The sequence below is a fragment of the Sulfurimonas sp. genome (genome assembly GCF_029027405.1).
Classification (GTDB): Bacteria; Campylobacterota; Campylobacteria; order Campylobacterales; family Sulfurimonadaceae; genus Sulfurimonas.
Genome location: NZ_CP093396.1, coordinates 807,399 through 1,268,771 on the forward strand (window position 1 = coordinate 807,399; position 461,373 = coordinate 1,268,771).

General features: G+C 30.9%; 401 protein-coding genes, 10 tRNA genes, 3 rRNA genes and 6 pseudogenes (2 of these 420 running past the window's edge). 283 read left to right on the forward strand and 137 right to left on the reverse strand.

Features of this window, described 5'->3' with window-relative positions:
* The 43 genes from MOV42_RS03900 to MOV42_RS04115 all read left to right on the forward strand — a co-directional run.
* Positions 1 to 152 carry the 3' portion of a type VI secretion system Vgr family protein gene (locus MOV42_RS03900; RefSeq protein ID WP_324172490.1) on the forward strand. 2,707 nt of this gene lie to the left of the window's left edge, so the window shows 152 of its 2,859 coding nt (coding positions 2,708–2,859); its start codon lies off the left edge, out of view; its stop codon occupies positions 150 to 152.
* A complete protein-coding gene (locus MOV42_RS03905) occupies positions 145 to 1,497 on the forward strand; it encodes a tetratricopeptide repeat protein (RefSeq protein ID WP_324172491.1) in 1,353 nt (450 codons plus the stop codon). The genes MOV42_RS03900 and MOV42_RS03905 overlap by 8 nt, the downstream gene beginning before the upstream one ends.
* Positions 1,497 to 4,091 (forward strand): phospholipase effector Tle1 domain-containing protein, encoded by a 2,595-nt coding sequence (locus MOV42_RS03910; protein ID WP_324172492.1) that lies wholly within the window; start codon positions 1,497 to 1,499, stop codon positions 4,089 to 4,091. Before MOV42_RS03905 ends, MOV42_RS03910 begins: the two co-directional genes overlap by 1 nt.
* A gap of 87 nt (positions 4,092 to 4,178) precedes the next feature.
* Positions 4,179 to 4,697 carry an Hcp family type VI secretion system effector gene (locus MOV42_RS03915; RefSeq protein ID WP_324172468.1) on the forward strand — a complete coding sequence of 173 codons (519 nt, stop codon included), beginning with the start codon at positions 4,179 to 4,181 and terminating at the stop codon, positions 4,695 to 4,697.
* Positions 4,698 to 4,813: 116 nt separating this feature from the next.
* Complete coding sequence (locus MOV42_RS03920) at positions 4,814 to 7,672, forward strand: type VI secretion system Vgr family protein (RefSeq protein ID WP_324172493.1); 2,859 nt, start codon at positions 4,814 to 4,816, stop codon at positions 7,670 to 7,672.
* Positions 7,665 to 9,020: a tetratricopeptide repeat protein gene (locus MOV42_RS03925; protein WP_324172494.1), complete on the forward strand. Its 1,356-nt coding sequence runs from the start codon at positions 7,665 to 7,667 to the stop codon at positions 9,018 to 9,020. The genes MOV42_RS03920 and MOV42_RS03925 overlap by 8 nt, the downstream gene beginning before the upstream one ends.
* Positions 9,020 to 11,614, forward strand: a complete 2,595-nt coding sequence (locus MOV42_RS03930) for a phospholipase effector Tle1 domain-containing protein (RefSeq protein ID WP_324172495.1) — start codon at positions 9,020 to 9,022, stop codon at positions 11,612 to 11,614. The genes MOV42_RS03925 and MOV42_RS03930 overlap by 1 nt, the downstream gene beginning before the upstream one ends.
* Before the next feature lie 98 nt (positions 11,615 to 11,712).
* Positions 11,713 to 12,231, forward strand: coding sequence for an Hcp family type VI secretion system effector (locus MOV42_RS03935; RefSeq protein WP_324172472.1), 519 nt, complete (start codon positions 11,713 to 11,715; stop codon positions 12,229 to 12,231).
* Positions 12,232 to 12,347: 116 nt separating this feature from the next.
* A complete protein-coding gene (gene tssI / locus MOV42_RS03940) occupies positions 12,348 to 16,379 on the forward strand; it encodes a type VI secretion system tip protein TssI/VgrG (RefSeq protein WP_324172496.1) in 4,032 nt (1,343 codons plus the stop codon).
* A gap of 25 nt (positions 16,380 to 16,404) precedes the next feature.
* A complete protein-coding gene (locus MOV42_RS03945) occupies positions 16,405 to 16,857 on the forward strand; it encodes a hypothetical protein (RefSeq protein ID WP_324172497.1) in 453 nt (150 codons plus the stop codon).
* 121 nt (positions 16,858 to 16,978) lie between these two features.
* Complete coding sequence (locus tag MOV42_RS03950; RefSeq protein ID WP_324172498.1) at positions 16,979 to 17,425, forward strand: hypothetical protein; 447 nt, start codon at positions 16,979 to 16,981, stop codon at positions 17,423 to 17,425.
* 75 nt (positions 17,426 to 17,500) lie between these two features.
* Positions 17,501 to 20,371, forward strand: coding sequence for a type VI secretion system Vgr family protein (locus MOV42_RS03955; RefSeq protein WP_324172499.1), 2,871 nt, complete (start codon positions 17,501 to 17,503; stop codon positions 20,369 to 20,371).
* A complete protein-coding gene (locus MOV42_RS03960) occupies positions 20,364 to 21,722 on the forward strand; it encodes a tetratricopeptide repeat protein (protein ID WP_324172500.1) in 1,359 nt (452 codons plus the stop codon). The genes MOV42_RS03955 and MOV42_RS03960 overlap by 8 nt, the downstream gene beginning before the upstream one ends.
* Entirely contained in the window at positions 21,722 to 24,316 is a 2,595-nt protein-coding gene (locus tag MOV42_RS03965; protein WP_324172501.1) for a phospholipase effector Tle1 domain-containing protein, read from the forward strand. Before MOV42_RS03960 ends, MOV42_RS03965 begins: the two co-directional genes overlap by 1 nt.
* 98 nt (positions 24,317 to 24,414) lie before the next feature.
* A complete protein-coding gene (locus MOV42_RS03970) occupies positions 24,415 to 24,933 on the forward strand; it encodes an Hcp family type VI secretion system effector (protein ID WP_324172502.1) in 519 nt (172 codons plus the stop codon).
* 116 nt (positions 24,934 to 25,049) lie between these two features.
* Positions 25,050 to 29,264 (forward strand): type VI secretion system tip protein TssI/VgrG, encoded by a 4,215-nt coding sequence (gene tssI, locus MOV42_RS03975; protein WP_324172503.1) that lies wholly within the window; start codon positions 25,050 to 25,052, stop codon positions 29,262 to 29,264.
* Complete coding sequence (locus MOV42_RS03980; protein ID WP_324172504.1) at positions 29,240 to 30,184, forward strand: tetratricopeptide repeat protein; 945 nt, start codon at positions 29,240 to 29,242, stop codon at positions 30,182 to 30,184. The genes tssI (MOV42_RS03975) and MOV42_RS03980 overlap by 25 nt, the downstream gene beginning before the upstream one ends.
* 8 nt (positions 30,185 to 30,192) lie before the next feature.
* Positions 30,193 to 34,521 (forward strand): type VI secretion system Vgr family protein, encoded by a 4,329-nt coding sequence (locus MOV42_RS03985; protein ID WP_324172505.1) that lies wholly within the window; start codon positions 30,193 to 30,195, stop codon positions 34,519 to 34,521.
* Positions 34,521 to 35,054: a hypothetical protein gene (locus MOV42_RS03990; RefSeq protein ID WP_324172506.1), complete on the forward strand. Its 534-nt coding sequence runs from the start codon at positions 34,521 to 34,523 to the stop codon at positions 35,052 to 35,054. The genes MOV42_RS03985 and MOV42_RS03990 overlap by 1 nt, the downstream gene beginning before the upstream one ends.
* Positions 35,055 to 35,060: 6 nt before the next feature.
* Entirely contained in the window at positions 35,061 to 39,386 is a 4,326-nt protein-coding gene (locus tag MOV42_RS03995; RefSeq protein WP_324172507.1) for a type VI secretion system Vgr family protein, read from the forward strand.
* Positions 39,387 to 39,460: 74 nt separating this feature from the next.
* Positions 39,461 to 39,901 carry a hypothetical protein gene (locus tag MOV42_RS04000; RefSeq protein ID WP_324172508.1) on the forward strand — a complete coding sequence of 147 codons (441 nt, stop codon included), beginning with the start codon at positions 39,461 to 39,463 and terminating at the stop codon, positions 39,899 to 39,901.
* Positions 39,902 to 39,908: 7 nt separating this feature from the next.
* On the forward strand, positions 39,909 to 42,770 hold the full coding sequence (locus tag MOV42_RS04005) for a type VI secretion system Vgr family protein (RefSeq protein WP_324172509.1): 2,862 nt from the start codon (positions 39,909 to 39,911) through the stop codon (positions 42,768 to 42,770).
* Positions 42,763 to 44,115 (forward strand): tetratricopeptide repeat protein, encoded by a 1,353-nt coding sequence (locus MOV42_RS04010; RefSeq protein ID WP_324172510.1) that lies wholly within the window; start codon positions 42,763 to 42,765, stop codon positions 44,113 to 44,115. Before MOV42_RS04005 ends, MOV42_RS04010 begins: the two co-directional genes overlap by 8 nt.
* Positions 44,115 to 46,709, forward strand: a complete 2,595-nt coding sequence (locus tag MOV42_RS04015; protein WP_324172511.1) for a phospholipase effector Tle1 domain-containing protein — start codon at positions 44,115 to 44,117, stop codon at positions 46,707 to 46,709. Before MOV42_RS04010 ends, MOV42_RS04015 begins: the two co-directional genes overlap by 1 nt.
* A 98-nt stretch (positions 46,710 to 46,807) precedes the next feature.
* Positions 46,808 to 47,326 carry an Hcp family type VI secretion system effector gene (locus MOV42_RS04020; protein ID WP_324172472.1) on the forward strand — a complete coding sequence of 173 codons (519 nt, stop codon included), beginning with the start codon at positions 46,808 to 46,810 and terminating at the stop codon, positions 47,324 to 47,326.
* A 116-nt stretch (positions 47,327 to 47,442) separates the two neighbouring features.
* Positions 47,443 to 51,669: a type VI secretion system tip protein TssI/VgrG gene (tssI, locus tag MOV42_RS04025; protein ID WP_324172512.1), complete on the forward strand. Its 4,227-nt coding sequence runs from the start codon at positions 47,443 to 47,445 to the stop codon at positions 51,667 to 51,669.
* A 1-nt stretch (position 51,670) separates the two neighbouring features.
* Positions 51,671 to 52,678: a tetratricopeptide repeat protein gene (locus tag MOV42_RS04030; RefSeq protein WP_324172513.1), complete on the forward strand. Its 1,008-nt coding sequence runs from the start codon at positions 51,671 to 51,673 to the stop codon at positions 52,676 to 52,678.
* 8 nt (positions 52,679 to 52,686) lie between these two features.
* The gene (locus MOV42_RS04035; RefSeq protein WP_324172514.1) at positions 52,687 to 57,024 is read left to right on the forward strand and encodes a type VI secretion system Vgr family protein; all 4,338 of its coding nucleotides are present in this window, start codon (positions 52,687 to 52,689) and stop codon (positions 57,022 to 57,024) included.
* Positions 57,025 to 57,098: 74 nt separating this feature from the next.
* Complete coding sequence (locus MOV42_RS04040; protein WP_324172508.1) at positions 57,099 to 57,539, forward strand: hypothetical protein; 441 nt, start codon at positions 57,099 to 57,101, stop codon at positions 57,537 to 57,539.
* Between the two features lie 7 nt (positions 57,540 to 57,546).
* On the forward strand, positions 57,547 to 60,408 hold the full coding sequence (locus MOV42_RS04045) for a type VI secretion system Vgr family protein (RefSeq protein WP_324172509.1): 2,862 nt from the start codon (positions 57,547 to 57,549) through the stop codon (positions 60,406 to 60,408).
* On the forward strand, positions 60,401 to 61,753 hold the full coding sequence (locus MOV42_RS04050; RefSeq protein WP_324172510.1) for a tetratricopeptide repeat protein: 1,353 nt from the start codon (positions 60,401 to 60,403) through the stop codon (positions 61,751 to 61,753). The genes MOV42_RS04045 and MOV42_RS04050 overlap by 8 nt, the downstream gene beginning before the upstream one ends.
* The gene (locus MOV42_RS04055) at positions 61,753 to 64,347 is read left to right on the forward strand and encodes a phospholipase effector Tle1 domain-containing protein (protein WP_324172511.1); all 2,595 of its coding nucleotides are present in this window, start codon (positions 61,753 to 61,755) and stop codon (positions 64,345 to 64,347) included. Before MOV42_RS04050 ends, MOV42_RS04055 begins: the two co-directional genes overlap by 1 nt.
* Positions 64,348 to 64,445: 98 nt before the next feature.
* Positions 64,446 to 64,964 carry an Hcp family type VI secretion system effector gene (locus MOV42_RS04060; protein ID WP_324172502.1) on the forward strand — a complete coding sequence of 173 codons (519 nt, stop codon included), beginning with the start codon at positions 64,446 to 64,448 and terminating at the stop codon, positions 64,962 to 64,964.
* Positions 64,965 to 65,080: 116 nt separating this feature from the next.
* Complete coding sequence (gene tssI, locus MOV42_RS13975; RefSeq protein ID WP_416385443.1) at positions 65,081 to 69,067, forward strand: type VI secretion system tip protein TssI/VgrG; 3,987 nt, start codon at positions 65,081 to 65,083, stop codon at positions 69,065 to 69,067.
* On the forward strand, positions 69,064 to 69,702 hold the full coding sequence (locus MOV42_RS04075; protein WP_324172515.1) for a hypothetical protein: 639 nt from the start codon (positions 69,064 to 69,066) through the stop codon (positions 69,700 to 69,702). Before tssI (MOV42_RS13975) ends, MOV42_RS04075 begins: the two co-directional genes overlap by 4 nt.
* Positions 69,703 to 69,929: 227 nt before the next feature.
* Entirely contained in the window at positions 69,930 to 70,529 is a 600-nt protein-coding gene (locus MOV42_RS04080; protein ID WP_324172516.1) for a hypothetical protein, read from the forward strand.
* A gap of 59 nt (positions 70,530 to 70,588) precedes the next feature.
* Entirely contained in the window at positions 70,589 to 73,441 is a 2,853-nt protein-coding gene (locus MOV42_RS04085; protein WP_324172517.1) for a bacteriophage T4 gp5 trimerisation domain-containing protein, read from the forward strand.
* Positions 73,438 to 74,460 carry a tetratricopeptide repeat protein gene (locus tag MOV42_RS04090; protein ID WP_324172518.1) on the forward strand — a complete coding sequence of 341 codons (1,023 nt, stop codon included), beginning with the start codon at positions 73,438 to 73,440 and terminating at the stop codon, positions 74,458 to 74,460. Before MOV42_RS04085 ends, MOV42_RS04090 begins: the two co-directional genes overlap by 4 nt.
* An 8-nt stretch (positions 74,461 to 74,468) precedes the next feature.
* Complete coding sequence (gene tssI, locus MOV42_RS04095; protein ID WP_324172519.1) at positions 74,469 to 78,578, forward strand: type VI secretion system tip protein TssI/VgrG; 4,110 nt, start codon at positions 74,469 to 74,471, stop codon at positions 78,576 to 78,578.
* Positions 78,575 to 79,387, forward strand: coding sequence for a tetratricopeptide repeat protein (locus MOV42_RS04100; protein WP_324172520.1), 813 nt, complete (start codon positions 78,575 to 78,577; stop codon positions 79,385 to 79,387). The genes tssI (MOV42_RS04095) and MOV42_RS04100 overlap by 4 nt, the downstream gene beginning before the upstream one ends.
* An 8-nt stretch (positions 79,388 to 79,395) precedes the next feature.
* On the forward strand, positions 79,396 to 83,610 hold the full coding sequence (tssI, locus tag MOV42_RS04105) for a type VI secretion system tip protein TssI/VgrG (protein WP_324172521.1): 4,215 nt from the start codon (positions 79,396 to 79,398) through the stop codon (positions 83,608 to 83,610).
* Between the two features lies 1 nt (position 83,611).
* Positions 83,612 to 84,556 (forward strand): tetratricopeptide repeat protein, encoded by a 945-nt coding sequence (locus MOV42_RS04110; RefSeq protein ID WP_324172522.1) that lies wholly within the window; start codon positions 83,612 to 83,614, stop codon positions 84,554 to 84,556.
* A gap of 8 nt (positions 84,557 to 84,564) precedes the next feature.
* On the forward strand, positions 84,565 to 85,269 hold the full coding sequence (locus MOV42_RS04115) for a contractile injection system protein, VgrG/Pvc8 family (protein ID WP_324172523.1): 705 nt from the start codon (positions 84,565 to 84,567) through the stop codon (positions 85,267 to 85,269).
* Here the strand turns inward: MOV42_RS04115 and MOV42_RS04120 are convergent.
* Positions 85,250 to 86,431, reverse strand: a complete 1,182-nt coding sequence (locus MOV42_RS04120; protein ID WP_324170585.1) for an IS3 family transposase — start codon at positions 86,429 to 86,431, stop codon at positions 85,250 to 85,252. The genes MOV42_RS04115 and MOV42_RS04120 overlap by 20 nt on opposite strands.
* Before the next feature lie 181 nt (positions 86,432 to 86,612).
* On the opposite strand from MOV42_RS04120, the gene MOV42_RS04125 reads away from it, so the two are divergent.
* Positions 86,613 to 87,473, forward strand: a complete 861-nt coding sequence (locus MOV42_RS04125; protein WP_324172524.1) for a tetratricopeptide repeat protein — start codon at positions 86,613 to 86,615, stop codon at positions 87,471 to 87,473.
* 8 nt (positions 87,474 to 87,481) lie between these two features.
* The gene (locus tag MOV42_RS04130) at positions 87,482 to 87,907 is read left to right on the forward strand and encodes a hypothetical protein (RefSeq protein ID WP_324172525.1); all 426 of its coding nucleotides are present in this window, start codon (positions 87,482 to 87,484) and stop codon (positions 87,905 to 87,907) included.
* 120 nt (positions 87,908 to 88,027) lie between these two features.
* Here MOV42_RS04130 and MOV42_RS04135 read toward each other — a convergent pair.
* Positions 88,028 to 88,102, reverse strand: a tRNA-Val gene (locus MOV42_RS04135).
* Between the two features lie 142 nt (positions 88,103 to 88,244).
* Here MOV42_RS04135 and pckA point away from each other — a divergent pair.
* Positions 88,245 to 89,828 (forward strand): phosphoenolpyruvate carboxykinase (ATP), encoded by a 1,584-nt coding sequence (gene pckA / locus MOV42_RS04140; RefSeq protein WP_324172526.1) that lies wholly within the window; start codon positions 88,245 to 88,247, stop codon positions 89,826 to 89,828.
* Positions 89,829 to 89,892: 64 nt separating this feature from the next.
* Here the strand turns inward: pckA and MOV42_RS04145 are convergent, their stop codons facing one another.
* The 3 genes from MOV42_RS04145 to MOV42_RS04155 all read right to left on the reverse strand — a co-directional run bounded on the left by MOV42_RS04145 (position 89,893) and on the right by MOV42_RS04155 (position 93,102).
* Positions 89,893 to 90,456 (reverse strand): DedA family protein, encoded by a 564-nt coding sequence (locus tag MOV42_RS04145; protein ID WP_324172527.1) that lies wholly within the window; start codon positions 90,454 to 90,456, stop codon positions 89,893 to 89,895.
* Positions 90,457 to 90,471: 15 nt separating this feature from the next.
* Positions 90,472 to 92,454 (reverse strand): excinuclease ABC subunit UvrB, encoded by a 1,983-nt coding sequence (uvrB, locus tag MOV42_RS04150; RefSeq protein ID WP_324172528.1) that lies wholly within the window; start codon positions 92,452 to 92,454, stop codon positions 90,472 to 90,474.
* Between the two features lie 84 nt (positions 92,455 to 92,538).
* Positions 92,539 to 93,102, reverse strand: a complete 564-nt coding sequence (locus MOV42_RS04155) for a PAS domain-containing protein (RefSeq protein ID WP_324172529.1) — start codon at positions 93,100 to 93,102, stop codon at positions 92,539 to 92,541.
* 93 nt (positions 93,103 to 93,195) lie between these two features.
* Between MOV42_RS04155 and MOV42_RS04160 the strand changes: the two genes are divergently transcribed.
* The 6 genes from MOV42_RS04160 to MOV42_RS04185 all read left to right on the forward strand — a co-directional run bounded on the left by MOV42_RS04160 (position 93,196) and on the right by MOV42_RS04185 (position 102,834).
* Entirely contained in the window at positions 93,196 to 93,639 is a 444-nt protein-coding gene (locus tag MOV42_RS04160; RefSeq protein WP_324172530.1) for a CZB domain-containing protein, read from the forward strand.
* Between the two features lie 34 nt (positions 93,640 to 93,673).
* A complete protein-coding gene (locus MOV42_RS04165; protein WP_324172531.1) occupies positions 93,674 to 94,723 on the forward strand; it encodes a phosphagen kinase in 1,050 nt (349 codons plus the stop codon).
* A 126-nt stretch (positions 94,724 to 94,849) separates the two neighbouring features.
* Entirely contained in the window at positions 94,850 to 100,927 is a 6,078-nt protein-coding gene (locus tag MOV42_RS04170) for a hypothetical protein (protein WP_324172532.1), read from the forward strand.
* Between the two features lie 63 nt (positions 100,928 to 100,990).
* On the forward strand, positions 100,991 to 101,155 hold the full coding sequence (locus MOV42_RS04175; protein ID WP_324172533.1) for a helix-turn-helix domain-containing protein: 165 nt from the start codon (positions 100,991 to 100,993) through the stop codon (positions 101,153 to 101,155).
* Positions 101,140 to 102,543, forward strand: coding sequence for a HAMP domain-containing sensor histidine kinase (locus tag MOV42_RS04180; protein WP_324172534.1), 1,404 nt, complete (start codon positions 101,140 to 101,142; stop codon positions 102,541 to 102,543). The genes MOV42_RS04175 and MOV42_RS04180 overlap by 16 nt, the downstream gene beginning before the upstream one ends.
* 72 nt (positions 102,544 to 102,615) lie before the next feature.
* A complete protein-coding gene (locus MOV42_RS04185; RefSeq protein ID WP_324172535.1) occupies positions 102,616 to 102,834 on the forward strand; it encodes a hypothetical protein in 219 nt (72 codons plus the stop codon).
* Here the strand turns inward: MOV42_RS04185 and MOV42_RS04190 are convergent.
* From MOV42_RS04190 to MOV42_RS04205, 4 genes are all read right to left on the reverse strand, one after another.
* Positions 102,831 to 104,471 carry a DNA polymerase III subunit gamma/tau gene (locus tag MOV42_RS04190; protein WP_324172536.1) on the reverse strand — a complete coding sequence of 547 codons (1,641 nt, stop codon included), beginning with the start codon at positions 104,469 to 104,471 and terminating at the stop codon, positions 102,831 to 102,833. The genes MOV42_RS04185 and MOV42_RS04190 overlap by 4 nt on opposite strands.
* Positions 104,472 to 104,523: 52 nt before the next feature.
* Positions 104,524 to 105,267 carry a glutamate racemase gene (murI, locus tag MOV42_RS04195; RefSeq protein WP_324172537.1) on the reverse strand — a complete coding sequence of 248 codons (744 nt, stop codon included), beginning with the start codon at positions 105,265 to 105,267 and terminating at the stop codon, positions 104,524 to 104,526.
* Between the two features lie 2 nt (positions 105,268 to 105,269).
* Positions 105,270 to 106,622 (reverse strand): transcription termination factor Rho, encoded by a 1,353-nt coding sequence (rho, locus tag MOV42_RS04200; RefSeq protein WP_324172538.1) that lies wholly within the window; start codon positions 106,620 to 106,622, stop codon positions 105,270 to 105,272.
* A gap of 971 nt (positions 106,623 to 107,593) precedes the next feature.
* On the reverse strand, positions 107,594 to 108,115 hold the full coding sequence (locus tag MOV42_RS04205; protein WP_324172539.1) for a hypothetical protein: 522 nt from the start codon (positions 108,113 to 108,115) through the stop codon (positions 107,594 to 107,596).
* A gap of 85 nt (positions 108,116 to 108,200) precedes the next feature.
* On the opposite strand from MOV42_RS04205, the gene surE reads away from it, so the two are divergent.
* From surE to MOV42_RS04295, 18 genes are all read left to right on the forward strand, one after another.
* Positions 108,201 to 108,986, forward strand: coding sequence for a 5'/3'-nucleotidase SurE (surE, locus tag MOV42_RS04210; protein WP_324172540.1), 786 nt, complete (start codon positions 108,201 to 108,203; stop codon positions 108,984 to 108,986).
* Between the two features lies 1 nt (position 108,987).
* Positions 108,988 to 109,629 (forward strand): ThiF family adenylyltransferase, encoded by a 642-nt coding sequence (locus MOV42_RS04215; RefSeq protein WP_324172541.1) that lies wholly within the window; start codon positions 108,988 to 108,990, stop codon positions 109,627 to 109,629.
* A gap of 77 nt (positions 109,630 to 109,706) precedes the next feature.
* Positions 109,707 to 109,952 (forward strand): thiamine biosynthesis protein ThiF, encoded by a 246-nt coding sequence (locus tag MOV42_RS04220; RefSeq protein ID WP_324172542.1) that lies wholly within the window; start codon positions 109,707 to 109,709, stop codon positions 109,950 to 109,952.
* 594 nt (positions 109,953 to 110,546) lie between these two features.
* A complete protein-coding gene (locus tag MOV42_RS04225) occupies positions 110,547 to 111,314 on the forward strand; it encodes an outer membrane lipoprotein-sorting protein (RefSeq protein WP_324172543.1) in 768 nt (255 codons plus the stop codon).
* Positions 111,315 to 111,330: 16 nt separating this feature from the next.
* Positions 111,331 to 112,470: a hypothetical protein gene (locus MOV42_RS04230; RefSeq protein ID WP_324172544.1), complete on the forward strand. Its 1,140-nt coding sequence runs from the start codon at positions 111,331 to 111,333 to the stop codon at positions 112,468 to 112,470.
* Positions 112,471 to 112,479: 9 nt separating this feature from the next.
* Positions 112,480 to 114,789, forward strand: coding sequence for an efflux RND transporter permease subunit (locus MOV42_RS04235; RefSeq protein WP_324172545.1), 2,310 nt, complete (start codon positions 112,480 to 112,482; stop codon positions 114,787 to 114,789).
* A 165-nt stretch (positions 114,790 to 114,954) separates the two neighbouring features.
* Positions 114,955 to 115,896 carry a hypothetical protein gene (locus MOV42_RS04240; protein ID WP_324172546.1) on the forward strand — a complete coding sequence of 314 codons (942 nt, stop codon included), beginning with the start codon at positions 114,955 to 114,957 and terminating at the stop codon, positions 115,894 to 115,896.
* Positions 115,897 to 115,942: 46 nt separating this feature from the next.
* Complete coding sequence (gene greA, locus MOV42_RS04245) at positions 115,943 to 116,440, forward strand: transcription elongation factor GreA (RefSeq protein WP_324172547.1); 498 nt, start codon at positions 115,943 to 115,945, stop codon at positions 116,438 to 116,440.
* On the forward strand, positions 116,427 to 117,431 hold the full coding sequence (gene argC / locus MOV42_RS04250; protein ID WP_324172548.1) for an N-acetyl-gamma-glutamyl-phosphate reductase: 1,005 nt from the start codon (positions 116,427 to 116,429) through the stop codon (positions 117,429 to 117,431). The genes greA and argC overlap by 14 nt, the downstream gene beginning before the upstream one ends.
* A complete protein-coding gene (locus MOV42_RS04255; protein ID WP_324172549.1) occupies positions 117,421 to 118,152 on the forward strand; it encodes a UDP-2,3-diacylglucosamine diphosphatase in 732 nt (243 codons plus the stop codon). The genes argC and MOV42_RS04255 overlap by 11 nt, the downstream gene beginning before the upstream one ends.
* Before the next feature lie 12 nt (positions 118,153 to 118,164).
* The gene (locus MOV42_RS04260; protein WP_324172550.1) at positions 118,165 to 119,100 is read left to right on the forward strand and encodes a chemotaxis protein CheV; all 936 of its coding nucleotides are present in this window, start codon (positions 118,165 to 118,167) and stop codon (positions 119,098 to 119,100) included.
* A gap of 11 nt (positions 119,101 to 119,111) precedes the next feature.
* Positions 119,112 to 121,466: a hybrid sensor histidine kinase/response regulator gene (locus MOV42_RS04265; RefSeq protein ID WP_324172551.1), complete on the forward strand. Its 2,355-nt coding sequence runs from the start codon at positions 119,112 to 119,114 to the stop codon at positions 121,464 to 121,466.
* Positions 121,463 to 121,957, forward strand: a complete 495-nt coding sequence (locus MOV42_RS04270; protein ID WP_324172552.1) for a chemotaxis protein CheW — start codon at positions 121,463 to 121,465, stop codon at positions 121,955 to 121,957. Before MOV42_RS04265 ends, MOV42_RS04270 begins: the two co-directional genes overlap by 4 nt.
* Entirely contained in the window at positions 121,954 to 123,063 is a 1,110-nt protein-coding gene (locus MOV42_RS04275) for an MlaE family lipid ABC transporter permease subunit (RefSeq protein ID WP_324172553.1), read from the forward strand. The genes MOV42_RS04270 and MOV42_RS04275 overlap by 4 nt, the downstream gene beginning before the upstream one ends.
* Positions 123,063 to 123,806 (forward strand): ABC transporter ATP-binding protein, encoded by a 744-nt coding sequence (locus tag MOV42_RS04280; protein WP_324172554.1) that lies wholly within the window; start codon positions 123,063 to 123,065, stop codon positions 123,804 to 123,806. The genes MOV42_RS04275 and MOV42_RS04280 overlap by 1 nt, the downstream gene beginning before the upstream one ends.
* Positions 123,803 to 124,765, forward strand: a complete 963-nt coding sequence (locus MOV42_RS04285) for an MlaD family protein (protein WP_324172555.1) — start codon at positions 123,803 to 123,805, stop codon at positions 124,763 to 124,765. The genes MOV42_RS04280 and MOV42_RS04285 overlap by 4 nt, the downstream gene beginning before the upstream one ends.
* Complete coding sequence (locus tag MOV42_RS04290) at positions 124,765 to 125,364, forward strand: hypothetical protein (protein ID WP_324172556.1); 600 nt, start codon at positions 124,765 to 124,767, stop codon at positions 125,362 to 125,364. The genes MOV42_RS04285 and MOV42_RS04290 overlap by 1 nt, the downstream gene beginning before the upstream one ends.
* A complete protein-coding gene (locus MOV42_RS04295) occupies positions 125,361 to 126,584 on the forward strand; it encodes an aminopeptidase P N-terminal domain-containing protein (RefSeq protein WP_324172557.1) in 1,224 nt (407 codons plus the stop codon). The genes MOV42_RS04290 and MOV42_RS04295 overlap by 4 nt, the downstream gene beginning before the upstream one ends.
* On the opposite strand, the gene MOV42_RS04300 is transcribed toward MOV42_RS04295, so the two are convergent.
* From MOV42_RS04300 to MOV42_RS04350, 11 genes are all read right to left on the reverse strand, one after another.
* The gene (locus tag MOV42_RS04300; RefSeq protein ID WP_324172558.1) at positions 126,553 to 126,984 is read right to left on the reverse strand and encodes a hypothetical protein; all 432 of its coding nucleotides are present in this window, start codon (positions 126,982 to 126,984) and stop codon (positions 126,553 to 126,555) included. The two genes, MOV42_RS04295 and MOV42_RS04300, sit on opposite strands and share 32 nt — an antisense overlap.
* A complete protein-coding gene (locus MOV42_RS04305) occupies positions 126,984 to 127,274 on the reverse strand; it encodes a hypothetical protein (protein ID WP_324172559.1) in 291 nt (96 codons plus the stop codon). Before MOV42_RS04305 ends, MOV42_RS04300 begins: the two co-directional genes overlap by 1 nt.
* Positions 127,275 to 127,276: 2 nt before the next feature.
* Positions 127,277 to 127,666, reverse strand: coding sequence for a chaperone NapD (locus MOV42_RS04310; RefSeq protein ID WP_324172560.1), 390 nt, complete (start codon positions 127,664 to 127,666; stop codon positions 127,277 to 127,279).
* Between the two features lie 23 nt (positions 127,667 to 127,689).
* Positions 127,690 to 128,640, reverse strand: a complete 951-nt coding sequence (locus tag MOV42_RS04315) for a WD40 repeat domain-containing protein (RefSeq protein WP_324172561.1) — start codon at positions 128,638 to 128,640, stop codon at positions 127,690 to 127,692.
* Positions 128,637 to 129,131 carry a ferredoxin-type protein NapF gene (locus MOV42_RS04320; protein ID WP_324172562.1) on the reverse strand — a complete coding sequence of 165 codons (495 nt, stop codon included), beginning with the start codon at positions 129,129 to 129,131 and terminating at the stop codon, positions 128,637 to 128,639. Before MOV42_RS04320 ends, MOV42_RS04315 begins: the two co-directional genes overlap by 4 nt.
* On the reverse strand, positions 129,131 to 129,784 hold the full coding sequence (locus tag MOV42_RS04325; protein ID WP_324172563.1) for a nitrate reductase cytochrome c-type subunit: 654 nt from the start codon (positions 129,782 to 129,784) through the stop codon (positions 129,131 to 129,133). The genes MOV42_RS04320 and MOV42_RS04325 overlap by 1 nt, the downstream gene beginning before the upstream one ends.
* A complete protein-coding gene (gene napH / locus MOV42_RS04330; protein ID WP_324172564.1) occupies positions 129,768 to 130,613 on the reverse strand; it encodes a quinol dehydrogenase ferredoxin subunit NapH in 846 nt (281 codons plus the stop codon). Before napH ends, MOV42_RS04325 begins: the two co-directional genes overlap by 17 nt.
* Entirely contained in the window at positions 130,613 to 131,425 is an 813-nt protein-coding gene (gene napG, locus MOV42_RS04335; protein WP_321777651.1) for a ferredoxin-type protein NapG, read from the reverse strand. Before napG ends, napH begins: the two co-directional genes overlap by 1 nt.
* Positions 131,426 to 131,458: 33 nt before the next feature.
* Entirely contained in the window at positions 131,459 to 134,278 is a 2,820-nt protein-coding gene (gene napA / locus MOV42_RS04340) for a nitrate reductase catalytic subunit NapA (RefSeq protein WP_324172565.1), read from the reverse strand.
* Between the two features lie 164 nt (positions 134,279 to 134,442).
* Positions 134,443 to 135,453, reverse strand: coding sequence for a type IV pili methyl-accepting chemotaxis transducer N-terminal domain-containing protein (locus MOV42_RS04345; protein WP_324172566.1), 1,011 nt, complete (start codon positions 135,451 to 135,453; stop codon positions 134,443 to 134,445).
* On the reverse strand, positions 135,450 to 136,121 hold the full coding sequence (locus tag MOV42_RS04350) for a Crp/Fnr family transcriptional regulator (RefSeq protein ID WP_324172567.1): 672 nt from the start codon (positions 136,119 to 136,121) through the stop codon (positions 135,450 to 135,452). The genes MOV42_RS04345 and MOV42_RS04350 overlap by 4 nt, the downstream gene beginning before the upstream one ends.
* A 68-nt stretch (positions 136,122 to 136,189) precedes the next feature.
* On the opposite strand from MOV42_RS04350, the gene MOV42_RS04355 reads away from it, so the two are divergent.
* On the forward strand, positions 136,190 to 137,446 hold the full coding sequence (locus tag MOV42_RS04355; protein ID WP_324172568.1) for a diguanylate cyclase: 1,257 nt from the start codon (positions 136,190 to 136,192) through the stop codon (positions 137,444 to 137,446).
* Here the strand turns inward: MOV42_RS04355 and MOV42_RS04360 are convergent.
* The 3 genes from MOV42_RS04360 to MOV42_RS04370 are packed head-to-tail and all read right to left on the reverse strand — an operon-like array spanning position 137,443 to position 140,222.
* Entirely contained in the window at positions 137,443 to 137,787 is a 345-nt protein-coding gene (locus MOV42_RS04360) for a translation initiation factor (RefSeq protein WP_324172569.1), read from the reverse strand. The genes MOV42_RS04355 and MOV42_RS04360 overlap by 4 nt on opposite strands.
* A gap of 2 nt (positions 137,788 to 137,789) precedes the next feature.
* Complete coding sequence (locus MOV42_RS04365) at positions 137,790 to 138,617, reverse strand: DUF5718 family protein (RefSeq protein WP_324172570.1); 828 nt, start codon at positions 138,615 to 138,617, stop codon at positions 137,790 to 137,792.
* On the reverse strand, positions 138,618 to 140,222 hold the full coding sequence (locus MOV42_RS04370; RefSeq protein ID WP_324172571.1) for an ABC-F family ATP-binding cassette domain-containing protein: 1,605 nt from the start codon (positions 140,220 to 140,222) through the stop codon (positions 138,618 to 138,620). It abuts the gene before it with no gap.
* A gap of 102 nt (positions 140,223 to 140,324) precedes the next feature.
* Between MOV42_RS04370 and MOV42_RS04375 the strand changes: the two genes are divergently transcribed.
* Positions 140,325 to 140,741, forward strand: coding sequence for a GNAT family N-acetyltransferase (locus MOV42_RS04375; RefSeq protein WP_324172572.1), 417 nt, complete (start codon positions 140,325 to 140,327; stop codon positions 140,739 to 140,741).
* A gap of 8 nt (positions 140,742 to 140,749) precedes the next feature.
* Here the strand turns inward: MOV42_RS04375 and MOV42_RS04380 are convergent, their stop codons facing one another.
* Together MOV42_RS04380 and MOV42_RS04385 are read right to left on the reverse strand one after the other, a co-directional pair.
* Positions 140,750 to 141,733 (reverse strand): YhdH/YhfP family quinone oxidoreductase, encoded by a 984-nt coding sequence (locus tag MOV42_RS04380; protein ID WP_324172573.1) that lies wholly within the window; start codon positions 141,731 to 141,733, stop codon positions 140,750 to 140,752.
* Positions 141,734 to 141,792: 59 nt separating this feature from the next.
* Positions 141,793 to 142,152 (reverse strand): YchJ family protein, encoded by a 360-nt coding sequence (locus MOV42_RS04385; protein WP_324172574.1) that lies wholly within the window; start codon positions 142,150 to 142,152, stop codon positions 141,793 to 141,795.
* A gap of 40 nt (positions 142,153 to 142,192) precedes the next feature.
* Here MOV42_RS04385 and pta point away from each other — a divergent pair, with 40 nt between their 5' ends.
* The gene (pta, locus tag MOV42_RS04390; protein ID WP_324172575.1) at positions 142,193 to 144,274 is read left to right on the forward strand and encodes a phosphate acetyltransferase; all 2,082 of its coding nucleotides are present in this window, start codon (positions 142,193 to 142,195) and stop codon (positions 144,272 to 144,274) included.
* A complete protein-coding gene (locus MOV42_RS04395) occupies positions 144,271 to 145,308 on the forward strand; it encodes an acetate kinase (RefSeq protein ID WP_324172576.1) in 1,038 nt (345 codons plus the stop codon). The genes pta and MOV42_RS04395 overlap by 4 nt, the downstream gene beginning before the upstream one ends.
* Here MOV42_RS04395 and MOV42_RS04400 read toward each other — a convergent pair.
* The 5 genes and pseudogenes from MOV42_RS04400 to MOV42_RS04420 form a co-directional block, all read right to left on the reverse strand.
* Entirely contained in the window at positions 145,274 to 145,708 is a 435-nt protein-coding gene (locus MOV42_RS04400; RefSeq protein ID WP_324172577.1) for a hypothetical protein, read from the reverse strand. The genes MOV42_RS04395 and MOV42_RS04400 overlap by 35 nt on opposite strands.
* A 109-nt stretch (positions 145,709 to 145,817) precedes the next feature.
* A complete protein-coding gene (locus MOV42_RS04405) occupies positions 145,818 to 146,036 on the reverse strand; it encodes a cold-shock protein (RefSeq protein ID WP_324172578.1) in 219 nt (72 codons plus the stop codon).
* A gap of 240 nt (positions 146,037 to 146,276) precedes the next feature.
* Positions 146,277 to 146,378, reverse strand: a pseudogene (locus MOV42_RS04410) (AraC family transcriptional regulator); the annotation flags it as partial.
* Between the two features lie 170 nt (positions 146,379 to 146,548).
* Positions 146,549 to 146,947 (reverse strand): PIN domain-containing protein, encoded by a 399-nt coding sequence (locus MOV42_RS04415; RefSeq protein ID WP_324172579.1) that lies wholly within the window; start codon positions 146,945 to 146,947, stop codon positions 146,549 to 146,551.
* Positions 146,947 to 147,195 carry a hypothetical protein gene (locus tag MOV42_RS04420; protein ID WP_324172580.1) on the reverse strand — a complete coding sequence of 83 codons (249 nt, stop codon included), beginning with the start codon at positions 147,193 to 147,195 and terminating at the stop codon, positions 146,947 to 146,949. The genes MOV42_RS04415 and MOV42_RS04420 overlap by 1 nt, the downstream gene beginning before the upstream one ends.
* Before the next feature lie 148 nt (positions 147,196 to 147,343).
* Between MOV42_RS04420 and MOV42_RS04425 the strand changes: the two genes are divergently transcribed.
* From MOV42_RS04425 to MOV42_RS04435, 3 genes are read left to right on the forward strand one after another with little or no spacing between them, the layout of a single operon-like run.
* Entirely contained in the window at positions 147,344 to 147,886 is a 543-nt protein-coding gene (locus tag MOV42_RS04425) for a hypothetical protein (protein WP_324172581.1), read from the forward strand.
* A gap of 49 nt (positions 147,887 to 147,935) precedes the next feature.
* Positions 147,936 to 148,139, forward strand: a complete 204-nt coding sequence (locus MOV42_RS04430) for an RNA-binding S4 domain-containing protein (RefSeq protein WP_324172582.1) — start codon at positions 147,936 to 147,938, stop codon at positions 148,137 to 148,139.
* A gap of 1 nt (position 148,140) precedes the next feature.
* Positions 148,141 to 148,467: a hypothetical protein gene (locus tag MOV42_RS04435; RefSeq protein WP_324172583.1), complete on the forward strand. Its 327-nt coding sequence runs from the start codon at positions 148,141 to 148,143 to the stop codon at positions 148,465 to 148,467.
* Here the strand turns inward: MOV42_RS04435 and MOV42_RS04440 are convergent.
* Positions 148,405 to 149,115 carry a DUF445 domain-containing protein gene (locus MOV42_RS04440; RefSeq protein ID WP_324172584.1) on the reverse strand — a complete coding sequence of 237 codons (711 nt, stop codon included), beginning with the start codon at positions 149,113 to 149,115 and terminating at the stop codon, positions 148,405 to 148,407. The genes MOV42_RS04435 and MOV42_RS04440 overlap by 63 nt on opposite strands.
* A 66-nt stretch (positions 149,116 to 149,181) precedes the next feature.
* On the opposite strand from MOV42_RS04440, the gene MOV42_RS04445 reads away from it, so the two are divergent.
* The 4 genes from MOV42_RS04445 to MOV42_RS04460 are packed head-to-tail and all read left to right on the forward strand — an operon-like array spanning position 149,182 to position 154,003.
* Positions 149,182 to 149,964: a RepB family plasmid replication initiator protein gene (locus tag MOV42_RS04445; RefSeq protein ID WP_324172585.1), complete on the forward strand. Its 783-nt coding sequence runs from the start codon at positions 149,182 to 149,184 to the stop codon at positions 149,962 to 149,964.
* Positions 149,961 to 150,464, forward strand: a complete 504-nt coding sequence (locus MOV42_RS04450; protein ID WP_324172586.1) for a hypothetical protein — start codon at positions 149,961 to 149,963, stop codon at positions 150,462 to 150,464. Before MOV42_RS04445 ends, MOV42_RS04450 begins: the two co-directional genes overlap by 4 nt.
* Positions 150,461 to 150,880, forward strand: coding sequence for a hypothetical protein (locus tag MOV42_RS04455; RefSeq protein ID WP_324172587.1), 420 nt, complete (start codon positions 150,461 to 150,463; stop codon positions 150,878 to 150,880). The genes MOV42_RS04450 and MOV42_RS04455 overlap by 4 nt, the downstream gene beginning before the upstream one ends.
* A 30-nt stretch (positions 150,881 to 150,910) precedes the next feature.
* Positions 150,911 to 154,003, forward strand: coding sequence for an efflux RND transporter permease subunit (locus MOV42_RS04460; protein ID WP_324172588.1), 3,093 nt, complete (start codon positions 150,911 to 150,913; stop codon positions 154,001 to 154,003).
* 104 nt (positions 154,004 to 154,107) lie between these two features.
* On the opposite strand, the gene MOV42_RS04465 is transcribed toward MOV42_RS04460, so the two are convergent.
* Entirely contained in the window at positions 154,108 to 154,503 is a 396-nt protein-coding gene (locus MOV42_RS04465) for a rhodanese-like domain-containing protein (RefSeq protein WP_324172589.1), read from the reverse strand.
* 63 nt (positions 154,504 to 154,566) lie between these two features.
* Here MOV42_RS04465 and MOV42_RS04470 point away from each other — a divergent pair, with 63 nt between their 5' ends.
* The gene (locus tag MOV42_RS04470) at positions 154,567 to 154,938 is read left to right on the forward strand and encodes a hypothetical protein (RefSeq protein WP_324172590.1); all 372 of its coding nucleotides are present in this window, start codon (positions 154,567 to 154,569) and stop codon (positions 154,936 to 154,938) included.
* Here the strand turns inward: MOV42_RS04470 and MOV42_RS04475 are convergent, their stop codons facing one another.
* Together MOV42_RS04475 and MOV42_RS04480 are read right to left on the reverse strand one after the other, a co-directional pair.
* The gene (locus tag MOV42_RS04475) at positions 154,939 to 155,964 is read right to left on the reverse strand and encodes an NAD(P)-binding domain-containing protein (RefSeq protein ID WP_324172591.1); all 1,026 of its coding nucleotides are present in this window, start codon (positions 155,962 to 155,964) and stop codon (positions 154,939 to 154,941) included.
* 12 nt (positions 155,965 to 155,976) lie between these two features.
* Positions 155,977 to 156,303: a hypothetical protein gene (locus MOV42_RS04480; protein WP_324172592.1), complete on the reverse strand. Its 327-nt coding sequence runs from the start codon at positions 156,301 to 156,303 to the stop codon at positions 155,977 to 155,979.
* Between the two features lie 205 nt (positions 156,304 to 156,508).
* Between MOV42_RS04480 and MOV42_RS04485 the strand changes: the two genes are divergently transcribed.
* The 7 genes from MOV42_RS04485 (at position 156,509) to MOV42_RS04515 (ending at position 164,303) form a co-directional block, all read left to right on the forward strand.
* The gene (locus MOV42_RS04485) at positions 156,509 to 157,990 is read left to right on the forward strand and encodes an NAD(P)/FAD-dependent oxidoreductase (protein WP_324172593.1); all 1,482 of its coding nucleotides are present in this window, start codon (positions 156,509 to 156,511) and stop codon (positions 157,988 to 157,990) included.
* 75 nt (positions 157,991 to 158,065) lie between these two features.
* Positions 158,066 to 159,421, forward strand: coding sequence for an NADP-specific glutamate dehydrogenase (gene gdhA / locus MOV42_RS04490; protein WP_324172594.1), 1,356 nt, complete (start codon positions 158,066 to 158,068; stop codon positions 159,419 to 159,421).
* A 2-nt stretch (positions 159,422 to 159,423) separates the two neighbouring features.
* Positions 159,424 to 161,250 (forward strand): mechanosensitive ion channel family protein, encoded by a 1,827-nt coding sequence (locus tag MOV42_RS04495; protein WP_324172595.1) that lies wholly within the window; start codon positions 159,424 to 159,426, stop codon positions 161,248 to 161,250.
* Between the two features lie 72 nt (positions 161,251 to 161,322).
* A complete protein-coding gene (locus tag MOV42_RS04500; protein WP_324172596.1) occupies positions 161,323 to 161,937 on the forward strand; it encodes a molecular chaperone TorD family protein in 615 nt (204 codons plus the stop codon).
* A gap of 3 nt (positions 161,938 to 161,940) precedes the next feature.
* A complete protein-coding gene (locus MOV42_RS04505; RefSeq protein WP_324172597.1) occupies positions 161,941 to 163,041 on the forward strand; it encodes a 4Fe-4S binding protein in 1,101 nt (366 codons plus the stop codon).
* Positions 163,034 to 163,792 carry a hypothetical protein gene (locus MOV42_RS04510; protein ID WP_324172598.1) on the forward strand — a complete coding sequence of 253 codons (759 nt, stop codon included), beginning with the start codon at positions 163,034 to 163,036 and terminating at the stop codon, positions 163,790 to 163,792. Before MOV42_RS04505 ends, MOV42_RS04510 begins: the two co-directional genes overlap by 8 nt.
* 4 nt (positions 163,793 to 163,796) lie before the next feature.
* Positions 163,797 to 164,303 (forward strand): hypothetical protein, encoded by a 507-nt coding sequence (locus MOV42_RS04515; protein WP_324172599.1) that lies wholly within the window; start codon positions 163,797 to 163,799, stop codon positions 164,301 to 164,303.
* A gap of 7 nt (positions 164,304 to 164,310) precedes the next feature.
* On the opposite strand, the gene MOV42_RS04520 is transcribed toward MOV42_RS04515, so the two are convergent.
* Entirely contained in the window at positions 164,311 to 164,571 is a 261-nt protein-coding gene (locus tag MOV42_RS04520; protein WP_324172600.1) for an MmcQ/YjbR family DNA-binding protein, read from the reverse strand.
* Positions 164,513 to 164,662, reverse strand: coding sequence for a hypothetical protein (locus tag MOV42_RS04525; protein WP_324173049.1), 150 nt, complete (start codon positions 164,660 to 164,662; stop codon positions 164,513 to 164,515). The genes MOV42_RS04520 and MOV42_RS04525 overlap by 59 nt, the downstream gene beginning before the upstream one ends.
* A 92-nt stretch (positions 164,663 to 164,754) precedes the next feature.
* Here MOV42_RS04525 and MOV42_RS04530 point away from each other — a divergent pair.
* A protein-coding gene (locus MOV42_RS04530; RefSeq protein WP_324170770.1) for an IS3 family transposase occupies positions 164,755 to 165,911 on the forward strand; the annotation gives its coding sequence in 2 pieces (ribosomal slippage) (positions 164,755 to 165,007 and positions 165,007 to 165,911; 1,158 coding nt in all).
* A 143-nt stretch (positions 165,912 to 166,054) separates the two neighbouring features.
* Here the strand turns inward: MOV42_RS04530 and MOV42_RS04535 are convergent.
* From MOV42_RS04535 to MOV42_RS04575, 9 genes are all read right to left on the reverse strand, one after another.
* Positions 166,055 to 167,239: an IS3 family transposase gene (locus MOV42_RS04535; RefSeq protein ID WP_324171567.1), complete on the reverse strand. Its 1,185-nt coding sequence runs from the start codon at positions 167,237 to 167,239 to the stop codon at positions 166,055 to 166,057.
* 52 nt (positions 167,240 to 167,291) lie between these two features.
* On the reverse strand, positions 167,292 to 167,915 hold the full coding sequence (locus MOV42_RS04540; RefSeq protein WP_324172601.1) for a hypothetical protein: 624 nt from the start codon (positions 167,913 to 167,915) through the stop codon (positions 167,292 to 167,294).
* Between the two features lie 67 nt (positions 167,916 to 167,982).
* Complete coding sequence (locus MOV42_RS04545) at positions 167,983 to 168,666, reverse strand: hypothetical protein (protein ID WP_324172602.1); 684 nt, start codon at positions 168,664 to 168,666, stop codon at positions 167,983 to 167,985.
* Positions 168,666 to 176,438: a hemagglutinin repeat-containing protein gene (locus MOV42_RS04550; RefSeq protein WP_324172603.1), complete on the reverse strand. Its 7,773-nt coding sequence runs from the start codon at positions 176,436 to 176,438 to the stop codon at positions 168,666 to 168,668. The genes MOV42_RS04545 and MOV42_RS04550 overlap by 1 nt, the downstream gene beginning before the upstream one ends.
* Positions 176,439 to 176,446: 8 nt before the next feature.
* Positions 176,447 to 177,982, reverse strand: coding sequence for a ShlB/FhaC/HecB family hemolysin secretion/activation protein (locus tag MOV42_RS04555; protein ID WP_324172604.1), 1,536 nt, complete (start codon positions 177,980 to 177,982; stop codon positions 176,447 to 176,449).
* A gap of 55 nt (positions 177,983 to 178,037) precedes the next feature.
* Positions 178,038 to 178,541 carry a phosphatidylglycerophosphatase A gene (locus MOV42_RS04560; protein ID WP_324172605.1) on the reverse strand — a complete coding sequence of 168 codons (504 nt, stop codon included), beginning with the start codon at positions 178,539 to 178,541 and terminating at the stop codon, positions 178,038 to 178,040.
* Positions 178,542 to 178,549: 8 nt separating this feature from the next.
* The gene (locus MOV42_RS04565; protein ID WP_324172606.1) at positions 178,550 to 179,740 is read right to left on the reverse strand and encodes a sulfate adenylyltransferase; all 1,191 of its coding nucleotides are present in this window, start codon (positions 179,738 to 179,740) and stop codon (positions 178,550 to 178,552) included.
* Complete coding sequence (locus MOV42_RS04570; RefSeq protein WP_324172607.1) at positions 179,718 to 180,605, reverse strand: response regulator; 888 nt, start codon at positions 180,603 to 180,605, stop codon at positions 179,718 to 179,720. Before MOV42_RS04570 ends, MOV42_RS04565 begins: the two co-directional genes overlap by 23 nt.
* Entirely contained in the window at positions 180,602 to 181,723 is a 1,122-nt protein-coding gene (locus tag MOV42_RS04575) for a bifunctional 2-C-methyl-D-erythritol 4-phosphate cytidylyltransferase/2-C-methyl-D-erythritol 2,4-cyclodiphosphate synthase (protein ID WP_324172608.1), read from the reverse strand. The genes MOV42_RS04570 and MOV42_RS04575 overlap by 4 nt, the downstream gene beginning before the upstream one ends.
* A gap of 170 nt (positions 181,724 to 181,893) precedes the next feature.
* Here MOV42_RS04575 and thiC point away from each other — a divergent pair, with 170 nt between their 5' ends.
* Together thiC and MOV42_RS04585 are read left to right on the forward strand one after the other, a co-directional pair.
* On the forward strand, positions 181,894 to 183,270 hold the full coding sequence (thiC, locus tag MOV42_RS04580) for a phosphomethylpyrimidine synthase ThiC (RefSeq protein WP_324172609.1): 1,377 nt from the start codon (positions 181,894 to 181,896) through the stop codon (positions 183,268 to 183,270).
* A 78-nt stretch (positions 183,271 to 183,348) separates the two neighbouring features.
* Entirely contained in the window at positions 183,349 to 184,458 is a 1,110-nt protein-coding gene (locus tag MOV42_RS04585) for an Mrp/NBP35 family ATP-binding protein (RefSeq protein WP_324172610.1), read from the forward strand.
* A 49-nt stretch (positions 184,459 to 184,507) separates the two neighbouring features.
* Here MOV42_RS04585 and MOV42_RS04590 read toward each other — a convergent pair whose 3' ends face one another.
* The 9 genes and pseudogenes from MOV42_RS04590 to MOV42_RS04630 all read right to left on the reverse strand — a co-directional run bounded on the left by MOV42_RS04590 (position 184,508) and on the right by MOV42_RS04630 (position 197,578).
* On the reverse strand, positions 184,508 to 186,358 hold the full coding sequence (locus MOV42_RS04590) for a GGDEF domain-containing protein (RefSeq protein ID WP_324172611.1): 1,851 nt from the start codon (positions 186,356 to 186,358) through the stop codon (positions 184,508 to 184,510).
* 94 nt (positions 186,359 to 186,452) lie between these two features.
* Positions 186,453 to 188,267: a glutamine--fructose-6-phosphate transaminase (isomerizing) gene (glmS, locus tag MOV42_RS04595; RefSeq protein WP_324172612.1), complete on the reverse strand. Its 1,815-nt coding sequence runs from the start codon at positions 188,265 to 188,267 to the stop codon at positions 186,453 to 186,455.
* Entirely contained in the window at positions 188,267 to 190,780 is a 2,514-nt protein-coding gene (locus tag MOV42_RS04600) for a DUF294 nucleotidyltransferase-like domain-containing protein (protein WP_324172613.1), read from the reverse strand. Before MOV42_RS04600 ends, glmS begins: the two co-directional genes overlap by 1 nt.
* 124 nt (positions 190,781 to 190,904) lie before the next feature.
* A pseudogene (locus MOV42_RS04605) lies at positions 190,905 to 191,219 on the reverse strand (transposase family protein); the annotation flags it as partial.
* An 88-nt stretch (positions 191,220 to 191,307) separates the two neighbouring features.
* Positions 191,308 to 191,466: a hypothetical protein gene (locus MOV42_RS04610; RefSeq protein WP_324172614.1), complete on the reverse strand. Its 159-nt coding sequence runs from the start codon at positions 191,464 to 191,466 to the stop codon at positions 191,308 to 191,310.
* A gap of 16 nt (positions 191,467 to 191,482) precedes the next feature.
* Positions 191,483 to 191,902 (reverse strand): hypothetical protein, encoded by a 420-nt coding sequence (locus MOV42_RS04615; RefSeq protein ID WP_324172615.1) that lies wholly within the window; start codon positions 191,900 to 191,902, stop codon positions 191,483 to 191,485.
* Between the two features lie 220 nt (positions 191,903 to 192,122).
* The gene (locus MOV42_RS04620) at positions 192,123 to 196,196 is read right to left on the reverse strand and encodes a hypothetical protein (protein WP_324172616.1); all 4,074 of its coding nucleotides are present in this window, start codon (positions 196,194 to 196,196) and stop codon (positions 192,123 to 192,125) included.
* The gene (locus tag MOV42_RS04625; protein ID WP_324172617.1) at positions 196,196 to 196,750 is read right to left on the reverse strand and encodes a hypothetical protein; all 555 of its coding nucleotides are present in this window, start codon (positions 196,748 to 196,750) and stop codon (positions 196,196 to 196,198) included. The genes MOV42_RS04620 and MOV42_RS04625 overlap by 1 nt, the downstream gene beginning before the upstream one ends.
* Before the next feature lie 270 nt (positions 196,751 to 197,020).
* Positions 197,021 to 197,578: a hypothetical protein gene (locus MOV42_RS04630; protein WP_324172618.1), complete on the reverse strand. Its 558-nt coding sequence runs from the start codon at positions 197,576 to 197,578 to the stop codon at positions 197,021 to 197,023.
* A gap of 175 nt (positions 197,579 to 197,753) precedes the next feature.
* Between MOV42_RS04630 and MOV42_RS04635 the strand changes: the two genes are divergently transcribed.
* From MOV42_RS04635 to pglF, 46 genes and pseudogenes are all read left to right on the forward strand, one after another.
* Positions 197,754 to 198,044 carry a putative quinol monooxygenase gene (locus MOV42_RS04635; RefSeq protein ID WP_324172619.1) on the forward strand — a complete coding sequence of 97 codons (291 nt, stop codon included), beginning with the start codon at positions 197,754 to 197,756 and terminating at the stop codon, positions 198,042 to 198,044.
* 3 nt (positions 198,045 to 198,047) lie between these two features.
* Positions 198,048 to 199,610 carry an autoinducer-2 kinase gene (lsrK, locus tag MOV42_RS04640; RefSeq protein WP_324172620.1) on the forward strand — a complete coding sequence of 521 codons (1,563 nt, stop codon included), beginning with the start codon at positions 198,048 to 198,050 and terminating at the stop codon, positions 199,608 to 199,610.
* 76 nt (positions 199,611 to 199,686) lie between these two features.
* Positions 199,687 to 200,886 carry a methionine adenosyltransferase gene (gene metK, locus MOV42_RS04645; RefSeq protein ID WP_324172621.1) on the forward strand — a complete coding sequence of 400 codons (1,200 nt, stop codon included), beginning with the start codon at positions 199,687 to 199,689 and terminating at the stop codon, positions 200,884 to 200,886.
* A 16-nt stretch (positions 200,887 to 200,902) separates the two neighbouring features.
* The gene (gene mtnK, locus MOV42_RS04650) at positions 200,903 to 202,126 is read left to right on the forward strand and encodes an S-methyl-5-thioribose kinase (protein WP_324172622.1); all 1,224 of its coding nucleotides are present in this window, start codon (positions 200,903 to 200,905) and stop codon (positions 202,124 to 202,126) included.
* Positions 202,116 to 203,192, forward strand: a complete 1,077-nt coding sequence (gene mtnA / locus MOV42_RS04655; RefSeq protein ID WP_324172623.1) for an S-methyl-5-thioribose-1-phosphate isomerase — start codon at positions 202,116 to 202,118, stop codon at positions 203,190 to 203,192. Before mtnK ends, mtnA begins: the two co-directional genes overlap by 11 nt.
* Before the next feature lie 2 nt (positions 203,193 to 203,194).
* The gene (locus MOV42_RS04660; protein WP_324172624.1) at positions 203,195 to 205,156 is read left to right on the forward strand and encodes a bifunctional aldolase/short-chain dehydrogenase; all 1,962 of its coding nucleotides are present in this window, start codon (positions 203,195 to 203,197) and stop codon (positions 205,154 to 205,156) included.
* Positions 205,157 to 206,191, forward strand: coding sequence for an aminofutalosine synthase MqnE (gene mqnE, locus MOV42_RS04665; protein ID WP_324172625.1), 1,035 nt, complete (start codon positions 205,157 to 205,159; stop codon positions 206,189 to 206,191).
* The gene (locus MOV42_RS04670) at positions 206,192 to 206,983 is read left to right on the forward strand and encodes a glycosyltransferase family A protein (RefSeq protein ID WP_324172626.1); all 792 of its coding nucleotides are present in this window, start codon (positions 206,192 to 206,194) and stop codon (positions 206,981 to 206,983) included.
* Positions 206,980 to 209,109, forward strand: coding sequence for an STT3 domain-containing protein (locus tag MOV42_RS04675; RefSeq protein WP_324172627.1), 2,130 nt, complete (start codon positions 206,980 to 206,982; stop codon positions 209,107 to 209,109). Before MOV42_RS04670 ends, MOV42_RS04675 begins: the two co-directional genes overlap by 4 nt.
* A gap of 5 nt (positions 209,110 to 209,114) precedes the next feature.
* The gene (locus MOV42_RS04680) at positions 209,115 to 209,906 is read left to right on the forward strand and encodes a DNA ligase (RefSeq protein ID WP_324172628.1); all 792 of its coding nucleotides are present in this window, start codon (positions 209,115 to 209,117) and stop codon (positions 209,904 to 209,906) included.
* 11 nt (positions 209,907 to 209,917) lie between these two features.
* Positions 209,918 to 211,120: a glucose-6-phosphate isomerase gene (locus MOV42_RS04685; RefSeq protein WP_324172629.1), complete on the forward strand. Its 1,203-nt coding sequence runs from the start codon at positions 209,918 to 209,920 to the stop codon at positions 211,118 to 211,120.
* 72 nt (positions 211,121 to 211,192) lie between these two features.
* Positions 211,193 to 211,438, forward strand: coding sequence for a helix-hairpin-helix domain-containing protein (locus MOV42_RS04690; RefSeq protein WP_324172630.1), 246 nt, complete (start codon positions 211,193 to 211,195; stop codon positions 211,436 to 211,438).
* Between the two features lie 55 nt (positions 211,439 to 211,493).
* The gene (locus tag MOV42_RS04695) at positions 211,494 to 212,861 is read left to right on the forward strand and encodes a mannose-1-phosphate guanylyltransferase/mannose-6-phosphate isomerase (RefSeq protein WP_324172631.1); all 1,368 of its coding nucleotides are present in this window, start codon (positions 211,494 to 211,496) and stop codon (positions 212,859 to 212,861) included.
* 4 nt (positions 212,862 to 212,865) lie between these two features.
* On the forward strand, positions 212,866 to 213,984 hold the full coding sequence (gene gmd, locus MOV42_RS04700; RefSeq protein ID WP_324172632.1) for a GDP-mannose 4,6-dehydratase: 1,119 nt from the start codon (positions 212,866 to 212,868) through the stop codon (positions 213,982 to 213,984).
* A gap of 2 nt (positions 213,985 to 213,986) precedes the next feature.
* Positions 213,987 to 214,946 carry a GDP-L-fucose synthase gene (locus MOV42_RS04705; RefSeq protein ID WP_324172633.1) on the forward strand — a complete coding sequence of 320 codons (960 nt, stop codon included), beginning with the start codon at positions 213,987 to 213,989 and terminating at the stop codon, positions 214,944 to 214,946.
* Positions 214,943 to 216,298 carry an ATP-binding protein gene (locus MOV42_RS04710; protein ID WP_324172634.1) on the forward strand — a complete coding sequence of 452 codons (1,356 nt, stop codon included), beginning with the start codon at positions 214,943 to 214,945 and terminating at the stop codon, positions 216,296 to 216,298. The genes MOV42_RS04705 and MOV42_RS04710 overlap by 4 nt, the downstream gene beginning before the upstream one ends.
* Positions 216,299 to 216,336: 38 nt before the next feature.
* Positions 216,337 to 217,626 carry a flippase gene (locus MOV42_RS04715; protein WP_324172635.1) on the forward strand — a complete coding sequence of 430 codons (1,290 nt, stop codon included), beginning with the start codon at positions 216,337 to 216,339 and terminating at the stop codon, positions 217,624 to 217,626.
* Positions 217,623 to 218,354 carry an HAD family hydrolase gene (locus MOV42_RS04720; protein WP_324172636.1) on the forward strand — a complete coding sequence of 244 codons (732 nt, stop codon included), beginning with the start codon at positions 217,623 to 217,625 and terminating at the stop codon, positions 218,352 to 218,354. The genes MOV42_RS04715 and MOV42_RS04720 overlap by 4 nt, the downstream gene beginning before the upstream one ends.
* Before the next feature lie 2 nt (positions 218,355 to 218,356).
* Positions 218,357 to 219,127, forward strand: coding sequence for an aldolase/citrate lyase family protein (locus tag MOV42_RS04725; protein WP_324172637.1), 771 nt, complete (start codon positions 218,357 to 218,359; stop codon positions 219,125 to 219,127).
* Positions 219,127 to 219,774, forward strand: a complete 648-nt coding sequence (locus tag MOV42_RS04730) for a cytidylyltransferase domain-containing protein (protein WP_324172638.1) — start codon at positions 219,127 to 219,129, stop codon at positions 219,772 to 219,774. Before MOV42_RS04725 ends, MOV42_RS04730 begins: the two co-directional genes overlap by 1 nt.
* Complete coding sequence (locus tag MOV42_RS04735) at positions 219,767 to 220,690, forward strand: NAD-dependent epimerase/dehydratase family protein (protein ID WP_324172639.1); 924 nt, start codon at positions 219,767 to 219,769, stop codon at positions 220,688 to 220,690. The genes MOV42_RS04730 and MOV42_RS04735 overlap by 8 nt, the downstream gene beginning before the upstream one ends.
* Positions 220,687 to 221,406 carry a cytidylyltransferase domain-containing protein gene (locus tag MOV42_RS04740; RefSeq protein WP_324172640.1) on the forward strand — a complete coding sequence of 240 codons (720 nt, stop codon included), beginning with the start codon at positions 220,687 to 220,689 and terminating at the stop codon, positions 221,404 to 221,406. Before MOV42_RS04735 ends, MOV42_RS04740 begins: the two co-directional genes overlap by 4 nt.
* On the forward strand, positions 221,393 to 222,832 hold the full coding sequence (locus tag MOV42_RS04745; protein ID WP_324172641.1) for a hypothetical protein: 1,440 nt from the start codon (positions 221,393 to 221,395) through the stop codon (positions 222,830 to 222,832). The genes MOV42_RS04740 and MOV42_RS04745 overlap by 14 nt, the downstream gene beginning before the upstream one ends.
* Entirely contained in the window at positions 222,829 to 223,635 is an 807-nt protein-coding gene (locus MOV42_RS04750) for a TIGR04325 family methyltransferase (protein ID WP_324172642.1), read from the forward strand. The genes MOV42_RS04745 and MOV42_RS04750 overlap by 4 nt, the downstream gene beginning before the upstream one ends.
* On the forward strand, positions 223,628 to 224,359 hold the full coding sequence (locus MOV42_RS04755) for a class I SAM-dependent methyltransferase (RefSeq protein ID WP_324172643.1): 732 nt from the start codon (positions 223,628 to 223,630) through the stop codon (positions 224,357 to 224,359). Before MOV42_RS04750 ends, MOV42_RS04755 begins: the two co-directional genes overlap by 8 nt.
* A 171-nt stretch (positions 224,360 to 224,530) precedes the next feature.
* The gene (locus MOV42_RS04760; RefSeq protein ID WP_324172644.1) at positions 224,531 to 224,827 is read left to right on the forward strand and encodes a nucleotidyltransferase domain-containing protein; all 297 of its coding nucleotides are present in this window, start codon (positions 224,531 to 224,533) and stop codon (positions 224,825 to 224,827) included.
* Positions 224,824 to 225,303 (forward strand): hypothetical protein, encoded by a 480-nt coding sequence (locus tag MOV42_RS04765; RefSeq protein ID WP_324172645.1) that lies wholly within the window; start codon positions 224,824 to 224,826, stop codon positions 225,301 to 225,303. The genes MOV42_RS04760 and MOV42_RS04765 overlap by 4 nt, the downstream gene beginning before the upstream one ends.
* Before the next feature lie 103 nt (positions 225,304 to 225,406).
* Complete coding sequence (locus MOV42_RS04770) at positions 225,407 to 226,303, forward strand: hypothetical protein (protein WP_324172646.1); 897 nt, start codon at positions 225,407 to 225,409, stop codon at positions 226,301 to 226,303.
* Positions 226,304 to 226,663 carry an FdtA/QdtA family cupin domain-containing protein gene (locus MOV42_RS04775; RefSeq protein WP_324172647.1) on the forward strand — a complete coding sequence of 120 codons (360 nt, stop codon included), beginning with the start codon at positions 226,304 to 226,306 and terminating at the stop codon, positions 226,661 to 226,663.
* Positions 226,664 to 227,749 (forward strand): DegT/DnrJ/EryC1/StrS family aminotransferase, encoded by a 1,086-nt coding sequence (locus MOV42_RS04780; protein ID WP_324172648.1) that lies wholly within the window; start codon positions 226,664 to 226,666, stop codon positions 227,747 to 227,749. It abuts the gene before it with no gap.
* On the forward strand, positions 227,746 to 228,615 hold the full coding sequence (gene rfbA / locus MOV42_RS04785) for a glucose-1-phosphate thymidylyltransferase RfbA (RefSeq protein WP_416385444.1): 870 nt from the start codon (positions 227,746 to 227,748) through the stop codon (positions 228,613 to 228,615). Before MOV42_RS04780 ends, rfbA begins: the two co-directional genes overlap by 4 nt.
* A gap of 52 nt (positions 228,616 to 228,667) precedes the next feature.
* Positions 228,668 to 228,970, forward strand: a pseudogene (locus MOV42_RS04790) (type II toxin-antitoxin system PemK/MazF family toxin); the annotation flags it as partial.
* A gap of 90 nt (positions 228,971 to 229,060) precedes the next feature.
* The gene (gene rfbB, locus MOV42_RS04795; protein ID WP_324173001.1) at positions 229,061 to 230,110 is read left to right on the forward strand and encodes a dTDP-glucose 4,6-dehydratase; all 1,050 of its coding nucleotides are present in this window, start codon (positions 229,061 to 229,063) and stop codon (positions 230,108 to 230,110) included.
* On the forward strand, positions 230,100 to 230,216 hold the full coding sequence (locus MOV42_RS04800; protein ID WP_324172650.1) for a glycosyltransferase: 117 nt from the start codon (positions 230,100 to 230,102) through the stop codon (positions 230,214 to 230,216). Before rfbB ends, MOV42_RS04800 begins: the two co-directional genes overlap by 11 nt.
* Positions 230,217 to 230,232: 16 nt before the next feature.
* Positions 230,233 to 231,306 carry an acyltransferase gene (locus tag MOV42_RS04805; RefSeq protein WP_324172651.1) on the forward strand — a complete coding sequence of 358 codons (1,074 nt, stop codon included), beginning with the start codon at positions 230,233 to 230,235 and terminating at the stop codon, positions 231,304 to 231,306.
* Positions 231,303 to 232,115, forward strand: a complete 813-nt coding sequence (locus MOV42_RS04810; protein ID WP_324172652.1) for a glycosyltransferase family 2 protein — start codon at positions 231,303 to 231,305, stop codon at positions 232,113 to 232,115. The genes MOV42_RS04805 and MOV42_RS04810 overlap by 4 nt, the downstream gene beginning before the upstream one ends.
* A gap of 33 nt (positions 232,116 to 232,148) precedes the next feature.
* The gene (locus MOV42_RS04815) at positions 232,149 to 233,189 is read left to right on the forward strand and encodes a glycosyltransferase (protein ID WP_324172653.1); all 1,041 of its coding nucleotides are present in this window, start codon (positions 232,149 to 232,151) and stop codon (positions 233,187 to 233,189) included.
* Positions 233,176 to 234,198: a polysaccharide biosynthesis protein gene (locus MOV42_RS04820; protein WP_324172654.1), complete on the forward strand. Its 1,023-nt coding sequence runs from the start codon at positions 233,176 to 233,178 to the stop codon at positions 234,196 to 234,198. Before MOV42_RS04815 ends, MOV42_RS04820 begins: the two co-directional genes overlap by 14 nt.
* Positions 234,195 to 235,316: a non-hydrolyzing UDP-N-acetylglucosamine 2-epimerase gene (wecB, locus tag MOV42_RS04825; RefSeq protein ID WP_324172655.1), complete on the forward strand. Its 1,122-nt coding sequence runs from the start codon at positions 234,195 to 234,197 to the stop codon at positions 235,314 to 235,316. The genes MOV42_RS04820 and wecB overlap by 4 nt, the downstream gene beginning before the upstream one ends.
* 1 nt (position 235,317) lies before the next feature.
* Positions 235,318 to 236,172 (forward strand): SDR family oxidoreductase, encoded by an 855-nt coding sequence (locus MOV42_RS04830; RefSeq protein ID WP_324172656.1) that lies wholly within the window; start codon positions 235,318 to 235,320, stop codon positions 236,170 to 236,172.
* Between the two features lie 311 nt (positions 236,173 to 236,483).
* Positions 236,484 to 237,374 (forward strand): hypothetical protein, encoded by an 891-nt coding sequence (locus MOV42_RS04835; protein ID WP_324172657.1) that lies wholly within the window; start codon positions 236,484 to 236,486, stop codon positions 237,372 to 237,374.
* Positions 237,361 to 238,869 carry a hypothetical protein gene (locus MOV42_RS04840; RefSeq protein WP_324172658.1) on the forward strand — a complete coding sequence of 503 codons (1,509 nt, stop codon included), beginning with the start codon at positions 237,361 to 237,363 and terminating at the stop codon, positions 238,867 to 238,869. The genes MOV42_RS04835 and MOV42_RS04840 overlap by 14 nt, the downstream gene beginning before the upstream one ends.
* Entirely contained in the window at positions 238,870 to 240,075 is a 1,206-nt protein-coding gene (locus MOV42_RS04845) for a glycosyltransferase family 4 protein (RefSeq protein ID WP_324172659.1), read from the forward strand.
* Between the two features lie 4 nt (positions 240,076 to 240,079).
* Complete coding sequence (locus MOV42_RS04850; RefSeq protein ID WP_324172660.1) at positions 240,080 to 240,937, forward strand: NAD-dependent epimerase/dehydratase family protein; 858 nt, start codon at positions 240,080 to 240,082, stop codon at positions 240,935 to 240,937.
* Positions 240,934 to 241,893 carry a glycosyltransferase family 4 protein gene (locus MOV42_RS04855; protein WP_324172661.1) on the forward strand — a complete coding sequence of 320 codons (960 nt, stop codon included), beginning with the start codon at positions 240,934 to 240,936 and terminating at the stop codon, positions 241,891 to 241,893. The genes MOV42_RS04850 and MOV42_RS04855 overlap by 4 nt, the downstream gene beginning before the upstream one ends.
* Positions 241,893 to 243,626, forward strand: coding sequence for a UDP-N-acetylglucosamine 4,6-dehydratase (configuration-retaining) (gene pglF, locus MOV42_RS04860; protein WP_324172662.1), 1,734 nt, complete (start codon positions 241,893 to 241,895; stop codon positions 243,624 to 243,626). Before MOV42_RS04855 ends, pglF begins: the two co-directional genes overlap by 1 nt.
* Before the next feature lie 139 nt (positions 243,627 to 243,765).
* Here the strand turns inward: pglF and MOV42_RS04865 are convergent, their stop codons facing one another.
* Together MOV42_RS04865 and MOV42_RS04870 are read right to left on the reverse strand one after the other, a co-directional pair.
* Positions 243,766 to 244,224, reverse strand: a complete 459-nt coding sequence (locus MOV42_RS04865) for a hypothetical protein (protein WP_324172663.1) — start codon at positions 244,222 to 244,224, stop codon at positions 243,766 to 243,768.
* Complete coding sequence (locus MOV42_RS04870) at positions 244,224 to 244,598, reverse strand: L,D-transpeptidase (RefSeq protein ID WP_324172664.1); 375 nt, start codon at positions 244,596 to 244,598, stop codon at positions 244,224 to 244,226. The genes MOV42_RS04865 and MOV42_RS04870 overlap by 1 nt, the downstream gene beginning before the upstream one ends.
* Before the next feature lie 244 nt (positions 244,599 to 244,842).
* Here MOV42_RS04870 and MOV42_RS04875 point away from each other — a divergent pair, with 244 nt between their 5' ends.
* From MOV42_RS04875 to MOV42_RS04900, 6 genes are read left to right on the forward strand one after another with little or no spacing between them, the layout of a single operon-like run.
* Positions 244,843 to 246,201: a phosphomannomutase/phosphoglucomutase gene (locus MOV42_RS04875; RefSeq protein WP_324172665.1), complete on the forward strand. Its 1,359-nt coding sequence runs from the start codon at positions 244,843 to 244,845 to the stop codon at positions 246,199 to 246,201.
* Positions 246,202 to 246,239: 38 nt separating this feature from the next.
* Positions 246,240 to 247,247: a dihydroorotase gene (gene pyrC, locus MOV42_RS04880; RefSeq protein ID WP_324172666.1), complete on the forward strand. Its 1,008-nt coding sequence runs from the start codon at positions 246,240 to 246,242 to the stop codon at positions 247,245 to 247,247.
* Positions 247,240 to 247,893 (forward strand): response regulator transcription factor, encoded by a 654-nt coding sequence (locus MOV42_RS04885; protein ID WP_324172667.1) that lies wholly within the window; start codon positions 247,240 to 247,242, stop codon positions 247,891 to 247,893. Before pyrC ends, MOV42_RS04885 begins: the two co-directional genes overlap by 8 nt.
* Positions 247,883 to 248,713 carry a HAMP domain-containing sensor histidine kinase gene (locus tag MOV42_RS04890; protein WP_324172668.1) on the forward strand — a complete coding sequence of 277 codons (831 nt, stop codon included), beginning with the start codon at positions 247,883 to 247,885 and terminating at the stop codon, positions 248,711 to 248,713. The genes MOV42_RS04885 and MOV42_RS04890 overlap by 11 nt, the downstream gene beginning before the upstream one ends.
* Entirely contained in the window at positions 248,713 to 249,162 is a 450-nt protein-coding gene (gene exbB / locus MOV42_RS04895; RefSeq protein WP_324172669.1) for a TonB-system energizer ExbB, read from the forward strand. The genes MOV42_RS04890 and exbB overlap by 1 nt, the downstream gene beginning before the upstream one ends.
* A gap of 5 nt (positions 249,163 to 249,167) precedes the next feature.
* Positions 249,168 to 249,560 carry a biopolymer transporter ExbD gene (locus MOV42_RS04900; RefSeq protein ID WP_324172670.1) on the forward strand — a complete coding sequence of 131 codons (393 nt, stop codon included), beginning with the start codon at positions 249,168 to 249,170 and terminating at the stop codon, positions 249,558 to 249,560.
* Here the strand turns inward: MOV42_RS04900 and MOV42_RS04905 are convergent, their stop codons facing one another.
* The 6 genes from MOV42_RS04905 to plsY all read right to left on the reverse strand — a co-directional run bounded on the left by MOV42_RS04905 (position 249,561) and on the right by plsY (position 255,750).
* A complete protein-coding gene (locus MOV42_RS04905) occupies positions 249,561 to 249,761 on the reverse strand; it encodes a hypothetical protein (protein WP_324172671.1) in 201 nt (66 codons plus the stop codon).
* Between the two features lie 4 nt (positions 249,762 to 249,765).
* Positions 249,766 to 252,675, reverse strand: coding sequence for an ATP-binding protein (locus tag MOV42_RS04910; RefSeq protein WP_324172672.1), 2,910 nt, complete (start codon positions 252,673 to 252,675; stop codon positions 249,766 to 249,768).
* A gap of 25 nt (positions 252,676 to 252,700) precedes the next feature.
* A complete protein-coding gene (locus MOV42_RS04915; RefSeq protein ID WP_324172673.1) occupies positions 252,701 to 253,996 on the reverse strand; it encodes a HAMP domain-containing sensor histidine kinase in 1,296 nt (431 codons plus the stop codon).
* Positions 253,997 to 254,035: 39 nt separating this feature from the next.
* Positions 254,036 to 254,710, reverse strand: coding sequence for a homeostatic response regulator transcription factor HsrA (gene hsrA, locus MOV42_RS04920; protein ID WP_324172674.1), 675 nt, complete (start codon positions 254,708 to 254,710; stop codon positions 254,036 to 254,038).
* 99 nt (positions 254,711 to 254,809) lie between these two features.
* A complete protein-coding gene (locus MOV42_RS04925; protein WP_324172675.1) occupies positions 254,810 to 255,139 on the reverse strand; it encodes a dihydroneopterin aldolase in 330 nt (109 codons plus the stop codon).
* On the reverse strand, positions 255,136 to 255,750 hold the full coding sequence (gene plsY / locus MOV42_RS04930) for a glycerol-3-phosphate 1-O-acyltransferase PlsY (RefSeq protein ID WP_324172676.1): 615 nt from the start codon (positions 255,748 to 255,750) through the stop codon (positions 255,136 to 255,138). The genes MOV42_RS04925 and plsY overlap by 4 nt, the downstream gene beginning before the upstream one ends.
* 97 nt (positions 255,751 to 255,847) lie before the next feature.
* Between plsY and nadA the strand changes: the two genes are divergently transcribed.
* The 17 genes from nadA (at position 255,848) to MOV42_RS05015 (ending at position 270,456) form a co-directional block, all read left to right on the forward strand.
* The gene (gene nadA / locus MOV42_RS04935) at positions 255,848 to 256,846 is read left to right on the forward strand and encodes a quinolinate synthase NadA (RefSeq protein ID WP_324172677.1); all 999 of its coding nucleotides are present in this window, start codon (positions 255,848 to 255,850) and stop codon (positions 256,844 to 256,846) included.
* Positions 256,843 to 257,658, forward strand: a complete 816-nt coding sequence (nadC, locus tag MOV42_RS04940) for a carboxylating nicotinate-nucleotide diphosphorylase (RefSeq protein ID WP_324173002.1) — start codon at positions 256,843 to 256,845, stop codon at positions 257,656 to 257,658. Before nadA ends, nadC begins: the two co-directional genes overlap by 4 nt.
* A 21-nt stretch (positions 257,659 to 257,679) precedes the next feature.
* Positions 257,680 to 257,808 (forward strand): hypothetical protein, encoded by a 129-nt coding sequence (locus tag MOV42_RS04945; RefSeq protein ID WP_324172678.1) that lies wholly within the window; start codon positions 257,680 to 257,682, stop codon positions 257,806 to 257,808.
* A 9-nt stretch (positions 257,809 to 257,817) separates the two neighbouring features.
* Positions 257,818 to 258,867 (forward strand): flagellar biosynthesis protein FlhB, encoded by a 1,050-nt coding sequence (flhB, locus tag MOV42_RS04950; RefSeq protein ID WP_324172679.1) that lies wholly within the window; start codon positions 257,818 to 257,820, stop codon positions 258,865 to 258,867.
* Positions 258,868 to 258,884: 17 nt separating this feature from the next.
* Positions 258,885 to 259,574, forward strand: a complete 690-nt coding sequence (locus MOV42_RS04955; protein ID WP_324172680.1) for a phosphoesterase — start codon at positions 258,885 to 258,887, stop codon at positions 259,572 to 259,574.
* Positions 259,575 to 260,948, forward strand: a complete 1,374-nt coding sequence (locus MOV42_RS04960) for a M23 family metallopeptidase (protein WP_324172681.1) — start codon at positions 259,575 to 259,577, stop codon at positions 260,946 to 260,948.
* Between the two features lies 1 nt (position 260,949).
* Entirely contained in the window at positions 260,950 to 261,834 is an 885-nt protein-coding gene (gene lpxC, locus MOV42_RS04965; RefSeq protein WP_324172682.1) for a UDP-3-O-acyl-N-acetylglucosamine deacetylase, read from the forward strand.
* Positions 261,827 to 262,285, forward strand: a complete 459-nt coding sequence (locus MOV42_RS04970; RefSeq protein ID WP_324172683.1) for a hypothetical protein — start codon at positions 261,827 to 261,829, stop codon at positions 262,283 to 262,285. Before lpxC ends, MOV42_RS04970 begins: the two co-directional genes overlap by 8 nt.
* Before the next feature lie 11 nt (positions 262,286 to 262,296).
* Complete coding sequence (gene thrB / locus MOV42_RS04975) at positions 262,297 to 263,178, forward strand: homoserine kinase (protein WP_324172684.1); 882 nt, start codon at positions 262,297 to 262,299, stop codon at positions 263,176 to 263,178.
* A 61-nt stretch (positions 263,179 to 263,239) separates the two neighbouring features.
* Positions 263,240 to 263,473, forward strand: coding sequence for a DUF448 domain-containing protein (locus tag MOV42_RS04980; RefSeq protein ID WP_324173003.1), 234 nt, complete (start codon positions 263,240 to 263,242; stop codon positions 263,471 to 263,473).
* Complete coding sequence (gene infB, locus MOV42_RS04985) at positions 263,457 to 266,099, forward strand: translation initiation factor IF-2 (protein ID WP_324172685.1); 2,643 nt, start codon at positions 263,457 to 263,459, stop codon at positions 266,097 to 266,099. Before MOV42_RS04980 ends, infB begins: the two co-directional genes overlap by 17 nt.
* A gap of 12 nt (positions 266,100 to 266,111) precedes the next feature.
* Positions 266,112 to 266,468: a 30S ribosome-binding factor RbfA gene (gene rbfA, locus MOV42_RS04990; protein ID WP_324172686.1), complete on the forward strand. Its 357-nt coding sequence runs from the start codon at positions 266,112 to 266,114 to the stop codon at positions 266,466 to 266,468.
* A complete protein-coding gene (locus MOV42_RS04995; RefSeq protein WP_324172687.1) occupies positions 266,468 to 266,917 on the forward strand; it encodes a ribosome maturation factor in 450 nt (149 codons plus the stop codon). Before rbfA ends, MOV42_RS04995 begins: the two co-directional genes overlap by 1 nt.
* The gene (ribD, locus tag MOV42_RS05000; RefSeq protein ID WP_324172688.1) at positions 266,911 to 267,921 is read left to right on the forward strand and encodes a bifunctional diaminohydroxyphosphoribosylaminopyrimidine deaminase/5-amino-6-(5-phosphoribosylamino)uracil reductase RibD; all 1,011 of its coding nucleotides are present in this window, start codon (positions 266,911 to 266,913) and stop codon (positions 267,919 to 267,921) included. The genes MOV42_RS04995 and ribD overlap by 7 nt, the downstream gene beginning before the upstream one ends.
* A gap of 3 nt (positions 267,922 to 267,924) precedes the next feature.
* Positions 267,925 to 268,644: a bifunctional demethylmenaquinone methyltransferase/2-methoxy-6-polyprenyl-1,4-benzoquinol methylase UbiE gene (ubiE, locus tag MOV42_RS05005; protein WP_324172689.1), complete on the forward strand. Its 720-nt coding sequence runs from the start codon at positions 267,925 to 267,927 to the stop codon at positions 268,642 to 268,644.
* Between the two features lie 4 nt (positions 268,645 to 268,648).
* On the forward strand, positions 268,649 to 269,860 hold the full coding sequence (gene xseA / locus MOV42_RS05010) for an exodeoxyribonuclease VII large subunit (RefSeq protein WP_324172690.1): 1,212 nt from the start codon (positions 268,649 to 268,651) through the stop codon (positions 269,858 to 269,860).
* Positions 269,857 to 270,456 carry an FmdE family protein gene (locus MOV42_RS05015; RefSeq protein WP_324172691.1) on the forward strand — a complete coding sequence of 200 codons (600 nt, stop codon included), beginning with the start codon at positions 269,857 to 269,859 and terminating at the stop codon, positions 270,454 to 270,456. Before xseA ends, MOV42_RS05015 begins: the two co-directional genes overlap by 4 nt.
* Positions 270,457 to 270,463: 7 nt before the next feature.
* Here MOV42_RS05015 and sppA read toward each other — a convergent pair whose 3' ends face one another.
* Together sppA and MOV42_RS05025 are read right to left on the reverse strand one after the other, a co-directional pair.
* Positions 270,464 to 271,333, reverse strand: a complete 870-nt coding sequence (gene sppA, locus MOV42_RS05020) for a signal peptide peptidase SppA (RefSeq protein WP_324172692.1) — start codon at positions 271,331 to 271,333, stop codon at positions 270,464 to 270,466.
* On the reverse strand, positions 271,333 to 272,553 hold the full coding sequence (locus MOV42_RS05025) for an aminofutalosine deaminase family hydrolase (protein ID WP_324172693.1): 1,221 nt from the start codon (positions 272,551 to 272,553) through the stop codon (positions 271,333 to 271,335). Before MOV42_RS05025 ends, sppA begins: the two co-directional genes overlap by 1 nt.
* Before the next feature lie 85 nt (positions 272,554 to 272,638).
* Between MOV42_RS05025 and aroQ the strand changes: the two genes are divergently transcribed.
* The 15 genes from aroQ to MOV42_RS05100 all read left to right on the forward strand — a co-directional run bounded on the left by aroQ (position 272,639) and on the right by MOV42_RS05100 (position 288,617).
* On the forward strand, positions 272,639 to 273,121 hold the full coding sequence (gene aroQ, locus MOV42_RS05030; protein ID WP_324172694.1) for a type II 3-dehydroquinate dehydratase: 483 nt from the start codon (positions 272,639 to 272,641) through the stop codon (positions 273,119 to 273,121).
* Between the two features lie 8 nt (positions 273,122 to 273,129).
* Positions 273,130 to 273,615, forward strand: a complete 486-nt coding sequence (folK, locus tag MOV42_RS05035) for a 2-amino-4-hydroxy-6-hydroxymethyldihydropteridine diphosphokinase (RefSeq protein ID WP_324172695.1) — start codon at positions 273,130 to 273,132, stop codon at positions 273,613 to 273,615.
* Complete coding sequence (gene flhF / locus MOV42_RS05040) at positions 273,612 to 274,883, forward strand: flagellar biosynthesis protein FlhF (protein WP_324172696.1); 1,272 nt, start codon at positions 273,612 to 273,614, stop codon at positions 274,881 to 274,883. The genes folK and flhF overlap by 4 nt, the downstream gene beginning before the upstream one ends.
* Positions 274,880 to 275,764: a P-loop NTPase gene (locus MOV42_RS05045; RefSeq protein WP_324172697.1), complete on the forward strand. Its 885-nt coding sequence runs from the start codon at positions 274,880 to 274,882 to the stop codon at positions 275,762 to 275,764. Before flhF ends, MOV42_RS05045 begins: the two co-directional genes overlap by 4 nt.
* A gap of 33 nt (positions 275,765 to 275,797) precedes the next feature.
* Positions 275,798 to 276,133 carry a hypothetical protein gene (locus tag MOV42_RS05050; RefSeq protein ID WP_324172698.1) on the forward strand — a complete coding sequence of 112 codons (336 nt, stop codon included), beginning with the start codon at positions 275,798 to 275,800 and terminating at the stop codon, positions 276,131 to 276,133.
* Positions 276,130 to 276,813 carry an RNA polymerase sigma factor FliA gene (locus MOV42_RS05055; RefSeq protein ID WP_324172699.1) on the forward strand — a complete coding sequence of 228 codons (684 nt, stop codon included), beginning with the start codon at positions 276,130 to 276,132 and terminating at the stop codon, positions 276,811 to 276,813. The genes MOV42_RS05050 and MOV42_RS05055 overlap by 4 nt, the downstream gene beginning before the upstream one ends.
* Position 276,814: 1 nt before the next feature.
* The gene (gene fliM / locus MOV42_RS05060; protein ID WP_324172700.1) at positions 276,815 to 277,909 is read left to right on the forward strand and encodes a flagellar motor switch protein FliM; all 1,095 of its coding nucleotides are present in this window, start codon (positions 276,815 to 276,817) and stop codon (positions 277,907 to 277,909) included.
* A gap of 4 nt (positions 277,910 to 277,913) precedes the next feature.
* Positions 277,914 to 278,783 (forward strand): flagellar motor switch protein FliY, encoded by an 870-nt coding sequence (gene fliY, locus MOV42_RS05065; protein WP_324172701.1) that lies wholly within the window; start codon positions 277,914 to 277,916, stop codon positions 278,781 to 278,783.
* A 3-nt stretch (positions 278,784 to 278,786) separates the two neighbouring features.
* Positions 278,787 to 279,548 carry a TIGR00730 family Rossman fold protein gene (locus MOV42_RS05070; protein ID WP_324172702.1) on the forward strand — a complete coding sequence of 254 codons (762 nt, stop codon included), beginning with the start codon at positions 278,787 to 278,789 and terminating at the stop codon, positions 279,546 to 279,548.
* A gap of 5 nt (positions 279,549 to 279,553) precedes the next feature.
* Entirely contained in the window at positions 279,554 to 280,588 is a 1,035-nt protein-coding gene (gene mnmA / locus MOV42_RS05075) for a tRNA 2-thiouridine(34) synthase MnmA (RefSeq protein WP_324172703.1), read from the forward strand.
* 550 nt (positions 280,589 to 281,138) lie between these two features.
* Positions 281,139 to 282,660: ribosomal RNA gene (locus tag MOV42_RS05080) — 16S ribosomal RNA — on the forward strand.
* Between the two features lie 128 nt (positions 282,661 to 282,788).
* Positions 282,789 to 282,865, forward strand: a tRNA-Ile gene (locus MOV42_RS05085).
* A gap of 359 nt (positions 282,866 to 283,224) precedes the next feature.
* A 23S ribosomal RNA gene (locus MOV42_RS05090) occupies positions 283,225 to 286,132 on the forward strand.
* 218 nt (positions 286,133 to 286,350) lie between these two features.
* Positions 286,351 to 286,466 (forward strand): 5S ribosomal RNA (gene rrf / locus MOV42_RS05095).
* Together the 16S, 23S and 5S rRNA genes with 1 tRNA gene alongside form the textbook arrangement of a ribosomal RNA operon.
* 180 nt (positions 286,467 to 286,646) lie before the next feature.
* Positions 286,647 to 288,617 carry an Ig-like domain-containing protein gene (locus MOV42_RS05100; protein ID WP_324172704.1) on the forward strand — a complete coding sequence of 657 codons (1,971 nt, stop codon included), beginning with the start codon at positions 286,647 to 286,649 and terminating at the stop codon, positions 288,615 to 288,617.
* Here MOV42_RS05100 and MOV42_RS05105 read toward each other — a convergent pair.
* Genes MOV42_RS05105 through MOV42_RS05120 form a run of 4 tightly spaced genes read right to left on the reverse strand, consistent with a single transcriptional unit; the run spans position 288,606 to position 294,069 of the window.
* Entirely contained in the window at positions 288,606 to 289,217 is a 612-nt protein-coding gene (locus MOV42_RS05105; protein ID WP_324172705.1) for a helix-turn-helix transcriptional regulator, read from the reverse strand. The two genes, MOV42_RS05100 and MOV42_RS05105, sit on opposite strands and share 12 nt — an antisense overlap.
* A 1-nt stretch (position 289,218) precedes the next feature.
* Complete coding sequence (locus tag MOV42_RS05110; protein ID WP_324172706.1) at positions 289,219 to 290,556, reverse strand: HlyD family type I secretion periplasmic adaptor subunit; 1,338 nt, start codon at positions 290,554 to 290,556, stop codon at positions 289,219 to 289,221.
* Position 290,557: 1 nt separating this feature from the next.
* The gene (locus MOV42_RS05115) at positions 290,558 to 292,714 is read right to left on the reverse strand and encodes a type I secretion system permease/ATPase (RefSeq protein WP_324172707.1); all 2,157 of its coding nucleotides are present in this window, start codon (positions 292,712 to 292,714) and stop codon (positions 290,558 to 290,560) included.
* Positions 292,715 to 292,728: 14 nt separating this feature from the next.
* A complete protein-coding gene (locus tag MOV42_RS05120) occupies positions 292,729 to 294,069 on the reverse strand; it encodes a TolC family outer membrane protein (RefSeq protein ID WP_324172708.1) in 1,341 nt (446 codons plus the stop codon).
* A gap of 142 nt (positions 294,070 to 294,211) precedes the next feature.
* On the opposite strand from MOV42_RS05120, the gene MOV42_RS05125 reads away from it, so the two are divergent.
* Together MOV42_RS05125 and MOV42_RS05130 are read left to right on the forward strand one after the other, a co-directional pair.
* Positions 294,212 to 297,238 (forward strand): MutS-related protein, encoded by a 3,027-nt coding sequence (locus MOV42_RS05125; RefSeq protein WP_324172709.1) that lies wholly within the window; start codon positions 294,212 to 294,214, stop codon positions 297,236 to 297,238.
* Complete coding sequence (locus tag MOV42_RS05130; RefSeq protein WP_324172710.1) at positions 297,228 to 298,364, forward strand: hypothetical protein; 1,137 nt, start codon at positions 297,228 to 297,230, stop codon at positions 298,362 to 298,364. The genes MOV42_RS05125 and MOV42_RS05130 overlap by 11 nt, the downstream gene beginning before the upstream one ends.
* Positions 298,365 to 298,410: 46 nt before the next feature.
* On the opposite strand, the gene MOV42_RS05135 is transcribed toward MOV42_RS05130, so the two are convergent.
* The 5 genes from MOV42_RS05135 to MOV42_RS05155 are packed head-to-tail and all read right to left on the reverse strand — an operon-like array spanning position 298,411 to position 301,351.
* Positions 298,411 to 299,340 (reverse strand): SPFH domain-containing protein, encoded by a 930-nt coding sequence (locus MOV42_RS05135; protein WP_324172711.1) that lies wholly within the window; start codon positions 299,338 to 299,340, stop codon positions 298,411 to 298,413.
* 12 nt (positions 299,341 to 299,352) lie between these two features.
* Positions 299,353 to 299,787, reverse strand: a complete 435-nt coding sequence (locus tag MOV42_RS05140; RefSeq protein ID WP_324172712.1) for an NfeD family protein — start codon at positions 299,785 to 299,787, stop codon at positions 299,353 to 299,355.
* Positions 299,788 to 299,796: 9 nt separating this feature from the next.
* Complete coding sequence (locus MOV42_RS05145; RefSeq protein WP_324172713.1) at positions 299,797 to 300,300, reverse strand: hypothetical protein; 504 nt, start codon at positions 300,298 to 300,300, stop codon at positions 299,797 to 299,799.
* Between the two features lie 31 nt (positions 300,301 to 300,331).
* Positions 300,332 to 301,048: a tetratricopeptide repeat protein gene (locus tag MOV42_RS05150; protein WP_324172714.1), complete on the reverse strand. Its 717-nt coding sequence runs from the start codon at positions 301,046 to 301,048 to the stop codon at positions 300,332 to 300,334.
* 21 nt (positions 301,049 to 301,069) lie between these two features.
* A complete protein-coding gene (locus MOV42_RS05155) occupies positions 301,070 to 301,351 on the reverse strand; it encodes a hypothetical protein (protein WP_324172715.1) in 282 nt (93 codons plus the stop codon).
* Between the two features lie 187 nt (positions 301,352 to 301,538).
* On the opposite strand from MOV42_RS05155, the gene MOV42_RS05160 reads away from it, so the two are divergent.
* From MOV42_RS05160 to MOV42_RS05215, 12 genes are all read left to right on the forward strand, one after another.
* Positions 301,539 to 301,856: a hypothetical protein gene (locus MOV42_RS05160; protein ID WP_324172716.1), complete on the forward strand. Its 318-nt coding sequence runs from the start codon at positions 301,539 to 301,541 to the stop codon at positions 301,854 to 301,856.
* A 304-nt stretch (positions 301,857 to 302,160) separates the two neighbouring features.
* On the forward strand, positions 302,161 to 302,508 hold the full coding sequence (locus tag MOV42_RS05165; RefSeq protein WP_324172717.1) for a hypothetical protein: 348 nt from the start codon (positions 302,161 to 302,163) through the stop codon (positions 302,506 to 302,508).
* 3 nt (positions 302,509 to 302,511) lie between these two features.
* On the forward strand, positions 302,512 to 303,606 hold the full coding sequence (gene dapE / locus MOV42_RS05170) for a succinyl-diaminopimelate desuccinylase (RefSeq protein WP_324172718.1): 1,095 nt from the start codon (positions 302,512 to 302,514) through the stop codon (positions 303,604 to 303,606).
* Positions 303,606 to 303,995: a Rid family detoxifying hydrolase gene (locus tag MOV42_RS05175; RefSeq protein WP_324172719.1), complete on the forward strand. Its 390-nt coding sequence runs from the start codon at positions 303,606 to 303,608 to the stop codon at positions 303,993 to 303,995. The genes dapE and MOV42_RS05175 overlap by 1 nt, the downstream gene beginning before the upstream one ends.
* An 80-nt stretch (positions 303,996 to 304,075) precedes the next feature.
* Positions 304,076 to 304,675 (forward strand): TetR/AcrR family transcriptional regulator, encoded by a 600-nt coding sequence (locus MOV42_RS05180; protein ID WP_324172720.1) that lies wholly within the window; start codon positions 304,076 to 304,078, stop codon positions 304,673 to 304,675.
* Positions 304,669 to 305,895, forward strand: a complete 1,227-nt coding sequence (locus tag MOV42_RS05185) for a TolC family protein (protein WP_324172721.1) — start codon at positions 304,669 to 304,671, stop codon at positions 305,893 to 305,895. Before MOV42_RS05180 ends, MOV42_RS05185 begins: the two co-directional genes overlap by 7 nt.
* The gene (locus MOV42_RS05190; protein WP_324172722.1) at positions 305,895 to 306,647 is read left to right on the forward strand and encodes an efflux RND transporter periplasmic adaptor subunit; all 753 of its coding nucleotides are present in this window, start codon (positions 305,895 to 305,897) and stop codon (positions 306,645 to 306,647) included. The genes MOV42_RS05185 and MOV42_RS05190 overlap by 1 nt, the downstream gene beginning before the upstream one ends.
* Positions 306,648 to 306,652: 5 nt before the next feature.
* Positions 306,653 to 309,694 (forward strand): efflux RND transporter permease subunit, encoded by a 3,042-nt coding sequence (locus MOV42_RS05195; protein WP_324172723.1) that lies wholly within the window; start codon positions 306,653 to 306,655, stop codon positions 309,692 to 309,694.
* Between the two features lie 13 nt (positions 309,695 to 309,707).
* Positions 309,708 to 310,667: a lipid A deacylase LpxR family protein gene (locus tag MOV42_RS05200; protein WP_324172724.1), complete on the forward strand. Its 960-nt coding sequence runs from the start codon at positions 309,708 to 309,710 to the stop codon at positions 310,665 to 310,667.
* A 72-nt stretch (positions 310,668 to 310,739) separates the two neighbouring features.
* Positions 310,740 to 311,327, forward strand: coding sequence for a TetR/AcrR family transcriptional regulator (locus MOV42_RS05205; RefSeq protein WP_324172725.1), 588 nt, complete (start codon positions 310,740 to 310,742; stop codon positions 311,325 to 311,327).
* Between the two features lie 5 nt (positions 311,328 to 311,332).
* Positions 311,333 to 312,211, forward strand: a complete 879-nt coding sequence (locus MOV42_RS05210) for a hydrogenase (RefSeq protein ID WP_324172726.1) — start codon at positions 311,333 to 311,335, stop codon at positions 312,209 to 312,211.
* Positions 312,204 to 313,463, forward strand: a complete 1,260-nt coding sequence (locus MOV42_RS05215; RefSeq protein ID WP_324172727.1) for a nickel-dependent hydrogenase large subunit — start codon at positions 312,204 to 312,206, stop codon at positions 313,461 to 313,463. Before MOV42_RS05210 ends, MOV42_RS05215 begins: the two co-directional genes overlap by 8 nt.
* A 44-nt stretch (positions 313,464 to 313,507) precedes the next feature.
* Here the strand turns inward: MOV42_RS05215 and MOV42_RS05220 are convergent, their stop codons facing one another.
* Together MOV42_RS05220 and gatA are read right to left on the reverse strand one after the other, a co-directional pair.
* Positions 313,508 to 313,918: a hypothetical protein gene (locus MOV42_RS05220; RefSeq protein WP_324172728.1), complete on the reverse strand. Its 411-nt coding sequence runs from the start codon at positions 313,916 to 313,918 to the stop codon at positions 313,508 to 313,510.
* A gap of 158 nt (positions 313,919 to 314,076) precedes the next feature.
* Positions 314,077 to 315,420 carry an Asp-tRNA(Asn)/Glu-tRNA(Gln) amidotransferase subunit GatA gene (gene gatA / locus MOV42_RS05225; RefSeq protein WP_324172729.1) on the reverse strand — a complete coding sequence of 448 codons (1,344 nt, stop codon included), beginning with the start codon at positions 315,418 to 315,420 and terminating at the stop codon, positions 314,077 to 314,079.
* A gap of 186 nt (positions 315,421 to 315,606) precedes the next feature.
* On the opposite strand from gatA, the gene MOV42_RS05230 reads away from it, so the two are divergent.
* A complete protein-coding gene (locus tag MOV42_RS05230; RefSeq protein ID WP_324172730.1) occupies positions 315,607 to 317,034 on the forward strand; it encodes a catalase in 1,428 nt (475 codons plus the stop codon).
* Positions 317,031 to 317,510 carry an ankyrin repeat domain-containing protein gene (locus tag MOV42_RS05235; RefSeq protein WP_324172731.1) on the forward strand — a complete coding sequence of 160 codons (480 nt, stop codon included), beginning with the start codon at positions 317,031 to 317,033 and terminating at the stop codon, positions 317,508 to 317,510. Before MOV42_RS05230 ends, MOV42_RS05235 begins: the two co-directional genes overlap by 4 nt.
* An 88-nt stretch (positions 317,511 to 317,598) precedes the next feature.
* Here the strand turns inward: MOV42_RS05235 and ileS are convergent, their stop codons facing one another.
* Positions 317,599 to 320,358 carry an isoleucine--tRNA ligase gene (gene ileS / locus MOV42_RS05240; RefSeq protein ID WP_324172732.1) on the reverse strand — a complete coding sequence of 920 codons (2,760 nt, stop codon included), beginning with the start codon at positions 320,356 to 320,358 and terminating at the stop codon, positions 317,599 to 317,601.
* 123 nt (positions 320,359 to 320,481) lie between these two features.
* Between ileS and MOV42_RS05245 the strand changes: the two genes are divergently transcribed.
* The 7 genes from MOV42_RS05245 (at position 320,482) to MOV42_RS05275 (ending at position 322,683) form a co-directional block, all read left to right on the forward strand.
* Entirely contained in the window at positions 320,482 to 321,576 is a 1,095-nt protein-coding gene (locus MOV42_RS05245; RefSeq protein WP_324172733.1) for a CinA family protein, read from the forward strand.
* Positions 321,577 to 321,645: 69 nt separating this feature from the next.
* Positions 321,646 to 321,721, forward strand: a tRNA-Lys gene (locus MOV42_RS05250).
* A 14-nt stretch (positions 321,722 to 321,735) separates the two neighbouring features.
* A tRNA-Asp gene (locus MOV42_RS05255) sits at positions 321,736 to 321,812 on the forward strand.
* Positions 321,813 to 321,998: 186 nt separating this feature from the next.
* Positions 321,999 to 322,074: transfer RNA gene (locus tag MOV42_RS05260), tRNA-Val, on the forward strand.
* Between the two features lie 26 nt (positions 322,075 to 322,100).
* Positions 322,101 to 322,176, forward strand: a tRNA-Glu gene (locus MOV42_RS05265).
* Positions 322,177 to 322,302: 126 nt separating this feature from the next.
* A tRNA-Val gene (locus tag MOV42_RS05270) sits at positions 322,303 to 322,378 on the forward strand.
* Positions 322,379 to 322,606: 228 nt separating this feature from the next.
* Positions 322,607 to 322,683 (forward strand) — tRNA-Asp (locus MOV42_RS05275).
* A gap of 6 nt (positions 322,684 to 322,689) precedes the next feature.
* Here the strand turns inward: MOV42_RS05275 and MOV42_RS05280 are convergent.
* Positions 322,690 to 323,805, reverse strand: coding sequence for an FtsW/RodA/SpoVE family cell cycle protein (locus MOV42_RS05280; protein WP_324172734.1), 1,116 nt, complete (start codon positions 323,803 to 323,805; stop codon positions 322,690 to 322,692).
* Between the two features lie 48 nt (positions 323,806 to 323,853).
* On the opposite strand from MOV42_RS05280, the gene MOV42_RS05285 reads away from it, so the two are divergent.
* The 9 genes and pseudogenes from MOV42_RS05285 to MOV42_RS13980 form a co-directional block, all read left to right on the forward strand.
* Positions 323,854 to 324,831, forward strand: a complete 978-nt coding sequence (locus tag MOV42_RS05285) for an RluA family pseudouridine synthase (protein ID WP_324172735.1) — start codon at positions 323,854 to 323,856, stop codon at positions 324,829 to 324,831.
* Positions 324,779 to 326,134 carry a hypothetical protein gene (locus tag MOV42_RS05290; RefSeq protein WP_324172736.1) on the forward strand — a complete coding sequence of 452 codons (1,356 nt, stop codon included), beginning with the start codon at positions 324,779 to 324,781 and terminating at the stop codon, positions 326,132 to 326,134. The genes MOV42_RS05285 and MOV42_RS05290 overlap by 53 nt, the downstream gene beginning before the upstream one ends.
* A 10-nt stretch (positions 326,135 to 326,144) precedes the next feature.
* Positions 326,145 to 327,317 carry a tRNA (guanosine(46)-N7)-methyltransferase TrmB gene (gene trmB, locus MOV42_RS05295; RefSeq protein WP_324172737.1) on the forward strand — a complete coding sequence of 391 codons (1,173 nt, stop codon included), beginning with the start codon at positions 326,145 to 326,147 and terminating at the stop codon, positions 327,315 to 327,317.
* Positions 327,310 to 327,981 (forward strand): ABC transporter ATP-binding protein, encoded by a 672-nt coding sequence (locus MOV42_RS05300; RefSeq protein ID WP_324172738.1) that lies wholly within the window; start codon positions 327,310 to 327,312, stop codon positions 327,979 to 327,981. Before trmB ends, MOV42_RS05300 begins: the two co-directional genes overlap by 8 nt.
* Positions 327,968 to 328,780, forward strand: coding sequence for an FtsX-like permease family protein (locus tag MOV42_RS05305; RefSeq protein WP_324172739.1), 813 nt, complete (start codon positions 327,968 to 327,970; stop codon positions 328,778 to 328,780). Before MOV42_RS05300 ends, MOV42_RS05305 begins: the two co-directional genes overlap by 14 nt.
* Positions 328,777 to 330,000, forward strand: a complete 1,224-nt coding sequence (locus MOV42_RS05310) for a M23 family metallopeptidase (protein WP_324172740.1) — start codon at positions 328,777 to 328,779, stop codon at positions 329,998 to 330,000. The genes MOV42_RS05305 and MOV42_RS05310 overlap by 4 nt, the downstream gene beginning before the upstream one ends.
* A 38-nt stretch (positions 330,001 to 330,038) precedes the next feature.
* Positions 330,039 to 330,395, forward strand: a complete 357-nt coding sequence (locus MOV42_RS05315) for a hypothetical protein (protein WP_324172741.1) — start codon at positions 330,039 to 330,041, stop codon at positions 330,393 to 330,395.
* Between the two features lie 35 nt (positions 330,396 to 330,430).
* A complete protein-coding gene (gene thrC / locus MOV42_RS05320; protein WP_324172742.1) occupies positions 330,431 to 331,900 on the forward strand; it encodes a threonine synthase in 1,470 nt (489 codons plus the stop codon).
* A gap of 726 nt (positions 331,901 to 332,626) precedes the next feature.
* Positions 332,627 to 333,661 (forward strand): annotated as a pseudogene (locus MOV42_RS13980) (methyl-accepting chemotaxis protein); the annotation flags it as partial.
* 6 nt (positions 333,662 to 333,667) lie between these two features.
* On the opposite strand, the gene MOV42_RS05330 reads toward MOV42_RS13980, so the two are convergent.
* Positions 333,668 to 334,426 (reverse strand): pyrroline-5-carboxylate reductase, encoded by a 759-nt coding sequence (locus MOV42_RS05330; RefSeq protein ID WP_324172744.1) that lies wholly within the window; start codon positions 334,424 to 334,426, stop codon positions 333,668 to 333,670.
* Positions 334,427 to 334,480: 54 nt separating this feature from the next.
* Here MOV42_RS05330 and MOV42_RS05335 point away from each other — a divergent pair, with 54 nt between their 5' ends.
* The 4 genes from MOV42_RS05335 to MOV42_RS05350 all read left to right on the forward strand — a co-directional run bounded on the left by MOV42_RS05335 (position 334,481) and on the right by MOV42_RS05350 (position 337,830).
* Positions 334,481 to 335,713: a glutamate-5-semialdehyde dehydrogenase gene (locus tag MOV42_RS05335; RefSeq protein WP_324172745.1), complete on the forward strand. Its 1,233-nt coding sequence runs from the start codon at positions 334,481 to 334,483 to the stop codon at positions 335,711 to 335,713.
* A 71-nt stretch (positions 335,714 to 335,784) separates the two neighbouring features.
* Entirely contained in the window at positions 335,785 to 336,126 is a 342-nt protein-coding gene (locus MOV42_RS05340; protein ID WP_324172746.1) for a hypothetical protein, read from the forward strand.
* A gap of 9 nt (positions 336,127 to 336,135) precedes the next feature.
* Positions 336,136 to 337,380 (forward strand): hypothetical protein, encoded by a 1,245-nt coding sequence (locus MOV42_RS05345; protein WP_324172747.1) that lies wholly within the window; start codon positions 336,136 to 336,138, stop codon positions 337,378 to 337,380.
* Positions 337,381 to 337,527: 147 nt separating this feature from the next.
* On the forward strand, positions 337,528 to 337,830 hold the full coding sequence (locus tag MOV42_RS05350) for a metal-sulfur cluster assembly factor (RefSeq protein WP_324173004.1): 303 nt from the start codon (positions 337,528 to 337,530) through the stop codon (positions 337,828 to 337,830).
* Here the strand turns inward: MOV42_RS05350 and MOV42_RS05355 are convergent.
* The gene (locus tag MOV42_RS05355; RefSeq protein ID WP_324172748.1) at positions 337,827 to 338,891 is read right to left on the reverse strand and encodes a response regulator; all 1,065 of its coding nucleotides are present in this window, start codon (positions 338,889 to 338,891) and stop codon (positions 337,827 to 337,829) included. The two genes, MOV42_RS05350 and MOV42_RS05355, sit on opposite strands and share 4 nt — an antisense overlap.
* 107 nt (positions 338,892 to 338,998) lie before the next feature.
* On the opposite strand from MOV42_RS05355, the gene rsmH reads away from it, so the two are divergent.
* The 5 genes from rsmH (at position 338,999) to acpS (ending at position 344,003) form a co-directional block, all read left to right on the forward strand.
* Positions 338,999 to 339,925, forward strand: a complete 927-nt coding sequence (gene rsmH, locus MOV42_RS05360) for a 16S rRNA (cytosine(1402)-N(4))-methyltransferase RsmH (protein ID WP_324172749.1) — start codon at positions 338,999 to 339,001, stop codon at positions 339,923 to 339,925.
* Positions 339,922 to 340,200 (forward strand): hypothetical protein, encoded by a 279-nt coding sequence (locus MOV42_RS05365; protein ID WP_324172750.1) that lies wholly within the window; start codon positions 339,922 to 339,924, stop codon positions 340,198 to 340,200. Before rsmH ends, MOV42_RS05365 begins: the two co-directional genes overlap by 4 nt.
* A gap of 9 nt (positions 340,201 to 340,209) precedes the next feature.
* Positions 340,210 to 343,314 carry an efflux RND transporter permease subunit gene (locus MOV42_RS05370; protein ID WP_324172751.1) on the forward strand — a complete coding sequence of 1,035 codons (3,105 nt, stop codon included), beginning with the start codon at positions 340,210 to 340,212 and terminating at the stop codon, positions 343,312 to 343,314.
* Between the two features lie 76 nt (positions 343,315 to 343,390).
* Positions 343,391 to 343,467, forward strand: a tRNA-Ile gene (locus MOV42_RS05375).
* Positions 343,468 to 343,646: 179 nt separating this feature from the next.
* Positions 343,647 to 344,003, forward strand: coding sequence for a holo-ACP synthase (gene acpS, locus MOV42_RS05380; RefSeq protein ID WP_324172752.1), 357 nt, complete (start codon positions 343,647 to 343,649; stop codon positions 344,001 to 344,003).
* Positions 344,004 to 344,005: 2 nt separating this feature from the next.
* Here acpS and thiS read toward each other — a convergent pair whose 3' ends face one another.
* Positions 344,006 to 344,206 carry a sulfur carrier protein ThiS gene (gene thiS, locus MOV42_RS05385; RefSeq protein ID WP_324172753.1) on the reverse strand — a complete coding sequence of 67 codons (201 nt, stop codon included), beginning with the start codon at positions 344,204 to 344,206 and terminating at the stop codon, positions 344,006 to 344,008.
* Positions 344,207 to 344,345: 139 nt separating this feature from the next.
* Between thiS and MOV42_RS05390 the strand changes: the two genes are divergently transcribed.
* The gene (locus MOV42_RS05390; RefSeq protein WP_324172754.1) at positions 344,346 to 345,095 is read left to right on the forward strand and encodes a response regulator transcription factor; all 750 of its coding nucleotides are present in this window, start codon (positions 344,346 to 344,348) and stop codon (positions 345,093 to 345,095) included.
* A gap of 319 nt (positions 345,096 to 345,414) precedes the next feature.
* Here the strand turns inward: MOV42_RS05390 and fliL are convergent, their stop codons facing one another.
* From fliL to MOV42_RS05420, 6 genes are all read right to left on the reverse strand, one after another.
* Positions 345,415 to 345,975: a flagellar basal body-associated protein FliL gene (gene fliL / locus MOV42_RS05395; protein WP_324172755.1), complete on the reverse strand. Its 561-nt coding sequence runs from the start codon at positions 345,973 to 345,975 to the stop codon at positions 345,415 to 345,417.
* A gap of 57 nt (positions 345,976 to 346,032) precedes the next feature.
* Positions 346,033 to 346,680, reverse strand: a complete 648-nt coding sequence (locus MOV42_RS05400) for a carbonic anhydrase (RefSeq protein WP_324172756.1) — start codon at positions 346,678 to 346,680, stop codon at positions 346,033 to 346,035.
* A gap of 11 nt (positions 346,681 to 346,691) precedes the next feature.
* A complete protein-coding gene (locus tag MOV42_RS05405) occupies positions 346,692 to 346,967 on the reverse strand; it encodes a hypothetical protein (protein ID WP_324172757.1) in 276 nt (91 codons plus the stop codon).
* A 55-nt stretch (positions 346,968 to 347,022) separates the two neighbouring features.
* Positions 347,023 to 348,369 carry a DNA repair protein RadA gene (radA, locus tag MOV42_RS05410; RefSeq protein WP_324172758.1) on the reverse strand — a complete coding sequence of 449 codons (1,347 nt, stop codon included), beginning with the start codon at positions 348,367 to 348,369 and terminating at the stop codon, positions 347,023 to 347,025.
* Positions 348,370 to 348,845: 476 nt separating this feature from the next.
* Complete coding sequence (gene ftsY / locus MOV42_RS05415; RefSeq protein ID WP_324172759.1) at positions 348,846 to 349,724, reverse strand: signal recognition particle-docking protein FtsY; 879 nt, start codon at positions 349,722 to 349,724, stop codon at positions 348,846 to 348,848.
* An 8-nt stretch (positions 349,725 to 349,732) separates the two neighbouring features.
* Positions 349,733 to 350,290 (reverse strand): TlpA disulfide reductase family protein, encoded by a 558-nt coding sequence (locus MOV42_RS05420; protein WP_324172760.1) that lies wholly within the window; start codon positions 350,288 to 350,290, stop codon positions 349,733 to 349,735.
* A gap of 61 nt (positions 350,291 to 350,351) precedes the next feature.
* Between MOV42_RS05420 and MOV42_RS05425 the strand changes: the two genes are divergently transcribed.
* Genes MOV42_RS05425 through MOV42_RS05435 form a run of 3 tightly spaced genes read left to right on the forward strand, consistent with a single transcriptional unit; the run spans position 350,352 to position 352,803 of the window.
* The gene (locus MOV42_RS05425; protein ID WP_324172761.1) at positions 350,352 to 350,927 is read left to right on the forward strand and encodes a 5-formyltetrahydrofolate cyclo-ligase; all 576 of its coding nucleotides are present in this window, start codon (positions 350,352 to 350,354) and stop codon (positions 350,925 to 350,927) included.
* An 18-nt stretch (positions 350,928 to 350,945) separates the two neighbouring features.
* On the forward strand, positions 350,946 to 352,511 hold the full coding sequence (gene rny, locus MOV42_RS05430) for a ribonuclease Y (protein ID WP_416385447.1): 1,566 nt from the start codon (positions 350,946 to 350,948) through the stop codon (positions 352,509 to 352,511).
* 40 nt (positions 352,512 to 352,551) lie between these two features.
* Positions 352,552 to 352,803, forward strand: a complete 252-nt coding sequence (locus MOV42_RS05435; protein WP_324172763.1) for a hypothetical protein — start codon at positions 352,552 to 352,554, stop codon at positions 352,801 to 352,803.
* Here the strand turns inward: MOV42_RS05435 and MOV42_RS05440 are convergent.
* A complete protein-coding gene (locus MOV42_RS05440) occupies positions 352,795 to 353,532 on the reverse strand; it encodes a competence/damage-inducible protein A (protein WP_324172764.1) in 738 nt (245 codons plus the stop codon). The two genes, MOV42_RS05435 and MOV42_RS05440, sit on opposite strands and share 9 nt — an antisense overlap.
* Positions 353,522 to 354,415, reverse strand: a complete 894-nt coding sequence (locus tag MOV42_RS05445; protein WP_324172765.1) for a cation diffusion facilitator family transporter — start codon at positions 354,413 to 354,415, stop codon at positions 353,522 to 353,524. Before MOV42_RS05445 ends, MOV42_RS05440 begins: the two co-directional genes overlap by 11 nt.
* Before the next feature lie 48 nt (positions 354,416 to 354,463).
* Between MOV42_RS05445 and cmoB the strand changes: the two genes are divergently transcribed.
* Positions 354,464 to 355,366 (forward strand): tRNA 5-methoxyuridine(34)/uridine 5-oxyacetic acid(34) synthase CmoB, encoded by a 903-nt coding sequence (cmoB, locus tag MOV42_RS05450; RefSeq protein ID WP_324173005.1) that lies wholly within the window; start codon positions 354,464 to 354,466, stop codon positions 355,364 to 355,366.
* Positions 355,363 to 355,860, forward strand: a complete 498-nt coding sequence (locus tag MOV42_RS05455) for a PaaI family thioesterase (protein ID WP_324172766.1) — start codon at positions 355,363 to 355,365, stop codon at positions 355,858 to 355,860. Before cmoB ends, MOV42_RS05455 begins: the two co-directional genes overlap by 4 nt.
* A 2-nt stretch (positions 355,861 to 355,862) precedes the next feature.
* Here the strand turns inward: MOV42_RS05455 and MOV42_RS05460 are convergent, their stop codons facing one another.
* Positions 355,863 to 356,465, reverse strand: a complete 603-nt coding sequence (locus MOV42_RS05460; RefSeq protein WP_324172767.1) for a class I SAM-dependent methyltransferase — start codon at positions 356,463 to 356,465, stop codon at positions 355,863 to 355,865.
* A gap of 1 nt (position 356,466) precedes the next feature.
* Positions 356,467 to 357,060: an MBL fold metallo-hydrolase gene (locus MOV42_RS05465; RefSeq protein WP_324172768.1), complete on the reverse strand. Its 594-nt coding sequence runs from the start codon at positions 357,058 to 357,060 to the stop codon at positions 356,467 to 356,469.
* 117 nt (positions 357,061 to 357,177) lie between these two features.
* Between MOV42_RS05465 and MOV42_RS05470 the strand changes: the two genes are divergently transcribed.
* The 4 genes from MOV42_RS05470 (at position 357,178) to argB (ending at position 361,002) form a co-directional block, all read left to right on the forward strand.
* Positions 357,178 to 357,984, forward strand: a complete 807-nt coding sequence (locus MOV42_RS05470; RefSeq protein ID WP_324172769.1) for an NAD+ synthase — start codon at positions 357,178 to 357,180, stop codon at positions 357,982 to 357,984.
* A gap of 134 nt (positions 357,985 to 358,118) precedes the next feature.
* On the forward strand, positions 358,119 to 359,240 hold the full coding sequence (locus tag MOV42_RS05475) for a DegT/DnrJ/EryC1/StrS aminotransferase family protein (protein WP_324172770.1): 1,122 nt from the start codon (positions 358,119 to 358,121) through the stop codon (positions 359,238 to 359,240).
* A gap of 5 nt (positions 359,241 to 359,245) precedes the next feature.
* A complete protein-coding gene (locus MOV42_RS05480; protein ID WP_324172771.1) occupies positions 359,246 to 360,151 on the forward strand; it encodes a tetraacyldisaccharide 4'-kinase in 906 nt (301 codons plus the stop codon).
* Positions 360,151 to 361,002, forward strand: coding sequence for an acetylglutamate kinase (argB, locus tag MOV42_RS05485; protein ID WP_324172772.1), 852 nt, complete (start codon positions 360,151 to 360,153; stop codon positions 361,000 to 361,002). Before MOV42_RS05480 ends, argB begins: the two co-directional genes overlap by 1 nt.
* 56 nt (positions 361,003 to 361,058) lie before the next feature.
* Here the strand turns inward: argB and MOV42_RS05490 are convergent, their stop codons facing one another.
* Positions 361,059 to 363,017: a M16 family metallopeptidase gene (locus MOV42_RS05490; protein ID WP_324172773.1), complete on the reverse strand. Its 1,959-nt coding sequence runs from the start codon at positions 363,015 to 363,017 to the stop codon at positions 361,059 to 361,061.
* Between the two features lie 186 nt (positions 363,018 to 363,203).
* Between MOV42_RS05490 and MOV42_RS05495 the strand changes: the two genes are divergently transcribed.
* The 11 genes from MOV42_RS05495 to MOV42_RS05545 are packed head-to-tail and all read left to right on the forward strand — an operon-like array spanning position 363,204 to position 373,292.
* Positions 363,204 to 363,485 carry a DUF2018 family protein gene (locus MOV42_RS05495; protein ID WP_324172774.1) on the forward strand — a complete coding sequence of 94 codons (282 nt, stop codon included), beginning with the start codon at positions 363,204 to 363,206 and terminating at the stop codon, positions 363,483 to 363,485.
* A 5-nt stretch (positions 363,486 to 363,490) separates the two neighbouring features.
* On the forward strand, positions 363,491 to 363,907 hold the full coding sequence (locus tag MOV42_RS05500) for a hypothetical protein (RefSeq protein ID WP_324172775.1): 417 nt from the start codon (positions 363,491 to 363,493) through the stop codon (positions 363,905 to 363,907).
* Positions 363,908 to 363,917: 10 nt separating this feature from the next.
* Positions 363,918 to 364,805, forward strand: a complete 888-nt coding sequence (locus MOV42_RS05505) for a polyprenyl synthetase family protein (protein ID WP_324172776.1) — start codon at positions 363,918 to 363,920, stop codon at positions 364,803 to 364,805.
* Positions 364,805 to 366,112: a glutamyl-tRNA reductase gene (gene hemA / locus MOV42_RS05510; RefSeq protein WP_324172777.1), complete on the forward strand. Its 1,308-nt coding sequence runs from the start codon at positions 364,805 to 364,807 to the stop codon at positions 366,110 to 366,112. Before MOV42_RS05505 ends, hemA begins: the two co-directional genes overlap by 1 nt.
* Complete coding sequence (proS, locus tag MOV42_RS05515; protein ID WP_324172778.1) at positions 366,109 to 367,404, forward strand: proline--tRNA ligase; 1,296 nt, start codon at positions 366,109 to 366,111, stop codon at positions 367,402 to 367,404. Before hemA ends, proS begins: the two co-directional genes overlap by 4 nt.
* A 1-nt stretch (position 367,405) precedes the next feature.
* Positions 367,406 to 367,846, forward strand: a complete 441-nt coding sequence (locus tag MOV42_RS05520) for an FxsA family protein (protein WP_321778599.1) — start codon at positions 367,406 to 367,408, stop codon at positions 367,844 to 367,846.
* The gene (locus tag MOV42_RS05525) at positions 367,800 to 368,636 is read left to right on the forward strand and encodes a DsbA family protein (RefSeq protein WP_324172779.1); all 837 of its coding nucleotides are present in this window, start codon (positions 367,800 to 367,802) and stop codon (positions 368,634 to 368,636) included. Before MOV42_RS05520 ends, MOV42_RS05525 begins: the two co-directional genes overlap by 47 nt.
* Entirely contained in the window at positions 368,637 to 369,596 is a 960-nt protein-coding gene (gene hemC, locus MOV42_RS05530; protein ID WP_324172780.1) for a hydroxymethylbilane synthase, read from the forward strand.
* A gap of 14 nt (positions 369,597 to 369,610) precedes the next feature.
* A complete protein-coding gene (locus MOV42_RS05535) occupies positions 369,611 to 371,425 on the forward strand; it encodes a menaquinone biosynthesis decarboxylase (protein WP_324172781.1) in 1,815 nt (604 codons plus the stop codon).
* Between the two features lie 17 nt (positions 371,426 to 371,442).
* Positions 371,443 to 372,822 carry an argininosuccinate lyase gene (gene argH, locus MOV42_RS05540; RefSeq protein ID WP_324172782.1) on the forward strand — a complete coding sequence of 460 codons (1,380 nt, stop codon included), beginning with the start codon at positions 371,443 to 371,445 and terminating at the stop codon, positions 372,820 to 372,822.
* Between the two features lie 5 nt (positions 372,823 to 372,827).
* Positions 372,828 to 373,292 carry an OsmC family protein gene (locus MOV42_RS05545; RefSeq protein ID WP_324172783.1) on the forward strand — a complete coding sequence of 155 codons (465 nt, stop codon included), beginning with the start codon at positions 372,828 to 372,830 and terminating at the stop codon, positions 373,290 to 373,292.
* Positions 373,293 to 373,307: 15 nt separating this feature from the next.
* Here the strand turns inward: MOV42_RS05545 and MOV42_RS05550 are convergent, their stop codons facing one another.
* Complete coding sequence (locus tag MOV42_RS05550) at positions 373,308 to 374,450, reverse strand: transglycosylase SLT domain-containing protein (RefSeq protein ID WP_324172784.1); 1,143 nt, start codon at positions 374,448 to 374,450, stop codon at positions 373,308 to 373,310.
* A 44-nt stretch (positions 374,451 to 374,494) separates the two neighbouring features.
* On the reverse strand, positions 374,495 to 374,851 hold the full coding sequence (locus MOV42_RS05555; protein ID WP_324172785.1) for a histidine triad nucleotide-binding protein: 357 nt from the start codon (positions 374,849 to 374,851) through the stop codon (positions 374,495 to 374,497).
* A gap of 139 nt (positions 374,852 to 374,990) precedes the next feature.
* On the opposite strand from MOV42_RS05555, the gene pheS reads away from it, so the two are divergent.
* From pheS to selD, 9 genes are all read left to right on the forward strand, one after another.
* Positions 374,991 to 375,983 carry a phenylalanine--tRNA ligase subunit alpha gene (pheS, locus tag MOV42_RS05560; protein ID WP_324172786.1) on the forward strand — a complete coding sequence of 331 codons (993 nt, stop codon included), beginning with the start codon at positions 374,991 to 374,993 and terminating at the stop codon, positions 375,981 to 375,983.
* Entirely contained in the window at positions 375,980 to 378,313 is a 2,334-nt protein-coding gene (pheT, locus tag MOV42_RS05565) for a phenylalanine--tRNA ligase subunit beta (protein ID WP_324172787.1), read from the forward strand. Before pheS ends, pheT begins: the two co-directional genes overlap by 4 nt.
* Positions 378,310 to 379,590 carry a 3-phosphoshikimate 1-carboxyvinyltransferase gene (aroA, locus tag MOV42_RS05570; protein ID WP_324172788.1) on the forward strand — a complete coding sequence of 427 codons (1,281 nt, stop codon included), beginning with the start codon at positions 378,310 to 378,312 and terminating at the stop codon, positions 379,588 to 379,590. Before pheT ends, aroA begins: the two co-directional genes overlap by 4 nt.
* A gap of 22 nt (positions 379,591 to 379,612) precedes the next feature.
* Positions 379,613 to 380,446 (forward strand): 4-hydroxy-3-methylbut-2-enyl diphosphate reductase, encoded by an 834-nt coding sequence (locus tag MOV42_RS05575; protein ID WP_324172789.1) that lies wholly within the window; start codon positions 379,613 to 379,615, stop codon positions 380,444 to 380,446.
* Between the two features lie 76 nt (positions 380,447 to 380,522).
* Entirely contained in the window at positions 380,523 to 382,181 is a 1,659-nt protein-coding gene (locus MOV42_RS05580) for a 30S ribosomal protein S1 (protein WP_324172790.1), read from the forward strand.
* A gap of 1 nt (position 382,182) precedes the next feature.
* Positions 382,183 to 382,662, forward strand: a complete 480-nt coding sequence (locus MOV42_RS05585; RefSeq protein ID WP_324172791.1) for a hypothetical protein — start codon at positions 382,183 to 382,185, stop codon at positions 382,660 to 382,662.
* Between the two features lies 1 nt (position 382,663).
* Positions 382,664 to 384,253: a phosphoglycerate dehydrogenase gene (gene serA / locus MOV42_RS05590; protein ID WP_324172792.1), complete on the forward strand. Its 1,590-nt coding sequence runs from the start codon at positions 382,664 to 382,666 to the stop codon at positions 384,251 to 384,253.
* A gap of 293 nt (positions 384,254 to 384,546) precedes the next feature.
* A complete protein-coding gene (locus tag MOV42_RS05595; RefSeq protein ID WP_324172793.1) occupies positions 384,547 to 385,464 on the forward strand; it encodes a hypothetical protein in 918 nt (305 codons plus the stop codon).
* A 153-nt stretch (positions 385,465 to 385,617) separates the two neighbouring features.
* A complete protein-coding gene (gene selD, locus MOV42_RS05600; protein ID WP_324172794.1) occupies positions 385,618 to 386,652 on the forward strand; it encodes a selenide, water dikinase SelD in 1,035 nt (344 codons plus the stop codon).
* 4 nt (positions 386,653 to 386,656) lie between these two features.
* Here the strand turns inward: selD and MOV42_RS05605 are convergent.
* Positions 386,657 to 386,755 (reverse strand) — tRNA-Sec (locus MOV42_RS05605).
* 58 nt (positions 386,756 to 386,813) lie between these two features.
* Here MOV42_RS05605 and selA point away from each other — a divergent pair.
* Entirely contained in the window at positions 386,814 to 388,163 is a 1,350-nt protein-coding gene (selA, locus tag MOV42_RS05610) for an L-seryl-tRNA(Sec) selenium transferase (protein ID WP_324172795.1), read from the forward strand.
* Positions 388,156 to 389,991: a selenocysteine-specific translation elongation factor gene (gene selB, locus MOV42_RS05615; protein ID WP_324172796.1), complete on the forward strand. Its 1,836-nt coding sequence runs from the start codon at positions 388,156 to 388,158 to the stop codon at positions 389,989 to 389,991. The genes selA and selB overlap by 8 nt, the downstream gene beginning before the upstream one ends.
* Positions 389,992 to 390,043: 52 nt before the next feature.
* On the opposite strand, the gene MOV42_RS05620 is transcribed toward selB, so the two are convergent.
* Positions 390,044 to 391,939, reverse strand: a complete 1,896-nt coding sequence (locus tag MOV42_RS05620) for a methyl-accepting chemotaxis protein (RefSeq protein ID WP_324172797.1) — start codon at positions 391,937 to 391,939, stop codon at positions 390,044 to 390,046.
* A 371-nt stretch (positions 391,940 to 392,310) separates the two neighbouring features.
* Here MOV42_RS05620 and MOV42_RS13985 point away from each other — a divergent pair, with 371 nt between their 5' ends.
* Both MOV42_RS13985 and MOV42_RS05625 read left to right on the forward strand, forming a co-directional pair.
* Positions 392,311 to 392,526: a hypothetical protein gene (locus MOV42_RS13985; RefSeq protein ID WP_416385445.1), complete on the forward strand. Its 216-nt coding sequence runs from the start codon at positions 392,311 to 392,313 to the stop codon at positions 392,524 to 392,526.
* A 16-nt stretch (positions 392,527 to 392,542) separates the two neighbouring features.
* Positions 392,543 to 393,328: an IS3 family transposase gene (locus tag MOV42_RS05625; RefSeq protein ID WP_416385448.1), complete on the forward strand. Its 786-nt coding sequence runs from the start codon at positions 392,543 to 392,545 to the stop codon at positions 393,326 to 393,328.
* A 105-nt stretch (positions 393,329 to 393,433) separates the two neighbouring features.
* On the opposite strand, the gene MOV42_RS05630 is transcribed toward MOV42_RS05625, so the two are convergent.
* Genes MOV42_RS05630 through MOV42_RS05650 form a run of 5 tightly spaced genes read right to left on the reverse strand, consistent with a single transcriptional unit; the run spans position 393,434 to position 400,222 of the window.
* The gene (locus tag MOV42_RS05630; protein ID WP_324172798.1) at positions 393,434 to 394,702 is read right to left on the reverse strand and encodes a diguanylate cyclase; all 1,269 of its coding nucleotides are present in this window, start codon (positions 394,700 to 394,702) and stop codon (positions 393,434 to 393,436) included.
* Between the two features lie 35 nt (positions 394,703 to 394,737).
* Positions 394,738 to 396,420, reverse strand: a complete 1,683-nt coding sequence (locus tag MOV42_RS05635; RefSeq protein WP_324172799.1) for an efflux RND transporter permease subunit — start codon at positions 396,418 to 396,420, stop codon at positions 394,738 to 394,740.
* Positions 396,420 to 398,030 carry an efflux RND transporter permease subunit gene (locus tag MOV42_RS05640; protein WP_324172800.1) on the reverse strand — a complete coding sequence of 537 codons (1,611 nt, stop codon included), beginning with the start codon at positions 398,028 to 398,030 and terminating at the stop codon, positions 396,420 to 396,422. The genes MOV42_RS05635 and MOV42_RS05640 overlap by 1 nt, the downstream gene beginning before the upstream one ends.
* Positions 398,031 to 398,039: 9 nt before the next feature.
* The gene (locus tag MOV42_RS05645) at positions 398,040 to 398,831 is read right to left on the reverse strand and encodes an efflux RND transporter periplasmic adaptor subunit (RefSeq protein WP_324172801.1); all 792 of its coding nucleotides are present in this window, start codon (positions 398,829 to 398,831) and stop codon (positions 398,040 to 398,042) included.
* A complete protein-coding gene (locus MOV42_RS05650) occupies positions 398,831 to 400,222 on the reverse strand; it encodes a TolC family protein (protein WP_324172802.1) in 1,392 nt (463 codons plus the stop codon). The genes MOV42_RS05645 and MOV42_RS05650 overlap by 1 nt, the downstream gene beginning before the upstream one ends.
* A gap of 93 nt (positions 400,223 to 400,315) precedes the next feature.
* Here MOV42_RS05650 and MOV42_RS05655 point away from each other — a divergent pair, with 93 nt between their 5' ends.
* The 10 genes from MOV42_RS05655 to MOV42_RS05700 all read left to right on the forward strand — a co-directional run bounded on the left by MOV42_RS05655 (position 400,316) and on the right by MOV42_RS05700 (position 409,761).
* Positions 400,316 to 402,247: a thioredoxin domain-containing protein gene (locus MOV42_RS05655; RefSeq protein ID WP_324172803.1), complete on the forward strand. Its 1,932-nt coding sequence runs from the start codon at positions 400,316 to 400,318 to the stop codon at positions 402,245 to 402,247.
* Between the two features lie 2 nt (positions 402,248 to 402,249).
* On the forward strand, positions 402,250 to 402,570 hold the full coding sequence (locus MOV42_RS05660; protein WP_324172804.1) for a hypothetical protein: 321 nt from the start codon (positions 402,250 to 402,252) through the stop codon (positions 402,568 to 402,570).
* On the forward strand, positions 402,570 to 403,184 hold the full coding sequence (locus MOV42_RS05665; RefSeq protein ID WP_324172805.1) for a type III pantothenate kinase: 615 nt from the start codon (positions 402,570 to 402,572) through the stop codon (positions 403,182 to 403,184). Before MOV42_RS05660 ends, MOV42_RS05665 begins: the two co-directional genes overlap by 1 nt.
* 252 nt (positions 403,185 to 403,436) lie before the next feature.
* Positions 403,437 to 403,955 (forward strand): YceI family protein, encoded by a 519-nt coding sequence (locus MOV42_RS05670; RefSeq protein ID WP_324172806.1) that lies wholly within the window; start codon positions 403,437 to 403,439, stop codon positions 403,953 to 403,955.
* 9 nt (positions 403,956 to 403,964) lie between these two features.
* Positions 403,965 to 404,462 (forward strand): hypothetical protein, encoded by a 498-nt coding sequence (locus tag MOV42_RS05675; protein ID WP_324172807.1) that lies wholly within the window; start codon positions 403,965 to 403,967, stop codon positions 404,460 to 404,462.
* 401 nt (positions 404,463 to 404,863) lie between these two features.
* Positions 404,864 to 405,076 carry a hypothetical protein gene (locus MOV42_RS05680; protein WP_324172808.1) on the forward strand — a complete coding sequence of 71 codons (213 nt, stop codon included), beginning with the start codon at positions 404,864 to 404,866 and terminating at the stop codon, positions 405,074 to 405,076.
* Between the two features lie 53 nt (positions 405,077 to 405,129).
* Positions 405,130 to 406,239: a restriction endonuclease, SacI family gene (locus MOV42_RS05685; RefSeq protein ID WP_324172809.1), complete on the forward strand. Its 1,110-nt coding sequence runs from the start codon at positions 405,130 to 405,132 to the stop codon at positions 406,237 to 406,239.
* Positions 406,229 to 407,293 (forward strand): DNA (cytosine-5-)-methyltransferase, encoded by a 1,065-nt coding sequence (dcm, locus tag MOV42_RS05690; RefSeq protein WP_324172810.1) that lies wholly within the window; start codon positions 406,229 to 406,231, stop codon positions 407,291 to 407,293. The genes MOV42_RS05685 and dcm overlap by 11 nt, the downstream gene beginning before the upstream one ends.
* Before the next feature lie 40 nt (positions 407,294 to 407,333).
* On the forward strand, positions 407,334 to 407,486 hold the full coding sequence (locus tag MOV42_RS05695) for a hypothetical protein (RefSeq protein WP_324172811.1): 153 nt from the start codon (positions 407,334 to 407,336) through the stop codon (positions 407,484 to 407,486).
* A 121-nt stretch (positions 407,487 to 407,607) separates the two neighbouring features.
* Complete coding sequence (locus tag MOV42_RS05700) at positions 407,608 to 409,761, forward strand: copper-translocating P-type ATPase (RefSeq protein ID WP_324172812.1); 2,154 nt, start codon at positions 407,608 to 407,610, stop codon at positions 409,759 to 409,761.
* Between the two features lie 153 nt (positions 409,762 to 409,914).
* Here the strand turns inward: MOV42_RS05700 and MOV42_RS05705 are convergent, their stop codons facing one another.
* The 7 genes and pseudogenes from MOV42_RS05705 to MOV42_RS05730 form a co-directional block, all read right to left on the reverse strand.
* The gene (locus MOV42_RS05705; protein ID WP_324172813.1) at positions 409,915 to 410,040 is read right to left on the reverse strand and encodes a hypothetical protein; all 126 of its coding nucleotides are present in this window, start codon (positions 410,038 to 410,040) and stop codon (positions 409,915 to 409,917) included.
* Positions 410,041 to 410,044: 4 nt separating this feature from the next.
* Positions 410,045 to 410,272 carry a hypothetical protein gene (locus MOV42_RS05710; protein WP_324172814.1) on the reverse strand — a complete coding sequence of 76 codons (228 nt, stop codon included), beginning with the start codon at positions 410,270 to 410,272 and terminating at the stop codon, positions 410,045 to 410,047.
* 201 nt (positions 410,273 to 410,473) lie between these two features.
* Positions 410,474 to 410,650 (reverse strand): annotated as a pseudogene (locus tag MOV42_RS13990) (hypothetical protein); the annotation flags it as partial.
* Positions 410,651 to 410,712: 62 nt separating this feature from the next.
* Positions 410,713 to 411,897: an IS3 family transposase gene (locus MOV42_RS05715; RefSeq protein ID WP_324171567.1), complete on the reverse strand. Its 1,185-nt coding sequence runs from the start codon at positions 411,895 to 411,897 to the stop codon at positions 410,713 to 410,715.
* 305 nt (positions 411,898 to 412,202) lie between these two features.
* A complete protein-coding gene (locus MOV42_RS05720) occupies positions 412,203 to 412,346 on the reverse strand; it encodes a hypothetical protein (RefSeq protein WP_324172815.1) in 144 nt (47 codons plus the stop codon).
* The gene (locus MOV42_RS05725) at positions 412,339 to 416,151 is read right to left on the reverse strand and encodes a hypothetical protein (protein WP_324172816.1); all 3,813 of its coding nucleotides are present in this window, start codon (positions 416,149 to 416,151) and stop codon (positions 412,339 to 412,341) included. The genes MOV42_RS05720 and MOV42_RS05725 overlap by 8 nt, the downstream gene beginning before the upstream one ends.
* A 162-nt stretch (positions 416,152 to 416,313) precedes the next feature.
* Positions 416,314 to 416,811: a hypothetical protein gene (locus MOV42_RS05730; protein ID WP_324172817.1), complete on the reverse strand. Its 498-nt coding sequence runs from the start codon at positions 416,809 to 416,811 to the stop codon at positions 416,314 to 416,316.
* A gap of 84 nt (positions 416,812 to 416,895) precedes the next feature.
* Here MOV42_RS05730 and hisG (MOV42_RS05735) point away from each other — a divergent pair.
* Positions 416,896 to 417,231, forward strand: a pseudogene (gene hisG, locus MOV42_RS05735) (ATP phosphoribosyltransferase); the annotation flags it as partial.
* Here the strand turns inward: hisG (MOV42_RS05735) and MOV42_RS05740 are convergent.
* A complete protein-coding gene (locus MOV42_RS05740) occupies positions 417,226 to 417,528 on the reverse strand; it encodes a tetratricopeptide repeat protein (RefSeq protein WP_324172818.1) in 303 nt (100 codons plus the stop codon). The pseudogene hisG (MOV42_RS05735) and the gene MOV42_RS05740 sit on opposite strands and share 6 nt — an antisense overlap.
* Complete coding sequence (locus MOV42_RS05745; protein ID WP_324172819.1) at positions 417,521 to 418,684, reverse strand: hypothetical protein; 1,164 nt, start codon at positions 418,682 to 418,684, stop codon at positions 417,521 to 417,523. The genes MOV42_RS05740 and MOV42_RS05745 overlap by 8 nt, the downstream gene beginning before the upstream one ends.
* Positions 418,685 to 418,791: 107 nt before the next feature.
* On the opposite strand from MOV42_RS05745, the gene MOV42_RS13995 reads away from it, so the two are divergent.
* Positions 418,792 to 419,724 carry an IS256 family transposase, variant Zn-binding type gene (locus MOV42_RS13995; protein ID WP_416385449.1) on the forward strand — a complete coding sequence of 311 codons (933 nt, stop codon included), beginning with the start codon at positions 418,792 to 418,794 and terminating at the stop codon, positions 419,722 to 419,724.
* Here the strand turns inward: MOV42_RS13995 and MOV42_RS05755 are convergent.
* From MOV42_RS05755 to MOV42_RS05790, 8 genes are all read right to left on the reverse strand, one after another.
* On the reverse strand, positions 419,709 to 420,944 hold the full coding sequence (locus MOV42_RS05755; protein WP_324172820.1) for a hypothetical protein: 1,236 nt from the start codon (positions 420,942 to 420,944) through the stop codon (positions 419,709 to 419,711). The two genes, MOV42_RS13995 and MOV42_RS05755, sit on opposite strands and share 16 nt — an antisense overlap.
* 322 nt (positions 420,945 to 421,266) lie before the next feature.
* On the reverse strand, positions 421,267 to 422,451 hold the full coding sequence (locus tag MOV42_RS05760; RefSeq protein WP_324171963.1) for an IS3 family transposase: 1,185 nt from the start codon (positions 422,449 to 422,451) through the stop codon (positions 421,267 to 421,269).
* 45 nt (positions 422,452 to 422,496) lie between these two features.
* The gene (locus MOV42_RS05765) at positions 422,497 to 423,213 is read right to left on the reverse strand and encodes a hypothetical protein (RefSeq protein ID WP_324172821.1); all 717 of its coding nucleotides are present in this window, start codon (positions 423,211 to 423,213) and stop codon (positions 422,497 to 422,499) included.
* 4 nt (positions 423,214 to 423,217) lie between these two features.
* Positions 423,218 to 423,955, reverse strand: a complete 738-nt coding sequence (locus MOV42_RS05770) for a tetratricopeptide repeat protein (protein WP_324172822.1) — start codon at positions 423,953 to 423,955, stop codon at positions 423,218 to 423,220.
* Positions 423,948 to 424,955 (reverse strand): DUF805 domain-containing protein, encoded by a 1,008-nt coding sequence (locus MOV42_RS05775; RefSeq protein WP_324172823.1) that lies wholly within the window; start codon positions 424,953 to 424,955, stop codon positions 423,948 to 423,950. The genes MOV42_RS05770 and MOV42_RS05775 overlap by 8 nt, the downstream gene beginning before the upstream one ends.
* 46 nt (positions 424,956 to 425,001) lie before the next feature.
* The gene (locus MOV42_RS05780) at positions 425,002 to 425,835 is read right to left on the reverse strand and encodes a tetratricopeptide repeat protein (protein WP_324172824.1); all 834 of its coding nucleotides are present in this window, start codon (positions 425,833 to 425,835) and stop codon (positions 425,002 to 425,004) included.
* Positions 425,828 to 429,697 (reverse strand): hypothetical protein, encoded by a 3,870-nt coding sequence (locus MOV42_RS05785; protein WP_324172825.1) that lies wholly within the window; start codon positions 429,695 to 429,697, stop codon positions 425,828 to 425,830. Before MOV42_RS05785 ends, MOV42_RS05780 begins: the two co-directional genes overlap by 8 nt.
* A 162-nt stretch (positions 429,698 to 429,859) precedes the next feature.
* Positions 429,860 to 430,357, reverse strand: coding sequence for a hypothetical protein (locus MOV42_RS05790; protein WP_324172826.1), 498 nt, complete (start codon positions 430,355 to 430,357; stop codon positions 429,860 to 429,862).
* Positions 430,358 to 430,441: 84 nt separating this feature from the next.
* Here MOV42_RS05790 and hisG (MOV42_RS05795) point away from each other — a divergent pair, with 84 nt between their 5' ends.
* Genes hisG (MOV42_RS05795) through MOV42_RS05805 form a run of 3 tightly spaced genes read left to right on the forward strand, consistent with a single transcriptional unit; the run spans position 430,442 to position 432,091 of the window.
* Complete coding sequence (hisG, locus tag MOV42_RS05795) at positions 430,442 to 431,065, forward strand: ATP phosphoribosyltransferase (protein WP_324172827.1); 624 nt, start codon at positions 430,442 to 430,444, stop codon at positions 431,063 to 431,065.
* On the forward strand, positions 431,058 to 431,738 hold the full coding sequence (locus MOV42_RS05800) for a class I SAM-dependent methyltransferase (protein WP_324172828.1): 681 nt from the start codon (positions 431,058 to 431,060) through the stop codon (positions 431,736 to 431,738). The genes hisG (MOV42_RS05795) and MOV42_RS05800 overlap by 8 nt, the downstream gene beginning before the upstream one ends.
* Before the next feature lie 23 nt (positions 431,739 to 431,761).
* Positions 431,762 to 432,091, forward strand: coding sequence for a hypothetical protein (locus MOV42_RS05805; RefSeq protein ID WP_324172829.1), 330 nt, complete (start codon positions 431,762 to 431,764; stop codon positions 432,089 to 432,091).
* A 23-nt stretch (positions 432,092 to 432,114) separates the two neighbouring features.
* Here MOV42_RS05805 and MOV42_RS05810 read toward each other — a convergent pair whose 3' ends face one another.
* From MOV42_RS05810 to MOV42_RS05820, 3 genes are all read right to left on the reverse strand, one after another.
* Positions 432,115 to 433,128: a hypothetical protein gene (locus MOV42_RS05810; RefSeq protein ID WP_324172830.1), complete on the reverse strand. Its 1,014-nt coding sequence runs from the start codon at positions 433,126 to 433,128 to the stop codon at positions 432,115 to 432,117.
* Positions 433,129 to 433,495: 367 nt separating this feature from the next.
* The gene (amrB, locus tag MOV42_RS05815; protein ID WP_324172831.1) at positions 433,496 to 434,959 is read right to left on the reverse strand and encodes an AmmeMemoRadiSam system protein B; all 1,464 of its coding nucleotides are present in this window, start codon (positions 434,957 to 434,959) and stop codon (positions 433,496 to 433,498) included.
* Positions 434,938 to 435,348 (reverse strand): DUF1566 domain-containing protein, encoded by a 411-nt coding sequence (locus MOV42_RS05820; RefSeq protein WP_324172832.1) that lies wholly within the window; start codon positions 435,346 to 435,348, stop codon positions 434,938 to 434,940. The genes amrB and MOV42_RS05820 overlap by 22 nt, the downstream gene beginning before the upstream one ends.
* Positions 435,349 to 435,403: 55 nt before the next feature.
* Between MOV42_RS05820 and MOV42_RS05825 the strand changes: the two genes are divergently transcribed.
* Entirely contained in the window at positions 435,404 to 436,048 is a 645-nt protein-coding gene (locus MOV42_RS05825) for a class I SAM-dependent methyltransferase (RefSeq protein WP_324172833.1), read from the forward strand.
* Here the strand turns inward: MOV42_RS05825 and MOV42_RS05830 are convergent.
* Positions 436,035 to 437,147, reverse strand: coding sequence for a metallophosphoesterase (locus MOV42_RS05830; RefSeq protein WP_324172834.1), 1,113 nt, complete (start codon positions 437,145 to 437,147; stop codon positions 436,035 to 436,037). The genes MOV42_RS05825 and MOV42_RS05830 overlap by 14 nt on opposite strands.
* Before the next feature lie 93 nt (positions 437,148 to 437,240).
* On the opposite strand from MOV42_RS05830, the gene MOV42_RS05835 reads away from it, so the two are divergent.
* Positions 437,241 to 437,864, forward strand: a complete 624-nt coding sequence (locus tag MOV42_RS05835) for a YceI family protein (protein ID WP_324172835.1) — start codon at positions 437,241 to 437,243, stop codon at positions 437,862 to 437,864.
* A gap of 46 nt (positions 437,865 to 437,910) precedes the next feature.
* Here the strand turns inward: MOV42_RS05835 and MOV42_RS05840 are convergent, their stop codons facing one another.
* The 3 genes from MOV42_RS05840 to MOV42_RS05850 form a co-directional block, all read right to left on the reverse strand.
* Positions 437,911 to 438,927 (reverse strand): cytochrome-c peroxidase, encoded by a 1,017-nt coding sequence (locus MOV42_RS05840; RefSeq protein WP_324172836.1) that lies wholly within the window; start codon positions 438,925 to 438,927, stop codon positions 437,911 to 437,913.
* A 101-nt stretch (positions 438,928 to 439,028) separates the two neighbouring features.
* On the reverse strand, positions 439,029 to 439,961 hold the full coding sequence (gene pdxA, locus MOV42_RS05845; RefSeq protein ID WP_324172837.1) for a 4-hydroxythreonine-4-phosphate dehydrogenase: 933 nt from the start codon (positions 439,959 to 439,961) through the stop codon (positions 439,029 to 439,031).
* A 205-nt stretch (positions 439,962 to 440,166) separates the two neighbouring features.
* A complete protein-coding gene (locus tag MOV42_RS05850) occupies positions 440,167 to 440,316 on the reverse strand; it encodes a hypothetical protein (RefSeq protein ID WP_324172838.1) in 150 nt (49 codons plus the stop codon).
* An 8-nt stretch (positions 440,317 to 440,324) separates the two neighbouring features.
* On the opposite strand from MOV42_RS05850, the gene MOV42_RS05855 reads away from it, so the two are divergent.
* From MOV42_RS05855 to MOV42_RS05870, 4 genes are read left to right on the forward strand one after another with little or no spacing between them, the layout of a single operon-like run.
* The gene (locus tag MOV42_RS05855) at positions 440,325 to 440,465 is read left to right on the forward strand and encodes a hypothetical protein (RefSeq protein ID WP_324172839.1); all 141 of its coding nucleotides are present in this window, start codon (positions 440,325 to 440,327) and stop codon (positions 440,463 to 440,465) included.
* A 41-nt stretch (positions 440,466 to 440,506) separates the two neighbouring features.
* Positions 440,507 to 441,280, forward strand: a complete 774-nt coding sequence (locus MOV42_RS05860; RefSeq protein ID WP_324172840.1) for a HupE/UreJ family protein — start codon at positions 440,507 to 440,509, stop codon at positions 441,278 to 441,280.
* Positions 441,281 to 441,290: 10 nt separating this feature from the next.
* Entirely contained in the window at positions 441,291 to 441,653 is a 363-nt protein-coding gene (locus MOV42_RS05865; protein WP_324172841.1) for a DUF6488 family protein, read from the forward strand.
* A gap of 31 nt (positions 441,654 to 441,684) precedes the next feature.
* Positions 441,685 to 442,032, forward strand: a complete 348-nt coding sequence (locus MOV42_RS05870) for a DUF3147 family protein (protein ID WP_324172842.1) — start codon at positions 441,685 to 441,687, stop codon at positions 442,030 to 442,032.
* Between the two features lie 34 nt (positions 442,033 to 442,066).
* Here the strand turns inward: MOV42_RS05870 and MOV42_RS05875 are convergent, their stop codons facing one another.
* From MOV42_RS05875 to MOV42_RS05885, 3 genes are all read right to left on the reverse strand, one after another.
* Positions 442,067 to 442,852: a pyridoxine 5'-phosphate synthase gene (locus MOV42_RS05875; protein WP_324172843.1), complete on the reverse strand. Its 786-nt coding sequence runs from the start codon at positions 442,850 to 442,852 to the stop codon at positions 442,067 to 442,069.
* 9 nt (positions 442,853 to 442,861) lie between these two features.
* Positions 442,862 to 443,557: a lysophospholipid acyltransferase family protein gene (locus tag MOV42_RS05880; RefSeq protein WP_324172844.1), complete on the reverse strand. Its 696-nt coding sequence runs from the start codon at positions 443,555 to 443,557 to the stop codon at positions 442,862 to 442,864.
* A 126-nt stretch (positions 443,558 to 443,683) separates the two neighbouring features.
* Positions 443,684 to 445,618 (reverse strand): thioredoxin domain-containing protein, encoded by a 1,935-nt coding sequence (locus tag MOV42_RS05885; protein ID WP_324172845.1) that lies wholly within the window; start codon positions 445,616 to 445,618, stop codon positions 443,684 to 443,686.
* A gap of 231 nt (positions 445,619 to 445,849) precedes the next feature.
* Here MOV42_RS05885 and dsbD point away from each other — a divergent pair, with 231 nt between their 5' ends.
* Positions 445,850 to 447,625: a protein-disulfide reductase DsbD gene (dsbD, locus tag MOV42_RS05890; protein ID WP_324172846.1), complete on the forward strand. Its 1,776-nt coding sequence runs from the start codon at positions 445,850 to 445,852 to the stop codon at positions 447,623 to 447,625.
* Here dsbD and MOV42_RS05895 read toward each other — a convergent pair.
* The 10 genes from MOV42_RS05895 to MOV42_RS05940 all read right to left on the reverse strand — a co-directional run bounded on the left by MOV42_RS05895 (position 447,612) and on the right by MOV42_RS05940 (position 454,287).
* Positions 447,612 to 448,361: an acyl-ACP--UDP-N- acetylglucosamine O-acyltransferase gene (locus MOV42_RS05895; RefSeq protein ID WP_324172847.1), complete on the reverse strand. Its 750-nt coding sequence runs from the start codon at positions 448,359 to 448,361 to the stop codon at positions 447,612 to 447,614. The two genes, dsbD and MOV42_RS05895, sit on opposite strands and share 14 nt — an antisense overlap.
* Positions 448,351 to 449,262 carry a Gfo/Idh/MocA family oxidoreductase gene (locus MOV42_RS05900; protein WP_324172848.1) on the reverse strand — a complete coding sequence of 304 codons (912 nt, stop codon included), beginning with the start codon at positions 449,260 to 449,262 and terminating at the stop codon, positions 448,351 to 448,353. The genes MOV42_RS05895 and MOV42_RS05900 overlap by 11 nt, the downstream gene beginning before the upstream one ends.
* On the reverse strand, positions 449,262 to 450,356 hold the full coding sequence (locus MOV42_RS05905) for a DegT/DnrJ/EryC1/StrS family aminotransferase (protein WP_324172849.1): 1,095 nt from the start codon (positions 450,354 to 450,356) through the stop codon (positions 449,262 to 449,264). The genes MOV42_RS05900 and MOV42_RS05905 overlap by 1 nt, the downstream gene beginning before the upstream one ends.
* Positions 450,353 to 451,405, reverse strand: a complete 1,053-nt coding sequence (lpxB, locus tag MOV42_RS05910) for a lipid-A-disaccharide synthase (RefSeq protein ID WP_324172850.1) — start codon at positions 451,403 to 451,405, stop codon at positions 450,353 to 450,355. Before lpxB ends, MOV42_RS05905 begins: the two co-directional genes overlap by 4 nt.
* Positions 451,402 to 451,764, reverse strand: a complete 363-nt coding sequence (locus tag MOV42_RS05915) for a c-type cytochrome (protein ID WP_324172851.1) — start codon at positions 451,762 to 451,764, stop codon at positions 451,402 to 451,404. The genes lpxB and MOV42_RS05915 overlap by 4 nt, the downstream gene beginning before the upstream one ends.
* A gap of 25 nt (positions 451,765 to 451,789) precedes the next feature.
* The gene (locus MOV42_RS05920; RefSeq protein WP_324172852.1) at positions 451,790 to 452,305 is read right to left on the reverse strand and encodes a methylated-DNA--[protein]-cysteine S-methyltransferase; all 516 of its coding nucleotides are present in this window, start codon (positions 452,303 to 452,305) and stop codon (positions 451,790 to 451,792) included.
* A 35-nt stretch (positions 452,306 to 452,340) separates the two neighbouring features.
* Positions 452,341 to 452,613 (reverse strand): Txe/YoeB family addiction module toxin, encoded by a 273-nt coding sequence (locus MOV42_RS05925; protein ID WP_324172853.1) that lies wholly within the window; start codon positions 452,611 to 452,613, stop codon positions 452,341 to 452,343.
* Positions 452,603 to 452,821, reverse strand: coding sequence for a hypothetical protein (locus MOV42_RS05930; RefSeq protein ID WP_324172854.1), 219 nt, complete (start codon positions 452,819 to 452,821; stop codon positions 452,603 to 452,605). Before MOV42_RS05930 ends, MOV42_RS05925 begins: the two co-directional genes overlap by 11 nt.
* A gap of 60 nt (positions 452,822 to 452,881) precedes the next feature.
* Positions 452,882 to 453,586, reverse strand: coding sequence for a Fic family protein (locus MOV42_RS05935; protein WP_324172855.1), 705 nt, complete (start codon positions 453,584 to 453,586; stop codon positions 452,882 to 452,884).
* Between the two features lie 119 nt (positions 453,587 to 453,705).
* Positions 453,706 to 454,287, reverse strand: a complete 582-nt coding sequence (locus MOV42_RS05940; RefSeq protein WP_324172856.1) for an NAD(P)H-dependent oxidoreductase — start codon at positions 454,285 to 454,287, stop codon at positions 453,706 to 453,708.
* 155 nt (positions 454,288 to 454,442) lie between these two features.
* Here MOV42_RS05940 and MOV42_RS05945 point away from each other — a divergent pair, with 155 nt between their 5' ends.
* The 10 genes in view from MOV42_RS05945 to MOV42_RS05990 are tightly spaced (at most 52 nt apart) and all read left to right on the forward strand, a layout consistent with a single transcriptional unit that may run on beyond the window.
* On the forward strand, positions 454,443 to 455,660 hold the full coding sequence (locus MOV42_RS05945) for a M48 family metallopeptidase (RefSeq protein ID WP_324172857.1): 1,218 nt from the start codon (positions 454,443 to 454,445) through the stop codon (positions 455,658 to 455,660).
* A complete protein-coding gene (gene prmC, locus MOV42_RS05950) occupies positions 455,657 to 456,487 on the forward strand; it encodes a peptide chain release factor N(5)-glutamine methyltransferase (protein WP_324172858.1) in 831 nt (276 codons plus the stop codon). Before MOV42_RS05945 ends, prmC begins: the two co-directional genes overlap by 4 nt.
* A gap of 12 nt (positions 456,488 to 456,499) precedes the next feature.
* On the forward strand, positions 456,500 to 456,979 hold the full coding sequence (locus tag MOV42_RS05955; RefSeq protein WP_324172859.1) for a DUF4149 domain-containing protein: 480 nt from the start codon (positions 456,500 to 456,502) through the stop codon (positions 456,977 to 456,979).
* Positions 456,980 to 457,014: 35 nt separating this feature from the next.
* A complete protein-coding gene (locus tag MOV42_RS05960; protein WP_324172860.1) occupies positions 457,015 to 457,692 on the forward strand; it encodes a nitrous oxide reductase accessory protein NosL in 678 nt (225 codons plus the stop codon).
* 52 nt (positions 457,693 to 457,744) lie between these two features.
* Complete coding sequence (locus tag MOV42_RS05965; RefSeq protein WP_324172861.1) at positions 457,745 to 458,005, forward strand: hypothetical protein; 261 nt, start codon at positions 457,745 to 457,747, stop codon at positions 458,003 to 458,005.
* Positions 457,998 to 459,179, forward strand: coding sequence for an ABC transporter permease (locus tag MOV42_RS05970; protein WP_324172862.1), 1,182 nt, complete (start codon positions 457,998 to 458,000; stop codon positions 459,177 to 459,179). Before MOV42_RS05965 ends, MOV42_RS05970 begins: the two co-directional genes overlap by 8 nt.
* Positions 459,176 to 459,844: an ABC transporter ATP-binding protein gene (locus MOV42_RS05975; RefSeq protein ID WP_324172863.1), complete on the forward strand. Its 669-nt coding sequence runs from the start codon at positions 459,176 to 459,178 to the stop codon at positions 459,842 to 459,844. The genes MOV42_RS05970 and MOV42_RS05975 overlap by 4 nt, the downstream gene beginning before the upstream one ends.
* Positions 459,841 to 460,800: a hypothetical protein gene (locus MOV42_RS05980; RefSeq protein WP_324172864.1), complete on the forward strand. Its 960-nt coding sequence runs from the start codon at positions 459,841 to 459,843 to the stop codon at positions 460,798 to 460,800. The genes MOV42_RS05975 and MOV42_RS05980 overlap by 4 nt, the downstream gene beginning before the upstream one ends.
* The gene (locus tag MOV42_RS05985) at positions 460,800 to 461,240 is read left to right on the forward strand and encodes a hypothetical protein (protein WP_324172865.1); all 441 of its coding nucleotides are present in this window, start codon (positions 460,800 to 460,802) and stop codon (positions 461,238 to 461,240) included. Before MOV42_RS05980 ends, MOV42_RS05985 begins: the two co-directional genes overlap by 1 nt.
* Positions 461,241 to 461,252: 12 nt before the next feature.
* On the forward strand, positions 461,253 to 461,373 hold the 5' end (the start) of the coding sequence (locus MOV42_RS05990; protein ID WP_324172866.1) for a Crp/Fnr family transcriptional regulator. 512 nt of this gene lie beyond the right edge of the window; the window shows 121 of its 633 coding nt (coding positions 1–121); the start codon lies at positions 461,253 to 461,255; its stop codon lies beyond the right edge, outside the window.

The following is a 461,373-nucleotide window of genomic DNA, read 5'->3' on the forward strand; positions in this document are numbered from 1 at the left end:
AAGGGACAATGACTCATACCTATAAGGGTGAAAAACTAGACCCTAAAATAACAGCATATATAGAAACAACTCAAATGAATGTTGCCGTTGCACATGCCAATTTTGCAGATAGTGAAGAAGAGATAAATGGAGAAGAAAAAAGTAATGAATAGATTTTTATTAATAACGTTATTTTTACTAACAGCATTAAATGCTGATGTTTCAATATGTACAGATAAGTTAGAAACTACAAATAAATATATAGAGTGTTTAAAAAAAGAAGTTAATAATAGTAAATCTGTAGAAGATATAAACTTCTTAGCAGGTTACCTTGTTACTAAAAATAGATTTGATGAAGCTATTAATCTTTACAAACAAGTAACTCTTCAAGATGATGCAAAAGCTATGTACTATCTTGGTGGAATTTATGAAGAGCAGAAAAAAGAGTATGACCTTGCAGTAAAATGGTTTAAAAAAGCAGCAGATAAAAATTATAAAGATTCAGTATTTAGAGTAGGTTCAATCTTAGAAAAAGAGCTACTTAAAGAAGATGAAGCTATTGCTTATTATCAAGAGTGGATAAAAAAAGGTAATGTTGAAGCATATAACTATCTTGGGAATCTCTACCTAGATAAAGAGGACTTTCAAAAAGCAAAGAAAGAGTACCTAAAAGGTGCTAAAAAAGCTTCCAAAGAATCTTACTACCTTTTAGGAAGTCTTCATGAAGCCTATATAGAAAATGGACTTGATGATGCAATTGATTATTATAAAGAAGGGGCAGAGTTAGGTGAGTATAAGTCTATTTATAATCTAGCAGTGCTGTATGATAATATGGCTAAATATGATAAATCTCAAATATGGTATAAAAGGGCAATGGCACTTAATAATAAAGATGCTTATTTTGGATATGGTCATATGCTTAGAAAGAAAGGCGACTTAAAAGGGGCATTAAGTGCCTTAGAAGAGCTTGGTAAACTTGGTGATGGTCGAGGATATTGGGGAATGGCTCAAATATATATCAATGAATACAATGATTTTGAAAAATGTAAAGAGTATTGTTTGAAAACTATTGAGAATGGAAATGCAAGAGGGGCTAGTTTACTTGGATATATTTATTCAAACGACTTTAAAGATAAAGAAAAAGCTATTAAATGGTACACAAAAGCTTATGAAATGAAAGATTGCAAAGGAACCGAAAATCTAGTCATAGTTTATGAAAAATTAAATGATGAAAACAAATCTATGGAATGGCTAGATAAAGCAGATGCCATAGGGTGTGGCTTTGCTGGGTTTAGACGCGGATATGATTATCATGATAAAAAAGATTATAAAAATGCAATAAAATGGTATAAAAGAAGTGCTAAACTAGGAAGTATGAAAGCAGCTAATAATCTTGGAAATATTTATCAAAGAGATTTAAAAGACAAAGAAAAAGCAATTTATTGGTATAAAAAAGCTTCTAAACTTGGTAGCAAACGTGCAAAAAAACAACTAAAAAAACTAAAGGCACAAAAATAATGTCAGAAATTAAAAGAGGTTCATCAAATGTCTATTATCATGATACAGAGTTTATGCATGTTGTACGGTTTTTTTATAATAATAGTGGAGTCGCTGCCGCGCAGAATGCTAGAACAAGATGGGCTTTTTTAGTAGTTGGACGAGATGAGTTAGGCGATGCGTTTCTAAATGATAAAGCAAAAAGTAATGAAGATAGAATTAATGAGATAAAAGACAGATACCTCCCACTTTTACAAGAGTGTGTAAATGCAAAAGATGAACCTGCTTTTACTTTAGATAAAACAAAAATATCTGAGTTTAGAACTTATCCCTCAAAGTTTAAAAATAAATGGATAATTCGTCAAAGTACACCGTCTAAAGATGCTAATAAGTTAAAAAGTCTTCTAAAAGGCTTTGGTTTTTTTGATGAAGCTTCTGTGTTAAAAAATGATGAAAATATGCATTCAAATTTTGGATACCTTAGGCTAGATGTTAAAATCTGTAATCAATACTTATATGCTGATAATATAGAAGATGAAGCTTATGCTTTAGTAGCACTCCCTTATATATACAATAAAAAAGATGATGTTTATGATGTACTAGTTCTAAGTGAACATGCTTCTGTTTCTTTGATGCCAAAGGTTCTAGTTGAGTATGGAGTCTTTTTCGATGGAACTAAAAACAGTATGTATAATGTAGACTTTAATCTTGATTTTCATAAGTATCTTAGTGAGCAAACTAAAATTGTTTTGGATACTGAAGCAATAGTAGATTATATTAAGAAAGAAGATGAACATAATGAAAAATTATATCAAAATGCAGCAACATACATAAGAGAAGTAGATAAACCTCAAAAAGATGTAATCATCAATAGAATTCGTGATGAAATCCAAGAAAATGTCCGTTATTTCCAAAACTCATCAAAAGACAAAGTCAACAACGAAGATACAAAATATAAGTCTTGGTTTCAAGATAGAGCATCAGATCATTCAGATAAAGTCTATGACTTTCTTATAGATATTAAAGATGGAAAGTTAAATAAAGATACTGAGAAAGCTGTTAAAGATGGGATAATACTAGATGCAGACACACAAGAGTATAAAGAGACTCTAGTAAAAGAGTATGTATATGATGAGATTCTTCCCTCAGGGGAGGGTAGTAGTTTTGTGAATGGATATACAAATATCAAACGTTTGTTCGAACATTACAAAGCTTATGACCCCTTAAATCTAAAAGACTCAGAGCCAAGGAAATATATAAAAGACAGCTTTAAAGTCTATGCTAGTGGAGATGGTTGTATAGACCCTTATGAGAGTGGGAAACTAAAGTCAGATAGTAAGATAGGTTTAGGATTGGCATTTGGAAGTACCGGTGTATTAGCCCATATAGTATATACCTGCGATAAAATAGCTAAAAACTTACGTCATAATAATTATAACTTAGTAAATGAATTGGTTCTTGATGTTTTTGGATTCTCACGTGGAGCGGCAGAAGCAAGACACTTTGTGAGTTCTATAATGAAAGAGTATGATGTCCAGACATCTGATACAACACGTAAATATACACTAAATACAAGTGATGAATCAAAAAATATATTTTCTCCTTTTTATCCAGAGCAAGGTGGTGTTTATACAAAGGTAGAAGGACGTTACTACTTTAATCCTCTACGAACAGATATTGAAAAAATTACTGTTACAAAAAGTGTAGGTAGAAATAAACGAAATGTAGACTACTATAATCCATATTACAAAAAATATGCAAGAAAACTACAGATAGATTCTGTTTCGTTTCGTTTTATAGGGATTTACGATACTGTAGCTCATTATGGGATTTGTCAAGCAAATGATAATAAAGATTTAAATTTAGATTTTAAAGAGGCTAAATTAGGAAGACTTGTTCATCTCACAGCTGAAGATGAGTACAGAAAAAACTTTGCTATGACACATATTACTGAGAGTGCTTCTAAAAAGTTTCAAGAAGATTCAAAAATGAAAGAGATAGCTCTTCCTGGGGCACACGCTGATGTTGGTGGTGGTTATATGGATAAAGAAAAGAGTCCTCGTTATATCGCTGATGAGAATGAAAAATTGCTTCTTAAATGGAATAAAAAGTATGAGTGGATAAAGAGCAGTCCAGACTTATTTGTAGAGGCAGCTGAAGATATAAAAGAAATTAAGCGAAATAAAAAAGCTGGTTTTTATAGAATTAAAAACTTGATTGAAGATGATAATTTATATATATACAGACCAAAAATTTCAAATAAGTATGAGTATGTTAGCTTGAAGCTTATGCACACGGAAGCTTTGAACTCAGATGATAATTCAGAAAAAGTTCCTTTTGAAGATATCTCAACTAAATATAAAATTGATTCAAGAAATAATGATTTTTTATATAAAGTATATAAAGAGCTAAGAGAAGATAAATTCGAAATGCATGGTGATTTACATAAAGAGTTAAGACAAGGATATCTTCATCATTCAGCTGATTTAGATGGAATAGCTCCTATTGATGTAAATATGCCTTCAATGGACAACTATACCAATAATAAAGTGGAAATTTACGGCAAAAGAGTTAAATATAGCTCAACAAAAAAACAATCTTGCTTTATTAGTTAACTTCGATAATTGTAATATAACAAATAAGCATATTTTTAAGTTTTATTTTGTAATAATGGTAACATTTAAATTACAAAAGGAAATCAAATGGATAATCCAGTTTTTATGTCAATCGAAGGTAGCACACAAGGTAATATAACAGAAGGTGCAACAACACCAGAATCAGTAGGTAATATTTATCAGAATGGTCATGAAGATGAGGCGATAGTAAAAGCATTTACTCACAACATCAACATCCCACGCAATACGACTACAGGTCAACCAACAGGTCAAAGAACTCACAACCCATTGATTGTTACTAAACTAATTGATAAAAGCTCACCACTTCTTTATAATGCACTAACTAAAGGTGAGACTTTAAAGAAAGTAGAACTTAAATGGTATAGAACTTCATATGCAGGTAAACCTGAACATTACTACAGTATGACTCTTGAAGATGCTGTAATAACTAATATGGATGCATCTATGGAATCTCAAGAGAGTTCATCAGCGGCTCAAGTTATGCCTCTTGAAGTAGTATCTTTTTCTTACAGAAAGATTTCTTGGAGACATGAAACTGCTAGTACATCTGGAGAAGATGACTGGAGAGTAGGTGTAGGAGCGTAAGCCCCTATACTTTATTTCGGGGAAACCCGGAAAATAAGTTTTAGTGTGAAAAGTATATTTTAGTACTTTTCATACCAAAGTTTATTAAGTATCTAAGTATCTTTAAAAGGTAGAAAATGTCACAACTAACATCTCCCATGAACAATAAAATCCACCAACGAATCTCAGCCCAACTAAAACTATCTGAATATAATCAAGCAGATACTATGATGCAAGGAAGAGACTCCTATAGCGTATATGAACTAGAAGGTAAAAGTTCAATCTTAACAGGGTACGAATATAAACTTACCTTTATAAGTGATGAAGAGATAAATGTAGAGGATATAGTAGATACAGAAACAGAGCTACACTTAAGAGATGAAACAAGCCCACTAAACTCTAAAAAGATATATGGAAAAATCATTGAAGCTAAAGAGAATGGAAGTGTAGCAAGAAAAAAGCTTTACCAAATAAAAGTAGTATCCCCTCTGCACTATCTTTCACTTAACCAAAGATATGAAGTTTATCAAGAGATGAATGTACCTGATATCATTTCATCTATCATTGCAAAATATTCAGTACTACTAAATATTCAACTTGATGTAAAAATAGATACTCAAACTATACCAAAGCGTCATACTTGTACACAGTATAAACAAAGTGATTTTGAATTTATTAAAATGTTGTGTGAAGAAGAAGGTTACATCCTTCTAATAGATGCATCTTCAAATAATCCATACACAGTTACCCTATGTGAACTAAACGAACATGCTCCACTAAATACAGAAATCATAGAATGTACATATAATAAAGTTAAAACATTTTCAACATCAGCACAAGCACAAGACTATTATGAAAATAAAAAGCCTTCCTTAGACTTCAGTATACAAGCAGGACAAGTAATGCATAGTCATACTTTTGCTGATAATGAAGTAACATCCCAATTACGCTCAGATATAAAAAAAGAGACTCTCCGTGATAGACTTGATAAACTAGATGAGTCTCTGTATAAAGACCTCTCTCGTTATGCAAAGATAGATGCAGAGCAAGGTTTTTCACAAGGTATTAGAGTTCTAGGAAACTCAGAAGAATTAAGTGTTAAAGATGGAGTAGTTCTAAACCTAAAAGATATTAAAGGACATAAGAATACTCAAGTAATTGTTCTAAGTGTAAAGTATAAAGCAACATTTCCAAATGCCTTAGATGAGTATGCTCAAGTTGCAGATGATGAACAACAAGCACAGTACAGTGTAGAGTTCATAGCAATCCCAAGTGATGTTATATATAGACCCCAAGTAATTACTTCTAAACCACGAATCCACTCTATACAAACAGCAATAGTATCAAATACAGATAAAGATACTCAAAAGTTTGCAAATGAAATAGATGTAAACGAAAGAGGAGAGATAAAAGTAATATTTCACTTTGATGAAAAGAGACCTACCTCTGCTTATGTACCACTCTCAAATATTTATAGTGGAGATGGCTATGGAGTACAGTTCTTACCTAGAGTTAACTCTGAAGTAATAGTAAGCTTTATAAATGGAGATATAGATAGACCAATAATAACGGGAGCTTTGCACAATGGAGAGAACCGACATCCATTTAACCTGCCAAAAGAAAAAACAAAGTCATTTATAAAAACCCAAACAACACCCCAATACGAAGATAAAGAGGGATATAATGAACTACTCTTTGAAGATAAACAAGGAGAAGAGTTACTAAGCCTAAGAGCACAGAATGATTATGAACTAAATGTACTAAACAATAGTAATACACATATAGCAAACAATAAAAAAATAATCATAGATAATGACCTAGAACTCTCTGTCCAAAACGATTCAACCCAAACAATAGGAAATGATAAGAAAGTAAATATACTAGGTAATGAGATAAAGACAATAGAAAAAGAGCAAATACTAACAATCAAAGAAGACCAAGAGATACATATACTTAGAGATGCTAATACCATCATCAATAATAATCAAAAAACAATCATAGAACAAGATCTTATCCAAAGGATAAAAGGTCAAGTAACTCACTATATAGAAAAAGACCAAAAAGAAAAATACTTAGCAAATCTATTTTTACAAATAGAAGCAGAACTTGGGATTGAAATAACAAGTTCTTACCATTTAAACGCAAAAACAATTAAACAAGAAGCTGAAACTGTAGAAATAGAAGCAAGTGATGGAATAAGCCTAAAGTGTGGGGGAAGTGTTCTAACGGTAGACGGAGGAGGGATTCATCTAAAAGCATCAAAAGTTGATACTAACTCAGGAAATGCAGGAGTAACAGCGAGTAAAATTGCTATTGCTAAAATAGAAAAACCACTTTATAATAAACTTAAAGTTACAAAAGTTGAAGCAAGCATTACTAAACAAGATGAGATTACCCAAGTATTAACATATACAGCAAGTGTAGAAAAATTTGAAGATGGTGCATGGAGTGAAACGACAGAACTTACAACAACACAAGAGGCACAAATCAACTGGTACTTCATTAAAAATAATGACCAAGAGAATAAAGATATATTAACAGACAACCCAACAGACGATACCATTAACATCAAAGGTTTAAAAATGTCTGTTACACTCGAAAAAGAGAATATCTATAAACACGGACATGCTCATGCATTTGTAGTTGATGCAGTTGAAGAGGGATATGAAGTTACTGAACTTAAGCGTTATCTTGAGGTAGAAGATATTCTCGTTAATATTACGAACAATGACAATAAAGAGTTTGAAGCTCAAGCAATATATAATGTTGATGAGATTACTGAAGAAGAAAAAGCAGAAACAAGATGGACAGTAGAAGGTAAAGATGTTCCTGAGTCAAATGCAAAAGGGACAATGACTCATACCTATAAGGGTGAAAAACTAGACCTTAAAATAACAGCATATATAGAAACAACTCAAATGAATGTCGCCGTTGCACATGCCAATTTTGCAGATAGTGAAGAAGAGATAAATGGAGAAGAAAAAAGTAATGAATAGATTTTTATTAATAATATTATTTTTACTAACAGCATTAAATGCGGATGTTTCAATATGTACAGATAAGTTAGAAACTACAAATAAATATATAGAGTGTTTAAAAAAAGAAGTTAATAATAGTAAATCTGTAGAAGATATAAACTTCTTAGCAGGTTACCTTGTTACTAAAAATAGATTTGATGAAGCTATTAATCTTTACAAACAAGCAACTCTTCAAGATGATGCAAAAGCTATGTACTATCTTGGTGGAATTTATGAAGAGCAGAAAAAAGAGTATGACCTTGCAGTAAAATGGTTTAAAAAAGCAGCAGATAAAAATTATAAGGACTCGGTATATAGAGTAGGTTCTATTTTAGAAAAAAAGCTACTTAAAGAAGATGAAGCTATTGCTTATTATCAAGAGTGGATAAAAAAAGGTAATGTTGAAGCATATAACTATCTTGGGAATCTCTACCTAGATAAAGAGGACTTTCAAAAAGCAAAGAAAGAGTATCTAAAAGGTGCTAAAAAAGCTTCCAAAGAATCTTACTACCTTTTAGGAAGTCTTCATGAAGCCTATATAGAAAATGGACTTAATGATGCAATTGATTATTATAAAGAAGGGGCAGAGTTAGGTGAGTATAAGTCTATTTATAATCTAGCAGTGCTGTATGATAATATGGCTAAATATGATAAATCTCAAATATGGTATAAAAGGGCAATGGCACTTAATAATAAAGATGCTTATTTTGGATATGGTCATATGCTTAGAAAAAAAGGCGACTTAAAAGGGGCATTAAGTGTATTAGAAGAGCTTGGTAAACTTGGTGATGGTCGAGGATATTGGGGAATGGCTCAAATATATATCAATGAATACAATGATTTTGAAAAATGTAAAGAGTATTGTTTGAAAACTATTGAGAATGGAAATGCAAGAGGGGCTAGTTTACTTGGATATATTTATTCAAACGACCTTAAAGATAAAGAAAAAGCTATTAAATGGTACACGAAAGCTTATGAAATGAAAGATTGCGATGGAACCGAAAATTTAGTAGTTGTTTATAAAAACGACCTAAAAGATGAAAAAAAATATAACGAATGGTTAGACAAAGCAGATGCTATGGGTTGTGGCTTTGCAGGGTTTAAACGTGGGTATGCTAATTACATAAAAAAAGACATGAAAAATGCAATAAAGTGGTATAAAAGAGGTGCAGAATTGGGAGATGAAGATTCTGCCACTAGTTTAGGGTATATATATTCTGTAGAATTAAAAGATAAAGATAAAGCAATTTATTGGTATAAAAAAGCCTCTAAACTTGGAAATAAAAAAGCTCAAAAATGGATTAAAAAACTAAAGGCACAAAAATAATGTCAGAAATAAAAAGAGGTTCATCAAATGTCTATTATCATGATACAGAGTTTATGCATGTTGTACGGTTTTTTTATAATAATAGCGGAGTCGCTGCCGCGCAGAATGCTAGAACAAGATGGGCTTTTTTAGTAGTTGGACGAGATGAGTTAGGCGATGCGTTTCTAAATGATAAAGCAAAAAGTAATGAAGATAGAATTAATGAGATAAAAGACAGATACCTCCCACTTTTACAAGAGTGTGTAAATGCAAAAGATGAACCTGCCTTTACTTTAGATAAAACAAAAATATCTGAGTTTAGAACTTATCCTTCAAAGTTTAAAAATAAATGGATAATTCGTCAAAGTACACCGTCTAAAGATGCTAATAAGTTAAAAAGTCTTCTAAAAGGCTTTGGTTTTTTTGATGAAGCTTCTGTGTTAAAAAATGATGAAAATATGCATTCAAATTTTGGATACCTTAGGCTAGATGTTAAAATCTGTAATCAATACTTATATGCTGATAATATAGAAGATGAAGCTTATGCTTTAGTAGCACTCCCTTATATATACAATAAAAAAGATGATGTTTATGATGTACTAGTTCTAAGTGAACATGCTTCTGTTTCTTTGATGCCAAAGGTTCTAGTTGAGTATGGAGTCTTTTTCGATGGAACTAAAAACAGTATGTATAATGTAGACTTTAATCTTGATTTTCATAAGTATCTTAGTGAGCAAACTAAAATTGTTTTGGATACGGATGCTGAAAAGCGTCCTATTATGAAAAAAGATGTACATAATGAAAAATTCTATCCAAATGCAGCAACATACATAAGAGAAGTTGATGAACCAAGAAAAGATGTAATCATCAATAGAATTCGTGACGAAATCCAAGAAAATGTCCGTTATTTCCAAAACTCATCAAAAGACAAGATAAACAACGAAGATACAAAATATAAGTCTTGGTTTCAAGATAGAGCATCAGATCATTCAGATAAAGTCTATGACTTTCTTATAGATATTAAAGATGGAAAGTTAAATAAAGATACTGAGAAAGCTGTTAAAGATGGGATAATACTAGATGCAGACACACAAGAGTATAAAGAGACTCTAGTAAAAGAGTATGTATATGATGAGATTCTTCCCTCAGGGGAGGGTAGTAGTTTTGTGAATGGATATACAAATATCAAACGTTTGTTCGAACATTACAAAGCTTATGATCCCTTAAATCTAAAAGACTCAGAGCCAAGGAAATATATAAAAGACAGCTTTAAAGTCTATGCTAGTGGAGATGGTTGTATAGACCCTTATGAGAGTGGGAAACTAAAGTCAGATAGTAAGATAGGTTTAGGATTGGCATTTGGAAGTACCGGTGTATTAGCCCATATAGTATATACCTGCGATAAAATAGCTAAAAACTTACGTCATAATAATTATAACTTAGTAAATGAATTGGTTCTTGATGTTTTTGGATTCTCACGTGGAGCGGCAGAAGCAAGACACTTTGTGAGTTCTATAATGAAAGAGTATGATGTCCAGACATCTGATACAACACGTAAATATACACTAAATACAAGTGATGAATCAAAAAATATTTTTTCTCCTTTTTATCCAGAGCAAGGTGGTGTTTATACAAAGGTAGAAGGACGTTACTACTTTAATCCTCTACGAACAGATATTGAAAAAATTACTGTTACAAAAAGTGTAGGTAGAAATAAACGAAATGTAGACTACTATAATCCATATTACAAAAAATATGCAAGAAAACTACAGATAGATTCTGTTTCGTTTCGTTTTATAGGGATTTACGATACTGTAGCTCATTATGGGATTTGTCAAGCAAATGATAATAAAGATTTAAATTTAGATTTTAAAGAGGCTAAATTAGGAAGACTTGTTCATCTCACAGCTGAAGATGAGTACAGAAAAAACTTTGCTATGACACATATTACTGAGAGTGCTTCTAAAAAGTTTCAAGAAGATTCAAAAATGAAAGAGATAGCTCTTCCTGGGGCACACGCTGATGTTGGTGGTGGTTATATGGATAAAGAAAAGAGTCCTCGTTATATCGCTGATGAGAATGAAAAATTGCTTCTTAAATGGAATAAAAAGTATGAGTGGATAAAGAGCAGTCCAGACTTATTTGTAGAGGCAGCTGAAGATATAAAAGAAATTAAGCGAAATAAAAAAGCTGGTTTTTATAGAATTAAAAACTTGATTGAAGATGATAATTTATATATATACAGACCAAAAATTTCAAATAAGTATGAGTATGTTAGCTTGAAGCTTATGCACACGGAAGCTTTGAACTCAGATGATAATTCAGAAAAAGTTCCTTTTGAAGATATCTCAACTCAATATAAAATTGATTCAAGAAATAATGAATTTTTATATAAAGTATATAAAGAGCTAAAAGAAGATAAATTCGAAATGCATGGTGATTTACATAAAGAGTTAAGACAAGGATATCTTCATCATTCAGCTGATTTAGATGGAATAGCTCCTATTGATGTAAATATGCCTTCAATGGACAACTATACCAATAAGAAAGTGGAAATTTACGGCAAAAGAGTTAAATATAGCTCAACAAAAAAACAGTCTTGCTTTATTAGTTAACTTCGATAATTGTAATATAACAAATAAGCATATTTTTTAAGTTGTTTGTTGTATTTTAAAGACTATAATAAAACTCAAATTAACTATAAGGAAATTAAATGGATAATCCAGTTTTTATGTCAATCGAAGGTAGCACACAAGGTAATATAACAGAAGGTGCAACAACACCAGAATCAGTAGGTAATATTTATCAGAATGGTCATGAAGATGAGGCGATAGTAAAAGCATTTACTCACAACATCAACATCCCACGAAATACGACTACAGGTCAACCAACAGGTCAAAGAACTCACAACCCATTGATTGTTACTAAACTAATTGATAAAAGTTCACCACTTCTTTATAATGCACTAACTAAAGGTGAGACTTTAAAGAAAGTAGAACTTAAATGGTATAGAACTTCATATGCAGGTAAACCTGAACATTACTACAGTATGACTCTTGAAGATGCTGTAATAACTAATATGGATGCATCAATGGAATCTCAAGAGAGTGCATCAGCGGCTCAAGTTATGCCTCTTGAAATAGTATCTTTTTCTTACAGAAAGATTTCTTGGAGACATGAAACTGCTAGTACATCTGGAGAAGATGACTGGAGAGTAGGTGTAGGAGCGTAAGCCCCTATACTTTATTTCGGGGAAACCCGGAAAATAAGTTTTAGTGTGAAAAGTATATTTTAGTACTTTTCATACCAAAGTTTATTAAGTATCTAAGTATCTTTAAAAGGTAGAAAATGTCACAACTAACATCTCCCATGAACAATAAAATCCACCAACGAATCTCAGCCCAACTAAAACTATCTGAATATAATCAAGCAGATACTATGATGCAAGGAAGAGACTCCTATAGCGTATATGAACTAGAAGGTAAAAGTTCAATCTTAACAGGGTACGAATATAAACTTACCTTTATAAGTGATGAAGAGATAAATGTAGAGGATATAGTAGATACAGAAACAGAGCTACACTTAAGAGATGAAACAAGCCCACTAAACTCTAAAAAGATATATGGAAAAATCATTGAAGCTAAAGAGAATGGAAGTGTAGCAAGAAAAAAGCTTTACCAAATAAAAGTAGTATCCCCTCTGCACTATCTTTCACTTAACCAAAGATATGAAGTTTATCAAGAGATGAATGTACCTGATATCATTTCATCTATCATTGCAAAATATTCAGTACTACTAAATATTCAACTTGATGTAAAAATAGATACTCAAACTATACCAAAGCGTCATACTTGTACACAGTATAAACAAAGTGATTTTGAATTTATTAAAATGTTGTGTGAAGAAGAAGGTTACATCCTTCTAATAGATGCATCTTCAAATAATCCATACACAGTTACCCTATGTGAACTAAACGAACATGCTCCACTAAATACAGAAATCATAGAATGTACATATAATAAAGTTAAAACATTTTCAACATCAGCACAAGCACAAGACTATTATGAAAATAAAAAGCCTTCCTTAGACTTCAGTATACAAGCAGGACAAGTAATGCATAGTCATACTTTTGCTGATAATGAAGTAACATCCCAATTACGCTCAGATATAAAAAAAGAGACTCTCCGTGATAGACTTGATAAACTAGATGAGTCTCTGTATAAAGACCTCTCTCGTTATGCAAAGATAGATGCAGAGCAAGGTTTTTCACAAGGTATTAGAGTTCTAGGAAACTCAGAAGAATTAAGTGTTAAAGATGGAGTAGTTCTAAACCTAAAAGATATTAAAGGACATAAGAATACTCAAGTAATTGTTCTAAGTGTAAAGTATAAAGCAACATTTCCAAATGCCTTAGATGAGTATGCTCAAGTTGCAGATGATGAACAACAAGCACAGTACAGTGTAGAGTTCATAGCAATCCCAAGTGATGTTATATATAGACCCCAAGTAATTACTTCTAAACCACGAATCCACTCTATACAAACAGCAATAGTATCAAATACAGATAAAGATACTCAAAAGTTTGCAAATGAAATAGATGTAAACGAAAGAGGAGAGATAAAAGTAATATTTCACTTTGATGAAAAGAGACCTACCTCTGCTTATGTACCACTCTCAAATATCTATAGTGGAGATGGCTATGGCGTACAGTTCTTACCTAGAGTTAACTCTGAAGTAATAGTAAGCTTTATAAATGGAGATATAGATAGACCAATAATAACGGGAGCCTTGCACAATGGAGATAACCGACATCCATTTAACCTTCCAAAAGAAAAAACAAAGTCATTTATAAAAACCCAAACAACACCCCAATACGAAGATAAAGAGGGATACAATGAACTACTCTTTGAAGATAAACAAGGAGAAGAGTTACTAAGCCTAAGAGCACAGAATGATTATGAACTAAATGTACTAAACAATAGTAATACACATATAGCAAACAATAAAAAAATAATCATAGATAATGACCTAGAACTCTCTGTACAAAACGATTCAACCCAAACAATAGGAAATGATAAGAAAGTAAATATACTAGGTAATGAGATAAAGACAATAGAAAAAGAGCAAATACTAACAATCAAAGAAGACCAAGAGATACATATACTTAAAGACTCAAACTCTATTGTTAATAATAACTCATTTAATGTTGTTCAAAAAGATTTAACACAAAGAGTAAAAGGTTTCTCTACCTCTTTTGTAGAAAAAGATACTCAACAAAAACACCTAGGTAGTAAATACCAACAAGTAGGAGAGAACTTAGCTATAGAAGTAAAAAAAGCATACTCCCTAAAAGCAAAGACCATAAAACAAGCAGCAAAAACTATAGAGCTAGACTCAGCAAAGGGAATAAGCTTGAAAGTTGGAGGAAATGTTCTAACAGTAGATAGCTCAGGTATACACTTTAAAACATCAAACTATGATGATAACTCAGCAAACGCAGGAGTCACCTCAAAAACAGTTAGTATAGAAGACTTGAAAAAACCACTCTATGAAAAGATAAGAGTAATAGGAATGCAAACATCAATCTCTAAACAAGATAAGATTACACAAGAACTTATATATACAGCAAAAGTAGAAAAATATGAAGATGGAACATGGAGTGAGACCACAGAACTAAACCCAACACAAACAGCTCAACTAAAATGGTACTTCATAAAAAACAATGATAAGCAAGATAGAGATATATTAACAAACACACCAACAGATGATGAGATAGAGATAGATGCTCTCATAATGAAAGTAAAACTACAAGATGATAATATACAACACTACGGACATGCACACTGCTTTGTAAATAGCCCAGAAGATGAAACAGAGGGTTATGGACTAAGTGAACTAAAACGCCAAGTAAATGTAGTAGAAGTCTTAGGTAAGAATATAGTTGAACCTCACTCTACTCAAATAAACTATAGTGTTGAACTAAACATAGATAACCCAACAAAAGATGAGATAAAAGATTTAAAAGTAGAGATACAAGAAAAAGACTCTTCAGGTAAAGTAACAACTATAGAAGAAAAAGTAAAAGATGACCTAAGCGTAGAACATAAACTTAAAACAAAAAAAGAAGATGAACCTAAACTAGTAGAGATAAATATAAAAGTATACCCAAGAGAGTATCCAAAAAACACAGGAGAGACTATCTCTTATGTAAGACCTACACTTGAAGGTGAAATAACAAATGTTTCAATAGATAAACCAACACAAGCCTTCGCTAAAGTAGTAAAACCTGATGAAGAGATAATAATAAAAGCAAATGCAAATATTGGAGAAGGAACACAAATACAACTAGATATAGTCACTTTGCTAAAAAACATCAATGAACCTAAAGTATGTAGCTTCGAAGAGTATGTTAAAAACAAAGAGATTCAAAAAACATTAACTATGCAAGAAATAGCAACAATGCTAAGTATAGATATAAATGATATACAAGATATACAAGCAGTAGTGAAACATAAAGATAAAGAGTATAAAAGTAATAAAACAAGTATACAAAGAACCCTAAAATCAAAACTCTACAAAGAAGATAAAGTTTTAAATGATATAGTAGAAGATATACAAAAGACAGTATTTAAAAAAGGTTCTAAAGGTAATGAAGTAAAACTCATACAAGAAGCTCTTCAAAAGATGAAAATAGATATAGGTAGTGATGGTATAGATGCTAAGTTAGGAAATGATGGAGAACAAGCAGTAATGACTTTCCAAGAGAACTATAAAGCAACACATAACACTCATCAATACAATCAAAGTAAAGCTGACGGAGTAGTAGGAAAGAACACACTACTTGCTTTGGATGAGGCTTTGGTTGAGGGGTGGGGGTATGTTGAGCCTGAAACTATCTTTCCACTTCCTTTTGTTCCAAAAGAAAGTTATAAAAGTGGTATGCGAAAATTTGGTGCTGGACGTCCTCCTAGTAAAAGAATACATGCAGGATGTGATTTATATGCTCCAGAAGGAACAAAAATTTATGCTATGGAAGATGGTGTAATACTTGAGCATAAAAGTTTTTATTTAAAGACAAACCAAATAACAATTAAGCATGCAAAGTATGTTGCTAGATATGGTGAAATAAGACCTAATGGAAAAGGAATAGCAAGTGGTTTGAAAGTTGGTTCAAAAGTAAAAAAAGGTCAGCATATAGGATATGTTGGACAATTAGTATTTAAAAGTGGTACAAAAATGTCAATGTTACATTTAGAGTTGTATAAAGGAACAAGTAAAGGTTCTTTAACAGATAAAAGTAACTTACCGTATGAGAGAAGAAGTGATTTAATTAATCCAACAGATATTCTTGATAAAGCAAAAAGTAATTTACCAAAATAGCTAAATAACAGATAAGGAAAATAGCATGAAGTTCATAATAGGAATATTAATATCTATATCGATTTTAATAGCAGGTAGTACAGATAAAATTTTTAATATAGATAGTGTATCAATTAAAATATATGATCATAATTCAAATAAAATAGTTTTAAAACCTACTAGTATTTATGGTAATAATATGAGTTTATTTGTAGCAATTAAAATTTCACAGATTAACGATTATATGCAAAAATATACATTGAGCTTAAAAGGTCATGGTAAGGGTCGCGAAAATGATGCTGAAGGTTTAGTAGAAGACTATAATGTATCTGAATCAAAAAATGTTGTTTTATATACCAATGAACCACAATTTATACCATTCATTTTAGAGTATCCTTGTACAGAAGAAGGGACTTTTACAATTATATTAAGTAATGAGAAAGGTACAAGAGTAACTAAAAAAGTCATAAATAATCTAACTGGTTGTTCCCTTAACTAAAAAATTAAATTACGCAAGGTGGACAATCATATTATGTGGGAGATGGTTTAAATAAAGCTCATTTATCATTAGATGAAATGAAAAATGCTTTAGAAAAATCAAAAAAGAATAAAGGTAAAAAATGAGATTAATTATACTATTATTAACACTACTCATAAGTATCAATGCATGTGCGAAGGATGACATATTTAGTAAGTACCCTGTGAATAATATTTATAAAGGTGGCTTTTTTGAACTTGTTTATGATGAAAATAAAATGAGTTTAGAATATTATAACACTACGAAAAAAGAGCTTTCAAAAGGAGTTGGTTTTTCAGGTAAGTATGTTGTGGTTATAACTGCACTTGGAAATATGAAAATTAGAGCAGGAACAGTAGTCAATGTTAATAATGGTAAGGCTTATGACTTTCCAACCATTTATGCGATAGATGATACTTTAGAATTTGATATAAAATTTAAAAAAGACAGTAGTGCAATTTGTATATCTGGCACAGATGCATATAATGGGAAAATTTATAAAAACAAATGCTACAACTTTAAAGAAGGAAAATTTATTCCTATAAATTAGTAATTTAAAAAACTAAATTTAATATAAATATAAAGAAGCAATATAAGTAAATAGATAGGGAGAGAAGATATTAATATGACTAAACTAATGAACTCCAACACCCTAAACCAAAAAACCAAACCCCATAAAACCAAAACAGCCCAACTAAAACTATCTGAATATAATCAAGCAGATACTATTATGCAAGGAAGAGACTCCTATAGCGTATATGAACTAGAAGGTAAAAGTTCAATCTTAACTGGATACGAATATAAACTTACCTTTATAAGTGATGAAGAGATAAATGTAGAGGATATAGTAGATACAGAGACAGAACTACACTTAAGAGATGAAACAAGCCCACTAAATTCTAAAAAGATATATGGAAAAATCATTGAAGCTAAAGAGAATGGAAGTGTAGCAAGAAAAAAGCTTTACCAAATAAAAATAGTATCCCCTCTACACTATCTTTCACTTAACCAAAGATATGAAGTTTATCAAGAGATGAATGTACCTGATATCATTTCATCTATCATTGCAAAATATTCAGTACTACTAAATATTCAACTTGATGTAAAAATAGATACTCAAACTATACCAAAGCGTCATACTTGTACGCAGTATAAACAAAGTGACTTTGAATTTATTAAAATGTTGTGCGAAGAAGAAGGTTATATCCTTCTAATAGATGCATCTTCAAATAATCCATACACAGTTACCCTATGTGAACTAAACGAACATGCTCCACTAAATACAGAAATCATAGAATGTACATATAATAAAGTTAAAACATTTTCAACATCAGCACAAGCACAAGACTATTATGAAAATAAAAAGCCTTCTTTAGACTTCAATATACAAGCAGGACAAGTAATGCATAGTCATACTTTTGCTGATAATGAAGTAACATCCCAATTACGCTCAGATATAAAAAAAGAGACTCTCCGTGATAGACTTGATAAACTAGATGAGTCTCTGTATAAAGACCTCTCTCGTTATGCAAAGATAGATGCAGAGCAAGGTTTTTCACAAGGTATTAGAGTTCTAGGAAACTCAGAAGAATTAAGTGTTAAAGATGGAGTAGTTCTAAACCTAAAAGATATTAAAGGACATAAGAATACTCAAGTAATTGTTCTAAGTGTAAAGTATAAAGCAACATTTCCAAATGCCTTAGATGAGTATGCTCAAGTTGCAGATGATGAACAACAAGCACAGTACAGTGTAGAGTTCATAGCAATCCCAAGTGATGTTATATATAGACCCCAAGTAATTACCTCCAAACCACGAATCCACTCTATACAAACAGCAATAGTATCAAATACAGATAAAGATACTCAAAAGTTTGCAAATGAAATAGATGTAAACGAAAGAGGAGAGATAAAAGTAATATTTCACTTTGATGAAAAGAGACCTACCTCTGCTTATGTACCACTCTCAAATATTTATAGTGGAGATGGCTATGGCGTACAGTTCTTACCTAGAGTTAACTCTGAAGTAATAGTAAGCTTTATAAATGGAGATATAGATAGACCAATAATAACGGGAGCTTTGCACAATGGAGAAAACCGACATCCATTTAACCTGCCAAAAGAAAAAACAAAGTCATTTATAAAAACCCAAACAACACCCCAATACGAAGATAAAGAGGGATATAATGAACTACTCTTTGAAGATAAACAAGGAGAAGAGTTACTAAGCCTAAGAGCACAGAATGATTATGAACTAAATGTACTAAACAATAGTAATACACATATAGCAAACAATAAAAAAACAATCATAGATAATGACCTAGAACTCACTGTCCAAAACGATTCAACCCAAACAATAGGAAATGATAAGAAAGTAAATATACTAGGTAATGAGATAAAGACAATAGAAAAAGAGCAAATACTAACAATCAAAGAAGACCAAGAGATACATATACTTAAAGATGCTAACACCATCATCAATAATAATCAAAAAACAATCATAGAACAAGATCTTATCCAAAGGATAAAAGGTCAAGTAACTCACTATATAGAAAAAGACCAAAAAGAAAAATACTTAGCAAATCTATTTTTACAAATAGAAGCAGAACTTGGGATTGAAATAACAAGTTCTTACCATTTAAACGCAAAAACAATTAAACAAGAAGCTGAAACTGTAGAAATAGAAGCAAGTGATGGAATAAGCCTAAAGTGTGGTGGAAGTGTTCTAACTGTAGATGGAGGAGGGATTCATCTAAAAGCATCAAAAGTTGATACTGACTCAGGAAATGCAGGAGTAACAGCGAGTAACATTGCTATTGCTAAAATAGAAAAACCACTCTATAATAAACTCAAAGTTACAAAAGTTGAAGCAAGCATTACTAAACAAGATGAGATTACCCAAGTATTAACATACACAGCTAGTGTAGAAAAGTTTGAAGATGGTGCATGGAGTGAAACAACAGAACTTACAACAACACAAAATGCACAAATCAACTGGTACTTCGTTAAAAATAATGACCAAGAGAATAAAGATATATTAACAGACAACCCAACAGACGATACCATTAACATCAAAGGTTTAGAAATGTCTGTTACACTCGAAAAAGAGAATATCTATAAACACGGACATGCTCATGCATTTGTAGTTGATGCAGTTGAAGAGGGATATGAAGTTACTGAACTTAAACGTATGCTTGAGGTAGAAGATATTCTCGTTAATATTACGAACAATGACAATAAAGAGTTTGAAGCTCAAGCAATATATAATGTTGATGAGATTACTGAAGAAGAAAAAGCAGAAACAAGATGGACAGTAGAAGGTAAAGATGTTCCTGAGTCAAATGCAAAAGGGACAATGACTCATACCTATAAGGGTGAAAAACTAGACCTTAAAATAACAGCATATATAGAAACAACTCAAATGAATGTCGCCGTTGCACATGCCAATTTTGCAGATAGTGAAGAAGAGATAAATGGAGAAGAAAAAAGTAATGAATAGATTTTTATTAATAACATTATTTTTACTAACAGCATTAAATGCTGATGTTTCAATATGTACAGATAAGTTAGAAACTACAAATCAATATATAGAGTGTTTAAAAAAAGAAGTTAATAATAGTAAATCAATAGAAGATATAAATTTCTTAGCAGGTTACCTTGTTACTAAAAACAGATTTGATGAAGCTATTAATTTTTACAAACAAGCAACTCTTCAAGATGATGCAAAAGCTATGTACTATCTTGGTGGAATTTATGAAGAGCAGAAAAAAGAGTATGACCTTGCAGTAAAATGGTTTAAAAAAGCAGCAGATAAAAATTATAAAGATTCAGTATTTAGAGTAGGTTCAATCTTAGAAAAAAAGCTACTTAAAGAAGATGAAGCTATTGCTTATTATCAAGAGTGGATAAAAAAAGGTAATGTTGAAGCATATAACTATCTTGGGAATCTCTACCTAGATAAAGAGGACTTTCAAAAAGCAAAGAAAGAGTACCTAAAAGGTGCTAAAAAAGCTTCCAAAGAATCTTACTACCTTTTAGGAAGTCTTCATGAAGCCTATATAGAAAATGGGCTTAATGATGCAATTTATTATTATAAAGAAGGGGCAGAGTTAGGTGAGTATAAGTCTATTTATAATCTAGCAGCCAATTATGACAAACTGCTAGAGTATAAAAAAGCAGAACCTTGGTATAAAAAATCGATGGCACTCGGAAATAAAGATGCTTATGATGCTTATGGATATATGCTTGCTAAAAAAGGAGATGCTAAAGAGGCATTAGAAATATTTCAACGCTTAGCAAACCTAAATGATAGCAGAGGTTATATAGGGATGGCAAGGGTTTATGTTAATGAGTATAAAGATTATGAGAATGAAAAGAAGTATGCTTTAAAGGCGATAGAGTTAGGTGATGCTGATGGTGCTGTAATGATAGGATATATGTATTCAAATCATTTAAATGACAAAGAAAAAGCTATTAAATGGTACACAAAAGCTTATGAAATGAAAGATTGCGATGGAACCGAAAATTTAGCATTTGTTTATAGAGATAAATATAAAGATAATGATAAATATTTATATTGGATGGAAAAAGCTTTTAATATTGGTTGCAGTAGTAGTGGGCATGATATAGGAACTTATTATCTCACTGAAAAAAAAGATATAAAAACAGCTATGTTATGGTATGAAAAAGCAGCTAATTTAGGCTATATGTCATCGGCTAAAAATTTAGCGATACTGTATAAAACGGAGTTAGACAATAACGACAAAGCAATTTATTGGTATAAACGAGCTGATAGACTTGGATATAAAGGTGCAAAAAAACAACTAAAAAAACTAGAGGCACAAAAATAATGTCAGAAATTAAAAGAGGCTCATCAAATGTTTATTATCATGATACAGAGTTTATGCATGTTGTACGGTTTTTTTATAATAATAGTGGAGTCGCTGCCGCGCAGAATGCTAGAACTAGATGGGCTTTTTTAGTAGTTGGACGAGATGAGTTAGGCGATGCGTTTCTAAATGATAAAGCAAAAAGTAATGAAGATAGAATTAATGAGATAAAAGATAAATACCTCCCACTTTTACAAGAGTGTGTAAATGCAAAAGATGAACCTGCCTTTACTTTAGATAAAACAAAAATATCTGAGTTTAGAACTTATCCCTCAAAGTTTAAAAATAAATGGATAATTCGTCAAAGTACACCGTCTAAAGATGCTAATAAGTTAAAAAGTCTTCTAAAAGGTTTTGGTTTTTTTGATGAAGCTTCTGTGTTAAAAAATGATGAGAATATGCATTCAAATTTTGGATACCTTAGGCTAGATGTTAAAATTTGTAATCAATACTTATATGCTGATAATATAGAAGATGAAGCTTATGCTTTAGTAGCACTCCCTTATATATACAATAAAAAAGATGATGTTTATGATGTACTAGTTCTAAGTGAACATGCTTCTGTTTCTTTGATGCCAAAGGTTCTAGTTGAGTATGGAGTCTTTTTCGATGGAACTAAAAACAGTATGTATAATGTAGACTTTAATCTGGATTTTCATAAGTATCTTAGTGAGCAAACTAAAATTGTTTTGGATGTTGATGCTGAAAGTTTAGATATTACTAAAAGAGATGAACATAATAAAGATTTCTATCCAAACGCAGCAACGTACATAAGAAAAGTTAATGAACCAAGAAAAGATGTAATTATCAACGTTATTCGTGACGAAATCCAAGAAAATGTCCGTTATTTCCAAAACTCATCAAAAGACAAGATAAACAACGAAGATACAAAATATAAGTCTTGGTTTCAAGATAGAGCATCAGATCATTCAGATAAAGTCTATGACTTTCTTATAAATATTAAAGATGGAAAGTTAAACAAAGATACTGAGAAAGCTGTTAAAGATGGGATAATACTAGATGCAGACACACAAGAGTATAAAGAGACTCTAGTAAAAGAGTATGTATATGATGAGATTCTTCCTTCAGGGGAGGGCAGTAGTTTTGTGAATGGATATACAAATATCAAACGTTTGTTCGAACATTACAAAGCTTATGATCCCTTAAATCTAAAAGACTCAGAGCCAAGGAAATATATAAAAGACAGCTTTAAAGTCTATGCTAGTGGAGATGGTTGTATAGACCCTTATGAGAGTGGGAAACTAAAGTCAGATAGTAAGATAGGTTTAGGATTGGCATTTGGAAGTACCGGTGTATTAGCCCATATAGTATATACCTGCGATAAAATAGCTAAAAACTTACGTCATAATAATTATAACTTAGTAAATGAATTGGTTCTTGATGTTTTTGGATTCTCACGTGGAGCGGCAGAAGCAAGACACTTTGTGAGTTCTATAATGAAAGAGTATGATGTCCAGACATCTGATACAACACGTAAATATACACTAAATACAAGTGATGAATCAAAAAACATATTTTCTCCTTTTTATCCAGAGCAAGGTGGTGTTTATACAAAGGTAGAAGGACGTTACTACTTTAATCCTCTACGAACAGATATTGAAAAAATTACTGTTACAAAAAGTGTAGGTCGGAATAAACGAGATGTAGACTACTATAATCCATATTACAAAAAATATGCAAGAAAACTACAGATAGATTCTGTTTCGTTTCGTTTTATAGGGATTTACGATACTGTAGCTCATTATGGGATTTGTCAAGCAAATGATAATAAAGATTTAAATTTAGATTTTAAAGAGGCTAAATTAGGAAGACTTGTTCATCTCACAGCTGAAGATGAGTACAGAAAAAACTTTGCTATGACACATATTACTGAGAGTGCTTCTAAAAAGTTTCAAGAAGATTCAAAAATGAAAGAGATAGCTCTTCCTGGGGCACACGCTGATGTCGGTGGTGGTTATATGGATAAAGAAAAGAGTCCTCGTTATATCGCTGATGAGAATGAAAAATTGCTTCTTAAATGGAATAAAAAGTATGAGTGGATAAAGAGCAGTCCAGACTTATTTGTAGAGGCAGCTGAAGATATAAAAGAAATTAAGCGAAATAAAAAAGCTGGTTTTTATAGAATTAAAAACTTGATTGAAGATGATAATTTATATATATACAGACCAAAAATTTCAAATAAGTATGAGTATGTTAGCTTGAAGCTTATGCACACGGAAGCTTTGAACTCAGATGATAATTCAGAAAAAGTTCCTTTTGAAGATATCTCAACTCAATATAAAATTGATTCAAGAAATAATAAATTTTTATATAAAGTATACAAAGAGCTAAGAGAAGATAAATTCGAAATGCATGGTGATTTACATAAAGAGTTAAGACAAGGATATCTTCATCATTCAGCTGATTTAGATGGAATAGCTCCTATTGATGTAAATATGCCTTCAATGGACAACTATACCAATAAGAAAGTGGAAATTTACGGCAAAAGAGTTAAATATAGCTCAACAAAAAAACAGTCTTGCTTTATTAGTTAACTTCGATAATTGTAATATAACAAATAAGCATATTTTTTAAGTTGTTTGTTGTATTTTAAAGACTATAATAAAACTCAAATTAACTATAAGGAAATTAAATGGATAATCCAGTTTTTATGTCAATCGAGGGTAGCACACAAGGTAATATAACAGAAGGTGCAACAACACCAGAATCAGTAGGTAATATTTATCAGAATGGTCATGAAGATGAGGCGATAGTAAAAGCATTTACTCACAACATCAACATCCCACGCAATACGACTACAGGTCAGCCAACAGGTCAAAGAACTCATAACCCATTGATTGTTACTAAACTAATTGATAAGAGTTCACCACTTCTTTATAATGCACTAACTAAAGGTGAGACTTTAAAGAAAGTAGAACTTAAATGGTATAGAACTTCATATGCAGGTAAACCTGAGCATTACTACAGTATGACTCTTGAAGATGCTGTAATAACTAATATGGATGCATCAATGGAATCTCAAGAGAGTGCATCAGCGGCTCAAGTTATGCCTCTTGAAGTAGTATCTTTTTCTTACAGAAAGATTTCTTGGAGACATGAAACTGCTAGTACATCTGGAGAAGATGACTGGAGAGTAGGTGTAGGTGCGTAAGCCCCTATACTTTATTTCGGGGAAACCCGGAAAATAAGTTTTAGTGTGAAAAGTATATTTTAGTACTTTTCATACCAAAGTTTATTAAGTATCTAAGTATCTTTAAAAGGTAGAAAATGTCACAACTAGCATCTCCCATGAACAGTAAAATCCACCAACGAATCTCAGCCCAACTAAAACTATCTGAATATAATCAAGCAGATTCTATGATGCAAGGAAGAGACTCCTATAGCGTATATGAACTAGAAGGTAAAAGTTCAATCTTAACTGGATACGAATATAAACTTACCTTCATAAGTGATGAAGAGATAAATGTAGAGGATATAGTAGATACAGAAACAGAGCTACACTTAAGAGATGAAACAAGCCCACTAAACTCTAAAAAGATATATGGAAAAATCATTGAAGCTAAAGAGAATGGAAGTGTAGCAAGAAAAAAGCTTTACCAAATAAAAATAGTATCCCCTCTACACTATCTTTCACTTAACCAAAGATATGAAGTTTATCAAGAGATGAATATACCTGATATCATTTCATCTATCATTGCAAAATATTCAGTACTACTAAATATTCAACTTGATGTAAAAATAGATACTCAAACTATACCAAAGCGTCATACTTGTACGCAGTATAAACAAAGTGACTTTGAATTTATTAAAATGTTGTGTGAAGAAGAAGGTTACATCCTTCTAATAGATGCATCTTCAAATAATCCATACACAGTTACCTTATGTGAACTAAACGAACATGCTCCACTAAATACAGAAATCATAGAATGTACATATAATAAAGTTAAAACATTTTCAACATCAGCACAAGCACAAGACTATTATGAAAATAAAAAGCCTTCCTTAGACTTCAGTATACAAGCAGGACAAGTAATGCATAGTCATACTTTTGCTGATAATGAAGTAACATCCCAATTACGCTCAGATATAAAAAAAGAGACTCTCCGTGATAGACTTGATAAACTAGATGAGTCTCTATATAAAGACCTCTCTCGTTATGCAAAGATAGATGCAGAACAAGGTTTTTCACAAGGTATTAGAGTTCTAGGAAACTCAGAAGAGTTAAGTGTTAAAGATGGAGTGGTTCTAAACCTAAAAGATATTAAAGGACATAAGAATACTCAGGTAATTGTTCTAAGTGTAAAGTATAAAGCAACATTTCCAAATGCCTTAGATGAGTATGCTCAAGTTGCAGATGATGAACAACAAGCACAGTACAGTGTAGAGTTTATAGCAATCCCAAGTGATGTTATATATAGACCAGAAGTAATTACCTCCAAACCACGAATCCACTCTATACAAACAGCAATAGTTTCAAATACAGATAAAGATACTCAAAAGTTTGCAAATGAAATAGATGTAAACGAAAGAGGAGAGATAAAAGTAATATTTCACTTTGATGAAAAGAGACCTACCTCTGCTTATGTACCACTCTCAAATATTTATAGTGGAGATGGCTATGGAGTACAGTTCTTACCTAGAGTTAACTCTGAAGTAATAGTAAGCTTTATAAATGGAGATATAGATAGACCAATAATAACGGGAGCTTTGCACAATGGAGAGAACCGACATCCATTTAACCTGCCAAAAGAAAAAACAAAGTCATTTATAAAAACCCAAACAACACCCCAATACGAAGATAAAGAGGGATATAATGAACTACTCTTTGAAGATAAACAAGGAGAAGAGTTACTAAGCCTAAGAGCACAGAATGATTATGAACTAAATGTACTAAACAATAGTAATACACATATAGCAAACAATAAAAAAACAATCATAGATAATGACCTAGAACTCACTGTCCAAAACGATTCAACCCAAACAATAGGAAATGATAAGAAAGTAAATATACTAGGTAATGAGATAAAGACAATAGAAAAAGAGCAGATACTAACAATCAAAGAAGACCAAGAGATACATATACTTAAAGACTCAAACTCTATTATTAATAATAACTCATTTAATGTTGTTCAAAAAGACTTAATACAAAGAGTAAAAGGTTTCTCTACCTCTTTTGTAGAAAAAGATACTCAACAAAAACACCTAGGTAGTAAATACCAACAAGTAGGAGAGAACTTAGCTATAGAAGTAAAAAAAGCATACTCCCTAAAAGCACAGACCATAAAACAAGCAGCAAAAACTATAGAGCTAGACTCAGCAAAGGGAATAAGCTTGAAAGTTGGAGGGAATGTTCTAACAGTAGATAGCTCAGGTATACACTTTAAAACATCAAACTATGATGATAACTCAGCAAACGCAGGAGTCACCTCAAAAACAGTTAGTATAGAAGACTTGAAAAAACCACTCTATGAAAAGATAAGAGTAATAGGAATGCAAACATCAATCTCTAAACAAGATAAGATTACACAAGAACTTATATATACAGCAAAAGTAGAAAAATATGAAGATGGAACATGGAGTGAGACCACAGAACTAAACCCAACACAAACAGCTCAACTAAAATGGTACTTCATAAAAAACAATGATAAGCAAGATAGAGATATATTAACAAACACACCAACAGATGATGAGATAGAGATAGATGCTCTCATAATGAAAGTAAAACTACAAGATGATAATATACAACACTACGGACATGCACACTGCTTTGTAAATAGCCCAGAAGATGAAACAGAGGGTTATGGACTAAGTGAACTAAAACGCCAAGTAAATGTAGTAGAAGTCTTAGGTAAGAATATAGTTGAACCTCACTCTACTCAAATAAACTATAGTGTTGAACTAAACATAGATAACCCAACAAAAGATGAGATAAAAGATTTAAAAGTAGAGATACAAGAAAAAGACTCTTCAGGTAAAGTAACAACTATAGAAGAAAAAGTAAAAGATGACCTTACAGTAGAACATAAACTTAAAGCAAAAAAAGAAGATGAACCTAAACTAGTAGAGATAAATATAAAAGTATACCCAAGAGAGTATCCAAAAAACACAGGAGAGACTATCTCTTATGTAAGACCTACACTTGAAGGTGAAATAACAAATGTTTCAATAGATAAACCAACACAAGCCTTCGCTAAAGTAGTAAAACCTGATGAAGAGATAATAATAAAAGCAAATGCAAATATTGGAGAAGGAACACAAATACAACTAGATATAGTCACTTTGCTAAAAAACATCAATGAACCTAAAGTATGTAGCTTCGAAGAGTATGTTAAAAACACAGAGATTCAAAAAACATTAACTATGCAAGAAATAGCAACAATGCTAAGTATAGATATAAATGATATACAAGATATACAAGCAGTAGTGAAACATAAAGATAAAGAGTATAAAAGTAATAAAACAAGTATACAAAGAACCCTAAAATCAAAACTCTACAAAGAAGATAAAGTTTTAAATGATATAGTAGAAGATATACAAAAGATAGTATTTAAAAAAGGTTCTAAAGGTAATGAAGTAAAACTTATACAAGAAGCTCTTCAAAAGATGAAAATAGATATAGGTAGTGATGGCATAGATGCTAAGTTAGGAAATGATGGAGAACAAGCAGTAATGACTTTCCAAGAGAACTATAAAGCAACACATAACACTCATCAATACAATCAAAGTAAAGCTGACGGAGTAGTAGGAAAGAACACACTACTTGCTTTGGATGAGGCTTTGGTTGAGGGGTGGGGGTATGTAAGTAAATGCAAGATAGATATTGATACTTTCATTGAAAAATATTCCGAAATTCATAAAATTTGGGATAGTTCTAATAAAACTTATCTAAAACGAACACTAAGAACAACTTCAAAATTATCATTAAAAAAATTGATTACTGCTATCTTAAAGTTTTATACTAGTTCAAACAAATGCTCTTTAGCAGAGATATCTTATATGTTGGCAACAGCAAAACTGGAAACATATAATTATCTAACTGGAACCTTATTTGAACCAATAAGTGAACTCGGTGGAGATACCTATGCAGCAAAGATGTATGATCCTATTTTAGGGAAGAGTACTTCACGTAAAAGTATTGCTCTTCAGTTAGGTAACACAGTTGAAGGAGATGGAGTTAAATATAAGGGCAGGGGATTTGTTCAAATTACTGGAAAAAATAATTATCAAAAATTTAAAACATTGTTAAATATTGATTTGGTTGCACACCCTGAAAAAGCACTTGATTGGGATACATCGTTTAAAATCATGATAATTGGAATGAGAGACGGTAAGTTTACTGGTAAAAAATTATCAATGTATTTTACGGAAACATCATCTGACTATTACAATGCTAGAAGAATTATTAACGGTACAGATAATGCAAATGTAATAAAAAAATATGCAGAGGAGTTTGAAAAATGTTTAAAATTATCAAAGTCATAATAGTTTTTATATCTTTAGTAAGTAATTTATATTCTAGTTATGATATTAAATTAACAAATAAAGGGATAGAAAGTTTATCAGGTATTTTAATATCTGATAATATAAAGTTAGATGAAGCTATGACTTATAATTATTCCATTCAAAACCTTGAAGGGGTTGGGTTATCTATACTATATGAATATTATGGACAAAGCAAGAAGCAATGCTATATTCCAATATATAAAAAAAATTCTATATATTTCCTTGATGTAGCGACATGTTTTGAGATTACTATAAAAACAGATAAACAAGGAAATATCAGACCGAATTGGTTAGGATACAGAGTTAAATCTAAAAAAACTTTATTAAAATCAGCTAATATTGATTCTATTATTAATAGTGAAAATCTTATTGAAAAAAGTATTGGATATTTTAAGAATGATTCTTTTATTTTTGATAATTTAATGCTGGTATCTAACAAAGGTATGATATTAAGTTCATCACATGTTTTTATGAAACCTATCATGTCGAATGGATTTGCCTTTATTGATTTATCAATGATTGAAGCTAAACCTAGTGATTTAACACCAAAAGAAATTGAAAATAAACTAAAAAGTAAAAACAGTAGTTTTTACACAAAAAAAGTAATTAATGATACTTTATTAAAATATGAACTTTCGAAAAAAAATCTTATAGCATACAACAACATTGCCTACTACCTAGAAAAAGCAAAAGCCTATCCAGAAGCAATCTACCTCCTAGAAAAAATCTTAAAAAAATACCCAAACAGAACAGTAGCATACATAAATCTAGGAGATGCTTATTGGGGTTTAAAAAACAAAGAAAAAGCTAAACAAGCCTACAGTACATATATAAAACAGATGAAAGAAAAAGGTAAAGATAGGAAAATTCCAAAAGTTGTTTTAGAGAGAATAAAGTAAGCTAAAATATGTCTAAACTCATTTACTTAAATAACACTCTAAACCAAAAAACCAAACTCCATAAAACAATCTCAGCCCAACTAAAACTACCTGAATATAATCAAGCAGATACTATGATGCAAGGAAGAGACTCCTATAGCGTATATGAACTAGAAGGTAAAAGTTCAATCTTAACTGGATACGAATATAAACTTACCTTTATAAGTGATGAAGAGATAAATGTAGAGGATATAGTAGATACAGAGACAGAACTACACTTAAGAGATGAAACAAGCCCACTAAACTCTAAAAAGATATATGGAAAAATCATTGAAGCTAAAGAGAATGGAAGTGTAGCAAGAAAAAAGCTTTACCAAATAAAAATAGTATCACCTCTACACTATCTTTCACTTAACCAAAGATATGAAGTTTATCAAGAGATGAATGTACCTGATATCATTTCATCTATCATTGCAAAATATTCAGTACTACTAAATATTCAACTTGATGTAAAAATAGATACTCAAACTATACCAAAGCGTCATACTTGTACACAGTATAAACAAAGTGATTTTGAATTTATTAAAATGTTGTGTGAAGAAGAAGGTTACATCCTTCTAATAGATGCATCTTCAAATAATCCATACACAGTTACCCTATGTGAACTAAACGAACATGCTCCACTAAATACAGAAATCATAGAATGTACATATAATAAAGTTAAAACATTTTCAACATCAGCACAAGCACAAGACTATTATGAAAATAAAAAGCCTTCTTTAGACTTCAATATACAAGCAGGACAAGTAATGCATAGTCATACTTTTGCTGATAATGAAGTAACATCCCAATTACGCTCAGATATAAAAAAAGAGACTCTCCGTGATAGACTTGATAAACTAGATGAGTCTCTGTATAAAGACCTCTCTCGTTATGCAAAGATAGATGCAGAACAAGGATTCTCACAAGGTATTAGAGTTCTAGGAAACTCAGAAGAATTAAGTGTTAAAGATGGAGTAGTTCTAAACCTAAAAGATATTAAAGGACATAAAAATACTCAGGTAATTGTTCTAAGTGTAAAGTATAAAGCAACATTTCCAAATGCCTTAGATGAGTATGCCCAAGTTGCAGATGATGAAAAACAAGCACAGTACAGTGTAGAGTTCATAGCAATCCCAAGTGATGTTATATATAGACCCCAAGTAATTACCTCCAAACCACGAATCCACTCTATACAAACAGCAATAGTTTCAAATACAGATAAAGATACTCAAAAGTTTGCAAATGAAATAGATGTAAACGAAAGAGGAGAGATAAAAGTAATATTTCACTTTGATGAAAAGAGACCTACCTCTGCTTATGTACCACTCTCAAATATTTATAGTGGAGATGGCTACGGCGTACAGTTCTTACCTAGAGTTAACTCTGAAGTAATAGTAAGCTTTATAAATGGAGATATAGATAGACCAATAATAACGGGAGCTTTGCACAATGGAGAGAACCGACATCCATTTAACCTGCCAAAAGAAAAAACAAAGTCATTTATAAAAACCCAAACAACACCCCAATACGAAGATAAAGAGGGATACAATGAACTACTCTTTGAAGATAAACAAGGAGAAGAGTTACTAAGACTAAGAGCACAGAATGATTATGAACTAAATGTACTAAACAATAGTAATACACATATAGCAAACAATAAAAAAACAATCATAGATAATGACCTAGAACTCTCTGTCCAAAACGATTCAACCCAAACAATAGGAAATGATAAGAAAGTAAATATACTAGGTAATGAGATAAAGACAATAGAAAAAGAGCAAATACTAACAATCAAAGAAGACCAAGAGATACATATACTTAAAGACTCAAACTCTATTGTTAATAATAACTCATTTAATGTTGTTCAAAAAGATTTAACACAAAGAGTAAAAGGTTTCTCTACCTCTTTTGTAGAAAAAGATACTCAACAAAAACACCTAGGTAGTAAATACCAACAAGTAGGAGAGAACTTAGCTATAGAAGTAAAAAAAGCATACTCCCTAAAAGCACAGACCATAAAACAAGCAGCAAAAACTATAGAGCTAGACTCAGCAAAGGGAATAAGCTTGAAAGTTGGAGGAAATGTTCTAACAGTAGATAGCTCAGGTATACACTTTAAAACATCAAACTATGATGATAACTCAGCAAACGCAGGAGTCACTTCAAAAACAGTTAGTATAGAAGACTTGAAAAAACCACTCTATGAAAAGATAAGAGTAATAGGAATGCAAACATCAATCTCTAAACAAGATAAGATTACACAAGAACTTATATATACAGCAAAAGTAGAAAAATATGAAGATGGAACATGGAGTGAGACCACAGAACTAAACCCAACACAAACAGCTCAACTAAAATGGTACTTCATAAAAAACAATGATAAGCAAGATAGAGATATATTAACAAACACACCAACAGATGATGAGATAGAGATAGATGCTCTCATAATGAAAGTAAAACTACAAGATGATAATATACAACACTACGGACATGCACACTGCTTTGTAAATAGCCCAGAAGATGAAACAGAGGGTTATGGACTAAGTGAACTAAAACGCCAAGTAAATGTAGTAGAAGTCTTAGGTAAGAATATAGTTGAACCTCACTCTACTCAAATAAACTATAGTGTTGAACTAAACATAGATAACCCAACAAAAGATGAGATAAAAGATTTAAAAGTAGAGATACAAGAAAAAGACTCTTCAGGTAAAGTAACAACTATAGAAGAAAAAGTAAAAGATGACCTAAGCGTAGAACATAAACTTAAAGCAAAAAAAGAAGATGAACCTAAACTCGTAGAGATAAATATAAAAGTATACCCAAGAGAGTATCCAAAAAACACAGCAGAGACTATCTCTTATGTAAGACCTACACTTGAAGGTGAAATAACAAATGTTTCAATAGATAAACCAACACAAGCCTTCGCTAAAGTAGTAAAACCTGATGAAGAGATAATAATAAAAGCAAATGCAAATATTGGAGAAGGAACACAAATACAACTAGATATAGTCACTTTGCTAAAAAACATCAATGAACCTAAAGTATGTAGCTTCGAAGAGTATGTTAAAAACAAAGAGATTCAAAAAACATTAACTATGCAAGAAATAGCAACAATGCTAAGTATAGATATAAATGATATACAAGATATACAAGCAGTAGTGAAACATAAAGATAAAGAGTATAAAAGTAATACTGTAAAAATCGTACAATATGAAATTAAAGCTTTATATTTTTCTGTACAAGGCTCAAAACTTCAAGGGACAAATGTACCTTTAGGTGCTAAAGTAGATGTTATAGCACATGGAACAAGTAATACTACAGCTACAATAGAAGTGCTTGTTAATAAAAAACCATTCAAAGTTTTAAAAGATGGACAAGAAGTTACGAGCTTTGATGTTGTATTTGATGAGAGAGGGTACTCTTCTACAGAAGTAGAGTTACGAGTAAAAAGTGATGAAGAGTTTAAAACACTCATAAATAGATTTTCTCCACAAATAGGAAGAAATATAATAACAGAACCACTAGCACTTAAAGCAAAGATTTCAAAAAATAACTACTATAAATCATTAGAAACTGATGATACAAATACTATAGGTCTTAACCATTATCAAACATATATAAAAGAGGCTACAATAATAGACCCTAAAAATGGTAAAGTTCATGCAAAATTGAAAGTGAAACAAGATGGTGAGAATGTAATATTTATGGATAGCATGACAGGAGAACTTATTGCTACTGCACCATTAGATAATATTGTAAGTTCAATGGGTAATATTAATAACGGTCTTGGTGGACTGACAAAGGGTATGGAATATGTTGATGGAACATTTGCCACAACAAATACTAAAGGGGTAAATCTTAAACATTATAGTAATAGTTGGGGTGGTAATCAGTATGTGAAGACTTATGGGATGTCGGCTGTAAGTAAAGGAATAGGTAGAGGTACATTAGTATTAAGTGTAGTAATAGGTGGTTATCAAATTAACTCAGCTTATGAGAATGACACAGTAGAAATAAAAAAACATTACAACCAAAACCCTAGTAAAATAGAAAAAATAGGACAACATACAGAGCAACAAATAGGAAGTACTGTTTTAGGATTTGCAGGGGGAGTAGTAACTAGTATTATAGCTGTTATCGCACTTCCTGTTACTGCTGGGGTGTTGTTAACAGTTGGTACTTTTGTTGTAGTCGGTGGAATAGTTGGTTGGGCATTATCAGAAGCTGGAGATGCGGGAGTAGAGTTAATTCAAGAGACTAAAGGTAGTACGATAATAAATGATTATCCACTACATAAACATTTAGAAGGACATTAATGAAAAATATAGAATATTTTTATAATGTAATATATTACTTTTTTTATAGAGGTTCTATTAAGATGTTTAATGGAATTATTTATCTAGCAATGCCTATATTAAAAGTATTTTACTTTTTTATAAACAGAATGCCTTCAATTCGTAAGTATTATGTGATTAATGAAGATGATGACCCATTAGAGGTAGCAATTGCAAGAACAAGAAAATTTACAGAAAACCCAAAACTTGGGGCAGGAACAATAATTGGCGGAGGGATAAGTATATCTGTAGTTATGTTTCTATATATAGGTATTTATAATATTATAAGAAATCTATTTTTCCCAATATTTGAAGATTCCTTTGGTTATATATTGATGATTACTGCTACTTTAGCTTTTATAACAGATGTTTTTCTTTCTCAGATATATAACAAAGATGAAAAGTATATAAAAGAATTCAACAAAAAAAAAGGATGGTGGCGTATTAAGTGGTCTATCATTACAGCACTTTTACCATTTGTTGTGATTTTATTTGCAATAGCAACTGCTAGATGATAAGAAATGGGTCACATACCAAATTTAAATATACTTTCTATAATTGACAAAAGCATCTCAGCCCAACTAAAACTATCTGAATATAATCAAGCAGATACTATGATGCAAGGAAGAGACTCCTATAGCGTATATGAACTAGAAGGTAAAAGTTCAATCTTAACTGGATACGAATATAAACTTACCTTTATAAGTGATGAAGAGATAAATGTAGAGGATATAGTAGATACAGAAACAGAGCTACACTTAAGAGATGAAACAAGCCCACTAAACTCTAAAAAGATATATGGAAAAATCATTGAAGCTAAAGAGAATGGAAGTGTAGCAAGAAAAAAGCTTTACCAAATAAAAATAGTATCCCCTCTACACTATCTTTCACTTAACCAAAGATATGAAGTTTATCAAGAGATGAATATACCTGATATCATTTCATCTATCATTGCAAAATATTCAGTACTACTAAATATTCAACTTGATGTAAAAATAGATACTCAAACTATACCAAAGCGTCATACTTGTACGCAGTATAAACAAAGTGACTTTGAATTTATTAAAATGTTGTGTGAAGAAGAAGGTTACATCCTTCTAATAGATGCATCTTCAAATAATCCATACACAGTTACCTTATGTGAACTAAACGAACATGCTCCACTAAATACAGAAATCATAGAATGTACATATAATAAAGTTAAAACATTTTCAACATCAGCACAAGCACAAGACTATTATGAAAATAAAAAGCCTTCCTTAGACTTCAGTATACAAGCAGGACAAGTAATGCATAGTCATACTTTTGCTGATAATGAAGTAACATCCCAATTACGCTCAGATATAAAAAAAGAGACTCTCCGTGATAGACTTGATAAACTAGATGAGTCCCTGTATAAAGACCTCTCTCGTTATGCAAAGATAGATGCAGAGCAAGGTTTTTCACAAGGTATTAGAGTTCTAGGAAACTCAGAAGAATTAAGTGTTAATGATGGAGTGGTTCTAAACCTAAAAGATATTAAAGGACATAAGAATACTCAAGTAATTGTTCTAAGTGTAAAGTATAAAGCAACATTTCCAAATGCCTTAGATGAGTATGCTCAAGTTGCAGATGATGAACAACAAGCACAGTACAGTGTAGAGTTCATAGCAATCCCAAGTGAAGTTATATATAGACCACAAGTAATTACTTCTAAACCACGAATCCACTCTATACAAACAGCAATAGTTTCAAATACAGATAAAGATACTTCAAAGTTTGCAAATGAAATAGATGTAAACGAAAGAGGAGAGATAAAAGTAATATTTCACTTTGATGAAAAGAGACCTACCTCTGCTTATGTACCACTCTCAAATATCTATAGTGGAGATGGCTATGGCGTACAGTTCTTACCTAGAGTTAACTCTGAAGTAATAGTAAGCTTTATAAATGGAGATATAGATAGACCAATAATAACGGGAGCTTTGCACAATGGAGAGAACCGACATCCATTTAACCTGCCAAAAGAAAAAACAAAGTCATTTATAAAAACCCAAACAACACCCCAATACGAAGATAAAGAGGGATACAATGAACTACTCTTTGAAGATAAACAAGGAGAAGAGTTACTAAGCCTAAGAGCACAGAATGATTATGAACTAAATGTACTAAACAATAGTAATACACATATAGCAAACAATAAAAAAACAATCATAGATAATGACCTAGAACTTACCGTACAAAACGATTCAACCCAAACAATAGGAAATGATAAGAAAGTAAATATACTAGGTAATGAGATAAAGACAATAGAAAAAGAGCAAATACTAACAATCAAAGAAGACCAAGAGATACATATACTTAAAGACTCAAACTCTATTGTTAATAATAACTCATTTAATGTTGTTCAAAAAGATTTAACACAAAGAGTAAAAGGTTTCTCTACCTCTTTTGTAGAAAAAGATACTCAACAAAAACACCTAGGTAGTAAATACCAACAAGTAGGAGAGAACTTAGCTATAGAAGTAAAAAAAGCATACTCCCTAAAAGCAAAGACCATAAAACAAGCAGCAAAAACTATAGAGCTAGACTCAGCAAAGGGAATAAGCTTGAAAGTTGGAGGAAATGTTCTAACAGTAGATAGCTCAGGTATACACTTTAAAACATCAAACTATGATGATAACTCAGCAAACGCAGGAGTCACCTCAAAAACAGTTAGTATAGAAGACTTGAAAAAACCACTCTATGAAAAGATAAGAGTAATAGGAATGCAAACATCAATCTCTAAACAAGATAAGATTACACAAGAACTTATATATACAGCAAAAGTAGAAAAATATGAAGATGGAACATGGAGTGAGACCACAGAACTAAACCCAACACAAACAGCTCAACTAAAATGGTACTTCATAAAAAACAATGATAAGCAAGATAGAGATATATTAACAAACACACCAACAGATGATGAGATAGAGATAGATGCTCTCATAATGAAAGTAAAACTACAAGATGATAATATACAACACTACGGACATGCACACTGCTTTGTAAATAGCCCAGAAGATGAAACAGAGGGTTATGGACTAAGTGAACTAAAACGCCAAGTAAATGTAGTAGAAGTCTTAGGTAAGAATATAGTTGAACCTCACTCTACTAAAATAAACTATAGTGTTGAACTAAACATAGATAACCCAACAAAAGATGAGATAAAAGATTTAAAAGTAGAGATACAAGAAAAAGACTCTTCAGGTAAAGTAACAACTATAGAAGAAAAAGTAAAAGATGACCTAAGCGTAGAACATAAACTTAAAGTAAAAAAAGAAGATGAACCTAAACTAGTAGAGATAAATATAAAAGTATACCCAAGAGAGTATCCAAAAAACACAGCAGAGACCATCTCTTATGTAAGACCTACACTTGAAGGTGAAATAACAAATGTTTCAATAGATAAACCAACACAAGCCTTCGCTAAAGTAGTAAAACCTGATGAAGAGATAATAATAAAAGCAAATGCAAATATTGGAGAAGGAATAGAAATACAACTAGATATAGTTACTTTGCTAAAAAACATCAATGAACCTAAAGTATGTAGCTTCGAAGAGTATGTTAAAAACAAAGAGATTCAAAAAACATTAACTATGCAAGAAATAGCAACAATGCTAAGTATAGATATAAATGATATACAAGATATACAAGCAGTAGTGAAACATAAAGATAAAGAGTATAAAAGTAATACTGTAAAAATCGTACAATATGAAATTAAAGCTTTATATTTTTCTGTACAAGGCTCAAAACTTCAAGGGACAAATGTACCTTTAGGTGCTAAAGTAGATGTTATAGCACATGGAACAAGTAATACTACAGCTACAATAGAAGTGCTTGTTAATAAAAAACCATTCAAAGTTTTAAAAGATGGACAAGAAGTTACGAGCTTTGATGTTGTATTTGATGAGAGAGGGTACTCTTCTACAGAAGTAGAGTTACGAGTAAAAAGTGATGAAGAGTTTAAAACACTCATAAATAGATTTTCTCCACAAATAGGAAGAAATATAATAACAGAACCACTAGCACTTAAAGCAAAGATTTCAAAAAATAACTACTATAAATCATTAGAAACTGATGATACAAATACTATAGGTCTTAACCATTATCAAACATATATAAAAGAGGCTACAATAATAGACCCTAAAAATGGTAAAGTTCATGCAAAATTGAAAGTGAAACAAGATGGTGAGAATGTAATATTTATGGATAGCATGACAGGAGAACTTATTGCTACTGCACCATTAGATAATATTGTAAGTTCAATGGGTAATATTAATAACGGTCTTGGTGGACTGACAAAGGGTATGGAATATGTTGATGGAACATTTGCCACAACAAATACTAAAGGGGTAAATCTTAAACATTATAGTAATAGTTGGGGTGGTAATCAGTATGTGAAGACTTATGGGATGTCGGCTGTAAGTCAAAGAATTAGTAGAGGGACACTTTTGATAAGTTTAGGTGTAGGATACTATCAAATTAACTCAGCTTATGAGCATGACACAGTAGAAATAAAAAAACATTACAACCAAAACCCTAGTAAAATAGAAAAAATCGGACAATATACAGAGCAACAAATAGGAAGTACTGTTTTAGGGTTTGCTGGGGGAGCTGTAACATCTAAAGTAGTTTTCTTAGCAATAGTGGCTCTTCCATTTGAATTACCAATTTTAGCTGTATTAGGTGCTGCCCTTATAGTCGGTGGGATAGCAGGTTGGGCACTTTCAGAAGCTGGAGATGCGGGAGTGGAGTTAATTCAAGAGACTAAAGGTAGTACGATAATAAATGATTACCCACTACATAAACATTTAGAAGGACATTAATGAAAAATATAGAATATTTTTATAATGTAATATATTACTTTTTTTATAGGGGCGTTATACAAACGTCTAAAGGTATGGATTTAATATTATATCCTTTAAAAAAACTCATACTTTTAATTATAGATATTCCATTTTTTCGTCATCAATATACGAAAAGAGGCATTGCTGATCCTGCAGAAATGATAGAAAGTAGAACAAAGAAGTTTACAGAAAACCCAAAACTTAGTTTAGCAACAATAATTGGCGGAGGGATAAGTATGTCTGTAGTTATGACTCTATATATAGGTTTTTATAATATTACAAGAAATCTACTTTTCCCAACATTTGAAGATTTCTTTGGTTATGTATTAACGGTTACTGGTAGCTTGGCTTTTATAACAGATATGATTTTTGTTAAGGAAAAATATTTCAAAGAATTCAACAACAAAAAAGGATGGTGGCGTATTAAGTGGTCTATTATCACGGCACTAAGTCCGTTTGTTGTGATTTTATTTGCAATAGCAACTATTAGATGATAAAAAAATGGGTCACATACCAAATTTAAATATACTCTCTATAATTGACAAAAGCATCTCAGCCCAACTAAAACTATCTGAATATAATCAAGCAGATACTATGATGCAAGGAAGAGACTCCTATAGCGTATATGAACTAGAAGGTAAAAGTTCAATCTTAACTGGGTACGAATATAAACTTACCTTTATAAGTGATGAAGAGATAAATGTAGAGGATATAGTAGATACAGAAACAGAGCTACACTTAAGAGATGAAACAAGCCCATTGAACTCTAAAAAGATATATGGAAAAATCATTGAAGCTAAAGAGAATGGAAGTGTAGCAAGAAAAAAGCTTTACCAAATAAAAGTAGTATCCCCTCTACACTATCTTTCACTTAACCAAAGATATGAAGTCTATCAAGAGATGAATGTACCTGATATCATTTCATCTATCATTGCAAAATATTCAGTACTACTAAATATTCAACTTGATGTAAAAATAGATACTCAAACTATACCAAAGCGTCATACTTGTACACAGTATAAACAAAGTGATTTTGAATTTATTAAAATGTTGTGTGAAGAAGAAGGTTACATCCTTCTAATAGATGCATCTTCAAATAATCCATACACAGTTACCCTATGTGAACTAAACGAACATGCTCCACTAAATACAGAAATAATAGAATGTACATATAATAAAGTTAAAACATTTTCAACATCAGCACAAGCACAAGACTATTATGAAAATAAAAAGCCTTCCTTAGACTTCAGTATACAAGCAGGACAAGTAATGCATAGTCATACTTTTGCTGATAATGAAGTAACATCCCAATTACGCTCAGATATAAAAAAAGAGACTCTCCGTGATAGACTTGATAAACTAGATGAGTCTCTATATAAAGACCTCTCTCGTTATGCAAAGATAGATGCAGAGCAAGGTTTTTCACAAGGTATTAGAGTTCTAGGAAACTCAGAAGAATTAAGTGTTAAAGATGGAGTGGTTCTAAACCTAAAAGATATTAAAGGACATAAGAATACTCAAGTAATTGTTCTAAGTGTAAAGTATAAAGCAATATTTCCAAATGCCTTAGATGAGTATGCTCAAGTTGCAGATGATGAGCAACAAGCACAGTACAGTGTAGAGTTCATAGCAATCCCAAGTGATGTTATATATAGACCCCAAGTAATTACTTCTAAACCACGAATCCACTCTATACAAACAGCAATAGTTTCAAATACAGATAAAGATACTCAAAAGTTTGCAAATGAAATAGATGTAAACGAAAGAGGAGAGATAAAAGTAATATTTCACTTTGATGAAAAGAGACCTACCTCTGCTTATGTACCACTCTCAAATATCTATAGTGGAGATGGCTATGGCGTACAGTTCTTACCTAGAGTTAACTCTGAAGTAATAGTAAGCTTTATAAATGGAGATATAGATAGACCAATAATAACGGGAGCTTTGCACAATGGAGAAAACCGACATCCATTTAACCTGCCAAAAGAAAAAACAAAGTCATTTATAAAAACCCAAACAACACCCCAATATGAAGATAAAGAGGGATATAATGAACTACTCTTTGAAGATAAACAAGGAGAAGAGTTACTAAGCCTAAGAGCACAGAATGATTATGAACTAAATGTACTAAACAATAGTAATACTCATATAGCAAACAATAAAAAAATAATCATAGATAATGACCTAGAACTCTCTGTCCAAAACGATTCAACCCAAACAATAGGAAATGATAAGAAAGTAAATATACTAGGTAATGAGATAAAGACAATAGAAAAAGAGCAAATACTAACAATCAAAGAAGACCAAGAGATACATATACTTAAAGATGCTAACACCATCATCAATAATAATCAAAAAACAATCATAGAACAAGATCTTATCCAAAGGATAAAAGGTCAAGTAACTCACTATATAGAAAAAGACCAAAAAGAGAAATACTTAGCAAATCTATTTTTACAAATAGAAGCAGAACTTGGGATTGAAATAACAAGCTCTTACCATTTAAACGCAAAAACAATTAAACAAGAAGCTGAAACTGTAGAAATAGAAGCAAGTGATGGAATAAGCCTAAAGTGTGGTGGAAGTGTTCTAACTGTAGATGGAGGAGGGATTCATCTAAAAGCATCAAAAGTTGATACTGACTCAGGAAATGCAGGAGTAACAGCGAGTAAAATTGCTATTGCTAAAATAGAAAAACCACTCTATAATAAACTCAAAGTTACAAAAGTTGAAGCAAGCATTACTAAACAAGATGAGATTACCCAAGTATTAACATACACAGCTAGTGTAGAAAAGTTTGAAGATGGTGCATGGAGTGAAACAACAGAACTTACAACAACACAAGAGGCACAAATCAACTGGTACTTCATTAAAAATAATGACCAAGAGAATAAAGATATATTAACAGACAACCCAACAGATGATACCATTAATATCAAAGGTTTAGAAATGTCTGTTACACTCGAAAAAGAGAATATCTATAAACACGGACATGCTCATGCATTTGTAGTTGATGCAGTTGAAGAGGGATATGAAGTTACTGAACTTAAACGTATGCTTGAGGTAGAAGATATTCTCGTTAATATCACGAACAATGACAATAAAGAGTTTGAAGCTCAAGCAATATATAATGTTGATGAGATTACTGAAGAAGAAAAAGCAGAAACAAGATGGACAGTAGAAGGTAAAGATGTTCCTGAGTCAAATGCAAAAGGGACAATGACTCATACCTATAAGGGTGAAAAACTAGACCTTAAAATAACAGCATATATAGAAACAACTCAAATGAATGTCGCCGTTGCACATGCCAATTTTGCAGATAGTGAAGAAGAGATAAATGGAGAAGAAAAAAGTAATGAATAGATTTTTATTAATAATATTATTTTTACTAACAGCATTAAATGCGGATGTTTCAATATGTACAGATAAGTTAGAAACTACAAATAAATATATAGAGTGTTTAAAAAAAGAAGTTAATAATAGTAAATCTGTAGAAGATATAAACTTCTTAGCAGGTTACCTTGTTACTAAAAATAGATTTGATGAAGCTATTAATCTTTACAAACAAGCAACTCTTCAAGATGATGCAAAAGCTATGTACTATCTTGGTGGAATTTATGAAGAGCAGAAAAAAGAGTATGACCTTGCAGTAAAATGGTTTAAAAAAGCAGCAGATAAAAATTATAAGGACTCGGTATATAGAGTAGGTTCTATTTTAGAAAAAAAGCTACTTAAAGAAGATGAAGCTATTGCTTATTATCAAGAGTGGATAAAAAAAGGTAATGTTGAAGCATATAACTATCTTGGGAATCTCTACCTAGATAAAGAGGACTTTCAAAAAGCAAAGAAAGAGTATCTAAAAGGTGCTAAAAAAGCTTCCAAAGAATCTTACTACCTTTTAGGAAGTCTTCATGAAGCCTATATAGAAAATGGACTTAATGATGCAATTGATTATTATAAAGAAGGGGCAGAGTTAGGTGAGTATAAGTCTATTTATAATCTAGCAGTGCTGTATGATAATATGGCTAAATATGATAAATCTCAAATATGGTATAAAAGGGCAATGGCACTTAATAATAAAGATGCTTATTTTGGATATGGTCATATGCTTAGAAAAAAAGGCGACTTAAAAGGGGCATTAAGTGTCTTAGAAGAGCTTGGTAAACTTGGTGATGGTCGAGGATATTGGGGAATGGCTCAAATATATATCAATGAATACAATGATTTTGAAAAATGTAAAGAGTATTGTTTGAAAACTATTGAGAATGGAAATGCAAGAGGGGCTAGTTTACTTGGATATATTTATTTAAAAGACCTTAAAGATAAAGAAAAAGCTATTAAATGGTACACGAAAGCTTATGAAATGAAAGATTGCAAAGGAACTGAAGACTTAGTAATAGTTTATGAAAAATTAAATGATGAAAAAAAATCTATGGAATGGCTAGATAAAGCAGATGCCATGGGTTGTGGCTTTGCTGGGTTTAGACGCGGATATGTTTATCATGATAAAAAAGATTATAAAAATGCAATAAAGTGGTATAAAAGAGGTGCAGAATTGGGAGATGAAGATTCTGCCACTAGTTTAGGGTATATATATTCTGTAGAATTAAAAGATAAAGATAAAGCAATTTATTGGTATAAAAAAGCCTCTAAACTTGGAAATAAAAAAGCTCAAAAATGGATTAAAAAACTAAAGGCACAAAAATAATGTCAGAAATAAAAAGAGGTTCATCAAATGTCTATTATCATGATACAGAGTTTATGCATGTTGTACGGTTTTTTTATAATAATAGCGGAGTCGCTGCCGCGCAGAATGCTAGAACAAGATGGGCTTTTTTAGTAGTTGGACGAGATGAGTTAGGCGATGCGTTTCTAAATGATAAAGCAAAAAGTAATGAAGATAGAATTAATGAGATAAAAGACAGATACCTCCCACTTTTACAAGAGTGTGTAAATGCAAAAGATGAACCTGCCTTTACTTTAGATAAAACAAAAATATCTGAGTTTAGAACTTATCCTTCAAAGTTTAAAAATAAATGGATAATTCGTCAAAGTACACCGTCTAAAGATGCTAATAAGTTAAAAAGTCTTCTAAAAGGCTTTGGTTTTTTTGATGAAGCTTCTGTGTTAAAAAATGATGAAAATATGCATTCAAATTTTGGATACCTTAGGCTAGATGTTAAAATCTGTAATCAATACTTATATGCTGATAATATAGAAGATGAAGCTTATGCTTTAGTAGCACTCCCTTATATATACAATAAAAAAGATGATGTTTATGATGTACTAGTTCTAAGTGAACATGCTTCTGTTTCTTTGATGCCAAAGGTTCTAGTTGAGTATGGAGTCTTTTTCGATGGAACTAAAAACAGTATGTATAATGTAGACTTTAATCTTGATTTTCATAAGTATCTTAGTGAGCAAACTAAAATTGTTTTGGATACGGATGCTGAAAAGCGTCCTATTATGAAAAAAGATGTACATAATGAAAAATTCTATCCAAATGCAGCAACATACATAAGAGAAGTTGATGAACCAAGAAAAGATGTAATCATCAATAGAATTCGTGACGAAATCCAAGAAAATGTCCGTTATTTCCAAAACTCATCAAAAGACAAGATAAACAACGAAGATACAAAATATAAGTCTTGGTTTCAAGATAGAGCATCAGATCATTCAGATAAAGTCTATGACTTTCTTATAGATATTAAAGATGGAAAGTTAAATAAAGATACTGAGAAAGCTGTTAAAGATGGGATAATACTAGATGCAGACACACAAGAGTATAAAGAGACTCTAGTAAAAGAGTATGTATATGATGAGATTCTTCCCTCAGGGGAGGGTAGTAGTTTTGTGAATGGATATACAAATATCAAACGTTTGTTCGAACATTACAAAGCTTATGATCCCTTAAATCTAAAAGACTCAGAGCCAAGGAAATATATAAAAGACAGCTTTAAAGTCTATGCTAGTGGAGATGGTTGTATAGACCCTTATGAGAGTGGGAAACTAAAGTCAGATAGTAAGATAGGTTTAGGATTGGCATTTGGAAGTACCGGTGTATTAGCCCATATAGTATATACCTGCGATAAAATAGCTAAAAACTTACGTCATAATAATTATAACTTAGTAAATGAATTGGTTCTTGATGTTTTTGGATTCTCACGTGGAGCGGCAGAAGCAAGACACTTTGTGAGTTCTATAATGAAAGAGTATGATGTCCAGACATCTGATACAACACGTAAATATACACTAAATACAAGTGATGAATCAAAAAACATATTTTCTCCTTTTTATCCAGAGCAAGGTGGTGTTTATACAAAGGTAGAAGGACGTTACTACTTTAATCCTCTACGAACAGATATTGAAAAAATTACTGTTACAAAAAGTGTAGGTCGGAATAAACGAGATGTAGACTACTATAATCCATATTACAAAAAATATGCAAGAAAACTACAGATAGATTCTGTTTCGTTTCGTTTTATAGGGATTTACGATACTGTAGCTCATTATGGGATTTGTCAAGCAAATGATAATAAAGATTTAAATTTAGATTTTAAAGAGGCTAAATTAGGAAGACTTGTTCATCTCACAGCTGAAGATGAGTACAGAAAAAACTTTGCTATGACACATATTACTGAGAGTGCTTCTAAAAAGTTTCAAGAAGATTCAAAAATGAAAGAGATAGCTCTTCCTGGGGCACACGCTGATGTCGGTGGTGGTTATATGGATAAAGAAAAGAGTCCTCGTTATATCGCTGATGAGAATGAAAAATTGCTTCTTAAATGGAATAAAAAGTATGAGTGGATAAAGAGCAGTCCAGACTTATTTGTAGAGGCAGCTGAAGATATAAAAGAAATTAAGCGAAATAAAAAAGCTGGTTTTTATAGAATTAAAAACTTGATTGAAGATGATAATTTATATATATACAGACCAAAAATTTCAAATAAGTATGAGTATGTTAGCTTGAAGCTTATGCACACGGAAGCTTTGAACTCAGATGATAATTCAGAAAAAGTTCCTTTTGAAGATATCTCAACTCAATATAAAATTGATTCAAGAAATAATAAATTTTTATATAAAGTATACAAAGAGCTAAGAGAAGATAAATTCGAAATGCATGGTGATTTACATAAAGAGTTAAGACAAGGATATCTTCATCATTCAGCTGATTTAGATGGAATAGCTCCTATTGATGTAAATATGCCTTCAATGGACAACTATACCAATAAGAAAGTGGAAATTTACGGCAAAAGAGTTAAATATAGCTCAACAAAAAAACAGTCTTGCTTTATTAGTTAACTTCGATAATTGTAATATAACAAATAAGCATATTTTTTAAGTTGTTTGTTGTATTTTAAAGACTATAATAAAACTCAAATTAACTATAAGGAAATTAAATGGATAATCCAGTTTTTATGTCAATCGAGGGTAGCACACAAGGTAATATAACAGAAGGTGCAACAACACCAGAATCAGTAGGTAATATTTATCAGAATGGTCATGAAGATGAGGCGATAGTAAAAGCATTTACTCACAACATCAACATCCCACGCAATACGACTACAGGTCAGCCAACAGGTCAAAGAACTCATAACCCATTGATTGTTACTAAACTAATTGATAAGAGTTCACCACTTCTTTATAATGCACTAACTAAAGGTGAGACTTTAAAGAAAGTAGAACTTAAATGGTATAGAACTTCATATGCAGGTAAACCTGAGCATTACTACAGTATGACTCTTGAAGATGCTGTAATAACTAATATGGATGCATCTATGGAATCTCAAGAGAGTGCATCAGCGGCTCAAGTTATGCCTCTTGAAATAGTATCTTTTTCTTACAGAAAGATTTCTTGGAGACATGAAACTGCTAGTACATCTGGAGAAGATGACTGGAGAGTAGGTGTAGGAGCGTAAGCCCCTATACTTTATTTCGGGGAAACCCGGAAAATAAGTTTTAGTGTGAAAAGTATATTTTAGTACTTTTCATACCAAAGTTTATTAAGTATCTAAGTATCTTTAAAAGGTAGAAAATGTCACAACTAGCATCTCCCATGAACAATAAAATCCACCAACGAATCTCAGCCCAACTAAAACTATCTGAATATAATCAAGCAGATACTATGATGCAAGGAAGAGACTCCTATAGCGTATATGAACTAGAAGGTAAAAGTTCAATCTTAACTGGATACGAATATAAACTTACCTTCATAAGTGATGAAGAGATAAATGTAGAGGATATAGTAGATACAGAAACAGAGCTACACTTAAGAGATGAAACAAGCCCACTAAACTCTAAAAAGATATATGGAAAAATCATTGAAGCTAAAGAGAATGGAAGTGTAGCAAGAAAAAAGCTTTACCAAATAAAAATAGTATCCCCTCTACACTATCTTTCACTTAACCAAAGATATGAAGTTTATCAAGAGATGAATATACCTGATATCATTTCATCTATCATTGCAAAATATTCAGTACTACTAAATATTCAACTTGATGTAAAAATAGATACTCAAACTATACCAAAGCGTCATACTTGTACGCAGTATAAACAAAGTGACTTTGAATTTATTAAAATGTTGTGTGAAGAAGAAGGTTACATCCTTCTAATAGATGCATCTTCAAATAATCCATACACAGTTACCCTGTGTGAACTAAACGAACATGCTCCACTAAATACAGAAATCATAGAATGTACATATAATAAAGTTAAAACATTTTCAACATCAGCACAAGCACAAGACTATTATGAAAATAAAAAGCCTTCCTTAGACTTCAGTATACAAGCAGGACAAGTAATGCATAGTCATACTTTTGCTGATAATGAAGTAACATCCCAATTACGCTCAGATATAAAAAAAGAGACTCTCCGTGATAGACTTGATAAACTAGATGAGTCTCTGTATAAAGACCTCTCTCGTTATGCAAAGATAGATGCAGAGCAAGGATTCTCACAAGGTATTAGAGTTCTAGGAAACTCAGAAGAGTTAAGTGTTAATGATGGAGTGGTTCTAAACCTAAAAGATATTAAAGGACATAAGAATACTCAAGTAATTGTTCTAAGTGTAAAGTATAAAGCAACATTTCCAAATGCCTTAGATGAGTATGCTCAAGTTGCAGATGATGAACAACAAGCACAGTACAGTGTAGAGTTCATAGCAATCCCAAGTGAAGTTATATATAGACCACAAGTAATTACTTCTAAACCACGAATCCACTCTATACAAACAGCAATAGTTTCAAATACAGATAAAGATACTCAAAAGTTTGCAAATGAAATAGATGTAAACGAAAGAGGAGAGATAAAAGTAATATTTCACTTTGATGAAAAGAGACCGACCTCTGCTTATGTACCACTCTCAAATATTTATAGTGGAGATGGCTACGGAGTACAGTTCTTACCTAGAGTTAACTCTGAAGTAATAGTAAGCTTTATAAATGGAGATATAGATAGACCAATAATAACGGGAGCCTTGCACAATGGAGAGAACCGACATCCATTTAACCTGCCAAAAGAAAAAACAAAGTCATTTATAAAAACCCAAACAACACCCCAATACGAAGATAAAGAGGGATATAATGAACTACTCTTTGAAGATAAACAAGGAGAAGAGTTACTAAGCCTAAGAGCACAGAATGATTATGAACTAAATGTACTAAACAATAGTAATACACATATAGCAAATAATAAAAAAACAATCATAGATAATGACCTAGAACTCTCTGTACAAAACGATTCAACCCAAACAATAGGAAATGATAAGAAAGTAAATATACTAGGTAATGAGATAAAGACAATAGAAAAAGAGCAAATACTAACAATCAAAGAAGACCAAGAGATACATATACTTAAAGACTCAAACTCTATTGTTAATAATAACTCATTTAATGTTGTTCAAAAAGACTTAACACAAAGAGTAAAAGGTTTCTCTACCTCTTTTGTAGAAAAAGATACTCAACAAAAACACCTAGGTAGTAAATACCAACAAGTAGGAGAGAACTTAGCTATAGAAGTAAAAAAAGCATACTCCCTAAAAGCAAAGACCATAAAACAAGCAGCAAAAACTATAGAGCTAGACTCAGCAAAGGGAATAAGCTTGAAAGTTGGAGGAAATGTTCTAACAGTAGATAGCTCAGGTATACACTTTAAAACATCAAACTATGATGATAACTCAGCAAACGCAGGAGTCACTTCAAAAACAGTTAGTATACAAGACTTGAAAAAACCACTCTATGAAAAGATAAGAGTAATAGGAATGCAAACATCAATCTCTAAACAAGATAAGATTACACAAGAACTTATATATACAGCAAAAGTAGAAAAATATGAAGATGGAACATGGAGTGAGACCACAGAACTAAACCCAACACAAACAGCTCAACTAAAATGGTACTTCATAAAAAACAATGATAAGCAAGATAGAGATATATTAACAAACACACCAACAGATGATGAGATAGAGATAGATGCTCTCATAATGAAAGTAAAACTACAAGATGATAATATACAACACTACGGACATGCACACTGCTTTGTAAATAGCCCAGAAGATGAAACAGAGGGTTATGGACTAAGTGAACTAAAATGCCAAGTAAATGTAGTAGAAGTCTTAGGTAAGAATATAGTTGAACCTCACTCTACTCAAGTAAACTATAGTGTTGAACTAAACATAGATAACCCAACAAAAGATGAGATAAAAGATTTAAAAGTAGAGATACAAGAAAAAGACTCTTCAGGTAAAGTAACAACTATAGAAGAAAAAGTAAAAGATGACCTAAGCGTAGAACATAAACTTAAAGCAAAAAAAGAAGATGAACCTAAACTAGTAGAGATAAATATAAAAGTATACCCAAGAGAGTATCCAAAAAACACAGCAGAGACTATCTCTTATGTAAGACCTACACTTGAAGGTGAAATAACAAATGTTTCAATAGATAAACCAACACAAGCCTTCGCTAAAGTAGTAAAACCTGATGAAGAGATAATAATAAAAGCAAATGCAAATATTGGAGAAGGAATAGAAATACAACTAGATATAGTCACTTTGCTAAAAAACATCAATGAACCTAAAGTATGTAGCTTCGAAGAGTTTGTTAAAAACAAAGAGATTCAAAAAACATTAACTATGCAAGAAATAGCAACAATGCTAAGTATAGATATAAATGATATACAAGATATACAAGCAGTAGTCAAACATAAAGATAAAGAGTATAAAAGTAATAAAACAAGTATACAAAGAACCCTAAAATCAAAACTCTACAAAGAAGATAAAGTTTTAAATGATATAGTAGAAGATATACAAAAGATAGTATTTAAAAAAGGTTCTAAAGGTAATGAAGTAAAACTCATACAAGAAGCTCTTCAAAAGATGAAAATAGATATAGGTAGTGATGGCATAGATGCTAAGTTAGGAAATGATGGAGAACAAGCAGTAATGACTTTCCAAGAGAACTATAAAGCAACAAACAACACTCATCAATACAATCAAAGTAAAGCTGACGGAGTAGTAGGAAAGAACACACTACTTGCTTTAGATGAGGCTTTGGTTGAGGGGTGGGGGTATGTTAAGCCTAATTGTAAAATAACAGTAGAACAATTAAAACAAATATTTATAAAAGCAACAAATAGTAAACTTGCTGAAACAGCAAAAACTTTTAATCAATACTGCCAAGTTTTTGAAATAAATACACCACTTAGAGTTGCTCATTTTTTTGCACAATGTCGAGAAGAAGTGGGTAATAATATAGATATAGTAGAAAACTTAAATTATAAAGCATCCGTATTGAAATCTGGCTATCCATTTTTATATTTTAAGAATCATCCTGATGAAGCAGAACAATATGGTCGTACAGATAGTCATTCTGCAAATCAAGAAGCTATTGCAAATAGAAGCTATTCTAAACGAAATGGAAATGGTGATATAGCAAGTGGTGATGGATGGAAGTTTAGAGGTAAAGGATTTATTCAATTAACTGGTAAATCTAATTATAAAGGATCAAATAAAATTTTAAAAGAAAAAGTTCCTGAATTAGGAATTGATTTATTGAATAATACAACTATTATGGAAACAATAGAAGGTTCTTTATTATCAGCTATGGCATATTGGACTGATAAAAAAATTAATAAGATAGCTGATATTGCTTATACATATGAAGATGTTAATAAAGTCACAAATATTGTGAATATGTATACTAAAAGTAAAACTAAACGACAAGAACATTTTAAAAAAACAATTGAAATATTTAAAGAAGGAAGTTAAGATGATTAAATATTTACTATTTATAGTGGTAGTTATTAATTCACTTTATGCAAGTAAAATAATTAATTATAGTGAAATACAAAATATAAAGAAAAATAGTTTTATTCTTGAGCAAGTTGAGGGTGATTTAACAAATGATGGGTTAAAAGATTTAGTTATAATTATTGCAAATAATAAAGAAAAAACATCTGATGAGTTAGAAGAGAAAAGATATTTATATATCTTAAAAAATCTTGGGAACGCAAAGTATAAAATTTTAGTTGAAAACAGTGATGCAATTCCTATTAAAAATATACCACAAGATGGACTTGATAACCATCATGAATTATTTATAAAAGATGGTTTGTTAATAATAGGAATTATTTATAATAGAGCTGAAGCAATAAGTTATTTTTATTTTTCTATAGATAAAAATAGTTTAGTAAACTATAAATATAAAGAATATAAATGTTTACATGAAATTGAAGAAAAGTTTAAAGTAGATGAAAATAATGTTTTTGAAGTTTCTTTAACACAGTTCTCTTCTGAAAAAGTTTATATGATGAACTATAAGATTCCTTCTATTGAAGGGCTTATACGAGAAGATAAAATATTTCAAAAGGATTATAAAAAACTTTTAGAGATATATAAGTCAAAAGATGGGGGAAAACTACAAGAATATATAATAAAAAACATTACAAAACATTTTAAACAAGAACAAATTTGTGATACAAATGAATATATGGATAACTATTTATTTTTAAATAATAAAAAAAATACAGCAAAGACAAATGATATAGCTTTTTTTCTTGAACGAACAAAGAATTATGATGAAGCAATCTACCTCCTAGAAAAAATCTTAAAAAAATACCCAAACAGAACAGTAGCCTATATAAATCTAGGAGATGCTTATTGGGGTTTAAAAAACAAAGAAAAAGCTAAACAAGCCTACAGTACATATATAAAACAGATGAAAGAAAAAGGTAAAGAGAAGAAAATTCCAAAAGTTGTTTTAGAGAGAATAAAGTAAGCTAAAATATGTCTAAACTAATTTACTTAAATAACACTCTAAAGCAAAAAACCAAACTCCATAAAACCATAACAGCCCAACTAAAACTATCTGAATATAATCAAGCAGATACTATGATGCAAGGAAGAGACTCCTATAGCGTATATGAACTAGAAGGTAAAAGTTCAATCTTAACTGGATACGAATATAAACTTACCTTCATAAGTGATGAAGAGATAAATGTAGAGGATATAGTAGATACAGAAACAGAGCTACACTTAAGAGATGAAACAAGCCCACTAAATTCTAAAAAGATATATGGAAAAATCATTGAAGCTAAAGAGAATGGAAGTGTAGCAAGAAAAAAGCTTTACCAAATAAAAATAGTATCCCCTCTACACTATCTTTCACTTAACCAAAGATATGAAGTCTATCAAGAGATGAATGTACCTGATATCATTTCATCTATCATTGCAAAATATTCAGTACTACTAAATATTCAACTTGATGTAAAAATAGATACTCAAACTATACCAAAGCGTCATACTTGTACACAGTATAAACAAAGTGATTTTGAATTTATTAAAATGTTGTGTGAAGAAGAAGGTTACATCCTTCTAATAGATGCATCTTCAAATAATCCATACACAGTTACCCTATGTGAACTAAACGAACATGCTCCACTAAATACAGAAATCATAGAATGTACATATAATAAAGTTAAAACATTTTCAACATCAGCACAAGCACAAGACTATTATGAAAATAAAAAGCCTTCCTTAGACTTCAGTATACAAGCAGGACAAGTAATGCATAGTCATACTTTTGCTGATAATGAAGTAACATCCCAATTACGCTCAGATATAAAAAAAGAGACTCTCCGTGATAGACTTGATAAACTAGATGAGTCTCTGTATAAAGACCTCTCTCGTTATGCAAAGATAGATGCAGAGCAAGGATTCTCACAAGGTATTAGAGTTCTAGGAAACTCAGAAGAGTTAAGTGTTAATGATGGAGTGGTTCTAAACCTAAAAGATATTAAAGGACATAAGAATACTCAAGTAATTGTTCTAAGTGTAAAGTATAAAGCAACATTTCCAAATGCCTTAGATGAGTATGCTCAAGTTGCAGATGATGAACAACAAGCACAGTACAGTGTAGAGTTCATAGCAATCCCAAGTGAAGTTATATATAGACCACAAGTAATTACTTCTAAACCACGAATCCACTCTATACAAACAGCAATAGTTTCAAATACAGATAAAGATACTCAAAAGTTTGCAAATGAAATAGATGTAAACGAAAGAGGAGAGATAAAAGTAATATTTCACTTTGATGAAAAGAGACCGACCTCTGCTTATGTACCACTCTCAAATATTTATAGTGGAGATGGCTACGGAGTACAGTTCTTACCTAGAGTTAACTCTGAAGTAATAGTAAGCTTTATAAATGGAGATATAGATAGACCAATAATAACGGGAGCCTTGCACAATGGAGAGAACCGACATCCATTTAACCTGCCAAAAGAAAAAACAAAGTCATTTATAAAAACCCAAACAACACCCCAATACGAAGATAAAGAGGGATATAATGAACTACTCTTTGAAGATAAACAAGGAGAAGAGTTACTAAGCCTAAGAGCACAGAATGATTATGAACTAAATGTACTAAACAATAGTAATACACATATAGCAAATAATAAAAAAACAATCATAGATAATGACCTAGAACTCTCTGTACAAAACGATTCAACCCAAACAATAGGAAATGATAAGAAAGTAAATATACTAGGTAATGAGATAAAGACAATAGAAAAAGAGCAAATACTAACAATCAAAGAAGACCAAGAGATACATATACTTAAAGACTCAAACTCTATTGTTAATAATAACTCATTTAATGTTGTTCAAAAAGATTTAACACAAAGAGTAAAAGGTTTCTCTACCTCTTTTGTAGAAAAAGATACTCAACAAAAACACCTAGGTAGTAAATACCAACAAGTAGGAGAGAACTTAGCTATAGAAGTAAAAAAAGCATACTCCCTAAAAGCAAAGACCATAAAACAAGCAGCAAAAACTATAGAGCTAGACTCAGCAAAGGGAATAAGCTTGAAAGTTGGAGGAAATGTTCTAACAGTAGATAGCTCAGGTATACACTTTAAAACATCAAACTATGATGATAACTCAGCAAACGCAGGAGTCACCTCAAAAACAGTTAGTATAGAAGACTTGAAAAAACCACTCTATGAAAAGATAAGAGTAATAGGAATGCAAACATCAATCTCTAAACAAGATAAGATTACACAAGAACTTATATATACAGCAAAAGTAGAAAAATATGAAGATGGAACATGGAGTGAGACCACAGAACTAAACCCAACACAAACAGCTCAACTAAAATGGTACTTCATAAAAAACAATGATAAGCAAGATAGAGATATATTAACAAACACACCAACAGATGATGAGATAGAGATAGATGCTCTCATAATGAAAGTAAAACTACAAGATGATAATATACAACACTACGGACATGCACACTGCTTTGTAAATAGCCCAGAAGATGAAACAGAGGGTTATGGACTAAGTGAACTAAAACGCCAAGTAAATGTAGTAGAAGTCTTAGGTAAGAATATAGTTGAACCTCACTCTACTAAAATAAACTATAGTGTTGAACTAAACATAGATAACCCAACAAAAGATGAGATAAAAGATTTAAAAGTAGAGATACAAGAAAAAGACTCTTCAGGTAAAGTAACAACTATAGAAGAAAAAGTAAAAGATGACCTAAGCGTAGAACATAAACTTAAAGTAAAAAAAGAAGATGAACCTAAACTAGTAGAGATAAATATAAAAGTATACCCAAGAGAGTATCCAAAAAACACAGCAGAGACCATCTCTTATGTAAGACCTACACTTGAAGGTGAAATAACAAATGTTTCAATAGATAAACCAACACAAGCCTTCGCTAAAGTAGTAAAACCTGATGAAGAGATAATAATAAAAGCAAATGCAAATATTGGAGAAGGAATAGAAATACAACTAGATATAGTTACTTTGCTAAAAAACATCAATGAACCTAAAGTATGTAGCTTCGAAGAGTATGTTAAAAACAAAGAGATTCAAAAAACATTAACTATGCAAGAAATAGCAACAATGCTAAGTATAGATATAAATGATATACAAGATATACAAGCAGTAGTGAAACATAAAGATAAAGAGTATAAAAGTAATACTGTAAAAATCGTACAATATGAAATTAAAGCTTTATATTTTTCTGTACAAGGCTCAAAACTTCAAGGGACAAATGTACCTTTAGGTGCTAAAGTAGATGTTATAGCACATGGAACAAGTAATACTACAGCTACAATAGAAGTGCTTGTTAATAAAAAACCATTCAAAGTTTTAAAAGATGGACAAGAAGTTACGAGCTTTGATGTTGTATTTGATGAGAGAGGGTACTCTTCTACAGAAGTAGAGTTACGAGTAAAAAGTGATGAAGAGTTTAAAACACTCATAAATAGATTTTCTCCACAAATAGGAAGAAATATAATAACAGAACCACTAGCACTTAAAGCAAAGATTTCAAAAAATAACTACTATAAATCATTAGAAACTGATGATACAAATACTATAGGTCTTAACCATTATCAAACATATATAAAAGAGGCTACAATAATAGACCCTAAAAATGGTAAAGTTCATGCAAAATTGAAAGTGAAACAAGATGGTGAGAATGTAATATTTATGGATAGCATGACAGGAGAACTTATTGCTACTGCACCATTAGATAATATTGTAAGTTCAATGGGTAATATTAATAACGGTCTTGGTGGACTGACAAAGGGTATGGAATATGTTGATGGAACATTTGCCACAACAAATACTAAAGGGGTAAATCTTAAACATTATAGTAATAGTTGGGGTGGTAATCAGTATGTGAAGACTTATGGGATGTCGGCTGTAAGTCAAAGAATTAGTAGAGGGACACTTTTGATAAGTTTAGGTGTAGGATACTATCAAATTAACTCAGCTTATGAGCATGACACAGTAGAAATAAAAAAACATTACAACCAAAACCCTAGTAAAATAGAAAAAATCGGACAATATACAGAGCAACAAATAGGAAGTACTGTTTTAGGGTTTGCTGGGGGAGCTGTAACATCTAAAGTAGTTTTCTTAGCAATAGTGGCTCTTCCATTTGAATTACCAATTTTAGCTGTATTAGGTGCTGCCCTTATAGTCGGTGGGATAGCAGGTTGGGCACTTTCAGAAGCTGGAGATGCGGGAGTGGAGTTAATTCAAGAGACTAAAGGTAGTACGATAATAAATGATTACCCACTACATAAACATTTAGAAGGACATTAATGAAAAATATAGAATATTTTTATAATGTAATATATTACTTTTTTTATAGGGGCGTTATACAAACGTCTAAAGGTATGGATTTAATATTATATCCTTTAAAAAAACTCATACTTTTAATTATAGATATTCCATTTTTTCGTCATCAATATACGAAAAGAGGCATTGCTGATCCTGCAGAAATGATAGAAAGTAGAACAAAGAAGTTTACAGAAAACCCAAAACTTAGTTTAGCAACAATAATTGGCGGAGGGATAAGTATGTCTGTAGTTATGACTCTATATATAGGTTTTTATAATATTACAAGAAATCTACTTTTCCCAACATTTGAAGATTTCTTTGGTTATGTATTAACGGTTACTGGTAGCTTGGCTTTTATAACAGATATGATTTTTGTTAAGGAAAAATATTTCAAAGAATTCAACAACAAAAAAGGATGGTGGCGTATTAAGTGGTCTATTATCACGGCACTAAGTCCGTTTGTTGTGATTTTATTTGCAATAGCAACTATTAGATGATAAAAAAATGGGTCACATACCAAATTTAAATATACTCTCTATAATTGACAAAAGCATCTCAGCCCAACTAAAACTATCTGAATATAATCAAGCAGATACTATGATGCAAGGAAGAGACTCCTATAGCGTATATGAACTAGAAGGTAAAAGTTCAATCTTAACTGGGTACGAATATAAACTTACCTTTATAAGTGATGAAGAGATAAATGTAGAGGATATAGTAGATACAGAAACAGAGCTACACTTAAGAGATGAAACAAGCCCATTGAACTCTAAAAAGATATATGGAAAAATCATTGAAGCTAAAGAGAATGGAAGTGTAGCAAGAAAAAAGCTTTACCAAATAAAAGTAGTATCCCCTCTACACTATCTTTCACTTAACCAAAGATATGAAGTCTATCAAGAGATGAATGTACCTGATATCATTTCATCTATCATTGCAAAATATTCAGTACTACTAAATATTCAACTTGATGTAAAAATAGATACTCAAACTATACCAAAGCGTCATACTTGTACACAGTATAAACAAAGTGATTTTGAATTTATTAAAATGTTGTGTGAAGAAGAAGGTTACATCCTTCTAATAGATGCATCTTCAAATAATCCATACACAGTTACCCTATGTGAACTAAACGAACATGCTCCACTAAATACAGAAATAATAGAATGTACATATAATAAAGTTAAAACATTTTCAACATCAGCACAAGCACAAGACTATTATGAAAATAAAAAGCCTTCCTTAGACTTCAGTATACAAGCAGGACAAGTAATGCATAGTCATACTTTTGCTGATAATGAAGTAACATCCCAATTACGCTCAGATATAAAAAAAGAGACTCTCCGTGATAGACTTGATAAACTAGATGAGTCTCTATATAAAGACCTCTCTCGTTATGCAAAGATAGATGCAGAGCAAGGTTTTTCACAAGGTATTAGAGTTCTAGGAAACTCAGAAGAATTAAGTGTTAAAGATGGAGTGGTTCTAAACCTAAAAGATATTAAAGGACATAAGAATACTCAAGTAATTGTTCTAAGTGTAAAGTATAAAGCAATATTTCCAAATGCCTTAGATGAGTATGCTCAAGTTGCAGATGATGAGCAACAAGCACAGTACAGTGTAGAGTTCATAGCAATCCCAAGTGATGTTATATATAGACCCCAAGTAATTACTTCTAAACCACGAATCCACTCTATACAAACAGCAATAGTTTCAAATACAGATAAAGATACTCAAAAGTTTGCAAATGAAATAGATGTAAACGAAAGAGGAGAGATAAAAGTAATATTTCACTTTGATGAAAAGAGACCTACCTCTGCTTATGTACCACTCTCAAATATCTATAGTGGAGATGGCTATGGCGTACAGTTCTTACCTAGAGTTAACTCTGAAGTAATAGTAAGCTTTATAAATGGAGATATAGATAGACCAATAATAACGGGAGCTTTGCACAATGGAGAAAACCGACATCCATTTAACCTGCCAAAAGAAAAAACAAAGTCATTTATAAAAACCCAAACAACACCCCAATATGAAGATAAAGAGGGATATAATGAACTACTCTTTGAAGATAAACAAGGAGAAGAGTTACTAAGCCTAAGAGCACAGAATGATTATGAACTAAATGTACTAAACAATAGTAATACTCATATAGCAAACAATAAAAAAATAATCATAGATAATGACCTAGAACTCTCTGTCCAAAACGATTCAACCCAAACAATAGGAAATGATAAGAAAGTAAATATACTAGGTAATGAGATAAAGACAATAGAAAAAGAGCAAATACTAACAATCAAAGAAGACCAAGAGATACATATACTTAAAGATGCTAACACCATCATCAATAATAATCAAAAAACAATCATAGAACAAGATCTTATCCAAAGGATAAAAGGTCAAGTAACTCACTATATAGAAAAAGACCAAAAAGAGAAATACTTAGCAAATCTATTTTTACAAATAGAAGCAGAACTTGGGATTGAAATAACAAGCTCTTACCATTTAAACGCAAAAACAATTAAACAAGAAGCTGAAACTGTAGAAATAGAAGCAAGTGATGGAATAAGCCTAAAGTGTGGTGGAAGTGTTCTAACTGTAGATGGAGGAGGGATTCATCTAAAAGCATCAAAAGTTGATACTGACTCAGGAAATGCAGGAGTAACAGCGAGTAAAATTGCTATTGCTAAAATAGAAAAACCACTCTATAATAAACTCAAAGTTACAAAAGTTGAAGCAAGCATTACTAAACAAGATGAGATTACCCAAGTATTAACATACACAGCTAGTGTAGAAAAGTTTGAAGATGGTGCATGGAGTGAAACAACAGAACTTACAACAACACAAGAGGCACAAATCAACTGGTACTTCATTAAAAATAATGACCAAGAGAATAAAGATATATTAACAGACAACCCAACAGATGATACCATTAATATCAAAGGTTTAGAAATGTCTGTTACACTCGAAAAAGAGAATATCTATAAACACGGACATGCTCATGCATTTGTAGTTGATGCAGTTGAAGAGGGATATGAAGTTACTGAACTTAAACGTATGCTTGAGGTAGAAGATATTCTCGTTAATATCACGAACAATGACAATAAAGAGTTTGAAGCTCAAGCAATATATAATGTTGATGAGATTACTGAAGAAGAAAAAGCAGAAACAAGATGGACAGTAGAAGGTAAAGATGTTCCTGAGTCAAATGCAAAAGGGACAATGACTCATACCTATAAGGGTGAAAAACTAGACCTTAAAATAACAGCATATATAGAAACAACTCAAATGAATGTCGCCGTTGCACATGCCAATTTTGCAGATAGTGAAGAAGAGATAAATGGAGAAGAAAAAAGTAATGAATAGATTTTTATTAATAATATTATTTTTACTAACAGCATTAAATGCGGATGTTTCAATATGTACAGATAAGTTAGAAACTACAAATAAATATATAGAGTGTTTAAAAAAAGAAGTTAATAATAGTAAATCTGTAGAAGATATAAACTTCTTAGCAGGTTACCTTGTTACTAAAAATAGATTTGATGAAGCTATTAATCTTTACAAACAAGCAACTCTTCAAGATGATGCAAAAGCTATGTACTATCTTGGTGGAATTTATGAAGAGCAGAAAAAAGAGTATGACCTTGCAGTAAAATGGTTTAAAAAAGCAGCAGATAAAAATTATAAGGACTCGGTATATAGAGTAGGTTCTATTTTAGAAAAAAAGCTACTTAAAGAAGATGAAGCTATTGCTTATTATCAAGAGTGGATAAAAAAAGGTAATGTTGAAGCATATAACTATCTTGGGAATCTCTACCTAGATAAAGAGGACTTTCAAAAAGCAAAGAAAGAGTATCTAAAAGGTGCTAAAAAAGCTTCCAAAGAATCTTACTACCTTTTAGGAAGTCTTCATGAAGCCTATATAGAAAATGGACTTAATGATGCAATTGATTATTATAAAGAAGGGGCAGAGTTAGGTGAGTATAAGTCTATTTATAATCTAGCAGTGCTGTATGATAATATGGCTAAATATGATAAATCTCAAATATGGTATAAAAGGGCAATGGCACTTAATAATAAAGATGCTTATTTTGGATATGGTCATATGCTTAGAAAAAAAGGCGACTTAAAAGGGGCATTAAGTGTCTTAGAAGAGCTTGGTAAACTTGGTGATGGTCGAGGATATTGGGGAATGGCTCAAATATATATCAATGAATACAATGATTTTGAAAAATGTAAAGAGTATTGTTTGAAAACTATTGAGAATGGAAATGCAAGAGGGGCTAGTTTACTTGGATATATTTATTTAAAAGACCTTAAAGATAAAGAAAAAGCTATTAAATGGTACACGAAAGCTTATGAAATGAAAGATTGCAAAGGAACTGAAGACTTAGTAATAGTTTATGAAAAATTAAATGATGAAAAAAAATCTATGGAATGGCTAGATAAAGCAGATGCCATGGGTTGTGGCTTTGCTGGGTTTAGACGCGGATATGTTTATCATGATAAAAAAGATTATAAAAATGCAATAAAGTGGTATAAAAGAGGTGCAGAATTGGGAGATGAAGATTCTGCCACTAGTTTAGGGTATATATATTCTGTAGAATTAAAAGATAAAGATAAAGCAATTTATTGGTATAAAAAAGCCTCTAAACTTGGAAATAAAAAAGCTCAAAAATGGATTAAAAAACTAAAGGCACAAAAATAATGTCAGAAATAAAAAGAGGTTCATCAAATGTCTATTATCATGATACAGAGTTTATGCATGTTGTACGGTTTTTTTATAATAATAGCGGAGTCGCTGCCGCGCAGAATGCTAGAACAAGATGGGCTTTTTTAGTAGTTGGACGAGATGAGTTAGGCGATGCGTTTCTAAATGATAAAGCAAAAAGTAATGAAGATAGAATTAATGAGATAAAAGACAGATACCTCCCACTTTTACAAGAGTGTGTAAATGCAAAAGATGAACCTGCCTTTACTTTAGATAAAACAAAAATATCTGAGTTTAGAACTTATCCTTCAAAGTTTAAAAATAAATGGATAATTCGTCAAAGTACACCGTCTAAAGATGCTAATAAGTTAAAAAGTCTTCTAAAAGGCTTTGGTTTTTTTGATGAAGCTTCTGTGTTAAAAAATGATGAAAATATGCATTCAAATTTTGGATACCTTAGGCTAGATGTTAAAATCTGTAATCAATACTTATATGCTGATAATATAGAAGATGAAGCTTATGCTTTAGTAGCACTCCCTTATATATACAATAAAAAAGATGATGTTTATGATGTACTAGTTCTAAGTGAACATGCTTCTGTTTCTTTGATGCCAAAGGTTCTAGTTGAGTATGGAGTCTTTTTCGATGGAACTAAAAACAGTATGTATAATGTAGACTTTAATCTTGATTTTCATAAGTATCTTAGTGAGCAAACTAAAATTGTTTTGGATACGGATGCTGAAAAGCGTCCTATTATGAAAAAAGATGTACATAATGAAAAATTCTATCCAAATGCAGCAACATACATAAGAGAAGTTGATGAACCAAGAAAAGATGTAATCATCAATAGAATTCGTGACGAAATCCAAGAAAATGTCCGTTATTTCCAAAACTCATCAAAAGACAAGATAAACAACGAAGATACAAAATATAAGTCTTGGTTTCAAGATAGAGCATCAGATCATTCAGATAAAGTCTATGACTTTCTTATAGATATTAAAGATGGAAAGTTAAATAAAGATACTGAGAAAGCTGTTAAAGATGGGATAATACTAGATGCAGACACACAAGAGTATAAAGAGACTCTAGTAAAAGAGTATGTATATGATGAGATTCTTCCCTCAGGGGAGGGTAGTAGTTTTGTGAATGGATATACAAATATCAAACGTTTGTTCGAACATTACAAAGCTTATGATCCCTTAAATCTAAAAGACTCAGAGCCAAGGAAATATATAAAAGACAGCTTTAAAGTCTATGCTAGTGGAGATGGTTGTATAGACCCTTATGAGAGTGGGAAACTAAAGTCAGATAGTAAGATAGGTTTAGGATTGGCATTTGGAAGTACCGGTGTATTAGCCCATATAGTATATACCTGCGATAAAATAGCTAAAAACTTACGTCATAATAATTATAACTTAGTAAATGAATTGGTTCTTGATGTTTTTGGATTCTCACGTGGAGCGGCAGAAGCAAGACACTTTGTGAGTTCTATAATGAAAGAGTATGATGTCCAGACATCTGATACAACACGTAAATATACACTAAATACAAGTGATGAATCAAAAAACATATTTTCTCCTTTTTATCCAGAGCAAGGTGGTGTTTATACAAAGGTAGAAGGACGTTACTACTTTAATCCTCTACGAACAGATATTGAAAAAATTACTGTTACAAAAAGTGTAGGTCGGAATAAACGAGATGTAGACTACTATAATCCATATTACAAAAAATATGCAAGAAAACTACAGATAGATTCTGTTTCGTTTCGTTTTATAGGGATTTACGATACTGTAGCTCATTATGGGATTTGTCAAGCAAATGATAATAAAGATTTAAATTTAGATTTTAAAGAGGCTAAATTAGGAAGACTTGTTCATCTCACAGCTGAAGATGAGTACAGAAAAAACTTTGCTATGACACATATTACTGAGAGTGCTTCTAAAAAGTTTCAAGAAGATTCAAAAATGAAAGAGATAGCTCTTCCTGGGGCACACGCTGATGTCGGTGGTGGTTATATGGATAAAGAAAAGAGTCCTCGTTATATCGCTGATGAGAATGAAAAATTGCTTCTTAAATGGAATAAAAAGTATGAGTGGATAAAGAGCAGTCCAGACTTATTTGTAGAGGCAGCTGAAGATATAAAAGAAATTAAGCGAAATAAAAAAGCTGGTTTTTATAGAATTAAAAACTTGATTGAAGATGATAATTTATATATATACAGACCAAAAATTTCAAATAAGTATGAGTATGTTAGCTTGAAGCTTATGCACACGGAAGCTTTGAACTCAGATGATAATTCAGAAAAAGTTCCTTTTGAAGATATCTCAACTCAATATAAAATTGATTCAAGAAATAATAAATTTTTATATAAAGTATACAAAGAGCTAAGAGAAGATAAATTCGAAATGCATGGTGATTTACATAAAGAGTTAAGACAAGGATATCTTCATCATTCAGCTGATTTAGATGGAATAGCTCCTATTGATGTAAATATGCCTTCAATGGACAACTATACCAATAAGAAAGTGGAAATTTACGGCAAAAGAGTTAAATATAGCTCAACAAAAAAACAGTCTTGCTTTATTAGTTAACTTCGATAATTGTAATATAACAAATAAGCATATTTTTTAAGTTGTTTGTTGTATTTTAAAGACTATAATAAAACTCAAATTAACTATAAGGAAATTAAATGGATAATCCAGTTTTTATGTCAATCGAGGGTAGCACACAAGGTAATATAACAGAAGGTGCAACAACACCAGAATCAGTAGGTAATATTTATCAGAATGGTCATGAAGATGAGGCGATAGTAAAAGCATTTACTCACAACATCAACATCCCACGCAATACGACTACAGGTCAGCCAACAGGTCAAAGAACTCATAACCCATTGATTGTTACTAAACTAATTGATAAGAGTTCACCACTTCTTTATAATGCACTAACTAAAGGTGAGACTTTAAAGAAAGTAGAACTTAAATGGTATAGAACTTCATATGCAGGTAAACCTGAGCATTACTACAGTATGACTCTTGAAGATGCTGTAATAACTAATATGGATGCATCAATGGAATCTCAAGAGAGTGCATCAGCGGCTCAAGTTATGCCTCTTGAAGTAGTATCTTTTTCTTACAGAAAGATTTCTTGGAGACATGAAACTGCTAGTACATCTGGAGAAGATGACTGGAGAGTAGGTGTAGGTGCGTAAGCCCCTATACTTTATTTCGGGGAAACCCGGAAAATAAGTTTTAGTGTGAAAAGTATATTTTAGTACTTTTCATACCAAAGTTTATTAAGTATCTAAGTATCTTTAAAAGGTAGAAAATGTCACAACTAGCATCTCCCATGAACAGTAAAATCCACCAACGAATCTCAGCCCAACTAAAACTATCTGAATATAATCAAGCAGATACTATCATGCAAGGAAGAGACTCCTATAGCGTATATGAACTAGAAGGTAAAAGTTCAATCTTAACTGGATACGAATATAAACTTACCTTTATAAGTGATGAAGAGATAAATGTAGAGGATATAGTAGATACAGAAACAGAGCTACACTTAAGAGATGAAACAAGCCCACTAAACTCTAAAAAGATATATGGAAAAATCATTGAAGCTAAAGAGAATGGAAGTGTAGCAAGAAAAAAGCTTTACCAAATAAAAATAGTATCCCCTCTACACTATCTTTCACTTAACCAAAGATATGAAGTTTATCAAGAGATGAATATACCTGATATCATTTCATCTATCATTGCAAAATATTCAGTACTACTAAATATTCAACTTGATGTAAAAATAGATACTCAAACTATACCAAAGCGTCATACTTGTACGCAGTATAAACAAAGTGACTTTGAATTTATTAAAATGTTGTGTGAAGAAGAAGGTTACATCCTTCTAATAGATGCATCTTCAAATAATCCATACACAGTTACCTTATGTGAACTAAACGAACATGCTCCACTAAATACAGAAATCATAGAATGTACATATAATAAAGTTAAAACATTTTCAACATCAGCACAAGCACAAGACTATTATGAAAATAAAAAGCCTTCCTTAGACTTCAGTATACAAGCAGGACAAGTAATGCATAGTCATACTTTTGCTGATAATGAAGTAACATCCCAATTACGCTCAGATATAAAAAAAGAGACTCTCCGTGATAGACTTGATAAACTAGATGAGTCCCTGTATAAAGACCTCTCTCGTTATGCAAAGATAGATGCAGAGCAAGGTTTTTCACAAGGTATTAGAGTTCTAGGAAACTCAGAAGAATTAAGTGTTAATGATGGAGTGGTTCTAAACCTAAAAGATATTAAAGGACATAAGAATACTCAAGTAATTGTTCTAAGTGTAAAGTATAAAGCAACATTTCCAAATGCCTTAGATGAGTATGCTCAAGTTGCAGATGATGAACAACAAGCACAGTACAGTGTAGAGTTCATAGCAATCCCAAGTGAAGTTATATATAGACCACAAGTAATTACTTCTAAACCACGAATCCACTCTATACAAACAGCAATAGTTTCAAATACAGATAAAGATACTTCAAAGTTTGCAAATGAAATAGATGTAAACGAAAGAGGAGAGATAAAAGTAATATTTCACTTTGATGAAAAGAGACCTACCTCTGCTTATGTACCACTCTCAAATATCTATAGTGGAGATGGCTATGGCGTACAGTTCTTACCTAGAGTTAACTCTGAAGTAATAGTAAGCTTTATAAATGGAGATATAGATAGACCAATAATAACGGGAGCTTTGCACAATGGAGAGAACCGACATCCATTTAACCTGCCAAAAGAAAAAACAAAGTCATTTATAAAAACCCAAACAACACCCCAATACGAAGATAAAGAGGGATACAATGAACTACTCTTTGAAGATAAACAAGGAGAAGAGTTACTAAGCCTAAGAGCACAGAATGATTATGAACTAAATGTACTAAACAATAGTAATACACATATAGCAAACAATAAAAAAACAATCATAGATAATGACCTAGAACTTACCGTACAAAACGATTCAACCCAAACAATAGGAAATGATAAGAAAGTAAATATACTAGGTAATGAGATAAAGACAATAGAAAAAGAGCAAATACTAACAATCAAAGAAGACCAAGAGATACATATACTTAAAGACTCAAACTCTATTGTTAATAATAACTCATTTAATGTTGTTCAAAAAGATTTAACACAAAGAGTAAAAGGTTTCTCTACCTCTTTTGTAGAAAAAGATACTCAACAAAAACACCTAGGTAGTAAATACCAACAAGTAGGAGAGAACTTAGCTATAGAAGTAAAAAAAGCATACTCCCTAAAAGCAAAGACCATAAAACAAGCAGCAAAAACTATAGAGCTAGACTCAGCAAAGGGAATAAGCTTGAAAGTTGGAGGAAATGTTCTAACAGTAGATAGCTCAGGTATACACTTTAAAACATCAAACTATGATGATAACTCAGCAAACGCAGGAGTCACCTCAAAAACAGTTAGTATAGAAGACTTGAAAAAACCACTCTATGAAAAGATAAGAGTAATAGGAATGCAAACATCAATCTCTAAACAAGATAAGATTACACAAGAACTTATATATACAGCAAAAGTAGAAAAATATGAAGATGGAACATGGAGTGAGACCACAGAACTAAACCCAACACAAACAGCTCAACTAAAATGGTACTTCATAAAAAACAATGATAAGCAAGATAGAGATATATTAACAAACACACCAACAGATGATGAGATAGAGATAGATGCTCTCATAATGAAAGTAAAACTACAAGATGATAATATACAACACTACGGACATGCACACTGCTTTGTAAATAGCCCAGAAGATGAAACAGAGGGTTATGGACTAAGTGAACTAAAACGCCAAGTAAATGTAGTAGAAGTCTTAGGTAAGAATATAGTTGAACCTCACTCTACTCAAATAAACTATAGTGTTGAACTAAACATAGATAACCCAACAAAAGATGAGATAAAAGATTTAAAAGTAGAGATACAAGAAAAAGACTCTTCAGGTAAAGTAACAACTATAGAAGAAAAAGTAAAAGATGACCTTAGCGTAGAACATAAACTTAAAGCAAAAAAAGAAGATGAACCTAAACTCGTAGAGATAAATATAAAAGTATACCCAAGAGAGTATCCAAAAAACACAGCAGAGACTATCTCTTATGTAAGACCTACACTTGAAGGTGAAATAACAGATGTTTCAATAGATAAACCAACACAAGCCTTCGCTAAAGTAGTAAAACCTGATGAAGAGATAATAATAAAAGCAAATGCAAATATAGAAGATGGTTCAGAAGTAGAACTGAATATAATTACATTCCTAAAAAACATCTATGAACCTAAAGTATGTAGCTTCGAAGAGTTTGTTAAAAACACAGAGATTCAAAAAACATTAACTATGCAAAAAATAGCAACAATGCTAAGTATAGATATAAATGATATACAAGATATACAAGCAGTAGTCAAACATAAAGATAAAGAGTATAAAAGTAATAAAACAAGTATACAAAGAACCCTAAAATCAAAACTCTACAAAGAAGATAAAGTTTTAAATGATATAGTAGAAGATATACAAAAGACAGTATTAAAAAAAGGTTCTAAAGGTAATGAAGTAAAACTTATACAAGAAGCTCTTCAAAAGATGAAAATAGATATAGGTAGTGATGGTATAGATGCTAAGTTAGGAAATGATGGAGAACAAGCAGTAATGACTTTCCAAGAGAACTATAAAGCAACACATAATACTCATCAATACAATCAAAGTAAAGCTGACGGAGTAGTAGGAAAGAACACACTACTTGCTTTAGATGAGGCTTTGGTTGAGGGGTGGGGGTTTGTTGAGCTTGAAACTATATATATAAGAGTAAAACGAAAATGGGAAACAACAAAGTCAACAACATCAGAAATTACAATTGATAATACTGATTTTTCGGCATTTGTTTTAGAAGAAAATGGACCGTCAACTGCAACTCCTGACCTTGATAGACGTATTCCTACTGGAACATTTAATTTAATATGGCATTACAGTAAGCAATATAATGGCTATTTAAAACTTTATAATGATGTTGTTCCTGCATCTAGAGGTATATTGATACATATAGGGAATAACCCTACAAATACCGCAGGTTGTTTATTGGTTGGGAACACAAAAGCAAAAAACTTCGTCGGAGACAGCATAAATGCACATTCTAAATTTTTAAATACAGTAATTAAAAAAGGTAAAACAAAAATAAATAAAAAAGGAAAGATAACTAATATGAAGTTAATTATTACAGATGAGTTTAAAAAATGATAAAGTTTTTACTCGGAATGGCATTTTTTATTCAAATATTAAATGCAAGTTGTCAATTAAAATCGTTCGAAAATAAGAGTGTCTCAATTCAAGTTTTAAAGAAATCAAAAGAGAACTTAGAAATATCAAAAGAAAATTTGGAATACCAAAAAAATTACTTCATTAACTTTCCAAACACTTTTAATGATTTTAAAATGTACCTTGGCTTAAGAAGTGATACCTTTGGTTTTGAGAATAATATAACGGAATCTCCATTATTTAATCAACATATGAGTTATATTGATTTATTTTTTCAATTAAATAAAATTCAAAAAGAGTGTTTATATGAAAAAATAATCAATGTGTTTCAAAATGGGCATGCTCAAGTTGATGCAGTTAATTTTTTTGTATATTTAACTAATGGAGTAATGGAAGAAAATCAACGAAAGTTCATAAAAATTTTATCAAAGAGAACAGATAAAGAACAAAAATCTTTTTGGTATTTATATTTTGATGGTCCTCATCCAGAAAAAAAACTTCCTAAACATTTGGAAAATATTAAAAAACTGAATGAAAATACATATAGTATTATGATATCAGCTCTTAAACAAGTTCAGCAGGATAGGGCGAGTGAAGATGATGGACATGGGCACTAAAAATAGAACCAGTTAATATAGTTTTTATTCAAATGATAAAAATCATGTTCAGCATCCAATATTCAATAAGAGGGTAACAAATGACAAAAATAATGTTCCCTCATAAAGAACTAAAAACCAAAACAACACCTCAATACGAAGATAAAGTATGAAAGACGGTGAATTTAATATGATACTAAAGGGCAAGTTTAAACTTTATAAATTAACAATACAAGGATATATAGAATATGAAAAATAATATAAAAGAAGAAGTCTCAGAAGCATTTTTTAGACAAAGAAGAAATTTAATGATAATATCAATTATTATTTTACTTATAAGTTTATCAGGTATAAGCATTAACGAAAACATGCGAATTATGGGTGTGCCTTTTAGTATAAAGAACCCAAGTATGGTATATCTATTCATTTTGAGTATGTACTTTTACTTTTTTTGGCGTTATTTAACACATTATTTTGAAGAAGCAGTTAGTATTGGATTTTTTGAAATATTTTCCGATGAACAAGTGTTTGTAAAGGATGTTAAAGAAACAATATTAAATGTAATGAGTATAATTGTTCAGATATCTTTTTTTGTTCTGAAGTCCTTTACATTTCCTAAGTTTTCCACGTATATTTTTCCGATTTTATTTGCAATTTTTGCATTTATAATTGCCTATAATTCTCCTTTTGCAAACTCAAAAAAAATAAAAGTATATGAAAATTATAATTTAGTCGTAAATATACTTTTCACATTTGAAAATAAAGTGCTACCAACTGTTTTTGGATGGGGGATAGAGGAAGAAACAGGGAAGAAAAATGTTACTAATAGCAATAAAAAGAATAAATAACTCTCTATAAATAAAAGTAGTGATAGGTCTTAAATCTTCACTTATAGGATAGAATAAAAATGACAAAGATTATGTCTTCCCATAAAGAACTAAAAACCCAAACAACACCCCAATACGAAGATAAAGAGGGATATAATGAACTACTCTTTGAAGATAAACAAGGAGAAGAGTTACTAAGCCTAAGAGCACAGAATGATTATGAACTAAATGTACTAAACAATAGTAATACACATATAGCAAACAATAAAAAAACAATCATAGATAATGACCTAGAACTTTCTGTCCAAAACGATTCAACCCAAACAATAGGAAATGATAAGAAAGTAAATATACTAGGTAATGAGATAAAGACAATAGAAAAAGAGCAAATACTAACAATCAAAGAAGACCAAGAGATACATATACTTAAAGACTCAAACTCTATTGTTAATAATAACTCATTTAATGTTGTTCAAAAAGATTTAACACAAAGAGTAAAAGGTTTCTCTACCTCTTTTGTAGAAAAAGATACTCAACAAAAACACCTAGGTAGTAAATACCAACAAGTAGGAGAGAACTTAGCTATAGAAGTAAAAAAAGCATACTCCCTAAAAGCAAAGACCATAAAACAAGCAGCAAAAACTATAGAGCTAGACTCAGCAAAGGGAATAAGCTTAAAAGTTGGAGGGAATGTTCTAACAGTAGATAGCTCAGGTATACACTTTAAAACATCAAACTATGATGATAACTCAGCAAACGCAGGAGTCACTTCAAAAACAGTTAGTATAGAAGACTTGAAAAAACCACTCTATGAAAAGATAAGAGTAGTAGGAATGCAAACATCAATCTCTAAACAAGATAAGATTACACAAGAACTTATATATACAGCAAAAGTAGAAAAATATGAAGATGGAACATGGAGTGAGACCACAGAACTAAACCCAACACAAACAGCTCAACTAAAATGGTACTTCATAAAAAACAATGATAAGCAAGATAGAGATATATTAACAAACACACCAACAGATGATGAGATAGAGATAGATGCTCTCATAATGAAAGTAAAACTACAAGATGATAATATACAACACTACGGACATGCACACTGCTTTGTAAATAGCCCAGAAGATGAAACAGAGGGTTATGGACTAAGTGAACTAAAACGCCAAGTAAATGTAGTAGAAGTCTTAGGTAAGAATATAGTTGAACCTCACTCTACCCAAATAAACTATAGTGTTGAACTAAACATAGATAACCCAACAAAAGATGAGATAAAAGATTTAAAAGTAGAGATACAAGAAAAAGACTCTTCAGGTAAAGTAACAACTATAGAAGAAAAAGTAAAAGATGACCTAAGCGTAGAACATAAACTTAAAACAAAAAAAGAAGATGAACCTAAACTAGTAGAGATAAATATAAAAGTATACCCAAGAGAGTATCCAAAAAACACAGCAGAGACTATCTCTTATGTAAGACCTACACTTGAAGGTGAAATAACAAATGTTTCAATAGATAAACCAACACAAGCCTTCGCTAAAGTAGTAAAACCTGATGAAGAGATAATAATAAAAGCAAATGCAAATATTGGAGAAGGAATAGAAATACAACTAGATATAGTTACTTTGCTAAAAAACATCAATGAACCTAAAGTATGTAGCTTCGAAGAGTATGTTAAAAACAAAGAGATTCAAAAAACATTAACTATGCAAGAAATAGCAACAATGCTAAGTATAGATATAAATGATATACAAGATATACAAGCAGTAGTCAAACATAAAGATAAAGAGTATAAAAGTAATAAAACAAGTATACAAAGAACCCTAAAATCAAAACTCTACAAAGAAGATAAAGTTTTAAATGATATAGTAGAAGATATACAAAAGATAGTATTTAAAAAAGGTTCTAAAGGTAATGAAGTAAAACTCATACAAGAAGCTCTTCAAAAGATGAAAATAGATATAGGTAGTGATGGTATAGATGCTAAGTTAGGAAATGATGGAGAACAAGCAGTAATGACTTTCCAAGAGAACTATAAAGCAACAAACAACACTCATCAATACAATCAAAGTAAAGCTGACGGAGTAGTAGGAAAGAACACACTACTTGCTTTGGATGAGGCTTTGGTTGAGGGGTGGGGGTATGAAGTTAAGGGATGCGGATTAACATCTGAAAAATTTAAAAAAATATTTACAAGAGCATCAAATACAAAAATTGATGAAGCAGTAAAAGTTTTTAATCAATACTGCCAAGTTTTTGAAATAAATACACCACTTAGAGTTGCTCATTTTTTAGCTCAAGTTCAAGAAGAAGTTGGTGACGAACTTATTGGAAATAGTGAAAGTCTTTGGTACTCGGTAGATGCTTTAAAATCAACTTTTAAGAGGTATTTTGGTGAATATCCTGAAGAAGCAAATAAATATGGATATAAAAGAAAAAATAGTTCTTTTTACAATAAATTATCAAATAAAGAGAAGTTACAATATACAAAAAGAGGAAGATGGTATTATGAACAACTTCCAAATGAAAATGAAATAGCTAAACGAGTATATTGTTGTAATGATAGATCAGGATTATTTAAACTTAATCAAGGTGGTTGTGAGAATGGTATAAAGTATAAAGGTAAAGGGTTTATCCAATTAACATGGAAGTCAAATTATGAAGCTGTTAATAAAGTTATTAAAGAAAAAGCTTCCTCGTCAGGAATTGACATTATAACTGATCCTGATAGTATCTTATCTACGAGAGGTGGTTTAATTTCTGCTATGGCTTATTGGTATAAAAATGGACTAAATATAAAGGCTGATGCAGGAACTAATTCGAAGGTAGTTGATTCTATTACATCTATAATAAATAAAAATACACAAAGTTATCATGAACGAACCAAAAATTTTGATAAAATTAAATCAATATTAATAAAAAAGAAGAACAAATGAAATACATTTTAATATTATTATTTTTTGTAAATATATATGCAAATGATAAAACCTATAGTAAAGAAGAATTGATTAACTTAATACCAAATGATTTTTCAATAGTTAATAAATTAGAAGATGATATTACAAATGATAAATTAAAAGATGTTATCTGGTCTATTGAGTCTAAAAAGACATTTAACGCTGAAAATTATTTGTATATATTTGAAAATATTGGTAATAAAAAATATAAATTAATTTATGATAAAAAAAATATATTACCAACATATAAAGTTGCGGAAGGTTCAGTAAGTTCATATAGTTTGAGTGTTAAAGATAAAAAGCTGATAATTTCATTAATTGCACCAGTGAGAAATGTTAGTAGTATTTATTTTTTTGATTTTTACTTTCAATATATAAATAATACTAAAAAATTTAAATTGATAGATTCAATTTATCGAGAAATCAATAACTGCGATCATGATGATATTGGAAGATATGAGATAGTATCTTCTAGTACAACAAATAAGTACTTAGATGATTTTAATAGTGATTTATTCTTTGCAGCAATTTATAAGCAATGGCAAATAGATAATAAAAATATTATGAAAAAAATAAAAACTAAGCAAGTCCTTGATACATATAAAACATCACTTACTTTATATAAAAGTAAAAATTATAAAAAACTTAAATTATATGTTGATGATTATATTATTCGATATACAGATAAAAAATGTTCACCACGAAGTTACATGACAGAATATCTATTTCTAGATAATGACAAAGACATCAATATGACAAATGATATAGCTTTTTTTCTTGAACAAACAAAGAATTATGATGAAGCAATCTACCTCCTAGAAAAAATACTAGAAAAATACCCAAACAGAACAGTAGCCTATATAAATCTAGGAGATGCTTATTGGGGTTTAGCAAACAAAGAAAAAGCTAAACAAGCCTACAGTACATATATAAAACAGATGAAAGAAAAAGGTAAAGAGAGAAAAATTCCAAAAGTTGTTTTAGAGAGAATAAAGTAAGCTAAAATATGTCTAAACTCATTTACTTAAATAACACTCTAAACCAAAAAACCAAACCCCATAAAAGCATCTCAGCCCAACTAAAACTACCTGAATATAATCAAGCAGATACTATGATGCAAGGAAGAAACTCCTATAGCGTATATGAACTAGAAGGTAAAAGTTCAATCTTAACAGGATACGAATATAAACTTACCTTCATAAGTGATGAAGAGATAAATGTAGAGGATATAGTAGATACAGAAACAGAACTACACTTAAGAGATGAAACAAGCCCACTAAACTCTAAAAAGATATATGGAAAAATCATTGAAGCTAAAGAGAATGGAAGTGTAGCAAGAAAAAAGCTTTACCAAATAAAAATAGTATCCCCTCTACACTATCTTTCACTTAACCAAAGATATGAAGTTTATCAAGAGATGAATGTACCTGATATCATTTCATCTATCATTGCAAAATATTCAGTACTACTAAATATTCAACTTGATGTAAAAATAGATACTCAAACTATACCAAAGCGTCATACTTGTACACAGTATAAACAAAGTGATTTTGAATTTATTAAAATGTTGTGTGAAGAAGAAGGTTACATCCTTCTAATAGATGCATCTTCAAATAATCCATACACAGTTACCCTGTGTGAACTAAACGAACATGCCCCACTAAATACAGAAATCATAGAATGTACATATAATAAAGTTAAAACATTTTCAACATCAGCACAAGCACAAGACTATTATGAAAATAAAAAGCCTTCCTTAGACTTCAATATACAAGCAGGACAAGTAATGCATAGTCATACTTTTGCTGATAATGAAGTAACATCCCAATTACGCTCAGATATAAAAAAAGAGACTCTCCGTGATAGACTTGATAAACTAGATGAGTCTCTGTATAAAGACCTCTCTCGTTATGCAAAGATAGATGCAGAACAAGGATTCTCACAAGGTATTAGAGTTTTAGGAAACTCAGAAGAGTTAAGTGTTAAAGATGGAGTAGTTCTAAACCTAAAAGATATTAAAGGACATAAGAATACTCAAGTAATTGTTCTAAGTGTAAAGTATAAAGCAACATTTCCAAATGCCTTAGATGAGTATGCTCAAGTTGCAGATGATGAAAAACAAGCACAGTACAGTGTAGAGTTCATAGCAATCCCAAGTGATGTTATATATAGACCCCAAGTAATTACTTCTAAACCACGAATCCACTCTATACAAACAGCAATAGTTTCAAATACAGATAAAGATACTCAAAAGTTTGCAAATGAAATAGATGTAAACGAAAGAGGAGAGATAAAAGTAATATTTCACTTTGATGAAAAGAGACCTACCTCTGCTTATGTACCACTCTCAAATATTTATAGTGGAGATGGCTATGGAGTACAGTTCTTACCTAGAGTTAACTCTGAAGTAATAGTAAGCTTTATAAATGGAGATATAGATAGACCAATAATAACGGGAGCTTTGCACAATGGAGAGAACCGACATCCATTTAACCTGCCAAAAGAAAAAACAAAGTCATTTATAAAAACCCAAACAACACCCCAATACGAAGATAAAGAGGGATACAATGAACTACTCTTTGAAGATAAACAAGGAGAAGAGTTACTAAGCCTAAGAGCACAGAATGATTATGAACTAAATGTACTAAACAATAGTAATACACATATAGCAAACAATAAAAAGACAATCATAGATAATGACCTAGAACTCACTGTCCAAAACGATTCAACCCAAACAATAGGAAATGATAAGAAAGTAAATATACTAGGTAATGAGATAAAGACAATAGAAAAAGAGCAAATACTAACAATCAAAGAAGACCAAGAGATACATATACTTAAAGACTCAAACTCTATTGTTAATAATAACTCATTTAATGTTGTTCAAAAAGATTTAACACAAAGAGTAAAAGGTTTTTCTACCTCTTTTGTAGAAAAAGATACTCAACAAAAACACCTAGGTAGTAAATACCAACAAGTAGGAGAGAACTTAGCTATAGAAGTAAAAAAAGCATACTCCCTAAAAGCACAGACCATAAAACAAGCAGCAAAAACTATAGAGCTAGACTCAGCAAAGGGAATAAGCTTGAAAGTTGGAGGAAATGTTCTAACAGTAGATAGCTCAGGTATACACTTTAAAACATCAAACTATGATGATAACTCAGCAAACGCAGGAGTCACTTCAAAAACAGTTAGTATAGAAGACTTAAAAAAACCACTCTATGAAAAGATAAGAGTAATAGGAATGCAAACATCAATCTCTAAACAAGATAAGATTACACAAGAACTTATATATACAGCAAAAGTAGAAAAATATGAAGATGGAACATGGAGTGAGACCACAGAACTAAACCCAACACAAACAGCTCAACTAAAATGGTACTTCATAAAAAACAATGATAAGCAAGATAGAGATATATTAACAAACACACCAACAGATGATGAGATAGAGATAGATGCTCTCATAATGAAAGTAAAACTACAAGATGATAATATACAACACTACGGACATGCACACTGCTTTGTAAATAGCCCAGAAGATGAAACAGAGGGTTATGGACTAAGTGAACTAAAACGCCAAGTAAATGTAGTAGAAGTCTTAGGTAAGAATATAGTTGAACCTCACTCTACTCAAATAAACTATAGTGTTGAACTAAACATAGATAACCCAACAAAAGATGAGATAAAAGATTTAAAAGTAGAGATACAAGAAAAAGACTCTTCAGGTAAAGTAACAACTATAGAAGAAAAAGTAAAAGATGACCTAAGCGTAGAACATAAACTTAAAGTAAAAAAAGAAGATGAACCTAAACTAGTAGAGATAAATATAAAAGTATACCCAAGAGAGTATCCAAAAAACACAGGAGAGACTATCTCTTATGTAAGACCTACACTTGAAGGTGAAATAACAGATGTTTCAATAGATAAACCAACACAAGCCTTCGCTAAAGTAGTAAAACCTGATGAAGAGATAATAATAAAAGCAAATGCAAATATTGGAGAAGGAATAGAAATACAACTAGATATAGTTACTTTGCTAAAAAACATCAATGAACCTAAAGTATGTAGCTTCGAAGAGTATGTTAAAAACAAAGAGATTCAAAAAACATTAACTATGCAAGAAATAGCAACAATGCTAAGTATAGATATAAATGATATACAAGATATACAAGCAGTAGTCAAACATAAAGATAAAGAGTATAAAAGTAATAAAACAAGTATACAAAGAACCCTAAAATCAAAACTCTACAAAGAAGATAAAGTTTTAAATGATATAGTAGAAGATATACAAAAGATAGTATTTAAAAAAGGTTCTAAAGGTAATGAAGTAAAACTTATACAAGAAGCTCTTCAAAAGATGAAAATAGATATAGGTAGTGATGGTATAGATGCTAAGTTAGGAAATGATGGAGAACAAGCAGTAATGACTTTCCAAGAGAACTATAAAGCAACAAACAATACTCATCAATACAATCAAAGTAAAGCTGACGGAGTAGTAGGAAAGAATACACTACTTGCTTTGGATGAGGCTTTGGTTGAGGGGTGGGGGTATGTTGGGATTGATTGTACAAGTAAATTCCACAAAATTTCTAAAATAGTATTAAGACATGAAGGAGGATTTGTTAATGATCCTGATGACCCAGGTGGAGGGACAAATAAAGGTATCGCATGGAATACATGGAAATCATATGCAAAAATTGATTTAAATACTGAACCAACCTTGGATAATCTTAAAAAGATTTCTGACAAAGATGCGGAGATAATATATAAAAAACGATATTGGGAACCAAAAGGATTTTGTCGATTAGAGAATGATAGAATTGGTTTAATGGTTTACGATTGGACAATTACTTCAGGCGGTGCAGCAAAACAAGTACAAAAATTATTAAATAGAGAATTTGCTCAAAAATTGACAATAACCAGAACGATAGACAGAAATACAATCAAGTCATTAAACGGTATAAAAGATCAAGATAATCTTTTAGCGAGAATTACAGAAATCAGAAAACAATATTATAGAGATTTAGCATATAAGGATGGAAAAGCTACTGTTTTGAAAAAATATTTAAAAGGTTGGCTAAATAGAGTTGATGATTGCTTAGGAGTAAGTTTATGAGTATTATGAAAAAGATTTTAGTTTTATTATTGGTTAGTTGTAGTATTTATGCTAGTGATACTAATTTAGTATTAAATAATACATGGAATGCAGAGCGTTATTTAGAGCAAAATAAAGAACTACCATATAGTGTATTTACTATTAATTTAAAGGTTAATACAAATAATAAAGTTGTTGGTAGTTATTGTTTTGTAACAAGATGGGGTAGAAAAATTGATTGTTTTACGGATGATACAAATAATATACATGGTGTATTAAAAAATAAAAAAATCGAAGTAATCTTCGATAGTTCTTGGGGTGGTAAAAATGGAAGAGCCAATATTACTATCGATGAACATTGTAATCTTAAATGGGAATTATTGAAAGACCCCGATGGTCTGTTCTATATTCCAAAAAAATCATTATTATTGTCAAAAAAAAAGACAGGCAATTGTAATAGTTTAATTGACTCAAAAAAAGATAGTATAAAAATAATTGAATTGAATTTAAAAAATAAAATAAATGTAGACAGATATAATATTGAATATTTTCAAAACATTAATCTTGGTAAGAAAAATCTTATAGCATACAACAACATTGCCTACTACCTAGAAAAAGCAAAAGCCTACCCAGAGTCAATCTACCTCCTAGAAAAAATCTTAAAAAAATATCCAAACAGAACAGTAGCATACATAAATCTAGGAGATGCTTATTGGGGTTTAAAAAACAAAGAAAAAGCTAAACAAGCCTACAGTACATATATAAAACAGATGAAAGAAAAAGGTAAAGAGAGGAAAATTCCAAAAGTTGTTTTAGAGAGAATAAAGTAAGCTAAAATATGTCTAAACTAATTTACTTAAATAACACTCTAAACCAAAAAACCAAACCCCATAAAACCATAACAGCCCAACTAAAACTATCTGAATATAATCAAGCAGATACTATGATGCAAGGAAGAGACTCCTATAGCGTATATGAACTAGAAGGTAAAAGTTCAATCTTAACTGGGTACGAATATAAACTTACCTTTATAAGTGATGAAGAGATAAATGTAGAAGATATAGTAGATACAGAAACGCAACTACACTTAAGAGATGAAACAAGCCCACTAAACTCTAAAAAGATATATGGAAAAATCATTGAAGCTAAAGAGAATGGAAGTGTAGCAAGAAAAAAGCTTTACCAAATAAAAATAGTATCCCCTCTACACTATCTTTCACTTAACCAAAGATATGAAGTTTATCAAGAGATGAATGTACCTGATATCATTTCATCTATCATTGCAAAATATTCAGTACTACTAAATATTCAACTTGATGTAAAAATAGATACTCAAACTATACCAAAGCGTCATACTTGTACACAGTATAAACAAAGTGATTTTGAATTTATTAAAATGTTGTGTGAAGAAGAAGGTTACATCCTTCTAATAGATGCATCTTCAAATAATCCATACACAGTTACCCTATGTGAACTAAACGAACATGCTCCACTAAATACAGAAATCATAGAATGTACATATAATAAAGTTAAAACATTTTCAACATCAGCACAAGCACAAGACTATTATGAAAATAAAAAGCCTTCCTTAGACTTCAGTATACAAGCAGGACAAGTAATGCATAGTCATACTTTTGCTGATAATGAAGTAACATCCCAATTACGCTCAGATATAAAAAAAGAGACTCTCCGTGATAGACTTGATAAACTAGATGAGTCTCTGTATAAAGACCTCTCTCGTTATGCAAAGATAGATGCAGAACAAGGATTCTCACAAGGTATTAGAGTTCTAGGAAACTCAGAAGAGTTAAGTGTTAAAGATGGAGTGGTTCTAAACCTAAAAGATATTAAAGGACATAAGAATACTCAAGTAATTGTTCTAAGTGTAAAGTATAAAGCAACATTTCCAAATGCCTTAGATGAGTATGCTCAAGTTGCAGATGATGAAAAACAAGCACAGTACAGTGTAGAGTTTATAGCAATCCCAAGTGATGTTATATATAGACCCCAAGTAATTACCTCCAAACCACGAATCCACTCTATACAAACAGCAATAGTTTCAAATACAGATAAAGATACTCAAAAGTTTGCAAATGAAATAGATGTAAACGAAAGAGGAGAGATAAAAGTAATATTTCACTTTGATGAAAAGAGACCTACCTCTGCTTATGTACCACTCTCAAATATTTATAGTGGAGATGGCTATGGCGTACAGTTCTTACCTAGAGTTAACTCTGAAGTAATAGTAAGCTTTATAAATGGAGATATAGATAGACCAATAATAACGGGAGCTTTGCACAATGGAGAGAACCGACATCCATTTAACCTGCCAAAAGAAAAGACAAAGTCATTTATAAAAACCCAAACAACACCCCAATACGAAGATAAAGAGGGATATAATGAACTACTCTTTGAAGATAAACAAGGAGAAGAGTTACTAAGCCTAAGAGCACAGAATGATTATGAACTAAATGTACTAAACAATAGTAATACACATATAGCAAACAATAAAAAAACAATCATAGATAATGACCTAGAACTTTCTGTCCAAAACGATTCAACCCAAACAATAGGAAATGATAAGAAAGTAAATATACTAGGTAATGAGATAAAGACAATAGAAAAAGAGCAAATACTAACAATCAAAGAAGACCAAGAGATACATATACTTAAAGACTCAAACTCTATTGTTAATAATAACTCATTTAATGTTGTTCAAAAAGATTTAACACAAAGAGTAAAAGGTTTCTCTACCTCTTTTGTAGAAAAAGATACTCAACAAAAACACCTAGGTAGTAAATACCAACAAGTAGGAGAGAACTTAGCTATAGAAGTAAAAAAAGCATACTCCCTAAAAGCAAAGACCATAAAACAAGCAGCAAAAACTATAGAGCTAGACTCAGCAAAGGGAATAAGCTTAAAAGTTGGAGGGAATGTTCTAACAGTAGATAGCTCAGGTATACACTTTAAAACATCAAACTATGATGATAACTCAGCAAACGCAGGAGTCACTTCAAAAACAGTTAGTATAGAAGACTTGAAAAAACCACTCTATGAAAAGATAAGAGTAGTAGGAATGCAAACATCAATCTCTAAACAAGATAAGATTACACAAGAACTTATATATACAGCAAAAGTAGAAAAATATGAAGATGGAACATGGAGTGAGACCACAGAACTAAACCCAACACAAACAGCTCAACTAAAATGGTACTTCATAAAAAACAATGATAAGCAAGATAGAGATATATTAACAAACACACCAACAGATGATGAGATAGAGATAGATGCTCTCATAATGAAAGTAAAACTACAAGATGATAATATACAACACTACGGACATGCACACTGCTTTGTAAATAGCCCAGAAGATGAAACAGAGGGTTATGGACTAAGTGAACTAAAACGCCAAGTAAATGTAGTAGAAGTCTTAGGTAAGAATATAGTTGAACCTCACTCTACTCAAATAAACTATAGTGTTGAACTAAACATAGATAACCCAACAAAAGATGAGATAAAAGATTTAAAAGTAGAGATACAAGAAAAAGACTCTTCAGGTAAAGTAACAACTATAGAAGAAAAAGTAAAAGATGACCTTAGCGTAGAACATAAACTTAAAGCAAAAAAAGAAGATGAACCTAAACTCGTAGAGATAAATATAAAAGTATACCCAAGAGAGTATCCAAAAAACACAGCAGAGACTATCTCTTATGTAAGACCTACACTTGAAGGTGAAATAACAGATGTTTCAATAGATAAACCAACACAAGCCTTCGCTAAAGTAGTAAAACCTGATGAAGAGATAATAATAAAAGCAAATGCAAATATAGAAGATGGTTCAGAAGTAGAACTGAATATAATTACATTCCTAAAAAACATCTATGAACCTAAAGTATGTAGCTTCGAAGAGTTTGTTAAAAACACAGAGATTCAAAAAACATTAACTATGCAAAAAATAGCAACAATGCTAAGTATAGATATAAATGATATACAAGATATACAAGCAGTAGTCAAACATAAAGATAAAGAGTATAAAAGTAATAAAACAAGTATACAAAGAACCCTAAAATCAAAACTCTACAAAGAAGATAAAGTTTTAAATGATATAGTAGAAGATATACAAAAGACAGTATTAAAAAAAGGTTCTAAAGGTAATGAAGTAAAACTTATACAAGAAGCTCTTCAAAAGATGAAAATAGATATAGGTAGTGATGGTATAGATGCTAAGTTAGGAAATGATGGAGAACAAGCAGTAATGACTTTCCAAGAGAACTATAAAGCAACACACAACACTCATCAATACAATCAAAGTAAAGCTGACGGAGTAGTAGGAAAGAACACACTACTTGCTTTGGATGAGGCTTTGGTTGAGGGGTGGGGGTATGAAGTTAAAGACGAGTTGATTACTAAGAAAATGTTGCAAAAAGTTTGTTCAAGCTATAATCCAACATCAGAGTTTATGCTTTATCTAAATGAATATGCTAAAGAATTTCAAGTTAACACAGTACTACGCATTTCTCATTTTTTATCACAACTTGCTCATGAAAGTCAATGCTTTTCAAAGACAAAAGAAAGTTTATACTATACGAAAAACAATTTTTTAAACTTATATAAGAATACTCGTACACCAAACGGTGTTGATTTTGATAATTATGAAACATATAAGCATTTACTGAAAAATAGTAATTCCTTTGCGAATTGGAGATATGGATATACAAATAAAGAGAATGTAAAAGTGAACCATAGAGGGAGAGGATATATTCATATTACATGGAAAACAAATTATCAATCATATACTGAATATTATCAAAAAAAGCATAATGATATAACTAAAAATTTTGTGGAAACGCCAGACCTATTGGAACAACTTCCATATTCATTAGAAGCATCCTTTCATTTTTGGTATAAAAATAATATCAATAGTCTTGCCGATAGTGGAAGCTTAAGTAGTCATATAAAGAAAGTTACTAAAAAAGTCAATGGTGGTTATAACGGTTTGGCAGATAGAGAAAAAAAATTCACCAAAATACATAAATATATGAAGGAAAAATAATATGAAATTCTTATTAATATTAATTTCAATTGTACATTTTAGTTATGCAGAAAAATGTGAATACAATTATTTTGATAATCAAAACATAGTGATTAATACAACCGATAAATTTGGTTGTGAGTATGATAACCGAGATTTGAAAAATTTCAGACAAAACGGTCTTGATTTAGCATTTAATTTAGATGAAACCGAAGATTCAGGACTTATCTTAAAATCATTTGTAAATTCAGAATACCGCCCCTTTGATAAGTATGAGTATAGTGCTCCAGAAACAGATAAAGTTCGGTTTGTTGTATATATAAAAACTAAGCAAATAGTTGCAATATCTCATGGTGTTTATTCCTACATTGAAGAAGAAGGCGGTATTACAGGTATAGCTGCTGTATTTTATACCATAGATATTTATAAAAATTATAACGGTTTTTTGTTAAAAATAAATTTGTCTAAAAAAGTAGAAACTACATTACATGGAATGGAAGGTTTTTACAATGGGAATAGTGTAAAGTTCTTATATAAAACAAAATTACCATTAATCAAAAAAATAAATAATCTATACATATCAAATAAGATGATTTTAGTTTCTTTAGAAAACTTTTCAAAAAATAAAGACAACTCTTTTGATATAAAAAATAGTTCATTAAACTTAAATGGTTTGAAAAATATTTTAAAAGAGATAAAAATATCTAAAAATACATTGGTAAATTATAATAACATTGCTTATTACCTAGAAAAAGCAAAAGCTTACCCAGAAGCAATCTACCTCCTAGAAAAAATACTAGAAAAATACCCAAACAGAACAGTAGCCTATATAAATCTAGGAGATGCTTATTGGGGTTTAGCAAACAAAGAAAAAGCTAAACAAGCCTACAGTACATATATAAAACAGATGAAAGAAAAAGGTAAAGAGAGAAAAATTCCAAAAGTTGTTTTAGAGAGAATAAAGTAAGCTAAAATATGTCTAAACTCATTTACTTAAATAACACTCTAAACCAAAAAACCAAACCCCATAAAAGCATCTCAGCCCAACTAAAACTACCTGAATATAATCAAGCAGATACTATGATGCAAGGAAGAAACTCCTATAGCGTATATGAACTAGAAGGTAAAAGTTCAATCTTAACAGGATACGAATATAAACTTACCTTCATAAGTGATGAAGAGATAAATGTAGAGGATATAGTAGATACAGAAACAGAACTACACTTAAGAGATGAAACAAGCCCACTAAACTCTAAAAAGATATATGGAAAAATCATTGAAGCTAAAGAGAATGGAAGTGTAGCAAGAAAAAAGCTTTACCAAATAAAAATAGTATCCCCTCTACACTATCTTTCACTTAACCAAAGATATGAAGTTTATCAAGAGATGAATGTACCTGATATCATTTCATCTATCATTGCAAAATATTCAGTACTACTAAATATTCAACTTGATGTAAAAATAGATACTCAAACTATACCAAAGCGTCATACTTGTACGCAGTATAAACAAAGTGATTTTGAATTTATTAAAATGTTGTGCGAAGAAGAAGGTTACATCCTTCTAATAGATGCATCTTCAAATAATCCATACACAGTATACTACCCCAATATGTCAAGACAACTTTTTCAAAAATCTAATTCCCTAAATACCTGTTACCCTATGCTACATTTTCACTAGATTTAGTGTAATTCTCATCATTGATTTTTAAACTATCATAATAAACATTCATAGGTTTTTTATATTTCAATGTCTCATGAAATCTTCTATGATTATAAAATTCTATATAATCCTTAACATCACTTTTGAGAATTGATACTCTCTCATATTCATTGAGGTATATTTTTTCAACTTTAGCACTTCTCCAGAACCTCTCAATACAAATATTATCTGTTGCTCTACCTTTACCATCCATAGAGATAATTATGTCATTATCTTTTAATGTTTGAGTGTGGATACAGCTTGTATATTGTGACCCTTGATCAGTATTAAATATCTCAGGCTTACCATAGAGTGCGAGTGCTTCATCTAGTACACCCATGACTAAATCTGTATCCATTGTGTTGGATATTCGCCAAGATAATATTGCTTTAGAATACCAATCAATTATGGCAGCCATATAGACCATACCACCTTTAATTTTAATATAGGTTATATCTGTTGACCATACTTGGTTTGCTCTTACGATATCTAATCCTCTTATTTTGTAAGAGTATTTATGATGTTGCTTGTCCGCCCATGTATTTAGTGGTCTTACAGCTAAAACAGCCTGTAATCCTAACTCTCTACGGTATGCCAGCACTGTGTTGGGACTGACACGAAAACCATCCTCTAGTAGTTGATAATACACTTTCATATAGCCATAGCTTGGTATCTCTTCAAATACTTTTTCTATATGTTTTTTAATTACATTTTTAGCAAGATTTACCATTGGTGCATAGAACAAATTACTTCTGTTATAGTTAATAAGATTACATTGTTTTACAACTGATAATGCCTTATTTTCATCTCTATCAATCAACTCCTTTTTATAGCTAGAGTCCAAGCTGCTTAACTTTCCCACCGCCCAGTCCTTCTCTACTGTTAGTTGACCTACAACCTTTGCATATTCATCAAGTTTAGCTTGTAATCTTACATTCTCTTCTTTGTACTCTTTAATTACTTTTGCAGGTTCCATCGCAACTTCTGCATTTTCCAAGAATATCTTCTTCCAATTTTGTAAGTTTTTTGGTGTGATATTATTTACACTTGCTATTTCATTTAGTGTCTTATCTTCTTTTAAAACTTCTAAAACTAACTTTGTCTTGAATTCTGCTGTATATGTTGTTCTTTTTCGACTCATAAGATTACCTTCTATTTTTATTGTTTAATTTTACTCTTTTAAGAATTAAACTTTAGAAATAGTTGTTTGATTTTCTTGGGGTAGTATACAATAGTTACAAAATAATAAATGGTGGAACCAATGGTTTATCTGATAGAAAAGCAAAATTTAATAAAATAATTAAACTAATGGAAATTAAATAATGAAAAAAATAATTTTATTAATATGTATATTGACAATGACTTTATTCGCATACGACAATTACGATGCACGAATTTTAAATGAGTTCAAAGCTAATAATCTTGAATTAGATTTTACATATGAAGCAAACCAAAAATACCCTGACGATGAGAATTATCCAGATTTAGTAGTTCGAAAAGCAAAGAAAGTAATTTTAAAACGGTATAGCTATGAAGGTGCAAAAGCAGAAGTTAAATATGTCTATTTTAATGAAAAACAAAGTATTGTAGCTATTTTGGTTGGATGGAGAACAATACATAAGGCGGCAGGAATTGATGGTGAATTTTATGAACTGACCCTATTTAAATTAATTTCTAATAATAGTATTGAAATCAAAAAAATATCTGGACTTGATGGATATGGAGAAGGGAACAAAGTTGATAAGGAAACAGGTTATACTATAGGTAAGCCAATATCATTTATATATAAGAAAGAAAATGAAATTAAGAAATTAGTTGAAAAAATAAATATTTTAGAAGAACTTAATAGTCAAATAAAAAATAAAATGATAAATCTTAATATTAATGCTATCAAAAATATTTTAAAAGAGATAAAAATATCTAAAAATACATTGGTAAATTATAATAACATTGCTTATTACCTAGAAAAAGCAAAAGCCTACCCAGAGTCAATCTACCTCCTAGAAAAAATCTTAAAAAAATACCCAAACAGAACAGTAGCATACATAAATCTAGGAGATGCTTATTGGGGTCTAGCAAACAAAGAAAAAGCTAAACAAGCCTACAGTACATATATAAAACAGATGAAAGAAAAAGGTAAAAAGAGAAAAATTCCAAAAGTTGTTTTAGAGAGAATAAAGTAAGCTAAAATATGTCTAAACTCATTTACTTAAATAACACTCTAAACCAAAAACCCAAACCCCATAAAAGCATCTCAGCCCAACTAAAACTATCTGAATATAATCAAGCAGATACTATTATGCAAGGAAGAGACTCCTATAGCGTATATGAACTAGAAGGTAAAAGTTCAATCTTAACTGGATACGAATATAAACTTACCTTCATAAGTGATGAAGAGATAAATGTAGAGGATATAGTAGATACAGAAACAGAGCTACACTTAAGAGATGAAACCAGCCCACTAAACTCTAAAAAGATATATGGAAAAATCATTGAAGCTAAAGAGAATGGAAGTGTAGCAAGAAAAAAGCTTTACCAAATAAAAATAGTATCCCCTCTACACTATCTTTCACTTAACCAAAGATATGAAGTTTATCAAGTGGAATGTCCCCTATAAAGTAGACAAGAATTTAATCCGTTAATTAAGTCTAAAATTCACATAGGATTAGGCAAAAGCTTGAAGTATTTTACTTTAATTTAAAAATTCTTAAAACACTGTCGTGGAGGTAATTGTAGGTGGTACTCGATACTGGGTTTGAACCAGTGACTTCTTCCATGTCATGGAAGCACTCTACCACTGAGTTAATCGAGCATAATTTTTTTACTAACTAAAAACATAAGTTTAGCAAAAAATTCTTAAATTATTTTTTATACACTTATAGTTAATATTTATATTTAATTTATGTTTATTGAGTGTATAATTCTACAAACAAAAATATGCCAGAAGGTTAGTTATGAATTTAGCTGAGTTACAAGATATAGGATTAAAAAATATTGGTAAGGTTTATCATAATTTAGGTTATGATGAGTTAATTCAACATGAGCTTGACAATGGTGAAGTTCAGCAAACTAAAAAAGGTGCGACTGCTGTTGACACAGGTATCTTTACAGGGCGCAGTCCAAAAGATAAATATTTTGTTGATCGTGACCCATCAAACAAAAATATAGCTTGGGGTTCTGTAAACAAAAAAATTTCTGCTGAAATTTTTGCAGATCTTTTAGGAGTTGCACAAGAGCAATTATCAAATAAAGACTTATATGTAACAGATGCTTTTTGTGGTTCAAGTATAGCTTCAAAAAGATCAGTTCGTTTTGTATCTGAAATAGCTTGGCAATCTCACTTTGTAAAAAATATGTTTATTCGTCCAACTGAACCAGAGTTAGAAGTTTTTAAATCAGACTTTGTTGTTCTAAACGCTTGTAAAGCTGTAAATGATAAATGGAAAGAACACGGGATGAATTCAGAAGTATTTATACTTTTTGATATTGAAAATAATATTGCAATAATTGGTGGTACTTGGTATGGTGGTGAGATGAAAAAAGGAATTTTTTCAATGATGAATTACTGGTTACCATTAGAGGGTAAACTTGCTATGCACTGTTCTGCAAATGTTGGAGTAAATGGTGATACTGCACTTTTCTTTGGACTTAGCGGAACAGGTAAAACTACACTTTCTACTGACCCACATAGGAAACTAATAGGTGATGATGAACATGGTTGGGATAATCACGGTGTCTTTAACTTTGAAGGTGGATGTTACGCAAAAACTATTAATTTAGATGGAAAAAGTGAACCTGAAATTTATAATGCTATTAGAAAGAATGCACTTCTTGAAAATGTTGTAATGTATGGAGAAGGTGAAGTTGATTATGAGGATGGAAGCAAAACGGAAAATACTCGTGTTTCTTATCCAATCGAACATATTGAGAACCATGAACCAACCTTGAGTGCTGGACATCCTAAAAATATTATCTTTTTGACAGCAGATGCTTTTGGTGTTCTTCCTCCTGTGTCTAAACTAACAAAAGAGCAAGCAATGTACTACTATTTAAGTGGATATACTGCTAAAGTAGCTGGAACGGAGCGTGGAATTACAGAACCTGTAGCAACTTTTAGTGCTTGTTTTGGTGAAGCTTTTTTGCCACTTCATCCAACTGTATATGCTAAACTTTTAGGTGAAAAAATAGATGGACATGATGTTCATGTTTATCTAGTGAACACAGGATGGACTGGTGGAGGTTATGGCGTTGGTAAAAGAATGAGTATTAAAAATACTCGTGCGTGTATAACTGCTATTTTAGATGGAAGTATTGCTAAAAGTGAATTTGATGTTATTGAAACATTTAGACTGAAAATTCCGAAAACTTTAGGTGAAATAAATCCTGAAATCTTGAACCCTCGTAATGCTTGGGAAGATAAAGAGTTATTTGATAAAACTAAAGATAATTTAGCTGAAATGTTTATAGAGAATTATAAAAAATATCAAACAGAAGAACATATGGACTTCTCACCATATGGGCCAATACTAGGAAGCTAAAAGATCTTGTGCAGAAGTTGAAAACGCAGATAGAAGCCTAAGCTTGTTTCAGCATCTACACAATCTACTTTTTCTTTTTAGTAGCCTTTTCCATATAGAGCCATAACGCACCACCAAAAACTACCAATATAATAGGTGCAATCCATGGTTTATCACTTATGGTCTCTGCAAATTTAACTAATAAACTTCCAGAGTAATAACTTCCAAGTCCAAATACTAATGCCCAAACAGCAGAACTAGCAACATTTAAAATAGCAAACTTTTTAAAATCATATTTTGTAAGACCGATGGCTATAGGTATAAGAGTTTTTATGCCATAAACAAATTTTTGAATAAGTATAATCCAAGAGCCATTTTTTTTCATCATAACATGGGCAAGGGCTAGTTTTCTTCTATGTTTTCGTAAGCCTTCCATCAGCATAGTTTTTTGATACCGTGCCATATAAAATAGTAAAACATCTCCTAAAGCATTTGCTATAAAAGCTATTGCTATTGCTGTACTGATGTCCATTTTTCCCATATACGAAAGAACACCAGCACCAATCAGTGCTATAAATCCTCCGCCAAGGGAATAGATAAAAAGTCCTATGTAACCATATGTTTCTAAGTTGCTAAAAGTATCTTCCATATATGTATTATTCCTCTAAAGTTTTTTTATTTTTACTATTTCATCACGAAGTCTGGCAGCTTCTTCAAAGTTTAATTCTTTTGCTGCTTTTTTCATTTTAAGTTGTAACTCTTTTGTGATTGCTTTTCTTTCTGAAGCTGGCATTTTATCCATTTTTTTGTGTTTTTGGTAAATATCACCATAATCTTCAACTTTTAGATTTGTATCTAGTTTACGAATAGTTGTTGTTGGAGTAATGCCATGCTTTAAATTGTGTGCTTCTTGAATTTTTCTTCTTGAACTTGTTGTATCTATTGCTTTTTGCATTGATTTTGTGATTTTATTGGCATATAAAATAACTCTACCATTGGAGTTTCTTGCGCCACGACCTATAGTCTGAATAAGAGCTGTCTCACTTCTTAAAAAACCTTCTTTATCAGCATCTAAAATAGCGACTAAACTAACCTCCGGCAAATCTAAACCTTCACGAAGTAAGTTAATCCCGATAAGAACATCAAACTCTCCAAGTCTTAAAGATCTTATGATTTGATTTCGCTCAATTGTATCAATATCAGAATGCATATATTGTGCTTTTATACCTAAGTCAGCAAGATATTTTGTGAGTGCTTCAGCCATTTTTTTTGTAAGAACAGTTATAAGTATTCTTTCATTTTTAGCAGCTATTCCTATAATTTCATCATGTATATCTTCTACTTGATTATCTGATGTCCTTATCTCTAGTATTGGGTCAAGAAGCCCAGTAGGACGGATTATTTGATGAGCTGTCACACTTGACATTTCTAACTCATATTCAGATGGTGTGGCTGAAACAAAGAGATAGTGAGGTGATTTGTTGATATATTCTTCAGCCATTAATGGTCGATTGTCTAGAGCAGAAGGAAGTCTAAAACCATAATCAACTAAAACTTCTTTTCTTGCTCTATCACCTGCATACATTCCTCGATATTGAGGAAGAGAAACATGTGACTCATCAACTATAACTAGATAGTCTTGATTTCTTTGTGAAAAATAATCAAGTAGTGTAAAAGGAGCATCGCCAGCTTTTTTATTTGTCAAAAGTCTTGAATAGTTTTCAACTCCCTTACACATCCCAGTAGTTTGTAGCATCTCTAAGTCAAATTCAACTCTCTGTTTTAGTCTTTGATGTTCTAAAAGTTTTCCCTCTTTTGTAAAATATGCAAGTCTCTCATCAAGTTCTTCTTCTATGCGTTTAATAGCAACTGCCATTTTTTCTTGTGATACGCTAAATTGAGAACAAGCATAAATAGTAAACTTTTTGTGTTCTTCTAGTCTTTTGTTGTCAATAGTATCAAAGGTATAAATAGCTTCTATCTCATCTCCAAAAAACTCTATGCGAATAGCTTCTTGTTCAAAGTAAGGAGGATAAATATCTAGACTTTCACCATTTACTCGTAAATGTCCACTGTCAAAATAACTGTCATTTCTAGCATAACCCATCTCAACTAAACGGAGCAGGAGTTTTTTTTGATTTATTTCATCGCCAACTTCTAAAGCTTGAACCATATTTAAATATTCTTCTGGATCACCAAGACCATAGTTAGCAGATACAGATGCTATGACAATTACATCATCATAAGAGAGTAGATTTGCAGTAGAAGAGAGTCTCATACGCTCTAGTTCATCATTTATTGCACTATCTTTTTCTATAAATAAATCTTGACGAGGTATGTAAGCTTCAGGCTGATAATAATCATAGTAAGAGACAAAGTACTCAACATGAGCCTCAGGAAAGAAACCACGAAACTCAGAGTACAACTGAGCCGCAAGAGTTTTGTTGTGAGTCATAATGATAGTAGGCATCTTAACATTTTCTATAACCTTCGCCATAGTGTATGTTTTACCACTACCTGTAACACCTTCTAGTGTTTGGTAACGATTACCTTTTAGTATTGATTCACTTAGCTCTTTGATAGCCTGAGGCTGATCACCGGCTGGTTTATAAGGAGTGTGTGCTTTAAAGTTTATCTCTTTTTTCATTGATGAAATTATAGCCGATTAGTATGAATACGAGATGTTTTGAAGTCTAGTGCTATCTGTTCTTAAAAATAAAAATTCTTTGGCTTATGAAAATAACTTTTTCATGGCTGTAAAAAATAGTTTAAACAAACCGCTATTTCCAACTAAATCATTTACAAAATTATCATAAGTAGTATTATTTTCTTCTAAAAATTCGCGCAGAAATTTTTCACTAGCTTCCATGCCTCCATCTTGTTCTAGCTCTAGAAGTTTTGCATAAATAGGAATCATAGTATCTATAGCTTTTTGAGGGGCAGCTTTTCTAAAAGCAGTGTGTGAGATTATCTCGTTTGTAATTGGGTCTACTTTTGGCTCAAAATCTGTCACAACCCAGTAGTAACTTCCATCTTTGGCTAAGTTCTTAACAACTGCCATGAAATTTTTAGCCTGTTTAATCCTGTCCCACATTAGTTTAAAGGCAATTTTTGGCATGTCAGGATGTCTTACAATTGAATGAGGTCTGCCTAATAGTTCAGTTTCTGAGTAACCAGAAATTTCGACAAAATAGTCATTACCGTACTCTATAATCCCTTTTGGATCTGTTTTAGAGACTATATATCTTTTTGAACTTAGTTTTATTTCATTATTATTTGGCTCAGGGTGTTGCACTTAAATCTCCTTATAAATTTATTAAAACAATTATATACTCTTTTTATTAAGTTTATGTCATAATGTGACAAATTTGATTTAAAGTATTAAAAAATGGATAAAATAAAAACATTAGAATCAATACAAAATGCAAGAAAATCGCATGAAGCTCAAATGAGTAAAATTAAAGCAGCAATAGACGGGGAGAAAGTAGATAATCCTACTGCAGTTGTGAAGACTAAATGTGCTTTTGGTATGTGGCTATATGATGATGAAAATCATTTGCGATATATTGTAGGCTCATTATTCTATGATAATATGGAAAAATTACATGCCAAATGGCATGATGAGTATTTTAGATTATTTAATATTTTTTTTAAGGAAGAAAAAAAAAGTTTTTTCTCAAATATAGTTGGCTCTTCGACTATTAGCGAGATGGAGTTAGATAAGGCGAAGTTTTACTACTCAGAACTTGAAGAAACAACACAAAAACTTTTAAAAGTCTTAGGCTCTTCTGAACGAAGAATCAGTGCTTTACAAGAGTCTAAATTTCATTAAAATTAGATATTACAAGACCTCTGGAGATAAAAAAATGAAATACTTACAAGAGTATCCAAAATCTTTAGAAGGCTCAAAGTCACTGTTAGCGAAATACCTAAGTAAAGAAGTCTTCGAAGAGTTAAAAGATAAAGTGACATCTAATGGTTTTACATTGACTCAAGTAATCAACTCAGGTGTACAAAACCCTGATAGTGGGATTGGTGCTTATGTTGGAGATGAAGAGTCTTATGAAGTTTTTGCTTCACTGTTTGACCCTATTATAGAAGAATATCATGGATTTAAAAAAGAAGATAAACATAAAAGCAATCTAAATTCAAATGATTTAAATGCTCCAAATCCTGACCCAACTGGTGAATATATATTATCTACAAGAATCCGTGTTGGCAGAAATGTAAAAAATATACCTCTAGGACCTGCAATAAATGATGAACAAAGAGATGCAATAGAAAAAGAAGTATCTGAAGTTTTAAGTAGTTTTGAGAATAATTTAGGTGGTAAATATTATCCCTTAAATAATATGAGTGAAGAGAATACTAAATCACTGATTCAAGATCACTTCTTATTTAAAGCTGGAGATAGATTCCTCGAAACAGCAGGTTTAAATAGAAACTGGCCAAATGGAAGAGGCATCTTTCACAACAATGAAAAAACATTTTTAGTATGGATAAATGAAGAAGATGAACTTCGTATAATCTCTATGCAGCAAGGTGGAAATATAAAAGAGGTGTTTGTCAGACTTGTTACTGCTATAAATACATTATCTCAAAAATTTGAATTTGCTTATAACGACCACTTAGGTTATATCACCAGTTGTCCAACAAATCTTGGAACTGCAATGAGAGCTAGTGTGCATATAAAACTTCCAAACTTGGGAGATAAAATGGATGAATTTAAAATTATTGCAGATAAATATCATGTTCAAATAAGAGGTGTTCATGGTGAGCATTCTCAAAGTGAAGGTGGTATTTATGATATCTCTAATAAAAGAAGACTAGGTGTTAGCGAGGTTGAATGTGTACAAGATATGTATGATGGTGTAGTTGCCCTTATAAAAAGAGAAAAAGAGCTGTCTAAGATTTAAATTATTATATTCCTGTAAATGATAAAAAAATAAAGGTGTATTGTCCCTATGGACAATAGGAATCATTTTTTAATTGTCCTATTATGACTACAATTAAAATATTTTTAAAGTTTCAGGAGAAATATCATGGCAACCAAAATCGCAACCGTAAGTAATTTAGAGGGTAAATTTTTTGCAAAAGATAAAGATGGAAATGTAGTAGAGTTAAAAAATGGTGATACGATTTTCGAAGATATGACTGTTTTTGGAGATAAAAATAATCCTGCATCTGAAAAGATTCAATTTGCTATGAATAATGGTTCTGATGATGTTGTCTTAAATGGAACTCAAGAGCAAACTTTTGATAGTTCTTTAAACGATGAACCAAGTGAAGAAAGTGGGTTATCTAAAGAGAGTGTAGAAAAAGCACTGATAAAAGAGTTGTATGTTCAAGAAGATAAAACAGATACAAAAGATGAAGATCTAGGTATCTTGGATGAAACAGCAGCTGGTGAAGAAAAAGCAAAACAAAACGAAGGTGGAGAAGGGCAGTTTGCAGATAGAGATGCGGTACAAACAGATGTAACTACAAAACTTAGAAGTGCTAAATTTGAGTTAGATGATAAACCACAAGAAGTTGAAAGAAAACTAATTGTAGAGCAAAAAGAAGATGGTGAAGTAGTAGATACAACTCCAACTACAGCACCAACTGTAACAATTACAGAAGATACAAACAATGATGGAAGTTTAGTTAACTCAGAAATCTCAGGTGCTACAGATATTAAAATTGATTTACCAGATGGAGCAGTAGCAGGTGATACTCTAAATGTAACTATAGATGGAACTACTACTAAAGTAACAATTACAGATGCAATGATAACTGCAAAGGTTTATACAACAAGTGTAGCAACTCCAGTGGAAGGCGCAACTCTAAAAGTAAGTGCAACAATCACTGACCAAAACAATAATACTTCAGCATCTAGTTCTGATAGTGTAACAAGAGCAGATGAAACTCCAACTACAGCACCAACTGTAACAATTACAGAAGATACAAACAATGATGGAAGTTTAGTTAACTCAGAAATCTCAGGTGCTACAGATATTAAAATTGATTTACCAGATGGAGCAGTAGCAGGTGATACTCTAAATGTAACTATAGATGGAACTACTACTAAAGTAACAATTACAGATGCAATGATAACTGCAAAGGTTTATACAACAAGTGTAGCAACTCCAGTGGAAGGCGCAACTCTAAAAGTAAGTGCAACAATCACTGACCAAAACAATAATACTTCAGCATCTAGTTCTGATAGTGTAACAAGAGCAGATGAAACTCCAACTACAGCACCAACTGTAACAATTACAGAAGATACAAACAATGATGGAAGTTTAGTTAACTCAGAAATCTCAGGTGCTACAGATATTAAAATTGATTTACCAGATGGAGCAGTAGCAGGTGATACTCTAAATGTAACTATAGATGGAACTACTACTAAAGTAACAATTACAGATGCAATGATAACTGCAAAGGTTTATACAACAAGTGTAGCAACTCCAGTGGAAGGCGCAACTCTAAAAGTAAGTGCAACAATCACTGACCAAAACAATAATACTTCAGCATCTAGTTCTGATAGTGTAACAAGAGCAGATGAAACTCCAACTACAGCACCAACTGTAACAATTACAGAAGATACAAACAATGATGGAAGTTTAGTTAACTCAGAAATCTCAGGTGCTACAGATATTAAAATTGATTTACCAGATGGAGCAGTAGCAGGTGATACTCTAAATGTAACTATAGATTCAACTACTACTAAAGTAACAATTACAGATGCAATGATAACTGCAAAGGTTTATACAACAAGTGTAGCAACTCCAGTGGAAGGCGCAACTCTAAAAGTAAGTGCAACAATCACTGACCAAAACAATAATACTTCAGCATCTAGTTCTGATAGTGTAACAAGAGCAGATGAAACTCCAACTACAGCACCAACTGTAACAATTACAGAAGATACAAACAATGATGGAAGTTTAGTTAACTCAGAAATCTCAGGTGCTACAGATATTAAAATTGATTTACCAGATGGAGCAGTAGCAGGTGATACTCTAAATGTAACTATAGATGGAACTACTACTAAAGTAACAATTACAGATGCAATGATAACTGCAAAGGTTTATACAACAAGTGTAGCAACTCCAGTGGAAGGCGCAACTCTAAAAGTAAGTGCAACAATCACTGACCAAAACAATAATACTTCAGCATCTAGTTCTGATAGTGTAACAAGAGCAGATGAAACTCCAACTACAGCACCAACTGTAACAATTACAGAAGATACAAACAATGATGGAAGTTTAGTTAACTCAGAAATCTCAGGTGCTACAGATATTAAAATTGATTTACCAGATGGAGCAGTAGCAGGTGATACTCTAAATGTAACTATAGATGGAACTACTACTAAAGTAACAATTACAGATGCAATGATAACTGCAAAGGTTTATACAACAAGTGTAGCAACTCCAGTGGAAGGCGCAACTCTAAAAGTAAGTGCAACAATCACTGACCAAAACAATAATACTTCAGCATCTAGTTCTGATAGTGTAACAAGAGCAGATGAAACTCCAACTACAGCACCAACTGTAACAATTACAGAAGATACAAACAATGATGGAAGTTTAGTTAACTCAGAAATCTCAGGTGCTACAGATATTAAAATTGATTTACCAGATGGAGCAGTAGCAGGTGATACTCTAAATGTAACTATAGATTCAACTACTACTAAAGTAACAATTACAGATGCAATGATAACTGCAAAGGTTTATACAACAAGTGTAGCAACTCCAGTGGAAGGCGCAACTCTAAAAGTAAGTGCAACAATCACTGACCAAAACAATAATACTTCAGCATCTAGTTCTGATAGTGTAACAAGAGCAGACCAAGCAGAAGCTCCGACACTAGATATTACTAGGGATACAACTACTACTCAGTTAATAACAATAGAAAATGTAAATACTACAAATAACGGATTTGAGATTAGTACTAAAAAAGCAGATGGTTCAGACTCAACTATAAGTATTAACAAAAATCATGATGGATTTGGTGTTAAAGGTTCATCCTCTGATGGACATAATAGTGAGTTAGGGCATGAAGAAATACTTGTTGTAAAATTTGATACAGATGTATCGTCTATTGATGTTTCTTTTTCATGGAAACATAGTGGCGAGATAGCTGTGATTACATTTTACAAAGATGGCAAAGTAGTTGGTACTGCTACTTATAAAAAGGGTAGTGATGGTATCGATGACCCTGTTACATTTAAACCTGATAATGGTGCAAAATTTGATAAGGCTGTATTTAGTGCTCCTAATTCAGGAGATGATTATCTTATTCACTCTATAAGCTATGAAAAAGTTGAAACTGCGTCAGATCCATTAATTGTAGAGGAAGAAGGTTCTGTAGCATTTAGTATAGTTTCTGCCCTTACTGATACAGATGGTTCAGAGTCCCTAAAAGTTGAGTTAAAAGATATTCCAGTTGGATTTACTATATCAGATGGTACAAATTCGTTTACATCAACTGATTTAACAACCAGTGTAGATATGACAAGCTGGGATAAAAGTAATCTTACCTTGAAGACTACAAATGTATCTGATACAACTACTTACACATTAAAAGTAGTCTCAACTAGTACAGAGTCTTCAAGCGGAGATGAGGCTACGACAACTAAAACTATTCAAGTAACAGTTACTGATAATGAACAAATTGCTTTAGAGATGAATACACCAACAACATTTGTAGAAGATGCTACTTGGGCAGGTGATACGGTAACAACAGTAAAAACTGTAAATGATCCTGATGGTTCAGATTACACATATACAATTCAAGATGCAAGTGGATTCTATGCAATAGATGCAACTACTGGTGAAGTTACATTAACAACAAGAGGTGCGGCAGAAGTAAATGTAGGTAGAGATCTTCCAACCTTTAGTGTAGCAGTATCTTCAACAACTGGTCAAACATCAACAAGTACTCCTGCAAGTGTGGATCCATTAGTAATATTTGTTAATGATGTCACAAAAACTAATTTGGATATGAATATTACAGATAACAATACAATATTGAGAGTTAATGCTGCAAATGGTGTTTTTGCGAATGATAGTGATGAAGATGATGTACTATCAATATCCACATTTACTATTGCAGGAGATGCTACAGAATATACAGCAGGTCAAACAGTAACAATTGCAGATCAAGGCACACTTACTCTAAATGCAGATGGTGGATATACATTTACGCCTATAAATAACTACTATGGTAATCTACAGGTTGTTACTTATAAAACAAATACAGGTTCAACTGATACTCTTACTATCAATGTTGCTGCCATGGCAGATGCTCCGACACTAGATATTACGAGTGATATAACTACTACTCAGTTAATAACAATAGAAAATGTAAATACTAAAAATAACGGATTTGAGATCACTTCTCACAATATATATGGTCCATCAATTATAAGTACTGATGTATATCGAGATGGATTTGGTGTTGAAGGTTCAATTTTTGGTGAAGATAATGAGTTAAGGAGTGGAGAATTACTTACTGTAGACTTTGATACATATCAACGGTCTATTGATGTTTGTTTTTCAAGTAAAGATAGTAGTGAGACAGCTAAGGTTATATTTTTAAAAGATGGCGCAGTAGTTGGTACTGCTACTCATAAAGGTGGTGGTGATGGTATCGATACCCCTGTTACATTCAGACCTGAAAATGGTGAACAATTTAATCAGGTTGTATTTGAAGCTCCTTATGGAAGTGATTATCTTATTCACTCTATAAGCTATAAAGATGAAACTGTATCAGGTCCATTAATTGTATATGAAGAAGATTCTGTAGCATTTAGTATAGTTTCTGCCCTTACTGATACAGATGGTTCAGAGTCTCTAAAAGTTGAGTTAAAAGATATTCCAGTTGGATTTACTATATCAGATGGTACAAATTCGTTTACATCAACTGATTTAACAACCAGTGTAGATATGACAAGCTGGGATAAAAGTAATCTTACCTTGAAGACTACAAATGTATCTGATACAACTACTTACACATTAAAAGTAGTCTCAACTAGTACAGAGTCTTCAAACGGAGATGAGGCTACGACAACTAAAACTATTCAAGTAACAGTTACTGATAATGAACCAATTGCTTTAGAGATGAATACACCAACAACATTTGTAGAAGATGCTACTTGGGCAGGTGATACGGTAACAACAGTAAAAACTGTAAATGATCCTGATGGTTCAGATTACACATATACAATTCAAGATACAAATGGAATATTTGGAATATTTCCAAGTGGATTCTATACGATAGATGCAACTACTGGTGAAGTTACATTAACAACAGCAGGTGCGGCAGAAGTAAATGAAGGTAAATATCTTCCACCATTTACTGTAACAGTATCTTCAACAACTGGTCAAACATCAACAAGTACTCCAGTAAGTGTAGTCATAAATGAGCCAATTGCTTTAGAGATGAATACACCAACAAAATTTGTAGAAGATGCTACTTATGCAGGTGATACAGTAACAACAGTAAAAACTGTAAATGATCCTGATGGTTCAGATTACACATATACAATTCAAGATACAAATGGATTCTTTGGACTATTTTCAAGTGGATTCTATGTAATAGATGCAACTACTGGTGAAGTTACATTAACAACAGCAGGTGCATCAGAAGTAAATGAAGGTAAAGATCTTCCACCATTTACTGTAACAGTATCTTCAACAAGCGGTCAAACAGCACCAAGTACCCCAGTAAATGTAGATCCATCAATAATACTTATGGGTGATAACATAAAAATTAATTCGGATATAAATAGTACAAATGAAGATACAATATTCACTTTAGAAAAAGGTGATAATTTAGATTTTTCAGATGCTAATATCGTAAGTATTATTAATGTAGAAAAAATTGATATGACTGATGGAACGCACACTATAAGTAACTTATCATTAGATGATATTATGGATATGACAGGTCCTGAAAATAGATTAGAAATCATAGGTGATAGTGACGATAAAATTGAAGGTTTAGATACTGCTGGTTGGGATGAAACAGGAGATACAACGGATAATATACATGAGTATAGTCGCACAAATGGTGATGGTTCAACAGATAGCATAACATTAACAATAGATGAGCAAATAGATACAACAGGTATGTAACCTGATTGTAATAAAATTAAAACAACATTTTGCTACAATAGTAAAAAATAATTAGGTAGTTTTATGAGTGCAAAGATTGTTGTTGTTGAAAATGTCTTGGGAGATGGAGAACTTTACCAGTGCAAGACTGTAAATGTAGTCATAAATAGACTAAAAGAAAAGATAGACCCACTAAAAATAAAAGAGTATATACAAACTGTTAGAGGAGTTGGATGCCGCCTGTGTTAAAAATTCATCAATTATTTATTATCAAGTTTCTTCTTCTTTTTGTTGGGACACTTTTTATTACTTCACTTATAAGTTATGTCGCTTTAAAATCTATCATAATTGAACATAACAAAAATCATCTACGAAATGCAATAATATTAATGGAATTAGAGTTAGATAAGATTGAAGATTTAGACTCTTTTTCCTTGAAGGTTAAAAAAAGAACTAACTTAAGAGTAACAATGATAGATATAAATGGAATTGTTATAGCTGAATCAGATGCAGATAAAAAGAGTATGGACAATCACGCTTCAAGATATGAAGTTATGCAAGCCAATAAAGAAGAATTTTCTTATGTTCTAAGATATTCAAAAACATTAAGCGTTGATTTTTTATATGTAGTGAAAAAATTATCTTATTTAAACGAAGAGATATATATTCGACTCTCAATGAGTTTAGAACAAATTATGAGTGATTTCTACTCTCTTTGGTCTAAGTTAGTTCTAGTTTTTATACTTTTTATTATTATGGCTTTTTATGTTTCAAAGAAGATGAGTGAAAGAGTTGTTTATGATATAAATCAAATCACAAACTTTTTAGATGAAATCAGCAACAAAAACTATAAAGCCATAGTGAAAACAAAATACTTTTATGAGTTTTTGCAAATATCTTTAATGCTTAAAAATCTTGTGAAAAAATTAAGTTCAAGAGAGAAACAAAAAAGAAAATACACAGCGAAGCTTAGACTAATGAACAAACAAAGAAATGACATACTTTCAGCTATATCCCATGAGTTTAAAAATCCTATTGCTTCCATCATGGGTTATGCACAAACACTTCAAGATGATCCAGAAATTTCACCAAAAATTCGTGAGAAATTTTTAAATAAAATAAGTTCAAATGGAGATAAAATATCAAAAATGCTAGATAGACTTGCTTTGTCCGTTAAACTTGAAAATAAAGATTTAGACATAAGTTTAAGTGAGTTTGATATGAAACTTTTATGTGAAGAGGTCATTTTAAATCTAAGCTCAAAATATAAAAAGAGAGAGATAAATTTAAAAGCAGATAAAACAATAATTAAAGCAGATAAAACAATGATAGAGTTAGTTCTTATAAACTTAATAGATAATGCTTTAAAGTACTCAGAATTAGAAGTAAATATTCTTCTTGAAGATGGAGAAGTGTTTGTTATAGATAAAGGAATCGGCATACAAGAAGAGCATCTAGATAAAGTTACAGGAAAATTTTACAGAGTTAAGAAAAATTCTTGGGATAATTCAATGGGCATAGGTTTAGCTATGGTTAGTTATATTCTTAAGATTCATGATTCAAAATTAGAGATAGAGTCTATCTTTGCCAAAGGTTCAACTTTTAGCTTTTCTATGAAAGAGATGATAAAAAAATAGCAAAATGCAATATTTTTGCAACTATGATTTTTTTTGAGATATATTTTTATTATTAAATTAGTAGGAATATAAATGCGAAATTTTGAAGCGATTGTAGTAGAGTTGAAATATCACTTAACACCACAAAAGAGTAAAAAAGTTTTAGATAAAGATGTTGCAGATATATTAAAATTATCTCAATCAAACTTTGCAACTTTAAAAAGAAGAAATGTTACACCATATAAAAATATTTTAGAGTATTGCGAAAAAGAGAAACTATCTTGTAATGAGATATTTTTTCAAGATAGTTAAATCTTAGACTGAATAGTAATCTTTGTAGCTTCAAACATTTCAATGGCTTTTTGAACCATAGGTTCATCTTTGATATTGTTTGAATCTACTTCTTTAGTAGATTCGTCAGTTGATGAGCAATTAGTCACACAACTTCCACTCCCACCAATCTCAGCTTCTTCTACCATAGACGAAGGTTCAGGCTCTTGAGGCTCTGGTACTGATGCTTTTGTGCATCTATTGCCTTTTATCTTTGTTTGGAATCCATAAGCTTCTTTTACTAGATGCTGTATAGCTCCCCAACCATGTTTTAGAGCTTTTTTTGCTTCTTCATCAGGGCAACTTTCCCAAGTAAGTAATCCATCCTCAAAAGATACAAATGTTATGGATTTTTCAAAACAGATACCTAAGTCATTATTTCTATCTTTTATACTTGCGATTAGTTCATCAAATTTTTGATTTGTTAAAGGTGTTACTACTTCTTCTTTTTTTGCTTCTGCTTGTATCGGCTCTTGAATACTTGAAGCTTCTTTAACTTCTGTAGTCGCTTTTACTGTTTCTTGTGGTTTTATAATTTCCTGCGGTCTCTGAATCTCTTTTTGTAAAGATTCTATCATTTGATCTACTTCTTTTATACGAAGAGCTTCAATCATTTTAAAGAAAATCATAGAAAGTACAAAAGAACCATCAGCATTTATAGAAAACAGATATTTTGAATCACTTAAAATTCTAAAAAATCTATCTAACACAAGAGTAGAAAAAAGTGCATCTTGGTTATACATACGCTCTTTAAGATAAGCAATAAGCTCATCAACAACCATTTCTGCTTCATAATCTTCTAATACTTTTGTATACTCAACAAGTTGTGCATAGTCTTTTGCAAAAACAGCATTAAATAAATCAGTTATAAACTTTGGATCAACAAGACCTAGCATATCTGTAACTGTATTAACATCAACATGATTTTTGGAGTAAATTATAGCTTGATCTAAAAGCGTAAGTGTATCTCTAAGACTTCCGCTTCCACTTCTTGCTAAGATTTCCAAGGCATCATGTTCATAGCCAATTTTTTCAAGATTTAGTATATGAGCTAAGTGGTCTATAACCTTATTTGTTGCGATGCGTTTAAATCTAAAGTGTTGAGTACGACTAAGTATAGTTGCTGGAAGTTTTAGTGGATCGGTAGTTGCTAATATGAACTTTACATACTCAGGTGGTTCTTCAAGTGTTTTTAAAAGAGCATTAAAAGCAGGAGTACTTAACATATGAACTTCATCGATTATGATAACTTTAAATCTTGCACTACTTGGTTTGTATTTTGTTTGTTCAACAAGACTTTTTATATCATCTATTCCACGATTTGAAGCCGCGTCCATTTCTATGATATCTATATGGCGGTTTTGCAGTGCAGAAACACAGTTTGAGCAAACTCCACAAGGTTGATGACTCATGCCTTCTTCACATATTAGAGCCTTTGCAAAGATGCGGGCAGTTGAAGTTTTCCCACTTCCTCTTAATCCTGAAAAAAGATAAGCATGAGAGAGTCTGTTTGAATCAAGTGCGAGTGATAGTGTTTGTGATATTGTTTCTTGACCGATTAGTTCATCAAATGTAGATGGACGATATTTTCTTGCTAAAACTTCTGAAGATTCTTTCAACTGCAACTCCGAATTTAATTAGAAAGATTCTATCATTTAAAGAGTTAATATTTTATTTATCGAGCCATTTCTTTGCAATATTTTTTAACGCTTGTGGATTTTCTGAAGAGAAAAATTCTAGTTTAGTGTTTTTATATTTTGTAATAAATTCAAATTTATTTTCAAGATACTCAACGATGGCATCTCCAGAGTGAATAAGTATAGTTTCATCTCCAAAGTAGTTTTTTATTGTCTTTGAAATAAGAGGAAAATGTGTACATCCTAAGATAATGGCATCTGGTTTTTGAAGATTTTGAAAGTAATGCTTTAGAGTTGCATCTAAGACTTCCCCTTCATATATTTCTTCTTCAACAAGAGGTACAAAAAGTCCTGTTGCTTTTGATTCTATATTTTTAAATTCTTTGTCTTTAAGTCCTAGTTCATAAGCTTTTGAGTTTATCGTTGCCTTTGTACCAAGAACTAAAATATTGGAGTTTTTATCTTCAAGTGCATTTGCTGTGGCTAAGATACCAGCTTCAACCACTCCTATAACAGGGCAAGTAGAGTGTTCTCTCATCTCATCTAATGCATGAGCACTTACAGAATTACAAGCTACTATGATTAGGTCAATATCAAAATCTTTGAAAAACTCAACTGCTTCAATAGCGTAACGAATGATAGTAGTTTTGTCTTTTATTCCATAAGGAACACGAGCAGTATCTCCGAAGTAGATTATCTTCTCAAAAAGTTTATGCTCTAAAAGTGACTTAACAACAGTTAATCCACCAATTCCACTATCAAATACTCCTACTTTCATAATTATGAGTTTGTATTCATGCTCTCAAGAAATTCATCATTAGTTTCGTTTTTGCCCATAGTAGTGTATATGAATTTTAATGCTTCAACTTCATTATCTTGTTTATGAAGCATTTGACGAAGGATAAATACTTTTTGTAAGTTCTCTTTACCAATAAGAAGTTCATCTTTACGAGTACCAGATTTAAGAATATCCATAGCTGGGTAAATTCTTCTATCAGCAATTTTTCTATCAAGAACAACTTCCATATTACCAGTACCTTTGAACTCTTCAAAGATAACTTCGTCCATTCTACTACCAGTATCTACAAGAGCAGTAGCGATGATAGTTAAACTTCCACCATTTTCAATGTTTCTTGCAGCTCCGAAGAATCTTTTTGGTTTATGTAGAGCATTTGCATCTACACCACCAGAAAGTACTTTACCGCTTGAAGGTGTTACAGTATTATATGCACGAGCAAGACGAGTGATAGAATCAAGAAGGATTACAACATCTCTACCTAACTCAACAAGTCTTTTTGCCTTTTCAATTACCATCTCAGCAACTTTAACATGGTTTTTAGCTGGCATATCAAAAGTAGAGCTATAAACTTCACCCTTAACACTTCTTTCCATATCTGTTACTTCTTCTGGTCTTTCATCAACAAGTAAAACCATTAAATCAACTTCTGAATGATTTGCAGCGATACCATGAGCAATCTCTTTAAGCAATTCTGTTTTACCACTTCTTGGAGGTGCAACAATCAGACCACGCTGACCTTTACCAATAGGACAAAATAAATCCATCATACGGCCAGTAAGACCTTTTTCTCTATACTCTAGTTTGAATTTTTCTAATGGATAAAGTGGAGTAAGGTTTTCAAATAGAGGTCTTTTTTTACTCTCTTCAGGAGGTAAGCTGTTTACTGCCTCTATCTTGATAAGTGCATAATAACGCTCTTGATCTTTTGGAGGTCTTACTTGACCTGTAACCACATCACCATTTCTAAGTGCAAATCTTTTTATCTGTGTATTTGACACATAAGCATCGTTGATACTTTCGTTAAAACTTTTATCTATAGAACGGATAAACCCATATCCATCTTGCATAATTTCTAAAATACCACTAAATAGTATGAAACCACCTTGCTCAGTTTGAGCTTTTAGAATTTCAAAAATAATATCTTGTCTTTTTAGTTCATTTGGATGCTCAACTTTTAACTCGTTAGCAATTACTACTAATTCTTCTGTAGTTTTTGTGCGAAGGTCTTCAACGCTAGCGCCTTTAACGGGTTTGTGAGTTCTTGATTTAGAGTTATTTCTATTGTTGTTATTGTTATTGTTTTTACGTGGTTGTTGTGAATTGTTTTCACTCATAAAGTAAGTACCTTAATTTATTTGGGATTTTTTATTGTAAGAAAGGGTTGATAAGTTATTTTAATAATGTAATTTTACTATAATAGGATGAAAAAAGTCAAGTTTATGTATTAGTCCATAACGTTTGTTGTGATTGATGATTTTCCTTTAGGTAAATTATTCGTTCCTCGTATTTGTTAGACTTTGTGCTTAATTAGCTGTAAAAGCAAATCATTAATATTATCTTGAAATACATTATCTCGACTTAATTAAAAAAAAACGGGTGCATAAAACACCTTACAGAAGTTCAAGAAGAGGAATAAAGAGGTATTTTTGTAAGGACTGTAAAACTTCTTTTAGTTCAAAAAGAAGACCAGAACAGCTACAAAGAATAATCTTTAAAGAATACTTTTTGCATCGCCAAACACTCAAACAGCTTTCAGCTAAATATGATAAATCTATACCTTGGGTAATGAAGTAAAGAGACGTACCACAAGGGCATAAGCATCACTTCCATCAAAAGAAAATTGTACAGCGATATATTACAATGTGACCAAAACTTTACCCAAAAGCTAGATGAATTGGATGAAATCTACCGAGACTTTTTAGAAGAAAAATCCATATCTTCAACTACTGGAGAACTTCACTATACTCATCCAAGAATAAGAGCTGCGTATAGAAGCTTGAGAACGAATTTACCTTATACCCCAAGGGCAGGCTTCACGCTCTTTTTACTTACAAAAACTATAAGAAATTATCTATATCAAATACTACAAATGCACTTGAAGGTGGAGTATTCTCTCATATGACTAGGTGCGCTTGAGGGTAAAAATATGATTAGTTTACATCGTGGATTGAGTAAAAGTTTGAAGTTGAGTTTAGTTTAGTAGATTATTATTTGGTAAATTATAAGAAAAAGTAGAAAATTATGCACCCGTTTTTTTAATTAAGTCGAAAACTCTACAAAGAATAGTTTCTGAGTAATTTTGTTTCTAAGCATATAATTTTTTGTTAAATTCATCAAACTCTTCTAAAGTTTTTTCTAGTAGTTTTTTAGCATCTTCAAAAAAATTATCTATGATATTTACTTTCTCTAGTGAGTTATCAAACATTTTAACTATATTTGTTTTTATATGATTTTTTACCTCTTCACTTCTTTCTTTATTTGGTTCAAAAATAGCAGCTATTGTATGTGCTAGTTCTGTCACAGGTGACTTAGGTGCAGCATCTTTGAGTTCTTTTAAAAATGAGTCTATAAAAGGTTGAGCAATCTTCATAAAAGCTTCTATCTCTTTTTTATCTTGTGCATCTATGCCATTAGTTTCGATTGAAAATTGAAATGATTGCATAGATGAAAAACTCATAGAAGTACTTGAGCTATTTTCATCTTTTTGGTTTCTGTAAGACATAGACTGTTCATTTGCAAAGTCCATTTTTATAACATCTCCACTAGAAGTTCTCATCTTTATATTTAAATCGTGTGAGCGGTATGCATCAAGTCCATAAGAAGTCATAATTTATCCTTTGTATCTGTAACTTATATATCGGAAAAAAAAGTAAATTATAAAGCTTAAAGAGCTTTTTGTATAAAATACACTTATGAAAAAAAAATATAAAATTTTAGTGACAAATGATGATGGTTACGAGGCAAAAGGTTTGCTTTGTTTAGTGAAGGCTTTAAAAGAGTTAGATGGTGTTGAAGTTACTGTTGTCGCTCCTGCAAATGAGAAGTCTGCTTGTGGACATTCTCTTACTTTGGTTCGTCCACTTCGTTTTGTGAGTGTTGATGATGATTTTTATAAACTCGACGATGGTACTCCTAGTGATTGTGTTTACTTATCTCTAAGTACACTTTTTGAAAATGAAAAGCCTGACCTTCTCGTAAGTGGCATAAATCGTGGCTCAAACATGGGAGAAGATATAACTTATAGTGGAACAGCAGCAGGTGCTATGGAAGGTGTTTTACATGATGTTCCTTCAATTGCCATTTCTCAAGTGATGGACTTTACAAATCCAGATGGAGATTTTACTCTTGCAATGAAAACTATAAAAAAACTTGTTTTAAAGATTAAAAAGGGTTCCTTTCCTTTACCAAAAAGAGAGTTTTTAAATATAAATATACCAGCAGATGTTGATGAAGCACAGATGCAAGTAACTTATGCAGGTTATAGATTTTACGCAAATGATTCTCATGTACATAGAAACCCAAGAGGTGAAGAATATTACTGGTTAGGATTACATCCTCTTGATTTTGTTCCAAGAGATGGCGTTGAAGAAGTTAGTGATTATGAGGCTGTTCAGGCAGGTAAAATATCGATAACGCCTATTATGCTTGATTTAAGTGCGTATAAAAGTATAAAAAATCTCAAAAGTTGGATAGAGTAAAATGCCTAAAGAAGATAGACTAAAACTTCTTTTTGAAGATGATTTTTTAAAACTTGAAAATGCGAAAATTATACTTTTAGGAGTTGGTGGAGTAGGTAGTTTTTGTCTTGATTGTTTAATGCGAAGCGGAATTACTGATGTTACTATTGTTGATTTTGATACTTATGATGACTCAAATCAAAATCGCCAAATGTGGTCAGAACTGCATGAAGATGAGCTTAAAGTTGAGGCTTTAAAAAAACATTACCCAGAAGTAAAAATCATAAATAAACGCATAGATGAAGAGTGGGTTTGGGATTTTGATTTTGATGAGTATGATTTAGTGCTAGATGCCATAGATGACACAAAGGCAAAACTAGCTATCGCTCAAAAGTGCCATAAAAAACTTATATCTTCTTTTGGTGGTGCAAAACGCATAGATGCCTCGCAGGTTAAAGTGGATGATATTTGGAAAACTTACGGAGATAAATTTGGCTCTAAAATACGATATGAACTTAGAAAAAGAGGTTTTAAGAAAAAGTATAAAGTTGTCTTTTCTTCAGAAGAAGCACGAGTAAAAGAGAAAGGTAGTTTTATGGGTGTTACTGCTACATTTGGTCTTATAATGTGTAGTGAAGCAGTTAAAAAATTGTTAAAAGGATAGGTTTGTAGATAATTTCTACTTGTATAGATAGGCAATATCTAAAGAGTTTATAAAAGAGACTAAAGAAGGATGTTTAGATGAGTCATGGTTTTGATTTAAATAACCCACTGATATGTGAAGGTATGATAGGTGATGGTTGCGGAGGTGGACGGCTTTTTATGGTTGAAGAGAACACTCTTAAAGCTTATGACCCCGTAACTAAAGAATATTTTGTTCTTTTAGAAAAAATAGAGAAACCTCATAGCATCTCTAAAAAGGCTTGTATAGTTAGTGTCGTATGTGAAGATGAGCTTATAGAGTTTGACTTGTCTTTGATTAAGTAGAGTTAGCTCGATTAAAATCTGGATTCCAAGGAATGTGGAACCTAGAACTTGTTCGAGGTTAATCTTTTCAAGATACACAAAATAAAGCCAGCAAGTTTATATCTGAACTAAAAAATAATATAAAAACTCTTAATAATATGCCTCATAGATGAGTAAAATACGATTTAAAGTAAAAAAATGGTATCTGAATAATTATTTTTCTTATAGTTTAAAAGATAATCATAAACCATTTTTAACTTCAAACTTTTACTCAATCCCCTATGAATTATAATCAGTATTTTCAGTGGAGAAAAAGTTCCACCATCGAGAGTATTTGTTGTATTTGTAATCTTAATATTTTTATATTTATTACGAGTGAATAAATAAGATAAATATATTCAAAGTTTTTCTATGGCATTTACAAAGTTTTTTGGACAAAGCCCTATGAAGTTATTAAAAAAACGAAAGTATTATTATTAAATGGCTAAAACAAAGAAGGAAAAATATATCTATTAAACAATACCTTTAAAATTAAATATAATCCTTTTAGCATAAAAAAGATATTGATATTCGGTATCATTATATTGTATCATATGAAAAAAAGGTTTTGTATATATGATAAAAATAATTTTAGTAAGTCTACTTACTTTTTCTGGGCTTTTTGCGATTACACCTATTGAGATAGCTAGAAAAGTAAAAAATTCTTCAAGTGGATACGAAAGTTCAAAAAGTGTTACGGAGATGGTTCTTATAGATCAAGCTAAAAATAGAGCTGTTAGAGTTATGCACTCTATGGCTTTAGAAAATACAGCTGATGATGGTAACAATGGCGATAAATCTTTGATGGAGTTTCAAACTCCTATTGATGTAAAAGGTACTAAGTTTTTAACTCACGAAAAAATTGTAAAAAATAATAACCAATGGCTTTACCTTCCAGCACTTAAAAGGATAAAAAGAATCACAAGTAAAAATAAAAGTGGTTCATTTATGGGTAGTGAATTTTCTTATGAAGATTTATCTTCACGAGAGCCTTCTAAGTATACTTATTCAAAAGAATTTCAAGATGTTTTACTAGATGGCATAGAAACTTATAAGTATGAAAGATATGCAAAAGATAAAAATTCAGGATATTCAAAACAGATAATTTGGGTAGATAAAAAAAGATTTGTAGTACTACAAGTAGAATATTATGATAAGAAAAAAGAGCTTTTAAAAACTTCAAATTATAGTGGATACAAAAAAACCAAAGATACTTATAGAGTATCTTTTATAGTTATGAAAAATCATCAAAATCTTAAAAGTACTACATTTAAATATCTTGAAGATGAGATTCATTTAAAATTAGATGAGAAGTTATTTTCAAAAAGATATTTAAAAGATTAAAAACTTGAAAGGATTATTGTTTATTTCTATTATATTTTCTAGCTTTTCTTTTGCAGATGTAGAGTATAAAAGTTATCTAGGGTATGAGTATAAGTCATATTTAAAATCAGATGATACAAAAAAAGGCTTTAACAGTGCGATAACTTTTCAAAATGAGTTTAAATACTCTTTTGATGATTCTAAAATATATTCAAAAGTAGATGTTTTGAAAGATTTTGAAGAAGAGGAGAGAGATTATTTTAATATCACAGAACTATATCTTTCACAAAGTTTTGATGCTTTTGATTTGTACTTTGGTAAAAAAGTTATCTTTTTAGGTAGTTTAGAAGCAAATAATATTGTAGATATTTTTAATAGACAAAACTATAAAAAAGATTCTTTATCAACCTATAAAGATGGGGCATATATGGGTGGTATAAACTATTATTTTGAAGATGATTCTATTTTAAATATTTATATAAAAGGGTTTGAAAAAGATGTACAGTTTTCAAGTAAGAACTCCCCCTATTATCCTTTTAAAAACACTAACTATGACAAAGATTTATTGTTTGCAAATGGAAGTGAAAGTCCATCAATTTTGAGTACTTATTCAAAGAGTTATGATGAAGACATCATAGCTGATATAAGTTATGGATTTTTTTATGGATATGATGGCAATATTTTATATAAAAGGGAAAATAACACTTATCAAGCTATGTTATTTCAAAGTATGAAAATTTTTACTTATGATACTTTTGTTGTGGATTCTATGCTTTTTAAAGTGGAAGCTTCTTATACTAAAGTACAAGATGATGGAGATTTTGAGATAAAAGATTTTTATGAGTTTGGAATGGGAGCAGAGTATACAATAGTTCGATTTATAGACAATCATAATTTAGGTCTAATATCTGAGTATTATAAAAGTGATAGTAGTTTCACTAGCTTTGAAAACGATATATTTTTGGCTTTAAGGTACTCTCTAAACGACAAAGATTCAAGTGAGCTTTTACTAGGGCTTAGTAAGGATATGAAAACAAATGAAAAAAGTAGCTATTTAAAATATAGCGGTAGATTAACAGATAGTTTAAATATAAGTATAGATGTGCAATATATGCAAACGAACAGTTTTTTAAATGAACACCTTCGCGTTGGCTGTGAAATCAAATATTATTTTTAAGGAAAAAATATGACAAAAGAAAAATTTACATTAAAAGTTATACAGTATAGATGGGCAATATCGATACTTGTACCACTTATGATAATTGCTTTATTTGTGGCAAATATTAAGAATGCAGGGATGGAAACTGATTTTGATATTTGGTTTGATAAAGATTCAAAAGTTATGAAAAATTTTAAACATTTTAAAAGTACTTTTGGTTCTGATGATAGACTTTTATTGGCAATGCGTAGTGAAGATGGTATTTTCAATAAAAAAACACTCAAAAGCATCCAAAGTATTACCGATGAACTTTGGCAAACAAAATATATAGCAAGAGTAGATTCTATTACCAACTTTCAATATGCACATGTAAGTAGTGAAGACCCAGATGAAATAATTGTGGAGGATTTTTTAGATGATATTGATAATATCTCAGATGCCGATTTAAAAATAAAAGAAAAAATAGCAAGAACTGATACACAAACAAAAAATCTACTTATCTCTGCTGATGGTAAATCAGCTGTAATAATAGCAAGGATGGTATACTCACAAGGTATAGAACCAAAATCATATATAGCACTTTATAACAAAGCAAATATACTTATAGATAAATACAAATTAGATGGTGTAGAGTATCACAATATAGGAGTACCTGCTGGTACAAATGCTTTTGTAAAAGCAATTACTAGTAATGTCAAAACTTTTTTACCTATGATATTGCTTGTTATTATTGTACTGTTAGCTGTAATATTTAGAAGTATTTTAAGTGTATTATTACCTTTAGGTGTTGTTATTCTTACTGTTTTATTTATAGCTGGACTTACTTTTGGACTGGGATATAAACTAAATACAATAACTACTATGTTTCCAATTTTTATCATTGCTATTGGTATAGCTGATTCTATACATATATTTTGGGTATGGAAACATAAAAGGCAAGAGGGCATGAACAATCAAGATAGTATATTATTCTCTATAGAAAAAAACTTTTTTCCTGCTTTCATCACATCTTTGACTACTTTTGTTGGTTTTTTATCTTTGGGTATTAGTAAAATTGTACCTTTACAAGCCTTTGGTTTAACACTTGCTAGTGGCGCTTTGATGGCATTTATATTAAGTGTGACATTGTTGCCTGCACTTTTAAGTATCATCAATCCAAATATTAAAGTACAAAAGAAAAAGACAGATAATTTGGAGAATTTTATAAAAAAATATACACAATTTATAAGTAGAAATGATAAAACTATTATTATCATATTTTTACTAATTATTGGTATAATTTTCATAGGCTTCAAAGATGTGGTAATAGATACAGATTTTATGAAACAATTCTCAAAAGAAACACAGATACGAAAAAGTGCTGATTTTGTGGAAAAAAATATAGGGGGAACTTTATCTATAGAGATAATTATAGATTCTAAAGAACCCTCAGGTGTAAATAAACCAGACCTTATGCAAGATGTAGAAAATTTTAATGAAGAATTTAAAGCAGAATTTCCAAGGGTTAGACATATGGGTTCATTAACACAAGTGGTCAAAAAATATCACAAACTTATGAATGGCGATAAAGAGGAATTTTATAAGATACCAGATTCTAAAGAACTTATATCCCAATATATGCTTTTATATGCTCTTTCACTCCCACAAGGCATGGGAATAAATGATATGATGGATGTAAATAGTAGATATTTAAGAGTAACTGCTATGATAAATATAGCAAGTGAATTAGAAAAATTAGAGATGTATAAATGGACACAAAACTGGTGGACAACACATAGTAACTATACAGCAACAATAGAGGGTCTTCCTATGATAAGTGGACACATGAGAACAGAACTAACAGATACGCTTATAAAATCAATCTCATTAGCTCTTGTCCTTGTAACCTTGATATTTTGGTTCACATTTAAAAGTAAATTTTTTATGATAGTTTCTACTATTCCAAATGTTGCACCACTGTTTATAGCCATCGGTATTACAGGATGGTTAGGTGTAAATGTAGATTTAGGTATGGCAATAGTATTTGTAATTATCATAGGAATAGCCATAGATGATACAGTACATTTTCTCAGCAAATATAAATCAGCACAAGAAAAAGGTAAAAATGTTACTGACTCTATAGAAGAGTCACTTTTATTAGGGGGAAATGCTATAGTTATCACAACTATTATCTTAGTTTTGGGATTTGGTACATTTTTGTTTAGTGATTTTTCTATGTATTATAACTTTGGTCTTATGAGTAGTATAGCTTTATCATTTGCTATGATTTTAGATGTATTATTACTTCCTGCTATTTTGATTTATTTGGATAAAAGAAAAAAGATGATTAAAAGGTAGATATTTTAAAGGAAATCTATTGTCCAAGGTGGTAAGATTATAAAAAAAACTTTATAAAAATACAAAAAGCTAAACTTATGATACTTCCATAGAAGAGTATTGAGATTCTATAACAAAGAATCAACAATAGAGGGTAACCTTAGACTTAGTATTTAAAGGAAAATGATGAAAATAATAATATTTTTTTTACTTTTAATAGCGTCTGCATCTGCAAATCCAATGTGGTATTACAATGTTCAAAAAACAAAAGCAAATAGTTATGTAGGTTATGGAAGTGAATATAGCAAAGCGAATGCAAAACAAAAAGCTTTAAATAACATCATATCTCAGATGTCTGCAAGTGTAAACACTTCGTTTTCTCAAAATTCAAAAGCCACTTTATATGATTATGAACTTTTAAAGTCAGAGTTTTCTGATGGAAAATATTTTGTAGCTTTGGAGTATGAAAATATTCCATCTTTAGATAAGTTTGTCAATAAAATAAAAAAGAGCGATATTAAACTGAAAAATGAGAAGCAAAATAGCTATTTAAAAAATACTATTATGGCATCTAAACTAAAAAAATATTTGAAAAAGGATATAACTTTTTCATTGGTAAGAAAAGATGCAAAATGGTTTGTAAAGTACAAAAACATACTTCAAATTCTAGATAAAAAAGACTTCGCAAAGTTCTTTAGTACGGTTGATAACAAGCAAATGAGTATAAATACAAATAAGCGTGAAAATATTCTATACAATGAAGACAAGTTCTTTTTCAAAGTTAAGTCCGCAAAGAAAGCTTATGCATCTATATTTACAGTTTACGAAGATGGAACTGTATCGACGCTTGTAAGAAATGTAGCACTTAAAAAAGAGAAGTTAGAAAATATCCCTGATAAAGATTTTGAGACTATTCCACAAGCTGGACTTATGCAAAGAGGGATAGAGACTTATAATCTTTATATTTTGTTACTAAGCAATAAAAAAATACATTTGGACAGCTTTGCTCACGCAGATGAAGAGTTGATAGAAGAAGAGAAGTATAAGAACTTTGATGAGCTTATAGAGTTTATAGATACTAAAGAGTATGCCACACTCAAAGTAGTTACAAAGCCAAGAATGTACTAAATTTTGCTATAATAATAAAAATTAAATATTATAAAGAGAATAAATTATGGAAAAAATTGAACCGATGACACTTTTTGGTTATGAAAAATTACAAGCCGAAGTTAAAGATTTAAAAGAAGTAAAAAGACCACAAACTGTAAAAGATATTGAAGAAGCACTAGAACATGGAGATTTAAAAGAAAATGCTGAATACCATGCAGCAAAAGCAGATCAGAGAATGTTTGATGGACGATTAGCAGATCTTGCTGGAATCATTGGTTGTGCAAAAATTGTTGATCCTAGTGAACTTGAACATGCGAAAATCAGCTTTGGTTCTACGGTTGTTATGACAGATATGAACACAGATGAAGAACTTACTTATACCATAGTTGGTGGCTGTGAGTCGAATCCTGATAATGGACTTATCTCTTTTGGTTCACCTCTAGCAAAACAACTCTTAGGTAAAGAAGAGGGCGATGAGGTAAAAGTTAGACTCCCTGGTGGTGAAAAAGAGTTTGAAATAGATGAAGTAAAATATGAGGAAATAGTTTTTGAATGCAATTAATGTAGGCGTAATCGGGGCTACTGGTTACACAGGTTTAGAACTTGTTAAGATGCTTATAAATCATCCAATATTTAAGTTAAATTATGTGGCAAACTCTTCTGGTGAAACAACTATAAATAAGTTGCATCCATCATTAAATGGTGTATGTGAGATGGAGGTACAAAAAGCAAATGTTGATGAATGTGCTTTGTGTTGCGAGTTAGTATTTTTAGCACTTCCACATAAAACAGCTATGGTTTATGTAAAAGAGTTAATTGTAAAAGGTATTAAGGTTGTTGATTTGTCAGCTGATTACAGACTTCCTCAAGATATTTATGAAGAGTTTTACACACCTCATACAGATGCTTCGAATTTAGAACATGTTGTTTATGGACTTCCAGAGATGTTTAGAGATGAGTTAGAGTCTGCTAAACTTGTGGCAAATCCAGGGTGCTTCCCAACATCAGCACTTTTAGCTTTACTTCCATTTATGGACAAAAGAGTTCATAATACTCCAATAATCATAGATGCTAAAACAGGAGTAAGTGGTGCAGGAAAAAAACTAAGTGAAGTTACTCATTTTGTTAATGTAAATGATAATCTTTTTGCATACAATCCGTTTATGCATAGACACGCACCAGAAATCGCTGTTAAACTTGGTGTGGAGTTTGATGAAGTGAACTTTGTTCCGCATCTTGTGCCTCTAACTCGTGGAATGCTTTCTTCTATTTATATTCAAGTAAGTCAAGATTTTGATGCTTACAAAACTTTAAAAGACTACTATGAAAAAGAGCCTTTTGTGAGAGTAAGCAAAAGTCCTGTTGACATGAAAAATGTCGCTGGAACTAATTTTTGTGACCTTTATGTAAAACAAAAAGGCAATATGCTTTTTATATCTAGTGCAATAGACAACCTGATGAGAGGGGCTTCTTCTCAAGCAGTTGTAAATGCTAATATCATGATGGGTTTATGCCAAAAAGATGGGATTCCAAATATAGCGTATGTCCCATAATCTAGAGTTAAAAGAGGGTGCATTTGTTATTTCAGATGCACACTATTCCCACCGCAGACCAGAACTTTTAAATTTTTTACAAGATATACAAGCAAAAAAATTATCTTCACCCCAAATTATTTTTATGGGTGATATATTTGATACTCTTTTTGACAATGTTCCCTATACTCATAAAATAAATTCTCAAGTCATAGATATTATAAATCATATTTCACAAAATATAGAAGTTATATATATCGAGGGAAATCATGACTTTAATCTAAGTGAAATTTTTCCAGATGCTAAAGTATTTAGTATAGATGTTCAACCTATTAGCATCTCTTACAAAGGTAGAAAAATATTACTTGCACATGGAGATATCCAAAGTCCTTTGTTGTATAGAGTATATACAGCAGTTGTCAGAAACTCTTTTGTTACTTCTTTTTTAAATATTATAGACTTAATATCTGGACATAAAATAATCAATAAATTAGATGATTATTTAGGAGAGAAAGAGGACTGTAAAGAGTTTGTTGGTTTTAGAGAATTTATACAAAAAAGACTTTTATCCAAATATTCTTGTGATTATTTTATTGAAGGGCATTTTCATCAAAATAAAACATTAGAGTTTAAAGATTTTATTTATATAAACTTAGCTGCTTTTGCTTGCAATCAAAGATATTTTATTGTAAAATCTTCCAAAGGTATTAAATTATTAGAAGAAATTTCATATAAAAAATAGGAGACCTGAGATATGCAAATGAATGATTCTCTCAAAGTTGGCTCTAATGAAATGGAGCTTGTTGATTTTCGTATTATGAAAGAAGAAGATGGTGAAATTTATGAAGGTATATATGGCATAAATGTTTCAAAAGTTCGTGAGATTATTAGACTACCAAAACTAACTGAATTACCAAGTACCCCAGAGTATATAGAAGGTATTTTTGATTTAAGAGATGTTGTTATCCCTGTTGTAAATTTAGCTAAATGGATGGGCATTGAAGAGCCTGAAATAAAAAAGAAAAAAGTTAGAGTTATTATTACTGAATTTAACAATGTTCTTATTGGTTTTGTTGTTCATGAAGCAAAAAGGATCAGACGAATAAATTGGGGAGATATAGAACCAGCAACTTTTGTTAATGCTTCACTAGATGGAAGTAAAATTACAGGTGTTACTAAAATAGAAGGTGATAATGTACTTCTTATATTAGACTTGGAAAGTATAGTTCAAGAGTTAGGACTTTACGAGCCAGATATTGAAAATGTTCCAGAGAATATGGATGGTTTTTCTGGTTTAGCACTTGTACTAGATGATAGTATAACAGCTAGAAAAATAGTTAAAGATGCTTTAGGAAAAATGGGCTTTAATGTTATTGAAGCTGGAGATGGAGAAGAAGGTCTAGAAAAACTTAATGAATTATATAAAATGTATGGTGATGGTCTTTCAAATCAGTTAAAAATTATAATTTCTGATGTTGAAATGCCAAGAATGGATGGTTTTCATTTTGCTACAAATGTAAAAGAAGATGAAAGATTTGACAATATTCCAATTGTTTTTAACTCATCTATAAGTGATCATTTTAGTGAGAGTAGAGGTAAAGAAGCCGGAGCTGAAGCATACTTGGTTAAGTTTGAAGCAAGCTCATTTTATGATGAAGTTGCACGAGTTGTTCGTGCATATATGAAGTAAGGAGTCTGAATATGGATGAATTTCAAGAGATACTACAAGATTTTTTAATTGAGTCATTTGAACTTGTTGAAAAATTGGATGAAGATTTAGTTGAGTTAGAAAACACACCAGAAGATTTAGAACTTTTAAATGGAATCTTTCGTGTTGCACACACTGTAAAGGGAGCTTCATCATTTTTAAATTTTGATGTTTTAACTCATCTTACACATCATATGGAAGATGTTTTAAACAAAGCAAGACATGGTGACTTAATAATAACACCAGATATTATGGATGTTGTTTTAGAGTCTATAGACTTAATGAAAGAACTTTTGAATATTATTCGAGATACGAGTGCAGATGCTGGAGTTGATGTTTCTGCTTGTGTTGCTAGGCTTGATAAAGTTTCTGGAGGAAGCGGAGAAGTAGATACTCCAGTTGAAGAAGTAGTAAAAGAAGTTGAACAAGAGCCAGAGGAAGATGAACTGGACTATGATAATATGTCTGATGATGATGTTGAAGCTGAGATACAAAGACTTCTGAACGAAAGACAAGAAGAAGACAAAGCTAAAAGAGCATCAAAAATAGCAGCAGGCGAAAGTGTTCCAGAAGCTCCACCTGAACCAGACTCTAAAGAAAAGCCAACACCAGAACCAACTCCTGCTCCAGCACCTGCTGTTCCTGCAGTAAAAAAAGAAGAGTCTGCAAAAGCAGCAGCACCGGCAAAAAAAGCACCGGCAGTGGTAGAGCAAACTATTCGTGTTGATGTTAAAAGGCTCGATCATCTTATGAATCTTATTGGGGAGCTTGTTCTTGCTAAAAATAGACTTATTAAAATAAATGATGATGTTGAAGAGCGTTATGAAGGTGAAGAATTTTTAGAAGAGTTAAATCAAGTAGTATCAATAGTTTCGCTTGTAACAACAGATCTTCAGATTGCAGTTATGAAAACAAGAATGTTACCAATTGGAAAAGTATTTAATAAGTTTCCGAGAATGATTCGTGATTTAAGTCGTGAGTTAAATAAGAAAATTGAACTTGAAATAGAAGGTGAAGAGACAGAACTTGATAAATCAATAGTTGAAGAGATTGGTGATCCATTAGTTCATATTATAAGAAACTCTTGTGACCATGGTATAGAGATACCAGCGGTTCGTACTGCAGCTGGTAAACCTGAGATAGGTATTATCTCTTTAAAAGCTTATAATGAAGGTAACCAAATCGTTATACAGATAGATGATAATGGTAAGGGTCTTGATGTTGAGATACTTAAAAATAAAGCTTTAGAAAATGGTGTTATTAGCGAGAAAGAATCTGATAGCATGTCTGATAAAGAGGCATTTGGTCTAATAATGAAAGCTGGTTTTTCTACTGCTGCATCTGTAACAAATGTTTCAGGTCGTGGTGTTGGTATGGATGTTGTAAAAACAAATATAGAAAAAGTAAATGGTATTATTGATATTGAAAGTGAAAAAGGGCAGGGGAGTTCTATAAAACTAAAAATTCCTCTAACTCTTGCAATTATCCAAGCACTTTTAGTTGCCGTTCAAGAAGAGTATTATGCCATTCCATTGTCTTCAGTTTTAGAAACTGTGAGAATTTCAAAAGAAGAGATTTATACAGTTGAGGGTCGCTCAGTTATGCGACTTAGAGAAGAAGTTTTATCTTTAGTTCATATAGGTGATATTTTTGAAGTAGAGAGAATTTTAGACCCAAGTGAGCATGCTTATGTAGTTGTCTTAGGTCTTGGTGCTCAAAAACTTGGACTCATTGTTGATTCTCTTGTTGGTCAAGAAGAGATAGTTATTAAATCTCTTGGAGAGTATCTAAAAGGCATTGAAGGTGTTGCTGGAGCAACTATTCGTGGAGATGGTGGGGTAACGCTAATCGTTGATGTTGTAGCACTTATGGATATGGCAAAAAATGTAAAAGCAACAGCTATGGTTGAATCTTCAGCAGGTGGAGATCCTGTTAGCACAGAAAAAACACAAGCGAGTGACTATACAATCATGATAGTTGATGATTCCAAAACTGATAGAATGATTATGAGAAAGTCACTAGAAGCAACGGGTATGACAATCGTTGAAGCTGGAGATGGGCAAGAAGCATTAAATATATTAAAACAAGGTGATCATAATTTTGACGCAATGCTTGTTGACATAGAGATGCCAAGAATGGATGGTTATACTTTAGCAACAGAGATTAAAAAGTACAATAAATATAAAAACTTACCTTTAATTGCCGTTACTTCTCGAACAGGAAAATCTGATAGAATGAGAGGAGTTGAGTCTGGAATGGTTGAGTATATTACAAAACCTTACTCTGCTGATTACCTATCTAGTGTAGTTCAAAGAAATGTTAACTTTAAATCGGAGTTCTTATCATGAGTGATAAATTAAAAGAAATTATTAGTAAGCAGAGTGAACAACAAAATGTGACTATTGATCACTCAAATGATATAGTTCAATTAGTTGGATTTGTTATTGGTGAAGAAGAATATGCGATTCCTATTCTCTCAATTCAAGAGATAATAAAACCTTTTTCATGGACAAGAGTTCCTCAAGTTCCAAAGTATGTTATGGGTGTTTTTAATCTTCGTGGCGCGGTAATTCCTTTGATTGATCTTCGTTTAAAGTTTGGTTTAAGAGAGCAAAAACATAATGATGAAACGAGATTTATAGTCATGAAAGATGAAAATGATGTTGCTGGATTTGTTATTGATAGACTGACAATGGCAATAAGAATCAAAAAGACTGATATTAGTCCTGCTCCCGATACTCTCAATGGTAAGGATACTATGATTGATGGTGTTGGTAAACAAGAAGATAAAATCATAACGATACTTAAAGTAAAAAAACTATTAGAAAGAGATTTTTGATTAAGACTTCTCTTTTTGAAGATAAGCTCTCCTTGCAATTTTCAGGGGAGTTTACTCTTTATGTAGTAAATGCTTATAAAGAACAAATAAAAAAACTAGACCTTTTAAATGTTAAAAGTGTTGAATTTGACTTAAAAAATGTAACATATTTTGACACAGCAGCAAGTATATTTATAAACTCACTTATAAAAGATTTTAATTACAAGCATATTTCAAGTAATGTATTAACGGCAAATAGAGATATTAGTGATACTTTAGAATTAGTAAAAACTTTACAAAAAACTTCACAAAAACTTTCTCAAACTAAAAAAATTTATTTTATAGAGTCAGTAGGTATATCAATATATCAGAATTATGTTGGCTTTTTAGCTTTTATGACTTTTCTTGGTAAATTATTTGCAACTAAAATTTACTATCTCAAATCTGTAAAAAATATTAGATACAAAGAAATAGCCTTTGAGATGAATGAAAGTGCGATAAAAGCATTGGGAATTATCTCTCTTACTAGTTTTTTGATAGGTTTAGTTGTGGCATATCAATCAGCATTTCAATTAAAGATATATGGAGCAAATATATTTATAGTGGATATGCTTGGCATCTCTATTCTTCGTGAACTAGCGCCTTTAATGACTGCTATTGTAATAGCGGGAAGAAGTGGCTCTGCTTTTACAGCACAAATAGGAGCGATGAAAATTACAGAAGAGTTGGATGCTATGCGAACTATGGGGTTTGACCCTTATATATTTTTAGTTATGCCACGGATAATAGCTTTAATGATAACAATGCCTATCTTGATTTTTGTTGCAGATATCATGGGTGTATTTGGTGGAGTACTTGTGGCATTTATTGATTTAGATATAACACCACAACTTTTTATGGAGAGATTTAACGAGGTTGTTTCTGCAAAGCATTTTTTTATTGGAATATTTAAAGGTCCATTTTTCGCTTTTCTTATAGCATCTATAGGTGTTTATAGAGGGCTTATGGTCAAAGATGACACTCAAAGTATCGGTTTTAACACAACAAAAAGTGTTGTTGAGTCTATATTTGCAGTTATAGTTTGTGACGCAATTTTTTCAATAATGTTTACAAATATGGGAATATAATGGCAACTCATATAAAAGTAAAAGATATAAAAACTGTTTTTGGTGAACGAATAGTACATGATGGTGTAAATTTAGAAATAAATGAAGGTGAAATTTATGGACTTCTTGGACCTTCAGGATGTGGGAAAACAACATTACTTAGAGAGATGGTAATGTTGCAAGATTTCCATGGAGGCTCTATAAATATTCTTGGGCATGACTTAAATTCTATTAGACATAATGAGGCACAAGAATTAAGACGAAAGTGGGGTGTTTTATTTCAAGCAGGGGCACTTTTTTCTTCTTTAACTTTAAAAGATAACATAGCCCTTCCTTTGATTGAATATACTGATCTTTCACAAAAAATGATAAATGAAATAGTAGAGTTTAAAATAAACTTAGTTGGCTTAAAATCAGCAGATGCCATGCTTTTTCCATCTCAAATTAGTGGTGGAATGAAAAAAAAAGCTGCACTTGCAAGAGCTTTAGCAATGGATCCCAAACTTCTGTTTTTAGATGAACCAACAAGTGGATTAGACCCCATATCAGCAAGAGAGTTTGATAGTTTGATTCTTAAGCTTAGAGAGTTGTTAGGATTAACAATAGTAATGGTTTCACATGATTTACAATCTATTTATGATACACTTGACCGCGTTGCAATCATTGATGAAAAAAAGATTGTTTATGAGGGAAATTTAAATAATATTAAAAATACTAAAAGTGAATTTATACAAACATTTTTTAAAGGAGTAAATTTAATATGAATAATAGAGTAAATTATACGCTTGTAGGTTTTATGGTTCTCTCTGGAGTAGCTTTGATGTTAGCCTTTACTTATTGGCTTTTAAAACCATCGCCAGAACATGAAACTACAAAATATAATATACACTTCAGTGAGTCTGTTTTAGGTTTAAATGTAGATGCAGCAGTTAAATACAGAGGTATAAATGTTGGTAAAGTTAGTAGACTTAGAATAAATCCTAAAAACTCAGAACAAGTAGAAGTTTTAATAACGATACTTAAAACAACACCCATTAAAGAAACGACAGTTGCAAAACTTACATCGCAGGGTATTACAGGACTTAGTTACATAAACCTTAGTATGGGTGCGAATGGGAGTCCTGCTTTAAAGATAAGAGAAGGTGAACAATACCCAATAATTAAAACAGAAGCATCATTTTTTGAGCGTTTTGAAAAATCACTTGGTACAGTAAGTATAAAACTATCAAAAACTCTTACAAGAACTTCTGAGCTGTTAAATGAAAATAATCAAAAACAGATAGAGATACTTTTAAAATCGACTGCTTCTTTTATGATTCAGATGGAAAAACTTGTAGATGATAAAGCCATAAAAAATATGCAGGCATCTATGCAAAACTTTAATAATATTACTAGAAAATTTGATGAGATGATGCCAAGAATAGATAATTTTATAAATAAAAGTATTGCATGGGAGGATAAAATATCAGGCTCTTTTGCTTCTATAATGAAGAGTTATGTGGGTATAAGAGCTTCAATGGATGAGATAAAGAGAGCTGTTGGAAGTGGAGAGTTTAATATCAAGGCAATTGCAGGTGATGTGATTCCAACAATGAATAATGCTCTAATAGAGATGCAACATTTAATGGTAAGTATAGAAAATGCACTGAATCAATATGAGAGAAGTCCAGGAGATATATTGTTTAAACAAGAAGAAATTAAAAAAGGTCCAGGAGAAAATTGATGATAAAAATAATTTTACTAGTAGTTACTTTAATTATTTCAATAGGGTGTTCAACAACTAAACCTCCTGTTGCAGAATATAAATTATCTGTTACAACATTGAAACAAATTAGTTCTTCTCATGGATGCAAAACAAAGTCATTAAAAATTTCACAAGCTTTTAGTTCTAGTTCCTTGATGTCCCTTAAAATGAGCTATGTTCAAGATAAGCATAAAATATATTCATACTCTCAAGCACAATGGAATAATTCTGTCAATCAAGAAGTGACTTCTCAAATGTTAAAGGTTTTACGAGAATCAAAATTATTTAAAAATACTCAAAATTCCAAATCAAGAAGTAAGAGTGATTTGATTTTAGAAATTACTATAGATGACTTTATGCAGTATTTTACAGAAAATTCTACTAAGTCACATGTGAAAGTTCTTATTAGTATGGCTCTTATAGATTCAAAAACAAGTAAGGTAATAGCAACATCGAACTTTAAAGCATTAAACAATGTTGATTCTTTAGATGCTTCAGGTGGAGTAACAGCACTAGATATTGCTCTTGGGGATGTTTTAATTCAAAGTATAAACTACTTAAATAAGGTTTGTGAGTGATAAAAAAAAGCGAATATAAACAACGAAGAGATAGATTTTTAAAAAAATTAAAAAATAACTCAATGGCTATTTTTTCAAGTGCAAAAACTAAAACTCGCTCAAATGATACTGAGTATCCATACCGACAAGATAGTAACTTTTATTATCTTACAGGCTTTAAAGAAGATAATTCTTATTTGATATTTATTAAAGAAAATCAAAAAACTAAATCTTTTCTTTTTGTTAAAAAAAAGGAAGCCAAAGATGAACTATGGCATGGAAAAAGGCTAGGGAGACAAGAAGCTAAAAAAAGATTCTCATTCGATAAAGTTTTAATTAGTAAAAAGTTTAAAAGCTTAAAAAAAGAATTGAAAACAAAGTTTAAAATAGATGAAAATGCTTCTCATAATATTTCTAAAATGAGATTGATAAAATCAAAAGCAGAAATCAAACTAATAAAAAAAGCTATAAATATTACTAAAATAGCTCATCATAGAGCCATAAGATTTGATAAAATAGATAAAAATGAGTATGAGCTTCAAGCAGAAATAGAGTATGTATTTAAGAAAAATGGCTCGTATAGCGATGCTTATACTTCTATCGTCGCATCTGGAGATAATGCAAATACCCTACATTATATAGAAAATAAGCAAGTGTTAGTTGATGGAGATTTAATACTCATAGATGCTGGATGTGAGTACGAATATTATGCAAGTGATATTACACGAACCATACCCGTAAATGGAAGATTTTCTCAAGCACAAAAAGAGTTATACAGTATAGTTTTAGATGTTGAGAAAAAAATTATTAAAATGATAAAACCAAATGTTAAAAGAACTACACTTCAAAAAAATACAGAAATTTTACTAACAAAAGGCATGATAGAAAAAGGCATTTTAAAAGGTAACTACAAAAAACTCATAAAGAATAATAAACATAAAAAGTATTATCCACATGGAATAGGGCATTGGATGGGTTTAGATGTTCATGATGATGCCCCTTATAAAGATAAAAATAACAAAGAATTAAAACTTCAAAAAGGTATGGTTTTGACCATAGAACCAGGTATTTATATCTCAAAAGATGATAAAACAGTTCCAAAAAAATTTCGGGGCATAGGCATAAGAATAGAAGATGATATTTTAGTAACTAAAAACAGTTATAAAAATCTATCTTCTAAGATTGCTAAAAGTATTAATGATATTGAGACTATGTGTTATAAGTATAAGACCAACCAGTAAGGTTTTCATTTTTAGCTTCAAAAAAGTTATCAGAATCTGCTAAAAAATCCATAACAAACATAACTTCATAAGGTATGCTTTGTTGATCTTGTGGCCTTACTAAAAGTAGTGGCATCGGAGTGTCTTGAGAACTTTTACCAAAGCCAACAGGCATTAATTGACTCATAAGTTCAACTGGTTTACTTATACCTTGTTCATCTAAAAATTTATCTAAAATAGCTTCTTGAACATCTTTTGGAAATTTCTCAGAGGTATTTAAAAATATAGTAAAGTGAATAGGGGTATTTTTAAAGTGGGATGGTGCATCTGCCGCCATGATAATATAATCTACATTTTTTAAATGAGTAGATATCTCTATTGGGTCTAGGTATGTGTCAGTAACTATTGCTTTTGCTTCCACTATTTATCTTCTTCTATTAGTGGTCTGCCTATTTTTTCTTCGACTTCTGCTTGAAGTTTTACCATCTCCTGTCTTATTTCATCTATATAATGAGGAGGAACATTTTCATCTTGACTCCATTTTACTTCATCAACATTTCCACCATAGTCTTCTCCAAGTTTTTCAAATTTTTCTTTATATTCATCCATATTTTTACAAATTTCTACCCGACCATCCGAAGTATCTGTTAGTTCTATAAACCATTCATTATTTTTATCTACTTTTATTTTTGATTCAAATACTAGACTCATACCTATTTTTTACCTGTTTCATCAAATCGTCTAGCAAAGCCTTCTAAATCTTTTTTCTTTAAATCACCATTATATACTATATCTTTTGGGTCTAAGTCTTCATCATTTAGCATCTTAGGAACTACATCTGCATTTTCTAAAACTTCCATATGTGCATTTAACTCATCTTCACTATATGCCATTTGCATATCAGCGGTAATAACATGAGGGATAGCTTCTATTACTCGTAATTTTTTTAGTTCTTCTTCAACACCAGAACCTTCTAATGTAATTATTATACGGCCTTGTTCATCATGCATATGGTAATCACATACTTCACAATCTTTTAAGCTTTGCACAACTTCATCTAAAAACTTTGGTACCGTTTTAACTACTATACTTGAAATGTTCATATATTTTTCCTTATTCTTTTAGTTTATCTTATCTTGTATAAATTAATACTTTTGTCATCGCTTGCAACTAAAAAATTATTTTCATCTAAAAATAAGATTTTAGTTATTGTCATTTTATTTCCACCAAACTTACCTAGGACAGATTTTGTTATGGTGTTAAAAACTGTAATATTGTTTTCTTCATCACTCGAATATGCAACTAATTTTCCACTTGGTGATAATCCAACACTATAAATCAAAAAGCTTGAAGATTTATAATAAGCAGAATCAAATTTATAAGCATAAATCACAATTCTTCTATCTTGACCTGCTGTTGCAATAATACCATTTTTATAAGCAACTTGAAAGACATTATCCAAATTTTGTCCTTCTAGTGTTTTTAGTAACACGCCATCTTTTATAGAGTGTATTTTTAAACTACCACTTTCATCAGCTATAACTACTTCACTTTTAGTTTCATTAAGTGCGAAATCAGAAAATTTAGCTCCAGAAACCTGTATCATCCAGTTCTGTGTTTTTGTTTTTATATTGTATGAAATTAGTTCATTACTTAACATACCTAAGAGAATATTATCTTTATTGATAAATTTTGCTTTAGAGATTGTAAGACTTTTAGTATATGGAATAATCAGTTCAAGTTTATTATTTTTGTATATATGAACTCTTCTAAAGCCTCGTTTTGCTTGAGATAAAATAAGGATTTGTTTATCTAAAACATCAACTGAATATATTTTAGAATCAGCCTTGTCACCCATAAAATCTTCTATTTGACTAATCTTTATTTTTTTGATAATTTTTTTATTTTTAAGATTAAAAATATCAATTGATCCAGCATGAGTAGAACTATAAAGTTTAGAACCACTTACAAACATATCAGTTACTGCTCCACTAGAGATAAATCTCTTTTGTGGCATTTTTATCTCAGCTATCAATAATGAAGCTATAAATAAAGTAATTAAAATTATTCTTTTCATTTTATCTCCTTAAAGTCAATGGATGCGGCAGGGCATCTGCCTAAACAAAAGCCACACGCTGTACATTTATCATGGTCTATTTCAGGCATAAACATTGCTTGAAAATTAATAGCATTATCTAAACATGGGTCTTTACAGGAAAAACACATGACACCGTTCCAGCTTAAACAGGCACTTTTATTTATTGTGACTTTAGCATTAATATTTTTTTTATCTTCTAAGTTTAATACTTCAAACTCACAAGCGTTAACACACTCATCACAAAAGGTACAGCCACTTTTGGAAAAGTCTAGATAGGGTGTTTTATCTGAGGCGATTTTTATAATTTCTTCTTCACAAACAGTGGCACACTTCGCTTCACATTTGTTACACTCACTCTGAAAAAGAGATTCATCGCCAAAATAAGGCGGTCTTAAAATAGTTTGTTCTGCTTTTATCCCTTCACCTTTAAGAGATGAAGAGAGAAAGCTAAAAAGCTCTCTTCTCTGCATTATTTAACTGTGTTGATGCCTTCCATTAGTTTAGTACCACTCCAACTTGATTTACTAGCACCATTTGTACTTGTAAATGAAGCTTCAAAATTATTTTTTGGAGCTGGACCAGAACTTTGTGTAGCATGGCATAAGGTACAGTTAAATCTAGAACCAGATAAGTGGTTTAGTTTTTTAATAGATACATTTGCAAGTTTTTCACTTGAAGTGTTATCTACTTCTGTACCGTTTTTAGTGATTCTACCATCTGCAGCTATAGCAGTAGCAGGTCTAAAATCAGTCATGTGGGAAGCTGGATAAGGTAATGCACCCATACTTGGAGCTGTTTGTGGTGAATGACAACTAGTACATGAATTATTTGATATTGTAATTGGTAACATGCCCTCTGTGTCATGTGGAATCATTGGTGGAGCATCTTGGAATGCTCTTTTGATTGTTTTTCCACTTCCTGCAACGCTAGTACTGTAATTCGTAGTATCACCTACTGTCTCAGCCGCTTCTGTATAAAGATTAGTCTTTCTTAACCCTAAAGACTCTTCACTAATAGTTGGTTTTACAGTGTCTCTTGTAGTTGGTGCAGCGTCATTGCCACAACCAACAAAAAGAAGTGCTGCAGTAAATAAACCAAGTGTTATCTTACTTATTGTTTTCATTATTACTCTCCCGTTTTTTTGTTGTTACTAGTTCTCTGATTGAAAAGTTTAAAGCTTCATCATCACATACATCGATACATCTAGCACAGTTTGTACACTCTCCTGAGAGTACAGGTATACTTTCTTTATCTATCATATATAAAACTTGCTTCTCTGGACAAACAGTTATACACTTCATACAAGCAGTACAATTTTCTGCTTTATGATGTACTCTAATTAGACTAAATCTACCTAAAAGTGAATAAAAACCACCTAGTGGACAAATATGCCCACACCAGCCATTTTTAAGAACAAATAGGTCAAAAAGAAATATAATGAGCATTGCTGCCCATCCAAATCCTAAACCAAATACTATACCTCTATGAACCATAGAGATAGGACTAATAAATTCAAAAGCAGTGATGCCCATCGCTGCTGATATGATTAAACTTAAGACTAAAACCCAATACCTCATGTTTCGAGATGCTGGTTGTCTTTTTTGGTTACGATCAATTTCTAGTTTGTTTCTTAAATACCCTGCTGTATCTGTTATTATATTTATTGGACAAACCCAACTACAAAAGACACGACCGCCAATTAGTAGATAAAATATAGTAATTATTGCAACACCTATAAGTAAATCAGTTGCTAAAATAGCACCAGCTGCAAGCATTTGCAAGGCAGCATAAGGATCACTTAACGGAATGACATTTAAAAAATTTGATGAACTAAGATTTCCCATAAGGATAGTCCAACCCCAATGATTCGCTCCAAAATACATCAATAGTAAACCTATCTGAGTTATTCTTCTTAAAATTAAATATCGGTAGTTACTCCATAATGTTGCCATTAGTATAAACCTCCCGTATCATTTAAAGAGTCTAAAGCACTTCTTTTACTTATCTCAGTTGTTGTTTTGATTTCAGTTGCATTTTCTAAACGCTTCTCATCTTCTTTATCCCAACCTTTGATATAGTAGTTTCCTGCTCTACCCATTGCAACTTCTCTTGGAAGCACAAATATAGCTGCTTTTTCTGTTACACAAGCTTTTTCACATAATCCACATCCAGTACAGATGTTTGAGTGAACGATTGGTTTCATATAAGCGTGTTTACCCGTTCTTTCATTTTTTTCATAAATAACTGTTATAGCTTCACCCAATAAAGGACAAGCTCTATAACATGCATCACATTGAATACCCCAAAAAGCTATACAACTTTCATCATCGATAACTGCCAGACCCATGTCTGCTACATTTATATCGAGTTTGTTATCTGTTGTAACGCTTGATTCATCAAGTGCACCTGTTGGACAAACAGGTACACAAGGAATATCTGGACACATATAACAGGGGATCTCTCTAGGAATAAAATAAGGAGTTCCTAGAGGCTTATTATCACCTGGTTTAGCGAGTAATAGTGTATCAAAAGGACAAGCTTCAACGCAGAGTCCACACTTGATACATGTTTTTAGAAAGTCTTTCTCTTGTATAGCCCCAGGCGGTCTTAGGAGAAGTTGTGAAGCCGTAACTTCATCAACATAAGCACTCCAAATAAACCCGCCAAGTGATGCAATTCCTACACCTCTAGCCATATCAAGGATAAACTTTCTTCTATCACTCAATGGTTCTTTCTTTTCTATTTTAGGTCTGTTTTCGCTCAAAACGAATCTTTCCTTAACTTAAATCTAAATTTATTATGCTTTGTAAACTTTTACAGCACATTTTTTAAAGTCTGTTTGTTTTGACAATGGACAAGTCGCATCTAGACAAACTTTGTTTATAAATACTTTTTCATCAAACCATGGTACAAATACTAGACCTTTTGGAGTTCTATTTCTACCTCTAGTTTCAACTCTAGCTTTTACTTTACCACGACGAGATTCAACCCAGCATAGTCCACCTTGTTTAACGCCAAATTTCTTAGCATCTTCAGGGTGCATATAGCATAAAGCTTCTGGAACGGCACGATATAACTCAGGTACACGCATAGTCATTGTTCCTGAATGCCAGTGTTCTAAAACACGACCAGTACATAACCAAGTGTCATAATTTGCATCTGGCATTTCTGGAGGATCCATATATGGACGAGCAAAGATTTTAGCTTTGTTTTTAAGGTAATATTTGCCTTTTTCTTTAACGATACCATTCAAGTTACCTTGAGGTCTTTTTTTCAAAAATTCACCGTAGAATGCATGTGAATTACCAGTCTCTTTTGTAGCTTTAGCTGCATAAGGATCGTATTTCGCATTAAATCTCCATTGAGTTTCTTTACCATCAACAACTGGCCATTTAAGTCCACGAACTTTATGATAAACATCAAATGGTGCAAGGTCATGACCATGTCCACGAGTAAACTCTGCATATTCTTCAAAAAGATATTTATGAATAAAGAATCCATAACCTTCCCACTTTTTACCATCTGAACCGATAACATCACGAGAATCACCAAGACACTCTGTATCATCATAACCAGCTTGGATAGGGTCGTTCATATCTTTTTTGAATGCTTTAGCTCTATCATTAGCAAATAAAACTTCATACATAGTAGTCTCAGGAGTATAACCAGCTGCTTTAACTGCTGCTGCTGAGATACCTTTCATATCTTTTTTACCCCATTTAACTTTAACATCTTTCATCCAAAGGTCTTTAATAGTAAAACGCTTAGAGAACTCAACCCATTGCCAAGTATCACTCATAGAATCACCTACTGGAAGAACCTGTTGACGCCAGTGTTGAGTACGACGCTCAGCATTACCATAAGCACCCCACTTTTCATAAATCATCGCTGTTGGTAAGATAAGGTCAGAAACTTTAGCAGAGATACCAGGGTATCCATCAGAAGTTACAATAAAGTTATCCATTTCACGAGCCGCTTTGATCCAGTGAGAAGCAGAAGCTGTATCTTGGTATGGATTACAAACATTAACCCATGCAAATTTAACATGACCATCTTCTATATCACGGTGGATACGCATGATGTGTTGTCCCATTTGACCATTGATTGTTCCAGCAGGTACTTTCCATGCTTTTTCAACAATAGCTCTGTGTTTAGGATTTTTAACCATCATATCAGATGGAAGTCTGTGTGTAAATGTACCAACTTCACGAGCAGTACCACAAGCAGAAGGTTGACCAGTTAAACTGAACGCACCATCACCTGGTTTAGCTTGTTTATTTAGTAAAAAGTGAACATTATAAGCAAGAGTATTTGTCCAAGTACCGCGTGTATGTTGATTCATACCCATAGTCCAAAAAGATACTACTTTTCGTCCTTTTTCAATATAAAGATCTGCTAGTTCTTGAAGTTTAGCTTTAAAACTCTCTAATGACTCATCTGGGTCACCTTTAGAAATTTTAGCTACATACTCAAGTGTATATGGTTCTAAAGATTTTTTATATTCTTCAAATTCAACTAACCAGTGCTTAAGACCTGGTTGGTTATGAACCATTTTATCACCAGCTTTGTATCCATAAGGAGCAAGTGCCGGAGCTTCTTTTTCAGAAACGATTGTAGTCATTTCTTTAGAAATTGTTTCCATCTCTAGTGCAGTATATTTACCATCTTTGATAGATTTTTCATTAGATTTTCTCATACCATAACCGATGTTTGGAGCAGCTGCTGCAAAAACCATGTGCTTATTAACAAAATCCCAGTCAATTGACTCAGGGTTATTAAACACGATTTCTCTAGCAATATAGTTCCATAAAGCAGTATCAGTTTGAGGTGAGAAAATAATCTCAGTATCAGCTAAATCTGAAGTTCTATGAGTATAAGTTGACATATTGATAACTTTTACTCTCTCTGGGTCTGATAATTTTCTATCTGTTACACGCGACCATAAAATTGGGTGCATTTCTGCCATATTTGAACCCCAAGATACGATTGTATCAGTAAGTTCGATATCATCATAACAGCCTGATGGCTCATCAATACCAAATGTTTGATAAAAACCAACAACTGCCGATGCCATACAGTGACGAGCATTAGGATCGATTGCGTTTGAACGAAATCCACCTTTCATCATCTTCTGCGCCGCATAACCTTCCATAACAGTATATTGACCAGATGCAAATACTGCTACACCTTCAGGACCTTTTTCATTAAATGCTTTTTTAGCATGAAACTCCATCTCATCAAAAGCTCTTTCCCAAGATATTTCAGCAAATTGACCTTTTTTGTCAAATTTACCATTAGCATCTACTCTTAGTAAAGGTTTTGTAAGTCTGTCCGCACCATACATAATCTTAGCATTAAAGTAACCTTTAATACAGTTAAGACCTCTATTTACTGGAGCCGCGGGGTCCCCTTTAACAGCAACAATTTTACCGTTTTTCGTAGCCATCATGATACCACAACCAGTACCACAGAAACGACAAGCTGCCTTGTCCCATCTCCAGCCACCTTCAGCTTGATTAGCTTGTGCTTGTAGCTCCGCTGGTACAGTCATACCAATCGCCGCTGCTGCAGATGCTGCCGCTGAACTTTTAAGAAATTCTCTTCTAGAAAGTGACATATTTTCTCCTGTTTGATAATTTTTGTTAAGGTGTCCATTAACGATTCAATATTAGCACTTTGCAGCTTTAAAAATCTTTGACTTATGTCAAGTAATTAGAAAATTATATTAAGAATTCTTTTATTTATGATAAATGTAGATATAAGTAGCACTTAACTTAAAGATTAAGACATGTTTTCTTGGCAACTTTTTGTCAGTTTTGTAAGTTCTGCTTTTAAATCAGAGAGTTTTTTAGTTGAGTTGATTAAATCTTCGGTGGATTCTATAACAATATCCTCACTATTGTTTAGATGCTTATGAGCTAAAGACTTATCTTTTAACTCATCAATAATTAAATCAAACTCATCAGTTAATTCTTCAAGTTTAGATGATGCTCTTTCAGATTGTAAAATAGCTTCATTTGAACAATCCATAGCAGAATTTACTTTGTTTATAAAGCAGTTCATAGTATCACTAACTTCAATAATTTCCACTTCACTTTCAGCTTGGAGTTTGATTGGAGTGAGTTTTGAAACATCTTCATTATTTAAAAGCATTTTGGAATATTGCATAAAAGTATCTACATGAGATTCAATCATACGAAGTTGTAAAAGAGCGTAAAAAAACAAAAGTAAAAGAGTAAGTCCAGATGCATATTGAAAAAGCTTTATAAAGTTTGTTTTTTCTTCACTGAAGTTTGTGTACATAGTTACTAGCTTATCTACATTATCAAGCAGTATAGTATTTTCTCTATATATAGAAGTTATTATTCTATCTAATTCAGGATTTTTATTTTCATCTGATAAAGTTAATAACTTAAAATTTTGTATATTTTCATGGAATTCTTCCCAAAGTTTATTTATAACGATTTGTTGAGTTGAAATTTTATAAGTAGGAACAGAGGAGATTCCTTTATCTGAATCACCATGTCTTAGAGTATTTAAGCCATTGATAAACTCATCAACTGCCTCATTTAATTCATAAAAATCTTTGTTAGAACTATAATGAATATAAAAAATATTTTTACTCATTTTTTGAGTGAGCATTCTTTGTTTTCCTGCAATATTGATGATAAGAGCATCTTTGGCATTTTGTTGATTTAAGTAGATAGTTGTAGCGATAACACTAAGCATAAGAACTATAAGTAAGGCACCTAAAATTCTAATTTTTTTACTAATACTCGTAACTTTTTTCATAATTCTTCTCCTCTAAATATAGTTTGTAATGATTTTACATCTAAGATAGATATAGTTGAATTTTCCATCTCAATAATTCCACTTCTTTTTAGTTTTTTTAGAACTCGTGATAGTGTTTCAGGTTGAATATGTAGCATAAAAGAAACTTCTTGTCTTTTTAGTGAGTTGAACATAGTTAAATCTTCACTGAGCATAAAGGCAACTTTTGCAGTTGCATCAAAAACTAACTCTCGATTTACAACACAATGAAGTTGCTGAGTTTTTAGTAGAATTTCATTTATAAACTCATTGTTAAGTATATTTTTTTTAAGAAATCTATTTTTAAGTTCTGTGAAGTTTACTTCTAAAATCAAGCTATCTGCAATAAATTCCGAATTTGAATAGCAATTGATATGAGTATTTTCAAGACTTGTGAGTTCTGAAACAAGAGAGTTACTGTGAATATGATATAAAAAAATCTCATTTTCAAATTTATCTATTTTATATATTTTTAATACACCACTTACAAGAAAGAAAATTTTGTCATAGGTATCATTTTCGTAGTAAAGAATAGATTTTTTTGGGTACTCAACAACTTTTGAAATCTCTTTTACCTCATTTATTTGTTCGGCATCTAGTGATTTGAAAAAGTTTAGTTTTTGGATAGAGTCGAGTTTTTTATCAAGCATAGATGTATTTTAGCATAATGGTATAAGATTTGCTATAAATCAGATATATATTAATATTAAGAGGTTAAATGCAGTTTATTGAAGCACTTAAGTTAAGAAGCAAATTATTATTTCTTTTTTTATTAGTAACAATAGGTCTGTTTTCAGTTGGTATTATAGGGGCTTTATATATAGACTCGATGAAAAAAAATTTAGATTCTCTTTACTTTGGTTCTCTTATTCCTGTTGTTGAGCTTAATGAAATCTTGCAAACTTATCACGGAAATATAACAAGTACAATTTATAAAGCAAAAAATACTGCAATTAGTAATTCTCAAGTTTCTTCAGAAATTAAAAATTCTTTAATGAAGGTCAAATATCAATGGCGAAGTTATGAATCACATTTTAAAAGATATGAAGAGTTACAGTATGTAGAATATGCTGCATCAGAAATCAAATCTACAAATATTTATTTTGAAAATATACTTGAAGGCATATTAAATGGAAATGAATTAAAGAATATATCAATAATAAATTTTGAAATGAAAATGGAGCATATTCATAAAACAATTAAAAAACTTATAAAATATGAGGTTGAAGTTGCAAAGTATGAAAGGAAGAATTTTTTAAAAGTATATGAATCTATAATAATTAATGTAGGTATTATCCTTTTGCTTGTTATTCTTGGAATATTGATAATTTCTTTTTATGTATTTAAAAGTATTCAGAGCGATCATACAAAACTAGAAATTGCTACAAAAAAACTCCAACAAGCAAATAAAAAACTTGAGAATGTATCATATACGGATGTCCTTACCTCTTTGCATAACAGGAGATACTTTAACTTTATATATGATAGAGAACTAAAGCGTGCAAAAAGAGCAAAGTCTTATATTACATTTATGATGTTAGATATTGACTTTTTTAAACAGTATAATGATACATATGGACATATTGAAGGAGATTTCGCACTAAAGAGTGTTGCTAAAGTTTTAAAAGAATCTCTACAAAGACCGAGTGATTATGTTTTTAGATTAGGTGGAGAAGAATTTGGAGTTATACTAATAGATACAGATGAGTCAAATAGTGCAAAATTAGCAAGAGATATATGTGATTCTATCCGCGATAGAAAAATCAAACATGAAACAAGCACGGTAAATGATTATTTAACAATCTCTATTGGTATTGTTTGTTGCATCGCTGATGAAGCACTAAATGAAGATATACTTATAAGTAGAGCAGATGAGATGTTGTATAAGGCGAAAGATGGTGGTAGAGATGGATATACAATCACTACTAATGTAAGTGAATCAACGACTAAATCTAAAGAACAAAAAGAGGCTTAATGCCCGTTTTTAAATTTAAAATCAGTACCAAGTAGAAGAGGTCTTAGCTTATCTTTTAATTCGCCTTGAAACTCCATAAAATTTTCTTTCACTGCTCCACCACAACCTAATTTTTTCTTTAGCATTTTAAGTGTAGTTGTTTTGTCATTTTTTGAGAGTAGAAACTCTCCCACAATAGTAACAGTCTTTCCTCTTCTTTTCTCTTTGGCAAAGTATAAAAAATGTTTTGAAGGTTCTAAAATCTCTTTTGATAATATAATTATTTTAGGTGTTTGAACTTTAGCCCATCCATTATCTATATTAGCACCAATAAAAAGGTCTAACTTTTTACCTCTACTCATTTTTAGATAACTTTTTGAGCTAAAACACTCATTTTATCAAATGAATTATTTTTAATATTTGTTGTGACATCATTAATTGAAAAATCATTTCTATTATATATAGCTATAATAATTTCATCATCTTTTTTTAAAAAAGTTTTCTCTCCATATGAAGTGTATCTTGTAGCACCGATGCTAATAATTGCTTTTTTTGGATTGTCAGACTCTTTTATGTACTTAGAGAGTTCTTCTAATGGTCCAAAATCTTTTTGTGTATTTAGTTGATGGAGCATCCATGAAAGAAGTTTTTCATAAAAATAGCTATAACCAGTTAGCCGGGCATCTTCTCCGTAAGCTTTTAGCTCATCATCTCTTTTTAAAAAGCTACAAATAGAGTAGTTATCCATAATTCCATTATGAGAAAATTTATCTATTTTAATAAGAGTATCACTTACACCTTTTGAAGATGCACCCCAGTTTTTCTTATCACTTATCTTCGCGGCACCTGCAATCCTTATAGAACAGTCATTGTAAGCTCCAAAGTGAGTTGGAGTAATTGACGATAAAACACCATCTTTATAGTTTAACTCACAGATTAGTCCAACTTCTGGTTCTGCTTGAACATTTACATCAGATGCAGGAAGTTTTAGTGTGTCGTGAGAGAGAGGATAGGTATGTAAGATTTTTTTAGCTGAGCATGGTACTGGGAAGTAAAAAGGAAACATACCTTTAGGGGCAGCTTCATCAGCAGTTATAATATCTTTAAACTCAACTGCTTCACCTGCTTGGTCTAGATGCAAGGCAAAATTCCCTGCAATGCCTAGACCTAAAAAATCTTCATATTTATTCAATTATATTCTTCCGGTTGCTTTGGCATCTGCATATTCTTCGTAAGTACCTTTAAAGTCAGTTATTGTTCCATCTGCATGAATTTCAATGATTCGAGAAGCAAAAGCGTCTAGAAGTTCACGGTCATGAGATACACAGATTACATTTCCTTTAAACTCTAAAAGTCCTTCCCCAAGTGCAACGATTGCTTCAAGGTCAAGGTGATTCGAAGGCTCATCTAAAACTAAAAAGTTTCCACCCTCTAGCATCATTTTTGAGAGCATCATTCGATGTTTTTCACCACCAGAGATACTAACTACAGATTTTTCTTGTTGCTCACCATTAAATAACATACGACCTAAGCAGTTTCTGATCTCAGCAATATCACGCTTAGGATCAAAAGCTCTAAGCCAATCATAGAGAGTTCCATCTCCATTAATTGTATCTGCTGTGTCTTGAGGAAAGTAAGAGTTTTCAATAGTAGCACCCCAATGAACTTCTCCAGAACTAGGTTTCATTTCTTCCATCATAATTTTGAGTAGAGTCGATTTGCCTACACCATTTGGTCCAATAAGTGCAACTTTCTCATTTGGCTCAAACTTAAGACTTACATCTTTTAATACTTCATTATCTCCATAAGAGTGATTAATATTTACAAGATTTAATGCTTCATCACCCATAGTTCTTTTTGCTTTAAAAACGATACTTGGGTCTCTTCTTGAAGATGGTTTAATGTCTTCTATAACAAGCTTATCAAGTTTTCTTTGTCTTGAAGTTGCTTGTTTTGCCTTAGAAGCATTTGCGCTAAATCTACGAACGAAAGCTTCTAGCTCATCTTTTTCTTTTTCTTTTTTAGCATTACCAAGTTCCATCTGTTTAGCTATTACATTTGCAGCAATATACCAATCGTCAAAGTTACCAGTAAATTCACGTATTTTTTGATAATCAACATCAAGGATGTTTGTTACTACGGCATTTAGGAAGTGTCTATCGTGAGAGATAACTACCATTGTACCTTCATGTCTTTTAAGCTCATTTTCTAACCAGCTAATAGTTTCGATGTCAAGATTGTTCGTAGGCTCATCAAGAAATAATACATCTGGTTTTGGGTATAAAACTTGTGCAAGTAAAACTTTGAATTTATCAGCACTGTCAAGAGAACTCATAAGGTTTTGATGAAGGTCTGCTTCTATACCTACATTTTCAAGAATTTTTGCAATGTTTACATCATACTCGTAAGTTGGATCTTCTTCAACACAGATTACTTCTAAATCTGCAAGACGATTGTTAACAGCATCGTCTTCAAAATCTCCACTCATATAAAGTTCTTCTTTTTCTTTGATCGCATCATAGAGTCTTTTGTTACCATAAAGAACAGCATCCATAATTGTGTACTCTTCAAAAGCAAATTGATTTTGTCCTAGAACACCAACTTTATTTGCTTTAGGGATAACTATGTCACCCTCGAATTCGTCGATTTGTCCACATAGAATCTTTAAAAAAGTTGTTTTTCCGGCACCATTTGCACCGATAAGACCATATCTTTTGTGACGGTCTAGCTTAAGGTTAATGTCTTGAAATAGAACTCTATTTCCAAAGCGCATAATTAAATTTTGTACGTTTACCATGATTATATCTCTTAGATGAATTTTCGCGATTATAGCTAAGAGTTGTTTAAAAAAGCATTAGTATTTATTTTATTGTAATTATATTTCATGTAATATATGATTATGCAAATTAGAGAAATGAATTTAAAAGAGTTATATCCAGTTTATGATGTTGTAAAACAACTTAGAGTTGATTTGTCATATAAAGAGTTTGAAGATCTTATTTATGAGATGAGACACATAGAGTATAAGATGTTTGGTGTAATGAAAAGAGATGAACTCATAACATATGCTGGTGTTGCTGTTGTAACAAATCTTTATCATAAACGGCATCTATATGTATATGATTTAGTAACCCATGAGAAGTATAGATGCCAAGGTTACGCAAAAGATATGCTTGAGTATTTACACGATTATGCAAAAACATGTATGTGTGAAAATATAGTTTTATCTTCTAGTTTTGCAAAAGAAAAAGCACATGAATTTTACGAAAAAAATGGCTTTAGTAAAAAAAGTTTTGTATTTTTAAAAGAAGTATAGAACTTCTTTTAAATTTTCACTAAGTATCTTCCTACTGCTTTAGCATCTAAGAGTGTTTTATAAGCCTCAGGTAAATCTTCCAATGAAATTTCAGTTGTAAGATTTTCTAAGCTATCTATTTTAAACTCATTTGCTAGTTTATTCCAAATAGATAGTTTCTTTTCTATTTTACACTCAACAGAATCTATGCCAATAAGTCTAGCCCCTCTTAATATAAAAGGGAAAACATTTGTATTTAGTTTAAATGAAGAAGTTAGTCCACAACAAGTTGCAACTCCATCATATTTTAGAGCCTTCAACGCTTCTGTTAAAATATTTCCACCTACTGTGTCTACTATCCCTGCAAATCTTTCTTTTACCATAGGTTTTTTATTTTCAACATCAAAGTCTTTTCTTAAAATAACTTCTTTTGCACCAAGCTCTTTAAGAAAAGGAATTTTCTCTTCTTTAGCACTAATAGCAACAACATTAAATCCAAGTTTACTTAAGATAGCAACAGCAATAGAACCAACTCCACCCGTAGCACCAGTTACTAATATCTCTCCAGATTCTACACCTATGCCATTATTAAGTAATTCATTTATGCTTAAACCTGCTGTTAAACCAGCTGTTCCATAAGTCATAATCTCTTTATCTGATATATCTGTAGGTTTTTTAATTACCCAAGCATCTGGAACTTTTACAAACGACTGATGTCCTCCATCGCTATTCATTCCCATGTCATAGCCTGTTACTAAAACTTCATCACCTTCTTTGAATTTACCAGAATTGCTTTGTTGTATGGTTCCTGCCACATCGATGCCTGTTACATGTGGAAAGTTTCTTGTAACTCCTGAGTTACCTACCGAACTAAGGGCATCTTTGAAATTAACACTAGAATAAGTAACTTTTATCAATACTTCATTTTCGTTAATTGTAGGAATAACCAACTCCTGAATTGCTGATATAAATTTATCATCAATTTTATTAACTACAAATGCTCTATTTATCATTGAATCTCCTTGGTATTTATAGAAGATTTTATACTAAAGTAGATGTAATGTCAACAGAATCAATAACAACACTTTTTAAATTTTTTTCCACTACCACAAGGGCATTTATGGTTACGCTCAACTTTAGAGTTAAATAATTTTCCATCTTGGTATTTCCATACTCCTTCTATCTTTACAAAGCTACTTTTTTCATGTAGAACTTTTATGTGGTTATTTTCTTTATAGTAAGCTTTAAATTCAACTATGTCATCAAAAGAATTTAATATTTCTAAACCTATCCACTCTATTGGTTCCATTTTGCTTAACTCTTGGATGGTTTGATTAATAGAAGTTTTTTCTAAATATGCCCAATCTTCTTTAACAAAAGCTTCATATCTACTTTTCATTAGTTCTTTTGGAGTTGAAGTAATATTTTTCATAAAAATCTCTTTTTTTAAAATATTATACTAGAATTGAACTATGAATGTTAAATCACTTTATATATCTGCTCAAGAAAAAGGAGCAGGAACACTTTTTATTTCTATGGGAATGATGGAAATTTTAAAAAGAAATCTTCATAATGTTGCATTTTTTAGACCTATTATTTACTCTAAATCAAAGCTAGATAGAGATATAGAGTTTATTTTGAAAAGATATAACATAGATATGAATTATAAAGAAGCTTATGGTTTTGATATAGAATATGTTGAAGCGATGCTAGCATCTAATCGTTACAATGAACTTATAAATCAACTTATTACTAAGTTTAAAAAGTTAGAAAAAAAGTATGATTTTGTTTTATGTGAAGGCATTAGACGCTCTTTTTTGAGTAAAACAATCAACTATGATTTAAATATAAAAATCGCTCAAAACTTTGGTTCTTCAATTATCAATATTATAAGTGCAAAAGATAGAAAAGTTACAGAAATTTACGAAGATATTTTAATGGAGAATGAAAATGTAAGTTCTGAAGGATGTCTTAATTTTGCAACTTTTGTAAATAGACTTGACAAAAAAAATTATAAAAACTTAGAAAAAAAACTTAAAAAAGTATCTCAAAATGTATATCTTTTTAGAGAGTTAGATGAGTTAGATCGCTTAACTGTTCAAGATGTTTTAGAAGGTCTAGATGCAAAGGCGATCAATTTTGGTAATAAAGACCATACTAAAGTTATAAAAAGTGTAAAGGTAGCAGCACTAAGTGTAAATAACTTTTTAGAGCATCTAGAAGAAGATGATTTGATAGTTGTCCCTGCTGACCGCTCAGATATAATACTTGGACTTTTTGGAGCTCTTTATTCTAAAAACTATCCAAATATCAGTGCTATAGTTTTACCTTATAGCACTAAAGTAGATAAAAGTATTCAAAAACTCATAGATGGATTTGATGATTTTAATATTCCTATTTTATCTGTTTCTACTGATACTTATCAAACAGCAAATAATATATCAAAAATAAATGCAAGATTAAGAGTAACTAGCGAGAGGAAAATAGCATTAGCCCTTGGACTTTTTCATCAAAATGTAAATATAGAACAAATTGAGAAAAATATAGTTACAGCTTCAAGCGATATTATGACACCTATGATGTTTGAGTATAAGCTTTTTGAACTAGCAAGAGTAAATAAGAAAAGTATAGTTTTACCAGAAAGTAAAGATGAGAGGATTTTAAGAGCAGCTGAGATTATTTTGCGTAGAGGGGTTGCTGAGATAATTCTTTTAGGAGATGAAGAAGAGTTGAGAGAAAATTATTTGAGATTGGGGCTTGACTTAAGTGAAGCTAAAATTATAAATCATTTAGATTCCAAGCTTATGAAAATCTTTGTTGATGAATTTTATAATCGAAGAAAAGCAAAGGGTTTGAGTGAAAAAGCAGCTGAAGATGCAATGCTTCATGTTAATTATTTTGCGACAATGATGGTTGAGCTTGGGTATGCAGATGGTATGGTAAGTGGAGCAGTTCACTCAACAGGTGAAACAATAAGACCAGCACTGCAAATCATAAAAACAGTACCAAATATCAATCTTGTATCAAGTGTTTTCTTTATGTGCTTAAAAACAAAAGTTTTAGTCTATGGGGACTGCGCTATAAATCAAGACCCAAATGCTAAAGAACTAGCACAAATTGCACAATCTTGTGCAGCAACAGCTCAGACTTTTGGTATAGATGCAAAAGTAGCTATGCTATCTTACTCAACAGGAGATAGTGGATATGGAGTAGATGTAGATAAGGTTAGAGAAGCTACAAAATTTTTTAAAAAAAATAATCCGAAGATATTAATTGAAGGACCTATCCAATATGACGCTGCTGTTAATAAAAAAGTAGCTTCTTCAAAACTTCCAAACTCTAAAGTAGCTGGTAATGCAAATGTCTTGATATTTACAGATTTAAATGCAGGGAATAATACTTATAAAGCAGTTCAGCGTTCAAGTGATGCTGTTGCCATTGGACCAATACTTCAAGGACTAAATAAACCAATTAACGATTTAAGTAGAGGTTGCGATGTATATGATATAGTAAATACAATAGCAATTACAGCGGTACAGGCAGGTAAAAAATGAAAGTAGCGGTTATAAATTCAGGTAGTTCTTCTATTAAATTTAAAATATTTAATATGAATAGTGAAAGTGTAATAGTGGATATTTTGGTTGAAGAGATAACAAATCATCATAAAGCACTCGAAGATATAATTTCAGAATTAGAGTATCAAAATATAGACTTTAATTCTTTAGATATTATAGGGCATAGAGTTGTTCATGGTGGAGAAGAATTTTCTCAAAGTGTAGTTATAACACCATTAATAACTGATAAAATAAGAGAGTTGGTTCCCTTAGCACCTCTGCATAATATGGCAAATTTAGATGGAATTTTAGTTTGTCAAAAGAAGGCCCCTAATATTAAGCAAATTGCTGTTTTTGATACTTCTTTTCACGCATCTATGCCAAAAGAAGCTTTCATTTATGCTCTGCCTTATGAAATGTATGACGCATATAAAATAAGAAAATATGGTTTTCATGGAACATCTCATTCATACCTATTAAAAGAGTGTGCTTTGAGATTAGATAAAGAGGTCTCAGAGCTAAATATTATAACTTTGCATCTAGGAAATGGGGCAAGTATTTGTGCTATAAAAAATGGACAAAGTATAGATACATCCATGGGTTTTACACCACTAGAAGGTTTAGTTATGGGAAGTAGAAGTGGAGATATTGACCCATCTATAGTTCTACATTTACAAAGAAGTTTAGGTTTTAGTATTGATGAGGTTGATAATATGTTAAATACTTCTTCAGGCTTAAGAGGCATTTGCAATCATAGTGATGTTAGAGATATTATAGACTCAGATAATGATAAAGATAAACTTGCTTTAAGTATGATGATAAGAAGAATAAGAAAGTATATTGGTGCATATATGACTCTATTAGATAGTATAGATGCTATAGTGTTTAGTGGAGGAATAGGTGAAAATTCTGCTTATATTAGAGACAAAGTTATGGATAAGAATTTAGCTTGTGGTGTCCCCATCTTAGTTATAAAAACAGATGAGGAGTTAGAAATAGCTAGAGAGTGTAAAAAGAGTTTTTTTGAGCAATAATATTTAAAGTTTTTAAGTCTTCTTTACTTAATACAGTTCCTTTAATTTTGTGAGCCATACTTACAAGATAAGCATAAGAATCAAGTTTAACATTTTTTTGCATTAAGGCTTGAGTAGATATAAAGTCCATAAGCTTTTCATGGTTAAGTTTAACAGAGCTGTTTTTTATGTTTTGAAGCATAAGAGAAAAAAGTTCTTCATCCATAGTTAAAAATCTTTGTGCAATTTTTTTAGAAGCATCTTCGTCAATTCCTCTTCTATGCAAATTTTGAGCAATTGAGTTTGAAATAGAATTTATTTTAACTTGAGTATTTGCACTTAATAAGGTTGCAGTAATTGGAGTTAGTGTTAGTGCTGAAGCAAGAAGTACTGAAGATAAAATTGTTTTATTTTTTGTCATTTGTTAATCCCTTTCAAGTTGATAAAGTGATTATTGGGAAAAAAAGTGTAAAAAAAGTGTGAGTGTGAGATTTTTTAAATATGCAGGCTAAAAGCCTGCAAAATTGTTACTAAAGTGGAGTTACATTCTCAGCTTGAGGGCCTTTTTGACCTTCGCCTACTTCAAATGTAACTTTTTGCCCTTCAGCAAGAGAAACACGCCCACCGCCAGTGTGGTTAACTTGACGAAAATGTACAAATACATCTTTTCCGCCATTATCTTGTTGAATAAATCCATAACCTTTTTCTTCATTAAACCATTTAACTGAACCGTCTTGTAATTCTGCCATTGCAATACCTCTGTATTAAAATATCACTTCGTGAGCGAAGTGGAGTCAAAAATTGGAGAGTCTTTAGGTCACAATTGAGCATATCACTAAATTACACACTAAAGATGAACTCGCGCCTCATCTTTCATCGAAGGTATTATAGCTTAATTTTTTGATAATTGAAAATAAATTTATTAGTTAAAATCTGAATGTAGCACGGTAAGCTTTGAAAAGTGTTACTTTTATCTTTTGTTATCCATATCAGCTAATCGGTACATAAATCTCAGTTTTTAAGTTTTTTGGTTTTGTTTTTCTTGGGTCACGATTTAGATATTTCTCAAATATAGGTTTATTTCCTAAATTTGTGCCATTTTGTTGCTATTTTCATTTTTACTTTTTTCAATTCTTTTGTATCAAATTATATAAGGATTTTAAAATTAAAACTACTCTAAGATTGCTAATTTATTTCTTTGGATAACGGTTGCTGTGAGCGATATTTTTTCCATAGGAGAAATATTAGTTCTTCGAACTTGTTATAATTTTGGTTCAAGTTCTAGGTTTTGCACTCTAGCAAAGTGTTTAATGTTATTGCTAATTAAAGTACAATCGTTTTCAATAGCTATACTAGCAATCATTAAGTCCATATCAGCAATTATATTACCATTTTTTTTTAATCTTGATTTTTCTTTTGTAAAAATTAGACTTGATATTTGGGTAAATTCTAATACTTTGAAACTATCTAAGAAAGGCTCAATTACTTTTAAACTTTGAGTTATTTTAGAAGAATTATAAGCACCATAAATTAATTCCGTATAATTTATTCTTGAAATATACAAATTATCTATTGGAATTTGTGAGAGTCTTTCAACAACTTCTTTTTTTCCTTTTAAAAAGTATATTAATATGTCACTGTCAATCAAATATTTTTTCATTAAAGATCTAACTCAAAGTCTTTAGAATTTTTATCATTTACAATACTTTGTAACATATTGTCAGCATCATTACTTTTTAGTTTACCCGCAAACTGCAATAACTGATTTTGTTTTAAATGATTTTGTTTTGAGAAGAAGCTTATAGCTTTTTCTATAACTTCTGTTTTCGTTGTATGAAATTCTTCTGTTAATTGATTGAGTGTAACAATGACACTTTCTTCTAATCGTAGATTCACTGCTCTTTTCATGATAATTCCTTTGTCTTTACAATATTATACATTATAAATACATTTTTGTAAAGATAATGCATTAGTCCATAACATTTGGCACTAAATATTTAGCTAATTTAAAAATAGTCGATATATATGGAATTAAGCATAATTAAAAGGAGATGCCATGAATATTAATTCAAATATGCCAAATATAAATGCAAATCAGAATGCAGGGCTAATAAAGAAGAACTTTACAGAAAAAATTTCAAAAGAAGAAGCATCAGAAATAAGAGAAACAATTACTAGAAATGCTCATGAAATGATGCTTAGTTCTACAACTATTCAAAGTAGTCTAGCTTCAAAGAAAGATGATTTCGCATCTTTATATAAAGATTTTAAAAGTTTTTTAAGTGATATTGGTTACGAAGGTAAACCGATAGCTGAACTTTCTAAAGATGAAGCATCTGAGCTTGTAAGTGAAGATGGTATCTTTGGTATCAAACAAACTTCTGAGCGAATAGCAAATTTTGTAATAAATGGAGCAGGTGGCGATGAAGATAGATTTCGTGCAGGTCGTGAAGGTATGCTCTTAGGATTTAAACAAGCTGAAGAGATGTGGGGCGGAGAGCTTCCAGAAATTTCACAAAAAACTATGCAAGCAGCTATTGAAATGGTAGATAAAGCTATGTTTGAAGCAGGATTCTCTATCTTAAATGAAGAAGCATAGATGTAGATAAATAAAATTTTGCTATGATTTCACAATTAAAGGTAGATTGATGAAATTTGAATTAAAAGATGACTATATAGAGCTATTTAAATTGTTGAAAGTTTTAGACCTAGTGGATAGTGGTGCACATGCGAAGATGCTTATAGCTGATGGTTATGTTAAAAGAAATGGCGAAGAAGAACTTAGAAAAAGAGCAAAAATTATTTCTGGTGATGTAATAGAGATTTCTGAAGTTATTATAGAAGTTAAATAGAATGCGAATATTATTGCTATTAGTTGTTATTATAAGTTTTATTTTTATATCTTCTTTATATATTTCAAAAGAAGATGGAAGTTTAGACAAAGAACTGAAATTGGTAAAAAAGATAGATATAAAACCATTGCAAATTTTGCATGACAAATTTTTAAACTTAGATATAGATGCTAAAGGTTTTGATTTACAAAAAGCTATAAAAGAGATAAAACAAGCGAGAAAACTTTACCCGCTTGATAATAAATTAAAAATGATAGATATGAAGTTAGAGAATAAACGAGCTAATGAGGCCTATAAGTCCACCAAAGACTCCACCCCAAACAACTAACCAGTCGAGATGCTCTTTTATGAGTTTTTGAATCATTTCTTTTACAAGTTGTGGCGTGAGTTCATTTAGTCTTGCATCTATTACATTTTCTATTGAGGCTAACATATCATCACTTAGTTCTGAATTTTGCATGTGGTTTTGTAGAGTTGCGTTAAATGCATCTGAGTTCACTATCTTGATAACTGCACCTTTCATTTTTTTAGAAAAAGGCTCACGAAGTCCGTCCAATGCTGTTTCTCCACCAAACATATCAAGCATTCCACCAAATGAAGACTCCATTACTGTTTTACTTAAAGCATCAAAAGCAGGAGCAAAATCAGTTTCTTCTATGATAGGTTCTAAGTTTATCTTTTGTTCTTCATTTTTAAAAAAATCATCTAGTTGCTCACGAGTGAAAAATTCATTCATCATCATATTTTTGATAGACTCTTTAAAAGCTTCAAACCTTGCAGGAATGACTCCAGAACCATAAAGAAATGGAACTTTTTCAAAAAGCATATGAATAGCAAGTTGATTTGTAAAAGCTCCAGATAAAGCAAACAGACCACTAAACAGAAGTAAAGAACTATATTCATCAGGTGTTGTAAATGATAAAGCTGTTAAAATAACAGCAATAAAATGGGTAATAAAACTTTTATTTAATTTCAAATAATATCTCCTAAAATAAAAATAGGATTATACTCAAAATATGAAAAATATCAAATATGGAAGTGCATGTATAAGTTTGTGAATCAGCATAAGTTTAGTGAAGATGAAATAAATTTTTTAGTTTTAGTCATCTCACAAGTGGGAGAACTTGACCAAAGGTTTAAGCAGTATATTGTTTACAAATCAGACTTTCCAAAAAAAATTAATTTTAATAACTTTTTATCAAAACCTTTAAATATAGAAGAAAATAGTAGTTACTTTATGACTAATTGGCTTACAAGTATAGACTTTGTAAATGAGCTTTATAAAGTATCTATTTCTGAAAAATTAAAACCTTATCTGGTGGAACTAAATAAAAATTATGATGTTGATGGACTTACAAATCTTATAGTTAATGGTAAAATCAAAGAAGTTGTGAAAGTTAATAATAAAAACTTAGCCAATCAAAATGATAATATAATAATACAAACAAAAAGAGTTGTTAATTTTTTTGATCAAGAGAGAAAAAAAATACAGCAAAATTATGTAAGACGAGAATTTAAAAATATTGATGGAGAATATTTACTCAGAAAGCATCTAAAAGAAACTGGAAGAACAGCAAAAATGTTTAATGATGCAGTAAGATGGCTTTTTTCTACTAATCCTAAAGCTTCATTTCATAGACAAAATATTATGAATATAGGAAAGTTAATAGAACATTTTAATGTACTAGAACATCAGGCAATGTACTCAAAAGAGGCAATTGAGTTTAATGAAGAAACACAAATCTGGGTAAATATATATAGAAAACAAGGTATGCCAGAAGATGAGATACTTGAAAAATTAAGAGAGGCTGGATATATATCATGAGCATAAAAGAAGCAAAGTTAATAATTAGTGAGTATGATTTAAATACAGATGAAGATACCTTTGAAGTGGTTTTAGAAGTTATAAATAAATTTGGTTCCGCTAGAAAAGTTTTAATGGAAGGTTTAAAACCTGATTATAAATACTTAAAGAAACTATCTAAACTTTTAGCTATGTTAGATGAAAAAGAAACATTTGATGGAGAAGCAGAAGAAATAAGCATAGTTATGCACTCCATATATAAAAAAGTATCTAAAGATAGTGAGTCAAGTGGTGAAGATTTTAACTCTCTTTTAGCAAGAGTTAAAGTTCATCATCTACCTCAGATGCAGAGATGGGTTATAAATGATATTGGAGGTCGAAAAATGATTGGAAAAGTCACACTTCAAGAACCAAATCAATTAAGAAGACAAATTTTAAACTCTATAAAAAAATATCAAAGATTAGAAGAATTACCAAATTTGGCAATAGAAAATAAACTAAAAAGTATAGGACAATTATGAAACAAGATAGTTATGAACTCTTTAAAAGTGCGAATATAGAAGAGATAAAAGAAGTTTTAGCTCAAGAGTTAAAGTTGAGAAATGAAAAAGAATTTTGGGGTGATAAAGTAGTTCCATTTTCAGAGGCAATACTTAGTGTGTTGATTCCACTTAGAGATGCTGGTAAGCTTTTTGATCCCCAAGGAAAGAGTGTAGATGCTTTGACACCGGAACTATTTTTAAGTTGGAGTGATTTTGTAAGTTTAAAATCTTTAGCTTACAAGATTCAAAAATCTGATGAAGAAATAGACTTAAAACTCTTAGGAGATTATCTTAGTCGTTTTAATGTAAATCTCGAAGATGAGTCATTAGATTTTCCGATTTCAAGTTATAACTTGCATCAGGGTGTTAGCAATGTAATAAAATCTCTTTTATGAGCTAGTATAATATGAAAAAGGATTATTCATTTGACTAAAATCATAAAATATTTTATAGATAATAAACGATTGAACTATATGCTTTTGATTTTTTTAGCATATATGGGTTATAACGCTTATATAAATATTCCAAAAGAAATTTTCCCTAATGTTGAGCTTGATAAGATTAGTGTTCGTGGTGCTTATAGTGGTGCAAGTGCGACTATTATGGATAAGATGGCCGTTCGTGATATAGAAGAAGAACTCAGTAACATAAACGGTATCGATAAAACAGAAACAACTATCACTCCTGGGGCATTTGCCATTATTTTAACTTTAAATAAAAGTGTAGATAAAGTAAATATACTCTCTCGTGTAAAAGACTCCATTGCACTCACTAGGCAATATCTTCCATCAGATATGAATGAGCCTGTTGCAAGACTTCTTGATAAAGCTAAATCTCTTATAAAACTATCTCTATCCTCAGACAAGATGAGTAAAGGCGAATTGACTGCTATTGCAAAAGAGATTAAGACAAAGATTTCTCGTATAAAACATATTAGTGAAATTTTAATTCGTGGAGATTCAAAAGAAGAAATATCTATACGAGTTGATTCTGGAGCTGTTTTAGCTTATGACTTAAAACATTCAAGTGTTTTAAAAGCTATCTCTGATTTATCATATATTTTTCCTGTTGGAGATATTGAACAAAGAGGAAAATTTGTTTATATATCTACGGCAAATGGTAAGGCAAATGCTTTAGAATGGGAAGATAGCATCTTAAATATAGATGGTAAATATATAAAGTTAGGAGATATAGCAAAGGTTAAAATTGAGTACCCACAAACAGATACTCTAGCATCTTTTAATGCTAAACAAACACTTACTTTAGTTATCTCAAAAGGAGAGCTAGGTGATTCCATAAAACTCTCAAAAAAATTAAGAGAGTATGCCAAAAAGCTTAAAAGAATCTATCCAAAAGTTTCATTTAATTTTTACCAAGACACTTCTAAACCTGTTGAAAATAGACTAAATACTGTTCTTTCAAATTTAATGTTTGGACTTATCCTAGTTTTTTTATCTATGTTCGTTTTAATTAATCTTAGAATTGCTCTTATAGTTTCTTTGGGTATTCCATTTTCATTTATTATTGGCTTATTATTTATTTACTATATGGGCTATTCTATAAACATAGTTTCACTTTTAGGGGCTTTGATAGTCATAGGTATAGTAGTTGATGATGCTATTGTTGTAAGTGAGAATATTCAACGGCATATAGATGAAGGGATGCAAAACAGTGAGGCGGCGTTGCTCGGAGTAAAAGAGATGATACTCCCTGTTACACTTGCTACAGTTTCGACAGTCGCAGCTTTTTTGCCTATGTTCTTACTAACAGGAGAAATTGCACTTTTTCTGATACTTATCCCAATAGTTGTTGTTATGATTTTGATTGGCTCTCTTTTGGAAAGTTTTATATTTCTACCACTTCATGCATCTGAGTTTTTAAGAAAAAGTAACAACTTCATAGATTGGAATCCTTTTAGAGATTTATATGGAAGAACACTCTCTTTTTCTATAAAGTATAAGAAAATATTTTTACTTCTATTTATAGTTTTGATTCCACTTTTAACTATGATCACTGCAAAGTCAATGAAGTTTCAATTTTTTCCAAATTTTGATGGTAATAATCTTTATATATCAGGAAAATTAGATATAAACACTCCACTTGAAGATACATATAAAATAGCGAGTGAGATTGAGCGTGAAATGATGAAGTATTCGGAGGAGTTCTCACTAAAGTCCATCTCTGCTACAAGTGGATATAGAAGAAGTTTATCAGGTGAAACGCAAAGAAATAATAGCGTCTTTTTTATCACAATGGAGTTATATGAAAGAGAAGAAACTAATTTTATAAACAAATATATAAGTCCTGTTCTAAACTTTAGTTTTGATTTTAACAATCCTGATAAAATCAGACAAAAACAAACTTTTGAATTATCACCAAGAGTAAGAGAGTTAGTCGCTCCTTTTAAGCAGAAATATAAAATGGTTGAACTTGGTGTTATGGAAGATAAACCGGGGCTTATAAAAAGTGATATTCAGATAAATCTATCTGGAAGCAATGACGCCTCTTTACAAAAAGCTGTTAAAAAACTAGAAGTAGAGATTTCTAAACTTAAGGGGATTAAAAATTTTAGCGATAACATAAGATATGGCAAGATGGAGTATAAGATAAAAATTAACTCTTATGGAGAAAGTCTAGGTTTAAGTGAAGCATCTGTTGCAAGAGTTTTAAGCTCCTACTTTTTAGAAAAAAAACAATCAACCACTTTTAACGAACGCGGAGTAATGGAGATAAAAACAAGAGATAGTTTAAAAAATAGTACTCAAAGATTGCTTGATTTTAATGTAGCTCTTAGTGATGGACGATTTGTAAAACTTACAGATATAGCTACAATAAAGCAGATTCAAGGATATGAGAAGATAGATAAACTAAACGGAAGTATTGTTAAAACTGTTTATGCAAGTGTAGATAAACGCATAATAACTCCAACTGAAGTTTTAGAGTCAATAGCATCTACACTTGATGAAATTTCTGACTCTGGTATAGAAGTACAACTACTTGGTGAAAAAGAGAAGAAAAAACAACTCAAAGATGATATGAAAAATGCCTTAGTTTTAGCTATGTTTTTGATTTTTTTAACACTCTTACTTATTTTTTCAAAAATAAAATATGCTCTAATGGTTATGAGTGTTATTCCATTATCTGTTTTAGGTGCATTGTTAGGGCATAAACTTTTAGGAATGAACTTGAGTATGCCTTCTGTTATCGGAATACTTGGACTTGCTGGAGTTGTTATAAATGATGGCATAATTATGCTAGATTTTCTACATGGGACTCATAAGTCAGAAGACTTCTTTAAACTAGCTAAACTTAGGCTTCGTCCTATCGTTATAACTTCTATAACAACATTTTTAGGACTATTTACTTTGATGTTTTACGCAACAGGACAAGCAGTTATTTTACAACCAATTGCAGTTTCTTTAGGTTTTGGTTTGATGTGGGGAACTCTTTTAAATCTTTTATATTTACCAACGCTGTACGCTTTAGTAAATAATATTAAACCTCTTAAATCATCTTAGAAACAAAAGATATAAAATACCCCAAAGAAGAAAAATAATAAGTGCGATTGCCCCAAATAGGACAATTACTCTTGTTATAAAGTAGAAGAAAAATCGAAGTAGTGTCATTTTTTATAAGGAACTATTGGTAAATTCATGCCTTTTACATACATCATTCCACCTGCAAGATTTATAACATCATAGTCAAGTTCTTTAGCTAAAAACTGTGAAAGTATTTTTGTTCTGCTACCTGTTCTACAAATAAGAGCGAAAGGTTTTGTAGTATCTACTTTTTTATTTAACTCAGCTAAAAAACCTTTAATATCGTAACCACCTTGTTCATTAAAAAACATAATAGTTATAGCATCTTTAACTAAGCCAGTTTCTACCCATTCTGGTGGTGTTCTTATATCGACTATTGGTATTTTAGAGTTTAGAAATTTTTGTGTAGGGTACTCATTTTTTAAATCAGCAAAGAGTGTAATACTCAAAAGCATAAAAGATAGAAATATTTTTATCAAGTTGTTCTCCATATTTAAAGTGTATAATTATATCAATATTATATTAGTAAAAATAGGAAAAATATGGCGGCGTCAAATAAGGCTATCGAAAATTCAAATAGATTACGATACATAAGAGCATTGGAGAGATTTCATAAGAGTACTATTTCATATCTTTTAAATACACCTGAGTTGAAGATGCCAGGTTTTGTTAAAAAGATAAATAATGCTTTAAAAGTTTTGCGAAGAATAGAAGAAGTGGCAGTATATAAAGGTGAACTCCAAGATTTACAAACTCTTGTTAAAAAAATAATATTTTTAAAAGAGTCTGATAAAGAAATAGAAGATATAAAAGATGAAATTTTATATTCTTCAAATCAACTAGATAAGAGTAAAAATGCAAGGCGATATAAAAAAGACAAGCATGTTAACTCTAAGTATGATGAGTGGGAATAATTATTTAAAATCTGGATTATTTTTGAAAAATTCTTCAATTTTATCAGTATGAGCATATATTTTCCCACTTCTTGCCATAACTGAATTTACTATATGGTAACCATGATTAAGTGCTGCTGCAATAGAGCCACCAGTGTTAAAAGCTATGTCTCCTGCAACATAAAGAGATGATACGCTTGTTCTGTAATGTTCATTATAAATAGGTTTTCCATCTTCATCAACAGTTATTCCACATTTTTTCAAGAAATCAACAGGCGAAGTTCCACCAATAGCATAGATAATACGGTCATAAATAGTAAAATAACCATCATTAAAGTTAACTTTTATTTTACCTTCGTAGTTTTCTAAACTATCGATATCAGTATTCATTCTAAGGCGTAATCTTTCTTGTCCATCGTAGCGTTTTAGAGTTTCTTCATTTTCAGGATTTAGGCGAGAAAAGCTATCTTTTCTATATACTAGTGTGACACTATTTTTTTGGTCAGCTAGTTCATAAGCGTATTCAGATGCAGAGTTTCCACCACCAACTACAAGAATTTTTTCACCACTACTACATTTGTCAAGATTATAATTTACATATTTTTTGATAGATGGGGGAACTTTGTAAGATGGCTTATTAGGTTTTCCCATTTTTCCAATAGTTACTACAACTGCACGCGATCTAAAACTTTGTGTAGGAGTAGTTATTAGAAATATGTCTTCTTCTTCATTTCTAACGACACTTTCAACTTCTGTCCTAAAAGCAGTATCTATTTTCTCTTGGTCAAGTAGTTGGTCAAAAAAGTCTAGTGTTGACTCTTTTGTTCCATCCATAAAAGGGATATTACCTTCTATGTTCATAGTCTGACCTTTCCAGTCTTTATCTACTCTTTTGTTATCTTTATAAAATTTCCTAATTGTGTTTGAATGATTGTCCGCTTTATCAATTAGTAAGATGTTTTCTATACCGTGAACTGCTGCTTCAATAGCTGTTCCGATTCCACCAGGACCACCACCAATAATTACAATGTCATAAATGATATTCATTTTTATTTGTTCCTATATATGCATAAATTGAGATAGTAAAATAATAATTACTACCAAGATAAAAGGGAAAATATGTTTTTTAAATACCCAAGGACTTATACCAAAAAGTTTTTGATTTATTCCTCTAAAGCCTAACCATATCCCAAGAAAAGCTTTCAAACTAAGTAGCATTTGAAAACGACTCAGACCCTCAGGAGAAATTTCTCCAAAAATCTGAGAGATTAAATATAGTCCACTTGCCACTGCAACCATAAGAGCATAAGGAACAACTTTCCTGACATGCATCATTATAGCTTCTTTAGCTTTTGTATACTCTTCTGTATTAAGTGATTGCGGCATTTTTGATAAAAATAAAATATCTACAAATAAAAAACCACCGTAGATAAAAACTGAAAAAATATGAATTGTGTGAATTAGAGTGTAAGTGATAATATTTCCTTCTTTTTTTATAAAATTTTAGCATAATTTATGAGTTAAATCATTGTTTTAAATCAAATGCGATAAAGGCAGTAAGAATAAAGAAAACTTATAGTAAAGTTGTTGCATGAAAAAAATAAAATATGATGTATGTGTTATAGGTTGTGGTCCTGCAGGTTTTGCTGCGGCAATGAGGTCTTATGATTTTGGTAATCATGTTGTAATCGTAGAAGGTGATCATGTAGGTGGTGCTGGCATATCTAATGGCGCTCTTAGTTCTAAAACTATGTGGGAACTCTCAAAAGACTTTGCTAGTGCAAATAGAGTAGATCGTGGTTATCGTGCTTCTGGTCTTCAAGTGGATTATGAAAAAGTTAGAGATAATGTTTTTACAGCAGTAAGAACAAAAGAATATCAAATTCGTTCTCAGATAGAAACATTTGCTAAAAAAGAAGGAAGTGAAAAAAGTGTAACTCTTCTTGAAGGTTGGGGAAAATTTTCAGAAGATAGAACGCTTATAGTTAAAAAGCATGATGGCGAAACAGTTGAAATTGAAGCAAATGACTTCATAATAGCTAGTGGTTCTCACCCTAGAAAGCATCCACTTCTTGAAGTTGATGGTGAAAGAATTATATCTTCAGACCATATCTTACAGCTTAAAAAATTTCCTAAAAAAATTCTCATTGTTGGTGCTGGTATCATTGGCTGTGAATTTGCTACAATTTTTGCAGATTTTGCACAGACAAGAGTTTATTTACTTGATTCACAAGAAAGAGTTATTCCTTTTGAAGATGATGATGTAAGTGATTATGCTGGAAAAATGCTTGAAGCAAATGGTGTAAATATTTTTCACAAAGCTAAGCTTAGATGTATTAAAAAACATGAAAACCACATAGATGTTACACTTGATTATCCAGATGGACATACTCAGGTTATAAGTGTGGATGTTATTTTAGTATCTATTGGTCGTGTTCCTACTATGAAAAGATTGGGTCTTGAAAATATCGGCATAGAGATTAAAGACAAAAGAATCATAGAAACTGATGATTGTTGTAGAGTTTGTGGTAATATCTATGCAGCTGGTGATATTTCAGGTCATGCAGCTCTTGTTCATATTGCAGAGATGGAAGGTAGATTTGCCGCTAAAGCGATTGAAGAAAAAATTAAATTTCCTTTAAGATATGAAAACATGTCAGCTATTATGTTTTTTAATCCTGAAATTTCAACTGTTGGTATGAGTGAAAAAGATTGTCAGAAAGAAAAAATACCTTATAAAGTTGTGTTTTATTCACACGCTTTAGTTTCTCGTGCAATAGCTATGAGAAGTATGAAAGGTTTTTTTAAGATGATTGTTACAAATGAAGAAAATCCTAGAATATTAGGAATGAGAGCAGCTGGACCACAATCATCATCAGCAATCATGTATATTGTAACTCTTATGGACCATAAAATTAGACTTGGTGACATTATGAAAACTGTTCATCCTCATCCAAATATTACTGAGGGGATTCAAGAATCAATAAGAACGCTTTTAGGTAAGTCGATATTTAAGCCAGAAGCATTTCCTCAGTATATTCGTTTTAAAACTTGGGAACCAGATAAAGAGTAAAAGAACTTCTATTTTTTAATGTTTTACTTACAATATTTTTGATAATATTTTGATAAATACAAGTTTAGGAATATTATGAATATAGCTGAAGAAAAAATTAAAAAATTTGAGAGTGTTAGTTCTGAAGAAGATGCAATCTTTTTTCAAGCATTGGAAGAAGTAATTTATTCTATTGCTCCTCTTTTAGAAGCAAATGATTGCTACAAAAAAAACTCCATTTTAGATAGATTAGTTATCCCAGATAGAATCTTCAAGTTTAAAGTAACATGGCTCAATGACAAAAACGAAATCATGGTAAATACAGGATATCGAGTTCAGTTTAATAATGCTTTAGGACCATATAAAGGTGGTTTGAGATTTCATCCGAGTGTCAATGAAGGTATTTTAAAATTTTTAGGATTTGAGCAAATACTGAAAAATGCACTTACTGGATTACCTATTGGTGGTGCCAAAGGTGGTAGTGATTTTGATCCAAAAGGAAAAAGTGATTTTGAAGTTATGAAGTTTTGTTCATCTTTTATGACTGAACTTCATAAATATATAGGTCCTCGTATTGATGTACCTGCTGGAGATATAGGGGTAGGTGCTAGGGAGATTGGTTATCTTTTTGGAGAGTATAAGAAGATAACTTCATCTTATGAAGGAGTTCTGACAGGTAAACCTTTTATGTTTGGTGGTTCTCTAATGCGACCAGAGGCAACTGGCTATGGAGTAGTATATTTTACTCAAGCAATGTTAGAAATGGAGAATAAAGAGAGTTTAGAAGGTAAAATTTGTACAGTTAGTGGAGCTGGAAATGTTGCTATACATGCAATAGAAAAACTTTTTCAAATTGGTGCTATTCCTGTGACTTGTTCCGATTCTAAAGGTACAATTTATGATGCTCGTGGAATTGATCTAGCTTTACTAAAAGAGATAAAGTTAGAAAAGAGAACTTCTTTACAAGAGTATGCAAAAACTTTTTCAGAAGCTAAGTACATACCAGTTAGTGAATATCCAGAGGGTTCTCATGCAGTTTGGGATATACCTTGTTATGCCGCATTTCCATGTGCAACGCAAAATGAACTTAATGAGCTAGATGCCCAAAACTTAATAGTTAATGGTTGTGTAAGTGTTAGTGAAGGGGCTAATATGCCTTCTACCCCCACTGCAATTAGTAACTTTTTATCTCATAAGATTTGTTTCGCTCCGGCAAAAGCAGCTAATGCTGGCGGAGTTGCTGTTAGTGAGTTTGAAATGGCTCAAAATGCTTCTATGAGTCATTGGAGTTTTGAAGAAGTTGATGAAAAATTAAAAAATGTAATGCAACAAATCTGTAAAAGAGTTGCACTAACTGCTAAAGATTACGGTGTAGAAGGCAACTATGTTGATGGAGCAAATATTGCAGGGTTTAAAAAGGTTGCAGATGCGATGATAGCAGAAGGAATTTAGAAGTGAAAAAAATATTTTTTCTTTTCTTTTTACTATTCCCAGTTTTAATATTTGGTAAAATTAATTTTATGCCTTTTGTAGAAAATCAATTAGAACTAATAAAAGAGATGAATAGTGAAAACATTACTCAAGAAGAAATAGTAAAAATAATTAAAAAACAAGAAGTTATGTACTCTAAGGCAATAAATGAACTTCTTGAAGATAAAGAAAGGTACTTAGCTTCATCTAAAGAATATGATGCTGAAATTTTTGCTTTGAAAAAAGTTATACATTTAAATAAACGCTACAATAATGTTCTAGCTATTGTTAGAGATGAAATATTAATAAAAATATATGAAATATTATCAGAACAAAAGAAAATGATAAAAAATATTTTAACTGCGTTAAATACTATGCATTCTTACGATGAATATCAAGAGTTTTTAAATAAAGAATTTGTGCGAAATCAGATGAAACTTCAAGAGATTACCAATATTGATTATAAAAAATATTTAGAACTTCAAAGTGAATCAAAAGTATTAATAAAAGTTCGAGAGTATGTGAAAATTTATTATATCCTCATAGAAGTAAATAATGATATTGTTAAATATCTTTCTTACTTTGACAAAAAAATGTATAGTTTAAATGAATACTCAAAGTACGGGTTAGTTGCACCAATAATTAGAATTAATGAGATGCAAGTAACAAAAAATATTAACTCTATGCTTGAACCACTTGGTCTTAGCATAATAAAAATACTCGTTATTATATTTGTAACACTTTTAATTTATGGTATAAAAAAGTATGTATATACTTGGGCTCAAAGTTTATTATTTAGAATTAAATATATTCAAAAGTACTCAAAGGATATCGTAAATAAACTACATAAAAGTATAAAATTTATTATGTTACTTATAAATATAGAAATAGTGATTTATATATATAATGACTTCATATCTATAAATAGTATAAGCATGACATTTAATGTTTTGTATAGTTTTTTATTTACTTACTCAGTATACAAAACACTAAATACAATTGTTTCTATAAAAATTTTAAAAATCGATAATAATTCAAGTATAAAGAATGAAATCATTAATGTAGGGATTAAAATAGTTAATTTCCTTATCTGGATAATAGGGTTTTTACTTATTTTATATTCAGCGGGGGTAAATCTAACTGCTGTATTATCAGGACTTGGTATAGGTGGTTTTGCTATTGCACTTGCTGCAAAAGATTCTCTTGCAAACTTTTTTGGAACATTATCCATTTTACTTAGCGATACTTTTTCTCAAGGAGATTGGATAGTTACTGATAATCAAGAGGGAACTGTTGTTGAGATTGGACTTCGTGTTACGACAATTAGAACTTTTGATAATGCACTTATTTCTATTCCAAATGCAAACTTAGCAAATACAGATATTAAAAACTGGAACAAAAGAAGGTTAGGTCGTAGAATAAAGATGAGTTTGGGTGTGAAATATGATTCTAAAGCAGATGATATAAGAAATGCTGTATTACAAATAAAAGAGATGCTTCAAACGCATCCAGATATTGCAACAGATAAAACAGAAATAGATAGAAGCCAATATAGTGCATCTAAAATTTTGTCTTATGAAGATTCACATGGGATAAAGAAGACACTACTTGTTTACTTGGATGAGTTTAGTAGTTCTAGTATAAATATACTCGTTTATTGTTTTTCAAAAACTGTTGATTGGGAAGAATGGTTAGCTACGAAAGAAGATGTAATGCACCAAATGATGAAGATTTTAGAAAAAAATAACCTTGAGTTTGCATTTCCATCAATGAGTATATATCATGAAAATGAAGTTAAAAATATAAGCTAAAGAAATTTTTATCTTTTTGTGATAAAATCATCACTTAAATAAAAGAACTACTAAATAAAAGGTATAAATTATATGCAAAAAATAAAGTCTAGAGTTAATATTTATGCGCTTATGTCAAGAATCTTACTTCAAGAGTTAGATATAAAAACTTTAAATATGATTAAAAAAGATGAGAATATTTTAGAATTTTTTCCAACTTTAAAAGAGTGGAAGCAACTTAGAGATATTGATGAAAATAAACTTTTGCAAGAGTATTTTAATCCAGATTTTGTAAACTTGTCTGTTTTACATCTTATTCCTTATGAGTCATTTTATGTAAGAGATGACCAAATGGTTGAAACAGGTGGAGCAAACCCTGTAACAGATATGTATAGTGCATATAACTTTATGGTTGATTATGAAGCATCTAGAACTGTTTCTTCAGACCACATTGGTGTTGAGTTAGAGTTTATGCATCATTTATGTTTAGCAGAATTAAAAGCTTTAGAAGATAAGAATGAAAGTGCAGTAAAAGAAGTACAAGTCGTTCAAAAAGAGTTTTTGAATAAACATCTACTAAAATGGGCACCGCTTTATCTTATAAATATGAAGTATGAGGCTAGAACACCCTTATACTACGATGCTGCTGAGATGACTATGGAGTTTTTACTTAGTGATAACGAATATTTAGTAGAAAAAATAAAATAATTTATGTCCTTGATAAAACTAGAAGCAAGTCGCTGTGTTCGCTCTCTAGCAAGAGAGAGTCAATGCAACAAGTGTGAGCTTATTTGTCCAACAGATGCTATTGTAGTTGGTAATAATCCTCTCCCTGCTATAAACTTTTCAGCTTGTGTTGGCTGTGGTGCTTGTGATGCGATTTGTCCAAGTGAAGCTCTAGTTTTAGAAAATTTTAAACCAAGTGAATTTTTCTTCTCTTTTTTAGAGGACAAAAAAAATCTAATCTCTTGCAAAAAAAATGTTCCTTGTATTGCAGGACTAAGTATTGAGCATATAGTTTCTTTAGCTGTTTTAAAAAAAGAAATGGTTTTGGATATGGGACATTGTGCTGAGTGTGAAATAGCACATAAGTGTAAGCCTCAAATAATTAAAAACTATGAAGAAGCGACATATCTTTTAGAAGCCATGCAAAGTGACGCAGTTATAAAACTTCAAAATGTTTGTTACGAAGAAGATAAAGAAGAAAATAGTGACAGAAGAAGTTTTCTTGGTTCAATAAATATAAAAAATATTGCTAAAACAAAACACGCATTTGAGATAGAAGTTAAAAAAGCTAGTGATGAGTTGGTTAAGCATACTTTGCAAAAAGAAGATATAGCACTTTTAAAGAAAAAAAGGTTGACAGATAGGAGAAAACTTTTTTTTACAGCTATAAAAAGAGTTGAAAAACCTTCAGAGTTTCACATAGTAGATGCTAATGAAGTAACTTTTACTTCACAAAAGCTAATGAATGAAGATAGTTGTACAGCGTGTCAAATGTGTTATCGAGTTTGTCCTTCTGGAGCATTAACTTCAGATATAAAAAACTCTAAGATTGATTTTGATCCTTTTCTGTGTATAAAGTGTAATATCTGTCATGATGTATGTGAGGTAGATGCTATCACTCTTTCTTCCTCCTACAATATAAAAGAATTTTTTGCTCCAGAGGTTCAAAATTTGATTTCTTTTAAAGTTAGAAGATGTGATGAGTGTAATGTTATTTTTAGTACAAATTCAAATGATAAAATGTGTTATAGATGCAAGGCAGAAGATGAAGAAGCAAGAGAGTTATGGGGTATAGAAGATGAATGAAGCAAATCAAATCTCTTCGCAAACTAAACTTTTTGGTTTTATAGGTGAGTATGCTGGAGTTAGTAGATTTAGTGCAGTTGTAAACAAAATGTTTAAACTAAATAGTGATGATGCGATGATGATTCCTATGAATATTAGAGAGGATGATTTATATTTTACACTCTCAAATATGAAAAAATCACAAGTAGATGGTGCAATAATTTCTAGTGAATATACAGATGCCATACTAGATGTTTTAGACGAATCAAGTGTGATGGTTATAGAATCAGGTATGTGTGATATTGTTTTTAAAAAGGATGATAGATTGATTGGTGACTTATTTAGCATTAGAGTGCTAAATGAGGCTTTAAAAGATGTTCTAGCGACAAAGATAGCAGTGGTAGGGATAAAACCCTATACAAAAGCATTTACACTTCTAAGCTGCGGATTTGAAGTTAGTTACTTTCATGACAATCTTGAAGAGTTGATGGAGTTTACAAAACAAGCACAACTTAAAAATGCAGATATAAATCGTTTAGTAGATGGCATGAGTGTAGATATGTCAAAATTTGATGCTGTTTTAGATTTTTCAGATTTTGAGAGTTTTGATATGATAGAAAATTTACCAAAAACTTGTTTTGATATGAAAAACTCAAAACAGTTTTCGGCTTTAAAACAAAGAGCCAAAGAGCTAGATGCTAAGTATGTTAGTTATGATGATATGATAAAACAATTAAGTGCTGTAGCATATAAAAAAATAATAAAAGGATAGAGTAATGGAACAACATGATTTAAGTGATTTAAAAGCAGAGTTTGATAAGTTTGTAAGTGATAAATGTTCAGTAAATACAGAAGATTCAATGACTCAAAATAGGGATGTTGGAGATAAAGAAGATGAAGAAGCTGTTCCACAATTTGTAGATGCCTTAACTTCCAAGCTTTTAGCTCCTGCTCAAAGTGGAGTATATCTTTCTCGTTTAGATATCAAAAGAATTGCTGAGGCAATTGATGAGTCCATACCTATAAAAGAACGCACAAAAATGGTGAAGTCATTGTTTAGACATACTACTAAAAAAGAGTATCTTAAAGATGCTTTTACAGAAATAGATAAACATATAAACGGACGCATATTAATTTACAAAGAACTAGGTGAAGCTTTTCCAGCATCTAAGGAAATTTTTGATGAGCATACAAAAAAAGCAAAAAAAACTATGAAAATGTTTAGCACAATTATAGAAGACTTTGAAGAGATAGAGCCAACTAGTGATCCTATGTTTGTTTAAAGAAAGATTATTTTTCTTTAAACAAAAGCAACTTGGCTTTCTCTTTTTTTGTAAGCTTAGAAATTACTAAGGCGTAAGATTCATCAATCATATCAACTAAAATTTCATCTTTCATAGTTCCATCAAGTATTACACTGTTCCAATGTTTTTTATTCATGTGGTAGCCTGGAATAACACACTCATATATATCACGATAACCGATGGCATCCTCAGGTAATGATTTTAAATTTACCCTTAGTGGAGACTCTTCTTGTTGATACCAAAGCAAACATCTTGTTCATAACTTTAAACACCATAGTCTTATCATCAAATGGAAACTCTTTTGTTGAACCATCTTTTGATATAAGTATTTTTTCCAACTTTGGAATGTCCCCTATAAACTAGACACTAATTAATCCAATAATTTAGATAGTATAATGATATAACATTATGAAAATTATAGGGTTGAAAAATGGCAAGAAAAAGATACAGTGAAGAGTTTAGAATAGAGGCAGTAAAACAAGTAACTAAAAATGGTTACAGCATAACAGATACGGCAAATAGATTAGGTATACATCCAACATCGTTAAGTGGTTGGATAAAAAGATTAGAGTCTCCAGCAGCAGTAAAAAAATATAAGATTATGGATGAGTCCCAAGCGGAGATAAAAAAACTCCAAAAAGAGCTAAAGAGAGTTACAGAAGAGAGGGACATCCTAAAAAAGGCCGCGGTGTACTTTGCAAGCCACACAAACTAAAATATACTTTTATTAAAGCTTATAGCGAAGTCTATGCCATTCATAGACTTTGTAAAGTTATGCAAGTGCACCGAAGTGGATATTACCAGTGGCTAAATCAACCGATTTCTAATAGAGAGTTGGAAAATCAAGAATTACTTATTCAGATAAAAGAAGCCTATAAAGAATCCAATGGGGTATATGGTCATAGAAATATTCATAAAGATTTAAAAGAACTTGGAGTTCATGTAAATAAAAAGAGAGTAGCTAGACTGATGAGCGAGGCCAAGCTCTATGGTGTAGGCACTTATAAACGTAAGCCATACTCTAAAGCTGGTCCCGTTCACAAGGCACATCCTAATCATTTACAGCAGTGTTTTATAGTAAATAAACCTAATGATACTTGGGTTAGTGATATAACTTACATTAGAACAAAAGAAGGATGGATATTCTTGGCAACTGTTATAGATTTATTTAATAGAAAAATTATTGGCTGGGCGACAGGACATAGACAAACAACACCACTAATTATTGATGCACTTAAAATGGCAGTTACAAGACTGCATAAGGATGATAAGGTTATTCTTCACTCCGATCAGGGAAGTCAATATAGCTCTTATGATTATAAAAAGTTTGCCAAGAAGCATAATATTACTCTTAGCATGAGTAGAAGAGGAAACTGTTATGATAATGCAGTTGCGGAAAGCTTCTTCAAAACATTAAAAAAAGAGCTTGTTAGAAAGCAGGTATTTTTAACTAGAGAAGTTGCAGCATCTAAAATCTTTGAATATATAGAAATGTTCTACAACTCGAAAAGAAGACATAGTTATTTGGATTATATTTCACCAAATGAGTTTGAAAAAAGGTATAATTTGGGGTCTTCAGAAAATTAGGTTTTTACTGGATTAGTAATTGTCTAGTTTATAGGGGACATTCCATTGCTTTTATCATAGTTGTCTTTAGATGCTAATATTATACTACCCCAATATGTCAAGACAACTTTTTCAAAAATCTAATTCCCTAAATACCTGTTACCCTATGCTACATTTTCACTAGATTTAGTGTAATTCTCATCATTGATTTTTAAACTATCATAATAAACATTCATAGGTTTTTTATATTTCAATGTCTCATGAAATCTTCTATGATTATAAAATTCTATATAATCCTTAACATCACTTTTGAGAATTGATACTCTCTCATATTCATTGAGGTATATTTTTTCAACTTTAGCACTTCTCCAGAACCTCTCAATACAAATATTATCTGTTGCTCTACCTTTACCATCCATAGAGATAATTATGTCATTATCTTTTAATGTTTGAGTGTGGATACAGCTTGTATATTGTGACCCTTGATCAGTATTAAATATCTCAGGCTTACCATAGAGTGCGAGTGCTTCATCTAGTACACCCATGACTAAATCTGTATCCATTGTGTTGGATATTCGCCAAGATAATATTGCTTTAGAATACCAATCAATTATGGCAGCCATATAGACCATACCACCTTTAATTTTAATATAGGTTATATCTGTTGACCATACTTGGTTTGCTCTTACGATATCTAATCCTCTTATTTTGTAAGAGTATTTATGATGTTGCTTGTCCGCCCAGCTTGTATTTGGTGGTCTTACAGCTAAAACAGCCTGTAAACCTAACTCTCTACGGTATGCCAGCACTGTGTTGGGACTGACACGAAAACCATCCTCTAGTAGTTGATGATACACTTTCATATAGCCATAGCTTGGTATCTCTTCAAATACTTTTTCTATATGTTTTTTAATTACATTTTTAGCAAGATTTACCATTGGTGCATAGAACAAATTACTTCTGTTATAGTTAATAAGATTACATTGTTTTACAACTGATAATGCCTTATTTTCATCTCTATCAATCAACTCCTTTTTATAGCTAGAGTCCAAGCTGCTTAACTTTCCCACCGCCCAGTCCTTCTCTACTGTTAGTTGACCTACAACCTTTGCATATTCATCAAGTTTAGCTTGTAATCTTACATTCTCTTCTTTGTACTCTTTAATTACTTTTGCAGGTTCCATCGCAACTTCTGCATTTTCCAAAAATATCTTCTTCCAATTTTGTAAGTTTTTTGGTGTGATATTATTTACACTTGCTATTTCATTTAGTGTCTTATCTTCTTTTAAAACTTCTAAAACTAACTTTGTCTTGAATTCTGCTGTATATGTTGTTCTTTTTCGACTCATAAGATTACCTTCTATTTTTATTGTTTAATTTTACTCTTTTAAGAATTAAACTTTAGAAATAGTTGTTTGATTTTCTTGGGGTAGTATATATATCTGTTGAAGTGGCATCTATGTTTATATCGTTTGTTGCTTGTAGAGTACTTCCTTGTACTGTTGCTTTATTTTTTGCTCTTAGTGTTATGTTCTTAGCCATTACACCAGAAGCTATGCTTTTTTGAGCATATTCTTCTAGTTGTGTTTCTATAGCATCTATATCTAGTTCTATAGAAGCACTAAGTGCTGTACCCAATGTTTGAGAAGCAGCAGTTGCTGTTTTTGATATTTGAGATAATAGGGCTGTGTTTTTTGTGGCGAAGGTAACTATTGATAAGGCTATATTTGCTTTATAGTATTTACTATCTTCTTTTAAGTCATCTAGTAGTTCTTTAAACTCTTCTACATCTGCTAGTTCTATAAAGCCTGTTTTATTTTTATAGTCTTGTTTTACTTTAGCAAATAAACCCTCTTGTCTTTTTACTTCATCTTTGTACTTATCATAGTTACCTTTTGCGGTGTCTATTGTCTTTTTTGCTTCTTTTATGCTTATATCTTTGGAGGCTGTTAGAGTTGGTAGGTGTGCGTAGCAGTAGTTGTTTAAAAGGAAAAGTATTATTAATGCTGTTTTTAGTGGGTGCATCTAGTTGGACTTTCCTTTATTTGTTTTAAAGTGGAGATTCATGTCTAGAGGTGTAACTTTTTCTACTTTACCTAACAGCACCTATCTCTTCATTTAGTAAATATTCATAAAGGTATTTTTCTTCATAAAACTTTATATGTAATCTCCAATTATCTCTACTTGGAGTGTCATTTGTTCTTTCAGGTTTTACATAGTATTCAAATATTTTTTTCTCTTTATCAAATAGAATTGCATCTTCCCAGTATGTTTCATTGTACTCTTTTAAGATAGGTATTAGTTCTCCATACATATTTATAGCATTTCCACAATTTTCTTTTTTATTTATAAAAACAAGCTTTTCTCCAAATCTAAAACCTTTTTCTTTTTTCTCTTTTGGAGCTAACTCTTTTGTGGATAATAGGAGTCTTTGTTTAAACTCTTCAAAGCTATTCATAGGTTTTAACATTAGTTGCATTGCTTTATATATGTCTTCTGAAGAAGTATCATCAAAAGGGTATTCATGTTTTAGGTTTTTTGGAAGTAGTTCTGGGTTAGCTCGGTATTTTTTTAGGAAAAGGAGGAGAGAAGAAAATCCAATTGCTTTATAAGCAACTTTTTTTAATCCTCCAAGTTCATTTTTATACAACTTATCATCATCGTATTTACCTTCAATGGGTCTTAAGATATACAAATATTTATCAGGTTCATTTGGCAATTTTTTAACTATATCAATATCATTAATATCACAATTATATTTTTTTGATAAACTCATTATTTATATTCTCCAATCAATTTTATCTTAGATTTTATTCCTTCATCTATATTCTCTTTAGCCATATCAGAAACACTCTCATCAAACTTATACTGAACTCCACCGCCTGGTTGGTCAAACCAAGGAGTTACCAAACTCTGTTTTGCTGGCATATCTTCTAAAACTTCTATTTTATATGCCACATAATCATCTTTTTTTCCTGGGAGTGACAAACTTTCCCAATTTTCACCTGCTTTAGTTGTATATGTTCCTCTTGTGTCGTTCTCCAAATTATATTTATTATCATAACGTTTCAAAGAATCTTTTCTAACATAACGAATAAGTATATCCCCTTTTTGCAAATTAGTATCTTTTATTGTTCCAGGAATTGCATCTAAATCTTTAGTGTTATCTGGATATATATAGTGTTCATTTGCATCTTTAAAATTAGTTTTTTTTGCTAATGTTTGTGCTTTTGTAATTTGTAATTTTTTACTTATTTGTACAGAGCTTTTAACAAGAGATTTAACACCTGCTTTACCTACAGCAGTAACTCCACCAATACTAACTAGTCCTTCAGCTACTTTCTCAGAAGCTAGTAATCCTTGTACAGTTGAAGCTGTTTTATCATCATATAGTTCGTTTATTCTATTTGATGTTTTATCGTCTGTAGTATTTGAATACAAATCTTTAGTAGAATCAACAACATCTTTTCCAAATTCAACTACATCATCAAGAGTATTAGAAGCTAATTCTTTGGAGTCCTTGTATATCTCTTCTTTAGATGTATCGTTGATATAATCTTTTGTGCTTTCATAAGCCTGTTTTGCTATTTCAGGTGAGTTTTTAACTGCTTCAACAATTTCTTTACCTGTTTGTATAGCTCTATCTTTAGCATCGTCTACATACAAGTCTTTTAGTGATTCTTTATTTGTTTTTTCTACATTATCTTTATAAAAATTCTTAAGATTTTCATACTCACTAGATGACAAGTCTTTTATATCTTTTTCCCCATTTGTAGAACCATCTTTAAACTCTTGCTGATTTTTTACAGCAAATAAACCATCAGAATTTTCTTTTAAAAATTTCTGAGCTTCTTTATCTGTTTTACCTAACACTAAAGACCAAGCTTTATCTGTACTTCGCATAGCCTCTTGCGCTAGTTCATGCTCCGCACCCTGTATCTCTTGTGCTGTTGGATTTGTTTTATTGTACTTTTGTTGTGCGTAGGATTTTGCTTTTGTTTTTATAAAGTCTATTTCTTTGCTCTTTAGTTGCCTATGAGCACCTTTACCTTTATCTAGCGTTTGGTAATGTTTTGTGTTTGTTGCTATAGTATTACTATGTTTTTTTAGATTTGCATTAACTTGGTTATAGCTTGTATTATTTATTGAGTTACCTGTTGTTTTTGAGTATTGATTATCTAGCAGGTCTTGTCCTAAGTCACCAAAGTTTTTAGAGTACTCATCTCTATTAGTTTTATAGCTATCTGTTTTTACTACACCTGCATCTCTTTGCAAGTCTGCTACATCTGATGTTTCATTTAGAGTAGTATTTGCCATATCTCCCATATTAGTATGATTATTTGTAGCTAAATGAATAGCACCGTCTTCTTGTGAAGTAAATCCTTTATTACTAGAATCCAATATTAGTTTTAATTTTGCTGGTGTTATTCCCATCTCTTTTGCTATATATATATGTAGTTGTTGTTGAGCTTTTTGAACTTCTTCATCAGATGCATCTGGATTTAGTAATATATCTCTAGCTTTTTCATTTTTTGGGTCATTTACAAACTTTTTTGTTCCTTTTTGTAAGTCTAGTTTATTTTTTAAGTTTTGTAGTAAAGATGTTTCTCCATCTCCTCTACCTATCCCTGTTAATGATACGGAATCTTTTGTGACTACATCAGCAATAGATTGACCTGCTAAAAGACTTATAGTTATGTCTTCTGCTATCTTATTTCTACCATCCTCACTCAAGAGCCTAGTATCAAGTTCACCCTTAAGACCTTTATGAGAACTTATATTATAAATATCTACTTCATTATTACTTGCATCTCTATTTAGCATTTTTGTATCTGAGTCTTCTTTATTTGCTATTTGAATGTTTCCCTTTCCTAGGGTTGCTAAGGTTTTTGTTTTTGAGTTGGTTCTATCGCTAGAGTAGTCTAGTGATACAGTGCTTACTCCATCTATCTCTGTTGTCCCACCTTCTATACCTTTGTTTATATCTTGAGAATTACTTGAAGTTATTCCTGTTTGTATTCCTACAGACATACTTTTAGAGTTATAAGTGTTGTTAAGGCTAGATGCTAGAAGAGTTTTTGTTTTTAGGTTTAGGTTTGAGTTGTCATTTCCTTGTGCATCTTGTGCCGATATAGTTGCACCTCTAAGTTTAGTTTGCTCTTGTGTGGTTATATCTACCTTGTTTCCACTTATGCTTGTAAGTATTGTTTGTTTAGCTTTAGAAGAAGCATTTGATTGGTTTACTCCTATAGAGTTTATTCCACTTGAACCAAATCCTGCACTTATACCTACAGAGTTTTCTCTTGTTCTACTTGTGTCTTGTACAGATGCTACTTCTAAGTTTTTAGTCTTAAGAGTTAGAGTGTCTTTTGCTTTTACCTCTGCACCTTTTATAGTTGTTTTTTCTTTAGTGTTTATGTTTATGTTGTTTGCTTGAAGGTTTGAGTTTGTTTGAGTTGCTTGTTCATTTGTAGTCTCTGAGTTATCTACACTACCGCTCATACTAAAGCCTGAACTTCCTATGCTTATGTTTAGGTGTTGGTGTTGTGTGTCTTTGCTTTTATCATAGTTGTCTTTAGATGCTAGTATATCTGTTGAAGTGGCATCTATGTTTATATCATTTGTTGCTTGTAGAGTACTTCCTTGTACTGTTGCTTTATTTTTTGCTCTTAGTGTTATGTTCTTAGCCATTACACCAGAAGCTATGCTTTTTTGAGCATATTCTTCTAGTTGTGTTTCTATAGCATCTATATCTAGTTCTATAGAAGCACTAAGTGCTGTACCCAATGTCTTTGAAGCAGCAGTTGCTGTTTTTGATATTTGAGATAATAGGGCTGTGTTTTTTGTGGCGAAGGTAACTATTGATAATGCTATATTTGCTTTATAGTATTTATCATCTTCTTTTAAGTCATCTAGTAGTTCTTTAAACTCTTCTACATCTGCTAGTTCTATAAAGCCTGTTTTATTTTTATAGTCTTGTTTTACTTTAGCAAATAAACCCTCTTGTCTTTTTACTTCATCTTTGTACTTATCATAGTTACCTTTTGCGGTGTCTATTGTCTTTTTTGCTTCTTGAACTGCCAATATTGCTTTATGAAGTGCAACATATTCTGTTTTTACTACAACCTTAGCTACTGCTACTCCATGTATCTCATCTGATTTTATTTTACTTGTTTCTTTAGTTTCTTTTATTGTTATGTCTTCACTTGCAGTGAGGACTACATCTTCTTTAGCTTTTAGGTTTGAGCCTTCTAATAGTATGCTTTTTTCACTTGTTAGGTCTATGTTCTTATCTGAGGAAACATTTGACTTTTTAGCTGTTATATCTGTTGTTGTCTTTTTTATCTTATCTATAGTTGCTCGACCTAGTTCTATTTCTAGTTGTTCATTTTTTAGTTCTATATTTGGTATACCTTCACCACGAATATGTATGTTTAGGTTATCTACTGAAGTTGTGCTTGTGTTTTTAGCGGCTGCTATTTTTAGCTCACCGTCTGTTTGCATAGTAGTGCTTCCACCACTACTTAAATCACTTCCTATGATATTTGTATCATTTTTACTTTTTATAAGTAAATCTGAACCAGATACTATAGTAGAACCTTTAGCCTTTGAGAGGTCTTCTTGTTCATCTTTTAGAGTCAGGTCTATCTCAGTTTCTAGTCCTTTATCTGATGTTATTTTTAGCTCTACATATCCACTTGTTTCTTTATAGCTGTGCTTGTCTTTATCATAGGCTGCGACTATATTTACATTGTTAGCTGCATCTAGGGTTGTAGTTCCTCCTGAAGCTAGGTTTGAACCTTTTATATTTATGTCACCACTGTTTGCTTTTAAAGATAAGTCTTCATCTGCTTTTATGTTTGAAGCTACATTGTTTATAGAGTTAGTTCGTTCCTGTGTTTTAGAGTAAGAAGCTTTTATGTTTATGATATCATCATCATCTCCCCCTGCATTTGCCAGACCAAGTGTGGCCATATTTAAAGCTAGATTACCAATCCCTTCTAGGGCTTGGTTAAATGATAAAGAGATTTTTTCATGTTGTTCCCATGTTTTATGTTCTTCTTTAGCTGTTTGTATGTTTATGTCATTGGCATCTATATCTATACTTTTTTTAGCCTCTAAGTTAGAGCCTTGTATATTTGTAGTGTTTGATTTTAGAGTGATGTTTGAAGCTTTTAGGTTTGAAGACTCAGCTGTTTTATCATATGCGCCAATATTATCCATACTGCTACTAAAGAGATCACCACCGCTAAACATACTTGTTTTTATGGTTTTAGTATCTTTATAGTCTATGTTGTAACCAGCTTTTATATTTATATCTTTTGCACTATCTAAGGCAAGTGTTTCTTTAGCATTTAGGTTTGAACCAACTACGGATATATTATCTTTAGTAGTTGTTAGTTTTACATTAGTTGCATTTAGAGTAGATGCTATGTTTTTAGAAGTTGCTTTTTTAGTTATTGTTTGGCTTGAGGAGAAGAATCCTTTTGAGGACTCTTTACTTTCTGTATATGTTGTGTTGTTAACAGCTATGATATCTATCTTCGCAGCTTTTACATTTAAGTCATTAGTTGCGTTTAGGTTTGAGCCTTTTACGCTTGTCGTATCTTTAGAGTTTATGTTTATATTTTTAGCATTTATGTTTGAGGCTAAGTGGGTTGTAGACTTTTCTTTTATGTAGTTATCCGAATTTCCACCTGAAAAATCTTTTTTATCTACAGTTGTTGTTATATTTACATTGGTAGCATCTAGGTTTATGTCGTTTGTTGCTTGTAGTTTACTTCCCTCTATAGTTATATCTTTTGCTGCTTTTATGTTTAGAGTGCTTGAGGCTTGGATATTTGAAGTATTACCGATAAGAACTTTATTATCTTTACCGCCAAACTTACCATAAGACACATTCTTAGCGTATCGTTTATTTATAATAGAACCATCTGTAGATGCTAGGTCTATATTTTTAGCTTTTATAGTGGCACTTATATTTGATATATCATTTGTAGCTTGTAGAGTTATATCTTCATTTGCTTTTATATTTCCATCTATATTTGTAATCCTATCTGATGCCTCTATATTTAAACTTTTTCCAGCTTCAAGTCTTCCTGAATTTTTAAGAGTTGCTACTTTTAAGTTTAGACTATCTCCTGCAATTATTTGAGAACCTTCTAGTCTAAACTTATTTACATTTGCTATATAAACAACTGGAACAAGTACTTTTTCTCCTTGTACTACTTGTTCCTCCATCCAGACTATATCTTGTGTAAGTGCATTTATTTGAGCTTTACTTAGAGATATTCCTGGGATTAGTTCTAGTGACTTACTTGCTTGTATCGCATTGTCCATCAGGTATTTAAATTGGTCGTTATCGTTTTTAATAGCACTACTTAAAAACCTTCTTCCAGTTTGTTTAAATATACTATCTCTTACAAGAGTGTTTTCATAAAAAGCATCTCCTATCTTTTTACTTGTTGCTTGTGAGTCGTAGTTAATATGACTCATCATGTAGTCACTGCTTATGAAGTTTTTGTAAATAGCAAACTCAGGATTTGTTTCTATAAGAAATTTAGATTTAGGATTTTTGTTTTTTACAAATAGACCATAATTATCTGTTGGGATAGTGATAATAGGAGTGTTGTTCTTTGAGTTTTTGTAGGTTATGCTGTCCCCATCTTTACTTACTGTTGTTGAGCTTGTGATGACTTGATTAGATTTAATATTAGAATTATTTAAGTTAGTTACATCACCAGTTATATCTTTCCCTGCTTGAATAGTTGAAGAAATATTTTTAATAACTGTTACTGTTTTAGAAACATCTGTTCCTATATATTTAAAACGATATCCATGTTGATAACAAGCACCTGCAACGCTACCTTTACAATATTTATTTTTTCTAAACATAGCAATACTTTTTGTAGTAACTTCTGCTATTTGTATTTCTTGATTATCTATAACAGTGCTTGATAAGTATATATCTCCATTTGCTGCTATTAAAGAGTATTTATTTGTAATATTATCTGCATATATATTTATATCTTTACCTGAGTTTATAGCTGAAGCTTTAGATTCACCTTTAAAATCAACTTTATCTACTCTTATATTTATTATATTCTTACACCAACTCCCACAAGGGACTGTTGTTGTATCATTTGAAATATTTACTCCATTTATAACACTCTGGTCTGAAGCTCTATAATATCCTGTTAAGATTGGCACATCTGCAATATTTTCTAAAGATTCTGAGTGTACATCTATATTCCCATTTAAAGTAAGTATATTTGCCTTATAGTTTTTTACTAAGTCTGTTTTATTATTTGAGTCATCTTTTGCTATTTTTAGATTATTTACAGCAAATATATTTGCGTCTTCATTGTTTAAAAGAGTATCTTTAGTATAAAGAAACATATCATTTCCACTAAATATAGTTCTATTGTTAGTTAAATTATCAGAAGTTATGGTTAAATCGTTTGAGCTGTTTATGAGAGCATCGTTAGTTACTTTTTTTGCTTTTATAGTAATATTTTCACCAGCTGATAAGCCAGTAATGTTATTATTTGTTGTGTCTTCTGTTGTGTCTTCTGTTGTGTCTTCTGTTGTGTCTTTTGTTGTGTCTTTTGTTGTGTCTTTTGTTGTGTCTTCTAATGTAGCTATTATATTTATCTCTGAGTCTTTAGCATCTATATTGATATCTGTTTTTGCTTTTAGGTTTTGTAAGTTTATATCTCCATCATTTGTAATAGTTATCTTACCCGTAGATGCCAAGACTTCAGGGGGTAGGTTCACTCCTAAACCTTTATCTGTTCCTACAAGAGAGATTCTATTTGCGTACATTCCACCTAGTGTAGATGAATCTAGGAGAAGGGCTACTTCATTAGAGTTTGTAGAAGATATGATTTGATTAGTATTAGCATCTATACTATTTTTACCAAGTTTAATTTCTAAGTTTTTTGCATGTATATCAGCATTTAGTTTTAGAAAGTGAGTATATATATAAGTAGAGTCTGAACCCATAGCATCTAGTCCATCTTCATCTATACTTATATCTCCCCCAAGTATGTTAAAAGATTCTAAATTTCCTCTGTTGATGATAGGGGTTCCTGTACTAAGAGTAACACTAGAGGTATTTATAAATCCTGCTCCATTTATACTAAGTCCATTTGGATTAGCTATGACAAGGTCTGCTCTTTGTCCTGCTACTTCTGTATAACCATTAAGCCTAGTTCTTGAACTACTTGTTACTTCATTTAGTATTACTTTTGCATTTGAAGTTAGGTTTTTATTACCAAATATAAAACCACCTAGTTGAGTATTTACAGTTGTATCTCTGGAGTTATTTAGGATAAGACCTTTTTTTTCTACATTGTACTCTCTAAACTTATTGTGAGAAAGTCCTGATGCATTAGGATTTGCTATATTTACTATAGGTACATCATTTCTTGCTTTTTCAAGTGTGGTGTTTGTAGTTCCATCTGTTTGGATAGAAGCAGCGTGTAGTGGTGAAAAGATTAAAGTGTATGAGATTAGTAGTGATATGCTTTGGGTTGGTTTTTTCATTTGTTTTCCTAAAATCTTAGTGTTAAGTTGTACTTAAAGAGTGTTTCTAGTTTTAAATTTGGAACTTTCTTGACAGCTCTACTCCAAGTAAAGTCTGTATTTATTTTTTTTGACTCAGTTTTAAATCCTATTGCGGCACCTATTAACTTGCCACAAGCTAGGTTATTATTGTCTCTACATTCCACATAACCATAATCAAGCCCGATAAAAGGTGAAATAGTTTGTACATAATCAGGATAGAAATCTGGGCGGAATGTTTTAAGCAAATCATTTTTAAAGTAAAAGCCACTATCTCCATAGTAAGAGGAAGAGTAACCTCTTACAGTATAGTAACTTCCAACTCTTAGCTTGTTGTTATCGTAAAGATAGTCCCCAGAATATTGTAGATGAAGATTTGAGTTTATTTGGTAAGTGTTCTCAGGAAAAAAGTAATATAAGTCTGTACTAAGTGTATGTTTTGAGAATTGAAGTTTTTCTTTTTCATTACCTGTAAGGTAGTTGTCCTTTCTAGCCCCAAACCAGTCAGTACCCCTAAAACTGTATGTATTTATAAGTTGTCCCCAGTTTTGGATATAGGTGTGTGTAAAATCAACTTGTGCAAGAGTTGTTTTATAACTTGAGACTTCTATAAGCTCATCAGAAAAATAATTTTTAGTATTTTTATGTCCTAAAGATAGTGCAAGTTTTAACTTATTGTTTTTATTTCTAAAAATAAGTTTACTTACTTTAAGAGTAAAACCGACAGTATTACCATCAGAAATATAAGTGTCATTTAGACCTAAAACACTTTGTGAGTATAAAAAATCATACCAAATATACTCCATCAAATAACTCCCTAGTGCAAAAGAGTAGTTTAACTCTTTACCTGAAGAACTTTGATAGTCTTGTTGAATACGGCTACCGTTATATGTGAACTTTAAAATATCGTTAATATTAAAAGGATTATCTATTGATATGTTTGCTGTTAGGTATGGATTGTCATCAACCAGATTTTTCTCTCCTGTAACACCTATTTCTACATGGTATGGAGTTGTTTCTTTAATTTTTATGATAACTATACTTGAACTTTGTTTTTTATCTGGTTTTATCTCAAACTTAGCATCTGTTGAGGGAACTCTATTTATCATTTCTAAAAAAGTTTCTAAATCTCTTAAATTTAAAAGCTTCCCTTTTTCAAAGATAAAAGCTGTTTTTATTTTAGCATTTGAACTGCTTGTATTAGCATCTACTATATCTTCAATTATACCTTTTGAAACATATATTTTTATCTCTCCATCAAGTATGTTTTGAGGTGGTAAATATGGCTTAGTTGTTATATATCCATGGTCAAGATAATATTTGGAAGTGGTGTTTAGAACATTTTTTATCATACTAGCATCTATGCATTTACCAATATGACTTTTAAAGAGTTTATTTTTAGTTTCTACATCTAAAATTTCTTTTTCTTCTATATTTATCGTTTTTAGTTTTATGCACTCCATAGAATAAGAATTAATTACTAAAGCAAATAAGAAATAAAAATAAAAAGTAAATTTAAAATGCACTTTTGTGACTCCTGTTTATAACTAAATATTATATTTAGTTAGTGTGTTCCTTTGACTAAAAAATGTTTAAAAGTAGAGTGCCTTGCCAGATAAGTGAACTGACAATTCCAGCTGCAAAACCAGCTATTATATCGTCACCCATTACACCGATGCCACCTTTTGTTTCTCTGTCGATTCTACCGATGATAGAAGGTTTTGAGATATCAAAGTATCTAAATAGTGCAAAAGAAAGTATAGACTGAATTAAGAAACCATTTTCAAGTGAACTGACTTCACCCATACTTACACTTAAGGCAGGTGCAACACTAAGAGCGAACCACATTCCTGCTAACTCATCTATAACAATGCGTTTGTCATCATGGATGCCAGAAAGCTCCTCGTATTTATTTATAGATTTTACAGCAACAATACTAAGTAGAGTAGTTGCTAAAAAAAGTGTTTGTGAATCAAAATAGATGAGTATTAGCATACCAAGAGGCAATGAAACAAGTGTTCCAACTGTCCCCGGAGCTTTTGGAAATAATCCGCTATATCCAAGTGTTATAAAAAACCAATTCATTTATTTGCCTAAGTAAGAGATGTTGTCTGATAAAGTTTCATAAGTTCAAGATAAAAATCTGCTTCAGTATGCTCTTTTAAAAGCCCTTCAACAGGTAAAATATCATAGTATAATTTTTCAAGATTTTTAAATCTATTTGGAAATATATGAGCCAATATGCGTGCTGAAATTTCTTTTCGCATAAGCATAGTAGGCGGTAAAATACCTAACTCTAAAAGCTCTAAGATTGAGTCAGCATGATAAGATATTTGATGATGTTGACCATGTGGACAAATATTTTTACTTACAAGAGTTGTACACTTGTCACAATAAACATATTCACTTGCTATACTTATCTCAATGTCTATGCCTACTACTCTGTCTATGATAGATTTATTTGAATTACAATCATAAAACATACCAAGTCCTGCGTGATTTATTCCTATGGTCAGTCTATCACAACCATAATTTTTGGCAACTATTGCATCTATGATGATTTCATTATAACCTGCAAAAATATAACTATTTTCCAGTGGAACAACTATAACATGATTTTTAGTCAAAAAATTACTTATAAAATAATCTAAAGATTCTTTTCGTATTTTATAAGATAAGTTAGATTCTGTGTATGAGCGTAATAAAAATATAACTAGAAGGTCAGTATTTTCAAGTGCCTGTCTGATTAGTCTTTCATGAGCACGGTGAAGAGGATTTGCTGCCATAACAATTGCGGTTGTGTGTTTAGCATCTATGCGTTGCTGAGCATTTTTTATAACTTCTTTATTGTTATTTGATAGTTTGTTTAAAAGCGTATACTCTCCACTAACAGCGAAAGAACCAAGTCTGCTTAGAGTAGCCAAAACACCAGGATGACTTATGTCATCTGTACCGTATATTTGTTTTATTCTTTCACTTTTATCTATTTTAAAAACATCTTCAACAATTAAGGTCGCAAATGGTTTTTTGTTAAAAAGTATTGTAAGCTCATCTCCAGTATTTAAAGATTTTAGGACTTGTTCATTTGTCTTTCCAGATGGAGCAAGAATGAAAGGAAATGGAAAAGTTTTTCCATTGATTAGACCAGTTTTTAAAACTTTTTGACTTCTTTTTACATTCATTAATGATGTGACAGGAGAAAGTACCCCATCATCCAAAAGCTCTAATGCAGATGCCGCTTCACTATCTATTAGAAGAGTTTTATTTTTTCTTAATGAGATCATATTTTTTTCGTTTTTCCCATAGACTTTTTCTGCTTATTCCTAATCTTTTTGATAGCTCAATATCTGGAAATTTGTATTGATAGTTTAAAACTATATATTTAACATAATCTTCAATCGAGAGAATATCTCCTTGATCAAAAATATTATTTTCACTTTTGATTACTAAAACTTTATATTCTACATTTTCTATCTTATCTATACTTGAGACTATAACTTTTTTATTTGCAATAAGTGAACAAAAGTTTTTTCTTTCACCTTTTTTAAGTGTTTGATAATCAGTTACATAGATAATTGCATCTTGGTTCAATGATTCTAACTCACTTAAAGCTTTTTGGTCACTTAAAGTTATAAAGTGTATTGGTAAATCTTTTTCATAGGCATGTTCAAACGCAAATGCATCTGAGTGTTTTTGAAACGATGATGATATAAATATAGGAAGTTCTATTGTGCTGTGGTCATATTTATTTGTTACAGATGAAAAAGAGTGAGTTAAATATTTTTTATAAGCTGCATCTCTTTTTTTAAGTTTTTCATAATCTTGATAATGGTTTATCTTTCTTATAAGTTCTTCAATCATAAAAGGCTTCAAAATATAGTCTTTTGCACCAGTAGTAAGTGGTTTTGAAACTGTATCATTAGAAATATATGAAACCATTAAAATAATAATGGACTTTTTAAATGTTTCTATAACAGGGTTAAAATCTTGTCCATTAATATTTGTAGAAAGTAAAACTACATCATAATTATTATTTTTAATAGCATCTCTTGTTGAAGTACACATATCACAAATATGCCCTAGTTCACCCAGTTTAGTAGCTATGCTTTGTGCTAAATAAACCTCATTTTCTATAATTAGTATTTTCAAATTTTTGTCCAATCAAAATATTTTAAATTTGCATTTGCAATAACTCCAACACCTTCACTTCGACCAATAAAGCCAAGCTTTTCAGTTGTTGTCGCTTTTATATTTACACGAGAACTGTCACAACCAAGTATCTTGGCAATAGTTTTTCTCATTTGTAGTTTGTACTTACCAACTTTTGGTGTTTGTGCCGCTATAGTTATATCTACATTTACTATAACAAATCCAAAATCATAAACTTTTTTAACAACTTTTTGGAGTAGAATTTTGGAGTCAATATCTTTAAACTCATCACTACTGTCTGGAAACATCATTCCAATATCGCCCATACCAGCCGCACCTAAAAGTGCGTCAATAAGAGCATGAATAGCCACATCACCATCGCTGTGAGCCTTAAACCCAAAGTCTGAGTCGATTTTAACACCACAAAGGTACATATCTGTCGTTTCATCAAAAGCATGAACATCAAAACCTGTACCACTTAAGATATCATTTGAAGGTTTATCTAAACATGAGAGCAAATTTAAATCTTTCACAAAAGTTATTTTATTTGCTTTACTCTCACCTAAGATAAATTCTCTTGAACCACCATATGCGACTATTGCAGTGCTTTCATCTGTAAACTCTTCTTCAGTATTTAAAGAAGCCTTTAAAATAGAGGTACGAGATAGTTGAGGTGTTTGAATCCTCTTTACCTTCTCTCTATCAATAGTTTTATTTTCATAAACTATGGTATCGCTAACTTTTAAGTATGGGACTATGCAGTCAGCCTTACCTTTTTTAGAGAGAATATTTTTTAAAAACTCCTCATTAATACAAGCTCTAGCGATATCACTAACTAAAACAAAATCACTCTGAACTTCTATTAAAGCATTTTTTAAAGATTTTTGTCTGCTTGATGAACCTTGCACAAATGTGAAAGAATCATAATTTTTCATAAATTCTATATCTTCTTTAGCAGAAGTTATAATTATTTTATCAAAAAGTTTAGTTTCTACACACTTTTGTGCAACTTCTTGCCATAAAGGTTTATGCCCTATTCGAAGCCATTGTTTCTTAGAAGTGCAGTCAAAACGACTCGAACTACCAGCTGCTAATAAAATAAGTGTTAAATCACTCAAGCATATACCTCTTTAAAAAAGTGTTACGAAAGTATACACTTTGTAAGCTTTTTTTTATCTTGTTAGTAAAAAATAAAACACTACTCTAAGACCTTAATGCTACTTTAACTTTATTTGATTATATTTCCACTATACAATTTATATAGAATGATAAAATTTTAGGAGAAATGATGAGAACTTCTTGGGTTAAAAAAAGAGAAAATGATGCTGTAAGAACTCAAATGTACTATGCGAAACAAGGCATAATTACTGAAGAGATGGAGTATGTTGCAAAAATAGAAGATTTATCTCCAGAGCTTATAAGAAGTGAGATAGCTAGAGGTAGAATGATTATTCCTGCCAATGTTAACCACACTTCACTAGAGCCAATGGCAATCGGAATAGCATCAAGATGTAAAATTAATGCAAATATAGGTTCTTCTGCAATAGCATCTGATGTTATGGGTGAAGTTGAAAAAATGCAAGTATCTCAGCACTATAATGCTGATACGGCGATGGACCTGTCAACTGGTGGTGATTTAGATGAAATTCGTAAAGCAGTAATCGGGGCTTCAAAAATCCCTATTGGCACTGTTCCTATTTATCAAATTCTTCATGATGTAGGAAATAAAATAGAAGACTTAAGTATAGAAGTAATGCTTGAAGTTTTAGAGCGTCAAGCACAACAAGGTGTTTCTTATTTTACGATTCATGCAGGTTTTTTACTACAAACAATGCCAAAAATTGCTAAAAGAAAAATGGGAATAGTTTCTCGTGGAGGTTCTTTAATGGCTGCTTGGATGATGCACTATCATAAAGAAAACCCATTTTATACAGCTTATGATGAAATTTTAGATATTTGTGCAAAGTATGATGTTGCACTTTCTCTTGGCGATTCTCTTCGTCCAGGATGTTTAGCAGATGCAAGTGATGACGCACAGCTTGGAGAGTTAAAAGTTTTAGGTGAGCTGACTTTGAAAGCTTGGGAAAAAAATGTTCAAGTGATGATAGAAGGACCAGGACATGTTCCTCTTAATCAAGTTGAGCGAAATATGAAGCTTCAACGAGAACTTTGTCATGAGGCTCCTTTTTATATCTTAGGACCATTAGTTACTGATATCGCTGCTGGATATGACCATATAAGTTCTGCAATTGGTGCTGCTGTTGGTGGTTGGCATGGAGCAAGTATGCTTTGTTATGTAACGCCCAAAGAGCATCTAGGACTTCCAAATGCTGATGATGTTCGTGAAGGTATCATTGCATATAAAATCGCAGCTCATGCTGCTGATATTGCCCGCGGTCGTAAAGGTGCTAGAGATATTGATGATGCTATGAGTGATGCAAGATACGGTTTTGACTGGGAAAAACAGTTTGAGCTTGCACTTGATGGTGAGAGAGCTCGTGAGTACCACGATGAAACTCTTCCTCAAGATGTTTTTAAAGAAGCAGAATTTTGTTCTATGTGTGGACCAAAGTTTTGTTCGTATAAGATAAGTCAAGATATTATGGATAATCCAGAAGCAATAGAAAAAATAGCAAGAGAAGCTAAAGAAAAAGAGTCAGCATAATAAGTTTAATTTAAATCAGACAATAATTGTCTTATTTATGATAAGATACAAAAATAAATAATAATAAGGAAGATATTAATGACTAATGAAATAGTAAATTTAGCTTTATCAAAAGTTATGTATCCTGGTTTTACTAAGGATATTGTAACTTTTGGTTTTGTAAATAGTATAAAGATAGATGGTAATAATGTAAGTTTTAATGTAGCAATCACATCAAGTGCTCCAGAAGTTGCACAACAAATAGTTGATGAATCTACAAAAGAACTTAAAGCAGTAGGTGCTTCAAATGTCACCTGTAATATAAATGCTCCTAAAATGCCAGATGCTGCCCCAGCACCAAAGAGTAAAAATATTGCTCCGCAAGTTAAAAACTTTTTAATGGTAAGTTCTGGTAAAGGTGGAGTTGGTAAATCTACAACTTCTGTAAATATTGCAATAGCTCTTGCAGCTCAGGGTAAAAAAGTCGGTCTTTTAGATGCTGATATCTATGGTCCAAATATCCCTCGTATGATGGGTTTAGAAGGTATCCGTCCTGAAGTAAATGGAAACAAAGTTCTTCCTCTTAAAGCTTATGGTATTGAAGTTATGTCTATGGGTTCACTTATGGAAGAAGGTCAGTCACTTATGTGGCGTGGTGCTATGATTATGAAAGCAATCGAGCAATTCTTGCGAGATATTCTTTGGAGTGAGTTAGATGTATTAGTTATAGATATGCCTCCCGGAACAGGTGATGCACAACTTACTTTAGCGCAAAGCGTTCCTGTAACTGCTGGTTTAACCGTAACAACTCCTCAAGCTGTTGCTATTGATGATTCTCGCCGTTCATTAGATATGTTTAAAAAGTTAAATATTCCAATAGCTGGAATAATTGAAAATATGAGCGGTTTTATTGCTCCAGATACTGGTGTTGAGTATGATATCTTTGGTAAAGGAACTTCAGGTCCAATGGCTGCTGAGTTTGACACAGAGATAATTGCAGAGATTCCAATAGAGCCTTCTATTCGTGAGGGTGGTGATACAGGTAAGCCTATCATTTTTGTTTCTCCATCAAGTGAGACTTCAAAAAGATATGCAAAGGCTGCTGAATCTATTTGGGCAACTATTGAAGCTGTAAATGCTGATGGTGGTGCTACAAATGAAAGTGTTCAACCAACTACACCTCCAGGTGTAAGTGCTTGTAGCGTATAAATTTTATTTAAAAAAGGAATCCTGATTTTTTATGTAATCAGGGTTTCCATTATCTAATATCTGCACCTTCAGACATTTCTTTTTCATACTTAACTATTTTATTCCTACCAGTTGTTTTTGCAATATAAAGAGCAGTGTCAGCTAACTTTATACACTTCCAAATAGTATCTGCATCTTCACTAAACATTGAAATACCAATGCTCAGAGTTTTTTGAATTGTTTTTCCAGGAGCAACATCAAAAATCAAGTTACCAAAAGCACTATGAATTTTTTTAGCAACTCCTAAAGTTCCTTCTACTGTTGCATTATCTAAGATAACTACAAATTCTTCCCCACCATAGCGTATAGCTAGGTCTGATTCACGAATATTATTTTTAAGAACTTTAGCAATTTCTACAATTACCATATCACCTATATCATGTCCATAAGTGTCATTTATTCTTTTAAAGAAGTCTATATCCAACATCATTATTGAGTAAATTTCTTTTTTTCTGCCTACTTGACTCATAATTCGTTCTATTATTTCTTCCAAGAATCTTCTATTATTAAGACCAGTCATGGGGTCTCTACGAGAAGTATCTTTCAGTTTTTCCATCAAGATATGGCTACTTATAACAGGTTTTGCCGCTTCAAGATAATGTTTAATTCTTGAGATATAAGTTCGTTTATCATTTATGTCTTCTTTAGAGTTGCCAATTATTGAGATTATTAAAGAAACTTCACTATTTATAGAGAATGCGAAACACAAGTAGTTTTCATCTGTTTTTATACATGACTGGCATAGGTCTTGAAATTCGCTTGAGAGAATAATACTTTTTGTTCTAAAGGCTCTACATAGTAAAGCATCATTTTGTATCTCTTTTTTACAAATTAGAACATTATCATTACTAGAATAATTAAGTGTTCTTGTATTTGTGATAGTATTTACTTCATACAATGAAAAGTTATTTATATTATATTTTAGTTTTAAAATTTGTACTAATCTCATATAAACATCAGATTTTGTTGCATCTAGTTCTATAGTTTTTTTAAATTTATATACATCTGAAAGTTCATTTATAACTATTTTAGATTGTTCTAATGGATTGTCACTTGACATATTCATTAGCGGAATAATAGTCCCTAGATTTTCTTTTATATTTCCAAAAGTTTCTTGCATTTTTGAAAATAGTGTATTCATATGGTTGACAATATCTTTTGCTTCTCCATTTACACTAGTTTCAAATATATGTGTAAAATCTCCAACATAAGCTTTTTTAATCCCATTTTGAAGATTTGAAAATAGTTTCATATATGGAGAAATATAATAGTTTAAAAGAAAAAGTACAATTAGTAAAAAAAGTATATTTATACCAAGTATTTTTAAGATTGTAAACATACCACTTGTTCTCATATTGCTTATATCAAACTCCATGCTAATAACACCTAGCGTATCCCCGATTTTCACATTATGGCAACTTAAGCAGTTTGTATCTCCATTGTTTATAGTCGCTTTATATGGTATGGAAACTCTAAGTAATATTTTATTTGCATCTTCAATAATCTTTTCTACACTATTTCCGGTAGTTAAAACTTCTTGATCTATTGCATCCCTTATTGTCTCATAGTTCATGCCTTTACCATATTGTTTTATAACATTACTACTTCTAGCAAGCCACAAAGAACTTACTTCATCACCTGTTGAAATCTGATTTAAAAAGTAGTGTCGGCTATCCATTGTTCCATTGACCATATGAGCAGTCAGTCCATTTTTTACAATTGTAGCGGCAAGTTTTGATTTTTCTGTTGCACTTTTTATACTAAAATCTCGAAAATTTAAAGAAGTATTTATAATAGTTGCAGTTGTCAGAGCAAGTAGCATCATGGCAACAATTAGAAGAAGTTTTGACTTTGTTTGCATATAAATATCACTTATTTTAGATTAATTAATCATAACAAAGAATAAATAAAGTCTTTATAAAGTCTGTGAAAAGTTTTTGAAAAGTTTTAAAACCTTATTCAACAGTAACGCTTTTTGCCAGATTTCGTGGCATATCAACATCATTACCAAGTCTAATGGAAATCTCTAAAGATAAAAGCTGAACAACAACCATCATCTCAAAAAACTCTAACATATAGTCTGTACACTTTGAAATAGAAATAAAGTCATCAGCCTTATCAAACTCTTTTGAGCTAATTGCACAGATGGTAGAATCTCTTGCACTCAACTCTTCAACATTACTTTTTGATTTCTCGTAGTGTAAATGTTCAGGAAGTAGGGCAATAGTAAAAAGTTCAGGGTCTGCGAGTGCGATAGGACCATGTTTCATCTCTCCAGATGGATAACCCTCAGCATGAAGGTATGAAATTTCTTTTAGTTTTAATGCCCCTTCAAGTGCTAGTGGATAAAATATATCTCGACCAATAAAGAAAAAACCATGTCCGTGAAGGTATCGTTTTGAAAGTCTTTTTAGTTTTTCATGCATCTCATTACTTACTTTTAGAGATGCAGGAATTTCTCTTAAAAGTGATATTTGTCTTGTTATTTCTTCAGATTTAAGAGAATTCTTTATTTTTGCAATATAAAGACTCATCATCCAAAATATTGTAACTTGAGTTGCAAAAGCTTTTGTAGATGCCACACCCTTTTCAATCCCCGCGCGAGTTAAAATAGTGGCATCAGCGAGTCTAACCATTGAAGAATTATCAACATTACAAATTACTAAAGTTTTTAAACCAGCATTTTTTGCCATTTTTAAGGTTTCTAAAGTGTCTGCTGTTTCTCCACTTTGTGATATTACAATAAAAAGAGTGTCTTTCTCCATTATCGGTTCTCTATATCTAAACTCACTTGCGATTTCAACGGAAGTTCTGATTTTTGCGTATCTTTCAAAAAGATATGAAGCACTCAAAGCTGAATGGTAAGAAGTTCCACAAGCACAAAGTTTTATCTCATTTATCCCTTCAAAAATATTGTTATCAAGCTCATCAAAAATGATTTCATCATCACTAAGTCGTCCCATTAATGTATCTAAAATAACAGCACTTTGCTCATAAATCTCTTTTTCCATGAAAAATCTATACCCATCTTTTTGCGCAGAAAGTTTGTTTTTAGAAAGTTCGATATAAATAGGTTTTATTTGCTTTGAATTTTTATCTAAAATAACAATTTCATTTTTACTAACATAACCGTAGTCGCCATCTTCAAAATAGTTCACTTCTTTTGCGTGACCAATAAGAGGAGTATCAGAAGATGCAAAATATTTTTCACCTTCATTGTTAACACCAAATAGCATTGGAGAACCACGCTTTGCAAAAAAGATAGTTTGTGGTTCTGATTTAGTTGTAAGTAAAATAGCGTAAGCACCATCTAGCTCATTTATTGTTTTATTGAAAGCTTCAAAAGCATTAGTGCTAAATTTTAGATTTTTTTCAAATTGATGAACTATAACTTCTGTATCAGTTTGACTTAAAAAGCAAACATCATCTGCAATAAGCTCTTTTTTTAACTCTGCATAATTTTCTATAATACCATTATGAACAACATAAGAACTCTCTCCAAGATGGGGATGTGCGTTAAGTTCAGTTGGTTTTCCATGTGTTGCCCATCTAGTGTGTCCTATCCCAACTGCAAAACCTTTTGTAATAAAATCTTTTGTTTTTTCTTCAAGGTTTACAAGTTTTCCTATGGCTTTATAGTTTGAAAATTCTCCATTTTGTAAAACTGCAATTCCTGCTGAATCATAACCTCTATATTCTAATTCTTTAAGTCCATCAAGTAAAATTTCTTTAGTATTTTTTTCGCCTAGGTATCCAACAATTCCGCACATTATTTTGAGTCCTTAGTTAGTAGTTCATATATTTTATCGACATTATTGCATATATCATTTTGTTTTTCCATTAAAAAGCTATCTCGAACTTTATGTTTAGTTGAGTGAATCTTTGCTGTTACAATATTTATGTCAAGTTTCTCAAATGTGTCCATGATGTATGCCAAAAGACCGATTTGATTTTTAGTATTTACTTTTACTTCTGCATGTGTTAGTGAATGTTCACAATCAACAATAATTTCTTCTCTTTTGATAGTTATCTCTTTTAGTTTGACTATCCTTTTCATGTCAAAAACTTTTTTAACTAACTCTTGAACTTCTCTCAGTTCATCTCCATCTACATTTTTAATAAACTCTATTTTAAAATATTTTAAATCATCAAAAAGTGTAAAAATTTCCATAGATGCAACATCAAGATGACTGAGTGTTGCTAAAAGATAACCAACATTTAAAGGAACTCTTCTATATATCTCAATACTTAAAGAGTTTTCTCTATGAATAAGGTAAGAATAATCCGAAGTGTCTTTTGCTTTTTTTGCAATTCTTACAAGGTCAAGTATAGTGTGTTTAAAGAAAAACAGATTTGATTCAACACGAAGCAGTTTTGTTTGTAAAGATTTTGGAAGCTCTTTAAATTCTTTAGAATTTTTCACTCTTTTCTCAATAGTATTTCTTTTAGAAGCATCTGTAATACGATCGCTATTTTGTGAAATTTCTAAAGCACTTGTATACAAATCATGAAGTAACTTAGAATTAAATGAGTTATAAGTAGCTTCACTAACGCCATTTATATCTGCATAAGTTAAAATGTAAAGTAGTTTTAGATTTTTTATATCTTTAACACTTGACATAAATTTATATAGAGTTTTTTCGTTGTGAATATTTTCTTTAAAAGCAATATTGCTCATAAGAACATGATTTTTAACTAGTAAAACTGCTCGTTCAATTAGGTCTGCCCTTAGATGCAACTTTGTTGTAAATGGTAGTATGAGTTTTGCACCAACTTCACTATGGTCTTGTTTTCTACCTTTTCCTGTATCATGAAGAAGTATAACTATTTTTAGTAATAGTTTTTCATCGATAGATAGTTCATTGTGTAACTCTTTGATAAAAGGCTCTTTTATATTTTCTAAGGATTCTACTGACTTAATAGAATGAATATCAACAGGATAGTGATGATAGCCGTCAAATTGCGGAAGATGAAGAACTTTTCTAAAACTTGAAAAAAGTAGATGCAAGATACCAGCGTCCCAAAAAAGTTTTAAAAAACAGTAAATATGCTCTTTTTTTAGTAGTTCTTTTATTAGGCTATATGTTTTATTTGAAAGTGGATATGGAATCTTTGTGTATGTTAGTTGATTTAAAAATCCTGCGTCAAAATGGTAAGGTTCGTCAGGAAGGGCAATTAGAAGTTCTAAAATATCATTAATAGGTTGTATTTGAAGATTGAAAGAAGCATAAAGTCTATTATCAAGAAGGTATAAGCCTTTACTTAGCCTGTTTTTTTTAAATTTTTTAACATAACTCATATCTGCTATGTAGGGATGTATCATTTTTTTAACAAATATTTGTGTAAAATTACTTATTCGCCACTGTGCTTGTAAAACTTTTGTGAGCATTTTAAGCTCAGTTTTAAAGCCTAGCATCTTAGAAACTTGAGGCATGAGTTCCAATATAAGTTTATCTTCTTGTTTATGTGCAATTAGGTGAAGCGCACTTCTAACTCGATATAAAAGTTCTAATGCTATTCTATACTCTTTATACTCTTCATCAGAAAAAAGTGTTTGACTTAAATCTCGTAAATTTTCAACGCCGTATATAGTTTGAGCTACCCAAATTAAAAGCTGAGTGTCTCTAAGTCCTCCAACACTTTCTTTTATATTTGGCTGCATAGATGTTGGGTATTTCTTGCGTCTTATTTGAGCCTCTTCTACCTTTGCTAAAATGAACTCTTTTTGTTTAAAAAGTCTGATTTTTGTGAGTTCTTTTTGCGTTGCGTGCCAAGTAAATGGTGAGCCTGTGATTAAACGGGACTCCATTAGAGATGTTCTTATAGTTATATCTTCATTAGAGGCTTTAAATAAATCGCTTGTAAGATGGACTCTATGTCCTAATTTTAAACCAGAATCAAGAGCGAGATAAAAAAGTTTTTCTATGATGAGTTGAGTGTTAAAGCCTTCAACATCTTCATAAACTATAAGAAGGTCTATATCGCTATGAACACAGAGTTGCTCTCTTCCATAACTTCCAAGAGCCACAATTGCTATGGGGATAGAACTTCTCATAGGTAAGTAGTTCCCAAAAACTCTTCTTAAAATAGTTTTATACATTAAAGAAATAATAGAGTCTAGTTTTTTTGTATGTTTAACTAGGAAATCTTTACCTTGAGAATTTTCAAAAAGCTCAGGCAAAGAATTTTTATACTCTTTTATATAAGCTTTAAAGAGTTTTGAAAGTTCAAAATCTGAACCATTTTTTTCGATGATATCTTCTATTTGTAGTAATATATCCAAAGGTTTATGCCTAATAATTTTTTATGATTATAAGTATTCTATACTAAAAACAAGAAAAATGTAATAAATTGACTTATTAAGGCTACTGCTTGACACTTTTTTAATATTAGACTTCTTTCAAAAGTCACTTATTATCCTTCAACTTTAACTCAAAGTTATAAATACCAGCAATCAAGTTAAATCGTAAGCCAAATCTTTTTCTTCTATTTCGATATACTTCAGAGAGAATACGAAATTGTTTTAGTACACCTATAACATGTTCTACAAATATACGCTTTGAGGCGAATATTTTATTATCTTTTTTATCTTCATGACTTAATGGGTTTAACTTACTTTTTTTCTTTGGAATAAGGGTATTATTGTGTATCTTTTTTATTCCCAAATATCTTGTATCAACATTAATTTGAATATTGGGATGCAGTGGTAATTTACTTTTTTTATCTTTTTATAATCATTAATTTGTTTAGATAAATCAATACTTCTATCAACACTATACATATCAAGATAGTTTGTACCTCCTAAATCATCTACAATTTTATCTTTGCTTCTTCTTTACTTGTCATAATACTATTGGCAAAATAGACATCATTAATACACTCGTTTACTTTTTCATTAGTTGCCTCCAAGTAAAGATGCAACATCGAAGTTACACTTTTCTTTAAGCTTATCATACTTAGTAGACTCATACACTCCACCGCTAAGTTATGCATCATATTCTAGATAAGCTTTAACTCTTGATTTTCTGTTTAGTTGTAGATTCTTAAAGTCTTTACTTATATAGCGGTCTATCAAAACTGGGTCACCAAAAGTTTTAGCACTTCTTTTAAAATACTTATTACAATCATAAGCAGCATCAAGAGCGGCATGATTAGCTTCAGTATCCAAAGGATTATCTAAAATCTTCTGATCTATTGCATATTTTTTTACTATAAATATCTCCACATCATCCCTAACACCATTATCATTAGAGTCTATCCCGAGAAGTGTTGAGTTGTTTAAAGTTTCATCTGGCTGGGGAGGAAGTTTATATCCGTTTATATTTTTATATACTGTTGCTTCCATACATCCAGTTATAAAAAGAACTAAAAACAGACCTAAAATTACTTTTTTTATACTACTCATGATTATTTCCTTTTTTGTGCATTAAGATATAGATGTTTATGTTCTATGATTATAAGCTCTGTAAGTTGTGGAGGCATGGAAGATATCTTCCATACCTTCTTGGAGGGTAAAAATATGATTAGTTTACATCGTGGATTGAGTAAAAGGTCGTATTTATAATAAATACCTGACCCTGCTAATCTTTACATGCAAGGAACATCCCTACATGTAAAAGACTCTATCATTTAATCGAAAATGAAACATCTATGATTTGTAAACTATCCCCATCTGCCACAAACGCTACAGTTCCATCTTTTGAGAGGGTTACATTCCAAGCATGACCAGGAGTATCGTAACTACCTAAGAGTGAAGGAGAACTTGTGTTTGAAACATCTATGATTTGTAAACCACTAGGGCCATCTACCACAAATGCTACAGTTCCATCTTTTGAGAGGGTTACACCTCGTGCCTCACCAGGAGTATCGTAACTACCTAAGAGTGCAGGAGAACTTGGTTTTGAAACATCTATGATTTGTAAACTATTATAATCTGCCACAAACGCTACAGTTCCATCTTTTGAGAGGGTTACACCTAAAGCATGACCAGGAGTATCGTAACTACCTAAGAGTGAAGGAGACCTTGGGTTTGAAACATCTATGATTTGTAAACCACGAGAGCCTGCTACCACAAACGCTGCAGTTCCATCTTTTGAGAGGGTTACATCTGTAACATAATAAGGAATATCGTAACTACCTAAGAGTAAAGGAGAACTTGGGTTTGTAACATCTATGATTTGTAAACCATATCCGCCATCTGCCACAAACGCTACAGTTCCATCTTTTGAGAGGGTTACACCTCGTGCCTCACCAGGAGTATCGTAACGAACTAAGTAAAAAGGAGACCTTGGGTTTGAAACATCTATGATTTCTAAACCAGTACTCTCATCTAGCACAAACGCTACTGTTCCATCTTTTGAGAGAGTTACACCTTGAGTCCTACCAGGAGTACGGTAACGAACTAAGCGTAAAGGAGACCTTGGGTTTGAAACATCTATAATTTGTAAACCATACCCGCCATCTGTCACAAACGCTACAGTTCCATCTTTTGAGAGGGTTACACCATTAGCATAACTAGAAGTGTAACTACCAAGTAAAAAAGGTTTAATAGTACCTATTATTTTTATAGATACACTAACACTTTTACTACTTCCATAAGCATTTGTTGCAACAGCTTGTAAAGCATAGTTACTTTTTGTTGAGTAATTTAATGTTTTTGCTACGCTAATAGTACCATTTAGATCTACACTAAAGTCTTCATTTCCTTCTCCACTTAAACTTATGGACTCTATATCTCCCTCACTAGTCATGCTTAAAGTTCCAATTTGTGTACCTATTGAGCTATTTTCTTTTGTTTTTAAACTTATAGGTTGAAGCGTTGGGGCATCTAAAAGATTATTAAGATACACATACACACTTGTAGGTAGACTTTTTCCTTGCTCATTGCTTGCTACTACTTTAAAGTCATAAACTCTTTTACTCTCATAATCAAGAAGGGCATCTTTAGTTACTGAGATGACTCCTATGTTATTTATTTTAAAGTTTTCATTTCCATCTCCTTGGAGTTCTATTGTTATTATTTCACTTAGTCCTTTGTTTACATGTAGTTTTCCTACATAAGTGTCTTCTTCACTATTTTCATCTATGTAACTTGCAGAGCCTGAGAGTTCTGGTGCATCTAATTCATTGTCTATTTTTATTCTCAATGTTACTGAAAGTGTTTGGGTATCTGTTGTAACACTTAGGTTAAAATCATATATATTTTTACTCTCATAATCTAAAACTACTCCCTTTTCTACTCTTACAACACCTTCATCATCTATGCTAAACTTATTACTTCCATCTCCTTGTATACTAAAAGTTGCATTATTTTCAAGGAGGGCTACATGTATTTCTCCTACGATGGTATCTTTGATTGAGTTTTCTTTTACATGTAAAGTTTGTGGGTTTAGGAATATTTCATAAGCTATTGCATATACATCATCATATATATCTTCATCTTTATATATCTTTTGGACTACTGGTTCATAGTTTGAATTATAATCTTTGAGTAGTTTATTTTTATTGTACATAGGTAACCAATAGAGTATATCTTCATAATTTATTATATTGTTACCATCTATATCTTTAAGAAGAAGTCTTTTTGTGAGATTTTCTATTCTTTGAGATATGCTTGTTGTATCTTGATTTAAAATATCTTTTGAAAGTTGGTATATGGCTTCACTTAGGATATTTACTTTAAAGTTATCTCTTTTTAGTTTGTTACCTTTTATGATAGCTCTTATAGTTCCACCATTTGGAGTAGAGCTTGCATCTACCACTCCATCATCATTAACATCTATATCATCTCCTCCAAATATAGATACTACATAATACTTATCATCTTTTAGGGTATTTAGTACATCACTTGGAAAGTGGATAACTCCTGCGGTTAGTGCACTATTTCCTCCTGTGGTTCTTGTGGTATACAGAGAGTCATCTGTATTGTTAGCATCATATATATTTACTTCTGCATTACTTAAAGGTCCTAGTAATCCTTGTTTTAGTCTTGAGATTATTTTGTACACATATTGTTGGATATAAGTAGTGTAACTTCTACTACTTCCATCATCTCTTGCATAGTGAGTTACTTTAGGAGGGTTGCTTGTTCTTTTTGAAACAAATGTAACCTCTTTTTTTTCAGAAATTACTATATCTGCCACATGTCCTAGGTTTAACATATCTACTGCAGTAATATTAAAATCAAATGTTACTGCACTAGATGGTGTATCTATAGCTAAGTGAACTTCTTGTGGGATTGTACTTGGGGTAAAACCTTGAGTGTTTCTTACAAATACTTTATATACTCCTACTTCTACATCTTCTTGCTTAAGCACACTAAAGTGTTCTATAGGAAGGCATACATTTTCTATATCTTTGCTTCCAAAGGGCATATCTACTTCCAGGTTCATATCTGTATTACTATCACTCCAAGTTAGTTGGACATTTACTACTCCTCTTTTGGGAGTTGGTATTTGTGATATATCACAATCAGATTCTATATACTCTACAGGGTCAGTTCCTTCTAGTTTATAAAATTCATTCTCTGTTTTATCTGTCCAATCATCAAAAACTTCACTACCTCCACAACTAGCTTTTACCCAACCGTTTCCACCTGTGTTGTCTGTAACATGATAGAGTTTTTTAGCTACTGCAAATGGATAGACATCTTCACTCATAACTACATTAGGATCATGTAAATGTTTTACAGTTATACGATAATTTTTTGTACCTTTTTCTATTTCTTGGTCTGTTGCCCATTGTGAGGATGCATTTTTATGTTTTTTAATAGAACTACTTAAAAAGTCCATAATCACTTTTTTACCTATATCTGTAGATATGTCTCTTCGTCCGTATCCATCTTCAAATGATATATTTTGACCCATATAATAATCAAATGCATGAAACTGCATATCAGAACTATTTTCAGTATATTCATTAACAGCATTAAGCATGTATGATCTATTTGGATTTGTTGTTGCATCTAATGTACCTTGATCTGCCACTTTATCATTATCAAAATTTATATATGGGTGGAACCCTCTAGCTTCTCTTGTTGGCGAGCCTACACTCATCCAACTTATATAATCTTCTAACCATGCATTATCTCTATTTCCTTCTGGCTTTAACATATCTTCATATGCTTTAGCCGTAAAGATATCACCTTTCCCATGTGCAACGATTATAATACCATGCCCTAGTCTAATACTCTTTTTGTAATCATTAATTTGTTTAGATAAATCAATACTTCTATCAACACTATATATATCAAGATAGTTTGTACCTCCTAAATCATCTACAATTTTATCAAATAGTTCTTTTTCTTTTTTTGATAATTTTGCTATTTTTCCAGCAAGATTAGTTGCTTTACTAAGTCCTCTTGTTAGAACTAACTTCATAATTGTTGTATAAGTATCCCAGCCATCTTCTTCAAGAGACAGAAGCATATATGTATCATATATATCTCCATAATATCCATGAGTTTGGTTGTATGATGTTTTAAAGTTTAGTTCTTTTTTCATCTTTGTTACATTACCATCATATTTTTCTAAGAGAATATTTTTTTCAATCAATCTTAATTTATATTTTGCATCTTCTTCACTTGTCATAATGCTATTAGCAAAATATATATCATTAATACACTCATTTATCTTGGGTGTATTCGCTTGAAGAGACAATGAAACAAACAATAAAAAGATTAAAATCATATACTTTTTCATTAGTTGCCTCCAAGTAAAGATGCAACATCGAAGTTACACTTTTCTTTAAGCTTATCTGACTTAGTAGACTCATACACTCCACCGCTAAGCTCTGCGTCATATTCTAGATAAGCTTTAACTCTTGACTTTCTATTTAATTGTAAATTCTTAAAGTCTTTACCTAGATAGCTATCTAGCAAAACTGGATCACCATAATATTTAGCATAAAAATTAAAATAAAAATTACAATCAGAAGCAGCATCAAGAGCGGCATGATTAGCTTCAGTATCCAAAGGATTATCTAAAATCTGCTGATATGCACTAGCAAGCTGAAAACCTATCTCAGTTACAATCTTATGATCTGTTGCATATTTTTTTACTATAAATATCTCCACATCATCTCTAACACCATTATCATTAGAGTCTATTCCAAGCAGTGTAGAGTTATTAAGAGCTTCATCTGGTTGGGGAGGAAGTTTATATCCGTTTATAGTTTCATCTTCTGTTGCGTCCATACATCCAGTTATAAAAAGAACTAAAAACAGACCTAAAATTACTTTTTTTATACTACTCATGATTATTTCCTTTTTTTTGCAATAATTGATAATAGTATCTTTTAGTTTTATTTAGTGCATTAAGATATAAATGTTTATCTTATATTATTAACAGAGTAACAAGTGGTAACACTCTACACTAGATATGTCAATGAGGTTTTTCTAAACCTGTCATATGCTCGATGATTATAAGCTCTGTAAGCTGTGAAGGTATAGATGCTATCATCTTTATCATCTTGTCGTAGATATCTTCCATACCTTCAGTGTTGTAAAAAATAATTTTTTCATCTTCTACTCTTTAATCGCATCTATATCAAAATCACATTTTGAAGGGTGACTCATAGTAGCTCCATACATATGACCTGCTAAATTTGCATTAAAAAGATAATATGCTTTTATACGCTCTTTTGTATTAAATACTTTATCTACATATTCCTCATTAAAAATATCGTTATCTATACTGTAATGACCAACTTTTTTCAATTTTTGATAATAAGCATAACTTTCACAATCCTGAGCACGATTTATAAGCATATACTTTTTATCTGCATAAGCAGTTTGCGGGTTTTGTATAACCTGTTGTGCAGTTGCTCCCCATTGCATTGCAATTCCTGTTTTGATTTTAGGGTAATCTGCTTTTGCATATTTTTTTATAACCCATATCTCCACATCATCCCTAACCCCATTGTTATTACTGTCTATTCCAAGAAGTGTAGAGTTGTTTAAAGTTTCATCTGGTTGGGGAGGAAGTTTATATCCGTTTATAGTTTCATCTTCTGTTGCTTCCATACATCCAGTTATGAAAAGAACTAAAAACAGACCTAAAATTACTTTTTTTATACTACTCATTATTATTTCCTTTTTTTGTAATAATCAATATTAGTATATTTTAGTTTTATTTAGTGCATGGTAAGATATAGATGTTTATTTTATATTATTAAAGAGTAACAAGTGGTAACACTTGTTGACTTAATTGCATTATAAGAGATATAATATCTAAAAATATAATTAAGGAATTTAAAGAATGTCAACAATAACAAAAAGAGTAACATTTATAGCAAAAGAAGGTAGTGAATCTAAGATGAAGGAGCTTTTAACAGCGATGGTAGCACCCAGTAAAGTAGAAGATGGATGTATTTTTTACGATATTTTTGTATATGAAAATAATCCTAAAAAATTTATGGCTGTTGAGTCATGGAGAGATGAAGCTGCTCTTGATGGACATAAAAGTACAGAGCATTATGCGACTTACAAATCTTCTTTTGAGCCATATTGTGATAAAAAATATAGTGATGAACTAGAAATATTAGGATAAGTTTTGAGCTACTTAATGGCAATAGATGCTGGAACAGGAAGTGTTCGAGCAGTTATCTTTGATACAGTGGGAAATCAAATTAGTGTAGCTCAAAAAGAGTGGACTCACTTAGAAGAAGAGGGCGTGCCAAACTCTATGAGTTTTGATTTTGATAAAAACTTTGAATTAGTAGTTTGGTGTATAAAAAATGCAATTTTAGATGCCAAGATAAAAAGTGAAGATATAGTTGCCCTAAGTGCCACAAGTATGCGAGAAGGTATTGTTCTTTATGATGAAAATGGAAATGAGCTTTGGGCAGTTGCAAATGTAGATGCAAGAGCTGACAAAGAAGTTAAATATTTAAAAGAGACATTTTCTGGCGTAGAACAAGAGTTTTACAATTTATCAGGACAAACTTTTGCTCTAGGTGCTTTACCTAGAATTATGTGGCTTAAAAATAATAAACCTAAAGTTTATGAAAAAGTAGCAAATATCTCTATGATTGGAGATTGGATTTTAGCAAAGTTAAGCGGAGTTATTGCAACTGATCCAAGTAATGGTGGAACGACAGGAATTTTTTCTCTAGAAAACCGTGACTGGGTAAGTGATATGGCTACAAAAGTTGGAATAAAAAATGATATCTTTCCTCCAGTTTTAGAAGTTGGAACTTTGATGGGAAGTGTGAGTGAACAAGCTTCTAAATTAACAGGATTATCAAGAAAAACTAAAGTAGTTATGGGTGGTGGAGATGTTCAACTTGGAAGTGCTGGACTAGGCGTTGTCGAGTTAGGTCAAGTAGCAGTTTTAGGTGGTTCATTTTGGCAACAAGTTGTAAATATTCCTAGCTCTACTCCTCCTCCATCAGATATGGGTATAAGAGTAAACCCTCATGTTGTAAAAAATCAATCACAAGCAGAAGGTATAACTTTTTTTAGTGGTTTAGTTATGAGATGGTTTAGAGATGCTTTTTGTGAGATGGAAAAACAAGAAGCGCAAGAACGAGGCATAGATGCTTACTCTGTTTTGGAAGAAAAAGCAGCAAAAGTTCCTGTTGGGTCTTATGGAATTTTACCAATATTTTCAGATGCTATGAAGTATGGAAAATGGTATCACGCAGCTCCAAGTTTTTTAAACCTTAGTCTAGATGCTAGCATCTGTAATCGTGCTTCAATGTTTAGAAGTTTACAAGAAAATGCTTGTATTGTAAGTGCAATAAATTTAGAAAAAATTAAAGAATTTACAAATATAGAGATAGAGAAAATAGTTTTTGCCGGAGGGGCATCTAAAGGTGCTTTATGGTCGCAAATACTGGCAGATGTAACAGGCTGTCAAGTTCAAATACCTAAAGTAACAGAAGCAACTGCACTAGGAGCTGCAATGGCGGCAGGTGTGGGTGCAGGCATATATGAGTCAATAACACAAGCCGCCAAAGACTTGGTTGTTTGGGATAAAACTTATGAACCAAATAAAGAAAATAAAAAACTGTATGATGAGATAAAAAAAAAGTTTAGTAAAGCTTATGAAGCGCAACTAAAGTTAGTTGATGATAATATCACGACTTCAATGTGGAAGGCACCTGGCTTATAGTCAAAATTAAAGGTAGTTTTTCAAACTAGTTTTAAGAGAGACATCTCTTTTAACTGATAACAATTTAGGAAAAAAAATGTATTTATTCACAAGTGAAGTAGTAGCCCCAGGTCACCCAGATAAGTGTGCAGATATCATATCTGACAGCATAGTCGATGCACTAATTATTAAAGATTCTAAAAGTAGAGTTGCTAGTGAAGTTTTTGTAGCTGGAAAACATGTAATAGTTGGTGGAGAAGTTACTTCAAAAGCTAATTTTAGTGATGCAGATTATGAGCAAATCGTTAAAGATGCTCTTATAAACATTGGTTATGATGGAAAAAGTGCTTTTACAAGAGAGCAATGTCTTTACCCTGAGGATGTAAAAGTTCAAATCTTACTTAACTCTCAATCTCCAGATATTAACCAAGGTGTTGACCAAGAAGACGGCGAAACTGGTGCAGGCGATCAAGGAATCATGTTCGGTTATGCTTCAAATGAAACGGCTGATTATATGCCAGCGGCTATTACTTATGCAAGAATTTTATCTGATAAAGTTTATCACTACGCACTAAAACATAATCATAAACTTGGAGTTGACATAAAAACACAAGTTACACTTGACTATGGGAATAAAGAAAATTTTGAAAATTGTAAACCGCAATCAATACACACTATTGTTGTTTCTGCTCCTTCAAATGAAAATATGGATATAGCAGAGGTTAGAGAACTTCTTCAAGGTCTCATAGATGACTCTGGGCTTCCAACAGAACTTTATGATCCTAAAACAACAATAGTTCACTTGAATCCAACTGGAAGATATGTAAGTCACTCTCCACTTCATGATAGTGGATTAACTGGTAGAAAACTTATAGTTGATAGTTTTGGTGGTTACTCTCCAATAGGTGGCGGAGCTCAATCTTCAAAAGATTATACAAAAGTTGATAGAAGTGGACTTTATGCAGCTAGATGGGTTGCCAAACATATTGTTGCTTCTGGATTTGCTAAAAAGTGTTCAGTTCAACTTTCTTATGCGATAGGTGTTGCTAAACCTACTTCTGTTTCTGTTGATACTTACGGAACAGTTTGTGAAGGCATAGACGATGATAAATTATCAACTTTTGTAAGTGAAAATTTTTCATTAACTCCAAACTGGATTACAGAAAAATTTGCTCTTGATAAACCAAGCAAAGAAACTTTTCTTTATGCAGATGTAGCTGCTCGTGGTCAAGTTGGTCAAAGTGATTATCCTTGGGAAAAGCTAGATTCTTTGGAGTTATTTAAAAAACTAAAGTAATTCTTGGGAGATAGAGATGGAGTATAAAGAGTTAGATGTAAAAAGTGTTATATCGTATCTAAAAGATGTTGATGAGGTTATGGACTACTTTTGTGGTGATGATTTAGAAGCAAAAGAGATAGGAAATGGCAACTTAAATTATGTCTATCTCGTTAGTTCAATCTCAAACCCAAAAAAAGCACTTATAGTTAAACAGGCTGTTCCTTACCTTAGATGCGTAGGTGAAGAGTTTGCTCTTTCACGCCAAAGAATGACTTTTGAAATAAGAGCACTTTTAAAATTTAAAAATATTGTAACTAGTGTTATTCCTAAAATTTACCATGCAAGTGAAGATATGTCCATCGTAGTGATGGAGTTTCTTGATTCTCATAGCATCTTAAGAGATGGACTTACATCAAGAGTTAAATATCCAAATTTTAGTGAGCATATTTCTACCTACTTAGCAAACACACTTTTTAAAACTTCATCTCTTTGTTTAGACTCAACGCAAAAAAGAGAACTTGTATATGAGTTTAATGCAAACAGTGAGCTTTGCAAACTTACAGAAGATTTTGTATTTACTTTTGCTTTTATGCAAAATGAAACTAATGATGAAGAGAATGTAAAAAACAATCCACTAGCAAAAAAACTTTTTTTAGACATGGAGTTTAAGGTAAAAGTATTAGATTTAAAGTACAAGTTTATGACAGCTTCAGATGCTTTGATTCATGGAGATTTACATACTGGTTCGGTGATGTTAAATGATAAAGAAACATTTGTAATAGACCCAGAGTTTGCTTTTGTTGGACCTTTTGGTTTTGATATTGGTGCACTTTTGGCAAATCTTGTAAATAACTATATTCGTCATAGTGTTGTAACAAAAGATGAGGATTTTAAAAAATACCTTCTTCAAATGATAAAAGAAGTTTTAGAACTTTTTAATAAGAAATTTTTGAAACTATGGGAAGTTCAGAGTGATTCTGCTTTACTTATAGATGGATACATAGATGCTAATACAGCCTCAAAATATAGAGAAAAGTTTTTAAAAGAGATACTAAGAGATAGCGTAGGCTTTGCAGGTTGTAAGATGGCAAGACGAGTTTTTGGTGTTGCTGGTGTTGCTGAGATTCGAGGTATAGAAAATCAAAAATTACGCTTAGATGCTGAGGCTTTAGTTTTAAAAATAGCTAGAGAATTTGTTATCAAATATGAAAAAATAGATAGTATTGAAGATATATTGGAGATAATAATTGCAGGGTAAATATAGAGCCTTATGGCTAAATGATGATAACTTTTTAGAAGTTATCGACCAGAGAAAACTTCCCTTTGAATATGTAACAAAAGTTTTAAAAACTACTGATGGAATTGTTGAAGCGATAAAAAATATGACAGTTCGTGGTGCTGGGGTTATAGGAAGTGTTGCAGCTTTTGGCATCTATACTGCATCTATGGAAGTGGAAAATTTGGGCTATGAAAAGTTAAAAGAAAAAGCAAAACTCATTAGAGATTCTCGACCAACGGCAGTAAACCTTATGTGGGCAGTTGATAAGATGATGGAGCTTTTAAAAAATTCAACTAACTTAGTTGCAGATGCTAAAAAATATGCCATAGAACTCAATGATGAAGAAGCAAAAGAAAGTCAAAATATCGCAAAACATGGTGCTGACATAATTGAAGAAATTTTAAAGAAAAAAAGTAAAACTAAGATAAATATTTTGACTCACTGCAATGCTGGTTGGTTAGCAGTCATAGATGAAGGAACTGCTTTAGCTCCAATATATGAAGCACAAAAAAGAGGGATAGATGTTCATGTTTGGGTAGATGAAACAAGACCTAGAAATCAAGGAGCATCTTTAACTGCTTGGGAGCTAACTCAAAGTAAAGTTAATCATACAATTATTGCAGATAATACAGGTGGACATCTTATGCAAATAGGTGAAGTTGATATGGTTATCACAGGTGCTGATAGAGTAAGTGCAAATGGCGATGTGGCAAATAAAATAGGAACATATTTAAAGGCACTTGCTGCAAAAGATAATGGCGTTCCTTTTTATGTAGCTATCCCAGCATCTACCTTTGACTTTGATATAAGAGATGGAATGAAAGAGATTCCTATAGAGCTAAGAAGTGAAGATGAAGTTAAGTATATGAAAGGTATAGATGCTTCTGGAGTTGTAAGAGAAGTTTTAATCACTCCAAAAGATTCACCTGCAATAAATTATGGGTTTGATGTTACACCAGCAAGACTTATAACTGGACTTATAACGGACAAAGGAGTTTGTAAAGCAAACTTTAGTGAGATAAATAAAAAATTTAAGAAGGCATAATTATGAAAAGTTTATGGAATAATAACGAAGCAAAAAAGTACAAAACAGATTTAGATTTAAGAGTTTATACATCAAGACTTTTAGGACAAGATAGCTCTTTAGTTTTACATGGTGGTGGAAATACTTCTGTGAAATCGACTGCTATAAATCTTTTTGGTGATGAAGAAGAGATACTTTATGTAAAGGGAAGTGGTTGGGATTTAGCAACTATTGAAGCTGAAGGTTTTGCTCCTGTTAAGATGGAAATGTTACTTAAAATGGCGAAATTAGAAGAGTTAAACGACCCAGATATGGTTAAGTATCAAAGACTTGCTATGACAAACCCATCTGCTCCAAACCCTTCTGTTGAAGCTATTCTTCATGCTATTATCCCTTTTAAATTTGTTGACCATACTCATACAGACGCTGTTGTGACTATTACAAATACAAAAGGTGGCGAAGATAAAATAAAAGAACTTTATGGAGATAAAGTTCTAATTATTCCTTATATTATGCCAGGGTTCGTTCTTGCAAAATTGATTTATGATATGACTAGAGATGTTGATTGGTCTCAGTTAGAAGGTATGGTTCTTATGAATCATGGTCTTTTTACTTTTAACGATAACGCACAAAAGTCTTATGAAAAAACCATAGAGTTAGTTGATAAGGCTGAGAAATATTTGGCTCAAAATGGTGCAGTTATAAATGTAACTGATGATAAAACTACTATTGGGATTTTAGAATTAGCAAATATAAGACGAGAAGTATCAAAACTTAAAAAACATGCAACTATTTCTATATTAAACGATTCAAATGAAGCGATAAACTTCTCGAAACAAGATATAGAAAAAATAGCAACGCAGGGTCCTTTAACTCCTGATCATGTTATAAGAACAAAAAGAATTCCAGTAATATTAAGAGATGGTGCTAAGATTGATTTAGCTTATTTCGTTGAGGATTATAAAAAGTATTTTGAAGAAAATAAAACTGATGAAACTCTTTTAAATCCAGCTCCAAATTTTGCAATATTAAAAAACAATGGAAGCCTCTCTTTTGGTAAAAATGCAAAAGAAGCAAATATTATTAAAGATATAAATGAGCATTCGTTTGAAGCAATTTTAAAGGCTGAGAAATTAGGTGGATATAAAGCTTTAAGTGCGGCAAAAATATTTGAAGTTGAGTATTGGAGCTTAGAACAAGCTAAACTAAAAAAGAGTGGAAATTCTCTTGAATTTGGGGGAAAAGTTGCACTTGTAACTGGTGGAGCTAGTGGTATTGGTCGCTCTATTGCACAGATGCTAAATGCTAAAGGTGCGGCAGTAGTTGTTCTTGATATAAATCCTGAGGTAGAGCAGATATTTAATAAGGCTGATGCTAAAGGTGTGAAGTGCGATTTAACTTCAAGTTCTGATATAAAAAATGCTATAGAAGTTGCTGTTAAAAGTTTTGGAGGGATTGATATAGTTGTAAGTAATGCAGGTATTTTTACTCCAAGTGAAAACCTTGATACATTAAGTGATGAAAATTGGGAAAAAAGTATGAATATAAATCTAACTTCCCATCAAAAACTTATAAAACAAACAGCACCATTTTTAAAACTTGGTATAGATGCTAGCATCATTATGGTCGCATCTAAAAACTTCCCAGCACCAGGAAAAGGAGCGGCTGCTTACTCTGTTGCAAAAGCAGGTCAAACTCAACTAGCAAGAATTGCGGCACTTGAATTTGGTGAATATGGTGTTAGAGTAAATACTCTGCATCCTCATGCTGTTTTTGATACTGCAATTTGGACAGATGAAGTTTTAGCCAATCGTGCAAAAGCTTATGGAATGAGTGTCCAAGAATATAAAACAAATAATGTTTTAAAGACTGAAATTCGTTCTAATGATGTAGCAGAGTTAGTTTGTGCAATGGCTGGAAAGGCATTTGCTAAAACAACAGGTGCTCAAGTTGCCATAGATGGCGGAAGTGACAGGATTATATAAATGAATCGTTTAAACTTTGAGCAATCTCTTGAGCTATATGAGATGGATTTTTTTACTCTTGGAGTTATGGCAGATGAAAGACGAAAAGAACTTCATGGTAAAAAAACTTACTTTAATATAAATCGTCATATAAATCCTACAAATGTTTGTGCTGATGTTTGTAAGTTTTGTGCGTATTCGGCAACTAGAAAAAACCCGAACCAATACACAATGACTCATGATGAGATTATGGAGATTGTCAAAGATGTTGCGAGTCGTGGAGCAAAAGAAGTTCACATAGTTTCTGCTCATAATCCAAATACTGGACTTGAGTGGTACTTAGAGATTTTTAAAAAGATAAAAACCGCTTATCCGCATCTTCATGTTAAAGCGCTTACAGCAGCTGAAGTTGATTTTTTAGCAAGAGAATATGACAAAAGTTATGATGAAATACTAGACCTTATGGTTGAAAACGGTGTTGACTCTATGCCTGGTGGTGGTGCTGAAATCTTTGATGAGAAGGTTCGTGATTTTATATGTAAGGGTAAAGTGACTTCGGCTCAATGGTTGGAGATACATGAAAAATGGCATGCTAGAGGCAAAATGTCAAATGTAACTATGCTTTTTGGTCATGTTGAAAGTCGAGAAAATAGAATTGACCATATGATGAGAATACGAGAACTTCAAGATAAAACAGGTGGTTTTAATGCTTTTATACCTCTAGTTTATCAAAGAGAAAACAACTATTTAAAAGTTAAAGATTTTATGAGTGCAAATGAAATCTTAAAAACTATGGCAGTGAGCCGTTTAGTTTTAGATAATGTACCTAATATAAAAGCGTATTGGGTTACAAGTACAGTAAATCTTGCTCTTTTAGCACAAGAATTTGGAGCAAATGACCTAGATGGAACGATAGAAAAAGAGTCTATAAACTCAGCGGCTGGAGCGGCTAGTGCTAATGGTGTAAACTTAGAAGATTTTGTAGCACAGATAAAAAATAGTGGTTTTATGCCTGTTGAAAGAGATAGTTTATATAATGAAATTAAAGAGTGGTAAATGAATGTAACGGTTATCATTCCAACCTATAACCGCTATGAAGTTTTAAAAAGAGCGTTAGCATCTATATATGCTCAAACTCATCAGCCAAAAGAAGTTATAGTTATTGATGATGGTTCAACAGATGCAACTTCACAAATAACACAAGATTTTCCAAATATAAAATATATTTATCAAAAAAATACAGGAGTTTCAAGTGCTAGAAACTTGGGTATTAAAAATGCAAAATATGAATGGTTGGCATTTTTGGATTCTGATGATGAGTGGCATGAAAATAAACTACAAGAGCATCTATACTTTCACAAAAATAATCAAAATATTTTTATGAGTTATACAGATGAAAAATGGATAAGAAATAATAAAGAAGTAAAAATCCCAATAAAATATCATAAACATGGAGGAAAGATTTTTAAAGAGTGTCTTTCTCATTGTGTCATAGCTCCTTCTGCTACACTAATTCATAAGGATGTATTAAATGATGTTGGAGAGTTTGATGAAGACTTAGAAGTTTGTGAAGATTATGATTTATGGTTACGAGTTTCTATTAAATATGAAATAGGTCTTATTGACAAGAAACTTATTACAAAATATGGTGGAGATGAAGACCAGCTTAGCATAAAGTTTTGGGGTATGGATAGGTTTAGAGTTAAAGCACTTGAAAAATTATTACCAAATATTCAAGTAAAAAAAGAGTTATTAAAAAAATATGACTTACTTTTAAAAGGTGCCATAAAACATGATAAAATACAAGAAATTAATATTTACGAAAAAAGATTAGAGGATTTAGATTGAATAATATATCATCACAAACAAAATTAACAGTAGGTTATATACTTATTGCATTAGCATTCTCAGTAGCGATGCGCCTTATTTGGGTTTACCAGTTTAGTGGATATGAACCATATATGTTTAATGGTCAGTTTATGATAAATACAAATGATGGATATTATTGGGCGGAGGGGGCTAGAGACATACTTAGTGGAGTTTCTCAAGATAATGACCTTTCACCAATTATTACTGCTACTTCTATTCTCACAGCATTCTTTGCATATATATTTCCATTTTCTTTTGAGACTATTATGTTTTACATGCCAGTGGTTTTGGGTTCATTAGTTGTAATTCCAATTGTCTTAATTGCCAAAAGTATAGATAATTTAGAGTTAGGTTTTATAGCTGCTCTTTTAGCATCTATTGCTTGGAGTTATTATAATCGTACAATGGTTGGTTATTATGATACGGACATGTTAAACGTAGTCCTTCCAATGTTTTTACTTTGGTCTATCATTTTGGCAATTCAAACAAATGAAAATAAATATCTTCTTATTACAGCATTAGATATTTTAGTATATAGATGGTGGTATCCACAAAGTTATGCTCTAGAATTCTCATTTTTTGGCTTGATACTACTTTATACTTTGGTATGGGATAGAAAAAATCTTTATAATTATAAACTATTGGCAATTATGATGTTTGCTATGTTAAATATAGATGGTTTTATACGCTTTCCTATTGTCATTGGTTTATTTTATGCTTTTAAACAAGAAAAATTTCAAAAATATATTTATCCTATTTTTGCTATCTCAGTAGTGGCATTTTTTACTACGGGTGGTTTTAATCCTATTTGGAGTAAGTTAAAAGCTTATGTATTTAAAGATGCTATTGTAGCTACGAAAGATGGACTAAATCTTCATTTTTACTCTGTTATGCAGACGGTTAGAGAAGCAGGACAAATCTCTTTTGAAAGATTTGCTAATCGCATAAGTGGGCATATTATTACACTCCTTTTATCTGTTGTTGGTTATATATACTTGGTTTATAAACATAGAATTATGATTTTAGGACTTCCTATGATAGGGCTTGGTTTTTTAGCTTTAACAGGTGGTCTTAGATTTACTATATATGCTGTTCCTTTAATGGCTTTTGGAGTAGCTTTTTTAATCACAGAACTCTCAGTAAAAATGCCAACAAAAAAGTTAAAATACTTAAGTATTATTGCTTTTACTTTAGCAATTTTGTATCCGAATTATAAGCATATTGATGCGTATAAAGTTCCAACAGTTTTTAATGTTGATGAGGTGAAAGTGTTAAATAAGTTAAAAATCATAGCCGATAGAGAAGACTATGTAGTTTCTTGGTGGGATTATGGTTTCCCTATACGATATTACGCTGATGTGAAAACTTTAATAGATGGAGGGAAGCATAGTGGAAGTGTGAATTTCCCTGTTAGTTATGTTTTAACTAATCCTTCGCATAAAGCTGCAAAAATGGCTAGACTAGATGTTGAATATACAGAGAAAGCTTTTGATATTAGAGAAAAAAATAAACACCTAGAAGAATCAAAACGAGTAAGATTAAAAACAAATATAGAAGAGATGACAAAAGACTATGGCTTTAAAGATACAAATGATTTCTTAGCCTCTTTATCAACAGAGATAAAATTACCTAAAAAAACAAGAGATATTTATTTGTTTTTGCCTTTTAAGATGCTTGGCATCTATCCAACTGTAAAGGTATTCTCAAATTTAAATCTGATGAACGGAAAACAAAAGAGAGAGCCATTTTTCTATATGAGTAGAAATTTTAATGAAACTCAAAACACTATCGAACTTGGGAGTGGAGTTTCATTAAGTAAAGCACAAGGTATTATAAATATAGGAGGAGAAAAGGTTGGAGTTAAAAGAATTGTAACAACTTACTATGACAAAAGGGGTACGTTACAAAAAAATATAACAATGACAAACTACAATGCACCAGTAAGCTTAATTTATATGTCGACATATAAAACTTTTTTAGTTGTAGATGAGCAAACATATAATTCACTTTATATTCAACTTATGGTTTTAGAAGAGTATGACAGAAATCTTTTTGAGCAAGTTCTTACAAATCCACATGTAAAAGTTTATAAGCTTAAGATATAAAGAATATGAAGAAATTTTTGCTTATTTTTCTGTTTTCATCTCTTTTTGCACAGAAACCTGAACTATTTCTTTTAAATAAATATAGCACAGATATAGATGTGACTTCTTGGTATATGAGTGAAAAACTTGATGGCGTTAGAGCCTATTGGGATGGAGAGAAACTAATATCTCGAAACGGAAAAGTTTTTTCTGCTCCTGCTTTTTTTATAAAAGATTTCCCTAAAAATAAACTAGATGGTGAACTTTGGAGTAAGAGAGGTGACTTTTCAAATGTATCTTCGATAGTAAATAGAAAAAAAGCCAATGAGGCTTGGAAAAATTTAACTTACAATATTTTTGAAGTCCCAGATGCTAAAGGCAATCTTTTAGAACGACTAAAAATAGTTAGAACTAATAAATACATTAAAGTAATAAAACAAATAAAAGTAAAAGATAAGAAGCATCTAGACTCTTTTTTAAAAACTATTGAAGAGAAGGGCGGAGAAGGAGTTGTCGTTCGTGATGGGAGTTTAAACTACTATGCTAAAAGGAATAATGACGCACTAAAAGTAAAGAGTTATATAGATGAAGAGTGTGTTGTTGTAGGATATAATGAAGGTCATGGAAAGTATAAAGGCTTAGTTGGTTCAATCTCTTGTAAAATGAATAATAAACAAGTCATAAAGATAGGAAGTGGACTGAAAAATTATCAAAGAAAAAATCCTCCAAAAATTGGTGCTATAATAACCTTTAAATATTATGGTTTAACCTCAAAAGGAAATCCTAGGTTTCCAGTTTTTTTACATGAGAGAAACTAAAAAGAAGAGATATGAAATATACAAATAATTTTAACCCAACCATTTCAGATACAAAGCTGTTTAACGAGATAGAAAAAGAGAAAAAAGATATTGGTTATTACAACTTAGTATATCAAGATACTTCCTCATTTAAAGAGTATGCCGCGTCAGTAAAGCAAAAAAACATTATGGTTATTGGCATCGGTGGAAGTACGCTTGGAACTTATGCCATTTACAAGTTTTTAAAACATTCTAAAACACTTAGTAAAAAACTTTACTTTTTAGAGACAACTGATCCTATAGATATACGCTCAAAAATAGAAGCAGTTGATTTAAAAGATACACTTTTTGTAGTTATTTCGAAATCTGGGACTACAATAGAGACTATCTCTATATTTAAGTATATAAATTCACTCGTTAAATGTGATAAAAATAATACTTTAATTATTACAGAAAACGATTCTAAACTTAAATCTTACGCAGATAAAAATAGTATAAAAACTTTTGATATTCCAAAAAATGTTGGTGGAAGATTTTCTGTATTTAGTGCTGTTGGATTACTTCCTTTAGCTATGGTAGGTTTAGATATAGATAAACTTTTAAGTGGAGTAAAGAGTACACATAACTCATTTTTTAATAAAAAAGATGTTTTTCATAGACTCTTAAAAAAAGCAAGATTTTTTACAGAGTATAAAAATAGATTTAATATAAATGTAGTCTTTTCTTACTCTTCAAGGCTTGAAGGTTTTAACAAATGGTATATTCAACTTTGGGGGGAGAGTTTAGGTAAAATAGATATAAATGAAACTCCCCAAGGTCTTACACCTATAGGAATTATTGGACCAATAGACCAGCACTCCTTTTTGCAACTTATAGTAGAAGGAAAAAGGGATAAAACAGTAACTGTGATAAAAGTGGATGATTTTTATAGTAATTTGAAAATACCACACATAAAACTTGAAGGATTAGAAGAGTTAGACTATATAGATGGCTTAGAATTTTCTTCTCTTATAAATAGCCAAGCAGATGCAACTATAGAGTCCATAAATAACTTAAATGATATACCATGCGATGTTATAACCATAGATGCTGTTAATGAAGAAGCAATAGCAGGGTTAATGTATGAGTATGAACTTCTTACTTCTATTTGTGCTAAGTTTATGTACATAGATGCATATAATCAACCTGGGGTTGAGAGCGGGAAAATCATACTTAAAGAGAAGCTAAAAAAATAATATTGCTTTGTTAGACTTGTCTTTTTATAATCATTTTGATATACTACTCGAAATAAAAATTAAGGTTGTTAAATGAAGTTATTTGTGATGATTATTTTAGGGTTTAGTTTATTGTTTGGAAGTGTTGATATTAACACCGCTTCAAAGAAAGAGTTAAGTAGTTTAAATGGCATCGGAACTATAAAAGCAGAGGCAATTATTGCTTATAGAAAAACAAATTGTTTTAAAAATGTAAAAGAACTTGCAAAAGTAAAAGGCATTGGTAATAAAACTGTTGAAAAAAATAAAAGTGATTTAACTGCAAGTCCTTGTAAATAGTTAGTCCTAAAAAAAAACAATTGGTGAAAATGAAGATATTGGTAAATTATAATTTATGACGAATATAATCTTATGTGGGGGAAGTGGTACTAGACTATGGCCTATTAGTCGTACATTAATGCCAAAACAATTTGTAAAACTTTTTGATGAAAAATCATTGTTTCAGTTGACAGTTGAGAGAAATTCTAAAATATGTGATAGTCAATATATAGTTTCAAATACGGAACAATATTTTTTAGCACTTGATCAACTTGAAGAGTTGAATAAAACTAATAATAAATATTTATTGGAACCAATTGGAAGGAATACAGCACCTGCAATTGCCTTAGCTTGTATGGCTCTTAGTCCTGATGAAGTAGTATTGGTCACACCATCAGATCATCTTATAAAAGATGAGATTGAATATGAGAAAGTATTAAACAAAGCTCAAAAATTAGCGAATGACGGTTTTCTTATAACATTTGGCATTACTCCAACATTTGTAGAAATAGGGTTTGGATATATTGAGAGCGAAGGCTTGAATGTAAAAGCTTTTCACGAAAAACCAGATTTTAAAACAGCTGAGCGATATTTACAGGCAGGAAACTATTATTGGAATTCTGGAATGTTCTGTTTTAAAGCAGGAGTATTTTTAGATGAACTTAAAAAATACTCTCCAAATATTTACAAGTCTTCAGTAAAAGCCTTTAACAATGCAAAAAAAGAAGACACTATTAGAATTAAACATGATGATATGCTAGATATTCCAGAAGATAGTATTGACTATGCCGTTATGGAAAAATCAAGTATTGTTAAAGTTGTAGCCTCGGATATAAAATGGTCTGATGTTGGAAGCTTTGACGCACTCTTTGAAGAACTTCCAAAAGATGAAAATAATAATACTAAGAATGATAAACATATTTCAATTGACTCAAAAAACAATCTTATATACGGTCAAAATAAATATATAGCTACAATAGATATTGAAAATATGATTATTGTTGATACTGGGGATGCTATACTTATCAGCAAAAGGGGAAGTTCTCAAAAAGTAAAAAAAGTTATAGCAGAGATTAAAAAAACAACTAACTTGCATAATATTCATTTAACAGGTCATAGACCATGGGGAACATATACTATACTTGAAGATTCCATAGGTTACAAGATAAAAAGAATCGAAGTTAAACCTAAAAAAAGATTATCTTTACAAAGACATAAGTATAGGAATGAGCATTGGGTAGTTGTAAGTGGTTGTGCGACTGTAACGATAAATGAAGATACATTTGTACTAAATCAAAATGAATCAACATACATCAAAGCAGGCGATGTTCACAGACTTTTAAATGATACTAACAAACCATTAGTTATAATAGAAGCACAAGTAGGTAGTTATACAGGCGAAGATGATATCCAAAGATTAGAAGATGATTATAAAAGGAACTAGATAGATGAGGGAAAAAGTAGCATTAATAACAGGAATAACAGGACAGGATGGAAGTTATTTAGCTGAGTTCTTGTTAAAAAAAGCTTATATAGTTCATGGCATAAAAAGAAGAAGTTCACTTTTTAATACTGACCGCATAGACCACCTCTATCAAGATCCACATGTAGAAAATAGAAACTTAATCTTACACTACGGTGATATGACGGATAGTATGAACTTAACTCGTATTATTCAAGAAGTTCAACCAGATGAAATATATAACTTAGCGGCTATGAGTCATGTCGCTGTATCTTTTGAAACTCCTGAGTATGTTGCCAATGCAGATGGTACAGGAACGCTTAGAATTCTTGAAGCTGTTAAACTTTTAGGGCTTACAAAAAAAACAAAAATATATCAAGCTTCTACTTCTGAGCTATATGGGAAAGTGCAAGAAACTCCTCAAAGTGAAACAACACCATTTTATCCAAGAAGTCCTTATGCAGTAGCAAAAATGTACGCATACTGGATAACTGTGAACTATAGGGAAGCTTATGGTATGTTTGCTTGTAATGGAATTTTGTTTAATCATGAGTCTCCAGTAAGAGGTGAGACTTTTGTAACGAGAAAGATTACAAGAGCAGCATCTAAAATAGCATTAGGATTACAAGATAAATTGTACCTTGGCAACTTAGATGCTAAAAGGGATTGGGGTCATGCAAAAGACTATGTAAGAATGATGTGGTTAATTCTTCAAGCTGATGAAGCACAAGACTGGGTTATAGCAACTGGCGAGACTACAACAGTAAGAGATTTTGTAAAAATGAGTTTTGCTTATGCAGGAATAGAGTTAGAATTTAAAGGCGAAGGTGTAGATGAAAAAGCATTTGTAATATCTTGTTCAAATCCAGATTATCAAGTTGAAATAGGAAAAGAAGTTGTTTCAGTGGATCCTAAATATTTTAGACCTACAGAAGTTGACTTACTTTTAGGTGACCCTACTAAAGCAGAAACAAAACTTGGATGGAAAAGAGAGTATAAATTAGATGAACTTGTAAATGACATGATGAAATCAGACCTAAAACTTATGACAAAAGATGTATATCTACAAGAGGGTGGATATAAAACTATGAGTTATTTTGAATAATAATGAATAAAAATAGCAAAATATATATTGCAGGGCATAAAGGACTAGTAGGTTCAGCAATAGTAAAAAACTTAAAATCTAAAGGCTATACAAATTTAATATATAAAACTCATAAAGAGTTGGATTTATTAGACCAAATGGCAGTAGAAAACTTCTTTGAAAAAGAAAAACCAGAGTATGTTGTCTTGGCTGCTGCAAAAGTTGGTGGAATAGTTGCTAACAATACTTACAGAGCTGACTTCATTTATGAGAACCTACAAATTCAAAATAATGTAATCCACCAGAGCTATAAACATAATGTAAAAAAATTACTTTTTTTAGGAAGTACTTGCATCTACCCAAAAAATGCACCACAGCCCATGACTGAAGACAGTTTACTTACTAGTCCTTTAGAGTATACAAACGAACCTTATGCCATAGCAAAAATAGCAGGTATCAAAATGTGTGAGTCTTACAATATTCAGTATGACACAAATTTTATATCTGTAATGCCTACAAATCTATATGGACCAAACGATAATTTCGATTTAGAAACTTCTCATGTACTTCCCGCACTACTTAGAAAAATGCATGAAGCAAAACTTAACAATATCCCTCAAGTAGAGATATGGGGAAGTGGAAAACCAAGAAGAGAATTTTTATATAGTGAAGATATGGCTGATGCTTGCGTATTTTTACTTGAATGTAGAGATGCTAACGTTACATATACAAAAGATTTAAAAGAAATAAGAAATACACATATAAATATAGGTACAGGTGTAGATATATCTATAAAACAGTTGGCATTGAGTATTAAAAAAATAGTTGGATATGATGGTGAATTGTATTTTAATGATACTAAACCAGATGGTACTATGGTAAAGCTGACTAACCCATCTAAACTTAATGAGTTAGGGTGGAAATATAAGATTGAGCTTGAAGATGGTATCAAAATGATGTATGAGTGGTATTTAAAAAGATGATAGTAACACCAAAAGAACTTTTACTAGCTATAGCTGATGGAGAAAGTGAAACATTAGAATTTAAAATATCTTTTCAAAAAGAAGTTATTGAATCTATCGTGGCTTTTTCCAATGCTAGAGGTGGAAAAGTTTTTGTAGGAGTTGATGACCTTGGTAAAATAGTTGGTGTTGAACTTACTAAAGAAAGTTTACAAAACTGGATAAATCAAATTAAACAAAATAGTTCACCTTCAATTATTCCTAATATAAATATTATTGAAATATACAAAAAAAATGTAGTAATTATAGAAGTAAAAGAGTACCCTATTAAACCAGTAAGTTACAAAAACAGGTATCTTCTAAGAAGAAAAAACTCAAACCATGTTATGAGTATGGAAGAGATTGCAAATGAATACTTGAAAACTAAAAATAGTTCTTGGGATTATTATATAGATACATCTCAAGACTTTAACGATATAAGTTTGGAGAAAATAGAAAGATTTATTAAAAGAGTTGAGAAAACTTTTAATAAATCTTTTGCAGATACTCCTATGAAAATACTGCAAAAGTACAGCTTAGTGCAAGATGATAAAATAACTTTTGGAGCATATTTATTATTTGTCAAAGATTTCTGCCTTATCAGTGGCATACAAGCAGGACGATTTAAAACTTCAACAGATATTATAGACAGTATCTCTTTAAATTGTGATATTTTAAATGAAGTTGATGAATTGATAATATTTATACGAAAACATCTTATGGTTGAATACATTATTACAGGTAGCCCCCAAAGAGAAGAAAGGTATGACTATCCATTAGATGCTATAAGAGAGATAGTTTTAAATATGATTGTTCATAGAGACTATAGAGATAGCAGTGATTCTGTTATTAAGATATTTGATGACAGAATAGAATTTTTTAATCCTGGAAATTTATATGATGGATTAACTATCGAACAACTTATTTCAAATAATTATGAATCAAAAACAAGAAATAAGCTGATTTCTCTTATGTTTAAAGAGTGTGGTCTTATAGAAAAGTATGGTTCAGGAATAAGTAGGATTAAAAAGTTTTGTATAGAGCATAATATTGTAGCACCTAAATTTGAAGAGATACAAAAAGGTTTTAGAGTTACGCTATATAAAGAAAAACTAGCTGAGGGAATAAATGAGGGAATAAATGAGGGAATAAATGAGGGAATAAAATCTCTTTTTAGTTTTATAAAAAACAATCCATCGCAAAGAATATCTCATATATCAGATAATTTAAATATTCCTTCTAAAACACTAGAAAGGTGGATAAAACAACTCAGAGATGAAAAAAAAATAATATACAAAGGAAGTAAAAAAACTGGTGGGTATTTTTGTTTATGATTGCTAAACTAAAATCCCTAAAAAATCATCAAGGCTTTATGAAATATTTTAAAAACACTTCATGGCTTTTTGGTGAAAAAATACTCCGTATGGTGGTAGGTTTATTTGTAGGGATTTGGGTAGCCAGATATTTAGGTCCTGAACAGTTTGGACTTTTTTCTTATGCACAAAGTTTTGTAGGACTTTTTGCAGCTATTGCTACTCTTGGACTTGATGGTATAGTTGTAAGAGAGCTTGTTAAAGATGAAAGCAAAAGAGATGAGCTTATAGGTACAGCTTTTTGGCTTAAAGCAGTGGGGGCGTTTGTTGTTTTGCTTATATTGGCTATTGCTATTAATTTTACATCCAATGATACCTATACAAATACATTAGTATTTATCATAGCGTCTGCTACTATATTTCAAAGCTTCAATGTAGTAGATTTTTATTTTCAAAGTAAAGTAATGAGTAAATATGCAGTGTATGCAAATATTATAAGTTTATTTATGAGTAGTATAGTAAAAGTCGCACTACTTTTAAATGAAGCCCCACTTATAGCTTTTGCATGGGTAATACTTTTCGATAGTTTTGTTCTAGCTATGGGATTTATCTATTTTTATATTAAAAATAACTCATCAGTTTTCAAGTGGAAATTTGATAAAATTGTTGCTGTTAGTTTATTGAAAGATTCTTGGCCACTTATGTTTACTGTTGTCATGGTTATGGTATATTTAAATGTAATTCCTATATTATTAAAATACTATCTTCATGATTTAACTTTGATTGGTCATTATCAAGTTGCTTTACGTATTACAATATTAATAGATTTTATTCCAGTTATTTTAGTTAATTCTATTTTCCCATACTTGGTACAATCATCTTCAGATACTAAAAGGTATTTAAAAAATTTACAAATTATTTCGAATTATTTTAATGTAATAGTCTTATTGTATTCCATTATGCTTATATTATTTTCAAAAGAAATTATTCTTTTATTATATGGAAAAGATTATTTATATTCTGCTGAACTATTTAAATATATGGTACTATTAAATTTCTTTTCTTTTCATGGTTATTTGAGTGGAAGGTATTATATTATTGCTAAACTTGAGAAACAGTATCTTTTACGAGTTATATTAGGCTTATTAGTTTTATTGATGTCCTCAGCATATCTGATTCCGAAATATCAAGTAGAAGGTGCAATAATATCTTTATTACTTTCAGAATTAATGGTAGTATTTATATCAGATATTTTTTATTTAAATAAAACAAAAGATATTTTAATGATAAAATTAAAAAGTTTATATTTATTTGTAAATTATAAATCATATGTAAGGAATAATAAATGAAGAATGTAGTTTTTTTAGACTTTGATGGAGTGTTATTTAATACCGTTAAAGAAGCGTATATAGTATCTATGATAGCTTTAAATAATGAAAATACAATCAATAATTTAAGTTTTAATTCTAATGAATATAAATTATTTTCAAAATTTAGATATTTAGTTTCTCCTGCTTGGAATTATAAATATATATTAAAATTAATAATAGAAGATAAAATTAATAATTTTGAATTAAATTATCGATGCTTAAAGAATAAAGCGAATAAAAATGAGTATATAAAATTTGAGGAATCGTATTTTAATACAAGAAAAAAGTTAAAAAATCTGTATTTTAAAAAATGGCTTAAATTAAATGAACCTTATAAATTTTTTGAATTGATAAAATCTTTTTTGATAAATTTGGCTGATAATTTTATCATTGTTACTACAAAAGATAAAGCAACAGTTTTAAAGTTATTAGAGTTAAATGGTATATATTTTAATTCAAAACACATATACGATAATAAAGATTTTGAAATTTTTAAGGATAAAGCTAATATAATAAAGGATATTATGAATATAGAAAATATAACAAAAGCTATTTTTGTAGATGATAATTTAGATCATTTATTGCTTTGTAAAAATATAAATAATTTAGATGTATATCAAGCTAACTGGGGTTATATTTCAGAAAAAGATTCTAATGCCGTTGATGAAAAAACCATTATAAGTAAAATTGAAAAATTAATAGGATAAATATGTTTAGTATTGAAAAAAGACTGTACGAACAGCTTTGCATTCTTAGAGATGAATATAAATTAGAAGGCATTAAAGCGGAGTTCGAAGCAGAGGGTTCTTCTTTTAGGGACTTAATGCGACTTAGAAGACTTACTTCTAAAGCTAATGTAAAGTTGTTTATAAAAATAGGTGGAGTAGAAGCAATTCGAGATATTAAAGATGCCTTAGAAATAGATGTGGATGGACTAATTGCTCCCATGGTAGAGAGTAAATTTGGAGCTAAAAAATTTTTTGATAGTTTAGAAAAAATATATGGTTCTCATAAAATTCATACAACGCTAAATCTTGAAACTAAAAATGCTATGAATCAGTTAGATGAAATTTTAGAATTTGCAAATGGGAAGTTTGATAATATCACAATTGGTCGTTCTGATTTAACTGCATCCTATTTTGATGATAATATAAAACCAGATAGTGAATTTACATTCAAACTTTTAAATGAAATTGGACAAAAAATTAAGGATAAACATTTAACTTTTACAGTAGGAGGAAGTGTTTCTTCCAAAACAATTAAAAAAATAGAGAATCAATATAAAGGTTTAATAGAACTAATATATAAATTAGAAACAAGAAAAGTAATTTTACCTATGAAGTCTTTTATTGAAAATAAAGAAGCAATTAAGGAAGCAATAAAATTTGAAGAATTGTATATTCTATCAAAAAAAGAGTTTTCCGATCTCCACATGGCTTCTGAAATAGCAAGATTAACTGAATTAAAGAGGAGAATGTAATGAATTTTGCACTAATAATACCTGCACAAGAAACAAATAAATATCATAAATTTGGTGACTTAGCTCCCTTTGGCGACACGACACTTTTAGAATGGAAAATATCTCAGTGCAAAGAGTTTGCTAAATCAAGTCAAATATATATTAGTTCTAGTAGTTCTATTATTAAAGATATTGCACTAAAGGAAGAAGTCAATTTTATAAAACGGCATATAAATTTAAAATATGAAGATATGATTAGTGAAACTATAAAAAATTTAAATGTTGAACATATAATATGGATTCACACTACATCTCCTTTTATGTGTTCTCAAATTTATTCAAAAATGTATGATAACTATCAAGATGAAAATTTAAATTCATTAGTATCTGTAGAAATAAAAAAAGAATATGTATTTTATAAAAATAAAAAGTTGAATTTTAAAGATAATTTTATATCCAGAAAAAGTATTGATCCTATATATATCGTGACAAATGGTTGTTTTATTATAAATAAAAATATTTTACAAGAGAATAAGAATTTAATTACAGTAGATACAACTTTTTTTGAAGTTGACTCTTTTGTTGCTACTGAAATAAAAGAACCAAGTGATTACATGATTGCTAAAGATATGATTTCAATTTATTTTAGGAAGGAATTGAATGTATAATATCCTTATTTCAGGAGGAGCTGGATTTATAGGCACAGCTTTAGCAAAAAAACTGTTGACTTTAAATTATAAAATAACAATTATTGATTTGGAAAATAAATTTTCTTCAATTCACAATGAATTTGATTCATATATTTTAGATATTATTGACTATAAAAATTTTGAGATATTAAAAGGCAAGAATTATGATATTATATTTCATCTTGCAGCTCAAACATCTAGTGTAATTTCCCAAGAAGAACCAACGCTAGATGTTGATACGAATGTAAAAGGAACATTAAATATTTGCAATTTTGCAAGAGAATGTAATGCAAAGAAAATAGTATTTGCTTCTTCTATGGCAACTTACGGTAATGTAGAAGGTAAAATTACAGAACAAAGCAAACAAATACCTTTGTCTAATTATGGTGTTTCAAAAGTTTCAGGAGAATATTATATAAATATGTATAACCAATTTGGCATTAAAAATACAATTTTTAGATTGTTTAATGTGTATGGTCCTGGTCAAGACATGTCAAATCTTAGGCAAGGTATGGCAAGTATTTTTATGGCTCAATCAATTACTTCGAATGAAATAAAAGTCACAGGCTCTTTTGATAGATATCGAGATTTTGTATATATAGATGATGTTGTTGAGGCAATAATCCTCGGTATAGATGAAAAAACAGATTCGTCAATTTACAATGTTGGTTCAGAAAAAGCTACAACAGTTGCAGAATTATTAGATTTAATTTTAGAAATAAACGATAAGCCAAAAGGTGATTTTAAAGTTATAAATATTGGTTCTCATGACGGAGATCAATTTGGGTCTATTTCTGATTCTAGTAAATTATTAGAATTAGGTTGGAAAGCAGACGTATCTTTATTGGTAGGTATGAAGAACATGTATATGTATGCAAAAAAAGTGCTACTATGAATATAGTGGCTTTATTAACAGGTAGAGGAAATAATACTTTAGCCAATAAAAATATTTTGCCAGTTTTAGGAAAACCACTTATTAGTTATCCTGCAAATGCAGCAAAAAAAGTAGATAAAATCAATCACTTTTATATAAGTAGTGATGATGAAAAAATTTTAAATGTTGCGGTTAATTTAGGGTATAAAAAAATATTGAGACCTAAATCACTTGCTTCAGCTTCTTCAAAACATATTGATGCAATTTTACATGCCGTAGAATATATGAAAATAAATGACAATATTATACCAGATATTCTAATAGTTTTTTTAGCAAATTCTGCTACAGTAAAAAGTGAATGGATAGAACAAGGAATTAATTATATTTTAAAAGATAATTCTATATCTGCAGTAGTTCCTGTTTATCAAGAACAAGATCATCATCCTTATCGTGCAAAACGATTAAATAAAGATGGAAGTTTAGATGCTTTTTTTGATTTTACAGATATTGAAGTATCTACAAACAGACAAGAGCTTGAGCCATGCTATTTTTTAGGACATAATTTTTGGGTATTGAATATGAAAAATTCTCTATATTCAAAAAATGGACAAAAACCATGGATTTTTTTAGGAAATAATATAAAACCAATTATTGTAAATGAATGTTTTGATGTGCATACATTAGAGGATATTAAAAAAAGTGAAATATGGTTAAAAAATATAAATGAAATATATTAATATATTATATGTCATAAATCAAAATGTAAGTTTATTTAATTTGTGTAGTAGTATTAATTCTAATATAAGAAAAAATTTTTTAATTTTATCTACAAATTTATTGTTTCATAATGAGATAGAATATATAAAAAAGAATACAACTGATAAGAATCTAAATTTTCAAATATTTTCTGATTATTTAAATGATGAAGAGATGGAGCTATGTGATATTAAGGCTAGTAGCACTTTTAACAAATATAATTTTAATAATTCAGTTTTTATGAAGACGAGTACATTAAATAAAAATATGATTGTGAAAGAAAAATTATTGAAAAAATATGATATTTCTCATATGTTTCATATTACGGGATTAGGAATATCAGAAAAAATATGGGGAGTAGAATTATCGAATTTATTAGATATTAATAATAAGGAGATTAAATTTAGATTTCAAATAATAAATTTTTTTTTGCTTAAAATAAAAAAAAATATTCATACAGAATATATTATGTTTGACAATAAAAAATACTTTTTTTTAGGAAATACAAATCGCTTAAATTTTGAAAAAAATATTGTAATTGTAGAAAAAAATTATAATTATATATTGTTCGTTTTTTTACTTAAAATTGGTCTCATAAAATCAGATTATTTTATAAGTACTATTCATAATTATAATGCTGGATTAGCAGATATTATATTAAAGAATAACAGTGGTAAATACTGCATTTGTATTGATGGTTTTAATCCAAGTAATATGCCAAAAACGTACCTAGATATGTTTCGTAGAAATAGTATATTTATAATAAGAGATTTTATAGATAAAAAATGGTTTGATAAATTTAGAAAGATATCATTAAAACCATTTTCTTTTTTCAAAAAAGAACTATTTCTTAAAACTTCTACACCTCAAATTAAAAATATTTTATTAATGTTGAATCATTCAGCTGATTGGAGTGCTCTTATTAATAGAAGTGATACTGATATTTTGATTGAGAGTTTCGTAATGCTATCAAAGAATTTTCCTAATTTGAAATTTGTAATTAGGACTCATCCGACAATGACTCATCCGCATCATGAAGGTGTAAATTCGATAAAAAGAATTAAAGAATATATAAAATATATAAATTTAAAAAATTTAACTGTTTCAAATAATACACTAGAAAAAGATATTAAGAAAAATGATTTATTTTTAAGTGAATATTCTAATGCTTTTGTTGATTGTTTAAAGCAAGGAAAACTAGGATTGATATTAAATTTTACGAATCGCAGAAATTTTATGAATGATTATCAAAAATTGGGCTTTTCGTATTTAGATGATTCTAATTGTTTAACAAGTAAAATTAGTGATTATATTAATAATATTCAAAAATATGTAATAAATCAAAATAAGGCAGTGTCAAATTATAATGAAAAGCAGATTATACTTCTTGAAGGAATAAAACAATGAAACAATTTATAAAATCATTAATACCACCAATTTTATTAAATACTGTACAAAAGATGAGAAACAATAAGTACGGCTGGAAAGGTAACTATATCACTTGGCAAGAAGCTCAAAATGATTCTACTGGCTATGATACAGATAAAATCTTACAGACTGTTAAAAACTCACTTTTAAAAGTGAAAAATGGTGATGCTGTTTATGAAAGAGATAGTGTGATATTTGATGAGATTCAATACTCTTGGCAACTTTTAACAGGACTTATGTTTTGTGCCGCTAAAATGGAGGGAGGGGGATTAAAGGTGCTTGATTTTGGTGGAAGTTTAGGAAGTACATATTACCAAAATAAAAAGTTTTTAGATAAGTTAGATGATGTTTCATGGGGAATTGTAGAGCAAAAACATTTTGTAGATATTGGTAAAAAAGAATTTGAAGATGAAAGATTAAAATTTTTTTATGATGTAAATGAATGTGTGAAAAAAGAAAAATCAAATATTTTGTTACTCTCTAGTGTACTACAGTATATAGAAAAACCTTATGAATTATTAGATGATATTTTAAAAAATGATTTTGAATATATATTGATAGATAGGACACCATTTACTAAATACATTGAAAAAATAAAACTTCAAATTGTACCAGAAACTATATATGAGGCTAGTTATCCTTGTAGGTTTTTTGATGAGTCTAAGTTTGTCAAATATTTTTCAGATGCTGGATATAATCTATTTGAAGAGTTTAATGCTTTAGATGGTGAAACAGATGAATATAAATTTAAAGGGATGATATTGGAAAAAGCAAGTGTTTAAAAAACTAAAACAATTATATATAAACGAACAATTTAATCCAAAAATAATAGGGCTGTTTATAAATCCATTTTATTTTGCTAGAAAAGGATTGTATCAAAATGTATCTAGCTTAGTTTCTAAACTAAATGGAAGGCTACTAGATGTTGGGTGTGGTACAAAACCTTATGAAAATATATGTGATAATGTAAATGAATATATTGGATTAGAAATAGATGATGAGGGGAATAGACAACATAAATTTGCTGATATTTTTTATGATGGAGAAACTATTCCTTTTGAAAATAAATATTTTGATAGTATTCTTTCAAATCAAGTTTTTGAGCATGTATTTAATCCAAATAAGTTCTTACGAGAGATAAATAGGGTTACAAAAATGGGAGGAGTATTTCTTATGACAGTTCCATTTGTTTGGGATGAACATGAACAGCCTTATGATTATGCTAGATATTCTTCTTTTGGTTTGAAGTATATTTTGAGTGAGAATGGATTTGAAATAGTTGAGCATAGAAAAAGTAATAATGGATTGGAAGTTATATTTCAACTTATCAATGATTATATATTTAAAGTTACAATGACTAAAAGTTTGTATATAAATATACTTTTAATGTTAATTTTAATGGCACCTGTAAATATAATAGGATTAATTTTATCAAAGATATTACCAAAAAATGATGACTTATATCTTGATAATATAGTATTGGTAAAAAAAATAAAAGATCTATAACTACTGTACTTTATTTGATAGAAACTACCTAACTCGTGGTTTAAAGAGAGACAAAATTAAAATGTTCCGAAAACTAAAAATAGTAATCAAATAATACTATATGCTACTGGAGAAATAGAATTGCAAGTAAAGGTAAGCCTAAAGTATGATAAAATCTAATAGGAGCTTAAAATGCGACTCTCAAAGTATGAAATAATATCTATAAAAAAATCCTTTAAGTCAGTATTTGAAGATGGAGAAATATATCTTTTTGGTTCTCGTGTAGATGATAGTTTAAAGGGTGGGGATATAGATTTGTATATTGATTTAAATTATCCTATAAATATAAAAGAAAGATTAGATAAAAAAAGTAAATTTAGAATGAAATTAGAAGATAAAATAGGTGAACAAAAGATAGATATAATTATCTCAAAAGATAAATCAAGACTAATCGAACAAGAAGCATCACAAAAAGGTATAAAACTATGAATTTATATGAAGAAAAACTCATAAAAATTTTTAATGAATGCGACAAGCATATTATTAGAATAACTAGTTCATCTGGCAAGATGAAGTCAAATATTCCTTTAAATAAAGATAAATATTTAAATTTATTGGATGATGAAGTTGAGTATATTGACCAGTTTTTATTTAGATTTTCTAAGCTCCAAGATTCTATCGGAGAAAAGTTGTTTAAGACAATCTTATTATACCTTGATGAAAAGATAGAAAATAAACCATTTATTGATATATTAAATAGGCTAGAAAAATTAGAATTGCTAGATGATGTTAATGTATGGCGAGAACTAAGAGATGATAGAAACAATCTAGCTCATAACTATGATGATGACCCAGAAGAAACATCTGAAGTTATAAATAAATTATATAGTAAAAAAGAGATGTTGATAAATATATATCAACACATAAAAGATTTTTATAACAAAAGGCAGGAAAGTAATCAATGATAGATATAGAAGCACTTATGCTACTCAAACCTGTTAAATTTGTCTTATGATATATAATTACTGTACCTTATTTGATAGCAGTTATCTCACTCGTGGTTTGGCTATGTATGAATCACTTAAAAAATATAGTGATAAGTTTCATCTTTATATTTTCGCTTTTGATGATAAAAGTTATGAGTTACTTAAAAGATTAGATTTAGAATTTGTAACTATTATATCTTTAAAAGAGTTTGAAGATGAAGTGTTATTAAAGCTTAAAAGTAGTAGAAGTACAGGGGAATATTGTTGGACTTGTACTCCATCTACTATAAAATATTGTATAGAAACTTATAGTTTATCTTCTTGTACTTATCTTGATGCAGATTTGTATTTCTTCTCTAATCCCTCGGTATTAATAGATGAAATGAAAGATAAGTCTGTTTTGATAACAGAGCATAGATATACTCCTATGTATGAGCAAAGTGCTACAAGTGGGATATATTGTGTACAGTTTATGACATTTAAAAATGATAAAAATGGCATGAAAGTGTTAAATTGGTGGATAGATGCTTGTAATGACTGGTGTTATGCGAGAAATGAAGATGGCAAATTTGGGGATCAAAAATATCTTGATGATTGGACGAACAGATTTGAGGGTGTGCATGTGTTAAAAAACTTAGGGGGAGGGGTTGCCCCATGGAATATTCAACAATATGATTTATCTGATAATAAATTTAAATTAATTTTTTATCATTTTCACAATTATAAAATACTTGAAGATGATAAAATTGAATTTGGGACGTATAAGTTAAATAACAATGATATAAAGATATTATACATACCATATACTAAACATCTTAAAAAAATTACAAAAGAGTTAAAATTAATAGATAAGATTAATGATTATAATGGGATAGTCGAAAAGAAACCTTTTCATTGGAAAGATTCATTAAGAGTATTAAAAAGAAAAACTAAAGGTACTTATAATGTATTTACTAGAAAAGAATTATTAGGACAATAGATGGCATATATACTAGACTTACCAACATTTACAGATGAGCGTGGAAATTTAACTGTGGTTGAAAAGATTTTACCTTTTGAGATAAAAAGATTTTATTATATTTATGATGTTACAGATAAAAGAGGTGGTCATAGACATAAAAAAACTATACAAGCACTTATATCTTTGGGTGGCTCTTGTGAGGTTTATGTAAATAATGGAAAAGAATCTAATAAATATATTCTTGATACTGCAAATAAATGCTTAATCTTAAACCCAGAAGATTGGCATACAATGGATAAGTTCTCTAAAAATAGTACATTATTAGTATTTGCATCAGAATTTTATGATAAAAATGATTATATAGATGAGAAATATTAGATGATAGAGTATGAGAATTTACAAAAAGTAAATGAAATACTTTTCGATAAATATAAAGAAAATTTTGATAAATTTATAAGAAGTGGTTGGTATATACTAGGAAACCAAGTTAATAAATTTGAAGAAGAATTTGCTGATTTTTGTAGTACAAAGTATTGTGTAGGGGTAGCATCTGGGCTTGATGCTTTGATTCTTACTATAGATGCTTTTGATTTTCCAAAAAATAGTGAAATCATAGTACCCTCAAATACATATATTGCAACAATATTAGCAATACTAAGAAATGGATTTATACCTATACTAGTCGAACCAAATATAGATACTTACAATATAGACCCAGATAAAATAGAAGATAAAATTACACAAAATACAAAAGCTATTTTAATAGTTCATCTTTATGGAAAATCATGTGAGATGAATAAGATTTCATCTATAGTGCATAAATATAATTTAGAACTAATAGAAGATTGTGCTCAGGCTCATGGTGCTAAATTTAAAGGTCAAAAAGTTGGTAGTTTTGGTATCGGATGTTTTAGTTTCTATCCTACTAAAAATTTAGGTGCTTTAGGTGATGGAGGAGCTATAACTTGTGATGATGAAAATTATAAAGATAAAATAAAATCACTTAGAAACTATGGTAGTAGTAAAAAATATTATAATGATGATTTGGGGTACAATTCAAGACTTGATGAAATTCAAGCAGGTTTTTTATCTATAAAACTTAAGATTTTAGATGATATAACCAATCATAAAAGAGAATTAGCTAAACTTTATTTGGATAAATTAGATAATAGATTTGTTAAACCTGTTGTAGATAAAGATTATTTCGATGTCTATCATATCTTTAATATAAGACATAAAAAAAGAAATGAATTAAAAAGATATTTATTAGATAATGGTATAAAAACAGAGATACACTATCCTCTTTCTCCCAATAAGCAAAAGTCAATGATTGACTATATTAATGGTGAATATCCAATTAGTGAAGAGATACACAACACAACCCTTAGTTTGCCAATTTCTTATTTTCATACTAAAGATGATGTGATGAAAGTAATAAATATAATGAATGGATGGTTAAAATGAAAGGTATAATATTAGCAGGTGGAAGTGGTACACGACTTTATCCAATAACAAAATCAATTAGTAAACAACTATTACCAATATATGACAAGCCTATGATTTATTATCCATTATCAGTATTAATGTTGGCGGGTATACAAGAGATATTAATCATCTCAACTCCTCATGATCTTTCTAAATTTGAAGAACTTTTAGGTGATGGTAGTGATTGGGGTATACAATTGGAATACAAAGTGCAACCCAGTCCAGATGGTTTAGCCCAAGCATTTATCTTAGGTGAAGAATTTATTGGTGATGAGAATGTTGCTCTAGTTTTAGGGGATAATATATTTTATGGGCATGGATTCACTCCTTTACTTCAAGACGCAGCAGCTTTAAAAGAAGGTGCTAAAGTCTTTGGGTATCAAGTTAAAGACCCTGAAAGATTTGGAGTAGTTGAGTTTGATAAAAATATGAATGCCATGAGTATTGAAGAAAAACCTAAAAAACCTAAATCAAATTTTGCAGTAACAGGACTATATTTTTATGATAATAATGTAATCGAAATTGCAAAAAATGTTAAACCATCTTCTCGTGGAGAACTTGAGATAACTTCTATAAATGAAGAATATTTAAAAAGAGGTAAACTTAAAGTAGAGCTTTTAGGTCGTGGATTTGCTTGGTTAGATACTGGTACTCATGATAGCTTAATAGAAGCAGGACAATTTGTACAAACAATTGAACATAGGCAAGGATACAAAATAGCTTGTCTTGAAGAGATAGCGTATAATAACGGTTGGATTAATAAACAAAAAGTATTGGAGATAGCAAAACCACTTTTAAAAAATGGATACGGAAAGTATTTAGAAGAATTGGTAGAAAATGATTGATAAATTTAATACTTGGAATGAATTAAAACAAAAATTAGAAAATAAAAGTTTAATGCCATATAAACAAGGTGAAATTTATTTTATGTCGGTTGGACAAAATATAGGGCATGAAGTATATGGTAAAGATGAACTGTTTCTAAGACCAGTATTGGTTTATAGAAAATTATCAAAACAAACTTTTATTGGTATTCCTCTTAGTTCTAAAGAAAAAATTGGAAGTTATTTTTTTAATTTTAAGTATACGAAAAAAACTAATAGTACAGCTTTGCTAAATCAGATAAGAGTATTTGACATAAAAAGGGCAGAATATTATCATGGACATATAAACAAACATTATTTTGGAAATTTAAAAAGTAAGCTTATTGACTTAATAGATGTTACCCCAAACCCAAAAGGGAAAGGGAGCGGGCATTCTTCAAAGAAGTTGCCGAAATGTGAAAAAAGTATAACATATAAAAATACTTTTGTCAAGAAAAATAATAAAAGTATACTAGTCACAGGGTGCGCAGGATTTATAGGTAGTAACTTTGTACCATATTTTTTAGATAAATATGAAAATTACAATATTATCAATCTTGATTTATTAACTTATGCTGGAGATTTAAGAAATCTAAAAGAGTGCGAAGATAATGTGAGATATAAATTTATCAAAGGTGATATCTGCAATAGAGAATTAGTAGAATTGATATTTAAAAAATATGATATAAAAGGCGTCATACATTTTGCAGCAGAATCTCATGTCGATAACTCTATTGAAAATCCTGGTGTATTCATCGAAACAAATGTGAATGGTACTTTTACTTTAGTTGATGTTGCTAAAAATCATTGGATGGAGAAACCTTTTAATTATAAACCTGAATATAAAGACTGTAGATTTCATCATATATCTACTGATGAAGTATATGGTACATTAAATGAAACAGATTTATTCACTGAAGACACACCTTATGCTCCAAACTCTCCTTACAGTGCTTCAAAAGCATCCTCAGATATGATAATAAGATCTTATCAAGAAACTTATGGGTTAAATACAGTTATAACAAATTGTAGTAATAATTATGGACCAAAACAACATGATGAAAAACTAATTCCTACTATTATAAGAAAAGCATTAGCAGATGAAGCTATACCAATTTATGGTGATGGTAAGAATATAAGAGATTGGTTATATGTACTTGACCATTGTAAAGGTATTGATTTAGTTTATCATACAGGAAAGCAATCCAATGTATATAATATTGGTGGAAGAAATGAAAGAACTAACCTACAAATAGTAGATGCTATTTGTACAATTCTTGATAAAAAAGTATCTTCAAAAACTTTATCTTCTTATAAAGATTTAATTACTTTCGTAGAAGATAGAGCAGGACATGATAGAAGATATGCAATAGATGCTACAAAAATTGAAGATACTCTTGGATGGAAAGCTGATAACAATTTTAACACTGGTATTGTGAAGACTATTGAGTGGTACTTGGAAAAATATGAATCATAAACCAAAAATATCAATCATAACAGTAGTCTATAACGGTGAAAAATTCTTAGAAGAAACTATGAAAAGTGTCATAAATCAAAATTATGAAAACATAGAATATATTTAAAATAATGGATAAATAGTTGAACATTAAAAGAGAAATTTCAGATAAATTAAAAATTGTATCATTAATCTCAATCATATTGGTTATTTACATTCATTCTTATAACTTGAAGTCTTCAGATGGGAGTATACTATTTAGTCTTGATACATCTTTTTCTTATTTAAACAGTTTTATACAAAATATTATATCTCAAGGTTTTTCAAGAATTTCAGTGCCTATATTTTTTATGATTTCAGGCTACCTATTTTTTACTAACTTTAATATTTTGTCGTATAAAAGTAAAGTTTTAAAAAGGGTATATACACTATTAATCCCTTATTTATCTTGGTCAATGATTGTAGTTTTAATATTTTTTATATTACAGGCGATCCCATTTGCATCCAGTTTTTTCAACAGTATGCTTATAAAAGATTTATCACTAAATGAATTATTTTATAAAACATGGATTGATCCTATTAATTATCCTTTATGGTTTCTTAGAGACTTGATTGTTTTGGTGGTTCTTTCACCAATCATATTCTATTTTATAAAAAATTTCAAAAGTTTATTTTTTTTAATAATTGGCTTTATATGGTTATTTGGAATTGAAATCCCTTTATATAAATCAGAATCGGTGTTATTTTTTGCAATTGGAGGATACCTTTCAATAGTGAATGAAAAACTATTGTTAATAAAGTTATCAAATAAAATATTTCTTTTACTGATTATAGCTTATGTATTATTACTGAGTTACAGTGCCATAATTAATATATTAAAAATAGATATAAATTTAAGTATGAGTGACATAATCCATAAAATTTCTATTTTAATCGGAGTTATCACATTGTGGTATTTATTAGACAGGATTAATATAAAAACTCAAATAATTCTGTATATATCTGATTTTACATTTTTATTTTATGTTTTTCATGAACCATTATTAACCATTATTAAAAAGAGTATGTTTTTTCTTTTTGGATTTTCATCTGTCATTAGTTTAGTTACATATTTATTAACGCCAATAATTGTAGTGTTTTGTTTATTTATTTTTGGAAAAGTAATTAAAAAGAACCTACCAAAAACAACAGCCGTTATAACTGGGAATAGAATTTGAAAAATATAAGCAACTACGAAAAAAAAAAAATTATAGAAAATAAACCATTGGTCAGTATTGTTACAGTTGTGTTTAATGGTGAAAAATACCTTGAAGAGACGATACTTAGCGTAATAAATCAGACTTATATGAATGTTGAGTATATCATCATTGATGGTGGTTCTACTGATGAAACTGTTGACATTATTAAAAAATATGAAAATAAAATTGATTATTGGGTAAGTGAAAAAGATGCTGGAATTTATGACGCCATGAATAAGGGAATAGATTTAGTTAATGGAGATTGGATAAACTTTATGAATGCTGGAGATGTTTTTTATGATATAACTACTATAAAAAAAATATTTCAAAATAACCTACATGCAAATATAAATTTTATTTATGGTAATTTAGATATTAACTATGAAAGTTTTAATAAAACTAAAAAAGCTTTGTCGCTAGAATATTTTTGGAAAGGAATGCCGTTTTCTCATCAAAGCGTGTTTATAAATTCTTCTTTTCATAAGTTAAATAAATATAATCTAGATTATAAAATAGCTTCAGATTTTCATTTATTTTATAATTCTTATCAAAAAAAAAATAAATTTTATTATATAAATAAAACTATATCAGTCGTATTATTTGGCGGACTGAGTGATAATAACCATCTACAAGTTCTTGAAGAGAATTATCAGATTATAAAGGACAATAATTTCAAAACTAAATATTATATTTATTATCATTATATGCACATTATTGTAAGATTGAAAAATTTCATAAAACTTATTTTAGGTAATAAGCTTAGTTCTTTGGTTAAAAAAATAAAATGACTTTATCAAAATATACAATAAAAGGATTCCATTGTGATTAGGTTTAATATCAATATTGTAGCTCCAAACATAAAAAGTGGTGGTGGTAAAGAATTGCTAGAATATCTTTTAGAATATTTAGAAGAGAATTATAAGCATATTCATGTAACTGTTTACCTAGATACTTCTATGCAGCACATAAAGGCATCTTCAAATATGAAGGTTGTTTTTTTAAGTAATTATTTTAAGAAGATACAACTTTTTTGCAAAAAGCTGGAACATGCTTTATACTTTGGCAATCTTCCTCCTTTGAGAAAATCATACAATTCTATTGTATATTTTCACAATCCGTATTTATTAATGAATATAAAAAAATTATTTTCCTCCTCGGTGCCTTTTTTTATAAAATATAGTTTACAACAGTTATACATAATGAATTTTATAAAAAATGTAAATTCCGTTGCATGCCAAAATAAGTTAATAAAAGAAAATTTTATAAATAAATATAAATATAATAATGTTGAAATCTTGCCTTTTTTCAGGTTGTGTAAAAAAAGTTTAGATGATTATCATATAAAAAAGTATGATTTTTGTTACGTGTCCTTAGCTCATCCTCATAAAAATCATGCAGTATTATTAGACGCTATGAAAATTTTGTCTGACAGTGGGACTGTTAGTAGTTTGGCAGTTACAATTGAAAATGACAAAATAGAATTGATAAATAAAATAAATATGATTAATAGTTTAGGTGTAGTAAATATAAAGAACTTAGGAGTAATTCCTAAAAGTGAAGTTTGCATGCTGTATGCCGATAGTAAATGTATGGTTTTTCCTTCAAAAGAAGAAACCTTTGGTTTAGGCTTAATAGAAGCTGTTGATATGAAACTAGATGTTATTGCCGCTGATTTGGACTATGTATATCAAGTTATAAGTCCATCAATGGTATTTAATTCAGATAGCGCTAAAATATGCGCTAAAGTTATGCAAAAATATATTACTAGTATGAAAAATAAGAAAAGTATAGGTCTAGTGCATAATGAGATAGATAAATTAATAGATAAATTAATTAGAGGTAATAATTATGTTCAAAAATAAAATTCTATTAATCACAGGTGGAACAGGCTCATTTGGGAATGCTGTTCTTCGTAATTTTTTAGATACTGATATAAAAGAAATAAGAATTTTTTCTCGTGATGAGTTAAAGCAAGATGATATGCGAAAAAAATATAATAATGAAAAGCTAAAATTTTACATTGGTGATGTAAGAGATACTAATTCTTTAGACGATGCCATAAAGAATGTTGATTTTATTTTCCATGCAGCTGCACTTAAGCAAGTACCATCTTGTGAGTTTTACCCTATGCAAGCAGTACAAACAAATGTAATTGGAACTGAAAATCTTCTAAATACTGCTATAAAATACAAGGTAAAAAAAGTTATAGTTTTAAGTACAGATAAAGCTGTATACCCTATTAATGCTATGGGAATAAGTAAAGCAATGATGGAAAAAGTTGCAATAGCAAAATCAAGAAATCTTGGAAAAGAAACTACTATATGCTGTACTAGATATGGTAATGTAATGGCTAGTCGAGGTTCTGTGATACCATTGTTTATAAATCAGATTAGAGAAGGGAAAGAGATAACTATTACAGACCCAAATATGACTAGATTTATGATGAGTTTAGATGATGCAGTTGATTTAGTTATGTTTGCTTTTAAAAATGGGGTCAATGGTGATATATTTGTTCAAAAAGCACCAGCAGCTACTATTGAACTTTTAGCATATACATTAAAAAACTTATTAAACCGTTCAGAACATATTATAAGAGTTATTGGTACTAGACATGGGGAAAAACTTTATGAAACACTTTTGACTAGAGAAGAGATGGTTACAGCTGTTGACATGAATAACTACTATAGAATACCATCTGACAGTAGAGATTTAAACTATAATCAATATTTTGAAGATGGTGTAATTATCACAGAGGCGAAAGATTATCACTCGCATAATACTAAGAGATTAAATGAAAGTGAGATGAAAGATATGTTGATTGGACTAAAAGAGATAAAAAATGATCTAGAAGATTTTGGAGTTTCTTTATGAAAAAGGTAATGACTATAGTAGGGACTCGTCCAGAGATTATAAAATTAAGTAGAGTTTTTGCAGAACTTGAAAAATTCACTGAACATATTTTGGTACATAGTGGACAAAATTATGATTACGAATTAAATGAAGTCTTCTTTAATGAGATGGGAATAAAAAAACCAGATCATTTTTTAAATGCAGCAGCAGATAATCCAGCTGAAACGATTGCTAATGTAATTAGCAAGTCTGATAAGTTATTAGAAAAAGTTAATCCTGATGCAATTTTACTTTACGGTGACACAAATAGTTGCTTATCTGTAATATCTGCAAAAAGAAGAAAAATACCAATATTTCATATGGAAGCAGGAAATAGGTGTTTTGATCAAAGAGTACCTGAAGAAATAAATAGAAAAATTATTGATCATTTAAGTGACATTAACATGACTTTGACTGAGCATGCTAGAAGGTACCTTATCGATGAAGGTATTAGACCTGAAACAGTAATAAAAATAGGTTCATCAATGTTAGAAGTTCTAGAATATTACAAAGAAGATATAGAAAACTCTAAAGTTTTAGAAACATTATCTCTAAAAGAAAAAGATTTTTTTATCGTTAGTGCACATAGAGAAGAAAATATTGATAGTGAGCAAAATTTCAATGACTTGTTAGAGTCATTAAATGTAGTTGCAAAAGCATATAACAAAAGGGTGATTGTTTCAACTCATCCTAGAACAAGAAAAAAACTTGAATTATTAGGTAACAAAAAGTTTAATCCTTTAATCGAGTTTATGAAGCCATTAGGATTCTTTGACTACATCGCACTACAGAAGAATGCATTTTGCGCCATCTCTGATAGTGGAACTATCACTGAGGAGTCTTCATTGCTAGGTTTTCCAGCGATTACAATAAGACAAGCTCATGAAAGACCAGAAGGAATGGATGAAGGTACTTTAATAATGTCTGGACTCACTAGTAATAATATATTAAACTCTATAGACATAGTAACTAGTCAAAATCTGGATGGATCCATGGAAGTAGTTAAAGATTATGATACAAATAATGTTTCAAAAAAAGTAGTACGAATAATTGTGAGTTATATTGACTATATAAATAGAACTGTATGGAAAAAATATTAATATGAAAAAAAAACTTTTAGTTCTTGGCTCTACTGGAATGCTAGGTCATCAAGTTGTGAATTATTTTTTACAATTTAGTGAATATGAAGTCATTGATATTTCATTTAGAAACAAACTTAGAGAAGAAACAATTATTCTTGATGTTACAAATCAAACTTTACTTTGTGATAGATTAATTAAAGTTAATCCAGATTTTATTATTAATTGTATTGGTGTATTAATTGGTGGTGCAAATAGTAATCTTACTAATGCAATTTATATAAATGCTTACTTCCCGCATCAATTGAAAGACATTGCAAAAAATATAGGTGCAAAATTAATTCATATATCAACGGACTGTGTGTTTTCTGGTAAAAAAGGCAGATATATTGAAACAGATGAGCGAGATGGAACAGATACTTATGCCAAAACCAAAGCACTTGGTGAAGTAATAGATAATACAAATGTTACTCTAAGAACATCAATTATCGGACTTGAATTAAAAACTAATGGTGAAGGCTTATTCCATTGGTTTATGAGTCAAGATGGAACTATAAATGGATTTACTAGGGCTATTTGGTCAGGAGTAACAACAATAGAACTTGCCAAGGCTATAAAATGGGCTATTGAAAATGAAATTACAGGTTTGTATCATGTAACAAATAACAAATCCATAAATAAAAATGACTTATTAAACTTATTTAAAAAATATATTAAAAAGAATATTGAAATAGTTGCTGTAGATGGCAAGGAAGTTAATAAGAATTTTATAGATACTAGAAAAGAGATTAACTATGATATTCCTGATTATGATGATATGATTAGAGAGATGGTAGCGAAAATATTTAAAAATAATTTATATAACCAGTATCAATGACAGTTGACATGAGAAAAATATCAAATAGTTGGAAAAAATATGGTCCATATTTTATTTTCTTTCTTATATTTAGTCCTATATTTATAAGTCTAGATTTTTCAAATGGTATAAAATTTGATGCGTGGATTGGTAATCTGTACTCTAGACCATCAATTCCTATTTCATCCTTAGTTGTAGCCTTTTTTAGTATGTTTTATTCGAGATGGATAGTGAAAAATAAGCAACTTATTATTTTATTTATTCTGCTATCTTCTTATCTTGCATTTAATTTATATTTTGGAATAACAAGGGCAATTATAGTAGGGTTAGGTATGTTATTACCTATAATTTCTTTTTATGTTTTTAAAAATATTTTTAAAAATATGAACAATACATTTAAAAAAATGTATCTTATATTATTTAGTATAATTGTTTTAAAGTTTATTTTTGATGTTTATTTCATATACATACAAAATCTTGATACTGAACTAATATTAAGTCATATGTTCACAAATATAAGATTTAGTACTACATATTATTTTTTAGATTCAATTAGGATTTATAACTATTTTGATTATTTTTCATTTATATATTATGTAGCTGTTGTGCTGTCTTTACACAATATAACTAATAATATTATGCTAAAAAGGTCTCTATTATTAATTGTTATATCAGGTATTGTAGTATTAAATCCTAATTCTAGATTATTTATATATGGTGTTTATTTAATACCTGCTTTATATTTATTTTATGTAACTACAAGATTAAGATTAGAAACATACTTTTACTTATTTATGACAGCGAGTATATCTATTACTTTTCTGATAGGTTTTGTTGACTTTAATCTGAGTGATATATCTTTATCAACAAGAAATAATCATGCATATAATTATTTCTCTGATTTCAACTTTGTAAATATAGTATTACCCTTTGATAATCAATATAGAATGAAAACAACAGGTTCATTTCATAATGAGTTATTAGAAATATTTAGCTTTTTTGGTGTTGTAATTATTTATTACTATTATTTAGTAATGAAGATATATTCCGAAATTAATAAAAAATATAAATTAGTCTCATTTTTATTAATGTTTATTATTGTAATAGGAGCCTTGGTTCAGATAAATATTTCAAATCCTTATATTGGTATTATGCTCGGAATGATATTGGCTGTGTTGTCATTAGATAGTGAAAATATGGAACAAAAATATGCCAAGCAATAAAAAAGTATTTTTTAAAGGTATATCATTTGGTTATTTGTATATATCTGTATATTTATTAACAGGTATATTTACAACTCCTATGTTATTAAATCACTTCGGAGCAGATTACTTTGCTTTGTTGATGTTAGTCTATGGAATTATTACATATTTAAATAATATTCGTTTTGGTTTACCTGAATCACTTGCAGTTCTTTTAGCAAAAAGTAAAAATACTATATATAATATTAATCTTGTAAAAAAGAATTTTTACATTTTAGCATCTATAGTATTACTTGTTTGTGTGATTTTTTTCTTAACAAATAATTTTGTAAGTGATTGGCGTATATTGTTAGGGGATGTATATGCACTTAACAAAGAAGAAGTGATTAATGTGTTTTTCATTCTAATAATATTTGCATTAATTAAAATTCCTTTTGAGTTGTCATTATCAGTATTTATTGGTTTTCATGAAGTTTTTTTAGAAAAATTATATAAAATATTTAACCTATTAGTAAATTTTTCTTTAGTAGTTTTTGTGGTATATAATAATGAAAATATAATCTTTTTTGTCATATCGGCAGGTATATTGGATTTGATGGTTAGTTTAGTAGCTTTCTCTCACATGTTACTAAGATATAAGATATTTAAAATAAAAACTTCTAGTCAAAATATAGTGTCTAAAGAGTTGATGAAAAATGCTTTATTATTTTTTCAATTATCTATAACTCAAACTGTGATTTGGGGAGCAGGCATATTAATTGTTAGCCATCTACTGTCACTTGAAGATGTTACAGTATATAGTTTAACAATGAAAATATATATATATTTATTTTATGCTTTTATAATTGTAAATAGTGTCATCGCCCCTTTATATGGAAAATATTACTCTGAAGATTCTTGGGAAGCAATTAAAAAAGTTTTTGATTTAATGATACTCTTGTTTCCATTTTTAGGTGGAATTATTTGGATTGGAACTCTCTTCTTTATGTCTGATGTTATATATCTTTGGACAGGTTCTAAGGAGTTTTTTATTGGGAATACTTTTATTTTTTTTATGGGGTTCTTTTTTTATTTTACAGGATATGTAAGCTCTTATGTAACTCTTTTGTATAGTATTGGAGAAGTGAAAAGTATTATTCATTTGAGATGGATAGAACTAATTGTTAATTTTATTATTTCAATTATTGCAACTTATTTTATTGGATTAGTTGGTATTGCTTTAGGTATGGTCTTTCCCATAGCTTTAATCTCTACAAGATATTTGCCAAAATATATTAGTGAGAAAACTAATAATAAAATAATATTAGATTTTTCAATACAAAAAAAACATTTTCTAATAATTATATTGCCAAGTATTGTAGTCGCTTATATTGTTATATTCTTTATAAATTTTTTGATGATAAAGCTTGTTATTTTTATAGTAATATGTTTTTTATATACTTTTTTATCTTGGAATTTACTAGCATCTAAAGATAAAGTATATATAATCTCATTATTAAAAAGAAGAAGGGCATAGTTGAAAAATAAAAAGATTTTAATTGTAACAGAATATTTTTATCCTGAAGAATTTAAAATCAATGACATTGCTTTAGAGTGGAAAAATAAAGGCTATGATGTTGATATATTAACATCAGTTCCTACCTATCCACAAGGTAAAATATATAAGAATTATAAGAATAAATTTTATCAAAAAGACAACTACAATGGTATAAATATATATAGAGTAAAAGCAGTTACAGGATATAGACATAGCATATTTAAAAAGATACTAAAATATTTTACTTTTATGATTTTAGGAAGTCTTATTAGTCTTAGAGTTGGAAGAAAACATGATTATGTTTTTGGCTTTGATGTTGGTGCATTAACGGGCATGCTTCCAGCTGTATTATTAAAAAAGTTTTATAATAAAAAAGTTACTTTATGGATACAAGATGTTTGGCCAGATAGTATTTATGCTTATGGATTTAAAAAAACAAAGTTTTTAGAGATTATCTTAGATGGTTTTGTAAAATTTATTTATAGAAATACTTCCAATTTCGCAGTTTCTGGAAAAGGATTTGTAGATAAAATTAAGCCATATATAGAAAATAATAAAGAGGTAGTATATTTACCAAATTGGGCTGATAAATTTAACAAAGAGTTAGAAGCTTTTATATTTAGTGAAGATAAAAAAATTCATTTTACTTTTGCAGGAAATGTGGGAAAAGTACAAAACCTTGATAATGTTATAAAGGCATTTGGTAATTTAGCAGATAAGTATATAGAAAAAGCACAATTAAATATTATTGGAGATGGTTCACAATTAGAGTCTTTAAAAAACTTAGTTGATAAAAATAGTTATAAAAATATAATTTTTTGGGGAAGAAAATCAAGAGACGAAATGTATAGATATTTTAGTGCAAGTGACTTTTTAATAGTTTCACTGATTGATAAACCGATATTTTCACTAACTGTACCAGCCAAGGTTCAAACATATATAGCAGCAAATAAACCAATTTTAGCTATTATTAATGGAGATGCAGCGGATATTATTAAAGATAATAATTTGGGCTACTATGCAAAACCTGAGGATATTTTTGAAATAACAGAAGCTTTTATAAAATGTATAAAAGCGGATGAAAAAGAGATTAAAGAATTTACAAAAAACTGTGAAAACCTCACAGAGAGCATATTTAATAAAGACAATATAATTAACTCTTTACTTGAGTTATTGAAAAGATAATCTAATGAAAATTTTATTTACCGGAGCAACAGGATTTATCGGAAATTATTTTATTAATAAATATAAAAATAAATATAATATAAAAACTTTTTCATTTTTGAATGATAATTTTGAAAAATTAGAATTGTTTCATATAGATACTGTTATTCATCTCTCAGCATTAGTTCATCAAATGGGTGGGGCAAGTGAAGAAGAGTATGAACAAATAAATGTAACTCAAACTGTAGCCTTAGCGAGCAAATCTAAAAATAGTGGTGTTAAGCATTTTATATTTATGAGTACAGTTAAAGTTTATGGTGAAGAGACAAAGAAAGCTTATACTGAAAAGACAATATGTAAACCACAAGATGACTATGGGAAAACTAAACTTAAAGCAGAACTACAACTGCAAAAATTACAAGACAATGATTTTAAGGTTTCCATTATAAGAACCCCAATAGTTTATGGATATGGGGTAAAGGCAAATATAAAAAATCTTGTAAACTTAGTAAATAAAGTTCCTATTTTACCTTTTGGAAAAATAAAAAATAAAAGAAGTATGGTATATGTAGGTAATCTTTGTTATTTAATAGATGAAATAATTACTCAAGAAAAGGCAGGTATATTTTTAGCTTGTGATGAAGAGCCATTGAGTACTACAAGATTATGTGAACTTATATCAAACAATCTTAATAAAAAAGTATATTATATAAAAATACCTTTCTTTACATTCCTCTTGAAGATGATTAAACCATCATTTCATAAAAGATTGTATGAGAGTTTAGAAGTAGATAATACTCAGACTAAAGAGATATTGAATCTGAATAATATTTATAGTGTGGAAGATGGGATACGATTGATGATAAAAGGTGAAGTAAAATGATATATATTATTTTATTCATTATATCTTTTGTACTTACCTATTTTATTAAAAATTATTATATAAAAAATGCTTTATTTGATGAGGTTAATGAAAGGAGTAGCCATGCTGTTCCAACACCTCATGGTGGAGGTATCGCTATTTCTATAGCTTGGTTCTTAGGTATTTCATACTTTTATTTTATAGATGCCATGGATAGTTCTTTGTACTTCGCTTTATTAGTTGGTCTGATAATTTCAGTAGTTTCTTTTTTTGATGATTTACATGAGCTTAGTGCAAAAGTAAGGTTATTCACTCAAGCTTTAGTTTCATTTTTAGCTTTGTATCTTTTAGGTGGATTAGAAAGTCTAGACTTTTACTTTTTCTCTTTACAAAACCAAATTATTACAAATATCTTTGCATTTTTCATGATAGTATGGTTTATAAATTTATATAATTTTTTAGATGGTATAGATGGCTATGCTGGAAGTGAGGCTATATTTTTAGCTTTAGCAGGTTACTTCATTTTTGGTGGAAATCATTTTTTAGTTTTAGTTTTTGTAGTTCTTGGTTTTTTAGTTTGGAATTGGCATAAAGCTAAAATATTTATGGGAGATGTCAGTAGCACTTTACTTGGTTACAATGTAGCAATATTTAGCATCTACTATGCAAATCAAGAAGCAACAAATCTTTGGATATGGATAACTCTTTTTGGAGTCTTTTGGTTTGATGCTACCTTGACTTTGTATAGAAGATATAAAAATCGTGAACAATTAAGTCAAGCACATAAAAAGCATGCATACCAAAGGCTAAACCAAAGCGGTTGGGCACATGATAAGGTTGTTATATATTCTATCTTTGTAAATATTGTTCTGTTTTGTTTAGTTTGTTTTATATCTAATATTTTTGTAGCATTTATTATGTCGCTTATATTTCTTTATGCTATTATAAAGTTTGTAGATAAAAAGAAGGTCTTTTAGTGTTTAGTTTAGATAAAAAAATATTAAATTTTTTAGTAATTATTAGTTTTACTTTTATCACATTTTGGTGGACATTTTTTATATTTCATCAATCTTTTGATATTTATATTGTTATCAGTGTAATTATAATCCGTATGATAGCATCTAGATTTATATATAATGATTATTCTCTCTCATGGTCAAAGGCCTCTCAAAAATCTTTTCTAATAAAAAGTGTAGTAAATATAGTGGCTTTTTTGATTTATTTACCAATTTTTTATGGAAAAATTCGTTTTTCTTTTATGATGTCTGAGCTTTTTATATATCTTTTTACTATAAACTTTACGATGTATGTATATTATTATTTTATAAACAAAAGTAGAGTTCGAAAGACAAAATCTGTTGTTATTTATGGTGCAGGTAAGGCTGGTATAAAATTAGAATCAGAATTTCATCATAGCGAATACAGAGTTAAATTTTTTATTGATGATGATAAAATCATTCAGAACCGTTCTATAGATGCTATCAAGGTTATTTCAAAAGATAAATTAAAACAGAGTATAGGAACTAGTAAACTAGACCTTTTAGTTATAGCAATGCCTTCTGTACAAAAAGATACAACAAAAGATATATACAATGACTTAAGTGAATACTTTAACGAGATAAAGATTCTTCCTTCAATAGATGAAATACTAGATTCTAAAGATTTCTCTACTCAACTTAAAGATATATCAGTGGAAGATTTACTTGCGCGTCATCCAAAAGATTTAGATAAAAAAACAATCAAAAAATTTTTAGAAAATAAAACTATTTTAGTTACTGGTGCTGGTGGAAGCATCGGTAGTGAAATATGTAGGCAGTGTGAAAAATTTGGTGCAAAAAAGCTTATTTTACTTGATCATAGTGAGTATAATCTTTATACAATAGAACAAGAACTTAAAGATATACAAAGTGTTTGCGTTATGCAGAGTGTAGTAAATTTAAATACTCTTGACGCTACATTTAAAACGCATAAACCTGAAATAGTAATCCATGCAGCAGCATATAAGCATGTTCCTTTAGTTGAGGCTAATATACATGAAGGTATTTTAAACAATATAAAAGGCACTAAGAATGTTATAGATGTATCTATAAAGCATGGCGTACAAAAGTTTGTTATGATTTCTACGGATAAGGCTGTTAGACCTACTAATGTTATGGGAACAACAAAACGCATCTGTGAGTTATATGCACAAAATTCTAATGGAAACGGAATAGATATAGTTGCTGTTAGGTTTGGTAATGTTCTAGGGTCTAGTGGTAGTGTGATTCCTAAGTTTAAAAGCCAGATAGAAAAAAGGCAAAATATTACTGTAACTCATAAAGATATTACAAGATATTTTATGCTTATTCCTGAAGCTTGTGAGTTAGTTCTTCAAGCTGGAGCAATTGGAAGTGGTGGAGAGATTTTTATACTTGACATGGGTAAGCCTATAAAGATAGTGGATTTAGCACAGAAAATGATAGATTTAAGTGGTTTAAGTGATATCCATATTGAGTTTACAGGTCTTCGTCCTGGCGAAAAGCTTTATGAAGAATTACTTATAGATGATAGTGATTGTAAAACAGATTACGAGTCCATAACAGTAGCTAAGCCAACACCATATGAGATAAATAAGTTAAATAGAGATATAGAAGAACTCATAAAATGTGAAGATAAGTTGGCAAAACTAAAAGATATTGTTCCAGAGTTTAATCATCAGACAAATATATAATAAAGCAACAAGGAGAGGTGGATATTAACTAAACAGAAAAGTTGTCTTGATTTTTCAGTCCATTATAGCTACAAATGGAAACAGTTGTTTAGAAATGTATTATAAATAGTATGAATTTAGTTACCACTCCATTAATTAGCTACTGCTCTTTTAATGCTTGATATATTTCTTTCTCACTAAGCACTCTAGAAGAACGCATAAGAATTTTTCCCTTATTATCCAACACTGTTACCCTAAAGCCTTTATGTTTTCCTGCAAGTTTTTCTGCTTCCTCCACTGGAACATAATAATAGTATTGCGGCTCATGATTAGTTAAAGATAGCACCGTCACTATACCTACCCCTAGTTCAGCCAATCTTCCTTCTTGTAGAATATGAAGAACCTCATCTTGTCTTTGTATGATTTTATCTTCTACTACATCTGATTCAATTAAAATAATTCCTATTACATCATAACTCTCCCCAAATAGGCGTTTAAAGTCTTCCTTGATTGTAGTTGAATGAACAACATTACAGTCCTTTATACCCATAATGTGAAAATCTAATATTTCAGCTTGAACTGATACGAATAAAGCAAATAAAATAAATAAATATTTCATTAACTGCCACTTACCAATAATGTTATATTAGCACTTACTGCAGTTGAAGCTATAGAATTATAAAATCCAAATGAATTATTAATTAAGCCAATACAACCATGGGTTCCGTCTGGACTCCCATCAGGATGAATACCAAAACCATGACGACCATGTAAATCAAAATGAGCGGTCAAGGGAACAAAGAAACCCTTGCCTGTTTTATTGTCTAAAAATCCTTTTTTCATTTTACTAGAGATAGGAGTTATTTTTCTGCGTTCAACTGTATATAATCCATTTGGTAAAGGTTTGCTCCAGTTTCCACTTCGAGCTGTCCATGTACCAAAATTCAACCAACTTAACACCCCTGTTGTTTTATTAAATTCCATAGTTGCCATAATAAACCTTGTATTTTTTTAACTATTATATCAAAAAAACTTTATTTATCTAATAGACTTCTTTCAATCTCAACTCAAAGTTATAAATACTTGCAATCAAGTTAAACCGTAAGCTGAATATAATATAATGGTTCTTTTATTTAATGTTTTTAACTGTATCATTTATATTAAGGACTAAAACTATATTACAAAAAGCCAAAAACCACCTTGTCTACAAGATTAGACAAGGTTTAAGGAGATTTAAATGAGCATCTACAGAGAGTACGACATCCGTGGCATCTATGAAAAAGAATTAAATGAGCAGAGTGTTGTTCGTATTGGTTTTGCTTTGGCATCTAAGATAGATGGAGAGTATGTGGCAGTTGGTTATGATGCTAGAAGTCACTCCCCAATACTTTTTGAGTATTTAGTTCATGGACTAAATGCAGGTGGGAAAAAAGTTCTTGATATGGGAATGGTTCCTACTCCTGTAAACTACTTTACAAACTACCAAGAATGGGATGGAGTTACTCCAAGTGCCTCTATCATGATAACAGGTTCACATAATCCAAGTGAGTACAATGGTTTTAAAATCACAATAGACAAAACACCATTTTTTAGTGATGATATTTATGCTCTTGGAGATGAGTGTTCTAAGATGGCATTCCCTGCAAAAGTTAAAAGAGAAGTAACTAAGATAGATGCTGTAACTCGTTATATTGATTTTTTAGTATCTGAATTCCAACATTTAAAAGCGATGGATACAAAGATAGTTTATGATTGTGGGAACGGTGTTGCTGGAATCGTAACAGAAGATATTTTTTCTCGCTTAGAGTTAAAAACAAAAGGTTTATATATTGAACCAGATGGAGAGTTTCCAAATCATCATCCAGACCCTTCTGAAGAGAAAAATTTAGCAGATGTTAAAAAGCTTTTGGCATCTGATGGTGATATTGCATTTGCTTATGATGGAGATGCTGACCGTATAGCAGTTTTAACGCATAAGAACAATATTAAGGGCGATATGATGGCTCTTTTGTACTCTATGAAAATGGACAAACCAACAGTTGTTGGTGAAGTTAAATGTTCGCAAGTTATGTATGATGAACTTAGAAGACGAGGGTGCAAAGCAGTAATGTATAAAACAGGACACTCAAACCTCAAAGTAAAAATGAAAGAGATAGATGCAGATTTGGCTTGTGAAGTAAGTGGACATATCTTTTTCAAAAATCGTTACTTTGGTTATGATGACGCAATCTACGCAACATTAAGAATGTTAGAGTTAGTTTATGATGGCATAGACCTAGATGCCGAGCTAGATAAACTACCAAAAGTTTTCTCGACTGAGGAGATTAAAGTAAAAACTAGCGAAGAAGAAAAATTTAAAATCATAGATGCTGTTAAAATTTTACTAAAAAACCCTCCTTTATCTTTTCCAACTATTAAAGATATTATTGATGTAGATGGTGTTAGAATTAACTTTGAAAAAGGATGGGGTTTAGTAAGAGCAAGTAACACAACTCCTGTTTTAGTAACTCGTTTTGAGTCGACTTCACAACAAGAGGCTTTAGTTTATGAAAAAGCCATAAATGATTTGATAGCACAAGCACAAAAATCAATTTAGATTTTGGTATAATTTCTTAATTATTATTAAGGAAAAAAATGCAAACCCATACTCTTTTAATGCCACTTGATATGCATCTGCATCTTCGAGATGGTGTGATGCTTGAAAATGTTGCACCTCTTAGTGCGTATAGCTTTAGCGGTGCTATTGTAATGCCAAATCTTGTTCCTCCAGTTTCTTCTTTACAAGATATACAAGATTATAAAGCACGAATCATGGCATCTGTACCAAATGATTTTTTTGAACCATATATGACACTTTTTTATAAAAACTATGACAAAGCATTTCTTGAGAGTGTTGTAGATGAAATCACTGCTATAAAACTTTACCCTGCTGGGATTACTACAAATTCAGAAGGTGGGGTTTCATCGTTTGATATAGAAGAGATGCGAGAAACTTTAGAAGCTATGAGTGAGTTAGAAATTCCTCTTTGTGTTCATGGTGAGACTGATGGTTTTGTAATGGATAGAGAAGCAGAATTTATGAGCATCTATGAATTACTTGCAACATCTTTTCCGAATTTAAAAATAATTATGGAGCATATTACAACAAAAGCTGCAGTAGAAATGCTTGATAAATTTGACAATTTATATGCAACTATTACAGTCCATCATCTTCTTTTAACTCTCGATGATGTAGTTGGAGGAATGATGATGCCTCATAACTTTTGTAAACCTATCGCTAAACGACCAGAAGATTTAGACGCTCTTCTTGGCGCGGCACTTAATGCCCATCCAAAAGTAATGTTTGGTTCAGATTCAGCACCACATCCTCAACATAAAAAAGAGAGTTGTGGTTGTGCAGCTGGAGTCTTTACAGCACCAATAGCGCTTCAGCTTTTATGTGAAATATTTGAACAGTATGACCGTCTTGATAATTTACAAGCTTTTGTTAGTGATAATGCACAAAGCATCTATGGCATCTGTCCAGAGTTTAAAGAAATTGTTTTAGAAAGAAGAACATTTGTTATACCTGAAACATATGGTACGGTTGTTCCTATGTACGCTGGTCAAGCAATTAACTGGGCAATAGAGAGCGTTGAGTAAGATTTTATTTTTAGAAGATGATCTCCTCTTTGGAGAGAGTCTTATAGATTTACTTGAAGAAAGTAATTTCGAAGTTCTGCATCTAAGAAATGGGCAAGACGCTTTAGACGCTTCATTTGAGCAAAGATTTGACCTTTACTTATTAGATATAAATGTACCACTTATAGATGGTGTTACACTTTTAAAAGAGTTAAGAGAAGCAGATGATAAAACACCAGCAATTTTTTTAACTTCTCACAAAGACAAAGAGATGCTTCGCAATGGTTTTGAGAGTGGAGCAGATGATTATATAAGTAAACCCTTTGACAATGATGAACTGCTGTTACGAATAAATGCTGTGCTAAAAAGAAGTCTATGCTCTAGTGCAAAATGTGTAAAACTGTTATGTCATGATGAATTGCATAAACGCATTTTATATGATGAAGTAGAACTTGATTTATCAAAAAAAGAGTACCAACTTTTAGTTCTTTTAATGAATCATGCAGATAATATAGTACCAAAAGAGTTAATAAACGATGAGTTATGGAGTGCTTCACAAATGGGAAGTGATGGAGCAATACGAGTTTATATCAATCGTATAAAACAGATGCTTCCTCAGATGCCAATAGAAAATATACGCGGTATTGGATACAGACTTGTTTCGTAATTTTCGTATAAATATATTTATATATTATTTTTTTACTGTAAATACTTTTTTAGCAATTTTACACTATTTTTTAGTTATTGTAGAAGTTAATAATATTTTTATTTTAGCGATTATAATGATTTGCTTTAGTATTATTGGTGGAATTATGATTTCAAAACTTGCTATTGATCCATTACAAGAACATATTGTATCTTTACAAAATTTATCAAAAGAAACACTGCATGAATTAAACCTGCCAATCTCTACTATAATAACTAATTTGGGGATGCTTAAAAAAAATATAGACAATGAAAAAGATTTAAAAAGATTATCTAGGATTGAGAGTGCTTGTGGCATGTTGCAAGAACGCTATAATGAACTTGACTATATGATAAAAAAACAGACTATTTCTAAAATAAAAGAAAAGTTTTCATTAGATGAGTTAGTAATAAAAAGAGTAGAGTTTTTGAAAAATATTTACCCTCAAGTAGAGTTTATTTTAGAACTTGAAAAAGTAGATATTTTTAGTGATATTACAGGTTTGTCCAAAGTCATTGACAATATAATAGATAATGGTGTAAAATACGCACCAAATAGTAATAAATATGATATAAAATTAAAAGATAAAACTCTTTATTTCCAAGATTATGGTTGTGGAATGGATGAGGTAGAACTTATACAAATTTTTGACAATTATTACCAAACAGATAAAAATATGCAAGGTTTTGGCATAGGTTTAAGTATGGTGAAGAGGTTCTGTGATACACAAAAGATAGAGCTAAACTTCAAATCTAAACTAAATAATGGAACAACAGTATTATTAAAATTTAAGGATAATTAATGGAAGGAAGTTTTTTAGCTTACGCAGAAGAAGCACTGGACTATGGTGTTATGGGTATTTTAGTGCTTATGAGTATAACTACACTATGGTTATTTATAGAGAGAATGATGTTTTATAAAAGTATTCGTTTTGATGATTATAATCATAGAGATGTATTAGAAATTGACTTAACTGATAATCTTGGAGTTATTAGTGCTATTGGTACAAATGCTCCTTATGTTGGACTTCTTGGCACGGTGGTAGGTATTATGATAACTTTTTATACTATGGGTGATGTTGGTGCAGTAGATGCTAAAAAGATTATGATGGGTTTAGCTCTGGCATTAAAAGCTACGGCAATGGGACTTATAGTAGCAATGCCAGCTATAGTAGCTTATACTATTACACTTCGTAAGGTAGAGAAAATTTTAACTGCTTATGATGTAATAGAAGATTCTAAAGATAAGTAATTAAAATGAGAAGATGTAAAAAAGTACCAAAAAAGTTTGACCAAATAAATGTAATACCCTTTATTGATATCATGCTTGTTCTTTTAGTTATGGTTCTAACAACTGCTACTTTTATAAAACAAGGTGTTATTCCTGTTGAACTTCCAACAGCAAAGGCAACAAAAAAAGAAGACTTAAAAAAAGAGATAAGTATTTATGTAAATGTTAAAGGTGAGTTGTTTTATGAAAAAGACAAAGTTAGTGCGAAAGAACTTGAAGTAAAACTATCTCAAATATCAAAAGAGCAAACAGTTGTTCTTCGAAGTGATAAAGAGTCAAGATTTCAAGATTTTGTAACAGTTATGGATATTCTTAAGCGTTTAAAGCATGAACAACTTTATATAGTTACAAAAGAGTAGTTAGTAAGCTTTCTTTAAAAGTTTAAAATTATAATTTTTTTTAACTTCTTTTAGCTCTTTTTTTTCTAATAAGTTAGAAGTTTTTTCGACTTTAAAAACTTTTTTTTCTATATTTTTTTCTTCTCTAAATGTTATAGCAACCATAAAAAATAAGATCACTATTGCTACAGCACCAATATAAAAAAGAAGATATTTTTTCATAATTCTAAACCACTGTTAAGTATTTTTTTAATTCTGATTCTAATATATTAGTATCAATTGGTTTTGCAATAAATCCATCCATTCCTGCTTTTAAAAATCTTTCTTTATCTGAATCAAGAGCACTAGCAGTTAAAGCTACTATTGGTGTAAAATCCAATGAGTTTTCTTTTTCATAATCTTTTATTTCTAGCATAGCTTCTATACCACTTAGATTAGGCATGTTTTCATCCATTAGTACCATGTTATATTTTTCATTTTTAAACATTTTTACAGCCTCCATGCCATCTTTTACTATTTTATATTTTATGCCGTAATCTTCAAGTAGTAAAGATATTAACATTTGGTTCGTTTTATTGTCTTCTGCAACTAATATATTTCCCTTATATTGTTTAGTCTCATTTATATCTAAAATAAGGTCTTTTTTATATGGAGTATTTATATTTTTTATGCCAACTTGATTAAGGACTTGCACAATATTATTTGGAAGAAAAGGGGCATAAAGAGGCTTACAATAGCTTGAATTATCTAGTATAATTGTATCTATTTTTAAGAGTGCTACTGCTGGTATTTTAGTGTCTATTATATTGGCATTATATTCTTCCTCTGGTGTAAAAAATAAAACATCATAGCCATCTGATTGGTACTTAGTTATCTCTATTATATTTATAGCACCAAAACTAAGGAGATATTTTTTAATAAGACTGACAATAGATTTCGATTCTTCAGAGATGCTAAGAAGTGCAAATCTAAGATTAGCAAAAGTTTTTCGATTTGTTAACTCTTTAGATTTTTCTTGAACTACTTGTATTGGTAGGTTTAATGTAAAGGTAGAACCTTCTCCTTTAGTGCTTTGGAGCGTAATATCTCCGTCCATTAACTTTGCTAAGTTTAGTGATATAGATAAACCTAAACCAGTACCACCAAAATTTCTAGTCGTGGAATTATCTGCTTGTTCAAATGGAGAAAATATTTTTAATTGTTCTTTTGTTGAGATGCCAATTCCGCTATCTTGTATAGAGATGCAAAGTTTAGAGTTTTTTATAGTTATTGATACTTTTACCTCTCCATAATTTGGAGTAAATTTCATAGCATTACTTAATAAGTTTGATAAAATTTGTTTCACCCTAATGGCATCTATACTTATATTTTCACTTATGTTCGGATCAATAAATGCCGTGTATATGATATGTTTTTCATAAGCTTTTGAAGTAAAGAGCATAACAGCATTGCTAAACTCATCGATAGTTTGTATACTGTAAGTTTCAATTTTAAACTGGCCACTTTGTAGCTTAGAAAAATCAAGAATATCATTTATGATAGTTAGCAAAGATTTACCGCTTTCATTTATGATATTTAGATAATTTAAATCTTTTTCTTCTTTTATTTGTTTTTGCAATATTGAAACAAAGCCTAAAATAGCATTTAAAGGAGTTCTGATTTCATGCGATATATTTGCTATAAATGCATCTTTTACCAACTGTGCTTTGATAGCCTCATCTCTGGCAGAAGTAACTGTTTTGATTTGCTTATGAAGTTCTAGTGTTTGAGTAAAAACTTTATCTTCAAGAGATGAGTTTAATCTTTTTAATGATGTGGTTTGTTCTTTTATTTTATTGGAGATAAGTTCCATCAGTTTATTTAAAACACTTTTTAACTCTATAAGAGATGGATTATTAGGGTCAATATATGGTCTCTGTAAAAAATTACCATCTTGCATAAGTTTTACTATATGAGTAGCTTCATTTATAAAAGATGCATCTAGGTTTAAATTTTTATCTAGTAAAAGCATTTCTTTGTTTATATCTTGAGCCATATCGTTTATCTCATCATAAGAATCTGTTTCAATAGGCTCTGGTAATCCTCTTTTAAAATTTAAAAATTTAAAAAATTCTTTTATGCCATCGTTTAGTTGTGTCATGGAATATCTTATTTTATTCGCTAGTAACAAGTTTGTAAAAAGTAAAATTAAGATTACAGTTAGCGTTGATATTATTTCAAGAAAAAATTTATTTTTAATTCTAGCTTGATCTTGTTTGATCTTAATATATATAGAATCAAACAAAATTAATTCTAAATTATGATAATCATTTATTCTTAGTGTGGTTGCATTAAACCATCTTTTTGAGTCAATGCCAAAGAGTTGCTTATTCTCTTTTAAGCGTATTTTTACACTATGTATATATGAATTTTTATGCTTTGTTAGTATATCTTTAAGTTTTTCCGAGAATTGAGTATTTTTAAGTGTAGTTTGTATGTATTTAAATTTTTCTTCTTGTTGAATATTTAAAAAGTTAAATATATATGTATCATTGGAGGAGAGTACTCCCTTATCTAGTATTTGAAATATAAATCCTCTTTCTTGTCCTGCCATTTCTTGAAAGTCTAAAAGTGTTTCAAGTGCCACAATATAGGCAAAAATTCTTTCATTATTTAAACTTAATCTCAAACTATTTATTAACTCTAAGAGTAGATAATTATATTTTGTATAAATTTTAAAATTATCTTCAGCCGATATAGTTAAGTTATCAATTTTAATTCTTATTTTCTTTATTTCTAAAGTGATTTTTTTTGAAGAGTAAAAAAGGCTCAGTTGAGTAGGTGTTAAAAATTTATTATATTTTATTTTTGATGTAAATAATTCTATACTTTTATCTGTAAATATTCTATGTAGTTTGATTTTAGTATAAAAATATTTATCTTTATTAGTTAAATATGCAGAGTTAAGACCTCTTTCTATTTGTAGTTCATGAATAAGTTTGCTAGATTTTTCAATAAGTTTTGCATGAATTAAAAAATTTTCATTTGATTTTAATAACTTATAATTGTCGTTAATAAAGTTAAAAGAAAAAATTAAAAAAACACTTAGTGGTAAAATTGTAATAATAAATAATTTTTGTTTAATTGTTAAATTCATAAACTATTGTACTATAAATATTTTATTATTTAGAAATTTTACAAGATGGCTTTGCTTTTATCTCAAGTGAGGCAATTGTTCCATTCACTCCGTCTATTCTATTTTGGATTTTAATAGTTGCACCTAAAGCATCCGCGGCACTTTTAGCTAAAAAAAGTCCTAAACCAACACCAGATTTATTCCCCTGTCTTTTAAATGGTGCAAAAAGGTCAACACTATCATCTATTCCGCATCCTTCATCAATAACCTCTATAAGAAGTCCAGTACCATATTTAAAACTAGTTAGTTTTATTGACTTATTTTTAGGAGTAAATTTTAGAGCATTTTGTAAAAAGTTTTGAACTATTTGATTTAAGAGTGAAACTTGTATCGTTGTCATAAAAGTTGATGGTTGGAAATCTATTTGAAGAACTTTTCCTTCATGTTCTGCTAAAAGTTTAAAGTCATTTGCCTTGTTTCTAAGTATATTTATAAGGTCGACTTCTACGGGTATTTCAAGTTGAGCACCTTCTTGGCGACCAATATTTAAAATATTTGAAACAATTATATTCATTTCATCAATAGTCTTTATAGTAGTTTTTAGAGCCTCTATGTATTCATTAGGTTCTCTTTTTTTAAGTAGCGTTACTTGACTTTTTAGTTTTATAACAGCAAGTGGAGTTTTTAATTCATGAGCAGTACCAATGAAAAGTTCTTTTTGATACTTTACAAAATTTTGAATTCTTGCAATAAGATGATTGATTGTACTTCCAAGTGGTTCAAATTCTTCTGGTAACTCTTCAACTTTTATAGGTTTCATTAGATGCTCATTCATATTTGAAAGTCTTGCACTTATAGTTTGTATAGGTACAATTAACATTTTTGATAGAGTTATTGCGTATAATATAACAAGTATAAAACCAACTATATTTATGATGAAAATGTAGCGTAATATTTTATCTAAAAGTTTTTTTGTATGTGTTATTTCTTTTGTAATTTTTAGATAACTTAATTCTTCAAAATTAAATGGATATACGAGGGTTAAAAAAGTACGCCCATTTTTTTTACTTTCATATAAGTCTATATCGATGTTTAACCTTTTTATTTGGATAATTTCTATTTCGATACCAAGTAAAGCATCTGAAGATTCAGAGTCTACATGAAGTAGTGACTGGTTATTTGTTATGTTTTTAGCAAATTGTAAAAGTTCTTGATGTTTTTCATCATAAATAGAGTTTTCTATGTAGTAGTACAAAAAGGATGAAAATATAAATATAAGTGAAGCAGAAGCAATAATGAGTTGAAAAAGAAAATTTCTTCTAATACTTTGTTTTGTGAGCATTTTACACCTAGTCAATTAGCCCGAGAGGGCTAATATTTGTTAACTAATCTCTTTTGGAAAGCAGAAACGGTAACCACGACGACGAACAGTTTCAATAGTTGTGATTCCTAATGGTTTATCCATTTTTTGTCTGATTTGATTAATAGCAACCTCAATTACATTTGGTGTAACTAGCTCAGGTTCTTCCCAAATAGCATCTAAAAGTTGTTCTTTAGAAACAATTTGGTCACGGTGACGAGCTAAGTGAGTAAGAACTTCAAAAGGCTTACCTTTTAGTTCTATGTCTTGCTCTTTATAAGTTATCTTTTCTTCTTCAGGATTGATAACTAAATCTTCAATTTCAATTATGTTACTTCCGCCAAAACGAAGACGAGCTTCAATACGAGCGATAAGAACATCAAAGTCAAAAGGTTTTCTGATATAGTCATCAGCACCACTTCTAAGAGCTTCTATTTCGCTTTCATTGTCATCTCTAGCAGAGAGTACAACTACAACAGTTTTCGGTGTATTAGTTTTTATATCACCAATAATGTCAACAGAGTTTCCATCTGGAAGCATCCAATCCATTAGAACTAAATCATAGTTACGAATATCTAAGTAGTACTCTCCATCTTTAAGAGTTTCAACTACATCGCTTTGGTAACCAAATTCTTTTAGTCCCTCAGCAAGCATTTTGTTTAATGTTACTTCATCTTCTATTATAAGAATACGCATTAATTTTGTCCTATATGTGAATATTTTTGGAATCATAACATAATTTTAGGTTACTTTAAAGAAATATTCAATTTTTTTTAATATTTTTTTAACTTAACTTTAAGATTTATATTTGTAGGTATTTCTAACACTTACTATACACTGGGGCAAAATCGATGGTTTTGCTATCTTTATTTTTAGCTTTTTTATAGGTTTAAATTCTTTAATTAACTTTAAATTTAACTCTTTTATAGCATCTTCTATTAGTAAAAATTCACTTTTTATCATAAAATCTTTAGTTATTTCAACAATTTTGGCATAATTAATGAAGTTTTTTTTAGATTTATACTTAATTTTTAGATTGATAATAATATCTTGTGGAGTTATTCTTTCAAAATCTAAAATTCCTAAAATGCATTTAAATTTTAAGTCTTCTATAGATATAGTCATACTTTTTTTTCTTCACCATTAAATAAACGAATAATATTTGGAATATGTTTATAAAAAAGTATAAAGCAGATAAATATAACTGGAGCATGAGCCATTTGTGGATGAATAAAAAAGCTCGAAATTGCTAAAACTAAAACACCACTTAGTGAAGAGATAGAAGATATCTTGATAGTTTTAGCTAAAACCACCCAAACAACAAGAGCAATAGCAGTTTCAATAGGTAACATAAAAGCCATAACTCCCATTCCTGTTGCAATGCCTTTACCACCTTCAAATCCAAGATATGGACTAAAGCAGTGACCTATTACTGCTAAAGTTGCAATGCCCCAAAGTGTTGAGTCACTAAGATTAAAAATAAAAGTAGCAATAAGTAAAACAAAGATACCTTTAAAAGCATCCAAAGCTAAGGTAATTGCACCGAGTTTTTTTGCTAAAACAGGGTCTTTGTCTTTTATGACTCGAAGAACATTTGTAGCACCGATGCTTCCACTTCCACTTGCCTTTATATCAACTCCAGCAAATCTTTTTGCTAACAATAAACCAAAAGGGATACCACCAACTAAATAAGCGAGTATAAAAAACTGTACATTTGTATTAAATAAAAAATCCATAAATATCCTAAAAATTAATTATGACATTTTACTATAAAATAGTTATAAATAAATAAAATTTGATATAATAAGGAAACTATAAATTAAAGGTTATTTGTTGCAGTTTACAAATGAAGAATTAAAAGAAAAAATTAATATATTAAAAGAAAAACTGAGCGTAACTTTAGTGGCTCATTTTTACCAAAGAGATGAAGTTTTTGATGTTGCGGACATAACTGGCGATTCGTTAGAATTAGCCATAAGAACTAGAGATGATGACGCAGAATTTGTTGTTTTTAGTGGTGTTGGTTTTATGGGACAAAGCGTAAAAGTTTTATCTCCACATAAAAGAGTTGTCATGCCAAAAGCGGCTTGTTGTGCAATGGCTAAAATGATAGATAGCATCTATTATGATGAGTCTGTTAAGTTTATGCAAGATAATGGAATAAGCAAAGAAAATATTTTACCTATTACATATATAAACTCGAATGCTGAAGTTAAAGCACAAGTTGGCGAGATGGGCGGTATGGTTTGTACAAGTTCAAATGCAAAAATCATCATTACAACGGCACTAAAAGAGGGCAAAAAAATTCTTTTTGTTCCAGATAGATGCTTAGGACAAAATATTGCAAATCAGATGGGACTAAAATCCTGTGTGATTGGAGATGGAACAAATCCAAGTGAAGTAGATATCGTTTGTTATAACGGTTTTTGCTCTGTTCATCAGCTCTTTACTTTAGAAGACATAACTTTTTATCGTAAAAAATATCCAGGAATTTTGATAGCAGTTCACCCTGAATGTGATCCTAGCATCTGTGATGCTTCTGATTTTGTTGGTTCAACTTCTCAGCTCATAAAATATATAACAGAACTTCCAGAAGAACAGAAAGTTGCTGTTGGAACAGAGTTTAATATGGTAAATCGTTTAAGAGATAAAAATACTTATGTACTTTCTTCTACAAAGCCAGAATGTCCAACTATGAATGAAACAACTTTAGAAGATGTTTATTTAACTCTAAAGTCTATCGATGACGGTGAGCCTTTAAATGAAATACTTGTAGATGCAAAAACTCAAAAATGGGCAAAAATAGCTTTAGAGAGAATGTTGGCATTATGATAGATGCATTTGTTAAAGCTAGTTTGGAAGAAGATGTCGGTCGTGGAGATTTATATGCTTTAGTTGAACCAAGTATAGATGCTAGTGCAAAAATTATTGCAAAAAGTTCAGGTGTTATTGCTGGGGTAAAATATATAGATGCTTTAGCAAAGATAGAGTCTTTTGAAATTAATTGGTTAAAAAAAGATTCTGATACTTTTAAAAATGGCGATAAAATTGCAATCCTTTGTGGAGATTCACATACGATTTTACGGATAGAAAGAACACTCTTAAATATGCTTTTACATGCAAGTTCTATCGCGACACTTACTAGAAGATATGTTAATGTTGTAAAACCATATAATGTTAAACTCTTAGATACTAGAAAAACAAGACCACAACTTAGAGTTTTTGAAAAATATGCCACAAAAGTTGGTGGTGCGACAAACCATCGTATGGGTTTAGATGACTCATTGATGATTAAAGATACCCATTTAAAAACTATAAAAGATTTAACAGCTTATATAGAAAAAGCAAGAAAACAAATTCCTTTTACTGCAAAAATAGAAGTAGAAGCAGAGAATTTTGAAATAGCAAAGGATGCCATGAATAGTGGTGCAGATATAGTTATGTGTGATAATATGACACCAGAGTTGATAAAAAAAGTTGTTGAGTTTCGTAATAAAAATTATTCACATATCCTTTTAGAAGCAAGTGGTAATATTTCACTTGATACGATAGAAGCTTACGCGAAAACAGGCGTAGATGCTATAAGTAGTGGCTCACTAATCCATCAAGCAAATTGGATAGACTTATCAATGAAGATAGACTAGACTTTTAGCTAGGATATTTAAATGGCTGATGATCAAGAAAAAACGGATGATTTTTACAATTTTAACAAAAAAAGAACAAGTCCTTTTTTCTACGCTAACCGCTATGGCACTAAAGAAAAATCTAAAATAGATTTTTGTGTGTTACTTTAGGATATTTAAATGGCTGATGACCAAGAAAAAACGGAAGAACCCACTTCCAAAAAGATAGAAGATGCCAGAAAAGAAGGTAATGTTCCAAAATCACAAGATGCCTCTGGTTTTATCACTCTTTTTGTAGCAATTTTAGCAATTTTAATGCTTTTCCCATATATGGCTAATCGTACTTTTTTATTGTTTAAATATTACTTTTCACTAATAGGAACACCACTAGATAAAGTTTTTATGATTGATATCGCTATTATAACTGTTACTGAATTACTTTTTATTATTATGCCATTAGCACTTGCTGTTGCTGTTGCTGGTATAATAGCTGCACTTGCACAGTTTGGTTTTCTTTTTTCTCCAGATGCGATACAACCAAAATTTAGTAAATTAGATCCGATTAAAGGTATGAAAAACTTATTATCAGTAAAAAAATTAATAGAAGGAATAAAGGTAACTTTTAAGTCTTTTACTACTTTAGGTATAGGTTTTATCTTTTTCTTTTTATTTATTATGGAACTTCCTACTGTCGCTTTATTTAGTTTAGGCGACCAGCTAGAATGGTTAAAGGATAAGGCAATTATTTTAGCTTTTGTGATGCTTTTTATTATTCTTGTTTTTGCAATTATTGATATCATTATAACTAGAAAACAATACTTTGATGGGTTGAAAATGAGCAAACAAGAAGTAAAAGATGAAATGAAAAATATGGATGGAGATCCATTAATAAAAGGTAAAATTCGACAAAAACAGATGGAAATTTCAAGACAAAGAATGATGGCAGATGTTCCAAATGCTGATGTCATAATAACAAATCCAACTCACTATGCAGTGGCTTTAAAATACGAGGAGAGTAAACGGGCTCCAACTGTTGTAGCAAAAGGTATGGATAATATAGCACAACAGATAAAAAAAATTGCAAGAGAAAATGGTGTCCATATAGTTCAAAATCCTCCATTAGCTAGAAGTTTATATGCAGATGTAGATATTGATAAACCTATTCCTGAAGAACTATTCGCAGCAGTTGCTGAAGTATTGGCTTATGTTTATAAAATGAACAAGAAATAGTGTACAATCACAAAATAATGAATAGTATTTTAAAAAGAATTATAGAATCAAATCATATAGTTATATCTTCAAATATAGAAAATATTGCAGGAGCTAGTGCTTTATATACTCATATAATTCGATTACATAAGAAAGTATCTTTAGTGTGCAAAGAAAAAGATTGCAATAGAGAATTTAACAAAAAGTACGCTTTTTTACCTTGGTTTGATAAGATTAGACAGACTATTCCGACATCTGCTGATTATATTATAGAACTAGATAATAGCTGTGTGTCTTTATATAATTTTTTTCAAAAAAGTAGTATGAAAATAAATTCTAAAATGGCAACAGCCCTCTATGCAGGGTTATTAAAAGAGAGCGAAGGTTTTTCAAATAACATAGTCAATGGTATAATTTTTGCTATGGCTAAAGAATTGATAGAGTGTGGTGCTGAGTATGAAAAATGTAATAAATTTATGTTAAACACAACTACATTATCTTTTCTTAGATTAAAATCAAAAATGTTAAATGAGATGCTTTTAGAAAATGAAGCTAAAGCAGCAATATTTTTTATTGGTAGTGATACTTTAAAAGCAACTGGAGCAAAACTTAAAGATTGTAATGAAGTTTTAAAAGAATCTTTAAAGTTACCAACAGTTGAAATAGCAGCTCTTTTAGATGTAGAAAATAAAAATGAAGTAATAAAATTAATTTGCAAGGAAACGTAATTGAGAAGAAAAAAAAGTCAATCTTCACTATTTAGTATATCAATATTAGTATTGATGATTGTAGGTGTCGTATATATATACTCATCAGTAATGTTTGAAAGAGAAATTCCAAAAGTTAGTTTAAACTCTAATGGATACTGGAATCTAAAAAAACCTCTTGATCTTGATGTGAATGATATAAGTGGCATAAAATCATACAGTGTAATATTAAAAAGTAAAAGTGGTGAGAACATACTTTATAATGAAGAGTTTATAAAGCCAAAAGAATCTTTAGTTCTAAAAATAAAACCACCTAGAAGTGCGTATGCAATAAAAGATAAAAATATAAAAATTATCATAAAAGTAACAGATGCAAGTAAATGGAACTTTTTAAAAGGGAATACTGCAGTAAAGGTATTTGATCTAATTATTGATAAAAGAAGACCAAAATTAGAAATTATTTCTCATTCTTATAAGATTAAAAAAGGTGGAGCAGCACTTGTAATATTTAAAGTTAATGATGATAATTTAAAAGAATTTTACATTAAAACAAATTTTGGCAAAAAATTTAAGGCACAACCGTTTTACAAAGATGACTATTATATCTCCCTCTTAGCGTGGCCAGTTACTAGTAAAAAATTTAAAGCAACTATTATAGCAACAGATTATGCGAATAATAATGTGAAAAGGTACATACCACTTTTTTTAAAACAAAAAAAGTATAAAGTATCCAAAATTAAACTTAGTGATAGTTTTTTGAAAGGTAAAATTGCTGAACTAGGAGAAGAGTTTTCTGAAACTCAGGGAGTAGAAAATCTTTTAGAACAATTTAAAATTATAAATGAAGAAATTAGAGCTAAAAATGAAAAATTAATTCATGAAGTAACTTCTAAAGTTTCTGATGAAATGATAAGTGATTTTAAAATAAATAAGATGTATCCACTAAAAAATGCAGCAGTTGTTGCTTCATTTGGAGATCACAGAAAGTATTCTTATAATGGTTCTTATGTTAGTGAATCATATCATTTAGGTTTGGATATGGCAAGTAATGTTCAGGCAAAAATAAAACCTCAAAATGGTGGAAAAGTCGTGTATTCTGATTATAATGGCATCTATGGAAATATGCCTATAATAGAACATGGGTTAGGACTTTATACTTTATATGGGCACTGTTCAAATGTTCAGATTACACTAGGCGATGAAGTAATTGATAAAGAACATATAGCAAATACAGGTAAAAGTGGTTACGCTATGGGGGATCATTTACATTTTGGTGTTTTAATACAAGGTATTGAAGTTCGTCCAGCAGAGTGGATGGATGAAACATGGATGCAATTAAATATAAATGATATTATAGAAAGTGCAAAAAATATTATAGATTCAGGAGAACAATAATATGTATCAAACAACTATACAAAAAGCTGTAGAATTAGTAGGTATAGGATTGCATAAGGGTATCCCAGTACGCTTAAGATTAGAGCCATTAGATTCAAATAGTGGTATAGTGTTTTATAGAAGTGATTTGGATGTTGCGATACCTCTAATACCTCAAAATGTAGTAGATACAAAGATGGCAACAGTTATTGGTAAAAATGGTACAGTAATATCTACTATTGAACATTTACTTTCTGCTGTTTATGCGTATGGTATAGATAATTTGAAGGTGATTGTTGATGCTGATGAAGTTCCTGTAATGGATGGAAGTAGTATAAGCTATTGTATGCTTTTGGATGAAGCTGGAATTAAAGAATTGGATAAAGCTAAAAAAATTATGCGAATTAAAAAAGAGGTTATAATTCAAGAAGGAGAAAAGTATGTAAAACTTTCTCCTTCTCCTGATTTGAACTATAATTTTACTATTAAATTTTCTCATCCAGTAATTAAGGAGCAAGAATATGCTTTACAACTTACAAAAGAGAACTATAAAAGTGAGATAGCAAGAGCTAGAACTTTTGGATTTTTGCATGAAGTTCAATACTTACGCTCAAAAGGTTTAGCACTTGGTGGCTCTTTAGAAAATGCAATAGTTCTTGATGATAAAAAAATTCTAAATCCTGAAGGATTGAGATTTTCTGATGAATTTGTAAGACATAAAATTTTAGATGCTATTGGTGATATGTCTTTAATAGGTATGAACTTTGTAGGAAATTATGAAGCAATGGCAGGTAGTCATGACTTAAACCATAAATTAACTCTTGAACTATTAAAAAGTCCTGAAAACTATGAAGTTGTTGAACTTGTGGGTGAAAAAACACAGGAGTTAGAAAAAGCTTATGCTTAAAGAGGTAGAAATTGTTTTGGTTGCTATCTCCTCTCCTATACAAATCGGGATATATGAAAATACTAAACTTTTAGAGCTTATACAAAGTAATGAAAAAAGTTCAGAAATTCTACCAATATTATATAAAAAAATATTTAAAACTTATAAAGTAAAAACACTGTTTTATGCGAATGGTCCAGGAAGTTTTATGGCTATAAAAGTTTCATATATATTTTTAAAATCTCTTAGTATTTTAAAAAATATACCACTTTATGCAACAGATGCTTTTAATTTTAACAATAATCAGCCAATAAAAGCGATTGGAAAGCTATTTTTTGTTAAAGTTTCTTCAGAAATAAAAACTCAGAAGTTAGAAATAGTGCCAAGAATGGAATTTAAGCTTCCTGATGTACTTGATTATAATGAGTTTAGCACAACAGTTGCCCCCTATTATGGTATAGGAGCTGTTTGATAGGAAAGAATTTGACAATAAGTGTACCAGCAACAAGTGCAAATCTAGGACCAGGTTTCGACTCCTTAGGTTTAGCTGTAGATATGAGAAATAGAGTAGAATTTCATACATCGAAATTTTTTAGTGTAAATATTAAAGGAGAGGGTGAGAATAATCCTAGGCTTAAAGGTAATAATCTTTTTGTTGGTATCTTTAATGATCACTATGCAAGACTAACACAAAAAAAACAAAATTTTAAATTTACTTTTTACAACCAGATCCCAATTTCAAGAGGACTTGGAAGTTCATCTGCTGTAATTGTAAGTGCTATAGCAAGTGCTCATGAAGCAGCAGGAATAAGAGTTAGCAAGAGAAGAATACTTAATCATGCTTTAGTTTATGAATCCCATCCAGATAACATTACTCCAGCAGTTATGGGTGGTTTTAATGCTGCAACAGTTGAAAAAAATAAAGTATTTTCACAAAGAAAACATCTTCCATCATATTTAAAAGCAATTGTAACAATTCCAAATAAGCCTATAAATACATCAAAAGCAAGAACACTTTTGCCGAAGTCTTATTCTAAAGAAAATGCTATTTATAACCTTTCTCATACAGCTTTAACTGTTGGAACTTTTTTTAACGAAGATTGGGAGATGTTAAGACTATCTGCTCAAGATAGATTTCATCAAAAAGCAAGAATGAAAGTTTTACCAGAATTATTTTCAGTTCAAAAAATCGCATATGAAAGTGGAGCGTTAATGAGTACCCTTTCAGGAAGTGGGTCAACTTTTTTTTCAATGGCATATGATGAAGATTCAGCTATAATTGCAAACAAGTTAAAGCAAAAATTTCCAGATTTTGAAGTTAAAATTTTAGACTTTGATAATAATGGACTGATTATAGAGCGGTAACCTCTATTAAATCAAGTAAGTTTTAGATATAATGGCGAAAATTTTTAAACAACCTCTTCGAATGTGTATTTCTTGTAGAGAACGAGATGAGCAAAGTAAGTTATTAAGATTACAATGTATTAATGGCTTATTAGAATCTTTTTCAGGGAATGGAAGAAGTTTTTATATTTGCAAAAACTGCATTTTAATAGAAAAAAAAGTTTTAAAAGCACTTATGCGACAATGCAAAAGTGGAGATAGAAATAAATTCACGAACAAACTAAAGGAGATCATCACTGATGATAGAAAAAGTTAAAGTACACGAAATTGCAAAAGAGCTAGGTATAGCTTCTAAAGATGTTCTAAAAAAAGCCACTGATATGGGTCTTGAAGTGAAATCTGCACAAAGTACAGTTACTATGGAACAAGCTGAAGGATTGGCGAACTTTATTATGAATGGTGAAGTGCCTTTCGAGCCTACAAAACCTGCTGCAAATGTTAAAAGTGATACTCCTAAAATAGAAGAACCTAGGCAAGAACAAGAAGAAGTTAAGGTTGATGAAAAACCTGTTAAAGAAATAACTTCTGAAGAAAAAGTTGTTGAGGTAGAAAAAATTTCTCAAGAATCTGGAAAAAAAGAAGTAGTAGACGAAAAACATGTTGAAGAAAAAGAAACTAAAACAGAAGAAACTAAAACAGATAAAAAAGAAGTTCCTCAGAAGAAAAGCCCTATCAAAATAGTTTCTCCACTCGCTGGAAAGATTAAGAGATCAGGACTAAAAATAGTAAAGAAAAGAAAACCTAAAGTAGAAGAAAACTATAACTTACCACAAAAAGAAGCAACAGTTTCATCTTATGGAAAAATGAGTGAAGAAGTTTTAAAAGAGTTAGCTCAAAAGAAGAAAACAAGACAAAATTCAAGTGCAAGTGCTAAAAAGCAAGAGCAAGGCAGAAGAATGGATATCTTTGGCGGTTCTATGAGTGATGTATCTATGGATATGGATGGTCAAGTCACTCTTCTTGACCTTAACTCAACTGAGCGTGCGCCATTGCCTGTTGAAGAGCCCAGAAGACCAAGAACTCCTAAACCAGCTGGTAGAAATGCAAATAAAAAACAAGCTCCGCGTGGTAGAAAAGTTCGTAAAGATAAGCGTAAAAAGTATGCAAAAACTACTCACGAAGAAGAGATTGTTACTCATGTAGAAATTCCTGAAGATATTCGTGTTTATGAATTTGCAGAAGCTTTGAATCGTCCAATATCAGATATTATTAAAGTTCTTTTTGATCTTGGAATGATGATGACTAAGAATGATTTTCTTGGAAATGATGAGATTGAGATTCTTTCTGAAGAGTTTGAAGTTGAAGTAACTATTATCGACCCTAAAGATGAATTTACTCAAGACATTGAAGATATAGAAGCAGATCCAGATGCAACTGAGCGTGCTCCGGTTATTACAATTATGGGACATGTTGACCACGGTAAAACATCACTACTTGATGCAATTCGTGAAGCAAAAGTAACTGATAGCGAAGCTGGTGGAATTACGCAGCATATCGGTGCATATACGATTGAGCAAGCTGGAAAAGCGATTACTTTTATAGATACTCCAGGTCATGCTGCCTTTAGCCATATGCGTCAAAAAGGTACAGATATAACAGATATTATTGTTATTGTTGTTGCTGCTGATGATGGTGTTAAGCCGCAAACTCTTGAGGTTATTAAAATGGCTCAAGAATCAGGTGCTCCAATAATTGTTGCACTTAATAAAATGGATAAAGAGACAGCACAGCCAGATATGGTTAAAGGTCAGATGGCTGAACATGGTATTAATCCTGTTGATTGGGGTGGAGATGTTGAGTTTGTTCCAGTTTCTGCAAAATCAGGTCTTGGAATTGATGACTTACTTGAAAATATTCTTACTATGGCTGATATATTAGAGCTAAAAGCAAATAAAAATACGCTTGCAAAAGCTGCTGTAATTGAGTCTTCTTTAGAAAAAGGTCGTGGTCCAGTTGCTACTGTAATAGTTCAAAACGGTACTCTTAAAGTTGGAGATTATGTTGTTTGTGGGGCTGCTTATGGTCGTGTTAAAGCAATGATGGATGAGCAAAATAAGCAAATTAAAATTCTTTTACCATCTCATACTGCAGTAGTAGCTGGTCTTAATGAAGTTCCAGCTTCTGGTGAAGTTATGACAGTTATGAGTAGTGATAAAGAAGCAAAAGAGTATGCGCTTAAACGCCATGAGTATGACAGACATAAAGAACTTTCAATCAGTACTAAGTCTTCACTAGAAGATATGACAGCAATGATTGCAGAAGGCAAACTTAAATCTCTCAAAGTTGTTCTTAAAACAGATGTTCATGGTACTCTTGAAGCTATTAAATCATCAATTACTGCACTTAGAAACGATGAAGTTAAAGTTAATATTATCTCTTGCGGTGTTGGTGGAATTACAGAAAGTGATGTTGAACTTGTTAATAACTCTGAGAATTGTGTACTTCTTGGTTTTAATGTGCGTCCTACTGGTTCAGTAAAAGCATCTGCTAAGCAAAAAGGTGTTGAAATTAAGACATACTCGATAATTTATCAACTAATAGATGATATTACTGGTATGTTAACTGGTATGATGGCACCAAAATATACTGAAGAAAATACAGGTCAAGCTGAAGTTAGAGAAGTGTTTAAAATACCTAAAGGTATAGTTGCAGGATCTGTTGTAGTTGATGGAAGACTTATCCGTGGTGGTATGGTTCGTGTTATTCGTGAGGGTGTGGTTCATTATGAAGGTGAGCTTACTTCTCTTAAACGCTTTAAAGATGATGTTGAAGAAATCGGTAATGGATATGAGTGTGGTGTTGTTATAAGTGGATATGATGATGTTATTCCTGGTGATATCCTTGAAACATTCAAGAAAGTTGAACAAATAGTGTCGTTATAAGGGAGAGATTCATTGAATAACGAAGCTGAAATAAAAGTAAAAAGAACCCAATCAATTCTATTGGAATTGATTCCAGAAGCATTAGCTCAACTAAATGATAATAGACTTCATGATTTAGATATAGTAGAAGTGAAATGTTCGCGTGGTAGAAGTGATGCTAAAGTTTATATAAATCCAGTATCATTTAGTGAATCAGATAAAAACACTTACCTTAGACAACTTAGAAAAGCTTCTCCAATAGTTGAGAATTTTTGTCTTAAAGATCAAGGTTGGTTTAGATGTCCGAAACTAACATTTGAGTTTGATAAACAGTTCGCTAAATCACAAAATATAGAAGAATTATTTAAAAAAATTGCAAAGGATACATAATGAGTTTAACGAGTGATATTAACTCATTAGTTGTTTCAGTAGATTTAGAACTATATGATACTGTAATAGTTAGTGAAAATGATGAAACTATCTATCGTATAAGTGTAATTTCTCAAGAAATTGAAGATGGAAAAAGAGCAGGAGTTAGTTTAGATACTTGTGTTGAGTTGACACATATGATATCTCCTTTACTTGATGTTACTCCACCTGTTTCAGGTGACTATAGACTTGAAGTTGGAACTGCGGGAATAGAAAGAAAGCTATCTTCAATTGATAATTTTAAAAAATCTATCGGAGAAAAAGTTTCATTACTTTGTACATCTAAAGAAAAAGTAAGAGGTGTCTTAACAAAGGTTGAAGGCTCAAAACTTTTTATAGATGCTGATAGTGAAATTAAAACAATAGAATTTAATGATATTTCTAAAGCAAAAACTTATTTTGAATGGTAGTAAATTCTAAGTTTTTTATGAGCCTTGCTCTTAAAGAGGCTTGGAAATATCAAGGTCTAACTTACCCTAATCCTGCGGTAGGTTGTGTGATTGTAGGAAAGAACAACGAATTATTAGCAGTGAATGCACACCAAAAAGCAGGTTCTCCTCATGCCGAAGTCATGGCACTTAGGGATGCTTATGTCAAACTAACAAATGATAGTAAAATTTTATCTATCGCTTCATCAAATAATATTCATACTTATATTTTAAATAATCATAACAATTGCTTTAAAGATATATCATTATACACAACATTAGAACCATGCTCTCACATAGGAGAAACACCTTCTTGTGCATCTCTTATCTCTGATCTTAGAATAAAAAAAGTATTTGTAGGTTTTAATGATTTAAATATAGAAGCATCTTGCGGTAATGATATTTTAAGAAAAAATGGAGTTGAAGTTATTGAATCTTTGCTTGAACGAGAGTGTGAAGAATTAGCACATCCTTTTAACAGATGGAATAAAGAAAAATTTGTTTTTTTTAAATGGGCACAAAGACTAGATGGCTCAACAAATGATGGCATAATTAGCTCTAATGCATCTAGGAATAATGTTCATGCTATAAGAGATGTATGTGATTTACTTGTTATTGGCGGAAATACTGTTAGACTCGATAGACCAAGTTTAGATGCCAGACTTGTAAATGGAAAGGCACCAGATATTTTGATAATTTCACGAGAAAAAGATTTTGATGAAACGATACCTTTATTTAATATTGATGGTAGAAAAGTAATAATAGCCGATAATTTTTCAATATTAAATGAGTACAAAAATATTATGATTGAAGGTAGCTCTAAAATGCTGAAATTAAGTCGTGAGGTTGTTGATTATTATTTATGTTATATTGCTCCTACGATGAAAAATAGTAATGGATTTGATAGTATTGAAGAGAAATTTATAATTTTAAATATACGACAAGTTGAGAGAGATATAATAATGTGGATGAAAAGGGAACTATAAATTATGCAAAAAGAAGATAAACAAAAAAAAATAGTATCAATGTTTGATGATATCGCTCCAACTTACGATACAGCAAATCGTGTAATGAGCATGGGTGTTGATAAATCTTGGAGAAGAAAAGCTTGTGATTTAGCATACGAATTTTATGCAAAAGATTCACTAGATAAAATTGTAGATATCGCTTGTGGAACAGGTGATATGATGGATTTTTGGAGAAGTAGAGCAGAGGTAAATGGCATCGCAATTGGTGAGATTTTTGGAGTCGACCCTTCTATTGGTATGGTTGATGTAGCAAAAGAAAAATATCCAAAATTTAATTATCATATATCACAAGCTACACAAATTCCACTCGAAGATGCAAGTGCAGATATTTTAAGCATTACTTATGGAATCAGAAATGTTGTTGAGAGAGAGGAAGCTTTAGTTGAATTTAATAGAGTTTTGAAAAAAGATGGACTTGTAGTTATTTTAGAATTTATGAAAAATGAAAATCCTTCAACACTTGGGAAAATACGAAATTTTTATATGAATAAAATTTTACCAAAAGTTGGGGGAGCAATAAGTAAAAATTTAGAAGCTTACGAGTATCTACCAAACTCAATAGAAGATTTTTCTACAGTGAAAAATATGCAAAATGAACTAGAAAATGCAGGTTTTGAGATGCTTTATACAAAAAGTTTTTCTATGGATATTTCAACTCTTCTTATAGCAAGAAAAAAATAGGACAATGTATCCAAGTTTAAGTGCTCAGGGAACATATACTCTTAGTGTATCATCTTTAAATGAGCAAATAAAAGCACTTTTAGAGAGTAGTTTCACTCGTGTTTTAGTTGAAGGTGAACTATCTCGTATAACATTTCACAGCAGTGGACATATATATTTTACAGTAAAAGATGCTTCATCATCTTTGAGTGGAGTGATGTTTAGAGGTAATGCTTCTAAGCTAAAGTTCAACTTAGAAGAAGGCATGAAAGTAATTCTTGATGGAGCAATTACACTTTATAAACCTAGAGGAACATATCAGATAAACTGTTTTGATATACAACCTTCTGGTAAGGGTACATTAGCTTTAGCATATGAACAGTTAAAAGAAAAACTTTTTGAAAAAGGCTATTTTGAATCAAGTATAAAAAAGCAAATTCCTAAGTTTCCTTCAAAAATAGCTCTCATAACTTCAGCATCTGGAGCAGCACTTCAAGATATGCTTAAAGTAGCAAAGGGTAGATATAGAGCTTTGCAGATAGATATTTATGATGTTTTAGTTCAAGGAGATGCTGCTCCACAAGCGATAGTAAAGGCTATACAAATTGCAGATTTAAAAACTTATGATTTCATGGTTGTAGGTCGAGGTGGAGGCAGTTTAGAAGATTTATGGGCGTTTAATGAAGAAGAAGTTGCAGATGCTATTTTTAAAGCAACTACTCCTATCGTATCAGCAGTTGGTCATGAAATTGATTACCTTATAAGTGATGAAGTTGCAGATTTAAGAGCGCCAACTCCAAGTGCAGCAATGCAAATGTGTTTGCCTGACACAAATGAACTACTATTAAATTTAGACTCCATCTCATCTCAATTTTCACAAGTTATTTCTCAAAAACTAGTTAATTCTAAATCAGAAATTCTACATTTAACTGAGTTGTATGCAGGACATTCTATAGAGAAAAAACTAGAGCATAAAATGCAAGAAATAAAAGTATTAAAAGATTCTTTTTTTCATGCTATTGACATGAGAGTAAATATTGCTCAAAATCAATTAAAGAGTTTTAAAAGTATGCTAGAATCAAATCATCCAAAATTAAAAAATAAAAAAGGTTTTGCACAAATATCAAAAAATTCACAAGTAATTGACATAGCTATGCTTGAACTTGGAGATAATTTTGAAGTTCAAAGTGATGAAATATTCTTAAGTGCAAAAGTAATTAAAAAGGAAAAAATATGAGTTATCCAAAGTTTTATGATGAAGTACAAACTATAAAAGTAAAAGATCCATTATCAGCAGTCTTAGGTGCATTTTCAGGTGGAGAATATGAATTTAATTATATAGATGCTGTTAAATTAGCAGGACATAGTTGCCCAACTGTTGCAGGAGCATATCTTATTACTGCTGAAGCATTAAAAGCTCTTTATGGAGAAGAAACAGTTATCCGCGGAAATATCAAAGTAGAATTTAAAGAAAATTTAAAAGACGGTGTTGCTGGGGTTATTGGTAATGTTGTTTCTCAAATCACAGGTTCAACTGATAAAAGTGGTTTTAAAGGACTAGCAGGAAAATTTGCAAGACACTCTTTAATGGACTTCAATTCTAATATTAACTCTAGTGCTAGATTTACAAGAGTAGATAATGGTAAAAGTGTAGATGTTTCTTATGACCCATCTTCAGTTATGCCTAGCCCATCAATGCAACCTTTGATGCAAAAAATGATGTCAGGAAATGCTGAGCCTTCAGAAATGAAAGAGTTTGGAGAGTTATGGCAAGATAGAGTTGAAAGAATTTTTCAAAATAGTAACAATGTTATAAAAATAGTAGAGTTATAATTCTCTACTATTTTAAGACTAAGTTTGGAAAGTAAGTGTGAAGTGTAACTGCTGTCTGAGCAGATAACTTTTTCATAATTTTATCAAACTTATCTTCTTTATTCCAAACTGGATTTACTACACCACTTAAGTTAACAAGTTTTATTTTTGCATCATACTTCACACCTAGTGAATCAATTAAACCTACACCTTTTGCTTGTGAAGCAGTGAAAATATGTGCATTTGCAAACTGTTCTCTTTTCTTAATATCAAGACCTCTAGCATCTGCTACATCTTTTGTAAACATGTCGTAAGTTCCTTGAATAACTTTGTTTAACTCATTTACTTCATAAGGTTTCCACTCTCTATTTGGTGTCCCTATTTGTTTATATTTTCCAGCTTGAACACTTTGAGATGATATACCTATTTTTCTCATAAGCTCACTTACATCTGCGCCTTGCATAATAACACCGATGCTACCAACCATAGCACCAGGATTCACTATTATTTCATCAGCCCAGATGCTAGCATAGTAGCTTCCACTCGCAATGGTTCCAGCGGCATAAACTACAACAGGTTTTTTGCTTTTGAGTCTTTTTATTGCGTATGCAATTTCAATAGATGGAGCAACTGCACCACCAGGGGAATCTACTACAAGTAAAACACCTTTTACATCTTGGTTTGTTGTAGCTTTATCAATTTGCTCTAGTATTTCTGAAACTTCCATAATTGGGCCAATCAAATTTATTTGAACCAGATTATTTGGTGTGAAATCTTTATCACTAGATGGAGCAAAAATCAAGAATAGTATAAGTATAAATATCATCGCTTTAAAATGATTCTGAATAAAACTCATAGTAGTTGTGATAGGTGAAAATAATTTTTTAATAAATTGCATTAGTTTCCTTTTTCTAATTTTCCGTTTATATAAACTTTAGAGATATTATATCTATGAAGTATTAAATGAACGGCTAACTCATCTGTTGGTTCGTTATCTAAATCAAGTATAAGCATGTCTGCATTTTTACCTTCTGCTATCTCTCCAGTATTTAATTCAAGGGCATTAGCCGCATTAATTGTTACAGAGTCTATGAGTGCTTTAGCAAACTCTAAAAGAGGAGCATCGCTGTGCATAAAAAGAGAAATTTTCATTTCTTCAAAGAGGTCAAGTTTATAATTTGAGCTTAATCCATCTGTCGCGAGAATCCATTTGATATTTTTATCATTTAATTCTTTTATATTTAATGTGCCATTGCCTAAAAGTCTATTGGAAATTGGACAGTGAATTATTGTATGTCCACTTGAGGCAATAGTTTCCAATTCTTCTTCATTTGCTTTTACTACATGAGTTAAAAGAGTATTTTTAGAGTTAAAATACTCTAAGAATTCTTTTGAATCACTTACTGAATTATGCTGATTTAGTAGTTCTTGAAAAAATCTTTTAAAGTCTCCACCATTCTCATCTAGCCAATCTCTTTCAGCTTGACTTTCCATGAAATGAGCAGTTAATTTTAGATTTTCTTTTTGTGCAATTTTGAGAGCTTTTTTGATTAAGATAGGATGAACTGAATATGGAGAATGAATGGCAACTCCAGCATAAAAATTATTTTTTTTAATAGCTTTAGATGCATCAAGCCGAGTACGGAAATCTGTGAAAAGGGCATCTGCCATATTTGCTTGGGAACCAATGAGTTCATTAAAAAAGACAATATTTTGTTTCGCTTCGGCACAACTTTGTAAGTCCATACCATACGAGCTAACAGCCCCAAATGTAGTTATTCCAGACTCTAGCATTGAGTTGATTGCTTTACTCATACACTTTGTATCACAATTATTGACAAGCTCTTCCCTATTTTCAATTACACTATATAGCCAAGTCATGAAATCACCATATTTAAGGTTGGTTTTGTTCGCACTAAACTCCAAATGCACATGAGCGTTAATTAGTCCTGGCATTAAAAGTGAGTTCTTTTTTAGAGTAGTTATTTTTGCATCTGGGTAATCATTTTTCAACTCTTGTAAAGAAGCAATTTTTTGTACAGTTTTATCAAAAGCAACAGATTTGTTACTAAGTAAAGTCTTGGGTGTTAGAATGTAGTTTGGGGTTATAATTTGCATATTATTATCTTTTGTTTGAAATTTAAAATAGATTATGCTATTTTTAGATAAAATAACTCCTTAAAAGAATTAAAAAAGGTAATCAATGAAAATAGCTGTTATACAAGGTCCAAACCTAAATATGTTAGGTGTTCGTGAACAACAAATTTATGGTCCAATGAAATTGGAACAAATTCATGCACAAATGAAAGATTTTGCAGGTCAAAATAAGTTAGAAGTAGAATTTTTTCAGAGTAATTTAGAAGGTGAAATAGTAGATAAAATTCAAGAATGTTATGGTGAAGTTGATGGTATAATTATTAATGCTGCTGCATATACGCATACATCTATTGCAATAAGAGATGCTATTTCTGCTGTTGGAATTCCAGCGATTGAAGTGCATATTAGTAATATTCATCGTCGTGAAGATTTTAGAAAAGAAAACATGATAGCACCAGTATGTACTTCTTCTATTGTCGGTTTTGGTCCTTTTGGTTATCACCTAGCAATGATGGGAATGTTACAAATTATGAATGAGATGAAAGCCGCACAAGAGATGCAAACTCAAACAACACAAGCTGTAGAGTAAGAATATATATGGAAATCAAGCGTAGGTTAACAAAGAGTTTAATTACCCTCAATTGCCTACACTTTCCATATAAAAGTGAAAAAAAAAGTTCTCACAGATACCGAGTAACTGTTGGAATAGGTGGTAATGTTGGAGATGTAAAACGAAGATTTGAACATCTTTTTATTTATTTTAAAAAAGATAAAAGAGTAGAACTTTTGCAAACATCATTGATTTTAAAAAATCCTCCATTTGGCTATGTGAATCAAGATTATTTTTTTAATTCAATAATAGTATTGCAAGTTAGTATGCAACCATTGGTATTTTTAAGATATTTACACACTATAGAGAAAAAATTTGCTCGCAAAAGAAGTTTTGCAAATGCTCCAAGGACTTTAGATTTGGATATTATATTTTTTGATGATAGAGTTATAAAAACTCACAGGCTAGTTATTCCCCATACTCAGTGGTCAAAAAGAGATAGTGTAGTCATTCCTTTAGAAGGTCTAAAATGAAAATACTTACATTTACAGGCTCTTCTCCATCTGAAGCTTTAAAAAAAGCAAAAGCAGAGATAGGTGATGAAGGTCTACTTATTGAAACTCGTGAAATTAGAAAAAAGGCTTTAGGTAGAACCGCTCTTTATGAGATAGTAATTGGTATAGATGGAAATAATATTAACACTACATATACAAACAGAGTAAAGCCACTTCAAGAGCAGAAGCCATTAAAGCAAGAGAGTGAAGATGTTTTATTTGATATATCTAGTGCAGCAACTCAAATATCTAAAATAGCAAGCGTAACAGACCCACTTTACGAACATAACTCTATGAGACCAACTTCTACTTCAAGTGAACCTAAAGAGCTAAAAGAGATAAAAGCAGAGATAAATAAACTTGGCGATAAAGTAAAGCTTATTCAAAATATGTTTTGGGATGAAAAATCACCTGATTTAGAAAGTCAAATACCATCAGAGTTCGCGGAAATATATAGACTAGCATCAAAAAGTGGTATGGATAGAGAACATCTAGATGAAATAATGAGAATAACGTTAGAACACATGCCATTAAAAATGAGAGAAAACTCTAGCACTGTTAAAAGGTACTTTCAAACACTTCTTCGAAAAATGATACCAATAAGAAGAGAAAAAACTCCAGAAGTAGGGTCAAAGAAAGTGATAATGCTTGTTGGACCAACCGGAGTTGGTAAAACAACTTCTATTGCGAAGTTAGCAGCGAGATATTCTTACTTGTTAGAAAAAAAATACAAAGTTGGACTTGTTGTTTTAGATACTTATCGTATTGGTGCAGTTGAGCAGCTTATGCAGTATGCAAGAATGATGAAGCTAGGAATAGAAACAGTTGTTGATCCACCAGAGTTTTCTACTGCGTTAAACTCACTTAGATATTGTGACTATATCTTAATAGACACTATGGGTTCAAGTCCATATGATAAAGGTAAAATCGAAAAAATATATGAATGTTTAGATGCTAACGATACAGAGTATCAAGTTGATGTAGTTTTAGTTATGCCTAGTTCTATAAAATATGAAGACTTGAAACTTACTTATGAAAATTTTTCAAGCTTAAATATTGATACGATTATCTTTACTAAACTTGATGAAACAACAGGTTTTGGAAATATTTTTTCTCTTGTTTATGAAACTAAAAAACCAATAAGTTATTTTTCAGTTGGACAAGAAGTACCAGAAGACTTAGTAGTTGCTAATAGTGATTTTTTAGTAGATTGTCTTTTAAATGGTTTTAATAGGAGCAAAGCATGATGGGACATCAAGCAGAAAAACTTGAAAAACTTGTAGCCTCTAATGCGAATGGAGTACATAAAAAATCAAAAAAAACTAGATTTATAGCTATAACAAGTGGTAAAGGTGGTGTGGGAAAAAGTACTATTAGTTCCAACCTAGCATATGTCTTAGCTCAAAGTGGTTTAAATGTTGGAATTTTTGATGCTGATATTGGTTTAGCAAACTTAGATGTCATATTCAATGTGAAGGTTAAAAAAAATATTTTACATGTTCTTAAAGGCGAAGCGACAGTATCTGATATTTTGATTCCAATAACAAGAAACCTTATCCTTATCCCTGGGGATAGCGGTGAAGAGATTATAAAGTATGCAGATGCTGCACTTTTTAAAAGGTTTATGGAAGAAGCTCAGGTTCTTGATAAACTTGATGTTATGATTATAGATACTGGTGCAGGGATAGGTGATCATATTCAGATGTTTTTAAATGCTGCTGATGATGTTATCGTAGTGACTGTACCAGATCCAGCTGCAATCACAGATGCTTACGCAACTATAAAAACTGTTGCAACACTTAGAAATAATATTGGTTTGATAATGAATCAGGTAAAGAATGCTAAAGAAGCAGAGGCCGTTTTTGATAAGATTAATAAGGTTGCTTTAGCAAATATTGGAGAAAATTTAAATCTTCAATTAATAGGAAAAATAAATAGTGATGTCAAAATATCATCATCAATAAAACGGAGAGAACTTTTTTGTGTTACACATCCTTCATCAATTTCTTTTGCTGATATGACTAAGATAGCAAATAATATTATCTCTAAATTGGAACGAAATGTGCTAGTTACACCTAATGAAAGCGGGTTGACTGGACTTTTTAAACGCTTAATTGAACATTTTTAATAATTGTGAATAGTTATATTTTGGGGTACATGGATGTTAGGTGAAAACTTTGTATATTTTTTTACAGTTCAAGGGTTTTTTGTCGGTATAGTATTTGGCATATTGAAATCATTTGATGCCCAAGGCTTACTTCTTTATACTTTTGTAATTACTATTTTCTTTTACCTTTTTTCACACATAATAGTTGCTTTTTATTTTAGAACAATTACAGCGAAAGCGTACTTTTTTCCAAAAGATGATCATGAATCAGAATTAGATAGATTTGTAAAAGAGATTAACAAACGAGAAAAATTAATTGACTCTGTATCCAAGATGACAAATGCAGCAGTTAAAATAAATGCACAAAAAATGCCAGGACAAAAGTCATGATAGCTGCTTATACACAAGATATTAAACATAAAGAAGATGAACTTGCTATTCAGTATTTACCTGCTGTTAAAGCCATGGCATTTAGATTAAAAGAGCGACTTCCTAGTTCTATAGACTATATGGATTTATCGGCTATCGGCACAGAAGAACTTATAAAATTAGCAAGAAGATATGATGAAAAATTAAATGATTCTTTTTGGGGATACTCTAAAAAAAGAGTTTATGGAGCGATGCTAGACTATTTAAGAAGTTTAGATATTTTATCTCGTGCTAGTAGAAAACTGATTAAAGCAATTGACTATGCAGTTGAAGAGTATAGACTTACCAATGAAGATGAACCAACTGATTTACAGCTTGCTCTTATTTTAGATGAAAGTGAAGAAAAAGTTCATGATGCAAGAATAGCATCTACCATTTATACTGTAATGCCATTACATGACCAACTTCAAGTTGGAGATGAAGGTGCTGCTTTAGCTCTTATCGAAAAAGAAGAACTAGTAGATGTAATAAAAAATATATTGATAAGTTATAGTGAACGAGAACAATTAATAATTCAATTTTATTATTTTGAAGAGTTGACATTAAGAGAAATTAGTGAAATTTTAAATATTACAGAGTCAAGAATTTCTCAAATACATAAATCAGTTATTTATAAAATCAAAGAAAGTGTAGAAACATAAGATGGCAGATATACTATCACAAGAAGAAATTGACGCATTACTAGATGTTGTTGAAGATGAAGGTGAAGATGTCTTTGAAGATAGGGAAGAGAATTTACTCCCTCAAAGACAAGTAACACTTTACGACTTTAAGCGACCAAATAGAGTTTCAAAAGAACAACTTCGTGCTTTTCGTGGTGTTCATGATAAAATGGCAAGAAGTTTGGCATCTCAAATATCTTCTATTATGCGCTCTATTGTTGAGATTCAACTTCATTCAGTTGATCAAATGACTTATGGTGAGTTTTTAATGTCTTTGCCAAATCCTACGAGTTTTAATGTCTTTTCTGTAAAACCATTAGAAGGTAGTGGTGTTATTGAAATTAATCCTTCCATAGCATTTCCGATGCTTGATCGTCTTTTAGGTGGTAAAGGTGAACCTTTCGATGCTAGTAGAGAGTTTTCAGACATAGAATTAAGTCTTTTTGAAACCATTTTACGCGTTATGATGAGTACACTAAAAGAGGCTTGGGGACCAGTTATGGAAGTTTATCCTAATGTTGAGTCTAAAGAGTCAAGTCCAAATGTTGTTCAAATTGTTGCACAAAATGAAATTGTTGTTATGGTTGTAATGGAGATCATAATTGGACATAGTTCTGGTATGATGAATATATGCTATCCTGTTATTTCACTTGAACCAATATTACCAAAGTTAGCAAGTAGAGATTTGATGCTAAACGAAACAAGTTCTAAAAAAAGTAGAAATACAGAACTACAAGTGTTACTTGGTGGCGCAAAAGTTACAGTAGAAGCCAATCTTGGAAATGCAGAGTTTACTATGAAAGATGTACTTGAGTTGCAAATTGGTGATGTTGTTAAACTTTCAAATGCGGCTGATGATATAGTAAGTTTGAGTATAGATGGTAAAGCAAGATTTAATGGAAAGATAGGTCTAAGAAGGTTTAGAAAATCGATACAAATCACCCAAGTAATAGATACAGAAAAAGATGCAGTTAAAAGAGCATTAGAAAATTTCGAAAATATTAGACATGATAAAATATCTGGAGTAAGACAGATTATAAATAATGAAGAAATTCAGAAAAAAGTGCAGGAGTAAATAAATGAATGATTTTATGAAATTATTTGAAGATGAAACAATAGGTACTATTGAGGCACTTGTAGGACAAGCTCCCATAATGGAGTTAAAAGAAGAACAAGATCTAAGCATTATATCAAATATTATACCTCCGATTGTCCTTGCTAAGATAACAGTGAGTGGCGCAACAGAAGCAAGTGCAATGATTGCTCTTACTCCTAACTTAGCTGCTTCTCTTTCTGATATGATGATGGGTGAAGAAGCAAGTGATCGTGAAGATATTAGTGATGATGATATAGATGCTACAAAAGAAATAATATCAAATATTTTTGGTGCTATTGGAAATTCTTTATCTGCACAAAAAAGTATTCCGACACTTTCTTTTAAGATAGACACAATAGAATTAATAGCGGAAGACTCGGAGGTAACGCTTGAAGATTATTCTAAAATGTTTGTTTATACTTTTAAAATTGGTGAGTTAAGTTCTCTTCTTATGTTTATTATTGATGAGCATATAAATACTACACTTAATAGCGATTCACAAAAAGAAGCTCCAGTAGAAAAAATATTATCAGAACCTGAAATACAACCTAGCTCTTCATCTGCAGGTATAGATTTAAATAATAATGAGATTAATAATATTTCTCTTATTATGGATGTCAAGCTTCCTGTTAGAGTAAGAATAGGCAAGAAAAAAATGCTCTTAAAAGATGTATTAAATATGGATATAGGTTCAGTTATAGAGTTAAATCAATTAGCAAATGATCCTTTAGAGATATTAGTTGATAACCATGTTATTGCACAAGGTGAGGTTGTAATTGTTGATGGAAATTTTGGTGTTCAAATTACTTCAATTGGTACTAAAAGAGAAAGATTAACACAACTAAAGAATTAGAATATGAATGCTAGAAAAGATGAAATAGTAAAAAAGTATATTAAAGATATAAAGTCTGCTGATGTTTGGAGTGTATTTAAAATATTAGCAGACTTTGTAAAAGGTTTTGATGAACTTGGAGATTTAGGTCCAACTGTCACAATATTTGGAAGTGCTAGAACTAAAAAAAGTGATAAATACTATAAAAAGGCTCGAAAATTATCATCAATGTTAGGAAGAAAAGGCTTTAGTGTAATGACAGGTGGTGGTCCTGGAATAATGGAAGCTGCAAATAGAGGTGCACATGAGCATAAAGATGTAGAGTCTATAGGCTTAAATATAGATTTACCTTTTGAGCAAGTTACAAACCCATACACGACAAAAGAGTTGGGATTTGATTATTTCTTTTCAAGAAAAGTTATGTTAGTTAAGTATTCTATTGCTTATGTTATTTTTCCAGGTGGATATGGAACTTTAGATGAACTGTTTGAAGCTTTAACTCTTATTCAAACAAGAAAAATTATAGGTGTTAAGGTTTTTGTTGTTGGTGTTGAGTTTTATAAACCTTTAATGGAGTTTATAGAAACTACATTATTAAATGATGGCATGATTGATGAAGATGATTTTCATATGATTACATTAACAGATGATTTAAAACTAGTCACAAATGAGATTGAGGAATCACTTTTAGGACAAATTAGAATACTAAAAGAAGTTGGTTTGGAAGATACAAAATATTATAAAGGACTTTTAGAGTTCTCATTAAATAAAAATTTAAAAAAGTAGAAAATATGGATGTTAAGAAAAAAGTTTTAATAGGAATGAGTGGTGGAGTTGATTCTACTGTTTCGGCATTACTATTAAAAGAGGATGGTTATGAGTGTGAAGGCATTTATATGAAACTTCATTCAAAACCAGGTTATCATGAGATTCATCAAGTAAGGGCACAAAAAGCAGCTGATTTTGTTGGAATAAAGTTGCATGTTTTAGATTTACAAAATACATTTAATGAAAAAGTTTTTCAACCTTTTATTGACACTTATGCTGAAGGTAAAACTCCAAATCCATGTGCCTTATGCAATAGAAACCTAAAATTTGGGGAGATGGTAAAATTTGCAAACTCAGTAGGTGCAGATTTTGTTGCAACAGGACATTATATAAAAACAGATGGTAAATATTTTTATGAAGCAGATGATGATACTAAAGATCAAAGTTATTTTCTTTTTTATGTTCAAAGTAATATTTTACCAAAGCTTATCTTCCCACTTGGAAACAAAAAGAAAGTAGATATTAAAAAAATTGCAGCTTCAATTGAAGGTTTAGAATCTTATGCAAGTCAAGATGAATCAAGTGAAATATGCTTTGTTGAAACAACTTATACAGATTTATTAAAAGATTATGTAAATGTTGATAATGTTGGGCAAGTACTAAACAAAGATGGAGATATCGTTGGTGAACATAAAGGTTATATGCACTATACAATAGGTAAAAGAAAAGGTTTTACAGTTAAAGGTGCGCATGAACCTCATTATGTTCTGAGCATAGATGCTAGTAACAATACTATAACTGTAGGTAAAAAAGATGAATTATCATGCTTCGATGTTAAATTAGAACATCTTAATATGTTTAATGATTCAAAAGATTTTGATACAACTGTAAAATTAAGATATAGAACAAAAGCCGTAGCATGTCATGTGAAAATTTTAGAAAATGATACAGCAGTCGTGACACTTAAAGAGAGCGTGTTTGGTGTTGCAACAGGGCAGGCAGCAGTTTTTTATGATGATGACAAACTGGTAGGTGGCGGTTGGATTAGCGAAGTTTAATTTAAAAATATTAATCAAAAATAATCAATTGTTCCAAACTCTTAAAGTAAACCTCCAAACATTAAGAACCACCTAAGCAACACTTGTCTATAATTCCCATCCACAAACACAGAGACCTAATGTTTAGGCTCACGGGAGACTTCGATAGGAGTTAACCAAAAGATGTTTGAGATCATTGAAAACTAAGCAAGTAATAGACTTAATAATAACTATTAAGTTGGAAGTATTACTTAGAAATAACTAATATAACAACAACCGTCTATTCTATTAGTTACCAGATATAACTTAGGTTATGTTTGGTTCCCAAATAGTAATAGATACTATACAGAAAAGTCGTAACTAATACTTTAAGCAGTAGTTAGTTTAGACTATAAAACAATAAGCCAATGAATTTTAATTCTTGGGCAAAAGATCAGTAATATGTAGCAATACATACTTTACATGATAAAAGTTTCTAAACTCCAAACATCAATTCTCAAACTACTTGTTAGTTTGTAGCTTTAGTGTAAGGAATTGAAGCGGGACTTGTTCCGTTTCAAGGAGACCAATAATTATGGAGAGTTTGATCCTGGCTCAGAGTGAACGCTGGCGGCGTGCTTAACACATGCAAGTCGAACGGTAACAGAGAAGAGCTTGCTTTTCTGCTGACGAGTGGCGCACGGGTGAGTAATATATAGTTAATCTGCCTCGAAGATTGGGATAGCCATTGGAAACGATGATTAATACCAAATAATCCTTCTCTACATAAGTAGAGTTGGTAAACGTTTTTTCGCTTCGAGATGAGACTATATCCCATCAGTTAGTTGGTAGTGTAAGAGACTACCAAGGCAATGACGGGTAGCGGGTTTGAGAGGATGATCCGCCACACTGGTACTGAGACACGGACCAGACTCCTACGGGAGGCAGCAGTGAGGAATATTGCACAATGGGGGAAACCCTGATGCAGCAACGCCGCGTGGAGGATGACGCATTTCGGTGTGTAAACTCCTTTTATATGTCAAGAAAATGACGGTAGCATATGAATAAGCACCGGCTAACTCCGTGCCAGCAGCCGCGGTAATACGGAGGGTGCAAGCGTTACTCGGAATCACTGGGCGTAAAGGACGCGTAGGCGGGTTGGTAAGTCAGATGTGAAATCCTACAGCTTAACTGTAGAACTGCATTTGAAACTACTAACCTAGAGTATGGGAGGGGGAGATGGAATTAGTGGTGTAGGGGTAAAATCCGTAGATATCACTAGGAATACCGAAAGCGAAGGCGATCTCCTGGAACATTACTGACGCTAAGGCGTGAAAGCGTGGGGAGCAAACGGGATTAGATACCCCGGTAGTCCACGCCCTAAACGATGAACACTAGTCGTCGGGATGCTTGTCATCTCGGTGATGCACTTAACAGATTAAGTGTTCCGCCTGGGGAGTACGGTCGCAAGATTAAAACTCAAAGGAATAGACGGGGACCCGCACAAGTGGTGGAGCATGTGGTTTAATTCGAAGATACGCGAAGAACCTTACCTAGCCTTGACATTGATTGAACTCAGTAGAGATACAGAGGTGCCCTTCGGGGAGCATGAAAACAGGTGCTGCACGGCTGTCGTCAGCTCGTGTCGTGAGATGTTGGGTTAAGTCCCGCAACGAGCGCAACCCTCGTCCTTAGTTGCCAGCAGGTTAAGCTGGGCACTCTAAGGAGACTGCCTTCGCAAGAAGGAGGAAGGTGAGGACGACGTCAAGTCATCATGGCCCTTACGGCTAGGGCTACACACGTGCTACAATGGGGCGTACAGAGAGTTGCGATACCGCGAGGTGGAGCTAATCTCTTAAAGCGTCTCTCAGTTCGGATTGGAGTCTGCAACTCGACTCCATGAAGCTGGAATCACTAGTAATCGTAGATCAGCAATGCTACGGTGAATACGTTCCCGGGTCTTGTACTCACCGCCCGTCACACCATGGGAGTTGATTTCACCCGAAATTGGGAAGCTAACCTTCGGGAGGCTACCACTTACGGTGGAATTAGCGACTGGGGTGAAGTCGTAACAAGGTAACCGTAGGAGAACCTGCGGTTGGATCACCTCCTTTCTAGAGTAAAGAAGAATCATTCGTTTGATTACTTCATACAAAAAGAAAATCTCACAGTTGTTATTAATGTTTATTACTTGCTTAGTTTTCAGTGATCAGAATTCATTTGAAATGAAATATACACTTTAGGGCCTATAGCTCAGCTGGTTAGAGTGCACCCCTGATAAGGGTGAGGTCCCAGGTTCAAGTCCTGGTAGGCCCACCATTTTTCGAGCATTTGCATTTGAAAAGTTGACTCAGATACTAAAGTATTCTTCGCCACCTTTTCAAATACAACTACTTCGAAAAACAAGTAAGACACAAAAATAAGAAACCTAATAAAAGAACTAAAGAGATTTAGCTTTTTTATTAGACTTCTATTTATATTAGTCTTGTTCATTAAATTATAATTGTTAAAGTCAACATATAATAATAAGAAACATATCGTATATTAAATTATAAGATAAGTAAATTATTAATTATAAACTAAATAACTACAATAAACAAATTACTAACTTGATTAGTTAAAATATCAGTAATGGTATTAGTACATTAACCAAGGTAGTGAACGCAAATTAGAATAATAAAAAAGATATTAAGGGCCATAGGTGGATGCCTTGGCTAGTAGAGGCGATGAAAGACGTATTAGGCTGCGAAAAGCCTCGGGGAGCTGCCAAAGAGCTTTGATCCGGGGATTTCTGAATGGGGCGACCCAGCATGGAGCGATTCATGTTATCTATATTTATATAGAGGCGAACTCAGGGAAGTGAAACATCTCAGTACCTGAAGGAATAGAAATCAAACGAGATTCCCAAAGTAGCGGCGAGCGAAATGGGAATAGGGCACTTAGTGATAATATAGATGTTAGCAGAACACTTTGGAAAGAGTGAGCATAGAGGGTGATACTCCCGTAAGCGAAAACATTTATATGGTACTAGACTAAGGAACGAGTAGGTCGGGACACGTGTTATCTTGACTGAATATGGGGGGACCACCCTCCAACCCTAAATACTACTACTAGACCGATAGCGAACAAGTACCGTGAGGGAAAGGTGAAAAGGACCGCGGTGAGCGGAGTGAAATAGAACCTGAAACCTATGGCTTACAATCATTCGGAGCACTATTGAATTACTTTTGTAATACAAGTGTGACGGACTGCCTTTTGCATAATGAGCCTGCGAGTTGTGGTATCTAGCAAGGTTAACCTAACGGGGAGCCGTAGCGAAAGCGAGTCTTAATAGGGCGACATAGTTAGATGCTGCAGACCCGAAACTAAGTGATCTATCCATGAGCAGGTTGAAGCTGGTGTAAGAGCCAGTGGAGGACCGAACCCGTAGAAGTTGAAAATTCTTGGGATGACTTGTGGATAGGGGTGAAAGGCCAATCAAACTTAGTGATAGCTGGTTCTCTCCGAAATATATTTAGGTATAGCCTCGAGCATTAGCATACAGGGGTAGAGCACTGACAGGGCTAGGGCTGCTTACCGCGGTACCAAACCCTATCAAACTCCGAATACTGTATGTGTAACCTCGGGAGTCAGGCGTAGGGTGATAAAATCCTATGTCGAGAGGGGAACAACCCAGACTAACAGCTAAGGTCCCAAAGTTTTATCTAAGTGGAAAAGGATGTAGAGTTGCTGTGACAACCAGGAGGTTGGCTTAGAAGCAGCCACCCTTTAAAGAAAGCGTAACAGCTCACTGGTCTAGCGATTCTGCGCCGAAAATATAACGGGGCTAAGATAAACACCGAAGCTTTAGATTTGGTATAACTACCAAGTGGTAGGAGAGCGTTCCATTCAGCGCTGAAGGTACACCGGTAAGGAGTGCTGGAGCGGATGGAAGTGAGCATGCAGGCATGAGTAGCGAGAAAAGGGATGAGAATTCCCTTCGCCGTAAACCCAAGGTTTCCTACGCGATGCTCGTCATCGTAGGGTTAGTCGGGACCTAAGTCGAGTCCGAAAGGGGTAGACGATGGCAAATAGGTTAATATTCCTATACCGACATTACATCATTTGAGTGATGGGGGGACGCATAGAGTTAAACGAGGTCACCGATGGAAGTGTGGCTCGAAGGAAGTAGGTTGAAGAGTAGGCAAATCCGCTCTTCATGAAACCGAGATCTTACAGGCAGTTCAATCTCTTCGGAGAGCGAACTGAATCGTTGATACTGTCGTGCCGAGAAAAGCCTCTAAACGAGATGTAATGTTGCCCGTACCGTAAACCAACACAGGTGGGTGAGATGAGTATTCTAAGGCGCGTGGAAGAACCATTGTTAAGGAACTCTGCAAACTAGCACCGTATCTTCGGTATAAGGTGTGCCAGAGAGGTTATGGGATTTACTCCCAAAAGCTTCTCATGGTCGCAGCAAAGTGTCCCTCCCGACTGTTTACCAAAAACACAGCACTCTGCTAACTCGTAAGAGGATGTATAGGGTGTGACGCCTGCCCGGTGCTTGAATGTTAAAAGGATTGCTTAGCTTTGCGAAGGCATGAATTGAAGCACAAGTAAACGGCGGCCGTAACTATAACGGTCCTAAGGTAGCGAAATTCCTTGTCGGTTAAATACCGACCTGCATGAATGGCGTAACGAGATGGGAGCTGTCTCAACAATGGATCCAGTGAAATTGTAGTGGAGGTGAAAATTCCTCCTACCCGCGGAAAGACGGAAAGACCCCGTGCACCTTTACTATAGCTTGACACTGCTATTGGGATATTCATGTGCAGGATAGGTGGGAGCCATTGATTCTAGGACGCCAGTTTTAGATGAGGCAATCTTGAGATACCACCCTTGAATATTCTGATAGCTAACTCGGTACGATTATCTCGTGCGAGGACAATGTCTGGTGGGTAGTTTGACTGGGGCGGTCGCCTCCTAAAGAGTAACGGAGGCTTACAAAGGTTAGCTCAGAGGGGTTGGAAATCCCTCGTAGAGTATAATGGCATAAGCTAGCCTGACTGTAAGACATACAAGTCGAGCAGAGTCGAAAGACGGTCATAGTGATCCGGTGGTTCTGTGTGGAAGGGCCATCGCTCAAAGGATAAAAGGTACGCCGGGGATAACAGGCTGATCTCCCCCAAGAGCTCACATCGACGGGGAGGTTTGGCACCTCGATGTCGGCTCATCGCATCCTGGGGCTGGAGCAGGTCCCAAGGGTATGGCTGTTCGCCATTTAAAGCGGTACGCGAGCTGGGTTCAGAACGTCGTGAGACAGTTCGGTCCCTATCTTCCGTGGGCGTAGGAGAGTTGAAGAGAGCTGACCCTAGTACGAGAGGACCGGGTTGGACGTACCACTGGTGCACCAGTTGTTCTGCCAAGAGCATCGCTGGGTAGCTACGTACGGATGAGATAACCGCTGAAAGCATCTAAGCGGGAAGCCAACTCTAAGATGAACTCTCCCTGAAGATCGCAGTAAGACTAACTGCTTGATAGGCTGGATGTGTACGCAGAGTAATCTGTTTAGCTGACCAGTACTAATAGATCGTTTGTCTTTTTTTTACATACTCTTTAATTAGAGTGCAATTCGTTCACTACCTTGTTTAGTGTATTAAGCTCCAAAAGCGTAATACAAATAGTTATTTAGTTCGTTGACTTTATATTCTATGCTTAGAAATGGCATAGAACACACGACAATTAATATTTAATGAGTACTCACTCATAATAATGACTCGTACAGTCACATATAAATATACTTAGGTATCTTTATATGTGATTGTCTAGGTGGCTATAGAGAGAGGGAAACGCCTGGTCCCATTCCGAACCCAGAAGCTAAGCCTCTCATCGCTGATAATACTGCAGATTGCATCTGTGGAAATGTAGGTCGCTGCCTAGTTGATCATTTCTTAACTCTTTTATAAAATCTTTTTTTTACTTTACTATCATCTTATATAAAATCTTTATTTATTTCCCATCTCTTTTATTTGTCTTTTTTAGTATTGTACGATTGTACAATATACAACTTTTTAAATATAGTATATCATTGTATAAATTAACTATATTTATGGAGTCTGAAATGTCAAAAATAATTGGAAAGATAGCTAGTATAAATGGTGTGTTTTATGTTAAACAAGCTAATGGTGATCTCAATGAAACTTTAAAAGGTTCTAATATATATGAAGGTGATATTATTGTTGGGGATTCTTCTAATAAGAATATTGACAGCCTAATTGTAAGTATGGCAGATGGATATGAAGATGTTATAGTGATGAGCAATCACTCACAATTATTTGATTCATCTTTAGTTTCACAAGAATATGATAAGCATGATACTGTGACAGAAAAAGAGACTATAATATCTATAAAAAAAGATTTATACAATGATTTTAATGAATACGAGATTGATACAGCATCTGGTGTTGAATCTATTTCCTCATTTCGAGGAGTAAAAGCTATATTTGTTGAGGCTAATAATGGTAGTGTTGATATTAATGTAGAAGTGACCGAAAGTGAACAAGATATTCAAGAAAAAACGGATAATGGCAATAAAGTAGATGATACAGTAGTTCAAGTTTATAATAATAATAAATCAAACTTTATTGCAGAAAATGTAAATGATGCTCCTGCTATAGTTACTATTACAGAGACTAATCATGGACCGATTGCTACAGATGATATTACACAGATTGAAACAGTGTATAGTGATGATTTTAATGATGCTGATTTAGATGGTTGGAGTGAAATAAACTTTGATGGTCGCTATCCTGCTAATTGGGATGTTAGCAATGGTTCTATAAGTGAAAAAAGTGATTGTGCACGAGGTATAATATCTCACGATATGGGTGATAACTCAACTATGACTGACTATAAAATAATTGTTGATGTAGATGCTAATAGTGGCGATACTCATAATAATTATGTGGGAATTACATTTGGGTATGAAGATAGTAGTAATTATTATACTGTTGAATGGGTAAATTACTCAACAAATTATAGTAGTTATTCAGATTACCAAAATTTTAATTTAGTAAAAGTAGAGGATGGAGTTGAAACAATTCTTGATACTATCTACCATATAGATATTGGAAGTAAATTTAATCTATCTGTAAGTGTATCATCTAAAGATGGAATTACAGTAGCTGTAAATGGAGATAATAAATTAAGTTCATCAGTAGAGCATCCTCAGATAGAAACTATTGGATTAAATACTTTTGATAATGACAACGGTATTGGGTATGATAATATAGTAGTACAAAATACAAACGCAACAATTAGAAATAGTACAGATGAAGATAGTTCAATAATAATTGATGTTTTAGCAAATGACAAAGATGTTGATGGAGATGCTCTAATCGTTAAAGAAATTCAAGGTCAAGATGTAAGTGGTGGCAAAACTGTAAATGTAATTTCAACAGATGGAAATGACATAGTGTTAGGAACTGCAAGAGTAGTTGAGGGAAAAGTTGAATTTACTCCAAGTGAGATTCTACAGGAGATGAATTATGGAGAGAATCAAGATGTTTCATTTGAATATACTGTAAGTGATGGCACTACTTCAGATACCGGTAGTGTAACCATTAATGTTACAGGTGCAAATGATAGAAATACTGTAATTGATACAGTTGGAGATGCTAAGTCTAGTGCAGGAAATGATGAGATAATCTTTGATGCTAATGATACTTTAATAGATGGGGGAGAAGGACTTGACACTTTAGTTATGCAAGGAGATACGAATATTGATTTTAGTGGATTATCTAATAAAATTTTAAATATAGAGACTATTTATTTAAGTGCAGGTGAGCAAAATATAACTTCATTAAGCGTTTATGACGTTTTAACAATGACAGATAATGATAATAGTCTTCGCATAGATGGAGATACTTCTGATAGTATAAATCTTGATGTATTAGGTGCAGATGCCCAGTGGAAACTGGGTGATTTTAAAACAGATGCTGAAACAGGTGCAATTTATCAAGAAGTTACAAGTGGAGAAGGTGATAGTACAGTTACTCTTGAAATAAGTACAGATATAGAGTTAATTATTTAGAAGTAAAACTAAAGATACTTTGTCATTAACATGCAGTTTAGAAAAAATCGCACTTGTATGAGCTTTTACAGTTCTTGGTGTGATTGACATTATATTGGCAATAGCATCGTTTGTTAAACCTTTTAAAATATGATAGATAGTTTCTATCTCTTTTTTTGTAAGTCTATTTTGCAATAGTTTGTTAGCTTCGTCACTTAATTTATTATTATTATTTCTTTTTGCTAAGGACACCGTAAGTTCTGGATATGTCCAAATCTTTTCATTCTCTACAACCTCTAGCATCTGTCTATAATGATGTTTTAGCATTTTTGAGTTACCATAAGCTTTTATACCATGAGATATTAGCATTTTACCAGTTGTTATTTCTGGAACTCTTTCTAAAATTATTACTTTTTCTGGTAGAGTATTTGAAGAAATAAATTTATTTATGCCAGTTGCCACACTATTATAATCAGCAATCAAAATAAATTTTTTCAGACCAAGTTCTTTTATCATATTCATCAATGAGTTAATGTTGTCAAATATTAAAGGAATGGTATTACTTTTTTTCTTCCACTCATCAATAATATTTAAATCTGAACTAAAAAGTATTATATGCATGTTATCTCTCTGAAAATACATATTGTTTAGACTTTAAAATAGGTTTTAATATATACTGCATAACAGTTTTTTGTCCTGTTACAATATCTACACTAGCGGTCATTCCCGGTATAATATTAAGAGGATTCTCTTTTGTTCCTAAATGATTTCTTTTGGTTACAACATGAATGATATAAAATGTATTATCTTTTTTATCGGTTATTGTATCAGGAGATATATTTAAAACTTCCCCTTCGAGTCCACCATGAATAGCAAAATCATAAGCAGATATTTTTACTTTAGCAGATGCTCCTGGATGTAAAAATGCTATGTCACTTGGTTTTATTTTAATCTCTAAGTATAGTTTTTCATTTGTTGGAACTATCTCTACTAAGTCTGCCCCAGGTTTTACAACTCCACCAACAGTATGAACAAAAAGTTTTTGGACAATCCCATCTACAGGAGATTTAACCATGGTTCTATCCACTTGATCACTAAAAGCTATTTGTTGAGTTTTTAGTCTAGATATTTCTGCTGTAACCTCATTTAATTCTTTTTTTGCATTATTGATAAATAGTTGTTTTGACTCAATGCGCTTATGTCTATACTCTGATATAGCAGAAGAAAGACGAGGCAGAGATAGTTTAGCCGCTATTATATTGTTTTCAATCTCATTAGCTTCTCTTTTTAGTTTTAAGAAGTCAATTTTTGATTTGATACCTTCTTTTACCATTGGTTCAGTCATACTAATTTCTTCACTAACATATCTTAGTGATTTTTTTAATGATGTTACTTTTCCTTTGGCTTCTTTATATTCTTGTTTCCTTTGCTCTATTTGTTCTGCAAAACCGCTATCTTTGGCGTTAAATTCTAGTTTATCAGATTCATAAAGATTTTTTGCTGATTTGATTTGTTTTTTTAGTTCTAGGTCTGTTGTCTTTGAGTCTTGAAAATCAAGTTGATTTGCTTCTGCAAATAATCTAAGTCTTTTTGCTTCTAATTCTTGAAATTTCATTTTATTTGTTATTGAAGATGAGAGTGATTTTGCATTGTTTATTTTTAAAATCACCTCTCCTTTTTTTACAAGTTGACCTTCAGTGACTAAAATTCCTTCAACTATACCACCTTCTAAGTTTTGTATGATTTGATTCTGACCATAAGGTATAACATCACCATTACCTCTAGTAATTTCATCTATTTCAGCTAGAGATGCCCAGAGAATAAAAAGAAGTATTGTGATTAACCAGATCTTTATAACTCTACTAATCTTTGTTGGAGATTGAACTAATATAGCAGAACTAAGACTATTCATAAAGTCGTAATCTTTTTCTGTGTACTCTATATTTTTATCATGTTTCATTTTATTTACCTCCATCTTGGAGTTGTTTTAGTGCTTCTTGTTTTGGAGCATCAATGAAAATCTTACCATCGTTTATTACTATAACTCTCTCTATTATTTTTAAAAGAGTCATCTTTTGCGTTACAAGCAAAGAAGTCGTGTCTTTTAGATTTTTAGATAAGCTTTTGAGTAGATTTTCTTCGGTTATCTGATCCATTGCATTACATGGTTCATCCATAAGCATTATAGGAGCCTTTAGTAAAAAAGCTCTAGCAATTCCTATGCTTTGTCTTTGTCCACCAGATAACCCTAAGCCTCTTTCCCCAATAGGCATCTCGTAACCTTTAGGATGTTTTTTTATAAACTCTGAAGCACCACTAATATTTGCTGCTCTAATCATTGCAGAGTCATTTACATGAGTTGCTCTATAAATGATGTTTTCTTTTACTGTTCCACGAAACAGCATAATGTCTTGAGAAACATAACCAATATTTTTTCTTAAATCAGCTGGATCAATCTGCTTTATATCAATCCCATCTATGCGTATCTGACCAGAATCAGGTTCATAAAGACCCAAGATTAACTTCTGTATTGTACTTTTACCTGAGCCAATACGACCAATTATTGCTACATGCTCTCCAGGTCTAATTTCAAAAGATATATTTTTTAGAGAAAGAACATCACAGTTTGGATATGAAAATGTTACATCAACAAACTCTATATGACCTTTAAAGTCAGGTCGCTCAACAAATTTTTTCCCATCAGGTCTTTCACTTGGTTGAGAAATTATTTCATTTATAGTTTCATAAGATGTTTTTGTATCTTCATAGTTTGTTAAAAGTGCCGCAACTTGTCCCATTGGTGCTAGAGTTCTTGAAGTTAGTATTACTATCGCAATTAAACCACCCATAGAAAGTTCAAAATCATGTATAAGATAAACACCATAAACTATAATCATTACAGTATTTAACTGAATTAGAAGTTGAGTTATTGTTGGTATAGATGCAGAAAGCAAACGAGACTTTAAACTTTTTCCTGCTATTTCTCCTGTTGATTCTTCCCATTTGTATTGAACTTGGTTTAAAGTACCTAAAGTTTTTAGTGTTTCTATATTGTTAAGAGTCTCTATGAGAATAGAGCTTTTCTTTGCACTTGCCTCATGTGTACTTTCTATGCTTTGACGCAAAGGTTTTTTGATAATGATGGCATAAGTAAGAATTAAAAACATTGTTAACATAGGAATTGCAACGATACTTCCCCCAATATAAGCAATTACAGCTAAAAATATTACAGCAAATGGAAGGTCTATTACAGCAGCCATAGTAGCATTTGTTAGAAAACTTCTAATGGAATCAAAATCTTTTAGATTACTAGAAAAAGAACCTACTGATGATGGATGATTTGCCATTTTTAGGTTTAATACTTTTTCAAAGATGATAGAAGACATGATAATATCACTCTTCTTTGCAGCACTTTCTAGGAGGTAAGTTCTTGTAAACTTTAAAAATGTATCGAGTATATAAATAATACTAACACCAAGTGCAAAAACCCATAAGGTTTCTATAGCATTATTTGGAACAACTCTGTCATAAACATTCATAGTAAAAAGTGGAGATGCTAAAACAAAAAGGTTTATAAGTAGTGAAGCATATAGTACATCTTTATACATACCAGTAGATAGTTTTATAGTACTCCAAAACCAATGTTTTTGATTTATGTTTAGTGTTCTTGAATTCTCATCATTGTACTCAAAAGCTTTTTTAACCATAAAACCAAAACCAATATACTCATCTTCAAGTACATCCGTATCAACCCATTGTTCTATTGCTTCTTCGGCTGGCATGATAATCTTTATCTGTTTTTCATCATCACTAAATCTATCTAATATACAAGCACTTTGATTTGAAAGAAGTATTATCATCGGTAGTTGTAAAGGAGATATTTGAGATAGTGGTCTTTTAATAAGACTCGACTTTAAACCTGCCTTTCTCGCAGCACGAGAAAAAAGTCCTTTAGCATTGTTAATAGAAAAAAGTTCAGGTGCTTCTGCACCTGGTTCTATCGGAAGACCAGCTGTTAGAGCTTCTGCAGAAAATGGTTTGTGATAAAGTTTTGTAAATAGAACCAAGCAATCAAGCAAGGCATCCATTCTTAAGTTATCAGCATTTGTAATTAGCATATATAATTTTTAATTCATCTTGATAAATTAACATTTGAATAAACAATACTGTTATCATCAACAACAGCACCAACTAAAGTTCCCATAGCATCTAGTATTCTATATCTTGCAAAAAGCATACTGTATTGAGTATTTATTATTTGTGCTTTTGAGCCTATAAAATCATTTTGTGCAGATAAAAGATCTAAAAGTGAGCGTTTTCCTAAATCATACTCTTTTGAGTATAGAGTGAGAGTTTTAAGTGAAAACTTTTTGTAGTTTTTTAGATGAACAAGTTGTTCTCTCAATTTTTTATTTGATGCCCAAGACAGACTTAAACCTTCAATAACTAGTCTTTTTGATATATTTTTTGATTCTTGTTCTTGATAGAGTGTGCTTAAACTTTTTTGTAAGGCTGCATTGTCTGCAAAACCATTAAAAAAGTTATATTTTAAGTATGCCATGGCACGAAACCTAACATCATCACCATGAACTCCACTTAAATTTTTGTTCATAGATTGAGATATTTCTATATCAATAGAAGGATAAAAAGGTGCTTTTTTCTCTTTGTAAGAAGCTTGTGCAAACTTTATATTATATTTAATGACTAAAAGAGATGGGTTGTTTTGTAGTGCAAACTCTTTAGCTTCATCTAGGCTTTTTGGAAGAGTTGTTGTTAACTCTGGTCTTATCATTTCATCTGGATTTAAAGTTCTTCCAAGAACTCTTTGTAGATTATAAATAGTATCTTCTAAAGTATTTTCTTGGACTACTAAATTTGACATTGCCAAGGAAAGTGAAGATTCAATTTTATTTACTTCAGAAAGTGTTGTTAAACCTGCATCATATAGTTTTTGTACCTTAGAAAATATCTCTAAGTTTATTTTTACATTTGCTTTTTCAGTATCTAGTAGTTCTCTATTTTTCATTACTTGCAAGTAAGTATTAACCATTTCAAAGGAAGTATTATTTACTTTTTCTATGTAACTGTAGGCAGCTGAAAGTGTTCTATGCTCTTGAGCTTCTACTCTATGTAGCGTTTGAAAACCTTCAAAAAGATTTTGTGTATATGTTAAAGAGTTTTGATAAACACTCAAACTTAAAGAGTCAATAGGATTGTTATCTTCATCTCTAAGAGTAGTTATCGCATTTACATCTTTTCTCTCACTTTTCTCCATACCACCGCCAAGAGACAACTCTAGTTTTGGATAGTAACCTGACTTTGCACTTGTAATATCTTCTTTTGTAGAGGTATAATTTTTTAATCTTTCTAATATAATTGGATTAGTAGATAAAACTTCATTTACGGTTGTTTTCAAGTCTTGTGCATTAAGCGAGTAAATAAGTATGGTGCTTAAAAATAGTTTTAATTTCATATTGAAAATCCTTGTATCATTTTTTATTATGTAATTTTATAAGTACAATTGTACAATATATTAAATAAAATATAACATAAAAATTAAAAAAGTTTTAACTATGATATAATCTGATATCAATTAATACAGTGGAAAATGATATATGCTCTCATCAGATGTAAGTTCTATTTTAAACAATAAAGACAGATTATTGACTCAAACATACTTTGATTTACAAAGATATTTTGAAGAAAAATATGGAACTGATACAGTTGTTTTTATGGAGATAGGAACTTTTTTTGAAGTATATGAAATCAACAATGATGAAGAACAAATTGGTAAAGCAAAAGAGATAGCAGAACTTTTAAATATCCAGCTTACGAAAAAAAATAAAAGCATCATAGAAAACTCAGACAAAAATCCACTTTTAGCAGGTGTACCTGCTGTCTCTTTTGAAAGATACTTAAGCCGTTTGATAAGTGAGCAAAAACACACCATAGTTGTTGTAAAACAAAAAGGTAATCCACCAAAAATAACTAGACACATAGCACAGATAATTTCCCCTGGTACAAACTTTGAGCATATTGTAGATAATGATGATAACTATATAGTTTCTATTTTAGTTGATAAACACAAAGGCATTTACACTGTAGGTTATTCTGCCATAGATGTGACAACTGGAAAGACTTGGCTTTATGAAACTCATGGAACAAGTGAAGACCCATCTTATGCCTTAGATGAGATTTTTAATCTTTTAAACATATATAGAACTGCAGAAGTGGTTTTGAGTTTTTTAGATGGTGTTGATGATCAACGACATGTCTTGCAATACCTTGAAATTCCTGAACATTATCACTACTCTGTAAATAACCAAAGACCTAAGATTGATTTTCAAAACAAGTTATTTAAAGAAGTTTACCAAATCCAATCTCTTCTTTCTCCAATAGAGCATCTAGACCTAGAACGCTCTGCTATGATAAGTGAATCTTTAGCGGTTTTGATTCATTTTGTAATAGAACATGATATGCATATAGTTCAAAAGCTAAATATGCCACGCCTTATAGACAATCGTCGTTTTATGTATCTTGGAAATAATGCACTTGAACAAGTTGGCATAATTTCTAAAGATAGAAATGAGTTTACACTTTTAAAACTTATGGATAAAAGTTCTACTGCTATTGGACGAAGGTTATTAAAAGAAAGACTTCTTAACCCTATTATGGAAAAAGATGAGCTAGAAAGAAGATATAACTTAATAGAGAAAGTATCTTCACATACAAGATTTTTAGATGAAACAATGCGTGGCATCTATGACCTTGAAAGACTTGCTCGTAGATTAAATCTAGGGAGACTTCATCCTTTTGAAATGAACCATGTTTATGAGTCTATGCTAAGTGTTAAAGATTTGATGAACTATGTTAAAAAGTATAAAATTCAACGCACTCCATTTCATGAAAATGAATTAGATGAATTTTTAAGAGATATATCTAAAAGTATAGATTTAGATGTATCAAGACGCTTTACTTCTAACACCATTGATGAGAATTTTTTAAAAAGTGGAGTTGATGAGTCAGTAGATGTTTTAGTTGAAGAAAATTCTACGATTCTTATTGCTTTTGAAGATATTATGAAGAAAATTCAACAGATGCTAGAATCTGCAAACTCAAATAGTTCTAAAGGTTTAGTCTCTCTTGGCATCTTAGAAAAAGAGGGTTATTATATATCTCTTAGTAAAAATCGATTTTCTATGATAGAAAAAGAGTTTAATACTCAAGAAGATTTTAAAAATTTTGTCGTAAAAAAACTTACTAATAGTGTAAAAATAACATCTTCTTTTACAGATATTTTATCTGATAAAATCATGAAAAACCGAAGAAAAATCGTAATTTTAGTAAAAGATAGATTTGTTAATCTTCAAAGCATCTATGAAAGACGCTACTCTTTGCTTTTTGATAGAGTTATAGCTTATGTATCAGATTTAGATGTTGGTGTTAGTTCTTCAAAAGTAGCACAGATGTATAAACACTCTAGACCTATGATAGTTGATGTCCAAAGTGATGAGAATTTTATGCAAATTATGCAACTTAGACATCCTCTTATTGAGATACAAGAAAGAGGTGGCATCTATGTTCCAAATGACATAGTTATGGGAAATCGTAACTATATGGACTTACCACATCCAAAAACTGTTATGCTTGAAGTTGATGTTCATGATGGTCACGATATAAATGGTGTCCTTTTGTACGGTATAAACTCTAGTGGAAAAAGTTCTTTGATGAAGAGTATTGGTATAGCCACGCTTATGGCTCAGTCTGGTTTCTTTGTAAGTGCGGCTGTTATGAAGTTTTCTATTTTTGATTCTCTATTTACGAGAATTGTCTCAAAAGATAACCTTGCTAAAGGGCTTTCTACTTTTGCAGTAGAGATGCTAGAACTTAAAAATATTTTCAACCGTGCAACAGTTCGTTCTCTTGTTTTAGGCGATGAGATAAGTCATGGAACAGAAACACTCTCAGGTGTTGCCATAGTGTCTAGTGCTATTATAAAACTTGCAAAATTGCGTTCACTATTTCTTTTTGCAACTCATCTTCATCAACTCTCAACAATGAAAGAAATTACAACGCTTGATAATGTTGTTAATTTACATTTGAGCGTTGAGTATGATGAGAGCAAAGATTTACTACTTTTCAACAGAGTCTTGCAAGGTGGAAGTGGTAGTAGCATCTATGGTTTAGAGTTTGCAAAATCACTTCACATGGATAGTGAATTTTTAGAAATAGCAAACAAGATAAGAAAAAGACTTGCAAATGATTTTGATGAGTTAGAACTTTTGGTAAAAAAGAAAAAGAGTAAGTATAATAAAGAACTCTATGTAACAAAGTGCGTAATTTGTGGGGCAATGGCGGAAGATGTTCATCATATCTCACAGCGTTCACTAGCCGATGAAGCTGGTTTTATAGGGCATTTTCATAAAGATAATAAGCATAATCTTATTCCATTATGCAAGGATCATCATAATGATATACATAGTGGAAAACTTAAAGTAGATGGTTTTATGATGACATCAAATGGTCTTGAACTTCAGTTTGAAGAGCAGATGAGTAAACTAAAGGTTACTAAGGTTATAGAACCCGAGATAAATGAAAAAAAAGATGATGAATCAAAGGAATTTGTTTTAGATGACTGGTAAGATGATGAAAGTATATATAAGTTTTAGTCTATTATTAATTTCTTTTTTTATAAGTGGCTGTACTGGTTTAAAAGAAAGTTTAGCATCTACTATGGAGGTTCCAACTTTAGAAAAACAGATAAATAATGCTTCTATATGTATCGCAATAGTTAGAGAAAATAATTTAATTCTTAAAAATATGGAAATATCTTCAGATGCCACTTGGCCAAAAAAGATAAGCGAACCAATAAGTAGCGAGCAAAAAGTAAAACTTACTAAACTTCTTATGTATGACCCATACTATGCAACTGTTAGGCATACAGATGTAATTCAAAAAATTCCACCATTAGCTTTTAGTGCTACAAATAAGTTAGAAATTTTATATGGTAAAGATATCCAAAACTGGCCTAAATTTTTTGATAGTGAAAATTATTTAGGTGATTTTTTAGAGTTTAAAAGTGGAAAATTACTGGATATAGAAGTAATTCAAGGTGATATTTATCAAAATATATCAAAGGCAATTATATCTTTAGCTCCTATAAACTTACAAAAAGATTTATTTTTTTCAGAGTATGAAATGCAAGGTGCTTTTAGTGAGGTGGTAAATTTAAAAGCTAGAGAAGGTGAGTTGAAAAACCCTTTGTTTGAATCACAAGAGATTCCAACTAAAAAAGAGTTAAAACTTATAAAAATAGAGTTAAAAAATGCTGAGGTTAAGGCAAATGAAAAAGAAAAAATATACTTTACTCTTTTAGATGGAGCCATTATAGCCTTGGAGAAGGAGATAGATTTAGAAGAAAAAAACTATATTGATTTAGCTATAAATATAAATCTTGTAGCACAAGAAGTTCAACGAAGTTCTATAGATGCGTATGCATCTTTTGGTATAACTTTGAGAAAAATACAAGTCAATAATATGTTTAAAAATTTTAATACTGAACTTGATAGTTTGGCAAAAGCTAAGCTATTTGTTCCAAGAGCTTTACAAGAAAAGTACAATCAGCGTGTAGCAAGACTAATGAAAAATAGTATTTATTTCTTGCCAAATATATTTATGGGAACTTACTATGCTCATAAACAAGCAAAACTAGCACAAAAATATATAGAGTTTACGAATATTATTATTGAGGCTTATGCTTTAAAGTAATTAAAAGCTTACCTACAAATAGCTATTTGTTATATTTCTTTTTAGTTTATTCTTTAGCACTAATTTCTGATCCTAAATATCCAAGAGAGCCAACTACACCAGCTAGACTTTTTTGCCAGTCTGCTGGCATAAATACGACTTTAGAATTATCAGATTCTGATAGTTCTTTCACACCGTCAATATATCGTTGTGCTAGTAAATAGTTTGGTGCCATTTCTCCTGAAGCTAATCCTTGATTTACAATTAACATAGCTTTTCGGTCTCCACCTGCTAGTTCAACTTTTGCTTGTGCTTCAAGTTTTGCAGCTGCTAGTCTTCCTTGTGCCTCTAAAATTGTAGCTTGTTTTTGACCTTCAGCTTTTGCGATAGATGCTTGTCTATCTCCATCTGCTATTAATATTGTGGCTTCTCTATCTCTATCAGCTGCAGCCTGTCTTTCCATCGCCTCTTGTAGGTTATCACTAGGGCGGATATCTTGAACTTCTAAGTTTCCAAGTGTAAGACCCCATCCAGTTAGTGAATCTCTAATTTTTTCTGCAACTTGCGCTTTAATTTGGTCGCGTTGAGAAAGTGATTCATTTAGTGTCATACCACCAATTACTGCACGAAGTGTTGTAGTTGTCATATTTGCGACAGCACTCTCAAAGTTACTAATAGAATAAGATGCTTTTCCTGGATCAGTAACACGGTAAAAAACTACGGCACTAATGATTACTACAGCATTATCTTTCGTGATTACTTCTTGATCTCTAGTTTGTTGAATAAGCTCTTTTGTTATGATTTTGTAAGCTACACTATCAACAATAGGAATAAGTAAGCTTAATCCTGGTAATAATGTTTTACTATATTTTCCTAATCTTTCAATAACCCATTCTTCACCTTGTGGCACAATACGCACCATCTTAGATAGAGTAAATATTACTCCAACAACTAGGACAAGTGAAAAGATAACACTAATATCTACAGTTTCATACATTATAACTTCCTTTTATTTTTTTTCAACAACGAGGGTATTCCCACGAAGTTCAACGATTTTAATTTCGATACCAGCTTCTATTTCACCTTCTAGACAAACTGCTGGCCAACTACGACTTCCAAGAATAGGTTCTAATAATTCAACTTCTCCCTCTTTAGCATCTGAAATAGATGTAGAAGTAACACCATAGTTACCAACAAATTCATTATGTGTACCAACACGAGAAGTAGGGGAATCTGCTATACGATTTTTTTTAAAAATAACCACACCAATAAACATAAATATAGATGCAACAATAAGTTGCCAAAAGAAAGATTCAGGTGATAAGTATGCCACAAGTGCAGAAAACAAAAAACCTATTCCCGCAAAAAGAGCAAAAAAAGTGGGGATGTTCATTTCGACAATAAATGCTAAAATGCTCAATATTAACCATATATAGTATGACATTCTTTATCCTTATATAAAAGTAGATGCATGTTTTAGAGAAAGCTGATTTAGTTCTTGTAAACGAGGACCATTAATAAGTTTTATAAACACGCTAATAGAAATAATAACTAAAGGAATCATAATTTTTCCACTTACTAAAAAAAGTACAATCCCAGCAACAGCAATGACTTCAATCAAAGACCATATAATAAAAAGTGACGAAAGGTAATTACTTATAAATGCAGGCTCATCTGTTTTTTCTTCAGTAGTTTCTTTTTTCTTGAAAATAGAATTAGATGTAAGCATTTTATTACGAGTTATATTCACAATAATAATTAAAACTGCTAGAACAGCTATTGAAGAGTATTCAATTTTAGTTAGTATATCTATATCTGTCAAAATTGGTGCAATAGGAGAATACTTATATATATAAATAATAAGTAAGCCATATATGACATCTCCAAATACCAACATAAAATGAACAAGTCTAAATGATTTCATTTTTTTACTAATCAACTCATTTATTTCTGTCATTGTTATCCTTGTATGAGAACTTATACCTTTTCTAATTGGCTTTTCTTAAATCATCTATATATGCTAGTTCATTTAAAGCTATTTTATTGTGTGGATCAATTTTTAAAGATTCATTGAAATATTCTTCTGCTTTATTCAAATCTTTTAAGTCGATTAACGTAGAGCCAATACCTCTCAATGCCATTGCTTTCCATACTTTTTGACTATCAAATTGATTTGACAACTCAAGAGCTTTTTTATAATACATAAAAGCATTGGGTTTATTACCTTCTCTACTTGATATGAAAGCCAACTCAGTGAAAATATTTGCTGCAAAAGGTGCTAATTTATTTGCTATCAATAATAGCTTTTTTGCTATTTCAAGTTCCTTCTTATCAACATGTATATATGCTTTAAAATAGTAGGCTCTACTATAAGACTCATCTAGCCATATAATTTTCTTTTTTGTTTGATTTTGATATTCAATAAATTCCTCTTTATTAAGAAAACATCTATATAGTGTTTCTTTATTATCCATCTTAATAATTTTTTCAAATTTTAATATAACTTCATCTAGTAAAATATTTGCTTCTACATATTTATGTTGATCTATTAATTTTTTAGCAGAGTCAACTAATATTCCAGTCTCACTACCTAAACTTCTTTCTTGTTTAATATTAATGAAAGTCCCGTGAACTATACTATCTGCATTCAAAGTAAAGTGAAAGAGAAGAGTAAGAGATATTAGTGTTGTATTTATTATTTTCATTTATTCTTTCCTTTCAATATTTTAATTTGTAAAACCTTTAGTCTTCATACATGATAATGCATCTTTATAAACCTTATCTCCATTTTGTCTCATTCTTTCTTTGTAAACTGCATTTCCACTATAGGATTTCAGAATGTATGACTTGGCTATTTTACGTTGTTCTTCAAATTTACATTCATTTAATGCCTTATTTAGCATTATCTTATTCGGACTATCTTTGTTAATTTGTTTCCATGAACCAGCACAACCTGTAAATCCAATTATTATAAGAAAGCCTACCGTTATATAATTTAATTTTTTCATTTTATTCCTTTATTTGTTTCATTAAAATAACTATAATCTTTCAAAAGCTAATAAAATAAGTGGTTATTTAAATCATATCTCTTGTATGTGGCAACATGATAGCGTTATTTTACGATTAATCTTCTTAATATGCTCTTTTTTTAAAAATAATAATGTATAATATATTTTGTTAATACAAAGGAATAAAATGAAAAAATTAAATTATATAACGGTAGGCTTTTTTATAGTAATTGGTTTATCAGGTTGTGGAGCGAGTTGGGCAAACTTGGACAATACAAAAGCTAATGATGCAGTAATAAAATCAGCAAAAATTAAATGCCAATATAATAATAAAGAGCAAAAATTGATGAGAGAACGAGATACTAATAATTATTTAATAAGTATCGCCAATATAGAAGGAAAAGCAAAAGAAAAATTATTAGATATAAATAAAGAAAAGAAAAAAGAATTTAATGAAGAAATAAATTCCTGCATGAAAAAAGAAGGGTTACAAAGAAAGATATAGACAATTTATTTAAATACTTTTTTCCGTTAAAACTGAGATACGCTCATGTGAAGGAATCTAGACTTTTATACTGAAAATAAATCAAAAGTCTTATTTGAATGTCCCCTATAAATTGAATTTGATGCTTATAAATTAGTAAGACAGATGCAAAGCTATGTTGAAAAAATTATTGTTGGATATGGAGAAAAATTTGAAATTAATTTTGGGTACTTACTTAGTCACAACACATCATATATAAATATTAAGAAAAAGCATTTTTAACCAAAAAAGTGTATAATTACTTTTTTTAAGATAAGGAATAAAAATGAAAAAATTAATACTATTATCAACAGTTGCATTGGCACTTATGTTTAGCGGATGCACACAAGAAGCACAAAATAAGATAGGCAGAAGTATCCAAAATTGGACAGGAACAAATGGAGTTTTGGATATTTATATGGGTGAAAAACTTGTGAAAAGATTTATAAATATAGATAAACTTTCAACTGCAGAAGCAACACAAGGTGGAGCATCTAGAACTTACAGATATGGTTATGGCATCTTAGATGAAAACCAAAATCTTAAAGTTGATGAAGGTGAAAAAAAGCTTTATTTTGAGATAAGTGATTATGCAACTTCTTATATATTTTATGAAAATCCACAAGCAAAATAATATATGAACACCTTAGAACTTTTCAAATATATGGTTTCAAAAAAAAGTGAAACACCTGATGATGGTGGACTTTTAGACTTTATAGAAAAATATTTACCAGATTTTAAAGCCATACGAGTAGATATGCAAGGTGTTAAAAATCTTTTTATTTATAAAAAGTTTACAGAAGGTGAGCATCTATGTTTTGCTGGGCATGTTGATGTAGTTCCCGCTGGAGAAGGTTGGAATACAAAGCCTTATGAAGCTACACAACTAGATGGATATATCTATGGTCGAGGTACTCAAGATATGAAAAGTGGTGTGGCGGCATTTACTCAGGCTGTTAAAGAGGTAAAAAACTTTAAAGGTACTCTTTCTCTTCTTTTGACTTCTGATGAAGAGGGTGATGCAATTTATGGGACTATAAAAATGTTAGAGTATTTAAAGAAAAACTCTATGCTTCCAGATGCTGTTGTTGTTGCTGAACCAACTTGTGAAGAACGATTTGGAGATGCTATAAAGGTAGGAAGAAGAGGCTCTATTAATGGTTATCTAACTTTAAAAGGGAAACAAGGTCATGCAGCTTACCCAGAGAAAGCAATAAACCCTATTCATAACATAGCATCTAGACTTTTAAATATGGCAGGGATTAATTTAGATGATGGAGATGAGTTTTTTTCTCCTAGTAAATTTGTTATAACAGATATTCGTTCAGGTATGCAAGTAACAAATGTAACACCAAATCATCTCGACATGATGTTTAATATCAGAAACACAACTCTTACAACGGGGAAAGAAGTTAGAGCATTTGTAGAAAAAAACTTAGAAGGTTTGGACTTTGAGTTAAAACTCACACAAGGCTCATACCCTTTCAAAACAGATACAGATACAAAAATAGTCAAACACATAGATGCAGCCATAGAAAGTGTAACAGGAATAAAGCCTAAACACTCAACAGCTGGTGGTACTTCAGATGCTAGGTTTATTGCACCACTTGGTATAGATGTTATAGAGTTTGGAGTTATAAATGACACCATTCATGCTGTAAATGAAAGAACAACTTCAAAGGAAATTCTAGAACTTTATGAAGTATTTAAAAAATTAATTAAGGATTATTAATGAAATTTGTTCAAACTAAAAAAGCACCATCAGCCATAGGACCATATTCTCAAGCAGTTGTGGCAAGTGGTATGGTTTATACTTCGGGGCAGATAGCTCTTACTCCAGAGGGTGTTATGCTAGAAGATGATGTAGTAATTCAAACTAAGCAAGTTTTAAATAATTTAGAAGCTGTCTTAAATGAAGCTGGTAGCTCTATGAGTCAGGTAGTAAAAACTACTATCTTTATAGCATCTATGGATGACTTTGGGATTATCAATGAAATCTATGAAGAAGCTTTTTGTTCGCATAAACCAGCTCGCGCAACAGTTGCTGTAAAAACTCTTCCTAAAAATGCTCTAGTTGAGATAGATGCGGTGGCGTTAGTAAGTAAAGGTATAAATCATTAAATTTACATTATTTTAAGGAAAAAAAATATACAATTCCTTTAAATGACCGACAGTCAGTCATTTATTTTTTAAGGAATAATATGGCAATAATAGTAGATAAAGTTCAAAAAAGAAAAGATATAGCACTAGCTTGTAAAGAGATATTCTTCCAAAATGGTATAAATGATCTTACCGTTTCTCAAGTAGCAAAAGCTGCAGGAATAGGGAAGGGCACTATATATGATTATTTTAAAAATAAAGAAGATATAGTTTTTGAAATAGTGAATATTTTGATGCAAGAACATAATACAATGATGCATATTAAATTAGCTAACGCTTCTAGTACGAGAGAAAAAGTAAAATTTTTTTCAAGTATATTTTATGATGAAGAAGAAAAAGAACTACGACAGCTGTATAAAGAATTCATATCTATATCTTTAACTAACCCGCTTAAAGAGATGATAGAGTTTCAAACAGCACATACAAATCACTACTATAATTGGTTGTTGGTTTTACTAAATGAAGGTATAGAAAAAGGTGAGATAAAAGAAGGCTCACAGGACTTAGCTTGTGGACTTTTTGTATCTGCAACGGGTATGTTTATTGTAAATTCAGTTACAAATACAATTGATGATTTAAAGTTAGAGATAGATAAGTTTACAGATGCAATTTTTGATTTAATAGAGGTGAAGCAATGCTGAGATTTTTAATATTTTTAATCCCAATTTTTTTATATGCAGATAGTTTAAAGTCGATTTTAGAATTTGCTAGTATAAATAGTGATTTAGTTGTATCTAAAACTTACTCAAAAGAATCAAAAAAAATTCAAGTAGATGCAAGAAAAAGTGCTTACTATCCCACTTTGGATGTTGGTGCTTTTTATCAAAGTCTAAATCAAAAAAGCCCTTTTCAAGCAGGTGACACATATAGCGCTTATGCCAAACTATCTTTTGATATATATGATGGTGGAAGTAAATCAAATTTACTCTCACAAAGTGAAAAAGAACATATAGCTTCAGAGTTTGACTTAGAATCAACAAAAAAGAGTTTAAGTTTAAAAATAACAGAGAATTTTTTTAATATAAAAAGTTTAGAAGCTTCCATGGCATCTAGAGATGAAGCAAAAAAGTCTCTACAAGAACAGTTAACTAGAATGAAAAGATTTTTCACTGCAAAACTTGCAACAAGCGATGATGTAGATAGACTTCAAGCTGCTTATGATACAAATATTTATGAAATGGAATCAATTCGTTTAGATATTTTAACTATTCATAAAAGATTAGAGTTATTTGTCGGTAAAAAAATATACTCTTTAGAAGATTCTAGTTTTAAAGAGTATGTAAAATCTGATATGCAACTTATCGATAGTGTAAAATCATTGATGGCTCTTCAAGATGCCCTTGTTTATGGAGCTGAGTCAATTGATAGTGTTTATTATCCTAATATAAAAATAGAAGATACATATAATGCTTATGGATATAATAGAACTGATAATCTTCACCCAAAAGGTTTAGACAATCAAAATAAACTAATGCTTTCTCTTAATATGAGACTTTTTGATATGGGAGTTGTTTCTAAAAGCAAAGAAGCTGTTATAATTAATTCTCAAGTTATCAATACTCAAGTGGCTTACGCAAATAAAGAACAACTTATGCAGTATAATTTAGCTGTTGTAAGAATAGATATAAGTAATGTAAAAATAAAAAGTGCTACAAGTGCTTTAAAATCAGCAACTAGTGCATTTAAAACGATAAGTAAAAAATATGACGCAGGTATAGTTGATAATATTGTTTATCTAGATGCACTTAGTTCTCAAACAAATGCTAAAGCTTTATATGAAAAATCAATAAATGATTTAGAAGTTGCTTATGCAACTTACTATTACTATGCAGGAAAAAATATAGAGGAATTTATAAAATAATGATGAAAATAATTTTAAGTTTTATGGTGTTCATGGTTAGTTTAAATGCAGCAGAGATATATGCAACATTTAGTATCCAAGCAAAAAAAAGTGCAAACTTAGCATTTTACTCTAGTGGAATAGTTGATAAAGTTTTCGTAGATGTGTCAAGTAAGGTTAAAAAGGGCGATAAGTTAGTAGAACTTCAAAATGATGACTTAAGAGCATCTCTTAGAATGGCAAAGGCTAAACTAAAAAATGCTGAGGTATCTCTAAAGTTTGCTAAAAAAGATTATGATAGACAGTTACTTATAAAAGACCTTATAGATGAAGCAAAGTTTGATAAATATCTTTTTACTTATGAAAGTGCAAATGTCGCACTCTCATCTGCAAAAGCTAACTTAGCTTATCAACAATCACTTTTAGATAGAACACTTATTAAAGCTCCTTTTGATGGCATAATATTTGAAAAAACTGTAGAAGTTGGCGATGTTGTAAGTGGGATGATGCTTCGTACTGTTTTTAAGATTCAAAGTCAAAGAGATAGAAAATTGATTTTAGAGTTTGATCAGAAGTATTGGAAAAAGGTAAAAGTTGGAAACAGTGTAAAATACACAGTTAATGGCGATAAAAAAGTATATACTGGAAAAATATCAAAAGTTTACCCATATGCAAACTCAGAAAATAGAAAAATCAAAGCAGAAGTAAAAGTTAAAAACTTTATTGTTGGTTTGTTTGGAGATGGGTATATCTTAGTACCTGATGATAAGTAGTTTTTATGTACAAATATGCAATAAATAAACCAATAACAACTTTAATGTATGTTGTTACCTTAGTTATATTTGGATTGATGAGTTATAAGACTATGCCTTCATCACTTTTTCCAAATGTTGACTTTCCTATTGTTACTATCAAAACGATTTATCCAGGAGCAGAAGCTAGTACGATAGAGTCTCAAGTAACTGATAAGATAGAAGAAGCAGTTTCTAGCATCGGTGGAATAGATAGCATTATGTCAAGCAGTAGTGAAGGGATAAGTGTAGTTACTATTAAGTTTTTCCTTGAAAGAGAGATAAATGAAGCTACAAATGATGTTAGAGATAAAGTTTCAGCAGTTCTTCTTCCAAGTGATGCAAAAACTCCGCTTGTAAGTAAGCTTGATATTGGTGGGGCATCTGTAGTTAATATTTTTGTAACTGCAAAAAATGATACCGTTGAAAATCTAATGGTTTTTGCAGATGAAAAAGTAAAACCAAAACTTCAAAAAATTAATGGAGTTGGTGGCGTAAATATTATTGGATATCAAGAAAGAGAGATAAAAATATTTCCAAACCCTAGACTTTTAAATAAGTTTGGCATAACAATTCGTGAGTTAAATGATATTGTAAAAAGAGAAAATGTAAAGATAGGTGGTGGAAAACTTATAACAAGCACTCAAGAATTTATACTAAAAACAAAGTCAGATGCTCTAAGTGTAGAAGAACTTGAAAATATAAAAATAAAAGATGACATAAAACTAAAAGATATAGCAGTTGTTAAAGACACTCTGAGTGATGCTAAAAGTTATGCATCTTATAATGGTGTAGAAGGCGTAATGCTTGAAGTACAAAAAATATCAGGTACAAATACCATAGATATAGTAAGTAGAGTAAGAGCAGGTGTACCAGAATTACAACAACTTTCAGGTGAAAAGTATGAAGTGAAAGTTTTAAACGATACCGCACCTTTTATTGTCCACTCTTTAAAAGATGTTGAATTTGACCTTATTTATGGAGCAATTTTAGCGGCTATTATTGTCTTTGTATTTCTAAGAAACTTAACTATTACACTTGTATCAGCTCTATCTATTCCAGCATCTATCATGGGTACATTTGCTTTGATGGATTATATGGGATTTGATTTAAACAAGATGACTCTAATTGGCTTGACCTTAGCTATTGGTATTATTATTGATGACGCTATTGTTGTTATAGAAAATATTTATAAAAAGATGGAAGAAGGTATGGGTAAACTTGAAGCCGCAGTTGAAGGAACAAAAGAGATGGCATTCACTATCTTGGCAATTTCAGCGATGCTCTTAGCCGTTTTTATTCCTGTTTCTATGATGAGTGGTATAGTTGGAAAGTTCTTTGAATCATTTGCAATGACAGTTAGTTTTGCAATTATCATTTCTTACACAATTGCTCTGAGTTTTATTCCTAGTATTAGTGCAAGAGTATTAAATAAGGATGAGAGTAGATTTTATAACAAAACTGAAGCTATATTTGTTTCGATTGAGAAAGGATATGAGAAAATTCTAAAGTTTGTATTGAGATTTAAAGTAAGTACACTTATTTTTGTTTTTCTTGTTTTCTTTGCATCTCTTAGTCTGTTTCCAAGGATAGGTATGGACTTTATACCAAAAGAGGATAAATCAGAGCTAGAGATAAAAATAAAGGCTGCTTCAGATATATCTTTAGAAGAGATGATTAGACAATCAAAAGAAGTTGAAAATGTTATTAAGGAAAATGAAAATGTTGTTTATTCAACTCTAAACATTGGTTATACCACAGCACAAGAAAAACATAAAGCTATCATATATGTTAAGTTGATAGAAAAAGATAAACGAGTGTTAAGTCAAGAAGAGATAACTCAAAACTTTAGAGAGATGCTAAAGAAGTTTTCTGATAAGATGTTTATAACAGCTGCAGCTATTCCAAATATAAAAGGTGCTGGTGCATCTGTACCTTACCAAATAGTTTTAAAATCAGACTCTTTTGAAAACCTAGAGATAGCAAAAAATAACTTGACAAACTATATGAAAGAGAAAAAAGGCTTTGTTGATATAGATACAAATCTAGATGATATGAAACTTCAAATAGATGTAAATATTTTAAGACAAAACGCAAATAGATATGGCATCTCGGCATCTGCAATTGCACAGGCAATTTCAACAGCATTTTCAAGTGATATAGAAATTTCTTACTTTGAAGAGTATGGAAAGCAGTATAACATTACGCTGAGGTTTGATGATGACAATAGAGTTGATATTAATGATATAAAAAAGATTCAACTTCGTGGAGTAAATGGAGAGATGATATACCTAGATGGTCTTGTTACCTTAACTCCAAGTAAGGCTATGGCATCTATAAATCACTTTGATAGACAAAGACAAATAACTATATATTCTGATCTTTTTGGACTTGATTTAGGTGGAGCTGTTTCATATACAAGAGATAAAATAGATGAATTGCTACCAGAGGGTGTTAGTTATAGATTTACAGGTTTTGCAGAAGAGATGGAAAAAACAGGTAAAGCTTTTGGTGTTGCTATTGGATTATCTGTAATTTTAATGTTTATTATTTTAGCGATTCTTTATGAGTCGCTTATTCAGCCAATTATAATTATGATGGCACTTCCTCTTAGTATTATTGGTGTTTTGTTGGCACTATATATATCAGGATTACAATTTAGTCTTTTTGTGATGATTGGGTTTATGTTACTTATGGGAATGGTTGGTAAAAATGCAGTATTACTTGTTGATTTTGCAAACGGTGCGATGGATAGAGGAAAAAATGCAGATGAGGCACTCATAGAAGCTGGTGAGAAAAGACTTAGACCTATTTTAATGACAACAGTGGCTATGGTCTTTGCAATGCTTCCTCTAGCTATTGGAGATGGTCTTGGTAGTGAAACAAAAGCACCAATGTCAATTTCTATCATTGGTGGATTAATTAGTTCTATGGTTTTAACTTTGCTTGTTGTCCCTGTAATGTATAAAATTATAAATCCAATAGATAGATTTTTGAAAAAGTATTATGAAGTAAAGAGAATTAAGTGATAAGAATAACTTTATGAAATATATAAAACAATTATTATTCTTAGTGTTTGTATCTACTCTAAATGCTGATCAGTTTTCATTTCAATTTAACAATGATTTTTTTGCAGGAACTGATCAGCATTTTACAAATGGGGTAACGATAAGCTGGCTTGATGATACATTTAATCAAGATGATAATTCTACTGATAAAAATCCTCTTAAAATCAGTGAGATAAATTCGAATTATAATTTTGGTCTAAGCATTTCTCAGATAGTAATAACACCTATGGATACAACAATCTCGACCCCTCAATATGATGATATTCCGTATGCTGGATATTTAGCACTTTCTGCTTATCTCTTTGAGTGGAATGCAAATAGTTTTAACGAGTTTAGAATTGAGGTTGGTGTTGTCGGAGAAGAAGCTCTTGGAGAGCAAGTCCAAAATGGATTTCATACCCTTGTTGGAAATGAAAAATTAAAGGGTTGGGATACACAACTAGGGACACAATATACAATAAATGCTTTATTTAGACATGGTGATATAAGTTGGAAATCACATAAAAATGAAGGCTTAAGTATGGATTGGTTTAACCACTATGGACTTAACATTGGTAATTTTATAACAGATGTTTTTGTTGGAACTATGTTTCGTATAGGGGAAAACTATATAGAAAATTTTAATGCACATTATCCATACCTAAGAAAAGAGGCAACTCTTCTTCAACTTGCAAAGCATAATCGTGGTATTGGATGGGCATTAAGTGCCGGACTAAATGGAGAACTATTAGCATACTCACATATTTTAGATAAAGCAAAAAGTGAGGGATATGAAACTAGCAAAAGAACTTTCAAGGCTTCACTATATATAGGTATAGATATAGTGTACAATATTCATAAAATTACATATTTTTATCAAGCTCAATCAGCAGATACATACAAACAAAATAGCCCTATTATATTTGGTGGATTTATGTATTCCTACCAATTTTAAGTAATTATACTTACAAGTTTATAGTATACTTTCAATAGTGGTTATCAAAAAAAAACTACTAGGAGAAAGTATTTGTCAAGTAAAAAAGAGCAAAGAAGAGAGCAAATTATGCAAAGTGCATTGGAACTTTTTGCCTTAAAAGGTTTTTACAATACAACTATTCCTGACATTGCGTCTTCACTAAAAATGAGTGTTGGAAATATGTACAATTATTTTAAATCAAAAGATGTATTAGCAAAAGAGATTATAAAATATATATCTATATATCTTGGAAATAAAATAAGAGAAGTAAATGAATTAGATATATCAACAGAGGAAAAAACCAGAAAAATCATAGAAGTATACTTTAAAACAGCTTCTTTAAAACCTGAAATGATTGATTATTTTTTAAGAATTTATCTATCAAATCGTGAAGTTTTTCAAAACGGATGTGAAGGGATGATTTGTGTAAATGAGTTTGTTACAGAAATTATGATTTATTTTGAAGAGGGCGTAAAATGTGGAGATTTAAGAGATCAAGATTTCTTTAGTGCCTTTGGTCTTTTTATGGGTTATTTAGGTGGAATGGTATTTTTAAAAGGTGAAAATATTTTACCTCGTGAACTAAATGAATATGTAGATGATATATCTTTAAATATTTACAGAGCTTTAAAAGTATAGATAGAATGGAAAAAACAAGAGTATTGTGGTTAAGTGCAGTGGCTTGCAATGGCAATACACATTCTTTTTTAAATTATCCTTTTTTAGAACAATTTTTTAATGATTTTGAGTTTATTTATCATCCGGTTATTGACTCAGAATACTCGTTAAAAGATATAGTTAGCAAAAATATTGCTTGCGATATTTTACTTATAGAAGGTTCAATAACACCTGAACTAAAACGAGCAGATATATCAGTCGTAAAAATCATAGAAAAATACTCTAATATAGTTAGTAAAATAGTTACGGTGGGAACTTGTGCAACTTTTGGTGGTATTTTTAAAGATAGCCAATACGAAGATATAATGGGTTTACATTTTGATGAAGATAAACCAAGTAATAAATTTAAAAATATAAAACATAAAACTATCTCTATATCTGGTTGTCCAATACATCCAGAAGTTTTAGTAAACACTATGTACTCTATAAGAAAAAATGTGAAAATACAACTAGATGGTTTCCTTAGACCAAAAGAGTATTTTTCATATACAGTTCATAATGGTTGTGTAAGAAATGAATACTTTGAGTATAAAATAGATGAACATAAATTTGGAGAGTTAGAGGGCTGTATGTTTTATGATCATGGATGCCAAGCACCATTTACACATGGTAGTTGTAATAAAATACTCTGGAATGAAGTAAATTCAAAAACAAGAGCAGGTTTACCTTGCATGGGCTGTACTGAGCCTAGTTTTCCAAAACAAAATCTTTTTAAAACAAAGAAAAATATGGGAATACCAGAAAACCTTCCTTTGGGAGTTGGTAAAAGAACCTACTTAACACTTGCTGGAATTAGTAAAGCGTTTACAATAGATAGATTACAAAAGAAGTTATTTGATGATTAAACTAATAGAAAAAATAGAAGGTGAAGCAAAGCTGAATTTTAATTTTAAAGAAAAAAAAATTGATTTTGTAGATATAGAGTTTATGTCAACAAGAAGTATAGAAAAGATGCTAGAAGGAAAATCAGCACTAGATGCTCTAGTTATAAACCCAAGAGTTTGTGGCATCTGTGGACATGCTCATTTGATAGCTACTGTTAAAGCTATAGAAGATTGTTATGATGATTTAAAGATTTCTAAAAAAGCTGAAATATTACGAGAATTAACTCTAAACTTTGAATTAATTCAAAATCATTTTAAGTGGTTTTATTTAACTATGCGACCTCTTTTTGGAGAAAAACAGGAACTCTTCAAAGCTACCTTTCCGGCTCAACTAATGTCAAAAGCTATTGCTGTTTTTGGAGGTCAATATCCTCATACTTCTTATGCTATAGTCGGTGGAGTAGTTTGTGAAATTACAGAGATGGATATTATTAAAATCACTCATTATTTAGATGAAACTATAAAGTTTTTTAAAGATAATGTTGTAGATGGAGATGGTGAAAATCTTTTGACATGTAGAAATATTGATAAAGTTTTAAATAAAAAAGGTGATCTTGCAGATATTTTAAAAGAGATAAAAAAAAGAGAATGGATAAACCTTGGAAAGAGTTATGACAGATTTATAGTTTTTGGGCAAAACAGTTACTTTAATAGTGGTAAATCTGTAAAAACTAGACTGATACAAAATTTATCATATAGCTATGTAAAAGAAGAGCAAAATAATAACTCTTTTGCAAAAAATGTAAGCTATAAAGGTAAATATTTTGAAGTAGGACCATTAGCTCGTGCAATGGTAAATAAAATTCCTTTAATTAAAGACGCTCATAGAAAGTATGGAGATAGTATATTTACAAGAATTTTAGCTAGAGTTTGCGAAACTGCACATCTTTTGGCACATTCTAAAAAACTTTTAGATGAGTTAGATTTAAGTGAGCCTTCTTTCATCAAACCATCAGTTGATATATCAAAAATTGATGGAGTTGGTCAGGCAAGTGTAGAAGCAGCAAGAGGCTCTTTGGTACACAAAGTAGAATTAGAAAAAGGAATCATTAAAAATTATGAAATTATTACTCCAACGCAGTGGAACTTAAGTGGTGGAACAAAAGAAAACCAAGGAGTATCGCAAAAAGCAATGATAGGCTTAAGTGATGTAAAAGTAGCAGAGCTAGTTTTTAAAACCTTTGATGTTTGTTCTGTTTGTACTACACACTGATAAATATTTTATTTAGAGTTAATGTAGATTATATTTATTTAAGTTCATTCTTTACCTAAAACAATTTTGTTGTCTGTCAAATCTTTTACCCAATAACGGATTTTTCTTCCTTCAATTTGATAATCAATAATATATTCATGACCTGCTAAATAATTTACCTTTCCAACATTAACATTAGCCAAAGCTCCACCATTATTATAAGCACAAAATATAGTGTGTTGACCCTCTTTAACCATAATAGATCTATGCCCAGCACCAACAATAAGCTTATTAAAAAGACTTATTACTCTTTTCCCATCAACTTGTCTTATTCTTAAGCTCCCTGCAGTCTTAATTATGCTACTTTCCTCTTTTGGTGCTTTGCCTATATTTACCAGTTTTGGTTCCCTTGATGAACATCCAGTATATCCTATAATCATTGTTAGTGTAATAATCCCGTAAAGTAATTTTCTCATTGTATTCCTTTTTTAAATAAACAATTTATTGTTTCATAAAACTGTTGGTAAAGTATATCATTTATATCTTAGAATATTGTTAGATTTTGATAAAATTTACTGTTGTAACTTTTAGAATAAATCTTCCCACAAAAAAAGTGGGAAAGTTAAAAAAATTACTAAAAGTTATAGTTAAGTTGTTTTTCCAAAGAAAGAGAACCATCAAAAAGTGTTTGTTCATCATAGGCTTTTGCAATTAGTTGTAGTCCAACAGGCATACCTTCTGCATTTTTAGATACTGGAAGTGCTAGGGCAGGTAGTCCAGCAAGGTTTACAGAAATTGTGTAAATATCACTCAAGTACATATCCATTGGGTTTTCTAATTCTCCAAATTTGTTTGCTGTTGTAGGCGCAACAGGAGATAAAATCAAGTCAACATCTTCAAATATTTTTTTATAATTATCTTTTATAAGCTGTCTTGTTTTTTGAGCTTTTACATAGTAAGCTTCATAGTATCCACTAGAAAGTACAAAGTTTCCAAGTAAGATACGACGCTTAACTTCATCACCAAAACCATTACTGCGAGTTTTTATGAAAGTATCTTCAAGGTTTGAGCCTGTTACGCGATTTCCATATCGGATACCATCATATCTAGCAAGGTTTGTTGTAGCTTCTGCTGTTGCTGTGATATAGTAAGCAGAGATGTCAAATTTAGCGTTCATCATCTCTTTCTCAACTATCTCATGTCCAGCAGATTTAAGAGCCTCTATGGCTTTCTCGTAAGCTTCTTTAACATCTTTACTTGCATTTTCTAAATACTTTGGAAGTATTGCAATTTTTAGTTTTCTATTTGGGTTTAAATTTGGAGTTACTTTATCATCCATTTTTGCATTTGTAGAGTCTTTATCATCAGATCCACTTATGATGTCATATAAAATAGCGGCATCTTCTACATTTTGTGTCATAGGCCCTATTTGGTCAAGACTAGATGCATAAGCACCAAGACCATAACGACTGACTCTTCCATAAGTTGGTTTCATTCCTACGATACCACAAAAGGCGGCAGGTTGACGGATAGAACCACCAGTATCACTTCCTAGAGCTGCTATAGCCAAACCAGCACCAACAGCAGCAGCACTTCCACCAGAACTTCCCCCAGGTACACAATCAGAGTTATGAGGATTTAAAGTTTTTCCATAAAAGCTTGACTCAGTTGTAGAACCCATAGCAAATTCATCCATATTTGTTCTACCAAATGGGGATAATCCAGCATCTACCATTTTCTCAATCACAGTTGCATTGTATGGAGAGATATAACCTTGAAGAATATTAGACCCAGAAGTAACAGCCCAGTCTTTTACTTGAATGTTGTCTTTGATAGCGATAGGAACACCATCCCCTTTTTCATTTACATCTATATAGGCATTTAAATCTTTATTTGCTTCTATTTTTGTGCGTAATTCTTTTTTAAACTTGTTTAATTCTTCTTTACTAAGTGAAAGAGCTTCTTTTAATGTGATCAATAAAGTTCCTATCTTTTAAAATATAATTTCGATTATATCTAAATAATAGTTGCGTATATCTTTATAAGGATTAAAAAATTTGTATATTAACTAGAGATAATCAATATGAATTATTAAAAGATAAAAATTATCCTTTAAGCTTTCCTGCGTTACAATTTCATTATTAAAGAAATGAAAGGAAATAAAATGAAAAATATAACAACCACAGCTGGTGAAGCACTTGGTAGCCATCAGGATTCATTAACGGCAGGTGTACGAGGACCGCTTTTAATGCAAGATTATGCATTAATTGAAAAACTTGCTCATCAAAATAGAGAAAGAATTCCAGAAAGAACTATGCATGCTAAAGGTTCAGGTGCTCATGGAACTTTAACTATTACGCATGATATTTCAAGATATACAAAGGCTGATATATTTAGTGAAGTTGGTAAAGAAACACCTCTATTTTTAAGATTTTCAACAGTTGCTGGAGAAAGAGGAGCCGCTGATGCGGAGAGAGATGTTAGAGGATTTGCTATTAAGCTTTATACTCAAGAAGGCAACTGGGATTTAGTTGGAAATAATACTCCTATATTTTTTGTAGCAGATCCGTATAAGTTTCCAGATTTTGCTCATACTCAAAAAAGAGACCCAAGAACAAATATGAGAAGCTCTACAGCTATGTGGGATTTTTGGTCACTGACTCCAGAAAGTTTACACCAAATAACAATACTTTTTTCAGATCGTGGCTTACCAATAAGTTATAGACATATGCATGGTTTTGGTTCACATACATATAGCTTTATAAATAAGAATAATAAAAGAACTTGGGTTAAATTTCACTTCAAAACTCAACAGGGCATAAAGAATATGACGAATGAAGAGGGTAACAAAATTATAGCTAATGATAGAGAAAGTTCTCAAAAAGACTTATATGAATCTATTGAGAATAAAGACTTTCCAAAATGGGATTTTAAAATTCAGATTATGAGTGAAGAACAAGCTAATAATCATAAAGATAATCCTTTTGATTTAACTAAAGTTTGGTCACAAAAAGAGTATCCTCTTATAGATGTTGGTATTTTAGAGTTAAATAAAAATCCAAATAATTACTTTAATGAAGTTGAACAAGTGTCTTTTTCGCCATCAAATGTGATTCCAGGAATTGCTTTATCACCAGATAAGATGCTTCAGGCTAGAGGTTTTGCTTACCCAGATGCTCAAAGATACAGAGTAGGAACTCATTATGAGGCACTACCGATAAATAGACCAATATGTGAAGTAAATACATATCATAAAGATGGTTCAATGAGTTTTGAAGATATTAATAAAAAAGCAGGAATTATCTATGAACCAAATAGTTTTGATGGAGCAAAAGAAGATTCACAATATTTAGAGCCGTCTTATGCTTTAGAAGGTAATGCCGCAAGATATGATAGAAGTTTAGAGAATGATCATTTTTATCAGGCAAGAGATTTATTTAATCTTATGGATGATAGTCAAAAAAATCAACTTTTTTCAAATATAGCAGCTGCAATGGATGGAGTTCCTTCTGAGATTATTAAAAAGCAGTTAGCACTTTTTGAGCAAATTAGTTCAAATTATGCAGCTGGTGTTAAAATGGCATTAGAATGAATATTACAAAAGAAGAAGAGCAGAGATATCTTGAACTTCAACTGACTGCATTGGATTTTGCCAGAGAAGGAAAGACAAAAGAGCTGAGTTCCATGATAAAACATGGTATGAGTGTTAATCTTTGCACACATAAAGATGATTCTTTGCTTATGCTTGCAACATATAATGGAAATTTTGAAACATCTAAAATGCTTCTTAGTTATGATGTTGATATCAATAAAATAAACCTTAGGGGACAAACTCCCCTTGAAGGTGTTTGCTTTAAAGGTAATATAGATATTGTTAAATTATTAGTTGAAAATGGTGCGAATAGTGATGGAAAAGCAATTATTTATGCAACAATATTTGGAAATAAAGATATAGTTGAGTATTTAAAAAAACATGGTTCAAAGAGTTTAAAAAATAATATTTTAGGTATAAAAATAGAGCTTATAGCATTAATGATTTTCAAGTTAAAAAAATTATTTTTTAAATAATTTAACAAGAAAAATCCCTAGTCCGACTCCTATAAATATAGCCCCAATGCTTAAGGCTATAAATGTAGGCTCGACAGGTTGAGAAAAATTAAGCACTTACAACTCTTGTACATCTTTGACAAGTTGTATCTTCATTTTCTGATTGATATTTCCAGCATCTAGGACATTTATGAGCTGTTGCTTTATAAATAATAAAAGTATCATCTTTAACTTTAAAACTACCTAACTCTTTTTTTGCTTGTTCATCTGTTAGAGCAGAAACAACAAACCAATCCTCAGCATCTGTAGCATCCATTTCAAGAGCAATAGTAGAATCAGTTTTTATAACTAACTCTAAAGTGTTTTTAATAATTTTTTCTTTTTTTAAAGCGTCAACGATAGCTCCAAAACCAACTCTCGCTTTAGTCATATACTCAGCATTAAAAGTAGATTCTCCAGTTTGGATAGCTTCATAAGTCATATCAAAAATAGACTCTGCATCACCTCTTACAATAGCTGGAGCATTTTCGACAATCTCATCAGCAGTATAAGTTAAAATAGGAGCCATGATAAGAAGAAGTGATTTTGTGATTATAGCCATAGCGCTTTGACTAGCCATTCTTCTTGGGTCATTTTTAGCGTTACAGTAAAGAGAATCTTTTGTCATGTCAATATACATACCGCTTAGTTCATTTACTACAAAATTATTTAATATACTCATACCATGAACAAAGTTATATTCTGAAAAAGACTTATGAACATCTTCAAGTACGCTCTGTGCAACATCAAGTATCCACTTGTCTAATTCACCCATATCTTCATAACTTGTAAGATTTTCTAAGTCATTTATATTTGCAAGCATAATTCTAAAAGTATTTCTAAGTTTTCTATAGTTTTCAGAAGTTTGTTTTAATATACCTTGAGAAATTTTTAAGTCACTTTGATAGTCACTAGATGCAACCCAAAGGCGAAGGATTTCACTTCCGTATTCTTTTAAAATTTTCTCTGGAGCGATAACATTACCTTTTGATTTGGACATTTTTTCGCCCTTATCATCAACAGTAAATCCATGAGTCACAACACCCTTATAAGGTGCTTTATGCTCAACCGCACAAGATAAAAATAGAGATGATTGGAACCAACCACGATGTTGGTCTGAGCCTTCTACATATAAATCTGCTTGATATTTTCCAGCATCATAATTACGAGATTTTAAAACACTATTCCAAGTTGAACCACTATCAAACCAAACATCTAAAATATCTGTTACTTTTTCTAGTTCATCAGCTTTATATCCACTTCCTGGATAAAGAAGACTCTCTATTGGCATCGAGTACCAAGTGTCACTCCCTTGCATCTCAAAAATCATAGCTATATAGTTTAAAACTTTTTCATCAAAGATAACTTTACCAGTCTCTTTAACTCTAAAAAATGCGATAGGAACACCCCAATCTCTTTGACGACTTATACACCAATCAGGACGATTTTCAACCATAGAAGTAAGTCTTTTTTTACCACTTTCTGGGATAAAAATAGTTTTTTCAATTTCATCTAAAGCTATGTTTCTAAGAGTTTTATCTTGTCCCTCTGGTTTTTGATCAACAGAGATAAACCACTGTCTTGTTGCTCTAAATATAAGAGGAGTATGACTTCTCCAACAGTGTGGATATGAGTGAATAAATTTAGATTCTTGTAGTAAAGAATCTCCTAAAAGTTCTAAAATCCTATCGTTACATTTGAAAATGAGTTTACCTACAAACTCTTCTGGATTTGGTAATAATTTTTCTTTAACAACTGTTTCATCAAAACAGCCTGTTTCATCAACTGGCATAATAACTTCTAAGTCATACTTGAGTCCAATACGGTAATCGTCCTCACCATGCCCTGGAGCAGTATGAACACCACCTGTACCACTATCCATTAGTACATGGTCACCTAAAACAATTTTTGAAGTTCTGCCATTTAATGGGTTAATTGCAACTTGATTTTCAAAAAGTTTTGAATCTATATCCTTTTCTATTTCACCTTTAAGTACTCCTTGTTCTAATAATGACTCAAAAAGAGCTTTCGCAACAATGTACCCATCTGTTGTAAGAACATATTTTTCTTCAGGATGAAGAGAGATTCCTGTATTTGATGGAAGTGTCCATGGAGTTGTTGTCCAGATAACAAGAGATGCTTTAGTTGCTATATCTGCTTTAGCTTTTGCCGCGTCACTTAACTCAAAAGCTACATAAATAGAATGTGATTCTTTATCTTCATATTCTACTTCAGCCTCAGCAAGTGCAGTTCTCTCCGCCCATGACCAATAAACAGGCTTGCTTCGCTCAATTAAAAGACCTTTTTTGGCAACAGAACAAAGTGTTCTGTAAATATTTGCTTCAAATTTATAATCCATAGTTACATAAGGATTTTCCCAGTCAGCTAAAATACCAAGAGTTTTAAATTCTTTTTTTTGAATATCAACAAATTTTGCAGCATGAGTACGACAAAGTTCTCTGACTTTTGAAACTTCTAAAAGTTCTTTTTTCTTTTTTCCGCCAAGTTTTTTCTCAACTTGTTGCTCTATTGGAAGACCATGACAATCCCAACCTGGAGTAAAACGAACAGACTTTCCATCAAAATAATTATGCTTAACAATGATGTCTTTTAAAACCTTGTTAAGTGCATGACCTATATGAATATGACCATTTGCATAAGGAGGTCCATCATGAAGAGTAAAACTAGGAGCATCTTTACGATTTGTTTTCATCTTATTATATATTTTATTTTTATCCCAAGAAGCATATCGTTTTGGTTCGTTGTTGATTAGATTGCCTCTCATGGCAAAATTTGTAGTAGGTAAAAGTAGTGTGTCTTTGTAATCCATCTGTGACCTCAAAAGTGTTTAAAATTTTTGGATTATACTTACAATGTGTTTAAAAGCTTCTTTAAAGTAGTAATATGGTGCTATAATACTTTTAAAAAATTTGCGTTTTGGGTAGGTAAACACATGAAATTAAATCTTTTATTTATAGGCAATAAATTTATATATAATGAGTCTTTACATGAATATATAATGCGAAAAATCAAAGAAAAAGTTGACTTTATTGATTCTATAACTTATTTTAAGGAGAGTGATAATTCACTTTTTTTATATTTAGAAGAAGAATTGAACTTATCAAATAAACTTATAATCATCACTTCAAAAAAACATTTTTCTACTATCGGAAAACTTATATGCACTGTAACTAGCGATAATCAAGTGTTAAATGAAAATATGTTGATTCCATCAAACTCTTCACTCTTTGAAGATGCTAGTTATCTCTTGGAGTATAAAGATTCTATAACAAATGTATTGCATATCGATGAGATGCAAAAGATGCCAGAAATACTTTTCAATTTAGAACAGAGTAAAGCGGTGATTCATATATTTGAAAAAACTAAAGAAGAAGTAACCGAATTTTTATCGCAATTAGCACAAACTTTTGATGTTAATATTGATGTTATTCTTATTATAGACGGATGGTTAAGAGTTGATATAACAAGTAAAAAGTATGGAAATTTATCAGAGTTTATAAAATCTGCAAAAGAGTTATTGCCTCAAAATCTAATTACTTCTTCAAATATTGTTGGTTTAATCATAGAAAAACTATCAAATGCAAATAAAAAGATAACTTTTGCAGAGAGTTGCAGTGGTGGTTTGTTAAGTTACTACTTTACAAAAGAAAATGGAGCTTCAAAAATCTTAGACGGATCATTAATAACATATTCAAATGAAATAAAAGAAAATTGGCTTGCAGTTGGACATGAAACTTTGGAGAATTTTGGAGCAGTGAGTTCTGAAGTAGTTGGAGAGATGAGTGAAGGGGCATTAAATGTAAGTAATGCTGATTATGCACTTTCTATTAGTGGAATTGCTGGAGATGGAGGAGGAAGTGAATTAAAACCTGTTGGAACTGTTTATATTGGAGTGAGTAGTGAAACGCATCATGCTAATTTGTATTTAAATTTAGATGGTGATAGAAACTATGTGCAACAACAAAGCGTGTTATTTGCCATAAAAATGCTCATATTAATGGATAAAGAGATGTTTTTTAAAATTTAAGCGAAAATTTATTGACATATAAAATCTATTTGCCTATAATTTCGTCCTCTTAAGCATTTAGGAGAATCTGTCTTGTTAGCTCAGCTGGTAGAGCACGTCACTTTTAATGATGTGGCCGATGGTTCGAATCCATCACAGGACACCATTTTATTTACGGTTGCGGTGGTAGTTCAGCTGGTTAGAATACCTGCCTGTCACGCAGGGGGTCGCGAGTTCGAATCTCGTCCACCGCGCCATTTTTTTGATTATTTGCACTTCAGTGGTTAGCTCATGTACTTAAAGTACACTTCGTTAAAAACTTCAGCACAACTAATTCAAAAAAATCAAGTTTATTTAATTTTTTGTTTAGACAAGGCGAGACTGATTGAGGAATAGTTTACTATCCGAAAGAGGGAACAACGAAGTATAAACTAAAAAGCAGAGGGCGTTTAGCTCAGTTGGTAGAGCGCTACCCTTACAAGGTAGATGTCACAAGTTCGAGTCTTGTAATGCCCACCATTAATAAACCTTTTGTTTATGAAAGTGACCCTTTCGTCTAGTGGCCAAGGACACTATCACTTCATGGTAGGGACAGAGGTTCAAATCCTTTAGGGGTCGCCATTTTTTGGTGTTATAAATTTTAGATTTAATTTTAAACTTTTGATTTTTTCTTTAGCCAAGGCGAGACTGATTGAGGAATAGTTTACTATCCGAAAGAGGGAACCGAAGTATAAAGTAAAAAGCAGAGGGCGTTTAGCTCAGTTGGTAGAGCGCTACCCTTACAAGGTAGATGTCACAAGTTCGAGTCTTGTAATGCCCACCATTTTTCGATTATTTGCACTTCAGTGTTTAGCTTATGTACTAAAGTACACTTCGCTAAAAACTTCAGCACAACTAATTCAAAAAAAATAGACAATTTGTTATATAAAATTCTTGATTTTTTCTTTAATCAAGGCAGGTTCTTGAGTGAATGAAGGAGCATAGTTATACTGTGTGACGAATGAGCGAAAGGTTCTAACGCCGAGTAAAGTAAAAAGCAATATTTTAGAGTGCGGTGGTAGTTCAGCTGGTTAGAATACCTGCCTGTCACGCAGGGGGTCGCGAGTTCGAATCTCGTCCACCGCGCCATTCTTTTTAAATAAAACTTTTAGTTCCTCTATCATCATACATATCTTTATATCTAAATGTAATCAGATTTTGCATAATCGCAAACAAAATCATAAAGTTTAAAAAACTACTTCCTCCATAACTAAACATAGGCAAAGGAATTCCTACAACTGGTGCATATCCAATAGTCATAGCAATATTCACCCCCATATAGATAAAAATCATAAAAGAGATGGAAATAGTTACAACTTTTATATAATAATCTGTATTATAAATACTAAGACTCATAAGATGAAGTATGAGAGTAATATATACTAGAATAATGGCTAGAGCACCTAAAAAACCACTTCTTTCTACTAAAAAAGCAAAGATAAAATCACTTGTGGCAATAGGAAGAAATTTCATTTGAGTTTGTGTGGCTTCTTCTTTTGACTTACCTGTTAAACCACCAGAACCTATGGCAATGATGGATTGTTGAACATGATAGGAAGGTTTTTCACTCAAAAAATCTTTGATTCTTACTTTTTGATAATTATGCAAACCAAATTTATAAACAAGAGGAGAAGCTAGTAAAATTGTCACAATAATTGCTGTCCATATTTTCCAATGAACTCCTATAAAAAATAAAACTCCATATCCAATAAGAAGCAAAATAAGAGCTGTTCCTAAATCAGGTTCTTTAGCTATGAGAATAAATGGTAAAAGTATGTAAAAACTAATTATTAAAAAGTCTTTTACTCTATAGCCATTTTCAGGTGGTGGTTTTCTTTGAATAAGATAAGCCAACATCAATATTAAAGCAGGTTTAACAAATTCTGAAGGTTGTATAGTTGCATTTACAAATGGTAGTTCTATCCATCTTTGAGCACCCATACCTCGTGTAGTTCCAAAAAACTCAACTGCAAATAAAAGACCTATATTCGCCCAGTATATAATAGGTATAAGCCAATTCCTTCTGCGTATAGGAAGTAAAAAAACAAAAAGAAAAGTTATAACGGCTACGCCAATATAAGCAGTTTGTTTTTGAGCCAATACAGGAACAGCTTCACTGATAAGCCAATTTGAAGTTAGTACTAAAGGGATTATTAAGATAATAGAAAAAAAATCAAATTGTGCTAAAATACGCTTATTAAATTTCCACAAGGTTAATAACTCCAAATTTTTTTAAAATTGTAACACAAAAGGGACATAATGAGTGATATAAAAAATTATATCTGTGATAATGAACAAAGATTAGACGCATTTTTAACATTAAAAATAGAGCAAACACGTTCTCAGGTAGCGATGCTTATAAAGAATAAGTATGTATTCGTAGAAGATAAATTAGTAACTCGTCCAGGAGTAAAACTAAAGCTTGAGCAGAAGATAAGAGTAGAATTTCCTAAAGTAAAAGAAACGCCTGCTTTAGAAATTGATTTTGATGTCGAGATTCTTTATGAAGATGAAGATGTTTTAGTGATAAATAAACCAAGTGGTCTAACAGTACATCCTGCACCGAGTGTTAAAGAAGCAACTTTGGTAGATTGGCTTAAGCACAAGGGCATCAGACTCTCTACAATAAGTGGTGAAGAGAGACATGGAATAGTTCATCGTTTAGATAAAGGAACAAGTGGAACTATGGTTGTTGCAAAGAATAATAAGGCTCATGAGTTCTTATCGAATCAGCTTCAAGATAAAAGCATGGGAAGATACTATTTAGCAGTAGTAAATCCTCCATTAAAAGACGATTTAACTACGATTGAACAAAATATAGGTAGAAGTTCTCATAATAGACTTAAGATGGCATGCACTCAAGATTCAAAATCAAAATATGCAAAAACAACATTTAAAATTTTAGCAATGTCAAATGATGAAAAACATCAGTTTATTGCTTGTAAACTTTTTACTGGTCGTACGCATCAGATTAGAGTTCATTTAGAGAGTTTAAATCGTCATATTATTGGTGACCATATTTATGCTTTAAGCCCTAAAATAGAGAAGTCGGAACGAATTATGCTTCATGCATATATGATATATTTTATTCATCCAACGAGTAAAGAAAAAGTATCTTTTGTTGCAGCATTTGATGATACAATGAAAACTTATATAGATAAAAAATTTGATATGGAGCAAATAAATGAAGTTATGGACACTAATAGCATCATCAGCAGTTTTTCTGCTAATTCTTAGTGGTTGTGGTTTATCACCAAAACCATCTGCTGAGATTAAAATAGACGCAACACTTCCTGTTATTGAATTAACACCAAGAGGAACATTTGTAGATATGAATGCAATTGCATTTGAATGGAAGTCGATTCAAGATGAGAGAGTTAAGGGTATATATATTTATAAACAGGTTGAGGGTGAAAATAGTGGTGAGCGAGAGCATTATAAAACTATAGATAATCGTTTTACAACACACTACTTAGATGAAAATATAAAACCAGACAGTGCTTATACTTATAGTTTTAAAACATTCTCTAAAGATGCTGAGTCAAGAATGAGTAAATCAAAAACTCTTAACTCTTTGCCTATTTTACAGTCTGTTTCATGGATACAAAGTATTCAAAATATGCCCAGAACTGCAAAAATTATTTGGAGACCACATACAAATCAAAAGGTTAAATCTTATATCATTGAAAGAAGAACTTTGGAAGATGATAAATGGAATGCTATTGCCACAGTAGATGGAAGACTAAATGCTGAATATATAGATAAAAAACTTAAAGATGATTTTGTATACAAATATAGAGTTCGTGTAGTTACTTATGATAATATTACTTCAAGTCCTAGTGAAATAGTTCAAGTTGTAACAAAGGCACTACCAATAAGTATAGAAAATATCACAGCTTCAACTAACTTACCAAAAAAGATTGAAATTAATTGGGATAAATCAATAGAAGAAGACTTTGCTCGCTACTATCTTTACAAATCTGAGGAATCAGATGGTTCTTATGATCTTATAGCAAAACTTTATAATAATACTTTTATAGATGCAGTAGAAGAAGATGGAAAAGAGTACTTTTATAGAGTAAGTGCAGTTGAGAAGAATGGACTTGAGAGTATTTACGATAAACTCTCTATTCAAGGGCTAACATTAGTTAAACCATTAACTCCATCATTATTAGAAGCAAAATTAGTAAATAATAGTATTCAAATAAAATGGAAGTCTAAGGATTTAAGAGTAAAAAGCTTTATAGTTGTTAAAAAAGCAAAATCTGGTTGGTTTGATGCCAAGGAAGAAGAGTTTGTTGATATTAGTGGAAGTAAATTTATAGATTCTGAAATTGCTCCAAATATAACTTATTATTACAAAGTTTTTTCTGTTGATAAGTTTGAAATAAAATCTGAGCCAAGTATTGAAATAACTGTTAGAACACCAAATACAATAAAAGATAATGTGAAAAAAAAAGAATCAACAAAGAAAGAAGATAATTTACAAAAGAAAGAAGTAGAAGAAGTGTTAATCGTGCCTAATAAAGATTTTAGTTAAACGGGGATAAATGCCACATTTACATATTGAAGAGTTCAAAGAGATAGATTTTCCTAAAAGCTATGATGATGTTTTATTTAATTTCATGGCAAAAAATGCAAAACATGAAGATGAAATTCTTATAAGTGTCAGTATTGATGGGGATGATTTCTTTTTACTCGTAAAACAAGAAGAAAATAAAAAACTTTTAAAATCAGATAAATTAACAAGACCAGCAACTGTACATAGTGTGCATAAAGCACTTTTAGCTTATGCAAGTCTTGCAAACTTAAATATTTTATCTTCAAATGTTCCAAATAAAGAAAAAAACACTCACCTAGAAGAGTCAACGGCTTTAAAATCAATAGATTATTTTGTTGATAATTTTCCTGATGTGTCCAAAATGAGAATAGAAGTTGGTTTTGGTTCAGGTCGTCATTTACTCCATCAAGCAAAAGAAAATCCAGATATTTTATTTATAGGTATAGAGATTCATAGAGCATCAATTGAGCAGGTTTTAAAGCAAATTAGTATTCAAAAGCTAGATAATTTACTTTTACTTGATTATGATGCAAGACTATTTATGGAGCTAGTGCCATCTAATCTCATTGGAAAAATTTATGTACATTTCCCTGTTCCTTGGGATAAAAAACCACATCGAAGAGTTATATCAACTTCTTTTATTGAGGAGTCCAAAAGAGTTTTAAAAGTTGATGGACGCTTAGAACTTAGAACAGATAGTGAAAATTATTATGCTTACTCTTATGAAACTTTTATTAATTTCAATAAAACTATACTTCAAATAAATAAAAATAAAGATATAGCAATAAGCTCCAAATATGAAGATAGATGGAAAAAAATGGAAAAAAATATCTATGATGTAACTATGATAAATGAAGAATCTTCTTCTCCTTTGAGCATAGATGGAAATTTTGAATTTTCTAAATTAAAACTATCAATATCTGAATTAATAGATTTACATGGAGTAACAAAAAGGTTTGAAGGTGGATTTATTCACTTTGAGAGAGTCTATACTCTTGAAAATGGAGTAATGATGCGTATATCTATGGGAAGTTTTGATAGACCTGAACACTTATATGTAATTGTAGATGCTTCGTCGATCTGTTATCATCCAAGTCTACCTCTTAAGTCTAAAAGTAATCTAAGTGCACATAAATTTTTAGATGGAGTTTTTAATGGATAAAGTTATAATCGCTCAAGATATGTCACTATCATATTCAAATAGCGAGACAATTATAAATAAAGCAAATTTTTCTATTAATTCTAGTGATTTTATTTTTATAACAGGTGCTAGTGGTAGTGGAAAATCAACTCTTTTAAAATCTCTTTATGGTGCGTTAAAACCAATGCAGGGAAGCTTGATTGTTGGAGGAGTTGAACTTAATGGAGTTAGTATTTCTAAACTTAATTTTTTAAGAAGACATATTGGGATAGTGTTTCAAGATTATAAGCTTGTAAAGGAGTGGACGATTGAGAAAAATATAATGTTACCTCTACTCATAAATGGTTATGAAAAAGATGTTACACAAAATCAAGTAAACTCTCTTTTAAAGCATGTTAGGCTTAAGCACCAAGCTGGAAAATATCCACTAGAACTAAGTGGAGGGGAACAACAAAGAGTTGCAATGGCGAGAGCTTTAGCGCATAATCCAATTTTAATTCTTGCGGATGAGCCAACAGGTAATCTTGATGATTATTCATCACAACTTATTTGGAATCTTTTAGAAGGTGCGAATGAGCAACTAAAGACTACGGTAATTGTTGTTACTCATAATATTCCTCAAACTATGAATGTTGAATACAAGCACTATCATATTGAATATGGGAGTATAAATGAAGTCATTTAAAAATCACTTATCTTTAGTTGTGGCACTCCTTAGCATACTTTTTTCTATGCAAATTTTTATAGTTGCCGATAGATCAATAGAAGCATATAAAGTAAATTTGACAAATAATTACTCGATTATAATAGTTAGTCAAAAAAAGTTAGATACAAAAATAATATTAAACATTAATAGCCTGATTTCTAGTGTAAGTAAAATATCTGCCGATAATGTAATAAAAAGATTAAACACGGGTATAAATGCTAAAAATATAAAATTGTTAAAACTAACTCTTCCAAAATTTTATAAATTAAATTTATCTCAATATCCAAATCCAAAACAGATTAAAAAATTAAAAAAAGATTTATTAAAAAATAAATATATTACAAAGGTAGAAGATTTTTCACGTAGTCATGATAAAACATATAAACTTTTACAATTATTTAAGAATGTTGTATTCTTATTTTCAGTAGTAGTTTTTATAGTAACATCACTTCTCATATTTAAAGAGCTGCGTATTTGGCAGTTTAAGCATAGTGAACGAATGAGTATTATGAGACTGTTTGGTGCTCCTGTATGGTTACGGTCGGCAGTTTTATTTAGGTTAGCCATAGTAGATGCTATTATAGCTAGTATATTAGCAATTGGACTGTTTTCTTATACAGCATCTCTTTCGTTGGTTAAAGAACATTTTTTAAATATAGGTATAGAGGTTAATATATTCGATATAGTCAATGACAGTTCACTGTTATTTGCTTCCGCTCTTACTTTATCAATTATGTTAGCTTTTCTGATAGTTCTAGGGCATAAAGAAGAGGTATGATTCGTTTAATAATAATTTGTATTTTAATACCATTAATATTATTTGCAAAGACAAGTGTAGATGCCAATATAAAAAAAACAAGTACTAAGTTAAACTCTTTTTCTAAAAACTACACTACAGTAAATAGGAAAATGGCTAAAACAGCAACTGCTATCTTAAGGCAAAAAAGAGAAATAATAAAACAGCAAAGAGATTTAAATTCACTTAAAAAAGAGTTAAAAGAAAAAGAAAAAAGTTATAAAATAAATAAGAAAGAGCTAAAAATAATGAAGAAAACTCAATTAAACTTAAAAATCTCTCAAGATAAGTTAGAAGAAGAGTTGTTATTTACAATTGCTCAAAGTGTCTCTTTATCTGTAATATTGGAAGAAGAGGTTAGTGGAAGTGAAGAATCTTTGATAGAGTTTGAAGTTTTAAAAATTATGTTAAAAAGTTCGAAGAAAAAAGTAAAATTATTAAATAGGAAATTTTATATAAATTCAAAAAATATAGATACTTTAAATATTTATGCTAGTTCATTAGAAGTTGCAATAGCAAGTATAGATACAAAAAGAAAAAAAATATTATCAATTCAGAAAAAAAATAAAAAAGCATTAAAAAAGCTAAAGTTCGCAAAATCTTCATATAAAAAAGAGTTAAAAAAATTATTAAATAAACAAGATTTACTCAAAAAAACATTAGCAAAATTAAATATTATAAAAGTAGATGAAATTAAAAAAGCTAAAGAAGAAGAGTTTAGAAAAAAGGCCTTTAAATCTAAAACAATATTGTCAAATAATAACCTTCCTGTTGTCAAAAAACATGGAAGTAGTTATCAAAAAGTAAAAACAAAAAAATATTATGGACGCAAAACAATAGCACCATTTTCTCCATATAAAATAACTAAAAGATATGGAACCTACATCGATCCTATATATGGAATTAAAGTTTTTAATGAGTCTATATCATTAAAGCCTAGTAGAAAAAATACAAAAGTTAAAACAGTATTTAATGGAAAAATTATATACGCTGATAAAACATCAGTTTTAAATAATATTGTAATTATAGAGCATAAGAATGGCTTACATACTATTTATGCAAATCTCTCACAAATCTCACCAAATATTAAAAAAGGTAAAAAAATTAAAAAAGGTTACACCATTGGTCGCGTAAGTGAAGAGTTGATTTTTGAAGTTACTCAAAAGTCTTTTCATATCAATCCAATAAGATTATTTCAATAAAAATATAAAATATTTTAGAAGGAGTAAGTTTATGGAATTTGACAAAGACGAACATAATATGGCTTATTATAATCAAATACTTCTATTCAGATACAAAAAAGAAAAGAAAAAAAACTCAAAGTTTTGCTAAGCAAGAAGTGAATTTTAAAGATTATCTTTATATTCCAAATGGTTGGGAACCAGTTTTATATGTTGTTTATTTTCTACTTATTTTATATGTTATAGGAGCAATCTTTCTATTTTTTAGTATTGCTGGTGCTGATTTTGCAAACTTCAAATTACTTAACATGGCATCATTTTTTATAGTTTGGATTATTGGATATGAGATTGTAGCCACTATTTTACTTATAAGAATACTTGTAATGTTTCTTAAGTATGATGAGGATGACGATTAGGTATACTTTTATAAAATAATTAAATAGAGAGAAAAATGGAATTTATTCAAACTCGCGGATGCGATGAAAACAGACCTCAAAGTGTAACCTTTTCCCAAGCTATTTTAAGCCCAATAGCTTCATTTGGTGGGTTATATGTACCAGAAACTTTACCTAAACTTGGATTAGAGTTTTTAAATAAGCATCTAGACTCATCATACAAAGAATTAGCAGCTGATATGCTAAGTAGTTTTGAAATAGATATTGAACAAAGTGTTATAGATGAAGCTTTATCTCTTTATGATAATTTTGATGATTCTAAAAATCCTGTGCCTGTGATAAAATTAAAAGAAAATTTATTTGTAAGTGAGTTATATCACGGTCCAACTCGTGCTTTTAAAGATATGGCACTTCAACCTTTCGGACATATACTCTCTAGTGTAGCTCAAAAAAGAAATGAAAATTACTTAATATTAGCAGCTACTAGTGGTGACACAGGACCAGCAGCCTTAGAGACTTTTAAAAATAAAAAAAATATTCAAGTTGTTTGCATGTATCCTGCAAATGGAACTTCTGATGTTCAAAGACTTCAAATGGTTACAGAAGAAGCGAGTAACTTAAAAGTTATAGGAATAAAGGGAAATTTTGATGATGCTCAATCAGCATTAAAAAATCTTTTATCATCGAAAAGTTTTGAGAAAACTTTAAAAGAAAAAAATATTTTACTTTCTGCCGCAAATTCTGTTAACTTTGGACGAATTATTTTTCAGATTGTTTACCATCTACATAATTATCTTGAACTTGTTAGACAGGGTTCTACAAAAATGGGAGATAAGGCTTACATAAATGTTCCAAGCGGAAATTTTGGAAATGTATTAGGTGCTTACTATGCAATGCTTATGGGACTTCCTGTAGAGAAGTTAATAATTGCATCAAATGAAAACAATATTTTAACTAGACTCATTAAAACAGGCATTTATGATATGCGTAATCAAGAGTTGATATTAACTACTTCCCCTGCAATGGATATTTTAAAATCATCAAATGTTGAGAGAATACTTTTTGACTTATATGGCTCAGAAAGAACGAAAGAATTGATGCATGATCTAGATACAAAGAAAGTATATACCCTAACATCAGGGGAGCTTTTAAAACTTCAAAAAATATTTGTTGCTGATTTCTCTAATGATAATGAAGGTAAAGAATATATAAAAAATAGTTTTAAAGATGGTTATCTTATGGATCCACATACTGCAACTTGTTTTAAAGCCTATGAGTCATGCGCTATTAAAGATATAGATACTATTATTTACTCAACGGCAGAGTGGACAAAATTTTCTCCTGTTATTGCCAATGCTCTCACTGGAGAAGAAAATGCTCAAGATATAGTAGCATTAGAATCAATATCAAAAGAGGCTAATGTTAAGATTCCTTCAATGATTAAAAAGTTGTTTAATAAAACAATAATTCATAAAAATATTATAGAAAAAGATACAATTGAGAAGGAAATACTAGACTTCTTGTAAAAAGTATATTCTCCATTGCAAGTTTACAAAATCAAGATATAATAACAGCAATTAGGAGAATATATGAAAAATGTACTAATCCCATTTTATGTCAAGGCTATTGTAGGTCCAACTGTTATAATGTCTGCTCTGGCATATATTATCATTCTCTTTTCTGAATTTAGTCTTGGATTACCTTTTATTTTAATATTTTCATTTCTTGGGTCATCCATTACTGTTCTTGGTTTTCACATACTAATGTTTAAGCCAATTATAGAAAGTGCAGATGTATTAGATAAATTCTCTACTAGAAATTTTAAAAAACAAAGAGAATATAAGAAAAAATTTGTGCAACTGGAGTCAAAAACAGTTTTCGTTCGTGCCTTTTACAATAAAATATATCAAACTTTAGACTTACTTATGAATATGGCAGAAATATTATCAATTGATGCTGGAAAAAACTCGATATATACAGCAGACTTATCGGGCTCAATCGATAAATTATCAAATAAATTAGATCAACAAGCACAAACTGTTGAAGTAATCTCTGGTACAACTAGTAAAGTTATGCAAAATATTACAAGTGTTACTCAAAATGCTGAAGAAGCTGCCACTTTTACAACTAAAACTATGAAGGGAAGTATTCAGAGTCAAAAAGACTTACAAGATATCATAAGCAGTATGCAAAATATAAATGAAGTTGTTTTAAGTGCATCTCAAAAAGTTTCAGAGTTAAGTAAAAAATCTGTTGATATTAAAAGAGTGACTGATGTTATTGATGATATCGCAGAAGGAACAAACTTATTAGCATTAAATGCTGCTATAGAAGCAGCTCGTGCAGGTGAACATGGTCGTGGTTTTGCAGTTGTTGCAGAAGAAGTTAGAAACTTAGCAGAAAAGACTGTAGATGCAACTCGTGAAGTAGATATGTCTATAAGTCAAATGCAAGAAGATACAGAAGAAGTTACAAAAGAGATAAAAACACTCTCAGTTCAGATTGGTGATGGTGTAAGTAGAATAGAAGAAGTGGCATCACAAATTAATGATTTCTTAGAGCAATCAAAATATATAGAAGAGAAAATAAGTCAAATTGCTAGTAATGCTTCAACTAACAATAGTGATGTAAATGAGATAGCCACTTCAATTAAAGAATTTAGTATTGGGTTGCAAGAAGGTACTGTGGAGATGAAGAAAATATCTGAATCAACACATGAGCTTATATATGCAGCTGAAAGCTCTTATGAGTCTGTTAGTGAATTTGCTCTAGATGAATATCATGAAAATATTTATAATCTTGGAACAAATGCTGCCTCTAAGATAGAAAAATTATTTGAAGATGCTATTAAAAAAGGGCAGTTAAGCGAAAGTAATTTATTTGATAGAAACTATAAACAAATAGAAAATACAAGCCCTCAGAAATTCTCAACAGCTTATGATAAATTTTGTGATACAAATTTGCCTGCTATCCAAGAAAAAGTTCTCTTGGATAAAACTGTAGGTTATGCGATTGTAACAGATAACAAGGGTTATGTTCCTACTCATAACAATAAATTTGCTCAGCCTCTAACTGGAGACTATGATAAGGATTTAGTTGGGAATAGAAGTAAAAGAATTTATGATGATAGAACAGGTTCTAGATGTGGTAGTCACACTAAAAGACTTCTTTTGCAAACTTATTTAAGAGATACTGGTGAAACAATGCATGATTTATCTGTTCCAATATATATCAATGGAAAACATTGGGGTGGATTTAGAATAGGCTACTTGCCAAATAAGGCCTAAAGAGTTTTACAACTCTGTGGCTCTTTTATACGCCTTACTTATAGCATCTATACAAGCCCCTCTGACTTTACCATTTTCTAGAGCAACATAACCAGCAGCAGTTGTGCCACCTGGACTCATTACTCCATCTTTTAGTATAGCTGGATGAATGTCTTGTATTAAACCACCAAAGCCATTAAATAAACCTCTCATAATAGCCATTGCGTCATCTCTTTTTAGTCCTTGTTGGACTGCTCCATCTGCTAAAGCTTCAGCAATTAAAGCAAGATATGCTGGACCACTACCAGCTAAAGCAGTTGCTATGTCTATCTCTTTTTCACTACTTAGCCACCTTGTAGTTCCAATTGTTCCTAGTAGTTCTAAAGCTTCTTCTTTAAACCCTTCATCCCCAGTAAGTGTTGTCATAGATTTATTTACACTTGCTGCTAAATTTGGCATCGTTCTTACAACAGCTAATGGATCTAGGTTTTCTCTTATTTTGCTTAATGATGTTCCTGCTAAAACAGAAAATATAACTCTAGCTTTACCTTTTAACCTTCTAGAAATTTCTTCAACATTTGCAGGTTTTACGCATAAAAGTATAGTCTTATCACTCATGTCAAAATCATCTAGTAGAGCTTTTTGTATATTAACGCCAAGTTTCTTCTCAAACATATCAATTTTTTCAAAACTTCTTCCAACGACTTGGATATGGTAGTTGTTTTTTAAGCCTTTTGCAATACTTAATGCCATATTTCCATTCCCTATAAAAGTGATAGTTTTCATTATATTCCTTGAGTTTTTATGATATTATAGCATTATAAAATTCAAGGCAAAAATATGGAACAGTTTTTACAAGAAGCAAAAAATGCAAGTAGAATATTATCTTCAATAAGTGGAGCTAAAAAAAAGATACTTTTAAATGAGATGGCAACAGCAATAAGAGAAAATACAAAAGATTTACTTGTTGCAAATGCACTTGATATGGCAGATGGAGAAAAAAATAATCTTTCAGAAGCATTGATGGATAGACTTTTTTTAGATGAAGAACGCATAGATGGCATGGCAGTAGCAATAGAAGAAATTGCTGCACTAAAAGAGCCTGTTGGTAAAGTTTTAGATGGTTGGGTTACAGATGATGGACTTAATATTCAAAAAGTAACTATTCCAATAGGTGTAATTGGTATCATCTACGAATCGCGACCTAATGTTACAAGTGATACAGCAGCTTTATGTTTTAAAAGTTCTAATGTTTGTGTTCTAAAAGGTGGAAAAGAAGCCGAAAATTCAAATAGAGCGATAGCTAGAGTTCTTCAAAGTGTTTTAGCTAAAAATGATTTACCAACTGCTTTAATCTCACTATTAGAAGATTCTTCAAGAGAAGGGGTTGCTAAATTAATTAAGATGGATAAATATGTTGATTTGATTATTCCTCGTGGTGGAGCAGGGCTTATCAAATATGTTGGAGATAATGCAACAGTAAGTGTAGTTAAACATGATAAAGGGCAGTGTCATACTTACATAGATAAGGATGCAAAACTTGATGATGCTATTGCTATATCTATAAATGCAAAGGTTCAACGACCTGGAGTTTGTAACGCGATGGAAACACTTTTGGTTGATAAAGAGATAGCTAAAATAGCTTTAGTTGAGTTAAAAAAAGAGTTTGATAAAGAGGGTACACTGTTAAAAGGTTGCGTTAATACTCAGGCAATTATTAAAGTTGAGAATGCTACTGATGAAGATTATGATACGGAATATTTAGACAATATATTAAATATAAAAGTTGTTGATGGAGTCCAAGGTGCTATTGAGCATATTGTTAAGTTTGGATCAGGTCATTCTGAAGCTATTATAACGGAAGATATTACAACAGCTGAGAAGTTTTTAAATGCGATAGATGCTGCTGCTGTATATGTTAATGCTTCAACTCGTTTTACAGATGGTGGAGCTTTTGGTTTTGGAGCAGAAGTAGGTATAAGTACAAATAAACTTCATGCACGTGGACCTATGGGGATAGAAGGACTAACTACTTATAAATTTAAAATTTATGGAAGTGGACAAATTAGGTAAAGTTGATACAAATCAATGCTAAATCAACAAATATTTACTAGAATATGCTTAACAAAAAAAAGGATAATATCATGTCATTAATTCCAAGTGAAGCTGTTAAAATTGAAGTAAATGGAGCAACTGTTGATTTTTTTGAATTAGTAAAAAATACTTCAAGTACATACTACTTCGATACATCAAAATGTGGACCACCAGATCCAATGGTAAACGCAATGAGCGGTTTAAAACTTATTAAAAATACTAATAACACTTTAGTTATGATCAATCATAAAGCACCTGGTGGATTATTTGCAAAGCTTGAAGCAGATATAGCTCATAGTGCAGAGAATGTAGATGGTGGTTTAGTTAAAATAACTTTTTCAAATGTAAACGCAGGTATTGATTCTGATTTAACTCAAACAGCTTGTCACTAAAAGAATAAAATGTTTTCTATCTCGCAAGATTTTGCACCTCCATTTAAACTTATCTCTCCATTCTTTATTTTGGGGAGTCTGTTTTACTTATTAGCTTCTTTTTCAATATTTTCTTTTTCATCTGAAAATCTTTTCATGTTAGATACAAAAGTTTTAAGCTTGGTACATTTATATCTACTAGGTTTTGTTATGATGGTTGTTTTTGGGGCTATGGCACAGTTAGTACCAGTTGTACTAGAAGTAGGTCATGCTGCAGTTGAACTCTTTTATATTATTTGGCCACTTCTTGGTATTGGTGTTATTTTAATGGTTCTTGGATTTATTGCATATCCTTCATTTTTACCATATGGTGGAACAGTAGTTTTAATTTCTATGATGCTATTTGTTATGGAAATTTTTGCAACCATGAGAAAAGTAAAAAAATTAAATGTAGTAATAAGTAGTGTTCTAATCTCAAATACATTTTTGTTTTTTGGTATTATTTTCGGTCTTGTGATGGCTCTAGGCTATTCAGGAACTATTGACATAGATATTATTACTCTTCTTCGATCACATGTTTATTTAGTAATAGGGGGTTATATAACTATAACACTTATGGGCTTATCTGTTGTTCTACTGCCAATGTTTGGACTCTCTCATGGATTTTCAATGAAACCACTTCACATATCTATTACTTTGATGAGTATTTCAATCATATTAGTAGTAGTTTCATCATTTGTTGAATACTTATTTATAGAATATCTAGCTTATGCATTAGCTGTAGCATCTATGCTGTTATATTTTTATCTTACATATACAATTTTTAAAACAAGAGCAAGAAAAGAAATAGATATATATGTTATGTCACTTATGTATGCTTACTTTTCAATGATAATTTCTTTGGTTTTTGGAGTAGCATATCTAATATTGTCTAATGAGATTCTACTACTTACTAGTGCTTGGCTTTTATTTTTTGGATTTTTTGGTTTTGCAATAACAGGACATATTTATAAAATAGTTCCATTCCTTGTCTGGTTTGAGCGTTTTTCTCCACTTGTTGGAAAAGAAAAAGTACCGATGTTAGCAGATATGTTACCAAAGAAAAGCTCTCATGCACAATTTGTTTTTTGTGCTATTGGAGTTAGTACAGTAGCTATTGCAATTTTGATGCAGAATGAAACACTAATAAAAGCAGGTGCTTCATTTTTAGTTGTGGGTGCAATGGCGCTTGTTAGAAATGTTTTATATATGATAAACTATAAAGTAAAACACTAGTGTTTTGGGCTTTCTGCCGAAGAAAATAAAGCGTTAGCGTAGGTATCGGAATTACTTCCGATACCGTAATAAAAAGATGAAGGGTTTCCTTCATTTTACAAGGTGCCCCTTGAGGGTATAAAATAAAATTAAGGAATTTTAATTATGATGTACTCAAAAGAAGAATTATTTTTAGCTATCTCTACTGTTATAGACCCAGAAGTTGGTTTTAATCTTGTTGAAATGGGACTTATATACGATGCTGAGTGTGATGATGAAGGAAATGCAAATGTAACTATGACTCTTTCTACAAAGGCTTGTCCTATGCATCAAATGATACAACAATGGGTAAAAGAGTCAGTAGAAAAAATGGCTAATATAAGAGAAGTTGAAGTAGAAGTTGTTTGGGAACCAGTATGGAATATTACAATGGCTGATGATAATGTTAAAAAAGCTCTTGGAGGGGCTTAAGACTTATATGTCTTAATCTCTTTTAGTAGAATATGAAGAGAGTGAACATAATTTTTAAATAGTTCAACATACCTTCTATCTTTTGGAGTAGTTATAGCCATTTTTAAATCTAAAACTATTTTGCTTATGTTATTTGCTCCAATATTTGCACTTATGCCACTTAAATCCAGTAGATATTTATCTGCCTCAATCATTTTTTTGTTGTTTAAAAAAGTTTTTATTGCATTCGGAGATTTGGTGTATGTATTGACAAACTCATTGAGTATTTCAAAGTAAAATTCTTCATCGTCACCACATATATTTAAACCACTTTGAATTTCAAGCTCTTTTGTATTATTTTGTTTAGAAGTATCTTTAGAATACGCATATAATATTTTATAAAGTGCTTCCATTCTTAATGGTTTTTCTAGGTGCTCCTCCATTCCAGCTTCTGTCATTTTTCTAACATCATCAGTTGCAACATCACCACTTAGTGAAATAATAACTATATGATTATATTTAGAGTTTTTTCTTATTCTCTTGCTTGCTTCAAATCCACTTATTCGTGGCATGTGTACATCCATTAGAATAAAGTCATAATTTAAATCTTTTTCTAATATATCAAGTGCAAATTGTCCATCATCAGCCAAAGTAATATCTATACCTGAACCAGTAAAGAGTCCTGTAATTACTTTTTGATTAATTATATTGTCTTCCGCAACTAAAATTCTTTGTCCTGCAAATAGTTTAAAGTTTTCTTTAGTTATTTTGCCAATATTTGGAACAGGCCTTTTTACTCTTTTTATTGTTTGTTCTATTTTTTCTTCATGTAAAGTTTCTTTTTCTTGAATATTTTCAAAGCTTTTTTTTTCATCGCTATCAAGTACAATTTCTTTAACAATCTTTGTTACTTTTTCTTTTTTTATGTCAAATCTATCATTAATTGAGTCTTTGTTTTCTATAAGTTCTTCTAGTTGAAAATTATTTTTTTTTTGTAATTTTTTAATAATTATATAAATAATTGTTATTATTAATATTGCGATAGTTGCTATTATTTCATTAAAGTATATTTCAAACATCATTTATTCCCTTGATACTTTTTTATATACTATATCTTTTTTTACCTTTAAATATATAGTGAATTAATAAAAATGCTGTATAATTACTTAAAAATTGATTAGAGGTCTTTTTGCAAAATATTCCGCATATTCCCGTTTTATACAGAGAAACAATATCTGCATTCCAAACAATCCAAGAGGGTGTAATTATAGATTGTACTATGGGGTATGGTGGGCACTCGTCCATGATACTAGAATCAAATTCAAAAATAAAATTAATGGCAATAGACCAAGATCAAACAGCCATAGATTTTTCAACAAAACGATTAAAACATTTTGGGGATAGAGTAAGTATACGAAAAGGTCGTTTTTCATCTGTAGTAAAAGAGATTATACAAGAAGTTGGAGTTGATAATATTAAGGGGATTTTGGCTGATATAGGAGTTTCATCACTTCAGCTAGATCAAAAAGAGAGAGGGTTTTCTTACGAGAGTAATACCTTAGATATGAGAATGGACTTAGATGCACCTTTGAATGCTTCTACTGTTGTTAATGAGTATTCACTCAAAGAGTTAGAAAAAATATTATTTGAGTATGGTGAACTTAGAAATTATAAAAAAATAGCTTCTGCCATCGTAGATGCTAGACCTTTTTCTTGTGCGAAAGAATTAAGTGACGCCCTTATGCATCTCTTGCCAAAAGGAAAAAAAATTCATCCTGCAACACTTTTGATGCAAGCTATACGCATAGAAGTAAATGATGAACTTGGTGAACTAAAGTCACTTTTACAAAGCATAGAAGAAGCAAAGTTTAGCGATACAGTTGTAGCTATCATATCTTTTCATTCACTTGAAGACAGAATTGTAAAACAAACATATAGTAGATGGTCAAAAAACTGCATATGTCCTGCTGAAGCGATGAGATGTAGTTGCTCAAGAGATAATACACTTGGAAAAATTTTAACAAAAAAACCACTTATGGCACAAAAAGATGAACTTAAAAGCAATATAAGAAGTAGAAGTGCCAAGATGCGAGTTTTTGAGATTGGCGAACAATGAGTGATAAACATGAGTTATTGGAAGAAGTTGATCTAATTTTAAATGTTAAGAAAAAAGTTGATTTTCAATATCTTGTTTTTGTTTTGCTAATTATGAGTTTTGTAACTATTACACTTTTCCCAAAAATATATATTCAACAAAGAATTTATTTTAAAAGTAGAGAAATATATAAGTTAAAAGGTGAGTATGATATATTGATAGAAGAAAATAAACTTATTAAGGCTTCCGTTGAGTCAATAAGATATAAAAATCAAATATTAGACACACTTTTTTAAAGGTTAAAAATGATTCGTCGCTTTTTAGAATTTGCAATTGATAAACCACTACTAAATCACATACTTCTAACATTTATAATGTTGCTTTCTATTTTTGCATACATTAATATACCAAAAGAGATATTCCCTCCAATGAATATGGATAAAATAACTATCTCAGGTGGGTATGTTGGAACATCAGCAGATGTACTTGATAAAATGGTTGTTAAAAGTATAGAAGATGATTTACAAAATATTGATGAGTTAGATAGTATAAAAACAACTATAAAAAATGGCTTTTTTTCAATAATTAGTGATATAAAAGCAGGTTCACAAAATGCAACTGTACTTAGTGATGTAAAAGATATATTAAATGGAGTTAGAAAAGATTTACCAGCAGATATGGCTGAACCGATAGCAAAAATACAGCTACACAGTTTCCCATTGGTTTTAATAGCCTTAGCCGGAGATAGAAGTAAAAAAGAGTTACTTCTTTTGGCTGAAGAACTAAAGAGTGATTTAAGTAGGTTTAAAGACCTGAGTGATATAACAATTCGTGGAGATGCTGATGATGAAGTTGTTATAACTTTAAATGAGCAAAAACTTATGGCATTTGGTTTGAACCCAGCTCAAGCTGTTTTATCACTAAAAAATATTAGTTCAATATTTCCTATTGGTACTATAAAAGAAAAAGGTAAGCATCTATACATATCCACTTTTAATGGAGAAAAGTCTAAAGAATCAATTGAAAATACCATTATAAGTGTAGGAGAAGTTAGAGTTCGTATTGGCGATATCGCAGATGTTGAATTTAAACTAAGTGATGAGTCTGAACTCTCTCACTATAATGGCATTAGAAATGTTTCCATAAATGTTACTAAGTCTAAAGATGGAAACGCTATTGCTCTTGTTAAGCAGATAAGAGAATTGTTGAAGAAATACTCTACTAAAGATGAAATAGTAAAGTATGAAATCTATACAGATACTTCTGTTTGGATTAAAAATCGTTTAAATACTGTCTTTGCCAATATTGCTTTTGGACTTATGTTAGTGTTTATAGCGATGCTTATTTTTATTAACCGTGGAATTGCTATGGTTGTTGCTATTGGAATTCCTGTGAGTTTTATGACAGGTTTGATAGTGACAGAACTTATGGGAGATAGTTTAAATATGCTATCTTTATTGGGTGCTTTAATCGCTCTTGGTATGTTAGTTGATGAAGCTATTGTTGTTGCTGAAAATATATATAGACATTTAGAAGAAGGTATGGAGAAAAGAGAAGCAGCTATTGTTGGTGCATCTGAGATGTTTCCAGCTGTTCTTACTGCTACACTGACAACCATCTTTGCTTTTTTACCGATGCTATTACTTACTGGTGAAATGGGAATGTTTATTAAAATTATTCCTATTATGATAACTGTTCTCTTACTTTCGTCTTTATTTGAAGCATTTTATTTTTTACCACTTCATGCACATGACTTTTTAAAAGTTTCTCATGATGAAAGTTTTACCAAAAAAATATGGAAAAAGTTAGGTTCCCTTCATAGTAAAACTTTGCATTTTGTTTTTAAGCGTAAATGGTTGTCGTTAATAGTAATGGTAACAACTATATTATTTTTGACATTTGCTCTTATTAAAAATTCAAAGTTTCAACTTTTCCCAGATTTTGATAATACTCAAATATATGTATATGGAAAAGTAAATATTAATAACGAGCTAGAAGATACAGAAAATATTGTTACAGACCTAGAAAAAGTACTTTTAGCAAATACAAATGAAAATGATTTTTCTTCCATAACTTCAGTAATCGGTTTTAAAATGGATGCTAAAAATATGGTGGAAACTGGAGATAATCTTTTTCATATATTTATAGATTTAAAAGAGAGAGCACCAACAAATTTATTTGATAAATATATTAGCCCTTATTTGTCAATTGAGTATGATTCAACAGTATTAACCAGACAAAATGATGCAGAAAAAATTGCTTCAAATATTGAAAAATTAATAGCAAAGTTTAAAACTTTAAAAGAAGATAACAATTTAGTTTATGAAGAACTTGTTGTAAAGGTACCAGGAGCAGGTATTGTGGCATCTGATATAGAGTTGAGTCTTAGTGGAAAGAGTGAAGAAGATATTTTACAGGGAGTGAAATATTTAAGAAATGCCTTAGAAAATATAGATGGAGTAAGCAATGTTTCAGATGATGCAAATCCAGGGGAAAAAGAGTTAAAGCTTCGGGTAAATGAGTATGGACAACAGTTGGGCTTTAATGAAGAGGGAATATCTAGTGAATTAAGATCATACTACTTAAAAGGTGAATACGCAAAAATGTTCAACTCGGAAGGTTTAGTTCGTATAAGAATTGAGAGTGGTATAAATAAAAAAATTGACTCAATTGATAGAATTGAGGTTCAAGTACCATCAAGTAATCAGTTTGTTCTTTTAAGAGAGGTATGTGATTTTATAATGATTCAAGGTTTTGTGGCTCTTAAAAAAGAAGATGGAGTTAGAATAAGAACAGTACTAGCAACTTTAGATAAAAAAATAATAACTTCAGCAGAGGCTATTAAAGAACTTAGCACTACATTTGAAAAACTTAAAAGTGAAGGTTTTAAAGTAGATGTAAAAGGCGAAGAACAAGAGAATGCCAAAAACAAAAGAGAGATGATGCAATCTGCTGTAATAGCAATATTTTTGATTTTCATAACACTTGTTTGGCTTTTTGATTCTATAAAAAAATCTTTGATTGTTATAAGTACAATTCCTTTGGTTTTACTTGGTGTTTATTTTGGGCATATGGTAATGGGTATAAATATGACGATGCCAGGAATGATAGGAATAGTCGGTCTTGCAGGAGTTGTTGTTAACGATGGTCTTATAGTAGTAAACTTTATAAAAAATGCATCTGATACTGAAGAGTTGATGAAAAAAGCAGGAACTAGGTTAAGACCTATTCTGCTGACTTCTTTAACAACCGTGCTAGGACTATCAACACTCATTTTCTTTGCTTCAGGGCAAGCTATGATACTCCAGCCAATGGCAATATCATTAGGTTTTGGAATAGCATGGGCAACAGTTTTAAACTTGATTTATGTGCCATTACTTTATGCCGTAGTTTTTAAAATCAAAGAATAGAAGCATATAAAAGAAAAATATAAGGAAAATTTGACTATAATTTCGCCCTACAAAGCGAAAGCTTAGTCTAGAAAGTGGGTCTTTAGCTCAGTTGGTTAGAGCCCTCCGCTCATAACGGAGTGGTCATGTGTTCGAGTCACATAGGACCCACCATCCTTTATTCAAATAAATTCGCCAATTAATTTTTTATGTATACAATGTTTATAAAAAATAGGTGGTCTTTTAGTGGACTTAGTTTTTTTTACTAATATAGAAAACACTCAAAACTATGTATGACAAGGCAAAGGAGCAAGTTTATGTTAACAAAATACTCAGAATTTGTTATTCAGTAAATGATTGGTATAGACCTTATAAAAATCTCTCGAATGAGTCACTTAATTGAGCGATTTGGAGACAAAGCATTACTTAGATTTTTATCCAAAGAAGAGATAAAACTAGTTAAAAATCACAAAACAGCATCTGGCTTTTGGGCTTCTAAAGAAGCTACCGCAAAAGCACTTGGAGTTGGAATAGGAAAAGAGTGTTCATTTGAAGATATTACAATATCTAAAACTATCAAAGGTGCTCCTATACTAAAGTTATCTCAAAGAATAAATAAAAACTTTAATATTAAAAGCACATCTTTATCTATCACTCACGATGGTGACTATGCAGTTGCCGTTGTTGCTCTAGAGGAGAACAAATCTTAAAATCAACCACCACCAACAAAATCTAGTAATTCTAACTTATCGGACTCTTTCATTATATATGAACCCCATTCATTTTGCTTTACTATATTCATATTTACAGCTGCAGCCATAACCTTACCTTCTAATGATAACTCTTGAAGTACTTTGTTTAAAGTAATGCTATCTTTAAATTTTTTTAATTCACCGTTTATAACTATGTTCATTTTAGCTCTTTATTAATATTTTGTAACATATCTTTATGTATTTGAAGTAATTTTTGCATATTGTACCTATTTTTATTGAAATTATTATAAATAATTGATATACTATTTAGTTATAAATAAACTTTAAAAAGAATAATAAATGTTAACTTCTAAAGAAATATTACAATATACAAAAAAATTTTCAATTCTATTTGTTGAAGATCACACTGAACTAAGAGAAAATACGTCAGAAATCTTAAAAAGTTTTTTTGATACAGTTGACTCGGCTGAAGATGGAAAAGTTGCACTTCAAAAATATAAAGATTATTATAAAAATACTTCAAAGTATTATGACATAGTTCTAAGTGATATTCAGATGCCTAATATAAATGGTGTTGAATTAACATCAAATTTATACAACATTAATCCAGCTCAACTTTTAATTATACTATCTGCTCACGATGATTCTAGATACCTTATGCCACTTATTAATTTAGGTATTGAACAATTCATAAAAAAACCTATTGACTATCAAGAACTTCTTAGAGCTTTACTAAATAGTTCTAAAAAAATTATCTCTAAATCAATGGAACCAGTTACTACACAATCAAATAAAATTTACTTCAGTGAGAATGTTTTTTTTGATAAGTCAAATAGTTCATTATCAAATAATTCTCAAATTGTTTATTTAACCAAATATGAAATAATTTTCATACAATTATTAAGTGATGACATTGGAAAGATATACTCAAATGAAGCTATATCAGAACATTTTAGGTCATTAAGTGAAAATCTAGATACTCAAAATATTAGAAAATTGGTTTCAAAATTCAGAAAAAAACTGCCAGAAAGCGCTCTAGAAAGCATTTACGGCATCGGTTATAGAATAATTCCTTCTATATACATCTAAGAAAAGAACTTTTAAGTTTATAATTAGCGTATTTTAACTCCCTAGATGATGTTATATCAGTCGGTGTTTATAATGGAGATAGTTTGGATTTAGGTATAAAGAGAAAATCATACAGTTTAAAAAGTTAGGTATTATTCAATAGTTAAACTTAACATATATCGCAGGTGGATTGTTGAATAGAGAACAAAAAAGTTCACCTATAGCCCACTTTTAGTAGTTAATTTTGCTTTTTTTTACTTAAGTGTGAAGATAGTATTTCATAAGAAACCCCCTACGTAAAGGGGCTTTGATAGGTTTAATGGAATTTGTTTAAATTAGCCTACTGAATAACAAATTCTGTAAAATATATACCTTGTATTGTCCCATCTGAAACCATTGCATTTAAAGTATCCATAATTTGGTCACTAACTTTTTGTTTACCCTTTTTTGAAGAAATTTCTTCTAATGATTTAGATGTTAAAATTCTAATAATTCTATCTCTTAAAACAGGAGCTTTACTATCTAGTTCTAAACTTAACTCTTCTCCTTGTAATTCTAAAGACAAAGTTACTTTTAGATAACGACGACCAGCATCACTTTTTAAGTTTACCGTGAATGTATCTACTGGATACAAGATACCAATATCACTCAATTTTCTTGAGTTACTATAATCTCCAGAACTTTTTCTAGGTTTTGTTATACTTTTTTCATTAGCCCGTGATGCTGATCTTTGTACCATCGCTTCATCATCATCACCCATTAATAAAAGAGCGACTACACTACCACCAATAATTATAAGCACTAACACAACAATGATGATAATCATAAGCATTTTGCTAGATGCTTTTTCTTTTGAAGCGCCTTCTGACGCTATCTCTTCTTTATTTTCTTCTTCAGCCATTTTAGATTTCCTTAGTTATTGTATTTATTATATCGGAATTTATAAATTTTTTATAAATCATCTTGTCTTTGTTAAGTCTGTTAAAGGTAAAAACTCATAACTTTGTGCATCATAGTAGTCGATATTACCAGTTGCAATATCGTAATACCAACCATGTATAGATAAATCACCATCTTCAAAGCGTTTTTTTACAACAGGGTAAGTTAAGATATTTTCGATTTGTTTCATTACAGATAATTTTTCTGTTAATCTTAGTAAACTCTCTTTTGGAGCATTGGCACCTAAGCTAAGAATGGCCGTTGTTTTTGCACTTTCACCAAGTTCTAACCACTTTTTTGTATGTATAAGGGATGGATCAGTTATATCTTCATAAAGAGATTTACAAGCACCACAGTGCGTATGCCCACAAATTATGATCTCTTTAATTTTTAAGATGCTAACTGCATACTCAATTCCAGATGCTGTTGCGTGAAAATCTTCATCAGGCTTATAAGGAGGAACAAAATTTCCTACATTTCTTATAACAAATAAATCACCTGGATCAGACTGAATCATTAAATCTGGGATGACTCTAGAGTCAGAGCATCCAATAAAGAGTGATTTTGGACTTTGTCCACTGCTAACAAGAGCTAAAAGAGCTTCTTTATTCTCTTTAAAATAGCTTCTAAATAGTTTATTGCCTTTGGCATATGCTTTCAAGTTCAAAATATGGCCTTTTAACAACACTCTTTTATTTCTAAAACTTTTAAAATTTTTTCAAAAATATCACCAGCTTTTCTATCCATGTCATCATGGTACTCAATAACAAGCACTTCTCTACCTTTTGATATACTTGTTGTATATGTTTCAGGTTTGATTGAGTATTTTGATATTATTGTTTCTATGCAAGTTACTACTTTTTGTTTTTCTTCTTCACCTTTATAAGCTAATGATAATCTTGAAAATCTCTCTTCACTTCTAAACTCAGCATCTATCAATTTGATATCCTTCATTTGTTATATTTGAAGATTATACATTTTTTATAGTAAATTTTATATTAAAAGTTCTTTAATACCATTCTAGTAGCTTTGATACTTCATCTACAATAAATATTTTTAGTGGCGTTTTTTCTAATGGTTTTTTAGATAAAAGTACTTTTGTGATATTTTGCATCTTTGCCTCTTTTAATCTAGCATCAAGTCCAAAAACTTCTCTAACATCCCCAACAAGAGAAACTTCTCCTATGAAAATAGTTTCTTTTGATATAGCACGGTTTCTGAAGCTGCTTAAAATTGCTGCTAGAACAGCTAAGTCTGCACTTGTCTCTGTAATTTTAATTCCACCTGTAATATTTATAAATACATCATATCCAGATAGTGGAATTTCAAGTTTTCTCTCTAGTAAAGCTAAGAGCATATTTAATCTATTATTATCAAACCCAGTAGCTTGTCTTTTAGAATTGGGAGTATGTGATTCTGAAACAAGTGCTTGAACTTCTAGAATTATAGGGCGAGAGCCTTCCATAACAACTGTAAGTGCTGAACCAGCTTGTTTAGAGTTTCTGTTAAAAAAACGAGAAGATATATTTGTAGCAGATACTAAACCTTCACTTCTCATTTCAAAAACACCTATCTCACTAGTCGGTCCAAAACGATTTTTAAAACCTCGAAGTATTCGTAACTCTTGAGAACTATCACCTTCGAAATACAAAACAGTATCTACCATATGTTCGAGTACTCTTGGACCAGCTATAGAACCTTCTTTTGTGATATGACCTATGATAAATATTGCAATGTTTCTTTCTTTTGCAATCCTCATTAACTCAAAAGTGATTTGTCTTACTTGTGTTACTGAACCAGGTGCAGATGAAATATTCTCAGAATACATAGTTTGAATAGAGTCAATAATTAAGAATTCATATTCTTTATGTTCCAATTCAACTATAACTTGTTCTAATCTAATCTCATTCAAAAGATATAAATTTTCAACATTTGAGTTAAGGCGATTTGCTCTAAGTTTAATCTGTCCGCTTGATTCTTCTCCTGTTACATAGAGAACATTTTTACCTGTAGAAGCTATATTAGAGGCAACTTTTAGAAGTAATGTTGATTTTCCAACTCCTGGACTACCACCAATTAAAGTTAATGACCCTGGAACAACTCCACCTCCAAGAACACCATCTAGTTCTTGATCAAGTGAACTAAACCTATAAACTTCAGTTTCTACAATAGCTTTTATGCTTACAGCTTTTGAAGATCTACTTGATGAGGACTTTGTTTGTTTTACTACTTCTTGTTGATGTTCATTGAGTTCTATAAAAGAGTCCCAACCACCACAATTTGTACATTTTCCCATCCATTTAGGAGTTGTAAATCCACAATGTTGACATTCAAAAAGAATTTTTTTCTTAGCCATAATTAACCTCTATCTTTAGAATTTATAAATTATATGATTTTAAAAATAAAAATTGTAAAAGTATGACATTTTGTCATGTAATGAGTGTTAATAAAAAATATGGGGGTCTAAATAATCATCAACTATTTTCAACTTCAGGTTTTTAGTAAATCCATTATGTACTTTTAGCAGTTTTTTCATTGGAGAAAATACTCCACTAGATATTAAATTTGTAGTGTTATGGATTTAAATATTTTTCTAATTTTTGTATGTAAAAAGAGCACGAAGCTTGCCCTTGGGGTACAGCCATTTATAAATTAACCTTTGTTTACTCCTGATATACCATACTTTCAAGCACTTTTTAGACCCCCGTATCTTTCATTAAGCCTATAAATATTATTATGGATTATCTCTACTCTTAAAGTAGAACTAGGTACTTTTAACTTTTCTATTTCTTTCAACACAAGACTATTATAACAAAAAAAAAGTATTTTTCTCTAAGATACTTCTTCAAAGATAGCATCAAGTAAGCTATCAACAAATTCATACTTGTCAAATGGAACTAGGTCTTCAGGTTGTTCTCCTGTCCCTACATAAAGGATAGGAAGTTCAAGTGCATAAGCAATTGAAAAAACTGAACCACCTTTAGCAGTTCCATCTAACTTTGTTATGATGATTCCATCTATGCCTATCATCTCATTAAAAGCTTTAGCTTGAGCAATAGTTGAGTTTCCTTGAGTTCCATCTATGACTAAAACTGTTCTATGTGGGGAAGCAATATGAGCTTTATTACAGATACGCTTTATTTTTTTGAGTTCATTTGAAAGGTTTGCTTGAGTATGAAGTCTTCCCGCTGTATCTATTATGACATTGTCAAAACCTTTTGATTTTGCAGAGTCAATAGTATCATAGGCAACGGCTGATGAATCATGTCCTTGAGAGGATGATACTATAGGAATATCTAATTTTTTTGACCAAAGTGTTAGTTGTTCTATGGCCGCAGCACGAAAAGTATCCCCTGCACCTAAGATAACTTTTTTGCCTTCATTTTTATATCTTTGAGCTAACTTGGAAATAGTTGTTGTTTTTCCTGCTCCATTTACTCCAACTATAAGTTCTACAAAAGGTGATGTATATTCTGGCTCCTTGTAAGTTGTGTATGCCAAGGTTGCTAAAAGTTTTGAGCGTAAAACATCTCTAGTTATTTTACTCTGATATGTTTGCTCAATAATTATTTCAACTAAGTCATACTCAACATCAGCTTCTAGTAAAATATCTTCAAGTTCATCTTTTGTAAAAAAAACTTTCTTTTTAGGAGCAACACTTTTTATAGCCTCAGCTGTTTTAGATAATGACTCTTTTATAAAACCAAACATAATTTTACCTACTTTTCTAAGGCTAGTTTTATATCATTTTCTATAAGTTCTTCTTCTATTGTACCAATGTAATGATTTATATATTTTCCATCTTTATAAAGTGCCATAATAGGTATAGGATATCTCTCTCCAAGTTTTAACTCATTTACAATAGTATCAGCTAAACGGCGATTTTGATCAGAATTTACAAGAGTATAAGTTGCATCATATTTTTGTCTGAAATCCTGAAGTTTAGAATCAATAATTTTATCTTCAATGCTTATACCAATGATAATTAAATCATCTTTGTATTTTTTTTGTAATGAGCTAAGATGAGTTGCTGCTCCACGACATGGAGGACACCAAGTTGCAAAAATATCAAAAATAATAACTTTTCCTTGGGCTCCTTTTAATACGAATCCAGAACCCTCTTTTTTTACAATATATTGTTTTTTATCCAGAGATGTAAGTATATATTCATTTGCTGAAACCATGCTATTTGCATCTTTAGTAGTATCATTATCACTGCAACCTAAAAAGAGTAGTGTAGATGCTAAGATAAGCGAAAGTGTTAGTTTTTTAAACATAAAAGACCTTTGTTTTATTTTTTATAGTAGAATATATGAAATTATAACGGAAAGTTTTTATATGCCTCTTACAAAATCGATATTTAGAAAAAATTGTATAAAAAAAATAAAAAATACTCCCAAAGAGAGTAGATATTATCGTAATGCAATGATAAATAGACGATTGATGTTTGAACTTAAAAATGTTAAAAATGCAAAAATACTATTTTATTACCCTTTAGAATTTGAAGCAGATATAAGAAAAGCACTTAACAAAATGCGTAAAAATTGTGAAATATTGATACCATTTATGCAAGATTCAAGTTTTAAGATAGTACCATTTAGATTACCGCTCAAAAGAAAGAATTTTGGAATTTATGAAGCGGGAAATACGATAAAAAATATAAATAAAATTGATATAGCCATAGTACCTGCGGTTGGTGTTGCGACTAGCAAAGATGGTAGATTACAAAGAGTAGGATTTGGAAAAGGAATGTATGATCGTTTCTTTGCAAAGTTAAAAAAAAGACCATACACAATTTTTATACAACCAGAAATTTGTTTTACTAAAGAAGATATTTGCGATTCATATGATATCGCGTGTGATTTACTATTGACACCCAAAATTGCTATAAGACCCAAACGGTATGTTGGTTAGAGAATAGGAAATAAAATGATAAATGAAGTTCTGCTAGGTGGCTCAATAGCCACTGTGAGTGGGCTTATTGGATTTTTCATCTCTAAAAAAATTACTAATGCTAATTTTGATATTTACGTAGATAAGGCAAAGGCAAAAGCAAGTGCTATCGAAAATGAAGCACAACATCTTTTACATAAGTCAAACCTCAAATCAAAAGAGATTGAGTTAGAAGCTACAAAACATTATGAGAATGCAAAAGACAGAGCAAAGGCAGATTTACATCAAAGAGAAGATGATGTAATTAGAAAAGAAAATAGTTTTAAGCGTTATAAACAGAGTGAAGATAAGAGAATAAATACCGAAGCTAAAACTATCCAAGCAAAAAAAATAGATTTGCAAAGAAATGAGAAATTACTAAAATCTTTAAAAGATAAATATGAAAGAAAAATAGATGAAGCCTTACATGCGATAGAGCATAGTGCTGGCATGACACAAGATGAAGCAAAAGATGTTTTACTTAAAAAAATAGAAGAAAAATCTCGTGGTGATATTGCTCATATAGTTAGGCGTTATGAAATACAAGCAAAAGAAGAGGCTAAGAAAAAAGCAAATTATATACTTGCAGTTGCGACAAGTCGTTTTGCAGGAGATTTTGCATCTGAGAGATTAACTTCTCTTGTGCATCTAGATAATGATGAGTTAAAAGGTAGAATCATTGGGAAGGAGGGTCGAAATATTAAAGCCCTTGAAACCTTAATGGGCGTTGATATTATTATTGATGATACACCAAATGCAATACTTGTAAGCAGTTTTAACCTTTATCGTCGTGCTATAGCAACTAAAACTTTAAAACTTTTAATAGAAGATGGACGAATTCAACCTGCTAGGATAGAGGATATTTTCTCTAAAGTAAATGAGGAGTTTGAAGCTGGAATCCTTAGTGAAGGTGAAGAAATAGTTGCCAATATGGATATCGGTGTTATGCATCCTGAGTTAATGAAGCTTATTGGAAAACTCAGGTATCGTGCAAGTTATGGACAAAATGCATTAGCTCATACGCTAGAAGTTTCACATCTGTCTGGTTTGATGGTTGGAGAAATGGGTGGAGATGTTAGACTGGCAAAAAGAGCAGGATTACTGCATGATATAGGAAAGTCTTTAACACATGAACATGATGGAAATCATGTCGATTTAGGTGCTAATTTATGCAGCCGTTATGATGAGCATAGTGTTGTTATAAATGCTATTTATGCTCATCATGGACATGAAGATATAAACTCCATAGAGTGTGCTGCAGTTTGTGCTGCAGATGCACTCTCAGCAGCTAGACCAGGAGCAAGACGAGAGGTATTAGAGAGTTTCTTAAAAAGAGTAACTCAAATAGAAGAGATAGCATCTGAGCATAGTGGAGTAAAACAAGCTTACGCAATAAATGCAGGTAGAGAAGTTCGTGTTATAGTAAATGCTACTCTTGTAAATGATGATGAGTCTGTACTACTTTCTGGTGAAATTGCAAAAGAGATAGAAGAAAAAGTTCAATATCCAGGTGAGATAAAAGTAAATGTTATACGAGAGAGTAGAGCAGTTCAATATGCTAAATAGTTGAAAATCTTTGCTATAATGCCAAAAACAAGGAAATAATTTGTCAAAAAGAAAACCAGCTAATAATATCGAAAAACCAAAAAAAAGTACAAAAGTTGTAGATACTATGGTAGATTTTTTAATCATAGTTGGTGTTAGTTTAACTCTTTATTTCGGTGCAAATCTTCTAGGTGCTCCAATATGGTTAAGCTTAGGTATAGTTGCCATTTGGGGTGGTTTTACTGGTTATAAACCTGAAATCGTTCGAATTCCTTTTGGTTTTATGTATAAAAAAGATGAAGATTCAAAGTAGAGTGTAATCCACTTTGAATTTTTTAAGTTCATTTATAAATAGTTCAAAATACTTTTTAACTTCTTTTTCTTTATAACCACAAAGTGAAAGTTCAACTTGAGGTTTTTTATTTATAAAAACAGGTAGAGATGATAACTCAACACTTGGTGGTAAAAGTTTCATTTGCCCTATGAGTGTATCTTCACTTGTCTTAGCAAGTAGAGTAAACCTAAACTTCTTTTTACTTTTAGCACATATATTTTTTATAACATTCTTTATCATTGGGTGTGCCATTTCTGGAAATCCAGGAGTGAAGAAAAATCTATCATTTAAAGAAAAGCCAGACATATTGTTTATTTCATTGAAAAGTAGCTTAGCATCTGTAGGTAAATCTGACATGTGAATTCTATTTGGATAGGCTTTTTCTTTAAACCTATCTATAATATCTTTCTCAAACTTTTTATGACGTACTAAAGGTAAGCGTGTAAAAACTTCAGATGCTACTTCTCTTGTTAAATCATCAGGAGTAGAGCCTATACCACCAAAAGAAAAAAGTACAGAGTTTTTATCGGATTTAATAAGCTCAAAACTTTTTTTCATAAGTTCTTTATCATCTTTTACAATAAAAGAGGCAAAAAGTTCTTCATTATATTTTTTTAATTCATCACGAACAAATTTAAAATGCTTATCTTCTCGTCGTGCATTTAAGATTTCAGTTCCTATGATTAGAGCATAAAAATTAATACTCATTTTTTATCTCATTTATTTCTGAATCATCATAAGGGTCCATATGAATTATAGTATGAACTATTTTATCTTCAAAAATATTTTTTATTTTTAGCTCTATTTTATCCGTAATAGTGTGTGCATCATATAGAGATATACTTACATTAAAAACTGCATGAACAGAAATAAAAATATGTGAACCAGACTCCCTTGTTTGAAGAAAATGATAATCAGTAATATCTGCTTGATTTGTTAAAATATTTTCTATGTTTTCTATGTCTTCTTGAGATAGAGCAGCATCTAAGAGCATTAAAACACCTTCTTTAATTATGGGAATAGAAGAGTAAATCATAAAAATAGCTATCCCAATACCTATAACAGGGTCTATTAATTGTTCTCCTGTCATTGAGATAAGAGCTAGTGCAATTAGAACTGCGCTATTTGAGAAAAGGTCAGTTTTGTAATGAAGTGCATCTGCTTTTATGACCATATTTTTTGTTTTTTTAGCAACATAGTTTAAGAACATTACTAAAAAAAAAGTAATAAAAATAGAAACCAACATTACCCAGATGCTACTTTGCATAAATGCCACCTCTCTTGGGTGAAATATTTTAACGAGAGCTTCATAAAGTATGAAAATAGCAGATAGAGAGATAACTGTTCCTTCTATTACAGCAGCAAGTGGTTCAATCTTGTTTCTTCCAAAGTTAAATTGCTCATCAGCATTTTTTTCTGCAGTATTTAGAGCAAAATAATTAAATAATGAAACAGTAAGGTCAAGTAAACTATCGATTGCAGATGCTAAAACAGCAATAGAACCACTTAAGATGCCAACTGTCATTTTCATTAAAACAAGTGCGCCTGCAACCGAGGTGGATACAACAGTAGCTTTTTTTTCTAATCGCATTAAAGTTCCTATGAGTATTTGGATACAATTATACAAAAATTTAAATATATAAAGAATAAAATGAACTTAAAAGATTTAAAAGAAGATAGACAAAAATGGATGACTTGGAAAAATATAAAACCTCTTCAAGAAGCACTGAGTTTACTTAAGGAAGGCTCATTTGATGTTGAACTTGGTGATGTGGTTAAAGTAAGTGGAAAAACAGAAGACAATATAACAAATATTGCAAAAATGATGATGCCTTGGAGAAAAGGTCCATTTGAACTTTTTGACACACATATAGATGCTGAGTGGAAAAGCAATATAAAATACAATCTTTTGAGAAAGCATTTTAATTTAAAAGATAAGAAAGTTGCCGATATAGGATGTAATAATGGTTACTACCTCTTTCGTATGCAAGAAGATAAACCGAAACTTTTAGTTGGTTTTGACCCATCTCCTTTATATAAAACGCAGTTTGATTTTATAAATCATTTTGTAAAGAGTAAGATAGTTTATGAGTTGCTTGGTGTTGAGCATCTAGAGATTTACGATGAGAAGTTTGATACTATTTTTTGTTTAGGCGTTCTTTATCACAGAAGTGATCCAGTAGCGATGCTAAAGTCACTATTTAAAGGTTTAGAAAATAAAGGTGAAGTAATATTAGATACTTTTTATATTAATGGAGAAGAGGAGATGTGTTTATGCCCAGAGTCATCTTATTCTAAAATACCAAATATATATTTTGTACCTACCATACCTGCGCTTAAAAACTGGTGTTTAAGAGCAGGATTTAGTAGTTTTGAAGTTTTAGAAACCTCAACTACAGATGCCCAAGAGCAGAGAAGAACACCTTGGATAGAAGGACAATCATTGGAAGACTTTTTAGATAAAGATGATAAAACAAAAACGATAGAAGGCTATTCTGCTCCACAAAGAGTATATGTTAAATTGATTAAGGAGAAAAAATGAGTGAAAATAAAAATAAGCTCCAAAAAGAAGAGCTAAATGATGAAGATTTAGAACTTGATGATTATAGAGAAAGAGAGGAACATCTTGTTGAAATAAATACACATGAATCAATAAATAGAGATTTAGTTGGTGAGGTTATTAAACTAGAAAAAGGCTATGTTCAAACGAAATTAATTACTACTTCTGAAATGGTTGCTGATGATGAAGGTTTAGTGCATGGAGGTTTTGTTTTTAGTGCTGCAGATTATGCTGCGATGCTTGCTGTAAATGAAAAAAATGTAGTTCTTGTTGGAAGCGATTGTCAATTTTTATCTCCTGTTAAATTTTCTGATGAAGTGAGTTTTATAGCAAAGGTAAGACATAAAGAAGGAAGAAAAAGAAATGTTCATGTAGAAGGATATGTTTTAGATATAAAAGTTTTTGAAGGAGAATTCAAAACTGTTATAACTGAAAGGCATGTTCTAAAATTAAAACTTCTTGATGAAGAAGCTTAATCTTAGCTTGTTTTTTTAGCTGTTAGTAAAAAAATTCCAAATTTTTTATGTGGTTTACTTATGTTATTTATATTTTCAAATTTAACATGAGTAAAACCAGCATTTGTTACAATCTCAGATAATTTTTTTTCATCAAAACCAAAGTGAAATACACCTACATTATCCGAGTGAAAACTTCCATCTTCTTTTTCTAAATCTGCAATAGCTATAAAACCCTCATCATTTAAATTTTTATATATTATGCTAAAAAATAGTTTTAGATTTTGGACATGATGAAGAGTCATGGAACTAACTAAACCATCAAATTTTCTTTTAAGAGGTTCTTTCACAATATCTTGACAATAAGTTTGGATGTTAAGCTCAGGAGTGTTTTTAGCTTTTAGTTTTTCAAGCATATTTTGGGAAGTATCAACACCGTAAACTTGTTGTACTTTTTTTGCTATTTCAAAGCCAAGGAGTCCTGTACCAACACCAAAGTCTAAAACTTCCATTTTTGATGTTAATTTTATTTTCTCAAAAATAGCATCTGCTATTTTTTTAGCACCATTAGTTCTTCTTGTTTCTTGATCCCAGCCATTTGCTCTTTTTTCAAAATGGTCTTTCATATTAAAGTTGTCCTATCCAATAATCAGCATATTGCTGTTCTTGTTTTATGGTTGTAGTTCCACCATGTCCAGGGTAAAGAGTTTTATCAAAATCAAATTTTTTAAACCTCTCTAAACTATCTTTCATATCAGATGGAGATGAGTATGGAAAATCAGTTCGCCCGATTGAACGCTCAAAAAGAAAATCACCACTAAACATAGCGTCCCCTATTTCTATCATAGAACAGCCTGGACAATGTCCAGGAAAGTGGTGAAATTTAATCTTAACTCCTTGTAAGTCTAACTCTTCATTTGGCTCTACTTCAACATCTGGAGTAGAGGGAGGAAGGTCTGGCATCCAACTACTTTCTTTTAGTAGCATAACATCACCTTTTGGAGTGTAGAGCTTTATGTTTAGTTTTTTTTGAAGCTCATTATTTGACCAAACATGATCAAAATGTCCATGCGTGTTTAAAATAGCAACGGGGTTTGTTACATTTTTCATAACCCAGTCAGTCGCATTTACGCCTGGGTCTATTATAAAATCTTTATCATTAACAGTGATAATGTAGCAATTTGTTTGGTAAACACCCATAGCTTGAACTTTAATCTGCATAAGTTTTCCTGATTTTTTTTTTGATTGTAACAAAATTATATAAATAGTGGAACTAATTAGTTACTAAATTTAGTTATAATGTCTTTTCTTAAAGAAATTTAAAGGTTTAATAAAAGCATGAATAAATATTCACAAATATCAGATTATTTAGAGCGATTTTTAGACAATGAAGTTCGTAAAACTGGTATTAAAAAAGTTGTTTTAGGTCTTAGTGGTGGACTTGATTCTGCTGTTGTAGCAGTTTTAGCACACAAAGCTTTTCAAGATGATTTACTTTGTGTTAAAATGCCTTCTCATTACTCATCTCAAAGCTCTTTAGATGATGCAGATGCGCTTTGTAATGATTTTGGTATGAGATGTGAAGAAGCTTCTATTGCAACTTTATTAAAAGCATATGAAAAGTTAAACCCAAATATGGAAAATTTAAGAAAAGGAAACTTTTCATCTCGCATGAGAATGTCAACAATTTTTGATATCTCTGCAAGAGAAAATGCTTTAGTTTTAGGAACAAGTAACAAAAGTGAGTTGATGTTGGGTTACGGGACGCTCTTTGGTGACTTGTCAAGTGCCATAAACCCCATAGGCGACCTTTATAAAAGTGAAGTTTATGAACTAGCAAGATATTTAGGTGTAACACAAAGCATCATTGATAAAGCACCATCTGCTGACTTATGGGATGGACAAAGTGATGAAGTAGATTTGGGGTACACTTATGCACAACTTGACGCGGCAATGAAGCTTTATGTTGAAGATAGGTTAACAAAAGAAGAGATAGTTGAAAAAGGTATAAATGCTAAGATGTTAGACATGATAATAGGGCGAATTTTTCGTAATCATTTTAAGAGAAAGATGCCTGTTATTGCAAAGCTAACTTCAAGAACTATAAATCATGATTTTAACTATCCTAGAGATATAACCTTGTAAAAATCGCACTTGTGCGATGAGCTTACCGCTGAGGTAAACTAAGCGTTAGCGTAGGTGTTGGGACTAGTTCCGATACCGTGTAAATAGATGAAGGGTTTCCTTCATTTTATGAAATAAAATCAAGGAATATGATTATGAAAATACCATTTAATAAATATAATAGCGGACGAGAAGAACATAGTAATGTAGCAGATGTATTAGATGCTGAAGATTTAAATCAAGTTTCTAAATTAGAAGATGAATTTGTTTCATATATTGGAGCGGGATATGCACTAGCAACTTCTCATGGAACTTCTGCACTTCACTTGGCAATGTTAGCGCTTGATTTAAAACGAGGGGACAAAGTTGTTTGTAGTGTAAATGCGCATCCAAGTTTGCCAGAAGTTGTTCGCCACTTTGATGCTGAACCTATTTTTATAGATATAGAGCCTCTAAATTATAATATTAACTTAGATTTACTAGAAACTTACCTTGAAGACAATCAATCTAAAAAATTAAAGGCAGTTATAGTTACGCATATTGGTGGATTAAGTGTAGACTTAGACAGACTTTACTCAATTGCTAAGATTTATAATGTAAAAATAGTCGAAGATGCAAGTGAAGCCTTAGGTGCAACTTTTAATGGTGTAAAAATAGGATCTACTGGTGCAGACATTACCTGTTTTAACTTCTCTTCTCACTTAAAGAAGAACGTTTGTAATGGTGGGATGCTTGTAACTGATGATGATGAAATCATGGAGAGAGCAAGACTTTTAAGTAACCATGCAATCGAGCGTGATGAAGATGCTTTAGAGTATATTTATGATGTTGTAGATATTGGCAATAATTATTCTATGAGTGAGTTAGATGCTGCCTATATTAGAGCTCAAATAAAAAAACAAGATAAAAATTTAGCAAGACAGAAAGAGATAGCAAGTATGTACAGTGGAAGTCTTGAAGGTACGGCGCATATAACCTTACCAGATATGTCAAATAAAGAGCATCCTTTTTCTTTGTTTATTGTAAAAGTAGATAAAAATCGTGACTCTTTTGCACTAGAGCTTAAAAAAGTAGGTGTGGAGTGTGGGCTTCACTACATTCCACTTCATCTTTTAACTTACTACAAAGCAAAGTACTCTTTAAAAATTAACAATTTTCCAAAAGCCCTACAAAGCTATCAGCAAATATTATCTATCCCTATCTATTCAAGTATGGATGATAAAGATGTTAAATTTGTTTGCGATAAAATAAAACAAATAGCAAAAACTAGAGTTTAATAACTTTGAAGAAAAGTTTAGTTTTTTTGGTTGAGCAGTATTTTTATAGTCCTACTTTACTTCAAAAATTACTCTCTACTTTACTACTTCCACTAAGTTGGATTTACTGCTTTGGTATGTTTATCCGATTTAAAACTTCAAAACAAATAGATTTTGGTATAGATATTGTTAGTATTGGAAACTTAAGTGTTGGTGGAAGTGGAAAAACACCACTCGTAACTGCTCTTGCTTTAAAATATGAAAATGTTTGCGTAATCCTTCGTGGATATGGAAGAGGTAGTGAAGGTCTACAAGTTGTTAAAGATAGGGATAAAATCTTGTGCGATGTCGGTGTTAGTGGCGATGAAGCTATGATATACGCACATAAACTCCCAAGCGCAATGGTTATAGTTAGTGAAGATAGAAAAAAAGCGATACTAAAGGCTAAGAAAATGGGAGCAAAGATAGTTTTTTTAGATGATGCCTACTCAAAGCATGATATAAAAAAATTAGACTTTATTATTGATGTAAAAATAGATAACAAAAGTTGTCTTCCTTCAGGTGCTTTTAGAGAGAAACTTTGGAACGCTAAAGAGGCTTTTGTACTAAAAGAAAACAAAGATTTTACAAGGCTAGTAGAACTTAAAAATAAAAGTGCTAAAATGTCATTAGTAACAGCCATAGCAAGACCATCACGATTGGATGAGTTTTTACCTGAAGTTGTAAGTAAGAACTATTTTGAAGACCATTACAGTTACAAAAAAAAAGAGTTAGAAGAGATTTTAATAAAAGATAAATCAGACACTCTTTTAGTAACTTACAAAGATTATGTAAAGATTAAAGCTTTTGAATTACCAATATCTTTACTTGATTTGGAAGTAAAAGCCGAACAAAAAATATTTGATAAAATAGACCAATATAGGAATAAATAGTGCAAAAAAAGATAGAAACAGTAAAGACTCTACTTGAGGCATTGCCTTTTATAAAAGAGTTTAGAAATGAGATAGTAGTTATAAAATATGGTGGTTCAGCACAAACATCTGCAAAACTAAAAGAAAAATTTGCTGAAGATATTTTACTTATGTATCTTGTTGGGATTAAGCCTGTTATAGTTCATGGTGGTGGAAGTAAAATTACTGAGATGCTAGATGCACTAAATATAGAAACAAAGTTTATAGATGGACAAAGAGTTACAACTAAAGAAGTTATGAGAATAGCAGAAATGATTTTAAGTGGAGAGATAAACAAAGAGATAGTATCTTTGCTAAACTCTCATGGAGCAAAAGCCATAGGTATAAGTGGCAAAGATGCTCACTTTATAACTGCAAAAGCAAAAGATTTTGCAAAATGGGGACTAACTGGAAACATCAATGCTGTTAAACCAATAGTACTTTCAAAACTTATCGCTGATAAGTTTGTACCTGTAATCGCTCCAATAGCAGCTGGAGAAGAGATGGGACATCCTGGGTTTAACATAAATGCAGACCTCTGTGCATCTCATGTAGCAAAAGCAATAGGAGCAAATAAAATTATCTTTTTAACAGACACAGCAGGTGTTTTAAACAAAGACAAAGAACTCCTCGTAACACTTACAAAAGCTGAGGTAGAAGCACATAAAGCAGATGGAACTATAAATGGTGGAATGGTACCAAAGGTAGATGCTTGTTTAGAAGCCATAGACGGTGGAGTAAAAAAAGCTCACATAATTGATGGAAGACTAGAACACTCAATGATACTAGAACTTTTTACCTCTGAAGGCGTTGGTACTGAGATAGTTCAGTAGAATATTGCTACTCCCTCTAATTACACTTCTCCTTTTTCTATTATTATAGTTGTATATTATTCTAAATTTAAATATTTATGTAAATCTTCTTTTAAATGTTCTGCATTACTGGCTCTTAAATAAAAGGTGTTACCATTTTTCAACTTAACTTCGATTAATGGTTTCCAAAAAAAGATTGCTGAACCAATAATCTTTATAAATTTACTTATACTCCATTTTACAACATCAATTTTTTCAATCATATCTTTAGAGACGACAGTAATATTATTACCTATAAGATACATATTTTCCTTGTCAATATCTAACTGGGCATAATACTTAAATGCATACCTATAAATAATCAAGAATATTATAATCGAAAATATCCCGTCCATAACCGTCACAATATAACTATAAGGGACATTTACTGTATAAATAAAATATGGGTCTCCTAATAAAAATTTACTAAGAAGATATTTAATCCATTCCCAGATAAGTGAAGCTAATAAAAATACAAATAGGAATTTTAAAAAACCTAAAAAACGATTTGATAGCCTACGGTTTAGTATAACTTCCCTTTTTGTGTAAGTTAAACCTTTTTGATAATAATCAATACGATGCATCTTAAAATAAACGATAGCCAATAAAATCATTAGTAATAGGCTCAATATAAACATTTCAAATGGAAAGAAATAATAATCACGATAAATTATTTCATACCCATTTTCTGTTGTAAATGTATTTTGAACTACTTTACGAAATTCATCATGTGTTATAGAGTGAAATATCTGATGGGCTGTATTGTCAGTAATATTTTGCTCATCACGCAAGTATTGTGCAGTATTTACAAGTGACATTAAAGATTTACTATCATGTTCTATTGAAGTATAAAAGTCTGTCTCATATTTTCTTAAAGCATCATCAATTGTAGAATCACTCAGATGTGAGACATCATTTAAAAAAGCCTCTTTAACATATTTAATATTATTGTTAAACTCATCTCCTAAGCCATCAAAATATATACTTGCGATACCTGCTTTTCTATCAGTAAACATATTTGCTTGCACGCTGTAGGTATTACCATTTTTATTACGTAGATGTTGTTGAATACGTAGTGCAACATTATTAGTATATGCACTTAATATAAGATACTTTTTATAATTATCTTGTAAATACTTTGCACCTATATAGCCAGCATTTTTGTCTAAACCTTCATAATAACGTTTATAATTATTTTTATTTAAAGTAGGATTTTCCAGTGGTTTGATGGCTTTTTTAGTTCCACTTTTATCATACTGCCCATACTCTTTTTCAATAACTTTTTTCATCTTTTGTATATCAAAATTTCCAACTACCGTTAAACACATATTTGCAGGATAATAGTAAGTATCGTAATGCTGTAATACTCTTTTTAATGAAAAATTTTTATTATTTTGTTGTGATAGGTATAGAGGAAGCGAAGGCTTTATACTTTTTAGTCCAAACTCGTCTCTATGTATATTTTCTTTAGGTGGGGCAATCCACTTTAAAGTACTTAGAAGATTAGAAATTTTTTTCTTGTACCATTGATACTCTCCTATTTCCGTCTGAAGAGCACCTTTTTCTACTTCTAAATCTAAGTTTGTGACTTTTTTATCAAATAGCATCTTGGCAAAAGTCTTTGTAATCCAATACGAATGCTTACTATCTATGGTTGCAGTATACTCTGTTTCATAACGTCTTGTGTAGCCATTAACATAAGTACCACCCTCTTCGAGAATATAATCCATATAATCTCTATGTGGTATCCTTTCATCCCGAAATACAAGATGCTCTAGAAGATGAGTAAGTCCTAATGTTTTTTCATCCTCTACAACACTTCCAACTTTTATCTTGATACGAATCTGTGTATTCTCAGACTTTTCATCATTAAGTAAATATACTTCTAAGCCATTATTTAATTGATAGTATTGAATATCCTCATATCGATCTTGATTATTTTTATTACTGGCATTTACTACGGAAAGAAAAAGTAATATCAATATAACTGCTCTCATTTACACACCTTAACTAATAATATAATTTGTATATTATATCATTAAATTCAACATGTTAGTTTTAAAAATATACTCCATTGTGAATGAATTTCCACTTATAGAAAAAATAGTAACTAAAAAGAAGTTAAGCTGTTATTATCATTGTGATGATATAATCGCAATTAAATAATATAATTAAGGTTTAAAATGTACGGATTATTTGAAGATGAAGATGATATATTTATGGGTTCTCCTGAGAGTAAGTTGATGGACATAATATTCAATGCGAACAACGATGTCGTTAGATTTGACTTAACAAATTTTATAAGAAGAAGAGCCGCTATGGAACTTATTTTAGAAAAAGAACTTGGTGAAGATTATGATGATAAAATCTCAAGATTTATGGGAAGTGATCGTGATGAAGTTGAAAATAAAATGAAGAGTTTATGTATAGAGTTGATGGGTGAAATAGTTTCAAAAAGTGAGTAGATAAAGTGAAAATTTTTTTACAATTTTTTCTTTTTTTAGTGCTAAGCGTTAGCGTAGTTCACGCGGACGAGTTTAGAGATATAGTTAGTGTATCTTTAAAAAAAGATGAAGTAAAGAAAATTCTTGTAAAATATGGTTCAGTTTCTAAACTATTGAAATTTAGATGGACATTGTATAAAAATGATGGGTTAATTATTCATCGTTCTTACGACAGAGTAATAGCACAAAATATTCTTTATCTTAGATATAAAAATGAAAGTTTTAGAGTTGTGCTAAAACCTAAAGGTGCTGATTATTACAAGGTTCCTTATTTATTAGTACAATTTAAAAAATTTGATTTTGAAAAAGATGAAGCAATATTTGACTTACTTCTGTCTGATAAAAGTATGTCAGTTAATTTAAAATATTTGAAGAATAACTAAAGAGGTGTTGATGCAAAGAGTAGAGCATGAAATACAAAGACTGATAAAAGAGATTGATTATGACGAGGTTACTCGCCTTTTTGATATGCTTAGTGGTGGTAAAAGATTACGAGCAAAACTAATCTTAAAAATTGCACCCGAACAAAAAAGTGCTCCTCTCTTAGCTGCAATAGTTGAGCTTATTCATGGTGCAAGTTTGCTTCATGATGATGTGATAGATGAAGCACTTACAAGAAGAGGTGTAGCATCTGTAAATGCAACTGATGGAAGTAAAACTGCTGTAATGCTAGGAGATGTTCTGTATTCAAAAGCTTTTAGTGAACTTGTGCAGTTTGACAAAGAGATAGCTAAGAGTATCGCTTCTTCTGTTACTTCTCTTTCTTGTGGAGAGATGCAAGATGTGAAAATGGCGGAAGAGTTTAATGAAGATGAAGATAAATACTTAAAAATGCTTTATCTTAAAACTGCTACCCTCATAGAGTCAGCAGCTTACGCATCTGCACTTTTAGCTGGTAAAGATGCACACTCTTATGGCATCTATGGCAAAAACCTTGGTCTTTCTTTTCAGATAATAGATGATATTTTAGATATTACTTCAGACCCTGCAACACTTGGAAAACCTGCTATGAATGACTTTGTAGAAGGTAAATGTACACTTCCTTACATTCATCTTTACAAAGAATTAAACCAAGAGGACAAACAAAGACTGAAAAAGTCACATGCAAAAAGTATAGATGCCAAAGAAGCTCTTTGGATAAAAGAAAAAATGAAAGAGCATAAAAGTATTGAAAAATCATACGAATTGGCTAAGACATTATCTAATGAGGCAATGCTTGCCGTAAAAGATGAAGTTGCCTTAATAGAGATATTAAAAACAATGATAAAAAGAAGTTACTAATGCATTATTTAAATATAAGTTTTTCACATAAAAATTCTCCTCAAGAGATACGAGAAAAATTATCTTATCCAGATAAAGAACATTTAAACGGATGTTTAACAAAACTTAATGAAAGTCCATCAATCAATGAAAGTATACTTATCTCAACTTGCAACAGAATGGAAATATTTTGTAGCTGTAATGATATAGTTGGTGCGACACAACATATTTTTGAAAAGTTGACAGATAGAGTTGGTATCAGCATCGAAGAGTTGGAAGGTCGTGCTGATATTTATGATGATAGTAGTGCTATTCATCATCTGTTTATGGTTGCATCTTCACTTGACTCTATGGTTGTTGGTGAAACACAAATCGCAGGACAACTCAAAGATGCTTTTAGATTTTCATATGACAATGGTTTTTGTGGTCAAAAATTAGCTCGTGCAATGCATAATGCTTTTAAATGTGCGGCAAAAGTTAGAAATGCAACAGAGATTTCATCAAAACCTGTTTCCATTGCGAGTGTAGCAGTTGCAAAACTAAAATCTGTTTTGGATAGCGTAGAAGGAAAAAAGACTCTTATCATTGGTGTAGGTGAGATGTCACAAATCACAGCTAAACACATGGTTTCTAATGGTGCGGATGTTTACATTATGAACAGGACAAAAGAAAAAGCTGACATTTTAGCCCAGGAGTGCGGAGCTAAATTTTTAGATTTTGACCAACTTCATACTGTTATAAATGAGTTTGAAATAATTTTTACAGCTACATCTTCACCCGTTCCTATCATAACAGATGACATCATAAAACCATGTGATTTTGATAGATATTGGTTCGATTTAGCACTTCCTAGAGATATAAACTATCATAAAGGTGAACGAATTAATCTTTACCAAGTTGATGATTTAAAAACTATTGTTGATGAGAATAAAGGTCTAAGAGAAGAAGAAGCTAGAAAAGCACATACAATTATCGGAAGAAGTACAGTTGCATTTTTTGAATGGCTAGACACTCTAAATATAGAACCGATGATAAAAGAAATATATGCAAAAGCATTTGAAGCCGCAAAGTTAGAGAGTGAACGAGTTTTAAATAATGGCTATATTCCAAAAGAGTATGAAAAAGAAGTTCATAAAATGGCAAAGCAAGTTGTTAAACGCTTTTTACATAATATGACCTCAAAGATGAGAAGTGTGTCTGAAGAATCAAAGTCAGATATGATAACAGGTGCCTTGCAGTTTTTAATTAAAGCAGATGAAAATGTAGAGATGCCAGATAAATACAAATGTGAACATGCATTAAATGTAATTCAAGGATCAAGTAAATGAGAAGAAGTAAAGCCTTTATCCCTACAACAAAAGAGGTACCTTCAGATGCTTCGCTTCCATCACATCAGTTTTTAGTTCGTGGGGGTTTTATTAACCAACAAGGAGCAGGACTTTACAACTATATGCCACTGGGCAAAATTGTTTTAGACAAGATTAGAGCTATTGTAAAAGAAGAGTTAGATAAGTCTGGTTGTATAGAAGTGCAACTTAGTTTTGTTACTCCTATGGCTTTATGGGACAGAAGTGGTCGAGCAGATGATATGGGCAAAGAGATGCTTCGCATACAAGATAGACATCAAAACTCGTTTGTTCTGAGTCCTACAAATGAAGAAGCTATGGTTGAGTTGGTTAAAAATAGAGTAAATAGTTATAAAGATTTACCTCTAAACTTATACCAAATAAATACAAAATTTCGTGATGAAGCTAGACCTAGATATGGCTTGTTGAGAGGTCGTGAATTTTTGATGAAAGATGGTTATTCTTTTCATGCATCTACTGAGGACATGATTAGAGAGTTTGGCTTGATGGAGCAAACTTATAAAAATATTTTTACTAGACTTGGTCTTGATTTTAGAGTAGTTCAAGCTGATAGTGGAGCTATTGGTGGAAGTGGAAGTAAAGAGTTTCATGTTTTAGCAGATAGCGGTGAAGATACTATTGTGATTTGTGACAGTTGTGCTTATGGTGCAAATATTGAAACTATTGACAGCATAGATGATGAATATAATGAATTTACTTATGAAGAACTACAAACAAAAAACATAGAAGAAAAATGTTCTTGTGGTGGAGTTCTTAGTTTTAAAAAGGGCATAGAAGTTGGACATATCTTCCAACTTGGAACTAAATACTCTACGGCATTAGAAGCAAACTTTAATGATGAAAATGGAAAACCAAGACCATTTGAAATGGCAACTTTTGGCATAGGGGTAAGTCGCCTAATAGCATCTGTGATAGAGCAAAATCATGATGAAAATGGTTGCATCTGGACAAAATCAACAGCACCATACATGGTGAATGTAATGGTTTCAAATATTAAAGAAGCACCCCAAGTGGAGTTGGGTGAAGAGTTATACTCTAGACTCGTAGAGTCTGGAGTAGAAACTATGATTGATGATAGAAAAGAGAGATTTGGCTTTAAAATGAAAGATGCTGAACTCATTGGTTTTCCTTTCACAGTTATAATAGGAAAAGAGTTAGCTAACGGTCTCGTGCAAATTTATGATAGAAAAACAAAAGAGAAAACCTCTGTAAACAAAGATGAAGTTTTTGATAAAATAATGGAACTTATATAAGATGAAATATTTTGTAATTTATCTCTTTTTAGAAGTATTGATTTCGGTTAATGTATCATCTGCCATAGGTGGACTGGTTACATTTTTTGAAATTATACTGACGGCTACAATAGGAATATATCTTCTTATGAATTTCAGAGAAACATTACTTCAAAACATAACTGCGGTTTCTTATCATGCTATTGACTTACGAGAGTTTAAAAGGTTAAATCTGTTTACAATTATAGGAGCAATACTACTTATAATACCGGGTTTTTTAACAGATGCCATAGGTGCTTTAATGCAGTTTAGCGTTTTTACGAGCATGTTAGTAACAAGATACAATGTTAATGCTGGTAATTATGAAGCACAAAAGCAAGAAGAACATATACAAAAAAATATAAAAAAGGATTCAGATGTCATTGATGTTGAAATTATTAGCGACGACACTTCTACTAAGTAGTTTATTAAATGCGACTATATTAAATAAAGATATAGAAAATTTTCTAAAAAAATCGTTTAAAGGCAATCCAAATATTGTTGCACTAAAGGTAAAAGTTGAGCATAGAGTTCCTGTGGAAAAATTAAAAGGCTGGGAAGCTTTTGTTGTAAGTGTAGATGCTACTTTAAAAGCAAAACCTAAAAATAGAAATGTAAAGCAAAAGATGATTTGGTTTAGTAACGGTGAAATAATGACACAAGATTTTGTAGATATGAAATCAGGTATTAGTTTAAAAGAATTAGTTTCTCCATCTTTTAAGCCAGAATATTATAAAAAAGCAAATCTTATTTATGGCAATGAAAATGCAAAACACAAAGTAGCTATATTTTCAGACCCGTTGTGTCCGTTTTGTAGAAACTATGTACCAGAAGCTATAAACTATATGAAAAAGCAACCAAATAAATTTGCAATATATTATTATCATTTTCCACTTCCATCTTTGCATCCAGCAGCTGTTGAGTTAGTAAAAGCGGCAGTTGTTGCTGAACTTCAAGGTAAAAAAGATGTTGTTTTAAAACTTTATAAAGTGAATGTAGATGCAAAAGAAAGAGATGTTAAAAAAATATTAGCAGCTTTTAACTCTGTAATGAAGACAAATATTAAACCATCAGACTTAAACTCAGATGCTGTAAAAAAGCATATAGTACATGACCTATTTGTGGCTGATTCAGTTATGGTTAGTGGAACACCTACTATATTTTTTGATGGAAAGTTAGATAAAACAAAAAGAAAATTTCGAGAAATTAAGTAGATGGAAAAGTTAGTCATTGCAACAAGAGTCTCTCAGCTAGCACTTTGGCAAGCTTACCACATAAAAGAAAGAGTTGAAGCATCGTTTCCAGAGATAGAAGTTCAACTAAATGAGATTGTAAGTAATGGTGATAAAATTTTAGATAAACCTTTAGCTTTGATTGGTGGTAAGGGGCATTTTACAAAAGAACTTGAAGATGAAATGTTAGCTGGAAATGCTGATATGGCAGTTCATAGTTTAAAAGATGTTCCTACATATATTCCAGATGGATTAGAACTTGTTGCAGTAACGCAAAGACAAGACCAAAGTGATGTTTATCTTTCACATACTCACGCAACACTTGAAGATTTACCTAAAGGTGCAGTAGTTGGAACAACTAGCCTTAGAAGAAGAATGCAACTTTTACAAAAGCGTCCAGATTTAAAGGTAAAAGATTTAAGAGGAAATGTAAATACTAGACTTAGAAAGTTAGAAGAAGGTCAGTATGACGCAATCATTTTAGCATGGATAGGTCTTAAAAGATTAGACTTATTAAAAGATATTCCTTTTACACAAAAACTTTCCCTTGATATGATGATACCTCCAATGGGGCAAGCCGCTCTTGGTATAGAGATAGTTTGTGGTAATGAAAAAGTAAGAGAGATAGCCCAGAGTTTAAAAGATGAAAATACTTTTATTTGTACACAAATAGAAAGAGATTTTATATCTAAAATTGGAGCAGGGTGTTCAGCTCCTGTTGCTTGTAATGCTGTAATGAAAGATAATGTTATTACATTTAGAATAATGTTAGGTTTTTCAGATGGAACAAATATTATGCAAGAAAAAGTAGTTGTAAATGTTAGTGAGTCAGAAGATTTAGGCTCTAAACTTGCTAAAAAAATGATAGATAATGGTGCTTTAGATTTACTAAAAAATGCACAAAAAGTAGCATTTAAAGAAGAGATGCCACAAAGATTGTAAGAAAAGAGTAAAGTATGAAAAAAACAATAGAACTTCTAAAACAAAATAATGAATTAACAGTTATAGATGCTGAGTTAGATATATATCTTGAAATTCCGCATCTAGCATATGCTGAAGTAAAGAAAAAAAATGGAGGTAAGGCTCTTCTTTTTACGAATGTTGTAGATAAAAAAAGTGATACAAGATTTAGTGAAGATATATTTATGAATGTTTTTGGTTCATACAAACGATGTGAATTGCTTTTTGGTCGTACTATTGAGTCTGTTGCAGATGAGATAACAAATCTTCTTCATATGAAACCACCAGAAGGATTTATGAATAAAGTATCTATGGCAAAAGAGCTTTTTTCACTAAAAAATATTTTTCCAAAACGCTTAAAAGGTAGGGGTTCTTGTCAAGAGAAAATATATTTAAATGAAGATATAGACCTTTATAAACTTCCTGTATTAACAACTTGGGAACAAGATGGTGGTCCATTTATTACGATGGGACAAGTTTATACGCAAAGCTTAGATGGACAACTTGTGAACCTTGGAATGTACAGACTTCAAGTTTATGATAAAGAGCATCTAGGAATGCACTGGCAGATTCATAAAGATAGTTCTCACTTTTTTGATCAGTATCAAAAAGCTGGGAAGAAGATGCCTGTAACTGTTGCTATTGGAGGTGACCCGCTTTATACTTGGTGTGCAACTGCTCCTTTACCTTATGGTGTAAATGAGCTTCTTATGTATGGGTTAATTACAAAAAAATCAGCGCAACTAGTAAAATCTTTAACAACACCTCTTTATATTCCTAAAGATGTTGATTATGTGATAGAAGGATGGGTTGATACACAAGAGATGAAAATCGAAGGTCCTTTTGGTGATCATACAGGTTACTACACCTTAGAAGAACCATATCCAGTTATGCAAGTGAGTGCAATAACTACAAAAAAAGCACCAACATTTTTAGCAACAGTTGTGGGGAAACCACCTTTAGAAGATAAGTACATGGGTTGGGCTACTGGTAAGATATTTTTTCCACTTTTAAAAACTACAGTTCCGGATTTACTTGATTATCACATGCCCGAAAATGCGGGTTTTCATAATCTAATATTAGCAAAGATGCAACCACATTATAAAGGACATGCTAAACAGTTTATGCACGCTTTTTGGGGTGCAGGGCAGATGAGTTTTGTTAAACATGCAATATTTTTAGATGAAAACTCTCCAAAGCTGAATAATTATGAATCTTTAAGTACTTATATTTTAAATAGATTTACGCCTAAAACATTGTTTATTTCTGAAGGAATTTTAGACGCACTTGATCACTCTTCTCCAGAAACATTAGTTGGAGGAAAGTTAGGTATAGATGCAACAGCTGCACATAATGTAGAAGCTCCTCAGCTTTTAGGTGACGAAGAACTATTAGATAAGATTCAAGAAATTGTTCCAGATGCTACTGGCGTACATCAGTATATGAGACATACTAAAAATCCTGTAACTGTGATTAGTGTTGATAAGAGTAAAAATGCAAAAGAGTATTTTGAAGCACTTGTAAGTCTTAGTAGAAATATTAGAATTATTATTTTTGTAGATGAAAAAAATAATGATATTTTAAATCCATATATGCTTATTTGGCGTGTTACAAACAACATGGACGCATTAAGAGATGTATTTATATCAGGTCTTATGGTTGGAATTGATGGTACAAATAAAAGCAGCGTAGATGGCTTTACTCGTGAGTGGCCTGATGATGTTGATTGTACTAAAGAAGTTGTAGCTAGTTTAAAGCAAAAAGGCTTGTGGGATTTAGATGAAGAACTATACAAAGATTATCAGTTATAAAAATATGAGGAAATAATATGGATAAAATGTGGTCAGGTCGTTTTTCGGCCAGTGCATCTTCTCTTTTAGATGAGTTTAATGCATCTATAATGTATGATAGAAAGTTATATAAAGAAGATATTGAAGGTTCTCTTGCTCATGCAGCGATGCTTGCAAAACAAGAAATTTTAACAACAGAAGAACTTCGTCAAATTACAGATGGACTAAATCAAGTTATGGCTGAGATAGAGTCAGATAAATTTGAATGGAATATATCTGATGAAGATTTACATATGGCAATTGAGAAGCGATTGACAGTTTTAATAGGTGATGCTGGTAAAAAACTTCATACTGCAAGAAGTAGAAATGATCAAGTTGCTGTTGATTTTCGTAGATGGGTTTTAAAAAGAAATCTTGATGTAGTAGATGCACTTAAGCTTTTAATGAAAGAGATTTTAGTTGTAGCCCAGATACACACAACTACCCTTATCCCTGGTATGACACATCTTCAACATGCTCAACCAACTAACTTTGGTTTTCATCTTGGAGCATATCTCTCAATGTTTAAAAGAGATATAGTAAGATTTGAAGACTCGTATAAAAGAAACAATGTATCTCCTCTAGGTTGTGCAGCACTTGCTGGGACTCCTCATAATGTAGATAGAGATATGACAGCTCAGCTTTTAGGATTTGATAGTGTTAGTGTAAATTGTTTAGATACAGTAAGTGATAGAGATTTTGCACTAGAAATTTTGTTTAATATTTCTACCATGATGATGCATATTTCAAGGCTTTCTGAAGAGCTTGTAATGTGGTCAAGTTATGAGTTTGGTTTTGTTGAACTTAGTGATGAATACTCAACAGGTAGCTCAATCATGCCACAAAAGAAAAATCCAGATGTTCCTGAACTTTTAAGAGGGAAAACAGGTAGAGTTTATGGTTCTCTAATGGGACTTTTAACCGTTATGAAAGGTCTTCCTTTAGCCTACAATAAAGACACACAAGAAGATAAAGAAGGGGTCTTTGATTCAGTTGATACGGCTCTTATCTCTTTAGAAATTTTAAAAGAAGCTATAAAAACTATGGAAGTAAAAGCTCATAATATGCGAAGTGCTTGTAGTGTAGGGCATCTAGCCGCAACAGATTTAGCTGATTATTTAGTTGAGAAGTGTGATATACCATTTCGTGAAGCACACTTTATTACAGGTCATGCAGTTGCTAAGAGTGAAGAGTTAAAAATTGATTTAAGTGATATAGAATTATCATATCTTAAAGAGATAGATAACAGAATAAATGAAGATGTATTAGAATACTTAGTTTTAAAAAATTCTATGAATGCAAGAACTTCAGCAGGTGGAACAGCAACAGTTAGAACGCAAGAACAACTAGAACAATTTAAAAACTTTTTAGAAGGCTAATAAAAATGAAAGTAAGTATAACACACAAAGAAGCAATGAAATTTGAGGCAAAAACTTCAAAAAGTAGTTTTATAATTGATTGTCCTGTAATCTCTCCTATTGAGTATTTTTTATCTGGGATTATTACATGTAGTGCAACAGACATTATTTTAATACCAAAAAATCAAGGCAACAAGGTAACAGACTTAAGGGTAGATGGTGAAGTTGTTAGAAATGAAGATCATCCATGTAAATTTAATACTCTTCATCTTACTTATGACTTTAATTCAGATGCAGATGATACAACTGCTGCTCGTTGGGTAATGGCTTCTCTTGAAACTTATTGTTCAACTATAAATACTATTAGGGATACAACGGCTATCTCATACTCAATCACACACAATGGAAATCTTATCAAAGAAAATGAACAAATGATATCAGGTGGTGGTTCTAATATAGATATGGGAGATATTCAAGGTTGTCCGTCATAAATATATGAAAATTACTCAGCTTCCATAAAGTTTATAATAAGCACTCATTCTTTTAGTAACCATTTTTAAGTAGTGCTTAGGCTCTTCATATCTTAAGTCTCTCAACAGTTTATTGTAAACCTCTTTTGGTGACTTAGTATTTATATATGGAGTAGCTCTTTTCATGTTATAAGTTTTTGTAAATGCCCAAGCTATGTTACCTGCACCTGTATTATAAGCTGCAATGGTACAATAAAGTCTTGTATCCAAATTCTTAATATCTTTTAAATATTTGTAAAAAAGTATGTGTAAGTAGGCACTTCCCATTCTAATATTGTTCGTACTGTTATAAAGATAACTTCCAGTGACTAATCTTTTCTTTTTGTAAAGATATTGATATGTATCAATTCCGGCAGTTCTTGGTACTATTTGCATTAGTCCAAAAGCCGGTATATGTGATCTAGCCCTTGGGTTAAAACTACTTTCTGTTTGCATTATTGCAAAGATAAGAGCTATGGGAAGTCGTTGTTTATCCGCATATTTTCTAACTTGTTTATAGTAAATCTTTGAGCGTTTAATCATTGTATCTTCTGGCAATTTCACATTTAAACTGTAAACTTTTGCATGTTTTACTTTTGTAGAATCAATACTTTTGATGTTTCGCATTTGTACATGCTTTGTCACATAAGTTTTTACATCGTTTTTTGTTGGTTTATTTTCAAATACTATTGTAGATAAGATAGGTTCAGCTTTTACCTTAGCATCTCTTATATCAAAAGGTTTTTTTATTTTAGAAATTCTTATCTCTAAGGGGTCTGTTTCTTGAACAGTTTTTGTATTTACAGTTACCGCTTTAGCGAGGGCAAGACGAAGATTTTTCTGAGCTTCTTCCTCAGATGCGGTTATTGTTTGTAAAGTGATAGTTTGATTTTTAAAATCAATATTAGTTTTTGTTTTATTATCTTTTGTGTAAGAAATCCATTTTGTATTGGTTGAGAGTTTTGGTTCTTCCCAAAAAATACCAAGTTCTTTTTTGTAAGCTTGATAAGCTTTATTTTGTGCTTTTTGATAAGTGTCAAACTCTTGCTTTTGAGTTTTTTTATAAACGCTAAACTGTTTTTTTTCTTGGCTAAAACCTTGCATCTGTTGGTCTTTAAACTCTTGTGCTGTTTGTGCCATAAGAGAAGAGGTTAAACACGCAATAAATAATATCTTTTTATACACTAAAAGTGACCTTTTGGGTCAGCATCGCTTAAATGTCCCCACTTTAGTTTTGCTCCACCTAATATATGAAAGTGTAGATGCCCAACTTCTTGCCCTCCATCTGAGCCAATATTAGTAATAATTCTATAACCACTTTCTTGTATTTTGACTTCATTAGTAACTTTTTGGATAAAGTTTGTCATGCCAGACATGGTACTTGAACTTACTTCATTAAAACTATTCACATGTTTTTTTGGAATAGCTAAAATATGTACAGGAGCTTTTGGATTTATATCGTGAAAAGCGATGAAATCATCATCTTCTAATATTATATTCGCTGGTATTTCTTTCTTTATTATTTTACAAAATAAGCACATTGTTTTTTCCTTATATATGAATGTTTATAACTAAATTATAGCACATAAATTGGTAAATGAAGCTATATGTAAATTATATTTGACTATAATCGCTTTTAAAATTTAAGAGGTTCTAACCTCGCAATTATGGGTGATTCTATTGAAAGAATGGTATGACAAAATAAAAGAAGCACAAAGTGTAGAAAATCTTGAAGATATTCGTATCTCTGTGTTTGGAAAAAAAGGTGTTTTAGCAGCTGAATTTGCTAAGATGAAGACAGCACCAAATGAAGAAAAATCAAAAATAGCAAAAGATTTAAATACGCATAAAAGTTCATTAATGAATGAACTTACTGCTAGAAAAATAACTTTGCAAACATTAGAACTTCAAGCTGCAATGAAAGCAGAGGCTATTGATGTTTCAATGTTTAGTGTTTCTTCTGAAGCAGGTGCATTACATCCTGTAATGGCTACAATGGATAAAATTGTAGAGTATTTTTCTGCTATGAACTTTGCTGTTAAAACAGGGAATATGGTAGAAGATGACTTTAATAACTTTGAAGCTTTAAATCTACCAAAATACCATCCAGCAAGAGATATGCAAGATACTTTTTATTTTAAAGATGAAATGCTACTTCGTACTCATACTTCTCCAGTTCAAATAAGAACTATGATGAATACAAAGCCTCCAATCCGTATGATTGCTCCAGGTGCAGTATTCCGCCGTGATTATGATTTGACTCATACACCAATGTTTCATCAAGTTGAAGGTTTACTTGTTGATGATAAAGGTAAAGTTTCTTTTGCCAACTTAAAGTATATTTTAGAAGATTTTTTAAAGTATATGTTTGGTGAGGTAGAAGTTCGTTTTCGACCTTCATTTTTCCCTTTCACAGAACCATCAGCAGAGGTAGATATATCTTGTGTTTTTTGTAAAGGTAAAGGTTGTAGAGTTTGTTCAAAAACAGGTTGGCTTGAAGTTTTAGGCTGTGGTATAGTTGATCCAAATGTTTTTGAAGCTGTAGAATATGACAATGTAAGTGGATATGCTTTTGGTTTAGGTGTTGAGCGATTTGCAATGTTGATTCATCATATTGGAGATCTTCGTTCTTTATTTGAAGGAGATATTAAGTTGTTGGAGCAGTTTCAATGATAGTTACTAAAAGTTGGATAAATGAGTGGATTGATTTAGATGGTATTACTACTGAGGATTTAGCAAAAACATTTAATGCCATTGGTTTAGAAGTAGATCGTATTAAAAGTTATGAAATTCCTAAAAAGATAATTGTAGGAAAAGTTTTAGAATGTGAGAAACATCCAGATGCTGATAAACTAAATGTTTGTAAGGTAGATATTGGAACAAGTATTCGTCAGATTGTTTGTGGTGCCTCAAATGTTAGAGTTGGACTAGATGTAGCCGTTGCTACAATTGGTGCGGTTATGCCAAATGAAATGGTAATCAAACCTGTAAAGCTTCGTGGTGTTGAATCTGAGGGCATGATATGTAGTTCTAGTGAAATTGGATTAGAGAATTCTCAAGAAGGAATCTTAGAGTTAGATGGGAGTATTGGTAAGTATAAACTTGGACAAGAATTACGCTCAATTCCTACCTTAAATGATGATTTAATAGAGATTGAACTTACTGCAAATCGTGGTGATTGCTTAAGTGTTAGAGGTGTTGCTAGAGATTTAAGTGCTGCTTATGATAGACCTTTAAGAGAACCAAGGATGTATGAAGATGAAGATAGAAGAATTGGAATAGGGCGTATTTTAAATCTTTCTTATGAAGCAGATTTAGATGTAAATCTTCGTTACAAGGCAGTTGATTTAAAAAATTTAAAATTACCCTTTATGGTAAGACTTAGACTAGCCCAGATTGAAGAGACAAGAGAAACAGATATAGAAGCCTTAATGCTTTATGTAACTCAAAGTAGTGGTGTAATTTTAAGAGCATATAATCATGGTTTTTTCTGCGAGAAAGATCAAGCAATGGCAAAGATAGAGCTTAAAAAAGATGCAAAAGCTTATGCATCTATCATGTCTAAAAAGAAAGCTTCTACTGTTGGAATAATACAAGAAGATATTTCAAAAGTAACTTTTAGTGAAGGAACTGTTCTTATCGAAGCTAGTTATATTCCTCCAGATATTATTTCAAAAAAGATGCAAGAGTCTAAGATGGAAGCTGGTCCGATGTACTATAAAACTTCAAGAGGAAGTGAACCAGAACTAAATCAAGGTTTAAATTTCTGCTTAAAACTTATAGAAGAAAACTCTAAATCAACTGTGTATGGCGGAAGTATAGACTTGTGTGATAATTATGAGAATAAGATAGTTTGTATTTCAAAACAAGAAATTGATAATTTTATTGGTGCAGATATCGATAAGGTTGTTATAACAAAGATATTAAGAAATTTGGGTTTTGATACAGCTAAATCATCACCAGATAATTTTGTTGTTAGTGTTCCAAGATATCGTCATGATATAACGCATAAACAAGACATAGTTGAAGAAATAGTTCGTATGGTCGGAATAGATAACATTCCTTCAAAACCTTTTGTCTTTGCAGAAAAGTCTAAACTTGAAGATGATTACTTTGCATACAAAAAAAGAAGTATATATAGACACAAGGCTGCCGGAAGCGGTTTCTTTGAATCGGTATCTTTTGTTTTTGATGAGAAAAAAGTTTTAGAATCTTTTGGATTTCAAACAATAGAATCAGAAAAAGAAATTTTAAACCCGATTGTTAATACTCTTGATACACTAAGAACAACCTTATTAACTGGGCTTCTAAAAGCAGCTTCATTAAATGTCAAAAATGGCATTTCTTCTGTTAGACTTTTTGAAGTTGGTTCCATATTTAACTCATCAAGAGAAGAGTCTTTGAAGATGGCTATGCTCTTTAGTGGAGATGCATCTGGGGAGAGTCTGTCTAATGCTGGAAAATCTAAAAAAATTGATTTTGCGTATTTTACTCAAAAAATCTCTAATATTATAGGAGAGTTTGAACTTACTCAATATGAAACAAATCATAAACTTTCACATAAGTATCAAAGTGCACAAATATTGCAAAATAAAGAGGTACTTGGGGAGTTATTTCGTGTGCATCCTAATGTTGAAGAGAGTTATGGATTAGAAGCAACATATATGTGTGAACTTGATTTTAACAAACTTTCGTATGGTTTGAAAATTGCAAAAAATATATCAAAATATCAAGCTTCTTTTAGAGATTTGAGTCTTATTATGCCTAAAGATTTGAGCTATGAAAAAGTTAAAGATGTTATACAAAAATCTGCAACAAAAGAGCTTATAAGATTTTATCCTGTTGATAAGTATAGCGATGAAGAACTAGGTTCTAATATAAGTTTATCACTAAGATTTGTATTACAATCAGATGAAAAAACTTTAGAAGAAGAAGATATTACTTTGTCAATGGATTCAATTTTAACTGCTCTACAAAGTGAACTAGGCATAGGTCTGAGATGAGTAGTGTAGTAGTTCAAAAAGCACAAAAGTTTTCTATAAAACTTGATTCTATTGCATCTGATAAATCTATTTCTCATCGTAGTGTAATGTTTGCAATGTTAGCTGATGGAACTAGTGAAATAACAAATTTTTTAAGAGCAGAAGATACACTAAACTCTTTAGAAATTGTAAAAAATCTTGGAGCAAAAGTTAAAGATGATGGGACTACTATTTATATATCATCAGATGGTATAAAAGAGAGTTCTGAGATACTTGATTGCGGTAATTCTGGAACAGGTATTAGACTTTTTTGTGGACTATTAAGTTCTGCAAAAGGTCATTTTATTTTAACTGGTGATGAGTATTTGCGTCGTCGTCCTATGAAAAGAGTCACTTCTCCTCTTCGTGATATTGGAGCAGTTCTTGATGGTAGAGATGACAGTAATTTAGCACCTCTTAGTATCAGAGGAAGCTCACTTAAAGCTTTTAGCTATGATAGTACAATAGCATCTGCACAAGTTAAAAGTTGTATGATATTAGCAGCTCTTCGTGCTGATGGTGTGTGTACATATACAGAGCCTGAACTATCTCGTGATCATACAGAGAGAATGTTAAAAGGTATGGGTGCTGATATAATTGTTGATGGTTTAAAGACTACAGTAACACCTATGAACCAACTTCTTTCACCTCTTGTTATTAGAGTTCCATCTGACCCTTCAAGTTCATTTTTCTTTGGTGTTGCAGCAGCTATAACACCAGATTCTGATGTTTTGTTAGAAGGTGTTACTCTAAATCCAACTCGTATAGAAGCTTTTAAAGCCTTAGAGAGAATGGGTGCAGATATAAGTTATGTGATAACTGACAATAAATATGAACCCATTGGTAACATACATGTCAAATATGCTCCTCTTCATGGCATCGTTGTAGAAGATAATATTTCGTGGCTCATAGATGAACTTCCAGCACTTTCAATCGCCTTTGCTTGTGCTAAAGGTGAAAGTATTGTAAAAAATGCAGAGGAACTTCGCGTAAAAGAGAGCGATAGAATATCAACAGTTGTTGAGGGTCTTCGTGCAAGTGGTATTGAAGTACACGAGTATAAAGATGGATACAAAGTTGTTGGTGGTGAACTTAAAAGTGCTAAGGTTGATAGTGATGGTGATCATCGCATTGCTATGAGTTTTATAATAGCAGGCCTTAGATGCGGTATGGAAGTAACAGATTTAGACTGTATTAATACATCTTTTCCAAACTTTTTTGAACTTGTACAAAAAATATCAAAGATAGAAATTTCTTAAATTATTATCGGAGACAAATATTATGCATATTGAACTTGCTGAAAATTATGGTTTTTGTTTTGGCGTAAAAAGAGCTATAAAAATAGCTGAAGAAAATAAAGAAGCATCTACCTATGGAGCTTTAATTCATAATTCTAAAGAAATTGAGCGACTTGAAAAAGATTTTAAAGTTGGTCTAACAGATGATCATAAAAGTTTTAAAGCTGGTGAAACAGCGATAGTTCGTACTCATGGAATACCAAAAAAAGAGCTTCAAGAATTAAAAGATACAAAAGTTGATGTAGTAGATGCAACTTGCCCTTATGTAACTAAACCACAACAAATTTGCCAAGAAATGAGTGAGCAGGGTTATGATATTATCATCTTTGGAGATGAAGCACATCCTGAGATAAAAGGTGTTAAGAGCTATGCGACTCATGGTGCTATTGTTGTTACTTGTGCAGATGAATTAGAAGGTTTGAAACTTAAAGAAAAAGTAGCACTTGTGGCACAAACAACTAGAAAAGTTGAAGATTATATGGAAGTTGCTAACTATCTTATACCTAGACACAAAGAAGTTAGAGTTTTTAATACAATATGCAATGCAACTTTTGAAAATCAAGAAGCTGTTAGAAAAATATCTCAAAAAGCTGACATCATGATAGTGATTGGTGGTAAAAACTCATCAAATACTAAGCAGTTGCACAGTATCGCTCATGATAATACAAAGTATAGTTATCATATAGAAGATGAAAATGATTTAGACTACTCATGGTTTAAAAATAAAAAATTTTGTGGAATTAGTGCAGGTGCATCTACTCCTGACTGGATTATTCAAAATGTTGTAAACGCGATTGAAAAACGCATTAATTCTTGAATTTTCCTCGTATTAATAGTAATATAATCATTATTTTGATATAATCACGCAATTTTTATGTAACAGAGGATAGGTAATGGCGTTCGATAACGAATTAGTTGAAGAAGAAGAAAATTTTGCAGAGATGTTTGCTGCAAGTGAGAAAAAGCAAGAATCAAGTCGCATCGTAGAAGGTGAGATTGTTGAGATTCAAGCAGATGAAAACAGAGCATTAGTTGGTGTTGGCGATAAGCTAGAAGGTATTGTAAATCTTGATGAAATCCGTGGTGAAGACGGAGAGTTGATGTTTAATACTGGAGATAAGATTAAAGTAATGGTTATGGGATACTACAATGAGCGTCCTAAAATCTCTTATAAAAAAGTTTTGGAGCAACAAAAAACTATTGATTTTATTGATGCACACAAAGAAGACTTTGAAGAAGTTGTTATTGAAGGTATTATCACTAAGAAAAATCGTGGTGGTTATGTTGTAGAAGCTGATGATGTTTCTTTCTTTATGCCTCGTTCATTAGCGGCTTTTAAAGAGGGCGATGATGTAGTAGGTCGTAAAATCAAAGCTCAAGTTGTTAAAGTAGATGCTGAAGAAAATTCTATAGTAGTTTCTCGTCGTAAATTATTTAACGAAGAGAGAAAGAAAAAGAAAGAAATCATTGACAAATTAATGGAAGATGATGTTATTGTAGAAGGCGTAATCAAAAAAATTACTAGCTATGGAATGTTTGTAGATGTTGGTGGTGTTGATGGTTTAGTTCACTATAATGAAATTAGCTATAAAGGTCCAGTTAATCCATCTAAACTTTATAAAGAGGGCGATATTGTAACTGTTAAAGCCATCTCTTATGATAAAGATAAAAGACATCTTTCTCTATCAATTAAAGCTGTTTTACCAGACCCATGGGCAGAAGTTGAGAGTGAGCTAGATGAAGGTGATACAATTACTGTAACTGTTTCAAATATTGAAGCTTATGGTGTATTTGTTGACCTTGGAAATGATATTGAAGGTTTCTTACATATTTCAGAAATTACTTGGAGCAAAAATGTTAAAAATCCTAACGATCATTTAACTGTTGGCGAAGAGATTGATGTTGAAGTTATTGAGATTAATCCTAATACTCATAAACTAAGAGTTTCACTAAAAAGACTTTTACCAAAACCATTCGATGAGTTTGTTAAAAACTACAACGAAGGAGATATAGTAACTGGAACAGTTACATCTCTTACTGATTTCGGTGCGTTTGTTCGTATTGGTTCAGTTGAAGGTTTGTTGCATAATCAAGATATATCTTGGGATAAAAATACTAAATGTAAAGATGTTTTAAAATCAGGTGATGAAGTAGAAGTGAAAATTGCTAAAATCAATAATGAAGATCAAAAAATATCTTTAAACCGTAAAACTCTTTTGGAATCACCAATAGACAAATTTGCAACAACTCATAAAGTAAATACTCCTATTACGGGGACTATCCGTGATATCAAAGATTTTGGTGTATTCGTATCTTTAGAAGATGGTGTCGACGCGCTTATTCGTGATGAAGATTTAACTCCACTAATAAAAGAAGAATTAGAAGCTGGTCAAGAGATTGAAGCTGCTATCGCTGTTATTGATACTCGTAGAGACCGTATCCGTTTATCTGTAAAAAAATTAGATTATATTAAAAATCAGGCACTTTTAGAAGAAATTAATGATAACTCATCAAATTCTCTAGGTGACTTGATAAAAGATAAATTCAAATAAGATGCAAATTTTTTTAAAGTGGTTTACTCCAGTCTTAGCACTTGGAGTTGCCGTCTTTATAATCTTTTTTTTAATCTCAATAAATTCTTCACAAGAGCAAAATTATTTTGAACCACTTGAACATAAAAGTGAAGTAACTCAAAAAAAATCTGAAAAAGTATGGCTAAATCATTTTTCAAAATCTCAAAGGTTAGGATATTTTTATCCTGTTAATGAAGCCTTCATAGAGATGGATTTAGTTGAAAACATTATAAGTAAAACAATTTATAAATTATCTGCTGCTTTATTAGACCCTTATCAACTATTTTGTTTAAGAGAAGAGCTAAAGCAACATGGATTAAAATATTATCTCAAACGAGATAAAAATAGTGTAGAATTACTAATCTACTCAAAAAATATTAAAAAATTAAACTCTTTAGTTAGAGTATTGAAAAACTATCAAATTTCAGCCAAAGTTGAGCTGTACAAAGAGGATATATAGAATGACTAAATATACAGTTGTAGTTTGTGACCACATACATGAATCAGGGTTGAAGATTCTTCAAGATGATGAAAATATAAACTTTGTTATGGCAGCAGATATGGATAAAAAAGAGTTAGTTCAAAATATCATACCAACTGCAGATGTGGCAATAACAAGAAGTTCAACAGATGTAGATGCAAGATTTATTGCAGCTGCTAAAAATATGAAAGCAATAGTTCGTGCTGGTGTTGGTGTTGATAATGTTGATATTGAAGGTTGTTCAAAAGAAGGAATAATTGTAATGAATGTTCCAACAGCAAATACAATTGCAGCTGTAGAATTAACAATGACACATATGCTTTCATGTATGAGAATGTTTCCATATTCACATGACCATCTTAAAAACCAAAGGGTTTGGAAAAGAGAAAAATGGTATGGCCATGAGATGAAAGGTAAAAAGTTAGGTGTCATAGGTTTTGGTAATATTGGTTCTCGTGTTGCAAAACGAGCAGCTTCTTTTGAAATGGAAATTATTGCTTATGACCCTTATATTCACCCATCTAAAGTTACTGACTGTGATATGACATATACTAAAAGCTTTGAAGATATTTTAGCTTGTGACATAATTACAATTCATACTCCTAAAAATCAAGAAACTTTAAATATGATTGATGAAAAAGAGATTGCTAAAATGAAAGATGGTGTTGTTTTAATCAACTGCGCAAGAGGTGGTCTTTATAATGAAGAAGCTTTATATAATGGTTTAAAATCAAAAAAAATTCGTTTTGCTGGCATAGATGTATTTAATAAAGAACCTGCAACTGACCATCCACTTTTAGACCTAGATAATATATGTGTTTCACCTCATTTAGGTGCGAATACATTTGAATCTCAATATAATATTGGTACTCAAGCAGCAACTAATGCTCTTGAAGCTGCAAAGGGTATCTCATTTGCTCATGCAATGAACTTACCAATAGATGAGAGTAAAATTCCTTCTTTTGTAAAGCCGTTTTTAGAGATGGGACAAAAAATAGGTTTTCTTGAATCACAAATGAATAAATCACAAATAATTGCGATTAAAGTTAGTGGTCATGGAGAAATTGCAAACTATGTAGAGTCTCTTTCTACATTTGTTGCAGTCGGTGCAATGAGTCAAAATAGTGGAGATACTATTAACTATGTAAATGTTGATTTTGTTGCAAAAGAAAAAGGCATTAAAATTGAGTCTGAATCTTTAGGAGATTCATCTGTATATAAAAATTTAATTACTATAAAACTTACAACAGCAGAAGGCACAACTACAATAAGTGCTACTATTTTTGATGATGGTGTGCAAAGAATTGTCGCAATAGATGGTTTTGATATTGAAGTTGCACTTAAAGGCGATATGATTTTATTTAAAAATAGTGATGTCCCAGGTGTAATAGGGAGCATTGGCTCTACATTAGCAAAGCATAATGTAAATATTGCTGATTTCTCACTCGCAAGAAATGATAATGCAGAAGCTTTAGCTGTAATACTTGTAGATAATGCAGTCAATGATGAAACAATGCAAGAACTAACATCTCTAGATGCTTGTTTAGGTGTAAACTACGCAAGACTTTAGTGATAATTGAGGTTTTAAACCTCACAATTAAAAAGATAAATATACTAAACCCTATAATTACCGCTACTAATGACGCACTGGAGTGGTAACTTAAATTCATAAAGTTTTTCATTAAGCCAAGATGCGCAAAAATGGCTAAATAAAACAAGAAGATGTATGAAGTTTTTATACCTTTTTAATATAAGCTGCTACACCTATTCTCACTATTGAAAAACTAATTAATTATTTGTTATAAAAGTGTATATTTTACATATTTATATAGTAAAATGTGATAATTTTATCAAAGGATACTAATGAAATTTTTTTCTATAATCTTTATCGGTGCACTTTTAGCACTAGGAGCGAGTGTTTTATCAGCTAACGAGCAAAACCTTCAAATATTTAGTGTAGACAACTCCAAAGGTACTATCAACGCTAAAACAGTTCAAAAAGCTTTTTCAGATGTTGAAGTAATAGTTGATGTTAATAATGACATGAACTCAATCTTCTCAAAAAGATATGGTAAAGTTCATCATAAAAAGTACAACTTAGCAATCTTTACAAATGATAAACTGATAAAGAAACTTATGCATAAATATCCTAGTATTGGTATGATAACACCACTTACTATGTCGATTTATGTAGATGCAAATAATCAAATTAATGTTTCTACTCTTTCCTTGGCTGGTATGTCTAGAATCACAAAGATTCCTGTAACAAACCCAAACCTCATAGCATACTCAAAGTTAGTAGATTCAGCACTTCATAAGGCACTACCAAATGGTAAGTACTTAAGTGTAAACCATGAAGCAAGGGCATCTGATGATGTAGTAACTGAGTTTACAACAGAGTTTGAACTTGAAGATGGTGAAACATATGTAGATGCAAAAGAGAGTTTTAAAGAAGAGTTTGAAAGTGAAATAAGTCCAGTTGGATTTTTAGTTCCAAAGTCTTATTCATTTAAGCATGATTCTTATGATTTTTTCGATACTTATTCTATCATTAGATTTAATGCTATATATCCAGTTTCTAAAAATCATCCAGATGCTGGTGCTTATGCTCCTTTTTCAGTAGTAATATATAAGAAAAAAGGTGATGACACTGTGCATATAGCTTACCCATCTATTGACAATTGGATCGGTGATTTAGGTATCAAAGATGAAGCTACAGTTAAAGCAGTTCGTGAAACTCAAGATATGATTAAAGGTATCCTAGAAGAACTTACTGAGTAGTTTATACTTAATTTTTTTTGAATATGTTAATGATACTTTAATTTTTAAATCAGTAAAATATAAAACATTACCTATGGATTGGGTGTACATAAATGTGATTCTATTACTGCACTTTTACCCTCCCCATATAATAAAATAATTTAAGGCTAATATATGAATAACAAAGCTAAGTTAACTAAGTTCGTTCAAGCAGCTGGTTGAGCGGCAAAGATGGGTCCGGGAGATCTAAAACATACAATTTGCTCACTTGTTCCAGATGATGAAAACTTACTTGTAGGATTTGAGAATTCTGAAGATGCTTCAGTTTATAAGATAAATGAAAATGAAGCCTTAGTTCAGACAGTTGATTTTATTACACCAGTTGTTGATGACCCTTTTATATATGGGAAAATTGCTGCTGCAAACTCTTTATCAGATATATTTGCGATGGGAGCGGAGGTCAAAACTGCTTTAAATATTGTAGGTTTTGATAAAGTAAATCATAATTATGAAGTTTTGAGTGAGATACTTAAAGGTGGAAATGAGAAGATAAAAGAGTGTGGTGGTATCTTAGTTGGTGGTCATACAATCGAAACACCTGAAATGTACTATGGCTTAAGCGTTACAGGCATGATACATCCAAGTAAGGTTTTAAGAAACAATACTCCAAAAATTGGGCATGTTTTAGTCTTAACAAAGCCTATTGGTATGGGTATCTTAACCACAGCGATTAAAAGAGATATGTTAAGTGAACAAACAATGCTAGAAACTATTAAAATCTTAGAAACTCTTAACTACCTTCCATCTAAGTTATTAGCTGAGTATGAAGTAAGTGCTTGTACTGATGTAACAGGTTTTGGTCTGTTAGGTCATGCACTAGAGTCAACTAACGATAATGTTACTTTATCTATAGATGCTAGTAAGGTTCCAGTTATCACAGATGCTTTTGAGTTGGTAAGTAAAGATGTAGTTCCAAGTGGAAGTAAAAAAAATATGAAGTATTTAGAGGATAAGGTTACTTATATCGGAGAGACACAAAAATATAAGTTAATGTTTTGTGACGCACAAACATCAGGTGGGCTTTTGATTTCTATGAAAGAAAGTGATGCTAAAGAGTATATAAAAAGAGTAGAAGATTTTACCTATGGTTACGCAACTGTTATTGGGAATATTATTCCTCGTGCAGATAGACCGATTATAGTGTACTAGAGTTTGGCGAGAAGGCAAAGGAATCGAACCTCCCGAGGATTTGTCAGCAAAACCTCCAATCAGGGTTGAAACCTGTGGTGCCCACCAGGGTCACATACCCCCCAATTTTGTACAACGAAAGTTTACACCAGAGTATATAAAAAACATATAAAAGGGTAAAAATGTTTTTACTAAAATCAATTCCGAAAGTTGATAAGTTTGTTTTACATGAAGATTTTAAAGAATATTCAACATCTTTAATTACAAGTTTGACAAAAGAAGTTTTACAAAATTTAAGAGAAAATATTTTAAATGAAAAGATAAAAGAGTTTAAAGAAGAAGATTTAATCTTAGAAGTTTTACAAAAATATAAAAAAATAACGACACCATCTTTAAAAAAACTTATAAATGCAACGGGTGTTATAGTTCATACAAATTTAGGTAGAAGTCTTATAGACGAGAAAGTATTTGAAAAAATCAAAACTCTGGCATCTAGTTACAATAATTTAGAATATGATTTAGACAAAGGTAAAAGAGGGGAGAGATATTCTCACATTTCAGATGTAATATGTAGAGTTCTTGGTTGTGAAGATGTTTTGATAGTGAACAATAATGCAAGTGCTGTCTTTTTGATACTAAATACTTTTGCTAAAAGAAAAGAAGTAATAGTTAGTCGTGGAGAACTTGTAGAAATTGGTGGAAGTTTTAGAATCCCTGATGTTATGAGAAATAGCGGGGCTAACCTCGTTGAAGTCGGTTCTACAAATAAAACAAATCTGCATGATTATGAAGATGCCATAACTCAAAAAACATCTATGCTTATGAAAGTACATAAATCAAACTACTCCATAGAAGGGTTTAGCAGTGAAGTAGAGTTTAAAGAGTTAGTCGAGTTAGCATCTAGGCATGATGTAATTGACTACTATGATATGGGAAGTGGGCATCTGTTTGATTTGCCTTATGGTCTAGATGCTTATGAACCATCAGTTTTAGAGTATATGAAACTAAATCCATCTTTACTCAGTTTTTCAGGGGATAAACTTTTAGGTAGTGTTCAAGCAGGAATCATCGTTGGGAAAAAAGAGTATATCTCAAAGTTAAAGAAAAATCAACTTCTTAGAATGTTAAGAGTTGATAAAATTACTTTAGCTATTTTAGAAGAAAACATAACTTCGGTGTTACTTGGTAAGTTGGAAGATATTCCAACACTTAAAATGCTTTTTAGTAGCGTTGATGAGTTAAAACAAAATGCTCAAAAACTCCTAGATGCTATCTCTGATATAGCAGAGTGTCAAATCATTGAAACTACAACTGTTATAGGTGGAGGAACTACGCCAAATAGAAAAATACCAACTATCGCTTTGAGCATAAAAGTTAAAAATTTTAAACCAAATAAGATGGAAAAATTATTTAGAGCCAAAAGAATTATAGGTCGTATAGAAAATGATAGATTTTTAATAGACTTTAGAGCAATACAAGAAAAAGAAATTCAAGAACTTATTAATGCAACAAAAGAGATAGCAAGTGTCTAACTTCATTATTGGGACTTGTGGTCATATTGACCATGGAAAAACAGCACTTATTAAAGCTTTGAATGGCTTTGATGGTGATAGTACAAAAGAAGAACAAGAGCGTGGTATAACCATAGACCTTAGTTTTTCAAACATAAAAAAAGATGATAAAAATATAGCTTTCATAGATGTACCAGGGCATGAAAAACTTGTAAAAAATATGATAGCTGGAGCATTTTCTTTTGACTGTGTGCTTATAGTTGTTAGTGCAGTTGAAGGAATTAAACCTCAAACTATAGAGCATCTAGACATTTTAAATCTTTTAGGTGTAAAAAATGCAGTATTAGTGATTACTAAAAAAGATTTAGTAACAGAGGATGACTTAAAAACAAAGATAAAAGATATACAACTGTTTATATCTGCGTATGATTTTGACATAAAACTTTCTATGGGAGTGTCAATTTACGATGAGCAAAGTATAGAAGTTTTAAAAGAAAAGTTGTTTTGTCTAGACGCTAGTTCAAGAGTAGAAGAAAATTTCTTTAGATGCTATGTTGATAGAGCTTTTAGTTTAAAAGGTATCGGTACAGTTGTAACAGGTACTGTATTGGGTAAATCGCTGAGCTTAAATGAGAAAATTTTTATCTGCGATATGAAAAAAGAGGCTAAAGTTAAAAACCTTCAAGTACATGACAAAGATACTGACACGGCAAATATCTCAAATAGAGTTGCAATAAACCTAGCAAACATAGATGCTAAGAGTATTAAACGAGGTTTTGTCATAAGTAAAAAAGGTTATTTAAGAGGTTTTAACCTTGTAGATATATCTTTTAAAACTTTAAATAAAAAGTTTTTACATCACAACAGAAACTACTCTATATATATTGGTTCAAAAAAGATAGATGCAAAGATTTTACTTTTTAATTCTGAGGAATCTTTAACTCAAGGTTTTGCAACTATTAAAAGTAATGAAGATATATTTAGCATCTACAATGAAAAAATAATTATCAGAGATGGCGGAGTAAGTATAGCTGGTGGAGTAATACTAAATCCTGTAAGTGAGCCTATGAAAAAAAGTCAAAAATTAGACTTATTAAAGGCACTAGAAGCCAAAGATATCCCAAAAGCTTACTCCATACTACTTTTGGCTCATAAAAAAGGTTTGGGGCTAATCTCTTCTGCTCAAAGATTTTCACTTTCTCATACAGAAGCACTGGATTATGCAAAAAAGCTAGAAAATTGTTTTGTTGATGAGAGAGAGTTAATAATTTATCCGAGTTCAACAAAAGAAATCATTTATCAAAATATAAAAGATATATATACAAAAAATCAGTATGCACTTTTGTCAAACTCATCTATAAAACTTAGACTAAAGTGGGCAAGTGAAGCTTTTATAGAAATGGTTTTAAAAGAACTTTTAGAAGAAGATTTTTTAGTTAAAGATGGAAACCTATATCAAAATGCAAACATAGAAGAAGATTTTAAAAGTTCACTAGAAGGTGTGGTTTTAAAACGCTTAGAAGAAGAGGGCTTTGCTCCAACTGCTCCGTATAACATCTATGATGAGTTAGATTTAGATAGAAAAATGGGTGATACAATTTTAAAATCATTAACTTCAAAAAAACAAATCATAAGACTTCAGCACAATCTTTTTATCCACGCAAACTCTTTAAACAAACTTATCTTTGACATGAAAGAGATAATAAGTAAAGAAGGTTATATAGATATAGCAAATTTTAAAAAAAACTATCCTCTTAGTAGAAAGTATATTATTGCTTATTTAGAATATTTAGATAATTTTTCACAAATAAAAAAAGAGGGGAATAAAAGAGTGTTTGAAGTTATATAGTTGCAATAGATATGACATTTTAAGTGACATAACTATATTTACTTTGCTTAACTTATGATTTAAATTTGTTTAGTTCATTGTTAAGTGATTCAGTAAGAGAGTAAAGATGTTCACTAGCGCTTGCTATCTCTTCTACACTTCTAGCATTTGCACTAGATATTTCATTTATAGAGTATATATCTTTAGAAATATTATCGATTTTCAAAGATGTATCTATATAGTCTTGAATAGTTGCTGAAGTTGTATCAATAGTTTTATTTAAAACATTCGATACATTTGAAACATTCGATTTAACCTCTACTGAAATAGTAGATATTTTATTGATATTTTCGGAATTTGTATTCATATCATCACTAGCATCGTTGATTGACTGTATAACTAGATTGATAGTAGCATTTATTTCTACAAGTGACTTTTGTGTACGCTCTGCAAGTTTTCTAACTTCATCAGCAACAACCGCAAACCCTCTCCCATGTTCTCCAGCACGAGCAGCTTCTATAGCTGCATTAAGGGCAAGTAAATTTGTTTGGTCAGCTATGTCATTAATAACTAATAATACATCTTTTACCTCATTTGTATTTACACTAACTTGAGATAGTTTATCTGCTAATTCTACTTCATTTTCTGCTGTATCTTGAAGAAGATTTGAAAGGTTTGAGACATCATTTTCAACCTTTTGAAGATTTATCGTTATATTTTTTAATTCGTCTTTTGATTCTTCAGCATTTGCTACAGAATCATGTAAATACTCTTTTAACTGAGTTGCTTCAGTAGTTGTCTTTGATACTATCGAAGATTGAGTCTCTGTAGATCTGCCAACATTAGTAGCTGATACTGACAATTCATGAGCTACTGAAGCATTTTCTGCACTGTTTTTTTTAGCTACATCAATTATTTCATGTATCTTTTGTATAAATGCATTAATACTTCTACCTATCTTTCCAATTTGGTCATCTGATTTAACTTCTATCCGCTGAGTTAAATCACCTTCACCACTTGAAAGATTTTCTATAAGAATATTGAGATCTTCAAGAGGTTTAAATAATATACGAATAAGTATATTTACAATAATTAAAGAAACGACAAGCATAATAAAACCTGTGATAATTAGTTTAACCATCATTAGATTAACACTTTCAAATGCCACATCACTGTCTATACTTACATACACTACCCAACCATTAGATAGTTCACTAAATCCAAGTAATTTATCTTTACCTTCAAAAATATAATGATATATACCAGACTTGCTTTCTTTTATAAAAGGTTTTAAGGCTCTTAAAGAAGGGTCTTGGTTGAACAGCATTTTACCAACTAACTCTTGTTTAGGATGAAAATTTATTTTTTTAGTAGAATCTGTAGCAAAGGCATAACCACCTTTAAATTTTACTTCATTTATTTTTTCTATAACTTCATCTAAAAATATATCAACTGATATAACACCTAAAAGTTTTGAACTTTTATATACAGGAGTAACTATAGATATGGTTGGTTTCCCAGTTATCTGATCAATATAAACCTCTGTTACATATGAGTGACCTTTTGCTTTGGCATCTATATACCAAGGTCTTTTTCTTGGTTTATATCCTACCGCTTGTGTTTGATTGTTTCCATATACAGCAAGTCCAGTCTTTTCAATCCCCATATAAGTACTAGTAGCCTCGGTAAGCTTATGTGTTGTCTTTAAATATGGTTTTAAACTTTCAACTGTGAATTCTGAAAGCAGAGATATATCACCTGCGCTTGTTTCAAGGACGAGTATTTTTGCATTTAACCATGACTCTATATCATTTTTTAAGATTTGAGCTTCTATTAATTTTGTTTTCTCTATCTCTGTACGAAGGCTTGCTTTGCTATCAACAAAGGCAAATTCGCCAAAAATTAATAAAGATATGACTAAAAACATAGCCATAGTGAGAATAATTTTATTTTTGAAAGATAAACGCATGATAACTCCTTCTGTTTGATTATATTGAAAATAAACTTTATAAAATATTAACTGGAATGGCAACCTAAATTCATACTAAGAATTAAATGATTCAAAAGTTAAAATAAAATGAATTATAATGCCCCTAAAATCTAAAACACCTATTCAGCGGGATTTATTTTCAAAAAAGCTAAAATAAGTAAGAAATATGGAGATGAATTACGTGTGTAAATTACATGTCAAAGGAATTTTATGAGTCGAAAAAAAGGGCAGACATATACAGCCGAACAAAAAACTAAAATAGTCTTAGAAATGTTAAGAGAAGATATGACTACAAGTCAAATTACAACTAAATATATAATCACTTCTCAATCATTAGGAAAATGGACGAGGTGCCCCTTGAGGGTAAAACACAGTTTTTAGAAAATGCTTCACTTGCATTTGATGTTGCTGGAGCGACTAAAGCTTATAGAGATGAAATTGAAGAGTTAAAAACAGAAAATGATGGATTAGCAAAAGCACTGGGCAAAGCAACTATCAAAGCGGAGTGGGCAATGGGAAAGTTAAAGAGCTTGGTACCCCAAGGGCATTTCCTACGGGCACTTTGATAATTAAAAGTCTCTAATAGAGTCTAAGCATAATAAAATATCTGTGTTAGAGCAGTGTGAAAGTCTTGGTATTAGCAGAAGTAGTTACTACTATCAACCAGTGCCAATGAGTCAAGAGAGTATAAAACTACTTCACAAGATATATGAAATAGCTACTGAAAATTCAGAGTATGGTTATAGGTTTATCTATGCGCAACTCAAAGAAGATGGATATGCTATTGGTAGGAATAGAGTTTTAAAATATATGGGGATACTTGGCATACAAGCGATATATCCAACGAAAAATAAACTCACTAGCCTCAAGAATCAAGCACATCCAATTTATGAGTACTTACTTAAACACTACTGGACTAAAATTGGCAGAAGGAAAACGATTTATATTCCAACTCCAAACGAAGTGTGGCACCCCAAAGGCATTTCCTCACAAGCTCACGGCAGTGGAGATATCACCTATATCCGTATCAATGGTGGGTTTATGTATTTAGCTGCTGTTATAGACTGGCATAGCAAGGCTATACTCTCATATAAAATATTATCATGCCCTTGTGGTACAAACTCAATGGATGCAACACTTGCAACTGATGTTCTCGAAGATGCACTCGCTAAATTTCCTAAACCTAAAATATTTAATTCAGATCAAGGTAGCCAATACACAAGTCATGAACATACTCAAATATTAAAAAAGTATGACATAAAAATTTCTATGAATGGAAAAGGAAGAAGCATAGATAATATTGTAATTGAAAGATTTTTTAGAACTCTCATGAATGTTTATCTTGAATATCTGAAAAGTGTAGGATAAAGTAGCAGTCGCTTATGAAATTAAATCTTTAGAATAGTTGTCTTGATTTTTAGGAGCATTATACTCTTTAAGTAAGCTTGTCTTTCATACGATAAATAAATATGATTAAGACTTTTCAACTCTATTTCTACCCAATTTTTTTGCCATATAAAGAGCACGGTCTACTCTGTTGAGTAAAGATTTTATACTATCTCCTTTTCTATACGCTGTTACACCAAAACTTGCTGTTTTCTTTTTAACCATATTAAAATTAAAATTTTCTATCAATATTCTTAATTTTTCAGCTAGCTGTGTTGCATCTAATATATTGCTATTTGAACATATAATAATAAATTCTTCCCCGCCCCATCTTCCTATTAAATCACTTTTTCTTAAATTGTTTTTAAGTAAATTCGCAAACTGAACAAGTACCTCGTCACCAACTAAGTGACCACAAGAATCATTAACTAATTTAAAATAATCAATATCAATAAATATCAAAGAAAGATTTTTATCGTATCGTTTTGCGGCTTCATATTCATACTGAAGAACTTCATCTAATTTAGATCTATTATAAAGGTTTGTTAGTTTATCTTTTTTAGATAATTTTTCTATAATTTTTTTATGTGTGATATCTTCTCTTACAGATGTATAGCCCTTGATATTATTGTTTTCATCATAGCATGGAGCAACTATACCTTTTACCCAGTATACTGTTCCATTTTTTCTTACATTTTTAAACTCGCCATGCCACACTTCTTTATCTGTTATAGTTTCCCATAAATTTTTATATACCTTATTTGGTATGTCAGGGTGTCTTAAAAGTCTATGACTTTCACCGATAAGTTCATCTCTTGTATAACCAGATATTTTACAAGTAGCGTCACTCACAGATGTAATCATACCATTTACATCAGTTTCTGAGGTTATGACATATTTATTGATTATATTTGTATATTCTTCTATCTCATATCGTTGTTCTTCTTGGGCTGTAATATCTGTAATAATTCCATAAAGTATCGATACTTCATTTTTCTCATTTTTGTCTAAGACTTTAGCTTGACTTGAAAAATAAAGTTTTTTATTTAATTTTTTATCATAGTATGGAAATTTATTATTATACTCGTTTGTTTTTCCATTTATAAGCTCTTTATACTCATCAACAACTATTTTTGTATGTTTTATGGTTTTACATGAATAATCACCCGCAATAGGGCAGGTGTCTTCAACTGAGTGAAACGGCAAATTTTTATCTAAAGAGAAAGTATCTTCCATAAATTCGTTGCAGTAGTAGTTATCAGGATTTTTTTCAAAATCGATTATCCACCAACATAAATTTGATAAATTTAATGTTTTTTCAAAGAATTCAATATAACTTTTTAAACTTTCTCTCATAGACTTCCTGTTTTAGTCTTTTCACATAGTATACACTATTGTAAATTAAAGTGCTTCTTCAAGTCTGTGTTGTACATCAATACAGGAACAACAAGAAGCGAAGCTACAACGGCCGCAATTGTTCCAAAAATCAGAGCAACTCCAAGACCGCCAAATACAGCATCTCCAGCTAAAAGCGTAGATGCTAAGATAATTGCTGCAGCTGTTAAGAAGATAGGCTTAGCACGAGTAGATGCTGCGTAAGCGATAGCTTCATCTTTTTGCATATTTTTATCTTTCATAAGTGACTTAGTAAAGTCTATAAGAAGAAGTGAGTTTCTTGAACTAATACCAATGAGAGCAATAAAGCCTATGAGTGAAGTTGCAGTTAGGAAAAAAGTATCTGGCGTAAATACATCCATAATCCAGTGACCTACTATTACTCCAATGATAGAGAGAAAAGAGCCTAAGAGAATGATACCACTAATAGCATAGCTTTTATAGTAAATAACCATTAGTAAAAAGATTAAAATTAAAGCAGCAATAAAAGCAGCACCAAGTTCAACAAAAGTATCTAGTGTTACTTCCATCTCTCCATCCCAAATTATTTTATAAATATTTTTTGTTTTTTTATCTATAAGCTGAAGATTGAATATACCAATCTTTTGGATTTCATATTCATCTTTAAATGTATCAAGTATAGTATTTCTCGCTTCCATTAAAGGATAAACCTGAGATACCATATCTGTTTCAGCCACTACATTTGTCATTTGGTGAAGATTTTTACTCATTATAAAAGGGTTAGACTTTTTTGGTACGATAGTTACAAGTTCTATTAAAGGTATCATCATACCCATGTTATTCATTAGTTTTAGTGAGCCTAGTTTTGCTTTTACTGAGTTGATATCTTTAGAAGTGAACTTTTTAGACTCTTGAGATAACGATAAATAGATAGGAATCTGGTCGTTATAAACATCAGAGTTTTTCACAGCTATTTGCATACCTTCAAATGCAAGGTAAATGATTTCATTTAACTGTTTTACATTCACTCCAGAACGAGATATCTTTGTGCTATTTATTTTAATCTCATAAGTATCATAAATTTCATCTTGCATGATATCAATATCTACTAAATCATCTGTATTTTTAAAAACATCAGATACTTTGACAGCTAGCTTTCTAATTCCATTAGCATCGCTTCCATATATTTCAGCAACTATAGCAGCAAGTACAGGAGGTCCAGCAGGTGGCTCTATAAAAGAGATAATAGTATCTTCATAAATTTTTTCACAGTTTTTTACGATAACAGGACGCATGCGTTGAACCATCAAAAACGAAGGCTCATCTCTGTGATGTTTTGCTGATAAATTTAAAACAACCTCTGCAACATTTTCAGAGTTTTTAAAATGAGAACCTTTGATAAGACCAGCAAAGTCAAGAGGGGAACCCATGCCTAAAAATACTTCTATATCAATAACTTCACTTTCTTTTTGAACATAAGAAACTATACAGTCTGTAACTTCTTTAGTTTGTTCTATTGAACTTCCTGTTGCGAGTGTTGCGTAGATGTTAAAAGTGTCATTGTTTTTTCCCGGTAGCATTTTTGCTAAAACCATCTTTGATGGAGCAATCATTAATATAGATAGTATAAAAGCTACAAGAGTTGCAATTAAAACGAATTTTCTCTTAGAAGAACTTTGAATAATACTTAATATTATTTTCTCAAATTTATCAAACATTAGTGACCTCCTTTTACACTAAAATCTGGACGCTTTAACATCCGTACAGCTAAATAAGGTGTAAATATATAAGCAATGAAAAGTGAAGCTATAAGAGCAACAGGAACATTAGCAGGAATAGGTTGCATAAACTGACCCATCATTTGACCAACAAATGCCATAGGTACCATTGTCATGATAATTGCTAAGGTTGCGATGTTAGTTGGTGGTCCAATCTCATCAGTCGCTCTAATCATTAAATCGTCTTTATTGCAGTGTGCAGATGCTGGATCATGATAATGTCTATGAATATTTTCTATAACAATAATTGCCGCATCTACTAAAAGTCCAAGAGAAAGCAAAAATGCAAAAAGAGTAATACGGTTAATTGTCTGACCTGTTAAGTAAGCAACAAAGAGTGTAATTGCTAAGATGGCAGGAACAGTAAATGTAACTATAAGTGATTCTCTCCAACCAAGAACAAGAACCAATAAAATTGCGATAATTACAATAGATAAAACTAGATGATATACAAGTTCATTAACCGCTTCATTTGCTCTTTGCCCATCATTTCTTGTAATTACAAAACTTATACCATTTTGATGTAAAAAGCCTTTAAAAGATTCTAGTTCACTTTTAACAGCATCTGCGATTAAAACAGCATTTGTACCTTGAAGCTTTGAAACTGTAAGAGTTACTTGATCTTGAAGAGCAGAAAATTTACCGTCTTTATCTTTAACGCTTATTTGAACTGACTTAAAATTTTGAATATCATGAGATTTTTCTACTTTTGCTATTTGGTTTAAATAGATTGGAGAACCCATATATTGTGCAATAATGATATTGCCAATATCTTTTTCACTCTCAATAGCATTTTTTACCCCAACCATAACGATTTTGTTGTCTTTGGTTCTGTTTTTAACTGAAGGAACACTATATGAAAGTGATTGAACTGCTTTAACGATTTGTCCCATTGAAAGGTTAAAACCGGAGAGTTTATGTAAATCTACTTCTATATTAAATTGAGTTTTATTCCCACCTTTGATTTGTGTTACAGCAACATTGTTTAAACCATTTAAATGATGTTGTATTTTTTTGACTTTTTCATAGAGTTCAGTTTTGCTCATATCTGGATTATTTGAGAAAAATGCAACAGAAACAATAGGAATATCAATATCGATATCCAAAGGTTTTACAATAGGATTCATAGCACCTTTGGGAAAAATATCATAATTTTGCATAATTTTATCATACACTTTTAGGTTTGAATCTTCTTTAGCTTCACCTATAAAAAAGGCAGCATTTACGATTCCTACATTATCCATTGCCGTTCCATAAATATGTTCAACACCCTTTATTTCTTTCATCTTTCTCTCAAGAGGTTTAACTATAACTCTTTGTATCTCAGCAGCACTTGCTCCTGGAAGAACAACGATTACCGTTGAGCCACTTACTACCATTTGTGGGTTTTCTTCACGAGGCATAATCATAAGTGAGAGATAACCAATAGCTAGTAAAAAGATACCAAGCACAACAGTTAAAGGATTTCTCAAAAATGCTTTGGATAATTTTCCAGCTGAGTCAGTTGGTATATAAGGCTTTATGTCTTGAGGTTTTATATCTTCATTCATATTTTCCCCTTAGTTTATATCTATCGTTGCGTACATACCAGGATATACTGATTTGCTATTAGTTTTAAATGATATTTTAATTTTAAATGTATGCGTCATTGGGTTTGAACTAGGTATAATGGCACTTACTTTACCGATACTTTTTAAGTTTAATGAAGGAATTTTTACAATAACTTTTGTTCCATGTTTTATGCGATTTAAATTACTCTCAGCTATTTCAGCACTTATTTTTAAATCACTTAAATCAGAAAGAATGATAGCTGGCATCCCTGGCATTGCCATCTCTCCAACTTTAATATTTTTGGCAACAACAACACCATCATTTGGAGCTTTTACATTTAAATATCTGTATTGGTTAAGAACTTCTTGAAGTCTTGCTTTTGCAATAGAAATCATATCTTGAAGATTTATGGCAGCAAGTTCTAGGTTTTCAACTTCATATTTTGAAACCATGTCTTGTGCTAGAAGTCTTTTATATCTATCTAGGTTTAGTTTTACATTTGTGTATTGGTTTTGATACATTTGAAGGCTTAGTTCTGATTGTCTTTTTGCCGAGTCTATCTCTCTTGAATCTATCTTGTAAAGTGTTTGACCTTTTTGTACTTTCTCACCTTCGCTAACATTAACTTGTGTAACGAAACCCATAAAACGGCTTGTTATCATTTTTTGGTTATCTGAAATTACACTTCCTGAAAGAGTGATAGTTTCTGCTATTAGTGAAACTCCAAGTGCGATTAATATTAATATTTTTTTACTAAAACCATTTAGTGGTTTTCTGCATTGCAATTTATTGCTTATCATTATTTATTTTCTCCGTTTGCTAATTTCTCAAGAGCGAAGATACGCTCATTTCTTTTGTTCTGTGCCATTTGTAATTCTAGTATTTTTTGAATTTGCTCAGACTGCTTTATAATCACATCACTCATAGAAGATAACTTTTCTCTATATCTACCTTCATAGTTTTTATAAATAGCATCTGCTAATTTTAACTCTTTTTCTAAAGAGCTTATTTGTGAGTCGTAAGTATTTATTTCGGTTCTTATTTTAGATACCTTAAGAGCGATACCTTTTTTTGCTAAAAGAACTTGAGTTTTTGTTTTCATTTGCTCTATTCTTGATTTTTCAACTTTTGCACTATCGATGCCACCGTTAAAGATGTTCCAAGTAAGTCTTGCCCCAACTGTATATGCTTGATGGTCACTAGCATCTCCTAAAAAAGAGTCATCAGCAGTTGAAAGTTCTCCAAAAGCACCTACCATAGGATAGTAAGATGATTTTGAAACATCAACCATGCTTTTACGAACTTCAAGTCCTGTAATTGCTCTTTTTATATCTAAGTTTTTGCTTAAAACTTCTTTATCACTTAGGCTTGGCATCTGAACATCTGTATCTGGAGTAGATATATTTGTTACTTTTTCGTTTAGTAAAAAACTTATGTAATGGTATAAAAGTTTTTGATTTGAGTCCATTTGAAGAAGAAGTCTTTTAACATTTCCTTTTTTAGCTTGAACTTCTAAAAGGTCAACCTTTTTTGCATATCCAACTTCTATCATTTTTTCGGTCATATTTTCTAGGGTGTCAATATTTGTTAGAATTTTATTTAAGTTATTTGTAGAGTTACGAAGTAGAGCCATATCATAAAAGCTTTTTCTGATTTGATATATTTTTTCATTTATAACTTGAGATTTTTCAAGTTTTTTCATCTTTGTCATTGACTTCATTATGTCAACATAGCTAGATATTTGAAAACCTGTAAAAAGTGGAATCTCGTATTTTAGTTTACTTTGAAAAAAGTTTCTTGCATCTGGGTAGTTTAGTTTATCAGGTTGTGTTGCTAAAAGAGCTTGTTGCCCAGCAGGAGTACCAATACTTCCCATCTGAGATAAAAACTCATCAAAACCAAAGTCTCCAAAACTTGCTTCTCTAGAAGTTAGTTTAAAACCAAATACATTTCCTGCATCATTTGAGTTTGCGTAGTCTTGCATGAAGTCAAGTTTACCCCAATGACTTCCACTTACTGTATTTGTTTGCTCTTTTGCTGCTTGTACATCAAAAGAGGCAGTTTTTATCTCTAAGTTATTTGTTTTTAGAATTTTTAGTGCTTCATCTAGTGTAAGAGATGTAGAGTTATTTACATTCGAAGCATTTAAGATTAGAGCAGAAAAAAGAAGTATGCTAACTAGTCTTTTCATCAATTCTCCTTTTTATTTATATTTAAATTAAGTTGAGATTATACCTTCTATCACATTAAAATCACATTATATTATTTAGGTATAATTATTATTATGAAACGTATAATTATATCATTAATTTTTGTTATATCTTTAAATGCTCAAAATGGAGTAAATAGCTTGTCTGAAGAGACTTCCCCATACCTGATTCAACACGCCACAAATCCTATAAATTGGGTCGCTTACTCTGATGAAGTATTTGCTATAGCAAAAAGAGAAAATAAAAAAGTTTTTTTATCTATTGGGTACTCAACTTGTCATTGGTGTCATGTTATGGCAAAAGAGTCTTTTGAAAATAAAAAAATATCAAAAATATTTAATAAAAACTTTATTTGTGTAAAAATTGATAAAGAAGAGATGCCACATCTTGATATATACTATCAAGAATTACATAAAAAAGTAAAAAATAGAGTAGGTGGCTGGCCTCTTAGTGTATTTTTAAATGATAAAAAAGAGCTTTTATTCATAGGGACATATATCCCTCTGGCTAAAAAGGTCTACCATGAAGGCTTAGATACGCTTTTAGAAAAAATAGCTAATGGATATAAAATAGAATATAAAGAGGAATTAATAAAAATAAAGAGACTAAAAACTTCTAAAGCGAAAATTACGATAGAGAGTTTGAGCTTATCTATATTAAAAGAGTATGATGATGTTTATAGCGGTTTTGGTAGAGGCAAAAAATTCCCTGAGGCTTCTAAACTTTCTTTGATGATGGACTTAGCGCTTTTAACAAAGAACAAAAAACTTCAGACAAATGCGTTAAATATGCTAGATGCTATGGCTATGAGAGGTCTATATGACCATATAGATGGTGGTTTCTTTCGTTATAGCGTAGATGCCGCTTGGGAGATTCCACATTTTGAGAAGATGCTTTACAATCAAGCGGAGTTAATTCCACTATATGTAAGGGCATATCTTTTAACGAACAAACACTTATATAAAGATGTAGTAGAAGAAACTATAAAGATGGTAAAAAAACGCTTTTCTAAAAACAACCTTTTTTATAGTGCAAGTGATGCTGATACAAATCATAAAGAGGGTGAGTATTTTGTATTTACAACTTCACAGATACAAAAGGCGAAAAAACAAAGTGGATTTGAGTTTGAAGAGTTTACAAATTTTAATGATTATATACATCTATCTTTTGAAGATGACAAACGAAACAAAGGCTTTAAAAAGTTTAGAAGTGAGTTGAAAAAAGTAAGAGCGAAAAAAATATACCCGTTTATTGATAAAAAGATAAATACCGCTTGGAATGCTATGATGATAGAAGCACTTTTTAAAGCGAGTATTATTGACAACAAATATGCAAAAAAAGGAACTGAGCATCTAGAGGCACTTTTAGAGTTTATGCATAAAAGAGGAGAGTTGTATCATCAAAGCATTATGGGTGTAAAACCAAAACAGCTAGGACTTTTAGAAGATTATAGTTTTTTGATTTCAGCTTTAATAGCTGGATATGAGGTTGATTATGATGAGCATAAGTTAGTAAAAGCTGAGTATTTTTTAGCACAGGCAAAACATAGATTTTATAAAGATGGCATCTGGTATTTAAGTAATGACAAACTAGACATAAAAGCCGATATGAATGATAAATATTATACATCAGCTTTAGCAAAAATGACTCAAAATATTATAAGACTTGCTTCTTTAAAGTCATCTTTTAGGTATGAAAAATTAGCACTTGAAACTTTAGAATATCAAAATGACAAAATAGAGAAAGAACTATCAAAAGTACCAGCATCTGCGATTGCTTTTTTAATGCAGAAGCAAAAGGTTGTGACATTAAAAAACTCTAAAGAGATTTTACTTCAAGATAAAAGAAAAATAAAGAAAATTTCTTATCCATATATACTTAGTAAAAAAGATAAAACAAAAGGAAATTATTTGGCTTGTACCATGAGAAGTTGTTTCGCATCTACACCTAACTTTTATGAAATAAAAGATAAAATACAGGCATACAATATAAAGGTGTACAAATAGATATGCAAATGATGGTGGACTCTCTTAGACAAAAAGGGAAAATTTATAAAAAAATGTTAGAGATTAGCCCAAAAGAATTGGCTATTCGTAATAAAATAAAAATGTATAAAGCGACAGATATAAGAGGTTATTTTTGGGCAATCTTTGCAGTTAGTCAAAAAAGCAGACTGCTTATGAAAGATGTTCATAAGTTTGAAGAGATTTATGCAAAGTTAGTTATTTTTTGTGGGCATGACTTTAAACATAAACTGATTTTTATAGATGCACCACTTTGTTCTAAAGCAAAAGAAGCATTTAAAACACAAGGCTGGAAAATTCAGTAATGTTTTTATGTGACATTGGAAATACTTCATATCACTTTTTAAAAGATGAGATAGATTATAAAGAAGATGTAAACTCTTTTAATCCATCTGAGATAAAAGAAAAAATCTATTACATTTGTGTAAATAAAAAAATCAAACATATTTTAAAAAACTTAGAAAACTGGATAGACCTTTCACAAAAAATAGATATGAGCAAATATTATAAAACAATGGGCATAGATAGAATAGTGGCATCTATGGCTGTAACAAATGGAGTCATAGTAGATGCAGGAAGTGCAATAACTGTTGATGTGGTTAAAAATGGCGAGTTTCTTGGTGGCTTTATTTATCCAGGAAAAAGAGCGATGAGTAAAACTTACAAAGATATATCTCCTGCTCTAGATTATGAGTTTAACTTTGATATAGATTTAAATGTTTTACCAAAAAACTCCATAGATGCTATAAGTTATGGTTTTTTAAAAACACTACAAAATGAAGTGCTTTCTTATGAGATGCCAATAATCTTAACAGGTGGAGATGCAAAAGAATTTAAAAAGATTTTTGTAGATGCTAAGGTTGATGAGAATCTTATTTTTAGTAGTATGAAAAATATTAGCACTTTGTTTGGTAAGTAAACGAAAAAGAGTAATTTTTCTCCACTATTTGTAAGTGATACTAGGTGCTTTCTTTTGTCTTTTTCATCTCAAAACTTAAAGCATTTATTGGGTATACAAGTGAGTTGTTTAAAGTATAATTTTTTGCTTCCATAAAGTAAGTTTAAGATATAAATTTTTTACTTGTCCTTAACAAGTGGTTAAGTTTCAAACATATATACTTCTAAATGACAACTAATTGGAACTACAAGTTCTAAATAAAAAGGATTTAAAATGTTAAAAAAAATAATATTAGTTATATTAAGTAGCATGCTACTTTTTGCAGGAGAGTTTAGTTTAGATGCATCAAAATCACAAGTGTATTATGAAGCAAAAAAAGATCAGTTTTTTAGTACTCATACTATACTTGGAATAAATAAAGGTCTTAAAGGAAATTTAGAAAAGGCAAATGATGGGTATAAAGGCGAACTTATTATAGATACATTGTCCTTTAATAGTGATGATGAAAGAAGAGATACAAATGTAGCAGAGTATTTGAATGTTGAAAAGCATAAGTTAATGACTTTTATTTATGAAATTAACAACAATCAAGCAATGGGGACTATGACTCTTAATGGTGTAAGTAAAGAGATAGTTTTTCCTGTGAATATAAAAGAGGATGATAGTAGCTTGTCTATTGATGGAAATATTACTATTAAATATACAGATTTCAATGTAGAAACACCATCAAATTTAATATTAAGTGCACATGATGATTTGGTTATTGGTGCAAAACTTTATTTTAAAAAATAGGAAATAATAATGAAATATATAATAACAATGATTACTTTAGTTTTAGTAGTAATAAGTATTAGTGGATGTGCTGGTAAATTTAGAGGTGGAGATATGGGCTCGCGTATCTATAATAAATATGATAAAACAAGTGAAGGTTTAATTACACAAGAGTCATATGAAAAAGTTGCAGTTTCACGCTTTGAGAGAATAGACTTAAATAGTGATGGAAATGCTACAAAACAAGAGAGTAAGAAATCTCGCTTTGGTAAATTCATGCCAGGAATTATGTCTTATTGGTTTAAAAAAAATGATATTAATAGCGACGATATAGTTGAAAAACCAGAGATGTTAACAACATCAGATATAGAATTTAAAGCAATAGATACAAATAATGATAATTTAGTATCTAAAGACGAAATGAAAACTTATCATAAAAATGAAATATTTGACAGAATTGATTTAAATAATGATGAGGTTATATCTAGAAAAGAATTTATAAATGCTAAGTCACCATTTGAAAAATAATTATTAAATAGGTAGTATTATATATGTTGGGGAGGGGATTCTCTCCCTCAATATCCTGCCTTAGCTTGGTTAGGTCTAGCAACAGCAATTGCGATACTTGGCATCACGAACAAGTACAAACTCAAAGATGAATTTATACTCAATCAGCCTTTTGTTCTTTATGGCTTGGAGTATCTTGAACCCTACTTTTATGAGAGGACTTATCTCTTTCTTTGAGCAATACACAAGGGAGTTATATCTATAAACCATAAAAATATGACAATTTATCATAGAATCAGCTAAATTAGCTTTTAAATAGGACATTTCATGTGTTCTTTTATTTTTCTATATTAAGTCTACTTTCGCTATAGTGTTCGTTGAATAAATAGTGGTGTGTAGCAGTTAAAAAGGATAAAAAAATTATGGAAATATTAGGAATAATTTTAGGCTTCATTCTAGTATCAATCTTCCTATCAAAATTTGGTGAATCATCTTTTGATTCAAAAGATGAAAAACTTACAACAAAACAATTAATAGAACAGCTAGAAAAAAATGATACTGATAAAAAACAAACCGATAATAAGTTATTATATCTTGGATTAGGTGCCTTAATTGGAATAAATTTGTTTGATTAATCAAACATCTAAATAATCTTAGATAAAATAATTTTAATAAGGACTTATACTCAATGCTATATAAAAAACAATTAATATCAATTTACAATGAAGCACTAAACGAAAAAGATTATTCAAAAAAACTAACTAAAACAATTTTAGAAAATATCAAAATAATAGCAAATAAATGTTTCAATCAAAAAGGTGTTTTTACAGTTCTTGTTACTTTATTAATTTATAAAATCAAACATACAAAACAAGATATAAGAATACATCAAGCTCAACTAGAAAATGGTTTTTCTGGTAGAAGTATGGATACACACCATATTACACCTACATTAAAAGAGATAGGATTACCATCTATGGCAGAAAGTGGTTGGCTTACTCGTTCACTAGAGCAACCTTTCCCTTATACATTGGATTACAATGGTAAAATAAGTGATAAGAAAGTTAAAAAATCATTTTTAGAACTTGTGAATGAAATTCAAGTAAATAGTATCAATCCTAAATTTATTTTAGTTGAACTTTTTAAACAAGTAATTAAAATACAAGAAGAAAATAAAATTGAAATTCAACCGTTAGAAAATCCTGATAAATTAACAATCTCTAAAATTATAAACTTATTAGATAAACAATTTACATTTAATTATGAAACATCTTATGGTTCAAAATTACCAGTTTTAGCTTTTTATTCAATTTACAAAATAATCATAAATGAAATATCAAGATATGATAATTGTACTTTAAAACCATTAGGTAGTCACACAGCAAGTGATAGAACATCAAAAAGTGCTGGAGATATTGAAATATTTAATAAGAGTGAATTATTTGAAGCTATTGAAATAAAATTAGATAAGCCAATAGATGCAAATATAGTAAGAATAGCTAAAGAAAAAATAATAAAATATAATCCTAAAAGATACTATATTTTATCATACTATGAAATTAAAAAAGAAGATGAAGAAGAAATAAATAAAATTATTCAAGAAGTAAAAGAAGAACATGGTTGTCAAATAATAGTAAATGGAATTATGGCAACATTGAAATATTATATGCGACTAATAAGTAACTTAGAAAATTTTTATAATTCATATTCTGAATTAATAAATATTGATAGAGAATTAAAAGCAATTCATAAACAAAAATGGAATGAATTAACTTTAGGGTTAAATAATGAGTTATAGTTTTATTGATTTATTTGCAGGTATTGGTGGATTTAGAACAGGTTTTGAAAAGAACGAATGTAATTGTGTATTCAGTTCAGAAATAGATGAACATGCAGGAGAAATGTATCGAGCTAATTATAATGAAACAGTATTTAAAGATATAACAAAAATAGATGAAAAAGAGATACCAAATCATGATGTTTTACTAGCAGGTTTTCCTTGTCAGCCTTTTAGTATTGCAGGAGAAAAAAAAGGATTTAATGATACTAGGGGAACTCTATTCTTTGATATTGAAAGAATATTAAAAGAAAAAAAGCCAAAGGCTATTGTCTTAGAGAATGTTAAACATTTTAAAAGTCACGATAATGGAAATACTCTAAAAGTTGTTTTAAGTGCTTTAAATAAATTAGGATACACAACAAATTGGCAGGTACTAAATGCTAAAGATTTTGGTGTACCACAAAATCGAGAACGAACAATAATTGTTGGCTCCTTAAATGGAATTAAATTTGATTTTAATAAACTAGATAGGCAACAACCAATTTGTATAAAAAATATTTTAGAAGATGATAATGGAGAAATAGAATATTTAGATGAAAGTGAATATACACTTATTGAGAATCCAAAAAAACAACCATCAGGACTTGTTTTTGTAGGATATAGAAATAAAAAAATTAGAATAAAAGGGACAAGACCAGATACAATACATTTATCAAGAGTTCATAAACAACCAAATAGAATATATTCATCAGATGGAACACACCCCACCTTATCATCACAAGAATCAGCAGGAAGATATTTTGTACATCATAATGATAGAGTAAGAAAATTAACTTTAAAAGAATGCTATAGATTAATGGGTTTTAAAGATGATTTTAAATTACTTGGCTCAAAAGCCAAATTATATAATAGAATTGGAAATTCAATAGTTATTCCAATGGTAGAAGAAATAGCAAAACAAGTTAAGAAACAAATATTAAATAAAACAGATGAAATTATTAAATGTAAAAAACCTATTCAACAAATGTCATTATTTGACTTTGGAAATGAAAAAAATAGACTCGCTGGGTAAGTAAACACACAACAAATCAGAAGAGTAGAATAAGGTAAAAATGGAAAATCTAAATACAAATAAATATTATCATTCGTTAAAATTATCTAAAATTATTGATTTATATTTGATAATTGAAAACAATACAAATCAAATCATAAATATACATTTAGTTTATGATATTAAAGATTTATTTATTGAAAATGTAGCATAAGGTAGCAGTAAAGAGGTGAAATTAATCAAGCTGAAAAGTTGTTTTGATTCTTCAGACCATTATAGAAATTCATTTAAATAATCTTGGTAGAATTAATTAGTAGTTCGAAGGAGGATTCATTATGAGTTCACAATGTAAAGAAAATATGTGTCAAGTAGAAAAAAGTTTATATACTTGTCCGATGCATCCAGAGATTATAAAAGATAAGCCTGATAATTGTCCAAAGTGTGGTATGGCATTGGAAGCTATGGATGTAGAGGTAGATGATGAGAATGAAGAACTTAACTACATGAGTAAACGATTCTGGCTAAGTTTTGTATTTTCTTTACCAGTATTTATTGTTGCGATGATTGGTGACTTATTGCCTCAGTATTTACCTGATTCTATCTCTATGTTGAGTATTCAGTGGTTTGAGTTTATACTGGCAACTCCAGTAGTTATTTGGGCTGGTTTGCCTTTTTTTGTTAGAGGATATGAGTCTATAAAAACATGGAATTTAAATATGTTTACTCTTATCGCTATTGGTGTTGGTACTTCATATATTTACAGTATAGTAGCTTTGTTCGCACCTGAATTGTTTCCACCTCTGATGCAAACAAAAGAGGGTTTAGTGCATGTTTACTTTGAAGCGGCAGCAGTAATTACAACTCTTGTACTTTTAGGTCAAGTTTTAGAACTTCGTGCTAGAAGTAAGACGAACTCTGCAATTAAAACACTTTTAAATTTAGCACCTAAACAAGCTTATTATATAGATGCAGATGGAAATGAAAAAAATGTGAATATTGAGGATATTCAAGTTGGCGATTATTTAAGAATAAAGCCAGGTGATAAAATTCCCGTAGATGGTGTTGTTGTAGAAGGACAAAGTAATGTAGATGAGTCTATGATTACAGGTGAGGCAATACTTATTCAAAAATCCAAAGATGCAAAACTTATTGGAGCTACGCTAAATAAAAATGGTACGATGCTAATGGTCGCTCAAAAAGTTGGTAGCGATACAATGCTCTCTCAAATAGTAGCAATGGTTTCACAAGCACAACGCTCTCGTGCACCTATTCAAAAACTTGCAGATAAAGTTTCTGGTTATTTCGTTTCTATCGTTATCCTATCAGCGGTTTTAGCTTTTTTTGGATGGTATATGTTTAGTCCAGAGCCTAGACTTGCTTATGCTATGGTATCAGCAGTTGCAGTCTTAATCATTGCTTGTCCTTGTGCCTTAGGTTTAGCAACTCCTATCTCTATAATGGTTGGGACTGGTCGCGCTGCAGTAATTGGAATTTTAATTAAAGATGCTCAAACATTAGAAACAATGGAAAAAGTCACAACTTTAGTCCTTGATAAGACAGGTACTTTAACAGAGGGAAATCCAAGAGTTACAGATGTAAAAATTGCTGATGGTTTTAATAAAGAGGATATTGTTAGATATGCAGCTTCACTAGAGAGTATGAGTGAGCACCCTTTAGCAGAAGCTATTGTAGAGTATGCTAAAACAAATGGTATAGATATATCTAAAGTAGAAGATTTTGAATCTATTACAGGGAAAGGAGTATTTGCATATCTTAATGGACAAAAAGTTGTTTTAGGAAGCGAGAGATTTTTAAATGAACTCAATGTAAATACAGACTCTATAAAAGAGGAACTTTTGAGCTTTAAGAATGACGCTAAAGGTGTAATGTTTATGGCTATTAACTCTAAATTTTCAGCTCTTTTTGTGATTGAAGATCCAATTAAAAAGAGTTCAAAAGAGGCTGTAACAGCATTAAAAGATGAAAATATTCAAGTAGTGATGCTCAGTGGTGATAACGAAACAACCGCAAATGCAGTTGCTAAAAAAATAGGCATTGAAGAGGTATATGCAAATATTCTTCCAGATGGAAAAATAAATATTATTAAAAAACTGCAAAATGATGGTCAAATTGTAGCTATGGCTGGAGATGGTATAAATGATGCCCCTGCATTAGTTCAAGCTGATGTAGGAATTGCTATGGGAACTGGAACAGATGTAGCCATAGAGAGTGCTGGAGTTACACTAATAAAAGGTGATTTGCTAGGTATATTGAAAGTAATTAAGCTAAGCCGCGCTACTATGAAAAATATAAGACAAAATCTATTCTTTGCTTTTATATACAATAGTGCAGGAGTACCTATAGCAGCAGGAGTTTTATACCCATTTTTTGGACTTTTACTCTCACCCATGATTGCAGCTGCAGCTATGAGTTTTAGTTCAGTATCTGTTATTGTTAATGCTTTACGCTTAAAAGATTTAAAGCTATAATAAATTTAAATATTGATAGAATTTTAATGTCGATAGTGCTTATAATAGTTACTACCACACGGCTGCTACTTAATAAGTTTATCTGAATAATGTCACATCTAGCGTCACAAAAATGTTATAGTATTTAAAAGCATTAAAAAAAAGATTTACTGCTTATATATACAAGTAACTATTGTATAGAGTTTCCAATTTTTGTAGTAGTCTAAAATCTCTTGCTCCTCTTAAGGCTCTTAGTCGTCTGTCTTCATTTAAAAGATGTGAAGAGGGAATAGCTGACATCTATTTAAATACCACCTCTGTAGTGTTTAGGGATGTCTAGTTTTAGTTGGAGTTTGTAGGACTCTTGTAGTTCTGCATCTGTGAATTTTAGTTTGTTTTTTAAGAAGCCAAGCATTCTTTTTTTTGTGTATTTTACATTTATAAGACTAATAGAATAAGCTCCTGCTAGTATTCTTTGTCCATTATTGCGGTAGTAGTATGCTAGACCTTTTACTGCATCTGCATGTCCCATATTTATAGCTATCTTGTACCATTTTATAGCGTTTGGGATGTCTTTTAGAGTTTTTTTGTATAAAATTGCGAGGTTGTAAGGGGATTCATTAAACTTATTATCTGTTCCTATTTTATACCACTTTATTGCGTTTGGGTAGTCTTTTAGAATTTCATCATATAAAAGTGCAAGGTTTAAAGTCGCTCCTATATGTCCTAGTGAGTATGCTTTTTTGTAGTACTTTATAGCTGTCGGATAGTCTTTTAGGTTTTCTTCGTATAGGAGGGCTAGACTAAAGGCAGAGTCACCGTCTCCTGCTTTTATTCCTTGTTTGTACCACTTTATAGCTTTTTTGTATTCTTTTCTGTACTTATGAAGAAGACCTAAACTATAAATAATATACTACCCCAATATGTCAAGACAACTTTTTCAAAAATCTAATTCCCTAAATACCTGTTACCCTATGCTACATTTTCACTAGATTTAGTGTAATTCTCATCATTGATTTTTAAACTATCATAATAAACATTCATAGGTTTTTTATATTTCAATGTCTCATGAAATCTTCTATGATTATAAAATTCTATATAATCCTTAACATCACTTTTGAGAATTGATACTCTCTCATATTCATTGAGGTATATTTTTTCAACTTTAGCACTTCTCCAGAACCTCTCAATACAAATATTATCTGTTGCTCTACCTTTACCATCCATAGAGATAATTATGTCATTATCTTTTAATGTTTGAGTGTGGATACAGCTTGTATATTGTGACCCTTGATCAGTATTAAATATCTCAGGCTTACCATAGAGTGCGAGTGCTTCATCTAGTACACCCATGACTAAATCTGTATCCATTGTGTTGGATATTCGCCAAGATAATATTGCTTTAGAATACCAATCAATTATGGCAGCCATATAGACCATACCACCTTTAATTTTAATATAGGTTATATCTGTTGACCATACTTGGTTTGCTCTTACGATATCTAATCCTCTTATTTTGTAAGAGTATTTATGATGTTGCTTGTCCGCCCAGCTTGTATTTGGTGGTCTTACAGCTAAAACAGCCTGTAAACCTAACTCTCTACGGTATGCCAGCACTGTGTTGGGACTGACACGAAAACCATCCTCTAGTAGTTGATGATACACTTTCATATAGCCATAGCTTGGTATCTCTTCAAATACTTTTTCTATATGTTTTTTAATTACATTTTTAGCAAGATTTACCATTGGTGCATAGAACAAATTACTTCTGTTATAGTTAATAAGATTACATTGTTTTACAACTGATAATGCCTTATTTTCATCTCTATCAATCAACTCCTTTTTATAGCTAGAGTCCAAGCTGCTTAACTTTCCCACCGCCCAGTCCTTCTCTACTGTTAGTTGACCTACAACCTTTGCATATTCATCAAGTTTAGCTTGTAATCTTACATTCTCTTCTTTGTACTCTTTAATTACTTTTGCAGGTTCCATCGCAACTTCTGCATTTTCCAAAAATATCTTCTTCCAATTTTGTAAGTTTTTTGGTGTGATATTATTTACACTTGCTATTTCATTTAGTGTCTTATCTTCTTTTAAAACTTCTAAAACTAACTTTGTCTTGAATTCTGCTGTATATGTTGTTCTTTTTCGACTCATAAGATTACCTTCTATTTTTATTGTTTAATTTTACTCTTTTAAGAATTAAACTTTAGAAATAGTTGTTTGATTTTCTTGGGGTAGTATATAATATCAGTATCTTTATTATCAAGTTTCCATTGCCGAATATCCATCTTCTACATTTATTCCTAGCTTGTACCACTTTATAGCTTCTTTGTAATTTTTTAAATCATTATATACTGCACCTAAATTATCTTAATGCTTCAACCTTTTTTATCTATTGAATAAGCTTTTTTATACCAATATTGCTGCTTTATCATAATCCTTGATTTTCTTATGATAAGTTAGCCCAAGTTATAAGCCGAATCAGCATTACTATCAGCATCTTGTAACCAAGTCTTAGTATTTGCATATCTCTCTAGTCTTATATCACTTGCGTTTAGATTTATGTTTATAAGTAGTAGTGCTAGTAGTATGTATTTAATCATTTGTTCCCTTTATCTCTTTCATATCTTCTTCACTCAACTGAGTTGTTTGTATCTCTTCTATGTATATTTCTGTTTGTGCTTGTCTATATATATGATTATAAACAACATTGTATCTTAGAGTAGTCTCTGGAGTTACAACAATGATATATACATCTTTTAGCATAGCTCCAAGCACTTGTGTTTGAGAAGGTGAACCTACCCAAGAAATTTTATCTATATCACTTTTTGCATTGAAGTTTATACTATCTAATATGGTTGAGAATCTATCTTGAGAGAGTAGATGCCCTGTTATATCATACTCTGTGTTTATCTGTAGTTTTTCATAGACTCTTTTACTTTCATTATCTACATTAAAGTAAGAGAGGTAGATAACTTCTGCACTACTCTTTAGTGAAGATGATAGTTTTATACTATGTTGAGATTTAGGATGTATCTCTATAGAGCCATATCTTAAATCTATAGGCTTATAGTTATTTATTTGAGTCATACTAAAACCATAAAGTATAGCTCTTAGTTGTGAGAGTTCATTTATAAGTGCAGCATCTAAAAGTGAAGAGTGTGCATCATAGTTATCTGCTATAAACTCTCTTATCTTATCTATAGATTTAAAACCTTTTATCTCTGAACCTTTAGTCTCAACTCCAGATACGAAGAACTTTTTAGATGAAGAGTTTATAGCTTTTATGAGCATAGGAGCTTTAAACTTATCTTCAAGAGATCTATTCATAAATGAATCTTGTTTCTCAAACAAAAGAGAGTCTTCTATAAAGAGTTCTAGTTTAGAGTTTTCTATAGTATCTTTTACAAGCGCCCAAGAAAGTTCAAGCATAGCTACACTAAGAACAATAGTTCCTACTCCAACAGTAGCAGGAGTAAATAGCATTGCTAAGTAGATAGCGTTTTTAGCACCTACTGCTATAAAGTAGTTTAGATTTTCTTCTTTATTTATTTGGCTTAGTTCTATGGTTGCGTTTAGCATTACAGGTACAAGACCAAATCTTGCTATGACTCTCATACTTGATGGTGAAGCTACTTTGTTTACTTTTGCTAAGTCATCTAAAGAAGATGGGATACTGAACTTTGAGACTCTTTGAGTTATTCTCTGGGAAAGTTTATGGTCTGCTTTAGAGCTAAACTCTGCTAAAGAAGAAGACACACTTAGTATATCTTGTGATAGATTTACAAGGTTGTTTAGTTTTAGTTTCTCTTTACCTTTCATAAACTCTGCTATATTACCTGCTGCTATGAAAAAGGAAAGTGCTTTAGTGGAGTTTAGGAGTTGTTTGTAGGGTTTGGAGTTTAATAGTTTATATCTTGGTGTGGCTTGTTTTGAGTCTAATGAGGTTTTAGTTCCTCTCCCTTTTTTCTCGCCTTCACTCTCTTCAAACTTATCCAAATAAGAACTCACTCCATCTATCTTCTTAAGTGTTTCAAACATACTTTGTGAGTCACTTTTTAGTTTTAGTTCTTTATCGAAGTCTTGGGAGAGTAGTTCAGAGGTTTCCTCTTTGTTTACATTTACTTTTATCTCAAAGTTCTTTAAAAAACTATCTGCGTTTGAAGCTCTTGCTCCTTTAGAGAGTTTAGCTTCTGCTATTAGGGAGTATAGAGAGTTTAGATATAACAGTTTTATATCTTCTTCATGTAGTTTAAGTGCCATCTCTTCATCTAGTGTTTGTAACTCTTTACCTATAAAGCTTAGAAACTCTTGTATAGGTTTATTGCCTTTAGTAAAAGGAGAGAGTTCTTGTGTCTCTTCATCTATTTTAACTCGTGGGTCTATGAGCATAAAGGCAAGGTTTATAAGATAAAGATAGTATGCATATTTATCATCATCACTCTCAAACACTTCAATACTTTTATAATTCTCTAAAGTACTTTTTAGCTCTGATGAACTAAGTGCTTTTGATATATTTTTAAGAAGCTTTTGTGGAGTCTTTAAATTCTCATCATAGAAGATTTTTGTAGTATCTTCTTTAGCTGTTTTTAGTGCTTTAAAGTCATAACTATTTGTTGCTATGAGCTTCTTGTGTATTTTTGCATCAAATGCTATTTCTTGGAGTTTATCATCTAGTTCTCTATACTCATTTAAAAGGGAGTCTCTACCTGTTGTAGTTTTTATAAACTCGTTTTGATTAAAGAGTTTATCATGTATCTCATCTTTAACTTTTTCATTTATTTTAGGAAGTGGAGTTGCATTTTTTAGTAGGTAGTAGAACTTGTTTGCTGCCTCTTGGAGTTTAGGATATTTATCTAACTCTGTTTTATGTTTTTTAGAGAAGCATATAGTAAAGAGTACAAAGGCAAAAGCATCACTTGGACTTTCCTCTTCTTTATAACCATTACCTTGAATTCTCAAATATTGTTGAGAGAAACCGCCACCGCTATAGTTTCGTCTATCACTCTCTTTAGCATAAAGGTAAGAATTTTTCTTGGTATTTAGATAGAAGTGTTTTTCATCATAATATTTAAACCAAGGGGAAATACTTTCAAAGAAGCCCTCATCTATAAACTTGACTTCATCTATGTAGTCTTTAGCAACTTTGTAGTCTATAAAAGAAGCAAGATTAGTCCCTATGATTCTATCAGTATCTTTTTCAAATATATAATCACCAAACATCTTAAGTTCATCTGCTAAGAGTATATACTGTTCTCTTAACTCATCTCTTTGTTTATCATAGAGTTTTTGTTCTGAAGTATTTACATATAGATAGTCTAGTATTTCAGCTATTGTATAAGCATATTGATTTTTTTCTTTTATAGCATCTATGATGGATTTATTCATACCATAGTGTCTATGATAAGAGAACTCATACTCATTATATAAGTCTTCTACTTCTCCTACTGGGTCATCTAAAAAGATGATTGTTGAGAGATATTTTCTTGATTTACTATTTTCTTTAATATCTTTAGCGGAGTAGATATGTTTTTTAAATACTTTTTCTGAAAGTTTTATATTTTTAGAGTACTCTTTGTGATGAAAGATGCAACTATTCTTTTTACTTTCTATTGTTATACGGGTTGTTGTAAACTTTGCTCTATCTTTATCAGTTAGTTTAATATTACTATAAACAAACTCTAAATCTCCACTTTCTTCATAAAAGGGAATATAACGGCGAAGGACTTTAGTCTGTGTATCTTTAAACTGCACATAATACATCTGTGGATTAAAGAGGTCTCCACGATTTACGACTTTATACTCTTTAGTCTCATCTTTACTTATATCTGTTACATAAAGATAAGCCTCTGTATAGGTAATAAGTTTGTCATTTTTATAAGTTCCATTTGCCATAGAGTAGTAGTCTGATAGTAGTCTAAAGTCTCTTGCTCCTCTTAATGCTCTTATTTCTTCAGAGCTTTTTCTTAAAGGGTAGATGCGATGTCTCTCTTTAGCTATGTTTATTGATGTTTCAAGTTGTGCATCTTCTAAAGCCTTTATGGTTATGTCTTGAGAGCTTCCACTTGACTTTACAGATATTCTAGTATTTCCTTGTCCTGGATTGCTAAGAATGAGGGCAACACCTTTGTCAGTTTTACATCCATCTGTTCGTAGAAGATAGTTAGTTCCGTTATTGGAAACATTACTTTCTGTTACAGCAGAACTTATAGCTACAACCTTTGTACATGGTCCACCATTAGGAGGAGGATTTGGGCATCCTGATATGGCTGCGTTGAGGAGGTCTTTATCAAAAAGAGGTTTTTTTCCTCCTATGACATGGTTTGGAACAGTAGATACCAATATAACCTTCCCACCATGTTCACACTTGATAACACCTTCTTCTACAACTATATACGCATTTCCCATATTTTTCCTTTTATTACAGTATGCACTCAATTTATTAATCTTCTTATATTAACTGTAAATCGGAACACTCACAAACATTTCTTTATATTATGTAATAAGTACTCATATTTGTAACTAAAAGGAACACACTATATAACAAAAAGTTGAGAATTAAGGGTTTGCTTACTTTTCAATCTTTTTAAAAGTCATGTTAAAAGGTGGGGTGTGGCAACTTCCTATGAAGTTTAAAACAACTCCATTTTTATATTTGTTTTTTTGTTCTGTGAAAATTACGGAGATGCCAGACTCTTTTGGTTCTCTTTGTGAGAGTGAGTCTTTGAAAACCCAAACTTCATAATAGACATTATCTTCATGTGAAACCAAACGAGTTTCGAGTAAATCTTTTTCATCAAAATTACAATATTTTTTAAAAATATTAAGTATATATTTGTAGTTTCCCTTTTTTAAAGCGATACTTCTACCTTTTTCACCTGCCCATATATTGTTGTAATAGTCAGCTTCTGGGGTTGATTTGATTCTGTTGTATCTAGTCGGATGCATGGAGATTTCTAGGTTTTTATTTTGTTGTATAGCTTGGTCTTGCACCATTGTAGAACAGCCACTAAAAAAAAGTAAAGGGATAAGTATTGCTATAAATATAGTAAAAGATTCTTTTTTCATGGAATAGATTATACCCTATCATAAAACTTTGAGCAATTTTTAGGTAAAATATCAAAAATTATAATATATACAAGGTCGTTATAAATGCTTACAGTAGCACTTCCAAAAGGTCGTATAGCCAAAGAAACTTTAGAAATATTTGAAACTATCTTTGGTGATAGTTTTAAGTTTGATGATAGAAAGCTTATCTTAGATACTCCTGACTTTCGTTTTTTACTTGTTAGAAACCAAGATGTAGCAACTTATGTTTTTCATCAAGCTGCTGATATAGGTGTTGTTGGACTTGACACTTTAGAAGAACAAGGTTTAGATGTTGTTCGTCTGCTTGACTTAAAGCGTGGAATTTGTAAGGTTTCTATCGGTATGAGAAATGGCGAGAAACTTGACCTTAACAAACCAGACTTGAAAGTTGCTTCAAAATTTGTACCACTTTATAGCCTCTTTGTAGTTTTTTTTGTGCTTATGAAGAAAACCTAAGTTGTGAATAATATCAGTAGCTTTATTATCAAGTTTATAAGCTTTCTTGTACCAATATTCAGCCTTATCATAATCCTTGATTTTTTTGTGATAAGTTAAACCCAAGTTATAAGCCGAATCAGCATTACTATCAGCATCTTGTAACCAAGTCTTAGTATTTGCATATCTCTCTAGTCTTATATCACTTGCGTTTAGATTTATGTTTATAAGTAGTAGTGCTAGTAGTATGTATTTAATCATTTGTTCCCTTTATCTCTTTCATATCTTCTTCACTTAACTGAGTTGTTTGTATATCTTCTATGTATATTTCTGTTTGTGCTTGTCTATATATATGATTATAAACAACATTGTATCTTAGAGTAGTCTCTGGAGTTACAACAATGATATATACATCTTTTAGCATAGCTCCAAGCACTTGTGTTTGAGAAGGTGAACCTACCCAAGAAATTTTATCTATATCACTTTTTGCATTGAAGTTTATACTATCTAATATGGTTGAGAATCTATCTTGAGAGAGTAGATGCCCTGTTATATCATACTCTGTGTTTATCTGTAGTTTTTCATAGACTCTTTTACTTTCATTATCTACATTAAAGTAAGAGAGGTAGATAACTTCTGCACTACTCTTTAGTGAAGATGATAGTTTTATACTATGTTGAGATTTAGGATGTATCTCTATAGAGCCATATCTTAAATCTATAGGCTTATAGTTATTTATTTGAGTCATACTAAAACCATAAAGTATAGCTCTTAGTTGTGAGAGTTCATTTATAAGTGCAGCATCTAAAAGTGAAGAGTGTGCATCATAGTTATCTGCTATAAACTCTCTTATCTTATCTATAGATTTAAAACCTTTTATCTCTGAACCTTTAGTCTCAACTCCAGATACGAAGAACTTTTTAGATGAAGAGTTTATAGCTTTTATGAGCATAGGAGCTTTAAACTTATCTTCAAGAGATCTATTCATAAATGAATCTTGTTTCTCAAACAAAAGAGAGTCTTCTATAAAGAGTTCTAGTTTAGAGTTTTCTATAGTATCTTTTACAAGCGCCCAAGAAAGTTCAAGCATAGCTACACTAAGAACAATAGTTCCTACTCCAACAGTAGCAGGAGTAAATAGCATTGCTAAGTAGATAGCGTTTTTAGCACCTACTGCTATAAAGTAGTTTAAATTTTCTTCTTTATTTATTTGGCTTAGTTCTATGGTTGCGTTTAGCATTACAGGTACAAGACCAAATCTTGCTATGACTCTCATACTGGCTGGTGAAGCTACTTTGTTTACTTTTGCTAAGTCATCTAAAGAAGATGGGATACTGAACTTTGAGACTCTTTGAGTTATTCTCTGGGAAAGCTTATGGTCTGCTTTAGAGCTAAACTCTGCTAAAGAAGAAGACACACTTAGTGATTTAAAGTAAAATTTTTTAGGCTGAAAAGTGCTTGAAACTACTGTATAGTAATGGTTAAAAAGGTTTTATTTACAATGAGCTGTAAAAAAATGCAAAAATCTGTCCACACTGTACATCAAAAAAGACTAAAAAAAATGGTAAATTAGGTGGAATTCAGAGATATAAATGCTCAAGTTGTAATAGTTATTTTTCATCAAAAAGACGACCAGATAAATTACAAGAAATTATTTTTAAAAAGTATATTTATAAGAGACAAACACTAAGTGATTTAGCAGAGGAATATAAGAAAAGTTCTCGATGGGTTCAGAAGCAAATATTTGAATATGAACCAAATATAAAATATCATAAACCTAGAGCGATAGTTCTTATCTGTGATGCTACTTTTTATGGCAAACGCAAAGATAAACTTGGAACGCTAGTTTTTAAAGATGACATTACCAAAGAGATACTTTTATCCAAACATATTCAAAGTGAACTATCAGCTGACTATAAACTATTACTCAATCAACTTTTAGAGCTTGGCTATACAGTTCTATCAGTCACAATAGATGGCAAAAGAGGCTTACAAAAGGTTTTTAAAGACTTTCCACTACAAATGTGTCACTTCCATCAGGCAAAGACTGTGAGAAGATATATAACTAAAAGACCAAGACTACAAGCTGGAAAAGATTTGAAGAAAATCATGTATCGACTCACTCAAACTAATGAAAAAAAATTTACTAAAAAGCTTGATGAATGGTATGAAACATATAAAAATTTTATAGAAGAAAAAAGTATCAATAATGATACTGGTAAATCATATTACACTCATCAAAAAGTTAGAGCTGCATATAGAAGTTTAAGAGCTAATCTTTCATATCTTTTTACAAGAAATAAATATAAAAATTTCAAGATTCCAAACACAACAAATACTCTCGATGGTGGAACTTTTTCTCCATTGAAAATACTCATTAAAATCCACAGAGGATTAAGCAAAAGCTTGAAGTTAAAAATGGTTGATGATTATTTATTAAACTATAAGAAAAAATAATTATTCAGCCTAAAAAAATTTACTTTAAATCCACTTAGTATATCTTGTGATAGATTTACAAGGTTGTTTAGTTTTAGTTTCTCTTTACCTTTCATAAACTCTGCTATATTACCTGCTGCTATGAAAAAGGAAAGTGCTTTAGTGGAGTTTAGGAGTTGTTTGTAGGGTTTGGAGTTTAATAGTTTATATCTTGGTGTGGCTTGTTTTGAGGCTCTACCTGACATATCATCATACTCACTCTCTTCAAACTTATCCAAATAAGAACTCACTCCATCTATCTTCTTAAGTGTTTCAAACATACTTTGTGAGTCACTTTTTAGTTTTAGTTCTTTATCGAAGTCTTGGGAGAGTAGTTCAGAGGTTTCCTCTTTATTTACATTTACTTTTATCTCAAAGTTCTTTAAAAAACTATCTGCGTTTGAAGCTCTTGCTCCTTTAGAGAGTTTAGCTTCTGCTATTAGGGAGTATAGAGAGTTTAGATATAACAGTTTTATATCTTCTTCATGTAGTTTAAGTGCCATCTCTTCATCTAGTGTTTGTAACTCTTTACCTATAAAGCTTAGAAACTCTTGTATAGGTTTATTGCCTTTAGTAAAAGGAGAGAGTTCTTGTGTCTCTTCATCTATTTTAACTCGTGGGTCTATGAGCATAAAGGCAAGGTTTATAAGATAAAGATAGTATGCATATTTATCATCATCACTCTCAAACACTTCAATACTTTTATAATTCTCTAAAGTACTTTTTAGCTCTGATGAACTAAGTGCTTTTGATATATTTTTAAGAAGCTTTTGTGGAGTCTTTAAATTCTCATCATAGAAGATTTTTGTAGTATCTTCTTTAGCTGTTTTTAGTGCTTTAAAGTCATAACTATTTGTTGCTATGAGCTTCTTGTGTATTTTTGCATCAAATGCTATTTCTTGGAGTTTATCATCTAGTTCTCTATACTCATTTAAAAGGGAGTCTCTACCTGTTGTAGTTTTTATAAACTCGTTTTGATTAAAGAGTTTATTATGTATCTCATCTTTAACTTTTTCATTTATTTTAGGAAGTGGAGTTGCATTTTTTAGTAGGTAGTAGAACTTGTTTGCTGCCTCTTGGAGTTTAGGATATTTATCTAACTCTGTTTTATGTTTTTTAGAGAAGCATATAGTAAAGAGTACAAAGGCAAAAGCATCACTTGGACTTTCCTCTTCTTTATAACCATTACCTTGAATTCTCAAATATTGTTGAGAGAAACCGCCACCGCTATAGTTTTGTCTATCACTCTCTTTAGCATAAAGGTAAGAATTTTTCTTGGTATTTAGATAGAAGTGTTTTTCATCATAATATTTAAACCAAGGGGAAATACTTTCAAAGAAGCCCTCATCTATAAACTTGACTTCATCTATGTAGTCTTTAGCAACTTTGTAGTCTATAAAAGAAGCAAGATTAGTCCCTATGATTCTATCGGTATCTTTTTCAAATATATAATCACCAAACTATACTACCCCAATATGTCAAGACAACTTTTTCAAAAATCTAATTCCCTAAATACCTGTTACCCTATGCTACATTTTCACTAGATTTAGTGTAATTCTCATCATTGATTTTTAAACTATCATAATAAACATTCATAGGTTTTTTATATTTCAATGTCTCATGAAATCTTCTGTGATTATAAAATTCTATATAATCCTTAACATCACTTTTGAGAATTGATACTCTCTCATATTCATTGAGGTATATTTTTTCAACTTTAGCACTTCTCCAGAACCTCTCAATACAAATATTATCTGTTGCTCTACCTTTGCCATCCATAGAGATAATTATGTCATTATCTTTTAATGTTTGAGTGTGGATACAGCTTGTATATTGTGACCCTTGATCAGTATTAAATATCTCAGGCTTACCATAGAGTGCGAGTGCTTCATCTAGTACACCTATGACTAAATCTGTATCCATTGTGTTGGATATTCGCCAAGATAATATTGCTTTAGAATACCAATCAATTATGGCAGCCATATAGACCATACCACCTTTAATTTTAATATAGGTTATATCTGTTGACCATACTTGGTTTGCTCTTACGATATCTAATCCTCTTATTTTGTAAGAGTATTTATGATGTTGCTTGTCCGCCCAGCTTGTATTTGGTGGTCTTACAGCTAAAACAGCCTGTAAACCTAACTCTCTACGGTATGCCAGCACTGTGTTGGGACTGACACGAAAACCATCCTCTAGTAGTTGATGATACACTTTCATATAGCCATAGCTTGGTATCTCTTCAAATACTTTTTCTATATGTTTTTTAATTACATTTTTAGCAAGATTTACCATTGGTGCATAGAACAAATTACTTCTGTTATAGTTAATAAGATTACATTGTTTTACAACTGATAATGCCTTATTTTCATCTCTATCAATCAACTCCTTTTTATAGCTAGAGTCCAAGCTGCTTAACTTTCCCACCGCCCAGTCCTTCTCTACTGTTAGTTGACCTACAACCTTTGCATATTCATCAAGTTTAGCTTGTAATCTTACATTCTCTTCTTTGTACTCTTTAATTACTTTTGCAGGTTCCATCGCAACTTCTGCATTTTCCAAAAATATCTTCTTCCAATTTTGTAAGTTTTTTGGTGTGATATTATTTACACTTGCTATTTCATTTAGTGTCTTATCTTCTTTTAAAACTTCTAAAACTAACTTTGTCTTGAATTCTGCTGTATATGTTGTTCTTTTTCGACTCATAAGATTACCTTCTATTTTTATTGTTTAATTTTACTCTTTTAAGAATTAAACTTTAGAAATAGTTGTTTGATTTTCTTGGGGTAGTATAAACATCTTAAGTTCATCTGCTAAGAGTATATACTGCTCTCTTAACTCATCTCTTTGTTTATCATAGAGTTTTTGTTCTGAAGTATTTACATATAGATAGTCTAGTATTTCAGCTATTGTATAAGCATATTGATTTTTTTCTTTTATAGCATCTATGATGGATTTATTCATACCATAGTGTCTATGATAAGAGAACTCATACTCATTATATAAGTCTTCTACTTCTCCTACTGGGTCATCTAAAAAGATGATTGTTGAGAGATACTTTCTTGATTTACTATTTTCTTTAATATCTTTAGCGGAGTAGATATGTTTTTTAAATATTTTTTCTGAAAGTTTTATATTTTTAGAGTACTCTTTGTGATGAAAGATGCAACTATTCTTTTTACTTTCTATTGTTATGCGGGTTGTTGTGAACTTTGCTCTATCTTTATCAGTTAGTTTCACATTACTATAAACAAACTCTAAATCTCCACTTTCTTCATAAAAGGGAATATAACGGCGAAGGACTTTAGTCTGTGTATCTTTAAACTGCACATAATACATCTGTGGATTAAAGAGGTCTCCACGATTTACGACTTTATACTCTTTAGTCTCATCTTTACTTATATCTGTTACATAAAGATAAGACTCTGAATAGGTAATAAGTTTATCATATCTTGGTAAAACTGACATCTATTTAAATGCCACCTCTGTAATGTTTAGGGATGTCTAGTTTTAGTTGGAGTTTGTAGGCTTTTTGAAGTTCTTTGTCTGTTAGTTTCCATTTGTTTTTTAGAAACTTTATAACTTTTTGTTTTGAGTATTTTATGTTTATTAGGGCTATGAAGTAAGCCCCACCTTCTATATTATTATTTTTCTCATGAGCGATATGTGCTAAATCTTTTATAGCATCTACATAACCGCCTTTTGCTGCTTTTTTATACCAAATCATGGCTTTCTCGGGTTGCTTTAATATACTTTCATATAAATGAGCTAAATTTAAAGCCCCCCCCATTTCTCCCATTTTATAAGCTTTTGTGTAGTATTTTATTGCGTTTGGGTAGTCTTTGAGTTTATTTTTATAAAGAAGACCTAAGTTGAAAGTTGCGTCTCTATCATTTTTTTTCATAGCTATTGTATACCATTTTAATGCTAAGTCATATTTTTTTTGATATTTGTATAAGTATCCTAAATTACTTGAAGCACTTATAGAAGCTTCTTGTCCTTTCATCCCATAAGCTTTCTTATACCAATAAACAGCCTTATCATAATCTTTAATATTCTTATGATAAAGCACACCTAAGTTAAACGCCGTGTCAGCATTTGTATTGGCATCTTTCTCCCACTTTACAGCATCTCTATAGTGGTTTAGTCTTGCATCTTTTGCGAGTAGTGTTGTTAGTAGTATAAAACTTAGTAGTATAGTTTTAAGCATCTAGTTCCTTTATCTGTATTTTGTTAGTTGGCTGAATATATCTCCAAAATAAAATACCTTGACCTATAATCGGGATTAAACTTATCACTTGGTACCATCCACTAATACCAACATCATGTAAACGTTTAGTATTCATATTAACATTAATAATTACTCCTACAAAAAGCACTATTCCAAATATTATTGGGCTAATTATCTTACTTAATAACCCTATAGTAATTACAGTAAAAACAATACTAATTATTAAAATAAAAAGCCAATATTCTCTTCTTGTTACACGTCCTGAACATGAAAAATATTTTTCTATACCATTGTTATCAACATATGTATAAATATTTTGTTTTTTACGTTCAATATCTATTTTAGGATTCAAACTATTTTTATAATCTTTAAACAATCCAAAAGTAAATATAAATAATACTAATAGAAATAGTTCTTCGATATAAATCTTTGGAACATAGAGTTCCGATATAAGAGTATAATCTAATCTATCTAACAAGGTAAACATAGTAATATTTGTTAAAATTATAAGTATTATGATTGATATATTTTGCATCATTTTATAATTATCTTTTATTAAAAAAGCACTCGCCAATATAATCAAAGGTAGCTTAAGAATATGAAATTGTATAACGATATCTCCTATAATCATTATGATAGTATTTAACTGTTGATTAAATATATCTAACTTCATAAAATAATCTACCATTTCAAAGATGCTCAATAATATATCCAATAATGGTAGTATCATACTCAATAAAGATATAATAAGAAAATATTTAATATTATATCTTTTAGTGCTATAAAATGAAAAAATGAAAAAACAGAATATTGATAATATAATAGTTTTATAAAATAATATATTGATTAAATAAGTAGTATTACTTAAAGTATTATAAAAATAATTGACTGCAAATTGTTCTACCATCAATATTATAATTATGCTCATAATCACTAAGTGACTATTTGGTAGGGATAACTTTTGTTTAACATATTTCATGGAAATTCCTTAATTTATAAATATATTTGAGAGTATTGACATAAACTTAGTTTATATTGCCTCGGTAATGTTTAGGGATGTCTAGTTTTAGTTGGAGTTTGTAGGCTTTTTGAAGTTCTTTGTCTGTTAGTTTCCATTTGGTTTTTAGATAAGTGAGAACTTTAGATTTTGTGTATCCATTGTTGATAAGAGAAATCATATAAGCACTTCCTAACTCTTTTTTATTTTGTTTATTATAGAGTTTTGCTAAATTTCCAATAGCTCTTTTATTATTTTTACTAACGGCTATTTTATACCAAAGTTCTGCATTTTTTGTATCTTTTAAATTGTGTTCATAAAGGTAGCCTAAGCTATTAGCCCCCCCCATATCTCCCATTTTATAAGCTTTTGTGTAGTATTTTATTGCGTTTGGGTAGTCTTTTAGGCTTTCTTCATATAGCATAGCCAAGTTAAAAGCCCCCCCACTTTCTCCCATTTCATAAGCTTTTGTATAGTATTTTATTGCGTTTGGGTAGTCTTTTATTTTTCGTTTATATAGAAGAGCAAGGTTAAAAGAAGAGTCTGCATCTCCTTGTTCTATGCCAACTTTATACCATTTTATAGCATCATCATATTTTTTAATATCATCATAAAGATATCCAAGATTATTCGCTACATCATTACCTTTATCTAGCTTATAAGCTTTTTTATACCAGTAAATAGCCTTATCATAATCCTTGATTTTTTTATGGTAAGTAACACCTAAGTTAAACGCCGAGTCAGCATTTGTATTGGCATCTTTCTCCCACTTTGTAGCATCTCTATAGTGGTTTAGTCTTGCATCTTCTGCGAGTAGTGTTGTTGTTAGTAGTAAAAAGCTTAGTAGTATGTGCTTAAGCATCTAGTTCCTTTATACATTTGTAGTCTTCTTGTGTTAGGGAAGAAGATTTAAGTTCTTTTATCTCTGCGTAGTTATTTGCTGATTGAAAGTATACGTTATATTCTATCTCGTATTTAATTGTTACATTCTCTGATTTAAATATTATGGCTACATCTTCTAGCATTTGTCTCATTATAGTTGATTGAGATGCTGACTGCATCCACATCTTTTTTTCTATATCTGTCTTATAAGGAAGTCCTATAGCCTCAGCTTGTATCTCAAATACTTTACTTGTTCGTGCTATATGTCCTGTTACATCATATGTTTTAGCTTTTTGTATCTTCTGTACATACTGCTCTTGTTTATCATTGGGCTGTAGTTTAGTGTAAGAGAGGTAAACTTCATCTACATCTCTATAGAGAGACTCTGAGAGTTTTATGGAGTTTGGCGAATGTAGGTTTATGCTTACACCTGCTGCTTGTAGTCTTATGATATTGTTGTGTATTTCTTCTTTTTTTACACTATAACCATATAGCACTGACTTTAGTTGTGAGAGTTCACTTAGCATCGCTGTATCTATTATGCTTGAGTGAGTATCATAGTTATCTGCTATAAACTCTCTTATCTCTTTAGAACTTGAAAAACCTTTTAGTTCAGAAGATGCTATATCTTTATCTTCAAGTTTAAAAACTTTATTTGAGCTTTTTAGTGCCTCTAAAAATATACTTGCTCTATAACTTTTGCTAGATTCTATCTCGTTAAAGAAATGCTTGTCATTATGTTGTGTAGTGTTAAAAAGTAGACTATCATAAAGGTAGAGTTCCATTTTAGAATTCTCTATGGAGTCTTTTAGGAAGTACCATACTATCTCTGTAAGGACGACTGCGCCAAATGCAACTAAGGCAGGAGAAAAGAGAAGTCCTAGGTAGATGGCATTTTTAGCACCCACTGCTATGAAGTAGTCTTTGTTATTTTCTAGACTTATCTCACTTAGCTCATTTACAGCTCCTACCATAGGACCTATAAGACCAAACCTAGCTATGACTTTCATAGTAGATGCAGAGACGATCTTGTTTAGTTTAGCAACATGCTCTAGGCTCTCGGGAACAGTTACTCTTGAGAGTCCTCTTGTTCCTGGTATAGTAAGTTTAACCACTGGGTCTCTAGCTATGTTTACAACAGTTCCTGAAACACTCATAAGGTCTCCTGCAAAGTTTACTAGGTTTGTAAGGTTTATTCTTTTTTTACCTTGGGTAAACTCTGCTATGTTTCCTGCTACCATGAAAAAGGAAAGGACTTTGCTGGATGCTAGGAGAGATTTGTAGGCAGTAGTTTTTCTGAGTGCTTGGAATTTTTTGTTAAGTTCTGAATCTTTTCCACCAAAGTCATCCACAGACTCATCAAACTTACTAACATAAGAGCTTATCCCATCTATCTTTTTAAGTTTTTCATATAGAGTTGTTGAGTCTGTTTTTAGTTTTAGAGCGTTATCGTAGTTTTGGTCATTGATATTTGAAGTGTTTATCTCTTGTTTTTTTTCTTCTACACTAAAGCTCTCTAAAAAGCTACTGAGGTTTGCTTCTCTTCCTTTGTCTTGTCTTACTCCACTTGAGAGAACACCAAACAAAGAACCTTTCTTATCAAACGAGTCATACTTATAGTTTGGTTTTTCTACTTTAGCGTGAGTTATAAGAGCAAACAGCATCTCAAGGTAGTATTGCTTTATAGGTTCATCATGTAGTGCTTGTGCTTTTTCTTCTCCTAAGGAGTTCATGGCATTTGTTAGATGCAGTATGATAGTTTGGATAGCTTTATTATCATTGTTAAAGAGTGAGACTTCTTGTGTCTCTGCATCTAGTTTAGCACGAGGAGCAATGAGTACATAACTAAGGTTTAAGAGATAGTGATAGTAGTTATGTTTATCTTCATCGCTATCAAACTCTTCTATACTCTTGTATGCATCTAACACACTACTTAGCTCTTTGTTTTTTAAAGAAGTAGCTACATCTTTTAGTATCTCTTGAGGATTTTTTATATCTTTTTTGTAAAAAATTTCTTGTGCAGAACTACCAGCTTTTAGTGATTTAAACCCATAAGCTTTTTTAGCTTTTTCACTTGAAGCCGCTTTAGGGTTAAATGCTATTTCTTTGAGGTAATTATCAAGGTTTTCAAACTCACCAAGAAGAGAATCTTTACCTGTTATCATATCTATAAAGTCTTTTTGATACTTCATTTCATCGAAGATATCTTCTTTAGTTTTTTCATTTATTTGTGGAAGTGCTTTTGCATTTTTAAGTAGATAGTAAAAAGTCTCACTTGCAGCTTTTAGCTCTGGGAACTCTTCTAACTTCTCTTTATGTTTAGGACTATAACAAAGTGTAAAAGTTACATAAGCTAAAGCATCAGATGCATTCTCTTTACCTTTTGGAAGATATCCTTTTCCTTGAAGAAAGAGGTCTTTAGAGTTAAAGCCACGAGAATATTCCGATTTGTCTTCATCTTGTGCATAAAAGTATACGAGCTTTTCTATATAAACTCTAAAATATTTTTCATTATAAATTCCATTTTTACTTACTCTTTTAAAAAACCCCTTATCTATAAACTTAACTTCATCCATATAATCTTTTGCTGTTTTATAGTCTATAAAAGAACCTAAGTTTAAACCTATCATATTTTCAACAACATGAGAGCCTAGTTTTTGAACACCATCTAGTAAAATCTCATACTGTGTTTTAAGTTCTTCTATCTGTTCATCATATATAGTTTGTTCTTTTTCATCTACGTACAAGTACTCTAACAAGTCAGCTACGGCATAAGGGTACTGGTTTTTAGCTCTTAAGTCATCTATGATGGATTTATTTTGTCCATAGTGGTAGCTATAAGAGAACTCATACTCATTATATAAGTCTTCTACTTCTCCTACTGGGTCATCTAAAAAGATGATTGTTGAGAGATATTTTCTTGATTTGCTATTTTCTTTTATATCTTTAGCGGAGTAGATATGTTTTTTAAATACTTTTTCTGAAAGTTTTATATTTTTAGAGTACTCTTTGTGATGAAAGATGCAACTATTCTTTTTACTTTCTATTGTTATACGGGTTGTTGTGAACTTTGCTCTATCTTTATCAGTTAGTTTCACATTACTATAAACAAACTCTAAATCTCCACTTTCTTCATAAAAGGGAATATAACGGCGAAGGACTTTAGTCTGTGTATCTTTAAACTGCACATAATACATCTGTGGATTAAAGAGGTCTCCACGATTTACGACTTTATACTCTTTAGTCTCATCTTTACTTATATCTGTTACATAAAGATAAGCCTCTGTATAGGTAACAAGTTTGTCATTTTTATAAGTTCCATTTGCCACAGAGTAGTAGTCTGATAGTAGTCTAAAGTCTCTTGCTCCTCTTAAGGCTCTTACTTCTTCAGAGCTTTTTCTTAAAGGGTAGATGCGATGTCTCTCTTTAGCTATGTTTATTGATGTTTCAAGTTGTGCATCTTCTAAAGCCTTTATGGTTATGTCCTGAGAGCTTCCACTTGACTTTACAGATATTCTAGTATTTCCTTGTCCTGGATTGCTAAGAATGAGGGCAACACCTTTGTCAGTTTTACATCCATCTGTTCGTAGAAGATAGTTAGTTCCGTTATTGGAAACATTACTTTCTGTTACAGCAGAACTTATAGCTACAACCTTTGTACATGGTCCACCATTAGTAGAAGGATTTGGGCATCCTGATATAGCTGCGTTGAGGAGGTCTTTATCAAAAAGAGGCTTTTTTCCTCCTATAACATGGTTTGGAACAGTAGATACCAATATAACCTTCCCACCATGTTCACACTTGATAACACCTTCTTCTACAACTATATACGCATTTCCCATGTTTTTCCTTTTATTACAGTATGCACTCAATTTATTAATCTTCTTATATTAACTGTAAATCGGAACACTCACAAACATTTCTTTATATTATGTAATAAGTACTCATATTTGTAACTAAAAGGAACACACTATATAACAAAAAGTTGAGAATTAAGGGTTTGCTTACTTTTCAATCTTTTTAAAAGTCATGTTAAAAGGTGGGGTGTGGCAACTTCCTATGAAGTTTAAAACAACTCCATTTTTATATTTGTTTTTTTGTTCTGTGAAAATTACGGAGATGCCAGACTCTTTTGGTTCTCTTTGAGAGAGAGAGTCTTTGAACACCCAAACTTCATAATAGACATTATCTTCATGTGAAACCAAACGAGTTTCTAGTAAGTCTTTTTCATTAAAATTACAATGTTTTTTAAAAATATTAAGTATATATTTGTAGTTTCCTTTTTTTAAAGCGATACTTCTACCTTTTTTACCTGCCCATATATTGTTGTAATAGTCAGCTTCTGGGGTTGATTTGATTCTGTTGTATCTAGTCGGATGCATGGAGATTTCTAGGTTTTTATTTTGTTGTATAGCTTGGTCTTGCACCATTGTAGAACAGCCACTAAAAAAAACTAAAGGGATAAATATTGCTATAAATATAGTAAAAAAATCTTTTTTCATGGAACAGATTATACCCTATCATAAAACTTTGAGCAATTTTTAGGTAAAATATCAAAAATTATAATACATATAAGGTCGTTATAAATGCTTACAGTAGCACTTCCAAAAGGTCGTATAGCCAAAGAAACTTTAGAAATTTTTGAAACTATTTTTGGTGATAGTTTTAAGTTTGATGATAGAAAGCTTATCTTAGATACTCCAGATTTCCGTTTTTTACTTGTTAGAAATCAAGATGTAGCGACTTATGTTTTTCATCAGGCTGCTGATATTGGTGTTGTTGGGCTTGATACTTTAGAAGAACAAGGCTTAGATGTTATTCGTCTGCTTGATTTAAAGCGTGGAATTTGTAAAGTTTCTATCGGTATGAAAAAGGGTGAAAAACTTGACCTGAACAAGCCAGATATAAAAGTTGCTTCAAAGATGGTAAACATTACTAAACGCTATTTTGAAGAAAGAGCAGTTTCTGTTGATATTATTAAACTATATGGTTCTATAGAACTTGCTCCTATTATCGGTCTTGCTGATATGATAGTTGATGTTGTTGAAACAGGTGCGACTATGAAACAAAATGGCTTAGAAGTAGTTGAGGATATTATGACTTCTTCAACTTACTTGATTGCAAATAAAAATAGTTACATCGCTAAAAAAGATGAAGTTTTAGATATATATGAAAAAATAAATGAAGTTATTAAAGCAGAAAATGACTAACTTAGACCTCTACGCGAAAGCTGAGCATCTACTAGGGATAGAAGAAGCTACAGAAGCACTTTATGATCTTTATCGCTCAGAACTTGATGAGTATAAAGTTAAAACTCTTTTAGATGTTGGCTGTGGTCGTGGTGGTTTTATTAAACGCATGATTAGTGATGGCGTTGAGTGCAAAGGGATTGACCTTAGTCCTATTATGGTTGATGAGTGCAAAACGCAAGGCTTAGATGCTAAGTGCATAGATGCTAAAGATGCAAGTGGAAAATATGACGCTATTGTTTGTATATTTGATGTGTTAAACTTTATGAACAAAGATTCTTTACTTGAGTTCTTAGATGCTATTTCAAATAGACTAAACGATGATGGAGTATTTATAGCTGATATAAATACTTTGTATGGTTTTAGTGATGTTGCAGAAGGTACTATGAGTAGTGAAAATGAGAATGAATTTTTAGTTGTAGATGCCCAGTTTACAAATGATGAACTTCACACAAAATTTACTCTATTTGAGAAGAATGATTCTGAATATAAAAAGTATCAAGATACTATTGTTCAGTATTTCCATAAAATAAAAACTTTTCAAAAACTTGCATCTTTAAAACTAATAGATAAGCAAATATTTTCTCTTTATGATACTGAGGATAAGACACTTCTTATTTTTAAAAAGAAATAATAATAGATAGAAAGGAACTTGTTATGAATGGAAATATAATCGTAAGCTATAAAATACTGTGTGATTCAGATTTGAACATGAATGTTACACTTCAAGAACTGCTGTTGAATGAGAAAGTATCTAAAGCAATTAAAAGTGAGTTTGCAAAAGGTCTTAGAAATATTGAACTAAACACAGATGCTAAAGAAGAGTTTTTTAGAGTAGAAACTACTAAAGAGTTATATACTTTTGAAGTATCTAAAGATGATTTCGCAGATATACTTGTTTTAGCTGAGGAAGATGCAACTTCAAGAAAGTTATTTAAAAAAGATTGTAGTCGCGTGGAATTAGTTGATATTGAGACTCTAATTTAAATAAATAACTTCATCAAAGAATATTAAAACATATAATTAAGTTTTAATCCATGTACTGAACTAAATTGCTTATCATTTACGAGTGATAGTACACTAGCCGTAGGGTCAGTTTGAAGAGAAGAGCCATAGCTTACTTGAGTGACATTGGAAAGATAGTTATAGTTTGCATATATAGATATATAAGTCTGTTTAGTAAGCTTATAGCCTACCTGAATACCTAAATCAACTCCGCTTGAACTTTGTGTGTCACTCAATTTTCTATTAATATTAGTATAATTCGGAGCAAAGTAGTGTGTATAAGCTCCTTTGTATGTCGCAAATTTACGATATTGAGAAATTGCAAAATCCATATTTAGCAACCATTTCTTTTTAAATTTAAGATTATAATTTATACCAAGTTTAGCCCCAAACAAGTTTTCAGATATTTTTTCTTTTAAGTTAACCGTTGGACTGTCACCCATGAAGTTACCCTTAATATTAGTATCTTTATGGTTTGATCTATATGATGGCCCAGCAAAAATACTAAAATAAGCATCCTCTCCTAGTGTATACTCCAAAGAAAATAATATATCAGCACCCCAATACTTAAGATCTTGCTCAATATTAGTTTTTAATACATTGTTTGTTGTTATTGTCCCAACACCCTTTGAGTTATCAAGCATTATCCACCCATATTGTTCATTTGGACCATTGTCCTTGAAATTACTAGAACTTGATGCTTTGGCAGCCATATGCCATACTTTAGTATAAATTTTCATGCTATTTGCACCTGCAAAAGTAAGAGGAAAATTAGTTCCAAATGTAACAGCGAAAGAGTTTCCATTTGCTATATCAAAATCAGTATTTAAATTTGATTTTCTTTCATAATTCCTCTCTCCACGGCTAGCAAAAAAATGATTTTTAACAAATGCTATATTTGCGAAGCCTGATTCTATAGAAGCATAATATTTTGAAGCTTCTTGGGCAGATAATAGAGTTGAGATTAGAGTACTAATGAAAATTATTCTTTTGATGTTCATGTATTTATCCTTGTTCATGTGTTTTTCCTTATTATCAAATGATACCAAAATGATACCAAATTGTCTCTTAATAATTTATTAATTGAGTACTCATGTTAAAATGACAAAATAATCTATTTTTGATTTAATGATTTTTGTTAAATATTTCCATTACGCTTGGTTATAGCATGGTTTTAGGCATTTATTATAGCTTGGTTTATTATCGTGATGGCTGATATATGAGTAGCGAAGAGTCTCTTTTTTTTTAGTTTTTAAATGCTAACTATCATAGTAATATTGAATAAACTTTAAAATAGTTGTACTTTCATGTATGAATTGTCTTTATATCATTTGAAAAAATGTATCTAAAATGTCTGTTGAAATCCCAATGCTTAAGCATGACTTTTTATTTCTGGAGTTCTTTTTCATCAAAAACTATAGCTTCGTATATAAAAAGCTCAGCATTTTTGTATCCATGAAAACCAATACCTACTTTTTCTTCTGAACACTTACCTACAAACTCTTCTACATTCCATTTCATTTGTGTTGCGACATGAGGTAGAAATGTTCCTGTTTTAGAGCCTTTTTTTATATAGATGCCATGTTTCCCTATGACTATTTCATCTAGTGAAGAGATTTTTTTCCTTGGCGTAAGAACTGATATCTCTATGTCTATATTTTTAAGCTCATTTGGACGCACTTCTTTAAACCTGCTGTCATTAAGAGCAGATGCAATTGTCATGTCGATAATGACCTTGTAGAGTGCTTCGTCAGGTTCAAATGTACCGATGCAACCCCTAAGTTTATTGTCTTTATGTAGAGTCACAAATGCTCCTAAAGGTTGTTTTAGTTTAGGAGATATTTTACTCGCATCTATGACTAATCGTTTTTCATTTTTTATGGCTTGATAAAGAGACATATTGGCAATACGAAGTAGCTCTTGTTTTTCTTGTGAAGTTAGAAAAAATTCATCTGATTTGTAAACTCTCATAGCTCCATAACCGACAACCCTTTTTTTATCTCCATATTTACTATGTGCTGAGTTTTTATATTCTAATTTATCATACTTGTAAGCTTTATCTTGTGTCATATAAAGAAGTGTAAGAAGTGAACTCCACCCACAGGCTGAAGTTTGAAGTGCATCTATCTTTGCTTCTTTGTTTTTTGCTAAAGCATCTATGAACTTTTGTGGGTTATTTTTTGTAAGTGAGTTCAGTATATTTTTATCTACAATATTTGCATCTTTAAATGTAGGATAATGAGATAGGTCTGTGCTGATTATAAAAAGATTATCATCATTAAAGTGGGGTGATAAACTCTTTGCTATTGATTTGATGGTTTCAAGATTTGAAGTAGCTATGATAATAGGGATTATATTTATATTTTCACCATAAAGTGTTTGTAAAAAAGGAAGTTGTACTTCTAATGAATGCTCTTTTTTATGTGCATCTGGAGTAAAAGTGAAATACTTAGAATCTTGAATGAGCTTAGATGCTAGAGTTTTATTTACTCTTACATTTCCAAGCGGTGTTTTATAGTCTCCTATGTTATAAACAGATGCACCGTTAAAATTTACATAGTGGCTAGAACCTATAAGGAAAATATTTTTGTATCTTTTGTTTAGAGTTTTGTAGGCAGTAGATGCTACATTGGCCGAGAAGATATAACCTGCATGAGGAACTATAAGTGCATTTATCTCTTGAAGTTCAAATGTTTTAGCATTTTTTAGATGTGTTTTTACTTCTGTTTGGAGTTTGGATTTGTTGTCTATGTAAAACGACCCAGCTACTGCGGTAGGTCGCAGAGCATGGAGATTCTCAAAAAGAAGAAGTAGTAGAAATAGTTGTACTATTTTGAGCTTTGAACGCATCTGATATGTCTGTCGTAGTGCATGTCTTTTACTGTTCTTTCACCTTTTTTAAAGTTGATTAGCCATACTATTTTGTTATCATCGGCAAATGGTGTTGTAGACCAGTAGTACTCATTACTAACATAGTCAAAACCTTTTTTGATAGCAGGATCAAACTTTTTATAATCTACAATACTTTGAAGCTCTCTTAGTGTTGGCATACGAAAGTTGTTGTACTTTCCTATAACTAGCTTGGAGCAATATTCTTGGGACTGATAGTAAGTGATAGATAGCTTATAGTTGTCTTGATGGTCTTGCCAGACTAAAGATGTACTCTTATCTACAAAAATATGCTGGGCAAATAGAGTAGATGAAACTAATAATAAACCTGAAAGTAGTAGTTTTTTCATAATTAAACATTCCTTTTTTGATGTGTAATTATAACAAAAGAAGATAAAATATCTTATGAAAAAATGTAAACTATGTAACTGCAATACAACTATAATAAATGATAATAAAACTAACAAAGATTACTATAGATGCTTAGCGTGTGACTATATATTTATGGATAATAAACATCACCTAGATGCTGAGTATGAGAGGAAGCATTATGATAATCATGACAATAATTTAGAGTCTCTTGGTTATGTGAAAATGTTTGAGAAACTAATAGAAGAGTTTGTTACATCAGATGCAAAAGATATAAAGACCGCACTTGATTTTGGTTGTGGTGAAGGTGCAGTTTTACCAATATTACTGGAGCGTAAAAATATAAAATGTGACAGATATGACTTGTTTTATTTTCCTGAGAAAATATATGAAAATAAGAAGTATGATCTTGTTTGTTCTACTGAAGTTATCGAGCATCTAGCTAATCCGTTAGATACTTTAAAAGAGCTACTCTTACATCTCAACAAAGATGGCTACCTACTTCTTATGACATATTTTCACCCAAGTGATGATGATAAATTTTTAAAATGGTTTTATATAAAGGACATGACTCATATAGGTTTTTTTAGCATGAAAACATTTGAGTTTTTGGCATCTGAACTTAATTTAGAAATAGTTAAGTCTAATAATAAAAATAGTATACTTTTTAAGATAAATTGATAAGAGTTATCTCACTACTAGCACCTAATCTCATAGGTGGACCCCAAAAACCTGTTCCTTTGTTTACATAGATTTGTAAGTTTTTGTTATGTTGATGAAGACCACTTATGTAAGGCTGAACTATCTTTACTAGAAGTTTAAATGGATAGAGTTGTCCTCCATGAGTATGACCGCTTAAGATTAAATCCACGCTATCGTTTACTTCTTCTATGTATCTTGGTTGATGTGCTAAAAGTACGGTTGGAGATTTTTTAAGATGTCTTAGTGCTTTGTTTATATCTGGTATATGTGTTTTAACTTTATAACCAAAAATATCATAAACTCCAGCAAGATTAAAACCTTCATTTTCATCTCCTATATATACATTTTCATTTTCAAGAACCCTTATGCCTAAGGCTTTTACTGCTTTTATGATTTCTACTATATTGTGAAAATATTCATGGTTTCCAACTATGAAAAAGGTTCCATATTTTGAGTTTAGTGATTTTAATTCATCTAGGGTAGTTTGTGCATGTTTTATATTTATATCTACTAAATCTCCTGTTATTACAACTAAATCAGGGTCTAGTTTATTTACTCTATTAACTATATTTTTTACAAACTCTTTATCAATAAGTCCACCTATATGAATGTCGCTAAGTTGAACTATCTTATATGGTTTTTTTAGATTTTTTATCTTTACATTTACTCGCTCAAGTTTCACATGTTTAGCCTCATAAATAGACCTTGCACTAAGTGAAGTTGCTACAACAAATGATGAAATATCCAAAGAGCGTTTAAAAAAATTTCTTCTTTTTTGTGAAATGGGAGAGTGGTGTAAAAGTACGCGAGAAATATCATAAATAACAGCTGTACAAAAGAGTAAAAAAAGTATGCCAATAGGAAGTGAAAAAATAAAATAGAGCCAATTTGGAAAATCTATGTAGTATCTCCCTATCATGTAAGCAATAATACCAAGGAAGTTTACAATCAAAAAGATACGAAGATATCGTTTATAGATTTGTTTTATGTCGAGTTTAGTGATAAGTCTTTTTGAAATATACATATTGAGTAAAATAAAAACACCCGAGAAGGCTGCAAAAAATAATATGGGATTCATCTAAAGAGTATAACCAAGAAAACTAAACCCTAAAGTTTAATTAGGATTTACCTTACGAAGCTATACTTTTAGTAATTTAAAAGGAGAATCATTATGATTAAATTTTTTATCTCTCTGTTTTTAGTTGCCTCGTTATCTAGTGCAGAAGAAATGGGGACAAAAGGTGGCTCTTGCATCTTAAGTCAAGATGGACCGGTAAGTGTAAGTTGGAAAGCTTATAAAACTCCAGCAAAGTTAAGTGTTGGTGGAACTTTTGATAGTGTTAAATACACAGCAAATGCTCCAAAAGGAAATAACTTTCGTGAGATACTTGTAGGTTCAAGTGTAATAATTGACACAGCAAGTGTTAACTCTAAAAATAACGATAGAAATGTTAAGTTAGTAAAGTTCTTTTTTGAGAAAATGAGTTCTAAAAATATCACAGCTAAAATAGTAGATATTAAGTCAGACAAACGCATCCGTGGTAAAGCAAAAACTGGTGTTATGAGTGTTGCAGTAACTATGAATGGTGTGACTAAAAATGTACCAATGAAGTATGTTTTTAATAATGGTGATTTTAATGCAATAGGTAGTATTGACCTTTTAGACTTTAGTGCCTCTAAAGCTCTTAGTTCTATCAATAAGGCTTGTTTTGATCTTCACAAAGGTAAGACTTGGAGTGATGTAACTATTGGCTTTCAAACTAACATTAAGTTTGAGCTTTGTAATACTAAATAATAGTTATGCTCTCTTACTTATATAGCAACAAAAAGTTGCTATATATTTAGTTCATATCAGGTTTAGGTGTAGTAGCTGTTGAAGCTGGAAGCATTGGGTAAATAACCGGATCTTTTCTACCTTCAAGTGCTTTTAAAAACTCTTCAATAGAGTCTATCTGTTTTGTTGATAGCTTTGTTCCAAGTTGGATTTTACCCATCTCTTTGATAGCCTCTTTTAAACTCCAGATTTTACCATTGTGGTAATAAGGTGCAGTTTGAGTAATATTTCTAAGTGTTGGAACTCTGACCATACCGTTTTTATCACCTTTAAAATCACCTACATTTTGATATTTATACGTTCCTGTTACATTAAAAGCGTTCATTGCTCCGCCCAGACCAATGCCTGTATGACAAGATGCACAACCAACCTTTATAAAAGTTTTAAGACCAGCTTTTTCTTTAGAAGTAAGGGCATCTTTATCGCCATTTAAAAAGTCATCAAATACAGATGGAGTAACTAAAGTTCTCTCATAAAGACCGATGGTATCAGTAATTTTTTCAAAAGATATTTTTACATTTTCACCATAAGCCTTTTTAAACTCAGTTACATAAGGAGGCATTGAGTTAATAACACGCTCAACATGCTCTGTTGTAGAAGCCATTTCAGGGTGAGCTTGCATAGGACCTTGTGCTTGTTCTTCTAAATCTTTTGCACGACCATCCCAAAACTGAATATCGTTAAATACAGCATTGTAAACAGTTGGCGCATTTACATGGTGAGGGTTTGCTGTCCATTTATGACCGATAGAAGCTTCAACACCGTCATCCCCACCTTCACCTAGATTATGACAAAAGTTACAGCTGATAATACCACTCTTAGAGAGTCTTGGGTCAAAAAATAGTTTTTTACCAAGTTCAACTTTCTCATTTGTTATTGGGTTCTTAGGGTTGTCTATGATTTTCATAAGCTCTAATGTAGAAGTAGGAATAGCTTTGAGACCAGCATTTTTAGCATCTGTTTGAAGAGATGCAGACATAAGAATGGATGAAGTAGCTATAGTAGCTATGACTATGTTTTTCATGGTTTACCTTAATAAAATTTATTAGAAGATAATATTTATCTTCTATAAATATAAGTTTAGCAATAATTGTCTTAAAAGAAAATTATTATCGTTTAAACTTATTAATGTTTATTGGGATTTATAAATGAAATAGCACTCTTAACAGCATTGATATAACTTAAAGTTTTTGCTTCGCCTTTATAGGCGATGTCAAAGGCAGTTCCATGATCAACTGATGTTCTAATGATTGGTAAGTTTAAAGATATATTTATACTTTCATCAAAGTAAAGTGCTTTTAGAGGTGCTAAACCTTGGTCGTGATACATCGCTACAAAATAATTATAGTTTTTTCTAAAGTGTGGAGTAAAAGCTACATCTGGAACTATTGGACCTGCAAACTGCTCAAAGCCAATTTTTTTATTTGCACTTTTTATGGCTTTAGTCATTCTAAGCTCTTCATTTCCTAAGACTCCATTATCTCCAGCATGTGGATTTAGACCAAGAACTGCTACTTTAGCATCTCCTATTGAGTTATGTAAGTTTATAAAAAATTGTTTTAGTCTTACATACTGCACAGATGCGGCTACTTCTTTAAGTGGAATATGTTCAGTAAAGAGAGCTATATACATTTTTTCGCATCCAAGCATCATAATAGCATCTTGGTTAAAATATTTTCGGAGTAGATCGGTATGACCTTTGTAGTCTAGTCCTGCCATCATCCAAGCTTCTTTATGAATAGGCATAGTTACAATAGCATCTGCTTCTTTTTCTTCACAAAGTTTAATAGCACTCATAAATGAGTTATAAGAATAAAGTCCAGATTCTTTTGTTGTTTTACCTATCTCTATATTAAACTCTCCATCAACATTATGAAGTTGTATGTTTTTTGGAACTTTAAAGTTTAGAAGTTTTGTAGCTTGACTTAACATAGAAGCGTTTATGCAGTACAGAGGATTACAAAGTTTACTAACTTCTTCATGAGCCATCAAAGCTATCTCAATACCAACCCCATTTAAATCACCTATGCTTATTGCTATGGTTTTCCGACTCTGCATTTAGTACCTCTTTATACTGCATTTTAATTCTTATTATTTTTTATATTTATATTTTTCAGTAGTAAATCTTACTTTCATATAATGAAATTGTATCTAAAAATACTGTCTAAAAAAAAGATTGATTCTTTAATTTGTGATATAATTCAGCGATTAGTCGTTATTAAAGGAAGGGTCATAATAAAAAAATATCTTGTTATCATTCTAATTATTTTTCATTTAGTAGGGAATAGTTTATATGCATCAAAAACTTTTTTAAAAAAAGACCATACCCATAGTTATATAGATAGATATCATCTTCATGAACATCATCATTCCCATAATGGTTACAATCATCAACACAAACATAGTCATGCACAAATAAATATGATTTTTTTAGACTTTTTTACAGATATGCAACACATAAGTCTTTATGATTTTTCAAATTCTCCACAGAGATATTTAGAAACTTTTGCATGGATTCCAAATCCTACACTTCAGTCACTATTCCGTCCACCAAAAATATAATTTTTCACCTTAACTTATTATTACAAAAACAAAGGAATAAAATGAAAATATTATTTTTATTCGTCTCATTTCTTTTGCTAAGTACATCTGCATTTGCACATGGTATTTCAGCAACAGATATACAGGCGATGATTGACGGAGGAAACCTTCGTTATATCTGGTTAGGTGCAACACATATGTTGTCTGGTTATGATCATTTACTCTTCTTATTTGGAGTTGTATTTTTTCTTACTACGACTAAGGACATTGTAAAGTTTGTTACAATCTTTACTGTAGGGCATAGTATCACTTTAATATTTGCTACTTTTATGAGTATCACTGCAAACTATTATCTCATAGATGCAGTTATTGCAATTAGTGTTATTTATAAAGCGTTTGATAATAATAAAGGTTTTCAAAGCTATTTGGGAGTCAAATCTCCAAACTTACTAGTAATGATTCTTATATTTGGACTCATACATGGTTTTGGACTTTCTACAAGATTGCAACAGTTGCCTTTAGGTGAGCAAAATGCAGATATGTTATTAAAAATACTCTCTTTCAATTTAGGAGTAGAAGTTGGGCAAATTATTGCTCTTATTGTTATGCTTGTTGTATTGACTCAGTGGAGAAAAACAGCATCATTTTTAAGACTAAGTAAGATAGCCAATCATGCACTTATGTTTGCAGGATTTATGTTGTTGCTAATGCAGTTGCACGGCTACTTACATACAACGAATGAAGAAGAGTTCGGGTTTAATAAAGATGAGCATTATCATATTCATTTAGATATGCAAACAGCTAAAGAAAAAAATTATACACATGATAGTTTATAAAGGAAAAAAAATGAAAAAATTAATTAAAGTAACACTAATTACATTAACAATAGGTTTCTCTGCATCTTATGCGAGTGGTATCCACGGAGGTCATGGACATTCTCATAGTGCACCTATTAAAGCAGAAATAAATAAAACGAGAGTTCAAGAGATAGCCACACAGGAAGTTAAAAGATTAATCATAAATAAAAAGATTGATAGTAGTTGGTCAGCTATACCAATTTCAAATATTAAAAAAACTAAATACAATTATAACAATGAATGGGTAGTTAGTTTTGAAAATTCAAAGATAAAAGAGAAAGATAAGCAAACTCTTTATATATTTGTAAGCAATTATGGCAAGATAACAGGTACTAACTATACAGGTAAATAATAACTAGCATAAGTAAAAAAAAGGAAATAAATTGTCATATTATATAATTAAACTACTTATTACTACACTTTTAATTGTACTGATTTCTGAAATTGCTAAAAGGCATAGCCTTGCTGGAGCAATGTTAGCTGCTATACCTTTAGTATCTATCTTGGCTATGACATGGATGTATATTGATACAAATGATACTAAAACTGCAGTAGAATTTTCAAATTCCATTATTTGGCTTATTGTTCCGTCTATGACACTATTTCTTGCTTTTCCCATTTTTATAAAAAATGGGTTTAGTTTTTATTTAAGTATGTCTATCTCTATATTGATGACTATTTTTGCTTATTATAGTGTTATCTTTTTGCTTGAAAAATTAGGAATAAGGTGATATGCAAAAATGCATTTCACCAAAAAGAATATTTTTATTTTCTAGTAGTAAGTCTTTTCATTTCTTTTACAGCATCTGCTAAACCGCTAAAAACACTTCTTGCTATGATACTTTGTCCTATATTTAGTTCTATTATTTCTTCTATATTCATCATATATGAAACATTATTGTAGTTTAGTCCATGTCCAGCTGCTACTTGAAGACCTAGTTTTTTAGCATGAAGGGCAGCATTTTTTATCTCTAGGATTGATTTTTCAAGCCTGCTTTCTAGCTCATACCTCTGAAGTTCAAGCTCTTTTATAGAGTGATTTGAGTGAGGTAATGAAGAGTTTAACATCGCAAAAATATTTGCAAATGAGCCAGTATGAAGTTCTACCATTTCAGCACCTAAATCTTTAGATGCTTCCATTGCTTTGATGCTAGGATCTACAAATAATGAAACAGGGATGATAGAATCATGAAGTTGCTCGATAGCATAAGCTATCTCATCTTTGTATGTAAAAACATCTAATCCACCTTCGGTTGTAACTTCTTCTCTTTTTTCAGGAACTAGTGTTGCACGATGTGGTTTTAGCTCACTTACTATGTCTAAAATATCTCTATTTATTGAACATTCCAAGTTTACTGGAAGTTGTGAAAGTTGCATGATGTTTTTTGCATCTATATCTTTTATGTGTCTTCTGTCTTCTCTTAAGTGGATAGTGATTTGGTCAGCTCCAGAAGCACAAGCAACATACAAAGCATTTAGTATATCTGGATCATTAACTTTTCTAGCTTCTCTTAATACTGCTACATGGTCTATGTTTACGCCTAACTTCATACTCAAGTTTTATCCTTTTGCTTTGTTCATAAAAGCTATATAATCGTTTTCTAAATTATCATGTTTTATCAAATTACCAACATGAACTCTAATTATTTTTGTTTCTTTGTAGGGTGCATTTTTAAAGATAGTTTCTAAAGAATCATCTATAAAAATAGGAGCAATATCTAGCTTATTTGATTTTGCTATTTTGTGCGCTCCATTTTGGAACTTTAAAATACCATCATTTTTATTTCTTTCTCCCTCTGGAAAGATATAAATGTTGAAATCATCTATTTTAGTCAATGCTTTTTTTACTTCTTTGAAAAATTTCAAAAGACCTTTGCCTGTTTCTAAATCAACACTTATGCAACCACTATATTTAAAAAAGTCACCATAAAATGCATCAAAAAGTTCTTTTTTTGCTATCCAAGTTCCATTTTTATTGCCTTTTGAGAAGACACTTTCCATTACTATGATATCAAGTAAAGAACGATGGTTTATTGCGTACAACACTTTGTTTTTTTTTGGTAACTCACCAAGAAGTTCAACTTTTATATTTAAAAATTCTAAGACAGCGTTTGAGTATGCTTGTCTATTATCTGATAGTTGTTTATATGCTGGTCTAAAAGTTATAAAGGGATGAAAATATGTCTTTTTAAATATTTTTATATATTTATAACCGAGTTCAGCCATAAATATTATTTTTCCTAATTCCTTAAACATTAGTTATTATCTAGAACGATGAAGTGGATGTTGATAATCATTTCTTTCACAAGCACTAAACATGCTCATAACTCCAAGAGTAAGCAGAATATTTAATATTATTTTTTTCATTAGTCAACCTTTGTCTTAAAAACTATTCTTTATTATATCATCTATTGCTAGGATATTATCCGTATTTGCGAAACAACTTTTATCTCCACACACTAAAAAATCTTTATTTTTTGTGACTTTTTTGTGTATAAAAGGGTAGTTTAGTTTACTTAATTCATAAGCATTATTACTAAGGTTGTAAGCATTGGACTTAATAATTCTATCTCCCTTTAAGTGTCTTATCATCTCTTTAAGCATGCACGGATATACAACAGGTCTTCTTCCAAGTTCGTGAGAGTTATACTCAAGAGTTAAAAAAGCAAAGTGTGCATACTTTTCATCTTCTAGTAAAATAGCTAGAGAGTTAAGAGCATCTACCATGATGCTAACAGAACTTGTATATGTATTGTCTGCTATATCTGCTTTTGTTTGGAACTCTCCATCACTAAAATTCCAGCTTCCTTTTAGAAAAAATTTCTCTAGAGCAATATTTGCAAATCTTTGTGCTTGAATGAGGTAAAGTTCTTCTCCAGTTGAGTTATACCCACCTATAAGTGCTTGTGCTAAAAAAGCGTAGTCTTCCAAAAAAGCCTCTATTTTAGGTTGTTTATGAATGAGTGTTGTATGATAAAGTTTACCATCAATGTACATGGTTTTGAGTAAAGCATCTATACTCTGTATAGCTTTTTGTTTATATTTTGCATCTATATCTCCAAGAGTAAAAAGTGCTTTTATCATCATAGCTGACCATGAAGTTTGAACTTTTTTGTCTATGAAAGGATACTCTTTTGAAGCTCTTAGTTGTTGCAGTAAAATTTTAATATCTGCAAAGTTTTTAGGTGCTTTGCCATTTTCAAAACGAATAATATTTTTACCTTCAAAATTTCCAGTTTTTGTAACATCCATTTGTGCCAAGATAGACTCTATGTTTTCAAAGTTATTTTCTTCTAAAGTTCTGAAAACTTCATCATAAGTGTATATAAAATAAGTTCCCTCTTCTCCTTCGCTATCAGCATCGCTTGCACTATAAAAAAGATTGTCTTCGCTCATAAAGTTATACCAAAAATCAGCAATCTCTTTTGATATGTTTAGATAACTTTCATCTTCATAAGTAAGATATGATTTTGCATAAAGTTCACAAAGTAGGGCGTTATCATAAAGCATCTTTTCAAAGTGAGGAACCTTCCATTCGCCATCAACAGAGTAGCGACAAAAACCTCCATCAACAAGATCATACATTCCACCTTTTTTCATGGAGTTGAGAGTATGTGTTAGCATAGCTTTTGCTGCTTTGTCATCATAGAGTTTGTCAATGACTAAGAGAGTAGATAGTGTAGATGCATGAGGAAATTTTGGAGAAGTGGAAAAACCGCCATTTTTTGTTTCATAGTTATTTTTTACTTGAAGCATAAAGTTTTTTCTAAAGTCTTCACTTAAAACTGTTGCTTCTTTTGGGTGTTCATTTTGGTTTAAAAATTTTTGAATTTCATCAGCATTTTTATATAATTGCTCATCATTTTGTGAAACTTTCATGCCTATAAGTTTTGTAAGTTCTATAAATCCCATCCCTTCTATGGAACCTTCTCTTGACTCTGGGGGTATGTAAGTTCCTGCAAAAAATGGTTTATTTTCTGGAGTACAAAAGATAGAAGTTGGCCAACCACCTGAGCGACGATTTAAAAGCATGTGAACTTCTTGGTAATGTTTGTCAATATCAGGTCTTTCTTCTCTATCTACCTTTATACAAACAAAACTTTCATTTAAAATATCTGCACACTTTTTGTTTTCAAAGACTTTCTCTTCCATAACATGACACCAATGACAAGATGAATAGCCAATACTTATAAATATAGCTTTATTTTCTTTTTTGGCTTTAGCAAATGCTTCATCACCCCAAGGAAACCAATCAACAGGATTGTTTTTGTGTTGTTGTAAGTAAGGGCTATCTTCTTTTTCTAATCTGTTTGACATAATAATATTCTTTACTTTTGATTTAATAGCTGTAGAGTAGATAAATATTGCTAATGTAGTGCTTAAGTTTTTACTTACTTTAAACTTTTAAGAGCTTCTTTCTCAGTCAAAAGTATATATTTTTTGCACTTTTTATCTAAATAATATAAAATTTGTTATAGTTTCTGTATATTAAATATTTATTTGTATAATATCAAAAATAAATTTAAAATTTTAAAAAAAAAGAGTCTTATGAAAAAAATTATCTTATTTTTACTTTCTACTATCTTAGTGTTAAATGGTGCTTCGAAGTTTTTGATGCCAGATGAGGCATTTAAACCTGAAGCTAAACTCAATGAGAAGATGCAAATTGAAGCTAGTGTTAAAATAGCTAAAGATATATACCTTTATGCAGATAAGTTAAAAGTAGAAGTTATAAATGGTAATGGCGTTAGTATTTTAAATATTGATAAACCTAAAAGTGTTGAACATGATGAAGAGATGGTTTATTTAAAATCCCCTACAGTTTTAGTGACTTTACAAAAAGATTTTCAACTTAATGGCATGAAAACAATTAAGTTTATCTTGCATTATCAGGGTTGTTCAGAACAAGGTTTGTGTTATGAACCTTTGAGTGAGAGTTTTTCATTAGAAGTAGATACTTCAAAACTAGAATATTCTTTGAAAAGATTAGAGTTAAAAGTTGAAAAAGTTATAAAAATCGAAAAGAAAGTAGAGATAAAAGACGAAGTATCTCAAAGTGATGCTATTGCTGATACTATTAAATCAGGAAATATTTTTGTTATCCTTTTAACATTTTTAGGCTTTGGACTTCTATTGGCTATGACACCTTGTGTATTTCCTATGATTCCAATTATTTCTGGTGTTATTATATCTCAGGGAGAAGGTTTAAGTACTAAGAAAGCTTTTGCCTTGTCTATTGTTTATGTCCTTGCAATGGCGGTTGCATATACCATAGCAGGTGTCTTAGCAGGTCTCTTTGGAGCAAATCTTCAAGCAGCTCTTCAAACACCTTGGGTTATTTACTCATTTTCAGCAGTTTTTGTTGCTTTGGCTTTTAGCATGTTTGGTTTTTATGAACTAAAATTGCCAGATGCTTTTGTAGCAAAAATAAGCTCAAAAGGTGATGGTGGTGGTTATATAGGTGTTGCAATTATGGGCTTTTTATCGGCTCTAATTGTAGGTCCATGTGTCGCTGCTCCTCTTGCAGGTGCTTTAATTTATATTGGTCAAACTGGAGATGCTATTCTAGGTGGAATGGCTCTTTTTTCTATGAGTATTGGTATGGGTATTCCACTTATCGCAGTTGGTGTTAGTGCTGGTAAATTTATGCCAAAACCTGGTGCTTGGATGACTCTTGTAAGTGCTACTTTTGGTGTGGTAATGCTTGGCGTTGCTATTTGGATGCTCGAACGCATAGTAGATACTTATGTGACAATGCTTCTTTATGCAATACTTGGTATAGCTTTTTCTATATATCTTGGTGCTTTAGAAAAAGGCTCTCATATGGTTAAAAGAACTATCGCTATTTTGATGTTTGTATATTCTTTAGCACTTTTGATGGGTGTTCTTGGTGGTTCTACAAGCATGGCAAGACCATTGGAATTTTTTAAACCTCAAGCTGTAAACTCGATGATTAAGACAGAGGTTACTCATGCGAAATTTACAAAAGTAACTTCGATAGAAGAGTTAGATGCTGTTTTGGCAAAAAATAAAGGTAAAAAAATAATGCTTGATTTTTATGCTGATTGGTGTACTTCATGTAAAGAACTTGAAGAGGTTACTTTTGTAGATGTTAGAGTAAAAGCTAAGATGTCAGAGTTTGTTTTGATAAAAGCAGATATAACCGAGAATAGCCAAGAGAATAAAGAACTGAGTAAAAAGTATGGAGTTTTTGGTCCTCCAGCACTATTGTTTTTTAGTGAAGATTTAAAGCTAAAAAGAGCTAAAACTATCATCGGTTTTATAGAACCAGATGAGTTTTTAACTCATCTTAACTCGCTTTAACTTTTATATTATTATTTGCGATAAATGAAGCAAATTGTTTTGCATATTCATTTTCGTGTTCAGTTGCTAGTTTAGATGCTAGTTCTTTATCTACACCATCTCCTAGTATTTTCTTGAAAATAGCTTTGATCTTTTCTATGTCTGATTTGTCATCTAGTCTTCTTCTAAGCCCAACTACATTAAGACCTTTAACAGTGGCTCTGTTACCTTCTGTAAGTGTAAATGGTGGTATGTCATGGTCAACACAAGAAGCACCACCAATCATAACACCAGTACCAATAGTCAATCCTGCTTCAACTGTTGTAAGACCACCAATAATAACTCGTTCTTCACAAGTAACATCTTCATAAAGTCTTACTGCATTTGTTAAGATGCAGTAGTCTCCCATTTTAACACCATTTAAAATTTGAACATAAGCCATTAAAAAACTATTTGCACCGATTATAATCTTTTTAACGCTTTTTTCTTCTGATGGTTCTTGGGTGCCAATTTGTGTAAATTCTCTTATGTGAGTTTTTTCGCCTACTTCAATTTCTGAGTTTTCATGCCCCATAGTAGTAAAACTAAAAATTCTAACATCAGTTGCAACTTTTAGTTTACCCATTAAAATGATGTTTGATTCTAAAATAACTCCAGATGCTAGTTCAACATGTTTTCCAATATGACAAAATGGACCTATCTTAACATCATCTGCTATTTTAGCCCCATCTTCAATGACTACACTATTATGAATCATTTGCAATCTCCAAAGTAATAATACTATCTTCAACACTAGAAAGAGAACCTTTTTCACCAGTTTCAAGGTAGTTTAAAAAAGCTACAAGTTCATCAGCAAGTGCATTACTTCTACCAACAAAACAGTTTCTTGTGATGTGTGAAGATGGATTTATGTTTACTCTTTCTTTTAAAGTTTGAGATAGTAAATCAGCTTCAAAATATTTTATTTTAGAGTCAGCATCTACTCTACAAGCAACAGCTATACTTCTTTTTCTATATGGAGTTAGCCAGTTTGTGGTTATATCTCCAACAACTTCGCCTTCTAACTCAAAAGCTAAGATAGCATTATCTTCATGTGTTTTATGAATTTTTTGAGATTTAAAAACAGCACTTCTTACTATGTTCTTTTTAGTGATAAATCTAATTAAGTCACTATCATGAACTGATAAATCAGTCAAAATCCCAACATCAGCGATGCGTTCAGGAAAGGCTCCACTACGCGTTATAGAAATAGATAAAATTTCATGATCTGCTATCTCGTTTATAAGTGCTTTTACAACAGGGTTATATCTCTCGATATGACCTATACAACTCTTAAGATTTTTAGCTTTTATTGCCTCTGCCATCTCTTTTGCATCTTCTACGCTTGAAGCAGCAGGTTTTTCTATAAAGACATTTACATTATGTTTTGCACACAAAAGAGTTGCTTCTTTATGAAGAGATGTTGGTGTAACGATGATAAGTGCATCTGGTTTTACAACAAGTAGCATCTGTTCTAAGTCTGTAAAAAAAGGCTCTTCATAATCGTCTGTTTTATTAACATCACAAAGACCAACAATATTTGCACCTTCGATATTTTTTAGAGTATTGTAGTGGTTTTTACCCATGCTACCTAAACCAGTTATTGCTATATTTTTCATTAGTTACCTTTAATCGCTTCAACTATATAATCTTGTTCTTCTTGTTTTAAATATGAACTCATTGGAAGTGACATTATTTGAGTAGAAATTTTCTCACTCATAGGAAAGTCTCCCTCTTTATAACCAAGGTCTGAAAAACATTCTTGTAAATGAAGAGGAACAGGATAGTGAACAGCAGTTGGAATACCTTTATCACTTAGTTTTGCAACCATTGTTTCTCTATCTTCAACTCTTATAGAGTACTGAGCAAAAACACTTGTGTTTGACTCTGATATTTTTGGAGTTATAACATTTGCATCTTCAAGAAGGTCGTTGTATCTTGTTCCAATATCATCACGAGCTTTTACTTCTTTATCAAAGTGTTTTAGTTTAACACCAAGTATGGCGGCTTGAACAGCATCTAAGCGACCGTTTATACCAATAAACTTATGTTTATATCTTTCATTTTGACCATGATTTAAAAGCATTCTTATTTTTTCTTCTAGCTCTTTATCATTTGTGAAAATTGCCCCTCCATCTCCATACGCTCCAAGAGGTTTAGATGGGAAAAAGCTAGTACAACCAATAGTTGAAAGATTACAAGATTTCTCACCATTATAAGTAGCACCAAAACTTTGACAAGCATCTTCGATTACTGGAAGATCATGTTTTTTAGCGATTTCATTTATAGCATCCATGTTTGCACATTGACCATATAGAGAAACAGGCATGATAGCTTTAGTTCTATCAGTGATAACAGCTTCTATTTGAGTTGGGTCTATGTTGTAGCTATCTTCTTCGATATCAACAAAAACAGATTTTGCACCTAAAAATGCGATAACTTCAGCAGTTGCAATAAAAGTAAAAGGAGTTGTAATAACTTCATCCCCTTGACCAATATCCAACGCCATTAGAGATAGTAAAAGAGCATCTGTTCCACTGCTACATCCTATTACATAATCAACACCTGTGTAATCTGCTAAATTTTTCTCCAAAGAGTTTAACTTTTCTCCACCGATAAACTGAGCCGTACTAAATACTTGGGCAACTTCGCTGTCTATTTCTGATTTATAATCTGCATATTGAGCTTTTAAGTCTATAAAATTGATTTTCATGTTCTTCCTATAGTTATAATTTTTGCTACTGTTTTTGAACTACCATGTTTTAAGTAAGCTCTTAGATGCTTTGAGTCGTCTAAAAATGTACTTCTGTCATACTCGTTAAACGCTTTTAAAAGATTATCTGCTGTTACATCTTCTTGGATGAATTCAGGGTGTAAATCTTTGTCGTTAAACTGCGTAAACATAATGTTACTAAGACCAATATGGCTTAACTTAACAAGTCTAGATACTATGAAGTAATCAAGTGGTTTTGCAATGTAGCTTAACACGAAAGGAGTTCCTATCAGTGCGGCTTCAAGCGTTGCTGTTCCACTACATATAAAAGCAAAATCTGCCTCATAAAGAGTCTTGTGTGCATCATGCGCTATTTTAAAACCTGTTAGGTTACCATAAAGCTCTTTTATCTCTTCTTTAGTGAAGTGTTTTGGAATGATAATAGTTGCATTTAGTTTCAGTTTAACTATAAGTTCTTCAAATACAGGCATAAGTTTTTTTATCTCGCCTTTTCTACTTCCTGGCATAAAAGCTACTTCTTTAACTTTGGTGTTTAGCTCTTGTTTAAACTCTTTTATGATGTCAAGAAGTGGATGCCCAACATAAATTATGGGAGCATTTTTTGAGTAGTAATCTTGTTCAAAAGGAAGTATAGATGCTAAATGATTTATGGTTTTTTCTAAAATGGGAATTCGCTTCTTTTTCCATGCCCATGCTTGAGGTAAAATATAGTATATTATCTCTTTTTGTGGGTATCTCTTTTTAATTTTTTTAGCTAGTGGAAGGTTGAAACCAGAAGAGTCTATGAGTAAAACTTTGTCTGCTTCTTCGGCTAAATCTACCATTTGAGCATTTAGTTTAAAAAAGTAACGAAGTTTTTTTAGAGCATCTACAAAACCCATGATTGCTAAACTTCTCAAATCAACTATGGAGTTACCCAAGTCAGAATCAAAAATACCAATAAACTCTACATCATCACTTAACTCTTTTTTTAAAGAGTGTAGATGCACATTTGCCGAATGCTCTAAAGCACTTACTAAAAGTTTCATGAACCACCATCTCCATGGGTATGATAACTATCATCATAACTCTCTTGGTTCTCATCATCAACAAAGTTACTCATAAAAGTTGTTAGGTTTTCTATGTCTTCATCACTTAAACCAACAGCATAAGCTATCATCATCTCTTGTTGTTGGTTATCTGATAGTTTATTTCGAAATTTTTTAAGTTTATATGTCAAAAAACCTTTTGCACGATTTGCAAGTCTAGGATATAGATGCATCCCTTCGGCTTTAATACCATGACAAGAAAAACAAGCTTTTTGCATGTAAAGCTTCTTTCCCATTTCATAGGAAGTAGAGGATAAAAGAGATGAAAAAATCAAAAAGGTTAAAATTATTAAACGCATTGTGTGATTATATCGAAACTTTTTCTTAGCATAAAAACAAATTTTGTTCTAATGTTAAAAGTCTTTTTTTAAGAGGCAATCCACCACCATAGCCAGTAAGTTCTCCATTGGTTCCAATTATGCGATGGCAAGGTATTATAATCCCTATTGAGTTTGCACCGTTAGCATTTGCTACTGCTCTGACTGCTTTTTCATTATCAATATCTTTTGCTAATTGTAGATATGTCGATGTTGTGCCATAAGGTACTTGAAGTAAAGCCTTCCAAACACTTTTTTGAAAATCAGTACCAACTGTTATCATTGGTATATCAAACTCTTTTCTTGTCATATCAAAATACTCATCAAGTTGTTTTCTTGTTTGTCTTAATATCTCATCATCTTGTTCTACAAATACAGCATCTAGTCCTTTTTTCAATCTATTATCAACAGTTGTTCTCATTTTTCTATATCTAAAATCCAATAAACAAAGTTTATTTTCAAATGAACCTAAAATAAAATGAGCATATTTTGTTTTGTAGTATTGTATGTTTATTTGATTCATGATTGAAGTTTTCCTTGATATAAACTGTTATATTATTAGTCGTAATGTGTCCACATTCTCAGCACTTTTATGATTTTCTTTTCTTCAAGGATTTCATAAACAAGTCTATGCTGTTTGTTTATTCTTCGTGAAATCTTACCTTTTAGATTTTGTGTGAGATATTCATATTCTGGAGGGTATTGAAGAGGGTCTTTCTCAATAATTTGAAGTAGTTCCATCACTTTTGGTTTTAAAGCACATGATTGATGTCTTTTAGCATCTTTTTTTGCTTGTGGAGAAAAAAGTAATTGGTACATTTTACCAATCAAGCTTATCTATTGTCACAAAGTTTTTATTTGGTTCATTTGAAGCATCTATGATGCTTTGTTCCATACCTTCTATACTTTTAAGGTACTCATCATCATTTTTAAACTCTGTTTGGTCTAAAATCGTTACTTCTTTTTTTGAAAAATGTTTTAAAAGCCAAAGAAATTTTTCACTTATATTATCTTCAATTTTTAATGTAATAGTTTGCATATAAAACTCCTTTTGAAATTATAATATTTGTATTATAACATATCGATAGTTTCTATTTTTTTACACTACTGCTTGTAATTCTTTTCTAAGTAAAGCCATACTGTTTTGAATACTTTCATCGATAAACTTGAAAAGTTCATCTTTATCATTAATAGCGGTTAGATATTCATCTCTATGCTCATTTTCAATAAGAGGAGGAACGATATTATTTTGTATAGCTTGAAAAGCCATTATCAATCTTCCTACTCTTCCATTTCCATCTGCAAATGGATGCACTCTTTCAAATAAAATATGAAATTCTGCAATATCTAATAAACTCATATTATTACTATTAAATTTATAAAGTAAATTTTCTAAGTCATTTGAGATTTTATTAGGTACTGATAGTTTTATATCTACACCCTTTATATGTCTTTCATCTAGTCTATATGCTCCTATAGGCTTTGAAACAAATTGTGGTGCTACATGTAGAGCATCTTCAAACATAATGGCATGTATATCTTTTATAAAACTACTATCAATAATATTTTCTTTATTTGTAGCCTCACGAACTATGACATCATAAGCTTTTGCAAAACCTAAAATTACAAGTTGTTCATGTAATGGTTTATATCCTGCTGTATTTCCATGTTCAAGTAACTCTTTTGTTTCACCAAAAGAAAGAGTTGTTCCTTCCATTGCATTAGAGTGATGAGTGATTGAGATGCGAAGCTGTCTGAAAAGTTCTTCTCTTTGTTTTAATGATAAATTATTTAGTTTTTGCATAATGATATACCTAGTGACTTATAGATGAAGTATACTAAAATATTAGTTCTATTACAATTATGAACTCAAATAAATTAATTTTAAGACCACTTATACTCATCAAATTAAATCAAAGTTTATTAAAAAGTAGCTTTAATTTTTTTGATAAAATTACTAACTTTTTCTTTGGTAAGACTTTCACTATTATAAAGTGAGAGCATTTGAAACTTACAATTCTTTGTACAAGTACCAAGTAAAGCAAATTTTAAAACTTTATTAACAGGTTTTCTGAGTACAAAGAAATCGACCCACCAAGGTGCTCCAAGTGTTGTTACTACTTTTACTTCTTTTAGATTTAAAAGGCATGGCGTAATTGCACCTAAATCCGAAGCATGATTATATGCATATCCTGGTGCCCATACTCTATCAAACCAACCTTTCAATATTGCTGGAAAACTAAACCACCAAGTAGGAAATATCAATACTAATGATTGGGCTTCTTGTAATTGAATAATATCATCTTTTAATTTAGATAAATCAAATTGTTTTTCATAGTAACTATTTCTTTCCTCTTTTGTTAATACAGGATTAAAATTTTCTTTGTAAAGATCTTTAATGATTACATGATAACCTTTATTTTCCATGTGCTTTATAGTCTCTTCTGCTAAATGGCAAGATAAACTATTATTAAGTGCGTGAGCTAATACTACTAAACATTTCAATGATATTTTCCTTTTTATTTCTTATTTATTTCTTATTGTAAACTTCGTATCAGCAGTAAGCTTAATAGTAATATTTTTTTCATATTTACTCATGAAATTTATGTAAGTATAACAGATTATTTTGCTACAATTGCGAAAAAATTTAAGGTCTTTAAATGTTAATGACAGTTATCACTATTTATACACTATTTGTTCTAGTTTCAATCTATACAAGCGTTATGCAAATCGGCTTTGTAAATGATGCAAAAAGAAAAGAGGCTGTACTCCTTGGTGCAGCAGACTTTTTAAAAGCGGGAAACTATACTGTTACTAAAGAAAAACTCTCTATTGTAAGCTCATTTGTTGATTATCTTATGTTTATAGCTTGGATGGGATTTGGTATTTCTTATTTATCGAACAATGTATTTTTTGAAAATGAAGCTATTTTAAATATAGCAGTTGTTCTTAGTTTTGTAGTTATAAACTCTATTTTATCATTACCGTTTGGATACTATGAAAAGTTTGTATTGGATGAAAAATATGGCTTTAACAAATCAAGCATGGGTCAATGGATAAAAGATACTTTAATATCTTTCGCGATGACTCTTGTTCTTGGTTCTTTAGTTATTTGGGGCATCTATCTAATCATCACTAACTTCTCTCTTTGGTGGTTATGGAGTTTTGTATTTATCTTCGCAGTAGTTATTCTTATAAACATGCTTTATCCAGCTTTTCGTGCTATGTTTTTTGACAAACTTACACCACTTAAAGATGAAGAGTTAGATGGAGAAATCAAAACTCTTATGGACAAAACAGGTTTTGTAAGTTCTGGTGTTTTCATAAGTGATGCAAGTAAAAGAGATGCAAGACTAAATGCTTATTTTGGTGGTTTTGGAAAAGCAAAAAGAGTTGTACTTTTTGACACACTTATAGAAAAACTTACTACTAAAGAACTTCTAGCGGTTTTAGGACATGAACTAGGTCACTTTGCACATGGCGATATATATAAAAATATAGCCTTAGTTGGTGCTATGTTGTTTGCAATGTTTGGCATCTTTGGCAATCTTCCAGATTCTCTTTACTTAGAGATGGGTATAAGCCAAGAGCCTTACTTACTTATGATTCTTCTAATGTTGTTTATGCCGATTTTAGGTTTTGTGATGATGCCAATTATGGGAATAGTAAGTCGTCATAATGAATATGAAGCAGATAAGATGGGAAGTGAACTTGGTGGAGCAGGTGGCGCGATAGAACTTGCTAATGCACTTAAAAAACTTGTAACAGAGAACAAAAGTTTTCCACTTTCTCATCCTTTATATATTTTCTTTCACTATACTCATCCCCCTGTGTTAGAAAGACTAAAAGAGTTGGGTGTTGACATACAAAAAGCATGAAAGACACATATATAGTAAAAGAGGTTTTGCTTAGTATAACAAAGACTCTTAAACCTTTTATAGAACGACCAGCTAAAGAAGCTCAACTTATGTTGATGGCATTTTTAAAGGTTGATGAGCTTTGGCTTCTTACAAATCAACGCAGTGAGATAGCAGATATACAAAAGCTTTTTAAATGGGTAGATGCTAGAGTGAAAAATGTTCCTTTAGAATACATAACCAATAGTGTAAGTTTTTATAGCCAAGAGTTTTATATATCAGAGGGTGCATTGATTCCTCGTCCTGAAACAGAACTGCTGATAGATGAAGTTTTAAAAAATGTAAAAAGTGTAGATGCCAAGATGACTTTTGTAGAAGTTGGAGTTGGTAGCGGGATAATTTCCATAGTTCTAGCACAGCATTTTAAAAATGCAAAGTTTATAGCGGTAGATATATCTCAAGCAGCTCTTGACATTGCAAAAGTAAATATAGAGAAGTTTGGTATGCAAGAGAGGATAGAGTTACGACTAGGCTCACTTTTAGAGCCAATAGATGAAGAGATAGACTATCTTGTATCAAACCCTCCATATATTGCAGATAAAACACCACTAGAGTCAAACCTTTCTTATGAACCTCAAAATGCACTTTTTGGAGGAGTTATTGGAGATGAAATTATTAAAGAACTCCTTGCCCAAGTCTTAAAGCGAAAGATTAACTTTTTTACATGTGAGATGGGTTATGAGCAAAAAGGTAAAATACAATCATATTTAACAAATCAAAAATTTGAGTGTTTAACATTTTATAAAGATTATAGTGATTTTGATAGAGGTTTTACACTTATTGTTTAAGGCAACATACCATTGAGTAAAAAAATTTATATCGACTTTAGTTATCTAATCATCTTAGCAGCTTCATTTGGAGCAGTTATCGTTTTAGGTGCGATAGTCGCTCCTGTTATTTTCAATCCAAATAAACATTTAGTGGATATAACGCTAGACCACTACAACTCTGGTATCATTATGAGTGAAGTTTTTCATAGATTCAGTTATTGGACTTATTTTATTGCTGGTATGGTAGTTCTTTATGAAGGGTATATGTACAAGATAGGGAAAAGAGATTCTATTATTTTGGCTAGTAGTGTGAGTGTTGTTTTTTCTTCATTGATGTTTAGTAATATTTATATACCTAAAATTTTATCGATGCAAGCAGTAGGTGTAGAAGCAACACAAAGTGTAACTTTTGAGAATATTCATAAAGCAAGTGAACTAGATTTTAAAATTTTAGCAGTTGCTTTACTTGTTCTGTTTATAAGAAGGTTAATGTTACTTAGAACAACTTAACGGTTATGTAATACTTCTTAAGGTATATTTTTATTATGAAAACTTACCTAAACCCCCTCTTTTTAATTTTACTACTTCTTATAACAAGTTCATATGTTAATGCATCTGTCTCTCTAGCACAAAAAGAGAAAAAGATTTATCCTATGGGTAAAAAAATATTTCACAAAAAGTGTGATTCTAAGATGGACTTACAAAAGTACGAAAGTATAGAAGAACTTGCACATGACATAAAAGATAAAAAACTTTGTAAACCACTAAAACAAAAACAATTTGATGCTCTTTGTTTGTACTTATTTGAAGTAAAACGACTTGAAGATACAAATGAAGTAAGTAAAAAAATTATAATAAGTAAAGATGATAAATGCCCTATATGTGGTATGTATGTATATAAATATCCAAAGTGGATAAGTCAAATTTACTATAATGAAAAATATTTCTCTTTTGATGGTGTAAAAGATATGATGAAGTATTACTTTGAGTATAGAGAGGGAATAACTGAAATGTTAGTAAGAGATTATTACTCCTTAAAAGTTCTAGATGCTAGAGATGCTTACTTTGTAGTTGGTAGTGATGTATATGGACCGATGGGTAATGAGTTTATTTCATTTGAAAAAGAAAATGAAGCTAAAGCATTTAGTATAGATCATAAAGGCATGAATGTTATGAAGTTTGAAGATATAAATATAGAAGAAGTTAACAAGATTGATGAATAAAAATATATACACTCTCAAAACACCAAGACTACTTTTGTTTATAGGCATGCTAATGATTGTATTTATATTTGAGAGCGCCTATCTAAGTATATATAAGTCAGACTCTAAAGAGATAAAGACAAAGAAAAATGGGTTTGTAGCACTTGTAGGACTTGGAGATTTGGCAATATCAACAGAAGCGACATATGTTAGACATAGAAGTATGAGTACTATTTTTAGCATCTATAAAGATGATGGTAGTTTAAGAGAGTATTTTCCTTCAACTTACACTTATTCTCATTCACATATTATTAATAGGTCAGGTAATGAATAAAATAAACTTCTATCTAATCGAATACGCTATTAACTCTGTACTAAGACAAAAATATAAAAGTTTTTTTATTACAATTGTTTTAACCCTTTTAACCTTTCTTTTAACCAGTGTTTTTTTCATAACAAACTCTATAAAGTCAGAGTTAAACTCAACTGTAGATGCTCTGCCTCAAATAATCGTTCAAAAGATAAAAGCTGGAAGACAGTATGACATAGATGTAAAAGTGATAGATACTATTTTAGAAATCACTGGAGTTATTGATGCCACTGCTCGTGTTTGGGGATACTACTATTTTGAGAATGCTGGAGTAAACTTTAGTGTTGTAGGAGTTGATGAGTTTGAAGAGCAATATAAAAAATCACTCTCTATTATAGTTGATAATGCAAAACTTGACTTTAATGATAATGCATCTATGTTGGTTGGAAGTGGAGTAAAAAAAACGATGTTAAAAAACTATTACAAAGAGTATTTTAACTTCATAAAACCAAATGGTGAACTAAAAAAAGTATATGTAAAAGGTGTGTTTGATGGAGATACTCAACTAGAATCAAATGACATGATAGTAATGAGTAAGCAAAGCGTTAGAGAAATATTTGAGATAGATGAATCAAAAGCTACCGACATAGTTGTAAAGGTTTCAAATCCTGATGAGGTTGTTACTGTTGCATCTAAGATTAAACTAATGTTTCCAGATGCTAGAGTAATAACTAAAAATGATTTGAAGATTAGTTATCAAAATATATTTGACTATAAAAGCGGAATATTTTTAGCACTTTTTATCATCTCACTTTTTACATTTTTCATTATCATCTACGACAAAGCAAGTGGACTAAGTAGTGAAGAAAAAAGAGAGATAGGAATACTTAAAGCCATAGGTTGGAGAGTGGACGATGTACTAAAAGAGAAGTTTTATGAGTCTTTTATTATCTCTTTTGTAGCTTATATGCTTGGTATTATCTTAGCTCTTGGATTTGTGTATATTTTACAAGCTCCACTGTTACAAAATATATTTACAGGTTACTCACAACTAAAAACATCTTTTGAACTTCCTTTTATTTTTGATATGCAAACACTTTTTTTAGTCTTTTTTCTAAGTGTTCCTATTTATATAGCCGCAACTATCATCCCATCGTGGAAGATAGCGACTCTAGATGCTGATGAGGTAGTGAGATGATAGAACTAAAAAATATAACAAAAACATACGAGATAAACAAAAACAATATCGTTGTAGCACTCCAAGATGTAAGTCTTCAAATAAATGAAGGTGAGTTGGTTGTTTTAAGAGGTGCTAGTGGTAGTGGTAAGAGTAGTGTTTTGTCACTCATCGCAGCTTTGTCAAAGCCAACAAGTGGAGAAGTTATAGTAGATGCTAAACAAATCTCAAAACTTCCTGATAACTTTGCATCTGAGTATAGACGAGATAACATAGGATTTATCTTTCAAAAGTACAATCTTATCTCAAGTCTTAGTGTAAAAGAAAATATTTTACTTCCTTTAATTCCTCTAAATCCAGATGCTAAAATAGTAAATGCAAAATTGCAAAGAGTTATGAAAATGTTTCATATAGAGCATAAAAAAGATTCTATTGTAAAGAATCTATCGGGTGGTGAGCAACAACGCGTGGCTATAGCAAGAGCAAATGTAAACGAGCCTAAAATTATCTTAGCAGATGAACCAACAGCAAATCTTGATGAAAAACTTTCCCTTCATTTTATAGAGATTCTTCGTGACTTAAAGGCTCTTGGAAAGACCATCGTTGTCGCAACTCACGATCCGCTTTTTTTCAATCTTGACTTTGTTGATAAAGAGATACAGATGCAAAATGGATTTATAGTTTGATATTAACACCAGAAGTTTTAACTATTTTTATTCTTAATGCACTTTTTGCATTTTTTGGTATTATTGTTTTTATTTTAAGTATAAATATTTGTAGAAAATGGGATAGAAATTCTGTAAGTCAGTTACAGTATAAACTTGAAAAACAAAGTTATCTAGCTTCAACGATAATCAAATTTATTTTTATTATTAAAGTACCATTATTTCTATTTTTTGTTTTTACACTTGATAAAATTTCAAATGTACTAACAGGTGCAATGTGTGGGGCGGGAGTCGTAGATGCTACTGTCTATGGAACACCTCTTTTTATTTTAAAAATAATAAACCTTTATATATTTGCTTTTTGGATAATTTTACACAATGAAGATGTAAAACATGAAGACCAACCCTTTGTAAAACAAAAATTTGCTCTTTTCGTAGGTGCCTTTTTTCTTTTTATGGCTGAGTTGATTTTAGAAGGAGTTATGTTCAGTTCTATTGAAATAGATAAGATGGTTAGTTGTTGTGGTACACTTTATTCAAGTACATCAGCATCTGCGATTTCTTCTATTTTTACGATTAACACGACTACACTTTTAACTCTTTTTTATATAAATTTTTTACTGATAGTAATATTTTATTTTTTAAAAAAGAAGTATCTGTTCTCTCTTAGCAATCTTCTTTTTATAATTATTTCTTTAGTTACTTTAATTGTGTTTTTTGGAACATACATTTATGAATTACCATCTCATAACTGTCCATTTTGTTTTTTGCAAAGTGAGTATTATTTTGTAGGATATCTGATTTATATACTTCTTTTTTTAGGGACATTTTATGGTTTAGTAGTTGCTTTTTTAGATATAAAAGAGAGTTTAAGAGATAAGTATTATAATAAATCTATCATATTTAATACTCTTTATGTTATATTACTAAGCTTATTTGTAATAATCTATTATATAAAAAATGGAGTTTGGTTATAATGAAAAAAAGTATAAATGTTTTACTATTTTTACTGGTTTCCACTATGTTTTTAGCATGTGAAAAAAAGGTTCAAACAGATATGTCAGCAATCCATTGGGATAGAGACATGTGCAGTAGATGCGTTATGGTTGTCAGTGATAGAAAACATGCCGTCCAAGTTAAAGACCCTCAAACAGGAAAGTCATATATGTTTGATGACATAGGTTGTACAGCACTTTGGTTTGAAGATGAAAAAATTCAGTGGAAAGATAAAGCAATTGTTTGGATTTCAGATGCATCCTCGCAAAAGTTTATAGATGCTAGAAGTGCTTTTTATGATACGGGGAACATTACACCTATGAGTTTTGGTTTTTGGGCGCACAAAACAAAAGACACCATACCAAAAGGGAAAGAAATTTTTTCTTATGATGAAGTTATTTCCAAAATAATTAGTAAATAAGGATTATTAATAATGAAACTTAAACTAAAAAATATTGATATGTTCAATGATTTAGATGAAGCAACAATTGATAAAATTGAAGCATTTACAACAAAACATACAATTCCAAAAGACAATATAGTTTTTTATGAGG

Coding starts and splice junctions, on each gene's coding strand:
- MOV42_RS03905 (WP_324172491.1), top strand. CDS start 145: ATGAATAGATTTTTATTAATAACGTTATTTTTACTAACAGCATTAAAT.
- MOV42_RS03910 (WP_324172492.1), top strand. CDS start 1,497: ATGTCAGAAATTAAAAGAGGTTCATCAAATGTCTATTATCATGATACA.
- MOV42_RS03915 (WP_324172468.1), top strand. CDS start 4,179: ATGGATAATCCAGTTTTTATGTCAATCGAAGGTAGCACACAAGGTAAT.
- MOV42_RS03920 (WP_324172493.1), top strand. CDS start 4,814: ATGTCACAACTAACATCTCCCATGAACAATAAAATCCACCAACGAATC.
- MOV42_RS03925 (WP_324172494.1), top strand. CDS start 7,665: ATGAATAGATTTTTATTAATAATATTATTTTTACTAACAGCATTAAAT.
- MOV42_RS03930 (WP_324172495.1), top strand. CDS start 9,020: ATGTCAGAAATAAAAAGAGGTTCATCAAATGTCTATTATCATGATACA.
- MOV42_RS03935 (WP_324172472.1), top strand. CDS start 11,713: ATGGATAATCCAGTTTTTATGTCAATCGAAGGTAGCACACAAGGTAAT.
- tssI (WP_324172496.1), top strand. CDS start 12,348: ATGTCACAACTAACATCTCCCATGAACAATAAAATCCACCAACGAATC.
- MOV42_RS03945 (WP_324172497.1), top strand. CDS start 16,405: ATGAAGTTCATAATAGGAATATTAATATCTATATCGATTTTAATAGCA.
- MOV42_RS03950 (WP_324172498.1), top strand. CDS start 16,979: ATGAGATTAATTATACTATTATTAACACTACTCATAAGTATCAATGCA.
- MOV42_RS03955 (WP_324172499.1), top strand. CDS start 17,501: ATGACTAAACTAATGAACTCCAACACCCTAAACCAAAAAACCAAACCC.
- MOV42_RS03960 (WP_324172500.1), top strand. CDS start 20,364: ATGAATAGATTTTTATTAATAACATTATTTTTACTAACAGCATTAAAT.
- MOV42_RS03965 (WP_324172501.1), top strand. CDS start 21,722: ATGTCAGAAATTAAAAGAGGCTCATCAAATGTTTATTATCATGATACA.
- MOV42_RS03970 (WP_324172502.1), top strand. CDS start 24,415: ATGGATAATCCAGTTTTTATGTCAATCGAGGGTAGCACACAAGGTAAT.
- tssI (WP_324172503.1), top strand. CDS start 25,050: ATGTCACAACTAGCATCTCCCATGAACAGTAAAATCCACCAACGAATC.
- MOV42_RS03980 (WP_324172504.1), top strand. CDS start 29,240: ATGTTTAAAATTATCAAAGTCATAATAGTTTTTATATCTTTAGTAAGT.
- MOV42_RS03985 (WP_324172505.1), top strand. CDS start 30,193: ATGTCTAAACTCATTTACTTAAATAACACTCTAAACCAAAAAACCAAA.
- MOV42_RS03990 (WP_324172506.1), top strand. CDS start 34,521: ATGAAAAATATAGAATATTTTTATAATGTAATATATTACTTTTTTTAT.
- MOV42_RS03995 (WP_324172507.1), top strand. CDS start 35,061: ATGGGTCACATACCAAATTTAAATATACTTTCTATAATTGACAAAAGC.
- MOV42_RS04000 (WP_324172508.1), top strand. CDS start 39,461: ATGGATTTAATATTATATCCTTTAAAAAAACTCATACTTTTAATTATA.
- MOV42_RS04005 (WP_324172509.1), top strand. CDS start 39,909: ATGGGTCACATACCAAATTTAAATATACTCTCTATAATTGACAAAAGC.
- MOV42_RS04010 (WP_324172510.1), top strand. CDS start 42,763: ATGAATAGATTTTTATTAATAATATTATTTTTACTAACAGCATTAAAT.
- MOV42_RS04015 (WP_324172511.1), top strand. CDS start 44,115: ATGTCAGAAATAAAAAGAGGTTCATCAAATGTCTATTATCATGATACA.
- MOV42_RS04020 (WP_324172472.1), top strand. CDS start 46,808: ATGGATAATCCAGTTTTTATGTCAATCGAGGGTAGCACACAAGGTAAT.
- tssI (WP_324172512.1), top strand. CDS start 47,443: ATGTCACAACTAGCATCTCCCATGAACAATAAAATCCACCAACGAATC.
- MOV42_RS04030 (WP_324172513.1), top strand. CDS start 51,671: ATGATTAAATATTTACTATTTATAGTGGTAGTTATTAATTCACTTTAT.
- MOV42_RS04035 (WP_324172514.1), top strand. CDS start 52,687: ATGTCTAAACTAATTTACTTAAATAACACTCTAAAGCAAAAAACCAAA.
- MOV42_RS04040 (WP_324172508.1), top strand. CDS start 57,099: ATGGATTTAATATTATATCCTTTAAAAAAACTCATACTTTTAATTATA.
- MOV42_RS04045 (WP_324172509.1), top strand. CDS start 57,547: ATGGGTCACATACCAAATTTAAATATACTCTCTATAATTGACAAAAGC.
- MOV42_RS04050 (WP_324172510.1), top strand. CDS start 60,401: ATGAATAGATTTTTATTAATAATATTATTTTTACTAACAGCATTAAAT.
- MOV42_RS04055 (WP_324172511.1), top strand. CDS start 61,753: ATGTCAGAAATAAAAAGAGGTTCATCAAATGTCTATTATCATGATACA.
- MOV42_RS04060 (WP_324172502.1), top strand. CDS start 64,446: ATGGATAATCCAGTTTTTATGTCAATCGAGGGTAGCACACAAGGTAAT.
- tssI (WP_416385443.1), top strand. CDS start 65,081: ATGTCACAACTAGCATCTCCCATGAACAGTAAAATCCACCAACGAATC.
- MOV42_RS04075 (WP_324172515.1), top strand. CDS start 69,064: ATGATAAAGTTTTTACTCGGAATGGCATTTTTTATTCAAATATTAAAT.
- MOV42_RS04080 (WP_324172516.1), top strand. CDS start 69,930: ATGAAAAATAATATAAAAGAAGAAGTCTCAGAAGCATTTTTTAGACAA.
- MOV42_RS04085 (WP_324172517.1), top strand. CDS start 70,589: ATGACAAAGATTATGTCTTCCCATAAAGAACTAAAAACCCAAACAACA.
- MOV42_RS04090 (WP_324172518.1), top strand. CDS start 73,438: ATGAAATACATTTTAATATTATTATTTTTTGTAAATATATATGCAAAT.
- tssI (WP_324172519.1), top strand. CDS start 74,469: ATGTCTAAACTCATTTACTTAAATAACACTCTAAACCAAAAAACCAAA.
- MOV42_RS04100 (WP_324172520.1), top strand. CDS start 78,575: ATGAGTATTATGAAAAAGATTTTAGTTTTATTATTGGTTAGTTGTAGT.
- tssI (WP_324172521.1), top strand. CDS start 79,396: ATGTCTAAACTAATTTACTTAAATAACACTCTAAACCAAAAAACCAAA.
- MOV42_RS04110 (WP_324172522.1), top strand. CDS start 83,612: ATGAAATTCTTATTAATATTAATTTCAATTGTACATTTTAGTTATGCA.
- MOV42_RS04115 (WP_324172523.1), top strand. CDS start 84,565: ATGTCTAAACTCATTTACTTAAATAACACTCTAAACCAAAAAACCAAA.
- MOV42_RS04120 (WP_324170585.1), bottom strand. CDS start 86,431: ATGAGTCGAAAAAGAACAACATATACAGCAGAATTCAAGACAAAGTTA.
- MOV42_RS04125 (WP_324172524.1), top strand. CDS start 86,613: ATGAAAAAAATAATTTTATTAATATGTATATTGACAATGACTTTATTC.
- MOV42_RS04130 (WP_324172525.1), top strand. CDS start 87,482: ATGTCTAAACTCATTTACTTAAATAACACTCTAAACCAAAAACCCAAA.
- pckA (WP_324172526.1), top strand. CDS start 88,245: ATGAATTTAGCTGAGTTACAAGATATAGGATTAAAAAATATTGGTAAG.
- MOV42_RS04145 (WP_324172527.1), bottom strand. CDS start 90,456: ATGGAAGATACTTTTAGCAACTTAGAAACATATGGTTACATAGGACTT.
- uvrB (WP_324172528.1), bottom strand. CDS start 92,454: ATGAAAAAAGAGATAAACTTTAAAGCACACACTCCTTATAAACCAGCC.
- MOV42_RS04160 (WP_324172530.1), top strand. CDS start 93,196: ATGGATAAAATAAAAACATTAGAATCAATACAAAATGCAAGAAAATCG.
- MOV42_RS04165 (WP_324172531.1), top strand. CDS start 93,674: ATGAAATACTTACAAGAGTATCCAAAATCTTTAGAAGGCTCAAAGTCA.
- MOV42_RS04170 (WP_324172532.1), top strand. CDS start 94,850: ATGGCAACCAAAATCGCAACCGTAAGTAATTTAGAGGGTAAATTTTTT.
- MOV42_RS04175 (WP_324172533.1), top strand. CDS start 100,991: ATGAGTGCAAAGATTGTTGTTGTTGAAAATGTCTTGGGAGATGGAGAA.
- MOV42_RS04180 (WP_324172534.1), top strand. CDS start 101,140: ATGCCGCCTGTGTTAAAAATTCATCAATTATTTATTATCAAGTTTCTT.
- MOV42_RS04185 (WP_324172535.1), top strand. CDS start 102,616: ATGCGAAATTTTGAAGCGATTGTAGTAGAGTTGAAATATCACTTAACA.
- murI (WP_324172537.1), bottom strand. CDS start 105,267: ATGAAAGTAGGAGTATTTGATAGTGGAATTGGTGGATTAACTGTTGTT.
- rho (WP_324172538.1), bottom strand. CDS start 106,622: ATGAGTGAAAACAATTCACAACAACCACGTAAAAACAATAACAATAAC.
- MOV42_RS04205 (WP_324172539.1), bottom strand. CDS start 108,115: ATGACTTCTTATGGACTTGATGCATACCGCTCACACGATTTAAATATA.
- surE (WP_324172540.1), top strand. CDS start 108,201: ATGAAAAAAAAATATAAAATTTTAGTGACAAATGATGATGGTTACGAG.
- MOV42_RS04215 (WP_324172541.1), top strand. CDS start 108,988: ATGCCTAAAGAAGATAGACTAAAACTTCTTTTTGAAGATGATTTTTTA.
- MOV42_RS04220 (WP_324172542.1), top strand. CDS start 109,707: ATGAGTCATGGTTTTGATTTAAATAACCCACTGATATGTGAAGGTATG.
- MOV42_RS04225 (WP_324172543.1), top strand. CDS start 110,547: ATGATAAAAATAATTTTAGTAAGTCTACTTACTTTTTCTGGGCTTTTT.
- MOV42_RS04235 (WP_324172545.1), top strand. CDS start 112,480: ATGACAAAAGAAAAATTTACATTAAAAGTTATACAGTATAGATGGGCA.
- MOV42_RS04240 (WP_324172546.1), top strand. CDS start 114,955: ATGAAAATAATAATATTTTTTTTACTTTTAATAGCGTCTGCATCTGCA.
- greA (WP_324172547.1), top strand. CDS start 115,943: ATGGAAAAAATTGAACCGATGACACTTTTTGGTTATGAAAAATTACAA.
- MOV42_RS04255 (WP_324172549.1), top strand. CDS start 117,421: ATGTCCCATAATCTAGAGTTAAAAGAGGGTGCATTTGTTATTTCAGAT.
- MOV42_RS04260 (WP_324172550.1), top strand. CDS start 118,165: ATGCAAATGAATGATTCTCTCAAAGTTGGCTCTAATGAAATGGAGCTT.
- MOV42_RS04265 (WP_324172551.1), top strand. CDS start 119,112: ATGGATGAATTTCAAGAGATACTACAAGATTTTTTAATTGAGTCATTT.
- MOV42_RS04270 (WP_324172552.1), top strand. CDS start 121,463: ATGAGTGATAAATTAAAAGAAATTATTAGTAAGCAGAGTGAACAACAA.
- MOV42_RS04280 (WP_324172554.1), top strand. CDS start 123,063: ATGGCAACTCATATAAAAGTAAAAGATATAAAAACTGTTTTTGGTGAA.
- MOV42_RS04285 (WP_324172555.1), top strand. CDS start 123,803: ATGAATAATAGAGTAAATTATACGCTTGTAGGTTTTATGGTTCTCTCT.
- MOV42_RS04290 (WP_324172556.1), top strand. CDS start 124,765: ATGATAAAAATAATTTTACTAGTAGTTACTTTAATTATTTCAATAGGG.
- MOV42_RS04305 (WP_324172559.1), bottom strand. CDS start 127,274: ATGAGTCTAGTATTTGAATCAAAAATAAAAGTAGATAAAAATAATGAA.
- MOV42_RS04310 (WP_324172560.1), bottom strand. CDS start 127,666: ATGAACATTTCAAGTATAGTAGTTAAAACGGTACCAAAGTTTTTAGAT.
- MOV42_RS04315 (WP_324172561.1), bottom strand. CDS start 128,640: ATGAAAAGAATAATTTTAATTACTTTATTTATAGCTTCATTATTGATA.
- MOV42_RS04320 (WP_324172562.1), bottom strand. CDS start 129,131: ATGCAGAGAAGAGAGCTTTTTAGCTTTCTCTCTTCATCTCTTAAAGGT.
- MOV42_RS04325 (WP_324172563.1), bottom strand. CDS start 129,784: ATGAAAACAATAAGTAAGATAACACTTGGTTTATTTACTGCAGCACTT.
- napH (WP_324172564.1), bottom strand. CDS start 130,613: ATGGCAACATTATGGAGTAACTACCGATATTTAATTTTAAGAAGAATA.
- napA (WP_324172565.1), bottom strand. CDS start 134,278: ATGTCACTTTCTAGAAGAGAATTTCTTAAAAGTTCAGCGGCAGCATCT.
- MOV42_RS04345 (WP_324172566.1), bottom strand. CDS start 135,453: ATGAAAAAAGTTACGAGTATTAGTAAAAAAATTAGAATTTTAGGTGCC.
- MOV42_RS04350 (WP_324172567.1), bottom strand. CDS start 136,121: ATGCTTGATAAAAAACTCGACTCTATCCAAAAACTAAACTTTTTCAAA.
- MOV42_RS04355 (WP_324172568.1), top strand. CDS start 136,190: ATGCAGTTTATTGAAGCACTTAAGTTAAGAAGCAAATTATTATTTCTT.
- MOV42_RS04360 (WP_324172569.1), bottom strand. CDS start 137,787: ATGAGTAGAGGTAAAAAGTTAGACCTTTTTATTGGTGCTAATATAGAT.
- MOV42_RS04370 (WP_324172571.1), bottom strand. CDS start 140,222: ATGGTAAACGTACAAAATTTAATTATGCGCTTTGGAAATAGAGTTCTA.
- MOV42_RS04375 (WP_324172572.1), top strand. CDS start 140,325: ATGCAAATTAGAGAAATGAATTTAAAAGAGTTATATCCAGTTTATGAT.
- MOV42_RS04380 (WP_324172573.1), bottom strand. CDS start 141,733: ATGATAAATAGAGCATTTGTAGTTAATAAAATTGATGATAAATTTATA.
- MOV42_RS04385 (WP_324172574.1), bottom strand. CDS start 142,152: ATGAAAAATATTACTTCAACTCCAAAAGAACTAATGAAAAGTAGATAT.
- pta (WP_324172575.1), top strand. CDS start 142,193: ATGAATGTTAAATCACTTTATATATCTGCTCAAGAAAAAGGAGCAGGA.
- MOV42_RS04395 (WP_324172576.1), top strand. CDS start 144,271: ATGAAAGTAGCGGTTATAAATTCAGGTAGTTCTTCTATTAAATTTAAA.
- MOV42_RS04400 (WP_324172577.1), bottom strand. CDS start 145,708: ATGACAAAAAATAAAACAATTTTATCTTCAGTACTTCTTGCTTCAGCA.
- MOV42_RS04405 (WP_324172578.1), bottom strand. CDS start 146,036: ATGGCAGAATTACAAGACGGTTCAGTTAAATGGTTTAATGAAGAAAAA.
- MOV42_RS04415 (WP_324172579.1), bottom strand. CDS start 146,947: ATGAAAAAATATTTGATTGACAGTGACATATTAATATACTTTTTAAAA.
- MOV42_RS04420 (WP_324172580.1), bottom strand. CDS start 147,195: ATGAAAAGAGCAGTGAATCTACGATTAGAAGAAAGTGTCATTGTTACA.
- MOV42_RS04425 (WP_324172581.1), top strand. CDS start 147,344: ATGAATATTAATTCAAATATGCCAAATATAAATGCAAATCAGAATGCA.
- MOV42_RS04430 (WP_324172582.1), top strand. CDS start 147,936: ATGAAATTTGAATTAAAAGATGACTATATAGAGCTATTTAAATTGTTG.
- MOV42_RS04435 (WP_324172583.1), top strand. CDS start 148,141: ATGCGAATATTATTGCTATTAGTTGTTATTATAAGTTTTATTTTTATA.
- MOV42_RS04445 (WP_324172585.1), top strand. CDS start 149,182: ATGTATAAGTTTGTGAATCAGCATAAGTTTAGTGAAGATGAAATAAAT.
- MOV42_RS04450 (WP_324172586.1), top strand. CDS start 149,961: ATGAGCATAAAAGAAGCAAAGTTAATAATTAGTGAGTATGATTTAAAT.
- MOV42_RS04455 (WP_324172587.1), top strand. CDS start 150,461: ATGAAACAAGATAGTTATGAACTCTTTAAAAGTGCGAATATAGAAGAG.
- MOV42_RS04470 (WP_324172590.1), top strand. CDS start 154,567: ATGGCGGCGTCAAATAAGGCTATCGAAAATTCAAATAGATTACGATAC.
- MOV42_RS04475 (WP_324172591.1), bottom strand. CDS start 155,964: ATGAATATCATTTATGACATTGTAATTATTGGTGGTGGTCCTGGTGGA.
- MOV42_RS04480 (WP_324172592.1), bottom strand. CDS start 156,303: ATGCCGCAATCACTTAATACAGAAGAGTATACAAAAGCTAAAGAAGCT.
- MOV42_RS04485 (WP_324172593.1), top strand. CDS start 156,509: ATGAAAAAAATAAAATATGATGTATGTGTTATAGGTTGTGGTCCTGCA.
- gdhA (WP_324172594.1), top strand. CDS start 158,066: ATGAATATAGCTGAAGAAAAAATTAAAAAATTTGAGAGTGTTAGTTCT.
- MOV42_RS04500 (WP_324172596.1), top strand. CDS start 161,323: ATGCAAAAAATAAAGTCTAGAGTTAATATTTATGCGCTTATGTCAAGA.
- MOV42_RS04505 (WP_324172597.1), top strand. CDS start 161,941: ATGTCCTTGATAAAACTAGAAGCAAGTCGCTGTGTTCGCTCTCTAGCA.
- MOV42_RS04510 (WP_324172598.1), top strand. CDS start 163,034: ATGAATGAAGCAAATCAAATCTCTTCGCAAACTAAACTTTTTGGTTTT.
- MOV42_RS04515 (WP_324172599.1), top strand. CDS start 163,797: ATGGAACAACATGATTTAAGTGATTTAAAAGCAGAGTTTGATAAGTTT.
- MOV42_RS04535 (WP_324171567.1), bottom strand. CDS start 167,239: ATGAGTCGAAAAAGAACAACATATACAGCAGAATTCAAGACAAAGTTA.
- MOV42_RS04540 (WP_324172601.1), bottom strand. CDS start 167,915: ATGCACCCACTAAAAACAGCATTAATAATACTTTTCCTTTTAAACAAC.
- MOV42_RS04545 (WP_324172602.1), bottom strand. CDS start 168,666: ATGAGTTTATCAAAAAAATATAATTGTGATATTAATGATATTGATATA.
- MOV42_RS04550 (WP_324172603.1), bottom strand. CDS start 176,438: ATGAAAAAACCAACCCAAAGCATATCACTACTAATCTCATACACTTTA.
- MOV42_RS04560 (WP_324172605.1), bottom strand. CDS start 178,541: ATGAATTGGTTTTTTATAACACTTGGATATAGCGGATTATTTCCAAAA.
- MOV42_RS04565 (WP_324172606.1), bottom strand. CDS start 179,740: ATGATCTCATTAAGAAAAAATAAAACTCTTCTAATAGATAGTGAAGCG.
- thiC (WP_324172609.1), top strand. CDS start 181,894: ATGAGAACTTCTTGGGTTAAAAAAAGAGAAAATGATGCTGTAAGAACT.
- MOV42_RS04585 (WP_324172610.1), top strand. CDS start 183,349: ATGACTAATGAAATAGTAAATTTAGCTTTATCAAAAGTTATGTATCCT.
- MOV42_RS04590 (WP_324172611.1), bottom strand. CDS start 186,358: ATGCAAACAAAGTCAAAACTTCTTCTAATTGTTGCCATGATGCTACTT.
- glmS (WP_324172612.1), bottom strand. CDS start 188,267: ATGTGCGGAATTGTTGGATACCTAGGCGAAAAAAATACTAAAGAAATT.
- MOV42_RS04610 (WP_324172614.1), bottom strand. CDS start 191,466: ATGAGTCTACTAAGTATGATAAGCTTAAAGAAAAGTGTAACTTCGATG.
- MOV42_RS04615 (WP_324172615.1), bottom strand. CDS start 191,902: ATGAGTAGTATAAAAAAAGTAATTTTAGGTCTGTTTTTAGTTCTTTTT.
- MOV42_RS04620 (WP_324172616.1), bottom strand. CDS start 196,196: ATGAAAAAGTATATGATTTTAATCTTTTTATTGTTTGTTTCATTGTCT.
- MOV42_RS04625 (WP_324172617.1), bottom strand. CDS start 196,750: ATGAGTAGTATAAAAAAAGTAATTTTAGGTCTGTTTTTAGTTCTTTTT.
- MOV42_RS04630 (WP_324172618.1), bottom strand. CDS start 197,578: ATGAGTAGTATAAAAAAAGTAATTTTAGGTCTGTTTTTAGTTCTTTTC.
- MOV42_RS04635 (WP_324172619.1), top strand. CDS start 197,754: ATGTCAACAATAACAAAAAGAGTAACATTTATAGCAAAAGAAGGTAGT.
- metK (WP_324172621.1), top strand. CDS start 199,687: ATGTATTTATTCACAAGTGAAGTAGTAGCCCCAGGTCACCCAGATAAG.
- mtnK (WP_324172622.1), top strand. CDS start 200,903: ATGGAGTATAAAGAGTTAGATGTAAAAAGTGTTATATCGTATCTAAAA.
- MOV42_RS04660 (WP_324172624.1), top strand. CDS start 203,195: ATGAAAAGTTTATGGAATAATAACGAAGCAAAAAAGTACAAAACAGAT.
- mqnE (WP_324172625.1), top strand. CDS start 205,157: ATGAATCGTTTAAACTTTGAGCAATCTCTTGAGCTATATGAGATGGAT.
- MOV42_RS04670 (WP_324172626.1), top strand. CDS start 206,192: ATGAATGTAACGGTTATCATTCCAACCTATAACCGCTATGAAGTTTTA.
- MOV42_RS04680 (WP_324172628.1), top strand. CDS start 209,115: ATGAAGAAATTTTTGCTTATTTTTCTGTTTTCATCTCTTTTTGCACAG.
- MOV42_RS04685 (WP_324172629.1), top strand. CDS start 209,918: ATGAAATATACAAATAATTTTAACCCAACCATTTCAGATACAAAGCTG.
- MOV42_RS04690 (WP_324172630.1), top strand. CDS start 211,193: ATGAAGTTATTTGTGATGATTATTTTAGGGTTTAGTTTATTGTTTGGA.
- MOV42_RS04695 (WP_324172631.1), top strand. CDS start 211,494: ATGACGAATATAATCTTATGTGGGGGAAGTGGTACTAGACTATGGCCT.
- gmd (WP_324172632.1), top strand. CDS start 212,866: ATGAGGGAAAAAGTAGCATTAATAACAGGAATAACAGGACAGGATGGA.
- MOV42_RS04705 (WP_324172633.1), top strand. CDS start 213,987: ATGAATAAAAATAGCAAAATATATATTGCAGGGCATAAAGGACTAGTA.
- MOV42_RS04710 (WP_324172634.1), top strand. CDS start 214,943: ATGATAGTAACACCAAAAGAACTTTTACTAGCTATAGCTGATGGAGAA.
- MOV42_RS04715 (WP_324172635.1), top strand. CDS start 216,337: ATGAAATATTTTAAAAACACTTCATGGCTTTTTGGTGAAAAAATACTC.
- MOV42_RS04720 (WP_324172636.1), top strand. CDS start 217,623: ATGAAGAATGTAGTTTTTTTAGACTTTGATGGAGTGTTATTTAATACC.
- MOV42_RS04725 (WP_324172637.1), top strand. CDS start 218,357: ATGTTTAGTATTGAAAAAAGACTGTACGAACAGCTTTGCATTCTTAGA.
- MOV42_RS04730 (WP_324172638.1), top strand. CDS start 219,127: ATGAATTTTGCACTAATAATACCTGCACAAGAAACAAATAAATATCAT.
- MOV42_RS04735 (WP_324172639.1), top strand. CDS start 219,767: ATGTATAATATCCTTATTTCAGGAGGAGCTGGATTTATAGGCACAGCT.
- MOV42_RS04740 (WP_324172640.1), top strand. CDS start 220,687: ATGAATATAGTGGCTTTATTAACAGGTAGAGGAAATAATACTTTAGCC.
- MOV42_RS04745 (WP_324172641.1), top strand. CDS start 221,393: ATGAAATATATTAATATATTATATGTCATAAATCAAAATGTAAGTTTA.
- MOV42_RS04750 (WP_324172642.1), top strand. CDS start 222,829: ATGAAACAATTTATAAAATCATTAATACCACCAATTTTATTAAATACT.
- MOV42_RS04760 (WP_324172644.1), top strand. CDS start 224,531: ATGCGACTCTCAAAGTATGAAATAATATCTATAAAAAAATCCTTTAAG.
- MOV42_RS04765 (WP_324172645.1), top strand. CDS start 224,824: ATGAATTTATATGAAGAAAAACTCATAAAAATTTTTAATGAATGCGAC.
- MOV42_RS04770 (WP_324172646.1), top strand. CDS start 225,407: ATGTATGAATCACTTAAAAAATATAGTGATAAGTTTCATCTTTATATT.
- MOV42_RS04775 (WP_324172647.1), top strand. CDS start 226,304: ATGGCATATATACTAGACTTACCAACATTTACAGATGAGCGTGGAAAT.
- MOV42_RS04780 (WP_324172648.1), top strand. CDS start 226,664: ATGATAGAGTATGAGAATTTACAAAAAGTAAATGAAATACTTTTCGAT.
- rfbA (WP_416385444.1), top strand. CDS start 227,746: ATGAAAGGTATAATATTAGCAGGTGGAAGTGGTACACGACTTTATCCA.
- MOV42_RS04800 (WP_324172650.1), top strand. CDS start 230,100: ATGAATCATAAACCAAAAATATCAATCATAACAGTAGTCTATAACGGT.
- MOV42_RS04820 (WP_324172654.1), top strand. CDS start 233,176: ATGTTCAAAAATAAAATTCTATTAATCACAGGTGGAACAGGCTCATTT.
- wecB (WP_324172655.1), top strand. CDS start 234,195: ATGAAAAAGGTAATGACTATAGTAGGGACTCGTCCAGAGATTATAAAA.
- MOV42_RS04830 (WP_324172656.1), top strand. CDS start 235,318: ATGAAAAAAAAACTTTTAGTTCTTGGCTCTACTGGAATGCTAGGTCAT.
- MOV42_RS04835 (WP_324172657.1), top strand. CDS start 236,484: ATGTTATTACCTATAATTTCTTTTTATGTTTTTAAAAATATTTTTAAA.
- MOV42_RS04840 (WP_324172658.1), top strand. CDS start 237,361: ATGCCAAGCAATAAAAAAGTATTTTTTAAAGGTATATCATTTGGTTAT.
- MOV42_RS04850 (WP_324172660.1), top strand. CDS start 240,080: ATGAAAATTTTATTTACCGGAGCAACAGGATTTATCGGAAATTATTTT.
- MOV42_RS04855 (WP_324172661.1), top strand. CDS start 240,934: ATGATATATATTATTTTATTCATTATATCTTTTGTACTTACCTATTTT.
- MOV42_RS04865 (WP_324172663.1), bottom strand. CDS start 244,224: ATGAAATATTTATTTATTTTATTTGCTTTATTCGTATCAGTTCAAGCT.
- MOV42_RS04870 (WP_324172664.1), bottom strand. CDS start 244,598: ATGGCAACTATGGAATTTAATAAAACAACAGGGGTGTTAAGTTGGTTG.
- MOV42_RS04875 (WP_324172665.1), top strand. CDS start 244,843: ATGAGCATCTACAGAGAGTACGACATCCGTGGCATCTATGAAAAAGAA.
- pyrC (WP_324172666.1), top strand. CDS start 246,240: ATGCAAACCCATACTCTTTTAATGCCACTTGATATGCATCTGCATCTT.
- exbB (WP_324172669.1), top strand. CDS start 248,713: ATGGAAGGAAGTTTTTTAGCTTACGCAGAAGAAGCACTGGACTATGGT.
- MOV42_RS04900 (WP_324172670.1), top strand. CDS start 249,168: ATGAGAAGATGTAAAAAAGTACCAAAAAAGTTTGACCAAATAAATGTA.
- MOV42_RS04905 (WP_324172671.1), bottom strand. CDS start 249,761: ATGAAAAAATATCTTCTTTTTTATATTGGTGCTGTAGCAATAGTGATC.
- MOV42_RS04910 (WP_324172672.1), bottom strand. CDS start 252,675: ATGAATTTAACAATTAAACAAAAATTATTTATTATTACAATTTTACCA.
- MOV42_RS04915 (WP_324172673.1), bottom strand. CDS start 253,996: ATGCTCACAAAACAAAGTATTAGAAGAAATTTTCTTTTTCAACTCATT.
- hsrA (WP_324172674.1), bottom strand. CDS start 254,710: ATGCGTATTCTTATAATAGAAGATGAAGTAACATTAAACAAAATGCTT.
- MOV42_RS04925 (WP_324172675.1), bottom strand. CDS start 255,139: ATGACTATATCTATAGAAGACTTAAAATTTAAATGCATTTTAGGAATT.
- plsY (WP_324172676.1), bottom strand. CDS start 255,750: ATGGATTTTTTATTTAATACAAATGTACAGTTTTTTATACTCGCTTAT.
- nadC (WP_324173002.1), top strand. CDS start 256,843: ATGATAGATGCATTTGTTAAAGCTAGTTTGGAAGAAGATGTCGGTCGT.
- MOV42_RS04945 (WP_324172678.1), top strand. CDS start 257,680: ATGGCTGATGATCAAGAAAAAACGGATGATTTTTACAATTTTAACAAA.
- flhB (WP_324172679.1), top strand. CDS start 257,818: ATGGCTGATGACCAAGAAAAAACGGAAGAACCCACTTCCAAAAAGATA.
- MOV42_RS04955 (WP_324172680.1), top strand. CDS start 258,885: ATGAATAGTATTTTAAAAAGAATTATAGAATCAAATCATATAGTTATA.
- lpxC (WP_324172682.1), top strand. CDS start 260,950: ATGTATCAAACAACTATACAAAAAGCTGTAGAATTAGTAGGTATAGGA.
- MOV42_RS04970 (WP_324172683.1), top strand. CDS start 261,827: ATGCTTAAAGAGGTAGAAATTGTTTTGGTTGCTATCTCCTCTCCTATA.
- MOV42_RS04980 (WP_324173003.1), top strand. CDS start 263,240: ATGTGTATTTCTTGTAGAGAACGAGATGAGCAAAGTAAGTTATTAAGA.
- infB (WP_324172685.1), top strand. CDS start 263,457: ATGATAGAAAAAGTTAAAGTACACGAAATTGCAAAAGAGCTAGGTATA.
- MOV42_RS04995 (WP_324172687.1), top strand. CDS start 266,468: ATGAGTTTAACGAGTGATATTAACTCATTAGTTGTTTCAGTAGATTTA.
- ribD (WP_324172688.1), top strand. CDS start 266,911: ATGGTAGTAAATTCTAAGTTTTTTATGAGCCTTGCTCTTAAAGAGGCT.
- ubiE (WP_324172689.1), top strand. CDS start 267,925: ATGCAAAAAGAAGATAAACAAAAAAAAATAGTATCAATGTTTGATGAT.
- xseA (WP_324172690.1), top strand. CDS start 268,649: ATGTATCCAAGTTTAAGTGCTCAGGGAACATATACTCTTAGTGTATCA.
- MOV42_RS05015 (WP_324172691.1), top strand. CDS start 269,857: ATGAGTTATCCAAAGTTTTATGATGAAGTACAAACTATAAAAGTAAAA.
- sppA (WP_324172692.1), bottom strand. CDS start 271,333: ATGCAATTTATTAAAAAATTATTTTCACCTATCACAACTACTATGAGT.
- MOV42_RS05025 (WP_324172693.1), bottom strand. CDS start 272,553: ATGCAAATTATAACCCCAAACTACATTCTAACACCCAAGACTTTACTT.
- aroQ (WP_324172694.1), top strand. CDS start 272,639: ATGAAAATAGCTGTTATACAAGGTCCAAACCTAAATATGTTAGGTGTT.
- folK (WP_324172695.1), top strand. CDS start 273,130: ATGGAAATCAAGCGTAGGTTAACAAAGAGTTTAATTACCCTCAATTGC.
- flhF (WP_324172696.1), top strand. CDS start 273,612: ATGAAAATACTTACATTTACAGGCTCTTCTCCATCTGAAGCTTTAAAA.
- MOV42_RS05045 (WP_324172697.1), top strand. CDS start 274,880: ATGATGGGACATCAAGCAGAAAAACTTGAAAAACTTGTAGCCTCTAAT.
- MOV42_RS05050 (WP_324172698.1), top strand. CDS start 275,798: ATGTTAGGTGAAAACTTTGTATATTTTTTTACAGTTCAAGGGTTTTTT.
- MOV42_RS05055 (WP_324172699.1), top strand. CDS start 276,130: ATGATAGCTGCTTATACACAAGATATTAAACATAAAGAAGATGAACTT.
- fliM (WP_324172700.1), top strand. CDS start 276,815: ATGGCAGATATACTATCACAAGAAGAAATTGACGCATTACTAGATGTT.
- fliY (WP_324172701.1), top strand. CDS start 277,914: ATGAATGATTTTATGAAATTATTTGAAGATGAAACAATAGGTACTATT.
- MOV42_RS05070 (WP_324172702.1), top strand. CDS start 278,787: ATGAATGCTAGAAAAGATGAAATAGTAAAAAAGTATATTAAAGATATA.
- mnmA (WP_324172703.1), top strand. CDS start 279,554: ATGGATGTTAAGAAAAAAGTTTTAATAGGAATGAGTGGTGGAGTTGAT.
- MOV42_RS05100 (WP_324172704.1), top strand. CDS start 286,647: ATGTCAAAAATAATTGGAAAGATAGCTAGTATAAATGGTGTGTTTTAT.
- MOV42_RS05105 (WP_324172705.1), bottom strand. CDS start 289,217: ATGCATATAATACTTTTTAGTTCAGATTTAAATATTATTGATGAGTGG.
- MOV42_RS05110 (WP_324172706.1), bottom strand. CDS start 290,556: ATGAAACATGATAAAAATATAGAGTACACAGAAAAAGATTACGACTTT.
- MOV42_RS05115 (WP_324172707.1), bottom strand. CDS start 292,714: ATGCTAATTACAAATGCTGATAACTTAAGAATGGATGCCTTGCTTGAT.
- MOV42_RS05120 (WP_324172708.1), bottom strand. CDS start 294,069: ATGAAATTAAAACTATTTTTAAGCACCATACTTATTTACTCGCTTAAT.
- MOV42_RS05125 (WP_324172709.1), top strand. CDS start 294,212: ATGCTCTCATCAGATGTAAGTTCTATTTTAAACAATAAAGACAGATTA.
- MOV42_RS05130 (WP_324172710.1), top strand. CDS start 297,228: ATGACTGGTAAGATGATGAAAGTATATATAAGTTTTAGTCTATTATTA.
- MOV42_RS05135 (WP_324172711.1), bottom strand. CDS start 299,340: ATGTATGAAACTGTAGATATTAGTGTTATCTTTTCACTTGTCCTAGTT.
- MOV42_RS05140 (WP_324172712.1), bottom strand. CDS start 299,787: ATGTCATACTATATATGGTTAATATTGAGCATTTTAGCATTTATTGTC.
- MOV42_RS05145 (WP_324172713.1), bottom strand. CDS start 300,300: ATGACAGAAATAAATGAGTTGATTAGTAAAAAAATGAAATCATTTAGA.
- MOV42_RS05150 (WP_324172714.1), bottom strand. CDS start 301,048: ATGAAAATAATAAATACAACACTAATATCTCTTACTCTTCTCTTTCAC.
- MOV42_RS05155 (WP_324172715.1), bottom strand. CDS start 301,351: ATGAAAAAATTAAATTATATAACGGTAGGCTTTCTTATAATAATTGGA.
- MOV42_RS05160 (WP_324172716.1), top strand. CDS start 301,539: ATGAAAAAATTAAATTATATAACGGTAGGCTTTTTTATAGTAATTGGT.
- MOV42_RS05165 (WP_324172717.1), top strand. CDS start 302,161: ATGAAAAAATTAATACTATTATCAACAGTTGCATTGGCACTTATGTTT.
- dapE (WP_324172718.1), top strand. CDS start 302,512: ATGAACACCTTAGAACTTTTCAAATATATGGTTTCAAAAAAAAGTGAA.
- MOV42_RS05175 (WP_324172719.1), top strand. CDS start 303,606: ATGAAATTTGTTCAAACTAAAAAAGCACCATCAGCCATAGGACCATAT.
- MOV42_RS05180 (WP_324172720.1), top strand. CDS start 304,076: ATGGCAATAATAGTAGATAAAGTTCAAAAAAGAAAAGATATAGCACTA.
- MOV42_RS05185 (WP_324172721.1), top strand. CDS start 304,669: ATGCTGAGATTTTTAATATTTTTAATCCCAATTTTTTTATATGCAGAT.
- MOV42_RS05190 (WP_324172722.1), top strand. CDS start 305,895: ATGATGAAAATAATTTTAAGTTTTATGGTGTTCATGGTTAGTTTAAAT.
- MOV42_RS05195 (WP_324172723.1), top strand. CDS start 306,653: ATGTACAAATATGCAATAAATAAACCAATAACAACTTTAATGTATGTT.
- MOV42_RS05200 (WP_324172724.1), top strand. CDS start 309,708: ATGAAATATATAAAACAATTATTATTCTTAGTGTTTGTATCTACTCTA.
- MOV42_RS05210 (WP_324172726.1), top strand. CDS start 311,333: ATGGAAAAAACAAGAGTATTGTGGTTAAGTGCAGTGGCTTGCAATGGC.
- MOV42_RS05215 (WP_324172727.1), top strand. CDS start 312,204: ATGATTAAACTAATAGAAAAAATAGAAGGTGAAGCAAAGCTGAATTTT.
- MOV42_RS05220 (WP_324172728.1), bottom strand. CDS start 313,918: ATGAGAAAATTACTTTACGGGATTATTACACTAACAATGATTATAGGA.
- MOV42_RS05230 (WP_324172730.1), top strand. CDS start 315,607: ATGAAAAATATAACAACCACAGCTGGTGAAGCACTTGGTAGCCATCAG.
- MOV42_RS05235 (WP_324172731.1), top strand. CDS start 317,031: ATGAATATTACAAAAGAAGAAGAGCAGAGATATCTTGAACTTCAACTG.
- ileS (WP_324172732.1), bottom strand. CDS start 320,358: ATGGATTACAAAGACACACTACTTTTACCTACTACAAATTTTGCCATG.
- MOV42_RS05245 (WP_324172733.1), top strand. CDS start 320,482: ATGAAATTAAATCTTTTATTTATAGGCAATAAATTTATATATAATGAG.
- MOV42_RS05285 (WP_324172735.1), top strand. CDS start 323,854: ATGAGTGATATAAAAAATTATATCTGTGATAATGAACAAAGATTAGAC.
- MOV42_RS05290 (WP_324172736.1), top strand. CDS start 324,779: ATGAAGTTATGGACACTAATAGCATCATCAGCAGTTTTTCTGCTAATT.
- trmB (WP_324172737.1), top strand. CDS start 326,145: ATGCCACATTTACATATTGAAGAGTTCAAAGAGATAGATTTTCCTAAA.
- MOV42_RS05300 (WP_324172738.1), top strand. CDS start 327,310: ATGGATAAAGTTATAATCGCTCAAGATATGTCACTATCATATTCAAAT.
- MOV42_RS05305 (WP_324172739.1), top strand. CDS start 327,968: ATGAAGTCATTTAAAAATCACTTATCTTTAGTTGTGGCACTCCTTAGC.
- MOV42_RS05310 (WP_324172740.1), top strand. CDS start 328,777: ATGATTCGTTTAATAATAATTTGTATTTTAATACCATTAATATTATTT.
- thrC (WP_324172742.1), top strand. CDS start 330,431: ATGGAATTTATTCAAACTCGCGGATGCGATGAAAACAGACCTCAAAGT.
- MOV42_RS05330 (WP_324172744.1), bottom strand. CDS start 334,426: ATGAAAACTATCACTTTTATAGGGAATGGAAATATGGCATTAAGTATT.
- MOV42_RS05335 (WP_324172745.1), top strand. CDS start 334,481: ATGGAACAGTTTTTACAAGAAGCAAAAAATGCAAGTAGAATATTATCT.
- MOV42_RS05340 (WP_324172746.1), top strand. CDS start 335,785: ATGTCATTAATTCCAAGTGAAGCTGTTAAAATTGAAGTAAATGGAGCA.
- MOV42_RS05345 (WP_324172747.1), top strand. CDS start 336,136: ATGTTTTCTATCTCGCAAGATTTTGCACCTCCATTTAAACTTATCTCT.
- MOV42_RS05350 (WP_324173004.1), top strand. CDS start 337,528: ATGTACTCAAAAGAAGAATTATTTTTAGCTATCTCTACTGTTATAGAC.
- MOV42_RS05355 (WP_324172748.1), bottom strand. CDS start 338,891: ATGATGTTTGAAATATACTTTAATGAAATAATAGCAACTATCGCAATA.
- MOV42_RS05365 (WP_324172750.1), top strand. CDS start 339,922: ATGAGTGATAAACATGAGTTATTGGAAGAAGTTGATCTAATTTTAAAT.
- MOV42_RS05370 (WP_324172751.1), top strand. CDS start 340,210: ATGATTCGTCGCTTTTTAGAATTTGCAATTGATAAACCACTACTAAAT.
- acpS (WP_324172752.1), top strand. CDS start 343,647: ATGATTGGTATAGACCTTATAAAAATCTCTCGAATGAGTCACTTAATT.
- thiS (WP_324172753.1), bottom strand. CDS start 344,206: ATGAACATAGTTATAAACGGTGAATTAAAAAAATTTAAAGATAGCATT.
- MOV42_RS05390 (WP_324172754.1), top strand. CDS start 344,346: ATGTTAACTTCTAAAGAAATATTACAATATACAAAAAAATTTTCAATT.
- fliL (WP_324172755.1), bottom strand. CDS start 345,975: ATGGCTGAAGAAGAAAATAAAGAAGAGATAGCGTCAGAAGGCGCTTCA.
- MOV42_RS05405 (WP_324172757.1), bottom strand. CDS start 346,967: ATGAAGGATATCAAATTGATAGATGCTGAGTTTAGAAGTGAAGAGAGA.
- radA (WP_324172758.1), bottom strand. CDS start 348,369: ATGGCTAAGAAAAAAATTCTTTTTGAATGTCAACATTGTGGATTTACA.
- ftsY (WP_324172759.1), bottom strand. CDS start 349,724: ATGTTTGGTTTTATAAAAGAGTCATTATCTAAAACAGCTGAGGCTATA.
- MOV42_RS05420 (WP_324172760.1), bottom strand. CDS start 350,290: ATGTTTAAAAAACTAACACTTTCGCTTATCTTAGCATCTACACTACTC.
- MOV42_RS05425 (WP_324172761.1), top strand. CDS start 350,352: ATGCCTCTTACAAAATCGATATTTAGAAAAAATTGTATAAAAAAAATA.
- MOV42_RS05440 (WP_324172764.1), bottom strand. CDS start 353,532: ATGAGTATTAATTTTTATGCTCTAATCATAGGAACTGAAATCTTAAAT.
- MOV42_RS05445 (WP_324172765.1), bottom strand. CDS start 354,415: ATGCGATTAGAAAAAAAAGCTACTGTTGTATCCACCTCGGTTGCAGGC.
- MOV42_RS05455 (WP_324172766.1), top strand. CDS start 355,363: ATGAGTGAAAATAAAAATAAGCTCCAAAAAGAAGAGCTAAATGATGAA.
- MOV42_RS05460 (WP_324172767.1), bottom strand. CDS start 356,465: ATGAAAGACCATTTTGAAAAAAGAGCAAATGGCTGGGATCAAGAAACA.
- MOV42_RS05465 (WP_324172768.1), bottom strand. CDS start 357,060: ATGCAGATTAAAGTTCAAGCTATGGGTGTTTACCAAACAAATTGCTAC.
- MOV42_RS05470 (WP_324172769.1), top strand. CDS start 357,178: ATGAATAAATATTCACAAATATCAGATTATTTAGAGCGATTTTTAGAC.
- MOV42_RS05475 (WP_324172770.1), top strand. CDS start 358,119: ATGAAAATACCATTTAATAAATATAATAGCGGACGAGAAGAACATAGT.
- MOV42_RS05490 (WP_324172773.1), bottom strand. CDS start 363,017: ATGAGAGCAGTTATATTGATATTACTTTTTCTTTCCGTAGTAAATGCC.
- MOV42_RS05495 (WP_324172774.1), top strand. CDS start 363,204: ATGTACGGATTATTTGAAGATGAAGATGATATATTTATGGGTTCTCCT.
- MOV42_RS05505 (WP_324172776.1), top strand. CDS start 363,918: ATGCAAAGAGTAGAGCATGAAATACAAAGACTGATAAAAGAGATTGAT.
- hemA (WP_324172777.1), top strand. CDS start 364,805: ATGCATTATTTAAATATAAGTTTTTCACATAAAAATTCTCCTCAAGAG.
- proS (WP_324172778.1), top strand. CDS start 366,109: ATGAGAAGAAGTAAAGCCTTTATCCCTACAACAAAAGAGGTACCTTCA.
- MOV42_RS05520 (WP_321778599.1), top strand. CDS start 367,406: ATGAAATATTTTGTAATTTATCTCTTTTTAGAAGTATTGATTTCGGTT.
- MOV42_RS05525 (WP_324172779.1), top strand. CDS start 367,800: ATGTCATTGATGTTGAAATTATTAGCGACGACACTTCTACTAAGTAGT.
- hemC (WP_324172780.1), top strand. CDS start 368,637: ATGGAAAAGTTAGTCATTGCAACAAGAGTCTCTCAGCTAGCACTTTGG.
- MOV42_RS05535 (WP_324172781.1), top strand. CDS start 369,611: ATGAAAAAAACAATAGAACTTCTAAAACAAAATAATGAATTAACAGTT.
- argH (WP_324172782.1), top strand. CDS start 371,443: ATGGATAAAATGTGGTCAGGTCGTTTTTCGGCCAGTGCATCTTCTCTT.
- MOV42_RS05545 (WP_324172783.1), top strand. CDS start 372,828: ATGAAAGTAAGTATAACACACAAAGAAGCAATGAAATTTGAGGCAAAA.
- MOV42_RS05550 (WP_324172784.1), bottom strand. CDS start 374,450: ATGGCACAAACAGCACAAGAGTTTAAAGACCAACAGATGCAAGGTTTT.
- MOV42_RS05555 (WP_324172785.1), bottom strand. CDS start 374,851: ATGTGCTTATTTTGTAAAATAATAAAGAAAGAAATACCAGCGAATATA.
- pheT (WP_324172787.1), top strand. CDS start 375,980: ATGATAGTTACTAAAAGTTGGATAAATGAGTGGATTGATTTAGATGGT.
- aroA (WP_324172788.1), top strand. CDS start 378,310: ATGAGTAGTGTAGTAGTTCAAAAAGCACAAAAGTTTTCTATAAAACTT.
- MOV42_RS05575 (WP_324172789.1), top strand. CDS start 379,613: ATGCATATTGAACTTGCTGAAAATTATGGTTTTTGTTTTGGCGTAAAA.
- MOV42_RS05580 (WP_324172790.1), top strand. CDS start 380,523: ATGGCGTTCGATAACGAATTAGTTGAAGAAGAAGAAAATTTTGCAGAG.
- MOV42_RS05585 (WP_324172791.1), top strand. CDS start 382,183: ATGCAAATTTTTTTAAAGTGGTTTACTCCAGTCTTAGCACTTGGAGTT.
- serA (WP_324172792.1), top strand. CDS start 382,664: ATGACTAAATATACAGTTGTAGTTTGTGACCACATACATGAATCAGGG.
- MOV42_RS05595 (WP_324172793.1), top strand. CDS start 384,547: ATGAAATTTTTTTCTATAATCTTTATCGGTGCACTTTTAGCACTAGGA.
- selA (WP_324172795.1), top strand. CDS start 386,814: ATGTTTTTACTAAAATCAATTCCGAAAGTTGATAAGTTTGTTTTACAT.
- MOV42_RS05620 (WP_324172797.1), bottom strand. CDS start 391,939: ATGCGTTTATCTTTCAAAAATAAAATTATTCTCACTATGGCTATGTTT.
- MOV42_RS05630 (WP_324172798.1), bottom strand. CDS start 394,702: ATGAGAGAAAGTTTAAAAAGTTATATTGAATTCTTTGAAAAAACATTA.
- MOV42_RS05635 (WP_324172799.1), bottom strand. CDS start 396,420: ATGTTTGATAAATTTGAGAAAATAATATTAAGTATTATTCAAAGTTCT.
- MOV42_RS05640 (WP_324172800.1), bottom strand. CDS start 398,030: ATGAATGAAGATATAAAACCTCAAGACATAAAGCCTTATATACCAACT.
- MOV42_RS05645 (WP_324172801.1), bottom strand. CDS start 398,831: ATGATAAGCAATAAATTGCAATGCAGAAAACCACTAAATGGTTTTAGT.
- MOV42_RS05650 (WP_324172802.1), bottom strand. CDS start 400,222: ATGAAAAGACTAGTTAGCATACTTCTTTTTTCTGCTCTAATCTTAAAT.
- MOV42_RS05655 (WP_324172803.1), top strand. CDS start 400,316: ATGAAACGTATAATTATATCATTAATTTTTGTTATATCTTTAAATGCT.
- MOV42_RS05660 (WP_324172804.1), top strand. CDS start 402,250: ATGCAAATGATGGTGGACTCTCTTAGACAAAAAGGGAAAATTTATAAA.
- MOV42_RS05665 (WP_324172805.1), top strand. CDS start 402,570: ATGTTTTTATGTGACATTGGAAATACTTCATATCACTTTTTAAAAGAT.
- MOV42_RS05670 (WP_324172806.1), top strand. CDS start 403,437: ATGTTAAAAAAAATAATATTAGTTATATTAAGTAGCATGCTACTTTTT.
- MOV42_RS05675 (WP_324172807.1), top strand. CDS start 403,965: ATGAAATATATAATAACAATGATTACTTTAGTTTTAGTAGTAATAAGT.
- MOV42_RS05680 (WP_324172808.1), top strand. CDS start 404,864: ATGGAAATATTAGGAATAATTTTAGGCTTCATTCTAGTATCAATCTTC.
- MOV42_RS05685 (WP_324172809.1), top strand. CDS start 405,130: ATGCTATATAAAAAACAATTAATATCAATTTACAATGAAGCACTAAAC.
- dcm (WP_324172810.1), top strand. CDS start 406,229: ATGAGTTATAGTTTTATTGATTTATTTGCAGGTATTGGTGGATTTAGA.
- MOV42_RS05695 (WP_324172811.1), top strand. CDS start 407,334: ATGGAAAATCTAAATACAAATAAATATTATCATTCGTTAAAATTATCT.
- MOV42_RS05700 (WP_324172812.1), top strand. CDS start 407,608: ATGAGTTCACAATGTAAAGAAAATATGTGTCAAGTAGAAAAAAGTTTA.
- MOV42_RS05705 (WP_324172813.1), bottom strand. CDS start 410,040: ATGTCAGCTATTCCCTCTTCACATCTTTTAAATGAAGACAGACGACTA.
- MOV42_RS05710 (WP_324172814.1), bottom strand. CDS start 410,272: ATGGGACATGCAGATGCAGTAAAAGGTCTAGCATACTACTACCGCAAT.
- MOV42_RS05715 (WP_324171567.1), bottom strand. CDS start 411,897: ATGAGTCGAAAAAGAACAACATATACAGCAGAATTCAAGACAAAGTTA.
- MOV42_RS05720 (WP_324172815.1), bottom strand. CDS start 412,346: ATGATTAAATACATACTACTAGCACTACTACTTATAAACATAAATCTA.
- MOV42_RS05725 (WP_324172816.1), bottom strand. CDS start 416,151: ATGGGAAATGCGTATATAGTTGTAGAAGAAGGTGTTATCAAGTGTGAA.
- MOV42_RS05730 (WP_324172817.1), bottom strand. CDS start 416,811: ATGAAAAAAGAATCTTTTACTATATTTATAGCAATACTTATCCCTTTA.
- MOV42_RS05740 (WP_324172818.1), bottom strand. CDS start 417,528: ATGATTAAATACATACTACTAGCACTACTACTTATAAACATAAATCTA.
- MOV42_RS05760 (WP_324171963.1), bottom strand. CDS start 422,451: ATGAGTCGAAAAAGAACAACATATACAGCAGAATTCAAGACAAAGTTA.
- MOV42_RS05765 (WP_324172821.1), bottom strand. CDS start 423,213: ATGTCAGTTTTACCAAGATATGATAAACTTATTACCTATTCAGAGTCT.
- MOV42_RS05770 (WP_324172822.1), bottom strand. CDS start 423,955: ATGCTTAAAACTATACTACTAAGTTTTATACTACTAACAACACTACTC.
- MOV42_RS05775 (WP_324172823.1), bottom strand. CDS start 424,955: ATGAAATATGTTAAACAAAAGTTATCCCTACCAAATAGTCACTTAGTG.
- MOV42_RS05780 (WP_324172824.1), bottom strand. CDS start 425,835: ATGCTTAAGCACATACTACTAAGCTTTTTACTACTAACAACAACACTA.
- MOV42_RS05785 (WP_324172825.1), bottom strand. CDS start 429,697: ATGGGAAATGCGTATATAGTTGTAGAAGAAGGTGTTATCAAGTGTGAA.
- MOV42_RS05790 (WP_324172826.1), bottom strand. CDS start 430,357: ATGAAAAAAGATTTTTTTACTATATTTATAGCAATATTTATCCCTTTA.
- hisG (WP_324172827.1), top strand. CDS start 430,442: ATGCTTACAGTAGCACTTCCAAAAGGTCGTATAGCCAAAGAAACTTTA.
- MOV42_RS05800 (WP_324172828.1), top strand. CDS start 431,058: ATGACTAACTTAGACCTCTACGCGAAAGCTGAGCATCTACTAGGGATA.
- MOV42_RS05805 (WP_324172829.1), top strand. CDS start 431,762: ATGAATGGAAATATAATCGTAAGCTATAAAATACTGTGTGATTCAGAT.
- MOV42_RS05810 (WP_324172830.1), bottom strand. CDS start 433,128: ATGAACAAGGATAAATACATGAACATCAAAAGAATAATTTTCATTAGT.
- amrB (WP_324172831.1), bottom strand. CDS start 434,959: ATGCGTTCAAAGCTCAAAATAGTACAACTATTTCTACTACTTCTTCTT.
- MOV42_RS05820 (WP_324172832.1), bottom strand. CDS start 435,348: ATGAAAAAACTACTACTTTCAGGTTTATTATTAGTTTCATCTACTCTA.
- MOV42_RS05825 (WP_324172833.1), top strand. CDS start 435,404: ATGAAAAAATGTAAACTATGTAACTGCAATACAACTATAATAAATGAT.
- MOV42_RS05830 (WP_324172834.1), bottom strand. CDS start 437,147: ATGAATCCCATATTATTTTTTGCAGCCTTCTCGGGTGTTTTTATTTTA.
- MOV42_RS05835 (WP_324172835.1), top strand. CDS start 437,241: ATGATTAAATTTTTTATCTCTCTGTTTTTAGTTGCCTCGTTATCTAGT.
- MOV42_RS05840 (WP_324172836.1), bottom strand. CDS start 438,927: ATGAAAAACATAGTCATAGCTACTATAGCTACTTCATCCATTCTTATG.
- pdxA (WP_324172837.1), bottom strand. CDS start 439,961: ATGCAGAGTCGGAAAACCATAGCAATAAGCATAGGTGATTTAAATGGG.
- MOV42_RS05855 (WP_324172839.1), top strand. CDS start 440,325: ATGATTTTTTTAGACTTTTTTACAGATATGCAACACATAAGTCTTTAT.
- MOV42_RS05860 (WP_324172840.1), top strand. CDS start 440,507: ATGAAAATATTATTTTTATTCGTCTCATTTCTTTTGCTAAGTACATCT.
- MOV42_RS05865 (WP_324172841.1), top strand. CDS start 441,291: ATGAAAAAATTAATTAAAGTAACACTAATTACATTAACAATAGGTTTC.
- MOV42_RS05875 (WP_324172843.1), bottom strand. CDS start 442,852: ATGAAGTTAGGCGTAAACATAGACCATGTAGCAGTATTAAGAGAAGCT.
- MOV42_RS05880 (WP_324172844.1), bottom strand. CDS start 443,557: ATGTTTAAGGAATTAGGAAAAATAATATTTATGGCTGAACTCGGTTAT.
- MOV42_RS05885 (WP_324172845.1), bottom strand. CDS start 445,618: ATGTCAAACAGATTAGAAAAAGAAGATAGCCCTTACTTACAACAACAC.
- dsbD (WP_324172846.1), top strand. CDS start 445,850: ATGAAAAAAATTATCTTATTTTTACTTTCTACTATCTTAGTGTTAAAT.
- MOV42_RS05895 (WP_324172847.1), bottom strand. CDS start 448,361: ATGATTCATAATAGTGTAGTCATTGAAGATGGGGCTAAAATAGCAGAT.
- MOV42_RS05900 (WP_324172848.1), bottom strand. CDS start 449,262: ATGAAAAATATAGCAATAACTGGTTTAGGTAGCATGGGTAAAAACCAC.
- MOV42_RS05905 (WP_324172849.1), bottom strand. CDS start 450,356: ATGAAAATCAATTTTATAGACTTAAAAGCTCAATATGCAGATTATAAA.
- lpxB (WP_324172850.1), bottom strand. CDS start 451,405: ATGAAACTTTTAGTAAGTGCTTTAGAGCATTCGGCAAATGTGCATCTA.
- MOV42_RS05915 (WP_324172851.1), bottom strand. CDS start 451,764: ATGCGTTTAATAATTTTAACCTTTTTGATTTTTTCATCTCTTTTATCC.
- MOV42_RS05920 (WP_324172852.1), bottom strand. CDS start 452,305: ATGAATCAAATAAACATACAATACTACAAAACAAAATATGCTCATTTT.
- MOV42_RS05930 (WP_324172854.1), bottom strand. CDS start 452,821: ATGCAAACTATTACATTAAAAATTGAAGATAATATAAGTGAAAAATTT.
- MOV42_RS05935 (WP_324172855.1), bottom strand. CDS start 453,586: ATGCAAAAACTAAATAATTTATCATTAAAACAAAGAGAAGAACTTTTC.
- MOV42_RS05945 (WP_324172857.1), top strand. CDS start 454,443: ATGTTAATGACAGTTATCACTATTTATACACTATTTGTTCTAGTTTCA.
- prmC (WP_324172858.1), top strand. CDS start 455,657: ATGAAAGACACATATATAGTAAAAGAGGTTTTGCTTAGTATAACAAAG.
- MOV42_RS05960 (WP_324172860.1), top strand. CDS start 457,015: ATGAAAACTTACCTAAACCCCCTCTTTTTAATTTTACTACTTCTTATA.
- MOV42_RS05965 (WP_324172861.1), top strand. CDS start 457,745: ATGATTGTATTTATATTTGAGAGCGCCTATCTAAGTATATATAAGTCA.
- MOV42_RS05970 (WP_324172862.1), top strand. CDS start 457,998: ATGAATAAAATAAACTTCTATCTAATCGAATACGCTATTAACTCTGTA.
- MOV42_RS05975 (WP_324172863.1), top strand. CDS start 459,176: ATGATAGAACTAAAAAATATAACAAAAACATACGAGATAAACAAAAAC.
- MOV42_RS05985 (WP_324172865.1), top strand. CDS start 460,800: ATGAAAAAAAGTATAAATGTTTTACTATTTTTACTGGTTTCCACTATG.